Raw genomic sequence first — 448,387 nt, forward strand, 5'->3', positions numbered from 1 at the left:
CGGCAGGCCTCGATCACGCCGCAGGCGCTGGCATTGATCACGGCGGTGACGCCGCCGGACTGGGCGTAAAAGGCATTATGGGCCATGGGGCTGTTCCTGCTCCTGGTCGCTGCTGGTCGGTATAGGGGTTCAAGGCCGGAGGATTCTAGCCGAAAGCGGCCGAGGCTGCACCCGGCGCCCGGAGCTGTCGCAGATGGCACTACCGCTCAAGGCTGTTCCGGCGACAGGCCCTCGAGGGGGCGCTACGAGTACCTCCTTGTAGACTACCTCGGCCCTGCGGCACTCTCGCGTCCCGCTCCGCTTGCAGGACCGGTGCTGGCCATCCTTGGCCAGCCCGTTCTGAGTAATACTCCTCACCCCTGGTCCTCGGACCCCCTCTCCGACCTGCCCCCGGCGCCTTTCGCTGACGCCTATGGGGAAATGCGATAGCCCTGGCTGGGCGCTGGAGGGGCTCGGGGCGCCATGCTAGTCTCGCCACTTTCTGTCGCGGTCCAGCGCGACGGGAGACCGCGGTACCCCTTGGCAGTCAGGAGAGCGCATGCACGTCCATATTCTCGGTATCTGTGGCACCTTCATGGGTAGCCTGGCGCTGCTGGCCCGGGAGCTGGGCCATACCGTCAGCGGCTCGGATGCGGGAGTCTACCCGCCCATGAGCACCCAGCTGGAGGAGGCGGGCATCGCGCTGTGCGAGGGCTATGCGCCGGCCAATCTCGAGCCCCGTCCCGACCTGGTGGTGATCGGTAACGCGCTCTCCCGGGGCAACCCGGAGGTGGAGGCGGTGCTCGACCTGGGCCTGCCCTACGTCTCCGGCCCCCAGTGGCTGGCCGAGCAGGTGCTCCCCGGGCGGCGGGTGATCGCCGTGGCCGGCACCCACGGCAAGACCACCACGGCGAGTCTCGTCGCCTGGCTGCTGGAGTCCGCGGGGCTCGCGCCGGGCTTTCTGATCGGCGGCGTGCCGCGCAATTTCGGCGTCTCCGCCCGGCTCGGGGCGCCGGACGCCCCCTTCGTGGTGGAGGCCGACGAGTACGACACCGCCTTCTTCGACAAGCGCTCCAAGTTCGTTCACTACCGCCCCGAGATCGCCATCCTCGGCAACCTCGAGTTCGATCACGCGGACATCTTCGAAGATCTGGCCGCCATCGAGCGGCAGTTCCACCACCTGGTGCGCACCGTACCGGGGCGCGGACGCCTGCTGGTGGCCGACGGCGAGCCGGCCCTCGAGCGGGTGCTGGCCCTGGGGGCCTGGACGCCGACGGTGCGCTTCGGCGAGGCGGCAGAGAGCCCCTGGCGCCTCGAGCTCGAGCGCGAGGACGCCTCCCGCTTCCGGGTGATCCACCAGGAGGGGAACGTCGACGAGGACGCCGTGGTGGACTGGCCCCTGACCGGGGCCTACAACGCCCGCAACGCCCTGGCGGCCCTGGCCGCCGCCCACGCCTGCGGGGTGGATCTCGCCCGGGGGGCGGCGGCGCTGTCGCGCTTCGAGACCCCCCGGCGGCGCCAGGAGCTGCGCGGCGAGGTGGCCGGCATCCAGGTGATCGACGACTTTGCCCACCACCCCACCGCCATCGCCGCGACCCTGGCCGGGCTGCGCGCCGCCACCGCCCGGGGCCGCCTGCTGGCGGTGATCGAGCCGCGCTCCAACACCATGCGCCTGGGCACCCTGCGCGAGCGCCTGGCCGAGAGCGTCGCCTGTGCCGATCTGGCCTTCTGGTACCAGCCCCCGGGCCTCGACTGGTCCCTCGAGCCGGTCAGGGCCGCCAGTCCGGTGCCGGCTCGCCTGGAGCAGGCGCTGGAGGCCCTGGTGGCGGCCCTGGTGGCCGAGGCGCGCCCCTATGATCGTATCGTGGTGATGTCCAACGGCGGCTTTGGCGGCATTCACGACAAGCTCTTGGCTGCCCTGAAGGAGGCGCATGGTGAGTGATCTAGCAGCACAGGCGTTCGGTCCCCCGGTCACGGTGGCGCTCACCGGCGCCTCCGGGGCCCAGTACGGTCTGCGCCTGATCGAGGCCCTGGTGGCCGCCGAGCGCGAGGTGTGGGTGATGATCTCCAAGGCGGCTCATCTGGTGATCGCCACCGAGACCGACGTCGACCTGCCGGCGCGCCCCGAGCGGCTCGCCGAGGCGCTGGCCCAGCGCAGCGGCGCGCGCCCCGGGCAGATTCGCTGCTTCGGTCGCGAGGAGTGGATGGCGCCGGTGGCCTCGGGCTCGGGGGCGCCCTCGTCCATGGTGATCTGTCCCTGCTCCACCGGCACCCTCTCGGCGGTGGCCACCGGGGCCAGCAACAACCTCATCGAGCGCGCCGCCGACGTGGCCCTCAAGGAGCGCCGCCAGCTGGTGATGGTGCTGCGCGAGACGCCGCTCTCGGCCATCCATCTGGAGCACATGCTGAACTTGACCCGGCTGGGCGCGGTAATGCTGCCCGCGGCCCCGGGCTTCTATCACCAGCCCGCCACCATCGACGACCTGGTCGACTTCATCGTCGCCCGCATCCTCAACCAGCTCGGTATCGAGCATCGCCTGATGCCCCGCTGGGGAGAGCCCTAGATCGGCGGCAGCCAGGCGATGCGGGCGGCGACCAGCACGAGGGAGGCGCCGCCGAGCCACCAGGCCGGGCAGGGGGCCAGCGGTGCCCGCGGCCTGGCCTGCCAGGCCAGCTGCACCAGGGCGCAGACCACCAGCCCCAGCAGGGCGCCTCCCACCAGGTCGCTGAACCAGTGCACGCCGATCACCAGCCGCGACAGCGCCATGGGCACGGCGAAGAGAATGGCGCCCCAGTAGACCCAGTGGCGCTGGTGATGGGGCAGCTCCCGGGCGATGAAGGCCGCGGCGAGCCCGGCCAGCACCACGGCGGTGGAGCTGTGGGCGCTGGGGTAGGCCATGGAGCCGGTCAGGTAGTCAGGCGTGCCGGGGCGGGGGCGGTCGAAGAAGGCCTTGCCCCAGGTGTTGAGCAGGGCAATCAGGCCAAGCCCGCCGCCGATATGCAGGAAGGCATCCAGGCGCCTCCGCCACAGCAGCCAGACCCCCCAGGGGAGCACCAGGGCCACCACGCCATAGGTGTCTCCCACCCGGGCCAGGGCCTGCCCCAGGGCCTGCAGCCAGGGGGCGGTCAGGGAGGCGAAGAGGTCGTGCAGGGTGGCGTCCATGGGCAGCGGGCCGCTGGCGCCTTGCTGCATGACCAGCAGGGTCCATCCCGAGACGCCGCCCAGGGCCAGCACCAGCAGCAGCCAGCTGGCCAGGGGCAGCTCGCCGCGCCCGGTGGCGCTGCCGGCCAGCCACAGGCGCCGCATCACCGGGTGGCGGCGGGCACCCAGGGCCAGCAGCCGATAGAGTCGCCCGCTGCGGCTGACCTGCTGGCGCAGCCAGGAGAACACCACCGCCAGGGCCACCAGCAGGATGGCCAGGGCGACCAGGGCCGCCTGCATTTCCGGCGGCACGTCGAAGAGCTGCTGCCAGGTGCGTCCCAGCAGGTAGCCGGGGAGCACATAGGCGGGCGCCCAGAGCAGCGCCGAGGCGAGGTTGGCCCAGGAGAAGGCCCGGGGCGACATCCTGAGCATGCCGGCGATCAGCGGCACCACTGGGCGTACAGGGCCGACGAAGCGGCCGAAGAACACCGACAGGGTGCCGTAGCGCTGGAAGAAGCGTGCCCCCCGGGCGATCCACTCGGGGTGGCGCGACAGCGGCCAGAGCCGGGTCACTCGGGCGTGCTGGGTATAGCCGAGCCAGAAGCTGATCCAGTCGCCGACCACGGCGCCGACGAAGGCCGCCAGCATGATGGCCGGCAGCGCCAGCTCCTGGTGGCCGGCCAGTGAGGCGGCCGCGGTGATCAGCACCACGCCGGGCACCAGCAGGCCGATCAGCGCCAGCGACTCCACCAGGGCGATGGCGGCGATGATCAGCAGCAGGAGCGTAGGCGAGGGCGTCAGCTGATAGAGGGCATCGGCAAGGTTCAAGGGGGACTCCGTGTCGAGGGCGGTCAGGATGTGGCGTTGCGTTGGGTCGTGGCCTGGAGGCGCTGGAGGAAGGCATCGGCCTCCTCCCCCTGGCGCAGGCAGCAGACGGTCAGGCGCGCCTCCAGCTGGCCGGTATCCAGCAGGATTCGACGCGCCAGCGCTTCCTCCAGGCGCTGGCGCACCAGCAGGGCGCCGCTCTCGCTGGTGTCGGGGAGCAGCAGCCAGAAATCGGCGGGGCCCTCGCGACCGAGCAGGTCATGGTCGCGGCTGCAGCGCGCCGCGGTGTCGCAGAGCGCCTTGAGCAGGGCTCGGTGCGCGCCGCTGCCGAACTGCTCCCTGGCCATCTCCAGCTGGGGCAGGTGAATCAGCAGCACCGCCAGGCGCTGGTCCAGCAGGGCGGCGCGCTCGCACTCGCTGTGCAGGCGGTCATGCATGGCGCTGGGGCGCATGGCGTCGCACTCCTCATCCATGGGGTCGGTGGCCTGGAGCAGTGCGCGCTGGTGCAGGATCTCCCAGGGCGCCAGGCCGGCGACCACCACCAGGGCCAGGTAGCCCAGCGCCAGGTCGGGAGTCAGCCAGGCTTCGGCCAGCAGCAGCCAGACCGGGGTCAGGGTGAGATTGAGCAGCATGGCCGATCCCAGCGGCAGCAGCAGCAGGGTCAGCACCGGGGGCAGGCCCAGCCAGAAGGGAGGCAGCGAGGAGGGGCCCGGCAGCTCCATGGCCACCAGCAGATAGCCGGTCACCAGGACCAGGTAGGCCGAGAGCCGCGCGGTCTCGGGCTGGCCCAGTCGCATCAGGGCGGCGGTGAGTACCACCGGCGTCAGCATGGCCGGCAGCAGTATGCGGCCATACTCGCCGGTCAGGTAGTGCCAGCCCGCCTGGCCGAGCAGCAGCAGGGCGGTGAGCGCATAGAGCAGGGCATGGGTGCGGGTGAGGGAGCTATCAGCCATGGCCGGCCTCCCGCTCCAGGGCGCGGCACTCCTCGCTCACCGACACGACCAGGGAGAGCGGCGTGGTCCGCAGGCGTTTGACGGGCCCCAGCCGGGCGAGCAGCTCGGCCCGGCGCCGTTCGGCCTGCTCGGCGTCGGGCGAGAGCAGCAGGGCTGCCAGGGTGCGGCTGTCCAGCCGGTAGCAGGGCTCGAAGCGCCGGGTCAGTTCGCAGAGCCGCTGAGCCTGGGGCCAGAAGCGCCGCCGCCCGGTGCGCAGCAGCAGCAGCTCGCCGTGAACGCCGTCCCGCTGTGCCCGGGCCCGCTCCCGGGCCAGGTCGCGGCCTAGCTGGGCCCGGGGCCAGAGGCGCATGCCTGGCACCAGGTGAACTCGCTGCCTGGCCGCGCCCCGCAGCGGCGCCAGGTCCCGGGAGCGCAGCAGGCCGAGCAGGAGCAGGGCGCCGAGCAGGATGCCGGAAAGCAGCGCCAGCGGCGGCGGCATGTCCTGGGCCAGCCAGCCCCAGCTGAGGGCAGCCAGCAGCAGGTTGAGCCCCGACATCCAGGCCGGTTGGGGGAGCATCACCAGCGCCGCCCAGGCCCACAGCCAGAGGGGGAAGCGTTCCGGAGCGGTAAACAGCAGGGCGGTGAGCAGCAGGCTGGGCAGCAGCTGCCAGGGCACCAGGACCGGACGCCGGTGGCTGAACTCCACCAGCAGGGCGGAGACGGCGAGCCACCCTGCGGCCAGCCACAGCAGCAGGGCCTCGGTAAGGCTGGTCGAGGCCGGGGCCATCAGCGCCGACAGCAGGGCCGCGAGCAGCAGGTTCAGGCGCAGCAGGCCGACTTTGTACTTGCTCTGCATGGTGGCTTACTATGACTCCCTTTGCGGATAGCGTGGCCGGGTGCCGCGTCAGTATAACGCCGTGGCCGGGCCATCTGGCCACGCCCACAGGAGACCCCTTTCGGCATGTCAGCACAAGTCACTTCCTCCGACGAGGCGATCCGCGACGTCGAAGCCTACATGGAGCGCCTGGGCGAAGCGGCTCGCGCCGCCGCCACCGTGATGCGTCGCACCCCCACCGGCCCCAAGAATGCCGCGCTGCTGGCCATGGCGAAGCGCCTCGAGGCGGCCCGGGACGAGGTGCTGGCGGCCAATGCCCGCGACCTGGCCCGGGGCCGCGACGGCGGCCTCGATGCGGCGCTGCTCGACCGCCTCGAGCTGACGCCCGGTCGCTTCGACGCCATGCTCGAGGGACTCGAGCAGGTCGCCGCACTGCCGGACCCGGTCGGTGAGATCGACAGCCTGCGCTATCGGCCGAGCGGTATCCAGGTGGGCCAGATGCGCGTGCCGCTGGGCGTGATCGGCATCATCTACGAGTCGCGCCCCAACGTCACCCTGGAGGCGGCCAGCCTCTGCCTCAAGTCCGGCAACGCCGCCATCCTGCGCGGCGGCAGCGAGGCGCGGGACTCCAACGCCGCCATCGCCGCCTGCATTCGTGCCGGCCTGCTCGATGCCGGCCTGCCCGAGGCGGCGGTCCAGGTGGTCGCCACTACCGACCGCGCCGCCGTGGGTCGGCTGATCGCCATGCCCGAGTACGTGGATGTGATCATTCCCCGCGGCGGCAAGTCGCTGATCGAGCGCATCTCCCGGGAGGCCCGGGTGCCGGTGATCAAGCATCTGGACGGCGTCTGCCACGTCTACGTGGACGCCACCGCCGACCTCGACAAGGCTTTCGCCATCGCCGTCAATGCCAAGACCCACCGCTACGGCACCTGCAACACCATGGAGACCCTGCTGCTGGACGCCCCGGTGGCCGAGGCGCTGCTGCCGCGCCTGGCGGCGGCCTATGCCGAGCACGGCGTGGAGCTGCGCGGCTGCGAGCGCACCCGGGCGCTGCTGCCCGGCATCGCCGCGGCCAGCGAGGAGGACTGGGGCGCCGAATACCTGGCCCCGGTGCTGGCGCTGCGGGTGGTGGAGGGTATCGACGCCGCCGTCACCCATATCGAGCGCTACGGCTCCCACCATACCGATGCCATCATCACCGAGGATTACGCCCTGGCGCGGCGCTTCATGGCCGAGGTGGACTCCAGCTCGGTGATGGTCAACGCCTCCACGCGCTTCGCGGACGGCTTCGAGTATGGCCTGGGCGCCGAGATCGGCATCTCCACCGACAAGCTCCACGCCCGCGGCCCGGTGGGCCTCGAGGGGCTGACCACCCGCAAGTACGTGGTCCTCGGCGATGGTCAGATCCGCCAGTGAGTGAGGAGGCGCTCCTGCCGCTGCCGGCGGGTGTGGCGGATCCGCCCCGTCCGGCGCGGATCGCCATGCTCGGCGGCACCTTCGACCCGGTGCACCTGGGCCACCTGCGCAGCGCCGTCGAGCTGCGCGAGGCCCTGGCGCTGGACCGGGTGCACATGGTGCCGGCCAGCGTGCCGCCCCTGCGCGGCGAGCCCAGGGTGGCACCCGAGCAGCGCCTGGCCCTGCTGCGCCTGGGTATCGGCGACACCCCGGGGCTGGTCGCCGATCCCCGGGAGCTCCAGCGGGAGGGCCCTTCCTGGAGCGCCGATACCCTGGCCTCCCTGCGCCGGGAGTATGGCGGCGAGGCGCGCCTGGTGATGGCCCTGGGGCATGACGCCTTCCTGCGCCTGGCCGAGTGGCGCGACCCCGAGCGGCTCTTCGCCCTGGCCCACCTGGTGGTGGTGGACCGTCCCGACTTCGAGGCGGCGCTGCCCGCCGAGCTCCGGGCGCTGATCGACGGGCGGGAGGTCGGCGACGGCGAGGCGCTGATGGCGCGCCCCGCCGGCGGCCTGCTGCGCCTCTCGCTGCCGTCGCGCATGGCGATCTCCGCCACCGAGGTGCGCCGTCGCCTGGCCGAGGGCAGGAGCGTGCGCTACCTGCTGCCTGAAGCGGTGGAGCATTACCTGCTGGAGCACGCCCTCTATCGCGCCTGAGCCGCTCCCTTGGCAAGCCCGCTGGAAAAGCCCGGGAACGAGCGCTGCCAGCGGGCGGTCAACCCGGTACAATGGTCGTTCAACGACAGCCTGACAGAAGACCCTATGCATATCGACGCACTCAAGACGCTGGTGGTGGACGCCCTGGAGGACCTCAAGGCCAAGGACATCGCCCAGCTGGATGTCTCCAAGCTGACCAGCGTGACCGACCAGATGATCATCGCCAGCGGCACCTCTTCCCGGCACGTGGCCGCCCTGGCCTCAAGCGTGGTGCAGAAGGCCAAGGAGGCCGGCATCCAGCCACTGGGCGTGGAGGGCGAGAATGGTGCCGACTGGGTGCTGGTGGACCTCGGCGACGTGGTGGTTCACGTCATGCTGCCGGAGACCCGTCAGCTCTATGACCTCGAGCGCCTCTGGGCCGACCTGCCCAGCGACCTCGAGCGCAGCGAGGGTGAGGCCCACGGCGCATGAGGGTACGCCTGCTCGCCGTGGGCACCCGCATGCCCGCCTGGGTGACCCAGGGCGTCGAGGAGTACCGCAAGCGGCTGCCGCGGGACTTTGCCCTGGAGGTGGAGGAGATCGCCCCCGGCCAGCGCGGCAAGAATGCCGATATTCCCCGGGCCATGGGCCAGGAGGCCGAGCGCATTCGCGCTCGCCTGCGCGGTGACGAGCACGTCGTGGCCCTGGAGGTGGGGGGCAAGCCCTGGAGCACCGAGCAGCTGGCCGAGCAGGCCGAAGGCTGGCGCCTGGAGGGGCGTGACGTGGTGCTGCTGGTGGGCGGCCCCGACGGCCTGGAAGCGGGCCTCTCGGCCTCGGCCGACCAGCGCTGGTCCCTCTCGCCCCTGACCTTGCCCCATCCGCTGGTGCGGATCCTGCTTGCCGAGCAGCTCTACCGCGCCTGGACACTGATGGTGGGCCACCCCTACCACCGCTGACCGGGCCGCCCAGCGGCCGGGAGTGCCATGCGCAAGAATCGCGACAACCTCAAGAGCCCCGAGCAGGAGCTGCGCATCTTCCGCTTGCGGGCGCTGCTCGCCGTGGTGCTTGTCTTCGCCCTCACCGGCGTGCTGATGGGGCGGCTGGCCTGGCTGCAGGTGGTACAGCATGAGGTCTACAGCACCCGTTCCGAGAAGAATCGGGTGCGGGTGGAGCCGCTGCCGCCGACCCGAGGCCTCATTTATGACCGCAACGGCGTGCTGCTGGCGGAAAATCGTCCCACGTACAACCTGACCCTGGTGCGCGAGCGGGTCGATGACCTGGATGCCACCCTGGGGCTGCTGGTGGAGCTCCTCGAGCTGCCGGAGGAGGAGGCCGAGGCCTTTCGGGTTCGCTCTCGCCAGCGCCAGCGCCCCTTCCAGCCGGCGCTGCTGATGAGCGACCTCGATGAGGAGCAGATCGCCCGGCTGTCGGTCAACCGCCACCTGCTGCCGGGGGTCGAGGTGGAGGCCCAGCTGCTGCGCTACTATCCTGATGCCGAGGTGATGGCCCACGCCCTGGGCTATGTGGGCCGCATCAACGCCGAGGAGCTGGCCAACCTGGACACGGGCCGCTACGCCGGCACCCACTTCATCGGCAAGACCGGCGTGGAGCGCTTCTACGAGGACCAGCTGCACGGTCAGGCGGGGCTACGCAAGGTGGAGACCAACGCCCGGGGCCGGGTGCTGCGCGAGCTGGGGCGTACCGATCCGGTGCCCGGCCAGAACATCACCCTGACCCTCGACCACGGTCTGCAGAAGCTGGCCTATGAGCTGCTCGACGGGCGGCGCGGCTCCATTGTGGCTATCGCGCCCCGCACCGGCGAGATCCTGGCCATGGTCTCCACGCCCGGCTTCGACAGCAACCAGTTCGTGACCGGCATCGACGTGGCTTCCTACCGGGCGCTGCAGGAGAACCTGGACCTGCCGCTCTACAACCGTGCCATCCGCGGCCACTATCCTCCCGGCTCCACCATCAAGCCCTTCCTGGCCCTGGCGGGACTCGCCGAGGGGGTGATCACGCCGGATCGGACCATCAACGACCCCGGCTTCTATCAGCTGCCCAACGATACCCGCCGCTACCGCAACTGGCTGCGCTGGGGCCACGGTCGCGTCGACATGGAGCGTTCCATTGCCGTTTCCAATAACACCTACTACTACGCCCTGGCCTACGATCTGGGGATCGATCGCATTCATGAGACGATGAGCGCCTTCGGCTTCGGGAAGCGCGTGGGGCACGACATCTTCGGCGAAAGCACCGCCCTGATGCCCTCCCGGGAGTGGAAGCGGGGGCGCTTCAATCAGCCCTGGTACCCGGGAGAGACCCTCTCGGTGGGAATCGGCCAGGGCTACTGGCAGGTCACCCCGCTGCAGCTGGCCACCGCCACCGCGGTGCTGGCCAATCGCGGCGAGTGGGTCAAGCCGCGCCTGGCCAGCCGCATCGGTGACGAGGAGCTGCCGGCACGGCTCGCCGACACCCCGTCGGACATCGAGATTCCCCATGATGCCTGGTGGGATCGCATCTTCTCCGGCATGGAGAAGGTGCTCACCGGCCACGAGGGCACGGCGCGACGCACCGGGGTCGGACTCGAGTACCGCATGGCCGGCAAGTCCGGCACCGCCCAGGTCTTCTCCCTGGGCCAGGACCAGCGCTATAACGCCGAGGAGCTGGCCGAGCGGCTGCGCGACCATGCGCTCTTCATGGCCTTTGCCCCCACCGAGGACCCGCAGATCGCGGTATCGGTGATCGTCGAGAACGCCGGCGGCGGCAGCACCCACGCGGCGCATCTGGCTCGGGCCATGAGCGATGCCTGGCTGCTCAAGGACAGGGAGCCCGACGTGGAGGAGCTGCGCGAGGCGATGGCGGATGATGACAGCCAGGTAGCGGGGAACTGACCATGGGCATGATCGACCTCTCGCGTATCCTGCGCCCCTACCCGGTGCGCCCTCCGGCCAGCGGCATCTCCCGGCGGCGCAGCCTCTGGGAGCGGCTGCACCTGGACCCCTGGCTGCTGGGCATGCTGCTGGCGCTGATGGCGGCGGGGCTTATGGTGCTCTACAGCGCCAGCGGCCAGCGCATCGAGCCGGTGATCGCCCAGGCCATCCGCTTCGGCGTGGCCCTGGTGGTGATGTTCCTGCTCGCCCAGCTCTCGCCCTCGACCCTGCTGCGCTGGGCGCTGCCGGTCTATGCCCTGGGGGTGCTGCTCCTGGTGGCGGTGGAGCTGGTGGGAGATGTGGGCATGGGGGCCAAGCGCTGGCTGGTGATTCCCGGGGTGATTCGCTTCCAGCCCTCGGAGATGATGAAGCTGGCCATGCCGCTGATGGTGGCGGCCTACCTCAGTCGGCGGGCGCTGCCGCCAACGCTGCGGGATATCGCGGTGTGCGGTCTGCTGGTCGGCCTGCCGGTGGCGCTGATCGCCAAGCAGCCCGACCTGGGCACCTCCCTGCTGGTGGCCTCCGCGGCGATCTTCGTGGTGCTGCTGGCGGGGCTCTCCTGGCGCTTCATCGCGGCCCTGGCGGCGCTCGCCGCGGCGGCACTGCCGCTGCTGTGGATGAACCTGCACAACTATCAGCGCCAGCGGGTGCTGACCTTCCTGGACCCCAACAGCGACCCCCTGGGCTCGGGCTGGAACATCATCCAGTCCACCACCGCCATCGGCAGCGGCGGGGTATTCGGCAAGGGGTGGCTGCAGGGGACCCAGTCGCAGCTGGAGTTCCTGCCCGAGCGCCACACCGACTTCATCGTCGCCGTGCTCGGCGAGGAGTTCGGCCTGGTGGGCATGCTGGCCATCCTGGCGCTCTACCTGGCCATCATCAGTCGCGGCCTCTGGCTGGCTGCCGGCGCCCAGGAGACCTTCGGGCGCCTGGTGGCGGGCAGCATCATCCTGACCTTCTTCATCTATGTCTTCGTCAACGTGGGCATGGTCAGCGGCATCCTGCCGGTGGTGGGGGTGCCCCTGCCGCTGGTCAGCTATGGCGGTACCTCCAGCGTGACCTTGATGGCGGGTTTCGGTATTCTCATGGCCATTCATGCACACCGCCGTCTGCTGCCGCGCTAGCGCCAGCGGGCCGCGCCGAATGCCGGATCAGGGAGAGCGCAAGATGCGGATTGGCAACCATGGAAAGCGAGTGCTGGTGGGGCTGGTCGCGTTCGGGGCGTCGCTGGGCGCCCTGGCGGCGGACTTCGACCCGCGCACCCATGACGAGACCCGCCAGCTGGTAGCAGAGCTTGCCGAGCGGGGCATCGAGCGGGAGTGGCTCGAAGCGGCCATGCGAAGTGCCGACTTCCAGCAGGGCGTGCTCGACGCCATGGCCGGCGCGGCGGAGCGCCGGCTGCGCTGGGACGAGTACCGCGAGATCTTCCTGCAGCCCGAGCGTATCCACCGCGGGGTGACCTTCCTCGAGGTGCATCGCGACGCCTTCGAGCGCGCCGAGGCCGAGTTCGGCGTGCCGGCCGAGGTGATCGCCGCCATCATCGGGGTCGAGACCAGCTATGGCCGCTTTACCGGGCGCCACCGGGTGATCGACTCCCTGGCGACCCTGGCCTTTCACCACCCCAGCCGCGGCAGCTTCTTTCGCGGCGAGCTGGCCGCCTTCCTCGAGATCACCCACGAGCAGGGCGTCGAGCCCGGGGCCCTCAAGGGCTCCTATGCCGGCGCCATGGGCTATCCGCAGTTCATTCCCACCAGCTATCGGGCCTATGCCGTGGACTTCGACGGCGACGGCATTCGTGACCTCTGGACCAATCCGGTGGATGCCATCGGCAGCGTGGGCAACTACTTTGCCGAGCACGGCTGGCGGGGCGGCGAACCCATCTATCACGACGCCACGGGGCCGGAGATCCCCCCGGAGGCTATCGACTTCAACCGGGCGGCGCGCCCGCCGGGGGTGTCGGCGAGTGCCGTGGCCGAGGCCGGACTCAGGGTGCCCGATGACATAGAAGCGGATCGGCCGCTGCTGCCGGTCTCCCTGGAAGATGGCGAGGGCAACTGGCGCTACGTGCTCGGCGACCACAACTTCTACGTGATCACCCGCTACAACCACAGCCACCTCTACGCCATGGCGGTCACCGAGCTGGCCGAGGCCATCGCCGAGGCCCGCGCCCTGGATGCCCACTGGCTCGAGGCGGTAAGCGTCGATTCGGAGGAGCGCTCATGACAACCCGGCTGTGGTCCCTGGGGCTGGTCCTGCTGCTGGCGGGCTGTGCCGGCGGCGGCGGTCAGGCGCCCTCCACCCCCGCCGAGGGCGGCAGCCAGGCGGCCGCCGCGCCATCGTCCAGCGGTGGACGCTATGCCATGTCCGGCGATGCCTACCCGGTGGCGCCGCCGGATGTCAGCCGGGTGCCGGATGCGGTGCCGCGGCTGGAGCCGCTCTCCCGGGGGGGCAACCGCTCGACCTACGAGGTGTGGGGCAAGACCTACAGCGTGCTGCCCGATGCCCGGGGCTACGCCCGCCAGGGCACGGCGTCCTGGTACGGCGAGAAGTTCCACGGCTACGCGACCTCCAATGGCGAGATCTACGACATGTACAAGATGACCGCCGCCCACCGCTCGCTGCCGCTGCCCAGCTTCGTGCGCGTCACCAGCCTGGAGAATGGCCGCTCGGTGATCGTGCGGGTCAATGACCGCGGCCCCTTCCACAACGACCGCGAGATCGACCTCTCCTATGCCGCCGCGGCGCGTCTGGATATCCTCGATCGCGGCACCGGCCGGGTGAAGGTAGAGGCGATCGACGTCGAGCAGTGGCTGGCGGAGAATGGTGGCGCCGAAGGCCGCGCCCGCAACGGCGCCGCCCCGGTGGCGCCGCCGGCCCGGCAGGCGGCTGGCCAGGTCGCCGCGGCGCCGGCCAGCCCTGCCGCCGCCAGCCCCGCTGACGGCAGCCCCGCGGATGGCCGCCCCGCGGATGGCCGCCCGGCTGACGGCAGCCCCATCTACCTGCAGATCGCCGCCCTGGGCTCCGCCGAGAGCGCCCGGGCGCTGCAGTCGCGTCTGGAGGCGGAGCTCTCCCGGCCGGTACGGGTGGCCGCATCGGCCGGCACCCACCGCGTCCAGGTGGGGCCCCTGGCCAGCGCCGATCAGGTGGAGCCGCTGCGAGGCGAGCTGCGCCGGGCCGGCTTCGAGCAGAGCTTTATCGTCAACGGCGCCGACTGAGCGCCGTCCCCTTCCCCGATGATCGTTTGGTGAGATTCGTCCCCATGAGAGAGCTGTTTTCATTTCAACGCCTGCGGCTGGTGCCGCTGCTGCTGGCCTGCCTGCTGATGGTCTCGAGCCTGGCTTCGGCCCAGAGCGTGCCGGTGCCTCAGCCTCAGCCCCAGACCATGATCCCGTCACCGCCCCGGCTGGCGGCCAACTCCTGGATCCTGATGGATGCCGACAGCGGCCGGGTGCTGGTGGCGCACAACGCCGACGAGCGGCTGCCGCCGGCCAGCCTGACCAAGCTGATGACCGCCTATCTGGTCGAGCGCGAGCTGGACCGCGGCAACATCAGCATGAGTGACATGGTGCGGGTCAGCGAGAACGCCTGGCGCACCGGCGGCTCCAAGATGTTCATCGAGGTGGATACCCAGGTCTCCATCCGCGATCTGCTCTACGGGATCATCATCTCCTCGGGCAACGACGCCAGCGTGGCGGTGGCCGAGCACCTGGCCGGCGGCGAGGCCCCCTTCGCCGACCTGATGAACCAGCACGCGACCCGCCTGGGTCTGCACAATACCAGCTTCAAGAACGCCACCGGCCTGCCGCACCCCGAGCAGTACTCATCGGCCCGCGACATGGCGCTGCTCTCTCAGTACATCATCAACGACTATCCTGAGCACTATGCGGTCTATGCCGAGAAGTACTTTACCTACAACGACATCCGCCAGCCCAACCGCAACCGCCTGCTGTGGCGCGACCCCAGCGTCGACGGTCTGAAGACCGGCTGGACCACCGAGGCCGGTTACGGCCTGGTGGCTTCCGCCAAGCGCGACGGCATGCGGCTGATCTCGGTGGTGATGGGCACCAGCTCCGAGGAGGCGCGGGCCCAGGAGACCCAGAAGCTTCTCAGCTACGGTTTCCGCTACTTCGAGACCCTCAAGCTCTATGACGCCGGCAGCGTGCTCAATACGCCGCGGGTCTGGGGCGGAGAGGAGAACACGCTGCAGGCGGGGGTCGATCGCGACGTGGTGATGACCGTGCCCCGGGCCCGCAACGAGGAGCTGAGCGCTCGGCTCGATATCCAGGCCGACCTGGCCGCCCCCATCGCGGCGGGCCAGCGGATCGGTACCCTCGAGGTGCGCCTCGGCGATGAGGTGGTGGGCGAGCAGCCGCTGGTGGCGCTGGAGTCGGTGGAGGAGGGCGGCTTCGTCAAGAAGCTGTTCGACCAGGTGCGCCGCTTCTTTGCCAATCTCGTCGGCGGCTGGTTCGGCTGAGCCGCTGGCAAGCGCCGGGCGCAGGGTGCTCGGCGCTTGCCGTTGGTGTCGCCGCCCCAGGTTGCGTAAAATGGCGGCAAACCCCATGAATCATGAGCCCCGAGATGAGCGACAAGTCTCTTCGCGACCTGCGTCAGCCGAGCCGTCCGGCCTCCGGCAGGCCGCCCAGAATCACCTTTCCCTGCGACTACCCCATCAAGGTGGTAGGCGACGCGGCGGAGGACTTTCCGGCGGTGGTCTGCCAGGTGGTCACCCGGCATGCGCCCGACTTCGACGCCGCCCAGATGCAGGTGGTCGACAGCCGCAACGGTCGTTTCCAGTCGGTGCGCCTGACCATCCGCGCCACCGGTGAGGCCCAGCTCCAGGCGCTCTTCGTCGAGCTCAAGGCCACCGGCCGCGTGCATATGGTGGTGTGATGACCCAGGTCTCGGCGCTGCCGCCCATCGAGCTCCATCGCCTGGGCCGGCGGCCCTACGCGCCCGTCTGGCAGGCCATGCGCGACCTCACCGACGAGCGCGACGACACCACGCCGGATCAGTTCTGGCTGGTGGAGCACGACCCCGTCTTTACTCAGGGGAAGGCCGGCAAGCCCGAGCATCTGCTGATGCCGGGTGATATTCCGGTGGTGCAGACCGACCGCGGCGGCCAGGTCACCTACCATGGCCCTGGCCAGCTGGTGCTCTATCCGCTGATCGACGTGCGGCGGTCGCGGCTGGGCGTGCGGGAGCTGGTCAGCGCCCTGGAGAATGCGGTGATCGCCCTGCTCGCCGAGCGGGGCGTCGACGCTCGGGCGCGCCCGGATGCGCCGGGGGTCTATGTCCAGACCGAGGCCGGGGAGGCCAAGATCGCCTCCCTGGGGCTGCGGATTCGCCGCGGCGGCAGCTTCCACGGCGTGGCGCTCAACGTCGACGGCGACCTTTCCCCCTTTGCGCGCATCAACCCCTGCGGCTATGCGGGCATGGCGATGACGCGCCTGGCGGATCTGGTGGAAGACTGCCCGGATGTGGCGGAGGTGGGGGAGCGCCTGGCGGAGTGCCTGGCACGGGAGTTGGGGCGCGAAATAGTCAGGAAGGAGGCGCGAGGAACGAGGGGCTAGAGTGTCCTCGCTTCCTCGCCCCTTGTGCCTGTTATCCCACGTTGACCGCGTCGATGCGGTTGGGGTCGGGCGCCTGCCCGGGCACCTCCGCCGGGGCAGCCAGGCCCAGGTTGTTCTTCTCGAAGACTCGGTCGGCCCGGTAGCTGGAGCGCACCAGGGGGCCGGCGGCCACCTCCATGAAGCCCTTCTCCAGGCCGATCTGGCGCAGGCGCTCGAACTCCGCCGGCGAGACCCAGCGCTCCACCGGCAGGTGGTTGCGGGTGGGGCGCAGGTACTGGCCCAGGGTGACGATATCCACCCCGATCTCACGCAGGTCGTCGAAGGTGGCCAGTATCTCCTCGTCGGTCTCGCCCAGGCCCAGCATCAGGCTGGTCTTGGTGAGCACTTCGGGGTTGTGGCGCTTGGCGTGGGCCAGCACGTCCAGGGTCTTGCGGTAGCCGGCACGAGGGTCGCGGACCCGCCGGGTCAGACGCTCCACGGTCTCGACGTTCTGGGCGAACACCTCGAGGCCGGAGTCCACCACCGCCTCGATGGCGCTTTGCTCGCCGTCGAAGTCGGGGGTCAGCGCTTCGACCACTACCTCGGGGGTGTTCTCCTTGATGGCGCGAATGCAGGCCGCATAGTGGGCGGCGCCGCCGTCCTCCAGGTCGTCGCGGTCCACCGAGGTCAGCACCACGTAGCGCAGCCCCATCAGCTCCACCGACTGGGCGGTATTGGCGGGCTCCTCGGCGTCTAGCCAGCCGCCCGGGTTGCCGGTGTCCACGGCGCAGAAGCGGCAGGCGCGGGTGCAGACCGAGCCCATCAGCATGATGGTGGCGGTGCCGTTGCTCCAGCACTCCCCCATGTTGGGGCAGTGGGACTCGGCGCAGACGGTGCTCAGGCGGTGCTCGCTGACGTTGCGCTTGACCGCCTCGAAGCGCTCGCCGCCGGGGATCTGGGCGCGCAGCCACTTGGGCTTGGGGCCGCTGACGCCGCCGCCCTCGTCCTGCTGAGGGCGCTGCTTGATGCCGTCCTTGATGGCGGCGAAGCCGTGCTCGGTGCGGAACTTCTCGCCGCTGGGAACGTGACTGGAGGTCTTGTCGCTCATGGAGGGTGAGCCCCTTCGCTCGGCCCGGCCTGCGGGGCGGGCGCTCGCCTCGGGGGAGAGGCGCCGGCCGCCGGGGGCGGGCTGCTGGTTACTGGGTTGCAGGCGCCCAATCTACCATAGTCGCAGGGCCGCGGCATCGTCCCGGGGGACCATCTGGTCGGGCCATGACCTGGCTCATGGGGTCCGCTCAGGAGCTCAGCGGCAGGCACTCGACGCCGTGGTTGGGCAGCGGGCGGGGCGGAGCCTGGAAGTGAGCGTGAAATTCCGCCAGGTGCTCGCGCACGAAGTGCAGGAAGAGCTCGGTGACCGGCGTCGGGAAGCGCTCCCGAGGGTAGACGGTGCACCAGGAGTGGCGCAGCGGGAAGCCGGGGAGGGCGAGCTCCTCGAGCAGCCCCGCCTCGAGCTCCAGGCGCACGGCGAGACGCGGCAGCACGGCGACGCCGAGCTGGGCCATCACCCCCTGCTTGACCGCTTCGTTGGTGCCGAGCTCGATGCGGTGGGGGAGGCCGACGTCCTGTTCGGCGGCCAGCTCCTCGAAGGCGCTGCGCACCCCGGAGCCCGGCTCGCGCATCAGCACGTAGTGGCGGGCGAAGTCCTCGAGGGTGGGGGCCGCAGCCTGGAGCAGGGGGTGGCCGGGCCACACCAGGGGCACCATCTCGTTGTCCAGGATCGGCATGAAGACCAGCTCCCGGTCCTCGGGCACCCGTGCCATGATGACCAGGTCGTCGCGCCGCTCGGCGAGGCGCTCCAGGGCCTGGCTGCGGTTGCACACCTTGAGGCGCACCTGGACGTTGGGGTAGTGGGCGCGGAAGCGGGCGAGCAGGAAGGGCACCACGTACTGGGCGGTGGAGACCGCTGCCAGGTTGAGCTCGCCGCGAATGGTACCCGACATGTCGGAGAGCGCCATCTGCAGCCGCGACACCTGGCCGAAGATGGCGCGCACCGAGGCCGCCAGGGCGTCGGCCGCCGGCAGCACGTGCAGGGTCTTGCCGGCATACTTGAAGAGCGGCTGCCCCAGCGCCTGTTCCAGCTGGCGGATCTGGGCGCTGACCGCAGGCTGGGTCAGCCCCAGCTGCTCGGCCGCGCGCGAGTAGGAGTGCTGGTCGTGAACCGCCTGGAAGACCTGCAGCTGACGAAAGGTCAGCTTGTTGAGCAGCTTGGGAGTGGTCATGGGCGCTTGCCGGAGGGTACCGCCGGCCTCCTGTCAATTCGATATTCATGCTAGCACTGCCGGGCTCGGGGAGGCCATCCCGGCTGACGCTATCCACCCCGGGCCCCGAGGAGATCTGATTCACCATGACACCGCCGATGCCTACCCTCTCTCCCGGCTCTGCCATGCGTATCGCCCTGGCCGCCACCGGGCCGGGCGGGCTCCGGGCTCGCCAGGCGGCGGCCGAGCTGGGGCTGGCCTGCCTGAGCGCCCCCGTCGACGAGGAGCCCCCCGAGGCGCTGGTCGCTCGCGCGCTGGAGGCGGGCTGTACGCTGCTGCACCCCGGCGAGGCTTCTCCCGAGCGCCAGCTGGCCCTGGCGCAAGCCTGCCGCGGGGCCGGCCTCGCCTTCCTGGGGCCGCGGGTGGCGCTGGTCGAGGCGATGCAGGATGGCGGCGCCATCCGTACGCTGCTGCGTGAGGCCGGGGTGCCCCTGGCCGACCCGGAGGCGCCTGGACGGCGCGTGGAGCTGGCGGTGCTCTGTGACCGCCTGGGGCGGGTGCGCTGGCTCGCCGTCCGCGAGCCCATTTCGCCGGCGCTGATGCGGGCGCCGGCCCTCTGGCTGACACCGGAGCAGCGCGCCTATCTGGGGCAGCTGGCGCGCCAGGGGCTCGCCGGGCTCGAGCTGGTCGGACTGGTGACCCTCGGCTTCAGCCTGCAGGGCAATCGCCTGGGATTCAGCGACATGCGTCCCGGGCTGACCGGCTGGGAGGGGCTGGACGAGGCCCTCACCGGCCTGGACCTGGCGGTGACCCAGCTGCGCCTGGCGTCGGGGGATCGTCTGCGCGACCGCCAGGCCAGCCTGGTGCCCCGCGGCCACGCCCTGCTGTGGCGCTGTTTTCCGCCGCCGGAAGCGGGGCTCGCGGGCGGCCCCGGCCTGCGCCTGGACCGGGCCGGCGTGGATCACGGCGAGGCGCGCCTGTTGGCCTGGGGGCGCAATGCAGAGGAGGCGCAACGGCGCGGCCGCCGGGGCCTGACGGAGCTGTTCGGGGCCGAGCGTGCCGGCGCCATGCTGGTGCCGCTGGCGCCCTTATGAGTGAGGGTGTCACGCATTTTTCACTCGCTGCCTCGTCTAATCTGCGTTATATTGCAATGCAGCAAATGTCGCCGTGACGATGCGGCAATGCCCCCTCTTCCCCTGACCGCAATGCCAGGAGCTCGCAATGAACCTTCCCATGCCGACTCCCCCGGCCGCTGCGCTGTCCCTGCTGGACCCCTTCGGGTTCGGCCGCGCCGCCGGCCGCTACTGGCTGGACGCCTTCGAGCGCAGCGTGCTCTATCTGGACGTGATGCGCGTTCGCGGCAACCAGTACCTGGAACATATCGAGAAGACCAAGCCCAGCGTGCTGGGCTTCGAGGCCGAAGTGCTGATGGACGGCCGTGAGCTGTCTCGCCCGGTCAACTATGAGCTGCTGCGGATCCTCCCCCCCCAGGGCTATCCCACCGATCTCCAGATGCGCCCCTTCGTGGTGGTCGACCCCCGCGCCGGCCACGGCCCGGGGATCGGCGGCTTCAAGCCCGATAGCGAGATCGGCGTGGCGCTGCGTGCCGGCCACCCCTGCTACTTCATCGGCTTCCTGCCCTATCCCGAGCCCGGCCAGACCGTCGAGGACGTGGTGGAGGCGGAGATCGCCTTCCTGCGCCACGTCAACGAGCGCCATGCCCAGAGCTATGCCGAGAAGCCCATGGTGGTGGGCAACTGCCAGGCCGGCTGGCAGATCATGATGGCGGCGTCCCTGGAACCCGACCTCTTCGGCCCGATTCTGATCGCCGGCTCACCGCTCTCCTACTGGGCCGGCGTGCGCGGCCAGGCGCCGATGCGCTATACCGGCGGCATGACCGGCGGCAGCTGGATGACCTCTCTATTCAGCGACCTGGGGGCGGGGCAGTTCGACGGTGCCTGGCTGGTGCAGAACTTCGAGAACCTCAACCCGGCCAATACCCACTGGACCAAGCAGTATCGCCTCTATGCCAACGTCGATACCGAGGCGGAGCGCTACCTGGAGTTCGAACGCTGGTGGGGCGGTCACGTGGTGCTGGGCGGCGAGGAGATCCAGTACATCGTCGATAACCTCTTCGTGGGCAACCGTCTCTCCACCGCCCAGATGGTGACCTCCGACGGTCGCCGCATCGACCTGCGCAATGTGCGCTCGCCGGTGGTGGTGTTCTGCTCCTGGGGTGACGACATCACGCCGCCGCCCCAGGCGCTGGGCTGGGTGCGCGACCTCTACGAGGGCACCCAGGACGTGATCGCCAACGAGCAGACCATCGTCTACTGCGTCCATGACAGCACCGGCCATCTGGGGATCTTCGTTTCGGGTGACGTCTCGCGCAAGGAGCACACCGAGTTCACCGCCAACATGGACTATATCGACGTGCTGCCTCCGGGTCTCTACGAGACCACCGTCTCCGAGGCGGCCCAGCGCGACGATGCGGAGCTGATCGAGCGTGACTACCTGCTGGAGTTCCAGTCGCGCAGCATCGAGGAGCTCGACCGGGTGGTGCAGCACAGCCCCGAGGACGACAGGCGCTTTGCCACGGTGGCGCGGATCTCGGAGATCAACCTGGGCCTCTATCGGCTCTTCCTGCAGCCCTGGTTGCGTGCCATGGCGACCCCGGAGTCGGCTCGCTGGATGCGCCGCATGCACCCCAATCGCCTGGGCTACCGGCTCTTCTCCGACCGCAACCCGCTGATGGCGCCCATTTCGGTGCTGGCCGACGGGATTCGCCGGGACCGCCACGCGCTTGACGAGGACAACCTCTTCCGGGTGCTGGAGTCGGTGGCCTCGAGCCAGATCACCGGCACCCTGAACGCCTGGCGCGACCTTCGCGACGGCGCCACCGAACGGCTATTTCTGGATCTCTATGGCCAGCCGCTGCTGCAGTCCCTGGTGGGCCTGGGCGGTGATGCCCATGTGCATCGCCGCCGCCCCGGGGCCGAGCCGGAGCATCGCCGCTTCATCGCCCGCCGCCAGGCGGAGCTCGCCGAACGTATCGCCGAGGGTGGCAGTCATGAGGCGGTGATCCGCGCCCTGATCTATGTGCTGGGCGGGGCGACCTCCACCGACGAGCGCAACTTCAAGCGCCTGCGTGCCACCCACGCGGAGCTGGAGCCGCAGCTCTCGTTGGCCGACTTCAAGTGCTTGATGCGCGAACAGTTCTTTATCCTCAAGCTGGATCGTGAGGGGGCCGTCGAGGCGCTGCCCCAGCTGCTTGAGGGGCAGACGGCGGAGCAGATCGCCACCCACCTCGAGCATATCGAGCACGTGCTGGCGGCCAGCGGCGAGCTCTCCGAGCACTCCCGGGAGCGTCTGGTGCGGGTTCGCGACCTCTTCGAACGGGCCATCGACCAGGCGCCGATCATCGAGGCCCAGGCCCGCGCCGAGGCCGAGGAGTGGATCGGCAGCCAGGCCGAGGCCCAGAGGCTGGCGTTCAACAGCCTGGAAGGGCTGATGGAGTCCCAGCCTGCCGCCGATGCCGAGCCTGACGCCAAGGCAGAAGCCGAGCCCGCTGCTAAGGCCGAACCTGAGGCCAAGGCAGAAGCCGAGTCCGCTGCCAAGGCCGATCCCGGCGCCAAGGCCGAACCCGACGCCAAGGCAGAGGCCGAGCCCGCTGCCAAGGCCAAGCCCGATGCCAAGGCCGAGCCCGACGCCAAGGCAGAAGCGCCCGCCGAGCCTGCGGAGAAGGGAGCTACCTCGTCGGCAGCCCCGCGCCGGCGCGCCGCCACTCCGCGGCGCAAGCCGGCGGGAGGCGGGCGCAAGCGCTAGCCTCGCGGCTCCACCAAAGGCGCCCCCGCTGCCCAAGGCAGCGGGGGCGCTGCCGTTTAAGGGCCTTGCACTGGCGCCTCGGGGCGGTCTAGGGTCAAGAGGCACTCCGCCGCGGCTGCGACTGGCGCGATGTTCTGCGCTGGGTTAGGGTAGGCGCATTTTTCGCCGCCGAGTCAGGGCGGTATGGCATCGTCAGGCGTGGGCTTGTGGCCCGCGCCGTGCACTTTCAGTGGAGCACTATGGGCAAGTCACTGGTCATCGTCGAGTCGCCGGCCAAGGCCAAGACGATCAACAAGTATCTCGGCAGCGACTTCATCGTGAAGTCCAGCGTGGGGCATATTCGTGACCTGCCGACCAGCGGCTCGGGCAAGGCGGCCTCGGACCCCAAGGAGCGTGCGCGCCAGGCGGCAGCTACCCGCAAGATGTCGCCGGAGGAGAAGGCCGAGTACCGCAAGCGCAAGTCCCAGGAGCAGCTGATCCGCCGCATGGGGATCGACCCCGAGCACGGCTGGCAGGCCAACTACGAGATCCTGCCCGGCAAGGAGAAGGTGGTGGCCGAGCTCAAGAAGCTCGCCGAGAAGGCCGACGCCGTCTATCTCGCCACCGACCTTGACCGCGAGGGGGAGGCGATCGCCTGGCACCTGCGCGAGACCATCGGCGGCGACGAGACCCGCTACAAGCGGGTGGTGTTCAACGAGATCACCAAGAATGCCATCCGGGAGGCCTTCAAGGAGCCCGGCATCCTCAACATTCCCCGGGTCGAAGCCCAGCAGGCGAGGCGTTTCCTCGACCGGGTAGTGGGCTTCATGCTTTCGCCGCTGCTCTGGGCCAAGATCGCCCGGGGGCTCTCCGCGGGCCGCGTGCAGTCGGTGGCCATGCGGCTGATCGTCGAGCGGGAGCGAGAGATCCGCGCCTTCGTGCCCGAGGAGTTCTGGGACGTCCACGCCGACCTGGTCGCCGAGGAGGGCGAGCCGGTGCGCTTCGAGCTGGCGCGCCAGGATGGCAAGGCCTTCCGGCCCACCTCCGAGGCGGAGACCCTGGAGCGCATCGCCGCCCTGCGCCAGGCGTCGCTCGCCATCACCTCCCGGGAAGACAAGCCCACGCGTTCCAAGCCAAACGCGCCCTTTATCACCTCGACGCTGCAGCAGGCCGCCAGCGGCCGGCTCGGCTTCTCGGTGAAGAAGACCATGATGCTGGCCCAGCGTCTCTACGAGGCGGGCTACATCACCTATATGCGTACCGACTCCACCAACCTCTCCAAGGATGCGGTGGAGAGCGTGCGCGAGTTCATCGGCGAGGAGTTCGGGCCGCGCTACCTGCCCGAGGCCCCCAACGGCTACTCCAGCAAGGAGGGCGCTCAGGAGGCCCACGAGGCCATTCGCCCCTCCGACGTGGGGCGGCGCGCCACGGACCTGGCCGGCATGGAGCGCGACGCCGAACGCCTCTACGAGCTGATCTGGCGACAGTTCGTGGCCTGCCAGATGACCCCGGCGGAGTACCTCTCCAGCACCCTGACCGTCCAGGCCGAGGGCTATGAGCTCAGGGCCAAGGGACGGGTGCTGAAGTTCGACGGCTATACTCGGGTGATGAAGCCGGCCGGCAAGAACGAGGACCAGACCCTGCCGGATCTCGCCGAGGGCACCCCCATGACCCTGGCCGCCCTGGACCCCCAGCAGCACTTCACCAAGCCGCCGGCCCGCTACACCGAGGCGAGCCTGGTCAAGGAGCTGGAGAAGCGCGGCATCGGCCGCCCCTCCACCTACGCCTCGATCATCTCCACCATCCAGGATCGCGGCTACGTCAAGCTGGAGAACCGGCGCTTCTATGCCGAGAAGCTCGGCGATATCGTCACCGAGCGGCTCAAGGAGTCCTTCCCGGATCTGATGGACTACTCCTTCACGGCGCGCATGGAGGACAGCCTCGACGAGGTGGCCGAGGGCGAACGCAACTGGCGTGCGCTGCTCGACGCCTTCTACGCCGAGTTCAAGAAGGAGCTGGCCGAGGCCGAGAGCGAGGAGGGGATGCGCCCCAACCAGCCGGTGCCCACCGATATCGACTGCCCCAGCTGCGGGCGCAAGATGCAGATCCGCACCGCCTCCACCGGGGTCTTCCTGGGCTGCTCGGGTTACAACCTGCCGCCCAAGGAGCGCTGCAAGACCACCATGGACCTGCTGCCGGGGGAGGAGGCGGTGGCCGCCGACGCCGGGGAGGAGGCCGAGACCGACGCCCTGCGCGCCAAGCAGCGCTGCCCCAAGTGCGGCACCGCCATGGACAGCTACCTGATCGACGAGACCCGCAAGCTGCATATCTGCGGCAACAGCCCGGACTGCGACGGCTACGAGATCGAACAGGGCCGCTTTCGCATCAAGGGCTATGATGGCCCGACCATCGAGTGCGACAAGTGCGGCAGCGAGATGCAGCTCAAGTCCGGCCGCTTCGGCAAGTACTTCGGCTGCACCAGCAGCGAGTGCAAGAACACCCGCAAGCTGCTCAAGAGCGGTGAGGTGGCGCCGCCCAAGATGGATCCCATCGACATGCCGGAGCTGGCCTGTCAGAAGGTGGAGGACCACTATGTGCTGCGCGACGGCGCCAGCGGCCTCTTCCTGGCGGCCAGCAAGTTCCCGAGAAACCGCGAGACCCGCCCGCCTCTGGTGCGCGAGCTCAAGGCCCACGCCGAGGAGCTGCCCGACAAGTATCGCTACCTGCTCGACGCCCCCAGCGAGGACCCGGACGGCCGCCCGACCCAGATCCGCTACTCGCGCAAGGCCAAGGAGCAGTTCGTGATGACCGAGGAGGAGGGCAAGGCCACCGGCTGGAAGGCCACCTTCGACGGCAGCCGCTGGCAGGTGGAGGACAAGCGCAAGTGACCCCGAGAGCCCGTACCAATCAGCTGCTCTATCAGGCCGAGCTGCTGCTCGGCACCCCCTGCGGCGAGGATGAGCACGCCGAGGCCCGCCGCATGGCCGCCGAGGAGGGCGCCCTGGCGCTCACCGAGCTGGCCCTGGAGTCCCTGCTGCGCGAGGTGACCGAGCATGCACGCCTGCCCGCCCACCCCTGGCGGGAGCTGCTCGGCCCCGCGGGCGCCGAGATCGCCGAGCTGCATCGCCTGCGCGAGCTCGCCGCCCAGCCCGGCAGCTGGCTCGGCTGGCTGATCACCCGGCTGGAAGCGCTGCACGCAAGCGAGGGCGCCGCCAGGCGCCGCTCCGGTGCCGCTGCCGGCCTGATCGCCGTGGGCAGCGCCGCCGCCCTGGGCGAGGAGCTCCACGGCTGTCTGCAGGCGGCCAAGGCCGAGGTCGCCGCCCTGCGCGAAACCAGCCAGGAGTGGTAGGGCTCCCCGGATGACAGAGGCAGCGGTGGCTGCCACTTTCGAGTTCTTTCATCGGGAGCTTATCCGGCAACAGGTCTGCGAGGGGGCGCTGTAAACCCTTCCCTGGGCGCTACCGATGCCATCCCTGGCATAGGACCCCCTCTTCGACCTGTCCCCGGCGCTCCCTTGGCTGAGTCAGCTCAAGCCTGGCAACTTTCAAACAGTTGTTTATACTCGGTGCCATCTCCCACCCACCGGCCGACTGACATGAACGTCACCGCATGGAAGCGCCTGTTCATCTCCCCGCTGCTGGCCCTGCTGCTGGCGCCGCCCTCTCTGGTCGCGGCGGATCATGCCCTTGACGTGACGCTGCTGCCCGGTGGCGAGGCCGACCTGCCCGCCCTGCGCCAGGAGCTTGCGCGCCTCTCGGCCGGGCGGCGTGCTCCCGAAATCGCCGCCTCCGTCCACGGCGGCGGCGTCCCCCTGCCCGGCCTGAGCCGCCTGGAGACGCCGGAGTTTCTTGCCGCTACCGACCCCTTTGTCCTCGAGCCCCTGACCGGCGCCGAGCGTGTTCTGCTGCTGGGCCCGGCCGAGGCGCTGGATGCCGCCGCCCGGGCCCTGGCCGGCCGCGCCGGCGAGGCCGGCGCCAGCCTGGTGCCGCTGGCCGTGGAGGGTGCCGGAAGGCTCGACCCCGAGGCGCTGCAGGGGGGAGATGCGGCCCTGGTGCTGGCGCTGCCCCGGCTCGACGCCGCCGCTCAGGAGGCGCTGTTTGCAGCGCTGGGCGGTGCCGGCTTGCCGAGCGTGGCGCTCACCGATGCCCGCCAGGTGGAGCGCGGCGCACTGCTCTCCTCGCCGGGCGCCCTGGACCCGGACGCCTGGCTGCGTCGCCTGGCGCTGCGCCTGGATGACCTCGCCGCCGGCCGCACGCCGGAGCCGCTCACCTCGCGTCCCACGCTGGATCGCCCCTGGCTCAACCTCGAGACCGCCGCCCGCCTCGACTGGTCGCCCAGCTTCGCGCTGCTCGGCGAATCGCGCCTGGTGGGCGAGGCCCCGTCCGGGGACGCTTCGCTCTCCCTGGAGCGGGCCGTCGCTCTGGCGCTTTCCGGGAGCCCCGGCCTGGCCGCCGCCCGTCAGGCGGTGGAGGTCGAGGCCTTCGACCGTGATCTGGCGGTATCGCGCTACCGCCCCAACCTCTATCTGGAGGCCACCGGCCGCGTCATCGACGAGCACCGAGCCCGCTCGGCCCTGGGCCAGGAGCCCGAGCGCCGCACCAGCGGGGGAGTGGTGCTGGAGCAGCTGCTCTTCTCCGAACCGGCCCTGGCCGCCATCGGCATCAGCGAACGCCTCGACCGGGCTCGCCGGGCCGAGCTGGAGGTGGAGAGCCTCGACCTGGCCCTGGAGGTAGCCCGGGAGTTCCTCGACCTGCTGCGCCTCGAGGCCAGCCGCGAGGTGCTCGCGGCCGACCTGGAGCTGGCCCGGGCCCAGCGCGATCGGGCGCGGCGCGATGAAGCCGCCGGGGCCCTGGGCCGCGGCGAGGTGGCCCGCTTCGAGGCGGAGCTCGCCCAGGCCCGGGAGCGCCTGGAGCAGACGGTGGCCGACCGCGAGCGGCTGGCGATCGCCCTTAACCGGCGGCTGGGTCGCCACCCGGCCGCCCCTCTGGCACCGGCCGAGCCGGACCTGGAGAATCCCGAGTGGCTGGGCGATGACGACCGCTTCCGTGCGGTTCTCGCCGCCCCGGCAAGCCTGGCCGCCTGGCAGGCGCAGCTGGTGGAGCGACTCCTCGGCGACTCCGCGGAGCTCGAGGCGGTGGGTGAGCTGCGCCGGGCCGCCGAGCGTGAACTGACCTCACGCCGTCGCGCATTCTGGCTGCCGGAAGTGGGCTTCGAGGCGCGCTACACCAGCGAATTTTCCCGGGGCGGGGAGGGGGAGCGGGCTCCCTGGGAGTCCGGGAGCCCCCTGATCCAGACCGGCGTGGGTGTCCTGGAGGGTGCCGGCGTGGCGCTCCCCGAGACCGGTCGTGACCAGTGGAGCCTTGGCGTCTCGGCGCGGCTGCCCCTCTACGCCGGCGGCCGGCGCAGTATCGAGCGGGACCGGGCCGCCGCACGCCTGGAGCGAGTGGCACTCGAGGACGCCGAGGCGCGCCTCGGGCTCGAGGCCCGGCTGCGCGCGGCCAGCGTCGAGCTCGCCGCCGCCTGGCGGCGCGTCACGCTGCGCGATGAGGCCCGCGACCATGCCGAGGAGGCCCTGCGGCTTGTCGAATCGGCCTGGCGGGAGGGGACGCTGCCTCAGGTGGCGCTGCTGGATGCCCGTACCAGCGCCCGCCAGGCGGGGCTCGCCGCCGCCGAGGGGCGCTGGCAGGCGCTGCAGGCGCTGGTGCATCTGCAGCGGGCCCTGGGGATGACCCCGGGGCCCATGGATGAGCGGGCCCGGGAGCGGCTGCTGACAGGAAAGGACAGGCCCGATCATGGGGGAGGGAGACGATGATCCTACGCGGCGTGATGCTGGTCGGGCTGGCGCTGCTGGCCGGCTGTGCGGAGGAGACGGTAGACGAGGCGCCGCTGCGCCCCGTGCGCACCCTGGCGGTGGAGGCCAGCGGGGCGGCAGATGCGCGCGAGCTGCCGGGCCGCCTGGAGGCGGTCGCCAACCGCCGGCTGAGCTTTCGGGTGGCCGGCCGCATCGAGGCCCTGGAGGTGGCGACGGGGGAGTCCGTGGTAGCCGGCCAGCCCCTGGCCCGGCTCGAGGCCACCGACCTGCGCCTGCAGCGGGATCGCGCGCGCTCGGCCCTGGCCGGCAGCGAGGCGGCCGCGGCCAACGCCGAGGCCGAGTGGCAGCGCGCCCGGCGCCTCTATGAGGCGGGCAGCGTGCCGGCCCGGGGCCTCGACGCCGCCCGGGCCCAGGTGGAGGCGGCCAGGGCGCAGCGTGACGGCGCCCGGGACGCCCTGGCCCTGGCCGAGCGGCAGCTGGCATTCACCGAGCTCGAGGCCCCCGGCGACTGCCGGGTGGCCAGCCGCCTGGCGGAGGCCGGCGAGAACGTCGCCGCCGGCCAGCCGGTACTGGTGCTGGCCTGCGGCGATGACCTGGAGGTGCGAGCGGCCCTCTCCGAGGACCTGCTCGGCGAGCTTGCCACCGGCGCCCCGGTGCGGGTGCGCCTGCCGCTCGCCGACCTCAACCTGGCCGGCGAAGTGACCGAGATCGGCCTGCCGGTGGACCCGCGCCAGGCCACCTGGCCGCTCAGGGTGCGCCTGGTCGATCTTGCCGACGCCGAGCGCGAGCGGCTGCGGCCCGGCATGGCGGCGGAGCTGACGCTGCCCCTGGGCGGTCCCGGCAGCGGCATCTGGGTGCCCATGGCGGCGGTGCAGCAGGATATCGATGGCCACTTCGTCTATGTCGCCGAGCCCGATGCCGCGGAGGGCAACGACCTGGCCAACGGCCGCGAGGCGCAGGTGGTGCGCCGCACCGTGACCCTGGGCGGGCGCCACGGCGAGCGCCTGGAGGTGGCGGCGGGCCTCGCGCCCGGCGAAGCGCTGATCGTGGCGGGCATGAGCCGGCTCCACGACGGCATGCGGGTGCGGCTGATCGATGACCATGACGTCGATGCGGAGGCCTCGCCGTGACCCTGACCGAGGCCGCGCTGCGCTACAACCGGGTGACCATAGCGGGACTGCTGGTCGTCCTGCTGGGGGCTTTGATCAGCTATCTCTCCATCTCCCGGGCCGAGGATCCGGCGGTCACCGTGCGGGTGGCCCAGGTGGTCACCTATCTGCCCGGCGCCACCCCGGAGCGGGTCGAACAGCTGGTCACCGACCCGCTGGAGACCGCCATCATGGAGATGCCGGAGCTCGACCACGTGGAGAGCACCTCCCGGGCCGGGGTCTCCATCATCCGCGTGGAGCTGCGTCCGGATGTCAAGGAAGTCCGGGCCGGCTGGGACAAGCTGCGCCGCAAGGTGGGCGATGCCCGGGGGAAACTCCCCGACGAGGCGCTGGCGCCCATCATCAACGACGAGTTCGGCGATGTCTTCGGCATCATGCTCTCGCTGACCGGCGAGGGCTATGAGCCGTCCGAGCTCAAGGAGGTCGCCGACGACGTTCGCGACCGGCTCTTGATGCTCGACGACGTGGCCAAGGTGAACCTGCACGGCTATGCCGAGGAGCGCATCTTCCTCGACTACAGCGAGGCGCGCCTGGCCGACCTTGGCGTCTCGCCCCAGGGGCTGGCCCAGCTGCTCGCCGCGCGCAACATCGTGCTGCCCGGCGGGGCGATCCGCACCGGCGACGAGCGCCTGGTGCTGGAGCCTACCGGCAACTTCACCCATATCGACGATATCCGTCGGGCGCTGCTGCCGCTGCCCGACGGTACCCTGGTGCCCCTGGGTTCCCTGATGGAGGTGCGCCACGGCTACGCCGACCCGCCCATGACCCGCTACCATGCCAACGGCGTCCAGGGGCTGGCCATCGCCGTTGCCATGCGCGACGGGGGCAATATCCTCGACCTGGGCGAACAGGTCCAGGGCGCCATCGAGCGCCTCGAACGGGAGCTTCCCGTGGGCCTCGAGTTCGAGGTGCTGGCCAACCAGCCCGACCGGGTCGAGGAGCGCATCAACGAGTTCCTGGTCAACCTGCTGCAGGCGGTGGCCCTGGTCTGCCTGGTGATGCTGCTCTTCCTGGGGCTGCGCACCGGGCTGATCGTGGCGAGCCTGGTGCCCTCGGCGATACTCGCCTGCCTCGCCTTCATGGGGCTCTTCGACATCGGCCTCGACCAGGTGTCGCTGGGGGCGCTGATCATCGCCCTGGGCATGCTGGTGGACAACGCCATCGTCATGGTGGAGTCGATTCAGGTCTCGGCTCGGGAGGGCAAGTCGGTGCGCCAGGCGGCGCTCGATTCCGCCCGGCAGCTGCGCTTCCCGCTGCTCACCGCTTCGCTGACCACGGCGGCGGCCTTCCTGCCCCAGTTCCTGGCGGTCTCCGACGTGGGGGAGTACACCCGCTCGCTCTTCCAGGTGGTGACCATCACGCTGCTCTCCTCCTGGCTACTCTCGCTCACCATGATCCCGCTGCTCTGCGTGGCCTTTATCAAGGTCAAACCGAAGGACGATGACGCCTCGCCCGAGCATCAGGAGGACGGTGAGAGCCGACCGCCGCTCTCGGCGCGCATCGCCGAGCGGGTCTATGCCGGCTACCGCCGCCTGCTGCTGGCCTTGCTGCGCCATCGCACCCTGACCCTGGCCGCGGTGGCCGGCCTGCTCGGCCTGGCCTGGCTCGGTTTCGGGCCGCTGCCCAAGATCTTCTTCCCCCAGGCGGAGCGCACCATCGTCACCGCCGAGCTGCGCCTGCCCTTCTCGGCGCCCATCGAGCGTACCCTGGCGGTGGTGGAGGAGGTCGAGGCCTTTCTGGCCGAGGAGCTTGCCGCCGAGCGTGACGAGGCGGGCGACTGGGTCCGCGACGGGGTCGATCGCTGGGGCAGCTTCATCGGCTTCGGTGGCGAGCGCTATATCATCAACCACGCCCCCGAGCCCCCGAGCCCCGAATACGCCTTCCTGCTGCTCCAGACCAACCGCTGGCAGGCGGTGGACGGGGTGATCGAGCGCCTCGACGGCTGGCTCAGCGAGCGCTTCCCGGACCTTCAGGCCACCGTTGCCGCCACCAGCTTCGGCCCGCCGGTGACGGTGCCGCTTTCGGTGAGGATCTCCGGCGACGACGAGGCGACCCTCAGGCGCATCGCCGAAGAGGTGCGTCAGCGCGTCGCCGAGGTGCCCGGCACCCGCAACGTGCGCGACGACTGGGGGGAGTGGATCAAGCGCCTGCGCGTCGAGGTGGACCCGGCCCGGGCGCTGCGGGCCGGGGTCACCGAGCGGGACGTGGCGCTGAGCCTGCAGACGGCGCTCTCCGGGATGACGGTGGGCACCTTCCGCGACGGCGACACCCTGGTACCGATCCAGCTGCGCAACGAGCGCGGCGAGGCGCGCACCCCGGACGACCTGGAGGGCGTGACCGTGCTGCCCGCCGGCGGCGGGGTGGGGGTGCCCCTGGCCCAGGTAGCCCAGGTCGAGCTCGACTGGGGGCCGGCGCGCATCCTGCGTCGGGACCGCTTCCGCACCATCGCCGTGGAAGCGGAGCTGGCGCCCGGGGTCACCGCCGCCGGGGTGGCGGCCGAGCTGCGCCCCTGGCTCGAGGAGCGGCAGGCCGAGTGGCCGAACGGCACCTTCTACGAATTCGGCGGCGAGGTGGAGTCGTCCCGGACGGCCACCGACTCCATCGCCGAGAAGCTGCCCATCGGCGCCATGGCGATCCTGCTGCTGCTGGTGGTGCAGTTCAACTCCCTGCGCCGGCCGCTGATCATCCTGATGACCATTCCGATGTCGCTGATCGGGGTGATCTTCGGCCTGACCATCACCGGCTCCCACTTCGGCATCATGACCTTCCTGGGCGTGGTGTCCCTGGCCGGCATCGTCATCAACAACGCCATCGTGCTGATCGACCGCATCGATCTCGAGCGCGAGGAGCACTCCCCCCAGGAGGCGATCCTCGAGGCGGGGCGGCGACGCCTGCGCCCGGTGCTGATGTCGACCCTGACCACCAGCGGCGGCCTGCTACCGCTCTGGCTCGGGGGCGGGCTGCTCTGGGCGCCCATGGCGATCACCATCATCTTCGGCCTGCTGGCCGCGGCGCTGATCACCCTCTGCGTGGTGCCGGTGCTCTATTCGCTGCTGATGCGGGTGCCCTTCGAGCGACGGGCGCAGCATGCCTGAATCGCCTATCGTTGATATACGTCAAGCAGCCGTCGTTGCCCTTGGCTACGCTGAAGGCAAGAGCAGCGCGGCGGACGGCACGCGATGACGACAACGATAGGGAGGAGGTGCCATGCGATTCCATCAGGTCAAGGAGCTGGTCGACTGGGCGGCCGGCTACCATCGCCGGCTGGCCGAGCAGTACACGGCCCTGGCAGGGGGAGGGGATGTCGATGAGCGCGTGCGCATGGCGCTGGAGTACCTGGCCGAGCGCGAGCGCAAGCAGGAGAGCGACCTCACCGGCTATCTGGATGACGGCAGCGATCACAGCCAGGTGCTCGATACCTGGTTCGACGACCCGGCCGACTTTCCCCACCCGCCGGTGCTCGAGCGCCTGCCGGAGGGTCTCGGGAGCGACAGCGTCCAGGATGTCCTCGCCACCGCCCTGACCGCTCATCGCACCCTGCAGGATCTCTACGCCCACCGGGCAGAGCTGGCCGGCGGCCGCGACGAGACGGCCTTCTTCGAGGCCCTGGCGGCCGGCCACGACGCCGAGGTGCGGCGTATCGCCCGGGATATTCAGCGGCTTGAAGACTACTGAGGAGGTGATAATGAGCGAACAGATTCTATCCCCCAAGATGCTTGGCTACTGGACCGAGGGCAATCTCAGGGAGGCGCCGGATGACTCCGGCATCTACTGCGTTTTCCGGGCGGCGAAGGACCCCGAGACCGAGGAGATGGACGTTCAGGAGCTGCTCTACGTGGGTGAGCACAGAAGCGCCCGCCACGGCCTGCAGCATGACGGCCATCGCGAGAAATGGCTCGCCTTCCCGCAGGCCGACGAGGAGATCTGGTACGCGGTGGGGCTCAGCGGCCATGCCAACCGGGAGCGCCTGGCCGCGGCGATGATCAACGCCCACAAGCCGCGCTTCAACTCGGACAGCCCCTACCTGGAGCGCTTCCCCTTCGACGACACCACGGTGCATATCTACGGCAAGAAGCATAAGCTGCAGAGCATCTTCAACGTGGAGCGTCACGACTGAGGAGTTCCCAGGCGAGGTGACGCGCGGCCCCGGCGGAGTACCCGCCGGGGCCGTGACGTTGTTGACTCAGGGGCGGTGTGAAGGGCGGCCATAACCGGTACAATCGCGCCCCTTCCATGCACCGACCGGACCCTCTCCTTGATCTCCACCGCCAACATCACCATGCAGTTCGGGGCCAAGCCCCTGTTCGAGAACGTCTCCATCAAGTTCGGCAACGGCCACCGCTACGGCCTGATCGGCGCCAATGGCTGCGGCAAGTCCACCTTCATGAAGATCCTCGGCGGCGACCTCGAGCCCTCCTCGGGCCAGGTCATGGTCGAGTCCGGCGCCCGGCTCGGCAAGCTGCGCCAGGACCAGTTCGCCTACGAGGACGAGCGGGTCATCGACACCGTGATCATGGGCAATGCCGAGCTCTCCCAGGTGGCGGCGGAGCGCGAGCGCATCTACTCCCTGCCCGAGATGAGCGAGGAGGATGGCATGGCGGTGGCCGACCTGGAGGTGCGCTTCGCCGAGCTCGACGGCTACACCGCCGAGGCCCGCGCCGGCGAACTGCTGCTGGGGCTCGGCATTCCCATCGAACAGCATACGGGTCCCATGAGCGAGGTGGCCCCGGGCTGGAAGCTGCGCGTGCTGCTGGCCCAGGCGCTCTTCTCCGACCCCGACGTGCTGCTCCTCGACGAGCCCACCAACCACCTGGATATCAACACCATCCGCTGGCTGGAGGGGGTGCTCACGGCGCGCAACAGCACCATGATCATCATTTCCCACGACCGCCACTTCCTCAACAGCGTCTGCACCCATATGGCGGACCTGGACTACGGCGAGATCCGTCTCTTTCCGGGCAACTACGACGACTACATGACCGCGGCCACCGCCGCCCGGGAGCGCCAGCACGCCGACAACGCCAAGAAGAAGGCGCAGATCGCCGACCTCCAGGCCTTCGTCAGCCGCTTCTCGGCCAACGCCTCCAAGGCCAAGCAGGCCACCTCCCGGGCGCGCCAGATCGACAAGATCAAGCTCGAGGAGATCAAGCCCTCGAGCCGGGTCAGCCCCTTCATCCGCTTCGAGCAGGCGCGCAAGATCCACCGCAACGCGGTCAACGTGGAGGGGCTCGCCCAGGGCTACCCCGGCGAGGCGCCGCTGGTCGAGGGTTTCGGCATGACCGTGGAGGCCGGCGAGCGCATCGCCATCATCGGCCCCAACGGCATCGGCAAGACCACCCTGCTGCGCACCCTGGCCGGTGAGCTTTCGCCGCTTGCCGGCAGCGTGAAGTGGACCGACAGCGCCGACCTCGGCCACTTCGCCCAGGACCACGCCGACGACTTCGCCAATGACGCCACCCTGTTCGAATGGATGGCCCAGTGGACCGACGGCGGCGAGCAGGTGATCCGCGGGGCGCTGGGGCGCATGCTCTTCTCCAGCGACGACATCGGCAAGTCGGTGAAGGTGATCTCCGGCGGCGAGCAGGGGCGCATGCTGTTCGGCAAGCTGACCCTGACCCGGCCCAACGTGCTCTTGATGGACGAGCCCACCAACCACCTCGACATGGAGTCCATCGAGGCGCTCAACCTGGCCCTCGAGCACTATCCTGGCACCCTTATCTTCGTCAGCCACGACCGCGAGTTCGTCTCCTCCCTGGCGACCCGCATCCTCGACATGAGCGAGACGGGCATCACCGACTTCAGCGGCAGCTACGACGACTACCTGAGGAGCCAGGGCCTCTACGGCTGAGGGTTGGGGCGTTGAGGGCCGCCTTGGCCCCTTCGCCGACGCTGAACTAGGGTGAGGGTGTTGCCGGCCGCGGGCCGGCGCCGCCGCAAGGATGCCCATGCCCTGGCTCAAGTTCCTGCACATCGTCGCCCTGCTGAGCTGGTGCGGCGCACTGCTCTACCTGCCGGCGCTGCTCTGCCAGCTGGCGCGCCCCGAGCGCGTCGCCCAGGGCCTCTCTCCCGGCGCGCCACCGCTGCCGCGGCTGCTCTACAACGGCCTGGCGAGTCCCGCGGCGCTGCTTGCCATCGCCTCCGGCACCCTGCTGTTCCTGCTCCACGGCCTCGCCGGCCCCTGGCTGGTGCTCAAGTTGCTGTCGGTCTCCGTCATGGTGCTGGCCCACGGCCTGTGCGGCTGGCTGCTGCTGCGCCTGGAGCAGGAGCGCCCCCGCGGGGTGGCGGCCGGCGCCGTCCTGGCCGGCAGCGTGGCGGGGCTCGCCATGCTGGCGGTGGTCGGCCTGGTGCTGGCCAAGCCGGCGCTGTAAGGGGGAGGAAGAGGATGCCGCAGCCGTCAGTCGTCCAGGTCCACGCCCACCGCATGCTCGTAGACCAGCTGCCCGCCGAGAAAGCCCGCCAGGGCGATCAGCGCGGCGGTGGCGAGGCTCAGCGCCAGGCCCCAAGGCAGCAGGGCCTCGCCGAGAAAGCGCCACAGCCAGTTGAGCGAGGCGAGCGAGAGCATCACTACCGCCACCATGGCGTGGCTCCAGGCGGTCACCAGGCGGCGAATGCCGCGCACCGTCACCAGGTCGATGACGCCGGCGAGGCTCGCCACCCAGCCGCCGAAGGCGCCGACCCCGGCCAGCCACAGCGAGGCGCGGGCCCAGAAGGGATCACCGGTGTAGAGGTAGCCGAGATCGCTGGCCACCAGGGCGAGCAGGGCGGCCACCGGGAAGTGGATCATCACCGGGTGCAGGGGGTGGCCGGCGACGGCGGCGCGGCTGCGGATGGAGCGCTTTGGGGGCGTTGGCATGGCGGCGTCCCTGTCGATGGCGTCATGGGTGGCGTCCCCCTCAGTGAAGGCCGCGGCGGCCGACGGGTCAACCCGGGCCCGCCGCGCCGGGCGCGGCTCCGGGGAGCGGGTGGGGGGCTCACCGTGGCGCTCGCCATGGGAGCGGCCGGCTGCAGCGGCAGCCACTCGATCCTCGACCCGGCGGGGCCCGCGGCCCGGGACGTGGCCTGGCTCTGGTGGGGCATGCTGGCAGGCTTCGGACTGGTGTTCGTGGCGGTGGTGGCGCTCTGGCTGGCCGCCTTCCGGCCTCGGGAGCGGCCCTCGCGCAGCCCGGAGGCGGAGCGCCGGCTGGGGCTGCGCTGGATCCTGGGCGGCGGCATCCTGCTCCCCGGGGTGAGCATCCTGATACTGCTGGCCTTCGGGGTGCCCGCGGGACAGCGGCTGCTGCCCCTGCCGCTGCCCGGCGGCGAGTCTCCTCAAGTGATCGAGGTCACCGGCCACCAGTGGTGGTGGGAGGTCCGCTACCCGGACGAGGCGGGGGAGGTGGTCACCGCCAACCACCTGGTGATGCCCGTCGGCGAGCCGGTGGACTTCCACGTCACCGGCGCCGACGTCATCCACGCCTTCTGGGTGCCGCGCCTGGGCGGCAAGATCGACATGATCCCCGGGCGCATCAACCGTATCCGTCTCGAGGCCGACGCTCCTGGCGTCTTCGGCGCCCAGTGCGCCGAATACTGTGGGGTGCAGCACGCCCATATGCAGCTCCACGTGGAAGCGGTGCCGCCCGAGGAATTCGAGGCCTGGCTGGCGTCGCGCCGGGAGGCCGAGCCAGAGTCGCCGGATTCACCGGACGAGCACGCCTCGGCCCGGGAGACCTTCGCCGCGCACTGCGCCAGCTGCCACCGGGTGGCGGGGCTCGCCGAGGGTGGCATCGGCCCCGACCTGACCGATCTCGGCGCCCGGGCCACCCTGGGTGCCGGGACCCTGGCCATGGAGGAGGGGGCCGTGGCCCGCTGGCTCGCCGAGCACCAGCGCCTCAAGCCCGGCAATCGCATGCCCGCCCACGATCACCTCGCGCCCGAGGTCCTCGACGCCCTGGGCGCCTGGCTGGAGACCCTGCGCCCATGAGCGAGACGATGCGACCCACCCCCGAGGCCGAGCGCCTGCACCGGGAGCTCGAGGCGGTCTGGGGCAACCCCCCGGGCTGGCGCGGCCGGCTCAGCGTGGTCAACCACAGCACCCTGGGGCTGCGCTTCATGGCCACGGGCCTGGTCTTCTTCCTGCTCGGCGGCGTGCTGGCGATGCTGATCCGCACCCAGCTGGCGCTGCCCGACCAGGCCTTCATGTCGCCGGAGATCTACGCCCAGGTCACCACCATGCACGGCACGGTGATGATGTTCCTGTTCGCCATCCCCATGCTGGAGGGGCTGGCGATCTACCTGATCCCCAAGATGATCGGCACCCGGGACCTGGTCTGCCCGCGGCTCACCGCCTTCGGCTACTGGTGCTACCTGTTCGGCGGCATCATCCTCTTCTCGAGCCTGCTGCTGGAGATGGCCCCGGACAGCGGCTGGTTCATGTACACCCCGCTGAGCAGCAGCGAGTTCGCCCCCGGGCCGGGCTCCGACTTCTGGCTGCTGGGCATCACCTTCGTGGAGATTTCGGCCCTGGCCGCCGGGGTGGAGATCACCGTCTCGATCCTGCGCACCCGGGCGCCGGGCATGGCGCTGCACCGCATGCCGCTGTTCGCCTGGTATATCCTCGCCATGGCGCTGATGATCGTGGTGGGCTTCCCGCCGCTGATTCTCGGCAGCGTGCTGCTGGAGCTGGAGCGTGCCGCCGGGATGCCCTTCTTCACGGTGGCCGGGGGCGGCGACCCCATCCTCTGGCAGCACCTCTTCTGGCTCTTCGGCCACCCCGAGGTCTACATCATCTTCCTGCCGGCGGCGGGTATCGTCTCGACCCTGATCCCAGTCTTCGCCGGACGCCCCATCGTCGGCTACGGCTGGGTGGTGGCGGCCATCGTCATCACCGGCTTCATCAGCTTCGGGCTCTGGGTGCACCATATGTTCGCCGTGGGCATCCCCCAGCTCGCCCAGGCTTTCTTCTCGGCGGCCAGCATGCTGGTGGCGGTGCCCACCGCCATTCAGGTGTTCGTCTGGCTGGCGACGCTCTGGCTAGGCAAGCCGCGCATGACCGTGCCGATGCTGTGGGTCACTGGTTTCCTGGTGATCTTCGTCTGCGGCGGGCTCACCGGGGTGATGCTGGCGCTGGTGCCCTTCAACTGGCAGGTCCATGACACCCACTTCGTGGTGGCCCATCTGCACTATGTGCTGGTGGGCGGCATGTTCTTCCCGCTGGTGGCCGGGGCCTACTACTGGCTGCCGCTGGTCACCGGGCGCATGCCCTCGGAGCGCCTCGGCCGGCTGGGCTTCTGGCTCACCTTCTTGGGCTTCAACCTCACCTTCCTGATCATGCACTGGACCGGGCTTCTCGGCATGCCGCGGCGGGTCTACACCTACGACAGCGCCATGGGTTGGGACCTCGTCAACCTGATCTCCTCCCTCGGCGGCTTCATGATGGCGGCGGGTATCGCCGCGGTGCTGGTCGATCTCGTGCTCCACGGTCGCTACGGGCGCACTGCGCCGCGCAACCCCTGGGGCGCCGACACCCTGGAGTGGAGCCTTTCGATGCCGCCGGCCAGCTACAACTTCGCCAGCCTGCCCCGGGTGGAGAGCCGTCACCCGCTCTGGGAGACGCCGACCCTGGGCGACGCCATCGCCCGCGGCGAGGGTGTGCGCCCCGGCGCCGCCCATGGCCGCCGCGAGCTGCTCGGCGGCGAGGCGCTCACCGGCCGGGTGCGCGAGCTGATCCACCTGCCCGGCAACAGCCTGCTGCCGCTCTATGCCGCCCTCTGCCTGGCGGTGGTCTGCGTGAGCCTGCTGATACGCCTCTACCCGCTGTCGCTGCTGGGCCTGGCCGGCGCCGGGGTGCTGCTGCTGCGCTGGTCCTGGGAGAACGGCGGCCACCGCCGGGCCGCGCCTCTTGGCCACGATGAGCCCGAGGACCCGCCGCTGCACTCGCGTACCGCCGACGGCCCCGGGCGCTGGACCATGGAGGTGGCGCTGCTCGCCGACGGCGCCTTCTTCCTGGCGCTGCTGTTCGGCTGGTTCTATCTCTGGACGGTCTCGCCCCAGTGGCAGATGCCGGCGCGCTCGCCGCTTTCGCTGCTGCTGCTGCTCGCCTCCGGGGCGGCGCTCACCCTGGGCGCCCTCTGGCTGGAGCGCCGGGTGGCGGCGCTGATACGCGGCCGCGAGGCGGGCCTGGTGCTGGCGCTTGGGGGCATCGCGGCGCTGGGTGGGCTGCATGTGGCCCTGCTGGTCGTCGTACTGCTCGATGCGGGCCTCGCGCCCACCGCCACGGCCCACGACGCCACCCTGCTGGTAGGGCTCGCCTATCTGCTGGGGCATGGCGGGCTCGCCGCTCTGCTCGCCGCGCTTCAGGCCTGGCGCGCCGGCCTCGGCCTGGTGGGGGCCCGGCTGCCCTTCGAGCCCGGGGTGGTGGCACTGCTGTGGCGCTACCAGCTCGGCGCCTACTGGATCCTGGTGGCCGCCATGGCGCTGCTGCCGCGGCTGACGGGAGGCGGCCCATGAATCCGCTGCGTCGTTGGCTGGCGCCGAGCCACCCCGCCCAGCTGCTGCTGGGGCTGACCCTCTGGAGCCTCTGGTTCGTGGCCCTCTACGGCGGGCTCTCGGTGGCCTGCGAGCTGGCGCCGCCGGCGCCGGGGCAGGGGGTGCTCACCGCCATCAACGGCGCGCTCGCCCTGCTTACCCTGGCCACCCTGGGGCTGCTTGGCTGGCTGGCCTGGCGAGGGCTCAGGGCCGGCCGGGGCGGCGTGGGCGGGTCGCGCTTTATCGCCCTGACGGGGGCCGGGCTGCATCTCTTCTCGGCGGCCGGGGTGGCCTTCGTCGGCCTGCCCATCCTGGCTCTGCCGCCGTGCCTCTAGGGGAGGTGTCATGGCCGCACCTTCTCCTTTTTCCTCTCCCTCCCTGGGTGCCTCGCGAGACGCCGAGGACGGGCGCGTCCCAGACGGGCATGTCCCGGACGGGCATGTCCCGGACGAGCGCGTCGCGGAGGGTGAGGCCCACTTGCTCTGCTCAGTGGAAGGGATGTGGTGCACCAGCTGCGCCCTGGCCATCGAGCACCGCCTGGGGCGCCTGCCCGGGGTAAGCCGGGCGGGAGTCGACTACCTCTCCGCCACCCTGCTGGTGGAGGGCACGCCGGCGGCGGTGGCGCCCGAGCGGGTAGCGGCGGCGCTTGGCCGACTCGGCTACCGGCTGTGCGACCTGGAGGCGGCGCCGGATACCCGCCAGCGGCTGGACCGCGAGAGCCGGGCCCTGGCGGGACGGCTGCTGCTGGCCGCGGTGTTCGGCATGTGGACCATGCTGGCGTCGCTCTTGATCTACGCCGGGGCCCTGCCGGAGCCGCGCCTGGAGCGGGTATTGGCCTGGGTCTCCGGCGCCTTCGCGCTGCCGGTGGTGACGCTCGCCGCCTGGCCCTTCTACCGTGCCGCCTGGCGCACCCTGCGCGCGGGGCGCCCCGGCATGGATGCCCTGGTCTCGCTGGGGGTGATGGGGGCACTGGCGGTCTCCCTCTGGCTGCTCTGGCGGGGCTCCGCTGAGGTCTACTTCGATACCGCCGTGATGCTGGTGCTGCTGCTGTTGGCGGGCCGCTGGGTGGAGACCCTGGCGCGCTATCGCGGGCTGCGTGCCCTGGAGGGGCTGGCGCCGCTGCCGGAACGTGTCTCTCGGCTCGAGGGTGAGGGTGGCGAGGGGAGCGGCGAGCATGAAAAGGTTGAGCCGGTGCCGGCGGCCGAGATGCTCCCCGGCGAGCGGATTCGCGTGGCCAGCGGCGAGCCCCTGGCGCTGGATGGCGAGCTCCTCGATGCCGCGGCGCGGCTGGATCTCGCCCTGCTCACCGGCGAGAGCCGCCCGCGCACCCTGACTCGGGGGGCGCGGCTCTCGGCGGGGTGTCGCAACCTGGGAGCCCCCTTCACCCTGAGGGTGACCGCTGGGGTGGGCGAGCGGCGCCTGGATGGGCTCTACCGCCAGGTGCAGGCCCTGCAGGCGGGCAAGGGCGAGCTGCGTCGTCTGGCCGAGCGCTTCGCCGCCTGGCTCAGCCCCGCCGCCCTGGCGCTGGCGCTGGCTACCCTGGTCGCCCTGCTGCTGGCCGGGGTGGCACCGGAGGAGGCGGCGGTGCGCGCCCTCTCGGTGCTGGTGGTGGCCTGCCCCTGCGCGGTGGGGCTGGCGGTGCCCCTGGCGAGCCTGGCGGGCACGGCCCGGGCGCTGGAGGCCGGCGTGGTGTTTCGCGACCCGGCGGCCCTGGAGCTCGCCGGCGAGGTTCGCGCCGTGGCCTTCGACAAGACCGGCACCCTGACCCTGGGGGCACTTCGACTGGCCGCCCTGAGGCCCGCCCCCGGCGTGGCGGAGCATGACCTGCTGGCCCTGGCGGCCCGGGCCGAGTGGGGCAGCGAGCACCCTCTGGGACTCGCGATCCGCGCCGCCGCCGCCGAGGCGGGGATCGATCCGGGCGAGGCGCCAGCGGGGCTTGTCGAGCACCCCGGGCAGGGGCGTGAAGCCCGGGACGCCGATGGCACGCGGTTCTGCATCGGTGCCCCGGGCTGGCTGGCCGAGCGGGTTGCGGCGCCGGCGCAGGGCGAGGCCGTGCCGCCCTGGGCCAGCGAGGTGGCGCTGGCCCGCAATGGCCAGTGGCTGGGCACGCTATGGCTCGAGGATGCCCCCGCCCCCGGGGCGAGGGAAACCCTGGAGACGCTGTCAGCGGACGGGCTTGTCCTGGCGCTGATCAGCGGCGACCGTCCGGCCCTGGTGCGTCGCCTCGGCCGGCGCTTGGGGCTGCCCCCGGCGGCCTGCTATGGCGGCCGCTCGCCGGAGGCCAAGCGCCACCTGGTGGCCGCACTGCCGGGCCCGGTGCTCTATGTGGGAGATGGCATCAACGATGCGCCGGCCCTGGCCGCGGCGACGGTGGGGGTGGCCACCGGGCAGGCCAGCGCCGCGGCCCGGGATGCCGCCGCCATCCAGCTGCTGGGCCAGGGCGTGCAGGGGGTGGCCTGCGCCATCGCCACTGCCCGAGCCACCCGGCGGGTGATGCGCCAGAACCTCACGCTCTCCGCGCTCTACAATGCCCTGGCCCTGGGGCTGGCTGCCTGGATGGTGATCCCGCCCCAGGTGGCAGTGCTGGCCATGGTGGCCAGTTCGCTCTCGGTGGTGGCCAATGCCGCCCGGCTGGGGGTGGGGCGCGGCTAGCGGAGCACCTCCGGGTCGCCTTCACCGGCCAGGGCCGCCTGCTCGTCTGCGCTGAGCAGGGCGTCCAGGTCGAGCCTGGCCACCTCGCTGGCCGCCTCCAGGACATGGGCCCAGGTGGCGCGATTGGCAAACAGCATGCCGAAGGTGTCCAGAGTGCCGCCGCGGTTGCGGTAGCCCAGAAAGCGCGAGCGCGCCCCGGTATCCAGGGGGCGCAGCACGCCGGCCAGGGGCTCGGGGCGGCAGTGGGCGAGAAAGACCCGGGCGGGCACCTCGGGCACCAGGGTGCTGAGGCGACACTGGCTGAGCACGGCGCTGGCCTCGTCCTCGTCCCGGGCCTCGCGCAGCTTGCCGGGCTCCTGGATCACATAGAGGCTGGTGGCGATGCCGGCGTCCTCCAGGCGCGCCAGGGCCCGCTCCATCTCGGCCAGCTGATAGGCCCCCACCGCGAAGAGCTGCAGGCGGGCCGACTCGGCCGGCCTCAGGCAGAGCAGGCCGTCACGGCAGAGCGCCCGGGCCTGATCCCCGGTCAGGCGCACCGGGACCGGGTTCTTGGGCACCACCATGACGGCGATGCGGCCGCGGCTGGCGTAGAGGTCGAGCAGCGCCACGCTGGCGCTGGGGGCGTCCACCGGGAAGAGGGTGGGGGCCACGTCATCCATCTCGCCAAGCCAGGCCTCGCAGAGCGTGGGGTCCTGGTGGGACTGCTCGTTCTTGCCGTTCTCCCAGGTGTGGGAGCTGGCCAGCACCGGCAGCGACAGCCAGCCCGGGGCACGGCCCGCCTCGCGGCAGTGGCGGGCGAAGATGATCTCCTGGCGCATGGCGCCCAGCATCTTGACCGCGAAGGCCTCGTAGCTGGCCACCAGGTTGAGCCCCTGCTTGTTGGCCAGGGCGGCGCTGACCACCGCTTCCTCGTTGAGTGCCGTGATCACGGCGCCATCCAGCGCCTCGGCGACGCCCGGCTCCGGTTCGGTGACGCGGTGCCTGAGCCGGTCGAGGGTCAGGTTGAGGCGGTTGGAGCGCATCTCGTCGGGGTTGCCCACCCGTACTCGCAGCCCGGGGTTGGCCGCGACCAGCGCTATGAAGGCCTCGTCGATGGCGGCCATGGGCGAGACCGCCTCGTCCAGGGGCCAGGTGGGCGGCTCGGGGAGGGTGGGCGGTTCGGGGTGCGGGTTGGCCAGCGCATGGTCCCGCTCACGCACGCGGCCGCTCTCGGCGTGGTTGTTGAGGGTGGCAATGGCGCTGCGCAGCTCGGTCTCCGGCACGTGCAGGGCGGCGGCTCCCTCATGGAAGAGGCGCCGGGCCGCGGCGTCCGTGGCGGGGTTGCCCCCCAGCGGCAGGTTGTGGGCGGCGTTGGTGCCGGCGCCGGGGAAGCCGAAGCCCTTGACCGTCTCGGCGATCACGTAGGGGAGGCGCAGCGGGTAGCGGGTGCGGCCATCGCGGGCCTGTTCGGCCTGGTCCATGAGCTCCGCCTCGGCGGTGAGGATGGCCCAGGCGAAGGCGGCCGGGTCGCGGCCGTCGATGGTGAGCGGGGCGAAGCCGTTGAGCACCAGATGGTCCTCGAACCAGTCGGTGCCGCCGGACTGGCTCATGGTGGTGCGCTGGTCGATGCGCCGGCCGTTGGCGATCATCACCGGCACCACCGGGCCCGAGTCGTCGGGGCGCCACCAGCGCGAGGCCCAGTCGCTGCCGCGCTGCTCCTCGAAGGCGCCGTCGCTGAGGAAGGCGACCAGGCGCTGCTCCGGCAGCGGCATATGCACATACTGCAGGCCGGCGAATCCCAGGTAGCCCCCTTCGCTGATGCCGCCGGCGGTGTGGGCGTTGACGTGGCTGCCCAGCGGCGAGGTGGGGCGGCCATCCGCCTCCACCGTGCAGCGGTAGAAGTCGTTGACCAGGCGGGTCAGGCCCGCGTCGCTGAGCTCGTAGCGGGCCCCATGGGCAGGGCCCATGTTGTCCACCAGCAGGTTCACGGCGTCGATGGCCGCCACGCAGTGGCCCTGGCCCATCAGCCAGCTGCGGGTCACGCCCTCCATGGCGTTGGCGGTGAGGTAGCCCACATAGGCAGGCACCATGTTCAGCGCCCCGCCGGTGTGCCCCTCCGGATTGGGCTTGAAGGCCTCGACCTCGAGTGGGGAGCCATCAAGGTGGACGCGGCTGGCGTAGGTCATATGAGCCACCAGCCACATGCCCATGCAGGCCAGGCGATCGGCGGCGGCCAGGCGCTTGAGCCAGGTGCGGCGGCGTTCGGGCTCGGGGGCGCGCTCGGCCAGCAGCTCGGCGATGCGCTGCACGGTAAGCGGGTCGTGCTGGATGACGCCGTAGCCGGCGGCCCAGGTGACGAAGTCCGGGTCATCGGCCAGGGTGGCAGGCAGCTCGCGGCGGTGGGAAGTGGTCATGGGGACTCCTTGTCCTGAAGTGAAAGGCGATGTGACCAGACTAGATGGCGGAGAGGTCGCTGGCCATGCCCCGGGCCAGCATTGGCTGCCACGTTGATTCGGGGGCGCTGACAGGGAGCGCCGGAGTGCGCTATAAACGGGGAAATTCACCCCGTCCACGTCGAGTGTCAGCCCGATGAATCCGCTTTCCCGCCGCCGCTTCACCCAGCTGGCCCTGGGGGCGCCCCTGGCGCTCCTCGGCATCCCCCAGGCATCAGCGAACCTGATCGAGACCATCATCTCCCGGGCCCATGTGCCACGCCATGATAATGAGGTGTGGGTGCTGGTGGATGATCGCGAGGCGACCCTGACCGTCTATCGCGGCAACCAGCTGCTTGAGCGCTTCGCGCCCATCTCCCTGGGGCGCAGCGGTGCCAGGTCGACCCGCCGGCGGGGCAGCAACGTGACGCCCCTGGGGGAGTTTCGGGTCAATCGCTTCAACCGCGAGAGCGACTGGCATATCTTCATCGGGCTCGACTATCCGACGCCGACCCATGCCCGCCAGGCGCTGGAGGAGGGGGTCTTCAGCCAGCAGGACTACGACGACTACTTCGACTACTACCGTCGGCGGGGCTATCCGCCCCAGCAGACGGCCCTGGGGGGATTCATCGGGATTCACGGCATCGGCAAGGGGGATCCCGAGATTCACCAGCAGTTTCACTGGACCCAAGGGTGCGTGGCGGTGACCGACGAACAGATCGAGCGCCTGTCGTCGCTGATCGACATTGGCACCCGCGTCGTGATCCGCTAGGCTGATACTTGCGCAAGGGACGCTGAAAGCTATGGACAAGCGCCGTTGTCTATAATAAAACAGCGTTTGACTCCCGTGCTAAGCAGCACAAGTCGCTGCAAGATGGCCTGCTCATGCAGGAAGCCTGAATGTCAGGCAATCACCAACGCAGTACCCAAGGAAGACTCAAGGAGAACACCATGACTCTGAAGACCACCCTGAAGCTGACCGCCGCCGCTGCCTCCCTGGCCATTCTGGCCGGCTGTGCCTCCACCAGCGCTCTGGAAGAAGTCCGCCAGACCGCCGAGTCCGCACAGGCCGACGCTGCCGAAGCTCGCAGCATCGCCGTTCAGGCCCAGAACACCGCCAACCAGGCGCAGCGCGACGCCCAGGCGGCTCTGCAGATGTCCGAGCAGAACCGCGACGAAATGAACCGCATGTTCCAGCGCTCCATGCAGAAGTAATTCTGCCGGAGTGCCGGCGCTGCCCCGGGCAGCGATGGTTCTGCAATACGAGAAGACCCCGCCACGGCGGGGTCTTCTCGTTATGGGATAAGGCGATCTCGCCAGACGGTTACCGCCCGCCGAGCTCAAGCTCCCCACCGAAGAGGCCATCCACTTCCGGTTCGACGGGAGTGGGCGCCTCGTCTGCCGTGTGCAGCAGCGAGACGATCAGGCCGTCGGGCTGCTCGATCAGGGTTCGCAGGCGGGCGTAGTCTACCGGCGGCTGCTCGTCGCCGAAGGCGCGGGCCACCACCTCCACGGCGTTGAGCAGCGGCTCGAAGCTCGCCTCGTTCTCCTCCAGGGGCGGGAAGGACTGGGCGTAGAGTACGCCGTCGTCGGACCAGCCGGCCTTGAAGGGCTGGTCGATGATATTGACCCGGGTGCCGCTGGGCACGCGCTCGTAGAGGGACTCGATATCCTCCGGGAACATGCGGATGCAGCCGCGGCTGACGCGCATGCCGACGCCGTCCGGACGGTTGGTGCCGTGGATCAGGTAGCTGGGAATGCCGAGCAGGATGGCGTGGCGACCCAGGGGGTTGTCCGGGCCGGGGGGCACCACGGCGGGGGGCGGCTCGCCCCGGGCGGCGGCCTCGGCACGCATGGAGCGGGGCGGCGACCAGTGGGGGTCCTTCACCTTGACGGTGGTGCGGGTCACCCCCACCGGGGTGGAGAAGCCGTCGCGGCCCACGCTGATCGGGTAGCTCTCCACCATGCCGGGAGCAGAGTAGTAGTAGAGCCGCATCTCGGAGAGGTTGATCACGATCCCCTCGCGTTCGGCGTCGGGCAGGATATGCCGGTTGGGGATCGTCACCTCGGTGCCCGCGAAGGGGGCCCAGATGCTGACCTCCGGGTTGGCCATGCGGATCTCTTCATAGCCCACGTTATGGGTGCGGGCGAGGTCGACCAGGGTATCCCCCTCCTGGACGGTGACCGTATAGCTCTCGCCGATCACGCTGCCCGTCTCGGGAAGCGGGAAGTGGCCGCGGGGCCACTCCCGCTCCTCGGCCAGGGCGCCGGAGGCGAGCAGGGCGGAGAGCCCCAGGGTGAGGGCGCAGCGGATGGTACGGCTGGCCAGTGTCGTGGTATTCATCAACGTCGTTCTTCTCTGCAGGCCGTCGACGGGGTCGACGTCAACCATCACGAAGGGGGCCCGGCGCTCCCTGCCTGGCTCCGCTGAATATCGGGTGCGACGAAACGTCTTGCCGACAGTATAGATTGCCCTGAGACGCGGCGGTTCGCCACTCTTTTGGAGACGGCGCTCAGGCCGCCTGGGCCTTGCGGTTGAGGGTCTCCAGCAGCTGCTCCACGGCCTGGAAGCGTGCCTCCTCCTGCGCCATGGCCGCCTGGAAGCGCAGGGTATCGGCACCATCCAGGCGGTAGCGCTCCGGGGAGGTCTGGATCAGCGTCACCAGGGTCAGCGGGTCGACTCGGGTCTCGCCGCCGAAGATCACCCGGCCGCGTTCGGGGCCCGCCTCCAGCCGGGTGATGCCCAGCCGCTCGGCGCGCTGGCGCAGCTTCGTCTGGCGCAGCAGGGTCTTCACCGGTGCCGGCAGCAGCCCGAAGCGGTCGATCATCTCCACCTGCAGCTCCTTGAGCTCCCCCTCGTCGGCGGCGCTGGCGATGCGCTTGTACATCACCAGGCGCTGCTGGACGTCGGGGAGGTAGTCGCCCGGGATCAGCGCCGGCAGGTTGAGGCTGACCTCAACGCCCTCGTCCAGGGGCGCCTCGATATTGGGCGTCCTGCCGGCGCGAATCGCCGCCACGGCGCGGTCGAGCATCTCCATGTAGAGGCCGTAGCCGATCGCCTCCATCTGGCCGCTCTGCTCCTCGCCGAGCAGCTCGCCGGCGCCGCGGATCTCCATGTCGTGGCTCGCCAGGGTGAAGCCGGCGCCCAGATCCTCCGCCTCGCCGATCGCCTCCAGGCGCTTGATGGCGTCCCGGGTCATCGCCTTGGGCGGCGGGGTGAGCAGGTAGGCGTAGGCCTGGTGGTGGCTGCGGCCGACCCGGCCGCGCAGCTGGTGCAGCTGGGCCAGGCCGAACTTGTCGGCGCGCTCGATGATGATGGTGTTGGCGCTGGGTACGTCGATGCCGGTCTCGATGATGGTGGAGCAGACCAGCACGTTGAAGCGCTTGTGGTAGAAGTCCGACATCACCCTTTCCAGCGCCCGCTCCGGCAGCTGGCCATGAGCCACGCCGACCCGGGCTTCCGGCACCAGCTCGCGGATCGTCTCGGCGGCGGTCTCGATGGTCTTGACCTCGTTGTGCAGGAAGTAGACCTGGCCGCCGCGCAGGATCTCGCGCAGCAGCGCCTCCTTGATCACCGCCTCCTCCCGGCGCTGCACGAAGGTCTTCACCGAGAGACGTCGCGCCGGCGGGGTGGCGATGATGGAGAGGTCGCGGATGCCGCTCATGGCCATGTTCAGGGTGCGGGGGATCGGCGTGGCGGTCATGGTGAGGATGTCCACCTCGGCGCGCAGGCTCTTCAGGCGCTCCTTCTGGGCCACCCCGAAGCGGTGCTCCTCGTCGATGATCAGCAGGCCCATCTTCGGCAGCTTCATGGACTTCGAGAGCAGCTTGTGGGTGCCGATGACGATATCGGCCTGGCCCTCCTCGATGCGCTTCATGGCCGCCGACTGCCCCTTGCCGGCGGTGAAGCGCGAGACCAGCTCGATGTTCACCGCGGTATCGGCGAAGCGGTCGCGGAAGTTCTCGTAGTGCTGGCGGGCGAGGAGGGTGGTGGGCACCAGCACCACCACCTGGCGGCCCGAGTGCACGGCGAGGAAGGCGGCGCGCATGGCCACTTCGGTCTTGCCGAAGCCGACGTCGCCGCAGACCACCCGGTCCATGGGGCGCGGGGCGCTCATGTCGGCGATCACCGCCTCGATGGCGGCGCGCTGGTCCGGGGTCTCCTCGAAGGGGAAGGCGGCGGCGAAGCGGGCGTACTCGGCGTCGGGCACCGCGCAGGCGAAGCCCTCCCGGGCCTCTCGCCGGGCGTAGATGTCGAGCAGCTCGGCGGCGGTGTCGCGAATCTTCTCGGCGGCCCGCTTCCTGGCCTTCTCCCACTGGTCGGAGCCGAGACGATGCAGAGGGGCGAGCTCGTCGTCGGCCCCGGCGTAGCGCGAAATCAGATGCAGGCTCTCCACCGGCACGTAGAGCTTCGCCCCTTCGGCGTACTCCAGGGTCACGAACTCCGCGGCCTGGCCGCCGGCGTCGAGGGTCTCCAGGCCCCGGTAGCGGCCGACGCCGTGGGTCTGGTGGACCACCGGGGCGCCGGGGCGCAGCTCCGAGAGGTGGCGGATCGCCAGGGCGTCGGCGTCGGTGGCCTTCTCCCGGCGCCGGCTCTGGCGAACCACCTCGCCGTAGAGCTCGGACTCGGTGATCACGGCGAGGTCCGGCTCGCTGAGCCAGAGACCGGCGGCGAGCTCCCCCTCGGTGATGGCATGGCGGGCGTCGCCGGCCAGGAAGTCGGCGAAATCCTCCACGTGGGGCAGGGCGAGGTGCAGTGGGGCCAGGGCCTCCTCCAGCGCCTCCCGACGCCCCCGGGACTCGGCCACGAAGAGGACGCGGGTCGCGGCGTGCTCGCCCAGAAAGGCCGAGAGAGCCGCCAGGGGCTCCTTGGCCCGGGCGTTGATACTCATCTCCGGCAGCGGCTGGGTCAGCGGCGCCAGGGCGTGGCGATGGCCGCTCTCCTCGGTCAGCTCGACCCGGGGGTGGCGCTTGATGGCGCCGAACAGCTCGGCCACCGGCAGGAAGGCGCGGTGGGGGGGCAGCAGCGGCCGGGTGGGGTCGACGCCGAGGTTCTCGAAGCGGCTCTCGATGGCGCGCCAGTGGTGCTCCGCCGCGGCGTAGGCGTCGGGGAGCAGGGCCACCCGGGTGCCCTCGGCCAGGTGGTCGAAGAGGGTGGCGGTCTCGTCGAAGAAGAGCGGCAGGTACTGCTCGAGGCCGGGGGAGGGGATCCCCTTGAGCGCATCCACGTAGAGGGGGCACTGGCGCGGGTCCACGTCGAAGAGGGTCTCGAACCCCTCCCGGAAGCAGGCGATGGCGGAGCGCGACAGCGAATACTCATGGGCGGGCAGCAGCTCGATGCGTTCGACCTTCTCGGCGCTGCGCTGGGTGTCCGGGTCGAAGGTGCGCAGGGTGTCGATCTCGTCATCGAACAGATCGATGCGCAGCGGCGCCTCCACCCCCATGGGGAAGAGGTCGATGATGGCGCCGCGCAGGGCGTACTCGCCGGGTTCGAAGACGGTCTCTACCGCCCGGTAGCCGGCCCGGGAGAGCGCTTCCCGAAAGCGCTCACGGTCGAGGGTCTGGCCCACCTCCAGGGTCAGCACCCGCCCGGCGATGTACGCCACCGGCGGCAGGCGCTGCATCAGGGTGTTGATGGGCACCAGCACGATGCCGTGCTCGCCGTCCTGCAGCCGGCGCAGGGTGCGCAGCCGCGCCGAGACGATGTCCTGATGGGGCGAGAAGCTGTCGTAGGGCAGCGTTTCCCAGTCGGGGAAGGGGAGCACCGGCCGGCGGCCGTAGAAGGCCAGCTCGCTCTCCAGGCGCAGGGCCTGGGCGGTGTCGGCGGTGATCACCAGCAGGGGGGCGTCCTGGGCCAGGCGCGTCAGGGCCAGGGCGCTGGCGCTGCCCTGGGGAGCCTGCCAGTAGAGGGTGTCGCGCATACCTTCAGGGCGCGGCGGGTCCAGCGGCGAGAAGTTGGGCATGGTCACGTCGGTCGGCTTATGGACGGGCTTGGAAAGGAGGCATGATAGCAGATCGCGTCGGGCCTCCGGCCTGTAGTCAAGAGGCGCTTCCTGTAACGTTGCTACAGCGGCTGCGACCATCCTTCGATTGACCCCGGGGGCTGGCTCCGGATAATGGCCGCGAACTTCCAACCCCCACCAGTGAGGCCGCACGTGAGTCAGCAACCCTCCGATACCGTCTTCCAGGAATGGCACGACAACCAGGCGCTTGCCGAGCAGATGATCCCGATGATCGGTAGGCTCTACCGTCATAACAACGTGGTCACCACCCTCTACGGGCGCTCGCTCTTCAATCGCAGCGTGATCCGCATCCTGAAGGACCACCGCTTCGTGCGGAAGGTCGAGGGGACCGAGCTCTCCGTCCAGGACACCTACCCGCTGGTCCAGGCGATGACCGAGCTCAACCTGGGGCCGGCCCACGTCGACGTGGGCAAGCTGGGGGTAGCCTTCAAGAAGCAGGGCGGCGGCGACGCCGTGGCCTTCCTGCGCAAGGAGCTGGCCGAGATCGTCGACAAGCAGGACGCTGCCGGCAATAACGGCGAGCCCCAGGACGTGGTGCTCTACGGCTTCGGTCGCATCGGCCGCCTGCTGGCCCGGGTGCTGGTGGAGAAGGCCGGCGGCGGCAACCTGCTGCGCCTGCGCGCCATCGTCGTGCGCGGCCGCGGCGATATCGCCAAGGACCTGGAGAAGCGCGCCAGCCTGCTGCGCCGCGACTCCGTCCACGGCCCCTTCGACGGCACCATCAGCGTCGACGCCGAGGCGCGCACCATCACCGCCAACGGCAACGTCATCCAGGTGATCTACGCCGACTCTCCCGCCGAGATCGACTACACCGCCTACGGCATCGACAACGCCGTGGTGGTGGACAACACCGGCATCTGGCGCGACGAGGCCGGCCTCGGCCAGCACCTGCAGTGCAAGGGCGCGGCCAAGGCGCTGCTCACCGCGCCGGGCAAGGGCGATATCAAGAACATCGTCTACGGCATCAACCACGGCGATATCAGCGCCGACGACAGCATTCTCTCCGCGGCCTCCTGTACCACCAATGCCATCGTGCCGGTGCTCAAGGTGCTCAACGACGAGTTCGGCGTCGAGCACGGCCACGTGGAGACGGTGCACGCCTACACGAATGACCAGAACCTGATCGACAACTACCACAAGGGTGACCGCCGCGGCCGCAGCGCACCGCTCAACATGGTGCTGACCGAGACCGGCGCCGCCAAGGCCGTCTCCAAGGCGCTGCCGGAGCTGACCGGCAAGCTGACCGGCAACGCCATCCGCGTGCCGACCCCCAACGTCTCCATGGCGATCCTCAACCTGCGCCTGGAGAAGGAGACCGACGCCGAGTCCCTCAACGACTTCCTGCGCCGCATGTCCCTGGACTCTCCCTTCCAGAAGCAGATCGACTTCGTCGACTCCCCGGAGGTGGTCTCCACCGATTTCGTCGGCAACCGCCACGCCGGTATCGTCGACGCCAAGGCGACCATCGCCAACGGCAAGAACGCCGTCCTCTACGTCTGGTACGACAACGAGTTTGGCTACAGCTGCCAGGTGGTGCGCATCCTGCAGCACATCTCCAACGTGCACTTCCTCAAGCTGCCCCGCGTCGGCGCCTGAGCCCTCGACGGCCGCTCGACGGTGAGCGGCTGACGACGCAGCGAGATCAACCCCTGCCGGACCTGTCCGGCGGGGGTTTTCGCATTGGGGCGGGGGAGGCGAGCCGCTGCGACACTGCGTCGCTTGCCATGGATCATCCCTTGCGACCTTCGCTCAGGTAGTCAGGGCTCGGCCTTGTCTTTATAATACGGGGGATTTTTCGGGGTGGTTCGGGCAGTGCCCGGGCCTGACTGGTAACGTACTGAAAGCACAATAATTCGAATCCATTCGAACCCCTTTCCTTCGTATATCCGATCCATCAACTGGGCGAGACTATGATCGAAGTCAAGAAAGGCCTGGATCTCCCCATCACGGGAGCGCCCGAGCAGCGCATCGAGGATGCGCGCCCGGTGCGTCACGTGGCGATCCTGGGCACCGACTACGTCGGCATGAAGCCGACCATGGAGGTCAAGGAGGGAGACAAGGTAAAGCTGGGCCAGCTGCTCTTTACCGACAAGAAGATCGATGGCGTGCGCTTCACCGCTCCCGCGGCGGGCGAGGTGGTCGCCATCAACCGTGGCGAGAAGCGTCGCCTGCTCTCGGTGGTGATCAAGGTCGACGAGACCGAGGAAGCCGTCGAGTTCAAGGCCCACGGCCGTGAGGCGCTCGAGAGCCTCGAGCGCCAGGCGGTGGTCGACCAGCTGGTCGAGTCAGGCCTCTGGACCGCGCTGCGTACCCGCCCCTACTCGCGCACCCCGGCCGTCGATGGCGTCCCCTCCGACATCTTCGTCACCGCCATCGACACCCATCCGCTGGCCGCCGACCCGGCCAAGGTCATCAACGAGCAGCCCCAGGCCTTCGAGGATGGCCTCAAGGTGCTGGCTCGCCTGACCGAAGGCAAGGTGTTCCTCTGCACCGGCCCCGACAGCAGCGTGCCCGGCGGCAATATCAGCGGCGTCCAGGCCCAGACCTTTGCCGGTCCGCATCCGGCCGGCCTGGTGGGTACCCATATCCACTACCTGTCGCCCGTGGGCCTGCATAAGCGGGTCTGGCACATCGGCTATCAGGACGTCATCGCCTTCGGCAAGCTCTTCACCGAGGGCAAGCTGGATATGAATCGCGTCGTCGCCGTGGGTGGCCCCCGCGCCGAGAAGCCCCGCCTGCTGCGTACCCGCATCGGCGCCAGCACCGAGGAGCTTCTGGCCGGTGAGGTTGTCGAACCCGAGGAGACCCGCGTGATCTCCGGCTCTGTCTTCTCCGGCTTCGCCTGCGAAGGCAGCCTGCGCTACCTGGGGCGTTTCCACAGCCAGTTCAGCCTCCTCGAAGAGGGCAACAAGCGCCTCTTCATGGGCTGGCTCTCCCCGGGCAAGAACCGCCACTCGGTGATGGGCATCTACCTGTCCAAGCTCACCGGCCTCAAGGACTACGCGCCGACCACCTCCACCAACGGCTCCGAGCGTGCCATGGTGCCGGTGGGGGCCTACGAGACCGTGATGCCGCTGGACGTCCTGCCCACCCAGCTGCTGCGCTCCCTGATTGTCGGTGACATCGAGACGGCCATGGATCTGGGCTGTCTGGAGCTGGATGAAGAGGACCTGGCCTTGTGCACCTACGTCTGCCCCGGCAAGTACGAGTACGGTCCCATCCTGCGTGACAACCTCACCACGATCGAGAAAGAGGCCTGATGATGGGTATTCGACAGACACTCGACAATCTCGAGCCGCACTTCCACAAGGGCGGCAAGTACGAGAAGTTCTATCCCCTCTACGAGGCGGTAGATACGGTCTTCTACTCCCCACCCAGCGTGGCCAAGACCACCGCCCACGTGCGTGACGGCGTGGACCTCAAGCGGATCATGATCACCGTCTGGATGTGCACCTTCCCGGCGATGTTCTTCGGCATGTGGGCCGCCGGCTGGCAGGCCAACTCCGCCATCGCCGACGGCTATGCCTCCATGGCGGGCTGGCGCGAGGCGATCATGATGACCCTGGCCTCCGGGCACGATCCGGGTAGCCTGTGGGCCAACTTCGTGCTCGGCGCCACCTACTTCCTGCCGATCTATCTGGTGACCTTCGCGGTCGGCGGCTTCTGGGAAGTGCTGTTTGCCGTCAAGCGCGGCCACGAGGTCAACGAAGGCTTCTTCGTCACCTCCGTGCTCTACGCCCTGATCCTGCCGGCCACCATCCCGCTGTGGCAGGTGGCGCTCGGCATCACCTTCGGCGTGGTGATCGGCAAGGAGATCTTCGGCGGTACCGGCAAGAACTTCCTCAACCCGGCGCTCACCGGCCGCGCCTTCCTCTACTTCGCGTACCCGGCGCAGATCTCCGGTGATGCGGTATGGGTGGCAGCCGACGGCTACACCGGCGCGACCGCGCTCTCCATCGCCTTCCAGGACGGCATGGCCGCCCTGACCAGCACCTACAGCTGGTGGGACGCCTTCCTGGGCTTCATCCCGGGCTCCGTGGGTGAGGTCTCGACCCTGGCCATCTTCATCGGGGCAGCGGTACTGCTCTGGACACGCATCGCCTCCTGGCGAATCATGCTTGGGGTCTTCCTCGGCATGGTAGCGACCAGCGCGCTCTTCAACCTGATCGGCTCCGACACCAACCCGATGTTCGCCATGCCCTGGTACTGGCACCTGGTGATCGGCGGCTTCGCCTTCGGCATGGTGTTCATGGCCACCGACCCGGTGTCTGCCGCCATGACCAACAACGGCCGCCTGCTGTTCGGTGCGCTGATCGGCGTGATGACCGTGCTGATCCGCGTCGTGAACCCGGCCTTCCCGGAAGGCATCATGCTGGCGATCCTCTTCGCCAACCTGTTCGCGCCGCTCATCGATCACTTCTTTGTTCAGGCCAACATCAAGCGCCGTAAGCTGCGCACCGGTGCACCGGCCGAGGAGACTGCCTGATGGCACAGAGCAACAACTCCATCAAGAAGATCCTGACGGTGGCGTTCGCACTTTGTATCGTGTGTTCGGTCATCGTCTCCACCGCCGCGGTGGCGCTGCGTCCCATGCAGCAGCTCAACCAGGAGCTGGACCGCAAGACCAACATCCTGCGTGTGGCCAACCTCTATGAGCGCGGCATGGACGTGGAGGCGGCCTTCCGGGAAATCACCCCGCGTGTCGTCAACCTCGCGACCGGCGAGTACTCCGATCGTCACGACCCGGAGACCTTCGACGGCTTCGAGTCCCGCCGCGATCCGGCCGCCTCCCGCACCCTCTCCGGCGAGCGCGATCCGGCCGGCCTCTCCCGCGTCGAGAACTACGCCACCGTCTATCTCGTCGGCGACACCGACAACCCCGACCAGATCATCCTGCCCATTCGCGGCCAGGGCCTGTGGGGTCTGATGCGTGGCTTCCTCGCCGTGGAAGGCGACGGCAACACCATCGTCGGCATCACCTACTTCGAGCACAGCGAGACCCCCGGGCTCGGCGCCGAGGTCAACAACCCGCGCTGGCAGGCCCAGTGGGAAGGCAAGCAGGTGTTCGACGGTGAAGGCGAGCTGACCCCGGCCATTCGCGTGGCCAAGGGCAGCGGCAGCGGTGACCACGAGGTCGATGGCCTCGCCGGTGCCACCCTGACCGCCAATGGCGTCAACAACATGCTGCAGTTCTGGCTGAGTCCGGAAGGCTTCGGCGAGTATCTCGCCAAGTTCCGCAGCGGCGTCGATCAGGAAGACGCCCAGGACGCCGACGTCGAACTCGAAGCGGAAGGAGCCTGATCATGGCGGATGCATCAACCAAGAGCGTCCTTACGGCGCCAGTCTTCAAGAACAACCCCATCGCGCTGCAGGTGCTCGGCATCTGCTCCGCCCTGGCGGTAACCACCAGCATGAGCGTCTCGCTGGTCATGACCCTGGCGGTGATCTTCGTGACCGCCTTCTCCAACCTCTTCGTGTCGCTGATCCGGCACCACATTCCCTCGTCCATCCGCATCATCGTGCAGATGACCATCATCGCCTCTCTGGTGATCGTGGTTGACCAGGTGCTGAAGGCGTTCGCCTACGAGATGTCCAAGCAGCTCTCGGTGTTCGTTGGCCTGATCATCACCAACTGCATCGTGATGGGGCGTGCGGAAGGCTTCGCCATGCAGAACGGTCCCAAGATGTCCTTCATCGATGGCATCGGCAACGGCCTGGGCTACGGCTTCATCCTGATGACCGTGGGCTTCTTCCGCGAGCTGTTCGGCTCCGGCAGCGTCTTCGGCTTCACCGTGCTGGAGACCGTGCAGAACGGTGGCTGGTACGTACCCAACGGCCTGCTGCTGCTGCCGCCGTCCGCGTTCTTCATCATCGGCCTGATCATCTGGGTGCTGCGCAGCTTCAACCCGGAGCAGATCGAGGAGAACGAGTTCAAGATGAAGCACAACACCGAACCGAAGGAGGCGGTGTAACATGGAACACTATCTGAGCCTGTTCGTTGCCTCGGTCTTCGTCGAGAACCTGGCCCTGGCATTCTTCCTCGGCATGTGCACCTTCCTTGCCGTTTCCAAGAAGGTCTCCGCGGCCTTCGGCCTCGGCATCGCCGTGATCGTGGTGCTGACCATCTCCGTGCCGGTCAACAACGTCATCTATAACGTCCTGCTGGCCGAAGGGGCGCTGGCCTGGACCGGCATCAGCGGTGCCGAGAACATCGATCTCTCCTTCCTGGGCCTGCTCAGCTACATCGGCGTTATCGCCGCCCTGGTGCAGATCCTCGAGATGTTCCTCGACAAGTACGTGCCCGCGCTCTACAACGCCCTGGGTGTGTTCCTGCCGCTGATCACCGTGAACTGTGCCATCCTCGGTGGCGTGCTCTTCATGGTCGAGCGTAACTACAACTTCGGCGAATCCGTGGTCTATGGCCTCGGCTCCGGCGTCGGCTGGGCGCTGGCCATCACCGCCCTGGCGGGTATCCGCGAAAAACTGAAGTACAGCGACGTTCCCGGCTCTCTCCAGGGCCTGGGCATCACCTTCATCACCGTGGGTCTGATGTCGCTGGGCTTCATGTCCTTCTCCGGCATCCAGCTCTGAGGCCGCTCGAGTTCACCCGGCGGCGCAGCGCGCCGCCGGGCACCAGGCAACGTCTAGCAATAGGAAACCGACATGGTTGATACAACAGTCATCTTGCTCGGTGTGGTCATGTTCACCCTGGTCGTCATCGGTCTGACCCTGGTGATCCTGGCCGCGCGCAGCAAGCTCGTCAGCACCGGGGACGTGACCATCGAGGTCAACGGCGACCCCGAGCACACCCTGACCACCCAGGCCGGCGGCAAGCTGCTCAACACCCTGGCCGCCAACGGCATCTTCCTCTCCTCCGCCTGCGGCGGGGGCGGCTCCTGCGCCCAGTGCAAGTGCCGCGTGGAAGAGGGTGGCGGTGCCATCCTGCCCACCGAGGAGTCCCACTTCACCATGCGCGAGAAGAAGGAGGGCTGGCGCCTCTCCTGTCAGGTGCCGGTGAAGCAGGACATGAAGGTCGAGGTGCCCGAGGAGGTCTTCGGCGTCAAGAAGTGGGAGTGCGAGGTCATCGCCAACCCCAACGTCGCCACCTTCATCAAGGAGCTCAACCTCAAGCTGCCCGAGGGCGAGAACGTCGACTTCCGCGCCGGCGGCTACGTGCAGCTGGTGGCGCCGCCCTACGATATCTCCTTCAAGGATTTCGATATCGAGGAGGAGTACCGGGGCGACTGGGAGAAGTTCGATCTCTACAAGATCTCCCACAAGAACAACGAGGAAGTCATCCGCGCCTACTCCATGGCGAACTATCCGGAAGAGAAGGGCATCCTCAAGTTCAATATCCGGATCGCCACGCCGCCGCCCAACACCAACCATCCGCCGGGCCTGATGTCCACCTACGTCTTCAGCCTGAAGCCGGGTGACAAGGTCACCGTGATGGGTCCCTTCGGCGAGTTCTTCGCCAAGGACACCGATGCCGAGATGGTCTTCGTCGGCGGCGGTGCGGGCATGGCGCCGATGCGCAGCCACATCTTCGATCAGCTCAAGCGCCTCAAGTCCAAGCGCAAGATCTCGTTCTGGTATGGCGCGCGCTCCTGGCGCGAGACCTTCTACAACGACGAGTACGACCAGCTGGCCGAGGAGTTCCCGAACTTCGAGTGGCACCTGGCGCTCTCCGACCCGATGCCCGAGGACAATTGGGATGGACCCACCGGCTTCATCCACAACGTCCTCTACGAGAACTACCTCAAGGACCATCCGGCCCCCGAGGATTGCGAGTACTACATGTGCGGGCCGCCCATGATGAACGCTTCCGTCATCAAGATGCTGCTCGATCTGGGCGTCGAGCCCGAGAACATCCTGCTGGACGACTTTGGCGGATGATCTCCCTCGCCGCGAGGCGACACCCGGGGCTGGCCATGCGGCCAGCCCTCTTTCTATTCGCCCTGCTGACGCCGCTGCTTCTGCTGGCGGGCTGTCGTCAGCAGGGAGAGTGGCACATTTTCGAGGGCGTGGCCCTCGGCAGCGGCTACCACATCACGCTGAATGGCGACCTGGGCCCGGGCGAGTCCGCCCTGGTCGAGGCCGCCATCCAGGGTGAACTGGCAAGCCTCGACAATGACATCCAGCTGCTCCAGCACCTGCTGGCTGCCGGATGGCCTATGGTCCTGGGCCCGCCCGGAGCGCAGGTGCCCGATGACCTGCTGTCGCTCTATCGGGCCCGGGCGGTGGATCACCTGGCCCATGTGCTCGGCGAGTTTGGCGTGGAGCACGCCCTGGTCGAGCTGGGCGGCGTCCAGCGCACCCTGGGCAGGGCGGGGCGCCACCCCTGGCGGGTGCGACTGCCGCGCACCGGCCTTACGTCGGCTCCCGACGCCGCGCTGCGGCTGGAGGGCGCCGCCCTGGTTACCCGCAGCGCCGCGCGGCGACCCGAAGCGGATGCGCCGGGAGAGGCGAGGGTGCTTGCCGTCAGCGTTGTGGCCGAGAGCGCCGAGGCGGCGGACCATCTGGCCCGGGAGCTGCTGGCCTCTCCCCTGGAGGCGGCCATGGAACAGCCGGCCCGGGTTGTTGTCCTCACGCCACGGGGCATCACACTACATATTGGCGCCGGCCTCGAGCCCCTGCTCGAGCGCTGAGCGAGGAGAACGACATGACCATCTGGATTATCGCTTTTGTCTTCATGCTGCTGATCATGGCCGCCATGGCCGTGGGGGTGATCCTCGGGCGCAAGCCTATCGCCGGCTCCTGCGGCGGCCTCAACCAGCTGGGCCTCAAGGAGGGCTGTGAGGTGTGCGGCGGCAAGGACGAGGTGTGCGAGGAGGAGAATCGCAAGCGCGGCAGCGCCCGTCGCCGCAGCGACGAGAGCCGCGGCGCCGACCTGGGGTACGATGCCACCCGGCGCTGAGGCGTAGGAACAAGGGGCAAGGGGCAAGGCCGCCAGCAAGTAGTAGGAGCGCAGATTCTGCGCGATGGCTCATGATCCGGGGTAGGGCAGCTGGGGCCCTTGACCCCCGCCCCTCGTAACCGATATCGAACAAGGAGACGCGAGGATCAATGGCAGTCCATAACTACGATGTGGTGGTGATCGGCACCGGGCCGGCGGGGGAGAGCGCCGCCATCAACGCCGCCAAGAACGGCAAGCGCGTGGCGGTGGTCGAGAAGCAGGATCTGGTGGGGGGCAACTGCACCCACTGGGGGACGATCCCCTCCAAGGCGTTGCGCCACCAGGTCAAGCAGATCATGCAGTTCAACACCAACCGCATGTTTCGTGATATCGGCGAGCCGCGCTGGTTCTCCTTTCCCAAGGTGATGGAGCGCTCCCGGGCCACCATCGACCAGCAGGTGGCGATGCGCACCAACTTCTACTCCCGCAACCGCATCGACCTGTTCAGCGGCGTGGCCCGGTTCAAGGACGAGCACACCCTGCTGGTCCGCGACAACCATGAGGGCATGGATGAGCTGGTGGCCGAGAAGATCATCATCGCCACAGGCTCACGCCCCTATCGGCCGGCGGATATCAACTTCCGCCATCCGCGCATCTACTGCTCGGATACCATCCTCAGCCTCAGCCATACGCCGCGCACCCTGATCATCTTCGGCGCCGGGGTCATCGGCTGCGAATACGCGTCGATCTTCTCGGGGCTGGGCGTCAAGGTCGACCTGATCAACAACCGCGACAGCCTGCTCTCCTTCCTGGACGACGAGATCTCCGACGCGCTCTCCTATCACCTGCGCAAGCATGGGGTGCTGATTCGCCACAACGAGGAGTACGACCGCGTCGAGGGAGACGAGTCAGGGGTTACCGTACACCTCAAGTCCGGCAAGCGGCTGCGCGCCGATGCCTTCCTGTGGGCCAACGGCCGCACCGGCAATACCGACCAGCTCGGGCTCGAGAATATCGGCCTGGAGGCCAACGGCCGCGGTCAGCTCACCGTGGACGAGCACTACCGTACCGCCATTCCGCATATCTACGCCGCCGGCGACGTGATCGGCTGGCCGAGCCTTGCCAGTGCCGCCTACGATCAGGGGCTCAACGCCTCCAGCGAGATGCTCGCCGAGGAGTTTCGCTACGTCACCGAGGTGCCTACCGGTATCTACACCATTCCGGAGATCAGCTCCTTCGGGCGCAACGAGCGCGAGCTGACCGAGCAGAAGGTGCCCTACGAGGTGGCGCAGGCCTTCTTCAAGGATACCGCCCGGGCCCAGATCACCGGCGATACCGTGGGGATGCTCAAGATCCTCTTCGATCAGGATACCCTGGAGATCTACGGCATCCACTGCTTCGGCGACCAGGCCTCGGAGATCGTGCACATCGGCCAGGCGATCATGCAGCAGAAGGGGGAGGCCAACAGCCTCAAGTACTTCGTCAGCACCACCTTCAACTACCCCACCATGGCCGAGGCCTACCGCGTCGCGGCCATGAACGGCATGAACCGGGTGTTCTGAACCCGCTCTGTCGCCGGCTCCTCTGTACAGAGACACGCTGAGACGAACCCCGCGCCCCGCGGGGTTCGTCGTTTCAGGGTGCGGGGCTCAGCGTTCCTTCAGCTCATGGGCATAGCAGGGCGGCGAGGCGGTTTCCAGGTCCGCAGCATCCTCCTCCCGCAGCGCCCGCAGCAGCGCCTCCTGGAGAATCGGCAGGTGGGAGGCCTCGAGGTTCCGCGAGGCGGTGAGCAGGGTGAGTCGGCCGCGGCGGGCATAGCGCATCAGCGGGATCAGCCGGGCAGGGTCATCGCGCAGCTCGCCGCGATAGCGCACGGCAAAGACGAAGGCGCTGATATCACCCTGGTGGTACTGGCGGCGCAGGGTGGGACTGGGTGAGGCGTCCCGGTACCACTCGGTCAACGCCAGACTCGCCTCGTTCTTGCCCCGCGGCCAGAGGCGGTCGACCAGCACCCTGGCACCATCGTCCTCCTCGGCCGCCTGATAGATGCGCTTGATCACGATAGCGTAGCTCATGGGGACGCCTCCTCGATGTCTTCAAGGGCCCGGTGGGCATGGGGCTGCCAGTGACCGGGCAGGGCGGCAGCGCGCTCCAGAGCCTCCCGGGCGCCGGCGGTATCGCCCTGGCCGCGCCTGGCCAGGCCCAGGTTGAGCCAGGCCACGGCGAGCCCCGGCTCGGCTGCAACCGCCTGCTCGAAGGCCGCAATGGCGCCCTCGGCGTCACCGCCGGCGTGGCGGGCGTTGCCCAGGCCGAACTGCACCATGCCCTGGCTTGGGAAACGCTCGGCCAGCGCCTCCCAGGCGGGCAGGGCGGCCTCCACCCCCTGGGTGCGTTCAAAGTCGCTGATCGCTTCCATGGCGCGGTGGGGGCGCGCCCCGACCGGCAGCTCGCCGGGGGGGAGGGCCACGAAGGCCCAGCGCTCGCTGCGCGCCCAGGTGGCGTCGAAGCGGCGGAAGGACTCGATGCGGCGCGGCTCCTCCCCGCTGTGGAGAGTGAGCTCGTCACGGTCGAGATCGAAGCCGATGGCCACCGCATAGTGCCACATGGGCCAGGCGGGCAGCGCCAGGTTCTGCATCACCACCGTCGGATGCCCGGCGGCGAGCTCCAGCAGCAGGGCATCCAGGCGGCCGTCGATCAGGAAGGGAATTCGTCCGTGGCGGCGCACCGTGGCCAGCATCTCAGGCTGCACGCTGCCGTCGCGGCCGGGCAGGAAGACCTGGGGGATCAGGGTGTCGACATCCACATCGATGCCGCCGTCATTGAGCACCATGGCAAGCGATGCCGGGCCGCACTGGTAGTCGCGCTGGGCATGGAAGGGGACCTCATCGAGCAGCAGCTGGCGGGGCAGGGACTGCTCGGTGGACTCGGGGAGGCGCGGCGTGGCAGCACAGCCGGCGACCAGCAGGATCGTCAGCATCAACGCAAGAACGCCCGCGGGGCGGGCGTTCCTGGCAGGTGCTGCCGCCGGCTGCCGGACAGGGCAGTCGATCATGGCACTCCCCTCAGCGGGTGAAGGGGAAGACGTTGGTCAGGCCGAGGATATCGGTGACCAGCAGGATCACGAAGACCGCAAAGAGGGCGCCTACGGCGCTGGCGCCGGCGGGCAGCTGCTCCAGCTGCTCGGCCATCTGGGCGGCCTCGGCGTCGGAGAGCGCCGCGACCCGGGCCTCGACCTCGGCGGGGTCAACGCCCTGGGCGACCAGCTGCTCCTGGACGTCGCTGCGGGTCAGGATCTCCTGGATCCGCTCGCGATCGGCCTGGCCGCGCTCGGCGTTCAGGGCCGCCTGGGTGGTGATCAGGTCGCTGCCGTCGGGGGCCGGAGCGGCGACCGCGGGGAGGCTGCCCAGCATCAGGGCGGCGATCAGCAGCGGGCTCAGGTAGCGGCAGAGCTTCTTCATCATGTCGGTGTTCCTTCTTCTTCGAGTGGGCTTCCGGCTCCTTGATGATCCACGCGTCGCTTCCTGGCGAACGGGTGTGCGTCACGATGATACCGGCACAGTATAGGATGAAATGGTGTGAGATTTCATGCCCTTGGCGATCAACGCCTGGGGCTTTCACGGGATCCGGTAGGAGGCGGGCATCTCGGCGAGCAGGCCGCGGCCGCCGGCGAGTGTCAGCGCCAGGTCGTGCAGGCCGTCCCAGGGGTGCAGGGCGCCGGCCCCCTTGATGGCGAGGTCGAGACGCTGGGCGAAGAGCAGCAGCTTGTGCAGGCGCTTCACCGGCAGGCGAGAGATTGCCTGCTGGTAGGCGGGGCGGCGCTTCTCGAAGATGGCGGGCTTCTGGGCCTTGCAGGCGTGCTCGAAGCTCTGGCCCTGGTCCAGGTGCTGGTGCAGGGAGAGCAGGGTGCGCAGCTCACGGGTCAGCGCCCAGAGCACGATGGGGGGCTCCACCCCCTCGCCCCGCAGCCCTGCCATGATGCGGGTCACGCGGATGCGCTCTCCCTTGAGGCAGGCGTCCACCAGGGTAAAGACGTCGAAACGGGCGCTCTCGGCCACGCCGCCGGCCACGTCACGTGGGGCGACCCTGGCCCCCGGGGGCAGCAGCAGGGCGAGCTTCTGCAGCTCCTGGTCGGCGGCCAGCAGATTGCCTTCGGTGCGCTCGCCGAGCAGGCGGGCGGCGTCCAGGTCGAGGTTGAGGCCGTACCTTCCCGCACGGTCCCGCAGCCAGAAGCCCAGCCGCGAGAGGTCCACCGGCCATACCGGGACGAAGAGGCCGGCCTTGTCCAGCGCCTGGAACCAGGCGCTCTTCTGCTGGCGGAAGTCGAGCTTGCCCATGGCGAGCAGCAGCACGTTGTCGCTGCCCTTCAGCTCCTCGGCATAGGCCTTCAGCGCCTTGGCGCCCTCCTGACCGAGGCTGCTGCCGGCCAGGCGCAGCTCGATCAGTTTGGCGCTGGCGAACAGCGAGAGGCTGGCGGAGGCCTCGTGGAGGCGCCCCCAGGCGAAGTTGCCCTCCACGTGGAGAATCTCCCGCTCCTCGATGCCCCGAGCGCGGGCCGCGGCGCGCACGGCGTCGCAGGCCTCCATGTGCTGCAGCGGCTCCTCGCCGGCGACGATCACCACCGGCGGCAGCTTCTTGGCCAGCGCATCGGCCAGCTTGTCGGGGAAGACTTTCAAGAGAGCACCTTCACAGGGCGCGCAGGCGGTCGAGGAGCTGGCGGACGGCGGCGTCGAGAAGCTCCCGGCGGGCCTCTTCGCGCAGCTCCTCCTGGTTCAGCAGGTCGGCGTCGCTCACCGTATAGCGGGTGGAGACCTCCAGGCGCTGCTGGTCGAGCAGGTAGGCGCCATCCCTGGCGCGCTGGACCGAGAAGGGGGCGACGAGGGTCATCTCCTCGTCGCGGGGACCCGAGTCGAGCACGCTGAGGCCGCGGCGGCGGATCTCCGTCTCGCCCAGATTGAGGCGCAGGGCGGCACCCTCCTGGACCCGGGTGCCGGCGGCCTCCAGGCGCTCCCGGGCGAGGCGGGAGAGCTCGCCGTCCGGGCCGGCCAGGGCCAGCTCGTCGAGCACCGGGGACGGATCGTCGAAGCCGCGCAGGCGAAAGCCGCAGCCGGCGAGTGCCAGGCCGGCGGTGCCGGCCAGGCCCAGGGTGAGAAAGGTGCGTCGCTGCATGCCCTTGGCCCTCCTCAGGAGACCACGATATTGACCAGCTTGCCGGGCACCACGATCACCTTGCGGATCGTCTTGCCTTCGGTGTGGCGCTGGACGTTCTCCGCCGCGAGGGCCTGGGCCTCGATGGTCCCCTTGTCGGCGTCGGCGGCCACCTCGAGGCGGGCGCGCAGCTTGCCGTTGACCTGGACCACCAGCTCGATGGTGTCCCGGGTCAGCGCCGCCTCGTCGACGGCGGGCCAGCGGGCATCGATCACCGGCTCGGCGTGGCCCAGTGCCGCCCAGAGGGCGTGGCAGGCGTGGGGCGTGATGGGAGCGAGCAGCAGCACGCAGGCCTCCACCGCCTCCCGGGCCACCGCCAGCCCCTGGGGCGAGGCGTCGTCGAAGCGGCCCAGGGCGTTGGTCAGCTCCATCACCGCGGCGATGGCGGTGTTGAAGGTGGTGCGCCGGCCGATGTCGTCGCCCGCCTTCTTGATGGTCTCGTGGGTCTTGCGGCGCAGCTCGCGCTGGGCCTCGGTGAGGGCCTCGCGGTCCAGCTCGCCGGGGGTGCCGGCGGTCAGGTGCTCGCTGACCAGGCGCCAGAGGCGCTTGAGGAAGCGGCTGGCCCCCTCCACGCCGGCGTCGGACCACTCCAGGGACTGCTCCGGCGGGGCGGCAAACATCATGAAGAGGCGCACGGTGTCGGCGCCGAAGCGGTCGATCATCGACTGGGGGTCGACGCCGTTGTTCTTGGACTTGGACATCTTCTCGATGCCACCCATCACCACCGGCTCGCCGTCCTCGATCAGCACGGCGCTGATCGGGCGCCCCTTCTCATCGCGCTGGACCTCCACGTCGGCGGGGTTGAACCACTCCTTGCCGCCGCTGGGCAGCTCCCGGTAGAAGGTCTCGGCGATCACCATGCCCTGGGTGAGCAGGCGCTGGAAGGGCTCGTCGACGTTGACCAGGCCCAGGTCGCGCATCAGCTTGGTGAAGAAGCGCGCATAGAGCAGGTGCAGGATGGCGTGCTCGATGCCGCCGATGTAGAGATCCACCGGCAGCCAGTAGTCGGCGCGCGCGTCGAGCATCGCCTCCATGTTGTCGGCGCAGCAGAAGCGCGCGAAGTACCAGGAGGACTCCATGAAGGTGTCGAAGGTGTCGGTCTCGCGCACCCAGCCGTCGCCCAGGTCCGAGAACTCCGGCATGCGCTTGAGCGGCGAGCCGGTGGCGTCCACGGTGACCTCCATGGGCAGGGCGACCGGCAGCTCCTCGTCGGTGAGCGGCACGGTCTGGCCCTCGGGGCCGTATTTGACCGGGATCGGCGCGCCCCAGTAGCGCTGGCGGGCCACGCCCCAGTCGCGCAGGCGGAAGTTGGTCTTGACCTCGCCGCGTCCGAGCTCGGCGAGCTTGGCGGCGATGGCATCGAAGGCCGCCTCGAAGTCCAGGCCGTCGAACTCCCCGGAGTGAATCAGGGTGCCGTAGTCGTCATGGGCCCCTTGGGAGAGGTCCGGGGCCTTGCCGTCGGCGTCGGCGATCACCGCCTCGATGGGCAGGCCGTACTTGGTGGCGAACTCCCAGTCGCGCTGGTCGTGGGCCGGTACCGCCATCACCGCGCCGGTGCCGAACTCCATCAGCACGAAGTTGGCCACATAGACCGGCACCTCGCGGCCGGTCAGCGGATGCACCGCCACATGGCCAGTAGGCATGCCCTTCTTCTCGCGGGTGGCGAGCTCCGCTTCGGAGGTGCCCCCCTTGGCACACTCCTCGCAGAAGGCGGCCAGGTCGGCGTTACTCTCGGCGGCGGCCTTGGCCAGGGGGTGGCCCGCGGCCACCGCCACATAGGTCACGCCGAACAGGGTGTCGGGGCGGGTGGTGTAGACCGCGAGCGGCTCGGCCTGGATGCCGTCGGCGTCCTGGATGTCAAACGAAAGCTCGATGCCGCGGGACTTGCCGATCCAGTTGCGCTGCATGGTCTTGACCTGCTCGGGCCACTCGATGCGGTCCAGGTCGGCCAGCAGCTCTTCGGCATAGTCGGTGATCTTGAGGAACCAGAGCGGGATCTCCTTGCGCTCCACCGGGGCCCCGGAGCGCCAGCCGCGGCCGTCGATCACCTGCTCGTTGGCGAGCACCGTCTGATCCACCGGGTCCCAGTTCACCGTGGACATCTTCTTGTAGACCAGCCCCTTCTCCACCAGCCTGGTGAAGAACCACTGCTCCCAGCGGTAGTAGTCCACGTCGCAGGTGGCGAACTCGCGGCTCCAGTCGTAGGCGAAGCCCAGCGCCTGGAGCTGGTTGCGCATGTAGTCGATGTTGGCGTAGGTCCACTCGCCCGGCGGTACCCGGTTCTGGATGGCGGCATTCTCCGCCGGCATGCCGAAGGCGTCCCAGCCCATGGGCTGCAGCACGTTCCGGCCCTGCATGCGCTGGTAGCGGGAGACCACGTCGCCGATGGTGTAGTTGCGCACGTGCCCCATGTGCAGCTTGCCGCTGGGATAGGGGAACATCGACAGGCAGTAGAACTTCTCGCGAGTGGCGTCCTCCACTGCCTTGAAGCACTGGTTCTTCTCCCAGAACTGCTGGGCGTCGCGTTCGATCTCTTGGGGCTTGTACTGTGCGTCCATCGCTGTCTACGGGTACCTTGCGGGTCAACGGGGCTTGTCCGGCGTCGGGGTCTGGGGCGCTTTGTGCGTCAAGACGTTGAACTACCGGCAGGAAGTCGTCTAAATGGTAGGCAAGGATACCCCAGCACGGCCCGGCCCGGCTATGCCCGGTCCTGCCGGCACCCCTCAGGAACAGGAGCAGATCATGAGCGATTCCCACCAGCCCCATCAGGAGCACCGCCTGCGCGAAGGCTACGAGCGGATGCTCGAGCGCCTGCGGGAGGGGGCCCACGAGCTCACCTGGGAGAACCTGCAGAAGGAGCTCGACGAGGCCGTGGAGTTCGAGGCGGAGCTCGAGGAGTTCACCAAGGATGAGCTCTCGCTGCTGCGCGCCTGGGTCGAGCGCGACCTCAAGAACATGCGCCGCTACCTCAGCGCCGGCGGCGAGAGCGTGGCGACCTGGCTCGGCATCGACCTCTCGGCGCTGTCGCGCAAGGTGAGCGAGTCGCTGCTCTCCATCGCCGACCGCAGCGTGGTAGAGCGCGAACGCTTCGAGGAGGACCTGGAGGCGGCCCAGGCGGACTACTGCGAGGGCGAGATGGCGGTGCCCGGCCGCATGGCCTGCGTGCACTGCGATGCCGAGGTGGACCTCCCCGAACTCACCCGCATCGAGCCCTGCCATCAGTGCGGCCACCGCTACTTCCGGCGGGTATCGCAGTAGGGCGCCTCTGGCCGTCAAAGCCAGGCGTCGAGCAGGACGATGGCCCCTACCACCAGGGCCGAGAGGGCGGCGGCGTAGCCCAGGTTGTGGCGCATCATCACGCCGCCGCTGATGCCGTAGCGCCCCTGCAGCGAGAGGTTGATGCCGGAGAGCGGCCCGACGCTGGTGCCCACCGCCCAGGCAGCCAGTGCCACGAAGGCGAACAGCGTCTGGCGGCTGCCGGGCAGCTCCAGCATGGAGGCGAGCACCGAAACGCCGATGATGGGGTGCAGCCCCGCCACGGCGCTGGCCACGATGGCCAGGAAGCTCAGCGCCGCCTGGGGAGCGCCGAAGTGCTCGAAGAGGGTCCACTGGCTGCCGGTGGCCGCGTCGATAAAGGCCGAGAGCCCCTGGGTAAGCAGCCCCGCACAAAGGAATAGCGAGATCTCGCCGCGCATGGCCGGCAGCCGCTCCAGGGCGTGGCCGCGCACCCGACGCAGGGTCCAGCGCGGCCCCCGGGGCAGGTTGCTGGCCAGGGCCACCGCCGGCAGCAGGAAGGTGATGATGCTGACGATGGAGAGCGAGGGCGTCAGTCGATAGTGAAAGAGCAGCACCAGGACGGCCATGGCCACCGGCATCATGAGGCTCCCCGGCGAGAGCGAGTAGCCGGGCACCTCGGCGAGTGCAAAACGCCGCGACAGGTCGGCCAGCGACAGCGCCCCCGCCGCCAGCCCCAGGGGCAGCCCCACGGCGAGCACGCTGCCAAAGCGCATCTCCGGGGCCAGGGTCATCACCACGCCCATGGAGGCGAAGAAGGGCGACCAGAGGGCGGCGCTGGAGAGGCCGCGATTCAAGGCCAGCAGCTGGGGCAGCGAGAGCTCGCCGTGGCGGCGCAGCCGGTCGCCCACCATGAAAACCGTGGAGAGGTTGAGCACGGCGCCGAGCAGGTGCACCCCGAGCCAGGTGCCGGCGGTGCCGCGCCGCCCGGTGACGGCGCTGCCCGGCAGCGGCGCGTGGCCTCGCCGGCTGCCGATCAGGCCGATGAAGCTCACTCCCACCAGCATGGCCACCACATAGCTGTTGCCGTCCAGGATGCCGAGCCAGGCGATCTCGGCATCCAGAAACAGAGCCGAGGCCAGCAGCAGCGCGAGCCCCAGCCCCGCCAGGGCGCCCGCCTGGCGACGATTCCCTCGCTTGAGGTCAGGCCACAGCAGCAGCACCGCGAGCCAGAAGGCGAAGCTCACCGCCGGCAGGGCGATCGGCAGCCCGGCCAGGCGCATCACCTGCAGGGCGAGTCCGGCCAGGATCAGGCCGCCGGCCAGGGCGTGGCGAAGGGAGGGCGGTGGGGCAGGGGGCAAGGTACAGGCTCCAGGCTCAAATGTGAGCAGTCTAACGACTCATCCGGCGGCTGTCTTCGCCGCCGGCTCCCGGGCCGCCTCCAGGGCCGCGAGCATGGCCCGGGCGGCGTTGGAGAGGGTGCGGCTGCGGTGCACGAGATAGCCCAGGGGGCGGTGGATGGGCGGATGGTCGATGGTCAGCTCGTGGAGCTCGCCGGCCACCAGACGCTCGGGCAGCAGGCTCCAGCCCAGGCCGATAGCGGTCATCATCTTGAGTGTCTCCAGGTAGTTGGTGGAGAGCGCCACCGGCAGGCGCAGCCCCGCCGCGGCGAAGCGCGCCTCGATCAATCCCCGGGTGAAGGTGTGGGGGCCGGGCAGCACGGCGTCGTGGGCGCACAGCGCCTGCAGGGAGGGGCGCGGCAGCGCGGCGAGGGGATGGTCGGGGGCGCAGACGAAGCAGAGCCGGTCGACCCAGATCGGCACCACCTCGAGCTGCGGATCCGGATGGGGCGCCAGGGTCACCACGGCGATCTCCAGCTCCCCGTCCAGCACCCCCTGATAGGCCTCCTCGGAGTCGAGGAAGTGCAGATCCAGGCGCACCCCGGGGTGCGCCCGGGTATAGGCCTTGAGCAGGGGCGGCAGGCGGTGCAGGCCGATATGGTGGCTGGTGGCCAGCGTCAGGCTGCCGGCCACGTCATGGCTCAGGTTGCCCAGGGCGCGGCGGCTGTCGTCCACCATCACCAGTATCTGCCGGGCCCGGGGCAGCAGCACCCGGCCCGCCTCGGTCAGGCCGATGGCGCGGCCGATGCGGTCGAAGAGCCGCGCGCCGATCTGGGCTTCGAGGGCGGCGATGCGCTTGCTGACCGCGGGCTGGGTCAGGTGCAGCTGCTCCGCCGCCCGGGAGAAGCTGCCGCTCTCGGCCACCGCCAGGAAGGCCTGCAGGCTCTGGGTATCCATGGTGCCTCCATTGTCCTATTCCCATAAGGAATGCAATCCATAAATAACATGAATTGATTTTATGGGCGAGCCGCCGGACACTGGGTGAGACCGGACATGACATGAAGGGGCTTCGAGCCCGGGAGAAACAACGATATGGCAGGCCAGACACTCTACGACAAGCTGTGGTCGCAGCACCTCGTCAAGGAGCGCGACGACGGTACCGCGCTGATCTACATCGACCGCCACATGCTCCACGAGGTCACCTCGCCCCAGGCCTTCGAGGGCCTGCGACTGGCGGGCCGCAAGCCTTGGCGCCTGGACGCCAACCTGGCGACCACCGACCACAACGTGCCCACCACCCTGGAGGAGCGCGCCCAGGGTAACAAGGGCATCAAGGATCCGGTCTCCCTGATCCAGGTCCAGACCCTGGATGACAACTGCGACGAGTTCGGCATCACCGAATTCGGCATCAACGACCCGCGCCAGGGCATCGTCCACGTGGTGGGCCCGGAGCAGGGCGCCACCCTGCCGGGCATGACCGTGGTCTGCGGCGACTCCCACACCGCCACCCACGGGGCCTTCGGGGCGCTGGCCCACGGCATTGGCACCTCCGAGGTGGAGCACGTGCTGGCCACCCAGTGCCTGCTGACCCAGAAGATGAAGAACATGCAGGTGCGCGTCGAGGGCGATCTCGGCGTGGGCGTCACCGCCAAGGACGTGGTGCTGGCCATCATCGGCCGGATCGGCACCGCCGGCGGCACCGGCTACGCCATCGAGTTCGCCGGCAGCGCCATCCAGAGCCTCTCCATGGAGGGCCGCATGACGGTCTGCAACATGGCCATCGAGGCCGGTGCGCGCGTCGGCCTGATCGCCGTGGATGACACCACCATCGACTACGTCGCCAACCGCCCCTACGCCCCCACCGGTGAGCAGTGGCAGGCGGCCGTGGCCGACTGGCGCGGCCTGGTCTCCGATGCCGACGCCGAGTTCGACCAGGTGGTGGTGCTCGACGCCGCCGAGATCGAGCCCCAGGTCTCCTGGGGCACCAGCCCCGAGATGGTCACCGGCATCGGCGGCGAGGTCCCCGACCCCGCCGAGCAGACCGACGAGACCCTGCGCAACGGCTACACCCGGGCGCTCGAGTACATGGGCCTGGCCCCCAAGCAGAAGATCACCGATATCCGCCTCGACAAGGTCTTTATCGGCTCCTGCACCAACTCGCGCATCGAGGATCTTCGCGAAGCGGCCAAGGTGGCCCGCGGCAAGAAGGTCGCCGACACCATCAAGCTCGCCATGGTGGTCCCGGGCTCCGGCCTCGTGAAGCGCCAGGCGGAAGAGGAGGGGCTCGACCGCATCTTCATCGAGGCGGGCTTCGAGTGGCGCGAGCCCGGCTGCTCCATGTGCCTGGCCATGAATGCCGACAAGCTCGGCGCCGGCGAGCACTGCGCCTCCACCTCCAACCGCAACTTCGAGGGGCGCCAGGGCTACGGCGGGCGTACCCACCTGGTGAGCCCGGCCATGGCCGCCGCCGCCGCTATCGCCGGCCATTTCGTTGACGTCCGCACCCTTGAGGAGGCCTGAGCCATGAAGAAGTTCGAACGCACCGAAGGTCTCGTCGCGCCCCTCGACCGGGCCAACGTCGACACCGACCTGATCATTCCCAAGCAGTTCCTGAAGTCGATCAAGCGCACCGGCTTCGGCGTCAACCTCTTCGACGAGCTGCGCTACCTCGACGAGGGCTATCCGGGCCAGGACTGCTCCAACCGGCCGCTCAACCCCGATTTCGTGCTCAACCAGCCTCGCTACCAGGGCGCCAGCGTGCTGCTCGCCCGCCGCAACTTCGGCTGCGGCAGCTCCCGTGAGCACGCCCCCTGGGCGCTGGAGGACTTCGGCTTCCGGGCGGTGATCGCCCCGAGCTTCGCCGATATCTTCTACAACAACGCCTTCAAGAACGGCATCCTGCTGATCACCCTCCCCGAGGAGACCGTGGACCGCCTGTTCAAGGAGGTGGAGGCCAGCGAAGGCTACGCCCTGGACCTTGACCTGGAGAACCAGCGCCTCACCACGCCCGCCGGCGAAGTCATCGAGTTCGAGGTGGACCCCTTCCGCAAGCACTGCCTGCTCGAGGGCCTCGACGATATCGGCATCACCCTTAAGGATGAGGAGGCGATCCGCGCCTTCGAGGCCAAGCACCGGGCCGCGCGCCCCTGGCTGTTCCGCGACTCTGCCTGAATAAGGGCCTTAACAAGGAAGACGCAATGACTCAGAAGATTCTGGTACTGCCGGGTGACGGCATCGGCCCCGAGATCACCGCCCAGGCGAGCCGCATACTGGCCGCCTGCCAGGCCCGCGGCCTGGATGTGGAAGTGGAAGAGGGGCTGGTCGGCGGCAGCGCCTACGACGCCCACGGCGAGCCGCTGCCCGCCGAGACCCTCGAGAAGGCCAAGGCCGCCCGCGCCATCCTGCTCGGCGCCGTGGGCGGCCCCCAGTGGGACACGCTCGAGGACTTGAGCAAGCGCCCGGAGAAGGGGCTGCTCGGCCTGCGCAAGAACCTGGGCCTCTTCGGCAACCTGCGTCCGGCGATCACCTACCCGCAGCTCGCCGAGGCCTCCAGCCTCAAGCCCGAGCTGGTGGCCGGCCTCGACATCATGATCGTGCGTGAGCTCACCGGCGGCATCTACTTCGGCCAGCCCCGGGGTATCGAGGAGCGCGACGGCCAGCGCGTCGGCTTCAATACCTATGTCTACTCCGAGAGCGAGATCGAGCGCATCGGCCAGGTCGCCTTCGAGATGGCCCAGAAACGCGGCAAGAAGCTCTGCTCCGTGGACAAGGCCAACGTGCTCGAGGTCACCATCCTGTGGCGCGAGGTGATGGAGCGGCTGGCGCCGGAGTACCCGGACGTCGAGCTCTCCCACCTGTACGTCGACAACGCCGCCATGCAGCTGGTGCGCGCGCCCAAGCAGTTCGACGTCATGGTCACCGGCAACATGTTCGGCGACATTCTGTCGGACGCCGCCGCCATGCTCACCGGCTCCATCGGCATGCTGCCGTCGGCGTCGCTCAACGAGAGCGGCCAGGGCATGTACGAGCCCTGCCACGGCAGCGCCCCGGACATCGCCGGCCAGGGCATCGCCAACCCGCTCGCCACCATCCTCTCGGTGGCCATGATGCTGCGCTACTCCCTGGACGAGCCCGCACTCGCCAAGCGCATCGAGGACGCCGTGGGCAAGGTGCTGGACGACGGCCTGAGAACCGCCGATATTGCCTCCGAGGGTACCCGCACCGTCTCCACCGCCGAGATGGGCGACGCCGTGCTGGCGGCCTTCGAGTCGCTGTAAGGGACAGCCGTACCCTGCTCGGGGTCGCCGCTCGCCGCTCGGGGTGGCACCGCTCCGCTCGGGGTGGCACCGCTCCGCTCGGGGTCAGACTCTTAAGTATGCTTTGGTCTGGAAGACCAAAGCATACTTAAGAGTCTGACCCCTGCCTGCTGCCTGCTGCCTGCTGCCTGCGCCCTGCAGCTCGGCGCTCGGTTCTGTATAATACTTCCCACATTCGATTTCTGGAGGACTTCACATGTTGAAAGTCGGTTTCGTCGGTTGGCGCGGCATGGTCGGTTCCGTGCTCATGCAGCGCATGGTGGAAGATGGGGACTTCAACGGCATCGAGCCGGTCTTCTTCACCACCTCCCAGGTCGGCCAGGCCGGCCCCGACGTCGGCGTGGACGTGCCTCCGCTGAAGGATGCCACCGCCATCGACGAGCTCAAGGTGCTGGACGTCATCATCACCTGCCAGGGCGGCGACTACACCAAGCAGGTCTATGGCGACCTGCGCGCCAGCGGCTGGAAGGGCTACTGGATCGACGCCGCTAGCACCCTGCGCATGGAGGATGAGGCCACCATCATCCTCGATCCCGTCAACCGTCATGTCATTGACGCCCAGCTGGCCCGCGGCGCCAAGACCTTCGTCGGCGGCAACTGCACCGTCAGCCTGATGCTGATGGGCCTGGGTGGCCTCTTCGAGGCCGACCTGGTGGAGTGGATGACCTCCATGACCTACCAGGCCGCCTCCGGCTCCGGGGCCAAGCATATGCGTGAGCTGCTGAGCCAGATGGGCGCTCTGCGCGACAGCGTGGCCGACGAGCTCGCCAACCCGGCCAGCGCCATCCTCGACATCGACCGCAAGGTCACCGCCGCGATGCGCTCGGGCGACTTCCCCACCGAGAACTTCACCGCGCCCCTGGCCGGCAGCCTGCTGCCCTGGATCGACACCAAGCTCGACAACGGCCAGAGCCGCGAGGAGTGGAAGGGCAGCGTCGAGACCAACAAGATCCTCGGCCTCGACAACAATCCCATTCCCATCGACGGCCTCTGCGTGCGCATCGGCGCGATGCGCTCCCACAGCCAGGCCTTCACCATCAAGCTCAAGCAGGACGTGCCCATCGACGAGATCGAGGATCGTCTGGCCAAGCACAATGAGTGGGTCAAGTTGGTGCCCAACGACAAGGAAGCGACCATCCGCGACCTGACCCCGGCCGCCGCCACCGGCACCCTCACCGTGCCGGTGGGCCGCCTGCGCAAGCTGGCCATGGGCGGCGAGTACCTCTCCGCCTTCAGCGTTGGCGACCAGCTGCTGTGGGGGGCCGCCGAGCCGCTCAAGCGCATGCTCAAGATCCTGCGCGAACAGTAAGGCCCTCGCTGGCTCCAGCCGGCAGGTTGAGTGGGGCGCCCCTCCGGGAGGGGCGCCCCAACTGCGTATAGATGATATAAAATGTTCTCATAATGTAAAAAACACCATCAGCATCATGCTGCGGTATGGTGTGATTCCGGGAACATTTCATGACGCACAGGTCGCAACTCGCCGTGACGAAGCTCGCCTTGTCGAAATCCGCTGCTCTGCTGACCCTGATGGTCTATGCCGCCCAGAGCCAGGCGCTTGGCCTGGGGGAGGCCGAGGTGCGCTCGACCCTCAATGCGCCGCTGCGCGCCACCATCCCGCTCACCGACTCTGCCGGGATCCAGGCCGACCTGCTCAACGTCTCGGTGGCGGACGAGCGCGCCTTCGCGGCGGCTGGCCTGCCGCGGACGCCGCTGGCGGCAAGCGTCAGACTGGCGGTGGAGCAGCGGCAGGGGCGGCTGGTGGTGGACCTCACCACCGAGCGTACGGTGCGGGAGCCCTGGCTCGACCTGCTGCTGCGCTTCGACTGGCCGGGTGGCCAGCAGCTCCGGGAGGTCACCCTGCTGCTCGACCCGCCCGACTATGACCAGATGCCGGCGCTGGTCAGTGGCAGCCGGCGTGCGGCCCCGGCCTCCGTCGCATCAGCGGAGCCAGCGCCTACCACGAGTCCCACGGCGGCGGGGCCGCAACCGTCCACTACCCCGGCCCAGGCCGGCAACCCGGCCCGAGTCCGTAGCGGTGACACCCTGTGGGGGGTGGCAGGACGCCTGCGGCCGGATAGCGGCATCAGCATGAACCAGATGATGGTGGCGCTGGTGGAGGCCAACCCCGAGGCCTTCCCGTCGGGCAACATCAACGCCATGCGCGCCGGCGTCACCCTGGTGGTACCGAGCCGGGAGGCCATTGCCGCGCGCTCCGGTGCCGCGGCCGAGCGTCTTGTCAGCGAGATGCACCAGGCCTGGGCCAGCCGTGGAAGCGCTGCTCTGGCCGTCGATGAGCCCGCCGCCGCTGCCGAGAGTCCGCGGCTGACGCTGCTGACTGATGCCCAGGTGGCCGCCGAGGGGGAGGTCGGCGGCGAGGCGGACGGCGAGGCGGAAGAGGGCGACGTCGAGGGCAGCGCCGCGCTGGAGATCGATCCCGACCTGCTTGATGCCCTCCTGGGTGGCGTGCCCTCTGGTGACGGGGAGCTGGGCAGCGACGAGCGCCTGGTGCGCCTCGAGGCCCGCTGGCTGGAGAGTCAGCAGACCCTCGAGGCGGTGCAGGAGGAGCGCGATGAGCTTCAGGGCGAGCTGGGCGAGATGCGCCAGCAGCTGGAAGCGCTGCAGGAACAGCTGGCGGCCCTGGCCGCCGGAGGGGCGGGCGCTGACGGCCCCGGTGCCGGTGGCATCGCCACGCCCGGCAGCGAGGCGGAGGAAACTCCCTGGTGGGGGGCCGTCTACCAGGGCGAGGTGGATCGCAACCTGGTGCTGGGCGGCGCCGGCCTGGCCGCGCTGCTGGCGATCTGGCTGGTAGTCCGCCGTCGCCGTCGCGAGGAGGAGGCCGGCGGCGCCACGGCGGGCGCCGTGCGGGTCGGGGTGCCAGGTGCCCAGCCGCCGGTGTCGCCGCAGGCGTCGTCCGACCCCGGTGCTGCGCCGGTGCACTCCGTCCAGGGGGCGCTGCCCCAGGCCGAAGCGATCAGCGAGGCCGATATCTTTATTGCCTACGGCCGCTACGACCAGGCCCGGGAGCTGCTCGATACCAGCCTCGCTCGGGAGCCCGAGCGTGACGACCTGCGGCTCAAGCTGTTGACCGTCCATCTCGAGCAGGGCAATCGGGAGGAGGCCGAGCAGGAGGCGCGGCGCCTCCATGAAGGGGGGAGCCCGGCGGTGCGCGAGGAGGTCGAGCGCCTGCTGGAGCGCTACGGCGCCGGCCAGCCGACGGCCCCCGAGCCTGGCGCTAGCGAGCCGGACGCCTCCGAGCCGCACTCGGCCGAGCCTGAGGCCTCCCCGCTGCCCGAGATCGCCACTCGCCGGCTCGACGATGGCCGCGAGATCATCGACTACCGCCCCCCCAGCCTGGATGATGACCCGGCCCCGCGGGAGGAGACGCCGATGCAGCCCAGCGTCGAGTTCACCTCCCCCCGCCCCGTCGAGGCGCCCGATGAGGAGCCCGAGGCGCTGCCCCAGGAGTGGGAGGTCGAGGAGGTTTCCTTCCCGCCCCTGGACCCGGATAATGTCCAGTCCTCTTCGAGCGCTGCCCGGGAACAGCTGGCCGAGGCACGGCGCCTTCTCGAGGCCGGCGAGGCCGAACAGGCCCGGGAGCTGCTCGGCAAGCTGATGCTCAGCGAGGAGCCGGCCATTCACGACGAGGCCGCGGCGTTGCTGACACGACTGGATACCTGATGATCGCATGACCCTATTCCAACCCCTCGACGACCGTACCCCCTTGACCGGACGCCTTGCCATGGGGGTCGAGTATGACGGCAGCGCCTACTGCGGCTGGCAGTACCTCAAGCATGCCCCCTCGGTGCAGGCCGCCCTGGAGGCGGCGCTGGCCAGGGTGGCCGGGGTGCCGGTGCGCATCCACGCCAGCGGCCGCACCGACTCCGGGGTGCACGCCACCCGCCAGGTGATCCACTTCGATGCCCCGGTCCCGCGCTCCCAGAAGGCCTGGGTGTTCGGCGTCAACGCCAACCTGCCCCGGGATATCGCCGTGCGCTGGGTGCGCGAGGTGCCCGACGAGTTCCACTCCCGTTTCAAGGCGCTGGCCCGGCGCTACCGCTACGTGCTGCTCAACCAGCCCAGCCGCCCGGTGCTGGAGCGGGCCAACGTCACCTGGTGCCGCGACCCCCTGGACGCGGACGCCATGCACCGCGCGGCCCAGGCGCTGGTGGGGGAGCACGACTTCTCCAGCTTCCGCGCCGCCGGCTGCCAGTCGAAGACCGCCTGGCGCCACCTGCACTTCATCGAGGTGCATCGCCACGGGCCCCTGGTAGTGGTGGATGTCCAGGGCAACGCCTTCCTGCACCACATGATCCGCAATATCGTCGGCGCCCTGGTCACCGTGGGGCGCGGCGAGGCCGGCGACGACTACCTGGCCGAGCTGATGGCGCTGAAGGACCGCACCCGGGCCGACGTCACCGCGCCGGCCTGCGGCCTGCACTTCGTGGACTCCCTCTACGACGAGCGCTGGGGCCTGCCCGCCGAGCCCCTGGGGCCCAACCTGCTCGCCTTCCTGGGGGAGTGGACCGGCGAGCGGGCGCTGCCCGACTGCCCCATGGTCGAGTTTCGCCGCGGCCGGCCGGTGGCGGCGCAGGGGGAGGCGTCGTGATGCAGCGTACTCGCGTGAAACTCTGCGGCCTCACCCGCCCCGAAGACGTCGATGCCGCCGTAGCGGCCGGGGCCGATGCGCTGGGCTTCGTGCTCTGGCCCGGCAGCAAGCGCGCCGTGGACGAGGCGCTTCTCGCCGAGCTTGCCGAGCGGGTGCCCGCCTTCGTCACTCGGGTGGGGCTCTTCGTGGACCAGGACCCGGCGCTGATCGAGCGCTGCGCCACGCATCTGGACCTCCTGCAGTTCCACGGCGAGGAGCCGCCGGCCCTCTGCGACGGCTTCAGGCGCCCCTGGATCAAGGCGCTGCGCATGCGCGACGACCTCGACCTGTCCGCCGCCGCCGAGGCCTACCGCGGTGCCCGGGCGCTGCTGCTCGACGCCTACCGCCCCGGGGTGCCGGGCGGTACCGGCGAGACCTTCGACTGGTCGCGAATCCCCGCAGGGCTGGCAAAACCTGTTATTCTCGCCGGAGGCCTTAACGCCGATAACGTGGCCGAGGCCATCGCCACCGTGGCGCCCTTCGCGGTGGATGTCTCCGGCGGCGTGGAAGCCGCCCCCGGCATCAAGGATGCCGAGCGCATGGCGGCCTTCATGGCCGCGGCGGGCGAGGGCGATGCCCGGCGCCGTGCCGGCTGAGCGCCCCCTCGCTTCGGCCACCGATTTCAATCCCCAAGCCCTTCTGGCGACCTGTGAGGTGTCTTTCGTGAGCAAGTTCAGTGACCTGACCCGACTGCCGGATGCCCGCGGCCACTTTGGCCCCTACGGCGGACGGTTCGTCTCGGAGACCCTGAGCTTCGCCCTGGATGAGCTGGAGAAGACCTATCTGAGTCTTCGCGATGATCCGGATTTCCAGGCGGAATTCGACTATGACCTGGCCCACTACGTGGGTCGTCCTTCACCGCTCTACCATGCGGAGCGTTGGTCGAAGCAGCTTGGCGGTGCCCAGATCTGGCTCAAGCGCGAGGATCTCAACCACACCGGCGCCCACAAGGTGAACAACACCATCGGCCAGGCGCTGCTGGCCAAGAAGAGCGGCAAGCCCCGGGTGATCGCCGAGACCGGCGCCGGCCAGCACGGCGTGGCCAGCGCCACCGTGGCGGCCCGCCTGGGGCTCAAGTGCGACGTCTACATGGGCGCCGAGGACATCCAGCGCCAGAAGCTCAACGTCTACCGCATGCGCCTCTTGGGTGCCAACGTCATCTCGGTGGAGTCCGGCACCCGCACCCTCAAGGACGCCATGAACGAGGCGCTGCGCGACTGGGTCACCAATGTCGACGACACCTTCTATATCATCGGCACCGTGGCGGGCCCGCACCCCTATCCGATGCTGGTGCGCGACTTCAACGCCGTGGTGGGCCGCGAGGCGCGCCGCCAGTCCTTCGAGGAGTTCGGCCGGCTGCCCGACGCCCTGATCGCCTGCGTGGGCGGCGGCTCCAACGCCATGGGGCTCTTCTACCCCTTCGTGGAGGATGACGAGGTGGTGATGTACGGCGTCGAGGCCGGTGGCGACGGCGTCGAGACCGGCCGCCACGCCGCGCCGCTCTCCTCCGGGGCGCCGCGCGGCGTGCTCCACGGCAACCGCACCTACCTGATGTCCGACGAGGGTGGCCAGGTCGCCAATACCCACTCGGTCTCCGCGGGCCTGGACTACCCGGGGGTGGGCCCCGAACACGCCCTCTGGAAGGACGTGGGGCGGGTCAACTACGTGGCCGCCAACGACAAGGACGTGCTCGAGGCCTTCCGGGAGCTGACCCACGTGGAGGGCATCATGCCGGCCCTTGAGTCCGCCCACGCCCTGGCCTACGCCAAGGTGCTGGCGCCCACCATGCGCCCCGACCAGAACATCGTCGTCAACCTCTCGGGCCGCGGCGACAAGGACATCCTGACCGTCGCCAAGCTCGACGGCATCGAGATCTGAGGGAATGATGAACCGTATCGACCAACGCTTCGCCGAGCTCAAGGCCCAGGGTCGCCGCGCGCTGATCCCCTTTATCACCGCCGGTGACCCCGGCCCCGAGCACACCGTGGGCTTCATGCACGCCCTGGTGGAGGCCGGCGCCGACGTCATCGAGCTGGGCGTGCCCTTCTCCGACCCCATGGCCGACGGCCCGGTGATCCAGAAGGCCTGCGAGCGGGCGCTCAAGCGCGGCGTGCGCCTCTCCCACCTGTTCGAGATGGTGCGCGAGTTCCGCCAGACCGACAGCACCACCCCGGTGGTGCTGATGGGCTACCTCAACCCCATGGAGCGCATCGGCCTCGCGGCCTTCGCCGACCAGGCCTCCGAGGCCGGCGTCGATGGCGTGCTGACCGTGGATATGCCGCCGGAGGAGGCCGAGGAGCTCGGCCCGCTGCTCAAGTCGCGGGACCTGGCCTCCATCTTCCTGGTTGCCCCTACCACTTCCCACGCCCGGGCCGCTACAATATGCGCCCACGGCGAGGGGTATCTCTACTACGTTTCCCTCAAGGGCGTGACCGGCTCGGCGATCCTCAATGCCCAGGACGTCGCCGACCACCTGGCGCCGCTGCGCGAACTGACCGACCTGCCGCTCTGCGTCGGCTTCGGCATCCGCGACGGCGCCTCCGCCGCCGAGGTGGGCAAGGTAGCCGACGGCGTGATCGTCGGCTCGGCGCTGGTCAGCCGCATCGCCGAGAATGCCGAGCGCCCCGAGGCGATCGCCGGCGAACTCAAGGCGGTGCTGGGCGAGATGCGCCAGGCCCTGGACGCCCTGAGTCCCCGCTGATCGCGGCCCTCGCCACACGACTCGATTCATGCGCCCGGGCTCTCCCGGGCGCCGACCAGATGACGGAACCCTTTCTGACATGAGCTGGCTAGACAAGATCGTGCCCTCCATGGGGCGTATCCAGCGCAAGGACCGCCGGGCGAGCGTGCCCGACGGCCTGTGGCGCAAGTGCCCCAAGTGCGAGGCGGTGCTCTACCTTCCCGAACTCGAGAAGCACCACAACGTCTGCCCCAAGTGTGACCACCACCTGCGGCTGACCGCCCGCAAGCGCCTCGACTGGTTCCTCGACAAGGAGGGTCGCGAGGAGCTCGCCGCCGAGGTGGAGCCCGTCGACCGCCTCAAGTTCCGCGACTCCAAGAAGTACAAGGATCGCCTGGCCGCGGCCCAGAAGGAGACCGGCGAGAAGGACGCTTTAGTCGCCATGCGTGGCCGCCTCGATGGCCTGCCGGTGGTGGTGGTGGCCTTTGAATTCACCTTCATGGGCGGCTCCATGGGCGCCGTCGTGGGCGAGAAGTTCGTGCGCGCGGCGACCCTGGCCCTGGAGGAGGGCATTCCGCTGATCTGCTTCTCCGCCTCCGGCGGGGCGCGCATGCAGGAGGCGCTCTTCTCCCTGATGCAGATGGCCAAGACCTCCGCCGCCCTGGAGAAGCTCAAGCAGGCCGGCATTCCCTATATCTCGGTGCTCACCGACCCGGTCTTTGGCGGCGTCTCCGCGTCGCTGGCCATGCTGGGCGACCTCAACGTGGCCGAGCCCAACGCCCTGATCGGCTTCGCCGGCCCCCGGGTCATCGAGCAGACCGTGCGCGAGAAGCTGCCCGAAGGCTTCCAGCGCAGCGAGTTCCTGCTCGAGCATGGCGCTGTGGACATGATCGTGCACCGCAGCGAGATGCGCGACCGCCTGGGCGGCGTGCTGCGCAAGCTGACCCACCAGCCCGCCGCGGGCATCGCCGAACCCGAGCCCGACCTGGTCGATGCCGCCCAGCAGGCGGTGGTCGACGAGGCCCCCGCGGAGCCCGTCGAGCCGGTGGAAGCCGCCGGTAGCGAGGCGCCGGAGACCCCGGCCGACGACGCCCGGGAAGAGGGCCGACGCTGATCCGATGAGCGACGCGCCCCTGCCCACTACCCTGGACGCCTGGCTGGCGCGGCTCGAGGCCGCCCATCCCGTGGGCATCGACCTCGGCCTCGAGCGCGTGGCCGAGGTCGCCCGGCGGATGGAGCTGCTGGAAGGCCCCATCGCCGAGCGAGTGATCACCGTGGCCGGCACCAACGGCAAGGGGTCCACCGTGGCCCTGCTGGAGGCGCTGGCCCGGGCCCACGGGCTCTCCACGGCGGCCTACACCTCGCCGCACCTGATCCGCTATAACGAGCGGCTGCGCCTGGACGGTGAGGAGGCCAGTGACGCCACCCTGATGGCGGGCTTTGCCGCCGTGGAGCGCGCGCGCCTGGATGGCGAGCCCGTCAGCCTCACCTATTTCGAGGTAGGCACCCTGGGCGCGCTCTGGGCCATCGCCCGACGCGCGCCGGACCTGGCCATCCTCGAGGTGGGGCTGGGCGGGCGGCTCGATGCGGTCAACGTCATCGACCCGGACGTGGCGATCGTCACCACCGTGGCCCAGGACCATGCCGCCTTCCTCGGCACCGACCTTCAGCAGATCGGTCGTGAGAAGGCGGGCATCCTGCGTCCCGGCCGCCCGGCGGTGCTGGGCAGCCGCGAGCTGCCCGCCAGCGTACGCCAGGTGGCCGCCGAGCTCGGCGCCCCGGTCCATGCCATCGGCGAAGACTTCGACTGGGACCCGGCTCTCCCCGATCCCGGCCTGCCCCTGGACAACGCCGCCACGGCGCTGAAGGCGTTCGAGCTTGCCGGCGTCGAGCGCGATGCCGATGCCTGCCGCCGGGCCCTTGCCGAGGTGCGGCTGCCCGGTCGCATGCAGTGGCTGGGCCAGTGGTGCCTGGACGTGGGCCACAACCCCCATGCGGCGAGCTACCTGGCCGGTCGCCTGGCGGCACGCTACTGTGCCGGGCGTACCTGGGCGCTGCTGGCCATGCTCGGCGACAAGGACGCCGACGGCGTGATCGAAGCGCTGGCGCCGGCGGTGGATGCCTGGGTCACGGCGACCCTGGCCGGGGGGCGGGCGCGCAGCGCCGCCGACCTGGCCGGCCGCCTGATCGGGCAGGGCGCCAGCGTGGCGCATCAGGCGGCGTCGCCGACGGCCGCGGCGGCCTGGCTGGCCGAGCGGCTCGCCCCCGAGGATCGCGTGCTGGTGTGCGGCTCCTTCTTTACCGTCGGCGAGGTGCTCGAGTGGCTGGCGCTGTCCGCCCCGGCGCGTCAGACTGAGGCAGACCCCAGCGGCAGTGAGGAAGCCCGATGAAGTACGGATGGCGTGAGCGTATCAGCGGTGCGGTGATCCTGATCGCCCTGGCGGTGATCTTCGTTCCTCTGCTGTTCAGCGAGCCGGCCCCGCGCAGCGAGCGCCCCCAGCCGGTGCTGACCATCCAGCAGCCCATCGAGGTGCCGCGCCAGGAGGTGCCGGAGCCCCGGCCCCCGGCCAGCCTCGCCGAGTTCGGCGAGCCCGTGGCGGCACCCGGTGAGGAGGAGCTGCTCCTCGAGGAGTCGCCGGTCGAGGAGGTCACCGTCGAGGAAGTGGCCGAAGTGGCCGAACAGGCCGCCGAGCAGCTGGCCCGTGCCGAGGCTCCCGCGGAGCCTTCGCCCAGCCCGGCGCCCGCGCCGGCCTCCGAGGCCGCGGTGGACCCCATCGCCGAACTGGCCCGGGCCGCCGACCAGCGCCTGGCCGAGAGCGCCAGCCGCAGTCAGCCGGCGCCGGCCGCCTCCGGCGGCGAGTGGGCGGTCCAGGTGGGCAGCTTCGGGGAGCCGGCCAACGCCGAGCGCCTGCTCCAGCAGCTGCGCGAGCAGGGCTTCCCGGCCTACAGCCAGCCCCGGGACAACAACCTGACCACCGTCTACGCCGGCCCCTATGACTCCTCGGAGGCGGGCGAGCGGGCCATGAACGAGCTCAAGTCCCGGGCCAACCTCCAGGGCCTGCTGGTGCGGGCGAGGAACTGAGATGGCGCTGACCTGGCTCGACTGGATCTTTATCGGCCTGCTCACCGTCACGGCGGTAGCCGGCTTCATGCGCGGGCTGATCCGCGAGGCCCTGGGCCTGGCCGCCTGGGTCATCGCCCTGCTGGCCGCCCGGGTGCTCGCCCAGCCGGTGGCCGACCTGCTCGCCGGGGTGATCGACAATGCCGACGGCCGCCTGGTGCTCGCCTTCGTGCTGGTCATCTTCGGCGTGGTGCTGCTGTGCGGCCTGGTGATTCGGCTGGTTCATGCCGCCGTGGAGTGGGTGGGCATGGGCCTCTTCAACCGGGTGATGGGGGCCGCCTTCGGCGCCGCCAAGGGTGCGGCCATCCTGGTGCTGGCCACCATCGTGATCGGCCTCACCCCCCTGGCCCAGCTGGAGGCCTGGCAGGAGGCCGAACTGCGCCCCCACTTCGAGCAGCTCCGCGACTGGGCGGTCTCCCAGTTCGAGGCCTGGGAAGGGCGCCTTCCCGAGACCGACTCCCTGCGCGAGCTCTCCCTTCCCGGGCGCGATGCGGCGCCCGCCGATGAGACTCCCTGATCGACGACTTCCGGGCGGCCCTGGCGGCCGGCCCGACCCTTCACAGCAAGTTCCAGGCAAGCGAGGTAAGGTGGAATGTGCGGTATCGTGGGCCTTCTGGCCAAGCAGGCGGTAAACCAGGGCATCTATGACGCCCTGACGGTGCTTCAGCATCGCGGACAGGATGCCGCCGGCATGATGACCTGGCATGAGGGCCGCTTCCTGCTGCGCAAGAGCAATGGCCTGGTGCGGGATGTCTTCCATACCCGTCATATGGCGCGCCTCAAGGGCAGCATCGGCATCGGCCACGTGCGCTACCCCACCGCCGGCTCCTCCAGCGAGGCGGAGTCCCAGCCCTTCTACGTCAACTCCCCCTACGGCATCGCCCTGGCCCACAACGGCAACCTGACCAACTCCGAGCAGCTCAAGCAGGAGCTCTTCTCCTCGGACCTGCGCCATATCAACACCAGCTCCGACTCCGAGGTGCTGCTCAACGTCTTCGCCCATGAGCTGGGCAAGCAGGGGCTGCACCTCTCCCCGGGGGACATCTTCGACGCCGTGCGCCGGGTGCACCGGCGCTGCAAGGGCGGCTACGCCGCGGTGGCGATCATCAACGGCGTGGGCCTGGTGGCCTTCCGCGACCCCCACGGCATTCGCCCGGTGGTCTTCGGCACCCGGGACGAGGGCGAAGGCCAGGAGGTGATGATCGCCTCGGAGTCGGTGGCACTCGACGTCGGCGGCTTCGAGCTGCATCGCGACCTGGACCCGGGCGAGGCGATCTTCGTCGACATGGCCGGCGAGATCCACACCCAGCAGTGCGCCGACGCGCCGCGTCTGGCCCCCTGCATCTTCGAGCACGTCTACCTGGCGCGGCCCGATTCCATCCTCGACGGCGCCTACGTCTACGGCACCCGCATGGAGATGGGGCGCAAGCTCGGCGACCGCATCCGCGGCGAGTGGCCCGAGCACGACATCGACGTGGTGATCCCGATCCCCGACACCTCGCGCACCTCCGCCCTGGAGCTCGCCCAGCACCTGGGGGTGACCTACCGCGAAGGCTTCATGAAGAACCGCTATATCGGGCGCACCTTCATCATGCCCGGCCAGACCCAGCGCAAGAAGTCGGTGCGCCAGAAGCTCAACGCCATCGGCGTGGAGTTCAAGGGCAAGAACGTGCTGCTGGTGGACGACTCCATCGTGCGCGGCACCACCTGCAAGCAGATCATCCAGATGGCCCGGGACGCCGGCGCCCGCAAGGTCTACTTCGCCTCCGCCGCGCCGCCGGTGCGCTACCCCAACGTCTACGGCATCGACATGCCGGCGGCCAGCGAGCTGATCGCCCACGGTCGCAGCGAGGCCGAAGTCGGCGAGCTGATCGGCGCCGACCGCATCTTCTATCAGGACCTCGAGGATCTGAAGACCGCCTGCCGCGAGGTGAACCCGAACCTCGACGCCTTCGACTGCTCGGTGTTCGACGGCCACTACGTGACCGGCGACATCGACGACGCCTACCTGAGCGCCCTGGAGGCCTCGCGCAGCGACGACGCCAAGCAGCAGAGCGCCGGCGACCACGCCCTGGTCGGCGTGCATAACCAGGACGATATCGACGACTGAGGCCGCCATGGATTCCCACACCCCTTCCGAGCTCGACTGGGCGCTCTCGACCCTGGCGATCCGCGCCGGCCACGAGCGCACCCATGAGCAGGAGCACGCCGAGCCGATCTTCCCCACCTCGAGCTTCGTCTACGGCAGCGCCGCCGAGGCGGCGGCCAAGTTCTCCGGCGAGGAGCCGGGGAACATCTACTCGCGCTTCACCAACCCCACGGTGCGCACCTTCGAGCGCCGCCTGGCGGCGCTGGAGGGCGGCGAGCGCTGCGTGGCCACCAGCTCCGGCATGGCGGCCATCCTCTCCACCGCCCTGGCGCTGCTCGAGGCCGGCGACGAGATCGTGGCGTCGCGCTCGCTGTTCGGCTCCACGGTGAGCCTGTTCGACAAGTACCTGGGCAAGTTCGGCATCACCACCCGCTACGTGGAGCTCGCCGATCTCGCCGCCTGGGAGGCGGCCATGACCCCGGCCACCAAGCTGCTGTTCGCCGAGACGCCCTCGAACCCGCTCTCCGAGGTGGTGGATATCGCGGCCCTGGCCGAGATCGCCCATCGCCACGGCGCGCTGCTCGCCATCGACAACTGCTTCCTGACCCCGGCGCTGCAGCGCCCCCTGGACCTCGGCGCGGACCTGGTGATCCACTCCGCCACCAAGTACCTGGACGGCCAGGGCAGGGCGATCGGCGGCGCCGTGGTGGGCCGCGACAAGGAGCTCGAGGAGGTCTTCGGGGTGGTGCGCACCTGCGGCCCCTGCCTGAGCCCCTTCAACGCCTGGATCTTCACCAAGGGGCTCGAGACCCTGGCCCTGCGCATGCGCGCCCACTGCGAGAACGCCCAGGCCCTGGCCGAGTGGCTCGAGGCGCATCCGGCGGTGGCTCGGGTCCACTACAGCGGCCTCGAGAGCCACCCGCAGCATGGGCTGGCCGCCCGCCAGCAGCGAGGCTTCGGCGCGGTGCTGGGCTTCGAGGTCAAGGGCTCCGAGGTGAAGGGCGACCGCGAGGCGGCCTGGTCGGTGATCGACGCCACCCGGCTGCTCTCCATCACCGGCAACCTGGGGGATGTGAAGACCACCATCACCCACCCGGCTACCACCACCCACGGCCGCCTCAGCGATGCCCAGAAGGCCGCCGCCGGCATCTCGGAGGGGCTGATCCGGGTCGCCGTGGGCCTGGAGGCGATCGACGACATCCGCGCCGACCTGGCCCGGGGCCTCGACGCCCTGGTCTAGCCCGCGCGCTTCCCGGCAACGCGTCCCGGGACCTCCCGACGCCCGTCCCGCCCCCGGCGGGGCGGGCGTTGTCGTTCGGGAAGCTGATGGTTCTTTCGAACGGTTGGTTCGGCTTTTTTCAGCAGAGTCGAATGGTTAGCTGGGGTAAGCTCTAGCCACATCGAGATCACGAGGAGTTTACCGCCATGTGGCGCAACACCCGTTCCGGCTGGGGCATCGTCAGCATTACCCTGCACTGGCTCAGCGCCCTGACCATCGTGGGCCTCTTCGCGCTGGGCTGGTGGATGACCGGGCTCGGGTACTTCGACGCCTGGTACAACCTGGCGCCCTGGTGGCACCGGTCCATCGGCATGCTGCTGCTCTTCGCCACCCTGCTCAGGCTCGGCTGGCGCCTCGTGAACCCCACGCCGGCGGGGCAGGGCAGCCGCTTCGAGAAGCTGGCCGCCCACCTGGGCCACGTGCTGCTCTACGCGCTGTTGCTGGTGGTGCTGGTCAGCGGCTACCTGATCTCCACCGCCCGGGGGCGCGGCATCAGCGTCTTCGACTGGTTCGAGGTCCCGGCGCTGATCAGCCGCCTGCCCAACCAGGAGAGCATCGCCGGCGAGATCCACTGGTATGCCGCCGTGGCGCTGATGGTGCTGGCCGCCGGCCACCTGCTCGCCGCCCTCAAGCATCATGTCATCGACCGACACGACACCCTGACCCGCATGCTCAATCCGGCACGCTCGCGCCGCCGCTGAGCCGCGTTCCCCCGCAAGAAGACACCCTGTCACACCCGCAAGGAGAATGACCATGTTCAAGAAGACCGCTCTCGCCGCCGCCTTCGGTGCCGCTGCCCTGGTGGGCGTCGGCCAGGCCCAGGCCGCCGACTACGTGGTGGACATCGAGGGCCAGCACGCCTTCGTCCAGTTCAAGATCAACCACCTGGGCTTCTCCTATATCCTCGGCAACTTCGAGTCCTTCGAGGGGCAGTTCCACTACGACCCCGAGAACCTGGAGGCCGCAAGCGTTCAGATGGAAGTGGACGTGACGAGCCTCAACTCCAACCACGCCGAGCGTGACCGCCACTTCCTCTCCGACGACTTCCTGAGCGCCGGCGACTACCCGACCGCCACCTTCATCTCCACCGGTTTCGAGCCCACCGGCGAGGGGGAAGGCACCCTGACCGGCGACCTGACCCTCAAGGGCGAGACCCGTGAGATCGAGATGCCGGTCACCCTGATGGGCGAGGGCGAAGACCCCTGGGGCGCCTACCGCGCCGGCTTCGAGGGCAGCACCATGCTGACCCTCGGCGACTTCGGCATCGACATGAGCGCCTTCCCGGAAGTGATGCACGAGCTCGAGCTCTACGTCACCTTCGAAGGCATCCGCCAGTAAGGTCGTGACCCTGGTCGGCACCCTCGCTGCCGGCCCAGGCCCCGTGAACACCCCCGAGCCCTCGGGGGTGTTCGCGTCTGCGGGGGCTCGCTAGAATGCGCGCTCCGCGAACCACCCTGGAGCGAGCGTGACGCAACGGTCCGATACCTCTCCCGCCCTCGGCGTGACCCTCTGGCGCCAGACCTGGCCCATGGCCATCGGCGTGCTGGCGCTGCTCGGCTTCCAGCTGGTGGACAGCGCCTTCATCGCGCGCCTGGGTACCGCGCCCCTGGCCGCCCAGTCCTTCACCTTCCCGCTCAGCTTCCTGATCATCGGCATCCAGGTGGGCTTGGGGATCGCCATCGCCGCGCTGATCTCCCGGGCCCTGGGGGCCGGGGAGGGGGCGCGCGCCCGGCGCCTGGGCAGCCTGGTGCTGGCCGCCGGGGCCCTGGTGATCGCCCTCCTGGCGGTGGTGCTGTGGGCGGTCCAGGCGCCGGTGTTCCGCCTGCTGGGAGCCGACGGGGCCACCCTGGCGCTGATTCGCGGCTACTGGGCGCCCCAGCTGCTGGCCGCCTGGCTGGGGGCGGCGCTCTACTTCGGCTACAGCCTGTTCCGGGCCCACGGCGACACCCGCCTGCCGGGCAAGATGATGGTGGTCACCAGCCTGGTCAACCTGGTGCTCGACCCGCTGCTGATCTTCGGGGTCGGCCCCTGGGAGGGGCTGGGGCTGCCGGGCGCGGCCTGGGCCACGGTGATGGCCTTCGCCGTGGGGCTGGCGGTGCTGGGGCGCCGTCTCCTGGCCACCGACTGGCTGGCCCGGGAGGGGCTGGGTGCCGAGCTGCGCGCCTCGGCGCGCCCCTTCGCCGGCATCGCCGGCCCCGCCATGATCAGCCAGCTGATGCCGCCCCTGGCGGCCATGCTGGCGATTTCCGTGGTGGCAGGCCTTGGCGAGGCCTCGGTGGCCGCCTGGGGGCTGGCCAGCCGCCTGGAGACCCTCTCGCTGATGGTGGTGCTGGCCATGACCATGTCGCTGCCGCCCTGGCTGGGGCGCTGCTACGGCGCCGGCGACTGGGACCAGGTGCACCGGCTGATGCGCCTGGCGCTCAGGGTGGTCCTGGTGTGGCAGCTGGCGCTGGGCCTGCTGATGGCCCTGGCCGCCCCCTGGCTGGCCCTGGCGCTGTCGGGCAACCCCGAGGTGCGCGACGACCTGGCCACCCTGATCCGCTTTCTGCTGCCCAGCTACGCGGCCCTCGGCATCTGCATGATCGTGGTCTCGGCGGGCAACGCCCTGGGCTGGCCTCTGCGCGCCATGCTGATGTCCGGCGCCCGGCTCTTCCTCTTCTACCTGCCCTGCCTCTGGATCGGCGCCCGGCTGGGCGGCCTGGTCGGCCTCGCCGCCGGCGCCGCCGTCGGTAACCTGCTGGCGGGCCTCGCCGCTTGGCAGGTGCTGCGGCGCATCCTCGCCAGCCCCCGGCGCCGCGCCGCTACCGCCACCCCTTGATCGCTCCCCCTGGAGCCCTTGGCCGCTCGCCATGACCCGCGTCATGGCGGCCTGCGCTTCGCCTGCGCGGCGTGGCACCCGGCGGTGGGCTCAGGCATCATGGTAGCCATGCTGAAGGAGGGCCATGATGGCGCGAGACGAGATGGCGCAAGATGAACTGACCGGCCTGATCCTGGCCGGCGGTCAGGGGCGGCGAATGGGTGGCGTCGACAAGGGGCTGGTGGCCTTCCGCGGCCGCCCCCTGGTGGCCCACGTCCGGGATCGGCTGGTCGGCCGGGTGGCGGAGCTGCTGATCAACGCCAACCGCAGCGAAGGCGACTACGCCCCCCTGGCCGACCGGGTGATCGGTGACGCCGAGGGCGGCTTCCAGGGCCCGCTGATGGGGATCTACAGCGGCCTGTGCGCCGCCCGCACCCCCTGGCTGGTGGTAGCGCCCTGCGACACCCCCTCGCTGCCCCGGGAGCTGGTCCCGCGGCTGCTGGCCGGGCGCGGCGACGCCGATATCGCCGTGGCCTGGGACGGCGAGCGCCTGCACCCGGTGGTGGCGCTGATCCGCACGGCCCTGGCCGACGACCTGGCCGCGGCCCTCGCCGCCGGCGAGCGCAAGATCGACCGCTGGTATGCCCGCCACCCCTGGTCCCGGGTCGACTTCTCCGACTGCCCGGAGGCCTTCGCCAACCTCAATACCGACGACGACAGGCGCCGCCTCGAGACGGCGCGGCACGAGGAGCCCTGAGCCATGAGCGCAAGCGTTCCGACCCGGCTGCCGCTGGACGAGGGGCTGCCGCTGCTGGGCATCGCCGCCTGGAGCGGCACCGGCAAGACCACCCTGCTCGAGGCCCTGCTGCCGCTGCTCCATGACCGCGGCCTCAGGGTGGCGGTGATCAAGCACGCCCACCACACCTTCGATGTCGACCAGCCCGGCAAGGACAGCCATCGCCTGCGCCGGGCCGGCGCCGCCCCCATGCTGGTGGCCTCCCGGGAGCGCCTGGCGCTGATGATGGAGACCCCCGGCCAGGAGGAGCCGGACCTGGCGAAGCTGGTGGCGCTGGTCGCTACCCAGGACCCCGACCTGGTGCTGGTGGAGGGGTTCAAGGCCTGGCCGCTGCCCAAGCTCGAGCTGCATCGCCCGGCGCTGGGCAAGCCCCTGCGCGTGGCCGAGGACCCCTGGGTGCGCGCCGTGGCCTCGGATGCCCCCCTGACGCTGCCTCACGGGGTCGAGGCGCTGGACCTCAACGATCGCGAGGCCCTGGCGGACTGGATCGCCGCCTGGCCCGCCCGCTGGCTCGACGAGCGTGCCCCCCGGGCCGAGGAGGCCACCCCATGACCCTCTCCTGCTTCGAGCTCGGCGAACGCATGCTGACGGTGGAGGAGGCACGGGAGGCGGTGCTCGCCCTGGCCGAGGGCCCGCTGCCCGCCGAGGCGGTCGCGCTCGCCGCCGCCCACGGCCGCGTGCTGGCCGAGGCGCTGGTCTCGCCCATCGACGTGCCCCAGTGCACCAACGCCGCCATGGACGGCATCGCTCTGGCCTGGCCGGCGGCGGGTCCTCCGGCTGAGGGGTTCCTGCGGGTCGCCGAGATCCATGCTGGCCACGCCGCCGCGCTCACCCTGGGGCCCGGCGAGTGTGCCGGCATCACCACCGGCGCGCCGCTGCCGGCGGGGGCCGACAGCGTGATCATGCGCGAGCAGCTGGCGGAGGAGGAGGGCGCCGACGGCCGCCTGCGGGTGAGGGTCAATCGCCCCGAGCGAGTGAGGCGCGGCCAGAACGTGCGCCGGGCCGGGGAGGATATCCCCCAGGGCAGCCTGGCCCTGGCCGCCGGGACCCGGCTCGGTGCCGCCGAGCTTGGCCTGCTCGCCTCCCTGGGGTGCGCCGAGGCGGCGGTGCGCCGCCGGCCCCGGGTGGCGCTCTTCTCCACCGGTGACGAGGTGACCGCCCCGGGCGCGCCGCTGCCCGCCGCCGGCATCTTCGATGCCAACCGTTTCAGCCTGATGGCGCTGGCCGCCGAGCGCGGCGCCGAGGTGATCGACCTGGGCATCCTGCCCGACAGCCGCGTCGCCATCGGCGAGGCCCTGGCCCGGGCCGCCGAGGAGGCGGACCTGGTGATCACCAGCGGCGGGGTCTCGGTAGGCGACGCCGACCATACCCGGGCGGCCCTGGCCGAGCAGGGAGAGCTCGGCTTCTGGAAGATCGCCATCCGTCCCGGCCGCCCCCTGGCCTGCGGGCGCCTCGGGCCCCGGGGCACGCCCTTCCTGGGGCTGCCGGGCAACCCGGTGGCGGCCATGGTCACCTTCCTGCAGTTTGCCGCGCCCCTGCTGGCCCGCCTCCAGGGGCGAGAGCCGACGGCCGCGCCGCGCCTGGTGGCGGTGGCCGAGCACGAGCTCGGAAGCCGCCCCGGCCGGGTCGACTATCTGCGCGGGGTCTACCGCAGCGACGCCGAGGGGCGGCTGCGGGTCGCCGGCATCGGCGCCCAGGGCTCCGGCATCCTCTCCTCCATGGCGCAGGCCAACTGCCTGATCGAGATCACCGCCGAGCGCGCCGCCGTAGCCGCCGGCGAGGCGGTGACCATCCACCCCCTGTTCCGTTTTCCGTGAGGCACCCTTCATGTCACTGACCCATCTCAACGCCCGCGGCGAGGCCCATATGGTCGACGTTGCCGACAAGCCGGAGAGTCGCCGCGAGTCCAGCGCCTCCGGGCGCATCCAGATGCATCCCGACACCCTGGCGCTGCTCGCCGAGGGCGGCCTGCCCAAGGGTGACGTCCTGGCCACGGCGCGCATCGCCGGCATCCAGGCCGCCAAGCGCACCCACGAACTGATTCCCCTCTGCCATGCCCTGGCGCTCTCCAAGGTGGTCATCGACTTTACCCTGGACGAGGCGGCGAGCTGCGTCGAGGTGAGGGCCACCTGCCGGCTCAACGGCCGCACCGGGGTCGAGATGGAGGCGCTGACCGCGGTCTCCGTGGCCTGTCTGACCCTCTACGACATGTGCAAGGCGGTGGACAAGGAGATGGAGATCGGCGCCATCCACCTCGACACCAAGACCGGCGGCAAGTCCGGCGACTATCGCCGGGAGGGCGCGGCGGCCGCCGCCGAACCGGTGGTGCGTGCCGTCGACGGCCCCATCGTCACCGGTGAGGGACAGGCCGGCCAGGTCGCGCTGGGCAGCCGCTGCGACATCGCCGCCCCCTGCGTCCGCGTGAAGTGCCTGGCCGAGCTGCGCGAGCGCCTGGGCGTCGGCGACGTTTCCATGCCCCTGGGCGACCTCGAACGCACCGACGTGGCCGGCCTGAAGGCGGCCCTCAAGACGCTCGACCCGCGCTTCTCGCGCCTCGACGAGGGCCGGGTGCTCTGCGCCGTCAACCAGGTGATGGCCAGCGACAGCACGCCGCTCACCGACGACGATGAAGTGGCCTTTTTTCCCCCCGTGACCGGAGGCTGAGGCGATGATTCGAGTACAGCAGGCGCCCTTCGATGCCGGCGCCGAACAGCAGGCCCTGCTCGCCGGGCGCACCGATATCGGCGCCGTGGTCTGCTTTACCGGCCTGGTCCGCGACTTCAACGAGACGCCGGAGGTCACCGCCCTGACCCTGGAGCACTACCCCGGCATGACCGAGTCGGCCCTGGAGGCGATCGTGGTCGAGGCCGAGGCGCGCTGGCCCCTGGACGGCGTGCGGGTGATTCATCGGGTTGGACGACTGGCCCCCGGAGACCCTATCGTGTTGGTAGCGGTGGCCAGCGCCCATCGGCGGGCGGCCTTCGAGGCCTGTGATTTCATCATGGACTACCTCAAGACCCGCGCCCCCTTCTGGAAGAAGGAGCACGCTACCGGCGGTGACTACTGGGTCGCCGAGCGCGACTCCGACCACGCCGACGCCAGCCGCTGGGAGGCCTGATCACGCTGCCGCCATTCTCGCCCACCTGCCCGGAGAGAGACCATGACAACGCTGCCCCCTGAGCTGATCGACGACTTCGGCAGGCGCGTGCGCTATGTGCGAATCTCGGTGACCGATCGCTGCGACTTTCGCTGCGTCTACTGCATGAGCGAGGAGATGACCTTCCTGCCCCGGGCCCAGGTGCTGACCCTGGAGGAGCTGGCCCTGGTGGCCCGGGCCTTCGTCGAGCTGGGGGTGGAGAAGGTGCGCCTGACCGGCGGCGAACCCCTGGTGCGCCGCGATATCGACCGGCTGGTCGGCGAGATCGGCGCGCTGCCCGGGCTCAGGGACTTCGCCATGACCACCAACGGTGCCGGGCTCGGTCGCTTTGCGGCGAAGCTGCGCGCCGGGGGCCTCGGGCGGCTCAATATCAGCCTGGACTCCCTGGACCCGGCGCGCTTTCGCCGGCTCACCCGCACCGGGGAGCTTGCCCGGGTCATCGACGGCATTCGCGCCGCCCGGGAGGCGGGCTTCCAGCGCATCAAGCTCAATGCGGTCATCCTCAAGGGGCGCAACGACGACGAGGTGCTCGACCTGGTCGACTTCGCCCGGCGTGAGCGCCTCGATATCAGCTTTATCGAAGAGATGCCCCTGGGGGATGTCTCCGACCATCGCCGGGACGAGACCTTCTGCTCCAGCGACGAGGTCCAGGCGCGGATCGAGGCGCGCTATCCGCTGCTGCCGACCACCGAGTCCACCCTGGGCCCCTCGCGCTACTTCCGCATGGCCGACAGCGAGAGCCGCGTCGGTTTTATCTCCCCTCACAGCCACAACTTCTGCGCCAGCTGCAACCGGGTTCGGGTGACGGTGGAGGGGCGCCTGCTGCTGTGTCTGGGCAACGAGCACTCCGTTGACCTGCGTCGGGTGCTGCGCGCCCACCCCGGGGATATCGACGCGCTCAAGCGCGCCATCGTGGCCGCCATGCCCCTCAAGCCCGAGCGCCACCACTTCACCACCGACGGCGACGTTCAGGTGGTCCGCTTCATGAACATGACCGGCGGTTAAGGGCGACCGCCGGGGCGCTTTCGACGCTTATCCAGCCGCGCTTTGCCTCACCATCGCGACGAAATTCCCGCCCCTCACGGCGGGAATTTCTTGCTAATACGTGCATGATGCATATACTTTTGTCAGACACATAGCAGCAATAACCCGTCTCGTTTTCTGGTTCAGGAGGGGACCCATGTCCAGCGAATCCCTGGAGCGCATCGCGCGCAACAAGAACGTCGCCCGCGCTGCCGCTCGCCAGCTCAGCATGGAGCAGCTGCACAAGCTCTCCGAGGTCATCGAGGAGGTGATCGAGCTGAAGAAGGATGAGGAGCGCCAGCGTCAGGAAGAGGAGCAGCAAAAGGAACGCAAGCGCAACGAGATTCTCGAGGCGATCAGCGAAGCGGGCCTCTCGGTGGACGACCTGGTTACCGAACCGCCACGTCGCAAGCGCGGCCGTCCGCCCAAGAACGCCACCAAGGCGTAGGCTAGAGCCCCGCGCTCCTTCAGGCCGGCACCGGCCGCACTGCAGCAAAAAAGCCGCTCCGGGAGAGCGGCTTTTTTTGCATGCTTTTCCGGGAAAGCCTAGCCGACTTCCCTGGCATGGGGGGCCTCCACCGCCATGATCTGCAGGTGGATATCCGGCAGGCGGCGCAGGTGGTCGGCGAACCAGCCGATCAGGCGAGGCTGCAGGGCCAGGCGCAGCTCCGCCAGGGTCTCGGCGGTGATCGAGGCCAGGGCGTCATCCAGCCAGTCGCTGAAGGCGTCTTCGTCGATGGGGCTCGCCTGGCTGGCGTCCAGCATCAGCCGGCCGATCCGGGTCCAGCCCCCCTCGCCGGTGGAGGCCACCGAGAGCGCCAGGTAGAGGCTGCCGTGGCGGGGGCCGTGGCGCTCCGCGGCCAGGCCCGGCAGCGGCGCCACGGCGTTCTGGCTGACGATGCAGGGCGGCTGGGGGTGGCGGGACTCCAGGGTGAGGCCCTCGCCGTCCAGGCGGATCAGGTCGCCGTTGACCGGCACCAGGGGCGCCTCGATGCCGAGCGCCTCGGCCAGCTCGCAGTGGGCCTGCTGGTGGCGGGCCTCGCCGTGCACCGGCAGCAGCCGGCGGGGGCGGACCCAGCCGTAGAAGGTGCGCAGCTCCTCCTGGGCGGGGTGTCCCGAGGCGTGCAGCTCCGGATGGTTGAACTCGTCGAGCAGCGTCACCCCCAGGCGCCTGAGCCCGTTCTTGAGACGCTCGATCAGTAGCTCGTTGCCGGGAATCGCCTTGGCCGAGAAGATCACGCTGTCGCCGGGGCCCAGCTCCATGGCGTGGTGGCGCCCCCGGGCCAGGCGGCTGAGCGCCGCCCGGGGCTCCCCCTGGCTGCCGGTGGCGATCACCAGCACCTCCTCCGGCGGCAGGTAGCCGAGGTCGGCGGTGGGCACCAGGGGCGGGAAGTCGTCCAGGTAGCCCAGGCCCCGGGCCACCGCCACCATGCGCTCCATGGAGCGCCCCATCAGGCTCACCCGGCGGCCCGCCCGGTGGGCGGCGCGGCCGATGGCCAGCACCCGGGCCAGGTTGCTGGCGAAGCAGGACACCACCACCCGCCCCTGGCAGGCGGCAATGGTGTGCTCGAGGGCCCGGGCCACCTCGCCCTCGCTGCGGGAGTGGCCGGGCAGGGGAGCATTGGTGGAGTCGCCCACCACCAGGTCCACCGGGCCGATGGCGCGGAAGGTCGAGGCGGCGATGGGGCGGCCGATCAGCGGCTCGGGGTCGAGCTTCCAGTCGCCGGTATGCAGCACCCGATGCTCGCCGGCGGCCAGCAGCAGGGCGCAGCTCTCGGGGATGGAGTGGGACACCGGCAGGTAGCGCAGGGTGAAGGGGCCGCTCTCCAGGGCCTCGCCGGGTTCGATGACCTGAATGGCGTCGGTGGCGAGCCCCCGCTCCACGAACTTGGCGCGCAGCAGGCCCGCGGCCAGGGGCGTGGCGTGGATCGGACAGCCCCACTTCGGCCACAGCCAGGCGGCGGCGCCGATATGGTCCTCATGGCCGTGGGTGATGATCAGCGCCCGGGGTCGGATGCCGAGGGTGGCCAGCAGCTCGAGATTGGGCACCTGAAGCGGGCTGTCGGGGAGATCCTGGCGGATCATCATCCCGCAGTCCACGGCCACCCACTCCTCGGCGAAGCCGTAGAGGCTCAGGTTCATGCCGATCTCGCCGCAGCCGCCCAGGGGGAGGAAGTGCAGGGGAGGGCGGCGGCGGGGGCGAATCTGGACTCTGGGCTGGGGCATGGGGCGCGGCGGGCTCGAAAAGTGTTCCTTCACTATACGGGAAGGCGCCCGGGCGCCACAACGCGGGGCGTGGCGAGGGTGTCGGAAACCGCTGTTTTCGCTACACTAGCGACCCTTCGAATGTCAGCCGCAAACCAGAGTGCCGTCATGTCACACTACTACCGCCTGGTGGTCTCCTGCCCCGATCGGGTAGGCATCGTCTCCCGCGTCTCCGGCTTTATCGCCGGTCACGGCGGCTCCATCACCGAGGCGAGCCAGCACTCCGACCTGGAGACCGGCCGCTTCTTCATGCGCTACGAGATCCTCGCCGACTCCATCAACATGCCCCCCGAGGCGCTGCGCGAGGCCTTCGCGCCCATCGCCGAGGAGTTCGACATGACCTGGGCGCTGACCGACACCCGCCAGCGCCCGCGGGTGGTGCTGATGGTCTCCCGGGAGTCCCACTGCCTGGTGGACCTGCTCTACCGCTGGACCGCCGGCGAGCTCGACTGCGACATCGCCGCGGTGATCTCCAACCACGAGACCATGCGCGGCCTGGCCGAGTGGCACGGCATTCCCTACCACCATGTCCCGGTGGACCCCGCCGACAAGCAGCCCGCCTTCGACGAGGTGGCCCGCCTGGTGGAGGAGCTGCGCGCCGACTGCGTGGTGCTGGCCCGCTACATGCAGATCCTGCCGCCGGCCCTCTGCGAACGCTACGCCGGCCGGGTGATCAATATCCATCACAGCTTCCTGCCCTCCTTCGCCGGGGCCAAGCCCTATCACCAGGCCTACGAGCGCGGCGTCAAGCTGATCGGCGCCACCTGCCACTACGTCACCGAGGAGCTCGACGCCGGCCCCATCATCGAGCAGGACATCCACCGGGTCAGCCACTGCCACACCCCGGATGACCTGGTGCGCTTCGGGCGGGACGTGGAGAAGGCGGTGCTGGCCCGGGGGCTGCGCTGGCACCTGCAGGATCGCGTGCTGATCCACGGCAACAAGACGGTGGTCTTCGCCTGACCCGCCCGTCCGAACGGCCACGTCCAAGGAGGAACGCCCATGTCCTTCAGTGAAGCGGTGCTCTCGCCCTGGCTGATGGCGCTCTGCGCCCTGGTCTCGTTGCTGCTCTACGGGCTGGCCCTGGCCCAGCGCCCCTGGCGGGCGCTGCTGGCCGACAGCGCCCTGCAGCACCGCTGGCTGGCGGCCACGGTGGCGGTGCTGCTGATGTGGCAGCTGCGGGCCCAGGCGGTGGATTGGCTCTCCCTGCACCTGATGTTCACCGCCCTGCTGACGCTTGTCTTCAAGGCACCGCTGGCGCTCACCTCGATCCTGATAGTCAACCTGGCGGCGGTGGTCACCGGCCGGGTGGCCTGGCCGCTGCTGGGGGTCAACCTGCTGGTCACCGGCGTGGTGCCGGCGCTGGTGATGGTGCTGATCTGGCGCCTGGTGGACCGCCGCCTGCCCGACAACCTGATGGTCTTCCTCTTCATCTGCGGCTTCTTCGGCGCGGCGCTCTCGAGCCTGGCCGCGGGGCTAGCCGCCGTGGGGCTGATGGCGCTGGGCGCCAGCGACGCCCACGCTCTCTACCAGGCCATGGAGTACGCCCGCTTCCTGCCGCTGCTGATGCCCTCCGAGGCCTTTATCACCGGCATGTTGATGGCGATCCTGCTGGTCTACCATCCGAGCTGGGTCGCCACCTTCAACGACCATCGCTATATCGATACCAAGTAGGCACAGGAAACGACAATCGCGCAGAATCTGCGCTCCTACAGGTGGCACCTTCCCCTGTGGGAGCCCGATTTGTCGGCGATAGGCGCCCCCATCCGTTGGCAACATTGCCATCGCGCAGAATCTGCGCTCCTACAGGTACAGGTGGCACATTTTCCTGTAGGAGCCCGATTTATCGGCGATAGGCGCCCCCATCCGTTGGCAACACTGCCATCGCGCAGAATCTGCGCTCCTACAGGTGGCACCTTCCCCTGTGGGAGCCCGATTTGTCGGCGATAGGCGCCCCCATCCGTTGGCAACACTGCCATCGCGCAGAATCTGCGCTCCTACAGGCGGCACCTTCCCCTGTAGGAGCCCGATTTATCGGCGATAGGCGCCCCCATCCGTTGGCAACATTGCCATCGCGCAGAATCTGCGCTCCTACAGGTGGCACCTTCCCCTGTGGGAGCCCGATTTATCGGCGATAGGCGCCCCCATCCGTTGGCAACACTGCCATCGCGCAGAATCTGCGCTCCTACAGGTACAGGTGGCACATTTTCCTGTAGGAGCCCGATTTATCGGCGATAGGCGGCAGGCATGGGGCCCTCATCGCGTAGGAGCCCGATTTATCGGCGATAGGCGGCAGGCACGGGTCCCTCATCGCGTAGGGGCCCGATTTATCGGCGATCGACCTTGTTCCTACAACTCCAGCGCCAGCTGCCGCCGCTCGGCCTCGGGGCGCAGGCGGGCGCCGACGCCGAGCAGGCGCACCGGGCGCCGGCCGCGCTCCCAGGCCTGCTCCAGCAGGCGAGCATAGGCGTCGAGCCCCGGAGCGAGGCCGCGGCTCTCCAGGGTGGTCAGGCTGAAATCATCGAAGCGCACCTTGACCACCAGGCCCGCCAGGGGGGGGCGGCCGTAGCGGGCCAGGCGCTCCTCCAGGCGCTCGCAGAGGGGCGCCAGCGCCTCCCGGCAGCTGGCCAGGTCGGGGAGGTCCCGGGCGAAGGTGGTCTCCACGCTGATCGACTTGCGCTCCCGCTCCACCTTCACCGGGCGCTCGTCGATGCCTCGGGCCAGCTCGAAGAGGCGCCGGCCGAACTTGCCGAACTCCTCCAGCAGCCGCGCCAGGGGAAGTGCGCGCAGCTCCTCGCAGGTGGTGATGCCCAGCGCCTCCAGGCGCGCCCCCGTGGCCGGGCCGACCCCGTGCAGCTTCTTCACCGGCAGGTCGCACAGGAAGGCCTCCACCCGCTCCGGGGCGATGACGGTCAGGCCGTCGGGCTTCTCCCAGTCGCTGGCGATCTTGGCCAGGAACTTGCTCGGCGCCGCGCCCACCGAGAGGGTGATGCCGGTGCGCGCCAGGCACTCCGCCTTGAGCCAGCGCGCCATCCAGGTGGCGCTGCCCGAGAAGCGCTCCACGCCGGTCACGTCGAGATAGGCCTCGTCCAGGGAGAGGGGCTCCACCAGCGGGGTCAGTTCATGGAAGATCGCCTGGATCCGTTGGGAGACCTCGCGGTACTTGGCGAAGTCGCCGGGGAGCAGGACCAGCTGGGGGCAGAGGCGCAGCGCCCGGGCCGTGGGCATCGCCGAGTGGATGCCGTAGGCCCGGGCGGGGTAGTTGCAGGTGGCGATCACCCCGCGCCGCTCGGGGCTGCCGCCGATGGCCAGGGGCCGCTCGGCCAGCGCCGGGTTGTCGCGCATCTCCACCGCCGCATAGAAGCAGTCGCAGTCGGCGTGGAGAATCTTCCGCTCAGGCGAGGGCCTGACCATTGCCGCCGCGGATGACGCCCACGCCGATGCCCTCGATCTCCAGCGCCTGGTGGCGCAGGTCCACCTCGATAGGCGGAAAATCGGCGTTCTCGGCGATCAGGGTCACATGGTGGCCGCTGCGCTGGAAGCGCTTCACGGTGACCTCCTCCTCCAGGCGCGCCACCACGATCTGGCCGTCCCTGACCCGCTCGGTGCGGTGCACGGCGAGCAGGTCCCCCTCGAGGATGCCGATATCCTTCATGGAGAGGCCGCGCACCTTGAGCAGGTAGTCCGCCCTGGGGGTGAAGTACTCCGGGGGCAGGGGGCAGTAGCGGTCGATATGCTCGGCGGCCAGTATCGGGCTGCCCGCGGCCACCTCGCCGATGATCGGCAGGCCCTGGCTCGGGGGCGTGCCCTCGCTCTCCTCCTGCTCCTGGGCGGGCAGGCGGATGCCCCGGGAGGTGCCGGCGATCATGCGGATCACCCCCTTGCGCTCCAGGGCGCGCAGGTGCTCCTCGGCGGCGTTGGGGGAGCGGAAGCCCAGGGCGCGGGCGATCTCGGCCCGGGTGGGCGGATAGCCCATCTCGTGGATGGTCTTGACGATGAAGTCATAGACGTTCTGCTGGCGCTGAGTGAGGGGGCGTGCCATGCGACCTCCGGCTGTCGGTTGTGGCGAACGGGGTTCGCGTGCTGTGTCCAAGTATACAGCATGTTGTTCTGTACAGTAATCCTGGGGGAAAGGGGGCGCTCCGGGGCCAGCCGTCGCGTCTGCCTCCACGGGCGTTAAAAGAGGTGTTTGAAACGTGAGGCCGGGGCCGCGCATTGAGCCGAGGGGCACGGCTGGCGTACAATCGGGCCACGTTTGAAACAGATGTTTATAATCAGGAAGGCTCCCCCATGGCCCAGCCGGACACCGTTACCCGCATTCTCGATACCGCCGAGGTGCTGTTTGCCGAGCGCGGCTTCGCCGAAACCTCGCTGCGCACCATCACCAGCAAGGCCAAGGTCAACCTGGCCGCGGTGAACTACCACTTCGGCTCCAAGAAGTCGCTGATCCAGGCGGTCTTTGCCCGCTATCTGGACCCCTTTACCGAGCGCTTCCACCGCGCCCTGGACGAGCTGGAGCACGCCTACGGGGGCAAGGTCATTCCCCTGGAGGTGCTCCTGGAGACCATGGCGCGCACCGTGCTGGAGGTGCCGGCCGAGCGCAACAGCCTCAAGGTGTTCATGAAGCTTTTGGGGCTCGCCTACAGCCAGGCCCAGGGCCACCTGCGGCGCTATATTCAGGAGGAGTATGGCAGCGTCTTCACCCGCTTCACCGAGCTGGTACGCCAGGCCACCCCGGAGCTGCCCGACCACGAGCGCTTCTGGCGCCTGCACTTCATGCTCGGTACCGTGATCTTCACCCTCTCCGGCCTTGACGCCCTGCGTGACATCGCCGAAAAGGACTATGGGGAGCATGTCACGGTGCGCGACCTGATCCGCCGGCTGCGCCCGGTGGTGGTGTCCGCCATGCAGGCGCCGCTGCCGGAGCCCGCTCTCCAGGCCGGCCAGGCCTGATCTCTCTGCCGCCTGGACGGGCAGCTCGGTGAGGCTGGCGGGTGCGGGTCGTCTGTCACTATCGCTCGCTTTGCCCTAGAATCTGGCTCCTTTCACGGTGAGGAAGCGACATGACCCAGAGCCTCGGCCCGGTGATGCTTGACCTGGAAGGCACGGCGCTGACCGCGGAGGAGCGCCGGCTGCTCAAGCGGCCCGAAGTGGGTGGCGTGATCCTGTTCGCCCGCAATACCGAGTCTGCCGAACAGGTGCGCGCCCTCGCCGGCGAGATCCGTCGCCTGCGCCCCGAGCTGCTGCTGGCCGTCGACCAGGAGGGCGGCCGGGTGCAGCGGCTGCGCGAGGGCGTGACTCGGCTGCCCCCCATGGGTCGCCTGGGCGCCGGCTTCGCCGATAGGCCCGAGGTGGTCCAACGGCTCTGCCAGGACGCCGGCTGGCTGCTGGGCATGGAGATGGCGGCCTGCGGCCTGGACCTCAGCTTCGCCCCGGTGCTCGACGTCGACGACGGCACCTCCAGCGTGATCGGCGACCGCAGCTTCTCCGCCGACCCCGAGGCCGTGGCGACCCTGGCCGGCGCCTTCGTCAACGGCCTCCACGAGGCGGGCATGGTGGCGGTGGGCAAGCACTTCCCCGGCCACGGCGGGGTGGCGGCGGATTCCCACCATGAGCTCCCGGTGGACCCGCGGCCCCTTGAGGCCCTGCGCGAGCGCGACCTTTTGCCCTTCACCCGCCTGGCCGCCCGGCTCGACGGCGTGATGCCGGCCCACGTGGTCTATGCCGACTTCGACCCGCGCCCCGCCGGCTTCTCCCCGGCCTGGCTCGGCATGCTGCGCCAGAGCCTCGGCTTCAAGGGCGTGATCTTCTCCGACGACCTGAGCATGGCCGGTGCCGCCAGCGCCGGCACCCCCGCCGAGCGGGCCCTGGCCGCCCTCAACGCCGGCTGCGACATGCTGCTGGTCTGCAACGACCGCGCCGTCGCCCTCGAGGTGCTGGACGCCTGCCGCGACCGCCCCGGCGCCAGCCGCCTCGCCAAGCTGCGCTACGGCCGCGCCCGCCCGGAGCTCGGCTGCCTCGCCGCGCTCTCCCGCTGGCGGCGCGTCCACGCCCACCTCGAATCCCTGGGATAACCCCCAGGGTCCGACCCCAAAGTTCCCTGAGGGGTCTGACCCCGAAAGCCACTTAACCTGCGAGACACCACCATGTCCCGACTCGACCACGATGCCCACCCCCTTGCCGAGATGCGCGAGGTGATGGAGAACGCCGACTGCCTGATCTCCCAGGGGGCGGTGGAGCGCGCCCTGGATCGCATGGCCGACGAGATCAGCCGCGACCTGGGCGACAAGCTGCCGGTCTTCTACTGCGTGATGAACGGCGGCCTGATCACCACCGGCCACCTGCTGCCGCGCCTCGGCTTCCCCCTGGAGGTGGACTACCTCCACGCCACCCGATACCGCGGCAAGACCCGCGGCGGCGAGCTCTTCTGGCGGGTCTCGCCGGAGGTGCCCATGGCCGGGCGCCACGTGGTGATCGTCGACGATATCCTCGACGAGGGCGCCACCCTCGCCGCCATCCTCGACTACTGCCGGGAGGCCGGCGCGGCCAGCGTCTCCACCGCGGTGCTGGTGGACAAGCAGCACGACCGCAAGGCGGTGCCCGGCCTTCGGGCCGACTACTGCAGCCTGGAGGTGGCCGACCGCTACGTCTTCGGCTTCGGCATGGACTACAAGGGGTACTGGCGCAACGCCCCGGGGATCTTCGCCCCGAAGGGGATGTGATCGCGCGGATTTCTTGTGGGAGGGGCCAAATCGCCGATAAATCGGGCTCCTACGGGGTGAGGGGCTGTGCCTGCCGCTGATCGCCGATAAATCGGGCTCCTACAGGGGAAGATGCCACCTGTACCTGTAGGAGCGCAGATTCTGCTAGGAGCGCAGATTCTGCGCGATGGCAATGGCAGTGTTGCCAATGGATGGGGTCGTCAATCGCCGGATACATCGGGCTCCTACAGGGGAAGATGCCACCTGTACCTGTAGGAGCGCAGATTCTGCGCGATGGCAATGGCAGTGTTGCCAACAGATGGGGTCGTCAATCGCCGATAAATCGGGCTCCTACAGGTGGATGTGCCGCCTGTAGGAGCGCAGATTCTGCGCGATGGCCGGAGGATCGCCGATAGTTGGGTTCCTGGAGGCCTTACGCCAGCCCCAGCTCGTGGGTCGCTTCCTCGCGCATCTTGAACTTCTGGATCTTGCCGGTGACGGTCATCGGGAACTCGTCGACGAACTTCACGTAGCGCGGCACCTTGTAGTGGGCGATCTTGCCCTTGCAGAACGCCTTGAGCCCGTCGGCGTCGAGCTGCTGGCCGTCGGCGAGCTTCACCCAGGCCATCACCTCTTCGCCGTACTTCTCGTCGGGCACGCCGATCACCTGGACGTCCGAGATCGCCGGGTGGGTGTAGAGGAAGTCCTCGATCTCGCGGGGATAGATGTTCTCGCCGCCGCGGATGATCATGTCCTTGATGCGCCCCACGATCGCCACATAGCCCTCGTCATCCATGGTGGCCAGGTCGCCGGTGTGCATCCAGCCGGCGCTGTCGATGGCCTTGTCGGTGGCCTCCTCGTTGTTCCAGTAGCCCAGCATCACGCTGTAGCCCCGGGTGCAGAGCTCGCCGGTCTCGCCGCGTGCCACCACGGCGCCGGTCTCCGGGCTCACCAGCTTCACCTCCAGGTGGGGGTGGATGGTGCCCACGGTGGTGACGCGCTTCTCCAGGGGGGCGTCGGTCTGGGTCTGGAAGCTCACCGGGCTGGTCTCGGTCATCCCGTAGCAGATGGTGACGTCCTTCATGTTCATCCGCTCGATCACCTTGCGCATCACCTCGATGGGGCAGATGGAGCCCGCCATGATGCCGGTGCGCAGGTGGGAGAGGTCGAAGCGCTCGAAGTCAGGCAGCTCCAGCTCGGCGATGAACATGGTGGGCACGCCGTAGAGGGCGGTGGCCTTCTCCTCGGAGACCGCGCGCAGGGTCGCCTCGGGGTCGAAGCCGTCCCCCGGGTAGATCATGGTGGCGCCGTGGGTCACGCAGCCCAGGTTGCCCATCACCATGCCGAAGCAGTGGTAGAGCGGCACCGGGATCACCATGCGGTCCTCTTCGGTGAGCGCCATGGTGCGCGCCACGAAGAAGCCGTTGTTGAGGATGTTGTGGTGGGAGAGGGTGGCGCCCTTGGGCGCGCCGGTGGTGCCCGAGGTGTACTGGATATTGATCGGGTCGTCGAACTGCAGGGTCGCCTGCACCTCGGCCAGGTGCTCGGCGGAGACCTCATCGGCGTGGGCCAGCATCGACTGCCAGCTGAACATGCCGGTCAGGGCGCGGTCGGCGTCCAGGCAGACCACCCGCTTGAGCTCGGGGAGCTTGGCGCTCTTGAAGGTGCCGGGGCCGCCTTCGCGCAGCTCGGGGGCCAGCTCCGCCAGGGTGGCCACATAGTCGGAGCTCTTGAACTTGCCCTGCAGGATCAGCGTGGAGGCGCCGGACTGCTTGAGGGCGTACTCCAGCTCGTGGGTGCGGTAGCTAGGGTTGATGTTGACCAGCACGGCGCCGATCTTCGCCGTGGCGAACTGGGTGATGGTCCACTCGGCGCAGTTGGGCGACCAGATGCCGACCCGGTCGCTCTTCTTCACGCCGAGGGCCAGCAGGGCGCGGGCGGCCTGGTCCACGGCGGCCTGCAGCTCGGCCCAGGTGTAGCGCAGCCCCTGGTGGAGGCTCAGCAGGGCCTCGCGGTCGGGGAAGCGGGCCACCGTCTCATCGAAGCAGTCGCCGATGGTCTGCCCCTTGAGGGGGGTGTCGCTGATACCGCTGACGTAGCTGATCGGGGTGTGTTGGCGTGTCATGTGTGCGTCTCGCGTTTGTTGCAGAAATTGTTGGGCGGTGTGACAACACGATCATGATCCTGGCGGCGCGGGGCTCAGTGCCTGGGCGGCTCGGCGCCGAGCCCGGAGAGCACCTCCCGGGCGCGGCTCTCCACGTCGTCGAGCTCCTTGTGCATCAGCCGGATATCCTCCAGCTGGCGCTCCAGGTTGGCCCGCTTGTCGGCCAGGATCTCGAGAAGACGCTGCAGCTGGCGGGCGTTACCGTCGGGCATGGCGTCATACATCATCACCACCTCGCGGATCTCCGCCAGCGAGAAGCCCAGGCGCTTGCCGCGCAGGGTCAGCTTCAGACGCACCCGATCCTTCTCATGGTAGATGCGGGTCTGGCCGCGGCGCTCCGGGGCCAGCAGCCCTTCCTGCTCGTAGAAGCGGATGGTGCGCGGCGTCACCTCGAACATCTTGGCCAGCTCGCCGATGCCGTAGGTGCGGCGCTGGCGGGGCAGGCCGCCGGTCGGAGCGGCGGCGTTCGCAGTGCGCTGAGTCATGAGCGTCTTCCTTTGTTGTGTGGGCGGGTCGGGGCGCAGACCGCCCGCCTGACGGCAACACTAGCCGAGGTTTACGTTAACGTAAAGTGCTTGTTCGACCATGGGCTGATGTGGGATAAACCAAGCAAGTGCTAGGTTGGGGCTGATCCCGGCTGCAGCCGTTCGCCTCAACCGGCAGAATCAACAAGCGCACATCAGCATCAACAACAACACCAACAGCCCCGCTGCGGCGGGCAAGCGATACGCAAGACGAGGATACCGCCATGGATTTCGCCCTGACCGATGACCAGAAGGCGCTGGTGCAGGCCGCCGCCGACTTCTCCAAGGCCGAGCTGGCCGACCACGCCGCCGAGTGGGACGCCGAGTCCCACTTCCCGCTGGACGTGATCCGCCGCGCCGGCGAGACCGGCTTTCTGGGCATCTACACCCCCGAGGAGCAGGGCGGACTGGGCCTCTCGCGTCTCGACGCCTCCCTGATCTTCGAGCAGCTCGCCCATGGCTGCGTGGCGACCACCGCTTATCTTACCATCCACAACATGGTGACCTGGATGATCGCCTCCTGGGGCGATGACGCCCTGCGCGAGGCCTGGGTGCCCCAGATGATCAGCGGCGAGGTGCTGGGCTCCTACTGCCTCACCGAGCCCGGCGCCGGCTCCGACGCCGCCAACCTGCGCACCAAGGCCGTTCGCGACGGCGACGACTATGTGATCAGCGGCTCCAAGATGTTTATCTCCGGCGCCGGTGCCACCGAGGTGCTGGTGGTGATGGCGCGTACCGGCGAGCCCGACAGCGGTGCCGGCGGCGTCTCCGCTATCGTGGTGCCCGCCGATGCTGCCGGCATCGAGTATGGCAAGAATGAGGAGAAGATGGGCTGGAAGAGCCAGCCCACCCGGCTGGTCAGCTTCGATTCCGTGCGGGTGCCGGTCGCCAACCGCCTGGGCGCCGAGGGGGAGGGCTTCAAGCTCGCCATGAAGGGGCTCGACGGCGGGCGCCTCAATATCGCCAGCTGCTCGCTGGGGGCCGCCCAGCACGCCCTGACCCTGGCTCGGGACTACATGGCCGAGCGCAAGCAGTTCGGCCGCGAGCTCAGCCAGTTCCAGGCCCTGCAGTTCAAGCTCGCCGACATGGCCACCGAGCTCATGGCCGCCCGGCTGATGGTTCGCCAGGCCGCCTGGCGCCTCGACCAGAGCGACCCCGAGGCCCCGGCCCACTGCGCCATGGCCAAGCGCTTCGCTACCGATGTAGGCTTTCAGGTCTGCAACGAGGCCCTGCAGCTCCACGGCGGCTATGGTTATATCCGCGAGTACCCCCTGGAGCGGCTGGTGCGCGATACCCGCGTCCACCAGATCCTCGAAGGCACCAACGAGATCATGCGCCTGATCGCCGGTCGCCGCCTGCTGGCCGACGGCGTGATCGAGTCGCTGCAATAAGGAGCACAACCGATGACGGATCTTCCCGTACGCTTCGACGAGCTGCCCACCGCCTGCGGCGGGCGCGTCGGCGTGGCCACCCTCAACGCCCCCAAGTCCCTCAACGCGCTCTCGCTTGAGATGGTGCACCAGCTCGAGGCCAAGCTGGACGCCTGGGCGGTGGATCGCAGCATCGTGGCGGTGTGGCTCGAGGGCAGCGGCGACAAGGCCTTCTGCGCTGGGGGCGACGTGGTGGCCCTCTACCGCTCGCTCACCGAGGAGAGCGAGAATCGCGGCGCCGGCCGCGACAGCCTGCTGGCCGAGACCTACTTCACCGCGGAATACCATCTCGACCACCGCATCCACACCTACCCCAAGCCGCTGCTGGTGTGGGGCGACGGCATCGTCATGGGCGGCGGCCTCGGCCTGATGGCCGGCGGCTTCCAGCGCATCGTCACCGAGACCACCCGCATCGCCATGCCCGAGATCACCATCGGGCTCTACCCGGACATCGGTGCCAGCTGGTTCCTCAACCGCATGCCACCGGGGGTGGGCGCCTACCTGGGGCTCACCGGCGCCCAGCTCAACGCCCGGGACGCCCTGGATCTCGGCCTCGCCGACCGCTTCATCCCCCGGGATCGCCGCGGCCTGGTGCTCGCCGCCCTCACCGAGGCGGACTACGGCGACCGCAGCGGCGCCGCCCTGCGCGCCGGCGTCCAGGCCGCCCTGGACCGCCACGAAGACCGCACCACCGCCCCGGTGGGGCAGGTGTGGCCGCATATCGACCATCTCCAGGCCCTGGTCGGCGCCGTGGACGCCCCCACCGCGGTGGCGCGCATCCTCGCCGACGCGGCCGACGACAAGTGGCTCGCCGCCAACCGGGCGCGCCTGGCCGACGGCTGCCCGATGAGCGCCCACCTGGTGTGGCGCATGCTGCAGCGCCACGCCCACACCAGCCTCGCCGACGCCTTCCGCGACGAGCTGGTGCTCTCGGTGCAGTGCTGCCGCCACGGCGACTTCGTCGAGGGCGTCCGCGCCCTGCTGATCGACAAGGACAAGAGCCCCCGGTGGAGCCACCCCGACGCCGCAAGCGTCCCGGAAGAGGCCGTCCAGGCGCTCTTCGTCTCCCCCTGGTCCTCGGAGGAGCACCCCCTGCGCGACCTCGGCCTCGGCCACCGCGTCGGCTAGTTCAAACAATCACAAGGAGCACCACCATGAATATCGCCTTTATCGGCCTCGGCAATATGGGCGCGCCCATGGCCAGCAACCTGGTCAAGGCCGGGCATAGCGTCACCGTCTTCGACCTGGTGGAGAGCGCCATGCAGGCGCTGGAGAGCGAGGGGGCCAGCCGCGCCGCCAGCGCCGAGGCCGCCGCCCGGGAGGCCGAGGTGATCATCTCCATGCTGCCCGCCGGCGCCCACGTCAAGGGCCTCTACCTGGGGCGCAACGGCGAACCCGGGCTGTTCGACGCCGTGGCGGGCAAGCCCCTGGTGATCGATGCCTCCACCATCTCTCCGGAGGATGCCCGGGCCGTGGCCGCCGCCGCCGCCGAGCGCGGCATCTGCTATCTGGACGCCCCGGTCTCCGGCGGCGTGGGCGGTGCCAAGGCCGGCATCCTGACCTTTATCGTCGGCGGCGAGGCGGCCGGCTTCGAGAAGGCCAGGCCGGTGCTCGAGGCCATGGGCAAGAATATCTTCCACGCCGGCGACAACGGCGCGGGCCAGGTGGCCAAGATCTGCAACAACATGCTGCTCGGCATCCTGATGAGCGGCACCGCCGAGGCGCTGGCGCTGGGGGTCAAGAACGGCATGGATCCGGCGGTGCTCTCCGAGATCATGAAGCAGAGCAGCGGCGGCAACTGGGCGCTCAACGTCTACAACCCCTGGCCCGGCGTGATGGAGGGCTCCGCAGCCTCCCGGGACTACCAGGGCGGCTTCCTCACCGACCTGATGGCCAAGGACCTCGGCCTCGCCTGGGAGCTGGCCCTGGGCTCGAAATCCACCGTGCCCATGGGCTCCCAGGCCCGCAACCTCTTCGCCCTGCACAGCGCCCAGGGCAACGGCGGCCTCGACTTCTCCAGCATCCAGAACCTCTACCGCGCCGGGGAGTGATGGCAGGGAATCCGCGCTCCTGACCGGCGATTACCTCCGGCGTAGGAGCGCAGATTCTGCGCGATGGGCGGTGTTGTTGCCAATGCGCCGGGCCCCTGCGCCTGCCGCTGTCTCGCCGATAAATCGGGCTCCTACGGGTGGATGAGGAGGTGTAGGAGCGCAGATCCTGCGCGATGCGCGGTGTTGTTGCCAATGCACCGGGCCCCTGCGCCTGCCGCTGTCTCGCCGATAAATCGGGCTCCTACGGGTGGATGAGGAGATGTAGGAGCGCAGATCCTGCGCGATGGGGTGTTGTCGAGGACAATGCGGACAACTTTGCCCCGGTGTCCTAACGTGATGGCAGGGGAATGGGGCTGGTACCGACATGTCATCACACCGTGGACACGCCTTGCGCCGTGGGCGCTGCTCCTTGCCTGGGCATGGCTATCTCATCACCGCGGTCACGCAGGATCGCAGCCGCTGGTTCGAAGAGACCGCCAATGCCCGTGCAGCAGCTCGCTCTTTCTATGCCGACTCAGTGGCCCTTGAGGCAGAAACCCTGGCTTTCGTGGTCATGCCGGATCATGTTCATTGGCTGCTGATTCTCAACGGAGACCTGTCCGAAGCCGTGCGGCGGTACAAATCTCTGGTCACTCATCAGGTCGGGGCGAGGGTATGGCAGAGAGGGTTCCATGACCACGGCCTACGGCGCGAGGAGGACCTCCGGCGGGTTGCCCGCTATATCGTCGCGAACCCGCTCAGGGCGGGGCTGGTAGACAACATTCTCGACTACCCCTACTGGGATGCCGTCTGGCTATAGCGGTGTCCCATTGCGGATCAATGGCGCTCTTGCCAATCGCCGATAAATCGGGCTCCTACTGGGTGGGGGCGTGCCTGCCGCTGATCGCCGATAAATCGAGCTCCTACGGGGTGGGGGCGTGCGCGCCGCTGTATCGCCGATAAATCGGGCTCCTACTGGGTGGGGGCGTGCCTGCCGCTGTATCGCCGATAAATCGGGCTCCTACTGGGTGGGGGCGTGCCTGCCGCTGATCGCCGATAAATCGAGCTCCTGCGGGTGGCAACTCGGGTGTGCCGTCGGCGGCACTATCGCTTCGGTGCTACCATGCCCGCTTTGTTCGTGTGAGAGCGTGCATGTCCTCTTCTTCACCTGCGGCGGCGCCGGGACGTCCCATGCGGCGGGAGCTGCTGGAGGGGCCCATCGCGGCGACCCTGCTGCGCAAGACCCTCCCCGTCATCGGCGGCATGATCGCCATGATGAGCTTCAATCTTGTGGATACCTGGTTCATCGCCCGCCTCGGCACCGAGCCGCTGGCGGCGGTGTCCTTTACCTTCCCGGTGGTGTTCACCGTGATCAGCCTGGCCATCGGCCTGGGGATCGGCACCTCGGCGGTGGTGGCCCGGCGGCTGGGGCGGGGGGAGTTCGAGACGGTGCGCCGCCGCGCCACCGATGCGGCCCTGCTCGCCCTGGCGGTGGGCCTCTTGATGACGCTGCTGGGGCTGGCCACCCTGGAGCCGCTCTTCCGCCTGCTCGGCGCCGACGATGCCCTGATGCCGCACATCCGCGACTACATGGGCATCTGGTACCTGGGCGCGGCGGCGGTGATCGTGCCCCGGGTGCTCAACAGCGTGCTGCGCGCCCACGGCAACACCGTCACCCAGGGGCTGATGATGGCCCTGGCCGCCGGCGTCAACGTGCTGCTCGACTGGTGGCTGATCTTCGGCGTGGGGCCCTTTCCGGCCATGGGAGTCTCCGGGGCGGCGCTGGCCACCGTGCTGAGCTGGGGCCTGATGGCGGTGGCGCTCGGCTTCCAGAAGGAGCTGCGCGGCCTGATCGACCTCGCCGGCCTGACCCGGGCGGGGCTGCTCGACTCCTGGAAGGAGCTCGGCCGCATCGCCGGCCCGGCGGCGCTCACCAGCGTCTTCACGCCCATCGCCATGGGCCTGCTGACCCGCATCATCGCCGGCTACGGCCACGACGCCGTGGCCGGCTTCGGCGTCGGCACCCGCATCGAGGCGGTGGCCCAGATCGCCGTGCTCGGCCTCTCCATGACCCTCTCGCCGCTGGTCAGCCAGAACGCCGGGGCCGGCCAGTTCGACCGGGTGCGCCGGGCGATCCTCGGCTGCTTCGCCTTCGTGCTGGCCTGGCAGCTGCTGGTGTGGCTGCTGCTCCAGGGGCTGGCCCCGGGGATCGTCTCCGGGTACGCCGAGCGCCAGGCGGTGGGGGAGGTGCTGCGCACCTTCCTCTGGCTGGTGCCCCTCGGCCTCGGCGCCCAGGGGGTGGTGATCCTGGCGGTGTCGTCGTGCAACGCCCTGCACCGTCCCGCCCGTGCCATGCGCCTCTCGGTAACGCGCCTCTTCCTGCTGCTGGTGCCCCTGGCCTGGCTGGGCGGCCGGCTGGCCGGCACCACAGGCGTCTTCGCTGGCATGCTCGCCGCCAACGGCCTGATGGCCATCGTCGCCTGGTGGCAGATCCGCCGGCTGCTGCGCCAGGTCTCGACGCCCGGTGAGGCAGCGGAGTCAAGCGCCACCAAGGGCTAGTCGGGCGCGACTGTTTCAAACGTTCATTTCGCGTTAACATCAACGTTGAATTCAACGAGGGGGACGCCATGGGCGCCATCGCTTCGCCCTGTGTGGGGCTCTGCTCCACCACCCTGGGCGACCGCACCTGCCGCGGCTGCCAGCGGGCCGATACCGAGATCCGCGACTGGTTCGGCCTCGGCGACGACCAGCGCCGCGCCCGCATGGCCGAGCTCGACGCCCTGCGCGAGGCCGTGGCCGGCCGCTACCTGCGCCTGGTCGATGCCGCCGCCCTCCAGGCCCAGCTCGAGCGCCACCGCATCCGCTTTCGGCCCGACCAGCCCGGGCTGTCCCGGGCGGTGGAGCTCTTGCGGGTCGGCCGCGAGCAGATCCGCGAGCTCGCCCGCTACGGCCTCGCGCCGACGGGGGAGGGCGAGGGGCTCGCCCTGCCCGAGCTCCATGCGCGCCTGGCCGCCGAACTGCGCGCCGCCGCCGACGCCCGCGGCCTGGCCCTGGCCGCCCATGACGCCTCCCCGAGTCCATCCGCTTCCTCAGCCGAGACCCCTTCATGTCCGTGACGCTTCCCGAGCCCGTCAACGACAGCGCCGACGACCTGCTGTCTGCCGAGCTGCTCGCCTTCCTGCGCTGCCGCACCCCCGACGCCTGGGTCGCCTGGGCGCTCGACAACCCCGAGCTCCTGCTGATCGACCACGCCCAGTGCGAGAAGAAGGCCGCCTCCACGGCCATGAGCCTGCTCTACCGCTACGTGGACCAGCCGCTGCTGCTCACCAAGATGAGCCAGCTGGCCCGGGAGGAGCTCCTGCACTTCGAGCAGGTGGTCAAGCTGATGGAGAGCCGCGGCATTCCCTACCGCCATATCAGCGCCTCCCGCTACGCCGAGGGGCTGCGGCGGCACGTGCGCCCGGAGGAGCCCGAGCGGCTGGTGGATATCCTGATCATCGGCGCGCTGATCGAGGCGCGCAGCTGCGAGCGCTTCGCCCGGCTGATTCCCCACCTGGACCCCGAACTTGCCAAGTTCTATCGCACTCTGGTTAAGTCGGAAGGGCGCCACTACGAGGACTACCTGATGCTGGCCCAGCACCTGGCCGCTTCACCCATCGAGTCCCGAATCGAGTTCTTCGCCGATCGCGAAGCCGAACTGGTGCTGACGCCCGACACGGCGTTCCGTTTTCACAGCGGCGTACCGGCCTGAGGCCGCCGCCAGAGACAGGCAGGACGACATGATGCGGGATGCTTCCGACGCCACCGATACCCCACAAACGGATCGGCTGGCTCTCTTCGGCCACTTCTCGCTGACGCTGGGTGAGGACGCGCTGACCCAGTTCAGCTACGACAAGGTCAAGGCGCTGCTGGTCTATCTGCTGCTGCATCACCAGCCGGTGAGCCGCGCCAGCCTGGCCGAGCTGCTGTGGCCCGACCAGGGGCTCTCCTCCGGGCGCACCAACCTGCGCCACGCCCTGCACTGCCTGCGCCAGTCCCTGGGCGAGCACGCCGACGAGGTGCTGGTCGTCTCCCGCCAGACCATCGCCTTCCGCCTGCCGGCCGGCTGGCAGTTCGACCTCCACGAGGTGCAGCGCCTGCTCGACGGCGAGCGCGACCTGCCCACCCTGGCCCGCCTGCTCGAGCACTACCGGGGCGACCTGGTCGAGGAGCTCCAGCTCAACAGCTGCGGCGACTTCCAGCGCTGGCTGGTGCAGGTGCGCAACGACTGGCGCCAGCGGGTGATCCGCTTCGCCGAGGCGGTGCTCGAGCAGCACGACAGCGCCCCCGACCGCCTGCTGGTGGACCTGGTCAACCGCTTCTCCGGCTACGGCCCCTTCCACGAGCGGCTGGTGCGCCAGCTCGCCGAGCAGGGCCAGCTGGCCGCCGCCCACGAGCAGTACAACGCCTACCTGCAGCTGCTGGCGCTCTCCGGCCAGCAGCCCGAGCCCGCCTTCCTACAGCTGGCCCGTCACTGGTCCGACACCCACGCCGATGCCGCCGCCGCCGGGGGCGTGGGCTTCGCCCGCACCCTGGCGCCGGACAGCGCGCCCCTGCGGGAGGAGGAGATCGAGCAGCGCCAGCTCTCGGTGATGGCCATTCGCCTGCGCCTTAAGGGGGATCTCTCCAGCCGCCCGGCCAGCCGCGACTGCCTGATGCTGCAGTGCGAGCTGCTGCGCTGGCTGGAGGAGCAGTGCCACCACCTGGGCGGCTTCTGGCTGCCCGGCGCCACCGGCGGCCTGGGCCTGGCCTGCTTCGGCACCCACGGCCCCGCCCACCAGCTGGCCGAGCTGGTGGCGCTCTTCGAGCACTGCCGGCGCATGCTCCCCGAGGAGTGCGAGCGCCACTGGGGCGGGGAGGGCGAGCCGCCCCGGGTGGAGCTCTCCGCCGGCCTCAACAGCGGCCGGGTGGTCTACCTGCCGGAGCGCGGCCTGGTCGACCCCCTGGGCCAGGTGACCCAGGGGTCGCTTGAGCTGATGGCCGCCGCCGAGGGCAGCGAGCTCGTCATCTCCCAGGAGGCGAGCCAGCATATGCCGCCGGCCCTGGACCTGCAGCCGAGGCTCAGCTCCCGCCTGGTGGCCAGCGACGGCCGGGTGCGCCTGCGCGCCCTCGTCCTGGGGGCGAATGAAGGCGGCCGCGAGGCGCTGCCGCCGAGCCTGGTGGGGCGCGAGACGGCGCTGCGCACCCTGCGCGACGCCCTGGCCCGGGCCGGCATCGGCCTGCGCCAGAGCGTGCTGGTGCGCGGCCCCTCCGGCATGGGCAAGTCGGCGCTGATGGTCGGCTTTCGCCAGCTGGAACAGAGCCGCGACGCCGCCATCTGCTGGCAGCCCAATACGCGGCTCTCGGTGCAGGAGCCCCACGGCGTGGCCCGCCAGCTGGTGCGCTGGCGCCTGAACGAACGCATCACCCCCGAGGCTCTGGCGCGCCTGGGCGACGCCCTGGGGCTGCCGGCGCTCGACGAGCCTCGCCGGGAGCTTCTCGAAGAGGCCCTGGGCGCCCGGGAGCCCCGCGAGGTGGCCCTGCTCACCCAGAGTGGCGAGGCGGTGGAGCTGGTGGTGGGGCTGCTGCAGCGCCTGATCACGGCCTTTGCCGCCGAGCGCACCCTGGTGCTGATGATCGACGACCTGCAGTGGCTCGACGAGCCCAGCTTCAAGGTGCTCGCCGGGCTCCAGGCGCGCCTGCCGATCAACTGCGCCTTCATGCTGGTGGCCAGCCACCACGGCCGCGAGGCGCTGCCGGCGCGGCTCCACTGGGACCAGCAGATCACCCTGGGCAAGCTCGACCCCATGCACTCCTCCCGGCTGCTCTCCCAGCTCGCCCGGCGCTACCGCATCCACCTGAGCCCGCGGCTGCGCGGTCAGATCATCGAGCGCTGCGACGGCGTGCCCCTCTACCTGCAGGAGATCTGCCGCCGGGTCGACATGGACCGCCGCGAGGGGCGCAGCGTGCAGCTCGACGAGCTCCCCCACGGCCTGCTGGGCCTGCTGGCCAGCCGCATCGACCAGCTCGACGCCGACCGCGAAGTGGCCCACGTGGCGGCGGTGCTGGGCCGCCGCTTTCGCTTCGACTTCCTGGCCGAGTGCAGCGGCTGGGAGAAGCCGCGCCTCAGCCAGGCGCTGGAGCAGATGCGCCGCCTGGAGATCATCGAGCCGGTAGAGGGCGACGAGGACGGCCGCGAGTACCAGTTCACCCATCAGCTGCTGCAGGAGGCCGCCTACCTCTCCTGCCCCCGTGACGTGCGCACCGCCATCCACCGCCAGGTGGTCGAGCTGATCGAGGAGCGCTTCCCCATGTGGATCAGCCGCCACCCGGGGGACTTCGCCACCCACCTGCGGCGCAGCGGCCACTACGCCCGGGGCGCGCGCTACTACGAGCTGGCCGCCCGGGAGGCGCTCAAGGTGAGCGCCAACCGCACCGCCCTGAAGATGGCCGACCTCGGCCTCGCCAGCCTGCGCCAGGTGGAGGACCAGGCCGAGCGGGAGATCAGCCTGCTCACCGTGCGCGGCCAGGCCGCCTTCGCCCTGGAGGGCCACGGCTCGCCCACCGCCCACGAGAGCTTCGTGCGCGCCCGGGAGCTGCTTCAGGGCCTGGGGGAGGGCATGGATGAGGAGGGCGGCGACGCCGAGGACCTCGAGCAGGCCTTCCTGGTCAAGTGGGGCCTCTGGGTGGGCTGCAGCCAGCGCCATGCCCACGCCGACGCCTTCCACCTCGCCTCCAGGCTCGCCGGCCTCGGCGAGCGCATGGAGGACCCCCGCTACCGCCGCCTGGCCGAGTACGCCCGGGCCAGCTGCGAGTACTGGGCCGGGCGCATCCAGCGCGCCTACGACCATCTGGAGGAGATCAACCCCCTCGAATCGCCGATGATGATCGAGTGGCTCCCCTTCTCCGACCACCCCCAGGTGGCCGCCGCCTGCTTCCAGGGCTGGGCGCTCTGCCTGCGCGGCGACTACCGCCGCGCCGAGACCCAGGTGGAGTCCGCCATCCGCCTCGCCGAGAAGATCGGCCACCCCGGCAGCCTGGCCATGGCGCTGATGTACGCCGCGGCCCTCTACCGCCAGCTCGGCCATGTGCACCTGGCCGCCGCCCGTGCCGAACGCGCCTTCGAGCTCACCGGCACCCAGGACCTGCACCTCTGGCAGATGTCCGCACGGGGGGTGCTGGGCTGGCAGCGCGCCCTGGCCGGCGACCGCGAGGGCCTCGCCCTGGTGGAGCAGGCTCAGGAGGAGCTGATCGAGCTCACCGGCCGCGACCCCCACAGCCGCCCCTCGCTCTGGTACGTGGACGCCTGCGTCGCCCTGGGCGAGCACGGCCGCGCCGAGGAGTACCTGGACCAGGCGCTGATCCTCGCCCGGGAGAAGACCACGCTCTTCGTACCCGAGCTCGCCGTGCAGCTCGCCCGGGTGCGCCAGCGCCTCGGCCACCCCAGGGAGGAGCTTATTGCCCTGGCCGAGCTCGCCCTGGCCCAGGCCCGGGAGGATGGCAACCTGCACCTGCAGATCGGCGCCCTGGAGCTCTGGCTCACCGTCATCGACCCCGCCGACGAGCGCGTTCGCCAGGAGTTCCGCCGCCAGCTCGCCGAGGTCAGCCACTCCGACGCCCCGGTCATCGCCCGCTGGCGCAGCCTGCTCGACCGCGCCCTCCCGCACCCCGCCAACGCCGACGCCCTCTAGGGCGCCGGCGATGGGGCCGTGGGTAGCGGCCTATCTAACGGCGCCAGACCTGCGCTAAAATATTGGCGGCCTGACTGCCACGGCCGCGTCTTGTCATGACTCCTCCCAACGGCGTAACGCAATGACCAACCCGTTCTGCGCTAGCAGCGCCGACCGCTTCCATCGCGTCATTCTCTTTCTGGTGCTGGCCTTGCTGGTCACGACACCGTTGCGCGTGCATGCCCTGATTGCCATCCTGTTGCTTTATTCGCTGGCCTACCTGGTTGTCCACCCCGCCGCGTTGTGGCTGGACAGGGTGGACGCCGTGATCCTCGCTTTGCTGTCACTCTACGCCTTGAGCCACCTGCCGGTTTTTTGGCTTGATGGCTATGCCTGGCGCTATCTGAGCCCAGGGTTGCATATGCTGGCCCTGTTCCCGCTCTACCTGATGGCCCGACATGTCCTTGCCGAGAGCGGCCGAACGGTGGCTGCTTACCGTCAGACCATGGAGTTGGGTGTGTGCCTGGGCGGCCTCGGGGCGGCGGCACTGGCTATCTACCAGACGCTGATTCTCGGCCACTACAAGGCAGATGGCTTCCTGTTCCATATCAACTTTGGCTACCTGGTGGCTTCGCTGCTGCTGCTGGGCATCGCACTGCTGCAGGGCGCGCGCTGGCCCGCTCTAGTGGTCGCGGGTCTGCTGGGGGCCTTCCTGGCGACACTGCTTAGCATCTCTCGGGGGGCGCTGTTCCCCTTGCCCCTGGTGCTCGGTCTGGTGTGGTTGATCAACCTGCGCCGCTGGGGAGGGCGTCGTGCCCTGTTGGTCCTGAGCCTAGCCTTGCTCCTGGCCGGCGTCAGCTACCTGGCCGTGCCCCTCGTTCAAGACCGCCTGCTCTACACGCTGCAGGAGTTCAGCCACATTGCCGCCGGTAACCTGGCCGGGTCCGAGTCCAGCGGCGGCCGGGTGCAGCTATGGATCGCCGCCGTCGAGGCCTTTCAGGCGCGTCCCTTGATCGGTCTTACCTATGCCGAGCGCGAGCTGCTCAATGCTCAGCTGGTCGAGGCGGGCCGCCTCACCGAGTGGGTCAACGGCATTTCTCGCGGTCACGCTCATAGCCAGTATTTTGAGACCCTGGCGACCGGCGGGGTGATCGGCGGGGTGGCAATGCTGTTCTACCTGGTGCTTCCTGCCGGCTACTTCGCGCTTGCCTACTTCAGGCATCGCGATAGCGTCTTTGCTCTAGCGGGCTTTGTATTCAGTACGGGCTTCGTGCTGTTCTGCCTGTCCGAGGTGGCACTGCAGCACGAGATGATCGGCACCTACTATGCCTATCTGCTACTGCTGCTGTTCCTGCTTCACCGGCGCAGTCTGGCCGAGCTGGCACCGGCGCCTCCTCATGCGGTGGCAGGCAGCCAGGAGGTGCGACGTTGAGATGGGTCAGGGTCGATCTCGATGGTACCTCGCATCGCTATCTGCTGTTTCAGCGTCGCCCAGGCGTGCGCCCCTATCGGTTGATCAAGGATGCTCGCTCCCGGCGCCTTGAAAGCGTTGCCAGTAGCGAATTCTACTTTGACCGTGATACCGGCGCCATTGCCAAGCTCAAGGGCGATAAGCACGCCCGCTCCGGGCGATTTTTCCGCTGGCTGTTTCGTGATTATCTGGATAAGCGTCTGTTCTTCCAGTTCGAAGCGCGCAAGGAGATTCGCAGCAAGCAGATTGTTCAGGCGGCCGGGCTGAGCACTCCCGAGTGTGTGGCATGGGGAGTATCATTTAACCCGCGTAACGCCCTGGGCTCGCTGTTGCTGATGGACCATGTCGAGGGTGCCGTGACTGGGGCTCACTACTTCAGCTGCTTGCCTGAGGCCGACCGCCCAGCCTTTCTCATGCGGCTGTGCGACGACCTGATGCGCTTGGCCAGAACGGGCTATGTGCACCGAGACCTGCACATGAATAACTTCCTGTGCCGACCCTGTGGCACCATCATTTGGGTAGATACGCACGTTCGCCCTCTGCCAGTAGGCAGGCGTGCCAAGTGGCACGCCCTGTGTCGTTCGGTCAATCATCGTGGCCTGCTGAACGAGACGTATCGAGAGTGGATGCTTCAGGAGATGAAGAGGCAATGGATGATAGGCTAAGAAGAGGCTGCGGTGGGCGCTGGTCAGTCGTTGCGGTCCGCTGGGCTCATCCATGGGGCCAAGCCGTTTGGTAAGTCATGAGGTAGAGGCTGGCCGGGCGACGAATCGGAAAGTTGGGCTTTGATTCATGCGAAGGAGGTGATAAGGGTGCCGAAAGCGATAGTAAAGTCCAAGGATGTAGTCGTGCTGATGACTGGCCGACTCATCAAGCTGGCTGCCAATATCATGAAGGTGTCGAGTTATGGCTTCCATTTTCTGTTTCCGAAAAAGCGCTTTACGCTTCCTAAGCGCGCAGCGCCCTGGTGGAAATGCCAGCCGTCTGAGGGAGGCATCCCGAAAATCATCTGGCAGACCAACTTCACTGATAGGGTGACCCTGCCCGTCTATCTGAACTATCTGTTCAATCGGCTGATGGCGCCTACCTTTGAATATCGCTTCATGATCACCGAGGCGCGTGGAGAGTTCATCAAGGCGAACTACCCTGACGATGTCTACCAGAACTATTCAAGATTACAGATTGGTGCCGCTCAGGCCGATGTATGGCGAGTGTTGGTGCTTCTCAAGCATGGGGGTGTCTACATGGACATTGATGCCCATGCGGTATGGCCCCTCGCAAGCATTCTGAAAGGGGGAAGTGAAGAGCTTTTCGTGACGACACGGAAGGGAGAGCTGAGCAACTACTTTATTGCCAGCGTGCCTGGCAATCCCCACCTCAAGCGGGTCGCCGAACGGATCAATGAGAATATAGCCGAACGTCGCTACCCTGGCGTCTTCCAGTTGACCGGCCCAGGTGTCTTCAATGAGGTGCTTTCACTGGATGAGGTAGATACGGTTTCGTATCGCCACGCCTGCAACCAGGGAAGTTTCACCAATCGCCACTTCCAGTACATCGACAAGAAGGAAGGGAAGTGGCATGAGCAGCAGTACAAGGTGGACCTGATTCGCGAAGATTAACGTTCCGAGGTCGCCTTAATCAGGTTCAGGTACTCTGCGCGTGTCTTGGTCTTGTGGGCCTGTAGTCCAAGGCTCCTGTTTTCGATGTCCTGCATGGCGCCCTGTATACTTTCACGAAGTCGGGAGTAGGGGGTGCCGACATCAATCATCTCCGATTTGAAGCCCTTGACAGTCGCGGCTCTAGGATCGTGAGAGATCATGATGCCGGGGATGCCCATGGAGGCCGAGATCCCGATGCCGTGGACGCGATAACCGATGACTAGATCATAGCGGCCGTAGATGTCGAGATAGTCCTTGGCATCGTAGGAGTATCGTAGTATCTGGCCGGGGAAGTCGCGGCGGAACGGAGAGAGTTCATCAATGTAGTGGGAGACGAACTCGATTTCGACTTCGTTGCCGAATTCATCGAGGACCTGTCGGTACATCTTCATCATGTAGCGATAGGTTTCAGAAGAGACATTGTTGGATGCTACAGCGCTGTCGGTTCCATACATCAGGCCAATGCGCTTGACACTCTTGACCGTGCGTTCATCGCGGCTCGACAGTAGTGCTGGGCATGGCAGCTGGTGGGTCTCGAGTGGCTGCAGTCCATTCTGTGTGGTGCTATCGCGTGTGGTAATCAGGCGCGCACGCTTGAAGACATCCTGTTCTGCGGATGTGAAGTGCGTGTCGTCGAAGGAGAAGGGCCCGCTGGTGCCAATGCCAAGAAACATTGTGGGAATGTCAAACTTCAGAATGGATTCATAAAGCTTGACCATGCGTCTACCTCTCCACTCGGGCGATCCGGCGAAGACCACCAGGTCGGCATAGTCGAGAGGGGGACGCTCCTTGACCGAGTTGTCCAGAAACTTCTCAACGAAATCCTTGCCCGCTAACTTGTCTATCCCCTTTATGATGTCGTACTTGCGTGCGCGGCGTGTCTGGGGGTTGCGATTATAAATGATCGGGTTGAAATCGCCGAAATGCTCATGCAAAAGATTGATGCAGCCCATCAAGATGAACTCATCGCCCGGGTTCCATTGGCGAGTGGTGGAGAACACGATGTTCATGCAGGGGCTCCTTGGGGCGACTGGGCTGTGCTGCTGCTCGCAAGGGTATGTTACCCTTGCCTTTTCAGAAATGGCTAGCCTAACGAATTGATGGCGCCAGTACCAGCGCCAAAGCAAGCGTAGAAGGGTGGACTCGACGATGAGAAAATGGATCAATCGCTTGCGGGCGGGCCGCGATAGCTTGCGAATAGCCGTGAGTCGTCGCCGTCATGATCGACCCAAGCCATCGGTGGATCATGTCGACAAGCTGAAGAGGGTGGTATTCATCCGCTGGGACGCGAAGTGGGGCGACTCGGTGGTGTTCTCCTTCGTTCCCAGAGCGCTGAAGGCATACGACCCGGAGATCTCGGTGGAGGTGGTGACGACGCCGGAGATGGCGCCCCTGTTTCGCGACACCTTCGCGGTGGATGTAGTCCATGAGACGGTGCGCAAGCCGGGCAAGGACGCCATGCGTTCTCTGGCTGAGCGAATCGGTGATGTAGACCTGGTGGTGTTCTTTAGCCACCTGATCAAGCACCGCGACATTTTCCTGCTCAGCCAGCTCAAGGCTCGGCATATTGCCAGCCTGGATGACAGCGTGGGGCTGGTGGACCTGAAGCTGGGCGAGGCCACCCGCGGACGGCATATGGTAGACAAGTACCTGATGCTGCTCGACAAGTGCGGCATTACCGGGGTGAGCACCGAGTATGTGGTACCGCGCAGCAATGAGTCCGAAGCTCGTGTCGAACAGTGGCGCGAGGGTCGCCCCCCCATGGTCACCTTCAACGCCTACAGCAAGGGCAGGGCAAGAAGTCTGACGCCTGAGACCTCGGAGCGGCTGATAGGGCTTGTGCTGGAGCGCTTACCCGAGCATGAGGTGTGCGTGATGTCGGCGCCTGGCAAGCAGGCCGAGGTGGAGGGGCTGTGCTCCCGGTTCGAGAGTGGCCGCGTTGTCTGCCTGCCCGAGACCCGTACCATTCACGACAATATCGCCCTCATTGCGCATTCGGATGCGCTGGTATCCGGAATCACCGCCACCGTGCACATGGCTGACGGGCTGGGCGTGCCGTCTTTCGTACTGTTCCCCTACGATCCCGATGATCGCGACGACTGGCATAGCCGCCACCCTGCCTCGGTCAACCTGTTGTCTCTGCCGGGCGATCCTCAGGATGTGAATCGGCTGGACTGGAGTACCGTCGAACGTGAGCTCGACGCCTTCAAGTGGAAGCTCCCTTGCTGAGCAAGCAGCACCGCCATTCGTCGAACCGCCCGCGGAGCGTGGCTACCATCAGTAGTGCCCATGGTGCTGGGAATCAGCTTGCTCTGGCCCCGGTACTTGTCGGCGTAGCCCTTGTCCTTGACCTGCTGTAATGCGCGGCCTTCGGGGAGCTGCTCCACCACCTTGAACTCGAACAGGTAGAGGTGGCCGGCAGAATCGACGGTCATGTCGACCTTGCCATGGTGACTGGCGTCATCAAGGATAGCAAAGTCACCTCAGCCGCTTCTTGATGCTGTCCATCCAGCCAAGGGCACCCGGGGTGGCCTGGAAGAGGTCGCGCATCTCCTGGCGGTAATACCACGCCTGATCGGGGCCGCCGATGGTCATGCGCTGGGGGTCGAGCTTCGGCGGCTTGCGTTTGCTGGCGATCAGGTAGTTGAGCACCTTGGGTAGCGCCCGATAGGCCTGGGAGAGGGCCTTTTCGGCGTCATGCAGGCGGTTGAGTCGCACCAGGGCCAGCACCCGGCCATAGCGGGTCTCGGCCAGGGCGTCGTCCGGAAACCGCTCGCAGATGGCCAGCGCCGCTTCATCCTGCCCATCGCGCAGCAGGGCGTTGACCAGTGGGGCGCGCGCGCCCAGGTTGTCATTCGGGCAGAGGGCCAACAGCTGCGAGAGTACGCGAATGGCGTCGCCCTGGCCCTCCTGCTCCAAGGCGTGCTGCATCATCAGCCTGAGCAGGGGGCGATGTTCCAGCCAGGCCCAGGGCAGCTGGCCTCCCTCGGGCAGTGCGTCCAGAACATGGGCAATCACGCGCTCCTGCTGCCGCTGCAGCGCCTTGTTGAACTGCTCGTGAGCGGTGCTGAAGGCAGCGCCGGCAAAGGCGTCGAGCTGCTGCAGGAAGTCGGGGCTCTGCAGCAGCGCCGGCTGCTGGCGGATCAGCTCGGGATCCAGCGGATCTTGACCCTCGCCGGCCTGGTAGAGGGCCGCCTGGGCCCGCTCGACCTCGGCTGGCAGCATCAGCACCCACTGGGTTCCAGCGCCATCGGGGCAGGGCGGGCCCGGCTCGAAAGTGACCGGGTAGAGCGGCTGGCGGAGTGCGCTCTTCAGCAGGCCGGCAATCGGCCTCAGTAGCTCATCCGGCGCGCCGAACAGGGCCATCAGGCTGTCGTCTTCCGGGGCGTCGTCGGCGAACGCTTCGGGGTCATCCTCGTCATCCGGGATGTCGTCCGGCAGGGTGGCCAGGCTGGCCTGCTCTTCGAAGAAGGCGATGGCATCCTCGAGCCCCAGCTCACGTGCAACTGGCAGCCACTCCTGGGCGGTACGCTGGGCCTCGGCATCGGCGCCGATATCGCGCAGGCAGACCACCTTGAAGAGGCCGTTGGACAGGTTGTCAGGGTCCAGCGTCTCGGCCTGGTGGAGCAACGCCATGGCTTCGGCGGGGCGGCCATCCAGCAGCGCCTGGCCCGTCAGCCAGTGGAGCGCCTCGGCGGCGGCCGGCGGCTTCAGGCTTGGGAGCAGGTCGCTCAGCGCCTTCTCGCCGGCCGAGTGGTGGCCGAGGGCGTTATAGGCGTCGCCAAGTAGATGGACGGCCTGGGCCTGCAGGTCGGTATCCAGACCGCCCTGCTTGAGCAGCTTCAGCAGCTGGGTGCGCGCCTTGCCGGGGTGGTTGGCCTCCAGTTCCAGCTCGGCGAGCACCAGCCGCAGCCTGGGCGGTGCCTTGGCGGCGGCTTCCTTGCGCTGCTTGGCGGTGAAGAGTGTCGCGGCGATCCGCAGCACCGGCAGCTCGTCGTCGAGGCCCAGGGGGAGTTCCTGCTGCAGCGGCTGGCAGCAGCGCTTGAACTTCTTGCCCGAGCCGCAGGGGCAAGGATCGTTGCGTTTCGGCGCGGGAAGCGGATCTGGCCGGAAGCCCCGCGAGGGCAGCGGGGCGTTGTCCCAGAGAGTACGGGCAATGGGCCAGAAGGGCATCTGCGGATCGAACCATTCGGTGACTCCGCTGCGTCGGGTGATCTCATCGAGCGCTGCGAAGTAGGCGTCGGCACTCTCATGCTGGAGGATGTGCCGTAAAGACGCCTCCAGGAAGGCGTTGATGCTGATTTCGAGCTCTGCAGGAATCTCGGGAAGATCGGCGTCAACCATCGGTACCTTTTCTCTACTGTCGAGTTCGTGATCGAAGGTCATGAATCCGCTACGCTCAGGCGTTAACCACCTCGGCCCAGAGGTCATACTCGTCGGCGTTGGTCACCCGCGCCCGCACCACCTGGCCTGGGCTGAGCTCAAGGTCGGTCTCGAGGAACACCATGCCGTCGATCTCCGGAGCGTCGGCGTGGCTGCGGCCGATGGGGCCTTCGTCGGTGATCTCGTCGACCAGCACCTCGATCTCCCGGCCGATCTTGGCCTGGAGGCGGGCGGCGGAGATCTGCTGCTGGTGGGCCATGAAGCGCTCCCAGCGCTCCTGCTTGATGTCGTCCGGCACCGGCTCGAGATCCATGTCGTTGGCCGGGGCGCCGTCCACCGGGGAGTACTGGAAGCAGCCGACGCGGTCGAGCTGGGCCTCGGTGAGCCAGTCGAGCAGGTACTGGAAGTCCTCCTCGGTCTCGCCGGGGAAGCCGACGATAAAGGTGGAGCGGATGGTGAGCTCCGGGCAGATCTCCCGCCAGCGCTTGATGCGCTCAAGCGTCCTGTCCTCGAAGGCGGGGCGCTTCATCGCCTTGAGCACCCTGGGGCTCGCGTGCTGGAAGGGGATGTCCAGGTAGGGCAAGAGCTTGCCCTCGGCCATCAGCGGGATCAGCTCGTCCACGTGGGGGTAGGGGTAGACGTAGTGCAGCCGCACCCAGATTCCGAGCTCGGCGAGCGCCTCGCACAGCTCGGTCATGCGGGTCTTGACCGGGCGGCCGTTCCAGAAGCCGGTGCGGTACTTGAGGTCGACCCCGTAGGCGCTGGTGTCCTGGGAGATCACCAGCAGCTCCTTGACGCCGGCGCGCTTCAGGCCCTCGGCCTCGCTCAGCACCTCGCCCACCGGGCGGCTGACCAGCTTGCCGCGCATTGAGGGGATGATGCAGAAGCTGCAGCTGTGGTTGCAGCCCTCGGAGATCTTCAGGTAGGCGTAGTGGCGCGGGGTGAGCTTGACGCCCTGGGGCGGCACCAGGTCGATGCGCGGGTCGTGGTCCCGGCGGGGCGGCACCACCTCGTGGACGGCGCCCACCACCTGCTCATACTGCTGGGGGCCGGTCACCGCCAGCACGCTGGGGTGCACGTCGCGGATGGCGCCTTCTTCGACACCCATGCAGCCGGTGACGATCACCCGGCCGTTCTCGGCGATCGCCTCGCCGATGGCATCGAGGGATTCCGCCTTGGCGCTGTCGATAAAGCCGCAGGTGTTGACCACCACCACGTCGGCGTCGTCATAGCTCGGGGTGATCTCGTAGCCCTCGGTGCGCAGCTGGGTGAGGATCCGTTCGGAATCCACCAGCGCCTTGGGGCAGCCGAGCGAGACGAAACCGACCTTGGGTGTGGACATGCAGAAGACCTTTGCTTGGAAACGCGGGAAGCGCGGATTTTACCGTGTCGGGGGGCGTGGGGCCACAGGAGGGGCCTGTCCTGGCATGGGCTGCCATGGCGAATGGAGGGCGCTGTTGTGCGGTGTGGGGTGTGATATGGCGCCAGAGGCGCTTGCTTGTCCGATTTGCTATGCTGGGCGCAATGCTCTTGGGGTGGCAAGCACTGGGAGGTAAGTGACTATGCAGCTTGAAGAACTCATTGCCAAGGTGAGCCGTCTGCCGGAGTTTCGCCAGCAGGAGGTGATGGACTTCGTTACCTTCCTGGAGCAGCGCTATGGCCAGGCTGATCCCGGAGAGGCGGAACAGCTCGATTGGTCTGAACAGCAGTTCCATGCCATGAGCATCGAGCAGGCCATGCGTGATACCGAGGCCGAGCCCGATCTTTACTCGGAGGATGATCTGAAGGAAAGATGGCAATGAAGCGTGCCGGTCAGATTGCGCTCATGCCATTTCCGTATACGAACCTCCAGAACGCCAAGAAGCGCCCAGTGTTATTGCTTCGGCGCCTCGACAACGATCAGGATGACTGGCTCGTCTGCATGGTGTCTTCTCGCCTGCACCAGGCGGAGTCAGGGCTTGACTGGGTAGTGGGTCCGGAGGACAACGAGTTCTCGGAGTCTGGCCTCAAGGTGGCCAGCGTTTTCAGGCTGTCCCGACTGGCGGTCCTGGATGGGGCGCTGCTGCTTGGTCAACTGGGCTCTGTTACAGATTCTCGCCTCCAGTTTCTCAGACAGCGCTTGGCGACATGGTTGCTGAGCGAGTCCCAATGACCCTCTCAAATGGTAATTGACCCCATGGCCACCATCGAACACAGCGCGATCCTCAAGGCACCGCCGGAGCGGGTCTTCGCCCTGCTGGAGCGGGTCGAGGACTTTGCCGACTACTCCGACCTGATCCACGCCATCGAACCGCTGGGGGAGGACCGCTACCGCTGGCACGTGCGGGCGGTGGGCCGCGATTGGCACTTCGACGTGGCGGTGACCGAGTCGCGTGCACCGGAGGTGCTCTCCTGGGAGTCGCTGGACGGCGTGGAGAACCAGGGCTGCTACCGGCTCACCCCGGTGAAGGAGGGCACCGAGGTGGCGCTGACCCTCACCTATGTGCTGCGCAACAAGCTGGTGGAGAAGGCGGTGAACAAGGCGGCGAGGCCTCTGGTGGGGCGCGTCAGCCGCCAGATCCTCGAGCGGGTGGAGGAGAGGCTATAGCTTTCTCTATAGCGTTTCCTGCCCTGATGCAGAAATTCTATTAGGTTGCTATCTACTTTTTCCGCTGCGGTAGTCCTATCATGACCTTGACGAGGCCGCCGGCCTCTTCCGAGGAATCTGCCATGATCAAGGGGCTTATGTGGTGCTTCGCCATCCTGGGCGTGCAGCTTGGCCTTTTGCGTTACATCGATCTTCGCGTCGCCGCCATGCCGCGGCTGCAGGATTGTCCCGAGGAGCCCGAGCAGGAGCGCCTGTCGGGGTAATGGCGTTGTTATCGCGCAGGATCTGCGCTCCTACAGCCATCACGGGGGTAGGAGCGCGATTTATCGGCGATATGGCGGCCTGATCGCTGATCGTCGAGTCGTCGAAACGGCAGGATCTGCGCTCCTACAGCGATCATGGCTGTAGGAGCCCGATTTATCGGCGATATGGCGGTATTCCCTACCGGTACCGATAGACCCGCAGGCTGGGCAGGAAGGGGTCGTCTTCTAGTTTCTCGTCGCGGCGGCGGGCGCGGGTGCGCTGCTCGGGCGGGGCGAGCGGCGGCAGGTTGTGATCCGGCAGGCGGCCGTCGGTGCTGGGCACGAAGAGCGGCAGGGCGACGTTCATGGCCCGGCGGGTGCGGCCGTCGTCGAGGGGCTCCCGATAGAAGAGGTTGGCGCGCATCAGCGGGGCCTGGCGCTGCACCTGAGCCAGGGGCTCGCCGCTCGGGATGCCGGCCAGCTTGCGCAGCTGGATGCGGACATGGGCGGCGTCCACGTCGAGCTTCATCAACTTCTGCTCGGCCTCCTGCACCGTCAGGCGCTTGATGGAGCGCCCGCTCGCGTACCAGGCCAGGCGCACCCGGGCTACCGGGGCCTCGGCCACCGGAATCGCTCGCCAGCACTGCTTGAGATGCACCCGGGCCAGGCCCTTGCCGCGCAGGTGGTCGTGGAGCGCCGGATGGCGGAAGGGCAGCAGCGCCTTGGCTTCGGGAATCAGCGAGGGCTCCTGCTCCTTGATGCGGGCGAGCAGGGCGGCGAGCTCCGCCTTGGCGGCGTTGGCTTGGGCCACGGCCTCCATCACCTCCGCGCCGGCGGCCACCAGCCCGATATAAGCGCGGGTGGCGCGGCCGTCCTGGCCATCCTGATACCACACGTCCAGCAGGGCATGGCGCAGCCAGTCGGCGGCGCGTTTGGGCGCCACCGGCTCCGGCTCGCCGAAGATCCAGCAGGCGCCGGGGCGCGCTTCATGGGCTGCAGCCAGCGTTTCGCCGGCCTCGATCAGGGCGTCGAAGGCGGCCTCCAGCTCGGCCAGCAGGCGGTATTCGGGGCGGCTCACCGGTGGCTCACTCCGGCTCCTGCAATCCGCGCTCGGCGCGCAGGATCATCTCGTCGATCTCGGTCTCATCCATGGCGGGCTCACCGGCGATGCGGTGGCTGCCGTCCGCCCAGGCGCCGAGGTCCAGCAGGCGGCAGCGCTCGCTGCAGAAGGGGCGGTAGGCGTTCTTCTCGCTCCACACGACCTTCTTGCGGCACTGGGGGCAGGCGACTTCCAGGGGACCTTGGGTGTGGCTCATGACTCTCCTCGTGGGTTCGCGGCCGACAAGGCGGCCAGCTCTCGATAGCGTCGATCCAGCTCGGCGACCCGACGGCGCATCGCCTCTTGGCTGCCGCTATTGTCCAGCACATCGTCGGCCCTGGCCAGCCGCTCGGCCCTTGGCATCTGGGCGGTGACGATGGCTCGGGCCTGGGCCTCGTCGACGTCGTCCCGGGCGGCGGTGCGTTCGATCTGCAGCGTCTCGGGCACGTCGATCACCAGGCAGCGGTCGGCCATCTCGCTCTGGCCGGACTCGAAGAGCAGCGGCGAGACCAGCAGCACATAGGGAGCCCCCGAGGCCTGAAGCCGCGCCAGGTGCTCGGTGAGGCGGGCGCGGATGCGCGGGTGGGTGACGGACTCCAGCCAGCGCCGCTCTGCCGGGTCGGCGAAGACGATCTTGCGCAGCGCCCGACGGTTGAGGGTGCCGTCTTCGTTGAGGACCCCGGGCCCTGCGTCACGGGCGTAGCGGGCGGCGATCTCGGCAAGCGCCGGCTCGCCGGGTTCGACCACCTCCCGGGCCACGTCGTCGGCGTCTACCCAGGGCGCGCCCAGGGCCTCGAAGGCCCGGGCCACGGTGGATTTCCCCGAAGCGATGCCGCCTGTCATGCCGATGATCACGGATTACCTCGCTTGAGCGCTGTGGTTTGCCAATGGAGTGGGCTGGTATGCATTTGCTACTGTTTTATCCATTCGCCGTTTTCCAGGATGTAGGTGCCGGCGCCGCCCTCACCATAAGCGCTTTCAAAGCTGCTCATTTCGTTAAAGACATTGCCCTCTAGAGCAACGCCGCTCCCAATGGTGACCTGGTTGAGGTTGGGGTTATTACTGAAAGCGCCCCAGTCTAGCCTTTTAAGGGAATCGGGCAGGCTGACCTGCTGTATATTGTTGTTCTGGAAGGCGCGAGCATGAATTTGCGTTACCTGGCTGTCGCTTGCAAAAACCACTTCCTCTAACCCGGCGTTGGCGAAGGTGTCTTGACCAATTTCAGTCAAGTCATCTTCTCCAAAGGTGGCGGGGATAGTCACCTTGCCGGGTCCCGAATAGCTGCCATTCAGTCCGCCGTGCCCTCCATAAGTGAGGCCATCGGCCCCTGACACGGTGTGATACTGCCCGAGCGCCAGGCAGCCCGGCAGTGATGTTGCGAAATCATGCTGGCAGATCCAGCCGCCCAGATCGTCGCGTTCCAGCGTCAACTGGCCGAGAGGACGCTTAGCGGTGATGGTGATGGGGGTGGCTTCAAGGTCTACCTCGAGACTGTCACCGTCCGCGCCGGCCGGTGCAAAGGGGGCGATGCCCAGAACATGAGCCTCCACCGGGGTACGCAGGGCCGTGGCGTCGGCCAGTGCGGCGGTCGCCTGGGTCCGGATCTGGTAGCGCTGATAGGCCGGCACCGCAATAGCGGAAATAATGCCGATAATCGCCACCACGATCAGCAGTTCGATCAGCGTAAAGCCGCCCGCCCCCTTGCCGCCGCGGGGCGCCCTGTTGCGGCCGGGCAGCGCCATCCTGGCTTGCATCGTGCCGTCCTCTCTCGGTAACTGTTTCTTTATTGTTAGCTATTGTAAAGATTTAGGCAACTAAAGTTGCCCGAGCTTGGATTCGCCACCCGTGCGTTGACGCGGCGCGAGGTGGCTAGAGCAGGAAAAACTGCCCGTAGGCGGCCATCAGCGGTTCGCCGCCTAGCAGCGCGACCCAGCCGGCAAGGGCCAGCCAGGGGCCGAAGGGCAGGGGGGCGCCGCGCAGCCGCGGCACGGCCAGCTGGATCAGAAGGCCGACGATGGCGCCGATCCCCGCCGAGAGAATCAGCACCAGGGGGAGGGCCTGCCAGCCCAGCCAGGCACCCAGCGCCGCCATCAGCTTGAAGTCGCCGTAGCCCATGCCCTCCTTGCCGGTGATCAGCTTGAAGGCCCAGTAGAAGCTCCATAGCACCAGGTAGCCCGCCATGGCGCCCATCACGGCACTGGGCAGCAGCAGAGGCTGGAACAGCAGCTGGTAGAGAAGCCCCGCCCAGAGCAGCGGCAGGGTGACGATATCCGGCAGCAGCTGGGTGCGCAGGTCGATCACCGCCAGGGCCAGCAGCGCAAGGCAGGCGCCCAGCACGAAGAGACCCTGCCAGCTCGGCCCGAAGAGCGCCACCACGGCAAGGGTCAGCGCCGCGCCGGCCAGCTCTACCAAGGGGTACTGGGGGCTGATGCGGGCGTTGCAGCTGGCGCAGCGTCCGCGGCGCTTGAGCCAGCCCACAACCGGGAGGTTATCGTGCCAGGCGATGGGGGTCTCGCAGCTCGGGCACAGGGAGCGGGGCGTGGCCAGGTTGAATGTCGGTTGCGACTCACCCGGAAGCTCCAGCGCCTCCCGGGCCTCGGCCCGCCAGCCGAGCATCAGCATTACCGGCAGGCGCACGATCACCACGTTGAGAAAGCTGCCCAGGCAGAGGCCCAGGCAGGCGGCCAGCGGCCAGAGCAGGGGAGGGGCTAGGTCAAGCAAGAGGGAGTCCTTGTAGGTAAAAAAACTGTAACTGTTTAGCTCACGCCGCCTGATCCGTGGCTGTAGGCTGCATGAAGGATGGCACATCACCCGCAAACAGTTGCTCCAGTGCGGTATGCGCCGCCACCCCTTGCTTGACGGCGGTCGAGAGGAAGCTGCGCATCCGGCAGAAGATCTCCGCCCCCTCCCAGGAGCGGAAGCAGCCCGAGATTTTCTGCTGGACCTTGGTCATTCGCAGATCGCGTTCCCCCTGGTTGTTGGTGAAGGGAGCGGCAGGGTCGTCGAGGAAGCGCAACACGTCGTCCTCGTACGCCTGGAGGCGTTCCAGGAGGTTGCGCGACTTGGTGCGCTTGGCCCGGCCTCGCGTTCCAGGTGGCGGTTTCACCGGCGGGGGGCACTCGGCGTCCCCTTTCGCCAGGCAATCTCGATAGCGCTGCCGCCAGGCTCGGGTCTCATCGGCCGAGAGGCAGCCGTCGGCCACCTCCACGGCGCGATGCATCTCCAACAACAGGTCATGCAAGGCCTTGGCCCATGCCTGGCCATCGTTCTCCCAGGCCGCTGTCAGCTCCCGAAGGTGGTGCGCATTACAGAGCGCGTGCCGGCAATCCGGATAGCGGTAGTAGGGCTTCCAGTGATCATGCACCAGCACGCCACGCACGAAGGGCAATACGCCGATGGCGTCCATCGCTTCCTGGCCGCGCTTGGGGTGCGGGGCCAACCAGGTCAGGGCCTCGTTGGAGGCGCTGTGTAGCCAGTAGCGTTTGCCACCGACCTGCATTCCGGTTTCATCGGCATGGACGGTGGCTGCTTCACGTAGCGCCGGGATCACCCACTCGGCGAACGCCTCGGCCCGCTGGTAGGCCTCCTGGTTGAAGGCGAACAGGGTGCCGGTGCTCAGCGACAGGCCGCACTGCGAGGTGAGCAACTCGCGGATACGCGCATAGGGCAACAGCTGATACTGGGAGAGATAGACGACATGCGCCTTGAGGCGAGGGCCATACTGGATGGGGCGAGTCACGCCCTCGGGGAATGGCGCCACGTAGCGTTGCCCCTGATCATCTTCGAGGACCTCAGCCTGATATTCGGTGACCACGGCCTGGATTACGATGTCCTGCACTTGGCGCGTTTCGACGCCGACCGGGCGGTAAGAACGCCCCTTGGGGAGTTGCCGACGATCGACACGGAGCTTGACCACCTCGTCGGGGTCCGTCACCGGCGCCAACGTCTTACCCTCATGCCCTGGCTGTCCGCCGGGGCGCCGCTCGCCTTTGGCGCGCGAGCGGCGCTGGCGATTGGGATCCTGGGACGGTGGCTTGCTGCTGTTGCGGCTACTGGTGGCCAGGCGATCGGCCATGAGCTTGACCAGCAACATCAGCACATCGATGGCCGCACGCAGCGACGGAGAGACCGTCTGGTCTTCCTTGAGCTGCTGTCGGACCCGCTCCAGAGCCTCGTCGACGTTGATATCGCTGATGGTCATGTCACCGCATAGATATGCCGAAGGATTAGGCACACTATGCCAGAAAAATCAGGTGGTTGGCGACAGGCTATCCGCAACCACCTGAATAGTTACAAAAAACTATCGCTATCGTCGAACCGGCAGAATCTGCGCTCCTACCTCATGGTACCTGTGCCTTGGCTGCAGGAGCCCGATTTATCGGCGACTGTCCTTAAAGCACCGTGCCCAGCTCGAAGATGGGCAGATACATGGAAAGCACCAGGCCGCCTACCAGAACACCCAGCACCACGATGATGAAGGGTTCGATCAGCGAGGTGAGGCCGTCCACCAGGTTGTCCACCTCCTCCTCATAGTAGGTGGCCACCCGCTCGAGCATGGCGTCCAGGGAGCCGGCTTCCTCGCCGATGCCCACCATCTGTATCATCATGGCAGGGAAGCGGTCGGTCATACGCATGGCGAACTGCAGTTGCTGGCCCTCGGCCACGCTGCTGCGCACCTCGCGCAGGGCACGTTCGTAGACCCGGTTGCCGGTGCTGCTGGCGGAGGTGTCCAGGGCCTCGATCAGCGGCACCCCGGCGGCGAAGGTGATGGAAAGGGTGCGGGCGTAGCGGGCCAGCACCGCCTTGAGCACGATATTGCCGATTACCGGGATACGTAGCAGCAGCGCGTGCATGCGATAGGCAAAGGCGCTGGAGTAGCGGGTTGCCAGACGCATCAGTAGCACCGTACCCACCAGGGTCAGGATGGCGTGCCACCAGTGGGCCTGGGCCAGCTCGGAGAGTCGGATAGTGAGCTGAGTCAGTGCTGGTAGCTCGGCGCCGAAACCGGCGAACATGCTCTCGAACTGAGGCACTACCTTGATCAGCAGCAGGGCGGTGACGCCGATGCCAATCAGAATCACGGCCGTAGGGTACCAGAGCGCCTTCTTGACTCGGCCGACGACCGAGTCGGTTTTCTCCTTGTAGAAGGCGATGCGCTCCAGCATGCGGTCCAGGGTGCCGGACTGCTCGCCGGCCGCTACCAGGCTCACAAACAGCGAGTCGAACTGGCGGGGGTGCTTGGCCAGTGCCTCGGCGAAGGTGGAGCCTGCGGCCACGTCGTTGAGCAGCCGCTGCACCAGGGCACTCATGGCCGGTTTGCTGATACTTTCGGCGACCACCTGAAAGGCCTCCAGGACGGGCAGACCGGCGCGGATCATGGTGGCCATCTGGCGGGCAAACAGGGTGATATCGCGGCTATTGATGCCGCCCAGGCCGCGTCCTATTTGCGACTTGCGCCGAATGCTGGTGGGCAGGACCCGCTGACCGGCGAGCAGCTTTTCGACCTCTGTACGGCTGCCGGCCACTAGCTGCCCCTGGACCCGTTGCCCCCGACTGTTCTTGCCGCTCCACCGCCAGCGGTAGAGCTTGATATCGCGATCATTGAAACGTGTAGGAGCGGCCATGGCATTTACACCTTGATGATGCGGTTGATCTCGGCGAGGCTGGTGACTCCCTCCAGCACGCGCTGCAGGCCGCTGCGGCGCAGGCTGGGATAGCCCTCCTCGCGGGCCTGGCGGTCGAAGTCCGAGGCGTTACCCTCGCGCATGATCAGCCGTCGCATGTTGTCGCTGATCGGCACCACCTCATAGATACCGACCCGCCCCTTGAAGCCCTTGACGCATCGGTGGCACCCATGTGGCTCATAGAAGGTGGCGCCTGCAATCTCTTCCTCCTTGAACCCCTGCTCGAGCAGCGCCTCGCGAGGAATCTCCACCGCCTGTCGGCAGTGGGGGCAGAGACGGCGGGCCAGGCGCTGGGCGATGATAAGATTCAGGGAGCTGGCCACGTTGAAGGGTGCCAGGCCCATGTTGGCCAGCCGGGTCAGAGTCTCGGCTGCAGAGTTGGTGTGCAGGGTGGAGAGCACCAGGTGGCCGGTCTGGGAGGCCTTGACGGCGATCTCCGCGGTCTCCAGGTCGCGCACCTCCCCTACCATCACCACGTCCGGGTCCTGGCGCAGGAAGGCGCGCAGGGCGCTGGCGAAGTCGAGCCCTACCTTGGGCAGCACGTTGACCTGGTTGACCCCCGCCACCTTGATCTCCACCGGGTCCTCGGCGGTGCAGATATTGCGCTCCTCCTTGTTGAGCATGTTGATGCCGGTATAGAGGGTTACCGACTTGCCGCTGCCGGTGGGGCCGGTGACCAGGATCATGCCCTGGGGCTGGAGAAGTGCCGTTTCATAGAGCTTGCGCTGCGGAGGGGTAAAGCCCAGTTTCTCGATGCCGATAGTGGCGGTGGTAGGATCGAGAATTCGCAGCACGATCTTTTCGCCATAGACGGTGGGCAGGGAGTTGACCCTGAAGTCGATGGAGCGGTTGGTGGCAAGGCGCAGTTTGATGGCGCCGTCCTGGGGCAGGCGCCGTTCGGCGATATCCAGCCGCGCCATGACCTTGAGTCGCGACAGGATGCGAGTGCGCATACCAAACGGTGGTCGAGCGGTTTCATGCAGGATACCGTCGATGCGCAGCCGTACCCGAAAGCTGCTCTCGTAGGGCTCGAAGTGGATGTCCGAGGCGCCGCGCTTGATGGCATCCATCAATACCTTGTTGACGAAGCGGATGATCGGGCCGTCATCGGCGCTGCTGCGTGAAGCGCCCGCCAGGTCGACGTCGGGGGCATCGCTCTGCTCCAGGCTCAGCTGATGCAAGGCATCGTCGGCGTCAGCCAGCTCCTCCATCAGGGCGCTGTTGCTCTGCATTAGATACTTATCGAGCAGGGTCTGCAGCTGCTCCAGGGGGGCCAGCACGCCCTCCGGGGTGAGGCCGGTGGCGAACTGCAGCTCGTCGAGCCCCACCAGAGTGGCCGGATAGGGAATCGCCAGCAGCAGCCGGTTGCCCATCACTTTCAGCGGCAGCACCTTATGCTTGCGAAGCAGCTCCTCGGAGAACTGCTCGGCCGGGGGCAGCGACTCCGGGGTGAGAGCGTCGAGGTCGATGGCGGGGATGCCATACTCCCAGGCGGCGGTGACACAGGCCTGCTGAGAAGGCACCAGCGCCTTCTCCACCACGTACTGCAGCAGCGACATATGTGACTGATGGGCAGCCTGCTCGGCCTGCCTGCTCTCCTCGGCGGAGAGCAGGCCGTCGACCACCAGCCTGTGGGCCAGCCCCTTCAGGCCGGTGCCCGACCCCCGAGGGGCAATAGGGGCGTTGTCCTGCGATGTGCTGGGCGGGTCGCTCATGGGGCTGGGCAATCTCCCGATCTTGGGCAAGGATGTATCAGCATTCTAAGCTGCACAGGAGGCGACTGCACAGTAGAAGGCATTAGTAACATTATGTTTCTGTGCGCGGCTTCGGGTGTTACCAAACAGCGCGTAAAGCATCGCCCAATCGGGCGGTGATACAAGCGCGCACCGCGAAGCGGTGCTCAATGGATACTGCCTCGAAACCCTGATACCTTTCCAGTATGACAAAGCGTGCCTACAAAGAACGGTTCTACCCCACCCCCGAGCAGGCGGTGCTGCTGGCGCAGTCGTTCGGATGTACCCGTTTTGTCTGGAACAATACGCTGGCCTATCGCACCGAGGCCTATCAGCAGCGCGGCGAGTCGGTGTCGCACGCCGCCGCAGAAAAGCGCCTGGTCGCGCTCAAGGCCGACTATCCCTGGTTGAAGGATGTCTCCAGCGTGATCCTGCAGCAGACGCTGCGCGATCAAAAGGCGGCCTTCGACAATTTCTTCAACCCCAAACTCAAGGCGCGCTATCCGCGCTTCAAGCGCAAGGACGGCCGGCAGTCGATCCGGCTGACCAAGGCGGCATTTCGCTACCGCGATGGCGAGATCACCATCGCCAAGACCACGGCGCCGCTGCCGATCCGCTGGAGCCGTCCGCTGCCCAGCGAACCCTCCAGCATCACGATCTCGCGGGATCGTGCCGGCCGCTATTTCATCAGCTGCCTGTGCGAGTTCGAGCCGGAGACGCTGCCGGTCACGCCGAAGAGGGTAGGCATCGATCTCGGCCTGACCGACCTGTTCATCACCAGCGAGGGCATGAAGTCGGGCAACCCGCGCCATCTCAAGCGCTATGAAGCGAAGCTGGCCTATCTGCAGCGTCGGCTGTCGAAAAAGCAGAAAGGCTCGCGCAACCGCCACAAGCTGCGCCAGAAAGTGGCGCGGCTACATGCCAGGATCGCGGACTGCCGCCGCGACGCCCTCCACAAGGCGACCCGCACGCTGATTAACGAAAACCAAGTGCTGTGTGTCGAGTCGCTCAATATCGTGGGCATGCTCAAGAACCGTTCCTTGGCCAAGGCCATCAGCGATGCCGGCTGGGGTGAGTTTGTGCGCCAACTCGAATACAAGGCCGCCTGGGCGGGCCGGCAGCTGGTGAAAGTCAGCCAGTGGCTGCCGAGCAGCAAGCGGTGCCACGGCTGTGGGCACCAGGTCGAGAAGCTCCCTCTCTCCCGGCGCCACTGGCACTGTGAGCGCTGCGGCCAGGCGATCGACCGTGATATCAACGCAGCCAGAAATATCCGAACCGCCGGGCTGGCGGGGTTAGCCTGTGGAGCGACTGGAGCGGGGGCCGTGGCCTAGCCACGGCCTAGTGAAGGCGTGTCGAAGCAGGAAGGTTCTGGGGGTGACCTTAGAACCCTCCCCCAACGCGTGAAGCGCGGCGGGCGGGGAGTGTCAGATTAACGGCGAATAACCACCGGACGGAGAGCTGGCATGGTGACCTGCAATGGCGTACGGCACCGCGAGGGCGGTTTTACGCTGATCGAGCTGCTGATCGTGATTGCCATCATCGGCATTATCGCCGCGGTGGCACTGCCAGCGTATCAGCGCTACCAGGTGCGCACCCAGGCCAACGCGGCGCTTGCCGAGGCCACGGCCCTGCGCACCCCGGTGGAGGCGCACGCCCTTGGCATCGGTTCGCCGGCGGTGCCGACGGGAGACAGCGTCGAAGTCGAGATTCTGGGTGAGGGCGAGGCCGAGATCCTGGCCACTCGCCCTCTGGGTAGCGTGAGGCTCAGCCGCAACAGCGCGGGCCGCTGGTCCTGCGAGCACACCTTCGAGATCGAGCTGATTGGCTGCACGACCCGTGACACCGACACCGACACCGACACCGACACCGACACCGGCGGCGGCGGCGGCGGCGGCCCCAATAGCCTTACGTGGTGTCAAACTGCACCTCCCGGCGGCGGTGCGCGCAACCAGTGTCTCAACAACTTTCCTGAGGCAGACTTCGATTGGAACCGGTAAGACAACGGCGCCCCGTGCGAGGCGGGGTCGCCTAGCCAGTGCCTCCGATCCGAGGCTTGACTTGGATCAAGCGTTTCGCCCGATAGTAAAAAAATGATACCGAGCCCCTTGTGGTTTACAGAATAGAAACGTATAGTGACACAAAGCTTGGGGATAAAGCCCATCATGACGGTGGAAATCGACTAGCATGATGGCCGAAGGACAAGGAAGGTCGGGCGCGGCGGCAGCAATGCGGCAGCAACCGTTTTAGTAACGCGCTAAGGGAAAGAGTCCCGCATGGCGCACCGAAAATGAGGTGACTCAATGAAAAACGCAGGCGCACAGCGCGGCTTTACCCTGATCGAACTGCTGATCGTCGTGGCGATCATCGGCGTTCTGGCGGCGATTGCCATTCCGCAGTATCAGAACTATATCGAGCGCTCCAATGCTGCGGCGGCACAGGCGGAAGCCGCTGCGTTCCGTACGCCGGTAGAAGCGGCCATCTTTGATGAGCAAAATTTTGATGGCACTGAAGACGGCCCGATTGAAGATGTAATTAGCCAGGCAAGTGCGTCCGGTGTTACGGTTACTGCCGCTGCAGGTGGTGCAGCAACTATCACCGCGACTCGTCAGGTGGCTGGTGACCCCCGGTTGGTCGTCTTTACTCGTGATGCAAGCACTGGCCAGTGGACATGTGAACATAGCTTTGGCGGGGTTTCACTCCAGAACTGCACGCTCAATGAAGGTTTAGGCGATTAAGCCCAACCCTGCGTGCTGCTACTATTCCGGCCGGGCAATTGCCCGGCCGGTTTGTTTTTTGGGAGCTCACCGGGCGATCGGTGAGCTCCCTTTGATCTCTGATCCCTCTTTACAGCCAGCGCTACCTCTCCGCTACCCTATCCCTCCAGCGGCACATGCACCGCCAGCATCTGGCTGGCTTCCTCTGCCTGTTCGCCTTCGCCCTGCAGCGGGCTCAGTTTGACCACGACGCCGAAGGGCTGGCCGTTGCGGCGGTTGATCTCCAGCCGTTCGCTGGCGGGGCGGCGGTGGGCGAGGGCTTCCCGCAGCCGCTGTACCGGGAGGGCTTCCGGTTCGGCGAGGGTGGGCAGGGGCTTGCCGAGCAGGGCGTCTCCGGCCGTTTCCAGCAGCTCGCCGAGGGCGGGGTTGGCCCGCACCACGGGGTAGCCCTCGCCGTTCAGGTCCAGCACCGCGGCGCCCAGGGGCAGGGCGCCGAACAGCCGTGCCTCGCTCGTGCTGCTGCGGCTCTGCTTATGGGTCTCTGGCGTCAGCAGTACATAGACCCCCAGCATGCCGTGGTCGCTGGCGATGGGCAGCATGTCCATCTCCACCCGGGCTAGCTGGCCGGTGAGGGTGATGACTCTGGCTTCGCAGTGGGCCGGCCTGCCGGCAAGGGCGATCTGGAAGTGCTCCTCCACCGCCCCACGCTGACGGGGATCCACGAAGCGTGAGAAGTGCATGCCCATGCCCTCCTGCTCGTGCAGCCCGGCGAAGCGGGCGGCGGCCAGGTTGGCGTGGCGAAAACGCCCTTCGGGGTCGAGCTCGAAGATAGGTGAGGGGTGGTAGCCGAACAGCGCTCGGGCGCGGCTCTGCAGGGTAAGTAGCCGCAGGTCATCGGTGTTGGGAAGGGAAGGTGGCATACGCTAGTCCTTGTCTTGCCAACCCCAGGCCTCTTTCGCCCAGCGCTGGCGGTCTTCCTGTGCCTTGCGCACCGCTTCCTCCACGTCCTTGCCGGGAGGCTCAAGGTCACTTTCCAGCTGGAAGGGGGCGCCTTCCTTCACTCTAGCACCATCGGCGGCCTTGCGGCGCAGCTCGCTGACGTCTTCGCTGCTTATCCAGCGATGCCCGTCGTCGCTGGTGTTGGGGTGGGCGACCAGGCGGCCCTGCCAGGCCCAGCAGCGCTGAGGTACTTTGGCGATGACCCACTCCTGATCCTGCCAGCGAGCGCGGGAGACGTCGAGCATCTCCAGTTCCGCCTCCGGAATCAGCTCCGCGAATAGCTGGCTATGCAGCACGATGCCGGTATCGCCCATCTGGATGCCGCCCTCGAAGCGGCCCTGTTGCAGCTGCTCCAGCAGCTGAGGACGCTTGAGGGGGCTGACCGGCGTGCCCAGTGCACAGAGATGGAGCATGCCGGGGTCAACCTGCTTGATGACCCAGCAGCGTACGAGCTTCTTCTTGCCCGAGAACAGTGCCGTCCTGGCAAACAGCTTCTTCCACATGGAAGTGCCTCGCGTGACTGGCGCGGAGCCAGCGATAGTAAGGGTGATGATGCATGAGTCGCCCGCCCTGGTGCGAGCGAGCGTCACTCTTACTATAGACCTTCCTGAAAGGCAACGTTCAGGCGGGTGCCCGTAGCTATCGGCCGCGGCTTCTGGCGGCGCAGCCGCCCTGCGGCGCTGCCTGCTGCCACGATGGCTATTATAGTGAAATGACCCCATCATTGGCAGGGAGGCCGTGTACCATGTCCACCTATCCCGTGATCCTGCACCACGGCGGCGCCAGCGGCGTCACCGGCAGCTGCCACCGCCTGCAGATCAGCGAGGAGCGCGCCCTGCTCATCGACTGTGGGCTCTTCCAGGGCCAGGACGCCGACCGCGTCGATGCCTTCGAGCAGCTCCGGGTGCGCTTCCCGGTGGAGGACGTGCTGGCTCTGGTGGTCACCCACGTGCATATCGACCATATCGGCCGGTTGCCCTACCTGCTGGCGGCGGGGTGGCGGGGGCCGATTTTCTGCTCGGTGCCCTCGGCCCGGCTGCTGCCCCTGGTGGTGGAGGATGCCCTCAGGGTCGGCTTCACCCGGGATCGGGCGCTGATCGAGCGCTTTCTCGCCGAGGTGGAGGGGCGACTTGTTCCGCTGCGTTACCGCACCTGGCACACCCTGGTGGACGATGCCCGCCACCGGGTGCGCCTGCGCCTGAAGCGCGCTGGGCATATCCTCGGCTCGGCCTATGTGGAGGTGGATCTGCTCGAGCGCGAGAGCGACCGGGCCGAGCGGGTGCTCTTCTCCGGCGACCTGGGCGCCCCCTATTCGCCGCTGCTGCCGGCGCCCAGGCCCCCTTGGCGCTGCGACACCTTGGTGCTGGAGAGCACCTACGGCGACCGCGAGCACGAGGATCGCCGCCGTCGCCGCGACCGGCTCAAGGCGGCCATCGACCGGGCCTTGGCCAACGGCGGCAGCGTGGTGATTCCCGCCTTCAGCATCGGCCGTACCCAGGAGCTGCTCTACGAGCTGGAGACTCTGATCCACCAGGCGAAAAGCGCGCGCTGGCGGGCGCTGGAGATCATCGTCGACTCGCCCCTGGCGGCGCGCTTTACCGAGGTCTACCGCGAGCTCAAGCCCTGGTGGGACGCCGAGGCCCACCGGCGGCTGCGGGCGGGGCGCCATCCGCTTAGCTTCGAGAATCTTTATACCGTTAGCTCCCATGAGGAACACGAGCGCACCCTCACCTATCTCGCCGAGAGCGGACGCCCGGCGGTGGTGATCGCCGCCAGCGGCATGGTGAGCGGCGGCCGGGTGGTCAACTACCTCAAGCGCATGCTGGGGGATGAGCGCCACTGCGTGCTCTTCACCGGCTACCAGGGGGCGGGCACCCCGGGTCGCGATATCCAGCGCTACGGGCCCAGGGGCGGCTGGGTGGAGCTCGACGGCGAGCGCATCGAGATCCGCGCCCGGGTGGAGACGGTCTCCGGCTACTCGGCCCACGCCGACCGCCGCAACCTGCTCAACTTCGTGCGCCGCATGCGCGAGCCGCCGCGCCATATCCGCCTGGTCCACGGCGAACGCCAGGCCCAGGAGGCCCTGCGCGAGGCCCTGCTTGGCTGGGCCGCAGAGGCGGGTCACCCGCTGACGGTCAGCCTCGGGTCAGACCCGAATGGCACTTACTTAAGGAATAGAGGAAGCGTAACTCCTTGATATAAATGAAAACAGGCGAGGGATGAGGTATTGTGTAAGTCGCAAAACCACACACAAACCGCCAATCCAACGCCTGCTTTCATGACCTATCCTACTGATCTGCTTCACCAATGCCAACAGCGCCGCGTCTCACAGCGTATCCGCCGCCCGGACCTCACCGAGCTGCGTGCTCAGCTCCATGCGGCCGGTGCCTCGTCAGGGCTCGATGAGGCGCTGGCCACTGACCGGCACCGACTCTTCCCGCCGACGGCCACCCTGGAAACCTTTGTGTCGCAGGTGCTGGATGCTGATGGCTCCTGCCAGCAGGCCGTCAATCGCCTCATGCTGAACCGAGAGCGTCCCGGGAGTGTTCGCACCGGCGCTTACTGCCGCGCTCGCCAGCGCTTGCCGGGGACGGTGGTGGCTGACCTGGCGCGGTACTTGGGTCGTTCGCTGGCCAAGGACGTTCCCTCTCGGTGGACGTGGCAGGGCCGGCCCATCAAGCTGATTGACGGGACGACCGTGTCGATGCCGGATACGCCAGAGAACCAGCAGCAGTTCCCTCAACAAACCAGCCAGACACCTGGCCTCGGGTTCCCGGTCGCCCGGCTGGTAGCCATCATGGACCTGAGCAGTGGCGCGGTGCTCAACGCCGCCATGGGGCCAGTCAAAGGCAAGGGAACCGGCGAACATGCGTTGCTGCGGGGGATGCTCGACACCTTTGAGCCAGGCGACATTGTCATCGCCGACCGCTACTTCCCCGCCTATGCCCTCATCGCGGAACTGGCATCTCGCGGCGTCGATGTCGTGATGCGCCAGCATTTCGCCCGGAAGACCGACTTTCAGGCCGGCACGCCACTGGGGAAGAAGGATCATATAGCGACCTGGCAGAAGCCCAAGGCGCGCCACGCGTGGATGAGCCAGGAGGCTTTTAATGCCTTGCCTGAAAGCCTGCCAGTGCGGGAGCTGGCGGTAGGCGGTACGATCCTCATCACGACGCTATGCTCGGCGAAGCACGCCCCCCGACAGCAACTGCAAGCCCTCTACAAGGGTCGCTGGCAGATCGAGCTGAGTTTCCGCGACATCAAGACGACGCTGGGGATGGAGGTGTTGCGCTGCAAGACGCCCGCCATGGTGGAGAAGGAAGTCTGGGTGTATCTGCTGGCGTACAACCTGGTCCGTCGGGTGATGGCCGTCTCCAGCAAGTGGGCGGACTGCTTGCCACACCAGGTCAGTTTCAAGCACAGTGTGCAGCTTTTTAGGCAGATAGCGCCATGTTCGCCTCTAACAGAGGCAGAGTACCAGCGTGTGATGCAGCAGATGACGACGATTCGGGTGGGTCAACGACCGGATCGGTTGGAGCCAAGAGCCATCAAGCGGCGACCTCGACCCCACCGGTTATTGCAAATGCCCCGCCACGAAGCACGTGAACAGATTCGCCAACACGGTCATCCGAAAAAGCTTAAGTAAGTACCATTCGGGTCAGACCCTTAATTTCCCTTAAGGGTCTGACCCGGAGGGGGAGGAGGTGGCGGCCGGTAGCCGCTCGGGCAGGGCGGCGAGGCCCGCCAGGGGCAGGGGGCGGGAGAAGAGGTAGCCCTGCAGCAGGTCGGCGCCGCGGCGGGCCAGCTCCTGCTGCTGCTCGACGGTCTCGATGCCTTCGGCCACCACCACCAGGCCCATATGGTGGGCCATGGTGATGATCCCCTGGACGATGGCGGCGCTGCGCGGGTTGTGCAGGGTGTCGCAGATAAAGCTGCGGTCGAGCTTGACCTTGTCGATGGGCAGGTCGCGCAGGTAGCTGAGGCTGGAGAAGCCGGTGCCGAAGTCGTCCAGGGCGACCCGAACCCCGTGGCCGCGCAGGGTGTCGATCAGCTCGATGGCGAGCTCGGCGCCGTCCAGCAGCACGCTCTCGGTCACCTCCAGCTCGAGCAGGGCCGGGGGCAGGCCGGTCTCGGTCAGGATGCCCAGCACCTCGTCGAGAAAGCCGTCGCGGCGGAACTGCAGCGAGGAGATATTGACCGCTACCGGCACCGTTCGCCCGCCCCGGGCGTGGAGCTTGGCCATCTCCCGGCACGCCTGGCGCAGCACCCAGCGCCCCAGGGGGATGATCTGGCCGGAGTGCTCCGCCAGAGGAATGAACGCCTCCGGGGAGACCAGGCCGCGCTGGGGGTGACGCCAGCGCACCAGGGCTTCGATCCCGCCTATCCTTCCGTTCAGCGCCTCCACCATCGGCTGGTAGAGCAGCTCGAACTGGCCGTCGCTCAGGGCGGTATGCAGGTCGTTGCGCAGCAGCACATCGCCGAGGGCCTGTTCGACCTGGCGGCCCCTGTACCACTGCCAGGTGTTGCGTCCCTGACGCTTGGCCTCCTCCAGGGCCAGGTCGGCGCGCTGGAGCACCTCGTGGGGGTGGTCGGTATCGTCGCCGCTGCAGGCGATGCCAATGCTGCTGCTGATATGCAGCGGCTGCCCCTCTACCTCCAGGGGCGCGGCGAGGCCCTCCAGCAGCCGCTCGGCCAGGGCGGTGGCGTCCGGGCAGCCGTCGATGCTGGGCAGCAGCACGGCGAACTCGTCGCTGACCAGCCGGGCCAGGATGTGGTCGGGGCCGATCAGCGCCTCGAGGCGCCGGGCCACGGCCACCAGCATGCGGTTGCCGATATGGGGGCCCAGACCGTCGTTGATGGACTTGAAGCCGTCCAGGTCCAGGTGCAGCACGGCCAGGCGCCGCCCCTGGGCCCTGCCGGCGGCAAAGGCCTCGGCCAGGCGATCGTCGAAGGTGCCTCGGTTGGCCAGGCCGGTGAGCAGGTCGTGGCTGGCCTGGTAGCGCAGCCGCTCCGCCTGCTGGCGCTGCTCGGTGATGTCCTGCTGGAAGCCGATGAAGTGGCTGCAGCGCCCGGCGGCGTCGAATACCGGGCTGATGCTGAGGCGGTTCCAGAAGGGGGTACCATCCTTGCGGTAGTTGAGCAGGGTGGCCTCGACCTCCCGCTGGTCGGTGACGGCGGCGCGGATTCGGGCGATCTGCTCCCGGTCGGTGTCGGGGCCCTGGAGGAAGCGGCAGTTGCGGCCGAGCACCTCCTCGAGGGGGTAGCCGCTCAGGGTGCAGAAGGCCCTGTTGGCGTAGACGATGGGGTAGTCGGGATTCGTCGCCTCGGCCATGGCCATGCCGATGGGGCTCGCCTCCATACCGCGCTCCAGCAGGTGGAGCCGGTGCTCCTGGCGGTCGCGGACCAGGGCCAGGGCGATCAGCGCTGCGGCCTGGAGCAGCAGCCGCTCGCTGGCGGGGGTCGGCTTGCGCGGTGTGCGGTAGTAGGTGCCGAAGGTGCCCAGCAGCTGGCCGTCGGCGGTCATCACCGGGTTCGACCAGCAGGCGCGAAAGCCCTCGGCCAGGGCGGCGTCCCGGAAGTCCTCCCAGCGCGGGTCCCGGGCGATATCCTCGCTCACCACCGGGCGGCGCTCAAAGGCGGCGCTGCCGAAGGAGGCCGCCCCCGGGCCCACCCTGACCTCCTGGAGCCGCTCGATGAAGGCGGGGGAGAAGCGCCGGCTGGGCAGCAGGCTCAGGGTGCAGCGCCTGGCGTCGTAGCGCATGAAGGCGACGGTGGCATCGGGGAGCAGGATGGCGAGCCAGTCGGCAATGGCGTCCAGCGTGGTCTCCAGCGGCGCATGCTGGGCAATCAGCTCGTGAACCCGCTGCTGGGCCGCCATCTGCGAGTGTTCGGTATTCATGCTGTCATCCTTGAGGGTGACGCCCGACCGCCATCTGCGCCGTGGCGGACCGGTTCCACGTTTGATAGTGACGCCTGTTGCCCGTGTGTGCAATGTGCGGTGTCGAGACGCTCTCGACCTCGGCTCGTATATGAGCCATTCTCGAACCAACAGGAATACACCTTCTGCTGAAAGAGGACGTCACTGCCATGGTCGAGGCGCTAGCGGTTTCCGAGGTCTACCGGGGCTGCCCGGAGGAGGCCTTTTCCTTCGAGGTGACCAGCGAGCTTCCGTCGCTGGACCTGCTCAGCGGGCATGAGCGGGCGCGGGAGGCGCTGGCCTTCGGCACCGCCATCAGAAGCGACGGCTTCAACCTCTTCGTGCTCGGCCAGCCGGGCCACGGCATGCACAGCCTGGTGGGCCGCTTCCTGGAGGAGCGCTCCCGGGGCGAGGCGCCGCCGCCGGACTGGGGCTATCTCTACAACTTCGATGACCCCTCGGTGCCGCTCTTCCTGCAGCTGCCGCCGGGCATGGGGCGCCAGCTGCGCCGGGATATCGAGGCGCTGGTGGACGAGCTGCGCGGGGCGATTCCGGCGGTCTTCGAGAGCGAGGAGTACCAGAACCGCCTGCAGGAGCTGAAGCAGGCCATGGGGGAGCGTCAGCGCGACGCCATCGAGGCGGTGCGCCGAGAGGCCAGGGAGCAGGGCGTGCTGCTGCTCTCCACTCCCAACGGCTTCACCTTCGCTCCGGCCGGCGAGGACGACAAGATGATGTCGCCGGAGGATTACGAGACGCTGCCCAAGGAGGAGCGCGACCGCATCGAGCACACCGTGGAGATCCTGCAGCGCAAGCTGACCCAGGCGATCCGCCGCATGCCCAAGCTCGCCAAGGAGCTCCGCGAGCAGATTGTGGCCCTCAACGAGGAGGTGATGCAGTCGGCCATCGGCGCGCCCCTGGCGGAGCTCGAGGAGCGCTACGCCGGTGAGGAGGGCATCCAGGCCCACCTCGCCTCGATTCGCGAGGCGATCCTCGCCCACGTGGACGCCTTCCTCTCCGACGAGCCCGAGATCCCCCCAGAGGCGGTCTTCAGCCGCTTTCACCTCAACCTGATCGTCGATAACGCCGACACCCAGGGGGCGCCGGTGATCTATCAGGATCTCCCCGGCCACCAGCACCTGGTGGGGCGCATCGAGCACCATGTGCACAACGGCACCCTGCTCACCGACTACTCGCTGATCCGCGCCGGCGCCCTGCACCGCGCCAACGGCGGCTATCTGGTGCTGGACGTGCGGGCGGTGCTGACCCAGCCCGGCGCCTGGGAGACCCTCAAGCGCATCCTGCGCGCCGGCGAGATCCGCACCGAGTCCCTGGAGCAGGCCTACGGGCTGATCAGCACCGTGACCCTGGAGCCCCAGCCGATCCCCCTGGACGTCAAGATCGTGCTGCTCGGCGAGCGGCTGCTCTACTACCTCCTCTGCGAGCACGACCCCGAGTTCCTGGAGCTGTTCAAGGTGCAGGTGGACCTGGAGGACGAGCTGCCGCGCAGCGAGGCCAACCTGGCCCTCTATGCGCGCATGGTGGCGACCCTGGCCCGGGAGTCGGCGCTGCGCCCCCTGGATCGCAGCGGCGTGGCGGCTACCATCGAGCGCGCCAGCCGTCTCGCCGACGACCAGCAGCGCCTCACCGCCCGCCATCGGGACCTCAACGACCTGCTTCAGGAGGCGGACCACTGGGCCTCCCTGGAGGAGGCCACGGTGATCACCCGGGCCCACGTGGAGAAAGCGGTGGCCCAGCAGCTCCATCGGGCCGGGCGCCTGCGCGAGCGCAGCCACGAGCAGATCACCCGGGGCACGGTGATGATCGCCACCGAGGGCAGCACCGTGGGCCAGGTGAATGGGCTCTCGGTGCTGGCGCTGGGCGACTTCGCCTTCGGCCAGCCGGCCCGGATCACCGCCACCGCCCGGCCCGGCAGCGGCCAGGTGGTGGATATCGAGCGCGAGGCGCGCCTGGGCGGGCGCCTGCACACCAAGGCGGTGATGATCCTGTCGCGCTTCCTGGCCAGCCGCTACGCGCCGGATGTGCCGCTGTCGCTCTCGGCGAGCCTCGCCTTCGAGCAGTCCTACGGCGGCATCGAGGGGGACAGCGCCTCGGTGGCCGAGGTGTGCGCCCTGGTCTCGGCCATCGCCCGGGTGCCCCTGGCCCAGGGCTTCGCGGTGACCGGCTCCATCAACCAGCACGGCGAGGTGCAGGCGGTGGGCGGGGTCAACGAGAAGATCGAAGGCTTCTTCGACGTCTGCCGGGCCCGGGGCGAGCTCTCCGGCCAGGCGGCGATCCTGCCGGCGGCCAACGTGGAGCATCTGATGCTCAAGGCGGAGGTGCGCGAGGCCATGGCGGCCGGCACCTTCAGAGTCTTCGCGGTGCGCCACGTGGATGAGGCCCTGGCCCTGCTGGCCGGCGAGGCCCCGGGCGAGCCCGACGCCGACGGACGGTTCCCCGCCGAGAGCATCAACGGCCGGGTGCAGGCGCGCCTGGCGGCCTTCCGGGAGGCGGTCAAGGCGGCCCGGGGCGGCGACGGCGACGAGAAACCGGGGGCCGGCCAGGGCGCCCATGACCAGGACGAGGAGGGCGGCGGCGATGAGTGAGCCTAGCGAAGCCATGCGGGTGCTGGCGCTGCTGGATGACTCCCGCCAGAGCCAGGCGGCTCTGACGGCGGCGGTGGCCCTGGCCGACGAGGTGAGTGCCGAGCTGGTGGCGCTCTTTATCGAGGACCTGGACCTGCTGCGCTGCGCGGCCTTCCCCTTCTCCTGCGAGGTGGGGGCGAGCACCGGGCTGACCCGGCCGCTGCAGAGCGACGAGCTCGAGGCGAGCCTGACGCGCCAGCTGCAGCGCATCACCCGGGCCCTGGAGCAGGCGGTGGCCGGCCGCGAGCTGCGCCACCGGCTGCAGGTGAGTCGCGGCCAGGTGGTGAGCGAGGCCCTGGCCGCGGCGGGGCCCGAGGACGTGCTGGTGCTGGGCAAGGCGGGGCTCTCGGCGCGCTGGGGCTGGAGCTCCCGGCTGGGCTCCACCAGCCGCCGGCTGGTGCTGGAGGCGCCCTGCACGGTGATCATCTGGGACGAGCGCCACCCGCCGGCGCCGGGGCCGCTGCGCTACTTCCGGGGCGAGCCGCCGCGCCTGCCCTGGGGGGAGTCCCTGGCCGACGCCGTGGACCGCCTTCCGCTCTTCGAGGGGCGCGAGGAGCTCGCCCTGATGGACGCCCCCACCCTGGAGCGCTTCCTGGCCCGGGCCCGCCGCGGGGCCCTGGTGGTCAACCGCACCACCCTGACGCGGCTCTTCGCGGAGGACCCCGAGGTGCTGGCGCGCATCCCGATCCCGGTCATCGTGGTGCCCTGAGCCAGGTCGCAGATAGCAACACCGCTCAAGGCTGTTCCGGCGACAGGCCGTCGAGGGGGCGCTACGAGTACTTCCTTGTAGGCTACCTCGGCCCTGCTTCGCTCTAGCGTGCCGCTCCGCTTGCAGGTCCGGTGCTGGCCATCCTTGGCCAGCCCGTTCGGAGCAGTGCTCCTCACCCCTGGGTCCTCGGACCCCCTCTCCGACCCGTCCCCGGCGCCTTTCGCTCTCCCTGTCGGTAACCGCGATAGACCTGGCGGTGGCGTGAGCCAGGCAGCGGACACCACCGCCGGTATGGCACAATAGGCGGCCCTCAAGGCAAGGAAGGATCCGCCGGATGGCGTATGTTCTGGTAATGAGCGGCCTGGCGCTGTCGGTCAGCTTCACGCTGGGCTGGGTGCTGTGGCGCACGGCGCGGGGGCTCTGGGGCCTCGTGGCCGGGCCGCCGGCTCGAGGGCGGGCCAAGCCGCGAGCGAAACCCCGGGCCAGGAAGGCCCCGGCGCCGCGCCGGGCCGCTCCTGCCCGCAAGCCCGCCGCCCGCAAGGCTGTCAGCAAGCCGGTGGAAAAGGCCCCCAGCCGGCCCTGGGGGCTGACCCGCTGGCTCTCCCGGCGCCGCTCGGCGCTGCCGCTCTCGTTGCTGGCGCTGCTGCTCTACGCCCTGACCCGGCTGGTGGAGTTCGGCATGACCCGCCGCCCCCAGTCTCCCCCCGCCGGCTACCACGACCTGGTCAACGTCCTCGGCTGGCTCGCCGCCGGGCTCCTCGCCCTGGCCCTGCTCAACCTCCTCGCCTGCTGGCGCTGCTCTCAGGCAGCTTCGGGGTCAGACCCTTAAGTCCGCTTAAGGGTCTGACCCGGGCGAACCCGAGCCTGGGGCGCTGGTCAAAAGTGCCTCCAACGGCAGGAGATCGATCGTGCTTGCAGGTATCCAACGCTTCTTCCAACAGGTGCTGGCCGAACCGGAGCACCAGGCGCCCGATGCGCCGACCCTGGAGCTCGCCGTGGCGGCGCTGCTCTGCGAGGTGATGCGCGCCGACTATCAGGAGGATCCGGCCCAGCTGACGGCGCTGCGCGAGATGCTGAGCCGGCAGCTGGCGGTGCAGGGGGAGGCGGTGGACGAGCTGGTGGCCCTGGCCCGGGAGGAGGCGGAGAACGCCGTCGACCACTACCAGTTCGTCAGCCTGATCAAGGCGCACTACGACTACCCCAGGCGCTGTGAGCTGGTGCGCCTGATGTGGGAGCTTGCCCTGGCCGACGGGGAGCACCACCACCTGGAGGAGCACCGCATTCGCCAGCTGGCGGACCTGCTCCACGTGAGCCACGGCGACTTCATTCGCGCCAAGCTCCAGGCCCAGGCCTCGGCGACATGAAACTCTTCTATTTGCTGGGCGTAATTTGGGTGATGCTGCTGAATGGGTGGCGATTCATAGAATTACCCTCTTAATTATCAGGCCGTTGCCGATTTTCTGGAAAGTGCTGCTAGACTCCCAGCATGACAGCCCTGCCCGACGGTGGGGCTTTCTCTATGCATCGTCAGGGAGACCTTCATGTCCCGCAATATCATCGTTCTTGGTGCCGGCATGGTCGGCGTGTCGGTAGCCTGGCATCTGGCGCGTCGCGGCCATGACGTCACCCTGGTGGACCGCCGCGAGCCGGGCCTCGAGACCTCCTTCGGCAACGCCGGCATCATCCAGCGCGAGGCGGTGCGCCCCTACGCCTTCCCCCGGGATATCGGCACCCTGTTGCGGGTGCTGCCCAACCGCGAGGTGGATATCCGCTACCGTCCCACCGGGATGGTGAGCGCCGCGGGCCCGCTGCTCAACTACTGGCTCAACTCCGGCGGCGAGCGCTATGCGCGCATCGTCGAGGAGTGGGCCTCGCTGATCATGCGCTGCCAGGATGCCCATGCGCCGATGATCGAAGCCGCCGGCGCCGAGGCGCTGGTGCGCAAGGGGGGCTGGCTCGAGCTCTACCGCACCCGCAAGGAGTTCGATGAGCGCCTGCAGGAGGCGAAGGAGAACCACGAGCGCTTCGGGGTGGAGTATGAGGTGCTGGACGCCGAGGCGCTCTACGCCAAGGAGCCGCACCTGGCCAAGGGGCTGATCGGCGCGATCCACTGGACCCAGCCCTGGATGGTCTCGGACCCGGGCGGCCTGGTGCAGGCCTATGCCAGGAGCTTCGCCGAGCAGGGCGGCCATGTGATGCAGGCCAGCGTCGAGGAGGTGCAGCAGGTGGGCACCGGCTGGCGGGTCAAGACCAGCGAGGGGGCCCTGGAGGCCGACCAGGTGGTGGTGGCCATGGGCCCCTGGTCCGGCGAACTGCTTGGCAAGCTGGGCATGAACGTGCCGCTGTTCGTGAAGCGCGGCTACCATATGCACTACTCCGCGGAGGAGGGGGCGACGCTCAACCACTGGGTGATGGATGCCGAGAAGGGCTTCCTGCTCGAGCCGATGCGCGCCGGCATCCGCCTGACCACCGGCGCCGAGCTGGCCGACCTGGACTCGCCGCCCCAGTACAAGCAGCTGGCCGCCGCTGAGAAGGTGGCCCGCAAGCTGTTTCCCCTGGGTAAGCGCCGCGACGCCCAGCCCTGGAAGGGCGCGCGCCCCTGCATGCCGGACATGAAGCCGGTGATCGGCCCGGCACCCGACAAGGAGGGCCTGTGGCTCGCCTTCGGCCACGGCCACCAGGGGTTTACCCTGGGCCCGGCTACCGGGGAGCTGCTCGCCCAGATGATGGACGGCGAGGAGCCGGCGGTAGAGATGGCGCCCTTCCGGGTCGACCGCTTCTGAAACGCGCATCCCCAACGACAACGGGCGCCCCGCAAGGGCGCCCGTTTCTCTTGGTGCGTGGCCGCTCGAGGCTAGGGCCGGTTGCCCCCCCGGGGGCGGCGCGTCGCATGCATGGCGAGCTTGATCAGCACGGTGACCACGAAGACCAGCCAGCCGGCGGTGGCAAAGACGTTGAACAGCAGCATCTTCTGCAGGCCGTCCAGGGGCAGCAGCAGCTCCTCGATCACCACCCCGAACAGGAAGGCCAGGGTCAGCGGCAGGGCCAGGAGATGCATCCACATTTCGGTGCGCCGCTTCCTGACGTGGTAGCGGCGCATCAGCACGCGGGTGGGGCGATGAACGAAGCTGACCAGCACCAGCGTCGCCAGCAGCAGCAGCGCGGCCATGATGGGCTCGACGCTGCCGATCTGCCCCGAGAGGCTGATCGACCAGAACACCACCAGCCACATCAGACCGGTCAGCACGGCGACCAGATCGGCATAGTGGCGCGCCTTCGGCATAGGAGATCTCCCTGTGAACTCTCGGCGCATGATACGGCATTTCAGCGCCGGGTGACGAGGTGGCGGATCCAGTACCAGCGATTGATCAGCAGCGCGGCGAAGATCAGCCCGCAGCCGGCAAACTGCAGCAGGGTCATGCTCTCCTGGTACCAGGCGGCGGCCAGCAGTGCCGTCCATACCGCCTCCAGCATCAGGATCACCGCGGCGTGGCTCGGGGTGGTGAGCCCCTGGGCGTAGACCTGCAGCAGAAAGCGCAGGATGCTGGCCAGCACCACGCTGGCGCCGAGCCAGCCCAGGGTGACGCCGTCGATGCGCGCGGGCCAGGGCTCCACCAGGGCCGAGACCAGGCCCAGCAGGATGCCCACGGTGGTGAGCTGGATGGCGGTCAGCGGCAGGGTCGGCAGCCGGTGGACCACCCGGGAGTTGACGTTGATCAAAATCGAGAAGAGCACCGCCGAGACGGTGATCAGCGCCTGGCTCGCCTCGATGCGCAGCCCGGCGTTGAGCGACAGCAGGGCGAAGCCGACCCCGGCGACGGGCAGGGCGATCCAGGTGGTGCGCGGGGGGCGGTCGCCGAAGAGGAGCCTGGCCATGATCGGCACCAGCAGGATGCCGAGGCTGTTGATAAAGGCGCTCTCGCCGAGGTGCTCCGAGTGGTGCAGCCCCAGGATCCAGAAGGCGAGGGCGCCGCTGAACAGCACGCCGACGCCGGCGCCGGTGAGCAGGTCGCGGCGGCCGAGGCGGCACAGCACCGGGGCGGCAAAGGCGCACAGCAAAAGCCCCGCGATCAGGAAGCGGCTGGCGATGAACAGCAGCGGCGGCATGCCGTTCAGCGCCTCCTTGGAGAAGATCCAGCCCGCGGCGGCCAGCAGCGTGACCAGGAGCAGCAGCAGGTCGGCGCGCAGGGGCGCGCGGGCGTTGGGGTCGAGCATCGGGAGCCTGCCGGGTGGTAGTGGAAGGGATCAAGGGCAGGGATCACGTTAGCAGACTAACGGGCTCCTGTCCGCTCCGGCAGCCGCGGCGGGCCGCTTTGGGTATACTGGGGTCACCCTTGAATGAACCCGCCAAGACAGGACACGCCGTGACCTCACTGACCCTGACCCGCCCCGACGACTGGCACCTGCACCTGCGTGACGACGAGGCCCTGGCCGCCGTGGTGGGCGCCTCCGCCCGCCAGATGGGCCGCGCCATCATCATGCCCAACCTCAAGCCGCCGGTCACCACCACCGGGCAGGCCCTGGCCTACCGCGAGCGCATCCTGGCCGCGCTGCCCGAGGGCAGCGCCTTCGAGCCGCTGATGACCCTCTATCTCACCGACCGCACCCCGGCCGAGGAGATCGAGCGCGCCCACGCCAGCGGCCTGGTGCAGGCGGTGAAGCTCTACCCGGCGGGGGCCACCACCAACTCCGACTCCGGCGTCACCGACCTCAGGCACTGCGACGAGGCCATCGCCGCCATGGCGCGGCTCGGCATGCCGCTGCTGGTCCACGGCGAGGTGACCGACGCCGAGATCGATATTTTCGACCGCGAGGCGGTCTTTATCGAACGCGTCATGAAGCCGCTGCTCGAGCGCCACCCCACCCTCAGGGTGGTCTTCGAGCATATCACCACCGCCGATGCCGCCGAGTTCGTCAAGGCGGCGCCGGCCAACGTGGCGGCCACCATCACCGCCCACCATCTGCTCTACAACCGCAACCACATGCTGGTGGGCGGGATTCGCCCCCACTACTACTGCCTGCCGATCCTCAAGCGCGAGCGCCACCGCCAGGCGCTGCTGGCGGCGGCCACCTCGGGCAATCCCAAGTTCTTCCTGGGCACCGACAGCGCGCCCCACGCCCAGGGCGACAAGGAGAGCGCCTGCGGCTGCGCGGGGGCCTACACCGCACCGGCGGCCATCGAGCTCTACGCCGAGGCCTTCGAGGCGGCGGGCGCCCTGGATCGCCTGGAGGGCTTCGCCAGCCACTTCGGCCCGGACTTCTACGGCCTGCCCCGCAACGCCGAGAGCGTGACCTTGGTGCGCGAGCCCTGGCAGCTGCCCGAGTCGCTGGCCTACGTGGGCGATTCGCGCATCGTGCCCCTGCGCGCCGGCGAGACCCTGGCCTGGAAGCTTGCCTGACAGCGCCCGCGGCATAGCGCCCCCCAGGGCCATCGCCGATGGAAGCATCGCTCAAGGCTGTTCCGGCGACAGGCCTCCAAGGGGGCGCCATGAACCCCTCCCTGGGGGCTACCTAGACCTTCCCTGGTCCACGGACCCCCTTTCCGACCTGTCCCCGGCGCCTTTCGCTGACGCGGCACTGGTAATTGTGATAGCCCTGATAGCGCCTCTGCGCGATCGAGTGGGCATGGAAATGCATCATAGGTGTTGCTATGCTGCCACCAAAGCAACGCTGATGGTGCATTTTTTGGGCTGTTTTATGGGCTTTAGCCGATGAGCCTTCACGATGAGTTGAAGCGCCGCCGTCGCGAGCTGGGGTTTACCCAGGCGACGGTGGCCGAACGCGTGGGGATGACCCGCCAGCAGTACCAGCGCCTGGAGCGCGGCGGCAATCCCCGGCTGGACACCCTTGAGCTGGCCGCCGATGGACTCAATGCCCGCCTGATGCTGATTCCCATCGACAAGTGGTATCAGGTGCAGGCGCTGCTCGAGGAGGGGGAGGCGGGCTCGGTGCCCCTCGATGAAGACCCCTGGCAGGGGCTGCTCGACCGGGAGGAGTGAAGGTGACGGACGAAAGCGTCGAGATGCTGTCGCTCTGGCTCCACGGCCGTCGCTTGGGCTGGCTGGCCGGCTATCGCGGTGGGCGCAACGTGCTGGTGTTCGACGATGCCTGGCGGCTCGACGAGAATCGCCCCACGCTGTCCCTGTCGCTCATGGCCGCGGCGCCCAACAGCCAGCGACTGCTGCAGGCGCCCTGGATACGCCGCCAGCGGCTCCACCCCTGGCTCTCCAACCTGCTGCCGGAGGGTGCGCTGCGCCACTGGTTGGCCGCCGAGCTCAAGGTGCATCCCGACAACGAGTTCCCCCTGCTGGCGGCCCTGGGGCACGACCTCCCGGGGGCCCTGGAAGTGGTGGCGGTGGCGCCGGACGAGATGCCTGAGTGGGTGCTGGCGCACCGACAGAGCGTCACGCCTCGACCGAGACGGGTAGCCGTGGGCAGGGGGTTCTCTCTGGCCGGGGTGCAGATGAAGTTTTCCATGCGCGAGCAGGATGGCCGTTTCTTCGGCGCTGGCGACGCGCTGCCCGGTGACTGGATCGTCAAGCCGCCATCGCCTCACCACCCCTGGCTTGTGCAGAACGAATATTCCGCCATGCGCCTGGCCCAGGCGGCAGGCGTCTTTATCCCCGAGATTCGACTGGTGCCCCTCGAGGAGCTGCAGGGGCTGCCGGCGCTGAATCTGCCGGACGAGCCGCTGGCCTATGCCATCAAGCGGTTCGATCGTGCAGAGGGTGGGCGGGTGCACGCGGAAGACTTCGCCCAGGTGCTGTTTCGCTACCCCTACGAGAAGTACGCCGGGCCAAGCTATGAGCAGCTGGGGCGGCTGGTGCGCGAGTTCTCCGCCGACGGTATGGCGTGTGCGGCGCAGATGGCGCGCCGCCTGCTGGTGAATCTTCTACTGGCCAACGGCGATGCCCACCTGAAGAACTGGAGCCTCCTTTACCCGGATCGTTACAGGCCGCGGCTGTCGCCCGCCTACGACATCGTGACGACGCGTGCCTACTTGCCCAACGAGCGGGAGGCGGCGCTGAACCTGAATGGCAAGAAGCGCTGGGAGCAGCTGAAGCGGGATGATTTTCGGCACTGGGCCGAGCGTGTGGGTGTCAGCTGGCCCGTGGTGGAAGCTGAGCTTCAGGACGCGCTGGCGTGCGCCAGAGCGTCCTGGCCTGACATGCTGGAGGCGCTGCCGATGGCGCACGAGCACAAGGCCCTGCTGCGCGAACACTGGCGCTTCCTGGCGCCGGAGTGGCAGATCCGCTAGCGTTCGGTGCCCTTGACCTGCCGCTCCAAGAAGTCGATGCCGGCGTCGATGGCGCCGCCGCGGGTGAGAAAACTCAGGAAGTGCCCGCGGCCGCGCTGCAGATAGAGCTCGGCCTCGCCGCCGCTTTCCACCAGAGCCGCCTGGAAGTCGGTGCTGTGGTCCAGCGGCACCAGGCGGTCCCAGGTGCCGTGGAAGAGGAAGAAGGGCGGCGGCGTGCCGTTGATCTGGTGGGCGGGGGTCAGGCCTCGTCGGCCACCGCTTCACTGCGGGCCTCGTCGGGCAGCGCGGCAAGGCGGGCCACCATGGCCTCGACCATGCGCGCCGAGTGGGTGGCGGCCACCTCCAGGAACTCCTCGAAGGAGAGGTGGTTGTCGCCACCGCCGGCGATATCCGAGAGGGCGCGAATCACCACGAAGGGGCAGCCGTAGAGGTGGCAGGTCTGGGCGATGGCCGCGGCCTCCATCTCGGCGGCGAGCATGGTGGGGAAGCGCTTGCGGGTCTGGGCCACCAGGTCGGGGCAGGCCATGAAGACGTCGCCGGTGGCGATCAGCCCCTCCACCACCTTGACCTCGCCCAGGGACTCCACGCACTCCCGAGCGATGGCCACCAGGCGCGGGTCGGGCAGGTAGGCGGCCGGCATCTGCGGCACCTGGCCGTGCTCGTAGCCGAAGACCACGGCGTCCACGTCGTGGTGGCGCACCTCGCTGGAGACCACCACGTCGCCGATCGCAAGCCCCTCGCCGAAGCCGCCGGCGGAGCCGGTATTGATCACGGCGTCGGGCTGGTAAAGATCCAGCAGCAGGGTGGTGCCCACCGCGGCGTTCACCTTGCCGATGCCGGACTGCAGGATCACCACCTCGACCCCGTGGAGCAGGCCGCTATGGAAGGTGGAGCCCACGTGGCTGCGGGTCTGGCGCTCCTCGAGCAGGGAGGCGAGATGCTCCACCTCCTGGGCCATGGCGCCGATGATACCGATGCGCTGCATTGTTGCGTCTCACTCTTCTGAGGGGTCAGACCCTTAAGGGAACTTTGGGGTCTGACCCCCAGGGGGATTTAGCGGGCGTCGTGGAGGTCGGCGGCCTGCAGGGTGTTCTCGAGCAGGGTGGCGACGGTCATGGGGCCGACGCCGCCCGGCACCGGGGTGATCCAGCTGGCGCGCCGGGCCGCGGCGTCGAAGTCGACGTCGCCCACCAGGCGGCCATCCTCCAGGCGGTTGATGCCCACGTCGATGACGATGGCGCCCTCCTTGACCCACTCGCCCTTGACCAGCCCCGGCTTGCCCACGGCGACCACCAGCAGATCGGCGCGGCGCACCTGCTCCTCGAGGTTGCGGGTGAAGCGGTGGCAGACGGTGGTGGTGCAGCCCGCCAGCATCAGCTCGAGGGCCATGGGCCGGCCGACGATATTGGAGGCGCCCACCACGGTGGCGTCGAGGCCGCGCACCTTGAGGTCGCTCTGCTCGAGCAGGGTCATCACCCCCTTGGGCGTGCAGGGGCGCAGCAGCGGCAGCCGCTGGGCCAGGCGGCCCAGGTTGTAGGGGTGGAAGCCGTCCACGTCCTTGTCGGGGCGGATGCGCTCGAGGATGGGGCGGGCGTCCAGGTGGGCCGGCAGCGGCAGCTGCACCAGGATGCCGTCCACCGCCGGGTCGGCGTTGAGCGAGTCCACCAGGGCCTCGAGCTCAGCCTGGCTGGTCTCGGCGGGCAGCCGGTGCTGGAAGGATTCGATGCCGGCCTCCACGCAGGCGTTGTGCTTGTTGCGCACATAGACCGCCGACGCGGCGTCCTCGCCCACCAGCACCACGGCGAGCCCCGGCGCGCGGCCCCCGGCATCGCGCCGGGCCTGGACCTGGCGGGCGACCTGCTGGCGGACTCGGGCGGCTATGGACTTGCCATCGATCAGTTGGGCGGACATCGCGCTTCCTCTGGCGGTTGGGTGGAGGCGGGCGACAGGCCCGCCCGCGGTAACGAGAAGGCGTGATTTTCGCATGCCGGGGCGGGGAAACAAAGCGCGAGACCGGTAATGGTGTGCCAAGCACTTGACCGCAGGGGAAAGTCACGTAGAATATGCAGCGCTCGACGAGGCCCCTGCGGCGGCGTCAGGCCAGCGATATCGCCGGCGGAGTGTAGCGCAGTCTGGTAGCGCGCCTGCTTTGGGAGCAGGATGTCGGGGGTTCGAATCCCTCCACTCCGACCACAACCTCTTGAATGATCTGAGAAATTCTGGATCCTGGGGTTGCGGCGAGGCAGCCTGGAGAGTAGAATGCGCCCATAGCTCAACCGGATAGAGCAACGGCCTTCTAAGCCGTAGGTTGCAGGTTCGAGTCCTGCTGGGCGTGCCAGCTTCTCTGGTGCGTGCGGGACGACGGTCGAGTAGTGGTAGCAAGTAGCAGCATCAGGCAGTAGCTGTCGTAGTGGTGGATGTAGCTCAGTGGTAGAGCCCCGGATTGTGGCTCCGGTGGTCGTGGGTTCGATCCCCATCATCCACCCCATTACGACACATGTTTCAAGGCAGTGGTGGATGTAGCTCAGTGGTAGAGCCCCGGATTGTGGCTCCGGTGGTCGTGGGTTCGATCCCCATCATCCACCCCACTCCTTGAACCCTCTGTTAGTTTTCCTGTCTATCCCCCAGCGTCGCGGGCTCAAACGAGTCGGCGGTTTTTGCGTTTCCGGCCGTCTGCCGCCGGCAGCCCCCTTTTTTTCGCGGCGGGCGCCTTGCATTCCTTACGGGTGCCCCCATGTCCTGCGGCATGGCGCTTGCCAGTGCCGGGCGGGATTCATAAAATCAGCCCCTTGATTCTTCATTACCTTCAACCCAACGCCCCAGTCGGTAGAGGACATTTCATGCAAGTTTCCGTCGATACGACCTCCCAGATCGAACGCCGCATCACCGTCCAGGTGCCGGCAGCCGAGATCGACGAGGCCGTCAATGCCCGTCTCAAGGATGCCGCCAAGAACGTTCGCATGGACGGCTTCCGCAAGGGCAAGGTGCCGATGTCGGTGATCCGTCAGCGCTACGGCCACGACGTGCGTAACGAAGTGGTGGGTGAGGTGATGCGTGAGCGCTACGTGCGCGCCATTTCCGAGAACGAGCTCAACCCGGCGGGCTTCCCGCAGATCGAGGCCACCGTCAACGAATCCGGCAAGGATCTGGAGTTCGTAGCCACCCTCGAGGTCTACCCGGAGTTCGAGCTGGCTTCCATCGAGGGCACCGAGGTCGAGCGCCCGGTGGTCGAGGTGGTGGAGTCCGACGTCGACGAGATGATCGAGACCCTGCGCAAGCAGAACGCCGGCTGGGAAGAGGTCGAGCGCGCCGCCGCCGACGGCGACCAGGTCAACATCGACTTCCAGGGCTTCCTGGGCGACGAGCCCTTCGAGGGCGGCAGCGCCGAGGGCCACGACCTGGTGCTGGGTTCCGGCAACTTCATTCCCGGCTTCGAGGAGCAGCTGGTGGGCGCCGCCGCCGGCGACGAGAAGGAGATCAAGGTCACCTTCCCCGAGGACTACCAGGCCGAGCACCTGGCCGGCCAGGAAGCGACCTTCAAGGTCAAGGTCCATGCGGTCAAGGGCCAGGCCCTGCCCGAGGTGGACGCCGAGTTCGTCAAGAAATTCGGCGTCGATGACGGCGATCTCGACAAGTTCCGCGCCGAGGTCAAGAAGAACATGACCCGCGAGGCCGAGCAGGCCGTCGACAACCGCATCAAGGGCCAGGTCCTCGAGGCGCTCAAGAAGGCCAACGAGATCCCGGTGCCTCAGGCGCTGGTGCAGCAGGAGACCGACGGCCTCAAGCGCCAGGCGGCCCAGCAGTTCGGCCTGGGCGAGGACTTCGACGTCTCCCAGCTGCCCAACGAGCTGTTCTGGGAGCAGGCCCAGAGCCGCGTCCAGGTCGGCCTGCTGCTGGCCGAGGTGATCAAGTCCAAGGAGCTCGACGCCAGCGACGACGAGATCAAGGCCAAGGTCGAGGAGCTCGCCGAGCAGTATCAGGAGCCCGCCCAGGTGGTCGAGTACTACATGGGCAACGAGCAGATGAAGACCCAGGTCAAGTCTGCCATCCTTGAGGAGAAGGCCGTCGACGCCCTGCTCGAGCAGGCCAGCGTCAAGGACGTCGAGATGAGCTACCAGCAGGTCCTGGCCGCCGCCCAGCAGCAGGAAGAGGCCGCCGAGGAGAGCGAGGAAGAGCGTCAGGAAGAGAGCAAGGCCTGACCCTTCTCCCGCACCGGGGGCGCCGGCCGCGGCCGGCGCTCCACCCCACGCTTCCATTCATCGGATGCAAGGACATCACACTGATGAGCAACGAGTTCGATATTCAGAACGCCGGCGGCCTGGTGCCGATGGTGGTCGAGCAGAGCGCGCGCGGCGAGCGGGCCTACGACATCTATTCCCGCCTGCTCAAGGAGCGTGTGATCTTCCTGGTGGGTCCGGTGGAAGACTACATGGCCAACCTGGTGGTGGCCCAGCTGCTGTTCCTCGAGTCCGAGAACCCGGACAAGGACATCCATCTCTACATCAACTCGCCGGGCGGCTCGGTGACCGCGGGGATGTCGATCTACGACACCATGCAGTTCATCAAGCCCGACGTCTCCACCGTCTGCATCGGTCAGGCGGCGAGCATGGGCGCGCTGCTGCTGGCCGGCGGTGCGACGGGCAAGCGCTTCTGTCTGCCCAACTCGCGGATGATGATCCATCAGCCGCTGGGCGGCTATCAGGGGCAGGCCTCGGATATCGAGATCCACACCCGTGAGATCCTCGGCATCCGCGACAAGCTCAACCATATCCTGGCCCACCACACCGGCCAGGACATTGATAGCATCGCGCGGGACACCGACCGCGACAACTTCATGAACGGTGCGCAGGCGGCCGAGTATGGCCTCATCGATGCGGTGCTGGATAAGCGGCCCACATCCTGATAGCGTGATTTTCACGCCCTGACCCCGTTCTCCGGCAGCTCCGGCTGCCGATGTGAGCCCGGCCGGGCGCCCGGCGCGCCCAGCCAATTGAAATGAGGTATGCGAATGGCCGACGGCAAAGGCAAGGACGAAGGCGGCAAGCTGCTCTACTGCTCGTTCTGCGGCAAGAACCAGAACGAAGTGCGCAAGCTGATTGCCGGCCCGTCCGTCTATATCTGCGATGAGTGTGTCGACCTCTGCAACGACATCATTCGCGAGGAGGTGCTCGATGCCGATGCCGAGACCGACGAGGAGCGCCTGCCGACTCCCCGCGAGATTCGTCACACCCTCGACGACTATGTGATCGGCCAGGACCGCGCCAAGATGGTGCTCTCCGTGGCGGTCTACAACCACTACAAGCGGCTGCGCTCCGAGGTGCAGAAGGATGATGTGGAGCTCGGCAAGTCCAACATCCTGCTGATCGGCCCCACCGGCAGCGGCAAGACCCTGCTGGCCGAGACCCTGGCGCGCCTGCTCAACGTCCCCTTCACCATCGCCGATGCCACCACGCTGACCGAGGCGGGCTACGTGGGTGAGGACGTCGAGAACATCATCCAGAAGCTGCTGCAGAAGTGCGACTACGACGTCGAGAAGGCCGAGCGGGGCATCGTCTATATCGACGAGATCGACAAGATCTCCCGCAAGTCGGACAACCCCTCCATCACCCGTGACGTCTCGGGTGAGGGCGTCCAGCAGGCGCTGCTCAAGCTGATCGAGGGTACTACCGCCTCGGTGCCGCCCCAGGGTGGGCGCAAGCACCCCCAGCAGGAGTTCCTGCAGGTCAATACCGGCAACATCCTGTTCATCGTCGGCGGCGCCTTCGCCGGCCTCGATCGCGTGATTCGCGACCGCGCCGAGAAGGGCGGCATCGGCTTCAGCGCCGAGGTGAAGAGCAAGGATGAGTCCCGCGGTGTGGGCGAGCTGCTGGCCGATGTGGAGCCCGAGGACCTGGTCAAGTTCGGCCTGATCCCCGAGTTCGTGGGGCGCCTGCCGGTCATCGCGACCCTCACCGAGCTCACCGAGGACGCCCTGATCCAGATCCTCGTCGAGCCGAAGAACTCGCTGATCAAGCAGTACGCCAAGCTCTTCGAGATGGAGGGCGTGGAGCTGGAGTTCCGCGAGGATGCCCTGCGCGCCGTGGCCGTCAAGGCGATGACCCGCAAGACCGGCGCCCGCGGCCTGCGCTCCATCCTCGAGTCGGTGCTGCTCGATACCATGTACGAGATTCCCTCCCTGGAGGGGGTGTCCAAGGTGGTGATCGACGCCTCGGTGATCGGCGGCGAGAGCGAACCGCTTTTGATCTACTCCCAGCAGCAGGAAGCGGCCGGCGACGGCACCGGCGGCTGAGCCGTTCGGGCCCGTGATGCCTCCGGGCCGCCACGCGGGAGCGAGCCTCGCCATCCCCCGGTGATTGCCGGCCTGGCGGCGCCGCTCCCGCGTTTTCGTGTGGGCCATCGGCCGTTTTCCGCCTTCATTGTCGCCCTGTCCCTTGCAAAGGTGTCGGTGCGCCCCCACTCCTGTGACATTCACCCGTTTTGTTTGAGGAACGTCTGCGATGCAGCAGAACGCTGATCAGACCCTGAGTCTGCCCCTTTTGCCGCTGCGGGACGTGGTTGTCTACCCGCAGATGGTCATTCCGCTCTTCGTGGGTCGCGAGAAGTCGATCGAGGCCCTCGAGGCTGCCATGAGCGCTGACAAGCGGGTGCTGCTGGTGGCCCAGCGCGAGGCCAGCAAGGACGATCCGGACCGCGAGGATCTCTTCGCCATCGGCACCGTGGCCGAGATCATGCAGCTGCTCAAGCTGCCCGACGGCACCGTCAAGGTGCTGATCGAGGGGGTCTCCCGGGCCGACGTGGGCGAGATCCACACCGATGGGGCCTACAGCACGGCGCAGGCGGTGCTGCGCGAGAGCGAACCGCTCACCGAGCGCGAGCAGGAGGCCCTGGTGCGGGTGCTGCTCAACCAGTTCGAGCAGTACGTCAAGATGTCGAAGAAGGTGCCCAACGAGGTGCTTAACTCCCTCTCCGGCATCGAGGACCCCAGCCGCCTGGTGGACACCATCTGCGCCCACCTGTCGCTGAAGATCGACGACAAGCAGCAGCTGCTGGAGATGGATCGCGTGCGCGACCGCATCGAGCACCTGATGGCGCTGATCGAGGCGGAGATCGACCTCTTGCAGGTCGAGAAGCGCATCCGCTCCCGGGTCAAGGACCAGATGGAGAAGTCCCAGCGCGAGTACTATCTCAACGAGCAGATGAAGGCCATCCAGAAGGAGATGGGTGAGCTCGAGAACGTGCCCAACGAGGCCGAGAAGTACGAGCAGGCCATCGAGGAGTCCGGCATGCCCAAGGAGGCCAGGGAGAAGGCCACCCAGGAGCTCGGCAAGCTGAAGATGATGTCGCCCAACTCCGCCGAGGCGACGGTGGTGCGCGCCTACCTGGACTGGCTGGTCTCGGTGCCCTGGAAGAAGCGCACCCGGGTCAAGCACGACCTGGTCCACGCCCAGCAGGTGCTGGACGAGGACCACTACGGCCTCGAGGAGGTCAAGGCGCGCATCCTCGAGTACCTGGCCGTGCACAAGCGGGTCAAGAAGCTCAAGGGGCCGGTGCTCTGCCTGGTGGGGCCGCCCGGGGTGGGCAAGACCTCGCTGGGTAAGTCCATCGCCCGGGCCACCAACCGCAAGTACGTGCGCCTGGCGCTCGGCGGGGTGCGCGACGAGTCCGAGATTCGCGGCCACCGCCGCACCTATATCGGCTCGCTGCCGGGCAAGATCGTCCAGCGCATGTCCCGGGCCGGGGTCAGGAACCCGCTCTTCCTGCTCGACGAGATCGACAAGATCGGCATGGACCACCGCGGCGATCCCGCCTCGGCGCTCCTCGAGGTGCTCGACCCTGAGCAGAACGACACCTTCAGCGACCACTACCTGGAGCTGGACTACGACCTCTCCGAGACGCTCTTCATCTGCACCGCCAACTCCATGAACATCCCGGGGCCGCTGCTCGACCGCATGGAGGTGATCCGGCTGCCGGGCTACACCGAGGACGAGAAGCTGGCCATCGCCAGGCGCTACCTGGTGCCCAAACAGCTCAAGGCCAACGGCTTCAAGGAGGGCGAGCTCGAGCTCTCCGACGAGGCACTGCTGGAGCTGATCCGCTACTACAGCCGCGAGGCGGGGGTGCGGGAGCTGGAGCGCCAGATCGCCAAGGTGTGCCGCAAGGTGCTGCGCAGCCGCCTGGAGAAGGAGGGCGGGGAGGGCGCCCTGGCGCCGCTGACCCTGGCCGCCGATGCCGTCGAGGCCTACGCGGGGGTGCGTCGCTACAGCTACGGGCTGGCCGACCAGGAGGATCAGGTGGGGCGCGTGACCGGCCTGGCCTGGACCTCGGTGGGCGGCGAGCTGCTCAATATCGAGTCGGTGGTCACCCCGGGCAAGGGGCGCCTCAACAAGACCGGCTCGCTCGGCGACGTCATGAAGGAGTCGGTGAGCGCCGCCCAGACCGTGGTGCGGGCCCGGGCGCTGAAGTTCGGCATCGACCCGGAGCGCTTCGAGAAGGAGGACCTCCATATCCACGTGCCCGAGGGCGCCACGCCCAAGGACGGCCCCAGCGCCGGCATCGCCATGGTCACCGCCATGGTGTCGGCCTTCACCGAGCGGCCGGTGCGCTGCGACGTGGCCATGACCGGCGAGGTCAACCTGCGCGGCGAGGTGCTGCCCATCGGCGGCCTGAAGGAGAAATTGCTGGCCGCCCGGCGCGGTGGTATAAAGACCGTGCTGGTGCCGGAGGAGAACCGTCGTGATCTCAAGGAGGTTCCGGATAACATCAAGGAAGCTCTCGATATCAGGCCGGTACGCTGGATCGATGAGGTGCTCGAGGTGGCGCTGGCCAAAAGGCCCGAGGCGTCAGGCGAAGAAACCCGATCCGAAGACAGCGCATCTTCACCGTCGATGATCAGCACGCATTGACAATAATTTCCCCATCATGATGTACCCTAAAGCCTGATATGGTGGGGCTTGGCGTGGTAGTTTGCTTGACAGTCCTTTCATCGCATTGCTATAAATTGCGCCATGCTGTGATCGCGACTTCCGGCTAAAAGCCACGCCGATTAGAGCCAAATTCCGAAAAAGTCAAGGGGTGAAGTGTGAACAAGTCCGAGCTGATCGAAGCCATTGCCGCGTCTGCCGACATTCCCAAGGCAGCTGCTGCCCGGGCCCTGGACGCCATGGTCGACACCGTGACCGACAGTCTGAAGAAGGGTGAGAGCGTTTCCCTGGTGGGCTTTGGTACCTTCCAGGTCAAGGAGCGCGCCGCGCGCACCGGCCGTAACCCCCAGACCGGCGAGCCGATCGAGATCAGCGCTGCCAAGGTGCCGAGCTTCAAGGCCGGCAAGGCGCTCAAGGATTCCGTCAACTGAGCGAACCGCACCGCTGCGTCGCTGATGGTTGAGTCACCTACAGGCGCATCGCCCCCGGCGGTGCGCCTGTCTTGGTTTTAGCCGTGACGCAGTCATCCGCCACTTTCCACACAATACGTTGCCGAGGCCTGCATGCTGCAAAGTATTCGTGACCGCTCCCGAAGCTGGGGCGCCAAGATCATCGTCGGGGCCGTGGTCGTGACCATGGCCCTGTTCGGCGTCGAGTCCCTGGTGGGGCTCTTCGGCGGCGGTGGGGACGAGATCGCCAAGGTCAACGGCGAACCCATCACGCGTCAGCAGCTGGAGCTCGAGGTCCAGCGGGCCATTCGCTCCGGGCAGGTGCCCCCCGAGCAGGAGCGCGCCCTGCGGGCCCAGATGCTTGACCAGCTGATCACCGACCGCCTGCTGACCCAGTACGCCGAGGAGGGTGGCCTGCACCTCTCCGAGGAGCAGCTGGACCAGGTCATCGTCTCCCTGCCGGAGTTCCAGGACGGCCAGGGCCGCTTCGACAGCGAGCTCTTCCGCAACCGGCTGGCCAGCGCCGGCTATACGCCGATGGCCTTCCGCGAGGAGCTGCGGGTGGACATGAAGCGCCAGCAGCTGCAGCAGGGCCTGGCCTTCAGCGACTTCACCCTGCCCACCGAGCAGGAGGCCCTGGTGGCCCTGCAGCGCCAGACCCGCACCTTCCGCCACGCGGCGCTCTCCGCGGACGCGCTCGAGGAGGCCGTCGAGGTCAGCGAGGCGGACGTCCAGGCCTACTACGAGGCCAACGCCGAGAACTACCGGCGGGCCGAGCAGGTGCGCCTGGAGTACGTGATCATCGACCGTCAGGAGATGGCCGCCGACGTCGAGATCGACGAGGCCGAGCTGCGCGACGCCTGGCGCGAGCGCACCGCCGATGCCGACCGCCGCATCGCCCATATCATGCTGACCTTCAATGGCGAGCGCAGCCGCGATCAGGCCGTGGAGGAGTTGGAGGCGGTGCGTCAGCGCCTGGCCGACGGTGAATCCTTCGCCGACCTGGCCCTCGAGGTCTCCGACGATACGGTCTCCGCGGAGCAGGGCGGCGATCTCGGCGTGATCAGCCAGGGCTTCTTCGGCGACAGCTTCGACGAGGCCGCCTTCGGCATGGAGGAGGGCGAGGTCTCCGGCATCGTCGAGACCGACAACGGCCTGCACCTGCTCACCGTGACCGGCCTGGAGCGCCAGCCCTTCGAGTCGATGCGCGACGAGCTCCAGCGCGAGCTGGCGCTCTCCCGGGTCTCCGGCGAGTTCAACGAGCGGGTCCAGCGCCTGATCGACGAGAGCTTCGCCGCCGACGACCTGCAGAGCGTGGCCGATGATATCGGCCTTGCGCTGCAGGAGAGCGACTGGGTCTCCCGGGAGGGCGCCGAGGGGGTGCTCTCCGAGCCCGGCGTGATGAGCGAGGCCTTCAGCGATGACGTGCTCCAGGAGCGCTTCAACAGCGAGGTGATCGAACTCGATACCGATCGCCGCATGGTGCTGCGCGTTGTCGAGCACCGCGACGCCACCACCCTGCCGCTGGAGGAGGTGCGTGACGAGGTGGAGGCCAGCGTGGCCGCCAACCTGCGTCGTCAGGCCCTCTCGGAGGTGGCCGAGGAGCGCCTGGCCGCCCTGCGCGCCGGCGAGAGCCTGGAGCTCGATTGGCAGCTCGCGGAAGGCGTCGGCCGCCAGGAGGACCAGGGGCTCTCCCGGGCGCTGGTGGATGCGGTGTTCCGCCTGCCGGCTCCCGAAGGGGATGACGTCGTCTACGGGCGCGCCGTGGACGGCGACCGGGTAGTGCTGATTGCGCTGGAAGCGGTCGAGGAGGGCGAGGTCAACGCCGAGATCGAGCGGTTCGTGGCCAGCATGGCCGAGCGCCTGCGCGCCCAGGCCGCCATCCAGGGCCTGCTGGACGACCTGCGCGACAAGGCGGAGATTCGCCGCTAAGGCCTTCGGCTAGCCGCAAGGTGCGCCGCAGGGTAAAAGGAGCAAGCTTCAAGGAACCCCCTTGGCTTGCTCCTTTTTGTTGATCATCGTCGATTAGCGTTAATGGGCCCGGTGGGAGGGCGGCTCTGCCGCGCGAATGGCGCCGGAGGCGCCCCGGTGGTGTTGCCATCATGGGTGACTACCGCCAGGGAGTCCTTCGGCCTCCATTCGCACTATCGCGCAGGATCTGCGCTCCTACTCCCACACGTCCCCGCCCCTCGCCCCTCGCCCCTCGCCCCTCGCCCCTCGCCCCTCGCCCCTCGCCCCTCGCCCCTCGCCCCTCGCCCCTCGCCCCTCGCCCCTCGCCCTCGTGTTACGATATAACACTCGCTTGTCGCCCACCCCAGAGGACTCCCCATGCCCGCCCCCCTGGCCAACGTGCCCGTCCACCTGATCACCGGCTTTCTCGGCAGCGGCAAGAGCACCCTGATCCACGAGCTGATCGCCCAGAAGCCCCCTGGGGAGCGCTGGGCGGTGCTGATCAACGAGTTCGGCCAGGTGGGGATCGACCAGGCGATGTTCGAGGAGCGCGACGATCTGGTGGTCAAGGGGCTGCCCGGCGGCTGTCTCTGCTGCCAGCTGGCCTTCGTGATGCAGGCGACCCTGGTCAACCTGCTGCACCGCCATCGGCCCGATCGGGTGATCATCGAGCCCTCGGGGCTGGGCCATCCGGCGGGCCTGCTGGAGGTGCTGCGCGGGGAGGCCTTCGCCGGGGTGCTCGAGGTGCGCGGGATCGTGACGCTGCTCGACCCCCGCCGCCTGGACGACCCGCGCGCCCGGGAGCACGAGACCTTTCTGGATCAGCTCACCATGGCCGAGGGCGTCGCCCTGACCATGACCGACCTGGCCACGCCGGCTCAGCTGGCCGCGGCCCGGGAGTGGCTGGGAGAGCTCTGGCCGCGCAAGGGATGGGTCGTCGAAGCGCCCCGGGGCGCGCTGCCCCTGGAGCGGCTCACTAGCGGCGAGCCGGCGGTGTCTCGAACGGTGGATAGCAATGCCCATCGGCGCCTGCGCGAGGCGGCGGGCGCAAGCCCGGTGCTGGAGGCGTTTGCCGAGGCGCTGCCCGAGCCGGGCCGCCCCCAGCGGGAGTGCGGCAGCGCCCTGGGCCACGAGACCCTGGGGTGGCGCTGGCATCCGCAGGATATCTTCGACCTGGACCGCCTGGGCGAGGCGCTGGGCAAGCTGCCCGGGGCGCTGAGGGTCAAGGGGGTCTTTCACACCGACGCCGGCTGGAAGCTCTACAACCGCGCCGACGGCGCGGTCAGCCTCGCCGACAGCGCCTGGCGGCGCGATTCACGCCTCGAGATCATCGGCGAAGCGGGGAGCCTGCCCGACCCCGAGGCGCTGGAGGCCTCCCTTAAGGGGATTTAGGGGTCTGACCCCTAAATCTTCTTAAGCTCAGGGGTGCCGCTGTTGGTGACCTCGATCTCCCAGCCCTGGCCGGGCTGCCAGTCGCCGAGCACGTAGCGTCTGGCGGGAGCGTCCCCGACCACCAGCTCATGCACCGCCGGGCGGTGGGTGTGGCCGTGGATCAGGGTGGTCACCTCGTGCTCGGCCATCACGCGGCGGACCTCGTCCTGGGTCACGTCCATGATGTCCTCGGCCTTGTTGGAGTTGGCCTCGCCGGACTGCTCGCGGAGCTGCTTCGCCAGGGCGAGGCGCTGCTCCAGGGGCATGGAGAGCACCTGGGCCTGCCACAGGGGGGTGCGGGCCTGGTGGCGAAAGGCCTGGTACTCGGCGTCGAGGGTGCAGAGGCTGTCGCCGTGCATCAGCAGCACCCGCGCCCCGCCCAGCGTCACCACGCTGGGGTCGGGGAGCAGGGTGGCCCCCGCCTCGGCGGCGAAGCGCTCGCCGAGCAGGAAGTCGCGGTTGCCGTGCATCAGGTAGATCTCGGAGCCGTCGTCGGCCAGCCGCCTGAGCGCCCGGGCGACGCGGACGGCCAGGTCGGCGTTGCCGGTCGGGTCCTGGCCGGCCAGGTCGAGCAGGTCGTCGCCGATCCAGGCCTCGAAGAGATCGCCGAGGATATAGAGGGCCTCACAGCCGCAGGCGCGCTCCTCCAGCCAGCGCAGGAACGCCTCGGTGACCTCGGGAGCGCTCGGCTGCAGGTGCAGGTCGGAGATCAGCAGGCTGGCCATCAGGCCTCCTTGACGTAGGCCTTCTTGATCATGACGTCCTCGGCGGGCACGTCGGCGTGCATGCCGCGGCGAGTGGTCTCGACCTTGCGGATCCTGTCGACCACGTCCATGCCGTCGATCACGCGGCCGAAGACGCAGTAGCCCCAGCCCTGGATGGACTTGCCGCTGTGGTTCAGGAAGGCGTTGTCGGCGACGTTGATAAAGAACTGAGCGGTGGCGGAGTGCGGGTCCTGGGTGCGCGCCATGGCCAGGGTGCCGGTTTCGTTCTGCAGGCCGTTGTCCGCCTCGTTCTCGATGGGGTCGCGGGTGGTCTTCTGGTCGAAGCTCTCGTCGAAGCCGCCGCCCTGGATCATGAAGCCGTCGATGACGCGGTGGAAGAGGGTGCCGTCGTAGAAGCCGTCGCGCACGTACTGCTCGAAATTGGCCGCGGTCTTGGGGGCCTTCTCGTGGTCGAGTTCGACGGAGATGTCACCGAAGGTGGTTTCGAGAACGATCATCGCTAAGTTCCTGTGCAATAAAGGGGCGCTGCCTTGGCGTTGCCCATGGACGTGGCGCTATAATACCGGTTTTGCCTCGAGGCGCGAAGCACGCGCCCGCACCTTCAACCAGAGGTTGTTTGCCCAACCATGACCACCGACACCACCAGCGCGCCGAATTTCATTCGCAACCAGATTCGCGACGAGATCGAGGCCGGTCGCACCGGCAAGATCGTGACCCGCTTCCCGCCGGAGCCCAACGGCTTCCTGCATATCGGCCACGCCAAGTCGATCTGTCTCAACTTCGGGCTGGCCGAGCAGTTCGGTGGTGACTGTCACCTGCGCTTCGATGACACCAACCCGGCCAAGGAGGAGCAGGCCTACATCGACGCCATCAAGGAGGACGTCAGCTGGCTGGGCTTCGAGTGGGCAGGCCCCGTGCGCTTCGCCTCCGACTACTTCGACCAGCTCTACGCCTGGGCCCAGCACCTGATCCGCGAGGGCAAGGCCTACGTCGACGACCTCTCGCCGGACGAGATCCGCGAGTACCGCGGCACCCTGACCGAGCCGGGCCGCCCCAGCCCCTACCGGGAGCGCAGCGTGGAGGAGAACCTCGAGCTGCTCGAGCGCATGCGCACAGGGGAGGTCGCCGAGGGCGAGAAGGTGCTGCGCGCCAAGATCGACATGGCGTCGCCCAATATCAACCTGCGCGACCCCATCCTCTACCGCGTGCGCCACGCCCATCACCACCAGACCGGCGACAAGTGGAAGATCTACCCCTCCTACGACTTCACCCACGGCCAGTCGGACGCCCTCGAGGGGATCACCCACTCCATCTGCACCCTGGAGTTCGAGGATCACCGCCCGCTCTACGAGTGGTTCCTGGAGAACCTGCCGGTGCCGGCGACGCCCCGCCAGATCGAGTTCGCCCGGCTCAATCTCAACTACACCCTGACCTCCAAACGCAAGCTCAAGCTGCTGGTGGATGAGGGCATCGTCGACGGCTGGGATGACCCGCGCCTGCCCACCATCTCCGGCATGCGCCGCCGCGGCTATACGCCGGCCTCCATCCGCAAGTTCTGTGAGATGATCGGCGTGACCCGCGCCGACGGCGGCCTGGTGGATATCGCCATGCTCTACCACGCCATCCGCGCCGACCTCGAGGACAACGCGCCCCGGGCCATGGCGGTGCTCAAGCCGCTGAAGGTGGTGCTGACCAACGTCCCCGAGGGCCATGAGGAGGTCTATGAGGTGCCCGGCCACCCGGCCCGGGACGACCTGGGCGTGCGTAGCATTCCCTTTACCCGGGAGCTCTATATCGACCAGGACGACTTCATGGAGGAGCCGCCCAAGAAGTTTTTCCGCCTGGCGCCGGGCAAGGAAGTGCGCCTGCGCAACAGCTACGTGATCCGCTGCGACGAGGTGGTCAAGAACGCGGCCGGCGAGATCAGCGAGCTGCGCTGCTCCGTGGACTTCGACACCCTGGGCAAGAACCCCGAAGGGCGCAAGGTGAAGGGGGTGATCCACTGGGTCAGCGCCGCGCACGGCGTGCCCATGGAGGTGCGCCTCTACGACAACCTCTTCACCGTGGAGCAGCCGGACCGCGACCGCGACGCCGACTTCCTCGATCACCTCAACCCCGAGTCCCTGGTGGTCTGCCAGGCCATCGGCGAGCCGAGCCTCGCCGAGGTCGACCCCGAGAGCCGCTTCCAGTTCGAGCGGGTGGGCTACTTCTGCGCCGACCGCCACGCCTGCCGCGACGGCAAGCTGGTGTTCAACCGTACCGTGGGCCTCAAGGACAGCTGGGCCAAGGTCCAGAAGAAAGAAGCGCAGAAGAAGGGGTAACCGTGAGCAACGACGCGCTGCAGATCTACAATACCCTGACCCGCCGCAAGGAGGTCTTCACGCCCATCGAGCCGGGCAAGGTACGCATGTACGTATGCGGCATGACCGTCTACGACTACTGCCACCTGGGACACGCCCGGGTGATGGTGGCCTTCGACGTCATCACCCGCTATCTGCGCCATCGCGGCTACGACGTCACCTATGTGCGCAACGTCACCGATATCGACGACAAGATCCTGCGCCGGGCCGACGAGAACGGCGAGACCATCTCGTCGCTCACCGAGCGCATGATCGAGGCGATGCACGAGGACGAGGCGCGCCTCTCGGTGCTGCCGCCGGACCAGGAGCCCAGGGCCACCCGCCATATCGATGACATCATCAGTATGGTCGAGACCCTGATCGGCAAGGGCTACGCCTACGCGGCGGACAACGGCGACGTCTACTACCGGGTGCGCAAGTTCGAAGGCTACGGCAAGCTCAACAACCGCGATCTCGACGAGATGCGCTCCGGCGCCCGGGTCGAGGTGGACGAGCACAAGGAGGACCCGCTGGACTTCGTGCTCTGGAAGGCGGCCAAGCCCGGCGAGGCGAGCTGGCCCTCGCCCTGGGGCGAGGGGCGTCCCGGCTGGCACATCGAGTGCTCGGCCATGTCCAAATGCTGCCTGGGCGACACCTTCGATATCCACGGCGGCGGGCCGGATCTGACCTTCCCCCACCACGAGAACGAGATCGCCCAGTCCGAGGCGGCCAACGGCAAGCCCTTCGTGAATACCTGGATGCATGCCGGAGCGGTGCGGGTGAATCAGGAGAAGATGTCCAAGTCCCTGGGCAACTTCTTCACCATCCGTGAGGTGCTGGAGCACCACGACCCGGAGGTGGTGCGCTACCTGCTGGTGGCGAGCCACTACCGCAGCGCCATCAACTACTCGCCGGACTCCCTGGCCGAGGCCCGCAAGTCCCTGGAGCGCTTCTACAATTCTCTTGAAGGGCTGGCTCTTGAAGGACTCGCTCTTGAGGGGCTGGCGCTTGAAGAGCAGGCTCAGGAAGCGGGCGAGCCGGCAACAGGGGCGGTGGTGTCCGAGTTCGAGGCGCGCTTTACCGCCGCCATGGACGACGACTTCAACACGCCTGGGGCGCTCTCGGTGCTCTTCGACATGGCCCGGGAGCTCAATCGGGCGAAGAAGGAGGCGCCCGGCGAGGCCCCGGCGCTGGCCGCCGAGCTCAAGCGCCTGGGCGGCATCCTGGGCCTGCTGCAGCAGGACCCGGCCACCTTCCTCAAGGCGGGCGCCTCCGGTTTGCCGCTTACCGAGGAGGAGATCCAGGCGAAGATCGCCGAGCGCGCCGCGGCCAAGCAGGCCAAGGACTTCGCCGCCGCCGACGCCATCCGCGACGAGCTCGCGGCGCTGGGCATCATCCTCAAGGACTCCCGTGAAGGCACCACCTGGGTCTTCGAGAAGCCCGACGCCGAGGCCTAGACCAGCCCCCTGGGCTGAGCGCCTCGCCCGGGGAAGCCTGCCATAGACAGCCAGTACGCCCGGCCCCCTGAGCTTGATTCACAGGGGAGTCGGCGTGCTGGTCTCCGGGGGGAGAACCGGCGGACTATCCGGTCACGAGCGCGCGGTTGGCTTTCTGGAGAGCATCCAGCCGCTTCGCTATTTCCCGTCGTACGCCTGGACTGATGCCCAGCGCCCTGGCCTCCTCATCCCAGGCGTTGATCGCCGCCACCACTTCCTTGATGACCTGCCTGGCCTCGTTCCAGCGGATGAAGCCGGCCTGGTCGGCCAGTGCCTGAACGACCTTTAGCGGCGGGTTCTTGCCGTGTCCCTTGAAGGCGGTGGCGTGCTCGCCGTAAGGGCCCGGGCTGAAGGTCAGGTCATAGGCGGGGGCGGGATGCCATTGGCCATCATCCTGGAGGAGAAAGGCCCAGTTCTTGCTATGGTCGTCCTGGTTGCAGGCGAAGAGGTTGAAGATCGCTCGTCGAAACAGGGCTCTGCCGACGGTGGGGCTCCCGCAGAGGACCTGGCCGGCCTTGATAAGGTCTTCGTAGTCCAGCGATGGCAGACGGAAGTCGGCGTCCAGTAGTCCGCAGGCGCTGCTCATGTGGTAGCGCCCCCGCGGGCTGCAGTCGAAGCGTTTTAACGCCAGCCAGGCCAGTGCCGGAGAACCTGCCGGCGGAGCAATGAGCTGCCACTCTGGCGTTTCGATGCCGGCCCGCTTAGCCAGGGTCAGGTAGGCCGCTTCACACAGTCCTTCTTCATGCCCAAGCGCCAGTGAGCTGGAGGTGAACTTGACCAGCCAGGGCTCCAGTCCGTGACGAGGGCAGGTGCTGGCCTGATCGGTGGTTCCCGGCGACAGATAGACCTGAACCTTGGGGCGCGCGCCCCCTGAGCTGCCGGCCTGTGCCAGGGCGGCAAGCACGGTATCGGTCTGGCCCTCGAAGAGCCGTCGGGCCTGTTCGCCCAGCTCGCCAAGGCGACTCCAGTGATCGGCTTCGCCTGAATCAATAAGTGTTGAGGCCGGGTGGTAGGTGAGCGCTCCCATGCCGTGATCGCCGACGAAAGCCAGCCGATCCATGGCCGTCACGGCATGGGGGGGGATGCCGTGTTGGCGAAACAGGCGGTCCATCAGCATCAGCCCCCAGCCATCCGGCAAGGAGTCGGCGAACAGGCCGTGGAGCCCCTTGTGAGGAGCGGGCGGGGCGGCATGCAGCTGCGTGTCGAAGGGGAGCTGGAAGGGAGCCAGGCTGTGGTACTCGCGACAGTAGGCAAGATCGTACTGGAAGAAGACGCCCTGCCTGTTCTGCGCCAAGCGGCCGACGAGCACCTGGTGGCCATCGCTGAGGCGTCGGCGCACGTCCAACTGCCGAATGGGCGTGAAATCAATCGTCACGCAGCACCTCTTCTATGCTGCCCGGCCTGGCCGGCTGTGGCGCCGCCAGCTCTGCCAAACGCTCCAGGCGATCTACGCTTTGCCAAAGCAGCAGAAACTGACGCAGTGAAATCTGGCCGGTCGTCTCGAACCGCTTGATCGTGGGGGTCGGCACGCCGCTGCGTTCTGCCAGGGCGTCGCGGGAGAGCTTGAGCTCGCGCCTGCGCCGCCTGATGGCGCTCGCCAGGTCATGCTGGACATCGCTGGCGGTAAGTAGCGTGAGTCGCATAGTGCCCTCATTTTGGATGCTATATTGTCTATTATGTCTTTTTTTTAAGATTATGGATATAATATGATCCATTTCTAGTCTCGTAAATCGCACATCTTCTCGACGGCGTCGTGATTTTTCCGACCGGGAAAGATCTGACCCATCGAGTGAACGGGAGCCCGCTTGGACTACACCCCCTTCAGCTATGTCACTGCCGAGAAGGCTGAACTCTATCGCCGGGTGATGCGCGCCTTCGTGGAGGCGAAGTCACATTTCCTGGTGCATCTGCGCCCGGAGGATGTGCAGCAGCAGGTCGGCGAGCCGGAACTGGCCACCGTGCAGTCCGCCCTGACCCAGCTGGTGGCCTGGGGCAACCTGGATGCCGAGCGCGACAATGCCCGGGTGACCAGCGTCGAGGATTACTATCGCGCCCTCTACGTCTATCAGCTTACCCGCCAGGGCGAGGCCGTGGAGGCGGCCCTGGCCACCTTCGAGCAGGAGCTGGGGCGCCGCGGCGCCCTGCAGAGCGTGGCGCTGGAGGATATCCGTACCCGCCTGCGCGCCCTGCTGGCCCTGGCGCAGAGCGAGTCGCCCTCGGCCACCGAGAGCCAGCTGCTGCTGCGCGACCTGGCCGGCGTATTCGCCGACCTGGCCGAGAATGCCCGTGCCTTCATGACCGGTCTGAATCGCACCCTGGAGGGGCAGGGCAGCGATGCCGACGCCTTCCTGCTCTACAAGGAGCGGGTGATCGGCTATATCGAGCGCTTCCTCGGTGATCTGACGACTGCCTCCGGCGAGATCGCCGAGTTGATCCGTGCACTCGATGGCGACGGCGCTGCAGAAGCGCCCGTGGCGCGGCTGCTGCGCCAGGCCGCCGAACGCGAGCTCACCGACCTCGCGCCGGGCGAGTCTCCTGACCGCGACGAGCGCGCCCGGGCCTTTGCCGAGGCGTGGCGGCGCTGGCACGGCCACTGGGAGGGGCTGCGGGCCTGGTTCCTCGACCAGCCGGGACGCCAGGCCCAGGCGCGCCTGCTACGCAGCAGCGCGCGGCGCGCCGTCACCCAGCTGCTGGAGATGGTCGGACGGCTCAACGAGCGGCGCATGGCGCGTAGCGACCGCTCCGCGGACTTTCGCACCCTGGCACGCTGGTTCCTCGAGTGTGACAGCGACGGCGAGGCGCATCGCCTGTGGCGAACCGCCTTCGGCCTGACGCCGGCCCGCCACCTGACGATCGATGCCGAGACCGCCGAGGCGTGGCAGCAGACCCCGGTGCCGGCCGGCACACCCTGGGCCGATGCCCCGGGCATGCAGGTGCAGGCGCGGCTGCGCGCCACCGGCAGCTACCAGAAGCCCGGGGCGCCGCCCAAGCTGCGCAGCCGCGCCCGGGAGCGGGAGCTGCTGGCGCGTCAGCTGGCCGAGGAGGCCAGTGCGGCGCGGGCCGCCCGGCGTCAGCTGGTGGAGCGGCGTGCCGAACGTCTCTCGGCGCTGGGCGAGCTGGATGACGGCGCCTTTCGCCTGTTGCTCAACCTGCTCGGCGATGCCCTGGCGGCGAGTGCCGGTGATGACTCGCCGGTGACCACCACCACCGGCGACGGCAGCCTGCGCATCACCTTGGCGCCGCTGGGACCCGAGACCACCGCGACCCTGCGCACCGAGGCCGGGATGCTCAGCGGCCGCGACTACCGCCTGGAGATCGTCGATCTGGAGGAGGACGCATGGAGGAGCTGAGCGATGCCCTGACGCGCCAGCGCCAGGAGGAGCAGCGCCGCGCCCTGCGCGCCCTGCTGGCCAGGCCGCTGATCCGCAGCGATGACCCTGCCTTTCCCCCGATTCGCCGCCATGCTGCCACCCTGCGCGACTGGCTGGCGCGGGAGACTGGCTGGCACCTGCAGAGCGAGCGCGACTTCGTACGCCTGCACAAGCGCCCCGCTGATCTCCAAGACCCGACTCGCCCAGCGACGGTAGGGAGGGGGACCCAGCGCAAGACCCTCAATCGCCGCCGCTACGCGCTGTTCTGCCTGCTGCTGGCGGATCTCGAGCGGGGCGACGCCCAGATCACTCTGGGGCGCCTGGGGGAAGGGCTGGGGCAGGCGGTGGGCGACCCGGCGCTGGCCGAACGCGGGCTGGCCTTCTCGCTGGACCATCAGGAGGCGCGGCGGGATCTGGTCGTGGTCGTGCGCCTGCTGATGGAACTCGGGGTGCTGCGCCGGGTGGCCGGAGACGAGGAGCAGTTCCTGCGCCGCGGCCTGGAGGGCGATGTGCTCTACGACGTGGATCGCCGGCTGCTGGCCGCCCTGCTGGTCACCGCTCGGGGGCCCTCCCTGGTGGCCCTGAACGGCGCCGATGCCGAGCTCGACCTTGACGCCCGCCTGAGTGCCCTGAGCGAGACCTTCGTGCCGGATACCCCCGAGGGGCGCAATCGCGAGCTGCGTCACCGCCTGGCGCGGCGGCTGCTGGATGACCCTGTGGTCTACCTCGATTCCCTCGCCGATGACGAGGCTGCCTATCTGGCCAACCAGCGCGGCCCTCTGCTGCGTCGCCTGCAGCAGGCCACAGGGCTCGTCGCCGAGGTGCGTGTCGAGGGACTGGCGCTGGTGGATCCCGAGGGCGAGCTCACCGACGAGAAGATGCCGGCGGAGGGCACCGAAGGGCATCTGGCGCTGCTGATGGCCGAACGGCTGGCCGAGGGCGGTTCCGACAAGGGCGACCCCGCAGGCGTTACCCTGGAGGAGGCCGAGTCCTGGATCCTTCAGTGGCAGCGCGACTACCGCCGCTACTGGCGCAAGTCCGCCTGCGAGCCGAGCGCCGCTCACGGCCTTGCCCGGCAGACCCTGGCTCGCCTGGCGGCGCTGGGTCTGGTCCGGTGCCAGGCTCAGCATGAAGGTGGCCGAATTCTGCCGCTGCCGGCTCTGGGGCGCTTCCGGGTGGGCTCGCCGACGCTGCCCGGGGCGTCCGGCAATACCCAATCCGATCCGCAACCCGATCTGGCCGAGTCCGTCCGATGACTGAGCATTCCATGAGCGAGCTTCCCGCACCCCAGAGTCACCGCTGGCAGCCCCTGCGCTGTGGCCTGGTGGAGATCTTCTACTACGACGAGGAGGTCTTTCACTTCCACGACGGGCGGCTGCTGCTGCGCGGCAACAACGGTACCGGCAAGTCCAAGGTGATGGCGCTGACTCTGCCATTTCTGCTCGACGGCCAGCTGATTCCCTCCCGGGTGGAGCCCGATGGCGATAGCGCCAAGCGCATGGAGTGGAACCTGCTGGTGGGCGAGTATCAGGAGCGTCTGGGCTACACCTGGCTGGAGTTCGGGCGCCTGGGGGATGACGGCCCCGAGACCTTTACCGTGGGCTGTGGGCTCAAGGCGGTGGCCGGGCGGCCGGTACGCTCCTGGTTCTTTACCACGCCTCAGCGCATCGGGCGTGACCTCTTCCTGGTCGAGAAGGGGCGCAGCCTGAGCCGCGAGCGGCTCGGCCAGGCCCTGGGCAGCCTTGGGCAGCTTTATGATCGCGCGGCGGACTACCGGCGCGCCATCGACGAGACGCTCTTTCATCTGGGGGAGCAGCGCTACGGGGCGCTGCTCGACCTGCTGCTGCAGCTGCGCCAGCCCCAGCTGGCCAAGAAGCCCGACCCCAATCGCCTCTCCCAGGCGCTCAGCGATGCCCTGCCGCCGCTGGGGCGTGGGCTGATCGCCGAGGTGGCTGAGTCCTATCGCGGCCTGGATGTCTATCGCGAGGAGATTCAGGGGCTGGAGGAGACGGCCGGGGCCGTGGAGGCCTTTCTCGGCCATTACCGCCACTATGCCGGCATTGCGGTGCGCCGCCGTGCCGACTTCCTGACCGGCGCTCACGCCGAGTATGAGCGGGTGCGCCTGCAGCTGGGCCGTGATCGTCAGGCGCATCAGGAGGCCCAGGCGAGTCGCGAGGCCCTGGGGAAATCTCGCGAGGCGCTTGATGAGCAGCAGCGAGAGCTGGCGGCACGCCAGCGCACCCTGGAGTCCAGCGACGCCATGCGCTCGGCGGAGGCGCTGGGCAACGCCGACGAGCTGGCCCGCCAGCGCCGCGCCAGGGCCGATCTGGAAAGCCGGCGGCTGGCGAGAGAGCGTGAGAGCGACCGTCGCGCCGAATCCCGTCTTGTGGAGGCCGATGATGCCCTGGAGAGCGGCGCTGCCGCGCTGGAGGCGCGCCGCGAGGCGAGCGATCTCCTCGCCGATGCGGCGGGGGTGGGCAGCGATCACCGTCGACACGTCGCCGCACGCTTATCGGGTGAGGAGGGCGAGCAGGCGCCCTCCGATGCGCAGGACGTGGCGGCGCTGCAGCAGGCGCTGCGGGACCTGCATCGTCGCCGCGAGGAGGGGGTGGCCCACCTCAATCGCCGACTCGACGAGGTGGGGCGCGCCGAGCAAGCCTACCAACGGGTGGAGGATGAGACGCGCCGGGAGGAGGAGACCCTGGCAAGCCGCGAGGAGGAGTGGCAGGAGGCGACAGGGGCTCGAGCCGAGGCCGCAGAGACCCTTCAGGTCGGCTGGCGCGAGCATCTCGCCGCCCTCGAGGAGCTGAACCCCGAGGACCCCGAGGCGCTGCTCGCCGAGCTCGCCCCCTGGTGTGATCACCTGAGCGGCGATGACCCCGCCGAAGCAGGGCTCTCGACCGCGCGGGACGCTCGTCGTGAAGCCCTGGGCCGGCAGCGCCACGGGCTGGCCAGCCGCCGGGCGTTGCTGGAGGGCGAGCGCGCCGAGCTGGAGGCGGAGCGCCAACGGCTGGAAACGGGAGAGATGCGGGTGCCGCCGGCGCCGCATACCCGGAACGCAGGGAGCCGCGAAGCGCGTCCGGGGGCGCCGCTCTGGCAGCTGGTGGACTTTCAGCCAGACCTGGAAGCCGACCAGCGCGCCGGCCTGGAGGCGGCCCTGGAGGCCTCGGGCCTGCTGGATGCCTGGGTGATGCCGGACGGCGAGCTGCTCGCCCCCGACACCTGGGATACCCTGCTCACGCCACTGGACGGTGGCGCCACGCGGCCGGGGGAGGAGAGTCTGTCCACCGCTCTTCGTCCCGATCTGCCCGATAACGCTCCAGTGTCGAGAGACACCGTCGAGGCCCTGCTGTCCGGCATCGGCCTGGGCGTCTCCGAGGCCTCTGCCTGGGTGAGCCCTGGCGGCGCCTGGCGGCTGGGTCCGCTCCGTGGGGCCTGGGGCAAGGACGAGGCGCTCTATATCGGTCACGCCGCCCGGGAGTCGGCCCGCCAGCGCCGGCTGGCGGAGATTGCTAAGGCGCTGGAGGTGCTGGCCGCAGAGGGCACCGAGATCGCCGCCGAGCTTGAGCATCTCCAGGCGCGCCTCGAGGTCGCCGAACGGGAGTGGCAGCAGCGTCCCATGGCCCAGGCCCTGCGTGACGCCCACGCTGCCGAGGCGGCTGCTCGGCGCGCTCGAGACACCCAGGCCGAGCGCCTGGAACAGGCCCGGGCAAGGCGTGAAGAGGCCCGGGAGGCGCTGGAAGCCCTGCGCGGCGAGCTCTATCTCGCCGCCGAGGACCTGCGACTGCCCGCCGAGCGCGAGCCTTTGGCCCGCCTTCAGAAGGTGCTCAACGACTACCGGCTCGCCATCAGCGAGCTGACGCAGGCGGTCACGGCCTGGCAGCAGGCCAGGCGCCGCCTCGACGAAGTCCGCGCAGAGCGACGGGCAGCGCGAGAGACGCTGGCCCAGGCCGAGCAGGAGCACGCCGAGGCCGAGGAACAGGCCCGGGAGGCCGAGGTGCGTCGGGATACCCTGCGCGACACCATGGGCGCCGAGGTGCAGGAGCTGGAGCGTCAGCTGGCGGCGCTTCAGGAGCGTCGCGAGGCGCTGACCCGGGAGCAGCGCGAGCTTGCCGCACGCTACGAGGCCCTGCTCGGCGAGGCGGCGCGCCTGGCCGAGAAGGTGGCCCACGGTGAGGAGCGCCTGGCCGAACTGGATGAGCGCCGGGGCGAGCGGATCGACGACTTCCGGGCCCTGGTGGAAGAGGGGCTGTTGCGCGTGGCCGCCCCTGAACGCTTCATGGAGCAGGAGCCCCCGACCTCCTGGGCAGCGGATCCCGCCGTGCGCCTGGCCCGGGCCGCCGCCCAGGCCACCGCCGGCATCGATGCCGACGACGAGCGCTGGCATGCCCACCAGGGGCGACTGCACGAGCATATCAAGCGGCTCACCGACGTGCTCTCCCGCGGCGGGCACGACTGCATCGCCGAGGCCCGGGACGACCTGCTGCTGGTGCGTATCGTCTTCCAGGGGCGGCGGCAGGATCCCGATGCCCTGCATCGCCAGCTCAACGACGAGATTGCTCAGCGCCAGGCGCTGCTCAATGCCCGGGAGCGGGAGCTCTTGGAAAACTACCTGATCGACGAGGTGGCCAGCCACATCCAGGAGCGCATCACCGATACCGAGCGTCACGTACGCGAGATGAATGGCGAGCTGGAGAGCCGTCCCACCAGCACCGGCATGCGCCTGCGCATCCGCTGGCAACCTCTTGCCGAGGGACAGAGCGCCGGCGGCATGACGGCGCCGGCGGGACTGGAGGACGTCTGTCAGCGGCTGCGGCGCCAGGCCCTGGACGCCTGGTCGGCGGAGGATCGTCGGGTGGTGGGGGACTTCCTGCGCCGGCGTATCGAGGAGGCCCGGGCCAGCGACGAGGGCGGCGCCCTGCAGGAGATCCTCGAGCGCGCCCTGGACTACCGCTTCTGGCACCGCTTCGTGGTGGAGCGTCATCAGAACGGCCAGTGGCGCCCCGCCTATGGTCCGGCCTCCGGCGGTGAACGGGCCCTCGTGATCACCCTGCCGCTGTTCGCCGCCGCGGCCAGCCACTATGGCAGCGCCCATGAGCAGGCGCCGCGCCTGGTGATGCTCGACGAGGTGTTCGCGGGGATCGACGATGACGCTCGGGCCAAGAGCATGGGGCTGCTGGCCCAGTTCGACCTCGATGCGGTGATGACCTCGGAGCGGGAGTGGGGCTGCTACCCGGACGTGCCGGGGCTGGCCATCGCCCAGCTGGTGCGCCGCGAAGGGGTCGATGCCGTGCACGTCACCCGCTGGAAATGGGATGGCAAGCGCCGAGTCCGCGACAAGACTCCCGTCAGTCAGGTCCGCGAGCCGCGGCGCGAGGTCGCGGATGTCGAATCTGCGGGCGGCATGGATAGCCTGTTCTGATGCCTGTGCCGGTCGATATCGAACGTCTGAAGCGCCTGCTGGGCGGGCCGGGGTTGGCTCGCCTCCGCCAGCGTCTGGCGCGCAAACTGCTGCGCGAAGACGGTGGCCGCCTGACCCTGAGCCGGGTCAGTGACCTCGAGCGCGCCGCCGTGGAGCGCCTGATAGGGCGGCCTGCACGGCAGGGAAAGTCCTTGAGCGTGGACCTCGAGGCCCTTTCTCATGCCCTGGCACGATCCGGGGTGGCGAAGGATCTGCGCACCGCCCTGGAGGCGCTGGATGGACCGCTGGTGGATCCACGAGCGGCTCGTGACGCCTCTCGCCAGCGCTGGAACACCCTGCTGGCGGCCTTTCGTTCCGAAGCCGAGCGGCTGGGGGTGAGCGCCTGGTTGGATGACCTGCGCCGTGGCGGCCAGCTCAAGCGCCTGGCAGGCGGCAGCGAAGGGCAGGGGAGGCGCCTGCTGGAGCAGGCTCTTGCCGTGCTCGAGCGGCTGCCGGCCAGCGGCATGGCCCTGAGCACCCTGGCCGCCGAGTGCCTGGGCGATGCCCATGCCCTGGATGCCGGGCGCCCGGTCTCGGCTCTGGTGCGCCGCGCCCTGGCCCGCCACTGGCGCGGAGGCGTGGCGCTGGCCAATCCCGATGAGCGCTCGATCTGGGCCCATGCCGGAGTGCTGCTCGGCGGCGATGTCACCAGTGCCGTCTTGACGCTGCGTCTGCCGGTGCAGGGAGGCGACGGTCTGGAGATGGCGCTAGCGGACTACCGGCGGCTGGCCGAGCCCGCCTGGCTCACCCTGCGTCAGCTGCTGCGCTACCCGCCTGCCTGGGATCTCGAAGGGTGCGATGTCTTCGTCTGCGAGAACCCCGCGGTGCTGGCCGAGGCCGCCGAGCGGCTGGGCGGCGATGCCGCGCCCATGGTGGTCACCTGGGGGCGTCCCAATGCGGCCGTGCTCACCCTGCTCGAACAGCTGGAGGCCGCCGGCGCCACGCTGCACTACCATGGTGATCTCGACTGGCCCGGTATCGGCATTGCCAACGCCCTGCTGTCGCGTTTTGCCATGGGCCCCTGGCGAATGGGGGCGGAGGACCTGGCGGCCTGCGCGCACCTTCCGGGCAGGCCGCTGGAGGGCAGGCCCCTCGAGGCCCTTTGGGACGCCTCTCTGCGTGCCGCCATGGAGCAGCGTGGCCGGGCACTGCACGAGGAACAACTGATCGAGACCCTGCTTGAAGACCTCCGGGAATCGGTAGGTCGTGCCTAGTTGCCCGCCGCCGAGTGTTCTGGTCAAGTCGTAGCGGACACTTTTATTAAGCTGCTTCCGCGATTTTCTCGATCTCCCTCGGCGTGTGGTAGCCAAGGGTCGAGTGGAGCCGGCAGCTGTTGTACTCCATCTCGATATAGGTCACGACGTCGCGCCTCGCTGACTGGCGGGTCCAATACCGCTGTCCCTCCAGCCATTCGCTCTTCAGAGAGCCGAAGAAGCGCTCCATGACCGCATTGTCCCAACAGTTCCCCTTGCGGCTCATGGAGGCCTGGAACCCGTGCTTTGCCAGTCGTTCGCGATACGCACGAGAGGCGTACTGGCTGCCGCGATCCGAGTGGTGAAGCACGCCTCGGGGAGGCTGTCGGCGGCCAATTGCCATCTCCAGGGCGTCCAGGGTGAGTGACGTCTTCATATGGTCGGCCATGGCCCAGCCGATGACCTGTCGGTCGTAGAGGTCCAGCACGGCCGCCAGGTACAACCAGCCTTCCAAGGTCCAAATGGCAGTGATGTCGGCCACCCACGCCTGATTGGGCTCAGGCACCGTGAACTGCCGCTTGAGCAGGTTGGGAGCCACTGGCAGCCCGTGGTCGCTGTCCGTCGTATGCCGGTAGCGGCGACGCTGTCGGCAGGCGACACCCGCTTCCTGCATCAGGCTACGCGCCTGATAACGACCGACCGTATGACCTCTGCGACGGAGTTTCTTAGCCATTCGCCGGCTCCCATAGCTACCACGTTTCTGATCGTGGATGTCCTTGACCTCCCGGTGCAGGCACTGGCGCTGCTCATCGGGTTCACGCTGACGCCAGGCATAGAAGCCACTGCGGCTGACGTCCATGACACGGCACAGCACCGCCACTGGGAAGTAGGCCTTCTCCGACTCGATGAACTGGTATCTCAGCTCGACTCTCTCGCGAAGAAGGCCGTGGCCTTTTTTAAAACCTCCTTTTCAATCCGCAACTTACGAACTTCTTCGCGAAGTTTCATGATCTCGGCATCCCGCTCATCTGCCTGGTCGTCAGTCACACCATCCTCCCGGTCACGTTGCTGGCGACACCAGCGATCCAGCAGGCTGCGATCGATATCCAGCCGCCTGGCAGCCTCGGAGATGGCATAACCCTCTCCTCGCACCATGTTGACCGCCTCAGCCTTGAATTCGTCGGAGTACCGACGTCGCGTTTTCTTGGTCATGAACACCTCCAATGCCTCCAGTATGAGGCTTACCGGGGTGTCCGCTCCAATTAGACCAGTTCATGGCGCGGCTGGGTCTTGTCAGCGACTGGACAGCCAACCAGCGCACCCTGCTGCAAATCAGCCACGCCGATGCCCTGAAAGGGGAGGAGGGCCGCCGCAGCCACTGGCAGCTGCAGCACCGCCTGGCCCTGGGTAAGCGCCTGGATGCTCGCCTCGGCATCGAGGGCGACGACGATGCCCAGGAAGTGAGCCTGGGGCTCTCGTGGTATTTCTGAGCCGGCCGGATGAAATCGAGCCCTTTCCCCATGTCGGGTCGAGTATTGTCAGGCCATCATGGGGCTTGGTCATCAGGCCCTGAGCTGTGCGTAGGCAAAGTCCAGCAGCCGCTGGTAGTCACGCTGGCGTATCACGCTCTCGACGATGCCGGCGTCCAGGTTCAGGTAGTCATGCACCAGGGCGTTGCGCAGGCCGATGACCTTGTTCCAGGGGGTGCCGCTGTCGTCATGGCCGAGGCGCTGCAGCTTGGCGAAGGCCTGCCTTGCCTCGCTGGGCACTGCTTGCCCCAGTGCCTTCAGGCGCTGCTTGGCGATGCCGATGCAGGCCTCGGTCAGCAGCTGCAGGTTGCGTTCGGCGGCACGATAGAGCAGCGGGCTCAGCCCGCTCGGCTGCGTGGCGGCTTGCGAGAGCAGCTCCAGCTCCTCGGCGAGGGTGGCCAGATGCTCCCGCATGGCGTCAATGTATTCGCGTTCCATAAGAGGTTGGCTCGGTCGGTCAGGCGAAATGGCGCTGGTGGTATAGGTGGTCGATCTCCCACATCGAGCCGATTCGCTGTTCCTCTCGAACCAGCCTCAGGCGATCGTTGGCCTGAAGCACGTACCCGGTGCGGATGATGGCATGCGCCAGGGTCAGCGGCGCCAGGTTGATGTCCACTATCGAGAGCCGGCCCTCCGCCAGGCCTAGAGCATCCTGCCAGGCTTGCGCCAGGAGCTCGGGGCGCAGGCGCCGCTCCAGCGGGTCTTTCTCGAATTCCCGGAAGGCGACGGCCAGATCAAAGTCGCTAGCTGGCGTCGCGGTGCCCTTGGCCCGCGAGCCATAGAGCCACAGCACGGCAATCGCGTCGCTGCGAGACGCCAGGTCGGCCAGAGCATTCTGGATGGCGGTGGAATCCTGCATGGGGCCTGCCTTGGCAATCGGCTGAGGAAGCTTGCGGCAGTCTAGCATTCGGCGAAGTGAATCTATACTCGTCGACGGTACGTACCAACGGGCCCTGAGGCTGAGCCGTCGCCGAACCGGAAAAACAGGTGGCCTGAATGACCTCAGAGGCGACAGATTTCTTGACAACTGCCGCCTTCATGTGATCGACCGCCCCCCCCCACTGGCACGGCCTAATGGGGGAGGGGGTAGCCCTCGGCAATCGACAACATGTGCAACATATTGAACATGTCTGATATCTATGCTATCGTGAGCACAATGCAATGACCGTGGAGAAGTGCCATGAGGGTCGTGTCCTTTACCGAAGCAAGAAACGGGCTAAAGAGCGTGCTGGACAGTGTGATTAACGATGCCGATACGGCCATCATTACACGTCGAGACTCTGAAGATGCCGTCGTGATGTCACTCGATTACTACAACAGCCTGATGGAAACCGTGCACCTGCTTCGCTCCCCAGCGAATGCGGCACATCTGAACAAATCGATTGAGCAGTACCGTTCAGGAAAAGTCGTTGAGCGTAAGTTGCTCGATGATGATGAGTAATCGACTGCTGTGCTGGACGGATGAGTCATGGCGTGATTATGTCTATTGGCAACGTCAAGATAAGAAAACGCTAAAGAGAATCAATAAGCTAATAGCGGACGTCAAGCGCTCGCCGTTTGAAGGTATTGGTAAGCCCGAGCCACTAAAGGAGAACCTGTCCGGTTTTTGGTCTCGACGCATTGACGAATCAAACCGACTGGTTTACGTGGTGGAGGAGTCTTCGATCACGATCCTCTCTTGCAGGTACCACTATTGAATCTTGATAGTTTCGCGCAAGTTTGGCGTGGTGACTGCTCCCAGCCTGGGTGGGCGAGGGTTCACGCGGATTTTTGCTGAGAAGGTGCCTGGGGGGGCAAAAGCTGAGAATGCTCTGCAGACCTCTATGGAGTCTGCGATGCTACACTGGCGCTCTGCTGCACCGTCGCACCTGGAGGCGCCATGTCCACCCTCGCTCGCAAGAAGCTGCCCATCGGTATTCAGACCTTCGCCGATATCATTGAGGGCGGCTACTACTACGTCGACAAGACCCCGCTGATCCATCGGCTGGTGGAAGAGGGCAAGTACTACTTCCTCTCGCGCCCGCGGCGCTTCGGCAAGAGCCTGCTGCTGGATACCCTGGCTTGCCTCTTCGAGGGGCGCGAGGCGCTGTTCCGCGGGCTCTATATCCACGACAAGTGGGAGTGGCAGCGCCGCCATCCGGTGATCCGGCTGAGCTTTGGCGATGGCGTGCTGCAGAGCCGCGAGGCGCTGGATGTTCGCATCCGCGACCAGCTGTTCCGGGAGCGTGAGCGCCTGGGGGTATCGCTGAATCGCGAGACCGACATCGCCGGGGAGTTCTCGGCGCTGATTCGCGACGCCCACGCCCGACATGGCGAACGCGTCGTGGTGCTGATCGACGAGTATGACAAGCCGATCCTCGACAACCTGCTGGAGGCCGAGCGCGCCCGCGAGCTGCGCGAGGGGCTGAAGAACCTCTATAGCGTGCTCAAGGATGCCGACCCGCACCTGGCTTTCGTGCTGCTCACCGGCGTTTCCAAGTTCAGCAAGGTGAGCCTCTTCTCGGGGCTGAACAATCTCAACGACATCACCCTGGATGCTCCCTACGCCACCCTCTGCGGCTATACCGATGCCGATCTCGAGACGGTGTTCGCGGCAGAGCTGCCGGGGCTGGATCGTGAGGCGATCCGCCACTGGTACAACGGCTACCGCTGGGGCGGGGAGAACGTGACATCGGTCTACAACCCCTTCGATGTGCTGCTGCTGTTTCAGAAACGCCAGTTTGGGCCCTACTGGTTCGAGAGCGCCACGCCGACGTTTCTGGTGGAGCTGCTCCGGCAGCGGGGCGTGTTCACGCCGGCCCTGACCGCCTGGCATAGTCGGCCGGCGCTGCTGGGGCGTTTCGATGTGGACGATATCGCCACCGAGGCGCTGCTCTTTCAGGCGGGCTACCTGACGCTCCACGAGATGCGCGAAGAGATTCCTAACCGGCCGTTCTATCGCCTGGGCTTCCCCAACCAGGAGGTGGAGATGAGCCTCAACGAGGCGCTGCTGCCGGTGCTGGGGCTGAACGATGATGCCCAGGATGAGCTGATACTGCGGCTGCCGGGCCTGCTCAGAGAGGCCGACTTCGCAGGGCTGGAGAGCTACTTCAAGGCGCTGTATGCCGGCCTGCCTCACGACTGGTACCGCAATAACCCGATTGCGAAATATGAAGGACACTCTTTCTCACAGGTCTACGCCAGTGTCTTCTACAGCCACTTCGCCGCCCTGGGGGTGCGGGTCACGGTGGAGGATGCCAGCCACCGCGGCCGGGTGGACATGACCGTGGAGGCCTTCGGGCAGCTCTACCTGTTCGAATTCAAGGTGGTGGAGCAGCTGCCTGAGGGCAGTGCCCTTGCGCAGCTCAAGGCCAAAGGCTACGCCGACAAGTACCGCGACCGGGGTATGCCGATCTACCTGGTGGGCGTGGAGTTCTCGAAGGAGCAGCGCCAGATCGCGGCCTTCGAGACGGAGGCGCAGCAACGGTGAGCGTGGGGGATCGTGGTAGCATTATGTTCTCCGTAACATCGACCTCAAGGAGCCAATGTGTCAGCGCGTTATCCTGAAGACCCTGCCCTGGACCTGTTCTTGGCTCTGATCGAGGTTGATTGGCCGACTGCCTTTGATGCCGCCACCCTGTCGCGTGGCCTGGGGTACGCCCATAAGGGGCGTGTATATGGCGGGGTCAACCTGCAGGTCGGCAAAGACATGCTGGGGATACACGGGCGGGTGGCTGGGGGGCGCAAGCAGGCCTACATGACGCAGGTCTATCTTGACCCCAAGGGGCTCGACAAGGGGCTCTTTACCCTCTGCAACTGCCCGGTCGGCGTGCGCTGCAAGCATGCGGTGGCGCTGATCGAGACCTTCATGGAGCAGATGGCCGAGGAGGGTGGCACCTTGCAGGAGCAAAGCCCTGAGCCTTCTCCCGGTTCGCCCCCCGCACCGCCGCTCGCCAAGCGGTCGGCGACGTCCGAGCTGGCGTCGGCCAGGCGCGAGCGCTTGAAGCGCGACTGGGAATCGTGGCTGCAGCGGGCGGATCGACCAGTCGTGCAGGAGGAGCCTGACGGCAAGCGCGTCGGCGCCGAGTATCGCCTCGCACTGTTTCTGAGCGCGCCCGGTGGCTATCGTGAGCCGGTGCTGCGGGTGGTACCGGTGTGGGTGCGTCCGTCGCGCCAGAGCCGCCGCCATTCGGGGTGGGTGGCGCCGCGGATCATCGAGGCGGACCACGGCCTGGTGCCCGCGCCCGAGGATGGATGGCCTGCGGCCCAGGAGGAGGCCCTGACACTTCTCCTGCATGGCCCGCAGGCGTCCACCTGGATGTCCGGTCAGATGCGCCGTGCGGCTGTCATTGACCAGCCTCTTCAGGGGCGGGCACTGTGGAACCTGCTGGAAGGCGATGAGCCACCGCTGCTGTTTCATGAAAAGCAGACAGGCCCACCCCTTGAGCTGGGTCCCGCCGGGCAGTTGGCGCCTCGCTGGCAGCCGGATGAGGCGGGGGTGCAGCATCTAAAGCTGGCCACGCAGCCGGAGGGGCTGCTCTCGCAGGAGGCGATAGTGCTACGTACCGGGCGCGAGCTGTGCTACCTGGATGTGGAGCAGCGCCGGTTCGGTCGCCTGGCCGGCAGTCCCGAGTGGCTCAAGCGGGTGGCGCAGGCGCCGCCGCTACCCCCCGAGATGTGCGACTGGCTTGCCGAGCGCCTGGGCAAGACATCGGCGCTGGCCGAGACGTTGCCGGTGCCGCATCGTGTCGAGGAGCGCCAGCTTGATGATGTGGCGCCGCGGCTCAAGGTCACCATGCAGGTTGCCGCGGGGCAGCTGGGCTTTCGTGACGGTGCTCCGCTGCCGCGCTGGGTCGAGGTCGGCGCGGCGGTGGTGGGATTTGACTATGCCGGTATCGAGGTGGCCCCGGAGCCTGGTGACTGGGTGCAGGGGTATCGTGATGGCCAGCGACTCAATATCAAGCGTGATGCCGAGGCGGAGCTGGCACTGGTGCGCAGCCTGCCGCCGGGCATGGTGACCCTGGAGCGACTGCGTGAGCTCGAGCTGGTGCCGGCCTATCTGAAGCTGCCTGGATGGTCGCTGCTGCTGCCGAATGCCGAAGGCCCCCCTTCCACTATTCTCGAATGGTCGACCCACTTGGCCGGCCCGGATGGCTGGTGGGAGATGATCGCCCGGTTGCGGCAGGCCGGTTGCCTGGTTCACTTCAGCGACGACTTCCCCGAGGAGCCGACCTACGTCGAACCGGATGACTGGTACGGCGAACTGGAGCCGGCCGGTAATGGCTGGTTCGACCTGGCGCTGGATATCGAAGTGGAAGGCGAGCGCCTCAACCTGCTACCGATCCTGCGCCGCCTGTTTCGGGATCCCGGCTTCCCGCTGGAGCCCGCCGAGGACGAAGCCGAGGACGCCAGCTGGACGCTGCCCCTGGCGGAGAACCGCCGCCTGGTAATGCCGCTCTCGCGCCTGCGCTCGCTGATGGCGCCGATCCTGGATTGGCTCAGCGACGAGAGTGACCCGGAGGCTGCGCTGCGTTTACCGGTGACCGCCGCCGAGAAGGTCGCGCCGCTTGCCGAGCACGAGCGCTGGGCGGGCCGTGAGGACGTCACCGCCTTGGCCAGCCGCCTGCGCGCACTGCCCGCCAGCCTGCCGGCTCCCCCAGGCTTTACCGGGGAGCTGCGCGACTACCAGGCCCGCGGCATCGCCTGGATGCGCTTTCTCTCCGAGCTGGGCACCGGCGGCATCCTGGCCGACGACATGGGCCTGGGCAAGACCGTCCAGGTATTGGCGCATCTGCTCGATGAGCGCGCCCGCGGGGCGCTGACCCGCTCGACCCTGGTGGTGGCGCCCACCAGCCTGGTGGGCAACTGGTGCGCCGAGGCTGAACGCTTCGCCCCCGAGCTCAACGTCGTCGCCCTGCAGGGGGGCAAGGCTCAGCGCGAGCGCCAGTTCGAGGAGGCGCTTCCCAATGCCGACCTCGCGGTGACCACCTATGCGTTGCTGATCCGCGATCTCGAGCGCCTGCGCGAGCACGACTTCGGCCTGCTGGTGCTGGACGAGGCCCAGGCGATCAAGAACGCCGCCAGCCAGACCGCGCGGGCGGTGCGCGAGCTCAATGTGGCCCGCGCCATCGCCATGACCGGCACGCCACTGGAGAACCACCTAGGTGAGCTGTGGGCGCAGCTCGACGCCGTGGCCCCCGGTGCCCTGGGCAGCCAGCAGTGGTTCGGTCAGCGCTTTCGCACCCCCATCGAAAAAGAGGGCGACGTCGAACTGCGCCAGCGGCTCTCCCGGCGCATCGCCCCGCTGATGCTGCGCCGGACCAAGCAGCAGGTACTCGCCGAGTTGCCGGAGAAGACCGAGACCCGCCGCGAGGTCACCCTGAGCGGCGCCCAGCGCGAGCTCTATGAGAGCCTGCGCCTGGCCCAGCACCAGCGGGTGCAGCAGGCGGTGGCCGAGCGCGGTCTGGCCGGTTCCGGCATCGTGATGCTCGATGCGCTGCTCAAGCTGCGCCAGGTGTGCTGCGACCCGCGGCTGGTCAAACTGGAGAGCGTGCGCAAGACGAAGCGCTCGGCCAAGCTGGAGCAACTGCGCGAGCTGGTGGGGCCGTTGGTGGAGGAGGGGAGGCGCATCCTGATCTTCTCCCAGTTTACCGAGATGCTCACGCTGATCGGTGAGGCCCTGGAGAAGGACGGCATCCCCTTCACCACCCTGACCGGCGACACGCCGGGCAAGACCCGCACGCAGCGCGTGGCGCTGTTTCAGCAGGGCGAGATCCCGGTGTTTCTGATCAGCCTCAAGGCCGGCGGCACCGGGCTCAACCTCACCGCAGCAGACACCGTGATCCACTACGACCCCTGGTGGAATCCGGCGGTGGAGGCCCAGGCCACCGGCCGCGCTCACCGCATGGGCCAGCAGAACCCGGTGTTCGTCTACAAGCTGGTATGCGCCGGCACCGTGGAAGAGCGCATCCTCGACCTGCAGGCGCGCAAGGCTGACCTCGCCGCCTCGATCCTCGAGGGCGGTGCCGAGCACAAGAGCGACGGCCCGCTGTTCGATGAGGAGGACTTGGCGCTGCTCTTTGCTCCGGTGGCATAGGAAGGGCAGTGTCGGGCCAACAAGGAAACGAATGTGAAACTGATCTTTTCCCACGGCAAGGAATCCGGCCCCCCGGTTGAACTGCCGGAAGCGCCTTCCGACTGGCTGATCTGGCGTTCGTCGAGGCCTGAGCCCGAGCGGGACGAGTCGGAGGCCTTGCCGCCACCGACTCTAGCGCTGCCATGGGATCTCGATGCGTCGCAGCCCCTGCGCCGCTACCTTCTGGTGCTGGCTGATACGCTGCCGGCCAATGCCGAGCCGCTGGATGCGGAACGGGCCCAGACACTGACGGTGGCACCCGAGTCGGCGCCACCGCTGCTGGACCTTCCCGATCTGGAGGGGGTAGCGGCTTCCCGGGTCCCCCAGGGAATTCGGCTTCGGGTCGAGGAGCGCCTGCTGTTCCCGAGTGCCACGGCCGAGCTGACGGCGGCGGGTAGCGAGGTGGTAGAGGGTCTGGTGGAGACCATCCAGCGCCATGACGGTGTGGTCTCCGTGGAGGGTCATTCTGACGATCGTCCGATCAGCACGCCGGACTACGCGTCCAACTGGGCGCTCTCAAGTGCCCGGGCCATCGCCATTCTTCACGCTTTGGAGGAGGGCGGCGTCGACTCCGGGCGTCTGCAGGCCGTCGGTTTTGCCGACACCCAGCCCATCGCCGATAACGGCACCGAGGAAGGGCGGGCACGCAACCGTCGTGTGGAGATTGTCATTCACGTGGCGGACGAGTAGGGCGGCAGCGGAACCTGCCGCGGCCAGTCGTCGGCCACCACGAAAAGGCGCCGCCAGCCCCTCTCGGCGTGCCAGAGGGCGAGCTGCACCGGCGAGGCGGGCTCCCGGAAGTGCTCGGCGAGCTGCGCCTCGAGCTCGCCGAGGGGCAGGAGCCGCTCGGGGCGGGGTAGGGCGAGCCAGTGGGGCTTGTCGAGTCGGGCGCCGCGAGTGTCGGGTGGCAGGCCGTGGCGATGGCGCCGCCACTCTCGCCAGTGGAGCCAGTGCCCGCGCAGGTGGGCCGGGTGGGCCTCCCGGGGCGGCGGCAGGGGGTGGCGCCAGGGATAGAAGAGCACCCCCGGTATGGCCAACTGGCGATGGATCTCGAGGGGACGAGGGGCGCCCAGGGCATCGCCGTCGATCAGCTCGCGCAGGGCCTGGCGGGTCTCCGGCAGCTCGGTAAGGCGCAGCTGGTGGCGGTGCAGGTGTTCGCGCTTGCCGGCCAGGCTGTCGGCGCCGCCGGGGCCGATCCAGCGGGCCTGGTCGTCGGGGGCCCCCGGCCCCTCGGTCAGCCCCAGGTAGTACTTGATCGCCACCTCCAGGTGGGTCACTTCACTCTGCCCTGGATGGCGGTAGAGCAGGTCCAGCTCGCCCAGGGTCTGCTTGCCGCGCAGGATGCGCAGGTTGTGGGCGAGCAGCTCGGTGCCGGGGGCCGAGTCGAGCAGAAACTGCCAGAGCCGCTCGTGGTAGAGCCCCATGCGTCCCTGGAGGGTGTCGCCGACCCGCTCCTCCAGGGCCTCGGGCCACGCCTCCAGGTCGTCGAGCCAGGCGGCCAGGTGGCCGTCGTCCCCCAGCCCCAGCGCCTCTCGCGAGGGGCGACCGGGCCAGGGCATCGCCACCAGGTCCGGGGCCAGCAGCAGCCAGGCCAGGTCCCGCACCAGAGGGTGGTGGCAGCGGTCGAGCAGGGGCAGGGGGGCGGTGGGCATGGCGGCGTCCTGGGCGTTGGCGATCGGCTCTGCAGATGTTTTATACAATCCTTATACTTCAGGGTACATCCATCGGCTTCAGGCGGTAACCACCATGCGACGCGTGCTTCTCACTCTCTCCACCCTGGCCGCGGCCACCCTGCTGACGGCTTCCCTGGTCCAGGCCCGGGAGGCGGTCACCGTCTCCTCCAAGATCGACACCGAGGGCTCGGTGCTGGGGCAGCTGATCCTCCAGCGGCTGGAGGCCGGCGGTATCGAGGTGGAGGATCGGCTGCAGCTGGGCGGCACCAGCATCGTGCGCGAGGCGCTGCTGGCCGGCGAGATCGACCTCTATCCGGAGTACACCGGCAACGGTGCCTTCTTCTTCGACATGACCGACAGCGATGTCTGGCACGGCGCCGAGTCCGCCTACGAGACGGTGCGGGAGCATGACGCCGAGAACGGCCTGGTGTGGCTGACCCCGGCGTCGGCCAACAACACCTGGGCGATGAGCGTGCGCGGCGACCTGGCTCGTGAGCACGAGCTGGAGACCCTGGAGGACCTGGCGGAATACCTGGCCGACGGCGGCGAGTTCCGGTTCGCGGCGAGCGCCGAGTTCGTGGAATCCCCCCAGGCGCTGCCCGCCTTCCAGGACGCCTACGGCTTCACGCTGGAGGAGAGCCAACTCCTGGTGCTCTCCGGCGGCAACACCGCCTCCACCATGCGCGCCGCCGCCCAGCAGACCAGCGGCGTCAACGCGGCCATGACCTACGGCACCGACGGCGGCCTCACCGCCCTGGACCTGGTGGTGCTCGAGGACACCCTGGGCGTGCAGCCGGTCTACCAGCCGGCCCCGGTGGTGCGCGACGAGGTGCTGGAGCGCCACCCCGAGATCGCCGATCTGCTGGGGCCGCTCTTCGAGGCGCTGGACCTGGAGACCCTGCAGCGCCTGAACAGCGACGTAGCGGTGAACGGTCTGGATCCGCGCCGGGTGGCGGCGGACTTCCTCGCCGGCCTGGATGACTGAGGCCGGGGTGCGAGTGTCGGCTCATGCCCGGGCCCCGGGGGCCAATCGGGTGGTGGTGGCGCTGTCTGTCGCGGCACTCCTGGCCCTGTGGGGGGTCGCCGCCATCGGCGTGGCCCCCAACCGCATCGTGCCGGGCACGCCGCTGAAGCTTGCGGAGGTGGCGGGCTGGTATGGCGCCCTGCTGGGAAGCCTGCCGCTGCTGGCCCTGGCGGCCCTGGCCTGGCGTCCCGAGCTGGCACGGCTCAAGCTGGCCCTGGGCCTCGCCCTGGCGCTGCTGATGGCGCTGCCGGCGGGCCTGGCCCTGCTGGGGGCGCTCGCCCTGGATCCGGCACTGCCCCAGGCGCGCCTGGGGCTGGGGCCGGCCTTCTGGCTGCTGCTCTTCCTGCTCGCCCTGGTCCTGATCGAGCTGCGTACCCGACTCTGGCTGGGCAGCCTGGCCGGCTGGGGGATGGTCGCCGCCGTGGCGCTCGCCTGGGGGGCGACCGGCTGGGTCCTCTCTTCCTGGCTGGCGCCCCTGGCCCTGTGGCAGGAGTACCGGGTGCGCAGTGAGGCGTTCGGCACTGCTGTGCTCTACCATCTGCTGCTGGTGGGCGGTGCCGTGGGGGCAAGCCTGGTGCTGGGCACGGCCATTGCTCTGGCCATGCGCCGCAGCCGGCGCCTGGAGCGCGCGGGCTTTACCCTGCTCAACCTGGTGCAGACCATCCCCAGCCTGGCGCTCTTCGGGCTGCTGCTGGCGCCGCTGGCCTGGCTCGCCGCCAACGTGGGGTGGCTGCACGCCCTGGGGGTGCGCGGCATCGGCTGGGCGCCGGCCTTCCTGGCGCTGCTGGGCTACAGCCTGCTGCCCATGGTACGCAACACCTTCGTGGCCCTCTCGGGAGTGGAGGCCGGCGTACTGGAGGCGGCCCGAGGCATGGGCATGAGTCGGGCCCAGGTGTTCTGGCAGGTCCGCCTGCCCCTGGCGCTGCCGGTGGTGCTGGAAGGCATTCGCATCACCACGGTCCAGGCGATCGGCCTGGCGGCGGTGGCGGCGCTGGTCGGCGCCGGGGGGCTCGGCACCTTCATCTTCCAGGGGCTGGGGCAGGCGGCCATGGATCTGGTGCTGCTGGGGGCGCTGCCAATACTCGCCATGGCGCTGGCCGCCGATGCCCTGCTCGGGGCGCTGAGCCGACGCCTGTCCCCCCAGGAAAACCGGTCTCATGGAGGAGCGGGATGATCGAACTGTTCGAGGTGACCAAACGCTTCGGGGCGGAGACCGCCGTGGATGGGATCTCACTGCGGGTGGAGAGCGGTGAGCTCTGCGCCCTGGTGGGCACCTCCGGCTGCGGCAAGTCCACCACCCTGCGCATGATCAACCGGCTGATCGAGCACGACGGCGGCGAGATTCATCTCGACGGCCGGCCGGTACGGGAGTTCGATGAGCAGGCCCTGCGCCGGCGCATCGGCTATGCCATCCAGAGCACCGGGCTCTTCCCCCACTGGACGGTGGCGCGCAACATCGGCCTGGTGCCGCGGCTGCTGAAGTGGCCGGCGACCCGGGTCCGGGCGCGGGTCGAGGAGCTGATGGCGCTGCTGGGCCTGCCTCTCGAGCAGTTCGCCGACAAGTACCCCCATCAGCTCTCCGGCGGCCAGGCCCAGCGGGTGGGGGTGGCCCGGGCCCTGGCGGCGGACCCCGATATCCTGCTGATGGACGAGCCCTTCGGCGCCCTGGACCCCATCACCCGGGAGTCGCTCCAGGCGGAGCTGCGCGACCTCCAGGCGCGGCTCAACAAGACCATCGTCTTCGTCACCCACGACATGGACGAGGCGCTGGCCCTGGCCGATCGGCTGGTGGTGATGCGGGCCGGTCGCATCGTGCAGCAGGGCACGCCGCTTTCGCTGCTGCGCGACCCCGCCGACGACTTCGTGGCCTCCCTGCTGGGCGGCGAGGACCGCGGCCTCAAGGAGGCGGCGATTACCCCGGTGAGCGAGCGCATGCAGCCGCTCTCGCCGCGGCTGCTGCCCAAGGCCCGCGTGCACCAGAGCGCCTCGCTGCGCCAGGCGCTCTCGGTGATGTTCCGCGAGCAGGCCGATCGGCTTGCCGTGGTGGATGACGAGGACATGGCGGTGGGGGAGCTCTCCCTGCGCCGCCTGGTGGAGGGGCGCCGTGACGAGTGAGGTGCCACCCGATGTCGGGCGACTGATGCGCTGGCGGGCGCCGCTGGTCTGGCTTTCGCTGCTGATGCTGCTGGCGGCGGGCATGGCCTGGCTGACGCCGCTGTTTCACTGGGTCGAGCCCGGCGCCCGCCAGGTCATCTACCCCCACGGCGACTTCCTGGTGCTGCTGGGGCGCCACCTGCTGGTGGTCTCGGTGGCCTCGCTGCTGGCGGTGCTGCTGGGGGTGGGGGCCGCCGTGCTGGTGACCCGGCCCGCGGGGCGGGACTTCCTGCCCCTGGTGGCCCAGTTCGCTTCCATGGGCCAGACCTTCCCGCCGGTGGCGGTGCTGGCGCTGGCCGTACCGGTGCTGGGCTTCGGCACCTGGCCGATCATCGTGGCGCTGCTGCTCTACGGGCTGCTGCCCATCGTGCGCAACACCCTGGCGGGGCTCGAGGGGCTCGAGGCCGGCGTCATGGAGGCGGCCCGGGGCATGGGCATGAGCGCCTCCCAGCGGCTCTTGCAGGTGGAGCTGCCCCTGGCCGCGCCGGTGATCCTGGCGGGCATCCGCACCTCGGTCACCGTCAATATCGCCACGGCGGCGCTGGGGGCCACCGTGGGCGCCAGCAACCTAGGGGCGCCCATCATCTCCGGCATCGTCAACGGCAACACCGCCTATGTGCTGCAGGGGGCCGTGCTGATCGGCCTGCTGGCGCTCTGCGTCGACAGCGCCTTCGAGCGCCTGCAGCGCGGCCTGGGCCATCCGGGCCGCTGAGCATCAGACAGCAAAATCCACTGCCATCTGCTGCCTTGGTAGCGAGGTGGGTGCGCATGGCGGCATTTTACGTTAACGTCATCCTGGGTTGCGTTGACCCGCCGGCGGCAATCCCGCTGGCAAAGGGCGAGACAAGCGACAACACTGCCCCCAAAAGGGGTAGAGGAAACCGAGATGACAACAACACAAGACATTTATGCGCCGCGGTTTCTCAGCGGCGACGAGTTCTCCATTCCCACCTTCCGGCTGCTCCGCCAGGACGGCACCCTCCATGAGGGCGCCGAGGCGCCGGCCCTGACGCGCGACCAGGCGCTCAGGATCTACCGCGCCATGGTGGCGACCCGGGTGATGGACGAGCGCATGATGGCGGCCCAGCGTCAGGGACGGCTCTCCTTCTATATGCAGTGCACTGGCGAGGAGGCCGCGGTGATCGGCGCCGCGGCGGCCCTGGACGATGCCGACATGATCATGGCCCAGTACCGCGAGCAGGGGGCCCTGGTCTACCGCGGCTTCAGCTACGACGAGTTCATGAACCAGCTGTTCGGCAACGAGCTCGACTACGGCAAGGGACGCCAGATGCCGATCCACTACGGCTCGCGCAAGCTCCACTACATGACCATCTCCTCCCCCCTGGCCACCCAGATCCCCCAGGCCACCGGCTACGCCTACGGCCAGAAGCTGGCCGGTGACGGCCACTGCACCATCGTCTTCTTCGGCGAGGGGGCCGCCTCCGAGGGAGACTTCCACGCTGCGCTCAACATGGCCGCCGTGCACGAGGTGCCGGTGATCTTCTTCTGCCGCAACAACGGCTACGCCATCTCCACCCCCTCCATCGAGCAGTTCGCCGCCGACGGCGTGGCGCCTCGGGCCTTCGGCTACCGCATGCATGTGCTCCGGGTCGACGGCAACGACGTGCTGGCGGTGCTCGCCGCGACCCGGGAGGCGCGGCGCATCGCCGTGGAGCAGAACAAGCCGGTGCTGATCGAGGCGATGACCTACCGTCTGGCCGCTCACTCCTCCTCCGATGACCCCTCCGGCTACCGCTCCAAGAAGGAGGAGGAGGCGTGGCGCGACAAGGACCCCCTCCAGCGCCTGAAGCACTGGCTGGTCGCCCGCGACTGGTGGGACGACGACGAGGAGAAGGCGCTCCAGGAGACCCTGCGCCGGGAGGTGCTGGAGACCATGAAGCGCGCCGAGAAGCGCCCGCCCCCGCCCCTCGATAGCCTGGTCACCGACGTCTACGCCGATGTGACCCCGGCCCTGCAGCGCCAGCTCGACCGCCTCAAGACCCATATCCGCCTCTATCCGGAGGCCTACCCCAGGGGCGCACGCTCCCTGGACCCGGACGTCAAGGCCCGCGAGGCCGACGGCGATGCGGCCGACGATTCAGTCAGCGATCCGGTCAACCAGGGAGGGGAGTGAGATGGCCAACATGAACATGCTGCAGGCGATCAACAACGCCCTGGATATCGCCATGGCCGAGGACGAGAAGGTCATCTGCTTCGGCGAGGACGTGGGCTTCTTCGGCGGCGTCTTTCGCGCCACCAGCCACCTCCAGGAGAAGTACGGCCGTGCGCGCTGCTTCAATACGCCGCTGGTGGAGCAGGGCATCATCGGCTTCGCCAACGGCCTGGCCGCCCAGGGCTCGGTGCCGGTGGCGGAGATCCAGTTCGCCGACTACATCTTTCCGGCCTTCGACCAGATCGTCAACGAGACCGCCAAGTTCCGCTACCGCTCCGGGGATCTGTTCAACGTCGGCGGTCTGACCATCCGCGCCCCCTACGGCGGCGGCATCTCCGGGGGGCACTATCACTCCCAGTCGCCGGAGGCCTACTTCGCCCATACCCCCGGCCTCAAGGTGGTGGTGCCGCGCAACCCCTACCAGGCCAAGGGGCTGCTGCTCTCGGCCATCCGCGACCCCGACCCGGTGCTCTTCTTCGAGCCCAAGCGCCTCTACCGCGCCTCCACCGGCGAGGTGCCCGAGGAGGATTACCAGCTGCCCATCGGCGAGGCGGAGGTGACCCGGGAGGGCACCGACGTCACCCTGCTCGGCTGGGGCGCCCAGATGGAGGTGATCGAGCGCGCCGTGGAGCTGGCCGAGAAGGAGGGCATCTCCTGCGAGGTGATCGACCTGCGCTCCATCCTGCCCTGGGACGAGGACAGCGTGGTGGAGTCGGTGCTCAAGACCGGCCGCCTGGTGATCACCCACGAGGCGCCGCTGACCGGCGGCTTCGCCGGCGAGATCGCCGCCACGATTCAGGAACGCTGCTTCCTCTACCTGGAAGCGCCCATCGCCCGGGTGACCGGCCTGGATACCCCCTTTCCGCTCACGCTGGAGAAGGAGTACCTGCCGGACCACCTGAAGATCTTCGAAGCGATCAAGGCCTCCGTGGCCTTCTGAGGGAGAGAGAGCGATGAGCGATTTCATGCTGCCCGATATCGGCGAAGGTATCGTGGAGTGCGAGGTAGTGGAGTGGCACGTGGCCGAGGGCGACGTGATCGAGGAGGACCAGCCGGTGGTCGAGGTGATGACCGACAAGGCGCTGGTGGAGATCACCGCCCCCGAGGCGGGCCGGGTGACCCGGCTCTACGTGCAGAAGGGCGAGATCGCCAAGGTGCATGCGCCGCTGTTCGGCTATCTGGCCGAGGGCGAGGCGGCCGATGAGGCGGCGGCGCAGGCGCCCGAGGTCCCGGCCAAAGAGGGCCCGGTCAAAGAAACCCCGACCAGCGAGAGCCCGACCGGCGATAGCCCAGCCAAAGAAAGCCCGGCCAAAGAAAGCCCGGCCAAAGAGAGCTCGGCGGCCGCGGCCGAGGCGCCGTCGACCCGGGCACAGGCCTTGGAGGAGGCTCAGGAAGAGGAGGGCGCCGCGCCGGGTCGCGGCCCCTACGGGCGCATTCCGGCGGCGCCGGCGGTGCGTCGCCTGCTGCGCGAGCACGGCCTCGAACTCGAGGCGGTGCCGGGCTCCGGCCCCCAGGGGCGGGTGCTCAAGGAGGATGTGCTGCGCTATCTGGAGGAGGGCGAAGCCGCCGGCCCCGCCGAGAGCGCCCCGGCGCCGTCCGCCGCCGCCGCTGGCGAAGCGGTTCGCGTGGAGCCCCTGCGCGGCGTGCGGGCGGTGATGGCGAAACGCATGGTGGAATCGGCCAGCACCATTCCCCACTTCCAGTACGGCGAGGAGATCGACGTCACCGAGCTCCTGGCGCTGCGCGAGCGGTTGAAGCCCCTGGCCGAGGGGGAGGGCGTGCGCCTGACCCTGATGCCCTTCTTCATGAAGGCGATGGCGCTCGCGGTGCGCGAGGCGCCGATCCTCAACGCCCGGCTCAGCGACGACGAAAGCGAGATCCACTACCTGGGCGGGGTGAACGTCGGCATGGCGGTGGACAGCCGTGCCGGCCTGATGGTGCCCAACGTCAAGGGCGTGGAGCGCCTCTCCCTGCTGGGCATCGCCGGCGAGGTGGCGCGGCTGACCGAGGCGGCCCGGGCCGGCAGGGTGAGCCAGGAGGACCTCAAGGGTGGCACCATCAGCATCTCCAATATCGGGGCGCTCGGGGGCACCTATGCGGCCCCCATCATCAACGCCCCTGAGGTGGCCATCGTCGCCATTGGCAAGACCCAGTGGCTGCCGCGCTTCGATGCCGATGGCCAGGTAAGACGCCGCGGAATCATGACCGTCACCTGGGCCGGCGACCACCGCATTATCGACGGCGGCACCATCGCGCGCTTCTGCAACGCCTGGAAGGGCTATCTGGAGGACCCGGAGACCATGTTGCTTCACTTGAGCTGACGGCAATGACCCAGGCGCCCCTGCAGCAGTTCTATATCCCGGAAGAGCAGTCGATCTACCTGCTCAGCCACGACGACGCCCGCAAGCTCAAGGCGTGGGTGGCGCTCTGCCAGGAGCAGCTCGAGCAGCTGGGCTACCGGGAGATCACCCTGATCGGCAAGGGCGCCTACGGCTTCGTCTTCGCCGGGCTCACGGCGCTGGGCGACCAGTACGTCTTCAAGTTCACCCGGGTCACCCTGCCCCAGCACCTCCAGGACCGCCTGGAGGAGGAGGCCTTCATGCTGGAGCAGGTGGACCACCCCCGGGTGCCGAAGCTGATCGCCTACCAGCGGGTGCGTCACCAGGCGATCCTGGTGATGCAGCGGGCGCCGGGCCTCAACCTCGAGGAGGTGTCGCTGCGGGAGGGGCGCCTCTCGCCGCGGCTGGTGGTGCATATCGCCGACCAGCTGGCCGATATCTTGCGCGCCCTGCGCCGGGAGAGCGGCTCCGCCGGCCGGCCCATCGTCCACGGCGATATCAAGCCCTCCAACCTGGTCTTCGACGCCGCCACCGAGAACATCGCCCTGATCGACTGGGGCTCCTCGGTGTTCGCCCAGCTCGACGCCAACCAGCAGTTCGTGGCGGCCAACGTCATGGAGCTGATGTCCGACAACCTGCAGCAGACCAACGCCCGCCTGGGCGACGTCTATTTCATCGGCGAGGAGCAGCTCAATGGCGCGCTCTCCTCGCCGCGCTTCGACGAGCAGGGCGCCGCCGGCACCCTCTATGCGCTCGCCTCGGCCCAGTCCTGCCGCTTCGGCCACCGCGCCATCCCCGCCACCTCCCTGGGGCTGCCGGTGGAGTTCGCCCGCATGCTCGACGGCATGCTCGACCCCGACCCGCGCCAGCGCCACCGGGCCGGGGACCACTTCATCCGCGAGATGCCGAGGCTCGCCCGCACCGTGATGATCGACCTGCCGGAGCCGGCACTCCAGGCCCTGGTGCCGGTCTGGCTGCGCCCCGCCGAGCGGGAGATCGACACCGTGGTCTACAGCTCCCGCAAGGCCTTCCTGCGCGAGGAGGGGGCGCCGGAGACCCTCAGCGACGTCAACGACGTCCAGCTCGACCGCTACTACAAGAACTTCATGCAGGGCATGGGCGAGACCGAGAAGGCCTTTCTCGCCGCGGTGAGCCGGCTGGGGCGCTACCCGGTGGTGGGGGGGCTGGCGGTGCGCTGGGAGGCCGACGGCGTCTATATCGACACCTCCCTGAACCTCCATGACCCCGAGCTGAAGCCGGCCTTTATCGCCGCGGTCAACAATATGGTGCACCTGGCCCGGGCCATCTACCGCCAGGGCATCTTCAAGAGCTGCCTGTTCAACGCCCGAGATACCCTGCACCTGGAGCGGGAGCGCCAGGAGGAGCCCTTTTGCATCGCCCCCGGCATGCGGCTGGCCTACGAGGTAAGCGCGGTGCCGGAGCTCGAGGACCACACCCGGCTGCACAGCTACTTCGAGGATGGCCCCGACCCCGAGGAGTTCCTGATCCTGCCCGAGCAGATCATCGTCGCCCTGGAGGCGCTCAACGCCATCCACCACACCGGCATGATCATCTTCGAGGCGCTGCCGACGCACCTCAAGATCCACAGCTACTACCGACTGCTGGACCCCTCCCGGGAGGCGGAGTTTCGCCTGCGGCTGGAGGAGATCCTCGACGCCGTGGGGCTCATCGAGGGGCTCGGCGTCTCCGGCTTCATGAAGATGCCCTACAAGGACACCCGCTTCTTCCCCCACGTGGAGCGCCAGCCGGAGCGCTTCTATCCGCGCAACCCCCGCCAGGCCCTCGACTCGAGCCAAGCCGGCGGCGCGATGTGATAAATTGCCGTGATCGAGACGGCACCGGGAGGATGACGTGCACACTCTGCTGCTCAACGCCGACATGGGGGAGAGCTACGGCCCCTGGGTCATGGGGCTCGACCACGAGGTGATGCCCCACGTGGATCTGGCCAACGTGGCCTGCGGTTTCCACGCCTCGGACCCGGACGTGATCCGCATGACGGTGCGCCTGGCCAGGAAGCACGGGGTGCGCGTCGGCGCCCACCCGGCCTACCCGGATCTGGTCGGCTTCGGGCGCCGCTCCCTGGCCTGCAGCGCCGAGGAGGTGGAGAACCTGGTGCTCTACCAGCTCGGAGCGCTCGACGGCATGTGCCGGGCCGAAGGCATGCAGGTGAGCTATGTGAAGCCCCACGGCGCCCTCTATAACGACATGGCCCGGGACCCCGAGATCATGGCCGCGGTGATGCGGGCGATACTCGCCTTCGACCCGGCGCTGCCCCTGATGACCATGGCCACCCGCGACACCTCGGCGGCCCGGGCCCTGGCCGAGGCCGAGGGCGTCACCCTCTGGTTCGAGGCCTTCGCCGACCGCGCCTATGATGGCGAGGGGCGCCTGGTCTCCCGCCGCGAAATGGGCGCGGTGCACCACGACCAGGCGGTGATCGTCGACCAGGCGGTGCGCATCGCCAGCGGCCGGCCGCTCACGGCAAGCGACGGCAGCGAACTGGTGCTTGCCGCCGACACCCTCTGCGTGCACGGCGACAACCCCGAGTCCATCGCCGCGGTGAGGGCGATCCGCCAGGCCCTCGGCGAGCGGAGAGCGGGATCATGAGGGGGGAGGGTGCGCGCCTGCCGCGGCTGGAGTCCGCCGGCCTGGACGGCTGGATGGTGCGGCTCTTCGAGCGCATCGACGAGCAGAACCTGGCCTGGATCACCGCCCTGAGCCGTGGCTGCGAGGCGGCCTTCGGCGAGGCGCTTGTGGACCTGGTGCCCTCCTATACCACCCTGCTGGTGCTCTTCGACCCGCTCAGGCTCGCCCCCGAGGAGGCCCGCGGCCGCCTGCAGGCCCTGCTGGCCGGGCTGGCCCCGGACGAGCGGGCCGAGGCCGGCGAGCTCCACGAGCTGCCCACCTGGTATGACCCGAGCGTGGGGCCGGACCTTCCCCGAGTGGCCCGCCATGCCGGCATGAGCGTGGAGGAGGTGGTCGCCTGCCACGCCGGCCGCGACTACCGGGTCTTCGCCCTGGGCTTCGCCCCCGGCTTCGCCTTCATGGGGCTGCTCGACGAGCGCCTTGAGGTGCCGCGGCTCGATACGCCCCGGAAGCGGGTGCCGGTCAACAGCGTGGCCATCGCCGGGCGCCAGACCGCCGCCTATCCGGCGGTGACGCCGGGGGGCTGGAACCTGCTGGGGCGCACCGCGGTGCGGCTCTTCGATCGCGACCGGGAGGGCTTCAGCCTGCTCCGGGTGGGCGACCGGGTGCGCTTCGTGCCGGTGGACCGGGCGACCTTCGAGTCTCTGGGGGGCGATATCGCGCCCATGGAGGCGCCATGAATCAATATACCGTTATCGGATTTCGCGTCGAGCGTGCCGGCCCTTTGGCGCTGCTGCAGGATGCCGGGCGCTTCGGCGTGCGCCGCCTGGGCGTCACCCAGGGCGGGCCGGCCGATCTCCACGGCTGGGCCTGGGCCAACCGCCTGGCGGGCAACCCCTGGGGCACCGCGGCGCTGGAGGTCACCTTCGGCGGCCTGGCCCTGGTCGCCGAGCGCGACCTGACGCTTGCCGTGGCCGGCGCCGACCTGGGCGCCACCCTGGACGGCGAGCCGCTGCCGCTATGGGAGCGCGTTACCTGCAAGGAAGGGCAGCGGCTGGTCTTCGCCGCGCCGGCCAACGGCCTGCGCGCCTACCTGGCGGTGGCCGGTGGCTTCGTCGCCGAGCCGGTGCTGGGCAGCGTGGCCTGCGTGGTGCGCGAGGGGCTGGGCGGCTTCGACGGGCGCGGCAGCCGGCTTGCCGAAGGGGATCGCCTGACGGTGGGGGAGCCCGCTCCCGGGGCGCCCTCGCCGGCGGCGGCCCCCGCCGAGGCGCGCCTCGACTATCGCGCTCCGGCCAGGCTTGCGCTGCTGCCCGGCGCCCAGATCGGCGACTTCACCGGCCAGAGCCTCTTCCAGGCCTTCAACTCGGCCTGGCGGGTGGATGACCGCGCCGACCGCATGGGGGTGAGGCTGACCGGGCCGCGGCTGCAGTGCCGCATCGCTTCGCTGGTCTCGGAGGGGATCGGCCTCGGGGCCGTGCAGGTGCCGCCGGACGGCCAGCCCATCGCGCTGCTCAACGACCGCCAGACTATCGGCGGCTATCCGCGGCTGGGGGCGCTGACGCCGCTTGCCGCCTCGCGGCTGGCCCAGTGCCTGCCGGGGCAGGAGGTGAGGCTGGTGGCGGGCTCGAGCGAGCAGGCACTGGCGGCACTGCGCCGCTTTCACGGCCAGCTGGCACAGGGGTAGACGGGGCGAAGGCGCCTGGCGGGAGGTGCTGGCTCAGCCGTGGCCGGGCCCCGTCGAGGGAGATCCTGGCGTCACGCCCCCAGGCCGCTCTCCCGCAGCACCTGGTCGATGCTGCGCTCGGCGGGCGGGTGCCTGTCGGTGGGCAGCAGCTGGGTCTCCAGGGCGGTGATGCCGCCCTCGACGCAGCGGGTGATCAGTTCGCTCTTGCTCAGGCCGGTGGTCTCGGCCAGGGTCTCGAGGCGGGCTTCCAGATCGCGGGAAAATCTCAGCAGGTGAGGCATCTCGTCGTCTCCAACAGGCCCATCCTCGGGCGGGGTGTTTACCTCAGGATAAAACGGATGTTTTATCCTGTCACGCTTCCTTACGTTGAGCCTGCCATCCCGAGATGACGGGAGGGTGACAGCGGGTGCTGTCTCTGCGATTGCCCTGCGATGGGCACCCTTGCAACTACTGGCATCGGTGCTAGCATGCCCGGCTCGAGCAGAGCACTGAACTACGCGCCCGGGACGACCCGGTGCGCGCCTGCGCAGCGGGGACGGCCTCGCCTGGAAAGGACATCATCGAGATGGCGTGGATTCTTGTGGCCGTGGCCGGCCTGCTGGAGGTCGCCTGGGCCCTGGGGCTCAAGGCCTCCGCCGGCTTTACCCGGCCGGTTCCGAGCGTGCTGACCGTGATCGCCATGGTGGCGAGCTTCTACCTGCTGGCCCAGGCCATGAAGGTGCTGCCGGTGGGCACCGCCTATGCGGTCTGGGTGGGCATCGGTGCGGTGGGCACCGTGCTGCTGGGCATCCTGATCTACGGCGACAGCGCCTCGCCGCTGCGCCTGCTCAGCCTGGTGCTGATCCTGGCCGGCCTGGTGGGCCTCAAGCTCGCCGGCTGAGGCAGGGGCGCGGGCGATCCAGGCTCTGTCGCTCTGTCGCTCTATCCATGACTAGCCTAGGCCTGGCGCTGCATCACCTCGGTGATGATCGGCACCGGGGTCATCAGGTGCTCGCGCATCATCTCGCTGGCGCGCTCCACGTCCCGGGCCAGGATCACCTCCACCAGGGCCGCGTGCTCCTGGCGCTTGCGCTCGAGGGCCGCCTCGGAGAAGACCGTCTCCCGCAGCCACAGATGGCGGTAGCGCTCTACCTGATCGAAGAGGCTCTCGCGCACCTGCAGCAGGTGGGGGGAGCGGCAGCCGCTGGCGATGGCGGTATGGAAGGCCTTGTGGCGGGCGTCCCAGATGTCGAGCAGGTCGTCGGGGCTCTTCACCTCCATCACCTTGGCGAGGGTATGGGCGGTGGCCAGGATCTCCGCCTCCCAGGCGTCGTCGCCGCGCTCGATGGCGAGCTTCAGCACCAGCCCCTCGAGCTGGGCCCGCGCGTCATAGAGGTCCTCGAGCTCCGCCAGGGACATGGGCGCCACCCGGTAGCCGCGCTGGCTGATGGCCACCACCAGCCGCTCGGCGACCAGCTGGGAGAGCGCCTCGCGCAGCGGGCCCACGCCGAGGTCGTAGCGCTCCTTGAGCCGGCTCATCAGCAGCTTCTCCCCGGGCCGGAAGACCCCGCGAGTGATGTCCTTCTTGAGCCAGTGATAGGCGCTGATGCCGAGGTTCTGGCGGGGAGTGGTGCTCTCCATGTCGTCTGCCTTGATGCCCTTTTGTCGGCATGATAGCGGAATATCGCTATTTGCCCTAATGAGTACATGGCAGCCCTGGTTACCCGTCTGCATCAGCGAAAGGCGCCGGGGGCAGGTCGGAGAGGGGGTCCGAGGATCCAGGGATGGCCGAGGTAGCCTACAGGGAAGTACTCGTAGCGCCCCCTCGAGGGCCTGTCGCCGGAACAGCCTTGAGGTGCGCCAGGGAAAGCCTGGTCATCCGGGAAGCAGTGTCAAACAGCTGAAAGGATGAAATGAAACCCAGTGGGTGCAAGTCCCACCCGGCCAAGGCTAGCCACCAGCCGGTAGCGAGTGTTGCGTGGTGTCGGGCAACCGCCGCTGCGAAGCGTACACAGCGAGTGAGCAGGCCGTGTGATAGAGCCCCGAAATTGTGAAACGTGGCTGCCGACATTGTCTTAAGAATGGAAGGCAAAACGTTTCCGCCTTATGGCTTGGCGGATGCGGGCCGCCGGGGTCGAAGAGCAGGGCATGTTCATATAGGGGTTTCCCAGGAACCTGGGAGGCCCGTCCTTCTCCTCCGAAAACCAGGACGACAGGCATGGGGCTGCCTGCCGAGAAAGCTCCCGGTCCGGTGCTGTCGTGCCTGACGGTACCGGAAGCAAACAGCAGGCACTCAGGGGGTACGGCCAGGCGACGACAAGGAGCCAGCCGGATGGAGGGGCGGGAGTCGGAGTCGCTCATAGTACCCGGGAAGGTGGGGAACCGACTCGACGGGACCCACTGGAGGGAAGGGGCGGCCAATCATCAGAACTGCACGAGGGCAACATGACAGGTGCACAGGAACCTGAGGTCATGTCCACGAAACAAGTGCGGATAGCAGCACTGGCAGAGTGCTTCCCGCAGCGTGCCTTCACGTCACTGGCGCATCATATCGATGCCCAGTGGCTGAAGACGGCCTACCTGATGACGCGCCGTGATGGCGCCGTCGGGATTGATGGCCAGACGGCGGACGACTTCGCGCGCGACTTCGAGGCCAATATCCAGCGGTTGCTGGAAGCGGCCAAGAGTGGTTGCTACCGGGCGCCGCCAGTGCGGCGTGTCCATATCCCCAAGGGAGATGGGCGCACCACACGGCCGATCGGCATCCCCACCTTCGAAGACAAGGTCCTGCAGCGTGCTGTAGTGGCCCTGCTGGAGCCGCTCTACGAGTACGACTTTCTGGACGGCTCGTACGGCTTCCGGCCGGGACGCTCGGCGCACCAGGCGATCGAGACGGTGAGGGAGAGCTTGATGTCGATGGGAGGTGGCTGGGTCATTGACCTGGACATCCAAGCCTTCTTCGACACGATCGACCATCGGCACCTGCGTGAGTTTCTGCAGCAACGAGTGAAGGACGGTGTCGTCCTCCGCCTGATCGGTAAGTGGCTCAAGGCCGGAGTCCTGGAGGCCGGGCAGTGGCAGAAAGGTGAGGTAGGAAGCCCGCAAGGGGGTGTGATATCCCCCTTACTGGCGAATATCTACCTGCACTATGTGCTGGACGAGTGGTTTGAGAAAGACGTCAAGCCACGCCTGCGTGGACGCGCGTTCGAGGTAAGGTTTGCCGACGACGCCGTGCTCGCCTTCAGCAACGAAGCCGAAGCCCGCAAGGTGCTGGAGGTACTGCCCAGGCGTTTTGCACGCTTCGGCCTTACCCTGCACCCCGCCAAGACCCGACTGGTACGGTTTCAGCCACACGGTGGACAGCGCGCCGAGACCTTCGACTTCCTGGGCTTCACCCACTACTGGGGGAAGTCCCGGCGCGGTTACTGGGTTATCAAGCAGAAGACGGCCAAGGATCGACTCAAGCGAGCCTTGAGGCACCTGTCGGTCTGGTGCCGGGCGAATCGGCACCAGCCCCTTCTGATCCAGCATCGCCACCTATGTCGGAAGGTCAAGGGGCACTTTGCCTACTATGGCATCACAGGCAATTATGAAGCGCTGAAAGCGCTTGTGGATCAGGCCCGACGGATCTGGGTCAAATGGCTGAGACGTCGCTCTCAACGGGGAGGCTTCTCGTGGGATAAAGCCAACCTGCTGCTCAAGCGCCTGCCGTTACCCAAGGCAAGGATTGTGCACCAACGAACCCTTCAGCGAAGCTGGTGATTGAAGAGCCGGATGCGTTAATCGCGCACGTCCGGCTCTGTGGGGGGCCGGGTCGAGTAATCGCCCGGTCTACCCGACCAGTACTGTCGTCTGCGACAGCTCGGCCTTAATCACCCAGAGTGGCGGCGCTCCAGTCGCTGAGCGCTATCGTCAGCCTGTCCGCCGCGCGGCCGAAGGCTTCCACCACCGGCTCCAGGGCGGTGCCCGTGCTCGGCTCGCGGATCACGAAGCGGCGCTCCCCCAGCAGCTCCCGGCTGCGCTCGTCCACCAGGGCGGCATCCAGGCGAATCACCACCTCCGGCACGCCGTCGACATACTCGCTGTGGAAGGCGCGCAGGTCGCCGACCAGGGCCACGTCCGCGGCCAGGGGGCTGTTGTCGTCCTGGGCGCGCAGCTGACCGCGGTCGCCCAGCCCCTTCACCAGGCGGTCGCGCAGCAGCAGCGGGATGCGCTCGGCCCAGCGGGCGCCGGCATAGGCCTGCAGGCGGTGGGGCTCCGGCATCACCAGGATGCGCGGCCCCGCAAGGCTCGCCGGGGCGTGGGGCGTCTCCACCCGCAGGCGCGTGGCCAGGGCGGGGCCCTCGGCCGTGTCCAGCGTCGTCGTGGGCAGCAGGTAGAGGCGGGTGGGCTCGCTCTCCGGCAGCAGGGTGCAGGCGGCGAGGCCCCACGCCAGCGCCAGCAGGAGCAGGCCGCGCAGGGCGGGGCGGCGGTATGGGATCATGGCGTGAACTCCTCGATCGGTTCGCGGCCCAGCAGGAAGTCGGCGGGGCTCTCCTCCAGGCGGCGGGTGATGCGGCCCAGGTTGCCCAGGGTGTTGCGCAGCTCGCGAATGGTCGGGCCGAGATCGCCGAGCCCCTGCATGCCGCGGCCCAGCGCCTCCTCGTTGTTGCCCAGCAGCGTCTCCAGCCGCCGGGTCATGGCCTCCAGGCTGCCCATGGCCTGGCCGGCGCTCTCCAGGGCGCGGCGCCCCTCGCCGTCCACCAGGGTCTCGGCGCTCGTGCCCAGCCGGGTCAGGGCCTGCAGCAGGTCGCTGGCCTCCTCGCTTAGGCGGTCGGCGATCTCCACCACGGCGCCGAGCTCGCCGCTGCGAGCGGCCAGGTCGTCGCTCAGCTGCTCCAGGTTGGCGAGGATGGCATCGACCCGGTCGGTGTTCTCCTCGGAGAGCAGGCGGTTGGCGCTGGTGATCAGCTGATTCAGACCGCCGATCAGCGTCTCGCCGTCGGCGAGCAGCGAGCCCAGCGCTGACGGCTCGGCGAGGATCAGCGGCGGATCATCGCGGCTTCCCTGCAGGCGCGGTCGCTCCGGGCTGCCACCGCGCAGCGTGAGGTTCATGCTGCCGGTGACGTTGGCCAGGGCGAGGCTGGCGCGGGTGTCCTCGCGCACCGGAATATCGGCGTCGATGCGGATCAGGGCGCGCACCAGGCGCGGATCGTCCGGGTCCAGGCGCAGGTCGGCCACGTCGCCGACCCGGATGCCGCTGAACAGCACCGCATTGCCGGTGGCCAGGCCCCCGACGGGGCTCTCGAAGCCGACCTCGTAGAAGGTCACCTCGCGGTCGGTGGCGGACTTGCCGAGCCAGAGGGCGAAGCCCAGGGCCGCGACGACGGCGACGACGGTAAAGAGGCCGATCACCAGGTGGTGGGCGCGGGTTTCCATCAGGGTGTCTCCATGTCCGTGGCCTGGCCGCCCGTGGGCGCGGCGTTTTCGGCGGCCCGGGAGGCCGCCCGCCCCCGGGGGCCGTGAAAGTAGTCTCTTATCCAGGCGTCGTCGCTGGCCTCCACCACCGGCAGGCGGTCGGCGACCAGCACCCGGCGCTGGGAGAGCACGGCGACCCGGTCGCAGGCGGTATAGAGCGTATCCAGGTCGTGGGTGACCAGGAAGACGCTGAGCCCCAGGGCGTCGCGTAGGGTCATGATCAGCCGGTCGAAGTCGGCGGCGCCGATGGGGTCGAGGCCGGCGGTGGGCTCGTCGAGGAAGAGCACCTCGGGGTCCAGGGCCAGGGCCCGGGCCAGGGCGGCGCGCTTTACCATGCCGCCGGAGAGCTCCGAGGGCATCTTGAGGGCGGCGTGGCGAGGAAGCCCCGCCAGGGCCAGCTTCATGCGCGCCAGGTCCTCGGCGTCCGGCCGGGCGAGGCCGGCATGCTCGATCAGCGGCAGGGCCACGTTCTCCTGGAGGTTGAGCGACGAGAAGAGCGCCCCGCGCTGGAAGAGCACGCCGAAGCGGCGCTCCATCTCGGAGCGCCGGCGGGCGGGCAGGGCGGAGAGGTCCTCGCCGAACAGCTCCACCCGGCCCGCGTCGGGGCGCTTGAGGCCCACGATGCTCCTGAGCAGCACCGACTTGCCGGTGCCGGAGCCGCCCACCACCCCCAGGATCTCGCCGCGGCGGATATCCAGATCGAGATCCTCGTGGACCACGTGGCTGCCGAAGCGGTTGGCCAGCCCCCGCACTCGGATGACGATGTCGTTGGCGCCGCTCACCAGCCCATCTCCATGAAGAAGAGCGCGGCCACGGCGTCGAGCAGGATCACCATGAAGATCGACTGCACCACGCTTGAGGTGGTGTGCTCGCCCACCGACTGGGCGCTGCCGCTCACCTTGAAGCCCTCCAGGCAGCCGATCACCGCGATCAGGAAGGCGAACACCGGCGCCTTGCCCAGCCCCACCAGGAAGTGGTTGAGGGGAATGTCGCGCTGCAGGATGAGCAGGAACTGGGTGGCCGAGATATCGAGCATGAAGATGCACACCAGGGCGCCGCCGAGGATGCCGCAGAGCATGCCGATAAAGGTCAGGATCGGCAGAATCACCATCATGGCCAGCAGCCGCGGCAGCACCAGGAGCTCCACCGGGTCGAGGCCCAGGGCGCGGATGGCGTCGATCTCCTCGTTGGCCTTCATGGAGCCGATCTGGGCGGTGAAGGCGCTGGCGGTGCGCCCGGCCAGCAGGATGGCCGCCAGCAGCACGCCGAACTCGCGCAGGAAGGCGAAGGCTACCAGGTTGACGGTGAAGATGGTGGCGCCGAAGTCGCGCAGCACGGTGGCGCCGAGGAAGGCCACCACGGCTCCCACCAGGAAGGTGAGCAGGGCCACGATGGGCACGGCGTTGAGCCCGGTCTGGTGGACATGGGCCACCAGGGCGGTGACCCGCCAGCGCCAGGGGCGCAGCAGGTTGGCGGCGAGGCTGGTCAGGGTCAGGCCGATAAAGGCGAGCAGCATGCGCTGCTGGCGCCACAGGGCCAGTACCCGCTCGCCGAGCGCCACCAGCCAGTCGGTGAGCGGCGAGACGTGCGGCGGCTCGGGGGCCAGCGGCTCGCGCAGCACCCGGGCCACGGTCTCGAGCAGCGCCTGGCGAGACGCGGGTAGGTCCGGCGCCCAGTCGGCGACCTCCGCGAGGCGTTCGGCACCCAGCAGCTCCACCAGCAGGCGCGCGCCGGCGGTGTCCAGGCCCTCGATGCCGGCGAGGTCGGCCGTCGTCCAGTCGCTGGCGGCGTGGCGGCGCAGCTGCTCCCTGAGCGCCGCGTGGTGCGTCAGGGTCCAGCTGCCGGTGATCAGCAGCCGGCCGTCATCGAGCTCGAGGCGGCCGGGGGTGGCGTCGGTCGAGGCCATGGTGCGGAGACTCCTTCTCGAGCATGGGGTGTTCTTCCGTGAGTATTACCGGGTTGGCTCCAAAAGGTTGATGATATCTTGTGCAACCGCCTTGAGTCTTGGCCCCAGGTTCTTCACAAGCTTGTCGTGGGTCAGCTTCAGGCTGTGTCCACCACAGTTTAGTGCCATCACCTCTGCGCCACCTTCCAGTACAAGCGGAAGTGCCACGGCGCTGATTTCCGGTTGCCAATCTTCCTCGGAGAGGCAAAAGCCATACTCCCTGTAATCGGCCAGGCTCTTTTCAATGCCGGCTTCGATTCTGGCCCAGTCACCTTTATGGATCGCTCTGAGCTCCCCCATGAGCTGCTGGCGTCGCTCGTCAGAAACACCACAGAGCCAGGCACGACCGATTGCCGAAGTCGCCATGGGAAGCCGCGACCCGACTCCCAGCCGGATGATCAGCGGCCCGGTACCGTGACAGCTTTCAAGGTACATCATTGAGGTGCGGTCGGCGGTGCCCAGACTGACGCTGCAGTCGGTGGCGTCGGCGAGTCGCTGCAGGTGTGGTCGGGCCAGGTCGCGTATGCCCATGTTAGCGAGGTAGCGATAGCCGAGCGCCAGAACTCCAGCTCCGAGCCGATACTTCTCAATGTCGGGGTTGTGCTGCAGGTAGCCAAGCTGCGTCAAAGTGTAGGTAAGCCGAGATACTGAGGGGCGCGGGATTCCGGTTCGGTTGGAGAGCTCGGCGTTTCCCAGGTACTCCTCTCCGGCGCCGAAGGCGCGAAGCAGCTCCAGGCCTCGGGCCAGAGCCGTCACGAAGTTGCGGTCCTTGCCGGCTTGCTCATGCTCGCCTTCATGGGAGGGCGTCTGTCTCATTGGTTGCCGTCCAGAGTTGAGTAGGCTATTTCGGAATCTAGTATCGCATAACAGCCCCTTGCGACCACGAACTCCTTGATCACATCGATTAAAAGCCCGTGCTTCGAAGCGTTGGGTCTTTGTGAGTTCCATGGTTGCCATCTCGCCAAGACGCCGCCGAGCTTGAGAGTCGGCGGTGTCTTGGTGGGGATGGGGCTGCCAGACATCTTCGGGCCTCAGCCCTCCAGGCGCTCGATCACGCAGGCGATGCCCTGACCGACGCCGATGCACATGGTGACCAGGGCGTAGCGGCCACCCGAGACTTCCAGCTGGCGCAGGGCGGTCAGTGCCAGACGGGCCCCGGAGGCGCCCAGGGGATGGCCGATGGCGATGGCGCCGCCGTTGATGTTCAGGCGACTGTCGTCGGCCGAGAGCCCGAGCTGCTTGACGCAGCCCAGCACCTGCACCGCGAAGGCCTCGTTGATCTCGATCACGTCCATCTGATCCAGGCTCAGCCCGGCCCGCTCCAGGGCCTTCCGGGAGGCAGGCACCGGCCCCAGGCCCATGACGCGGGGCGCCACGCCGGCCACGGCACCGGCCAGGATGCGCGCCCGCGGCCTGACGCCGGCTGCGTCGCCGGCCTGGCGGCTGCCGACGATCAGGGCGGCGGCGCCGTCGTTGAGACCCGAGGCGTTGCCGGCGGTGACCACGCCGCCCTCGAACAGCGGCGACAGCCGACCGAGCTTGTCGGCATCGGTGCCGGGCCGCGGATGCTCGTCCCGGTCGACCAGCAGCGGGGGCAGCTTGCGACCCTGGGATACCTCGATGCCGAGGATCTCCTCGTCATAGAAGCCGCTGGCCAGGGCGTCGCCGTAGCGTGCCTGGGAGCGCGCCGCGAAGGCGTCGCTCTCGGCGCGCCCCAGTCCCAGGTCGTGGGCCACGTTGTCGGCGGTCTCCGGCATGCTGTGGCTGCCATAAGTCTGGGCGATCCAGGAGTTGGGAAAGCGCGAGCCGATCACGGTGTCGTAGAGTGGCTGGTTGCGGGCGAAGGGGGAATCCGCCTTGCCCAGCACATAGGGAGCACGGGACATGGACTCCACGCCGCCGGCCAGGAACAGCTGCCCCTCACCGCTGCGGATCGCCCGGGCGGCATCCATCACCGCGGCCAAGCCGCTGCCGCAGAGGCGGTTGACGGTCTGGCCGGCGACCTCGACGGGCAGGCCGGCCAGCAGGGCACCGTGGCGGGCCACGTTGCGCGAATCCTCGCCGGCCTGGTTGGTGCAGCCGGCCAGCACCTCCTCGTAGTCTTCGGGGGCGAAACCGTTGCGCTCGACGAGGGCCCTCAGGGCCCTGCCCAGCAGGTCATCGGGGCGCACACCGGAGAGGCTGCCGCCGTGGCGGCCGAAAGGCGTACGGACTCCGTCGTAGATGAAGGCGTCGTGCATGGGAAAGCTCCTGTCAGGTCGGTTGGGTGGTGGTCAGCGGCAGGCCCAGGGCGGCGCGTCGGCGCAGCCAGGGGCTGGGGCGGTAGCGGGGGTCGCGGGTGGCGGCGAAGAGGTTATCGAGGATCGTGAGGATGCGCCGGCCGCCGTAGTGGTCGCCCATGGCCAGCGGGCCACGGGGATAGCCCAGCCCCAGTTCCACGGCGCGGTCGAGGGTGGTGGGCTCTGCCACGCCCTGCTGGGCGATCTCGGCGCCGACGTTGACGATGCAGGCGATCACGCGCTGGAGCACGAAGCCGTTGCTGTCGTGGAGAGGACTTACCGGCGTGCCATCGTCGCCGAGCAGGGCCCAGGCGGCATCCCGATAGCGGGTCTCGGTGGCCGGGGTGGTCATCAGGCTGCGGCGCCGGTCGAGGCCGGCCAGCATGTCGACGGCCACGCAGCGGTGGGCCTCGAGTCCCTGGCGGAGGGCGGCCGTGGTGGTGTCCTCGCCCAGCGGGGTGAGCAGGCACAGCGACTCGCCACCGGGCCGCTCGCCCCGGTCCAGCGGCCAGCCGGCGGCGGAGACGAGCGCCGAGAGTACCTGGGCGGCCTCGGGGTCTTCGGGGCTGACCCACACGGGCAGGGGAGTGGCCGCCGGTGGAGCCGGTTCCGCCGCCACCACCGCCTGGCCATCCTCGTAGCGATAGAAGCCCTCGCCGCTCTTGCGGCCGAGCAGGCCCGCGGTGAGGCGCTGACGGGTTATCGGTGATGGGCGGAAGCGCGGCTCCTCGTAGTACTGGTGATAGATGGACTCCATCACCGCGTGGGAGACATCGAGGCCGGTCAGGTCGAGCAGGCTGAAGGGGCCCATGCGGAACCCGCCCTGATCGACAAGGAGGCGGTCGATGGTGGTGTGATCGGCCACCCCCTCGCCGAGCAGGCGCAGCGCCTCGGTGCCATAGGCGCGACCGGCGTGATTGACCAGGAAGCCTGGCGTATCGGTGGCGCGGGCGGTGAAGTGGCCCATGGCCTGTCCCAGCGCCTCGACGCGCTCGGCGACATCGGCCGTGGTCCGCAGGCCTGGTATGACCTCCACGATCTTCATCAGCGGCACGGGGTTGAAGAAGTGGAAGCCGATCACCCGTTGTGGCAGCCGGCAGGCGGAGGCGATGGCCGTCACCGACAGCGACGAGGTGTTGGTGGCGAGAACGGCCTGGTCACCCAGAATCCCTTCCAGGCGCGTGAAGAGTTCCTGCTTGGCCTGGAGGTTCTCGGCGATGGCCTCCACCACGATGTCGCAGCCAGCCAGGTCCGTCAGATCGGCGACTTCGTGCAGTCGGGCCCGGTAGCACGCCAGGTCCTCCTCGCTCAGGCGCCCCTTCGTCACCCCGCGTGTCCAGACACCGGTGATGAAGCTCCTGGCCTCATCCACCGCGCCCGTGCGGGCATCATGGAGGCTCACCTCGAGGCCGGCCTGGGCGGCCAACTGGGCGATGCCACGGCCCATGGCGCCGGTACCGACGAGGCCGAGGCGACGGAAGGGGAGGGACGGCGTGACCTCCGAGGGGGGAGCGGTCGACATGGCGGGTTTCTCCTCACGATTGGGTATCGGGACAGGGATGTGCATTCGTTTCGCAAAGCGAAATTGCATTCCGTTTATTGACTCCCATCCTAGGCTATGCAAAAGTGCCTGGCAATAGATGCGAACGACAATTCCACAATGCAGAACCGGTGCTCCTGACGTTGCCGACTCCCGGAGACCCGCCTGCCACTCGACCTGTGAGGACACGCCATGATTCGCGATCCGGAACTCCTGAATCAGCTTCTCGATACCATTTCTCGTTTCGTGCGCGAACGACTGATTCCCAACGAGGCACGCCTGGCCGAGGACGATGCCGTTCCCCCCGAGTTGCTCGCCGAGATGAAGGAAATGGGGCTGTTCGGCCTGTCGATCCCCGAAGAGTACGGCGGTCTCGGCTTGACCATGGAGGAAGAGGCACTGGTGGCCATGGAGATCGGCAAGACGTCTCCGGCTTTCCGCTCGGTCTTTGGCACCAACAACGGCATCGGCGCCCAGGGCATCCTGATCGACGGTACCCCGGAGCAGAAAGAACGTTACGTGCCACCGCTGGCCACCGGCGAGATCCTGAGCTCGTTCTGCCTCACCGAGCCCGACGTCGGTTCCGACGCTGCCAGCCTGCGCACCACGGCCGTACGCGACGGCGATCACTACATCCTCAATGGCACCAAGCGATACATCACCAATGGTCCCGAGGCGGATCTGTTCACCGTGATGGCACGAACGGATCCCGACAACAAGGGTGCCGGTGGCATTTCGGCCTTTATCGTCGAGGGCAACACCCCCGGACTCGAGCGGGGGCCTGCCGACAACAAGATGGGTCAGAAGGGCGCTCATACCTGTGACATCATCTTCAACAACTGCCGGGTTCCGGCCGAGAACATCATCGGCGGGCGCGAGGGGCAGGGCTTCAAGACGGCGATGAAGGTGCTCGACCGCGGCCGCCTGCATATCTCCGCCGTCTGTGTCGGTGTCGCCGATCGGCTGGTCGAGGAGTCGCTCCGCTATGCCATGGAGCGCCAGCAGTTCGGGACGCCGCTCTCCAGCCATCAGCTGATCCAGGCAATGCTCGCCGACAGCAAGACCGAGGCCTATGCCGGCCGCGCCATGGTCCTCGACGCCGCACGCCGCAAGGATGCCGGCGAGAATGTCTCGACCCTGGCCTCGTGCGCCAAGCTGTTCTGTGCCGAGATGGTCGGCCGCGTTGCCGATCGTGCGGTTCAGATCCACGGCGGGGCGGGTTACATGGCGGAGTACGCCGTCGAGCGTTTCTACCGCGACGTGCGGCTGTTCCGCATCTATGAGGGCACCACCCAGATCCAGCAGCTGGTGATCGCCCGTAATATGGTACGGGAGGAATCCTGATGGCCCTTTCCGTGACACACCGGGCTCCCGACGAACGCATCTTCGGACGCCTGGCCAGTGAGCTGTTGGCGGAACTCCCAGAACGCCTGAGTACTCGGGTGCTCGATAATGCCCGGCGCATTCCCGACCAGCCGGCACTGGTCGATGGCGAGATTCGCTGGCGCTATGCCGACCTGGGGCGCGAGATTCTCGAAGCCCGGGAGTGGCTGGCCTCGCTGGGGATTCGTCCGGGCGACCGCCTGATGACGGTCGGAGAGAACAGTCGTGCCCTGGTGGTCCTGCTGCTGGCGGCCAGCGAACTCGATGCCTGGGTGGCGATCGTCAACTCACGCCTGTCGGCCAAGGAAATCGACCTGATTCGCGATAACTGTCTTCCTCGGCGCATTTTCTACACCAGCGAGGCGTCCCCCGATGCGGAAGCGCATGGTCGTCGCCACGGTGCCGAGCCCCTGGTGCATCCCAGCCTGGGCGCATTGCGGGTAGGGGCGTTGACTGACAGCGATCCGGAACCGGTGGAGGCCAGCGGTGCCGAGCAGGTCGCAGTGATGATCTATACCTCCGGAACCACCGGCACCCCCAAGGGCGTCATGCTCACGCATCGCGGCATCCTCTATATCGCCTCGATCTCGGGTGGCATGCGGCATCTCAGTGAGGGCCAGCGCGTCTACGGGGTGCTGCCGATGTCCCATGTCTTCGGTCTCTCCTCGGTGTGCATGGGGTCGCTCTACAACGGTGCCTGCCTCTATACGGTGCCGCGCTTCGATGCGGCTATGCTGCTGGACGCCCTGAAGCGCGAACGCATCACCGTCCTGCAAGGGGTCCCGGCCATGTACGCGCGAACCCTGGAGTTTCTGCGGCAGCGTGGACAGGCCCTGGAGGCCCCCGCGCTGATCTATATCTCCGCGGGGGGCTCGCCCCTGGATGCCGACATCAAGGGGAGGGTCGAGGCGGTTTTCGACCTGACCCTGCACAACGGCTATGGGCTTACCGAGGCCAGCCCGACCATCAGCCAGACCCGGATCGACGATCGCCACGTCAGCAATACCGTGGGACGTGTGCTGCCGCTGCTGGAGTATCGCCTGGAGCCCCTGGGTGCCAGCGGCGATAAAGCCGATGATTGTGACGAGGTGGGTGAGCTCTGGGTGCGGGGCCCCAATGTGATGAAAGGTTATTATCGTCAGCCCGAGGCAACGCAAGCCTGCCTAAACCAGGATGGCTGGCTCAACACCGGCGACATTGCACGCGTCGACGAAGATGACCAGCTCTATATCGTGGGGCGCAGCAAGGAGCTCATCATTCGCTCCGGGTTCAACATCTACCCACCCGATGTGGAGGCGGTGATCAACGAACATCCCGATGTGACGCTGTCGGCCGTGGTGGGGCGTCAGGTATCGGGCAACGAGGAGGTGGTGGCCTTTGTACAGTGCGAACCTGGTGCAAACCTCGAGGAGACGGTGCTTAGGGCCTTCATTGCCGAGCGGCTGGCGCCCTACAAGCGTCCCTCGCAGATCGTAATGGTGGAAAGTCTGCCGGCGACGGCCAGCGGCAAGATCCTCAAGGGGCGCTTGCGCAACCTGGCACAAGGGAAGGAGCCGTCATGAGTGATTCATTGCCGTTGTCGTGGCGGATGGTGGGCTTTCAGAACTTCATGGGCATACAGGTCGTGGACTGGGAGCCGGATCAGGTGACGCTCGCGCTGACAGTCGAGCCCCATCACCTCAACCGCAGCGGAATCGTCCACGGCGGTGTCCTCAGCACGCTGCTGGATGTGGCCTTGAGCTTTTCTGGCCTGCACTGCGAGATGCCTGACCAACTGCGCAAGGCGATGACGCTGTCGCTCTCCACTACCTTCGTTGCGCCGGCCAAGGGAGAGGCGCTGCGCGCTGTCGGTCGGCTGGAAGGGGGAGGGCGCACTACCTTCATGGCCAGCGGAAAGGTATTCGACAGCGAAGGCAACCTCGTGGCGATGGGGGAAGGGGCCTTCCGTCGGCGTCGTGGAAGCGAGGCCGAGCAGGGAGAGAGCCAGTGAGCCGGGATCGCCTGAGGGCATCCCTGCTGCTGGTCGTGACGCTCGCCACCCTGGCAGATCTGGTTTTCGTCAGCACCCAGGCCCAGTGGTTGGCGATGGTCGCCCTGGGAGGGTATCTGCTCACCCTGCGTGGGCTCTCGACCATGGCCCGCATCCTGCTGGGCGCTGCGGCCCTGCTGAGTCTGGTAGCGTTGTGGCATCACCCTGCCTCCTTGGCGCTGCTGCGCGAGGCGGCGGGACGCTTCGCCTTCTTCGCGACCTTTCTGGTCGCCCTGGGACTACTTCGGCTACCCGCCTATCGGTCCAGGCTGGTGAATCGCTGCGGGCATGCCATGCTGCTTCAGCCGCCCAGCCGGCGCTATCCGATCCTGTCGCTGGGTTCGGCGCTGTTCGGCATCATTCTCAACATCGGCGTGCTCAATCTCGTGGCCGCCATGATAGAGAAGAGCAACACCCTGGCGGCCGCTCAGGGGCGCCTGTGGGTGCAGAAGGCACGGCAGCGGCGCATGATGCTGGCACTGTTGCGCGGTTTTTCTTTGGCGCCACTGGTGTCGCCCATGGGCATCGGCATGGCGGTAGTGCTCTCCAGCATGGAGGGCCTGCGCTGGATCGAGCTGGCTCCCTACGCCCTGGGTGCGGCGCTGGTGCTGTTCCTGGTCGGCTGGGGCGTCGACCGGGTGACCGGCCCGCGAATGCAGCAGACCAGCGAGCATGCGGTTCCCTCGCTGAGGCCTCTGGGGCGTTTCTCCCTGTTGCTGCTCTCGCTGGTGGCGTTGATCTTCTCTCTCTCCTGGGGGCTCGATCTTCGACTTCCCACCGCCGTGCTGTTGGGGGCGCCCCTGGGGGCTTTCTTGTGGCTCTGCTGGCAGTTCCGCCGCCATGGCATGGCGGGGATGCCGACTGCTGCCGTTGCCCTGCATCGCGGGTTGCCCAGGCTGGTGTCGCCGGCGTCCAACGAGATCGTGGTGCTGGGGGCGGCAGGCTATCTGGGGCACCTCTGCGTGGGATTGGTGGATGGTTCGGCCCTGGCCGGGAGTCTCGGCTTCCTATCGTCTCTGGGAGCAGGCACGGCGGTGGTCGCCATGCTGCTGGTGGCCGTGCTGGCCCAGGTTGGCATCAACCCCATCGTCAGCGTCACCCTTCTGGCAGGTATCCTGCCGACGTTGGGCATCGAGGGACTGTCGCCGCCCATTCTTGCGGTCTCCCTGCTGGTGGGATGGACGCTGGCGCTCATGTCATCACCCATGACCGTCTCGATGCTGATTCTGTCCAGGTTCACTGGCGTTTCGTCGCTGCGGATCGGCTATCGCTGGAACGGCCTTTTTCTCTGTCTCGCCATGCCGCTAGTGGCGGCGTGGTTCCTGGTAGCACGCTTTTAAGCATGGCAATTGCCGCTTGACTGTGGCGTGGCAGTTCAGCACCATGAGATAAATGAAACGCAATTTCGCAAAGCAAAACCGTCCTTCAGAGGCCAAGTGATTTGTCATGACAGGCCGTAACGGCAAGTAGAGGAAACTCCGACATGTCCCAGAACCCCGCCTTCCACTGGCAAGACCCGCTGCTCCTCGACCAGCAGCTCAGCGACGAAGAGCGCATGGTGCAGCAGAGCGCCGCCCAGTTCGCCGCCGACAAGCTCGCCCCCCGCGTGCTGGAGGCCTTCCGCCACGAGCAGACCGATCCGGCCATCTTCCGCGAGATGGGCGAGACCGGCCTGCTGGGGGCCACCATCCCCGAGGAGTACGGCGGCAGCGGCCTCAACTACGTCTGCTACGGCCTGATCGCCCGGGAGATCGAGCGGGTCGACTCCGGCTACCGCTCCATGATGAGCGTGCAGTCCTCCCTGGTGATGGTGCCGATCAACGAGTTCGGAAACGAGGCCACCAAGCAGAAGTACCTGCCGAAGCTGGCCAGCGGCGAGTGGATCGGCTGCTTCGGCCTCACCGAGCCCAACCATGGCTCCGACCCCGGCGGCATGGTGACCCGCGCCCGCAGGGTCGACGGCGGCTATCGCCTCACCGGCAGCAAGATGTGGATCACCAACAGCCCGATCGCGGACGTCTTCGTGGTGTGGGCCAAGGATGACGAGGGCGACATTCGCGGCTTCGTACTGGAGAAGGGCTGGGAGGGGCTCTCCGCCCCGGCGATCCACGGCAAGGTGGGCCTGCGTGCCTCGATCACCGGCGAGATCGTCATGGACAACGTCTTCGTGCCCGAGGAGAACATGTTCCCCGAGGTCCGCGGCCTCAAGGGCCCCTTCACCTGCCTCAACTCGGCCCGCTACGGCATCGCCTGGGGCGCCTTGGGCGCCGCCGAGGACTGCTGGCATACCGCCCGCCAGTACACCCTGGACCGTCAGCAGTTCGGCCGGCCTCTTGCCGCCAACCAGCTGATCCAGAAGAAGCTGGCCGACATGCAGACCGATATCTGCCTGGCCCTGCAGGGCTGCCTGCGCCTGGGGCGCATGAAGGACGAGGGCACCGCCGCGGTGGAGATCACCTCGATCATGAAGCGCAACAGCTGCGGCAAGGCGCTGGATATCGCCCGCCTGGCCCGCGACATGCTGGGCGGCAACGGTATCAGCGACGAGTTCGGAGTGGCGCGCCACCTGGTCAACCTCGAGGTGGTCAACACCTACGAGGGCACCCACGACGTCCATGCGCTGATTCTCGGTCGCGCCCAGACCGGCCTCCAGGCCTTCTGCTGAGCCCCGGCTCGGCGCACCCAACAACGACTCACGGGAGATACGCCATGAAAGTACTCGTCGCGGTCAAGCGCGTCATCGACTACAACGTCAAGATCCGGGTCAAGCCGGATCACTCCGACGTCGACCTCACCAACGTCAAGATGGCCATGAACCCTTTCTGCGAGATCGCCGTGGAAGAGGCGGTGCGCCTCAAGGAAAAGGGCGTCGCCACCGAGGTGGTCGCCGTCACCGTGGGCCCCAAGGCCGCCCAGGAGCAGCTGCGCACCGCGCTCGCGCTGGGCGCCGACCGCGCCATTCACGTCGAGACCGACGCGCGCGTCGAGTCCCTGGGCGCCGCCAAGGCGCTGGCCAAGGTGGTCGAGGAGGAGCAGCCGGGCCTGGTGATCCTCGGCAAGCAGGCCATCGACACCGACAACAACCAGACCGGCCAGATGCTCGCCGCCCTGACCGGCCTGCCCCAGGGCACCTTCGCCTCCGAAGTGGTGATCGAGAACGACAAGGCCCGGGTCACCCGCGAGGTCGATGGCGGCCTGCAGACCGTCGAGCTGACCCTGCCCGCCATCGTCACCACCGACCTGCGCCTCAACGAGCCGCGCTACGCCAAGCTGCCGGACATCATGAAGGCCAAGAAGAAGCCGCTGGACGTCAAGAGCCCGGCGGATCTCGGTATCGAGGTGGCCTCGAAGGTCAAGCTGCTCAAGGTCGAGCCGCCGGCCGAGCGCCAGGGCGGCGTCAAGGTGGGCTCGGTGGACGAGCTGGTCGACAAACTGAAGAACGAAGCCAAAGTGCTTTGAAAGGAGCGGATCTCATGAGCATCCTGGTACTCGCCGAACATCACGACGGCGCCCTGGCCGGCGCCACCGCCCATGTGGTCGCGGCCGCCCAGCAGATTGCCCAGCACGACGGCGGCGAGATCCACGTGCTGGTGGCCGGCGAGAACGTCGCCGCCATCGCCGAGGCCGCCGCCAGGCTGGAGGGCGTGAGCAAGGTGCGCGTGGCCGATAACGCCGCCTACGCCCACCTGCTGGCCGAGCCCACCGCGGCGCTGATCGCGGAACTCGCCGGCGACTACGGCCACGTGCTGGCCGCGGCCTCCACCACCGGCAAGAACGTGCTGCCCCGGGTGGCCGCCCTCAAGGACGTCGCCCAGATCTCCGAGATCATCGCGGTGGAGAGCGCCGACACCTTCAAGCGCCCGATCTATGCCGGCAATGCCATCGCCACGGTGCAGAGTGAGGACGCCCTCAAGGTGATCACCGTGCGCACCACCGGCTTCGATGCCTGCCCTGATAGAGGGACCGAGGGCGGTTCGGCCAGCGTGGAAGCCGTGGACGTCGTGGCGGAGAACAGCCAGTCCGCCTTTATCAAGGAGGAGCTGGCCCAGTCCGACCGCCCCGAGCTCTCCGCGGCCAAGGTGGTGATCTCCGGCGGCCGCGGCATGGGCAACGGCGAGAACTTCAAGCTGCTCGAGGGCATCGCCGACAAGCTGGGCGCCGCCATCGGCGCCTCACGGGCCGCGGTGGACGCCGGTTTCGTGCCCAACGACATGCAGGTGGGCCAGACTGGCAAGATCGTCGCCCCCGAGCTCTACATCGCCGTGGGCATCAGCGGGGCCATCCAGCACCTGGCCGGCATGAAGGACTCCAAGGTGATCGTCGCCATCAACAAGGACGAGGAGGCGCCGATCTTCCAGGTGGCCGATTACGGTCTCGTGGGTGATCTGTTCGAGGTGCTGCCCGAGCTTGAGCAGAAGCTATAGGGAAGAAAGCTACCAGGTCGCGCTCTCGGCAGTTATTGGCCTCGTTGCGAATCCCTTCGAGTCCCTGCTGGAAAGCGAGCAGGCGTTGTAACGCTTCCCTGGACGGGCTCACTTCGGTGGGCCTTTTGTCGATCAGGAGACATAATGCTGCATTGGCTTGAAGACACCCTGCGACTGCCGGTGATCGGTTCACCGATGTTCATTCTTTCCGGTCCCGAACTGGTGCTGGCTCAGTGCCGGGCCGGGATCGTGGGAGCGTTTCCCGCCCTCAATGCACGCCCAGCGGACGAACTTGCGGTTTGGCTCACACGTATCACCGAGGGGCTTGCTGACAGCCTTGAGGCCGACCCCGGGCGCAGGATCGCTCCCTTCGCGGTCAACCTCATTGTGCACCCAACCAATGATCGCCTGGAGCACGATCTGGCGCTGTGTGCCGAGTTTCGTGTACCCCTGGTGATCACCAGCCTGCACGCCCCGCATCGCGTCGTGGACAAAGTGCATGACTATGGCGGCAAGGTCTTACATGATGTGACGACCTTGCGCCATGCGCAAAAGGCCATCGATTGCGGTGTTGATGGGTTGATCCTGGTGAGCAACGGTGCCGGTGGCCACGGTGGGCGCTTGAACCCCTTCGCCTTCGTGGCCGAGACGCGACAGATGTTCGATGGCCCTCTGGTCCTGGCCGGCGGCATCGGGCGCGGTGAGCAGATCCTGGCGGCCCAGGCGCTGGGTGCCGATCTGGTTTATATGGGCACGCGCTTTATCGCCAGTCACGAAGCCAATGCGGTAGAGGCTTACAAGCGCATGGTGGTCGACTCCCGGGCAGCCGACATTGTCTACAGCGACCTCTTTACCGGGGTGCACGGCAATTACCTGCGAGCCAGCATCGAGCGAGCCGGACTGGATCCCGATGATCTCGCATCAGGTGACAAGCGCCAGATGCGCTATGGGTCTGGCGGGGGCAGCAAGCCCAAAGCGTGGCGGGATATCTGGGGGGCCGGCCAAGGTGTCGGCACTATCGAGTCCCGGCAAAGCGTGGCCGAGATCGTGGACGAATTGGAGCAGGACTACCGGGCGGCACGGCGCCGGCTTGCCGGGTAGTTGCCGCACGGGGCACATCCCACCGGAGTTGGCGGGATGTGCTGCTTTTCGATGCACCGTCCTACTGGGCGCACCTACATATTGGGGTAGTTGGGCCCGCCGCCGCCCTCCGGCGCCACCCAGGTGATGTTCTGGGCCGGGTCCTTGATGTCGCAGGTCTTGCAGTGCACGCAGTTCTGGAAGTTGATCTGGAACTGCGGCTTGCCGTCGTCCCCCTCGACCACCTCGTAGACCCCCGCCGGGCAGTAGCGCTGGGCGGGCTCGGCGTACTCGGGCAGGTTGTCGCGGATCGGCAGCGCCGGGTCGGCGAGCCTCAGGTGGCAGGGCTGATCCTCCTCGTGGTTGGTGTTCGACAGGAACACCGAGGAGAGCTTGTCGAAGGAGAGCTTGCCGTCGGGCTTGGGGTAGTCGATCTTCTCGAACTCGGCGGCCGGCTTGAGCGCCGCGTGATCCGGCGTGGTGTCGTGGACGTTGGGCAACTTGCCGCCGAGCAGCTGGTTGACGAAGTTGTAGGCGCCGCCGCCCACGGTGCCGTACTTGTGGATCGCCGGACCGAAGCTCGCGCTCTCCTTGAGCTCGGCCCAGGCCCAGCTCGCCTCCCACTTCTCGGTGAAGGCGGTCAGCTCGGCGCCCCCCTCGTCACCCCCCTTGATGGCTTCGAACACCGCCTCGGCGGCCACCAGGCCCGACTTCATGGCGGTGTGCAGGCCCTTGATCTTGGCGAAGTTCAGGGTGCCGGCGTCGCAGCCAATCAAGAGGCCACCCGGGAAGGTCATCTTGGGCAGGCAGTTGAGGCCGCCCTTGGTGATGGCCCGGGCGCCGTAGGCGATGCGCTTGCCGCCCGCGAGGTGCTTGGCCAGCACCGGGTGGTGCTTCATGCGCTGGAACTCGTCGAAGGGCGACAGCCAGGGGTTCCGGTAGGAGAGGTCCATGATCAGGCCGACCACCACCTGCTGGTTGTCGGCGTGGTAGAGGAACCAGCCGCCGTGGGTGTTCTTGTCCAGCGGCCAGCCGGAGCCGTGCAGCACCAGGCCGGGCTCATGCTGCTCGGCGGGGATGTCCCACAGCTCCTTCAAGCCGATGCCGTAGTGCTGGGGGTCCTTGCCGGCCGCCAGGTCATACTCCTGGATCAGGCGCTTGCCGATATGGCCGCGGGCGCCCTCGGCGAAGAGGGTGTACCTGGCGCGCAGCTCCATGCCCGGCATGTAGCTGTCCTTGGGCTCGCCGTCGGCGCCCACGCCCATGTCGCCGATCAGGATGCCCTTGACCACCCCCTCCTCGACGATCGCCTCCTGGGCGGCGAAGCCCGGGAAGATCTCCACGCCCAGGCCCTCGGCCTGCTCGGCCAGCCAGCGGCACAGGTTGCCGGCGCTGATCACATAGCGGGGCATGTCGCCGCCGGTGTTATGCATGCTCTTCGGCACCAGGGCGTTGGGCAGCTTCTGGGCCTTCTCGGCGTCCTTGAGCAGGTACACCTCGTCGCGGCTGGCCGGGGTGGTCAGCGGGGCGCCGCGCTCCTCCCAGTCGGGGAAGAGCTCGGCCAGGGCGCGGGGCTCGAAGACGGCGCCGGAGAGGATATGGGCGCCCACCTCGGAGCCCTTCTCCACCACGCATACCGAAAGCTCCTGCTCGGCCTCATTGGCCTGCTGCATCAGCCGGCACGCGGCGGCCAGGCCCGAGGGGCCTGCGCCGACGATGACCACATCGAAGTCCATCGAATCGCGTTCGCTTGTTGCCACGTCGTTCTCCTTTGTTGCAATCAGAGGTCAGGCCGCGTCGACAAGGTGGTCGCTGACATGGTTGAGGTGGTGATCGACGTCACCCAGGTAGTGATCGAACATCACCAGGTGCTTGGCGTAGTGCGATACGTAGCACTCTTCGCTCATGCCCATGCCACCATGCAACTGGATGGATTGCTCGGCGACGAAGCGGGCGGCCTCGCCGCAGTAGGCCTTGGCTGCGGCGAGGCGATAGTCGCGCTCGGCATCGGGAAGGGCCAGGCTGGTGGCGGCGAGAATCGCCATGGAACGGGCTTGCTCAAGGTGCAGATGCATGTCAACCATGCGGTGCTGCAGGCTCTGGAACGCCGACAGGGGGGTGCCGAACTGCTGGCGCTCCTTGAGGTAGTCGAGGGTCTGCTCGCAGGCGACCTCCATGGCACCGACCGCCTCGGCACACAGCGCCGCGCGTCCGAGCGCCAGGGTGGCATCGAGGGCCTGGGCGGCGTCGAGGCCGAGACAGCTGTCGTCGCTCAACGAGACGGCGTCCAGGGTCAGGTCGCTGGCCGACTGGTCGTCGATGGTGCGGTAGTCGCGACGCCACAGGCCGGCGGCATCGGTGGGTACCACGAACAGGCCCAGGCGCCCGTCATCGAGACGGGCGGTGACGAGCAGGGCAGCGGCCGAGGCGGCATTGAGCACCAGCTGCTTGTTGCCATCGAGGCGCCAACCATCACCCTCCCGGCGTGCCGCGGTGGCGATGTCATGGGCATCGTAGCGGGCGTCGTTCTCCTGCCAGGCCAGTGCCAGCTGATGGTCGCCCTCCAGCAGCGGGGTCAGCCAGCGCGCCTGCTGCCCGGCATCGCCGAGCCGGGCCAGCAGATCACCGGGTAGCACCAGGCCGGCCAGGTAGGCGTCGGGCACCAGGCCGCGTCCCAGGGCCTGCATGATGAGCATCAGGTCGGTGCCGTCACCGCCGAGGCCGCCGACCTCCTCGGCGAAGGGCATGTGCAGCAACCCCAGTTCGGCGAAGGTCTGCCACAGCGCCGAAGGTTCATCGGCAGGTGCCTCGAGCATGGCGCGGCGCTGCTCGGGGGCGACCCGGTCGGCAATCAGGCGGTCGAGGGTATCGGCGAGCATGCGCTGCTCGTCGGTCAGGGAAAAGTCCATGGGCGGCTCCTTGGATGCCGAGGGTCGGCGACTCACATGCCGAGAATTGTCTTGGCGACGATGCTCTTCTGGATCTCGTTGGCACCGCCATAGATCGAGAGCTTGCGGCGGTTGAAGTACTGGGCGGCGCCCGCGGCGCTCTCGGCCAGGCTCGGGTCGTCGAGCTCGCCGTCGCCGTGGAGGAAGTCGGGAAAGAAGGGCAGCGCGGCCGGCCCCAGGGCGCGGCGGGTCAGTTCACTGAGCTCCTGGCGAAGTTCCGAGCCGCGGACCTTGAGCAGCGAACTCTCCGCTCCCGGCACGCTGCCATCCTGAGCCGCGGCGATGACCCGCAGGTTGGTGACCTCCAGGGCCATCAGCTCGAGCTCGGCCTTTACCACCCTCTGGCGGAAACTCGCCAGCTCGAGAAGAGGCCGCCCGCGATGCTGAATCCGGGTGGCCAGTGACTTGAGATGGGTCAGTGCCTGCTTGGCGTGGCCGAGCCCGGCAATGCCGGTGCGTTCGTGAGTCAGCAGGAACTTGGCGCAGGTCCAGCCCTGTCCCTCCTCGCCGATGCGGTTGGCCACCGGCACGCGGACCTCGTCGAGGAAGACCTCGTTGACCTCGTGGGCGCCATCCAGGGTGATGATCGGGCGTATCGTGATGCCCGGACTTGCCATGTCGATCAGCAGAAAGCTGATGCCGGCCTGCTTCCTGGCGTCCGGGTCGGTACGCACGAGGCAGAACATCATGTTGGCGTGCTGCCCAAGGGTGGTCCATGTCTTCTGCCCGGTGACGACATAGTGGTCACCGTCGCGCACGGCGCGGGTCTTGAGGCTGGCCAGGTCGGAGCCGGCCCCGGGCTCGGAGTAGCCCTGGCACCACCAGTCCCGGTTGGCGAGGATGCGCGGCAGGTAGTGGCGCTGCTGCGCTTCGCTGCCGAATTTCATGATCACAGGAGCGACCATGTTGACACCGAATGGCACCACGGTCGGCGCATGGGCGGCGGCACACTCCTCGTCGAAGATGTGCCGTTGCACCGGGCCCCAGCCGGGCCCCCCGTGTGCCTCGGGCCAGTTGGCGGCCAGCCAGCCGCGCTCACTGAGAATATTCTGCCAGCGCACGTGGTCATCGGCGGAGAGCCGACGGCCGAGCCGCACGCGTTCGCGGATGTCGTCGGGGAGTGACGTGGCGAGAAAGTCGCGTACGTCCTGGCGGAACGCCTGTTCCTCGGCACTGTAGGTCAGGTTCATGGGGTTGTCTCCGAGGTGGCGGATGCTGAGAGAGTGGCCTGGCGGTGGGGGCCACCGAGGTGACGCGGGTAGCCCAGGACCTCGATGGCCAGCAGGTCGATATCGCTGGTGCGATAGCAGAACCCCTGCTCGGCGAGGCGCAGGCTGGTCGCCTCCATGGCGGCGCACCGGTCATCCGGCGCGTCGTTCGCCGCCCGAAGCAGCGCGGCGAGCAGGCTGTCGCGACGGCTCACCACGACGACCTGGCGCAGTGCCTTGAGGGCGGAGGCCGCGGCCTGCTGCTGATCGGCACTGGCCCGAGTGGCGACCAGTTCCACCAGAGTGCCCTGTTTCGGCGTGACCAAAACCAAGTCTGCGTCCATCTCTTCCAGCCGGCCGATGCCCTCCGCCGGCTGCAGGATGATGGACAGGCACCCCGCCGGACAACGGAGAGCCGCATCGTCGGGGGCGATGAGACAGGCCTGTGTCGACTCGTCTGGCCGACTGGTCAACTCGATGCCGGTGCGCCCGGCATTGCCCTTGAGGCGCTCGAAGAGCGGGTGCTCGCCGAGCAGGGCGATGCGGCTCAGCATCTGGGGGGCACCGGTGTCTGGCACCCTGTGCGGGGCACGGGCGGCGAAGAAGGCATGGATCAATCCGGCCCGCTGGGGGGAGTCCATGCAGGCGAGGAACAGCTCGCGCTCGCGGCGCAGCCCCTCGGCCAGGCTGGTGTCGGTGCTGGCCGCGACCGCCTCGAGGCAACGAAATGGCGAGAACAGCTCGGGCACATCGGTCTCGAGCCGAGCCCGATGGCGAGCGATGGCTCCGGGGTCGGCGGCGGGCGCGGGTAGCTCGCCGGTCCGGCGGGCGGTGCGCTGGCCTTCCAGGATGGCGCGAGCGGCGCCGAGGCCGGCTTCGAGCGGCCCAGCGGTCGCCTCAATGGCATCGATGATGCCCAGCGCCAAGGCCTCCTCGGCGGGCACGAAACGTCCGCTGGTGATCAGTTCCAGGGCGCACTCCACACCAACCAGGCGGGGCAGCCGCTGGGTGCCACCGGCACCGGGCAGCAGGCCGAGGGTGACCTCGGGCAGGCCGACCCGGGTCCCCGGCAGGGCGACACGGTAGTGGCAGCCCAGTGCCACCTCGAGGCCGCCGCCCAGGGCGGTGCCGTGCAGTACCGCCACCAGGGGCTTGGTGCTGGCCTCGAGGCGCGATATGACCTCGGGCAGCAACGGAGCCTGTGGTGGCTGGCCGAACTCGCGGATATCGGCACCGGCGATGAAGGTGCGCCCATCGGCCATCAGCATCAGCGCCTGAGCGCTGTCATCGGCCAGGCCCCGGTCGAGGGCGTCGAGCAGACCGATACGCACGCCATGGCCGAGGGCGTTGACGGGCGGGTTAGCGATGGTGATGACGCCGACTGTGCCATGTCGCTGGTAGTGAACACTCATAGTGGCTCCGGGTTTCGCTTAGTAAAATATATGCTTGTTTTTTCGGAATTCGCTGATCATGGCGAAGGATGCCGGGGGAGTCAATAAATCAAAATATAGTTTTGCATTGCGAAACGAGGGTGGCTGGGCAAAAGGCCAAAGGCCGCTCACCGGCGGCCTTGGGGTAGAGATGCTAAGTAACGTTAAGAAAGGCTAGAATACGGGATTTAACCCCGCTTGCTGCAAGGCGGCTCGCCGGGTTTCCATCCAGCCGTCGATAAACGCCGTTTCCTCTTCCGGCGCATCGGTTTGATAAGCGTTCCAAGTGTCCATCAGCAGTTGTTGCCGCTCGACCAGGGCGTTTTGGTGCGCCTCCATGTCTTCGGTCCATATACCGCTTTCCTTGTAGTACGCCACCACGGCATCGTGGAAAGGCACTACCCAGTTCATATTCTGATTTTCAAGCGCGTAGCCGCTGGCTCCTGGGGCGTTGTCTTTATAGTCGTCGAACGACTCCACCAGGGTGGTGATCAAGCCGGTGACCGTTTCCGGAGCCAAGTCGGCATTGCTCACCATGATCGGGTAGGGGTAGCTGGCAGTGGGCAGCGGCTCCGCGGCGTCAATGCCAGCCCCCGAGGTGACATCGTGGGGCTGGAAGTAGGGCGCCACGTCCAGCATTCGCGCCCAGCCGGCCTCATCATCGGCAGGAAGCTCCGACCACTGCAAGCCGCGCGGGCTGGCGGCCAACCGTTGGGCGGCGGGCGTCACCGTGGTGGTGATCGCAGCATCGGCGCGACCGCTGATGATGCCGTCGAAGGCAGCGTTGTAACCGGGGAAATCGACGCGCTCGACGTCGTCCCACGTCAATCCGGCGAACGCAAGGTAGGCTTCGGCGGCTTTATTCAGCGCGTCATCGCCACGCAGGTAGGCCAGCCGCTTACCCTTGAGGTCGTCGATGGACGCCATCTCGACGTCGCCTGCCACCGCCATGCCTAACCCAAAGCTGGCCATCGAAGTTGAAATCACGCGAATGGGCTGCGGGCCCCAGTCGGGCCCGGCGAACATCATGACACCTTCGGAACCGTAGTAGCTGGCTATGCCGCAGGCGCACAGATCCACACGGCCCGTTTTTAGCGGTGTCATGCGCATGGTGTCGTTTTCACCAGGAATGACGCGGGACTGCGTGCCGTGCTGCCTCTGCAGCAGCTGGCTAATCGCCATGATCTGTGCATGGCCGCTGGTGCCGGTGCCGTAGGCGGTCCAGTTGAGCGTGCTGGGCATGGCGCTGACGTTGCTCGTGATGAGAACACCCGCAGCGACGCTGAGGACAAAGGAGAAGGTTGTTCTTGTGCTCATAAGTATCCTCGATAGTTGAGTTAAAGGTGCGTGGTCAGCGAACGCTGATGGTGGCGCTGGCTGAGGCGAGCACGCGCGATGCCGGGCAGCAGGGCGGCCAACGAGATGCCGAGCAGTTCGACGTGGGTCAGCGGCACCATGCCGCCACCGGGCAAGGCCAGGGTGAGTCCCGAGACCATTACCAGGGCTCGGATTACCGTTTCTTGGATGGCGCCATGGCCCAGTCGACCGACCCCGATCAGGTAGCCCTGCATGGCCGAGGCGAACAGCACGATGCCCGCCAGTGCCTGGACGAACACCAGCACGATCTGCAGTGGTTCGCCCTGCATGATCAGCGCCGGGTTGAGGACGAACAGGAAGGGAATGAAGTAGATCACGCTGCCCAGCCGCATGGCCTGCAGGCCGGTCGACATCGGTCGGGCTCCGGCGACGGTGGCGGCGGCGAAGGCGCCCAGCGCCACCGGCGGCGTGATGAAACTGAGCATGCCCCAGTAGAGTATGAACAGATGCACCGCCATCGGGTCGAGGCCGCCACCTTGGATCAGGGCTGGCGCCAGGGCTACCGCCAGGAAGATGTAGGCGGCCGTAACGGTCATGCCGATACCCAGTACAAAGCTGGTCAGGGCACCCATGATCAGCAGCAACGGAATGCTGCCACCGGCGAGATGGATGAAGTCGTTGGCGATGGTGCCTGATAGCCCCGTCATGGAGAGCGCGCCCACCAGCATGCCGACCCCGGCCAGGATGGCGATCAGCTCGGCGAACAGCTTGGCCGAACTGGATAGCGCATCACCGAGATCCTGCAATCCCCAGCGGTTGTGCTTAGAGAGTTGGTTGAGGACAAGCAAGAGAGCGGTGGCGTAGAAGGGGGCCACGGCCTCGCGCTGCATCACCAGCAGCATCCAGACCAGCAGCGCGAAGACAAAGATGAAGTACCAGCCTTCTTTCAGCGTCTGCCAGAGCGACGGCAATTCGACAGGGGGCAGTCCCTTGATGTCGTTGCGTGCGGCGTAGGCATCGATCTGGATGAACAGGCCCAGGAAATAGAGGATCGACGGGATGATGGCGGCCAGCACAACGGCGGAATAGGGCACGTCCAGAAACATCGCCATGACGAAGGCGGTGGCGCCCATCACCGGTGGCATCAGTACCCCACCGGTGGAGGCGCAGGCCTCGACCCCGCCGGCGAAGGAGCGGCTCATGCCGATGCGTCGCATGGCGGGAATCGACAGCACGCCAGTGGTCAGCACGTTGCTGATCACGCTGCCGCTCATCGAGCCCATCAGGCCGCTTGAGAAGATCGATACCTTGGCCGGGCCGCCCCGCACATGGCCGAGCAGGGCGAAGGCCAGATTGATGAAGAACTTGCCACCGCCGCTCTTCTGCAACACCACCCCGAACACCAGGAAGCCGATCACCAGGCCGGCGAAGGCCTGCAGCGGAATGCCCATGATGCTCTCGGTGCTCATCGTATGGTACATGGCGGTTTCCGAGAGCGATGAGGGAAAGGCCTGAATGGGGCCCGGCATCATGTCGGCTACCAGGGGGTAAAGGGAAAAGAGGGTGACGATCACGGCGATGGGCCAGCCGCCGGCGCGGCGCGCCGCCTCGATGATCAGCAGCCACCAGGCATAGCTGACCCATAGAGCGGTATCCGGAGCCGCGAAGGCCCAGCCCCGCTCCAGGATGGAGTCGGCGTTGATCACGAAGTAGCCGCTGACCACCAGCGTCACCGCGCTGAGCAGGTAGTCGTACCAGGGAATAGGGCGATACTGGCCCGCCGGCGTCAGCGGCCAGAGCAGGTAGATCAGCGGCAGCAGAAGGGCCACCACCGCATAGTAGAACTGGGTCTCCAGTCCGGTGATGAAGGTCAAGTGGCCGAGATTGAAGAGGTAGTCCAGGGTCATCAGCAGCAGGGCCACCGTCACGGCGCCGGGAATCCAGCGCAGTGGCAGAGGTAGGGTCCGCATCTGGCGGATCTTCTCCTTGGCCTGCTGGGTGCCGTTGTGGTCAGCAGTGTGGGTCATGGTAGCGTCCAGGAAGCTGGGGGCGGCCCGAGCCGCCCGGGGGGTGTCACTCGAAGACGGGGTCGAAACCGGCGTTGGTCAGCGCCGCCGCCCGAGCGGACATCCACGCCTCACGGAAAGCGTCCTCGTCGCTGGGGGCGTCCTCAAGGAAGGCACTCCATGCATTCAGCAGCACTTGCTGGCGCTCCACCAGAGCCTCCTGGTGCGCCTGCATTTCATCCGTCCAGACGCCGATCTCCTCGTAGTAATCCACGACGGCATCGTGGAAGGGGATCACCCACTGCAGATCCTGATACTCCAGGGCGTAGCCGACGGCGCCGGGAGCGTTGTCCTTGTAGTCGTCATAGTTATCCTGCAGGGCGCGGATCAGACCATAGGCAATGTCATCGTCGAGATCGGCGTTGCCCACCACGATGGGGTAGGGGTAGCTGGCGCTGTCGACGGGGTTGTCGGCACTGATGCCGCCGGCACCGGAAGTGACGACATGGGGGCGGAAATAGGGGGCTACCGTCTGCATGCGCTCCCACGCCTCCTTGTCGTCTGGATCGAGCACCGGCCAGCTGATGCCGCGGGGGCTGCTGGCGAGCTGCTGGGCGGGAGGGGTGACGGTGGTGGTGAAGGAGGCGTCGACGTTGCCGGCGATGATGCCGTCAAAGGAGCGGCCGTAGCCGGGATAGTCGATGCGTTCAACGTCATCCCAGGTCAGGCCGCCGAAGGCCAGATAGGCCTCGGTGCCTATGTTGAGGGCGTCGTCCCCGCGGATGTAGGCGACCCGCTTGCCGCGCAGGTCCGCCGGGGTTTCAACCTCCAGGTCACCGGCTACCGCAAGAGAGAGGCCGAAGGTGGCGGTAGACGTGGTTAACAGGCGAATGGGCTGAGGGCCCCAGTCGGGATGGGCGAACATCATCACTCCCTCGACGCCATAGTAGCTGGCAATGCCGCAGGCGCAGAGATCGACTCGTCCCTGCTTCAGCGGCGTCATGCGCGAGACGTCGTTGTCTCCGGGCAGCACCCTGACCGAGGTACCGTAGTTGGACTGCAGCATGTTTCCGATAGCCACGGCCTGGGCATAACCGCTGGAGTTGGTGCCGTAGGCGGTCCACGCCATGGTTCGTGGGAGATTGACCTCGTTGGCTATCGCGATGCTGCTGCCCAGCAAGGCGAAAGGAAGGCTGGCGAGGGCGAATCGGCGAGTGAGTGGACGCATAACGAGCTCCTGGAAGTATCGATATTGTTCTGCTGTGCGGTATTGTGTTTCGAATGCGCTATCGATACTAGGGAAGGGGCAACGGCGGTGTCAACGTCATCCCGGGAGATGCTGATCCCGCCGTGGGCGGGGGGGAAGGGGAAAGAGGCATGGGCTGGGCATTTGCAGAGCGGAAGTGGTGTGCGCTGCCAGACCAATGTCTAAGGCAGGAGGCGATGTCGGCGAGTCAGCTGCGCGGGTTAGAGGATGCCCCCAGCGCCTGCCAGGCGGCGTAGGTGCTGAGAAAGACCCGCCCGGTGATATCGTCCAGGAAGTCGCTGCACTTGAGGCGGTCCATCACCGGCCCCTTGACCTCGGCGAGGTGCAGGGTGACGTCGGACTCCTTGAGCCGGGCATTGATGCTATCGAGGCTCTCCAGCGCCGAGGCGTCGATCAGGTTCACCGCGGAGCAGATCAGCACCACGTGCTCGAGTTCGGGGCGGCGTACCACCAGGGCGTGGACGGTATCCTCCAGGTAGCGGGCGTTGGCGAAGTACAGGCTCTCGTCGATGCGCAGGAAGGCGACGTGGCTCAGGGTCTCCACCTCGTGGCGGGTCACGCTGCGAAAGTGCTCGCTGCCGGGAATCAGCCCCACGATGGCGCTGTGGGGCCGGCTGGTGCGGTAGAGGAAGAGCGCCACCGAGAGCAGTACCCCACTGATGATGCCGGCCTCGGCCCCCTCCGCCAGGGTGAGCAGGATGGTCACGGCCATGGCCGAGAAGTCGGCCCGGGAGTAGCGCCAGGTCTGGCGGATCATGGGGAGATCCACCAGGGCCAGGGCGGCCACGGTGATGGTGGCGGCCAGGGTGGCGATGGGCAGGTGGTAGAGCAGTGGGGTGAAGGCCAGCGTCACCAGGCCGATGCCGAGCGCCGTGAAGAGCCCGGCCATGGGGGTCTGGGCGCCGGCCTCGTCGCTGACCACGGTGCGCGACAGCCCGCCGGTCACCGGCATGCCGGCGGTGAAGGCGGCGGCCAGGTTGGCGCCGCCCAGGCCCACCAGCTCCTGGTTGGGGGAGATGCGCTGGCGCCGCCGCGCCGCCAGCATCTGGGCCATGGAGATCGACTCCACGAAGCCCACCACGCTGATCAGGAGCGCCGGAATCAGCAGCGCATACCAGAGCGAACCGTCGAAGCCCGGCAGGGTCAGCGGCGGCAGCCCGCCCGGCACCGAGCCGATCACCGCCACGCCGCGCTCGGCGAGCCCCAGGTGCCAGCTGAGCCCGGTGGTGACCGCCACGGCCAGCACCGGGGCGGCCCGGGCCAGCAGGGCGGCGCTGGCGTCGGCCAGCCCCAGGCGCCGGAGCAGCCCCCTGGCGTGGCGGCGGCTGGCGAGCAGAAAGCCCAGGGTGCCGACCCCGAGCGCCAGGGTAGGCCAGTGCACCTGCCCCAGCTGGCCGACCAGGTTGGCCACCAGGGTGGTGGCGGTGTAGCCGCTCGCCTCGAGGCCCAGCAGGTGCCCGATCTGGCTGGCGGCGATCAGCAGCCCCGAGGCGGAGAGAAAGCCGGCGATCACCGGGTGGCTCAGGAAGTTGGTGAAGAAGCCCAGGCGCAGCAGGCCCATGGCGGCGAGCATCAGGCCGGAGAGCAGCGAGAGCACGAGGGCCGCCTGGAGGTACTCCGGCGTGCCGGGAGTGGCCACCCCGGAGAGGGCGGCGCCGGTCATCAGGGCGATGATCGCCACAGGCCCCACCGCCAGGGTGCGGCTGGTGCCCAGCAGGGCATAGAGCACCGCCGGCAGGATGCTGGCGTAGAGCCCCACCACGGCGGGCAGGCCGGCGAGCAGCGCATAGGCCAGGGACTGGGGAATCACCATCACGGTGACGATGATTCCGGCCAGCAGGTCGGCGCCGAGCAGGCGGCGGTGGTAGTGGGGCAGCCAGGCCAGGATCGGCAGGTAGCGCTTGAGCATCCGTTCTTCTTTCGCCGTGGGAATATCCCTAGAGACTAAACGATATTAGTGGTGGCGTTCAGAGTTGGTTAGCATCTGGTGAAATACGCCTCTCTCTCACAACAACCCGCAAGGACACGCCATGAAACGCGAAACCCTCGCCCTCCACCACGGCTATGCGCCCGACGACCAGCATTCGGTGGCGGTGCCGATCCACCAGACCACCTCCTTCTCCTTCGACAGCGCCCAGCATGCCGCCGACCTCTTCGACCTCAAGGTCGAGGGCAACATCTATTCGCGGATCATGAACCCCACCTGCGCGGTGCTGGAGCAGCGGGTGGCGGCGCTGGAGGGGGGCATCGCCGGGCTCGCCGTGGCCTCCGGCATGGCGGCCATCACCTACGCCATCCAGACCATCGCCGAGGCCGGCGACAACATCGTCTCCATCAGCGAACTCTACGGCGGCACCTACAACCTCTTCGCCCACACCCTGCCGCGCCAGGGCATCGAAGTGCGCTTCGCCGACAAGGACGACCTGGCCGGCCTCGAGGGGCTGATCGATGCCCGCACCAAGGCGGTCTTCTGCGAGAGCGTCGGCAATCCCTCCGGCGGCGTGGTGGACATGGAGGCGCTGTGCGAACTGGCCCACCGCCACGGCGTGCCGGTGATCGTCGACAACACCGTGCCCACCCCCTTCCTGTGGCGCCCCATCGAGCACGGCGCCGATATCGTCGTCCACTCCGCCACCAAGTACATCGGCGGCCACGGCACCACCGTGGGCGGGGTGATCGTCGACTCCGGCAAGTTCCCCTGGGCGGAGCACGCCGAGCGCTTCCCGCTGCTCAACCAGCCGGACGTCTCCTACCACGGGGTCTGCTATACGCGGGATCTCGGCGCGGCGGCCTTTATCGGCCGGGCCCGGGTGGTGCCGCTGCGCAACATGGGGGCGGCGCTCTCCGCCCAGGCGGCCTGGCAGCTGCTGCAGGGCCTCGAGACCCTGGCGCTGCGCATCGAGCGCATCTGCGACAACGCCCAGCGGGTCGCCGAGTATCTGCAGGGGCACGACGCCGTGACCTGGGTGCAGTACGCCGGCCTCGAGAGCCACAAGGACCACGCCCTGGCCCAGAAGTACATGGGGGGCCACGCTTCCGGGATTCTCAGCTTCGGCATCAAGGGCGGCCGCGAGGCCGGCGCGCGCTTCTACGACGCCCTCGGCATGATCCTGCGCCTGGTCAATATCGGCGACGCCAAGAGCTGCTCCTCGATTCCCGCCGCCACCACCCACCGCCAGCTCAACGACGAGGAGCTCGCCCGGGCCGGGGTCACCGCCGATATGGTGCGCCTCTCCATCGGCATCGAGCATATCGACGACATCCTCGCCGATCTCGACCAGGCCCTGGCCGCTAGCCAGCGCTGATCTGACGGGTAGGAGCTGAGCTCCGCTCGGCGAAGGGAGCCCGCAGGGCTCCGGGGCGGTGCCTCCTAGGCCGCCGCCCTCACTCGCCCCTGCCAGGCGGACCAGGAGTAGAGCGCCAGGCCCGTCCAGATCAGCGCGAAGGTGCCAAGCTCCACCGCGGAGAGCGGCTCGCCGAATACCGCGAGGGCGATCAGGAACTGGATGCTGGGGTTGATGTACATCAGAAAGCCCAGGGTCGCCAGGCGCAGCCGCCGGGCGGCCCCGGCGAAGGCGAGCAGGGGCAGGGCGGTGATCACGCCGCTGGCGATCAGCAGCAGGGTGGTGCGGCTATCGCCCAGGAAGTGGGAGAGGTCGACCTGCACCAGCCAGCCGAGCGCCAGAAGCCCCAGGGGGAGCAGCAGCAGGGTCTCGACGAAGAGCCCCGAGAGGCCGTCCAGGGGCACCTGCTTGCGCAGCAGGCCATAGGTGCCGAAGGAGAAGGCCAGCGCCAGGCTGATCCAGGGCAGCTGGCCGAGCATCACCAGTTGGATCAGGATAGCGGCGGCGGCGAGCCCCACGGCCACCGCCTGCAGGCGGTGCATGGTCTCGCGCAGCACCAGCATCCCCAGCGCCACGTTGACCAGCGGCGTCATGAAGTAGCCGAGGCTCGCCTGCAGCACCTGGCGGGTCTCCACCGAGTAGATATAGAGCCCCCAGTTGAAGGCGATCAGCAGGGCGCAGCCCAGCACCCGGCCGAGCTCCCGGGGGTGGGCCAGCGCCTCGCGGATCGGCGCCCAGCGCCCCAGCAGGGTGACCAGCCCCGCCAAAAAGAGGCAGGACCAGAGGATCCGGTGGATCAGGATCTCGAAGGCCGGCACCCCCTCGAAGAGCGCGAAGAAGAGCGGGAAGCAGCCCCACATGACGTAGGCGGTCAGGCCGAAGGCGACGCCCTGGGCGGGGCGGCTCTCGGGGGAGGCGGCGGGGGCGGCAGAGGTGCGGGTCGACATGGCTAGGCTCGCAAGGCGGAAGAACCGAGTGGGCGAAGCGGGTAAACTAGCAGGCTATCGGTTTTGCCGCCATCCGCTCCTCGCGGATGACGCCCCGCCCGGCCTGGGATAGGCTGGGCCCGTGCGCCGACCACAGAAGAAGGGAGCCACCATGAGCGAGCTGAGAACCACCCTGGTGCAGTGCGACCTGCGCTGGGAAGACCCCGAGGCCAACTGCCGGATGCTGGAAGAGACCCTGGGCGAGCTCGGCCAGGCGGATACCGACCTGATCGTGCTGCCGGAGATGTTCGCCACCGGCTTCACCATGAACTCCCGGGAGATGGCCGAACCCATGGCGGAGAGCCGCACGGTGGCCTGGCTGCGCGACCAGGCCTGGCAGCGCGGCTGCGTGGTCACCGGCAGCGTGGCGGTCGTGGAGGGCGGCGACTACTTCAACCGCCTGGTGTGGGCGCGGCCGGACGGGTCGCTTGCCACCTACGACAAGCGCCACCTCTTCCGCATGGCCGGCGAGCACGAGCGCTACGCCATGGGCCACGAACGGGTGATCGTCGAGCTCAAGGGGTTCCGGATCCTGCTCAGCGTCTGCTACGACCTGCGTTTCCCGGTCTGGCTGCGCCAGCAGCCCGCGGCAGACGAGCACTTCGAGTACGACGCCCTGCTCTGCGTGGCCAACTGGCCGGCCCCGCGCCGCCACCCCTGGCGCATCCTGCTCCAGGCCCGGGCCATCGAGAACCTCTGCCCGGTGATCGGCGTGAATCGCGTCGGCGAGGACGCCAAGGGGCTGCCCTATGCCGGCGATTCCATGCTGATCGATGCCAAGGGGGAGGCGCTGATCGACGAGCCCGAGGGCAGCGTCTTCGTGAAGACGGGCACCCTCTCCCTTGACGAGCTCAGGGCCTTCCGCGAGAAGTTTCCCGCCTGGCGCGACGCCGACCACTTCACCCTTTCCGACGGAGTCGGCTTCTGATGCGCTTGGACCGTTTTCTCTCCGAGACCACCGAACTCACCCGCAGCCTGGCCAAGAAGGCGCTGCACCGCGGCGAAGTCCGGGTCGACGGGGAAGTGATCAAGAACCCAGCGACCCAGGTCGGCGAGGCCAACCGCGTCACCTGGCACGACGAGCCCCTGGCCCTGGTGGGGCTGCGCTATGTGATGCTGCACAAGCCCGCCGGGGTGGAGTGCACCGCCCGGCGCACCCTCTATCCGCGGGCCATCGACCTGATCGATCTGCCCAAGGTGGAGCGCCTGCAGCCGGTGGGGCGCCTGGACGTGGACACCACCGGCCTGGTGCTCTTGACCGATGACGGCCAGTGGTCCCACCGGGTCACCTCCCCGAAGCACCGCTGCGGCAAGGTCTACGGGGTCACCCTGGATGAGCCGCTGGCGGGGGAGGCCCTGGCGCGCGTTGTCGAGGCCTTCGCCGAGGGGGTGTTGCTCGACGGCGAGGAGAGCCCCACCCGCCCGGCGGAGCTCGCCATGCGCGAACCGAACGTCGCCGAACTCACCCTCTTTGAAGGCAAGTATCACCAGGTGAAGCGGATGTTCGCCGCCGTCGGCAACCACGTGGTCGCCCTGCACCGGGAGTCCATCGGCCCCCTGAGCCTCGGCGACCTGCCCGAAGGCGAATGGCGCGAACTCACCGCCGACGAGATCGCCGCGTTCTAATGAACGCCGATAAATCGGGCTCCTACGGGGGATGTAAATCTGGCTCCTGCGGGGGAAGGTGCCACCTGTAGGAGCGCAGATTCTGCGCGATGGGCGGCGTTGTTGCCAAGGCGCTGCCTGCCGCTGATCGCCGATAAATCGGGCTCCTACGGGGGGATGTAAATCGGGCTCCTACGGGGGAAGGTGCCACCTGTAGGAGCGCAGATTCTGCGCGATAGGCGGCGTTGTTGCCAAGGCGCCGCCTGCCGATGATCGCCGATAAATCGGGCTCCTACTCCTCGCCCCTCGCTCCTCAATTCCAGGTGCGGTGGTAGTCGTCCCAGTAGCGGCCCATCTCGCGCTCTTCGGTGAGGTCGAACAGTTCATAGCGACGGTTGAGCGCAGCGCCGCCGTCGCGGGTAAGCGGGCGCCAGTCGAGCTCGGCGCGGTCGCGGCTGGAGCGGGTGAATAGCGCGTCGAAAGGCATCGACAGATAAAGCCCCTTGTCGAAGCCGCCTTCGCCGAAGTCATCGCCGGCATCTGTCCAGGTGCCCCAGGCGCCAATACGCACGCCCGACGCAAACTCCCGGGAAAGGTCCAGGGTGCCGCCGAAGTCGCGTGCCAGGTAGCGGCCCAGGCTTACCTTGGCCAGGATATCTTCGATGCCGGTGTCGATGTATGCCGTAGCATGCCCGGTCCAGGTCTCGTAGTCGCGCAGGTCGAAGCGCTGCTCGAAATCACGCTGCCGGACCCAGTTCACATCCACGCCGAGTGCCAGCGGGCTGTTGAAGGGGCGGTAGAGCAGTTCGCCGCCCGCGCCTGCATACATCATCTCCAGCAGACCGCCATAGCCCATGGCATACCAGTTGTCGCCCAGGCGTGCCGTACGGGTGTACTGGAGGTTCTCGATACCCAGGCTGGACTCGGCCAGGTAGTCCCCGATAAAGGTACGTACCCTGGGTAGCTGGGAGTCGGCGATGTATTCGTAGTCGTCCAGGTTGTCCCATACCGTCCAGGCGAGCTCGCCCGAGAACCAGCCGTTGGCATCGGTGCGGTACTCGGCGTCGGCGACGGCCATCAGGCGAAACAGGTAGCCGTCTGGACCACCGAAGTTCTGATCAAGGCGGGGACCAACGCCCCAGTCGAATCCACTTGCCCGGCCGCGATAGAGAGTCTCGCCGTCGGGCACGTCGAGCCTGGCATGCGCATAGAGGCTGTGCAGGTGCGCCTCTTCAGCGCTTTCGCTGCGTGCCGCCGCGACGAAGCTGTCGCGGGGGTGCACGTCTTCGCGCAGCGGCATGCCGCGGCTGTACCAGGTATAGCGGAACTGGTCGACCCCTTCGTCGGCCTGGGCATGCAGAATGCGGCCCGCGCGTCCCTCGCTCTGGCCGAGGTGACGAAAGGTGGTGGGCTCTGCCTCGACCCGGAGGTGTGAGCCGTCCTGGCTGATGCGGGCAACGCGCATGCCGGCGTTACTCTCCAGCTCGCCGGCTACCGTGCTCCAGCTATCGCGGGGCGGCGCATCGATGGGCATTGGCGCCGGGTCGTTCTTGACCTGGCGCAGGCCGGCCAGGTCGATGTTGTAGCTGACGCCGGCCATGGCCGTGTTGCCGCGCTGCCAGCCCGTGCGCAGTTCGAAGTTGTCGGTGACGGCGAGTCGTGCCCCGAGGTTCACGCGGCTGTCGCGATCCTGGTCGTTGTTCTGGGGTTCATTGGCATAGTTGTTGCCCTCCAGTTCCGCCTGCAGGATCAGCCGATCCCAAGGCGTCTGCCACTCCACGCCGCCGAACAGCGCCATGGGGCCCCGGAACAGCGAGTCCAGCGCGAACTCGCCGCCCTGGCTGCCGCCGGAGCGCCGCGGGCGCTCATCCAGCTTGCTGTCGATCCAGCCGAAGGGCGAGCTGACATCGCTGTAGTTGCCCAGATAGCCCCAGCCGAGGCCCAGGGTCAGGTCGACATCGCCCAGACGCTTGCTGGCCGCCAGGTACTCGGCGCCAAACAGCGTCGTGCCGCCCACATCGCGAAAGCCCAGTGCCACCTGTGGCCAATAGCGTGTCTCTTCGAGTAGGCGCAGCTTCATGTCGAAGCCCTTGTCAAGGTTTGCCCGTCCGTCGCCGGCCGCAGTGAATTCGCGGTTTTCTACCTCTACGTAGCGAAAGCCCCCCTCGAACCAGGCGGTGGGCTGGAAGAAAACGTTATAGCGGCGGTAGGGCTGGGTGCGGCTCCAGCTCACGCTCATGGTGCCCTCCGGCGCCATGCGGGCGGTAGGCGTCTGCATGATGCCTACGCCGCCAAAGTCGCTCTGGCCCGCGCCGAGCTCACCGGCGAGGCCGTCCGCCATGGCCGGTGAAGCCGAGAGGACGGCCAGGGCTACCGGGGTCAGACCCTTAAGGCCGATCAGGTTCCGAAGTCGATTCTGGGGGCTGGCCCCAGACGGTGCGAACACAAGCTGCGTGGGTTTCATGCGTCCCTTTTCCTTTTGCTCTGGCGGGCTTTTTTTGATCAAGGTTTCCAAAGCGTGCACTGGTCTGCCGGTAGGCGGGTGGCGAGAAATTCCGGCAGCTCGCGATTCACCCAGCTCGCCTCTTCCACGGTGCCGGGAAAGGGCAGAGCCGTGCGCAGGCCCTGGGCCTCCGGCAGAGCGAGCATGATGCGGCTGCCCGGTGCAAGCGCGGCGGTTTCGCGGTTCCAGGTCGCCACGCCTCTCGATAGGCGCTTGCCTGTCGGGGTGATCACGACGGCCTGGTTGGCCGATGCCCAGGCGGCCTGGGGCAGCCTTTCGACGGCATCGCGCAGCGTCATGGCGGGCTGCCAGTCAACGCGGGTGATCCCACGGTGGTGCCATACCTCTACCCAGCTGGGTGGGGTGCACAGCCCGAAGTGTGCTACCTGGGAGAGAGGCAGATCGCGGCGCAGGTCGGCGGCGATCCAAGGCAGGTCGTGGCGCCCCGGCGTACGCAAGGTATCTTGGCCGGCCTGGGCCACCTGGGCACGCCACTCGGCAAGGCCCTGGCCTAGCTGGCCGGCACCTGCCAGGCGTGCGCTGGCTACCAGGGTATCCAGCTCCGCCACCAGGCGGCGCTGATGCTGTGGCAAGCGCTCTCGGGTCTCCTTTCGTGCCACGACCGCGTGGCTCCAGGCGACTGCCTCCTGCTGCTGGGCCAGGCCGCGCAGCCAGGCGTCGCTCAAGGCGCCGGGCGCATCCGCATGGGCGGCCCCCGGCAGCAGCATGGCAACGCCCATGGCGGCCAGGTACCGACGAATGTGTCGACGTATTACCACCATGCGCGGGCAACCTCCCAGCGAATGCGTGCCGCGCCTGGCCAGGGGGTCACCTCGGCGGCCCACAGGCGGCGCGTCTCGGGTGAGCGGTAGAAGTGCGACACGCTTTGCTCGCCTGTCTCCCAGCGCACCTGTTCGGTGCAGTGTTCAAGGCGGCGTTCACCCAGGGGGAGCGGATAGGGCTCGGCTGCGGCGCACCTCAACTGCGCCTTGCCGCGGTTGAGACGAACGTCGCCGTTGGCGCCCTGCGAATAGCTTTCGATGGCGTAATGCACGGGAGTGTCCTGCTGCCAAGGCGTTAACGTGGCAGCATCGGCAGCCCTTGGGTTGTCACCGTGCGCTGCCTGTGCCGGGCCGGAGGCGGGTTGTGTTGAATAGGAATGGTAGCTAAGGCTCAGCAGGTCGTCGGAGAAGCCTGCTGTGGCGTTCAGGCCATCCTGGTAGAGGGAGATGGCGCCCTGCTGGCCTGTAGGCCACAGTGTATGGCGGCCGCTCTCCGCACCTAGCACGATCAGGCCGCTGCGCTCTCGGGTATCGAGCAGCAGTGACGCATAGGGTAGCTCGGCGGCGCGCTCGGCGGGCGCCGGACCTGATGACAGACCCGGCACGACCCCCTGCAGGGAGCTGCCCAGAGGCGAGAGTTCGCCGCTGGCGCAACCCGACAACAACAGGGCAGCGGCAGCGGCGAACAAGCCGCGACGGCCACGAGTTCCTTTCGCGGAGATAACGCTCATGACACGGCGTTCAGTTGGTGCCGGTCGTGGAGCTTGAGCTGTTGGCGGCCGCCACGGCACCGATGACCACCACGGCACCGATGGCACCCAGCTGAGCGCCGGTCAGACCGGTGGCCTCCTGCAGGCCTGCTGCGAAGGAGGGGTTGCCGGTGGTCTGGTCGCCCGCCTGGCTTTCGAAGGTCACGTTGTCCTCGGCGTCCATGTCGTTGCTGGCATCCTGGGCGAAGGCGAGAGGCGTGGTCAGCATGCCGGCGATAGCAAGCAGTGCGGCGGATTTCTTGGGAAGGGTCATGGGTAGCGCTCCTGAGTCATCGACGCGTTGGGTGGCAGAACATCCTTTTGTACTAAGGATGAGGTTACATCGGCCATCTATCTGATGGTAGCGGAATGCTGCTATCGGAGCGAGCTTGCTCCGTGATGGCGCACTGCAGCATCATAGTCCAATATGGTGAGAGGTAATACCGGTGTTGGTGCGATGCGGCGCTATGACTGGCGGGGGGTTTCTGGTTAGAATCCACGGCTGATATGACACGCACTGGCCCATGATCCGATATGCTTGCTACGGAACAGCAGCGGTACCGAGCGCCGACGGCGACTTAGCGGCCAGCGCGACGGTACTGACCGATTCACAGATGAGAGAGTGCACTATGCGCCATTCCCGACAGCGCCTCGCGGCCCTTGGCCTGGCCTCCATGGCCCTGCTGGCCGGCTGCTCTCTGGCTCCTGGCAGCCACATGACCTATCAGAGCGATACCGCACCGATCGATGAACTGGTGAGTATCGAGCCGATCACGCCTGGCCTGGTGTCCAGCTGGCAGCCGGCGCCCGCGGGTCACCCCATGAGTGACGAGCTCAATGCGGCGCTGGCTGCCTATGAGTATCGCGTCGGCCCCGGGGATGTGCTCAGCATCATCGTCTACGACCACCCCGAACTGACCAACCCCGGTGGCACCGACCGCAGTGCCGCGGAAGTGGGCAATCGGGTGCAGGCGGACGGCACTTTTTTCTACCCTTATATCGGCCGAGTGAACGCCGAGGGCAAGACGGTCGATGAGATTCGCCGCGAACTGACCCGCAGGCTCGCCGCCTTTATCACCGAGCCCCAGATCGAGGTTAGCGTGGCGGCCTATAACGCCAAAAAGGTCTATCTGAGCGGTGAGGTCAGCGAACCCAAGACGCTGCCGATCACCAGCGTGCCGCTGACCCTGGTGGATGCCATCAGCCAGGTGGGCAGTGCCAACCCGGGTGCCAACTGGCACTCTATCTACCTAAATCGTAACGGGCGTCAGGAACAGATTTCGCTCTATGAGCTGATGCGCAACGGCGACATGCGCCAGAATCGCCTGCTGCAGCCGGGTGATATCCTGCACGTGCCAAGCGCCGAGAATCAGGCTGTGGCCGTTATGGGGCAGGTCATTCGTCCTGGCAATATTCCGCTGGGCAACGAGCGGCTTACTCTCACCGACGCCCTCGCGCGTAGCGGTGGCATCAACGAGATCAGCGCCAACGCTTCGGGCATCTTCGTGATCCGCGGCAACGAACCGTCCAGCGACAAGCTGGCCACGGTCTACCAGCTGGATGTGCGCAATGCCGCCTCCTTCACGCTGGGCAGCCGCTTCGTGCTCGAGCCCCAGGATGTGGTGTATGTGACCACCGCACCCATCGCGCGCTGGAACCGCGTGATCAGCCTGCTGCTGCCGTCGATCCGCCTGCCGGGCGTCGCCTCCGACAGCATCTCCGACACGCGCGACCTCTAGGCCATGTTTCAGCGAATTCTCGTGGTCTGCGTCGGCAATATCTGCCGAAGCCCGGTGGCCGAAGCGATGCTGCGTCGGGCGCTGCCCCACAAGTCGCTCAGCTCGGCCGGGCTCGGGGCGCTGGTGGGGCAGGGCGTTGACCCTGCCGCCCGGGAACTCGCCGAAGCGGAAGGCCTCGACGTCTCCGGCCATCAGGCCCGCCAGCTTACCCGCGCGATGCTCGCGGAGGCCGACCTGGTGCTGGTGATGAGCGACGGCCAGCGTCGCGCCGTGGGCGAGCTTTCGCCCGAGGCGCTGGGCAAGACCATGACCCTGGGCAGGTGGCTCCCCGAGTCACCCGCGATCCCCGACCCCTACCGCAAGAGCCGCGACGCCTTCCTGCATGTGCACGGGCTGCTGAGAGAAGCCACCGGCGCCTGGGCTTCTCGCCTTTAGCAGTCCCTGCAAGCCGTGGCGCCCAGCCCTGCACCGCATCTATCATTACGGACTATTTTTCTACCATGACAGATACACCCCAGACCCCCTCCGGTGCCAGTGCGTCACACGCAGAGGATGAAATTGACCTTGGGCGCCTTTTTGGTCTGCTGCTGGACCACAAATGGCTGATTATTTCCATCACCTTTGTCTTTGCCCTGGCCGGCGTGGTTTACGCTATGCTGGCGACGCCGATCTATCAGGGCGACGCCCTGGTGCAGGTGGAGCGCCGCTCTTCCATCAGCCCCCTGGGGGATTTGGGCGACGTGTTCGGCACCGAGAGCGAGGCCTCCACCTCTGCTGAGGTCCAGATTCTGCAGTCACGCATGGTGCTGGGTCAGGTAGTGGACCGCGTCGAGCTCGACACCGTGGTGCAGCCGCGCACCATGCCGGTGGTCGGCGATTTCGTGCTGCGCCGCCAGATTCCGCGTCCCGCCTTCATGCAGGGGCAGGCCTATATCTGGGGCGGTGAGTCGATTCAGGTGGGGCGCTTCGAGGTGGCCGACCACCTGCGTAATCAGCCTATCACCCTGAGGTCCCTGGGAGGTGGGCAGTATGAGCTGCGCACCGAAGAGGGCGTGCTGGGGGTTGGCGAAGTGGGGCAGCTGGCGCGTACCGACGATGATGCGGTGCTGCTGCGTGTGGCCGATCTGCAGGCACCCGAGGGTGCCGAGTTCATCTTGACCAAGCGCTCCCGCGCCGCCGCCATTCGCTCCTTGGCGGGCAGGCTGAGCGTCAGCGAGGTGGGCGGCGGCCGTAACGCTAGTACCGGCATGCTGCGCCTCACCCTGACCGGGCCGGATCGCGAAGAGATTCGCCACTCCCTGGATGCCGTGGCTGCGACCTTCCTGCGCCAGAACGTGGAGCGCCAGGCGGCCCAGGCCGAGCAGAGCCTCGATTTTCTGGAGGAGCAGGCCCCCGAGCTGCGCGCCCAGCTGGCCGCCGCCGAGGATAATCTCAACCAGTATCGGGTGGAGCAGGACAGCGTGGACCTCTCCAGCGAATCCCAGGCGGTGATCCAGCAGTTCATCGAAGTGGAGCGCCAGCTCAACGAGCTGGAGTTTCAGGAGGCGGAGCTGGCCCAGCGCTTCACGGCCAACCACCCGAGCTATCAGTCACTGCTGCGCCAGAAGCGTCAGCTGCAGCAGCAGCGCGCCGAGCTCAACGAGCGGGTCAGCCAGCTGCCGGCGGCCCAGCAGGAGATCGTGCGCCGCACTCGGGACGTGGAAGTGACCCAGGCGATCTACGTTAACGTGCTCAACAAGATGCAGGAGATGCAGATTGCCCGAGCCGGCACCGTGGGCAACGTGCGCATTATCGATGAGGCCCTGGTGGGCGGTGGGCCCATCGAGCCCAGAAAGCCCCTGATCGTGGTACTGGCCACCCTGCTCGGAGGGATGCTCAGCGTGGGGCTGGTGCTGCTGCGCGGCCTGCTGCGCCGCGGCGTCGAGAATCCCGAGCAGATCGAGGGGGCCGGCCTGCCGGTCTACGCCACGGTGCCGCGCTCCGATGAGCAGGACAAGCTGATCAAGCGCGTCAAGCACAAGCGCGACAAGCTTGCCAGCGGCGTGGCTACGGCCGTGCTGGCCGAGAAGGCCCCGGCCGACAACGCCGTGGAGGCCCTGCGCGGCCTGCGTACCAGCCTGCACTTCGCCATGCTGGAGGCAACGGACAATCGCCTGGTGATTACCGGGGCCAGCCCGGCCGTCGGCAAGAGCTTTGTCTCCGTCAACCTGGCAGCGGTATGCGCCCAGGCGGGGCAGCGGGTGCTGGTGGTGGATGCCGACATGCGCAAGGGTCACATTCATCACGCCTTCGGCGGGCGCAGCCAGAATGGCCTCTCCGAGCTGCTGGCCGGCAAGATCGGGCTTGAGGAAGCGGTGCGTCACAGCAAGGTCGAAGGGCTGGACTACCTCGCCCGCGGCGAGGCGCCGCCCAACCCCTCTGAGCTGTTGATGAACGCCCGTTTCAGCACCTTCCTCGAGCAGGCCAGCCGAGAGTACGATCTGGTGGTCATCGATACCCCGCCGGTGCTGGCCGTGACCGATGCCGCCATTGTGGGTCGCCAGTGCGGCACCACCCTGATGGTGGCGCGCTTCCAGGTCAATCCGGTCAAGGAGCTGCAGGCCGCTACCAGGCGCCTGGAGACCGGCGGTGTGGCCGTCAAGGGCGCCATTCTTAACGCCATGGAGCGCAAGGCCGCCACCTACTACGGCTACGGCTACTACTACAATTACTCTTACAAGTAGTAGCAGGGGCTTACAAGCAGCAGCGCCTGTACAGGTGGCAGGCGAGAATGTTTCGGCAGGAAGAGGGTGAAGAGCTCCCTCTTCCTCTAGTTGCTGGGCCCTTCAGCTGCTAGTATTGCGCTGCGGCATAAAAGCAGTAACCACCGGTTTTTGCACAGTTTAAAAACGGTGTACGGCCAATTGGCGGCGTTCGATTGGTCCAACATTGCAGCGTTATCAACGGCCTCAGGGAATGCCATGGACACCCTGGGGCGGTAGCGTGTCCGGAACAGTCCTGATGTAGCCCCGATACACCCGAGGCGACGCTTCTTCAACGCCAGCATAGAAGTCCCCGGCGTGGCCTTCGAAGTGATCGGTACGCCGAATGTAACGCTCGAAGGTGCGCTGGTCGCGGTGACCGCTGACCCGTTTGATATCGACCGCCGCCTTGCCGCGACGATGCGCCTCGGTGATAAAGCCGGCCCGAAAGCTGTGCGGCGAAAAGCCGCGATCGGCCATGCCGGCCGCCTCCAGGTGATGCGCCAGACGCTGGGCCACCACGCAGCCGGTCAGACGCCCGGCCCCCAGCTTCCCGGACAGGCTGATGCTGCGAAACACCGCCCCGCGCCGGATGCCCGAGGCCGCAAGCCAAGCCTCCAGCAGGCGAACGGGGCAGTAGGGGAAGCCCTCAGGCGCGCGCAGGATCGCCTTGGTCTCCTCGGCTCCTTCCTGATTGGTCTTGCTGCGCCGCAGGCCCACCAGGATGCCCCGGGCCTCCCACTGGATATCCTCCAGGTAGAGCGCCACCACCTCGCTGCGCCGAAAGGCGCCGTGGAAGGAGAGGGCAAACAGCGCGCTATCGCGCTTGCCGCGCAGGTCGGTGCGATCGATGTGATCGAGCAGGCGGTGCAGGTCCTCGAGCAGCAGCGGCGGCGCCTCCTTCTGGCGTGTACCGGCCGAGCGGCGAATGCCGCGCATCACCGCCCGTACCGGCATGCTTCTCACCGGCGAGGGCAGGTTCATGTAGCGGTGCCACATGTGCAGGGAGTTGAGATAGCGCTCCAAGGTCGCGGGCTTCTTGCCCAGGGCGCGCTGATCGGCGATGAAGTTGGCGATATCGAACTCATCCGCCGGCAGCAGGCCCCCCGCACGCTGGTAGACGCGCAGATCGGCCCGCATGCCGCGGATGGTGTTCTTCGACACGCTGTTGGCGATATGGCGACGCGCCCGGGCCGACAGGCGCTTCACCACCTGGGGAAGGCGTTCGAACTCCACCACCGCCTCATCGGGCTCGGCGAGCTTTCCGGTACGAATATCACGGCGCATGGCACCCCCGGTCCTGTCGGGCTGGACTGTCTGTGACTGTATTTGCCTGGATAGATAGGGCTATGTTGGCATCTGTTGTTGGCGCGTTTTGAAAAGACTGTATAAACTACTGTATATGCAGTTTGCCTCTGGAGCTCGCCATGAAGCAAGCAGACCTCAAAGCCCTTGAACAGACACTGGCTCTCCTCCCTGTTCACCTCAAGAAATATCTAGCCGATCAGATGCTTGGTCAAATAAGCGCCCAAGCGAACACCCTGCTCGACACGGCGAAATCTCACCTTCCCTGCCCGCACTGTGGCGCTGAACACCCTGCCAAGTGGGGGCGCAGTGGAGGCCTTCAGCGGTATCGCTGCCGGAATCCAGATTGTCGCAAGACGTTCAATGCCCTCACCGACACACCCCTGGCCAAACTGCAACACCGCGATAAGTGGTTCGACTACCTGCGCTGCATGCGAGACAGTCTGACGTTACGCGTCTCGGCGGCCCGAGTGGGCATTGATTTGAAGACGGCTTTCCGCTGGCGACATCGCTTCCTGAAAACGAGCGCTCAAGACAATGCTAACCCACTCTCCGGCATCATCGAGGTAGACGAAACCTTCTTCCTGGAGTCCAGCAAAGGGAAGCGTAATATCACTCACCGAAAACCTCGAAAGCGCGGTGGGCAAGGTAGTAGGAAGAAAAAAGTGGATAAAATCCCGGTGCTTATTGCGCGTGACCGCAATGGAAAGCTCAGCGAACTGGTGGATCCGACGCTCCAAAAGTCTACCGTCCATGACTTCCTGGCACCGATAATCAATCGCGACTCGATTTTATGCTCTGACGGACATAGCTGGTATAAAACCTTCTGCCGCGACTACGGGATTGCTCATCATCGACTGATCGTCTTCGATAATCAGAGAGTGATCGGCAAGGAATACCACATTCAGAACGTGAACGGCTATATGAGCCGATTGAAGGGCTGGATGGCACGCTTCCATGGGGTTGGGACCACGTACTTATCCAATTATCTGGCATGGCGGAGATTGTTTGAAACCGCGAAGCCAACTGAGGAAGCGTGGTTTCGCGTGGCGATAGGTGCAGACCAACAACAGATGCCAACATAGCCATAGATAGCCAGTATAGCCGCAGAAGGGGCAACCGCCATGGCCTACTATGTCAGCACGAACGAACATGCGACTGAATCAGCACGACATTGATGCCATCAAGACAGTGGTGGCTGACATCTGCGGCGAAGGCACCATCGTCCGGCTCTTCGGCTCCCGCCTTGATGACGCCGCTAAGGGAGGCGATATCGACCTCATGGTGGAGCTCGATGAAGCGGTTGAGCACCCTGCGCGCCTGTCGGCCTGGCTCAGCGTCAAGATCATGCGCGCCACGCAGGGTCGCAAGGTGGATGTGATACTGGCAGCCCCCAACCTCGAAGAACTGCCGATTCACCGTATCGCTCGGGAACAGGGAGTCATACTGTCTCATGACGAATAATCATCGAGAGCGCCTTGCCTTTCTGAACCGGGTCGTCAGCAAGGAAATTCAGCACCTTCAGTTTTCCTCGGGTCGCGTGTTCGATCAGCCACTGGATGTCGACCGAGCAGCAACGCTCGCCAATGATGAAACTTTCGCTGAAAAGGTCGAGGCGTTTGCAAGCCGTTTCTGCCGACTGCAAGACACCGTTGGAGACAAGCTTCTCCCGGTCTGGTTGCAAGCGCTGGGAGAGAAGCGGGGAGCGGTAGTCGATAACCTCGACAAGGCAGAGAAGCTGGGAATGCTGGAATCCGCTGATCGCTGGTTGGCAATCCGCCAGATTCGTAATCAGATGATCCATGAGTATATCGAGTCTGCCCAGGTATTGGCCGATGCGTTGAATGCGGCTCATGATTACCAAGAGCAAATCATTAGTTTTGCCAACGCAATGTTGACCGATGCCAAAAAGCGCGGGTTGATCTAATTATTTTTAGTTTAAATTCGATTGGCAGCCTCCCCTTATCTTGAGGCTTGATCGCAGCGCCGGAAGACCTTGAATATTCCGGCGAGCTTCGGCAGCGCGTGGCGTTCTGGGCTTCCATGTCTATACTGTACTGATAGACAGTGGTGCGAGGTAGGCATGGCACATCATCACGACACCGGTTACAAGGAGCTTTTCAGCCACCCCGAATTTGTTCAACAGCTCATCGAAGGCTTTGCGCCGAACGAGATCGCCGAGCTGATGGACTTCTCGACGCTCAAGAAGCATAGCGGCCACTACATTACGCCGCTGTTCGAGGAAAAGATCGAGGACGTGGTGTGGTCAGTCGAGGTGACCTGGCAGGGGCTGACGCAGCGCGTGTTTCTCTACATTTTGCTGGACAAATTCATCGGGAATGAATTTGGGCGCACTTCTAGTGCGCCCGAAGGGTGGGCGCCATGGATGGCGCCCATCAATTTCAGTCGTCCGGGGATCGCACGATGCCGATTCGCCTGCTGCACTATGCTGCCTGCTTCTACAGTGAGCTGCTTAAGCAGAAGACACTCACACCCGGGCAAAGCTTACCGCCGGTGTTCCCGGTGGTGGTCTACAACGGCTCACGGCGCTGGACGGCACCGCAGGATGTTTACGAGATGGTGCAGCCGGAACCCCCGGCCTTTCTCCAGGTCTACCAGCCGCACCTGCGCTACTATCTGATCGACGAGGGGCGCTATACTGAAGCCCAGCTCGAACAGCGACACAGCCCGCTAAGTGGTGTCTTCGGCGTCGAGAACGCCGGGGCCAGTTGGGAAGCGTTGCAGCAAGCCGTGGATCGGATGGTCGCCATCATTCAGGAAGACCCGCACAAGGAACGCATCGACAGGATTGTCACTCGGTGGCTGAAGCGTCATCTGCATCGGCTGGGCGCCGCCGTCAACCTGGATCAGCTCGACAGTCTGGTGGAGGATAAAGCGATGCTGGCAGAGAATTTGGAAAATCTGGTCAAGAAGGAGCGCCTGGAGGGTCGCCAGGAAGGCCGTCAGGAAGGCCGTCAGGAAGCTAAGCGTGAAACTGCTCGCAACCTAATTAAATTAGGTGTGCTGAGTGACTTGCAGATCGCGGAGGCGACTGGCCTGACCGTGGCCGATGTGCAAATGCTGCGAGAAGACAATCTGCATTGATATGACGTTCTGAGCAAAGCGGGTTGGCAGCCCCCCCCCTCCACTTATCTTGAGGCGTGATCGCAGCGCCAGAAGACCTTGAATATTCCGTGCGAGCCTCGGCAGCGCGTGCCATTCCGGGCGTCCATGTCTATACTGTACGGATAGTCAGTGGCACGAGGCAGGCATGGCAAATCATCACGACACCGGTTACAAGGAGCTTTTCAGCCACCCCGAATTTGTTCAACAGCTCATCGAAGGCTTCGCGCCGAACGAGATCGCCGAGCTGATGGACTTCTCGACGCTCAAGAAGCATAACGGCCACTACATTACGCCGCTGTTCGAGGAAAAGATCGAGGACGTGGTGTGGTCAGTCGAGGTGACCTGGCAGGGGCTGACGCAGCGGGTATTTCTCTACATTTTGCTGGAGTTTCAGTCGTCCGTAGATCGCACGATGCCGATTCGCCTGTTGCACTATGCTGCCTGCTTCTACAGTGAGCTGCTTAAGCAGAAGACACTCATGCCCGGGCAAAGCTTACCGCCGGTGTTCCCGGTGGTGGTCTACAACGGCTCACGGCGCTGGACGGCACCGCAGGATGTCTACGAGATGGTGCAGCCGGAACCCCCGGCCTTTCTCCAGGTCTACCAGCCGCACCTGCGCTACTATCTGATCGACGAGGGGCGCTATACTGAAGCCCAGCTCGAACAGCGTCACAGCCCGCTGAGTGGTGTCTTTGGCGTCGAGAACGCCGGGGCCAGTTGGGAAGCGTTGCAGCAAGCCGTGGATCGGATGGTCGCCATCATTCAGGAAGACCCGCACAAGGAACGCATCGACAGGGTTGTCACTCGGTGGCTGAAGCGTCACCTGCATCGGCTCGGTGCCGCCGTCAACCTGGATCAGCTCGACAGTCTGGTGGAGGATAAAGCGATGCTGGCAGAGAACTTGGAAAATCTGGTCAAGAAGGAGCGCCTGGAGGGTCGTCAGGAAGGCCGCCAGGAAGCTAATCGTGAAACTGCTTGCAACCTCATTAAATTAGGTGTGCTGAGTGACCTGCAGATCGCGGAGGCGACTGGCCTGACCGTAGCCGATGTGCAAATGCTGCGAGAAGACGACCTGCATTGATTCCTGTGAGTGGCTGCCTAGCCACCTTTGATACCTTTTCCTCGCTCGCTGTTGGGCCAAGGCGATACGGTGATCCATGAAACGACCTTCTCGACGGCAGCGTGTCAAGCCCAAGCAGGCGTTACTGGAAGCCAGCCAGCTGTCCGAGTGTGAGCGGCAGCAGCTTGCAGATCGTGTACGTTATCAAGGCAGCCCGTTCCATAAGCGCTATCCTGCTGACTATGGATTTCCTGAGCCCAAACCACGGCCAGACAAGACGCTCTGTGATGCTGACGCGCCCCTGTTCAAATCACAGGCCGAGGAACTGCTGGTGGCCGGGGTGCTACGAGGCATGGTGAGCGTTCAGTTTCGCAGCGGTTGGCCTCAGAATATCTGGTCCGTCCGCGAGGGTGTCGTTTACGAATCCCAGCTTCAGAATCAGACGTTGGGTGAGTACCATGGCTATCCAATGAGCCTTGATGCCGCCTTTGCTGCGGTCGTCCTGGAAGAGTGGGAGAAACGAGCCCCATGAGCTTTCGCATGACCACCCGCTGGTGCAAGGTAAGCTCACTGACCAGCGGCAGTGCCCAGGCGCATCAACCTGATCAGGCAACCCTGGCGGAGCTGGAGTTGGCAGTAGGCGAGCTGCTCTTCACTCGTGCCGAAGACGCTCTGAGTGGCGAGGTTCGCCACCATGCGGTTCTGGCAGCAAACCCCCTTGCCGAGTGGCTGGTGTGGAACTGGTGGCGGCTATGCTTTGAACCCCAGCCCGCCGGCAAGCAAGCGCCAGGCTGGCTCGAGGCCCACCGGATGGCCAATGTGGGTGGGGGGTGGTTGTGGCCAAATGTCGAGTTCGTCAGTGATGGCGTGCGGATGCGCATAGGCGCCAAAGCCAGTGCCGCGTCAGCGCATCAACCGCTGCGCTACCTTTCTGCCGACCACGCCGTCATTCCCTTGGCACATTTCGTACAAGGCGTTGATGCATTCGTAGAGCAGGTGATCGAACGGCTGTCGAGTCAGGCAGTGGCTGGTGCCGATCTCCCCCACATGTATCAAGAGCTGCTGGCTGAGCGGGCCGATCCCGAGGCGGCGACCTATCGACGGCTGGAAGCCCTGCTGGGCTTTGACCCAGATGAATGCCCTGATGACCGCGTGATGACGCTTTATCAGGATGCGCAAGGGTTAGGGCTCGAGGCGATCGCCGAGCTGGCAGCGGGTGCCGGGAGTTCCCCGCTGAGTGCCAGCCAGCTCAAGGGTTGGGCGCGCTCTCAGGGGTGCGAATCGGACAAGCAGAACCGTCTTGGCTGGGTAGGGCAGGGCTATCGAGTGGACCACCAGCTCCCCGCCTGGCGAAACGGGGTGAAAGCGGCCCACGCCCTGAGAGCCCAGGAAAGACTCACGGATGCCGCCATCGGCAATCGCCAGCTCGCGGAATGGTTTGCCGTACCGCCCGGGCTTTTCGAGGAACAACGCCATAACAAGGCGTTGGCCTATGAACTGGCCTTCGAATCAGACAAGAGTCGCGTGCTGTTACGCTCGCGGTGGCAGGCAGGGCGCCGTTTCGAAGTGGCTCGGCTGTTAGGGGATGTACTCTTACAGGCTGAGCCCGAGCCTCTGCATCTGGCAACGGCGCAGAATACCTACCGGCAGAAGTTGCAGCGCGCCTTCGCCGCCGAGCTCCTCTGCCCGATAGAAGCGCTTTCAGAGCTGTTGGCGGGTGATTTCTCGGACGATGCGATTCAAGGTGCCGCCGATACCTTCGGGGTAAGCCCGATGACGGTGACGGTGCAACTGCTTAACAACCGTGTGATGCAGAGCGATGAACTCAACGGCCTGGACCCAGACTGGGCCGTAGCGTGAAGGGCGGTGGAAGCGACATGCACCTGGATCATCTGACACTGGAAAACTTCCGTGCCTGCGAACAGCTGGAGATACCGCTTGGGCGTCGTCTAACCGCCCTGCTGGGCAACAACGGTAGCGGCAAGACATCAGTGCTGGATGGCATCGCCATTGGTTTGGGGGCGGCGCTCACCCATCTGCCTTCAGTATCGGGTATCACCTTCAAGAAAGCGGGCGATATCCGCCAGCAGGGCAACACCCTGGCGCCTTACACCCGAGTGGCGTTAACAATGCGCTCCGGTATAGCTTGGGATCGTGTCCAGCGTCGCGATAAAAGCAGAGCCACGGCTGCTGCCACACCGGCGTCCAAAGGCCTCAAGGAGCTGGAAGCCTATCTCGACCGCACCGTTATCGACCCGATGAATGCCGGTGAAGACTACGTGCTGCCTCTGGTGGCCTACTACGGCGTCAGCCGAGCGGTACTGCAGGTACCGCTGCGTCGCAAGGGCTTTCCCAAGACGCACACCCGTATGGAAGCGCTTAACGGTGCGCTCGAATCGCAAAGCAGTTTCAAGTCCGCGTTCATCTGGTTCTACAACAAGGAAAACGAAGAGCACCGCCTGCAGAAAGCCCAGCGCAGCTTCGATGTGACCTTGAAAGAGCTGGATGCCGTGCGTCGCGCCATCAGCCAGATATTTCCCGATATCAGCAATCCGCATATCGAGCTCAATCCGCTCCGGCTGGCCGTCACTTTAAAGGGTGAGACCCTGGACCTGATGCAGCTCAGCGATGGCTACAAGACACTGCTGGGCCTGGTGATCGACCTGAGCATGCGCATGGGGCTCGCCAACCCGCACCTAGATGACCCTTTGAGTGCCGAAGCGGTGGTGATGATCGATGAGGTGGACCTTCATCTTCACCCTTCCTGGCAGCGACGAGCATTGGCCGACTTGCTGCGTACCTTCAGCAACACGCAGTTTATCGTCACGACGCATAGCCCTTTCATCGTCGAGTCATTAAACAACCATCTCAAGCGCCACCAGCTGGGCATAACGGCTACCGGCGACCAGGAGATCGATGCGCTAGTTCCATTATCCCCTCAGGATGTGCGAGCTTATGTAATGAAGAACAGCACCAAGCACTCCTTGATGGATGAGCAGAGCAATCTGGTGGACGACACACTGCTGCAGCATTTCAATGCTATCAATGTTATTTATGACCGGATGCGTGATATTGAGTGGAGCCGTATGAAGTGAGCGTTCAAGGATGATCGATACCACACCGTTCAGCCACTGTGAATGCAGACGAATGGGAAATACGTATCCCGTTTGTCAGTCTGACCTGATGCTGGAAGAGGAGGGCAAGAAGGTTCGCCTGACTCTCCGTGCGGGTGAAGAAGCAAAAGCCCTGGTGCTGGATGGTTGTGTATTCACCGACAACGCCACTAAATGCGATGCCATGTATCTCTTCAAGGGGCATAGTAAAAAAGTGGCGGCATTGGTTGAGCTGAAAGGCGCGAGCGACATCGCACACGCCTTTACCCAATTAGCGTATACGCGGAAGCATCGTCCTGAATATCAGCGGCTCAAGGAAACACTTGATAATTCAGGCTCAGGAACTTCCATGGAAAAGGCATTTATTGTGAGTAATGGAATGTTGTCGAAGCCTGAGCGCGAGCGTCTCGAAAATCAGCATGGCATTCGGGTGAATGAAATCCTCTACTCCGAACCATCGAGTAAGGTGCCGGATGTGAGGGAGTGGATTTAGCGATTCGGCTATCCGAAATGTTCAAGGAGCGGCTTTGTATCTTCCTGATTTTCTGAGCCGTAATTGCCTCCCCTTATCGCTAATATTATTGAAAATCAGTAGCTTAGCGAAGCCGTCCAAAGCGTGAAATCGCATTTCCGGCACTTTTGCCGCCGATTCCGCGAAACGCGATTTTCGGCAAAAGTGCCGATTTTGGCCCTCAAGCAGCCGGCAGGGCAGGGCGGCAAAACGGCAAAATTGCCGGCCCAGCGGCAAAAATGCCGCCGATTCGATGGAATGGCGTTTTCGGAAATATTGCCGATTTTCGCTAGCAGGCTAACAAAATTTGGCCGCAAAAAGTTGCCAGCACACCATCTGGCAAGTTCAACATCCTACGATGTCCGCCAAACTTGCAGCGTGCCGAGCCATACTTCGCGGAAAGCACCATGCCCGCACCGCGCCGGGTCAGACTCCCGGCGGCGAGCACTATGAAGGCTACTTCCACCCAATACACGCATAACGCAACCGCAGGGGTCTGACCCAAGCGGCCACCAGCGCCGGGCAAAGTTACCCCTCGCACCTCGCACCTCGCACCTCGAATCCCGAACCTGACTCCCTCGTCCCCCGGACCCCTATGTTCCAACGCCTTAAAAAACTCTACTCCCTGCTCTCCGCCGAGCAGCGCCGCAAGCTGATCGCCCTCCAAAGCCTCGTCATCATCATGGCCTTCGCCGAAGTCGCCGGCGTCGCCGCCATCGGTCCCTTTATGGCGGTAGTTGGGGATATCAGCCGCCTGGAAGGCGAGGGCATCCTCGCCCAGATCTACCAGGCCAGCGGCATGGAAACCCCGCGACAGTTCCTGTTCTGGCTCGGCATCGGCGTGCTGGGAGCGCTCACCGTGGCGGCGCTCATTTCCATGTACGTTACCTGGCGTTTGGCGCTCTATGCCCAGCAGATCGGCGCCGAGCTATCCACCCGGCTCTACCAGCACTACATGCGCCAGCCTTGGCTCTTCCACGCCAGCGGCAGCAGCAGCCAGCTCACCAATCGCATCGCCCAGGAAGCCACTCGCATCACCAACAATGTCATTCAGCCGCTGATGAAGATGAACGCCAAGGGTACCATGGCGTTGGTGATGGCCACGGCCATCTTTCTCTTCAATCCGTTGGTGGCGATTGTCGGGATCGCCCTGTTCGCGATCGCATACCTGGTCCTGTTTCGCACCGTGCGCAGGAGCCTCGCGCGCAACGGCAAGGTTATTACCCGCACTAACCAGCTACGCTTCAAGCTGATGAACGAGGGCTTCGGCGGCATCAAGGATACCCTGCTGCTGGGCCGACAGGCGGACTTCAACCAGCGTTTTGGCGCTACCAGCCAAGCCTGGGGCCGCGCTCAGGGCGTCAACAAGGCGCTTAGCGAGGTACCGCGCTACGCCATGGAACTGCTCGCCTTTGGTGCAGTGATTGCCTTAGTGCTTTACCTGCTGGCCGCCCACGACGGCAACTTGGGTGAGATCCTGCCGATTATTTCCGTCTATGCGCTGGCCGGCTTCAAGCTTCTGCCGGCCTTCCAGCAGATCTATACCAGCCTGGCCAAGATCAAGGGCAATATCGCGTCTTTCGATAGCCTGGAAGAGGATCTGGCTGCCAGCCAGGATGCCAGCGCAGGCAAGCCCGCCGAGGCTGCCGGCAAGCGCCCACCGCAGCAGGGCATTACGCTGGACAATATCCACTTCCGCTACCCGGGCAAGGAGGAGAAGGCCCTCGACGGTCTGACCCTGCATATCCCACGCAACCAGGTCATCGGCCTGGTGGGTGCCTCGGGTTCAGGCAAGTCCACTGCTATCGACATCCTGCTGGGTCTGATGGAGCCACAGAAGGGCGCGCTCAAGGTGGATGGTGAAGCGCTAAGCGGCGACGGACTGCGTGCCTGGCAGAACAGCGTCGGCTTTGTTCCTCAGGCGATATTTCTCGCTGATGCCAGCATTCGTGAAAATATCGCCTTTGGCTTACCACCTGAGCAGATCGACGACGAGCGCGTGGCGCGCGCCGCCCAGATGGCTCACCTCGATGAACTGGTCGAACGCCTTCCAGAAGGCCTCAATACACGAGTAGGCGAGCGCGGTATCCAGCTCTCCGGCGGACAGCGCCAGCGTATCGGTATTGCCCGTGCCCTCTATGACGATGCCGAGGTGCTGGTGCTGGACGAAGCCACCAGCGCCTTGGACGGCATCACCGAAAAACTGGTGATGGACGCCATCCACGACTTCTCCGGTAAGAAGACCATCATCATGATTGCTCATCGCCTGGCCACAGTAAAACAGTGTGACACCATCTATATACTGGCCGATGGTCAGGTCGTGGACCACGGCGGCTACGAACAACTGGCCGAGTGGAATGAGACCTTCCGGCGGATGGCGGAACATGCTTGAAAAGCCAGGATTCTATTACTTCATGTTCTATAATATACCTTCATATGCGCCAATGATGTTGAAATATAACTGAGGTGCTAAGCTTTAATTTTAAGACAAATTCTAAGAGAATGCTTATGCCACAAGACATGCTGGTTAAAGGAAAACAGGTGCCTAAGGGAAAAGTCGTCGTTAGCGGTGCCAAGAACTCGGCGACTCCCTTGCTGGCCGCTGCGCTTTTGGCCGAAGAGCCGGTCCGGCTACGCAACTTCCCGACGCAGTTGGTCGATGCCAAGACTAAGATGAATTTCATCCGTGAGCTGGGAGCCCAAATCGATATCAATGATGTAGAGAACACCATCGAGATTGTGACGACCTCTCTTGATCATCGTGCCATCCGCAGTTATGAGCTAGGCATTCGTACGACCTACCTGCTGGCTGCAGGGCAGTTGATTAGAAATGGCATTGCCTATGTTCCGTACCCAGGAGGGTGCAAGATAGGCTCTCGCGGCTATGATCTTCACATGATGGTGTGGCGACAGTTGGGCTGCGAGGTTAAGGAGACGCAAAACTATCTTCTTGTTAAAGGTAAGTTGGCCGGCGGACAGATAGATTTTCCGATCTCGACCGTGGGTGGTACTGAAAACGCGTTGATTTGTGCGGCAGTGGCTGAAGGCCATACTGAGATCCGTAACGCCTATATAACGCCTGAAGTTGAGGACTTGATAGCACTGTTGCGCCAGATGGGCTCTCAGATCGAAAGTTACGGCAACAGCCTTATCCGTGTGCATGGCCAGGGGTCTTTACTGCGTGGGGCATCTTATCAAGTAATGCTTGATCGTATAGAAGCATTGACTTGGATTATTTACGGGGTGATGTCGGGAGGCGAAATTATGGTTGAAGGTTTGCCTTTCGAACATATGGATGTGCCCCTCCTTCACCTTAAGGAAGCCGGCATTGACCTTTACCGAAACTCCAACTCAGTTTATGTGACGCCTGACTGTGTGCAAGGCCAAGGGATTCAGCCGTTTGAATTGGCATGTGGTACACACCCGGGGGTGATCTCCGATATGCAGTCTTTCTATACTCTGCTGGGGATGGAAGCCAACGGTAAGTCGCGGATCTTTGACTATCGCTACCCTGAGCGCATCGCTTATGCGGAACAATTGAATCGCTTTAGCCCTGGTGTGATCGAGGTCGAGCACGGGCGTATCACTACGCAGGGCGTAGCCCACCTGCAAGGATGCGAAGTGCAGTCTACCGATTTGAGGGGCAGCATGGCGCTGGTCATGGCCGCCCTATGCGCCGAAGGGGAAAGTGTGGTCCGCGATGTGCATATGGCATTGCGCGGTTACAATGATCTCGTGGGTAAGTTGAAGCATCTTGGGGTTGAGGTCAAAGTCATTGATAGAGCGGTATAAGCGCAATGCTTCAGATACGTAGACTAGTAACCCCGGCATTCGTGAATGAAATGGAAAAGCTGTGCCCGGGAGGGGTGCATATAAATGTCAATCTTGCTAATCTTAGCCGTTGGCGTATCGGTGGGACTGCGGACTGTATCCTCAGGCCGGCTAGTACGGAACAGCTAGCAACAACGATACGCTATTTCAACGATTACGACGTTCCCTATGTAGTGATCGGTGCGACAAGCAATCTGCTATTTGCCGATGAAGGTCTCCAGGTGCCTTGCATCCAAATTGGTTCCTCGTTATCGAAGTTGTCGATCCGAGAAGATACAGTTTATGCGCAGGCCGGCGTCTGGGTGCCGGGCCTTGCGCGTCGTATTATGCAAGCCGGATTAACAGGAGCGGAGCATATTTGTGGCATTCCCGGGACACTGGGTGGTTTGGTCTATATGAACGGCGGGAGTCAGCGCAAGGGCATTGGTAGTGTGGTGGCCAGCATTGAAAGTGTTGATGCTAGAGGCAATATTCACTATCGGAATACTGAGCAGTGTGAGTTTTCCTATCGAAGTTCAGTTTACCAAAACAATACTGAGGTTGTTACGAAAGTTAAGCTGGTTCTATCGCCAGGCGATAAAGCCAGAGTTCGTAAAAACATGCTTAATATCCTGGCTAGCCGTAATAAAAAGTTTCCCCGCAAGCTTCCAAGCTGTGGCTCAGTATTCAAAAGCAACCCTACCTTGTATGCGGCTATAGGTCCACCCGGAGCTGTGATCGAACGAATGGGATTTAAAGGTGTAAGGTGCGGCGGCGCAGTTGTTTCCTCAGAGCATGCTAACTTTATTGTTAATTCTGGAGGCGCTAGAGCAAGCGATGTTTTAAGTCTTGTAAAAAAAATCCAAGCATCACTTGCCGAATCGTTTGGATGTAAACTGGAGGCTGAGGCTATATATGTTTCCCCAGCAGGTGAGCTAGTTACACTAGACGAAAAAATCCAATGAGAGTCCTTCGTTGCTACTGATCTTTTCTTTTTAGATTAATATTAAATATTTTTAAGAAAGTTTGCGAATAGATAGGGTCAGGTAAGACGCTTGGGAAACCGTCCTATGACAGATTTGTGGTGCAATCAAAATCCTCCTGTTGTGAAATGCTAATCTATTTTTCACGGATAGCTCTCGTGCTGACGCCTTAATTGATGCGCTATTTATCAGTTGATCCGAATTCCAGTTAGACATGGTATGTTCACTATCATCTGTAAGACACTCTCTTTCTGACGGTCTTTACGGTGTTCTTTGGTGAGGAAAGCTATTAAAACATCAGACACTTTAGGCACGCTAAGTTCGATTTTTTTCGTTAGTACGGCAATTTTCCTAAAAACATGCCCAGCCATGACACCATGTCTCACGTCATGGCGTTGATTAACGCTACTCGCTACATAATGCTTTTCCCGATTGAGTAAAGTCCTGACATGAGGCCGTCAATGAGGCGGTAGTGGGGAATTGATGGCAAGTTGCTGCGTAGGTCATGTTGCCAAAGCAAAGACAAAGCCGCCATCCATATAATCATTTACTTCAGTAGCGCCAACAATGGTGTGGTGCTGGGTCTCAGATCAATACGGACGCTAAAAGCAACAAAATCACCGTCATTCCTGAGCTGCGGACATTGTTTGATTACTTTTGCCATTGGTGCTACAGGTGCCCAGAAGAAAATCACGGAAACGGTTCATGAAAAAGGCGACGATTATCTTTTAGCGGTAAAAGTAAATTAGCCCAAACTGGCCGTCGCGTTCGAAAAAGTCTTTCCGAACAGTATGACTGCTAACTACACGTGTAACTCCTATATCACGGTCGGAAAAACTCCGAAAAGTAAAAAGTCTCTGTTTTCAAGTTTGTTTCGGATAAATTTCCCAAAAATTAGCAAGTTATGATGAGTTCATGTGCGCTTCTTTCTTCGCAGATACTCATACCGCTGCTGCGTGCATGCTTTTGGGCAAAAGCATAGAGTTTCTTAGGTTCACTCTTGGGGGGAGAGTATGAAAAAAGTCTTCAGCATAATAAAGAAGCTTGCGTTAATTGCTTTTTTAGGAAAGTTGAAATACGCAAGGCATTTGGGTGTAAGAGTTGGAGAGGGCTCTAGAGTATATATATCCAGCTGGGGTAGTGAGCCTTTTTTAATCTCCATCGGGAGCCATACTACTGTGACGTCAGGCGTTAGATTTCTAACTCATGACGGCGCCACGTCAATTGTCTTTAAAGGCGGACGGCGTTACCAAAAATTTCTACCAATAGAGGTTGGTGATTATTGCTTTATAGGAGTGAATTCTATCATTCTTCCTGGGGTTAAAATTGGGAGCAACTCGATTGTTGCAGCTGGCGCTGTAGTTACTAAAGATGTGCCGCCGAGTAGTATAGTGGCAGGCAATCCTGCGAGAGTAATAAGTGATATTGCTTTATATAAAGACAAGGTTATGAGAGAGTATGTCAACGACGCAGAAATAGAAAGCATATCTTCTTACAAAGAAAGAGTTTTAAAGGCGATAGAGCTATATCATGAAAGAAAAAATTGATTTGATCTGCTTGCCGACGAGCAACTTGGGTGGAGCTGAAAGGTACCTATATAATATTGCTCTCTACTCTGCTAAGAACAACCCAGGAAAAACTTTTGTACTTGTAGGATCAAGAGGAGACAATGGAAGCTGGGAAGATCTGAAAAAAGTTGCTAATGTTGTTTTTTTTCCAGCGAAGCGTGAACTCACTTCTTTACCTTTTTGGATTTTTTTCTTAATCTCGTATAGTGCAAAATATGATGTTCAATATGTGTTAAGCTCGCATGCACACATAAACGGTATGTTGAGCTTTCTTAGAAGGGTGAGGTTGATACGGCCAAAGTTTTTTATCTCGCGCGAGTCAACGGTGCTCGAAGACAGGTTTTCAGGGGCTAGGCTATGCTTTTACAGATTTATTTATAAGTTTCTTTACGGAACACAAAATATTATTATCTGTCAAACCGAGTACATGAAAGATCGCTATTCAGAGGGGCTTTTGAGGAGTCTTGCACATAAGTTGAGAGTTTTGGAGAATCCCGTAAATTTCAGCTATATTCAGAGTTCTTTATCTAACATTCAGGCTCAGAGTGTCTTCTCTAATTTAAATCATAGCGGGCAACCCCTAGATTTTAAAAAAATTTTCGATCATAGTTTTGTTTTAGGGTGTGCTTGTAGGCTAATAGACTCAAAGAATGTAGATTCTTTGGTCTTTGCATTCAAATCAATTTTTGATGACTGTGAGGGTGTTGTTGATGGAAAAGATATGAAGTTATTGATAGTTGGTGATGGGGAGTCGAAATCATATTTGCAGACTCTTGTGGAAGATCATGGGTTGCAAGGAAGTGTGTTTTTTTTAGGTAGGGTAGAAGCACCATATTGGCTTTATGCCAATTTTGATGTTGGTGTTGTTCCTTCTCTCGTGGAAGGGTTCCCTAATGTTTTATTAGAAATGATGGCTAGCGGAACTAAAATGCTTGTGACAACGCCTTGTGCTGATGGTTTACAAGAACTGCCTTGCGTGCGAGTGACAAAAGGTTTTGATGCAGATGATATTCGCGCAGAGATTCTTGCATGTATATCTTCAAAGAGAGACTATTCAGAATCTTACTCTGAATACTCTTCAAAAAGGTCCCTTGATAACTTCTGGAATGCTTTGGACTGTCACTTGTCTAACGTTACCTAGGTTTTGTCCGAAAAGTCTGCCCGTAGGCAGCGGTCTATGCACGCCAGGCATACCATGGCCCTGAAGCTGCTGGCCAATTTGTCGTATCGCGTGCAGACACGGCGCAGTTCCTTAATCCAGCCGAAACAGCGCTCGATGATATTGCGCTCTCGATAGCGGGGCTTATCAAAGCCCCTTGAGGCCCCAGGGCGTGGCTTTCGCTTCATCTTGCGCCGGGCAATGATCGGCTTCATGCGGTGCCGGTCACAGTAGCGGCGCAGCGGATCGCTATCATAGCCCTTGTCCGCCACGATGAAGCGGCAGCGCTTGCGCGGCCTGCCCTTGGCCCCAGGCAGATGAACGTGCTCCATGGTGGGAATAAAGTGCCGAGTATCCGAATCCTGCCCGGCCGACAGTGTGAAGGTCAGCGGCCAACCGTGCCGGTCACAGACCATGTGAATCTTGGTCGTCAGGCCGCCCCGGCTGCGGCCCAGGGCATGGTCTATGGGTTCTTGGCGTCCCCCTTTTTGCCGCCTCCAGAAGCGGCCCGGGTGGCGCGGATCGATGTCGAATCGATCATCCAGGTATCCAGATCCATCAGGCCATCCTCCCGCAAGCGGAGCTGGAGACGTGTCAGGATGGCCTCGAAGGTGCCGTCATCGCGCCACTGGCGGAAGCGGTCGTAGACGGTTTTCCAAGGGCCATAGCGCTCAGGTAGATCACGCCACTTGGCGCCCGAGCACAAGATCCAGAAGATGCCGTTCAACACCTGACGGTCATCGCGGCGGGGGCGCCCTGTCCGCTGCGGCGGCGAGACGATGTCCTCGATGAGGGCCCAGCCGTTGTCGGAGATCTCGTAGCGTCCTGCCATGGGTCACCTATGCTGCTGCGGCATAGGCGACATTAGCAAATTCGAGTTTTCGGACAAAGCCTAAAGCAGCCGCTTTAAGTGGCTGCAGTGACCAGTGTGACTGACTACTTATATTTGGTAAATAAATCACTCAGCTTGGCCTGCTATTCCTTCATCCCCGTGAACGGCGGTTTAATCTTAGCTGTAGGGTCCCGGATAGACTTATTCTGACACCTTCGGTTATAATAATCTGTCAACCAAGTTGATAAATTTGTGCTTTGTGTTTAGTTAAATATAAATAAGCTTATTTAGTTTTGAGGCTTGTCGTATGAAAATTTGTTTTTTAGTTTCTAACTTGAGGTGGCTTAACACTGGCAATGGGGGACACTACTATACGGTGCGTTCTTATTACTCTTATTTCAAGAAGTTTTTTCTTGTTAAAATTATAGTCATTGGTAATGATGTTCCATCGGCTTTGGCTGATATAAAGGATGTGATTAAGATAGATGAGAGTCGCTTGAGCTGGCCTATTTCAGAGTCCTATAAGGTTGGGATGATAGCTCGTGACTATAAGTTTGACATTTTGCATTGCTTTGATTCTTCATCACTTCTTGTGGCTCGCTGGAGCCTAATGTTCCACAGTACCCCTGTGCTGTGGACAAAATGCGGTGGTAAAACTCTTAAAAGGTACACTCCCCGTGGATTTCCAGATATTGTATTTCACGGAGAAGACTACGACTTTTATTTTAAAAAGATGGCCAAAAAAAAATCTCATGATATTGCAATAATACCAAATAGATTTTCGGCGCTGGAATTTTCAAGCGGCCAGGATGGACAGGTTGGAAAAAAGAAACGCCTAATTGTGCATGACAAGGATTGTTTCAATATAATAAGGGTTTCAAGGATATCGAAAAAATATAAAGAAGGATTTTTGCATGCAATAAAGTTTTCAGAGTGGCTTTGCAGCAATGGCTGCCCAGCTCATCTTTATATAATTGGTTATCCCGAAGACAAAAACCTTGTTTTAGAATTGCAGAGTATTATCTCGGATAAGCGAGTTACAGTAGTTACAGATAAAGAATTAACACGCAATGCTTCACGACACTTGTGGGAAGCTGATGCCGTGATTGCATCAGGCCGTGGTGCTATTGAGTCATTGGCTATGGGTAAGCTGACATTCATATCATCTGATAAAGGAGGGTTGATACCACTGTGCAAAGAGACATTTAGTGATGCCCTTTATTATAATTTCTCCGAAAGGACTCCGAGCAATGAGAGTATTGATCCAAAGAAATGGCTGATACAAATTTTGCAATCACCAGCCCTTTCGGAAGTATATTTCACTGAGGCCCAGTCCTTCTTTAAGGAAAGCCTAGATTTAGATTCAGCTAAAGATGAAATTCTTGATGTGTATGATAGGGCTGCCAAGCGAAATTTTAGAGGATCGGTTGTCGATCTACTTATGCATAGTGGTTTTTTGATTATACCTAAGCTTAGAAGGGCTGTAGATTGAATTTTCTTTTTTTGGCTCTGGCCGCCGTAGTTAATTTGACTGCCGTCGATATATATATGGCAAGGGCAGGTATCTTGGGTCTTGGAAGTTTTCTGGGAGTTTTTCTTTCTTTTGCAGCCTTTTTTTTGGCTTTTTATCTATTCCCCCATGAGAGGATTGGCTTTTATGGCGGCGGCCGGGTTGTTAAGAAAGGCGGCGGGGTTAGTCCCTCTTTCTTTCCAATTGTATTTGGGCTTCTGTTTATTTTTTTTATGATTATCCCTACTATTTTTTCTGAAGAAATAGGCGTGGGGTTTTTAACACTGTTTAGATATTTGTTGTTTTTTTTCGCGTCCGTGATAATCCTTCTATCTTTTCGTCGGGTTGGCCGTTGTAATGCCTTTTTTTCAGTTGTTTTGTTTTCTTTGGCAATATTGATAATAAGCCTTTTTTTTGAGGCATTTGTGCCTGGCACATTTGCTAGGAGGACTACAAGAGCTGGAGGGATACTGGTAAATCCTAACCTTGCTGCTCATTCTATATCAATTATGTTTTTTTTGGCGCTTCTCTTATCAAACAGCCGTAGGTCTGTTATGTTTTTGCTCATGTTTTACCCTTTTGCTTTGTTGGCTGTTGCTTTTACAATATCCAGGAGTGGGTTTGTTTTGTTCGGAATTTTTTCGGTGGCTTTGTTGGTTAGGGTTGTTTATTATTTTAATTTAAAAAGTGTTTTAATGTATTCCTTATTCGTTTTTTCTTTTTTGATGCTTGCGGTTCCTTTTTTTATATATTCAATACCAATATTTGGAAGCTTAACTTCGTTGGAAAGGATGTCCAGCTCTTTAAGCCTAGACTTTTACCTCGACTTTGATGATGGGCGTGTAGGCCTTTTGCATGATTACCTGAGCAAGCTGGATTCAAAGGCTTTGTTGGGTAATGGCGCAGGTTGGACTGCTTCAGGTTCAAATTTAATTGACGGCGCAACGCACAACATGTACATAAAGGTATTATTTGAGGGAGGGGTGTTGTCTCTGGTTTTCTACCTAGCTTTTTTGTTATCGCCAATGCTGTTGTTTAATGAGTCTATTTTTGTTCGATTGTCTTTGGTTGTGTTTTTAATTGCCCTCGGATTTTTTACCAACTACCTGCTGGATCATAGAGTGTTTTACTTTCTTGTGCTTGCGCCTTTCTTTTTGAGCCCTTCTTTGGCTAATTCTATTGAAATACGAAAAGGCTTTGGTAGATAGCTGCTGTGCTAACATTCTGTCCGTGCCTTTTGTTGGAATATTGGAAGTGTTTTTTAAAATATATGGCATCATTGTTTTCTAGGCTTCGCAGTTCGTTTTTTGTTTTCTTTTGAAATTTCGTTTGGATGTTTTGATCCTAAAGGTAAGCTAGCGCCAATGTCTACTAAAGCTAAAGAATGTTGGTGGGTGAGTGAGGACATGGTGAAGGCGCTGATAATTGCTGGTAATTCTCGCTCCCTGATCGCTAACCGGGGCGACCTGATTCGCGATATGCGCGCCGGCGGCCTCGAAGTGGCAGCGGCGGTGCCCACGGCCGATTATCTGCCTGAGGTCGAGGAGCTGGGCATCACCATCTACCCCGTGGAGATGGGGCGTACCGGCATCAACCCGCTGCACGATCTCAAGTACTTGCTGGCCCTGCGTAAGCTGCTGCGCCGGGTACGCCCCCAGGTGGTGTTCGGCTACACCATCAAGCCGGTGGTCTACGGCAGCCTGGCCGCCCGGTTGGCCGGGGTGCCGCGCATCTACTCCATGATCACCGGCCTGGGTCACGTGTTTACCACCGAGAACGCCCGCAACCGGCGGCTGCAGAAGGTCATCGGCGTGCTCTACCGGCTGGGGCTCTCCGCCAACCGCCGGGTGTTCTTCCAGAACCCCGATGATCTTCAGGAGTTTCTGGAGCGCGGCATGCTCAAGGACCCAAGCAAAGCGGTGCGCACCTACGGTTCCGGTGTGGATAGGCAGCGCTTCGCTCGGGAGCCGCTGCCCGGAGGGCCTACCACCTTTCTGTTTATCGGCCGGCTGCTCACCGAGAAGGGGATCGCCGAGTTCTGCGAGGCGGCCCGGCAGGTACGCGCCGACTACCCCGAGGCGCGCTTTATCGCCGTGGGGCCCCACGACCCCAATCTGCCGCACGCCTGCGCCGCCGAGGATCTCGAACGCTGGATGGCGGAAGGGGTGGTGGAGTTCGTGGGAGGGGTGAAGGACGTGCGCCCCTGGATCGCCCAGAGCTCGGTGTTTGTGCTGCCCTCCTACAGGGAAGGCACGCCCCGCTCGGTGCTGGAGGCCATGAGCATGGGCCGGCCTATCATCACCAGCGATGCCCCCGGTTGCCGGGAAACCGTGGAGGAGGGCGTCAACGGCTTTCTGGTCGCCCCGCGCAGCGTGGCTCCCCTGGTTGATGCCATGGCGCGCTTCCTGGCCGAGCCCGAGCGGGTTGCCGAGATGGGCGAAGCCTCCTGGCAGCTGGTGGCGCGCCACTACGATGTTCACAAGGTCAATCGCGTCATTCTCGACGCGATGGAGCTTACATCCGTTTCAGAACCGAGGAATACATGAAGGATCTGGCCAAACGCCTCTTCGATATCGTCTCCAGCGCTGCGGTGCTGCTGGTCATCCTACCCCTACTGCTGGCGGTGGCACTCTGGATCAAGCTCGACAGCCGCGGGCCGGTGTTCTTCTTGCAGCAGAGGGCCGGCCTGGGGGGCCGGCCCTTTCGTATTCTCAAGTTCCGCACCATGCTGCATCGCGCCCCGGAGCAGATCGATCAGCATAGCGAGCAGGTGGTCAGCGCCGGACGCGACCCGCGCATCACCCGGGCTGGGCGTTTTATTCGTGCCACCAGCATCGACGAGCTTCCCCAGCTCATCAATATCCTCAAAGGCGACATGAGCGTGGTGGGCCCGCGCCCGGTGCTGATGGAGCAGAAGGAGGTGGTGCCCCCGGGCTACATGAAGCGCTTTGCCGTGCGCCCGGGGCTCACTGGCCTGGCCCAGGTGCGCGGCCGGCGCAGCCTGGGCTGGCTCAAGCAGCTCGCTTTTGATGCCGAGTATGTGGAGAAGCGCAGCTTCTTCTATGACCTCGGCATCATCTTCACCACCATCAAGGTGGTGCTGCTGGGCAGCGGTATCTACGGGGGGGAAGGGCTCAACTGGCGCGCCTACCGCGACAGTCTGAATGGCCGCCCGCCGGAAGACCGGGACGTCGAGGAGGCCCTCAAGTGAGCCAGATCCACTACATGATGATCACCTCAAGCCCCGAGGTGGCGGGCTTTATTGAACAGCACGGCGTGGCGCGCATCTTCATGGACCAGGAGGTGCTGGGCAAGGCGGAGCGCCAGGGCCACTTGGATACCCACAAGGCGGCCCACAGCCTGGAAGAGATCGCCGCCGTGGCCGGGGTGCTCAAGCGGGCCGAGCTGATGGTGCGCGTCAATCCCCTCAACCAACACAGCCAGGCAGAGGTCGACGCCGCCCTCGACTGTGGCGCTAACCGCCTGATGCTGCCAATGTTTACCACCCGCCGCGAGGTGGGGCAGTTCCTCGAGCTGGTGGGGGGCCGGGTGCCGGTGACCTTTCTGGCCGAGACGCCCCAGGCGCTGGTGCGCCTGGCCGACTGGCTGCCGCTGCTGGAGCCGGGCCGAGACGAGGTGCACCTGGGGCTGAACGACCTCTCCCTGGGCATGGGGCTTAACTTCCTCTTTGAACCCATGGCCGGGCGCCTGCTTGACCCCGCTGCCGAACAGCTCAACGCGGCCGGGGTGCGCTGGGGCGTGGGCGGTATTGCGCGCATTGACCAGGGGGAGCTGCCGGCGGAAACCGTGCTGGGCGAACATGTGCGCCTGGGTTCGCGCTGGGTGATTCTTTCCCGCGCCTTTCACCAGGGCGCCAGCTCCTCCGCAGAGCTGCTGCAGACTCTGGATTTCCCTGCCGAGATCGCCAAGCTGCGTGGTGCCGAGGCGAGCTGGCGTGAGGCCAGCCCCGAGGCGCTCCTGGCCAACCAGCAGGCGCTGGCCGAGTGCGCCTTTCGTCTGGGGCGCAAGGGGGAGAGTGCCTGATGACCGCTTCCTGCACCGCTGACCAGCAGCCCTTCGATCAACCGCCCTTTGAGGTGAAGCGCATCCTCTTTCTGCAGAAGGCCGAGGTACTGGAGCAGCAGAAGGCCCAGGTAGCCGAACAGTTGAGCGCTGCGCTGCCTGAAGCGAGCATTACCTTTGCCGGCAGCGCCGCCGAGGTGCCCGAGGGGGCAAGCTTCGATGCGGTGATCGCGCCGACCCTGCCCTGGCTGCCGGAGGCGCTGGCCAGGCTTGCCGACTACCGCTGGATCCACTTCCTCTCCGCCGGGGTGGAGAAGATCTGGGCCATGGACTTCGACAAGACCCGCCCGCTGATGACCAAGAGCAGCGGGGTGCACGGCGCCCCCATGAGCGAGTACGCCATCGGCGCCATGCTCCACTTCACCAAGCAGTTTGGGCGCTTTCACGATCAGGCCAGGCGCGCCGAGTGGCAGCGCACCTGGCTGGATGAGCTCACCGGCAAGCAGCTCACCGTGCTGGGGCTTGGCCATATTGGCCAGAGCCTGGCGCGACGCGCCAAGGCCTTCAATATGCAGGTCGCCGGTACCCTGAAGCATCTGCGCCCGGTGGAGCAGGTCGACCGCGTGGTGGCGATGGAAGAGATCACCCCAGAGCTCGCCCGCACCGATTTCCTGGTCTGCTGCCTGCCGCTCACCGACGAGACCCTGGGCCTGGTTGATGCCGAGTTCCTGGCCAGGCTCAAGCCCGGCGCCGTGCTGGTCGATATCTCCCGGGGTGGCGTGGTCAAGGGCGACGCGGTGATTCAGGCCCTCAATGCCGGAATTCTCAAGGGCGCGGCTCTGGATGTCTTCGAACAGCAGCCCCTGCTCGCGGACTCGCCGCTGTGGAAGCGTGATGACGTGCTGATCACGCCCCATGTCTCCGGCACCACGCCGCACTATCTGGAGCGGGCGCTTGGGGTCTTTGTGGCCAATCAGCAAGCCATCGGCGATGGCCAGGGGCCGGTTACGCCGGTCAGCCTGGAAGGGGGATACTGAGCGGTATTTGGTGTCGCTTATGGTTTAAGGGCCCGGGTGTTAAACCGCGCCATGCGGACCTTGGTCATGTTGACTTAGCCCTGAAGTGGTCCAATTGGAGCGGACACCCCGATAAGCCTCATAATGGAGGCCATGGAGGTGCTCATGACCAAGAAGACTTGACGTCGGTATTCCGATGAATTCAAGGCGGATGCGGTGAGCCTGGTGACCGAACAGGGGTATGCCGTATCCGAGGCCGCCCGGCGGCTTGGGGTTGACCGTAGCCTGTTGGACCGTTGGTGCCGCAAGCACCGTCAGCAGGACTCCGGCATTCCAGCGCGGAAAGAGGACGATCGCGACGCCGAGATCAAGAAGCTCCGCGAAGAAGTTCGTAAGCTCCAGATTGAAAAGGATATTTTAAAAAAGGCGGCCTTCTTCGCCAAAGAGTCGGGCTGAGATATCAGTTCATCGAGTCGGAGAAGGCCACCTATTCCGTGGCCGTATTGTGTCGGGTCATGCAGGTCAGCCGGAGTGGCTTCTATGCCTGGCGGCAACGTGACCCTGACGAGCAGCGTCAGGCCCTGCACCACGAAGTCAGAGAGATTCATCGCCAGAAGCGTGGCAGCGATGGAAGCCGCCGGATGGCCAGAGAACTGCGACGCCGCGGCTACGCTGTGGGCCGCTACCAAGCCCGCAGCCTGATGCGGGAGGCGGGTGTCGAGGCTCGTCAGCGGCGCCGTTGGCGCCATACAACCGACAGTGAGCACAGCCTGCCGGTGGCGCCCAACCTATTGAATCGGCAGTTCATGGTGACGGAACCGAATCGGGTTTGGGTGGCTGATATCACGGCGATCTGGACGCTGGAGGGCTAGCTCTATCTGGCGGCGGTGCTCGACCTTCACGACCGGCAGTTGGTGGGCTGGGCGATGGCCGACCACATGCGCACGCAGCTGGTCCTGGATGCCTTGAAGATGGCCGTGGGTCGTCGGCAGCCCAAAAGCGGGTTGATCCATCACAGCGACCGCGGCAGTCAATATGCGTCACGAGATTACCGAGCCGCGCTGGATCGGCACGGGTTCCAGGCCTCAATGAGCCGCAAGGGCAATTGCTGGGACAATGCCGTCATGGAGCGTTTCTTCGGCTCACTGAAAAGCGAATGGCTGGCTGGCCAGCGCTACGGGAGCCGCCGGGCAGCACGGCGGGACGTGATCGAATACATCGAGATGGAGTACAACAGCTGCCGGCTCCACTCGACCCTGGGCTATCAGACGCCGAGGGAGATTGAATTGGCAGTTGCAGCTTGAAAATGTGTCCGCTCTGACTTGACCAGAACACCCCGTTGGGTCGCACCCTTGCCGCGGTGGGCAGCTTATGACAGTGGCTATTGCTGCAGATTGGCATATGCCCGGAGTCTAGCCCTGCGGGGCAAGGCGTTGGACAATCTGTGTTTATCTTTATCAATTCGTATCAGGAAGCTTATGACCCGTTTCGAGACGCTCCAGGCCGAGCTTGCGGCCGCCCCCCGTACCTGGCTGGTGACCGGCTGTGCCGGCTTTATCGGCAGCAACCTGCTGGAGACCCTGCTCAGGCTCGATCAGCGGGTGGTGGGGCTGGACAACTTCGCCACCGGCTTTCAGGCCAACCTGGATGAGGTGCGCTCGCTGGTCAGCCCGGAGCAGTGGGCGCGCTTTCTCTTTATCGAGGGCGATATCTGCTCCCTGGAGACCTGCCGCGAGGCGATGACGCTTGAGGGGCAGCCGGTGAACCACGTGCTGCACCAGGCGGCACTGGGCTCGGTGCCGCGCTCCATCGCCGACCCCGTGGCCAGCAACGCGGCCAATATCTCCGGGCACCTGAACATGCTGGTGGCCGCCAAGGATGCCGGGGTGAAAAGCTTCGTCTATGCCGCGTCCAGCTCCACCTACGGCGACCACCCGGCGCTGCCCAAGGTGGAGGAGCGCATCGGCAGGCCGCTGTCGCCCTATGCGGTCACCAAGGTGGTCAACGAGATGTATGCCGAGGTGTTCGCCCGCACCTACGGCTTCAAGGCCACCGGGCTTCGCTACTTCAACGTGTTCGGCAAGCGCCAGAACCCCAACGGCGCCTACGCCGCGGTGATCCCCAAGTGGGCCGGCGCCATGCTCACCGACGAGACGCTGTTCATCAACGGCGACGGCGAGACCAGCCGCGACTTCTGCTATATCGCCAACGCCGTGCAGGCCAACCTGCTGGCGGCCACCGCCGACGACGAGGCCCAGGGCGAGGTCTACAACGTGGCGGTGAGCGGGCGCACCACCCTGAACCAGCTGTTCGGGTACCTGCGCGAGGCCCTGGCCGACCAGGGCGTGACTTACGCTCAGGATGCCACCTACCGTGACTTCCGCCCCGGCGATGTTCGCCACTCCCAGGCGGATATCGGCAAGGCGCGCCGCCTGCTCGGCTACGAACCCAGCCACACCATCGTGGAAGGCATCTTCGAGGCCATGCCCTGGTATATCGAGCACTTCCGCCGGGCTTGAGTGGCATGAGCGCTACCTCGCCTGGCTGCCACGCCCTCGTCACACGGCGGCGCTACCCTCCGGCCTGTAGGGTCGGATCAGGTGAGCGCGATGAAGATAGCGATATGCGGTGCGGGCTATGTGGGTCTTTCCAACGCCATGCTGCTGGCCCAGCACAACCAGGTAGTAGCGCTGGACGTCGTGCCCGAGCGGGTGGCGCTGCTCAACGACCGCCTCTCGCCGATTGAAGACGCCGAGATCAGCGACTTTCTCGCCCACCGCGAGCTGGACTTTACCGCCACCCTGGACCGGGAAGCCGCCTACCGGGGCGCGGACTTCGTGGTGATCGCCACGCCCACCGACTACGACCCCAAGACCAACACCTTCGATACCTCAAGCGTCGAGGCGGTGATCCAGGACGTGATGGCGATCAACCCTGCGGCGACGATGGTGATCAAGTCCACCGTGCCGGTGGGCTTTACCGCCGAGGCCTGCGAGCGCTTCGGCACCCGGAACCTGATCTTCTCGCCGGAGTTTCTGCGCGAGGGCAGGGCGCTTTTTGATAACCTCTACCCTTCGCGGATCATCGTGGGGGAGCACTCGGCGCGCGCCGAGGCCTTCGCCGGGCTGCTCACCCAGGGCGCGGTGAAGGAAGAGATCCCGGTGCTCTTCACCAACAGCACCGAGGCGGAGGCGATCAAGCTCTTCGCCAACACCTATCTCGCCATGCGGGTGGCCTACTTCAACGAGCTGGACAGCTACGCCGAGACCCACGGCCTGGATAGCCGCCAGATCATCGAAGGGGTGGGGCTTGACCCGCGCATCGGCAGCCACTACAACAACCCCAGCTTCGGCTACGGCGGCTACTGCCTGCCCAAGGACACCAGGCAGCTCCTGGCCAACTACCAGGACGTGCCGAGCAATATCATCAAGGCCATTGTGGATGCCAACCGCACCCGCAAGGACTTTGTGGCCGAGCAGGTGCTGGAGCGGCGCCCCAAGGTAGTGGGCGTCTACCGGCTGATCATGAAGGCCGGCTCCGACAACTTCCGCGCCAGCGCCATGCAGGGTGTGATGAAGCGCATCAAGGCCAAGGGCATCGAGGTGGTGGTCTTTGAACCGGTGCTTGCGGAAGAGACCTTCTACGGCTCCCGGGTGATCCGCGACCTCGACGCTTTCAAGGCCGAGGCCGACGTGATCTTGAGCAACCGCATGGCGGAAGAGCTCGCCGACGTGGCGGAGAAGGTCTACACCCGCGACCTCTTCGGCAGCGACTAGCTGAGCTCCGCCCCTCTCAACGGGAGGTGCCTTGCCCACCGGGGGGGCGCCCCTTCCACCGGGGTCAGACCCTTCGGCAAACTTAGGCCAACCCCCGCCTAAGTGTGCCGAAGGGTCTGACCCCGGCCGTTATTGCATTTATCAACGCAGTCAGGGATTTTCGATGGTGAATATGGACAATGTGCGTCTGGGCGTGATCGGCAGGGAAAACGCATGAAAAACCGCTCTATGACGGGCTTCGTGGCGCTTTACCAGTAGGAGCTAATGTGGTCATCTAACGACTTTTGCTCATGTATGACCTCATGCTGACACCATCGCTTATGCACCATTTATCGATCGTTCCCGACTTCCGCCAGGCCTGGAAAGTGCAGCATCAGCTGTCGGATATCCTGTTCCTGACGGTCTGTGCAGTGATCTGTGGTGCCGAGGGTTGGGACGAAATCGAGGACTTTGGCCACGCGAAGCTCGATTTTCTCCGTCAGTACGGCGATTTTGAGGCTGGCGTGCCCAGCCATGACACCTTGGCCAGGGTCATGGCCCTGGTGAATGCCGAGCAGTTGCAAAGCGCATTCGCCGAGTGGATGAAGGCCTGTCACGATGTGACGGAGGGCGCGGTGGTGGCCATCGATGGCAAGACGCTGCGAGGGTCGTACTGCCGAGGGAAGGGCAAAGGGGCGATACACATGGTCAGTGCCTTCAGTGCGGCGAATGGCGTGGTGCTGGGCCAGGTCAAGACGGCGGAGAAATCCAACGAGATCACGGCGATTCCCGAGCTACTCAAGCTTCTCAATCTGCAAGGTTGCTTGGTGACGATCGATGCCATGGGTTGCCAAAAGAAGATCGCCACTCAGGTGCTGCGGAAGGGCGCCGATTACCTGTTGTCGGTGAAGGAAAATCAGCCAGCCCTGGCGGATGCCTTCGAGGCAGCGTTTCCCATGCCCAAGGTGGTCAACTTTGAAGGGGATGCGTATGTCACGGACGAGAAGAATCGGGGCCGGCAAGAGACTCGATACCATATTGTCAGCGAGGTTACTGAAGAATTTCAGGAGCTTAGCTATGAATGGCCAGGCCTGAAAACGGTGGGCGTGGTGATGAGTTTCCGCCAGGAAGGCGATGAGGTGCCAGAAGCCCCGATGATCCGCTACTACATCAGCTCTGCCGAGCTGAGCGCCAAGAAGCTCGCCGAAGCGGCTCGCCAGCATTGGTTTGTCGAGAATAAGCTCCACTGGTCCTTGGACGTCGCGCTCCGCGAGGATGCTTGCAAAATCCACCGCGGTCAGGCGGCGGAAAACCTCGCCAGGATGCGCCATATCGCCTTGAATTACCTGAAAGGGGAGAGCCGTTTCAAAGGCGGCATCCGGCGAAAGCAGAAGAAAGCGGCACTGGATGAGACTTACCTCGCAGACATTCTCGCGGTGTAGGGTTTTTCATGCGTTTTCCCTGGCGTGATCGGCCTGGGCTATGTGGGGCTGCCGCTGGCGGTGGAGTTCGGCAAGGTGCTGCCCACCGTGGGCTTCGATATCAATGCCAAGCGCATCAGTGAGCTGCGCGACGGCGTGGACCACACCCTGGAGGTGGAGCCGGAGCTGCTGGCCGAGGCGAGCCAGCTGAGCTTTGCCAGTGACCTCGAGGCGCTCAAGGCCTGCAACGTCTATATCGTCACCGTGCCGACGCCGATCGATGCGAGCCGCCGGCCGGACCTGACGCCCTTGATCCGCGCCAGCGAGACCCTGGGCCAGGTGGTGGGGCAGGGCGACGTGGTGATCTATGAGTCCACCGTCTACCCGGGCGCCACCGAGGAGGCGTGCATTCCGGTGGTGGAGCGAGTCTCCGGGCTCACCTACAACCGCGACTTCTTCGCCGGCTACAGCCCCGAGCGGATCAACCCGGGCGACAAGGAGCACCGCGTCACCACCATCATGAAGGTGACCTCCGGCTCCACCCCGGAGGCGGCGGCCTTCGTGGATGCGCTCTACCGCCGGGTGATCACCGCCGGCACCCACCTGGCGAGCTCCATCGCCGTGGCCGAGGCGGCCAAGGTGATCGAGAACACCCAGCGCGACGTGAACATCGCCCTGATCAACGAGCTGGCGGTGATCTTCAACCGCCTGGGGATCGATACCGAGGAGGTGCTGGAAGCCGCCGGCACCAAGTGGAACTTCCTGCCCTTCCGCCCGGGGCTGGTGGGCGGCCACTGCATCGGCGTGGACCCCTACTACCTCACCCACCGCGCCCAGCAGGTGGGCTACCACCCGGAGATGATCCTCGCCGGGCGGCGCCTCAACGACAACATGGGCGCCTACGTGGCGGGCCAGCTGGTCAAGCAGATGATCAAGCGGCGCATCCACGTGGAGGGCGCCCGGGTGCTGGTGATGGGCCTCACCTTCAAGGAGAACTGCCCGGACCTGCGCAACACCCGGGTGGTGGACATCATCACCGAGCTCGCCGACTACGGCGTGGCGGTGGACGTCTACGACCCCCAGGTGAACAAGGACGAGGCCGAGGCGGAGTACGGTATCCGCCCGGTTCAGGCCCCCGAGGCCGGCGCCTATGACGCCATGATCCTCGCCGTCGCCCACCGCGAGTTCAAGGCGCTCGGCGCCGACGGCATCCGCCCCTGGGGCAAGCCCGAGCACGTCCTCTACGACCTCAAGTACGTCCTGCCCAAGGAGAGCGTCGACCTGAGGCTCTAACCTACCTTCGTGGCCCCTCCACCGGGGTCAGACCCTTCGGCAAACTTAGGCAAAACCCACGCCTAAGTGTCCCGAAGTGTCCGACCCCTGCGGCCAAACCCCGCTTAGGGGTCGTACCCTAAAGTTAACTTCGGTAAAGAGCGCGCCTAAGCCGGCTGAAGTGTCCGGCCCGCGTGCGCGCGGCGCTGTGGTTCATTCCCCTCGTCGTTTCACCTTGCCTCGACAGAGGAAGCGAGAGACTAGTATGTGTGGCATCGTTGGCGCCGTGGGCGCAAAGGACTGTACCCCCTTCCTGCTGGAGGGGCTCAAGACACTCGAGTACCGCGGCTACGATTCGGCCGGGCTGGCGGTGCTGGGCGAGCGTGACGGCGCCCTGGGGCGCGCCCGGGCCAAGGGGCGGGTGGCCGAGCTGGAGGCGCGGCTGGATGAGCTCGCCCTGGCGGGGCCGGTGGGCATCGCCCATACCCGCTGGGCCACCCACGGCGTGCCGGCGGAGCGCAATGCGCACCCCCATGTCTCCGGGGGGCTGGCCGTGGTGCATAACGGCATCATCGAGAACTACGCCGAGCTGAAGGCCGATCTGCAGGGCCTGGGCTATGCCTTCACCTCGGATACCGACACCGAGACCATCGCCCACCTGGTGCAGGCCTGCCTGGCCGGCGAGCCGCGCTTCGTGGGGCCGGACGGGGCGGCCTGCGGCGATCTCTTCGCCGCGGTGCGCTGCGCGATCACCCACCTGGAGGGCGCCTATGCCCTGGCGGTGATCCGCGAGGAGGAGGCGGGTTGCCTGGTGGTGGCTCGGGAAGGCTCGCCCTTGATGCTCGGCGTGGGGGAGCAGGGCCACTATGCGGCCTCGGATGCCTCGGCGCTGCTCTCGGTCACCCGCCGGATGATCTACTTGGAGAACGGCGACGTGGCCCGCCTGACCTGCGACGCCCTGACCCTGGTCGACGGCCAGGGGCAGCCGGTGACCCGCCGCGTCATCACCTCCGAGCTCTCCGCCGAGGCGGTGGCCCTCGGCGAGTACCGCCACTACATGCAGAAGGAGATCTTCGAGCAGCCCCAGGCGCTGGGCAACACCCTCGAGATGCTGGGCGGGGCAGGGCGCCTGCAGCCCGGGATCTTCGGCGCCGATGCCGAGGGGCTCTTCCCCCAGGTCGATTCGGTGCTGATCCTGGCCTGCGGCACCTCCAGCTACGCCGGCATGACCGCCAAGTACTGGATCGAGGCGCTGGCCGGCCTGCCCTGCAACCTGGAGATCGCCAGCGAGTACCGCTACCGCGACTCGGTGGCCAACCCCAAGCAGCTGGTGGTGGTGATCTCCCAGTCCGGCGAGACCGCGGATACCCTGGCGGCGCTGCACCACGCCAAGGCCCTGGGTCATGCCCACACCCTGGCGATCTGCAACGTGCCGGAGTCGGCCATCGTGCGCGAGACCGCCCTGCGCTTTATCACCCGGGCGGGGCCGGAGATCGGGGTGGCCTCCACCAAGGCCTTTACCACCCAGCTGGCCGCGCTCTTCCTGCTCGCCCTGCTGCTGGGCAAGGCCCATGGCCGGCTGGCCGGCGAGGCCTGGGACGGCGAGCGCGAAGAGGCCTTGCTGACCGAGCTGCGCCACCTTCCGGTCGCGGTGGAAAAGGTGCTGGCACTCGAGCCCCAGATCGAGGCCTGGGCGCAGCACTTCGCTCAGAAGCGCCACGCGCTCTTCCTGGGGCGCGGGCCGCACTATCCCATCGCCCTCGAAGGCGCGCTCAAGCTCAAGGAGATCAGCTATATCCACGCCGAGGCCTATCCGGCTGGCGAGCTCAAGCATGGACCCCTGGCCCTGGTGGATGCCGAGATGCCGGTGGTGGTGGTCGCCCCCAACGACGCCCTGCTGGAGAAGCTTAAGGCCAACATGCAGGAGGTCAGCGCCCGGGGCGGCGAGCTCTACGTCTTTGCTGACGGCTGCAGCCAGGTAGCGTCAAGCCCCGGGGTGAACGTGCTCACCATGCCGGAGCACTACGGCCTGCTCAGCCCCGTGCTGCACGTCGTCGCCCAGCAACTCCTCGCCTACCACGTCGCCCTGGTCAAAGGCACCGACGTCGACAAACCCCGCAACCTCGCCAAAAGCGTCACGGTGGAGTAGCCCCTCGGGGTCAGACCCTTAAGCCCGCTTAGGGGTCGTACCCTTAAGTATGATTAGGGAAAAATCAACTCAAGCCTGCTGAAGTGTCCGGCCCCTGTGCGCGTCGCCTGGAGTCCATCGGCCAGCCGGGTGGCCACCACTGTCGCGCGCGGTGGACGTGATAGACTATCGTCATACGGTCGGCAGGGAGCGGAGCATGGCCAATCATCATGATACGGGCTATAAAGAGCTGTTCAGCTACCCGGAGTTTGTGCAGCAGCTCATTGAAGGGTTCGCGCCGGCCGAGATCTCTGCGATGATGGATTTCTCGACGCTCACAAATCACAGCGGCAACTACATCACGCCGTTGTTCGAGGAGAAGTTCGAGGATGTTGTGTGGTCGGTGGAGGTGACGCAGGAAGGCGTGACCCAGCGGGTGTTCCTCTACATCCTCCTTGAATTCCAGTCCTCGGTGGATCACACCATGCCCATCAGGCTGCTGCACTACGTGGCCTGTTTCTACGATCACCTGCTCAAGAGCCGAGTCACCACGCCGGGCGAGGGGCTGCCGCCAGTGCTGCCCGTCGTGCTCTACAACGGCTCCCGGCGCTGGTCGGCCGAGCAGGACATCTATGCCATGATCCGCCCGGAACCACCGAGTTTTCTGCAGGTCTACCAGCCGCACCTGCGCTACTACCTGATCGACGAAGGGCGCTACACTGACGAGCAGCTGGGGCGGCGCCAGACCCCACTGAGCGGCGTGTTCGGCGTGGAGAACGCCGGTCAGAGCTGGGAGGCCTTGCAGCAAGCGGTGAACCGGATCGTGGCAATCATCGAGGCTGATCCCCATAAGGAACGTATCGACCGGATCATCACCCGCTGGCTGAAGCGACATCTGCAGCGGGTAGCCCCCAGGGCTGGGCTCGACCTGGATCGGCTCAACAGCCTGGTAGAGGATAGAGATATGTTGGCAGAGAATCTTGAGAACCTGGTGAAAAAAGAGCGACTGGAAGGCCGTCAGGAAGGCCGGCAGGAAGGTTTTGCAGGACTGCTCCGTTTGCAGCTGACCTTCAAGTTTGGCGAACTGCCGCCCTGGGTAGACGAGAAGCTCGCGACGGCAACCGATGAGCAGCTCGGCCGATGGGGAACTCGAATGCTGACCGCGAACTCCCTCGATGAGCTCTTCAGGCAATAATCCTCCGGCAGAAATCGCTATTGAGGTGATGGGGGCGCTCCGAGAGCACTGAGGCCTTCGCCGGGCTGCTCACCCAGGGGGCAGTGAAAGACGAGATCCCGCTGCTCTTCACCAACAGCACCGAGGCGGACGCGATCAGCCCCCGGGGTCAGACCCTGAGGCCTCCCCACGAATAACATAGGGAAATCAGAATATTAGGGTTGAAAAAAGTCTGCATGGGCAGGCATGTTGTTAATCGCCAAACCAACAATATGCCGAGGAGCCCATGCAGACATCCCGATTCTTGCACAAGATTCTGATGACTTCAGCCTCCCTGCTGCATGCCACACGCTTCAATGCCCTGGCCACCTGCGTCGAGGCATTATTGATGGGGCAACGGCTGTCCCTGACGGCAATCGGCCGTCAGCTCCCGCGCCAGGCGAAGCCCAAGCACGCGATCAAGTGTGTCGATCGTTTGTTGGGCAACCCTCACTTGCAACGTGAGCGGCGATGGCTCTATGCGGACGTCGCTCGCCAGCTGGTAGGCACTCAGCGATATCCGGTGATCCTAGTCGATTGGTCACCGATCGACGACCGCGGGCAGCATTTTTTGCTGCGTGCCGCGATCCCCTTCGGGAAGCGATCGTTTCCGATCTATGAACGTGTGCACCACAAGGACGCCTGCCCCCGTTGTCAGAAAGCACTCCTCGCTGACCTGGCGTGGATGTTGCCGCCGCAGACCACGCCGATTCTGGTCACCGATGCCGGCTTCAAGACGCCCTGGTTACGGGCTGTCGAGGCGTATGGTTGGTACTACGTCGGCCGGGTGCGTGGGGCAACTCAACTGAGGCACGACGGTGAATCCGACTGGCGCCGCCTGGAATCACTGTTTCCGCTGGCGACACGCGAACCAGCAGCGCGCGGTTCCGTCACACTGGCCAAGACACGGTCACTGGCGACCCACCTGTACCTGTACCGCGCCCCCTACCGAGGGCGCAAAGACCGCAACAAGAACGGCAGGGCGTCACGCGCCGCTCGAAGCCGCAAGGTGGCCAAGGGGCATCGAGAACCCTGGGTGCTGGTCAGTAATCTGACACCCCGCCACCATACCGCCGCCAAGGTCGTACAGCTCTACAGCAGGCGCATGGAAATCGAGGAAGGGTTTCGGGATATCAAGAGTGAGCGCTTCGGATTTGCCTTCAACTTGCATGGCACCCGATGCGCACGCCGCATCGAGATCCTGCTGCTCATCGCCATGCTGGCTAGCTTTCGACTCCTGGCTAGCGGCTTATCCCTCGATCAAGCGGGGAAGGCGCCGGCCTATCAGAGCAACACGCGCCGATCACGGCGTAGCCTCTCGCTGTGGCGGCTTGGCTGCGAAGCCATTCTGGCCCGCTATCCAGCGGGCCGAATGGACAGGCTCCTCCGGCTGATGCGACAAGAAGCCGAACGGGCGGTCACCGTATGATTCGTGGGGAGGCCTCAGGGTCTGACCCCGCCAGCCAGCGTGGTGTTGCATGTACGATACGATCAAGGTGCTGGCGTCCCAGCTGTTGATGCCGCTGCCGATCAGCCTGGGGCTGATGGCATTGGGCCTCATGCTGATGGCTTGGCGCTGCCGCCGTGCGGGTGTGGCGGCCGCGGCTATCGGCCTGGCGATTCTGGTGCTGGCCAGCTGGGGGCCTGTCGCCGAGCGTCTCCTGGAACCGCTGGAGGCGCGCTATCCGGCCTTGGAGGCGCTGCCCGAGAATGAGGGCCTGGCGGCGGTGGTGGTGCTCGGGGGCGGCTGGCGACCGGAGGCGCCGCGTTCGAGCGTGAGCCGCTTGAGCGACAGCTCAGCGATCCGCCTGATGGAGGGCATCCGGCTGTGGCGGCAGAACCCCGAGCTGCCGCTGGTGGTCACCGGCGCCAGTCGTGATCCTGATATAGCCCCGGTGGCCCGGGGCTATGCCGCGGCCGCCGCAGAGCTGGGCGTGCCGGAAGGGCGCCTGACGGTGCTGGACTGGCCCACCGATACCGGCCTGGAAGCCCAGGCCGTTCGTGAGGCCCTGGGCGAGGGCGCGCGGGTGGTGCTGGTGACCTCCGCCTCGCATATGCCGCGCTCCATGCGTCACTTCCGACAGGCTGGCCTCGAGCCCCTGGCGGCGCCCACCCACTACCTGACTCAGCCTGATCAAGCCGGCCAGCTTCGCCACTGGGTGCCATCGGCCAGCCACCTGCGCAAGTCGGAGCGGGCGTTGTATGAGGCGCTGGGCCTGCTGGCCGTTGGCTGGGAAAGTTAGTACTGACTCACTTTTCTAAAGTCTTGAGACCGCCCAGTATCAGAACAGCGCTATGCTGGCGAACCTCAACCACTTGATGGTGGTTGTCGCTGGGGCCCTGCAGAAAGGGGATACTCATGAAGAATTACGTCAGCTCGAGAAGATCAGCGATATCCCCTCCAGCGTCTATCTCGCCCGGGTCCTGGCGGCCTTGGTGATTGCTCTCGCACACTCGACCAGTGGGGGGCCAAGCTGTTGTAGTGCTTCCCGAAGCGTCCAGCGACTGGTCGGTGTTGTGATATGAACGGCCGCCACCGGCTCACCTGCGCCATTCAGCACCGGTGCGGCGATGTTCAGGTCTCCAAGGAAGAACTCGGCATTATTCCAAGCTACACCATGTGTCCTGCATTCCTTGATGATGCTCATGAGCTCATCGATGTCTGTCACGGTGTCAGGCGTATGCTTGACCCGTTCGATGCTCTCTAGGTAGTTCCGCACCCTGGCGTCTGGCAAGGCCGACAAGAACGCACGTCCTGACGCAGTGCAGTACAGCGGCACCCTGCTGCCGATGGGCATATGGATGGGGATGTAGTGGCGGCTGGTGAAGCGCGCGACATATACCATGTCATCACCGCTGGGCTCGGTGAGAGACACCGTCTCCAGGCAGCGGTTGCTCAGGTCCGATAGGTACGGATTGGCGCAGTCCACCAGCAGGTCGGCTTCGAGGTACTGTGCCGCAACGGTCATGATCTTGATGCCGATGCGGTATTTTCTGGTGCCGGGGACACGCTCCAGGTAGCCAAGATGCTGAAGAGTATGGGAAATGCGCTGTACCGAGCCCATGCTCATGCCGCTGAGCTCAGCGAGTTCAGAGAGGCTCAGCTGGCTGTGATGTGCATCGAACAACCCGAGAAGGCTGAACGCCTTCTCTATGGATTGGTTGAATAGCGCCGAGCGGCCTGTGTTCTGTTCTGTTGCCATTCAGTGCACTTCCTCTCTATCGTTCCAGCCAGTCCTTGACGCGATAGTAGTTCACAACCGCACCCACATAAAAACGCTGAAGGCCGTGCAGCGGTATCGGCCGTACAGGGGTGATGGGGAAAGGCAGGCTTTCCTGTAATGAGTCGCTGCCCAAAGTCTCACCAATCAGCTTGCCGAGATGCGTGCCCATTCCTACCCCGCGGCCGTTATACCCCAGAGCCACCGTCAGCCCAGGCGCAGGCTGATGAACGTGTGGCAGTGCATCACGTGTGAGCGCCACGCGCCCCCCCCAGCGATACTCGATATCGACTCCTTTCAAGGCGGGATAGAGCTTGTGAATCGCCCGCTCCAGGTGACGAAAATCCTGCCCCCCCCGCGGGTCATGAAACGGTCCACGCCCGCCCATCAGAAACCGGCCCGAACTATCACGCCGAAAGTAAAGTAATAACTTGCGTGTGTCCGATGCCATCTCTCCCCCCGGCAAGATACCGGCGCCTTCTGCTTCAGATAAGGGACGGGTCGCTATCTGGAAGCTGTTGGCCGCGATCAGGCTCTTATCCAGCCCCTTATACAGCCCACCCGTATACCCGTTGGTGCATATGAGCACCTGGTCGGTTTCAACACAGCCTCCGCTATGTACCATGACCTGCCACTTGTCGTCCTTATGACGAATGGATTCTACTGCCGAGTGCTCGTATAGCTTGGCTCCTGCGCTCTCGGCCGCGCTGGCGAGTCCACGTGCATAGGCCAGAGGGTTAAGCCCACCCGCGCGTGGATCCAGCCAACCACCGAGATATGCATCGGAACCCAGGCGACGGGAGCACTCGTCTCGATCTAACCATTCGACTGCGACGCCCCGATCGGCCCACTGCTGGCCTCGTGACTGCGTCACCCTCAAGGCTGTTTCTGTCGCCGCAGGCTGGATCCAACCGTGACGGGTGGCGTCACAGTGAATGTCATGACGCTTGATCAGGTCGAAGACAACGTCGGCATTGCGCCCGCTGGCGTCGACCATCCTCTCTCCGAGTTCCTGGCCATAGCGAGCAATCAATTCGTCCGGGTCATACTTCAGGCCCGGTATCACCTGGCCGCCGTTCCGACCCGAGGCACCCCAGCCAATGGCGCAGGCATCGACGAGCATGGTGGTGATTCCTCGTTCGGCCAAAGCCAAAGCCGCGGCGAGACCCGTGAAGCCTCCTCCGATTACAAGCACCTCGGTGCGATGATGCCCTTCCAAGGCTGGGCGAGGTGTTGCCGAAGGCGCGGTGTCGACCCACAGCGAAGGCGGCATGTTGGTATCAGTCATTTCTTATCCTTCCGTTCACTCGCAGCGTCAGTGGTTCAGCACACGCCTCAAGAAGTCCTGCGTGCGCTCATGTTGGGGTGTGCTGAGAACGGTGGCCGCCGCGCCCTCTTCGACAATCTGGCCGCCATACAGGAAGCACACTCGGTCAGCTACTTCGCGAGCGAAGCTCATCTCGTGGGTGACAACGACCATGGTCATGCCTTCTTTGGCCAGATCGCGCATGACCTTGAGTACGTCACCCACTAACTCTGGATCGAGGGCCGAGGTCGGCTCATCAAAGAGAATGGCGTCGGGGCGCATCGCCAGGGCACGAGCGATTGCCACGCGCTGTTGCTGGCCCCCGGAAAGAGACTGCGGATGGGCGTTTACCTTATCTCCTAGGCCCACCTTCTCTAGCAGTTCGATGGCATGCTGGCGGGCCTGCTGGCGAGGCTCCTTTTTGACGTAGATGGGGCCCTCCATGACGTTCTCCACCACAGATCGGTGGGGGAAAAGATTGAAGCGCTGGAAGACCATCCCGACTCTGGTTCTTAGCTCATTTATATCTTTCTGTTCTATGTTTACCCGGCGACCATTGATGGCTATTTCGCCCTTGTCATAGCTTTCCAGTCCATTAATGCAGCGCAACACGGTGGACTTGCCAGAGCCTGATGGGCCGATAAGACAGACGACTTCGCCTGACTTGACCTGCAGGCTGACGCCTTTCAAGACCTCGGTGTCGCCGAAGGACTTGTGAATGCTGTCGATGGTAATCACTTGTTGCTCCCCTTGGCAGACTTGCCGAAATAACGCTCCAGGCGATTCACGCCGAATATCAGCGGCAGGCTGAGAGCCAGGTACATCAATGCCAGCATCGTGTAGACGGTAGTGTTCTGAAATGTGGAGGCGGCAATCAGCTGGCCGGCACGGGTCATTTCAGCAACAGTGATTGTGGAGGCCAGGGAGGAATCCTTGAGGATCATCACCGATGTGTTGCCATAGGGGGGGAGAGTGATGCGAATGGCTTGCGGCAGGATGACACGACGCATGATCAGGCGGCTCTTCATGCCGATTGATTTCGCTGCTTCTATCTGGCCAGCATCAATTGCTTCGATACCTGCGCGGAAGTTTTCTGCTTGATAGGCACTGTAGGCAATACCCAGGCCAATGATGCTCGCCTGGAAAGCGCTGAGCTGAATGCCAAGCTCTGGGATGACAAAGTAGATATAGAAAAGCTGCACGATAATGGGCAGGCCGCGTATCACATTGATGACGGTACTTGCCGTCATCGAGAATACACGGATGGGTGAAAGCTTCATCAGCGCCAGTAACAGTCCAAGTGCGGTGCTGAGGATCAGTGCCCCCAACGTGATTTGCACCGTAACGATGGCGCCTTTTAGCAGGATCGGGAAGAACGCTGCAACGTCAGACAACTCCATATTGTGCCTTCTGATAGTCATGCGCACATCCAGGCGGGCACCGGAGTGCCAACGCTAGGGTGGGCGTATTGTCAAGGGAAGTAGGAAGGCGCCGGTCAGGGCCGGCGCTGAGCCTTGGCCTTTACAGGCCCCACTGTTCGAAAATGGCCTGCAGGGTGCCATCATCCTTCAGCTTGGCGAGAGAGGCGTTAACCTCTTCCAGGAGTTCTGTGTTGTCTTGCGTGACAGCCAGGCCAATGTGTCCGACCATTTGCTGTTCGTAATCTTCGGCGAGTTTAAGGTCGGGAAAACGCCCTTCATTCAACTGGTAGCTCATTATGGGCGCATCGCCGACACCGGCGATGATTCGGCCTAGCGACACGTCGCGCATCATATCGGCAAGGGTGTCATAGTTGCGGATTTCGGGAAACAGGCCACTTTCCTCAAGTTGACGAACATACGTGGTTCCCACCTGGGCACCAATCACCTGGCCTTCCAGATCTTGCAGTGAGGTTATATCGCCGGGGTAGCCATTCTGAATAATGATGCCTTCCCCGTACGGGTATACATCGTCGCTAAACGCTACGACCTTGGCGCGAGCCGGCGTCTTGAGCATGGCGGCGGAGATAATGTCAATTCTGCCGGACGTCAAGGACGGAATTAAGGCATTGAACTGGGCTTCCTGCACCGTGACTTCGTAGCCCATATCCTCGCCAAGCGCGTTGATTACGTCGACCATGGCGCCGGTGATCTGGTTTGTTTGGACATCCAGAAAAGTGAATGGGATGCCGCTGGGAGTCCCGCCGGCGCGAAGGGTATCTTGGGCTTGCGCAGTCGTCAGTCCGCCAATCGCCAAAGTGATACCCATAACCCCAGGAACCAACAGGTGTTTCACCTTGTTGGTGAGGTGGCTGGGTTTTGAATTTTCGCAGGATGGAGGGGTGTTACGAGTCATATGGCACCTTGCCTAGTTCTTGGATTGTTCTCGACAGGTTTAGGTTGTGCTCAGGGCACATATTGACCTTAGATCAGCTTGTTTTTATCGGCAAGAGTTATTTTCTATCGATATGCGATAAATAATGGAAAGGACATCCCGCGGAGAGCTCCCTTCTGCAGCGTGGCGGTGGACGTCTTTAACCACGGGGGGCCATAGTTAAAGCCGAGTTCGACATAGCCCCGGTGGCCCGGGGCTATGTCGCGGCCGCCGCAGAGCTGGGCGTGCCGGAAGGGCGCCTGACGGTGCTGGACTGGCCCACCGATACCGGCCTGGAAGCCCAGGCCGTTCGTGAGGCCCTGGGCGAGGGCGCGCGGGTGGTGCTGGTGACCTCCGCCTCGCATATGCGTAAGCGCTCCACAAACCCCATCTTCTGGCGATGACTAGTGTCCGTCAGACTGGTGTCATTCGATAGCAAGGAGGACACCATGACCGACCTGACCTCGACACAGGCCTACTGGCTGGGCCACCTGTTCCATGCCTCTTCCCGGCAACTGGCGCTGAGTGAATACGCCGAGGAGCAAGGACTGGAACTGGCGTCACTGCTGGCGTGGGAGCAGCGCCTGGAGGTACAGGGCGTGCCCGTGCCACCTCGCCACCGGCCGCTGCGCTTCGTCGCCGTGGAGGTGGCCCGATGATCCGGCCGGACACCCGGCTGCGCGTCTACCTGTGTCGCGAGCCGGTCGACATGCGCAAGCAGATCGATGGACTGGCCCTGCTGGTTCAGGAGGCCATGGAGCTCAACCCCTTCGAGGAGGCGGTCTTCGTGTTCGGCAACCGCCAGCGCGACAAGGTGAAGCTGCTGTTCTGGGAGCGTAACGGCTTCGTGGTCTGGTACAAGCGCCTGGAGCGGGAGCGCTTCAAGTGGCCGGACCGCCTGGAGGGCGACACCGTCACGCTCTCGGGCCAGGAGCTGAACTGGCTTCTGGATGGCTATGACCTCAGCGCCATGCGCCCCCATAAGGCCTTGGATCTTCAAGCGGTTGGCTGATTTTCTGCTGCTTTCAGCGGCGCCGCTTGGTAAAATGGCGGCATGATCTCACCGGCCTCGACACCTTCCGTCAGCGTCTCCCAACTGCAGCGCCAAGTGCGCGCTCAGCAGGAGGAGATTGCGCGTCTTCATCGCCTGATGGAGAAGAAGGAGGCTCAGTGGGAAGCCGCCAAGCAGTCCCTTTTTGAGCAACTCAAGCTGGCCATTGAAGGCCGGTTCGGTCCCTCTACCGAGAAGTACCGCGTCGAACAGGGTGATCTGCTCATCAACGAGGCCGAGGTGGCGGTCGATGAGGAAGAGGCCAGCGCCCAGGATGACACGGCTGACGCGCCGGCCGACCCCCACCAGCCGGCCAAGCGCCGTACCCGTGGCGGCCGCGTGGCGTTACCCCCCGAACTGCCCCGCGTCGAAGTGATCCATGAGCTCCCCGAGGATGCCCGTCATTGCCACCACGACGGCACCGAGCTCAAGGAGATCGGCAAAGAAATCAGTGAGGAACTGCACGTCGTGCCGGCGCGGATCGAGGTGATCCGCCATGTGCGCATCAAGTACGGCTGCCCAGACTGTGAAGAGGGCGTGCAGATCGCCCCGGCATCGGCCAAGCTGCTGCCCAAGAGCAATGCCAGCCCGACCCTGCTCGCCTACGTGGCCACCGCCAAGTACCAGGATGCCTTGCCGCTCTATCGGCAGAGCCAGATCTTTGCCCGGCACGGCATCGAGATCCCGCGCAACACCCTGGCCCGCTGGATGGTGCAGGTCGGCGAGCGGCTGATGCCGTTGGTCGAGGCCCTGCGACAGCACCTGCTGCAGGCCCCGCTGATTCACATGGACGAGACCACGCTACAGGTCAACGCCGAGGCCGACCGACCGGCGAGCTCAACGTCCTACATGTGGCTGCAACGCGGGGGGCCACCGGGCCAACAGGTGGTGCTGTTCGACTATGATGCGAGCCGAGCCGGCCGGGTGCCCGTGCGCCTGCTGGGTAACTACGCCGGTCGCCTGGTCACCGACGGCTACGAAGGCTATGCCGAGGTGGTGCGAAAGAACGGCATCACCCATGCCGGCTGCTGGGCGCACGCCCGTCGCAAGTTCGTCGAGGCCCAGAAAGTGCAGCCCAAGGGCAAGACCGGCAAGGCCGACTGGGCGCTCAACCAGATCCGCAAGCTCTACGCCGTGGAAACGCAGGCCAAGGCCAGGGAAAACGCATGAAAAACCGCTCTATGACGGGCTTCGTGGCGCTTTACCAGTAGGAGCTAATGTGGTCATCTAACGACTTTTGCTCATGGATGACCTCATGCTGACACCATCGCTTATGCACCATTTATCGATCGTTCCCGACTTCCGCCAGGCCTGGAAAGTGCAGCATCAGCTGTCGGATATCCTGTTCCTGACGGTCTGTGCAGTGATCTGTGGTGCCGAGGGTTGGGACGAAATCGAGGACTTTGGCCACGCGAAGCTCGATTTTCTCCGTCAGTACGGCGATTTTGAGGCTGGCGTGCCCAGCCATGACACCTTGGCCAGGGTCATGGCCCTGGTGAATGCCGAGCAGTTGCAAAGCGCATTCGCCGAGTGGATGAAGGCCTGTCACGATGTGACGGAGGGCGCGGTGGTGGCCATCGATGGCAAGACGCTGCGAGGGTCGTACTGCCGAGGGAAGGGCAAAGGGGCGATACACATGGTCAGTGCCTTCAGTGCGGCGAATGGCGTGGTGCTGGGCCAGGTCAAGACGGCGGAGAAATCCAACGAGATCACGGCGATTCCCGAGCTACTCAAGCTTCTCAATCTGCAAGGTTGCTTGGTGACGATCGATGCCATGGGTTGCCAAAAGAAGATCGCCACTCAGGTGCTGCGGAAGGGCGCCGATTACCTGTTGTCGGTGAAGGAAAATCAGCCAGCCCTGGCGGATGCCTTCGAGGCAGCGTTTCCCATGCCCAAGGTGGTCAACTTTGAAGGGGATGCGTATGTCACGGACGAGAAGAATCGGGGCCGGCAAGAGACTCGATACCATATTGTCAGCGAGGTTACTGAAGAATTTCAGGAGCTTAGCTATGAATGGCCAGGCCTGAAAACGGTGGGCGTGGTGATGAGTTTCCGCCAGGAAGGCGATGAGGTGCCAGAAGCCCCGATGATCCGCTACTACATCAGCTCTGCCGAGCTGAGCGCCAAGAAGCTCGCCGAAGCGGCTCGCCAGCATTGGTTTGTCGAGAATAAGCTCCACTGGTCCTTGGACGTCGCGCTCCGCGAGGATGCTTGCAAAATCCACCGCGGTCAGGCGGCGGAAAACCTCGCCAGGATGCGCCATATCGCCTTGAATTACCTGAAAGGGGAGAGCCGTTTCAAAGGCGGCATCCGGCGAAAGCAGAAGAAAGCGGCACTGGATGAGACTTACCTCGCAGACATTCTCGCGGTGTAGGGTTTTTCATGCGTTTTCCCTGAGGCCAAGGCCCTGGAGCCCAAGGCGCGTCAGGCATTGCGTGATCAGAAGAGCCGCCCGCTGATCACCCAGCTGCGCGCCTGGCTCGACAAGTCGCTGACCCAGGTGCTGCCGAAGAGCGCGCTGGGCCGGGCGCTGCACTACCTGGAGGGCCAGTGGCAGCGCCTGACCCGCTTCCTCGATGACGGGTTGATCCCGCTGGACAACAACCCGGCCGAGAACGCCATTCGCCCCTTCGTCGTCGGCCGCAAGAACTGGCTGTTCAGCCACACACCGAGCGGTGCCCAGGCCAGCGCGGCAATCTACAGCCTGATCGAGACGGCCAAGGCCAACGGCCTCTCGCCCTACGAGTACCTGCAGTTCGTGTTCGAGACCCTGCCAACTCTCGGCGAGGATGACGACCTCGGCACGCTGCTGCCCTGGTGCTGGAAAGAGACTCTACCGGTCTAGCTCAGGCCGCAACAGGTGGGGTTGGTGGAGCGCTTACGCATATGCCGCGCTCCATGCGTCACTTCCGACAGGCTGGCCTCAAGCCCCTGGCGGCGCCCACCCACTACCTGACTCAGCCTGATCAAGCCGGCCAGCTTCGCCACTGGGTGCCATCGGCCACCCACCTGCGCAAGTCGGAGCGGGCGTTGTATGAGGCGCTGGGCCTGCTGGCCGTTGGCTGGGAACACGAGGGTTAGCCCAACCGATAGGCTCTCAGGACTCTTGCGGCTGAGGTGCATCCGGGAAAGCGCGCCGGGCCAAGCGCAACGTTCACCCTCGGTTGTTTGGGGACCTGGTCATTGCGCGACTGTAGTTTTCAAACTACAATTGCATCATGCTCGATATTAAACAAACAGACACGTACCGAAAATGGGAGCGTAAGCTGCGAGATCAACGCGCCAAGGCGCTGATTGCAGCGCGTGTTTTCCGCCTCGCCAATGGCTTGCCAGGGGATGTCCAGCCTGTAGGGCAGGGCGTCAGCGAGCTACGCATTCATCATGGTCCTGGCTATCGTATCTATTTCAAACAGCGCGGCAGCGAAATTGTCATCCTTCTGTGTGGTGGCGACAAGAGTACGCAGCAGCGCGATATCGAGACAGCACAGCGTCTTGCAGCAGAGTGGGAGGCCTTATGAGCGACAAGATTTTTGACTACGACCCGGCAGCCGCCCTGGAAAGCGAGGAAGCGATTGCGGTATTTCTGGCGGATGCCCTGGAAACAGGAGACTCCGCCTACATTGCCAAGGCGATGGGTGTAGTAGCACGCGCCAAAGGCATGAGCGAGCTCGCCCGGGAAACCGGACTTTCCCGTGAGCAGCTGTATCGCTCTTTCAGTGAGCAGGGGAATCCCACGCTGAAAACCATGCTGGCCGTGATGCGAGCCCTTGGCGTTGACTTGACGGCTCGCCCGCACGAGCCGGCTGCTTAGTGGCTCGGAGCAATATCCGGGTTAAGTGTCTGACCCTGAACAGGGCCTCGCCGCTGGTGCGGCATCTTCCAGCTGCTTGCCGGCAAACTCGAGCAGCTGCTGGTATTCCTTGCGGCTGATGATGCCGGCCACAATCGAGTCGTCGAGGTTCAGGTAGTCATGCACCAGGGCGTTGCGCAGCCCGATCACCTTGTTCCAGGGGATATCACTGTCGTCGTATCCCAGGCTGCGCAGCTTCTCGAAGGCCTTGCGCGCATCGCTCGGTACCACGCTACCTCGCGACTTCAGGCGCTGCTTGGCGATGCCGATGCACGCCTCGGTGAGCAGCTGCAGATTGCGCTCAGCCGCGCGGTGGAGCAGAGGGCTCAAGCCTGGCGGCGACAAGGCGACCTGATGGAGCTGCTCGAGCTCCTCTGCCAAGGTGGCGAAGTGCTCGCGCATGGCATCGATGTATTCCTCTTCCACGCCCAGACTCCCTTCGCTATCAACCAAAATGCCGGTGATGATACTGATGATCGAGCTCCCACATCGAGGTGATGCGGTTTTCCTCGCGGATCAGGCGCAGGCGGTCGTTGGCCTGGAGTACCTGTCCGGTGCGGATCACGACATGAGCGAGAGGCAGGGGCGCCAGGTTGATGTCGATGATGGAGAGCTGCTCATGCGCCAGGCCCAGCTTATCCTGCCAGGCTTGTGCCAGGAGCTCGGGACGCAGCCGGCGCTCCAGCGGATCCTGGGGAAAGTCCTGAAATGCCACGGCGAGGTCGTAGTCGCTCTCCGCCGATTCGGTGCCCTTGGCACGGGAGCCGTAGAGCCACAGCACCGCGATATCGTGCTCTGTAGCGGCCAGATCAGCCAGACGATGCAGGACGGTTGACGGTTCGGGCATTCGGCACTCGTCAGTGAAATATTACCGCCCCAGTGTACCACCCCGTCGAGAGTGGGCCACTGCCCGCCGTTCGCTGCAGGCCTTCCGGCTGGCGGGGCGCTCCCAGCGTTATGCGTGCTGAAAGGTCAACCGCTGTGCCCCCATACGATAAAGTCGGGGTTGAGCACACGCTGCGGTGTGGCGTAGCAGAGAGAGTCTCCGGCAAGGTTGGTGATTCGACCGCCGGCCTGTTCGACCACGGCCTGGGCCGCGCCGGTGTCCCACAGGCAGGTCGGGCCGAAGCGCGGGTAAGCATCGGCGGCGCCTTCGGCCACCAGGCAGGACTTGAGCGAGCTGCCGACGGGCTGAAGGGTGTGGGGGCCGAGCGTTTCCAGCCAGCCGGCGAGGGCCGGGCTGGCATGGGAGCGGCTGCCCACCACCCGCCAGGTGCTACCGGGCGCGGGCTTGCCGGCTACCCGGATGGGCAGGCACTCGCCACTCCTGCCTTTTCCCCACTCGACCTTGAAGGCGCCCACGCCCTCGGCGGCCAGATACGACACCTCTAGCGCCGGGGCCACCACCACGCCCAGCACGGGTCTGCCGTTCTCGATCAGGGCGATATTGACGGTGAACTCGCCGTTGCGCTTGATGAACTCCTTGGTCCCGTCCAGGGGGTCCACCAGCCAGTAGCGGCCTTCGGCATCGGGGCCGGCAAAGCCCGCCACGTCCTCCTCGGAGAGGATAGGGAGGCGCTGGGGCAGGGCGGCAAGGCCGGCCATGATCAGCCGATGGGCGGCCTGGTCGGCTTCCGTCAGGGGGCTCTTGTCCGCTTTCTCCTCCACCGAGAAGCCGCGGGCATAGATGGCCATGATGGCCGCGGCAGCCTCCTGGGCGATGCGTTCGGCGGCAGTGAGCAGGTCGGTAAGGTTTGGTGTCATCGTGGGTGCCTGAAGGTCGGAGAGTTCTTGTACCCGATATTCGCCTGCGTATCGAACTGCTCGACACCGACCCGCTGGTCTGGCGCCGGGTGGTGGTGCCTGAGCAGATTAATCTGCACCGTTTCCACGAGCTTATCCAGGATGTGATGGGCTGGGGAGACTGCCACCTCTATGAGTTCGAGTGCAACGGTCGCTACTACGGCGAGCCGGACGAATGGAGCGACCGGTCCATCGCCCTGGCGCGCAATGCCAAGCTGAAGGCGCTGGCGGCGCGCGCCAAGGGTGGCGCCTTTCACTATCTCTACGACTTCGGTGACGGCTGGGAGCATCGCATCGTGATCGAAGCGACAGGGCTGAAAGAGACCAACCCCTGCCCGCGGCTTATCGATGGCGCTATGGCTTGTCCGCCCGAGGATATCGGCGGTACGGTAGGCTATGCGGCCTTGAAGGCAGCGGCGGCCGGCGAGAAAGACTCCTATGGCCAGGAGCTGCTGGAGGCGCTGGATGGCGAATTCGACCCCGAAGCGCTGGGCGAGGAGGAGATCGCCGACATGCTCGAACCTTTTCAGGCCGGTTTTCGGCGCTTCGGCAGCGCGCCCCGCACGCCACGCCCGGCCCGGGAGCAGCTCCTTGACGTGGAGGCATCGCTCAAGGCCCAGGGCATTCACAGCATCGAGGAGCTGATGCAGGTGCTGCAGGGCGAAATCGACAAGAATCGTCAGTGAACGACTCGCGAAGACGGAGCCAGTACACTGCGCAAGGACAGACTCACGCTATCAGGCGCACTGCGCCTTACGACCACCGAGAGGCACTAAAATGAGTATCGAACCCGAACTGATACAAAGCCCTCTGAGCCAATCCATCACGCGAGATGGTCACGCCTTGCAGGTTGATATTTACCGACTGGAGGATGAGTGTCAATGGCCATCAGAACTGACCCACCAGCGGTCAACAAAATTGACCCACCCGTGATCGTCAGCTGAGCGTCTTCTGCTTCAGCCGGTAGCTCTCCCCGCCGAGCAGGTAGAGGTGCGAGTGGTGGATGATCCGGTCGACAATCGGCACCGCCACGTTGTCGTCGTGGAAGAACTCCCCCCAGCTGGTGAAGTCCTTGTTGGTGGTGATGATCAGTGACCGGTGCTCGTAGAACCGGTTGATCAGCTGGAACAGCGCGTAGCGCGCCTGCCGGCTCATCGGCAGGTAGCCCAACTCATCGATCACCAGGGCGTCGACCTTGGCGAGCTTGTGCAGCGTCTTCTTCAGCTCGCCCTTCATTTCCGCCAGCTCCAGTTCCTCGACCAGGTCCAAGGCATTGCGGAACAGCACCCGGTAGCCGGCCTCGATGGCCTTCTGCCCGATACCGATGCTCAGATGGGTCTTGCCCACCCCCGGCGGGCCGATAAATACCAGGTTCTCGCGGTTGTCGAGGAAGGCGAAGTCCAGCAGGGCGTTAATCTGGCGCTTGGTGATGGTGGTCTGGTGCCGATAGTCGAACCCCTCCAGCCGCTTGTCGCTGGGGAATCCGGCCTGGCGCCGGTAGAGGTCGATACGCTTTGCCTCGCGGGTCTGGCGCTCGTGCTCGACCAGCATGTCGGCGAAGGCCAGGTAGGAGACCTCGTTGGCCTCGGCCTGGGCCAGCAGCTCGGTGAGGCCGCCGGCGATGGCGCCCAGCCGCAGGCTGCGGTAGCGCCCGGCGGTCAGCTCAAGCTGCCCCATGGGTCACCTCCTGCTGGCCGCTGGAGTGGCCAAGTCGGGCGTACTGAGCCAGCTCAGCCGGCGTCGTGTGAGGTCCGGCGGGGGCGTCACCGTCGTGATCCCGGCCTCTCGCCGTGGCGAGTCGGGCCGCCGCCAGCCGTTCCTTGAGGCCACCGGCGGTGAGGCGCTCCCGGGTGACCCAGTCAGCGATTAGCGCCAGATCCAGCTGAGGCTCGGCCTCCAGCACCTGCCTGGCGCCACGCAGCTGGTCCTTGTAGTGATGCGGTACGCTATGGCGCAGCTTGTCACAGAGTTGCCGGCCCAGCGACTCGCCGAGGTGGCGGGCGATAGCCTGCTCCAGATCGGTCTCCTGCTGGCGGAGATCGCGGTAGTGGTTCTCGTTGCGCAGCGTGCGGCCCTTGCCCAGGTGAAGGGCATGGGTGGCGATCTCATCGCCACTCTCCAAGTCGTGGATCGCCAGGCGGTTTTCCGCTTCCCGGACCCCGACTCGGCCCTGCTGGTAGGGCATCGGCACCGAGTACTTGTTGGCCTTCCAGGCGATCAGCCCGGTCTTGTCGACTCGGCGCGGGGCCAGGCCGTCGGCATCGCGGCCCACGCAGGCTGGGGTCAGGTAGGGGCGCAGGTGGCGCCGCTCCTCGGCGTCGAAGTGGGTCCACGGCTGCTGGCCGGTGGTGCCGTGAGTGCGCACGTTGGCGACCTCGTCGAGCCACTGGCGCACGTAAGCGCGCAGGTCGGCCTCGTCGCGGAACACCTCGCCATAGAAGGCATCCTGCTTGGCGTACTTCACCCCGGCCTCGACCTTGCCCTTGCTCTCCGGGTCGTAGCCGCAGCAGGCGCGGATCCGGAAGCCGGCGGTGGTGGCGTACTCATGGAAGCGCTGGTTCACCTCCAGCTCGCGGAACTGCTCGCTGATCACCACCATCTTGGTCTGGTCGTAGACGCACTCCTCCGGCAGGCCGCCGAAGTAGCGGAAGGCCTCGTCGTGCAGACGGATGAAAGTGACGGTATCGAGCGGCGACAGGCTGACGCCGACATAGGTCAGGCGCGAGTAGGAGAGCACGAACACCACGAAGTACAGGGGGCGCGACTCTCCGCCGATCATCACTTCGCGCAGTTCGCCCGGATCCACCTGGCACTGTACGCCGGGGACCATATCGAGCACCGGCTCATAGTAGCGCCGCTGCCGGCTGGCCACCGTGCTTTTTACCTGCTGTACGTAGCGCCGCAGGGTGCGCTCCGAGACCGCCAGCTCGCCGACCTTCTCGCGCAGCTTGCGGGCCACCTTGACGCTGCTCAGCCGGGGAAAGGTGCGCAGCAGGTAGACGATGTAGTCGCGGTGGGCGTCGAGCTTCTTCTCGCGCTCGCGGTTCGACTGCGCCGCCTCGATGGTGGCCTCGTCCTGGCGGAGGTACTTGCGGACGGTGTTGCGGGAGATGCCCAGCTCCTGGCCGATGGCACGGATCGACAGGCCTTGTCCTTCATCGTGTAACGCTTTGATCTTGTGAATCATTCCCCAGTCCTTCACATCTCCGTCCCGACCCTTGGCTGAGCCGACACGGTAGGTGGATGGTGGCAGCGCTGCCACCTCGGGGGTGGGTCAAAAGCGTTGGCCGGTACTGGGTCAATTTACTTGGCCATTAACAATGAGGTCGACTGGGTGCTGGAAGTGGTCAATGAGACTGGCACTTCGCATGTATGGGACGACCGCTTCGCTACCGATCAGGCTGCCTTGGACGCGGTACACGAGGCGATCGATGAGGAAGGAATCAACGCCTTTCTGGACTGAGAGCGAGTCGTACCCCTGAAGAGCAATCGGATAGGACATACGGCAGCGACGAATTGTCTACCACTCTTCCCGACCAACATCCGGCATGGCCCGCCACTGGCGTAGCTCCTCGGAGTCGGCCGCGCTCGGGTCGCATTGGGCCAACAGCTCGTCGAGCGAGTAGGGGCGTTGTGCCGCCGAGCGTGGCTCTTCCAGCAGCACTGCATGCTCGCCAAGGGACTTGCGCAACCACGCGGCTACGGCTGCTTCGACGCGATCGTTCTCCTCGGGGTCTACCAGAGCAACTTGGTTGCCCTGTTGGCGCAAGTAGAAGGCGGCAGGCACCGTGATGGCGTAGCCGCCGCGCACATAGGCGACGATATCGCCGCTGAGCTCTGGCAGGTAGGCGCGGCCGCTCTGCAGGCATGCTAGCGCCTCGCGAAATGTTGCCACGGGCTCGGGGAAGGTAACGTGTTCTGGTCAAGTCAGAGCGGACACATTTTCAAGCTGCAACTGCCAATTCAATCTCCCTCGGCGTCTGATAGCCCAGGGTCGAGTGGAGCCGGCAGCTGTTGTACTCCATCTCGATGTATTCGATCACGTCCCGCCGTGCTGCCCGGCGGCTCCCGTAGCGCTGGCCAGCCAGCCATTCGCTTTTCAGTGAGCCGAAGAAACGCTCCATGACGGCATTGTCCCAGCAATTGCCCTTGCGGCTCATTGAGGCCTGGAACCCGTGCCGATCCAGCGCGGCTCGGTAATCTCGTGACGCATATTGACTGCCGCGGTCGCTGTGATGGATCAACCCGCTGTTGGGCTGCCGACGACCCACGGCCATCTTCAAGGCATCCAGGACCAGCTGCGTGCGCATGTGGTCGGCCATCGCCCAGCCCACCAACTGCCGGTCGTGAAGGTCGAGCACCGCCGCCAGATAGAGCCAGCCCTCCAGCGTCCAGATCGCCGTGATATCAGCCACCCAAACCCGATTCGGTTCCGTCACCATGAACTGCCGATTCAATAGGTTGGGCGCCACCGGCAGGCTGTGCTCACTGTCGGTTGTATGGCGCCAACGGCGCCGCTGACGAGCCTCGACACCCGCCTCCCGCATCAGGCTGCGAGCTTGGTAGCGGCCCACAGCGTAGCCGCGGCGTCGCAGTTCTCTGGCCATCCGGCGGCTTCCATAGCTGCCACGCTTCTGGCGATGAATCTCTCTGACTTCGTGGTGCAGGGCCTGGCGCTGCCCGTCAGGGTCACGTTGCCGCCAGGCATAGAAACCACTCCGGCTGACCTGCATGACCCGACACAATACGGCCACGGGATAGGTGGCCTTCTCCGACTCGATGAACTGGTATCTCAGCTCGACTCTTTGGCGAAGAAGGCCGCCGCCTTTTTTAAAATATCCTTTTCAATCTGAAGCTTACGAACTTCTTCGCGGAGCTTCTTGATCTCGGCGTCGCGATCGTCCTCTTTCCGCGCCGGAATGCCAGAGTCCTGCTGACGGTGCTTGCGGCACCAACGGTCCAACAGGCTACGGTCAACCCCCAGCCGCCGGGCTGCCTCAGATACGGCATACCCCTGTTCGGTCACCAGGCTCACCGCATCCGCCTTGAATTCATCGGAATACCGACGTCGAGTCTTCTTGGTCATGAACACCTCCATGGCCTCCATTATGAGGCTTATCGGGGTGTCCGCTCCAATTGGACCACTTCAAACGGGCCGGTGAACACGCCTTTCGCGGAACCCTCTGGCCAGCGACATTAGGTGCCCACCTATTAATAAGTGGACACCTACCATGACTGACTTAAGCGTGCAGGAAGCCCCTCGGAAGCGTCGTCGCTTCACCGCCGCGTTCAAGGCCAGAATCGTCGAGGCCTGCCAGCAGCCCGGCGCCTCCGTGGCCGGGGTTGCCCTGGAGCACAGCCTTAATGCCAACCTGGTCCACAAGTGGATCCGCACCGCCCGTCAGCGGACTGCCGCGCCAGAAGCACCGGCGTTTGTGCCGGTGCCCATGTCCAGCACCTCATTACCGGTCGCTCGCCAGAATCAGGTGGCGGACTGTATTCTCCTCACGATCCCGCACCCCAACGGCCCGCTGGTCATCGAGTGGCCTGCCTCGGAGGCCGACGCCTGCCGATCTCTGATCCGAGAGCTGCTCGCATGATCCGCATCGACGAGATCTGGCTGGCCACCGAGCCGCTGGACATGCGTGCCGGCCCGGACACGGCCCTGGCCCGCGTGGTCAAGGTGTTCGGCGCGGCACGTCCGCACTGTGCCTATCTTTTTGCCAACCGTCGCGGCAACCGTATGAAGGTGCTGGTGCATGACGGCCTGGGCGTCTGGCTGTGCGCCCGGCGCCTGAACCAGGGCAAGTTCCACTGGGCAGGCAATTGGCACGGTGATCGCGTCGAGCTCTGCCCTGATCAGGTGACGGCGCTGGTTCAAGGCCTGCCCTGGCAGCGTCTCGGCGCCGGCGGAGTGATCTCGATGGTCTGATCCCTCAGGCTGGGAGCGGCATAGAATTTCCCACCTCGCTATTCGCGGATGCGCCAATCCCGCTGTCAGCGGTGGGCTGGCATACTCGACGGATGACCATGCCGACCGATCTGTCCCAGCTCACCCCCGATCAGCTCCGCCACCTGGCGGCCACGCTGATGTCTCAGGTGGAAGAAAAGGACAAGGCGCTCCGACACAGTGAGCAGGTCAACCAGAAGCTGACCTATGAACTGGCGCTGCTCAAGCGCCACGCCTTCGGCAAGCGCAGCGAGCAGCTCAACGTCCTGCAGATCAGCCTGCTGGAGGAGGTGGTGGATGCCGACATCGCCGCCATCGAGGCCGAGCTGGAAGACCTGGCGCTGACGTCTCCCGCACCGGCGGCGAAGAAGGCCCCCAAGCGTGCCCCGCTACCCAAGGATCTGCTGCGCATCGAGATCCACCATGACCCGGATAACGAGCACTGCGCCTGTGGCTGCCAGCTGCGGCGGATCGGCGAGGAGGTCAGTGAGAAACTCGACTACACGCCGGGCGTGTTTCACGTCGAGCGTCATATCCGTGGCAAGTGGGTCTGCGACCAGTGCGAGACGCTGACCCAGGCGCCGATGCCGGCCCAGATCATCGACAAGGGCATCCCCACCGCTGGCCTGCTGGCCCAGGTGTTGATCGCCAAATATGCTGATCACTTGCCGCTCTATCGCCAGGCGCAGATCTTCAGCCGCGCCGGTGTGGCGATTCCGCGCTCCACCCTGGCCGAATGGGTCGGCATCTGCGGCGTGCGGCTCCAACCGCTGATTGATGCCCTGCGTGACCTGCTGCTCCGCGAGCCGGTGCTGCATGCCGACGAGACGCCGGTGCCGATGCTGGCCCCGGGCAAGAAGAAGACGCACCGCGCCTACCTCTGGGCCTACGCCACCACGCCCTACGCCGGGTTGAAGGCGGTGGTCTACGACTTCAGCGAGGGACGCGGCGGGCAGCATGCCCGCGACTTCCTCGGCGACTGGCGGGGCAAGCTGATCTGCGACGATTACAGCGGCTACAAGCAGAGCTTCGCCAACGGCGTCACCGAGATCGGCTGCATGGCCCACGCCCGGCGCAAGTTCGTCGACTTGCACGTGGCCGACAAGAGCCAGATCGCCGGCCAGGCCATCGAGCTGATCGGTCAGCTCTACCAGGTGGAGCGCGAGGCCCAGTCACTGAGCGCTGAAGAACGCCAACAACTCCGAGAAACCCGGGCGAGGCCCATCGCTGAGGCACTGCACCGCTGGATGTTGGCTCAGCGAGAGAAGGTGCCGAACGGTACAGCCACCGCCAAGGCGCTGGACTACAGCCTGAAACGTTGGGCGGCGCTGACGCGCTACCTCGACGACGGCGGGTTGCCGATCGACAACAATCGGGTCGAGAACCTGATTCGCCCCTGGGCGTTGGGTCGCAGTAACTGGCTGTTCGCCGGGTCACTGCGCAGTGGCCAGCGCGCCGCCAACATCATGAGCCTGATCCAGTGCGCCAAGCTGAATGGCCATGAGCCCTACGCCTACCTGAAGGACGTGCTGGAACGGCTGCCGACCCAGAAGGCCAGCCAGCTCCACGAACTCCTGCCGCACAACTGGCAGCATACCGGCTGATTACTGACAAGCGGTGATGCTCGGCCGGTTACCGGGGAAGCGGTCGCGGAGATCGAAAACGCGATAGGCAAATATTGCTTCCAGCGGATCAGGTGTCGTTGTCATGGCGGGCTCTCCGTCTCGATATCGAAAGCCACGATCTGTCGCTGCTCTCGGGAGAACTCCACCCCGATCAGATGAATCGGTTTGCCGGCGGCGCGGTACTTGTCAGCATAGCCGCGGGCATGTATCTGATCCAACGCCTTGCCTTCGGGCAGCTGCTCCACCACCTTGAACTCGAACAGGTAGAGATGGCCGAAGGCCGCCACGGTCATGTCGACCCGGCCATGGTGGCTGGCGTCTTCTACGGTGATATCGAGACCCAGTGCAGCGAAGTGGCTGTAGAAAACGCTGGCGTAGTGACCTTCGTACTTGGCGATCGGATTATTACGGTACCAGTCGTGGGGCAGGCTGGCGAAGAGAGCCTTGAGGTGGGCTTCCAGGCCTGGCAGGTTGTTCTGCTGCAGTTGCTTGAACAAGCTACGGCGCTGAGTCGGACCATCCTCCACGCCAAGGGCGGGCAATAGTGCGTGGTTCAGGCTGGTCTCTACCTTACGGTTAGGAAAGCCGAGCGTATACTGGCGATAGCCCAGCATAGGCTCCTCGACATTCCGGATGGTGAGATAACCGGTCTGAAAGAGCAGGGCGTCGGTGCTGATGTCATCAACATCGAACTGACTGAGCAGTTCGTACTCCGTCTCCCACTGCTCCAGCTGAGGCGTAAAGACTCCCCGCTGCCTGAGGATATCCACCAGGAAGGTAGGCGTGGCGCTTTCAAACCAGTAGGGGCCGAACTCGCGATTCTGGAGCAACAGCAACACATCGAAGGGGTTGTAGACAGAGGTAATCCCCTGTCCACCCCAGCGATAGCCGTTGTACCAGGTACGGATCGCGTTCCGGTTCAGCTCGGGAAGTTCCGGAGCGAATATTGTATCGATGTCGGCATCGGTGTAACCGCAGATCGTTGAGTATTCCGGCAGCAGGGTGATGTCGCGCAGGTTGTTCAGCCCCGAGAAGAGACTGACCTTGCTGAACTTGGAGACACCGGTGATCAGCACCAGGTGCAGGTGCGGATCCGCATCCTTGATCACGCTGTAGAGGTTCTTCAGCCCCTCGCGCAGCTCGCGGGCTCGTTCGGGCTCAAGGATATTATCGAGGATCGGCTTGTCATACTCGTCGATCAGCAACACGACCGGCCGGCCGGTGGTCTGGTGCGCTAGCTCCAGCAGGTCAGAGAACTCGCCGGGAATATCTGCCTTGGGGGTGGTCGGTAGGTCCAGGTACTCGCGGCTCTTGCGCAGCTGGTGGCGAATGCGCTCGTCGAGTTCCTCGCGGTTGCGCATGACGCCGCTGCCGAAGCTCAGCCTGACCACAGGGTGCGTCTGCTCCCAGTCCCAGCGATCGTGGAGGTAAAGCCCTTCGAACAGCGCCTGGCGCCCCTCGAACAGGCAGCGCAGGGTGTCGAGCAGCAGGCTCTTGCCGAAACGCCGGGGACGCGAAAGGAAGTAGTACTTGTTCTGCTGGACCAGGCGCTCGATCACCGGGGTCTTATCGACGTAGTAGTAGCCCCCGTTGATGATCTCGGAGAAGGTCTGAATCCCGATGGGCAAGCGTTTCTTCCCGGTGGCGGACAAGGCAACCTCCTGTCGGCGAGCAGCATGGGGCTGAGTATTGGGCTGAGGATAGCATGCGGGGCGCTGCGAGCGGCGGGGCAGGGCTGCTAAAAAAGCAAGCAGGGCAGGTGCCCCGCTTGCCCGGTGCCGCCAGGATATTCCTGTCCGATCCCGACGTCCCGATCGCCACCAACTATCTGGAACGTAGCTTGCGCTGCATTCTCGGCTGTACGCGGTCACGCTAGAACCGCAACCCAACCTCTAGGCTGCCGCTACGGCCTGCTGTGGCTTTGCTAGAATAGTCACTGGTGCTGTAGTCCACGCTGTCGTTGAACAAGTTGAGCACCTCCAGCTGGACGAACCCATGGGCTCGGCTCAGGAGGGGCGGCTCCCAACGCAGGCGGGTATCCACCGTTATCAGAGCATCGAAGTCGACATCTTCATAAATATCATAGAGGCGTCCTGTCTCCGGATCCTGATAGTCCTCGAAGCTGTCTCGCGCGACACTTCCGCCCTGACGCAAGTTGAAGAAATTTGACCAGGCAAGGTGCCAGTCAGGGACATGCGTCACGGTCTGAAGACGAACGTCGACCGGGATATTAAAGTCCCAGGCAGGCAATTCGTCCTTATCGATTACTTTTCCCTGATAGTAGACAGGATCCTTTTGCGGCTCGAGGTCATAACCGCCGCTGCCTTGATAACTGCTGCGATGGGTCTCTCGATAGCTGATACCCAGGGAGGCGTGGTTGAGCGTGGCGCCAAGCTGCCAAGGGCGTGCCATGGCGATATCAAGAGTGAGGCTGTCGGTGCTGCTGCGGCCATCGTTGCGGTAGTAAATCAGACCATCCTCCTCTTCGACTCGCAGGATTCCGTCACGGCTCTCACGATTCACGAACTGTAGCCTCATATGGAAAGGCCCCATCTGCTGCAGCCAGCCGACCATCAGCTCGTCGGAGTAGGGAGTGTCGAGGTCGCTGATGCCTGACTCGTCATCATAGTCTAGGGTCCTTAACACACCGCCATCCGGGTCGAAGAAGCGAATCTCTCGCCAGCTGGAGATGGCGTCGTTCAGCTTGTAGCGGAAGAAGTTGCGGCCGTAATAGCGGTTGGCACCAGCGACGAGCCGTGTGCTGCCGTCGCCAAAGGTGTCCCATTCGGCCTTGAAGCGCGGAGCGATATCGACATTGTCCATGTAGCCGTTCCAGTCGGCGCGCACCCCAGTGGTGAAAGTCCAGTCACCCAGTGCTATCCTGTCTTCCAGATACCAGGCTAGGTCGTTATAGGTTAGATCAACCTTCCCGGCATAATAATCATGGGCGGCCGAAAGATAGGCATTTCCTTGTCCATCACAGCAGCGGTACATTTCTCCAGAGACATCGTTCGGGCGCTCGTAATAGCTCTGCGTGTGTCTAAGCTGGGCACCGATAGTCAGGCGATGCCTTGAGCGGCCCAGTGCTAAATCGTTGAAGCGCAATTCAGGGGCTAGCCTGGATAATGCATCAGACATGAAAAAGGTGTAGTGGCATAGTGAATCTGGCCACCTGATTTTGAGTGTATGATCACTCCCATGGATAGTCAGGTGCAGATGATGACGAAGAAGAGAACATTCAGCCCAGAGTTTCGTTTGGAGGCGGCCCAGCTCGTGGTCGATCAGGGTTACACGCTCAAGGCAGCGTGTGAGGCCATGGGTGTTGGCAAATCCACCATGGAATATTGGGTGCGCAGGTTGCGGGCTGAGCGGAAAGGCAAGGTACCGCTGAAAGGTGAAGCTATGACGCCGGAACAGCGTGAAATTCAGGAGCTGAAACGCAAGCTGCGTCGGGTGGAGGAAGAGAAGGAAATATTAAAAAAGGCTACTGCTCTCTTGATGTCGGACTCCCTGAGCAATTCTCGATAATCGAGCGACTTGAAGAGAGCTATGCGGTGCAGCACCTGTGTCAGGTGTTTGGGGTGCATCGCAGTAGCTACCGGGCCTGGCGTGACCGGGATAAAAGGCCCTGCGAGGCTGAGCAGAAGCTGCTGGACCAAGTTGTCGAAGCACATGCCGTCAGTAACGGTTCTGCCGGCGCTCGCAGCATTGCCAAAATGGTCACGCAAGCGGGTACGCCGCTGAGTCGTTACCGGGCCAGCAGGCGGATGAAGCAGCTGGGGCTGGTGAGCACGCAGCCGCCAAGCCATGCCTACAAGAAGGCTGATCAGCCGCATTTGGATATCCCGAACCTTCTCGATCGCAAGTTCGATGTCAAGGAGCCAAATCAGGTATGGAGCGGCGACATCACCTACATCTGGACAGGGGCTCGCTGGGCTTATCTTGCTGTGGTCATCGACTTGTATGCGCGTAAACCTGTAGGCTGGGCACTGTCGTTGTCTCCGAATACGGAACTGGTGAAGAAAGCGCTAACCATGGCCTATGAGTCGCGTGGAGAGCCATCGGGGCTCCTATTTCACTCAGACCAGGGCTGTCAGTATACCAGCCTGGCATTCCGACAGATGCTCTGGCGGTACCAGATGACCCAGAGTCTAAGTCGCCGCGGAAATTGCTGGGACAACGCCCCGACAGAGCGTTTTTTCAGGAGCTTCAAGTCGGAGTGGATGCCAGAGATTGGCTACTCTGATGTTGCCATGGCGAAGAAGTCGATCACTGACTATATGCTCGGTTACTACAGTAGCCTAAGGCCGCACAGGCATAACGATGGACTGCCGCCGAATGTGGCAGAAAAGAACTACTGGAATGCTCAAAAATCAGTGGCCAAAAACACTTGACCACTACAAGGCGGCTGAAAATCGGTTATAATTCAAGCTCCTACACAAGAATCAACCGCCTCAGCCGCCATGACAAAATGTACCATGCCGTCCGCCTCCTTTCCACGCTGCAGAGGTCGTCAGATCATCGCCCGTTTTGATGGCGGTGATGTCACTTCTGACGGCGGTATCCTGCTGCTGCGGCAGCTCGATCGCGAGATGGGCCTGACCCTGAGGCCTCCCCACGAATCATACGGTGACCGCCCGTTCGGCTTCTTGTCGCATCAGCCGGAGGAGCCTGTCCATTCGGCCCGCTGGATAGCGGGCCAGAATGGCTTCGCAGCCAAGCCGCCACAGCGAGAGGCTACGCCGTGATCGGCGCGTGTTGCTCTGATAGGCCGGCGCCTTCCCCGCTTGATCGAGGGATAAGCCGCTAGCCAGGAGTCGAAAGCTAGCCAGCATGGCGATGAGCAGCAGGATCTCGATGCGGCGTGCGCATCGGGTGCCATGCAAGTTGAAGGCAAATCCGAAGCGCTCACTCTTGATATCCCGAAACCCTTCCTCGATTTCCATGCGCCTGCTGTAGAGCTGTACGACCTTGGCGGCGGTATGGTGGCGGGGTGTCAGATTACTGACCAGCACCCAGGGTTCTCGATGCCCCTTGGCCACCTTGCGGCTTCGAGCGGCGCGTGACGCCCTGCCGTTCTTGTTGCGGTCTTTGCGCCCTCGGTAGGGGGCGCGGTACAGGTACAGGTGGGTCGCCAGTGACCGTGTCTTGGCCAGTGTGACGGAACCGCGCGCTGCTGGTTCGCGTGTCGCCAGCGGAAACAGTGATTCCAGGCGGCGCCAGTCGGATTCACCGTCGTGCCTCAGTTGAGTTGCCCCACGCACCCGGCCGACGTAGTACCAACCATACGCCTCGACAGCCCGTAACCAGGGCGTCTTGAAGCCGGCATCGGTGACCAGAATCGGCGTGGTCTGCGGCGGCAACATCCACGCCAGGTCAGCGAGGAGTGCTTTCTGACAACGGGGGCAGGCGTCCTTGTGGTGCACACGTTCATAGATCGGAAACGATCGCTTCCCGAAGGGGATCGCGGCACGCAGCAAAAAATGCTGCCCGCGGTCGTCGATCGGTGACCAATCGACTAGGATCACCGGATATCGCTGAGTGCCTACCAGCTGGCGAGCGACGTCCGCATAGAGCCATCGCCGCTCACGTTGCAAGTGAGGGTTGCCCAACAAACGATCGACACACTTGATCGCGTGCTTGGGCTTCGCCTGGCGCGGGAGCTGACGGCCGATTGCCGTCAGGGACAGCCGTTGCCCCATCAATAATGCCTCGACGCAGGTGGCCAGGGCATTGAAGCGTGTGGCATGCAGCAGGGAGGCTGAAGTCATCAGAATCTTGTGCAAGAATCGGGATGTCTGCATGGGCTCCTCGGCATATTGTTGGTTTGGCGATTAACAACATGCCTGCCCATGCAGACTTTTTTCAACCCTAATATTCTGATTTCCCTATGTTATTCGTGGGGAGGCCTCAGGGCCTGACCCGCGCCGTCGCTCGCCGACTCAGCGACGAGCGCGACGCTCAGCGCTGCCTGCACCGCACCGAAACCCTGGTCCGGCAGCGCATGTTCGGCCTGGCACTGGGCTATGAGGATCTCAATGACCACCATGCGTTGCGTCACGACATCGCCCTGCAGACCGCCGTCGATACCGATGGCGTGCTCGCCAGTCAGTCCACCTTGTGCCGCTTCGAGCAGCAAGCTGACCGGGACTGGGCGATCACCATCCACGAGGAGATGATCGAGCAGTTCATCCGCTCGTTCCGGCGGCCACCCAAGAAGCCGCTCTACCTCGACTTCGATGCTACCGACGATCGGGTGCATGGCCAGCAGCTCGGGCGGCACTTCAACGGCTACTACAACCACTACATTTTCCTGCCGCTGTTCGTGTTCTGTGGCGACCAGCTGCTGGTCAGCTACCTGCGTCCGGCCTCGCTGGATGCCGCTCACCACGCCGGTGCCATCCTCGCTCTGCTGGTCCGTCGGCTGCGCCAGGCGTGGCCTGAGGTGAAGATCGTCTTCCGAGGCGACAGCGGCTTCTGCCGTCCGCTGATCCTCAACTGGTGTGACCGCCACGGCGTCGATTACATCATCGGCCTCGCCGGCAACAAGCGCTTGGCCAAGCTGGCTCTGAACATCGACTACGCGTCGGCCATCCGCTTCGAGAAGACCTGGGAGAAGGAGCGTGTCTTCGGCTTCATCGAGTACGCTGCCAAGAGCTGGAAGGAGCGTCGACGAAGGGTGATCGTCAAGTCCGAGACCAGCCGGCGTGGCTTCAACACCCGCTACGTGGTCACCAGCCTGCGCGGCTGCAGCGCCGAGTGGCTCTATGACCACCGCTACTGTGCCCGGGGCGAGATGGAGAACCGCATCAAGGAGCAGCAGTTCCTGTTCTCCGACCGCACCAGCTGCCACGAGTGGTGGCCCAACCAGTACCGGCTACTGCTCTCGGGGCTGGCCTATCTGCTCCTGGAGCGACTGCGTCGGATTTACCTCAAGCGCACCGACTTCGCCCAAGCCCAGGTCAATACCATCCGCCTGAAGCTGCTGAAGATCGGCGCCGTCATCACCCGCAACACGCGCACGATTCGGCTGATGTTGAGCAGCCAGTACCCGGAGCAAGACCTCTTCCTGAAGCTGGCTGGCAAACTGGTGCCTGGGTAGCGCCGCGGCGTGCTGTCCCCGGCACAGAAAACACATGGGGGTTGGGGGCAGTGCGTCCTGAGCGCAGAAAATTGATCAAGAAATAGCCAATCTCAAGCCCGGAGCGCCATCGTCTTCACCGAGCCTGAGATCTGGGAGCCTCTGGCCGGCCAGATGCAATATCCGGGCTAGCCAAGACCGATAAGCCCGAGCTGCAGCACCGTCCCGCTCGACCGCGCGCCAAGGAGGATGAGCAGGACCAGCACAGCCAACTGGCTGCCAGCGCCAAGGTCTGAAGCCATCATACGCTTGATAAGCAGCCCCGCCTGCATCGGGGCTGCCCGCTTCATGTGGATCTGACGTAACAACATGAGAGAGCTCCCCCCATGACACCCATCAAGACCCTGATGAGTACCGCCGTGGCGGCCTCCCTGGCCCTCGGCGCCACCACCGCCCAGGCTCGCGACTTCCGCCTGGGACTGATCACCCCGCCCCAGCACCTCTGGTCCACCGAGGCCGTGGCCTTCGCCGAGAGCCTGCACGAGCGCTCCGGCGGCGAGCACAGCGTCAGCGTCTACCCGGCCCAGCAGCTCGGCAACGAGGCGCAGATGGTCCAGCAGCTGCAGACCGGCGCACTCGACATGGCCTTCCTGACCATCGCCGAGATCTCCAACCGCATCCCGGACTTCGGCGCCCTCTATGCCCCCTACCTGGTGGACGGCGTGGATCACGCCGCGGCGCTGCTGCGTTCCGATACCGCCGCCGAGCTGCTCGAGCTGATGCCCGCCGAGGTGGGCCTCGTCGGGCTCGGCTACGGCATGGTGGGCATGCGCCAGGTGCTCTCCCGGGCACCCATCGAGAGCCAGGCCGACATGCGCGGCCAGCGCCTGCGCATCACCCCCTTCGAGCCGATTCGCGACTTCTACACCGCCACCGGGGCGGCGCCGGCGCCGATGCCGCTGCTCGAGGTCTATGACGCCCTGGCCAACGGCCAGGTGGACGCTATCGACATGGATTTCGATTCGATCCTGATCCTCAAATTCCACGAGCAGGCCCCCAACCTGCTGATCTCCAACCATATGATGTTTCCCATGGTGGGCGTGGTCTCGGGGCGGGTCTGGCGCGAGCTTTCCGCCGAAGACCGCGAGCTGATCGAGACCACCATGGCCGAGCACCTGGAGAACGTGTTGAGCGGCTTCCAGGCCATGGACGCCGCCCAGGAGAAGGAGATTCGCGAGCTCGACCTCAATATCGTCGAAGCCGATGCGGCGTTCTTCAGCGATGCCATCGCCGAGTGGGAAGCCACCTGGGGCGACAAGGCCCCGCGACTGACGATGCTTCGCGAGGAAGCCGACCGCCTACGTGAATGAGGGTGACGTCATGCTGTCACGACTTTCCGACCGACTGGCCAAGGGAGAAGAGATCGCCGCCGCCGCCCTGGCGGCGGCGGTGACCCTGCTGATCCTGGTCAATGTGGCCTTCCGCGCCGCGGGCAGCCCCATCTACTGGATCAGCGAGCTGGCCATCTACGCCATGATCTGGATGACCCTGCTGATCGCCAGCGCGGTCTTCAAGCGGCGTCAGGGTATCGCCGTGACCCTGTTCACGAACCTCTTGCCGAGCTCCCTGCAGCGCCTGGTCGGAGTCTTCGTGGACCTCATGGTGGCGGGCTTCGCGCTGGTGCTTCTGGTGCTCTGCTGGCGCTGGTATCAGCCGCTGGCCCTGTGGCAGGCCGGCTTCGATGTGCAGGCCTTCCAGGGCGAGACCTTCAACTTCATCTACGCCGAGAACACCTCGACCCTGGGCATCAAGAAGTTCTGGGTGTGGCTGATCCTGCCCTGGTTCGCCGCCTCCCTGCTGCTGCATGGCCTGGTCAACCTCGGCCAGGCCCTGCGCGGCCTGGGTCAGCCGGTATCCCATTCCACTCGAGAGGAGGTCGCCCGATGACCGTCGCCGTCTTTGCCTTCCTGCTGCTGGGGGCCGTGCCCATCGCCCTGGTGCTGGCGCTCACCGCCCTGTTCTATATCCAGGTCTCGGGCAATACCGTGCTCTTCGAGTCCTATCCCCAGCAGCTGTTCGGGGCCATCGAGAGCTATGGGCTCTTGGCCATCCCGCTCTTCATGCTGGCCGGGGAGCTGATGAACGAGGGCGGGGTGACCCGCCGGCTGATCGACCTGGCACGGCTGCTGGTGGGCGGCTTCCGGGGTGGGCTCGCCTATATCAACCTGGTCGCCAACATGATGATGGCGGCGATCATCGGCTCGGCGGCCTCGCAGATCGCCATCATGTCCCGGGCCATGGTGCCGGCCATGGAGAAAGAGGGCTATGACAAGCCCTACAGCGCCGCCATCACCGCCGCCGGTGGCCTGCTCTCGCCGATTATTCCGCCGTCGATGCTCTTCGTGCTGTTCGGGGTCATGGCCCAGGTGCCCATCGCCGACATGTTCATCGCCGGCATCCTGCCGGGGCTGCTTCTGGGCGGCACCTTCTTCCTGGCCATCGCAGTGGTGGGCCTGGTGCAGCAGTACCCCAAGGGGGAGTGGCCGAGCCGTCAGGAGGCGATGAAGGCCCTGAAGATGGGGCTGCCGGCCATGTCGATTCCGCTGATCATCATCGGCGGCATCCTGCTCGGCCTGGCCACGCCTACCGAGTCGGCGGCACTCGCCTCCCTGGCGGCCCTGCTGCTGGGGCGCTATCTCTATCGCGACCTGAGGTTCGCCATGCTGCCCGAGGTGCTCAAGCGTACCGCCATCAACGCCGGCCTGGTGATCATGCTGATCGCCGCCGCCGGGGTCTTCGGCTGGGTGATCGTCTACGAGCAGCTGCCGCAGATGGCCGCCGCCTGGATCGCCGCCCTGACCACCGATCCCTTCATCTTCCTGCTGCTGCTGGTGGGGGTGCTGCTGCTGGTGGGGATGATCGTCGACGGCATCGCCGCGCTGATCCTGGTGGTGCCGATCCTGCTGCCCATCGCCACCCAGCAGTTCGATATCACCCCCTACCAGTTCGGCGTGGTGGTCTGCCTGACCCTGGTGCTGGGGCTGCTGACGCCGCCGGTGGGAGCGGGGCTCTTTATCGTCTCGTCGATGACCGGGGTGCCGCCGATGCGTATCTTCCGGGCGCTGCTGCCCTTCCTGCTGGCGAGCCTGGCCACCCTGGTGCTGCTGGCCTGGCAGCCCTGGTTGACCCTGGCGTTGCTGTAACGGGAACCATGGTGAATGAATTTCAAGGAGGTGCTTAAGCAAGGACGCCGTGGGCATGATGGAAAGGTAAAAATCTAATTTATAATTTACTTTATCATGGAGAAAATAATGCATAACAAGTCTCTGACGACCAAGCTGCTGGCCTCCCTGGCCCTGGTATCGATCTCGGCCTTCACGACGGCCACGGCATTCGGGGCCGACTACACCATGCGCCTGGGGGTGGCGACCCGCAACGATCCCATTCACCACTACGCCGAGCGCTATGCCGAGCGCATCGAAGCCGCCTCCGAGGGGCGTATCCGCGCCGAGACTTTCCCCGGCGGCGAGCTGGGCAGCATCCAACGCATGCTGGAGAACCTGCAACTGGGCACCATGGAGATGGTGGTGGCACCGCCGGCCTTCGCCCGTGGCATCAACCGGGGCTTCGATGCCGCCACCGTCTCCGGCCTGTTCGACGATATCGAGCACGCCAGCCGGGCGCTGCAGGACGAGGCATTCCGTGACACCTACCTGGCCATGGCCGCGGATCGCGGCCTGACCGGTGTCGGCCTCTGGGCCTATGGGCCCACTTCCTATGCCACTCGTCAGCCGGTGGAGTCCCTGGAGGACTTCCAGGGCATGCGCATTCGCACCATCGGTACCGAGCTGGAAAACGCCGAGCTGCGCAGCCTGGGCGCCACGGCGGTACCGATGCCCTTTATCGAGATCGTGCCGGCCATGCAGAACCGCTCCATCGATGGGGTGCGCAGCAGCCTGCTGGCCATGAACGGCGTCAATATGCAGTCTGCCGCCACGCACCTCGCCATTACCCAGGAGGCCCTCTATCCGATTACCGCCTTCGTCTCCACCGCCTTTATCCAGCGTCTGCCGGAGGACCTCCAGCAGGTGGTGCATGAGGTGGGGGCCGAGGTCGAACGGGAGATGCTCGAGGTGGTGCTGGCCTCCGAGAGCCGCGTCCTGGACGCCTGGCGGGAGGCGGGCGTCGAGATCATCGAGTTCAACGGCGAGCAGCGCGCCTACATGGGCGAGATGATCCGCACGGCCAGCGAGTCGGTGCTGGCTCAGGATGCCGAGACCTTCGCGCTTTATAACCGGCTTGTCGAGTCTGCCGAGCGTCACCGCTAAGGCTTCACTCCCAGGCCCCCGCCCGGCGGGGGCCTTCGCAAGAGGCTTCGCCGCTTATGCGTTATCTCTCTCTGGAGGGCCGCCCGCCGTGGGTGGGGCGGCTCCTGCGATGGCTCGAGGGGCTGGAAAGGGTCATCCTCAGGCTGCATCGTGCCCTGCTGGGCACCCTTATCCTCGTCGCCATCGCCATCAACTTCTCCAATGTGGTGGGACGTTACTTCTTCGGCACCTCCCTCGGCTGGACCGAGGAGGTGCTCTCCTACTTGCTGATCTGGTCGGTCTTCGTCGGCAGCGTCCTGGTGACGCTCGACAACAAGCACCTGAGGGTCAATGTCATCGAGGCCTACCTGCCGTCCTGGGCCCGTCACCTGCTCGAGGCGCTGATGCTGCTGTGCATGATCGCGCTCTGCCTCTTTATTGCCCGGCAGTCGAGCACCGTGGTGAGCCTGATGTCGCAGATGGGGCAGCGCAGCAGTACCGCGGGGATCCCCATGGCCTGGGCCCATGCTGGGGTCTATGTGGGCTTCGCGATGATGACCGTGGCTGCCGGTCTGCGCCTGGCGAGGCATCTTCTGGAAGGCCTGTCTAAGGAGTCCTCCTCATGAACATGGTGCTTTTCGTCCTGCCGGTGGTCTTCCTGGCCTTGGGCTTTCCGGTCTATCTGGTGATCCTCGCCGCGGCCTCCCTGGCCGTGGCGCTTTTCATGAATGTGTCTGGGGTGGCCATCCATCAGGCAATGTTCGGTACCCTCAGTGCCTATTCGCTGCTGGCGGTGCCTTTCTTCCTGTTTGCCGGTGAGCTGATGGCCCGGGGCTCCCTGTCGAAGCGCATCATCGACTGGGTGATGTGCCTGGTCGGCAATATGCGCGGCGGCCTGGGCATGGTGACCCTGGGGGGCTCGACCTTCTTCGGGGCCATTTCGGGCTCCTCGGTGGCCACGGTAGCCGGGGTGGGGCGCCTGGTAGACCGCCCCATGGCGGAGCAGGGCTATGGGCCCCAGTTCGGCTCGGGGCTGTTGGCGTCGTCTGCCGCCATCGCCCAGTTGATCCCTCCTTCCATCGCCCTGATCCTCTACGGCATCGCCGCCGAGCAGTCGATCACCAAGCTGTTCGTGGCCGGCATCCTGCCCGGCCTGGTGCTGGCGGCGGTATTGGGCTGCTATATCTACCTGGCGGCGCGGCGCAAGGGACTGAAAGCCAGTGGCGGGATGCGCTTCGGCGATTTCTGGCGTAACTCCCGGCGTGCCTTCCTGGCCCTGATGATGCCGGTCTTTATCCTGGGGGGGATCTACGGAGGGTTCTTCTCGCCCACCGAGGCCGCCGGGGTGGCCTGTGTCTATGCGCTGGTGGTCAGCATGGGCATCTATCGGGACGTGGACATGGCCGAGGTGTGGCGAACCGCGGTGAACGCCATGTACCTCTCCGCCCAGATCATGATCATCGTGGCGGCGGCAGGGGTCTTCAGCTGGGTACTGACCATCAACGGGGTGCCACGGAGCCTGGCGGGCTTCGTCGCCAACCTCGACCTGACGGTCTGGCAGGTGATCCTGATCATCAATGTCCTGCTGCTCTTCGTGGGCTGCTTCATGGACACCTCCTCGGCGATTTTGCTGTTCACGCCGCTATTGCTGCCGGTCGCCCTGCAGATGGGCATCGACCCGATTCACTTCGGCATCATCGTCACCATGAACCTCTCCATCGGGCTGTTTACGCCGCCCTTCGGCCTCAACCTCTTCATGGTGCATGCCCTCAACCGCACGCCCATGGCCGAGGTGTACCGTGGCGTGCTGCCCTTCGTGCTGGTCAGCCTGATCGCCCTGCTGCTGGTCAGTTATGTGCCAGCACTCTCCCTGCTGCTGGTGCCCTACCTCGGCTAGGCCTTGCTGAAATGACTTGGAGTCAGTGATGAACGATTGCATCGAGCTACGCGGCGAATGGCCCCCATCGCCGGATGAGGAGGGGCGGCGGCAAGCCTACCGCCAGGGGCTGATGGCGCTGCAGGCCGAGATGGGCCGGCGAGGGGCGACGCCCTTTCACCTCGAGGCGCTGACGGTGGGGGCGCCGGAAGGGGCGCTGGATCCGCAAGGACGCCACTACCAGCGGATCTTCCGCCACCTCTTCGGTGGAGTGCAGCCGCAGCTCCGGCGGGGTGTCGCCGAGACCCTGACGCTGACGGCGACCCTGGCGGCGGTGCGACCCGGCGAGGCGTCACCGGCGCCGGTCTGGCATGGCCTGACGCCCGCCCAGGTGGGACGCGCCTACAGTCCTCGGGCCACGGTGCCCGAGGCGCCGGAGATCTTCGAGGCCTGGCGTCGCCGGGGGGATGCCTGCCTGGCGGGGGAGGGCGTGGTGCGCGACCTGGCCTATGGGCCCGGCGAGCGTCAGCGCCTCGACCTCTTGCTGGCCGATGCCCCCGGGGCGCCGCTGCATGTCTTCCTGCATGGCGGCTACTGGCAGGCCATGGACAAGGACGATCACGCCCACCTCTTCGCGCCCCTGCGCGAGCGTGGCGTCAACGTGGCCCTGATCGAGTACACCCTGGCCCCCCAGGCGACCCTGGCCGATCAGGTCGAGGAGGTACGCCAGGCCCTGACCTTCCTGTGGCGCCAGGCGGCGACCTACGGCTATGACCGCCATCGCCTCCAGCTTAGCGGTCACAGCGCCGGGGGCCACCTGGGGGCCTGGCTGCTGGCCACCGACTGGCCCGCCCGGGAGGCCGGCATGCCGGCACAGCCGTTTGGCTCGGCGCTGCTGGTCAGCGGGCTCTATGAGCTCGAGCCGCTGCGTCATCTGCCCTTCGGCCCACTGGTAGGCTTGACCAGTGTCGAGCGGGCGCGAGACGGGAGCCCCATTCATGCCCGGCCTCAGCCCGGGGCGCGGCTCTGCCTGGCGGTGGGGGAGCAGGAGAGTGAGGAGTTCCACTGGCAATCCCGGGCCCTGGCCGAGGCCTGGGGCGGTGAGGTCGAGGTGCTCAGCATCGCCGGCACGCACCACTTCTCGGTGATGGAAACCTTCCAGGAGGGCGAGCTGATGGCCCGCGCCCTGCGATACTTGGGATAAGGACAGTTGGCAACGGGAGGAGGCGATATGGCTGAGGGTAAGAGAGCGGGACGTACTCGCGTGGACCTGGCGGCCGAAGGGGTGCACTGGGACCCGGCGATGAGCTATGGCCAGTACCTGGCCCTGGAGCCGCTGCTGGCCTGCCAGACGCCATTGACCGACGAGCACGACGAGATGCTGTTTATCGTCATTCATCAGGTCTCCGAGTTGTGGCTCAAGCAGTGCCTCCACGAGGCCCATGCCGCGGCGGCGCATATCGCCGCCGACCAGTTGAGGCCCGCTTTCAAGATGCTGGCCCGGGTGGCGCGCATTCAGGAGCAGATGATCCAGGCCTGGGAGGTGCTGGCCACCCTGACCCCGGCGGACTATGCGCGCTTCCGCGATAGCCTGGGGCAGAGCTCCGGCTTCCAGTCCTACCAGTACCGGGAGCTGGAGTTCTTGCTGGGCAACAAGCACCCCGAGTTGGTAGAGGTGCATCGCGGCCATCCCGAGCACTATCAGCGCCTTACCCAAATCCTCGAAGCCCCAAGCCTCTACGATACCTGCCTGCGCCTGCTGGCCCGGCGGGGCTTCGCCCTGCCCGACGAGGTGCTGGCGCGCGATTGGCGCGAGCCCTATGCCCCCCACCCCGAGGTGGAATCGGCCTGGGCTGCGGTCTATGGCGACACCGAGCGCCATTGGGACCTCTACGAGCTGGCCGAGAAGCTGGTGGACACCGAGTACCATTTCCAGCAGTGGCGTTTCAGCCATATGAAAACGGTGCAACGGATCATCGGCCACAAGCCCGGTACCGGCGGCACCAGCGGCGTCGGCTATCTCGCCAAGGCCCTGGAGCTGACCTTCTTCCCCGAGCTCTGGTCGGTGCGCACCCGGATGTAGGTGGCCTCAGGGCATGACCTTGAGAGGGCCGCCCTCCTTGAGAGTGTTCATGGCCACCTGTGTCGCGATATCGCGGATGCCCGCCATGGGGCTGATGGTGGTGGAGAGGAAGTGGGAAAGCTCGGCGAGGTCCGCCACCCTTACCTTGAGGATGAAGTCATGGCTGCCTGTCACGGCATGGCAGTCGATCACCTCATCCCGGGCCAACAGCGTCGCTACCGCCTCCTGGGGTGAGGCCATGCGTCCCTTGTCCATCGAGAGGAAAATAAAGGCGGTGACCTTGAGGCCCAGGGCCTCCGGGTCGAGGCGCAGGGCATGGCCCCGGATGACCCCGCTCTCCTCCAGGCGGGCGATGCGCCGGGAGCATTGGCTGGGAGAGAGGCTCACGGTTTCCGCCAGGGTGGCCAGGGTCAGGCGGGCGTCCCGCTGCAGGGCGTGAAGAATCCGCCGATCGTAGCGATCCAGGTTTTCCATTGCGTAAATCCATGATTAAGTGCAACAGGATTGCATAGACTGCCCGTTAGGCGGCGAATTACGCAAGCCTTTCCCGCCCTATCCCTCCTAGAATCGGTTTTAGATACCCGATCGATTCCCTGGAGGACACCATGACCCCGACTCTCGATAGCGTGCGCGAGCTGGATCGCCGCGATCCCCTGGCCGATTTCAAGGCCCGCTTTGCCCTGCCCGAGGGCGTGCTCTATCTGGATGGCAACTCCCTGGGAGCCCAGCCCGTGGCCGCCCGGGCGGCCCTGGATGCCACCCGGGATCAGTGGCGCGATGAGCTGATCAAGGGCTGGAACCAGGGCTGGTTCGATGCCCCGGAACGCCTTGGAGATCTCCTGGCGCCCTTGCTTGGCGCCAGCACTGGCGAAGTGATCGTCAGCGACAATATCACTCTCAATATCTTCAAGCTGCTGGGCTATATCACCGAGTCCCAGGGGCGTGCGCGGCCGGTGATCTTGAGCGAGGGGGGTAACTTTCCCACCGATGGCTATATCGCCCAGGGGCTGTGCCGCTTCGCTGGCCTCGAGCACCGGGTGTTGCCCGAGGGGGCGGATCTTGCCGACTACCTGGACGAGCGGGTCGCCGCCGTGGTGCTGAGCCAGGTCAACTACCGCACCGGCCGGCTGCGCGATATGGCCGCCATCACCGCCCAGGTGCATGAGCAGGGCGCCGAGATCGTCTGGGACCTGGCCCACTCGGCCGGGGCCCTGCCGGTGGACCTGCACGGCTGCGGCGCCAGCTACGCGGTGGGCTGCACCTACAAGTACCTCAATGGCGGCCCCGGCGCCCCGGCCTTCCTCTATGTGCGGCGCGACCGCTTGGGGACGAGTTGGCAGCCGCTCGCCGGCTGGCACGGCCACGCCGCGCCCTTCGCCTTCGACGGCGACTACGCCCCGGCCCCGGGCATCACCCGCTTTCGCACCGGTACCCACTCGGCGCTGATCTACGCTCCCCTGGAGGCCTCCCTGCGGCTTTGGCAGGAGGTCGACATGAGCGCCCTGCGCGAGAAGAGCCTGGCCCTCACCGAGCTGTTCCACGACTGCCTGGCCGAGCTGCTGGCGGCCGAGGGCATCGCGGACATCACCCCGCCCCGGGCCGAGCGGGGCAGCCAGGTGGCCTTCGTCCACCCTGAACACGGCTATGCCATCGTTCAGGCGCTGATCGCCCGGGGGGTGGTCGGCGACTACCGCGAGCCGGGGCTGATGCGCTTCGGCTTCGCGCCCCTCTACCTCAGCTACGAGGACGTCTGGCAGGCGGCCCGCCACTTCCGCGAGGTGGTGGAGCGCCGCGAATACCTCGAGGTGCGTTTCCAGGTGCGCTCGGAAGTGACCTGAGGAGCCCGCGATCCGACTGCGATCACCTCGACATACTCGAGCGCCCCGAGGCGCTTTTCGGCAGGGACATTACCCTGTCGAACAGCTATCGCATGCCGCTGGCAGGGGCTCTGGTATATCCCTGTGATCTGCCCGCTGCTGATCCTGGTGGTGATGCTGCGAAGCGTGATCTGAACCGGCTGCCGTGGATGCGCCCCCTCCAGCTTACCCTGACGGGCGCTGACCACTGGCCAGACGCGCAATGGTGTCGGCAATTTTCCTGGAATCCCTTTCCCCTCGTCGAAAACTGCATATGACCGGTGTGGAAATCGCTCTGTCGGCCAGCGGGGCATACAGGATGCCCGAGCGCTGAATATTCTTGACCTGCTCCGGCACCAGGGTGATGCCTAGTCCCGATGCAACCAGGCCAAGTGCCGTCTGGAGTTCATTGGTCTCCTGTACAACGCTGATGGCTAACCCTCTCTGGTAGAACAGGCCCTGGATCATATCCGCCAGGCTGGGGCGTGGCTGAGAGGGAAAGAGAATCAGTGGATAAGCTGCAAGCGCTTCCAGCGTTGGGTGAGTGCCGGCCAGGGGGTGGTGCTCCGGTAGTGCGGCCAGCAGCGGCTCATCGAACAGCACCTTCTGTTCCACCTCCGGGTCATCGATCCTGAGCCTTCCGAATCCGATATCGATACGCCCCGTCTTGAGTGCGTGGACCTGCTGCACCGTGGTCAGCTCGATCAGGGTGAGTTCAATGTCGTCTTTTTCGCGTAGCTCCCTTGCCAGCAACGGCAGCTGGTCGTGAAAGACCGAAGGGACGAAGCCTATCCCCAGCCTGGCGAGCTGACGTTGCTCCATGCGCCGGATGGCCGTTGCCGTGGTCTCCACCTTGTCCAGGAGCTGTCGAGCCTGCTCGTGAAGGAAGCGGCCGGTGGCGGTCAGGGCAAGCCCCTGCGGGCTCCGGACGAAGAGGCGCGAGCCGAGTTCCTCCTCCAGGGCCTTGATCTTGCGGGAGAGCGGCGGCTGGGTCATATGCAGCCGCTCGGCGGCCCGGGTCAGGTTGAGTTCCTCGGCGACGATACAGAAAGTGCGTAGCTGACGCAGCTCCATTATACCCTCCAGGGTATGGCAAGGTGCCTAAACAATATTGGTTTCGTCATCGCGGGGCAATCACACTGCTCGTCATTCCCGATATTTCCCTGGACCGAGCCTTTCCTATGACGACCGTGATTGACGCCATCGAGACGCTGCTGGTCGACCTGCCGACCATCCGTCCCCACAAGCTCTCCATGACCACCATGGCCTGCCAGACCCTGGTGATCGTGCGGATGCGCCACAGCGATTGCATCGAGGGCCTGGGGGAGGGCACCACCATCGGTGGATTGGCCTACGGCCCCGAGAGCCCCGAGAGCATCAAGTGCAACATCGACGCCTACCTGGCGCCGCTGCTGATCGGCCAGCCCTCCGGCAACGTCAACGCCCTGCGCGCCCTGCTCAACCGCCACGCCCGCGGCAACATGATCGCCAAGTCGGCGCTGGAGACCGCGCTGCTCGACGCCCAGGGCAAGCGCCTGGGCCTCTCCGTGGCCGAGCTTTTGGGCGGCGCCCGCCAGGCCCACCTGCCGGTGCTCTGGACCCTGGCCAGCGGCGATACCGCCAAGGATATCGAGGAGGCGCAGCTGCGCCTCGAGCAGCGCCGCCACTGCGACTTCAAGCTGAAGATCGGCGCCAACCCGGTGAAACAGGACGTGCGCCACGTGGCCGCCATCAAGGAGGCCCTGGGCGATCGCGCCAGCGTGCGCGTCGACGTCAACCAGGCCTGGGACGAGTCCACCGCCGTCTACGGCATCCAGGCCCTGCAGGACGCCGGCATCGAGCTGATCGAGCAGGCGATTCCGGCCCGCGAGCACGCCGGCCTGATCCGCCTGGCCGACCGCTTCAACGTGCCGATGCTGGCCGACGAGGCGGTGCAGGACGCCCGCGATGGTCTCGATCTGGCCGCCGGCGGCTTCAGCGGCGCCTTTGCCCTGAAGACCGCCAAGTCCGGCGGCCTGCAGGGGGTGCTGGAACTGGCCCACGTGGCCCAGGCGGCCGGCATCGGCCTCTACGGCGGCACCCTGCTGGAGGGCACCATCGGCACCGCTGCCTCCCTGCACGCCTGGGCGACCCTGCCCGAGATGGCCTGGGGCACCGAGATGTTCGGCCCGCTGCTGCTCAAGGACGACATCGTCGTCGAGCCCCTCGAGTATCACGACTTCGGCGTCGAGCTGCCCCGTGGTCCTGGTCTCGGCATCACCCTCGACGAAGACAAGCTGGCGCACTACGCGCGCAAGTAAGAAACGACACGACAACCGGAGGATCGAGCCATGCTGTTTCAGGTGGAAATGACCGTCAAGCTGCCCCCGTCCATGCCGGCCGAGCAGGCCGCCGAGATCAAGGCCACCGAGAAGGCCTACGCCCAGGAGCTGCAGCGCTCCGGCAAGTGGCGCCACCTGTGGCGCGTGGCCGGCAGCTACGCCAACGTCAGCATCTTCGACGTCGAGGACAACGCCGAGCTGCAGGAGATCATCTCCAACCTGCCGCTCTTCCCCTACATGGAGATCAGCGTCAAGCCGCTGTGCCGGCATCCGTCCTCGATTCGCGACGACGACAGCTGACGGATAGTTGAGATTCAGCATGACAAGGCCCGCCAACCGGCGGGCCTTGTCATGCTGGTAAATGTCGGCGAGCGGCGCTGTGAGGCACCGCTACAGCATGCACCGCTTCTTCAGCCGGTAGTCCAAGGCGGCCCGGCTCATGCCCAGGCGCCTTGCCGCTGCCGAGACGTTATGTCCAGCCTCCCGGTAGGCCTTCTCCAGCAAGGCCTGCTCCAGGGCGTCCAGCGACACCTCCGCCTCGAGTACCTGGTCGCACAGTGAGCTCAGGAGGTCGTCGCTGCCAGTCTCGCTGGCCTGGCCGATATGTCCGCTCTCGCTCAGCGTCTGGCCCGCCTTATGGCCGGGATGCTGGCCAAACAGGGCCTGTTCGCTGACGGAGTTGCCGTCACCGGCGAGGATCACGCCCCGTTCGATCAGGTTCTGCAGTTCGCGGATATTGCCCGGCCAGCCATGAGCGCGCAGCAGGGCCATGGCCTGATCGCTGAAGCCCAGCGTCTTGACGTGGTAGTGGCACTCGAAGCGTTCCAGGAAGTGCTCGGCCAGTAGGGGAATATCGTCGCGGCGATCGCGAAGGGGAGGGATAACCACCGGGTAGGCGTTGAGTCGGTAGAAGAGGTCGGCGCGGAAGCGCCCGTCCTGTACGCGCTCCATCAGATCGCCATGGGTAGCGGCGACAATACGTACATCAATGGTGTAGCTCCGCTGGCCGCCAACCCTTTCTATCTGCTTTTCCTGGAGGGCTCTGAGCAGAGCGGCTTGGGCACGCGGTGATAGCTCGGCCAGCTCGTCCAGGAAGAGGGTGCCGCCGTCCGCCCGTTCGAAGCGCCCGGCACGCGACTGCACCGCACCGGTGTAGGCGCCCTTTTCGACGCCGAACAGCTCCGACTCGATCAGATCCGGAGGGATGGCCGCGCAGTTGACCGCAACGAAGGGCCCCTCGGCCCGGTCGCTCTGCTGATGAGCCCGGTGAGCGAGGATCTCCTTGCCGGTACCGGTCTCGCCCAGCAGCAGGATCGGTACCTCCGAGCGGGCGGCGCGGTCGATCAGGTCCAGCGCCCCCAGGAAGGCGGGCGACTGGCCGATGGGGCGGTAGTGCTCATCGCCCTTGTGGCGGGCGATATCGTCTTCCAGGTAGGCGATGCGTGACTGCAGTTCGTAGAGCTCATCAATCAATGGGTCTTCGCGGAAGTGCTCAGCGAAGGTCGCATGATCCTCCCATTCATGGGCGGGGCGGCCAATGATCCGGCAGCGCGCGTCGCCTCGTCCCCGGCACTCCACCTCTCGATACTGAATCTCCTGGCCAAGGAACTGGCTCGAGTAGGCGCAGGCGTAACCCAGCTGCATCCAGCATACGGGCTCGCCCAGAGAGGACTCCAGCTGCTCGCTGATCGCTACCTCATAGGAGTCCTGCCACTCGAATTCGCCGTAGAAGTGGCCTCGGCTCGGATCGATCTCCAGGGCGAGGGGGATCACCTTGACCAGTCCCCGCAAGGAGTGGAGCTGGGGGCCGGTCAGGAAGCCATCTTCCACCGACATCTCCTGGCCGCGCACGGCGCGGGCCAGTTCGGCGTCTTTCAGGCCTGAATGATAGCCCAGCCGCAGGAAGAAGCTCTTGGCACGCTTCAGCCCTAGAGTACGAATGATCTCATGGCGGAAGGTGGCCATGGTGTGTAGCTGCATCAGCAGCATGCGTTGCTCTCCCAGCCATATCTGGCCCTCCCCGGGTAGAAAACGAAGCTTGTTGAGAATGTCGCGGCTGTCAGGGTAACGCGGGGTCACCTCATGGCTAGGCATGCTTATGGTCATGGCGTCACAGGGTAGTTGTTAGTGTTGTGTATTATACTTTTGTCGGATTTTTTCGTGTGATTCGGGTTTTCCGACCCGAACAGCATAAGGCGCCATTGCCTCAGGTTTCCAGTCTATGTTCTCGGAGGGTTTCTCGCCTCCTGCAGTTTTCATGAAATGGCCAAGCTGCTGCGCAGCAATTCATGGTTTCCTTGATTCGAAGAGAGTGTCATGAAGACTTTTTTCACCGGGCTTATCTTTTAGGTCATTGTTTTTGTTGTGTTATTTTTCGTTGTTCGCCGGCCTGGCACAGGCCTTGTAACGGTAGTGGGGAACTCAACTGGAGTGGAAACCATGTCCCAGTCGGCCATCCCCCATGCTCTGAAGCGCTACGTAAGAGTGCGGGAGCGTGGCGAGCGATTCATCGAATTCGACTTCGCCATCGAGAACCCAGAGCTGTTCGTTGAGCTGATCATGCCGCCCGTGGCCTTCGAAGAGTTCTGTGACAGAAACAACGTGACATTCATGAGCGATGAGCAGGCCAAGGCCGTCGATATTCAGATGGAGAAGTGGCGCTATAGCGTCAGCCACTGACGCCTGTATTAGACGGTAGACATCGCACAACAATAAATGAGGAGTCCCCTATGAGCGTCGAGATCAAGACGGCGGAGATCACGCCGGTTCGCCAGACCTATGGTCATACCAAGCGCCGCTTCGGTGACAAGCCGGCGACTCGCTACCAGGAAGCCAGCTTCGATATCCAGCCGACTGCCAACTTTCATTATCGGCCGATGTTCGACGAGCATCATGAGCTCTATGACACCGGCTATACCGTGCTGAAGATGGAAGACTGGTACGCCTTCAGCGACCCCCGCCAGTTCTATTATGGCGCCTGGGTGGCGGCTCGCGCCAAGCTCCAGGAGAACACCGAGTCCAGCTTCGCCTTCTTCGAGAAGCGCGGCCTGGGCGGCCGCCTGAGCGAAGACGTTCGCCGCCTGGTGACCCGCTGCCTGCTGCCCCTGCGTCATGCCGAGATGGGCGCCAACATGAATAACGTAGGCATCGCTGCCAATGCCTACGGCACCACGCTGAGCCAGGCCCATATGTACCACGGCATGGATCGCCTTGCCGTTGCCCAGTACCTCTCTCGCATCGGTCTGCTGATCGACGACACGCCCGGGCTGCTGCTGGCCGAGGCCAAGACCCTGTGGATGGACGACCCCGCCTGGCAGGAAGTGCGCCGCTATGTGGAGGACTCCCTGGTGGTGGAGGACTGGGCGGAACTCTCCCTGGCCCAGAACCTGATCTTCGACGGCCTGCTCTATCCCTTCCTGCTGGAGTCCCTGGATGAGCGGCTGCTCGACATGGGAGGCGGCGATATCGCCATCCTCACCGACTTCATGGGGGACTGGTTCAAGGACGGCAGCCGCTTCATCGATGCCCTGTTCAAGACGCTGGCCGGCGAGAGCGAGGCCAACCGGGCACAGCTGGCCCGCTGGGTCGCCCACTGGCGCTGCCGTGCCATCGCGGCGCTGACCCCGGTGGCCATCGACGCCGATATCGAACTCGACGACGCCCTGGCGGTACTGGACAAGCGCCTCATCAAGCTCGGCCTGCTCGAGACCCACTGAGCCCCTTACCCCAGAATTCGGAGTCTGCCCCATGTCACGCGTCTTTATCGCCCTGCAGGACAACGAGAATGCCCGCTTTATCGTCGAGGCCATCAGCGAGGACAACCCTGCGGCCGAGGTCAAGCACAGCCCGGCCATGATCCGGGTCGAGGCCGACGACCGCCTGACCATCCGTCGCGAGACGGTGGAGGAGAAGCTGGGCCGCGACTGGGATACCCAGGAGCTCCAGGTGGACATGATCAGCATCGGCGGCAACGTCGACGAGGATGACGACAGCTTCACCCTCTACTGGAACACCTGAGTCCCGATGACGCCATCACACGCCAGCCAACAATAATGGCGCAGGAGAGTTAGCCATGAATGCCAAGACCAGCAAGCGACTCAATATGAAGGAGCGCTACCGGATCATGACCCGGGACCTGGGCTGGGAGCCCAGCTATCAGCGCTACGAGGATATCTTCCCTCAGGAGAGCTTCGAGGGCATCAAGATCGTCGACTGGGATCAGTGGGAGGACCCCTTCCGGCTGACCATGGACAACTACTGGAAATTCCAGGCGGAGAAAGAGCGCAAGCTGTATGCAATCTTCGACGCGGTATCCCAGAACAATGGCCAGATGAAGATCTCCGACCCGCGCTACCTGAACGCGGTCAAGCTGTTCATCACGGCGGTGACGCCGCTGGAATACAACGCCTACAAGGGGTATGCCCGGGTGGGGCGCCAGTTCGGCGGGGTGGGCGCGCGCATCGCCTGTCAGATGCAGTCCATCGATGAGCTGCGTCACACCCAGACCCAGATTCATGCCATGAGCCACTACAACAAGTACTTCGGCGGCATGCATGACTTCCCGCACATGTTCGATCGGGTCTGGTACCTGTCGGTGCCCAAGTCCTTCTTCGAGGACGCCTCCACCGCCGGCCCCTTCGAGTTCCTGACCGCGATCTCCTTCTCCTTCGAGTATGTGCTGACCAACCTGCTGTTCCTGCCCTTCATGTCCGGGGCCGCCTACAACGGTGACATGAACACCGTGACCTTCGGCTTCTCGGCCCAGTCCGACGAGGCGCGGCACATGACCCTGGGGCTCGAGATCATCAAGTTCATCCTCGAGCAGCACGAGGACAACGTGCCCATCGTCCAGCAGTGGCTCGACAAGTGGCTGTGGCGCGGATACCGGCTGCTGTCGATCGTCGGCATGATGATGGACTACATGCTGCCCAACAAGGTGATGTCCTGGTCCGAGGCCTGGACCCTGTACTACGAGGAGGCCGGCGGCGCCCTGTTCAAGGAGCTGGAGCGTTACGGCATTCGCCCGCCCAAGTACGCCGACCAGACCGTGATCGGCAAGGATCACGTCAGCCACCAGGCCTGGTTCATCTTCTACCAGTACGGTCACGCCACCGCCTTCAACACCTGGGTGCCCACCGCCAAGGAGATGGACTGGCTCTCCGAGAAGTACCCCGACACCTTCGACCGCCTCTACCGGCCGCGCTTCGAGCTGCTGGCCGAGAAAGCGGCCAAGGGCGAGCGCTTCTACAACAACACCCTGCCGCAGCTCTGCCAGGTGTGCCAGATCCCGCTGGCGATTACCGAGCCGGACGACGACACCCTGATCAGCCACCGCGACACCGTGCACGACGGCGAGCGCTATCACTTCTGCTCCGACGGCTGTCGCGACATCTTCCATCACGAGCCGGAGAAGTACGTTCAGGCCTGGCTGCCGGTGCACCAGATCCTGCAGGGCAACTGCGGCGGCGCCGACATGGAGAAGGTGATCGGCGACTACTACCGCATCGAAATGGGCGAAGACAACCTCGACTTCGAGGGCTCCGCCGAACAGCGCCGCTGGGCGGCGTGGAAACAGGCCGTTTAAGGAGGGGAGACCATGAGCGTTAGAGCCAATTATGCCAACTACCAGGGCCCGGTGCGCGATCGCGTCGAGAACTTCCACGGCAGCCAGCTGGTGTATGTGATGTGGGAGCGTCATCTGCTGTTCTGCGCGCCGCTCACCTTCCTCGCCGACCCGGCGATGTCCTTCGACGCCTTCCTGACAGAGGTGCTCACGCCGGCGCTGGCCCCCCATCCGGAGAGCGAGAAGCTCGACTTCGCCGAGGCCCAGTGGCGCCTCGACGGCGAGGCCTTCGAGCCCCGGGGCGAGGCCTCGCTGGCCGACAACGGCATTGGGCACAAGTCCCAGCTGCGGCTGATCACGCCGCGGCTGTCGGACCTGGCCGACGCCGCCATCTGAGGGGAGGGCAGCCTCATGAGCTATCAAGTGACCATCGAACCCACCGGCGAGATCGTTGAGGTGGAGGAGGGGCAGAGCCTGCTCGACGCCGCTCTGCGCCAGGGCGTCTGGCTGCCCTTTGCCTGCGGTCACGGCACCTGTGGCACCTGCAAGGTGCAGGTGCTGGAGGGCGAGGCCGAGGTGGGCGACGCCTCGCCCTTCGCGCTGCTCGATATGGAGCGCGATGAGGGCTACCGGCTGGCCTGCTGTTGCCACCCGGAGAGCGACCTGGTGATCGAGGCGGACGTGGATGAGGACCCCGACTTCGCCGGTCATCCGGTGCAGGACTGGCAGGCCACCGTCAGCGCCATTACCGAGCTGACCCCGACCATCCGCGAGATTCGCCTGAGACTCGATGGCGAGGGCATGGCCTTCCAGGCAGGCCAGTATATCAACCTGCAGGTGCCCGGCGTGGAGGGCACCCGGGCCTTCTCCATCGCCTCGCCCCCGGCCGAGTCTGGTGAGCTGGCCCTGCATGTCCGCAAGGTCGAAGGCGGGGCGGCCACCACCTGGCTTCATGAGCAGCTTGAGGTGGGGCAACGTCTGGCGCTGAGCGGTCCTTACGGCCAGTTCTTCGTGCGCAGGTCCGACCCCAAGGACGTGATCCTTATCGCCGGGGGCTCAGGGCTCTCCAGCCCCGAGTCGATGATCCTCGACCTGCTGGCCGACCCCGAGGATACCCGGCGCATCACCCTCTTCCAGGGGGCACGCCACCTGGCCGAGCTCTACCACCGGGAGCGCTTCGAGCGTCTCGCCGCCGAGCATGAGCGCTTCACCTATGTGCCGGCGCTCAATGCGCCCCTGGACGACGATGCCTGGGACGGCTTCGTGGGCTTCGTGCACGACGCCGCCATCGCCCACTTCAAGGGCCGCTTCAGCGAGCACAAGGCCTACCTGTGCGGGCCGCCGCCGATGATCGATGCGGCCATCACCGCCCTGATGCAGGGGCGACTCTTCGAGCGCGACATCCATATGGAGCGCTTCCTGACCGCCGCCGATGGCGCCGAGGGTGGCCAGCGCTCGGCGCTCTTCAAGCGGATCTAATGCCACTCATTGGCCGTTTCACCACAAGAACCACAAGGAGCAGGACGCCATGACCGTGAAGATTTTCGATACCCCTGAAGTGCAGGACTTTCTCAAGACCGTTGCCGGCTTCGATCAGGAGGGCGGCAGCGATCGGGCCAAGCAGATCGTTCATCGCCTGCTCTCCGACCTCTATAGGCTGATCGATGACTTCGACGTCACCCCGGAGGAGTTCTGGGCCACGGTGAGTCTGATGAACGAGCTCGGCAAAGCCTCCCAGTTCGGCCTGCTCTCTCCCGGGCTTGGCTTTGACCACTACCTGGACATGCGCATGGATGCGGTCGACGCCGAGGCCGAGCGCACCGGCGGCACGCCGCGTACCATCGAGGGGCCTCTCTACGTGGCCGGCGCCCCTGAGGCCGAGGGCTTTGCCCGCATGGACGACGGCAGCGATGCCGACAGCGAGGTGATGTGGCTGACCGGCCAGGTGCGCAACCTGGATGGCGAGCCGGTGCCCGGCGCCAGGGTGGAGATCTGGCACGCCAACGCCAAGGGCGGCTACTCCCACTTCGACCCGTCCCAGTCCGAGTACAACCTGCGTCGTACCATCATCGCCGATGACGAGGGGCGTTACCGGGCCCGCAGCATCATCCCCTCCGGCTACGGGGTGCCGGCAGGCAGCCCCACCGATCAGGTGCTCAAGGCCCTGGGGCGCCATGGCCAGCGTCCGGCACACATCCACTACTTCATCTCGGCCCCGGGTCACCAGCACCTGACCACTCAGATCAACCTGGCCGGCGACCCCTACACCTGGGACGACTTCGCCTTCGCCACCCGCGAGGAGCTGCTGGTAGATGGCCGGGCCGTCAACGATTCTGCCGAGGCCGAAGCGCGCGGCCTGGAGGGCCCCTTCACCGAGGTGGTCTTCGATATCACCCTGGCCAGGACCGCGGCCCCGGAGCTGCAGACGCGGCACAAGCGCCCCCGCGCCCTGGAAGAGGCCGCCGGTTAAGGCCCACCTTCCTTGCATGACCGGCGCCCTAGGGGGCGCCGGTTCTCCCTTTGATCATAATGCGCGGCATGCCCCGTACCTCTAGCAAGCGCTTACCGGCTGGCGCATTTTCCGCACCTGCTCCCCGTTGGGCATCACTTCGTATTTCAAGACTTGGAGGCGTTGCACAAGGCACCTTTAACTGATCGTTTGTGGCTATGTTGGCATCTGTTGTTGGTCTGCACCTATCGCCACGCGAAACCACGCTTCCTCAGTTGGCTTCGCGGTTTCAAACAATCTCCGCCATGCCAGATAATTGGATAAGTACGTGGTCCCAACCCCATGGAAGCGTGCCATCCAGCCCTTCAATCGGCTCATATAGCCGTTCACGTTCTGAATGTGGTATTCCTTGCCGATCACTCTCTGATTATCGAAGACGATCAGTCGATGATGAGCAATCCCGTAGTCGCGGCAGAAGGTTTTATACCAGCTATGTCCGTCAGAGCATAAAATCGAGTCGCGATTGATTATCGGTGCCAGGAAGTCATGGACGGTAGACTTTTGGAGCGTCGGATCCACCAGTTCGCTGAGCTTTCCATTGCGGTCACGCGCAATAAGCACCGGGATTTTATCCACTTTTTTCTTCCTACTACCTTGCCCACCGCGCTTTCGAGGTTTTCGGTGAGTGATATTACGCTTCCCTTTGCTGGACTCCAGGAAGAAGGTTTCGTCTACCTCGATGATGCCGGAGAGTGGGTTAGCATTGTCTTGAGCGCTCGTTTTCAGGAAGCGATGTCGCCAGCGGAAAGCCGTCTTCAAATCAATGCCCACTCGGGCCGCCGAGACGCGTAACGTCAGACTGTCTCGCATGCAGCGCAGGTAGTCGAACCACTTATCGCGGTGTTGCAGTTTGGCCAGGGGTGTGTCGGTGAGGGCATTGAACGTCTTGCGACAATCTGGATTCCGGCAGCGATACCGCTGAAGGCCTCCACTGCGCCCCCACTTGGCAGGGTGTTCAGCGCCACAGTGCGGGCAGGGAAGGTGAGATTTCGCCGTGTCGAGCAGGGTGTTCGCTTGGGCGCTTATTTGACCAAGCATCTGATCGGCTAGATATTTCTTGAGGTGAACAGGGAGGAGAGCCAGTGTCTGTTCAAGGGCTTTGAGGTCTGCTTGCTTCATGGCGAGCTCCAGAGGCAAACTGCATATACAGTAGTTTATACAGTCTTTTCAAAACGCGCCAACAACAGATGCCAACATAGCCTCGTTTGTCCAGTACTATAGGGCGCCCGCGCTACCTCGGCTGCCCTATCCTTCCCCGCACGAAAAGCACGGGGCATGCCGCGCTTTTTGGTCAGTGAAGATAGGCGTACTTGCTGATACAATTTGTTAGTAACTATTCTGATACTTCTCCTTCCTCAAGGATGAGAGGCCTCGCTCTGTGCTGACGAAATTTCTCCACCCCCTGTTCCGGCTGCCACGCCCACACAAACGGGCGATCCAACTGCTGGCCGATGCCGGGCTGATCACCTTGAGCTTCCTGCTGGCCATGCTGCTGCGCCTGGACAGCTGGACCTTCGTTGCCGAGCCGAGGATATGGTGGGTATTGCCGGTCGTGATCCCGGTGAGCCTGGCGATTTTCATGCGCCTGGGCTTCTACCGTGCGGTGATTCGCTACATGAGCATGAAGGCGGTCAAGACAGTCGCGGCCGGGGTAGGGGCGTCGGCGCTGGCACTGCTGGTGGTCAACTACCTGTTCCATCTGCCGGTGCCGCGCTCGGTGCCCTTTATCTACGCCATGCTGGCGCTGCTGACGATCGGTGGGGTGCGTTTCGCGCTGCGCGCCCTCTACCTTCGTAACCAGCTGCGTTACAAGACACGGGTGGTGATCTACGGCGCCGGCGCGGCAGGCCGCCAGCTGGTGGTGTCGCTGCGCCACGGCCAGGAGTACGAGCCGGTGGGCTTTGTGGATGATGCGTCTAACCTCGAGGGGGCCTTCATCCAGGGGCTGAAGGTCTATGCGCCAGTGGAGCTCGATCGCCTGATCCAGGATTACGGCGTCGAGAAGGTGTTGCTGGCGATCCCCAGCGCCTCACGGGCTCGGCGGCGGGCGATCCTCGAGCGACTGGAGGCCCTGGATGTGCCGGTGCAGACGATACCCGGCATGGCTGATGTAGTGGCCGGCCGAGCGGAGATCAACGACCTGCGCGATGTGGCGGTGGAGGACCTGCTCGGCCGCGACCCGGTGCCGCCGGAGCCCGAACTGATGGGGGCCAATGTCACCGGCAAGGTGGTCATGGTAACCGGAGCAGGGGGCTCCATCGGCAGGGAGCTGTGCCGTCAGATCCTGCGCCAGGCCCCGGCCCAGCTGCTGCTGCTGGAGCTCTCCGAATACAGCCTCTACCGCGTCGAGCAGGAGCTCCTGCAGATCGCCCGGGAAGAGGGTATCGACTGCCCGGTCAAGGCGCTGCTGGGGTCGGTGCAGCACCGCAACCGGGTCCAGAAGATTCTCTCGGCCTTCCAGATCCAGACGATCTATCACGCCGCCGCCTACAAGCATGTGCCGATGGTGGAGCACAATGTGGTGGAGGGGCTGCGCAATAATGTGATGGGCACTCTGGAAACCGCCCGGGCAGCGGTAGAGGCCGGGGTGGAGAGCTTTGTGCTCGTCTCCACCGACAAGGCAGTACGACCCACCAACGTGATGGGAGCGAGCAAGCGTCTCGCCGAGCTAGTGTGCCAGGCGATGGCGCGGGCTCAGAACGGTACGCGCTTCAGCATGGTCCGCTTTGGCAACGTGCTGGGGTCCAGTGGCTCCGTGGTGCCGCTGTTCCGTCGGCAGATCGCCGCTGGCGGGCCGGTGACCGTGACCCATCCCGAGATCACCCGTTACTTCATGACCATTCCCGAGGCGGCCCAGCTGGTGATCCAGGCCGGCGCCATGGCCCGCGGCGGCGATGTCTTCGTTCTCGACATGGGCGAGCCGGTGAAGATCGCCGAGCTGGCTGGACGTCTGATCCGCCTCTCGGGCCTCGAACCCTGCTACCCGGGAACCGACGGCGGCGATCAGAGCCGTGGCGACATCGAGATCCGCTACTCAGGCCTGCGCCCTGGTGAGAAGCTCTACGAGGAGCTCCTGATCGGCGAGAACGTCAGCGAGACGCGCCACCCGCGGATCATGACCGCCAGCGAGATCTCCCTGGAGTGGGGCGAGATGGAGGGGCTGCTCGAGACGCTATTCGATGCTTGCCTGATGTTCGATGCCCCGCGCATCCGTGAGCTGCTGGTCCAGGCGCCGCTGGGCTATCAGCCCCAGAGCGAGCTCGCCGACCTGGTGTGGGAGGAGCAGTTCCCGCGGCAGGAGAAGGAGAGTGGCCCAGCTAGCCGTAGGCAGAAGATCGTGGCGCTGAGACCCAAGTCGACCTCGGAGGCGAGCTGAGCCGCGTCTGTTGTCACCGGCCTCTCCTCCCGCGCTGCCCGAGAGCTTCATGCCGCAAACCACTTCCCCCGAGACCGAGCCGCTTCGCGTCAGCGCCATCATGCAGACCGGCCTGCTCACCTGTATGCCTGAGACGCCGGTAGTAGAGGCCGCCGCGCGCATGACCGAGCGCCGCTTCAGCGCCATCCTGGTGCTGGAGGGGCAGTGCGCCGTGGGCATCTGGACCGAGCGTGACAGCCTGCGCCTGGCGTTGGAGCACCCCGAGGAGATCGAGCTGCCCATTCATCGGGTGATGACACCGGTGCCGTTGCAGGTCGCGGAGGATTGCCCTGTGGCGGAGGTGAGCGACGCCTTCAAGGCGCATGGCATCCGCCATGCGGTGATCGTGGACGGCGAGGGGAAGGTGCGCGGCATCGTTTCGCAGACCGATCTGGCGTTGAAGCAGGGTATCGAGCCCTACCTGCGCCTTCGCGAGGTGCGCCGGGTGATGCGCTCACCGGTGGAGATCCTCGACGGCCAGCGCACCCTGCAGGAGATCGCCGGCCATATGCTGGAGCAGCGTCTGGACGCGGTGATCGTCGACTGCGGTCAGGGCGAGTTAGGTATCCTCACCGAGCGCGACGTCCTGCGCTACGTGGCCCGACACCGGCGCGATTTGCCGGTGTGCGAGCTGGCCAGCCGGCCGCTGCGTAGCCTGCCGGTAGAGGCGCGGCTGATCGATGCCCGCCACCAGTTCATCGACCAGCGCCTACGCCACCTGGCGGTGGTCGACGCCGCTGGCGAAGTGGTAGGCCTGCTGGGCTTTCGCGACATCCTCGACGGCGTGGAGGGCGACTACGCCGTGCGCCTGCGCGAGGTGCTCCAGGAGCGCGACCATGCTCTGGAGCGTTCACGGCTGACCCTGCAGCTGGCTGAGCGCGTCATCGATGCTTCACTGCAAAGCATCATGATCACTGACGCTCGGGGTCGCATCGACTTCATCAACCCTGCCTTCACTCACCTGACGGGCTACACCCTGGATGAGGTCAGCGGGCGCACGCCGGCGCTGCTCTCTTCCGGTCGCCACGACGCCGCCTTCTACGCCGAGATGTGGCACACCCTGCAGGAGCGCGGCTCCTGGCGTGGCGAGATCTGGAACAGGCGCAAGTCAGGCCAGCTCTACCTGGAGCTGCTGACCATCACGGCGATTTACGACGAGCACGGCCAAGCGACTCACTATGCCGCGCTGTTCAGCGACATCACGCATATCCGCGAGAACGAGGAGAAGGTGCGGCGGCTGGCCTATTACGATCCCCTCACCCAGCTGCCCAACCGGCGACTGCTGGAGGATCGTCTGTCGCTGGCCATTCGCCACTCCCATCGCCAGCGAAAGCGGCTGGCGGTGGTATTCGTCGATCTCGACCATTTCAAGCAGATCAACGACTCCATGGGCCATGCCGCCGGTGACGCCCTGCTGGTGGAGGTGGCTAAGCGCATGCAGGACGCGCTGCGCGAGGATGACACTCTGGCGCGGCTGGGCGGCGACGAATTCATCGTGCTGCTGCCGGAGCTGGGTGAGATCGAGGCAGCTCGTCAGGTGGCAGAGCGCCTGATCGACAGCATCAGCACCAGCTTCCGGGTGGGTGAACACGACTTTCGCATCGGCTGCAGCCTCGGCATCAGCCTCTATCCTGACGATGCCGACAGCGTGGAGCTGCTGATCCAGTACGCTGACGCCGCCATGTATCGTGCCAAGCAGGAGGGGCGCAACACCTACCGCTTCTTCCACCGGCAACAGCTGCAGTGGTGCGAGCCGGCCCAGCTCACCCTGGAGAGCGCACTGCGCGACACCGCCGACAGTGGCGAAGGCCTGGCGGTGCATTACCAGCCGCTGATCAATCGCGATAGCGGCGAACTCGAGGGCGCCGAGGCGCTGCTGCGCTGGCACCATCCGGTCCTCGGTGACATCTCACCGGGGCAGTTCATTCCTGTGGCCGAGCGCTCGGGGCTGATGATCGTCCTGGGCGACTGGGTCATGGAACAGGCGGCAAGGCAGCTGGCCGCCTGGCGCGATGAGGGGCGCCAGGCAATCCGCGTAGCCATCAACCTTAGCGGGCGCCAGTTCTGGGACAGGGCGCTGATCGACAAGGTGCGCGATTGCCACCGACGCTACGCCCTGATGCCCGGCCAGCTCGGCTTCGAGATCACCGAGAGCGTGCTGCTCGACCAGCAGCAGCCGGCCGCAGCCATCATCCAGGCGCTGCGTGATATGGGCTGCCGCGTGGCGCTGGACGACTTCGGCACCGGCTACTCGTCACTCGGTTACCTGCACGAATTACCGGTCAGCACCATCAAGATCGACCAGCGCTTCATCCAGGGGCTCGGCAACCGCCGCAGCAACGCCATCGTCGCCGCCGTCACCGGCCTCGCCCGCGAGCTCGACATGCGCGTGGTCGCCGAAGGCGTCGAGACCGACCAGCAGCTCCAGGCGCTGGCTCGCTACCCCATCGATCTGGTGCAAGGCTTCCTGTTTGATACTCCCCTCCTCGCCGACGCTTTCGCCGAGCGCTGGCTTACTTGACGGAGCTGGCCAAGGGAAGGGCGCTCGGCCTGGCCGCTGCATGGATGCTGCTGGTACCGCTGCTGCTGCCCCAGGGTTACTGGCTGGCGCCTTTGCCGCTGCTGCTTGTCGCCGGCTTTGCCTGGCAGCAGCGTCCCGTGCCGAATGCCATGAGCTGGCCACAGCGCCTGGCCGTGGCGGCGCTGCTGGGGTTTGCCGCCTCGGAGCTGCTGGCGCTGCAGGGAGAGGGTGCGGCTGGCCGGGCGCCGTCGACGGCCGTGGCGGCGCTGCTGGCCGCGGCCCTGGTCGTGGCCCTCGCCTGGCGGCGACCGCCTCTGGCCTGGTGGTGGGCCGGCCTTGCGGCGAGCGCTGGGAGCGGCGGACTCTGGGCGCTCTGGCAGGCGGGTGTCGAGGGCGCCCGGCGTGCCAATGGCCACGGCGAGGTGAATGCCATCCTGTTCGGTAACCTGGCGTTGCTCAGCGGACTGCTTTGCCTGGCGGGCCTGGGCTGGGCCTGGCAGCAGAGGCGTCGCTTGCCCTGGCTGGTGGCGCTGCTGCTGGGAGCCATCGGAGGACTGCTGGCCTCGGCGCTGTCGGGCACTCGCGGCGGCTGGCTGGCGCTGCCCCTTGCCGCCCTGGTCTTCTATCGTGCCTATCTGCGCGGCTGGCCCCCACGCTGGCGCTGGCTGACGATCGCCGGTGTGGGGCTGGTACTGGCGAGCCTCTATCTGGCGCCCCAGAGCGGGGTGCAGCAGCGGGTGGGCGTGGCCATGGACGAGGCGTCCGACTACCTGGCGGGTGAGCCCAGGGGCTCCGTGGGGGCTCGGCTGGAGATGTACCGCGGTGCCGCGATGTTGATCGTCGAGTCCCCCTGGCGCGGCGTCGGCCACGGCGGCTACGCCGAGGCCATGGGCGAGCTGGTGGAGCAGGGCAGGGTGGCGCCGGGCATGGACCGTTACTGGCACGCCCATAACGACCCGCTGGATGCCTGGGTGCGGCGCGGTCTGCCCGCCCTGCTCGCCCTGTTGGCGCTCTACCTGCTGCCGCTCTGGGTGTTTACGCCTCGCCTGGTGGCCAGGGACCCGGAAACCCGCAGCCTGGCCGTGGCGGGACTATTGCTGCCGGTGACCTTCATCGACTTCGGCCTGAGCTACGCCTTCTTCGCCTACCCAGTCGGGATCCTCGTCTATGGGGGCTGGCTGGCGCTGCTGCTGGCTTTCACGGCCTCGAGTCATCCCTCCCGCGGCGCCAGCCCCGCCGCTGCCACCAGGGCCCGGGTGTAGTCGCTGCTCGGGTTCTCGAGCACCGCGAGGCAGTCGCCGCTCTCCACCACTTCCCCCTCCTTGAGCACCATGACCCGGTGCGCCATGGCGCGCACCACGGCGAGGTCGTGGCTGATGAACAGATAGCTCAGGCCGCGGCGGGCCTGGAGGTCGCGCAAGAGCGCCACCAGCTGCTTCTGGACGGTGCGGTCGAGCGCCGAGGTGGGTTCGTCGAGCACCAGCAGCTCGGGCTCGAGGATGATCGCCCGGGCCACGGCGATGCGCTGGCGCTGGCCGCCGGAGAATTCGTGGGGGTAGCGGTCGGCGCAGTCGGCGGGCAGCCCCACCTCGGTAAGCGTGGCGGCCACGCGGCGGGCGACCTCGTCTGCACTAAGCTCGGGGCGGTGGAAGCGCAGCCCCTCGCTGACGATCTCGGAGACCGGAAGGCGAGGGGAGAGCGAGCCGAAGGGGTCCTGGAAGACGATCTGGAAGCGCTGGCGCATGCGGCGCAGGTCACCGCCGGAGAGGGTATCCAGGCGGCTGTCGCCGAGGCGGATCTCGCCGCGGCTCTGGGTCAGGCGTAGCAGCGCCAGGGCCAGGGTGGTCTTGCCGGAACCAGACTCGCCTACGATGCCGAGGGTCTCCCCCGGCGCCAGGGTGAGCGCCAGCGGCCTGACCGCTTCGAAGGCCGGCGGGCGCTTCATGAAGAGCTTCTTGGGGCGCTGGAAGCTGACCCCGAGGCCGGAGGCGCTGATCAAGGGGGCACCCCGGGGCACCGGCCCCGGGCGCCCCTCCGGCTCGGCATCTAGCAGGGTGCGAGTGTAGGCGCTGGAAGGCGCCTCGAAGACCCGAGCCACCGGCCCCGTCTCCTGCTCGCGGCCCCGGTAGAGCACGCAGACCCGGTCGGCGTGGCGGCGCACCAGGTTGAGGTCGTGGGTGATGAAGAGCATGCCCATGCCGCGGCGGTCGCGCAGCTCGGCGAGCAGCGCCAGGATCTCCTGCTGCACGGTGACGTCGAGCGCCGTGGTGGGCTCGTCGGCGATCAGCAGCTCCGGGTCGTTGGCGATCGCCATGGCGATCATCACCCGCTGGCGCTGGCCGCCGGAGAGCTGGTGGGGCCAGGCGTCGATCAGCTCCTCGGGGCGCGGCAGCTTCACCTGACCGAGCAGCTCGATGATGCGAGCGCGGGCGGCCCGCCCGGTGAGCCCCTGGTGCAGGCGCAGGGTCTCACCGATCTGCTTGCCCACGGTGTGCAGCGGGTTGAGCGAGGTCATCGGCTCCTGGAAGACGAAGCCGACCCGGCCGCCGCGGATGCCCTGCCAGTCGCGGCGCTTCAGGCGGTCGAGGTCGGTGTCGCCCAGCCGGCGGGTGCCGCTGACGGCGGCGTTGCCCGGCAACAGGTCCATGGCGCCCAGCGCCGAGACCGACTTGCCGGAGCCGGACTCGCCCACCAGGGCCAGGGTCTCGCCGCGGTTCACGGTGAGTGAGAGGCGGTCCACCACGGTCACCCCGTCGAAGGCGACGGAAAAGTCCTCGAGGCGCAGCAGCGGGGAGCGGGAGGGGGCATCAGGCATCGGTCTGGCTCCGGGCGGTTGCGGTGGAGGAATCGGCCGCCGGTACCGGGGTGGCGGCGTGGCGGACGTGGCGGGGGTCGAAGGCGTCGCGCAGCCCCTCGCCGATGAAGACCAGCAGCGAGAGCATCAGCGAGAGGCTGACGAAGGCGGTGATGCCGAGCCAGGGGGCATGCAGGTTGTTCTTGCCCTGGGCCACCAGCTCGCCCAACGACGGCGAGCCCGGGGGCAGGCCGAAGCCGAGGAAGTCGAGTGCCGTGAGGGTGGTGATCGCCCCGGTGAAGAGGAAGGGCACGAAGGTGAGGGTGGCCACCATGGCGTTGGGCAGCACGTGGCGCCACATGATCAGCCGCGGCGGCAGCCCCATGGCCTTGGCGGCGCGCACGTACTCCAGGTTGCGGGCGCGCAGGAACTCGGCGCGCACCACGTCAACGAGGCCCAGCCAGGAGAAGAGCAGCATGATGCCGAGCAGCCACCAGAAGCCCGGCTGCACGAAGCTTGCCAGGATGATCAGCAGGAAGAGCACCGGCAGCCCCGACCAGATCTCGGTGAAACGCTGGCCGATCAGGTCGGTCCTGCCGCCGAAGTAGCCCTGGATGCCGCCCACCAGCACCCCCATCACCAGCGAACCGGCGGTGAGCACCAGGGCGAAGGCCACCGAGAGCCGGAAGCCGTAGATCACCCGGGCGAGCACGTCGCGCCCCTGGTCGTCGGTGCCCAGCCAGTGGCGACCGTCGGGCGGTGCCGGCGACGGGCGCATCATCTGCATGTCCAGGGTCTGGTAGGAGAAGGGAACCGGCGGCCACAGCGCCCAGCCGTGCTCGGCGATCTGGGCCTGGACGAAGGGGTCGTGGTAGTCGGCGGTGGTGGGCAAAAAGCCGCCGAACTCAGTCTCCGGGTAGTCGACCAGCAGCGGCACGTACCACTGGCCGTCGTAGCGCATCACCAGCGGCTTGTCGTTGGCGATCAGCTCGGCGCCGAGGCTGACCACGAAGAGCGCCAGGAACACCCAGAGCGAGACCCGGGCGCGGCGGTTGGCCTTGAATACCGCCAGGCGGCGGCGGGTGATGGGGGAGAAGCGCTCCGCCCGGAACAGGCTCTTGAAGAAAGCGGCCATCGGCTCAGGACTCCCGTGTCTCGAAGTCGATGCGCGGGTCCACCCACACATAGGTCAGATCGGAGACCAGCTTCAGCAGCAGGCCGATCAGCGTGTACAGGTACAGGGTGCCGAAGATCACCGGGTAGTCGCGCTGCATCACCGCCTCGAAGCCGAGCAGGCCGAGTCCTTCCAGGGAGAAGATCACCTCAATCAACAGCGACCCGGTGAAGAAGATGGCGATCAGGGCGCCGGGCAGGCCGGCGATGATGATCAGCATGGCATTGCGGAAGACGTGGCCGTAGAGCACGCCGCCGTCGCTTGCCCCCTTGGCCCGGGCGGTGAGCACGTACTGCTTGTGGATCTCGTCGAGGAAGCTGTTCTTGGTCAGCATGGTGAGGGTGGCGAAGCTGCCGATGGTCATGGCCACCACCGGCAGGGTGATGTGCCAGAGGTAGTCCTTCACCTTGCCCCAGGTGGAGAGCTCGTGGAAGTCCGGCGAGGTGAGCCCGCGCAGGGGGAAGAGGTCCCAGTAGCTGCCCCCGGCGAAGAGCACGATCAGCAGTATCGCGAAGAGAAAGCCCGGGATGGCGTAGCCGACGATCACCAGCCCCGAGGTCCAGACGTCGAAGCGCGAGCCGTGGTGGAGCGCCTTGCGGATGCCCAGCGGGATCGAGATCAGGTAGACCAGCAGGGTGGTCCAGAGCCCCAGTGAGATCGACACCGGCAGCCGCTCGATCATCAGCTCCACCACCGGCCGGTCGCGAAAGAAGCTGTTGCCGAAGTCAAAGGTGGCATAGTCGCGCATCATGCCGAGGAAGCGCACATGGGCGGGCTGGTCGAAGCCGAACTGCGCCTCGAGCTGCTCGATGAAGCGCGGGTCGATGCCCCGCGCCCCGCGGGACTCGTCGCGCACCATCACCTCGCCGCCGGCCTCGAGGCGCGTGCTGGCCATGGCGTCGGCGCCCTCGAAGCGGGCCAGCATCTGGTCGATGGGCCCGCCCGGAGCGGCCTGGACGATGATGAAGTTGAGCAGCATGATCCCGATCAGGGTCGGGATCATCAGCAGCAGGCGGCGCAGGATATAGCGGCTCACGATGGGGCGTCCTTTTGCATATCAGGCTCTGGCATACCGGGTTCCGGCATCTCGGGCTTGGCGACATCGCCAGCCGCGTCAGCGGCGACGCAGGCGCTGGTTGATCTCGGCTTCCCGTTCGGCGTCCACCCACCAGGCCGCGAGGTCCATGCCGTACTCGGGGAAGGGTTCGGGCCAGGCGAACTTGTCCCAGATGGCGATGCGGGTCTCACCGGAGTGGTAGTGGGGAATCATCGGGAAGCGCCACAGCAGCACCCTGTCCAGGGCGCGGGCGGTGACGTTGAGCGCCTCGCGGCTGTCGGCGCGAATCAGCCGGTCCACCAGGTCGTCCACCACCGGGTCGGCCAGCCCCATCAGGTTGCGGCTCTGGGGCACCTCGGCGGCGGCGCTGGTCCAGAAGTCGCGCTGCTCGTTGCCGGGGTTGTTCGACTGCGGAAACTGGCCCACGGTCATGTCGAAGTCGAAGCGGCGCAACCGGTTGAGGTACTGGTTGATATCGACGATGCGGATGCTGCCCTGGATGCCCAGGCGCGCCATGTTGCGCAGCATGGGCTGGGTGACCCGCTCCATGCCGGTGTCGAAGAGCAGCACCTCCACCGTCAGCGGCTGGCCGGTCTCGCCGTGAACCAGGCGATCGCCCTGGACCTCGTAGCCCGCCTCGCGCAGCAGGTCCAGAGCCAGGCGCAGCCGCTCGCGCAACTCTAGCGGGTGCTCGTGGGGCACCGGCTCCTGGAACAATCGCTCGGGCAGCTGGTCCCGCCAGGGCTCGAGCAGGGCCAGCTCGTCGCCCTCGGGGAGCCCGCTTGCCGCCATCTCGGAGTTCTGGAAGTAGCTCTCGGTGCGCCGGTAGGCGTCGTAGAAGAGGTTGGCGTTGAGCCAGGGGAAGTCGAAGGTGAGCGAGAGCGCCTCGCGAACCCGGGGGTCCGCGAACTTGTCGCGGCGCAGATTGAAGACGAAGGCCTGCATACGGGCCGGCTGGCCGTCCGGTACCGCCAGGCGGCGCACCAGGCCGTCGCGGTAGGCGGGGAAGTCGTAGCCGATGGCCCAGGTGGCGGCGCGGGCGTCGATGCGGTAGTCCAGCACCCCGGCCTTGAAGGCCTCCCAGGCGATGTCGCGGTCGCGATAGTAGTCGTAGACCAGCCGGTCGATGTTGTGGCGCCCGCGCTTCACCGCAAGGTCGCGGCCCCAGTAGTCGGGGTCGCGCTCATAGACGATGCGCCGGCCCGGGTCCACCTCGGCGATGCGGTAGGGGCCGGAGCCCGGGTGGGCGGCCAGCGTCGGCGCGGTGAAGTCGCGCGCTTCCCAGTAGTGCCTGGGCAGCACCGGCAGCTGGCCGACGATCAGCGGCAGCTCCCGGGAGTGCACCTCGGCGAAGTCGAAGCGCACGGTGCGCTCGTCCAGGGCGGTGACGCTCTCCACGTCGGCGTAGTAGGCGCCGTAGAAGGGGTTGCCCTGCTCGGTGAGCAGCTCGAAGCTGTAGACGACATCATGGGCGGTGACCGGTTCGCCGTCGTGGAAGCGTGCCTCGGGGCGCAGGTCGAACTCGATCCAGGTGCGCTCGGGGTCCAGGCGCATGCCCTCGGCGAGCAGGCCGTAGACCGAGAAGGGCTCGCCCGGGTTGCCCTCCACCAGGGTGTCGTAGATCTCGAAGAGCCCCGCCGCCGGGGTGCCGCGAATGATGAAGGGGTTGGTGGAATCGAAGCTGCCGCCCACCGCCGCCTGGGTCAGGGTGCCGCCGCTGGGCGCCTCGGGGTTGACGTGGGGGAAGTGGCTAAAGTCCGCCGGCAGCTCGGGCGCGTCATAGAGCGCCAGACCATGGACGGTGGGCACGGCCTCGGAGTGAGGCGCCGCGGGGGCGGCGGCGACCGGCGCGAAGGGCAGCAGCCAGGCCAGGTTGGCGCAGGCGGCTAGCGTCAGGCGGCGCAGGGCATGGGGCATCGGCGACATCCTTGGTCGGTGGCAGCCGGCCCTCAGCGGGGCCGGCAACGGTCGGCCAATAAGGTGTCAGGCCCCGGGCGGCTTGGCAAGCCTCCCGATGCCGTCGCCGCCCGACTTAACGGGAGGCGAGGCTCTGGCCCGGGAGGTCGAGCACCTGGCCGGGCTGGATGACGTCGCCGTTGAGGCCGTTGGCCTGACGGATCTGGGCCACGCTCACGCCCTGGCGGGAGGCGATGGCAGAAAGGCTGTCGCCCTGGCGCACCACGTAGCGGTCGGCGCCTTCGCCTTCAGCTGGCGCGGCGGGCGACTCGAGGCTTGCCATCAGGGTGTCTGCATAGTCATAAGGAACCAGCAGGACTGGGGCTTGGTTGGGATTGGCGGTGCCGCCGGTCAGCGCCGGGTTGAGCTCGGCGAGCTCGCCGCGGGTGACGCCGGAGAGGCGGGCGGCCTCGTCCAGGGCCAGGGGGCGCTCCACGGGGATCTTGGCGAAGGCCGGAGCGTCCTCGATCTCGGGGAGGGCGACCTGGTATTGGTCAGGATCGTTGATGATGGCGGCGATGGCCTTGAGTTTGGGGACGTAGTTCATGGTCTCCCGGGGCAGGGAGAGGCTCCAGTAGTCCCCGGGCTCGCCCTGGGCGAGGGCGTTGCGGCGGGCCCGGTTCACGGTGCCGGCACCCGCGTTGTAGGCGGCCAGCGACAGCTCCAGGTCGCCCTCGTACCACTGGTCGGCCTGCAGCTCGATGTAGTCCAGGGCGGCGCGGGTTGAGGCGACCACGTCCAGGCGGCCGTCATAGCCGCGGACGCGGCGCAGGCCCAGGGCGTCGCCGGTGCCGGGCATGAACTGCCAAAGGCCGGCGGCGCCGCGGTGGCTGCGGGCGGTGGGGTCGAAGGAGCTCTCCACGAAGGGGATCAGGGCGATCTCGCCGGGCAGGCCGCGCTCCTCCACCTGCTCGACGATCCAGGCGAGCCAGGGGCGGGCGCGCTCGGTAATCTCAGCAATATTCCCGGGGCTCTGGCGGTAGTGGGTGATCCACTCCTGAACCCGTGGCTCGTCGATATCGTCCTGCCACTGCAGGCTGGCGCGCAGCCGGCTCCAGATGTCCTGAGGCTCGAGGGCCAGGGCGTCCCAGAAGTGGCGGTCGCTGGGCAGCGACCCGTCGGCCGAGGCGATCTTCCTGTCGCCCTGGGAATTCAGACGCTGCTCGGCGCTCAAGCTTGCCGCCTGGCTGTAGGCGCCGGCCAGCATCAGGGAGCCCATCAGGGCCGTGGCGCTGGCCAGGCCGATCAGCTTGTGTCGCTTGGTGTGGTAGGTCATTCGACAATCGTCCTCGTGGTCGTGTGCGGTCCCGCCGACAGCGGGGCAAACCGCATGACGTCCAATCGGGGCTTTATCAAAAGTTGTCTTTCCAGGCGCGCAGCGTGGCGAAGGTGGCCTGGTCGCTGTCGGTGGCGCCGTGGTCGGCGGCGGCCTGACGCACGCCGGCATCGGTCACGCGCAGGAAAGGATTGATGCGCTTCTCTCGGCCCAGGGAGCTCGGCAGCGTGGGGCGGTCGAGCTCCCGGGCGCGCTGGCACTCCTCCATGGCCCGGGCTACATCCGGGTTGTGGGGGTCTGCGGCCAACGCGAAGCGCAGGTTGGCCAGGGTATATTCGTGGGCGGCGAACACCAGGGTGTCGTCGGGCAGGGCCGCCAGCCGATTCAGCGAGGCGTGCATCTGCTCTGGGGTGCCCTCGAACAGGCGGCCGCAGCCGGCGCTGAACAGGGCGTCGCCGCAGAACAGCAGCGGGGGAATGCCGGCGGTGAAGAAGGCGATATGATCCAGGGTGTGCCCCGGCACCTCGAACACCTCGAAACGGCGTCCCATCACGCGGAACTCGTCGCCGCTGGCGACCCGCTCCTCGATGCCGGGGATCCTGGGGTTGTTGGGGCCGATCACTCGGGGCGCGTAGCGCTCGATCAGCTCCGGCAGGCCGCCGGTATGATCCGCGTGGTGGTGGGTGATCAGCACCGTGGAGAGGCTCAGCCCCTCGCGCTCGATGAGCTCGACTACCGGGGCGGCATCGCCCGGGTCGACCACGCAGATCTCGGAACTCGTGTCCTGGCGCAGCAGCCAGATATAGTTGTCGCCAAACGCGGGAATCGGTGTCACGCTCAACATGGGCATGGCGTCCTGAATGGGCATGAACGGGTCGCAAAATCCGCCCAGAATGGAGGAACCTGCTGTCAATGTCAATTTCTCACCCAGGATCTTCTCTGCCCGCCCTGGTGCGCGATGGCCGCCGCTTCTGGGCCACGCCGCAGGGACAGGCCCTGCATCACGCCGAGCGCGCCTGCCTGGGCCCGGTGTGCGAGGGGGTGTTCGGCGTTCACAGCCTGGAGCTCGGCATGGGGGCTCCCCTGGCCGACATGTGCCCGGTGCGCCACCCCATGCGCTGGTCGCCGACCCGCGAACTCGCCCAGGGGCCCAGCACCCTGGTCTGCACGCCGGATGCCCTGCCGCTGCCCGACGGCTGCCTGAGCCTGGTGATCGTCCATCACCTCCTCGAGGTGGTGCCGGACCCCCACCATCTGCTGCAGGAGGCGGCGCGGGTCACCCGGGACGATGGGCGCCTGATCCTCTTCGGCTGGATGCCGCTGTCGGCGGGGGCACTGCCGCGGGTATGGCCGACTCGGCGGCGCCGGCTGCCCTGGTGCGGCCACTGGCGCACGCCGGGGCGGCTGCGCGACTGGCTGGCGTTTGTGGACTTCCGGATCGAGCGGGTAGACTACTGTGGCTTTCACCTGCCTGGCGGCATGCCCCGTAATGCGGCCCTGGAGACCCTGGGGCGGCGCTACAACCTGCCGCTGGGCGACAGCTACATGATCCAGGCGAGCCGGCGGTCGCAGCTGGCCCAGACCCAGGGGGGGCGGCTCCAGTTCGGGCGGCCCTTCGGGGGTTCGGCGCTGGGCGCTACCCGGGTCGGGCAGCCCCGCCTCTCGCCCCCACAGGAAAGGATGACCGAGGTTGACTGAGACCTTGACCGAGACAGGGGCCGATGCCCTGCCCGAGGTGACCATCTATACCGATGGCGCCTGCCGCGGCAACCCGGGCCCCGGCGGCTGGGGAGCGCTGCTCCTGAGCGGCTCCCACGAGAAGGCCCTCAACGGCCATGAGTCCCGCACCACCAATAACCGGATGGAGCTGATGGCGGCGATCATGGCGCTGCGGGAACTCAAGCGGCCCTGTCGCGTCCAGCTCTGGACCGATTCGGAGTACCTGCGTCGCGGCATCACCGAGTGGATCCATAACTGGGTCAAGCGCGGCTGGAAGACCGCCAGCAAGCAGCCGGTAAAGAATGCCGAGCTGTGGCGGGAACTGCTCGAGGAGACCCATCGCCACACCATCGAGTGGCACTGGGTCAAGGGGCATAGCGGCCACCCGGGCAACGAGCGGGCCGATGCGCTTGCCAACGAGGCCATCGACGCCGCCCGCCAGGGCGCCTGAGCCCCCAGGCGTTTTTCCAGTTTCCGTACGCCTCAAACAGAGGGACCCCATGCGTCAGATCATTCTCGACACCGAGACCACCGGCATCGACCCCCGGGAAGGCCATCGCCTGATCGAGATCGGGGCGGTGGAGATGGTCAACCGCCGCCTGACCGGCAACACCTATCACCAGTACATCAACCCCGAGCGCGAGATCGAGGCCGAAGCGATCGGCGTCCACGGCATCACCAACGAGCGGGTGGCCGACGAGCCGCGCTTTGCCGAGATCGCCGATGCGTTCTGGGCCTTTATCGAAGGGGCCGAACTGGTGATCCACAACGCCCCCTTCGACGTGGGCTTCATGGACCACGAGTTCGCCATGCTCAATCGTGCCCGGGGCGAGCCGCGCCTGGGGCCGGTGGCCGAGCACTGCCGGATCCTCGATACCCTGCAGCTGGCCCGGGACAAGCACCCGGGCCAGCGCAACAACCTCGACGCCCTGTGCAAGCGCTACGAGATCGACAACGGTCACCGGGTGCTCCACGGCGCCCTGCTGGACGCCGAGATCCTGGCCGACGTCTATCTGGCGATGACCGGGGGGCAGACGGCGCTGCTGCTGGATGCCAGCGCCGGGGGAGAGGGGAGCGCCGGTGCCGGCGGTGGCCTGGCCATTCGCCGTTTGACCCTGGCGCCCGGCAGCCTGGCGGTAACGCGCCCGAGCGACGCCGAGCTGGCCGCCCATCGGGCCAAGCTGTCGGCGATTCGCGAGGCGTCGGGGGAGTGCGGCTGGGACCGCCTGGGTGATGGAGTGCCCCACTGATGCTTCGTCGTGAGCTGCCGCTGGAGGCCGCGGCGGGCTATGTGATCCGCATCGCCGAGGGGCGCATTGCCCCGGGCCCCGACGGCGACCTGCTGCAGCCGGTACAGGCCTGGACGCCGGCGGTGCAGCCGCTCTGCTACTGGCACGATGAGCCGGTGGCGCTCTCCCTGGAGCAAGCCCCGCAGGCTGACTGGCCGGATGGGCGTGGCTGGCTGGCGGCGCTGCCGGAGTCGCGCTTTGCGCTGCTCTCCACGGCGCTGCAGGTGGGCGCCTGGCTCAGGGACCACCGTTTCTGCGGTCGCTGCGGGGCGCCCGCCGAGCGCCTCGACGCCGAGTTTGCCATGCACTGCCGCGGCTGCGGCCACCGCAACTACCCGCGCATCTCGCCCTGTATCATCACCCTGGTGACTCACGGCGACGCCCTGCTGCTGGCGCGCAGCCCGCGCTTCCCACCGGGGCGCTACTCCACCCTGGCCGGTTTCATCGAGCCGGGGGAATCCGCCGAGGAGGCGGTGCGCCGGGAGATCTTCGAGGAGGTGGGACTGCAGGTAGGGCGCATTCGCTACTTCCGCAGCCAGGCCTGGCCCTTCCCGCACTCCCTGATGCTGGGGTTCTTCGCCGAGGCGGCCAGCCGGCGGATCCAGATCGACGGGGTGGAGATTGCCGATGCCGCCTGGTTCTCGCCGCGCCGCCTGCCGCAGCTGCCGCCGCTCTACTCCATCTCTCGGGCCTTGATCGAGACCCACCTGGGCGAGGTGGCGGCCCGCTAGAACGGCGTCGGGCCGCTCGAGGGCGGCCCGACCATGGCATACAACCGTCGCTTCACCCCTTGGGGAAGAGACTGGTCAGCTTGGTGGCCAGCATGACGTTTCCGGTGGCCTTGAGCTTGCCGGTCATGAAGGCGGTCATACCGTTGACCTCGCCGTTCATCAGGCCCTTGAGGGTCTCGGTGGTCATGCTGAGACTGACCGAGGGGTCGTCGTGCTCGCCCTCCTGAATATCCAGGCTGCCGTCCTTGACCACCAGGTAGTGGCTGCCGGCATCGCTGAAGTGGAACTGGAAGATATCGTCCATGCCCTGAGCGGCCTGGGCGTCGAAACGGGACTGCAGCTTGTCGAGGGTAGAGAGGCTCATCGGGACTCCTGGTAGGGGTGGGCCATCGCAACCCAGATTATTTCAAACGATCGTTTCATTCAAGTGCCTAGTGACCGCCGCCGGCGGCCAATCGACGAGAGAGTGTCAAGGAGAAGGGAATGAATGACTGGCTGGCCGACCTCGGCCTGTTCCTGGCTCAGCTGCTGAGCCTGGTGGTGATCATCGGCCTGATCGTGGCCGTGGTGGCCAGAGCGCGGGCTGGCGCCATGGATCGCACGCGCCTGCGGATCGAGGAGCTCAACGACGCTCGGGACTATCGCCGCCGCCGCCTGACCCTGGCGGCCAGCGAGCCTGGCACCCGCAAGCGGCTGCTCAAGCGCTTTCGCCGCGAGGACAAGGTGCGCGAGAAGCAGGAGCGCAAGGCGGAAAAGGCGCGAGAGCCCATCGCCTGGGTGATCGATTTCCACGGTGACATTCGCGCCAGCAGCACCGGTCGGCTGGCCGAGGAGGTCTCGGCGCTGATCGATGCCGCCGAGGCGGGGGACGAGGTGATCGTGCGCCTGGAGTCCGCCGGCGGGCTGGTCCACGCCTATGGCCTGGCGGCGGCGGAACTCGACCGGCTGCGCGAGGCGGGCCTGAGGACCACGGTGTGCGTCGACAAGGTGGCCGCCAGCGGCGGCTACCTGATGGCCTGCGGCGCCGACCAGCTGCGTGCCGCCCCCCTGGCGGTGGTGGGCTCCATCGGCGTGGTGGCCCAGGTGCCCAACGTGCACCGCCTGCTCAAGCGCCATGATATCGACGTGGAGGTGCTGACCGCCGGGCGCTACAAGCGCACCCTGACGGTGTTCGGCGAGAACAGCGAGGAGGGACGCGAGAAGTTTCTCGAGGATCTTGAGACCGTGCATGAGCTCTTCAAGCGCCATGTGAGCGAGCGCCGGCCGGCGCTGGCGATCGAGGCGGTAGCCACGGGGGAGACCTGGTACGGACGCGACGCCCTGGAGCGGGGGCTTGTGGATGCCCTGGGCACCAGCGAGGCCTACCTGATGGAGCGCATGCAGGAGGTGCGCGTGCTCCATCTGCGCCTGGAGCCGCGCCGTCGCCTCTCCGAGCGGCTGGGTGCTGCCGTCTCCCTGGGGGTGGAGCGGGCGCTGGAGAAGGGGCTCGAGGTGCTGGAGCAGAGCCCCCTGCGGCGCCGCTAGTCGGCCAGGCCGAGCCGGCCCAGGGTCTCGATGATGGTGCTGGCGTTCTCGCCGTTCAGCGAATAGTAGATGGTCTGGGAGGCGCGCCGGGTGGAGACCAGGTTCTCCCGGCGCAGGATCGCCAGGTGCTGGCTGAGCGCCGACTGGCTGAGCGTCAGCTGGCGGTTGAGCTCGGTGACCGACAGCTCCTGCCCCTCCAGCAGGCAGAGGATACGCAGGCGGTTATCGTTGGCCATGGCCTTGAGCAGCGCCGTGGCCCGGTCGATGGTGGCGTTGCCTCCGGCCAGTAGCCGGGAGGCGGTGCTGCTGGAATTACCCATGGGGAAAACCTCCGCGCCAGATGGCGCTGAAACGGGGCATTGATGCCGACTGCCGCCCAGCCTGACAGGCGTCTCTGCAGATGAACATGGTTTTCTCATTTAGCGCTATTGAAAGCATAGACCAGTCGCGGCCGGCCGGGGAAGGTGGTCGCGCCCCCTGCGGGACGGCCGTCGGCGCCGTTGTTGACAATGCAGCGTGAAAATTCTTCATCTTTTGTCGAAAGTTAGCCTAACGTCGGAGGCCGTGTAGGAATCTGTCCTTTACAGTGTCAACAATGTTTCCGTTGCCACTGACCTGAAACCACAGGACGATCATGAGTACCTACGCCAACGAGTTCCGCCGCTCCATCGAACAGCCCGAGGCATTCTGGGGCGAGCAGGCCCGCCGTATTCCCTGGTTCAAGGCGCCCACCCAGATCCTCCACTACGACGAGGCCAACCACGCGCGCTGGTTCGCGGACGGTGAGCTCAATATCTGCCATGCCGCCCTGGATCACCATGTGGAGCAGGGGCGTGGCGACCAGCCGGCGATCCACTGGGATTCCCCGGTGACCGACAGCAAGCGCACCCTGACCTACCGCGAGATGCGCGACCAGGTGGCGACCTTCGCCGGCGCCCTCAAGGGGCTCGGGGTGGAGAAGGGCGACCGCGTCGTCATCTACATGCCCATGGTGCCCGAGGCGCTGGTCGCCATGTACGCCTGCGCGCGCCTGGGCGCGGTGCACTCCGTGGTCTTCGGCGGCTTCGCGCCCCACGAGCTGGCCGTGCGCATCGAGGATGCCGAGCCCAAGGTGGTGGTGGCCGCCTCCTGCGGCGTCGAGGTGACCAAGGTGCTGCCCTACAAGGGCATCATCGACTCGGCCATCGAGCAGAGCAGCCACAAGCCCGAGGCCTGCGTGATCTTCCAGCGCGAGCAGCACACCGCCGAGCTTGGCGAGCGTGACCATGACTGGGCCGACCTGATGGCCAAGGCCGAGCCGGCCGACTGCGTGCCGGTGAAGGGCACCGACCCCCTCTACGTGCTCTATACCTCCGGCACCACCGGCAAGCCCAAGGGCGTCATTCGCGACACCGGCGGCTATGCCGTGGCCCTGGCCTACTCCATGGACGCCATCTACGATGTCGCCCCCGGCGAGGTCTTCTTCTCTGCCTCCGACGTGGGCTGGGTGGTCGGCCACTCTTACATCGTCTACGCGCCGCTGCTGCGCGGGGCCACCAGCGTGGTCTACGAGGGCAAGCCGGTGAAGACCCCGGATGCCGGTGCCTTCTGGCGGCTGATCGAGGAGTATCAGGTCAAGAGCTTCTTCACTGCCCCCACCGCCTTCCGCGCCATCAAGAAGGAGGATCCGGACGGCAAGTTCCTGGAGCAGTACGACATTTCCTGCCTGAAGGCGCTGTTCCTGGCTGGCGAGCGCCTGGATCCGCCCACCTTCCACTGGCTGGACGACCTGCTCGACGTGCCGGTGATCGACCACTGGTGGCAGACCGAGACCGGCTGGCCCATCGCCGCTAACCTCCACGGCCTGGAGCCCATGCCCACCAAGGCGGGCAGCGCCACCGTGCCGGTGCCCGGTTTCGACGTCCAGATCCTGGACCGCGAGGGCGAGCGCATGGGCGCCATGGAGCAGGGCAGCGTGGTGATCAAGCAGCCGATGCCGCCGGGCTGCCTGGTCGGCGTCTGGGGTGACCCCCAGCGCTTCCACTCCGCCTATATGGCGGCCTTCCCGGGCTTCTACCTGACCGGCGACGGCGGCTACGTGGACGAGGACGGCTATCTCTTCATCATGGGCCGCACCGACGACGTCATCAACGTGGCGGGCCACCGCCTCTCCACCGGTGAGATGGAAGAGGTGGTGGGCGCCCACCCGGCGGTGGCCGAGTGCGCCGTGATCGGCATCCATGACGCCCTCAAGGGGCAGCTGCCGGTGGGGCTGGTGATTCCCAAGGACGGCTTCCAGGGCCGCGAGGAGGAGCTGGAGAAGGAGCTGGTGGCCCTGGTGCGCGAGAAGATCGGCCCCATCGCCTGCTTCAAGGAGGTGCTGGTGGTGGATCGCCTGCCCAAGACCCGCTCCGGCAAGATCCTGCGCAAGCTGCTGCGCAATATCGCCGATGGCAAGGAGTTCGGCGTGCCCTCCACCATCGACGATCCGGCCAGCCTGCAGGACGTCCACGAGGCCATGAAGGCGCGCTCCGTGGGCGCCTCCGGGGATGCCCGCCAGGTCTGACGCCCGCTCGCTTTCGACCGTGCAACGGCGCCGCCCCTTCGGGCGGCGCCGTTCGTTCATGGGGCGTCGATCCTGCTTGGTGCCGAGGCTTGTCATCTGAACAGTCTTGAGCCCTACCTGGGCGTCGGCAGCCATGGCCAGACGCCTGCCTGGTGCGTATAATCCTCGCCGCCTGCTGCCTCGTCAGCCCCGTTCCCGAGGGTTCCCTCACCCCTCCACCAAAAAAAGGATACGTCGATGTTCGCGCTTTCCGACCGCCAGCGGCGCCAGCTGCTGGCGCTGATGATCACCTTTCATATCCTGGTGATCGCCGCCAGCAACTACCTGGTGCAGCTGCCCTTCACCCTGTTCGGCTTTCATACCACCTGGGGGGCCTTCAGCTTCCCCTTCATCTTCCTGGCCACCGACCTCACCGTGCGGCTGTTCGGCAAGGAGCCCGCCCGGGCCATCGTGATGCGGGTGATGCTGCCGGCGCTCCTGATCTCCTATGTGGTCTCGGTGGTCTTCCCCCGGGGCGGCTTCGCCGGGCTCGAGGCGCTGGGGGAGTGGAACCTCTTCGTGGCGCGCATCGCCGTGGCCAGCTTCATGGCCTACCTGCTGGGCCAGCTGCTCGACGTGCACGTCTTCGACCGCCTGCGCGGCCTTCGTGCCTGGTGGGTGGCGCCGGCGATCTCCACGGTGCTCGGCAACCTGGCCGACACCTTCGCCTTCTTCTCGATCGCCTTCTACCAGAGTCCCGACCCCTTCATGGCGGCCAACTGGCTGGAGATCGCCTGGGTCGACTATGTGATCAAGCTCGGGATCAGCCTGTTGTTCTTTCTGCCCCTCTATGGTGTGCTGCTGGCGACCCTGAGCCGTCGCCTGCTCTCGGCCACCGGGGCAGAGGAAGGCGCTTCCCCCCAGGAGCCGGCGCGCAGTCGCGCCTGACAGCTGCTATTGCCCCACACCGCAACGCCTGGTGCCATCACCCACTGCCAGCCGCTCTGGCGGCGATTTTTTGTAGGATGTGCAAAGTGGTACGGCTGGAAGTATAATATTTGCCTATGGTCCAGGCAGGAGAGCGGAGTGAAAAGCAGCGAGCTGATCAAGGAGCTGGAGGCCGCTGGCTGGGTACTGGACCGAATACGGGGCAGCCACCACGTCTTCAAGCACCCCGAGAGGTCTGGTGCTATCCCCGTTCCACACCCGAAAAAGGACTTGCCCAGGGGTACTGTCCACCAGATTCGGAAGCAAGCGGGACTCGCATAACCCGCGCGGAGGCAGACCATGCAATATCCCATCGCTATCGAGTGGGGAGACGATAACACCGCTACCGGCATCGTCTTTCCTGATATTCCCGGCGCTATCAGTGCCGGGGACAGCCCTGAGGAGGCATACGACAACGCGGTAGAGGCCGCGCAGATCGTTCTCCAGGAGCTGGTGAGCCGTGGCGAATCCGTCCCAAAGCCGGGGAAGATCAACGAACATCGCCGCAACCCCGACTTCGAGGGCTGGGGCTGGGGCATGATCGACATCGACCTGACGCCGTATCTTGGGAAGACAGAAAAAGTGACGGTCACGCTGCCCGGCATCGTGGTCCGTCAAATCGACGAGTACGTGACCCTGCACGGCATCAAGAGTCGGTCAGCGTTCTTGAGTAACGCGGCCCTGGAGAAGTTGCAGCATGTCTAGCGCCCCTTGGCTGGATCTATAGCACTGGAATTCTGGCCGAGGACGTCGGCTGCCAGCCGCCCAGGGGAGCGGTCCAGAGAATCACTACTGCAAAGGACAAGGAGAGAGTGCCATGCCCGTGACGCTGAACTATCTGGATACCGGTGGCGAGGGGATACCCCTGGTGGTGGTCCATGGCCTGTTCGGCAGCGCCGACAACTGGCGGTCCCACGTCAAGGCGTGGCAGCAGGCACGGCGGGTGATCGCCGTGGACCTGCGCAACCATGGCCGCTCCCCCCACGCCGAGGGAATGGGCTATGACGCCATGGCCGAAGATGTGATCGCCCTGCTCGATCGCCTCGAGGTGCCCCGGGCCCATCTGCTCGGCCACTCCATGGGGGGCAAGGTGGTGATCTCCCTGGCGCGGCTGGCGCCCGAGCGGGTGGCCTCGCTGATCGTGGCCGATATCGCGCCCCGGGCCTATGGCCATGACCACGACACCGTCTTCGCCGGCCTGCGCCATCTGGAGGCGGGCGAGCCCGCCAACCGCCGCGATGCCGACGACCTGCTCGGCGAGCACGTCAAGGAGCGGGCGGTGCGTCTCTTCCTGGCCACCAACCTGGAGCGGGCCGAGGCGGGCGGGCTCAGGCTGCGCCTGGGGCTCGACCCGATCCAGGCCGATTACGAGACCATCATGGGCCCGCCGGCGGGCGAGGGGAGCTATAGCGGCCCGACCCTGGTGCTGCGGGGCGCCCGCTCCCACTATGTGACCGACGAGATGCTGCCCGCCCTGCGCGAGGTGCTGCCGGCGGCCGAGATCGAGACGCTGGACGCCGGCCACTGGCTGCATGCCGAGCAGCCCGAGGCCTTCCGGGAGGCGGTGGAGCGCTTTCTGGCCGGCCTGGCCGAGTGATCAGCCCCCCGCCGGGCGGGGTAGGGAGACCAGGGTGAGCCCCGCGGCGTCCGGGTCGTCCAGGAAGCGCCGCAGAATGCGGTAGATATCGCGGTCGAAGCGTCCGGCGGTCCCGACCATGTCGGCGACTGCCGCCAGCGAGCCGGCGCTGCCCAGGTGGCACCAGTGGGCGACCAGGTGCCAGGTCTGCTCGCCGTTGGATCCCCGCTCACCTATGGCCAGGGGGCCTTCCCAGGGCCAGTGCCGGATCTGCAGCCGCGATAGCGCCTCCCTGGCGCGCGCGCTGTGCTCGTCTACCGCTTCATCCCCCCGACAGACCCCGCGGCAGCGCCCCAGCTGGCTGCCGAAGCAGGCGCCACGGCCGCTCTCCAGGCCCAGCTGGCGCAGGCAGAGCTGCCGGTCCGCGGCGATCTGGCGCAGCGCCTCCCTGGCCTCCCGGGCATTGCGAAAGAGCCCCATCAGCGCTTCTGCCTCGCGGCCGCTCAGCTCGCCGACGCTAACCAGCTCCGGCCGGTTGGCGTCGGCCGGCCAGTGCCATGCCACCAGGCGGCCGGCACGCCTGAGCTGGCGGTTGAGGATCGGCTGGCGCTCCTTGACCAGGCGCGCCTCCAGCAGCTGGGCGCCGAGGTCGCCGGCGGTCTCCTGCCACGCCAGGCGACGCACCTGCTGGGCCAGGCGCATCTCACGATCACTGCGGTGGTCGGCCTGGAAGTGGCCCATCACCCTGGCCCTGAGATTCACGCTCTTGCCGATATAGAGCGGCAGGTCGTTCTCGCCATACATCAGGTAGACGCCGGGGGAAGCCGGCATGGCCTGAATCTCGCCGGGGTCCAGGTGGGCGGGCAGGCTGGGCAGTCGTCGCTGGTGCTGGAGGGCTTCCAGGAGCCGCTCGGTGGAGTGTTCGCGCTGCCAGTGCCGCCAGAGGGCGAGCAGCGCCTCGGCGTCGGCCATGGCGCGGTGGCGAGTGCCGGCCTCGATGCCGTGGCGGGCCAGCAGGGCGGCCAGGTTGTGCTCGCGATGCTCGGGCGCCAGGCGGCGCGACAGGCGCAGGGTGCAGATCACCTCGGCGCCGTAGTCGCGGCCGGCACGCTGGAAGGCGTTGCGCAGGAAGCCGTAGTCGAAGCGGGCGTTGTGGGCGACCAGGACGCCATCGCCCAGCCAGGCCAGCAGGTCGTCGGCGATCTCGGCAAAGGTCGGGGCCTCGGCCACCATGGCGTCATCGATGCCGGTCAGGGCGCTGATCGGGGCGGGGATGCGTACCTCCGGCTGAATCAGCCGATGCCAGCGGGCCGTGACCCTGTCCCCCTCCAGGCGCAGGGCGGCGATCTCGGTGATGCGATCCCGGGTGGTACGCATGCCAGTGGTCTCGAGGTCGATGAAGAGCAGGGGGGCGTCCTTCATCACGGCGCCCCCAGGTCCAGCGCCAGCTTCTCTGCCGGGGTGGGGTGCTCCGTCAGCCCCTGGGCCACCAGGTACTCCTCGAAGCGCTGGTAGTTGCCGAGGTCCAGTGCCGCCGGGCGGGCGCTCAGGCGCAGCAGCATGGGCAGCCAGGCGTCGCGGTTGGCCGGCGTGTCCAGCGCCGGCTCCTGCTCCTGGAGCAGCTGCCAGGCGGCATCGGGCTCCTCCAGCAGCCAGGCGGTGGCCTCGGTGAGGGCCTCGAGCACCCGGCGCAGCGTCTCCCTCTGGCCGCCGATGCGGTCGCGGTTGGCCAGCAGAATCAGCCCCTCATGGGGGGGAACGCCGTGCTCTTCCAGACGCAGCAGCCGGGTCCCGACGCCTTCGTCGCCCAGCTGGCGGGGAAGGGTCAGCCGCTGCGGCGTCATGATGGCATCCAGGGACTGCTCGACCACCTCGTTGACCGCGCCGAAGTTGATATCGACCAGCTCCAGTTCGTGGACGCCAACCCCATGGGGCCTGAGCAGCGTCGGAAGCAGCAGCTCCCGTGCCTCCTCGGTGGAGTAGCCGATGCGCTTGCCGGCCAGGGAGAAGGGCGCCTCGGTGTCGCCGCCATTGCGCACCAGCAGGCCCCCCAGGGGCAGGTCCACCAGGGTGCCGACGCGCACCAGGGGCAGGCCACGCCCGGCCAGCAGGTGGAGCAGCGGCTGGCGACTCACCGCCAGCTCGATGCGGCCCGCCGCCAGCAGGCGCGCGGGCAGGGCGGGGTCGGCGGGCGTCGAGAGCGTGACCTCCAGGCCCAGTCGCCGGTAGATGCCCTTGTGATAGGCCACCAGCAGGGCGGCATGCTGGGGTCCGGGGTACCAGTCCAGCATGATCTCCACGGGCTTGAGCGGGGGGGGCTCGAGAGGCTCCGGCGGGGTGACGGCGATGGTCGGAATCTCCTCAACGGGTGCCTGAGGCGGTTCCCGGGCATCGGGAGTGGCGTCGCTTGTGGGAAGCAGGCGGGGCACCATGACGCTTGTGCCAAGGTCGCCATGACCGGTCTCGACCGCCGATGACTCGGAGGAGGGAGGGGCGTCCAGCGGCTCCGCCGGAGCCTCCCCGGGCAGGAGGGTCAGCAGCAGGGCAAGCAGGCAGGCTTGGACAGGAAAGCGCAGGGGCCTGGCAGGGTCGGGCATCGGATTGCTCCAGCAGGGGGCGCGCAAGGGATGGCAGAGCCGTCGGCGACTGCAGAGTGTATCCGCTGCGCGGAAGTGCTGGCCAGTCTTGAAGAAACTGCCGGACAACGTCGGGAAGCATTGCGATATACTGGTCGCCCCGACCCGCCGAGGATGCCATGGACACCATCAATACCCTGTTCATACTCAGCGGCTTTCTGATCGCGCTCAGCGTATTGGCGAGTCGTCTCTCTTCCCTGGTCGGCCTGCCGCTGCTGTTGATCTTCCTCGGCCTCGGCATGCTGGCGGGCGAGCAGGGGGTGCTCGGCATCGTCTTCGACGACTATTCGCTGGCCTTTACCATCGGCCATCTGGCGCTGGCGATGATCCTGCTCGACGGCGGCCTGCGAACCCGGCTCAAGACCTTCCGGGTGGGCTTTCGCCCGGCGCTCACCCTGGCCACCCTTGGGGTCTTCATCACCAGCGGCCTGATCGGCCTGCTGGCCATGTGGATCTTCGATCTGACCCTGATTCAGGGGCTGCTGGTGGGGGCGATCGTCGGCTCCACCGACGCGGCGGCGGTGTTCTCGATGCTCAGCGGCCGAGGGGTCAACCTCAACGAGCGGGTAGGGGCAACCCTGGAGATCGAGTCCGGTACCAACGATCCCATGGCGATCTTCCTGACCCTGGTCCTGGTGGAGATGCTGATCGGTGAGCTCAGCGGCGGCCTGGACACCCTACTGCTGCTGGTGCAGCAGTTCGGCCTGGGGCTCACCATCGGCGTGGGGGCCGGCTGGCTCAGCGGCAAGCTGCTGCGCTGGGTGGACCTGGCCCCTGGCCTCTACTCCCTGCTGGCGCTGGCGCTGGGCTTCTGCATCTTCGGGGTGACCAGCTTCCTCGGCGGCAGCGGCTTTCTGGCGATCTACCTGGCGGGGCTGATGATCGGCAACCAGCCTGGCCGACATATCAACTTCATTCTTCCCGTGCATGACGGCCTGGCCTGGCTCAGCCAGATCGGCCTCTTCCTGGTGCTGGGGCTGCTGGTGAATCCCAGCGAGATGCTCGAACTGGCGCTCCCGGCCGCCCTGGTGGCGCTGGCGCTGATCTTCGTGGCGCGTCCGATCGCCGTGCTGATCAGCATCAAGCCCTTCTTCAAGTTTCGCTGGCGAGAGATCGGCTTCATCTCCTGGGTGGGGCTGCGCGGGGCCGTGCCGATCGTGCTGGCGATCTTCCCGGTGATCGGCGGCGTCGAGAATGCCTCGCTCTATTTCAACGTGGCCTTCGCGGTGGTGCTGCTCTCGCTGCTGATCCAGGGAGGTAGCCTCGGCTGGATGGCGCGCTGGATGAAGGTGGAAGTACCCACCAGCGTGACCCCCAACCGGCGCGGCCCCCTCGGCATCCTGCCGGAGAACGACTTCGAGATGTTCGTCTACGAGGTGGAGAACTCCGACCTGGAGGACGTGCCGATTCGCCTGCTGCGCTTTCCCTCCGGCGCCCTGATCTCGGCGCTCTTCCGCGACCATGTGATGCTCCACCCCAAAGGGAGCACGCGCCTGCAGCTCGGTGACGTGATCTGCGTGATCGGCCGCAGCGAAGACCTGCCGGCGCTCAACCGCCTCTTCAACGGCGACGCCAAGCTCAAGCAGGAGCGCACCTTCTTCGGCACCTTCACCTTCGACGGCGAGGCGCATATGCGCGATATCGCCAGCGCCTACGGCCTGACGCTGAGCCAGGCGGAGCGGGAAATGACCCTGGCGGAATTCATTTCGCTGCGAGTGGGGGGGCACCCGGTGGTGGGGGATGACGTGGACTGGCACGGCATCCACTGGGTGGTCAGCGAAATGGACGGTAACCGGGTGACCAAGGTGGGCCTGCGCCTCTACTGAACGAGGCGCTACCCCTGGCGGGTTTCGGGGGTGATCTCCACGGCCGCCTCGCCGTCGGCCAGCAAGATGGCGCCATCCTGAATGGTGACATTGAGATCCATGCCGCGAGCCGCCAGCTGACCCAGGGCCGCCATGCTCTCCGGCGAGATGTCGTAGACGGTGAGGTTGTCGAGTCGCGCGAGCTTGCTGCCGAGCTGCTCCCACCAGATACGGGCGCCCTGGCCGCTGTAGGTGTAGAGCACCACGTCGCGTGCACGGCCGCAGGCGCGGCGTATCTCGCGCTCATCGGGCTGGCCAAGCTGAACCCAGAGCTCGATCTCGCCGGTCAGGCTGCGAATCCACAGGTCTGGCTCATCGTCGGTGCTGACCCCGCGGCCGAAGGCCAGATCTCCGTGGGCGTGGCGGGCGAAGGCCAGCACGCGCAGCATCATGCGCTCGTCGGTCTCGGACGGATGGCGGGCGAGCGTGAGCGAGTGTTCGCCGTAATAGTGGCGATCCAGATCGGCAATCTGCAGGCGCGCCTTGTAGATAGTGGACTTCAGCGCCATGGCGCCCTCCTGGGAGATGTCGGGTAGGTGGGCCAGAAACAAAAAAACCAGCCGTAAGTGGCTGGTTTTCTTGATGTAGTGGCGGAGGGACAGGGATTCGAACCCTGGAAAGGCTTTCACCTTTGCCGGTTTTCAAGACCGGTGCATTCAACCGCTCTGCCATCCCTCCGGCTTACGGCGGTGAATATTACCAGCTTTCTCCAGCGGGTCAAGAGGGCCACTGGATCAAGGCGTTAGCCAGAGGGCCGGCAGGGTCGGCACACTGGCTCTCGAAACCTGAGGAGAGCACCATGCCCCCACCATCACCTGCCGTAATCGCCTTTCCTGCCGCCGCGGTTTCCTGCGCGGTGGTGAGAGAAGGGCACCTGCTGATGGTGCGGCGGCGCAATCTCCCCAACGCCGGCCGGCTGGCGCTGCCCGGCGGCCGGGTGGAGGCGGGCGAGCCCCTCGCCGTGGCGGCGGAGCGTGAGCTGCTGGAGGAGACCGGCGTGCAGGGCATCTCCGTGGGACCCTTCACCGCCATCGACGTGATCGACCGCGATGAGGCGGGGCGACTGCGCTTTCACTATGTGCTGGTGGTGATGGAGATGCGCTGGTCGAGCGGCGAGCCCGTCGCCGCCGACGATGCCCTCGACGCCTGCTGGATGGACCTGGCAGCGCTGCGGGCGGCTCGGGAGGAGGTCTGCAGCACGGCGCTGGCGGTGGCCTGCCGACTGCTGGGCGCAGGGAATCAGCGTTGATGGGTGACGCGACAAGGGCTTGCGCGGGGAACCCGGAGGCGGCATTCTAGGTCCACTGCCAAGACCAACCAAACACAGGGAGCACTGGATTCATGGCATACCAAGACACCCAGCTTACTCGCCAGCAGAGCCAGGTGGTCAGCACCAACAAGGTGCTGCGCAACACCTATGGCCTGCTCGCCATGACGCTGCTGTTCTCGGCGGTTACCGCCGGTGCCGCCATGGCCATGGGCGTCGAGCGTCTCAACATCTTCGTGTTCTTCATCGGCGCCTACGGCCTGATGTTCCTGGTGCACAAGACCGCCAACTCGGCCATGGGGCTGCTGGCGACCTTCGCCTTTACCGGTTTCATGGGCTTCACCCTCGGCCCGATCCTCAACGCCTACCTGGCGCTGCCCAACGGCGCTGCCCTGGTGATGAACGCCCTGGCCATGACCGGCCTGACCTTCATCGGCCTCTCCGCCGTGGCGCTGGTCTCCAAGAAGGACTTCAGTTTCCTGGGCAACTTCCTGATGGCCGGTGCCATCGTGCTGATCCTGGCCATGGTGGCGGGCCTGATCTTTCAGATCCCGACCCTGATGCTGATGGTCTCTGCCGGCTTCGTGCTCTTCGCCTCGGCGGCGATCCTCTACCAGACCAGCGAGATCGTGCATCGGGCCGGCGAGACCAACTATATCCTCGCCACCATCACCCTCTATGTGTCGATCTACAACCTCTTCGTCAGCCTGCTGACGCTGCTCGGCATCATGAGCAGCGACTGACCCTGACGGGCAACGCTGTTTCAGGCTGGCCCCGCCATGGCGGGGCCAGCCTGTTTGTGGAGATCCAGAATGCGCTACGGGATTCTGCTCATGGGGGCACCCTACAGCAGCCAGGCCTCGCACTCCGCGCTGCGCTTCGCAAAGGCGGTGGTGGCCAGGGGCCATGCCCTGGAGGGTGTCTTCTTCTACCATGACGGGGTGCAGAACGCCGCCCGGCTGGCGGCTCCGCCCCAGGATGAGCCTCACCTGGTCGATGCCTGGGCCGAACTGGCCGCCGAGCACGGCGTGCCGCTGCAGGTCTGCATCGCGGCGGCCCTGCGCCGAGGGCTTCTCGACGAGCGGGAAGCCGCCCGGCACGGCAAGCAGGGGCACAGCGTGGAGGCCCCCTTCGAGCTCACGGGTCTGGGTCAGCTGGTCGACCTCGGCCTGCGCTGCGACCGCCTGATCACCTTCGCCCCTTAGGAGAGCGCCATGTCGAACGAGCAAGGAGATCTGCTGGTGATTCTGCGCCATGGGCCCCATGGCACCAGCTGGCTTCGAGAAGGGCTCGATGCCGCCCTGGTGGCCGCCGCCTTTGGTCGCCGGGTGACACTGCTCTTCATGGGGGAGGGCGTCACGGCGCTGCTGCCGGGCCAGGGGAGCGGCCCCCTGGGGCAGAAGGGCACGGCGCCCACCCTGGAGATGCTCGAGATGTACGATATCGAGACGCTGCTGGTGGAGGCCGAGGCGCTGGCACGCTACGGCCTCGACGCCGGCTCGCTGATGCTGCCAGTGGCAAGCGTAGGGCAGGGCCGCATTGCCGAGCTCACGGCGTCACACCCGCTGGTCCTGACCTTCTGAGGGCGTAAGGCCCCAAGGAGATGGCAAGATGCTGCTGCATATTCTCAATCGATCGCCGGCCACCAGCGAGGTCTACCGTCAGGCCCTGGCGGCCATGGGCCCGGAGGATCGCCTGCTGCTGATCGAGGATGGCGTCCAGGGCGCCATGTCGACGCTGGTCGGGCACTTCGCCGAGGTGACGGGGCGCCTGTATGCGCTTCGCGATGACCTCGAGGCCCGGGGCCTCATCGCTCACTGCGACACGACCGTTGCGGTGACAGACATGGCGGGGTTCGTGACCCTGACCGAAGACGCCGACCGCACCCTGAGCTGGTTCTGATGGCAACCACAGAAATATACCGTTATCTTTTTACACCCAATAAAAAGATCCCGCTCGATCCGGAGGGTTATCTCGTCAATCAGGCCGACTGGGACCGGGAGGTTGCCGAAGCCCTGGCCCTGGAGGAGGGCATCCCCCTGGGCGACGAGCACTGGGAGATCATCGAGGTGCTGCGCGACTTCTATGCTCGCTTCGAGCAGGCCCCGGCCATGCGTCCGCTGGTCAAGGCGGTGAGCCGAGCGCTGGGGGAAGAGAAGGGACGCTCCATCCACCTGATGCGTCTCTTCCCGGGTAGCCCCCCCAAGGTGGCGGCGCGCATCGCCGGCCTTCCCAAGCCCACCAACTGCCTGTGAGCCGAGCGTGAACTTCCTGGCCCACGCCTGGCTGGCCCGGGGCGGCAGCGATGACTTCCTCTGGGGCAACCTGATCGCCGACGGCGTCAAGGGCAGCGACCTAGCCGACTGGCCGGAGGAGGTGGCCCGGGGAATCCGCCACCATCGCCGGGTCGATGCCTTCGTGGATGCCCACCCGGTGGTGAGCGAACTCCAGCGCTCGGCGCCTGGCGCCCAGCGGCGCTATGTGGGGATCGCCCTGGACCTGGTCTGGGACCATTTCGTGGCCCGGGAGCTCGGCCTTGCCGCCTGCCCCTCGCCGCTGGTGCGACGCACCTACCGCGTGCTGGCGACGCGCAGGGCGCCGGCGCGGCTGGCCGTCATGGTGCCGGTGCTGGTGGAGCAGGACTGGCTCTGCGGCTACGCCGACTTCGACTTCACATGCCGGGCCATCGCCGGCATCGGGCGTCGCCTGAGCGGCCCCAACCGCCTGGCGGAGCTGGTGCCCTGGCTCGAGCGCGAGCACGAGAGCCTCGACCAGGCCTTCCAGCGGCTGTGGCCGGAGGTGTGCGGAGCCCTGGAGGTGCCGGTACAGGGAGACGTCACGCGCCCCTGAGCCAGAGGCAGTTCACGCTGTCGCCCGGGGCTACCTCCCGGTTCGGGGGAATGACCGCCAGGGCATCGGCGGCGATACAGGAGCTGAGTACCCCGGAGTTCTGGTCGCGGAAGGCGTGGGCGGTGATACCCTCCGGGCCGAACTCGAGGCGAACCCGCATGTAGTGAGCGCGGGGGCCGGTGCGGGTGGCAAAGTCGGCCCGGGCGGCAAGCCCGGGCAGCTCGGCGAGGGAGGGCGCCCCCAGCAGGGCACCCATCAGCGGCCTGAGAAAGAGCCAGGCGCCGACGAAGCCCGATACCGGGTTTCCCGGCAGCCCCACGAAACGCGCTTCCCGCTCGCCGTCCGGCAACCGCCCCAGGGCCAGAGGCTTGCCCGGGCGGATCGCCAACCGCCAGAGATCCAGCTCTCCCAGCGCCTCCACTGCGGCCCTGACGTGATCCTCCTCGCCGACGCTGACACCGCCGGTGGTGACCACTACATCGGTCTCCCGAGCCGCTGTGGCCAGGGCCAGGCGGGTGCCCTCGGCATCATCGGGTATCGCAGCGACGCGCACCACCTCGGCGCCGAACTGCTCCAGCAGGCGCTTGAGCATGGGGCGATTGGAGTTGTAGATCTGGCCGGGGCCCAGGGGGTGGCCGGGATCCACGATTTCATCTCCGGTGGAGAGCAGCGCTACCCGGGGGCGGCGGCGCACCGTCACCTCGGTGATGCCCTGACCGGCCAGGTGGCCCAGGGCCGCGGCTTCCAGCGGCTCGCCGGACGGCAACAGCTCGCTCCCGGCGGCGACATCCCGGCCTCGGCGGCGGATATTGTCGCCGGCAGGAATCCCCGCCGGCACACGTACCCGGTCGCCGTCGATCTCGACGCTCTCCTGCATGACCACGCAGTCGGCGCCCGCTGGAATGGCGCCGCCGGTGAAGATGCGCGCACAGCTGTCGGCGGCCAGGGGCTCACCGGTAGCGCCCGCGGCGATACGCTGGCTGACCCGCAGCCAGCGGCCTGCGTCCCGGTGGTTCAGGGCATAGCCATCCATGGCGCTGTTGTCGAAGGGGGGCACGTCGAGAGACGCCGCCACGGGCTCGGCCAGGATCCGGCCGGCGGCCCGGTCGCAGGGGATCCGCTCGCTGCCCACCGGCTGCACGCCCTCGAGCAGGGCAGCGAGTGCCGCCTCCACGGGCTTGAGGTCAGCCATGCTGGCCTCGCTCGGGGATGACGAGATTTGCCTGAACTTGCAAGGAGCTACATGGCTTGTGCGGGCAGGTATTGGCGTCACACATGCTGGCCTCTCTCCGGGATGACGAGATTCGCGAAGTTACATGGCTTGTGTCGGCTATCGAGCTGCTCGGCGAGGATGCCGTTCCAGGCGGTACGGCAGGCGCCGGTGGAGCCGGGCAGGCAGAAGATGACGGTGGCGTTGGCCAGGCCGCCCAGGCAGCGGCTCTGCACCGTGGAGCTGCCGATCTCCTGCCAGCTCAGCTGACGGAACAGCTCGCCGAAGCCCTCGATCTCCTTATCGAAGAGCACGCCTACCGCCTCCGGCGTCGAGTCGCGGCCGGTAAAGCCTGTGCCGCCGGTGGTCAGCACCACCTGGATGGCCGGGTCGGCGATCCATTCGGCGACCACGGCGCGGATGCGGTAGATATCGTCCGGGACGATGCGCTTGTCGGCCAGGCGGTGGCCGGCGTCGGTCAGGCAGCCCACCAAGGCCTGGCCGCTGCGGTCGGTCTCCTCGGTGCGGGTGTCGGAGATGGTCAGCACGGCAATGGAGAGGGGCAGCATCGGCTCGCTCATCACGCCTTCTCCTGCTTCTTGGCCTGGCGCGCCTGGAAGGCGGCCTGCTGCTCGGGGGTTGCCTCCTTCTGGTACTTCTCCTTCCACTCCGCGTAGGGCATGCCATAGACGTGCTCTCGGGCGCGCTCGTAGTCGAGCTCGGCACCCCGCTCCTCGGCGGCGCTGACCAGCCACTTGGAGAGGCAGTTGCGGCAGAAGTCGGCCAGTATCATCAGGTCGATGTTCTGCACGTCCTTGTTGTCGTCGAGGTGCTTGAGCAGGCGGCGGAAGGCGGCGGCCTCGAGCTCCGTGCGGGTGGCGTCGTCGAGATGATCCATGGCGCTTATTGTCTCCCTGGTGAGTTGGATCAAGATGAGCCCAGCATAACAAAAGACACCGCCCATGGGCGGTGTCGTAGGGTGAGCGGGTCAACGCGGCTCATCCTGGGCGGGAGGCCGTCTCGCTGCGCTCGTCGCCGGGGCGACTGTCGCCGCCGATTGCCTCCTCGGGCACCGCCTGGTCCTTGACCTCCTCGTACCAGAGGTTGTGGTGGTCCTTCGCCCAGGTCTCGTCCACGTAGCCGGTGGTCATGGCCTCCAGCGACCCCTCCGAGCCGAGGGTGCCGATATAGATATGGCCCAGCGCCACGGCGGTGAGCCCCAGGGCGCCGACGCCGTGGATCAGGTTGGCCCACTGCATGGTGTCGCGGCTCTGGCCGTAGTTGGGGAAGTCCAGCACGAAGCCGCTGGCCACCACGGCCAGGCCAGCGGTGGCCAGGAGCCAGAACCAGAGCTTCTCGCCGCCGTTGGCGAAGCCGGCATCGGGATGCCCCTTGCCCACCAGGCCGCCACCCTGGCGGAACCACTCGAGATCGTGGCGCTTCGGCCAGTTGTGCCTGAGCACCCGGGCCAGCAGGACCACCAGCAGGATGCCGAAGAGCGGCCCCAGATAGTTGTGGGCGAGCTTGGAGGCGGAGATCATCCAGGCCCAGAAGGCATCGCCGAACAGCGGCCGGAACACGAACTTGCCGTAGAGCAGGTTCAGGCCGGTGAGCGCCAGGACGATGAAGAGCGTGGCCACCGTCCAGTGCAGGGAGCGCACGAACAGGGGCCAGCGCAGCAGCTTGCGCCCGGTTCTCGGTTCGCTCAGCTCCTTGCGTCCGACGATCACGTAGAAGAGCGCGATCGCCAGGATCATGCCGCCGACGGCGATCAGGCCGAAGGGAGAGACCCAGCGGTTGCGCAGCTGCCGCCAGCGCTCCCCGCTGGCGTTGATCAGGTTGTAGTTGGAGTCGAAGCGGGTGTCGCGGAAGTTGGCGTCCACCTCGCCGCTGCGCACCTGACGCCAGACGTCGGGGCTGACGCCGGCCACCGCGGTGGCCGCCTCGCGTTCGGTCTCCGCCTGGGCCAGGGCGGGTGGGGCGAGCAGGGCGGTCAGGACCAGCATCACCGCCAGCAGCAGCCCCCCCAGGGGCCCGTATCGGCAAAGGCTCATGGCATCACCTCCTAACCCTGGCGGGTGGCGTCGTAGGACAGCTCGTCGACGCCGGTCAGGTCGGCACCCGCCCGGGTGCGCTCCTGATCGCGGCGCTGGTTGCCCGACCAGCCGCCATCGCGATGGCCGCGATGGACGACCCGCTGACGGAAGATATCAGCGACGGTCTGGGCATCGCCGGCGAGCAGGGCCTTGGTGGAGCACATCTCGGCGCATAGCGGCAGCTTGCCCTCGGCAATGCGGTTGGCGCCGTACTTCTCATACTCCTCTTCCTTGCTGTCCGCCGGACCGCCGGCGCAGAAGGTGCACTTGTCCATCTTTCCGCGCTCGCCGAAGGCGTTCTGCTTCGGGAACTGTGGGGCCCCGAAGGGGCAGGCGTAGAGGCAGTAGCCGCAGCCGATGCAGAGGTCCTTGTCGTGCAGGACGATGCCGTCGTCGGTCTTGTAGAAGCAGTCCGTGGGGCAGACCGCCATGCAGGGGGCGTCATCGCAGTGCATGCAGGCCACCGAGATCGAGACCTCGTCGGCCTGGCCGTCGTTGAGGGTCACCACCCGCCGGCGCTGGATGCCCCAGGGGACATCGTTGGCGTTCTTGCAGGCGGTGACGCAGCCGTTGCAGTCGATGCAGCGCTCGGCGTCGCACATGAATTTCATCTGTGCCATGTCTTGTTCTCCTGGTCGCTGTCGATCGCTCAGGCGCGCTCGATCCGGCAGATGGTGCACTTGGTTTCCTGCATCAGGGTCACAGGGTCATAGCCGTAGGTGGTCGCGGTGTTGGCCGCCTCGCCCAGCACGTAGGGCGCCGCCCCCTCCGGATAGCGGTCATGCAGGTTCTCGCCCTGGAAGATGCCGCCGAAGTGGAAGGGCATGAAGGCCACCCCGCGTCCGACCCGCGGCGTGACCAGGGCCTTGACCCTGACCCGGCCACCCTCGGCGCCCTCGACCCAGACGGTGTCGCCGTCGCCGATGCCGATATCGTTGGCGTCGGCCGGATTCACCTCGACGAACATCTCCTGCTGCAGCTCGGCGAGCCAGGACATGGAGCGGGTCTCCTCCCCGCCGCCCTCGTACTCCACCAGGCGCCCCGAGGTGAGGATGATCGGGTAGCGGTCGGAGTTGTCGTTCTCCTGAATGCTGCGGTAGAGGGTGGGCAGCCGGAACAGCGAGCGGAAGTCGTCCCAGGTGGGGAATTGCTCGACGAGATCGCGGCGGGTGGTGTAGAGCGGCTCACGGTGCTTGGGCACCTGGTCCGGGAAGGTCCACACCACGGCTCGGGCCTTGGCGTTGCCGTAGGGGGCGCAGCCGTGCTCGATGGCCACCCGCTGGATGCCGCCCAGCAGATCGGTCTTCCAGTTCTGGCCTTCGGCGGCGACCTTCTCCTCCTCGGTGAGGTCGTCCCACCAGCCCAGGTCCTTGAGCATCTGGTCGGTGAACTCGGGGTAGCCGTCGTCGAGCTCCCCCTGCACCGGTGCCGAGCCCTCGGCCAACAGGTTCACGCCGTTGCGCTCGATGCCGAAGCGCGCCCGGAAGCCCATGCCGCCCTCCTTCACCGGCACGCTGGGATCGTAGAGGTTGGGGGAGCCGGGGTGGGCGAACTCCGGTGTGCCCCAGCAGGGCCAGGGGAGGCCGTAGTAGTCGCCGTCGGCGGGGCCGCCCTGGGCGCGCAGGTTCTCGAAGCTGAAGGTGTGCCAGTTCTGCTGGTGCGCCTTGAGTCGCTCCGGGCTCTGGCCGGTGTAGCCGATGGTCCAGGTGCCGCGGTTGATTTCGCGCAGGATGTCCTCGATCGAGGGTTCCTTGCCGTTGACCTGGATATGGCGGGTCAGCTCATCGGCGAAGCCGAACTTCTCGGCCAGCAGGTACATGATCTCGTGGTCGGGCTTGGACTCGAACAGCGGCTCGATCACCTTGTCGCGCCACTGCAGCGAGCGGTTGGTGGCGGTCACGCTGCCGGTGGTCTCGAACTGGGTGCAGGCGGGCAGCAGGTAGACGCCGTCGGTGCGGTCGTGCATGACCGCGGCCACCGTGGGGTAGGGGTCGACGATCACCATCATCTCGAGCTTCTGCATGGCGCGGCGCATCTCGGGACCGCGGGTCTGGGAGTTGACCGCATGGCCCCAGTAGAACATCGCCTTGAGCGCGGTGCGCTGGGAGATCGCCTCGTCCTCCTCGAGCACCCCGTCGACCCAGCGCGAGACCGTGATGCCGCTGCTGTTCATGGGCAGGCCGTCGTGGTACTCGGTCTGGTCGAAGCGCCCCTTGAGCCACTCGTAGTCGACGTCCCAGACCCGCGCCCAGTGCTGCCAGGCCCCCTCGGCCAGGCCGTAGTAGGCCGGCAGGGAGCTGGAGTCGAGGCCCAGGTCGGTGGCGCCCTGGACGTTGTCGTGGCCGCGCAGGATATTGGCGCCGCCGCCGGACTTGCCGATGTTGCCCAGCGCCAGCTCCAGGATGCAGTAGGCACGGGTGTTGTTGTTGCCGGTGGTGTGCTGGGTGCCCCCCATGCACCAGACGATGCTGCCGGGCTTCTGGGTGGCCAGGCGCTGGGCCACGTCATACATGACCTGCTCGGGCACGCCGGTGACGTCCTCCACCACCCGCGGGGTGAAGGTGGCCACCTCGGCGCGCACCTCGTCCAGGCCGTAGACCCGCTGCTGGATATACTCGCGATCCTCCCAGCCGTTCTCGAAGATGTGCCACAAGAGCCCCCAGATGAAGGCAACATCCGAGCCGGGGCGAATGCGTACATGGGTATCGGCCTTGGCCGCGGTACGGGTGAAGCGGGGGTCGGCGACGATGATGTCGCAGTTGTTGCGCTCCTTGGCGATCAGGAAGTGCTGCATCGCCACCGGGTGGGCCTGGGCGGGGTTCGAGCCGATGAAGAGGATGGAGCGACAGTTGTGCATGTCGTTGAGCGAGTTGGTCATCGCCCCGTAGCCCCAGGTGTTGGCGACCCCCGCCACGGTGGTGGAGTGGCAGATGCGCGCCTGGTGGTCGGTGTTGTTGGTGCCCCAGAGGCTAGCGAACTTGCGCAGCAGGTAGGCCTGCTCGTTGTTGAACTTGGCCGAGCCCAGCCAGAAGACGCTGTCGGGGCCGTGGGCCTCGCGCAGCTCCAGTACCTTGTTGCCGATCTCCTCGATGGCGTCATCCCAGCTCATGCGCTGCCACTGGCCGTCCACCAGCTTCATGGGGTACTTGAGGCGACGGCTGGAGTGGCCGTGCTGCCGGAGCGACGCCCCCTTGGCGCAGTGGGCGCCGCGGTTGATGGGATGGTCGAAGGCCGGCTCCTGGCGAGTCCAGATGCCCTCCTGGACCTCGGCGTAGGTGCCGCACCCCACCGAGCAGTGGGAGCAGATGGTCCGCTTGACCTCCACCGGCGAGTCGAGGACCGGGGTCTTGCCGCTGGCCTCCACCGGGCGCAGCATGCCGTGCCCCATGAAGCCGGCGGCCGCCAGTCCGCCGGTGGCGGCACCGCCGCGCTTGAGAAACTGCCGCCGGGAGATGCCGAGGCCCGCGGCGACCGGGGTTGCCTGCTTGGGTGTCAGACGCATGGTCACTTACCTCCGAAGATGAGCGACGCTCAGTCGCGCAGGGTGGCGTAGTAGGCGCGAACGTGGTCGGTTTCGCGGTAGTGCCGCTGGCTATCGTCGGCGGTCGGGTCGGTCCGGGGGGCATCGGCCTGGGTCAGGCCGACATGGCCTACCACGGCGGCGGTGCCGACCAGGGCACCACCGGCTCCCAGGGTGCGCAGGAAGCGGCGGCGGCGGGGATCATGGGCGCGGGGCATGGCGTTCTCCTCGAGGGTGACGGTCGCTGATCTTGTTAGTTATGTGAGGTAGTGGTGCTCTCGGGCCATAAAGCCGAGGCCCAGCCGTCCTGTCTCAGCGTAGAGGGCCGCCTGGCTGGCTGCCAGTTCGGCCAGACAACGGTTGGCCCAGGGGGCCAGGTGGGCGGCGAAGAAGCGGGCCTGCTGCGGATCGCCGCGCTCGGCCAGCAGGGCCATGGCCTCGCAAAGGGCGCCGAGGTGGTCCTCGGGGTCGCGGCTCTCCTCGCTGCGGGCGAGCCCCAGGCGGCGCAGGTCGCGACGCAGTGCCACCAGGGGCTCGTCCATCAGGGTGCCGTGCAGGTACCAGGAGGCGTAGGGGGTGACCTCCCCCTGGATGACGCCGACCAGCAGCTCGAAGTGGTCACGCTCGGCCCTGCCGGGGGTGGTCGCGGCGGCCGCCGCCGCGAGCGCGCGCCAGATGGCCGCCATCTCGGGATCCTCGTCGTCGGCCTCCAGGCCGGCGAGGAAGTCGAGCAGTGCCGCGTCCGGCGGCGCCAGCAGCAGACGGGCCAGCAGCCGGTAGATATCCGCCCGGAGGGCGTCGTGCTCGCTGACGCTCGGGGTAGTGGCGATGAGATCGTCCATGGTTACACCTTCAGCTGGCGTTCGGGTTCCCGGGCGAGCTCCTGCCAGACATCCTGGACGCGGCAGTCCTCGCACATCTCGAGGCGCGCTCGCGCCTCGCCGGCGAAATAGGGGTGGTCCGCCAGCTTGCGCTGGATGGTGGCGATGGTGCTGGCCGTGGCGAAGGGCTTGCCGCAGCGAATGCAGGCGAAGGCGGGCTCCTCCTTGAGGGTCCGACGCGTCTCGCGCTCGGGGGCAGCCAGGAACCCCGGCACCAGCCGGATGGCCTGCTCGGGGCAGCCCGCCTCGCAGAGGCCGCACTGCACGCAGTCGGCCTCGCGGAAGGCCAGTCGCGCCGTGGCGTCGTCGCCGCCGGAGAGTGCTGGCGTTGGACAGAGCGCCACGCAGCCCTGGCACAGGGTGCAGCGCTCCGCGTCTACCTCCATGCCCCCGTGAGGGGGCGGGGCGGGCAGGGGGTGGCGACGGCCGGTCGGGCTGCCCTGGCGGCCGAGCCACGCCAGGGTGGCATTGAGCCGGTCGCGCTTGGTGGCATCGGGGCTGGCCTCCGGGCGTGGCGGCAGGGGGGCCAGGGCGGGCAGGGCATCCAGCTCCTTCCGGTCGGCCTCGGCCCCGAGCCAGGTCAGCCGGGCCGGGTCGTGGCCGAGGGCCGCGAGCAGCTCACGGGCCTCGGCATGCTGCCGCTCGAGCTGGCGAAGCAGGGTGGAGGGCGTCTCTGCATCCCGCTGCAGGCGCACCTCGCCGGCGCCGGCGGCCAGGGCGGCCAGCCAGTGATCCGGTCCCGCGGCGCCCAGCTCCTCGAGGGCCACGTCCAGCACGTGTCCGGCAGCCGGTGCACTCTCCCGGGCCAGGTGGGCCTCGCTCAGGAAGCGCACCACCGGATGGGCACCGCCGGCCTCCCGATAGGCGGTCAGCAGTTCTCCCAGGTAGTGCTCCAGGGGCGCCGGGCGAGGCAGACGGAACTCGATGGCCCCGGTGGGGCAGGCGCTGGCACAGCTGCCGGCGCCGTGGCAGCGGTGGGCATCCACCTCGATCCAGGCGCCCACCCGGCCGGACTGGCTGGAGAGGGCGTCTGCCGGGCAGGTGTCCAGGCAGAGGGTGCAGCCGGCCTGGCCGCTGCGCGAATGGGCGCAGAGATCGGCATTGACCTGCACGGCGCGCGGCGCCTCGAAGGCGCCGCGGTGGTCGGGCAGGGTGGCCAGGGCCTGCTCGCAGTCGGCCGTTCCCCAGCGGGTGGCGCGATAACCGGGCGGGGGGAGCTCCAGGGCCAGCAGCGGCCGCTGGCCCAGGTCGAGCACGAGGTCGAAACAGGGACGCCCCTGGGTGGCCAGGGCCAGGTCGATAGCGTCAGCGTCGCTCGCCAGGGTGGCATGGAAGCGTCCCAGGTAGCCCTCGAGCCGCAGGGTGCTGTCTGCCACCTGGCAAGGCAGCGCCCGAGTGGCCTCCCAGATGGCCTCGAGGTCGGGCACCTCCTCGGCGCTGCTGCGCTCGGTGACCACCAGGGTGATGCCGGGCAGCTGGCCCGCCAGGCGCGCGGCGGCCCGGCGGATATCCAGCTCGGCACCGGCGATCAGCAGGTAGCCCTCGCTCTTGAAGTCCACGGTCTCCGGGGCCAGGTTGGCGGGCCAGGAGACCCGCTGCCTGGCGGCCTCCCGGGCGGCGCGGTTGCGTTCATCATCCAGGGGCGCAAGGGGAATGGGAGCGGGCATGTTGACCTCGTTATTGTTGGTTCTTGCTAATGTAGTCCAGCCTCTCAGGCGCGTCGTAATCACCTTCGTCTAACGCCGCCGAGGGGGCTCGCTCCTCGTCGACCGGCGGCTCGGCGCCCTCGGCTTCTGCCGAGTCGACCTCCTCGGCGAGGCGTTCCTCGGCGGTTTCCTCCTCCGGGGCGAGGTAGTCATTCACTCGGCGGCCCCAGTGGCGCAGCCGCTCCGCGGCCTCACGGGCCAGGGGCTCGAGCTGGCTGTAATCGCCGTCGTAGTCGTCCAGGCCGTCGCGGATCTGATAGTGATCGGCCTGCCAGAGGCGGCGAAGGGCCCGGCGGCGCAGCGCCTGGCTGACCCCCTCCTGGAGGTAGCGGCCGAAGTCGCTGCCGGGGGGCAGGCTCTCCGGGTCGGGCAGCTCCTCGTCGCTGACGCTATGGGGCTCGGCCTCCGCTTGCGGCGGGTCGGCAAGGGGCGGTGCCTCCGCGGGCGGCGGGGCATCGGGAGACGGCTCCTCGCCGCGCTTGCGCCGGGACCAGCGTTCCAGGCGGCTCATGTGTCCATCTCCCGAGCGCGGCCCGCTCCCTTGCGCTTCTTCTTGCGCTCCTCCATGGGGGCCTCGCCGTGGCGGGCCAGGTAGGCCTCGATCCAGACCTGGATGGCCAGGGGCATGGCCGCCTCGAGCACCTGCTGCTCGCCATCCAGCCAGTCGGCCGCCACGTCCTGGCTGGCGGTGATGGCGGTGGGCTCGGCGGGGCCACCGGCGAAGCCGGCGCGCACGAAGAGACGGGGGTTGCCCGAGGCGAGATTGAAGCGGTAGGCGGCACGCTCGGTCATGGTCAGCTGAAGCCACAGGGTGGCGTCGCCCTGGTCGCCGGGAGCCAGGGAGGCGACCTGCCACTGGGTGGCGCGAAACCCCTGGATGCGGTGTTCCCGGGCCGCCAGGGTGACCCCGAGGGGGCGCAGGTTGTGCGAGTCGGTCACGGCGCTGTCCTGTTGTTATGATGTTGTTAGGGGCTGTGTTGCTCAGAGACAGTAAGGAACGGGAATGCCATCATGGTCAAGCCACCTTCCGCGCCAACCCGACGAGACGAGGAGCGCCATGACCTTCACCCGCAGCCATGCCCGCCTGCCCGCCACCGTGGAGATCGAGATCTTCGACGAGTATGGCGAGTCGCGCCGTCAGGCCATCGCCGCCGAGCGGCCGCTGACCCTCTACCTCAACAAGCGCGAGATCGTTACCCTGATGACCCTGGGGGATGACCCCGAGGCGCTGGTGGTCGGCTATCTGCGCAACCAGGGGCTCTTGACCGAGGCGGCCGATCTGGTGGCGGTGCACGTGGACTGGGAGGTGGAGGCGGCCGCGGTGGTGACCCGCCACCTGCCGGAGGATCTCGAGGAGCGCCTGGGCCACCGCACGGTTACCACCGGCTGCGGCCAGGGCACGGTGTTCGGGCGGCTGCTGGATTCGGTGCCGCGCCAGCCGCTGCCCGAAACGCCGCTGCGCCAGTCGACCCTCTACGCCCTGCTGGAGAATCTCAACGCCTGCAACGAGACCTACCGCAGCGCCGGCGCCGTGCACGGCTGCGCGCTCTGCTGGGGAGAGGAGGTGCTGGACTTCGTGGAGGACGTGGGGCGCCACAACGCCGTGGACACCCTGGCCGGGCGCCAGTGGCTGAAGGAGGCGGACTCGCTGCGGGCCGACACCTTCTACACCACCGGGCGGCTGACCTCGGAGATGGTGCTGAAGGTGGCCCAGATGGGCATCGGGGTGCTGGTCTCCCGTTCCGGGGTCACCCAGAAGGGGGTGGAGCTAGCCGAGCGTTACGGGGTCATGCTGATCGCCCGGGCCAAGGGGCGGCATTTCCAGGCGATCCATGCCGGCGGGCGCCTGGCGCTGGATGCCGTGCCGCCGGTCAGGCCCGGCGACCGGCGCGGCCAGCGGCGGGGGTAGGGGGCTTCCCTCTGCGCTTCCCCCTCAGGCACCCTCGGCCCTTGTGCAGACCGAGAGCACCACGGCGTCGTCATCGCTGACCGAGACCAGGGCGTGGCCCATGTCGCTGTCGAAGTAGATGCTGTCGCCGCTCTCCAGTGCCAGGGGCTCGTAGAACTCGGTATAGAGCAGGATCTCCCCCTCCAGCACCATCAGGAACTCCTCGCCGTCGTGGCGCACCCACTCGCTGAACTCGTCGAAGCTGCGTGCCCTGACGATGGTCTTGAAGGGAATCATGCGCTTCTGGGCCAGCTCGCAGCTGAGCAGCTCATGCTCGTAGGTAGGGGTGGGGTGCTGTTGCCCCTGGCCGCGGCGGGTCAGATCCCGCCGGCCCATGGTACGGGTCTGCTGACGCGGCGGCGAGAGCAGCTGGGGCAAGTCGATGCCGAGCCCGCCGATCAGCTTCTGGACGGCGGTGAAGGTGGGAGAGATCTGGTCGTTCTCGATCTTGGAGAGGGTGGAGCGGGCCAGGCCGGTGCGCTGGCTGACGTCCTCCAGGGTCCACTGGTTGGCCAGGCGGATCTCGCGCAGGCGCTCGCCGAGGCGCAGCGGCTCGACGAAGGCCTTGCGGCCCGAGGCGATGCGCAGGGCGGCATCCTGATCGGTGGTGGCGGCTGTCATGGTGAAAATTCACTATAGGAAACAGGTTTCCTGCAGCTTACCACAGCGTGTGCCGCATGAATGCACCGCTTCTCATGCTTTTAAGGCGCCGGGATGAAGGGCGACGTTTCCCGGCAACAAGAAACGCCGTACCTCACCGGGCCCGGAGTCTCAGGCCTCTGACGCGGGGGCGTCGCCGAAGGGCAGGCCGAGGAGCGCCTTGAGGTGGGCCTCGACGCAGCGGCCGAGGGAGTCGAGGTGGTAGCCCCCCTCCAGCACCGAGACCAGGCGATTATCCGAGTAGAGCGCCGCGATCTCCATGGCCATGTGGGTGATCCAGTGGTAGTCCTCGTCCTCGAGGCAGAGCTCGGCCATGTCATCCTCGCGGTGGGCGTCGAAGCCCGAGGAGAGCAGCACCAGTTCGGGCTTGAAGCGATGCAGGGCGGGCAGCCAGTCATCCTCGATGGCGCGGCGAAACATGGCGCTGTCGGTACCCGCCTCCAGCGGCGTGTTGACCACGTTCTGCCACTCGCTGCGCAGATAGCGCCAGGGGTAGAAAGGGTACTGGAAGCTGGTGCAGACCAGCACGTCCGGGTCGTCCTTGAAGATGTCGATGGTGCCGTTGCACTGGTGGACGTCGAAGTCGAGGATGGCGATGCGCCGGGCCCCATACTTCTCCCGGGCGTGGGCGGCGCCCACCGCCACGTTGTTATAGAAGCAGAAGCCCATGGCGTCTGTGGCCTCGGCGTGATGGCCCGGGGGGCGCACCGCGCAGAAGACGTTGTCGGCCTGGTGGCGGAAGACCTGGTCCACGCCGCGGATGACCGCACCGGCCGCGACCCGGGCGGCGTTGAGGCTGTCCGGGTTCATCATGGTGTCACTGTCGAGGGTGACGATGCCTTCTTCCGGCACGCACTTGTCCAGGGCGCGCAGGTGGCGCACCGGGTGGACCCGGGCCAGCTCCTCCTCGGAGGCCTCCCGGGCCTCGGACTGCATGGTCTGCTGGAGCAGGCCGGCGAGGGAGAGCCTGGCGCGGATTGCCTCCAGCCTGAGCGGGCTCTCGGGGTGCTCCGGGCCCATATGGTGGAGCATGCAGTGGGGGTGGGTGATATAACCGGTGATCATTGCGCTCTCCAGGCTGACTGGCGTCACTTTACTTTGCGTATGCCCTTGCCAGACAGTGTCAATAGGTCGTACACAGTAGGCAGGCCATCCAGTCATCAGCTGCCGGGAGAGCATCTTGAGCACCCGTTTCCTGCGTCACTTCTTCGAACCCCGCACCATCGCCGTCATCGGCGCCTCGGAAAAGCCCGACTCCCTGGGCGGGCTGGTGATCCGCAACCTGCAGGAGGCCGGCTTCCCTGGCACCATCTGGGCCGTGAATCCCAAGGGCTACGAGCAGGTCTTCGGCCAGCCCGGCTTCTCGCGCATCGGCCAGCTCCCCGAGGCTCCCGACCTCGCCGTGATCTGCTCGCCGGTAGCCACGGTGCCGGGGCGGATCGCCAGGCTGGGCAGCATCGGGGTGCGCGCCGCCCTGGTGCTCTCCGGCGGCTCCCACCTGGACGAGGCGCGGGACGGCAAGGCCTCGATCCGCCAGCGGATGCTGGACGCGGCCCGCCAGTCGGGTATCCGGGTGCTGGGCCCGGAGTGCATGGGGCTGATCGTGCCGGGGCGCAAGCTCAACGCCTCCTACGCCAACCGCCCGATCAAGGCCGGCAAGGTGGCCTATCTGGGGCAGTCGGGGATGCTCGGGACCGCCATGATCGACTGGGCCGCCGGACGCGGCGTGGGCTTCTCCCACCTGATCACCCTGGGCGATAGCGTCGACGTGATGCTTCCCGACCTGCTCGACTACATCAACCAGTTCTCGCCCACCCAGGCCATCCTCCTCCACCTGGAGAAGATCATGGATGCCCAGCACTTCATGACGGCCCTGCGCGACGCCTCGCGCAACCGCCTGGTGCTGGCCATCAAGAGCAGCCGCACGCCCCAGTCGGACCTGACCGGGCTGCCCCCCACGCCGGGGATTGCCAATCGCGACCGGGTCTTCGATGCCGCCTTCTCCCGGGCCGGCGTGGTGCGCGTCCACGACTCCGATGAGCTCTTCGATGCCCTGATGACGCTGTCGCGCATGAAGCCCCTGCGCGGCGACCGCCTGGCCATCGTCTCCAACGGCCTGGGCCCTGCCATGCTGGCCATCGACAAGCTGATCCACGCCGGCGGCAAGCTCGCCGACTTTACCGAGGAGACCCGCCGCGCGCTGAAGCAGGGGAACTTCGACATGAGCAAGCCGGGAGAGAACCCGGTGGATCTGGGGGGCAACGCCACCCCGGAGAAGTTCGTGGATACCATCGAGATCGTCGCCGCCGACCCGGGCGTGGATGCGGTACTGGTGGTGCATGCGCCGACGCGCATGGCGCCCTCCAAGACCACTGCCCAGGCGGTGGTGGCCAACCGCAAGCGCTTCCGGCGCAACCTGCTGACCAGCTTCATGGGGCTGGAGGAGGCGCTGTCGGCGCGTCACGAGTGCAACCTGGCCGGCATTCCCACCTATGTCTCCCCGGAGAAGGCGATCAAGGCCTTCATGCATATGGTGGACTACCAGCGGGTCCAGCTGCTGCTCCAGGAGACGCCGCCGACCCTGCCCTTCAGCACCACCCCGGATATCCGTGCCCGCTGCCGCACCCTGATCAAGGAGGCCAAGGCCCAGGGGCGCGAATCCCTCACCCACTCCGAGACCGCCCAGGTGCTCGAGGCCTACGGCATTCCGGTGGCGCCCAGCCGCTACGTGTCCACGCCGGAGGAGGGCGCCGAGGCCGCCGCCGCCTTCGAGGGGAGCATGGCGCTCAAGGTGGTGCACGAGGGCAACTGCCGGCCCTTCCGCTACCGCAAGCACCCCCACCGCCTGTCGGCGGGGCTGCTGCAGGACCTGAAGACGCCCGAGCAGGTGGCCGAGGGAGTCGAAGTGCTGGGCCAGCAGGTCAGCGAGAAGTACCCCGCCTTCCAGGTGCGGGAGTACTGCCTGCAGCCCATGCAGCGAGGCAAGCACTCCCTGCAGGTGTGCGCCGGCATCACCCGGGACCCGATCTTCGGTCCGGTGGTGGTCTTCGGCATCGGCGGCTACAAGGTGAATATCCTGGCCGACCGCCAGGTGGCGCTGCCGCCGCTCAACATGACCCTGGCCGAGGACATGGTGGAGCGTACCCATGTGGCGCGGCTGATCCACGAGCACTCCAGCGACCCCCAGCGGGATATCGAGCGGCTCTGCGAGCTGCTGGTCAAGCTCTCCCAGATGGCCAGCGACCTGCTGGAGCTGCGCGGCATCGAGATCAACCCGCTGCTGCTCAATCGCGACGAGCTGGTGGCCGTCGACTTCGCCATGGATCTTGGCACCCCGGCGCGCTTCGCCATCATGCCCTATCCGGAGGAGCTGCGAGAGTGGGTGACCCTCAAGAACGGCTGGGAGGTGGAGGTGCGGCCGATTCGGGCCGAGGATGCCCCGCTGATCGCCAACTTCCACCGCCAGCTCTCCGAGGAGAGCATCCGCTTCCGCTACTTCCACAACAAGTCGGACCTGACCCAGCGGGATCTCTCGATGCTGTCGCAGATCAACTACGATCGCCAGATGGCCTTTATCGCCGAGCACCTGCTGGAGGATGGCAGCAAGGAGATGCTGGGGGTGGTGCGGGTCTGGAACGACCCCGACAATATCCGCACCGAGTTCTCGGTGATCATCCGCGACGACCTCCAGGGACTCGGCATCGGCAGCCTGCTGATGAACAAGATGATCGACTACTGCCGAAGCGTCGGCACCCTGGAGATGATCGGCAAGATCATGGTGGACAACCACCCCATGCGCGCCCTGATGAAGCATCTCGGCTTCAAGCAGCGCTACAACATGGAGGAGCAGGTGGTCGACGCCGTGATGAGCCTCAACGAGCCCGAGAGCGAGTGGCAGCGCCACCGCCTGGATAGCATGCCGGATTGAGGGCAACTCGCCCGGAACGACACTCGCCCGGAACGACAAGGGCCCCCGCCGGCGGCGGGGGCCCTCATGCATCCGGGAGCCGAGGCTAGGGGAGTCAGGGCGCCATGCGGAAGTGCTGCCACTGGCCGTCGCGCTGCTCGTAGCGAATGCGGTCGTGCAGGCGGCTGGGCTGGCCCTGCCAGAACTCGATCATGGTGGGCAGGACCCGGTAGCCGCCCCAGTGCACCGGCCTCGGAATCTCCTGGCCCTCATAGGCCTGTTCGAATCGGCTCTGGCGCTCCTCGATCCAGGTGCGGTCGGGAATCACCACGCTCTGGGTGGCGATCCAGGCGCCCAGCTGGCTGGCCCGCGGGCGGCTCGAGAAGTAGGCGTCGGACTCCTCGGCGCTGACCTGCTCGACGCTGCCCTCGATGCGCACCTGGCGCGCCAGGGAGGGCCACCAGAAGACCAGGGCCGCGTGGGGCACATTGGTCAGCTCGCTGCCCTTGTGGCTGTGGTAGTTGGTATAGAACACCAGCCCCTGCTCATCGACGCCCTTGAGCAGCACCACCCGGGCGTGGGGCAGCCCCTGGCTGTCCACGGTGGCGAGCGTCATGGCGTTGCCGTCGTCACCCTCGCTCTCGAGGGCCAGGGCCAGCCACTCCTCGAACAGCGGCAGCGGGTTCTCCACGGCCAGGGATTCGTCGAGCCGGCCGCCTTCATAGTCGCGCCGGATATCGGCGATATTGCGTGTCATGGCGTTCTCCTCACGGTTTCCTGCATGTTCGCTTCTCTGCGTCCCCAGCTCAACCGTTCTGTGCCCGCTCGAGCGAGATTTATGGGGTCAGGCTGCCCAGCCCAGCGGCACCATCGCCATACAGGCCCCGGTGCCGCCGAGGATGGCGAGACAGGAGGGCGTTGCCGGAGCCCCTTAGAGTGCCCAGCCCAGCTGCACCATCGCCATATAGGCCCCGGTGCCGCCAAGGATGGAGACCAGGGCATTGCGACGCCACAGATGGAGCACCACCACGACCAGTGAGGCCAGGATCATCGGCCAGCCGTTGGCGCCGGCATTGAGCTGCCCCTCCGCCAGGGGGCGGAAGTCGCGCAGGGCATAGATCACCAGGATCATCATCACCGTGGGCGGCAGGTAGCGCCCCAGGTGCAGGATCAGCGGATGCTCGGCCTGGCGCGCCAGGGCCACGAAGGGAATCACCCGGGTGGCGAAGGTGGCCAGGGCGCAGACGGCAATGAAGATCAGCAGGGTAGCGTGGCTCATGGTTGGCTCTCCCGGGGGGCATGGCGATGCAGGCGGTAGTGAGCGAGCAGCACCAGGCTCGCCGCCCCGATGGCCCCCAGCAGCAGGTGGCGGTCCGGGAGCAGCAGCAGGGCGCCGAGGCCCGTGGCCAGGGCGATGGCGAAGGGGAGCCCCTGACGCAGCCGGCGGGCCTGCTCCAGGGTCAGCACGATGAACAGGGCGGTGAGGGCAAACTCGATGCCCCGACTGTCGAACGCAAGCGTCGTGCCGATCAGGGCACCGACCAGGGAGCCCAGCACCCACCAGCCCTGATTGAGCAGGCCGATGCGCAGCGCCAGGGCGTGGTCCCGGGCGCGCTCGGGGGGCAGGGTGGTGAGCAGCGAGTAGGTCTCGTCGGTGAGCGAGAAGATCAGGTAGGGCTTGCGCCAACCGGCCCCCTGGAAACGCTTGAGCAGCGAAAGCCCGTAGAAGAGGTGGCGAGAGTTGAGCATCAGGGTCGCCACGGCCAGCTCCACCAGGCCGGCCCCGGCCGCCAGCAGCGCCACTGCCAGGAACTGGCCGGCGCCGGCATAGATCAGCAGAGACATCAGCAGGGCCGCCCAGACGGGAATGCCGACTTCGACGGCGAGAATACCAAAGGCGGCTCCCAGGGGCAGGTAGCCAAACATGACCGGCAGGGTCAGGGTGCCGGCCTCGCGCCAGGCGTTCGAGGAAGACAAGAGGTAGACTCCTTGGGTGTCCCCACGGCGGTGGGGGATGTCCATGAAGCCGATCATGGTATGCGAAATTTTCGGGATTGACAGCCCGGAGCCAGAGAATCTTCTGCAAACTGCAAGGAGGCAAGATGACACGACTAAGGGTATGGGATGTTCCGGTGCGACTCTTCCACTGGGGCATGGTCGGGGCGGTGGCCCTGGCCTTCTACACCATGAAGACACCGGGCTACCCCTTCATCTTTCCCATCGACATCCACGCCAGGGCGGGCTATGTGCTGGTCGGCCTGCTGCTGTTCCGTTGGCTCTGGGGCCTGGTGGGCAGCTATCACGCCCGCTTCACCAGCTTCCTTCACCCCCCGACGACCCTCTTCGACTACGCCAGGCGATTTCTCGGCGGCCGGCCTCCGTCCTATGCCGGACACAACCCCCTGGGCGGCATCATGGTGGTGGTGATGATGCTCTCGCTCTCCTTCCAGGTGATCAGCGGACTCTTCCTGACCGACGATATCTTCTTCAATGCGCCGCTCCACGGCCTGGTGGACCGCGGGACCGCCCGTACCCTGGCCTCGCTGCACCACCTCAATGCCAACCTGCTGATGGTGCTGATCGCCGGTCACCTGCTGGCCCTGGTGGTGCACCGCCTCAAGGGAGAGCGTCTGGTGGGCGCCATGTTTACCGGGCGCAAACCGCTGGAGGGCGCCCCGGAGGATGCGCCGGCCGAAGGGGCTGCCCGGCGCCTGGCCAGCCCCTGGCTGGCCCTGGTGGCGGTACTGATCGCCGTCCTGCCGGTGCTCTGGCTCTGGAACGCCTAGCCGCGCTCCTGGGAGCGGAGGCACCAAAAGCAGCGGGGCGGCCCTTGGGCCGCCCCGCTGCGTTCACGCTTGTTGAGGGCTCGAGCCGGCCTCAGTTGTCACGATAGTTGTCGTGACAGCTGCGGCAGGTGTTGACCACGGTGCCCATCTGGCGACGCAGGGCGCTGAACTCCTCGCCGTCGTTGGCCATCCGCGCCAGGGTGGCGGTCTCTTCACCGAGGGTCTCGGCCCTGGACGTGAAGTCATCCCTGTTATCAATGATGCCGGCCACGGCATCGGTCTCGATGCCGTGGTCGTCTCCCTGCAGGCTGCCCTCGATAAAGGCCTCCCAGGGTAGGTGAGCCAGCGCCGCCAGGTTGTTGGCGCGCAGCGCGAACTCCTCGGCGTCATAGTCGATATTGCCCTGGACCATGTCGCCGAGGGGACCGGTCTGGAAGGCCATCACGCGCAGGGCGTCCTGGCGGTACTCGATGGCCTTGTCCACGTCCAGCGCCTGGGCGGAAGCGGAGGCAAAGAGGGCAGCAGCCAGGCCGAGGCCGGCGAGCAAGGGGCGGAACGTCACGGTCATCACGATCTCCTTTCGTTATGGTTCGTATGCTCGAGCTTGAGCTAGCTCAAGCCCTGCAAGCGTAGCACGCGCTTGGGCTAGGCGCCGTCACCCGTGGCGGCCGCCCGCAGCTGGCGGCTGCGAAAGCGGGAGTAGAGGGTGCAGCCGGCGAAGAGGGTCAGCGAGCAGAGGGCGATCAGCAGACCCAGCCAGCCAACCCCGGGAAGGATGGCGACATTCACCCCGATCATGAAGTAGAGCAGGCTGACAAAGGCGAGCCACACATGACCGCGGGCGCGCTGGCCGAGCAGCGATGGCAGGAAGAGCAGCAGCGGCAGCAGAAAGGCCAGCATGGGGCGCAGGTTGCCGCTCTCGCCGCGCAGGATAAGGCCCCAGACCACCAGGGCCAGGGCCAGGGTCGCATAGCTTCCCAGCACCCAGCGCCGGGAGCGGGCGGTCAGATGGTCGAGCCCGCGCTGCGCCTCGAACTCCTCAAGCCAGCGCCTCATGACGGCTCTCCCTCGAGGCGGCCAAGCGCCAGGGCCAGGCGTGCCAGGCGGCGCCCCTGGGCCCGGGAGAGCTGTCGCTCATGGTCGTCCAGAGGCCGGTCGCTGCGTTTGCCGGCCAGGTGACTGGCGCCATAGGGAGTGCCGCCGCTGGCGGTCTCCATCAGCTCGATCTCGCTGTAGGGAAGGCCGGCATAAAGCATGCCGTGGTGCAGCAGCGGCACCAGCATGGTCAGCAGGGTGCTCTCCTGCCCCCCGTGCAGGCTGGAGGTGGAGGTGAAGGCGGTAGCGGGCTTGTCGATCAGGGCTCCGCCCAGCCATAGCTCGCTGGTGCCGTCCAGGAAGTGCTTGAGGGGGGCGGCCATGTTCCCGAAACGGGTGGGGCTGCCGATGGCAAGTCCTGAGCAGTGGCGCAGGTCATCGAGTCTGGCGTAGACCGCACCCTCGGCGGGAATCTCCGGATCCACCGCCTCGCAGGTGGGGGAGACCGGCGGCACGGTGCGCAGCCGCGCCTCGATGCCGCGCACCGATTCGACGCCGGCGGCGATCTGTTCGGCCATGGCGCGGGTGGCCCCGTGGCGGGAGTAGTAGAGGATCAGCACATAGGGCAGCGGTCGGGGGGAAGTGGCACTCATGGGGGCTCCGGGCCGGGGACAAGAGAAAAAGCGGTAAGGGGGCAGGTCAGGCCTCGAGCAGCGCCAGCACCTGCTCCGGCGGGCGGCCGATCACGGCACGTCGGCCATCATCGGCAACGGGGCGCTCCAGGAGCCTGGGGTGAGCGAGGATGGCCGCCACTACCTGCTCGAGGTCGCCGGCATCGGCATCGAGCGCCTTCCAATCGGCTTCCTTGCGGCGTACCAGCGCCTCGAGGGGCCCCTCGAGGCGAGCGATCAGCCCGCGCAGCTCCGCCTCGTCGAGGGGCTGGTCCAGGTAGCGGCGCACCGTGACGGGGGCACCGTGCTCCTCCAGCAGCGCCAGGGCCTGGCGCGACTTGGAGCAGCGTGGATTATGCAACAGGGTGATGGGGGGCATGGCGGCTCCTTGCGGGCGGCATCTTCAGCCGCGAGATCTGAATGGCCGCTATTGTAGAAGGCCCCGCCCCCCGCTCACAACCGAGCCCCCTCCGGCGCCTCCTCCGGCAGGCGGCGGTAGACCCAGGCCTCGGTGCCGTCGGCCAGCACCAGGCGCACCCGCTCGTAGCGGATGCCCAGGCGCTCGTAGCGGTCCAGACGCGCCAGCTCCTCGGCACTGACCGTGATCACCTCCCCCTCGACCCGCTCACCGGGCGCCTCCTCGAGGTCCAGGGCGCTGCGCCGGAAGTCCTCCAGCACGGCCGGTCGCGACTCCCCGGCCCGCCCGGTGACGACCCAGCGCACCAGCCCCGAGCGCAGGGTGCCGTAGACGAAGACCTCGTGGGGGCCCGCATCGATCTCGGGGAGGTGGTCGGGTCGGTCGTAGGTGAAGGGGCTGAGCATGGTCAGCCAGAGCCAGCCGGCCACGGCCAGCGGCAGGCCGATCAGGGTGACAAGCAGCAGGTGAAGGCGTCGCATGGGGGCTCCGTCGGCATGGAAAGGTCCATCCTGCCACGGCTATCGGCGCCTGCCGAGCCGGGCGCAGGGACGCCTTATCCCGCCCCCCGGGCTCTGCTAGGATAGAGCCTCTCTTGACGATCGGGAGGTGTGTCATGACTCAGTCGGCGCGTAGCGACCTCGATTTCCAGGCCCTGATGGGCGATGTGCGCCCACTCTCCCGGGGCGCCAACCGAGCCGATCCTGGCCATGGCCGGCGGGGCCCCAGCGAGGCGCAGCTGGCCCGGCGCGAGAGCGCCGCGGCAGAGGTGGAAGGGCACGGCTTTCTCTCCGATGACTTCGTCGACCTGGTGCCTCCCTTCGATCCGCTGGCCTTTCGTCGCGACGGCATCCAGCAGGGGGTGGTCGACCGCCTGCGCCACGGCGGCTATGCGGACCAGGCGCGCCTGCACCTGCTGCGCCGTCCGCTGGAGGAGTGCCGGCGAGCGCTTACGCCCTTCATCCACGAGGCCTTCGCCCACGACCTGCGCTCGGTGCTGATCGTCCACGGCCGCGGCCAGGCCATCGACAGCCCGCCCAATGTGCTGCGCTCCTACCTGGCCAAGTGGCTGCCCCAGTTTCCCGAGGTCCAGGCCTTCGTCTCCGCCCAGCCCTCCGACGGCGGCCTCGGCGCTACCTGGGTGATGCTGCGCAAGAGCGAGCGGGCCCGCGCGGCCAACCGCGAGCGGCAGCAGAAGCGGCGGGGATAAGCCCCGCCTCAAGCACGCAAGCCCTTGCTGGCGACAGGCCCCGATGAGCCTCAGGCGTAGGCCGGGGCCTCTTCACGGGCCTGGGCCCACTCCCGCTCGCGGCGGCGAAACAGCGGCTCGGGCTGGTCCACGGCCGGCTGGTAGGCGCGGCTGAAGGCGCCCAGCGCCCGCTGGGCGTCCTCCAGCCACTGGTCCTCGCGCAGGGAGAGGCCGTCGAAGCCGCAGCGGGTCATGAAGTAGAGCTGGTCCACCAGCACATCCCCCACCGCGCGAATCTCCCCCCGGTAGCCGTAGCGCTCGCGCAGCAGGCGGGCCAGGCTGTAGCCGCGCCCATCGGTGAACTTCGGAAAGTCCACGGCGATCAGCGGCGCCTCGGCGAGGCGCTCGGCCAGGGCGTCGGTGAGCTCGGTGTCGGCCGAAAGCCAGGGCGCGCGGGCCGGGTTTTCCGCCTCCTCGAGCCAGGCGTCGAGGGGCAGGATGGCGGCGGCAGCGGCCGGTGCCGCTCCCTCCCGGACCAGGGTCCAGGTATCCGCGGCGGGCTGGCCGCGGAACAGATAGGGGCGTGCGATGGGGGCTTGATCAGGCATAGACCCGCTCCTTGAAGGGTTTGAGGCCGATACGGCGGTAGGTGTCGAGGAAGGTCTCGCCGTCGCTGCGCTCACCGACGTAGACCTTAAGCAGGGTGTCGATCACCTCGGGGACCTTCTCGCGGCTGAAGGAGGGGCCGAGGATCTTGCCCAGCGAGGCCTGGTTGCCCTGGGCGCCGCCCAGCGAGATCTGGTACCACTCCTCGCCCTTCTTGTCGACGCCCAGGATGCCGATCTGGCCCACGTGGTGATGGCCGCAGGCGTTCATGCAGCCGGAGATGTTGAGCTCCAGGGGGCCGAGGTCGTAGAGGAAGTCGAGGTCGTCGAAGCGCTCCTGGATGGCGTGGGCCACCGGGATCGACTTGGCGTTGGCCAGGCCGCAGTAGTCGCCGCCGGGGCAGCAGATCAGGTCGGCCAGGGTGCCCACGGTGGGGTTGGCCAGGCCGAGTGCCTGAAGCTCGTGCCAGAGCGCCTCGATCCGGTCCACCGGCACGTCGGAGAGCACCAGGTTCTGCTCGTGAGTCACCCTGAGCTCCCCGAAGCTGTACTCGTCGGCCAGATCGGCGATCTGGTGCATCTGTTCCCAGGTGGCATCGCCGGGGGATTGGCCGGCGCGCTTGAGCGACAGGGTCACCGCCTTGTAGCCGGGCACCTTGTGACCGGTGACGTTGTTGGTCACGAAGCGGGCGAAGGCGCGGTTCTCGCCGCGCAGCCGCTCGAAGGCGTCGATGGCCTCGGCGCTGACCGGCCGGCGCTCGGGATCCACGAAATGCGCGGCAACGGCGTCCACGGTCTGGCGCGTCAGGGTCTGGGGGCCATCCTTGAGATGGGCCCACTCCGCCTCCACCCGGCGGCGGAACTCCTCGATGCCCAGCGCCTTGACCAGGATCTTGATGCGCGCCTTGAACTTGTTGTCGCGGCGGCCGAACTGGTTGTAGACCCGCACCAGGGCCTCGAGGTAGGTGAGCAGATGCTGCCAGGGCAGGTCCTCGCGGACCACGTCGGCGATCATCGGGGTGCGCCCCAGGCCGCCTCCGGCCAGCACCCTGGCCCGCACCTCGCCGGCGTCGTCGCGCCACAGGCGCAGCCCCACGTCGTGGACCTGGATGGCGGCACGGTCCTCGGCGGCGCCGGTCACCGCGATCTTGAACTTGCGCGGCAGGTAGGCGAACTCCGGATGGAAAGTGGACCACTGGCGGATCAGCTCGCACCAGGGGCGGGGGTCGACCTCCTCATCCTCGGCCACGCCGGCGAACTGGTCGGTGGTGGTATTGCGGATGTCGTTGCCGCTGGTCTGGATGGCATGCATCTGAACGCTGGCAAGCTCCGCGAGCATGTCCGGCACGGTCTCGAGCTTCGGCCAGTTCAGCTGCAGGTTGGTGCGCGTGGTGAAGTGGCCGTAGCCGCGGTCGTAGTCCCGGGCCAGGTCGCCCAGCTTGCGCAGCTGATAGGCGGCAAGCATGCCGTAGGGAATGGCGATGCGCAGCATGGGTGCGTGGCGCTGGACATAGAGCCCGTTCTGCACGCGCAGCGGAAGAAACTCCTCCTCGCTGAGCCGGCCGGCCAGATAGCGCTCCATCTGGTCGCGGAACTGGGCAACGCGTTCGTTGACGAGGGTCTGGTCATGGGTGTCGTAGCGGTACATTCAGCCGTTCCTGCTGCAGTGAAGGGTGGCAGAGCCTGAAGGTGCACCATACGCGCCGCAGCTTATTCTTTGAAAGAATAAATATTCATACTTTTTATTCGAAAAGTAATTAAAAGCTAGATCTGCAGCGACTGCCAGCGTCGGCGCTGCCAGATCACCGCGAACCAGGCAGAGTTGAGGCAGCGGTAGGCCAGCTGTACCCACCATATTCCCAGCAGCCCCTGCTCCAGCCCCACGCCAACCCACCAGGCCAGGGGCAGGAACAGCAGCCACTGCAGGCCGAGGGTGGTGCTCATCACGGTGCGGTTGGCTCCGGCGCCCAGCAGCGCCTGGGCCAGCACCAGGGCAGCGGCATCCAGCACGATCATCAGCGCGGTGAGCTGCAGCGGCAGCCGACCCATTTCGATCAGCGCCGGGTCGTGGAGGAAGAGGCCGAGCACCAGCTCCGGAAAGAGCGCCATGGGCAGCGCCAAAGCCGCCAGGCAGAGCCAGGCCAGATGAACCACCTCCCAGCCCCAGCGGTGGGCGTCCCGTCGGGCGTTGCGGCCCAGTGCCTGACCCACCAGGCTCATGGCCGCCATGCCGAGCCCCACGCCGGGCAGGATCAGCAGCAGGGAGAGGTTGACCAGCACGTGGCCCACGGCGACGCTGCGGGTGTCGATCTGGCCCAGGATCCAGAACAGCACGGCGTAGCCGGCGGCAAACCAGAGCTGCTGGAAGGAGTGGGGCGTCGCCAGGCGCAGGGTGGTGGCCAGGATCGACTGCCCGGGGCGCTCGCCAAGAAAGCCGCTGCCCCGGGCATGGCGGACGCTGATCAGCGCCCAGATGGCGAGCCCAGCGAAGAGCGACAGGGTGGTGCCGGCGCCTGCGCCGGCGGGCCCCATGGCGGGAAGCCCCAGGTGGCCGAAGATCAGCGCGAGGCTGGCCGCCACGTTGATGGCGTGCATGGCGAGGATGATGCGCAGATAGATGCCGGTCTGCTGGATACCGTTCCAGTAGCCCCGGAAGCAGAAGATCATCGCCACCGCCACCAGGGACACCACTCGCCAACGAAAGTACTCCACCGCCACGGCGTTGACCGCCGGGTCCTGGTTGATAAGCGCCAGCAGTCGGGGCGCCTGCCACAGGCAGAGCAGGGTGATCGGCAGAGAGGTCGCCAGGGCGATCAGCAGGCCCGCGTTGAGCGGCACGGCGCGGCGCTCCCAGGCCTCTTCTCCGTGGCGCCGGGCGGTCTGAGCCTGGACTCCCGAGGAGAGCCCGAACACCAGGGCGGTGACCATGAACATGGCATAGCCGCCGACTCCTACCCCGGCCAGGGGCACCTCGCCCAGCGAGCCCACCATGGCGGAATCGATCAGGTTGATCAGGCTCTGGGAGAGCATGCCGGCAATGATGGGCAGGGCGAGACGCAGGATCGTCTGGCGGCGGCTGGGCTCGGGCAGCATGAAGTTCCGTTAGGTCAGGGGCCCGACGAGCGGGCCTCTCTCAGCCAGATGCCGACTCAGGCCGGGTCATAGGAGAGCACCGGCGCCAGCCAGCGCTCCAGCTCGGCAACGCTCATGGCCTTGCGCTCGGCCAGAACCTCCACCTGGTCCCGGGTGATCTTGCCGGTGGCGAAGTACTTCGACTGCGGATGAGAGAAGTACCAGCCGGCCACCGCCGCGGCGGGCCACATGGCGAAGTTCTCGGTCAGCACCAGGCCGCTGTTCTCGGTGGCGTCGAGCAGCCGGAAGAGCGTCGCCTTCTCGGTGTGGTCCGGGCAGGCGGGGTAGCCCGGCGCGGGGCGGATGCCCTGGTACTTTTCGGCGATCAGCGCCTCGTTGTCCAGGGCCTCCTCGGGCACATAGCCCCAGAACTCCTTGCGCACCCGCTCGTGCAGGCGCTCGGCAAAGGCCTCGGCCATGCGGTCGGTGAGGGCCTGGACCATGATGGCGTTGTAGTCGTCACCGGCGGCCTTGTACTGCTCGGCCAGCGCTTCGACGCCGTGGCCGGCGGTGACCGCAAAGCCGCCGATCCAGTCGGGCTTGCCGCTCGGCTCTCCCTTTGCGTCATAACGGGGCGCGATAAAGTCGGCCAGGCTGTAGCAGACGCCGTCGCGATTCTTGGTGCTCTGCTGGCGGATATGGTGGAGCCGCTCGATCACCTCGGTGCGCGATTCATCCGCGTAGACCTCGATGACGTCGTCATCCACGCTGTTGGCCGGCCACAGGCCGATCACGCCCCGGGCCTGGATGCGCTTCTCGTCGATCAGCTTGGCCAGCATCGCCTGGGCATCGCGGAAGAGGCTGCGCGCCGCCTCGCCCACCTTCTCGTCCTCGAGAATCTTCGGATACTTGCCGGCCAGCTGCCAGCTCATGAAGAAGGGGGTCCAGTCGATGCGCTCGACCAGCTCCTCGAGGTCGTAGTCGTCGAAGACCTGAAGGCCCGTGAAGGCCGGCCGGGGCGGCGTGTAGCCCGCCCAGTCCACGCTGAACTTGCGGGCGCGCGCCTCGGCGTAGCTGAGGTCGGCGGCCTTGGGGCGGCGCTTGGCGTTGCGCTCGCGGACCTTCTCGTACTCGGCGCGGATCTCGGCGGTATAGGCCGGCTTGAGCTCGGCCGAGAGCAGCTTGCCCGCCACGCCCACGGCCCGGGAGGCATCGGCCACATAGATCACCGGATGCTCGTAGCCGGGCTCGATCTTCACCGCGGTGTGGGCCTTGGAGGTGGTGGCGCCACCGATCAGCAGCGGCAGTTCGAAGCCCTGGCGCTGCATCTCCTTGGCCACGTGGACCATCTCGTCCAGGGACGGAGTGATCAGCCCGGAGAGCCCGATGATATCGGCGTTCTCGGCCCTGGCCGTCTGCAGGATCTTCTCCGCGGGCACCATGACGCCGAGGTCGACCACATCATAGTTGTTGCACTGCAGGACCACGCCGACGATGTTCTTGCCGATATCGTGCACGTCGCCCTTGACCGTGGCCATGACGATCTTTCCCTTAGCCTGGGTTTCACCGCTCTTTTCCGCCTCGATGAAGGGGATCAGGTAGGCCACCGCCTGCTTCATGACCCGGGCCGACTTCACTACCTGGGGCAGGAACATCTTGCCGGCGCCAAAGAGGTCGCCGACCACGTTCATGCCGTCCATCAGCGGCCCCTCGATCACCTCGATGGGGCGCGCCGCCTCCTGGCGCGCCTGCTCGGTATCTTCCTCGATGTGGACAGTGATCCCCTTGACCAGGGCGTGCTCGATGCGCTTGTTGACCGGCCAGGAGCGCCACTCCAGATCCTCCTTCTTGGCCGCACCGCCACCGTCGCCCTTGTACTTCTCGGCCAGGTCCACCAGCCGCTCGGTGCTGTCGGCGCGACGGTTCTGGACCACGTCCTCCACCGCCTCGCGCAGCTCCTCGGGCAGATCGTCGTAGACCGCCAGCTGGCCGGCGTTGACGATGCCCATGGTCAGCCCGGCGCGAATGGCGTGGTAGAGGAACACCGAGTGGATCGCCTCGCGCACCGGGTTATTGCCCCGGAAGGAGAAGGAGACGTTGGAGACGCCGCCGGAAACCAGGGCATGGGGCAGGTGCTCACGGATCCACCGGGTGGCCTCGATGAAGTCCATCGCGTAGTTGTTGTGCTCCTCGATGCCGGTGGCGATGGCGAAGATGTTGGGGTCGAAGATGATGTCTTCCGGCGGGAAGTCCAGCTCATCAACCAGCAGGCGGTAGGCGCGCTCGCAGATCTCGGTCTTGCGGGCGAAGGTATCGGCCTGGCCGACCTCGTCGAAGGCCATGACCACCACGGCGGCACCGTGGCGCCGGCAGATGGTGGCCTGCTCGCGGAAGGCCGCCTCGCCCTCCTTGAGCGAGATGGAGTTGACCACCGCCTTGCCCTGCACGCACTTGAGCCCCGCCTCGATGATCTCCCACTTGGAGGAGTCGATCATGATCGGCACCCGGGCGATGTCGGGCTCGCCGGCGATCAGGTTCAGGAAGCGCACCATCGCCTCCTGGGACTCCAGCATCCCCTCGTCCATGTTGATGTCGATCACCTGGGCGCCGTTCTCCACCTGCTCCAGGGCCACCTCGAGGGCCGTGGTGAAGTCCTCCTCGACGATCAGGCGCTTGAAGCGCGCCGAGCCGGTGACGTTGGTGCGCTCACCGACGTTGACGAACAGGGAGTCCGCCTCGATGTTGAACGGCTCCAGGCCGGACAGGCGGCAGGCCCGCGGAATCTCGGGCACCCGGCGGGGCGCCAGGCCCTCGATGGCGCGGCGGATGGCGGCGATATGCTCGGGCGTTGAGCCGCAGCAGCCGCCGATGATATTGACCAGGCCGCTTGCGGCGAACTCACCGACGATGGTCGCCATCTCTTCCGGGGTCTGGTCGTACTCGCCGAACTCGTTGGGCAGGCCGGCGTTGGGGTGGGCGGAGACGAAGGTATCCGCCTTGGTGGAGAGCTCCTCCACGTAGGGGCGCAGCTCCTCGGCTCCCAGGGCGCAGTTGAGACCCACCGCCAGGGGGCGGGCGTGGCGCACCGAGTTCCAGAAGGCCTCGGTGGTCTGGCCCGAGAGGGTGCGGCCGGAGGCGTCGGTGATGGTACCGGAGATCATCACCGGCAGGCGCTCGCCGCGATCTTCGAAGAGCTCCTCCAGGGCGTAGATGGCCGCCTTGGCGTTGAGGGTATCGAAGATGGTCTCGATCAGGATCAGGTCGCTGCCGCCCTCGATCAGGGCCTCGGCCGCCTCATAGTAGTTCTCGCGCAGGGCATCGAAGGTGACGTTGCGCTTGGCGGGGTCATTGACGTCCGGGGAGAGCGAGGCGGTGCGCGAGGTGGGGCCCAGCACCCCGGCCACGTAGCGGGGCACCCCGGTGCGGGCGGCCACGTCATCGCAGGCCGCTCGCGCCAGGCGCGCCGCCTCGAGGTTGATCTCCGGCACCAGCGCCTCCATGCCGTAGTCGGCCTGGGAGAGACGGGTGCTGTTGAAGGTGTTGGTCTCGACGATGTCGGCCCCCGCCTCCAGGTACTCCTGGTGCAGGCGGGTGATCAGCTCGGGGCAGGTCAGCACCAGCAGGTCGTTGTTGCCCTTGAGGTCGGAGGGCCAGTCGGCGAAGCGCTCGCCGCGGAAGTCGGCTTCCGAGAGGCCCGCATTCTGAATCATGGTGCCCATGCCTCCATCGAGCATCAGGATGCGCTCGTTGAGGCTGTCGGTCAGGGAAGCGGTCTGGGCGGTGGGAAGGGCGGCCATGGTCAGGTCTTGTCTCCAGCGAAGTTCGCATCCGGGTGCAGGGCCGCACGGACGCCTGGTGGCGTCTTCTCACAGGGCGGCCCGGAATGGGGCGCTATGGTAACAAAAGCGCCGGGCCAGGGGCAGGCTGGGAGCGCAAAGACCCAGCAATTCACTCGGGATTGTCACTTGGCGTCCGCTGCCTTACCATATTCCCTATGCAAACCCTGACGCGCGACCTGCCAAGAGCAGCATGGGGCCGCGGTCCGAACAGCGAGAGATTCTATCAGCATGAGCCAGCCCATCGAGATCACCGATAGCGCCCAGGAGTACCTTGCCGAGCTGCTCGAGAAGCAGAACGTCGAGGGTATCGCCGTGCGTATTTTCATCACGCAGCCGGGCACCCCCTACGCGGAGACCTGCCTGGCCTACTGCCGCCCCGGGGAGGAGGAGCCCAGCGACGAGCGGCTCGACCTGCCCAAGCTTGGCGTCTACCTCGACAAGAACAGCCTGCCTTTCCTCGAGGAGGCCGTGGTCGACTTCAACAAGGATCGCATGGGCGGCCAGCTCACCATCAAGGCGCCCAACGCCAAGATGCCCAAGGTCAATGCCGACAGCCCCCTGGAGGATCGCGTCAACTATATCCTCTACAGCGAGATCAACCCGGGCCTGGCCGCCCACGGCGGCGAGATCAAGCTGATCGAGCTCACCGAGGAGAAGGTGGCGGTGCTGGCCTTCGGCGGCGGCTGCCAGGGCTGCGCCGCGGTGGACCTGACCCTCAAGGAGGGCGTCGAGAAGACCCTGATTGAGCGCATCCCTGAGCTGGCCGGCATTCGCGACGTGACCGACCATACGGACACCACCAACGCCTACTACCGCTAGGCTGGCCAGGCGGGCAAGATCCCGCCCTGGGCTATTTCTCCGAAGGCTCCGCTGCGGCGGGGCCTTCCTCGTTCCTGGCCTCCGCCGGCTCCTCACGGGCCGCCGGGGTCTGCCACAGGCAGCGGTGCAGCTGCTCCTCCAGGTTGCGAAGGCGCAGCGCCTGCTCCTCGATGGTGCGCTTCTGCTCATCGACCCGCGCCTGAAGCAGCGCCTGCTCGTGGCGCCGGGTGTCGGCGAGGGTCTCGGCCTGGCGGCGGGCCCAGTCGGTATCACGGTGCTTGCGCTCCTCCTCGACCAGCAGGCCGCGGGACTCCTGCAGCTGCTGCTCCAGGCGTGAGTGCCGCTTCTCCAGCTGGGCCTCCCGCGCCGCCGCGCTCTTCTCCTGGGCCTGGCGCTCCTGGCGCGCCTCGTCGAGGAGTCCCATCAGGCGGGCCTCGGCGCTCTCGTGGCGCTGCTCCTCCCGGGCCAGGCGCTCGCGCTGCTCGGCCTCCAGGGTGCCAAGGGCCTGCTGATGCTCCCGAGCCTGGCTGGCCATCTCGCCGCGAATACGCTCCAGGAGCCCCTCCAGCTCGGCGCGGCGACTCTCGAGGCGCCTGACCCGGCTATCGAGCTGGTCTCTCTCGGCTTCGCAGTGGGCCAGGGCGGCGCTGCGCTCCTCCAGGCGCTGCTCGGTGTGGGTCAGGTGGGCGGCCAGGGCCGCTTCGCGCTGTGAGGCATCCTCTGCCTGGCGCCGCGCCTCGGCCACCCGCGCCTCCGCGGCCTCGACCCGGCCGTCTGCCTCCTCGCGATAGTGGGCCAGGGCGGCATTGGCGCTCTCCTCGGCTTTCTGCCACAGCGCTTCGGCCAGCTCCTGAAGTGCGGCCGGCATGCCGCGGGGCGGGGGGACGTCGCGATTCTCCTCCCGGCGGGTGCGCCACTCGCGCAGGTGCTCGCTGATGGTGGTGAAGCTTCCCGTGCCCAGCACCTCCCGCACCTTCTGCACGCTGGGCGACTCCCCCCTGGCCAGCAGGTCGTCGATGGCCCGCTGCACATCCTCGTACTGCACGCCGCTGCGCGCCATATCGCCTCTCCTCGTGTCGTTCCGGGCCCGCCGGGTGCCTCCCCGATGGCGGGAGCGCGGCGGCGGGGCTCGATGGGCGCAGCATATCCCGGCCAGGCCCAGAAGGGAAGGTTATTACATATTGCGTATTATGTAATTTACGATACGATAGATGCAGATAAATCAAGATTACGCGGCTTATCTTGCTTTTCTTTCGGAATAGCGGGGATACTGGCTCGCGAGGGGCGAGGGGCGAGGGGCGAGGGGCGAGGGGCGAGGGGCGAGGGGCGAGGGGCGAGGGGCGAGGGGCGAGGGGCGAGGGGCGAGGGGCGAGGGGCGAGGGGCGAGGGGCGAGGGGCGAGGAGTGAGGAGTGAGGAGTGCGCAGAATGAACCGTGAGCCGGTGCCGACAAGCACCCTGCCTGACCGGGTAGATCAGCCAGTAGCCGGGCAGGGCGTTCATATCAGTGCGCGCAGCGACGTCGAAGCGGTGGCCCAGTGGCTCGCCGAATACCGCGCCAGCCCGCAAACGCAGCGTACCTACCGCCGCGAAGCCGAACGGCTGCTGCTCTGGCTGGCGGAGCAGGGGCTCGGGCTTGGCGAGGTGCGCCGTGCGCATCTGGACGCCTTCGAGGCCTTTCTCGCCGACCCGCGCCCCAGGGAGCGCTGGGTGGGGCCGCCCAGGCCCCGGCAGGCCGACGACTGGCGCCCCTTTCGCGGGCCGCTGTCGCCGGCGAGCCGCCGCCAGTCCCTTGTCATCCTCCAGGGCCTGTACGCCTGGCTTGCCGAGGCGGGGTGGGTGGCCCACAACCCCTTCCGGCTGATGCGCGACAAGCGCCGGCGCCTGGACAACCGCCAGGCGCGCATCGAGCGCTACCTGGAGACCCCGCTCTGGGAATGGCTATGGGCCTGGCTCGGCCGGCCGGTGGAGGAGGGCGCCTCGGCGCGCCAGTGCTTCGAGTGGCAGCGCCGCCGCCTGGTCTTCGGCTTCGCCTATCTGCTGGCTCCGCGCATCAGCGAGATGAGCGCGGCGCGCATGGGCGACTTTCACCGCCGCGAGGGGCGCTGGTGGTGGCGGGTGACGGGGAAGGGCGACAAGCTGGCGGTGATCCCGGTGCCGCCTGACATGATGGCGCTGCTGGGCGACTGGCGCGAGAGCCTGGGACTTGCCCGGGAACCGCTGCCGGATGATGCCGCGCCGCTGCTGCGCGCCCTGGATGGTCGGCGCGGTATCGGCGACAACCGGCTCTATCGGCTGATCCGGGAGGCGTTCGCGGAGGCGGCTACCGCCATGGAGGCGGGGCAGGGGGAGGCGGGCAGGCCAGGGGCGATGCGGCTGCGTCAGGCAACGCCCCACTGGCTGCGCCATACGGCGCTGACCCACCAGGCTCAGGCCGGCGTGGAGCTGCGGTACCTGGCCGCCACCGCCCGCCACGCGAGGTTAGACACCACGGCGCGCTACCTCCACGCGGAGGACGAGGCCTGGCACCGCCAGCAGGCGCGCCACGGCCTGATCGCCTCAATCCCCCTTGACTCCCAAGGTGGGAGCTCATAGGATTCTCCCAAAAAGGGAGGTTGCGTGAGAGTCATCGCGAAGCGCACGCTGAGGGAGTTCTGGGAACAGGGGTTCGAGGATGCCAGGACGCCGCTCACCGAATGGCACAACATGATGCTGAAGGCGTCCTGGCTGACGCCGCAAGAGCTGAAAGCCGAGGTTCGCACGGCAAGCATCCTCAAGGGAGGGCGTGTCGTATTCAACATCGGGGGCAACAAGTACCGCGTGATCGTATCGATACGCTACACCCAGCAGATCGCCTGGGTGCGCTTCGTGGGCACTCATGCCCAGTACGACAAGGTTGATGCGGAGACTATCTGATGAATATTCAGCCTATCCATGATGATGCCGATCTTGAACGCACCTTCGCCCGCATGGAGCAGCTCTGGGCCGCCGAAGATGGCACTCCGGAGGCCGATGAGCTGGAGGTGCTCTCTATCCTGATCGAGAAGTACGAGGATGAGCACTATCCTATCGCCCCCTCGGATCCCATCGAAGCGATCAAGTTTCGTATGGAGCAGCAGGGTCTGACTCAGCGAGACCTCGAGCCCTATATCGGCTCGAGTGGCCGTGTGTCCGAGGTGCTTAATCGAAAGCGGAAGCTGAGCCTCAACATGATCAGGCGCCTGCATGAGGGGCTGAAAATTCCCTACGAGAGCCTGCTGGCAGAGCCCAAAGCGGACGCACACGGCACCCAGCCGATATAATCGCAGCCTTTACTACAAGGAGATCCCATGACGACCGAAGCCACCGCCGAGCAGGCGCAGCAGGCGCTGATCGAAGAGTTCGAGATGTTCGACAACTGGATGGACCGCTACCAGTACATCATCGACATGGGCAAGGCGCTGCCGGACTTTCCCGAGGCGTGGAAGCGCGACGAGCTGAAGATCCAGGGCTGCCAGTCCAACGTCTGGATGCGCCACGAGCGCCGCGGCGACGCCATCCACTTCGACGCCATCTCCGATGCCGCCATCGTCTCCGGCCTGATCGCCGTGCTGATGCGCATCTACAGCGACCGGCCCGCCGCCGAGATCCGCGACACCAGCCCCCACTTCCTCGCGGACCTGGGCCTCGACAAGCACCTCTCGCCGACCCGCAGCAACGGCCTGCACGCCATGCTCAAGCGCATCTACGAGGTGGCGGAGCAGGAGGCCGCCTGAGCCAAGAACCCGCTGCAATATAAATAACCGGGCCGAGCTAACGGTGGTGTCAGGCATCGTCGCGCGGGCGGAAGTTCTCGTCCAGCTCCGGGTCCTCGCGGCAGAGCCGTTCGCTGGGCCCGCCCGGCACCGGGTCGATGCCCCCCTCGCAGCCGGGGTGGCAGCGCGAGATGCGCCTCGCCGCCATCAGCCCCCCCTTGAGCGGGCCGTGAACCTGGATCGCCTCGACGGTATAGCTCGAACAGCTGGGCCAGTAGCGGCAGCGCGGGCCGAGCAGGGGGCTCAGGGTGACCTGGTAGACCCTGACCAGGGCAATCATCAGCCAAGCCAAGGCCCGGCGCGCGAAGCGCACCAGGCGGGCCAGCCAGGCGGCGAGGCAGGGCATGCGTGACCTCCTAGCGCTTGGCGTAGAGGGTATCGGGGTCGATCAGCGGCGCCGAGGCGATGCGCACGCTGTCCTCCTCCAGCGCCACGTAGAAGCAGCTGCGCCGGCCGGTATGGCAGGCGGGCCCGGTCTGCGCCACCTGCAGCAGCAGGGTGTCGCCGTCGCAGTCCAGGGCGGCGCGCTTCAGATGCTGCTGCTGCCCCGAACTCTCCCCCTTGCGCCACAGCTTGCCCCGGGAGCGGGACCAGTAGCAGACCCGCCCGGTGCGCAGAGTCTCCTCCAGCGCCTCGCGATTCATCCAGGCCATCATCAGCACCTCGCCCGAGTCGTGCTGCTGGGCGATGGCGGGCAGCAGGCCGTCGGCATTGAAGCGAACGGCGTCGAGGATCTCGGTCAGCGGGTGGCGGCTGTCGCAGGGGGCCCGTTCCAGGGCCTTGAAGGTATCGCTCATGGGTCGGTCCGAGGGAAGTTGGTGGGGAAGGCAGTGACCTCCGGCCAGGGGAGGGCGACCGGCTCAGGCGTCGGCGTGACACGCTTCGCAGTGGCCGAGCAGCTCGATGGTCTGGCGCTCCACCCGAAAGCCGAGGTCCCGGGCGCGACGCGACAGCTGGGCGTTGACGTCGTCCAGGTGCAGCTCCTCGACCCGCCCGCAGAGCCGGCAGATCAGCAGCTGGAAGCCGTGGGCGTGCTCCGGGCAGGGGCAGGCCACGTAGGCGTTCAGGGATTCGATGCGGTGTACCAGCCCCTGGTCGATCAGGAACTCCAGGGCGCGGTAGACGGTGGGCGGACGGGCAGAGGCATGCTCCTCGGCCAGGCGGTCGAGCAGGTCGTAGGCCTTCAGTCCGCCGGGGGCCTCGGCGATCATCTCCAGCACGCGGCGACGAATCGGGGTGAAGCGTACGCCGCGCTGCTGGCATTGCTGCGCGGCCTGATCGAGCAGCGCACGGGAGTCTGTCATCACAAGCCAGGTCGGTTGGGGTGGAGTGGGTATTCTACGCGCCCCCCGCCGCCGCGGCCAGCGGCGCTCAGACGGCGGCGGCCGCCGCCTCGGCAATCGCCTCCAGCTCGCTGCGGCGGGCGAAGTGCTGCTGAGCGAATGCCACTCGGGCTTCGGGAGAGGCTCCCTCCGGCTGTCGCTCGATAAGATCGAGGCGCCGGCGCAGCCCTTCGCCGTTGGCCATCTGGATGGCGAGCCCGGGGCGGGCGTTGAGCTCAAGCAGCATGGGACCCTGGTCGCGGTCGAGCACCATGTCGGTCCCCAGGTAGCCGAGCCCCGTCATCTCGTAGCAGCCGGCTGCCAGCAGCAGCAGGGTGCGCCAGTCCGGGATCTGCAGGCTGGCAAGCTCATGGCCGGTATCCGGGTGGTCGTGGCGGGTGCGGTCGAACTGCACGCCGCGAATGGCCGTGCCGGTGGCGATATCCAGGCCCACCCCCACGGCGCCCTGGTGAAGGTTGGCCTTGCCGTCGGAGGCGGCGGTGGAGAGGCGCATCATCGCCATCACCGGATAGCCCAGGAAGACGATGACCCGGATATCGGGAACCCCCTCGTAGGTGTACTCGGCGAGACGCTCATCGAAGTTGATCAGCGCCTCGATCACGGCCACGTCGGGGGAGCCGCCCAGGGAGTAGAGCCCCGAGAGGATATTGGAGGCGTGGCGCTCGACATCCTGCAGGGTGAGCCTGGCGCCGCTGGGCTTGACGAAGAAGCCTTCGGCCACGTGGTCGATCACCAGGATCCCCTTGCCGCCACTGCCCTTGGCGGGCTTGATCACGAAGCCGTCATGGCCGCGCAGCATCTCGTCGAGGTGCTTGACCCCGAACTGGGTGGTGACGGTGCCGATCAGCGCCGGCGTGGTAATGCCGTACTCCTGGGCCAGCAGCTTGGTCTTCAGCTTGTCGTCCACCAGCGGGTAGAGGCGCCGGTCGTTGTAGCGGCCGATATAGCGGATGTTGCGCCGGTTCATGCCGATGATGCCCTTGAGGCGCAGCTTGCCGGGGGAGGTCCAGTTGAGCATGGCCTAGTCCTCGGTGACCGGCTTGAAGCGGCGCAGCTCCAGCAGCCGATAGCCGGTGTAGTTGCCGGCCAGCAGGATCAGGCCCATCAGGATCATCTGCACCCCCAGGAAGTTGAAGGTGATATGGCGCACCCAGGGGTTATTCATGGCCAGGTAGGCGAGCACCGCGGTGAGCAGGCTGCCGCCGCCCTGGATCAGCACCTCCTTGGGACCTTCCTCCTCCCAGAGGATCGACATCCGTTCGATGGTCCAGGAGAGGATGATCATCGGGAAGAAGGTGATGGTCAGGCCCGCATTGAGCCCGAAGCGGTAGGAGAGCACCGAGAAGACCGAGATGATGGCGATGACCGTGATGATCACCGCCGACACTCGCGCGACCAGCAGCAGGTTGAGATAGGAGAGGTAGTTGCGTATCACCAGCCCCACCGCCACCACCAGCAGGAAGCCCACCAGGCCGGTAAGCAGGCTGGTCTGGATGAAGGCCAGGGCGATCAGCACCGGCATGAAGGTCCCGGAGGTCTTGATCCCCACCAGGATACGCAGCAGCACTACCACCAGGGCACCGATGGGGATCAGCAGGATGGTCTGGAAGAGCGCCTGCTCCTCCAGCGGCAGGCTGTGGATGGAGAAGTTGATCAGGGTGTCATCGGCCAGCTGGCTGCGCACGGCGGCAGCGGCTGGCTGATTGCGATTGAGCATGGAGAAGGTGACCCGGGAGTTGCTGCCCCCCTGGACCTCCAGCACCGCCTGGCCACTCGACTCCCAGAGCAGCAGGTTGTCCGGGCGGCCCTGCTCGCCGGTCGCGGGATTGAACAGCGCCCAGCGCTCGCCATCGAAGACCTGGACCCATTGGCTCAGGGTCTGGCGGCGGCGCCCATCCTCCAGCAGCAGTCCGCTCACTTCCCGGGCCGGCACGCCGGCCTGATTGAGCAGCCGGACCAGCAGCGGTCCGCGCTCGAACTGGGTCAGCAGCAGGCGGGCATTCTCGCCCTGGCGTTCGTCGCCGAAGTCCCGAATCAGCTCCCGGGCAAAGGTGAAGGCGTCGGCGCTGCGCCCCCAGGCGCGCTCGATGACCTGGGCGGAAGCGGTGTCATAGGGGCGCTCCCAGACGATATCCCGGCGCAGGCGCGGCGGCTCGACCCTGGGGGCCCGGGCATCCGGTGTGACCACCAGCTGAGTCGTATAGTAGAGCTGCTGGCTGCCGCTGGCCTCGCGGATCGACCACTGGGCCCGACGGGCACCATTCTCCTCGAGGAAGGCGAGGCCATAGCCCGGAGAGGCGGTGTGCTCGGTGAGCAGCCGGAACCCCTGCTGGGTGGAGGGCAGCGCCATGTCCACGAGCACCGGCTCGCCGCGGGCGTTGAAGTTGACGATGGCCTCGACCTCCCAGACCTCCCGCTGTTCGCCGGGCGTCCAGGGCACTTCGAGGGTGATGTGACGGTGCACGCTCAGGCCGATGCCGGTAACCAGCAGCAGGCCGACGAGCAGGTAGAAGGGCAGTCGTGACATGGGGCTTCCTTGGCGCAGTCAGGGAGAAGCGCAAGACCGGGGAGGGCGGCTCAGCGCTCCTCGTCGTCCCGGTCGTCTTCGTCCATGGCCGCCTCATCCGCTGGGCGGCCACCGGGGAACTCGGGGCGCTCGTGAAGATAGGTCTCGGCGACGTCGATCACGGCGATATCCATCAGGAAGCGCCGGCCGAGCAGCACCGGATAGTTGAGATGAGTACGATCGTTGAGGGTGAACTCCACCGGCTCGCGAATCGGACCCAGGGTCATCATCAGGGAGACCACCGGACGTGACTCCTCGCCGGAGGCCTGGACGATACGCACCCGGCGCTCCACAGGGGCCTCGATCCACTCCTCGCGAACGTCGTCCACCACCACGTCGTCGTCGGTCAGCCCCAGGCGGAAGCGCACCCAGTTGGCGCCGTCGCGCTCGAAGCGGGTGATCTCCTGGGCGGAGAGCGATGAGGTGTTAGCGCCGGAGTCGATGCGCGCCTTGAGGTAGGTGCCAACGTCGGGCAGCCCGATCCACTCGCTGCGGCCGACCACCGCCTTGTTGGCCAGGCCCAGCTCGTCGGCGGCGCACTCCTGGGTGATCACCAGCGGCTCGTTCTCGGCCTGGCTGTGCTCCAGGCGCTCGATATCGGCGCGCAGGTGACGCAGCAGACTACCGACCTCGCGAACGTCGGCCACCAGCACCTCCTGGCGGCGGGAGTGGTCCGAGAGCGCGACCTGCTGCAGCTCGCAGCGTGCGGCCAGGTCGTCCTCCAGCTGATCCAGGCGCAGGGCAAACTCATCAGGCCCCAGCACCGGCTGAGGGTCGGCCGGACTGGTCGGCAGGGCGCAGCCGGCCAGCAGCAGGCCGAGGGAGAGGACTCCGGAGTACAGCAGAGGTCGGGACATGGGGTGAGGTCGTTCCTGGAATCGGTCGCGTGATGATAAGGAGTCGCCGGTAACCTTGTCCAACCGGGGAGGGCCAAAGGGTGTGAAGATTCGCGCCTCGGGGGTGAAAAAGTGTCACCGCCAGGCCTGACGATCCGGCGCGGGCCGCTTCTGCCATGGTCAATTTAACATAATATTCATTATGCGAACTACCGGGGACCAAGGAGGCGACAGCCGCGTTCCGGCGTTTTCGCTGGCCTGGGCACCATTACAGGGCTAGGATGCACAGTAACTCTACGAACCTTGTACGGATGATGACTCATGTATCGAAAGTTGCGCTCCTATCCGTTGACACTTCTCCTGCTGGCCCTGCCGCTGCTGCTGGTCGGCTGCAGCAGCGTGGATATCGACCGCTACGCGGGCACGACGCCTGAGCTCGATATCGGCGAGTACTTCGAGGGACGCACCCGCGCCTGGGGCATGGTCCAGGACTACCGCGGCGAGGTGCAGCGTCGCTTCGTGGTCGACATCGACGGTGAGCACGACGGCACCACCCTGGTCCTCGACGAGCACTTCACCTATGACGACGGCGAGACCGACCACCGGGTCTGGACCTTCGAACGCCAGGCCGACGGCCGCTGGGTCGGCAGCGCCAATGACGTCGAGGGCCCCGTGGAGGCGCGTCAGGCGGGTCACGCCTTTACCATGACCTACCGGCTCCCGGTGGAGGTCTCGGGCCGCGAGATCACCTTCACCATGGAGGACTGGATGTTCCTGCAGCCCGACGGTCGGCTGCTCAACCGCACCGACATGAAGAAGTTCGGCGTGACCCTGGCGCGGATCACCATCGTCTTCGAACGCCTCGACGACGATTCAGTTAGCCCAGACGCAGACGCCCCCGGCACCTGAGGTGCCGGGGGCGTCCTGGTCATGCGGCGCGGCCGCTCAGCCCTCGTCGGCCGGCGCGTAGGAGCCATCCTCGCGGTGCACTTCCTTGCCGGTCAGGCCCGGCGTGAAGACGCATGCCAGGTGCATGGTCTTGTGGGCGCGCAGCAGGTGCTCGTCATGCTGGTCGAGGATATAGATGTCGCCCGGCTTGATCGGCCAGATCTTGCCGTCGGCCAGGGTCTCCACCTCGCCCTCGCCTTCGATGCAGTAGACCGCCTCGAAGTGGTGCTTGTAGTGGATGTGGGTCTCGGTGCCTTCGTAGATCCGGGTAATATGGAAGGAGCAGTTGCCGCCGTCGTCGGCCAGGCTCAGGCGGGTGCTGTCCCAGTTGCCGTTCTCGGCCTTGACCAGGCGGTCGGTCTTGCGGCACTCCTCGAGATTGCGAACGATCATGTGATGTCTCCGTAAAAGATCCTGTCGGCCGGGCGCGCTCTGGCCCGACCGTCGTCACCTGCGGGGCTGCCCCCGCCGGTCAGCCTATCAGCTCAGCGCCTGGCGGGCGCTCTCCTCGAGAATATCCAGGCCCTGCTGGAGGTCCTCGTCGGTGATGGTCAGCGGGCAGAGACACTTGACCACTTCGCCATCCTGGCCGCTGGTCTCGATCACCAGGCCGTTCTCGAAGGCCTGATGGGTGATCTTGTCGGCGATCTCGCCGCTGCCCACGTCGATGCCGCGCATCAGGCCGCGGCCACGCTCAGAGGCCTCGATCCCCTGGCTGTTGAGCCAGCCGGCAATCTTCTGGAAGCGCTCGGCGACGATCTCGCCCTTGCGCTGCACGTCGCGCTCGAAGGCGTCGTCGCGCCAGTAGTGGTTCAGCGCCGCGGCGGCGGTGGTAAAGGCCAGGGCGAAGCCGCGGAAGGTGCCGTTGTACTGACCCGGCTTCCAGGCGTCCAGCTCCGGGCGCATCAGCACCTGGGCGAACGGCAGGCCGAGGCCCGACAGCGACTTGGAGTTGGTGACGATGTCCGGCACCACCTCGGCGTGCTCGAAGCTGAAGAACTTGCCGGTGCGGCCACAGCCCGCCTGGATGTCGTCGACGATCAGCAGGATATCGTGGGCGCGACAGATCTGCTCGAGGCGCTTGAGCCACTCGGTGCCGCAGGCGTTGATGCCGCCCTCCCCCTGCACGGTCTCGACGATGACGCCGGCCGGCACATCGAGGCCGCCGGACTTGTCGTTCAGCAGCTTCTCGAAGTAGTTGAGGGTATCGGCGCCGTCACCCAGGTAGCCGTCGTAGGGCAGGAAGGTGCCGCCCACGGTGGGCACGCCGCCGGTGGCCTCGCGGAACTTGCGGTTGCCGGTGGTGGCCAGCGCCCCCATGGTCACGCCGTGGAAGCCGTTGGTGAAGGTGACGATGTTATGGCGACCCTTGGCGTTGCGTGCCAGGCGGATGGCCGCCTCCACGGCGTTGGTGCCGGTGGGCCCGGGAAACTGCACCTTGTAGTCGAGGCCGCGGGGCTTGAGGATCACCTCCTCCAGGGTCTCGAGGTAGTGGCGCTTGGCCTCGGTCCAGAAGTCCAGGCCGTGGATGATGTTGTCCTCGGCCAGGTACTCCAGCAGAGCCTGCTTGATCTTCGGGTTGTTGTGGCCGTAGTTGAGGGTGCCGGCACCGGCCAGGAAGTCGATGTACTCGCGGCCGTTCTCGTCGGTCAGGCGGGCGTTGCTGGCCTTGGTGAAGACCACCGGGAAAGAGCGGGAATAGGTGCGAACGTCGGATTCCATGCGTTCGAGAATCTGGGTCTGCATGTGCGACCTCCTGTCGGTAGGAAAAGATGGACGTGGGAAAGCGTTGGCGGGCCGCGGGGCCCACCAGCGCATCACCAAAGCGGGATCAGATGCGATCGGTCTGGAAGGGACCGATGCGCACCAGGTTCTCCGGGTCGTGCTCGCCACCGAGCTGGTCGGTGGAGAAGTACTCGCGGCTGTTGAGCGGCGCCTGCCAGCGATCGGCAAGGCGACGGAACAGCCCCCAGGAGGCCTGGTTGTCAGGCGTGATGGTGGTCTCGAGGTGATGCACCTCGGCCAGTTCGGGACGGGACATGACGGCCTCGACCAGGCGGCGGGCCAGGCCGGTACCGCGGGCCTTCTCACCCACGGCCACCTGCCAGAGGAAGTAGGTGTCGGGGGCGTTGCTCTTCACATAGCCGGAGACGAAGCCGACGATTTCGCCCTCCTCGTCGGTGGCAACCGCACAGGTGTCGCGGAACTGGGTCGCCAGCAGCAGATAGGCGTAGGCGGAGTTGACATCCAGCGGCGGGCAGGACTTGACCAGCTCGTAGATCCCCCAGCCATCATCGGGGTTGGGCTTGCGAATGAAAAGCGAGGTGGTTTCCGCGCCGACCACGGCGTCAGCCACGCTGGGGCGGGCCAGGTCGGCGGAGGGAGTGAAGGGTTCGCTTGTTGGCATCATGGGCAGGTTTCGCTGTGCGAATTTGAGGACGAGTATACCAGCGGCCGCCGATAAATCAAATTGGCGGTTATTTTGGCAAGCCAAATCCATAACATAAAATTATGCATTGGCCGCTACGGCGCAGCACAAATCGCTCTCGGCCGGCTTCGGCGCGCGGCAATCACCTGGCACTGGCCGCCTCCCTGCAGTCTAGTCCAGCCCGGGGAGCCGCGCCGCAAACGCGATCGGGCCACCCGAAGGTGGCCCGATCCGCGACGTCTGCCCTGCCCCTCAGCGCCGGGTCGGCGTGCGCAGGGTGACGAACTCCTCGGCGCCGGTGGGATGGATCCCCACGGTGGCATCGAAGTCGGCCTTGGTGAGACCGGCGCGCACGGCGATGGCGATGCCCTGAATCACCTCGCCGGCCTCCTCGCCCACCATATGCGCCCCCACCACCACGTCGCTTGCGTCGTCCACGATCAGCTTCATCAGGCAGCGCTCCTGGCTGCCCGAGAGGGTGTGCTTCATGGGACGAAACTCGGTGGCATAGACCCGTATCGCCCCGCACTGCGCCCGGGCCTGCTCCTCGGAGAGCCCCACGGTGCCGATATTGGGATGGCAGAACACCGCCGTGGCGATGTTGCGGTAGTCCAGCGGCGCCGTCGGCGGCGTCTCGCTGAAGTGGTGGGCCACCAGGTGCATCGCCTCGGCCAGGGCCACCGGCGTCAGCTCGGGACCGCCGGTGACGTCGCCCAGCGCCAGGATGGAGGGCAGCGAGGTCTCGAAGCGCTCGTTGACCCGGATATGGCCGCTCTCGGTGAGCTCGATCCCCAGGGCGTCGAGACCCAGCCCCTCGAGGTGCGGCCGGCGCCCGGTGGCGGCCAGCATGGCGTCCACCTCCAGCACTTCGCCGCTGGTCAGGGTGACCGCCAGGCCGCCCTCGACCCGCTCGACGCGCTCCACGTTGGTCTCGAAGTGCAGGTTGACGCCCTTGGCGGCCATCTGGTCCCGGGTAAATTCGCATACCTGCTGGTCGAAGCCGCGCAGGAAGAGCTCCCCGCGGTAGATCAGGTGGGTATCGCTGCCCAGGCCGTTGAAGATGCTGGCGAACTCCACCGCGATATAGCCGCCCCCCAGCACCAGGAAGCGCTCCGGGAAGTGCGCCAGGTCGAACACCTCGTTGGAGGTCAGCGCAAGCTCGCTGCCCGGAAACTCGGGGACGAAGGGCCAGCCGCCTACCGCCACCAGGATCTTGCTGGCGCTGTGCCGCTCGCCGGCCACCTCCACGGTGTGGGCGTCGATGACCCGGGCGCGCCCGTTGATCAGACGCACACCGGCGCCCTCCAGCAGGCGGCCATAGATGCCGTTGAGGCGCTTGATCTCCCCCACCTTGTTGTCCCGCAGGGTGGCCCAGTCGAAGCGCGGTGCCTCGGCGAGCTGCCAGCCGAAGCCGCCGGCGTCCTCGAAGGCGTCATGGAAGTGGGCCGCGTAGGAGTAGAGCTTCTTGGGTACGCAGCCCACGTTGACGCAGGTGCCGCCGAGGTAGCGGTCCTCGGCCACGGCGACCCTGGCGCCGGTGGCCGCCGCGGTGCGAGCCGCGCGTACGCCGCCGGAACCGGCGCCGATCACGAAGAGGTCCCAGTCATACTGGGCAGCGGGTGTCTCGGACACGGGATTCTCCTGTTGTCTGGGGCCAGCGCGGCCCCTTCCATCGTCGAGGCATGATAGCAGCCGGGGCGTCCGCTCGGCAGGCGTCGATTTGACCCACGGAGGCGACTCCGGGTACAAAACCCGCCATTCGTCGCATGGCGCCCCCATCACCACCGCGAGATCCCCTGGAATGAAGCATGAAATCGAAGGCCTGCTGGAGAACAATCGCCGCTGGGCCGCGCAGGTGCAGCGTGACGATCCGGCCTTCTTCAGCCGGCTGTCGCAGCAGCAGAATCCTGACTACCTCTGGATTGGCTGCTCCGACAGCCGGGTGCCGGCCAATCAGATCATTTCACTGCCTCCCGGCGAGGTCTTCGTGCACCGCAACGTCGCCAACCTGGTCCACCAGAATGACCTCAACGTCCTCTCGGTGCTGCAGTACGCCATCGAGGTGCTGGGCGTGCGGCATATCATGGTGGTGGGCCACTACGGCTGCGGCGGCGTCAAGGCGGCCGTCGCCGGCGGCGACAACGGCATGGTGGATATTTGGCTGCACTCGGTACGCGAGCTCTACAGCCAGCACCGCCAGTCACTGGCTTCGCTGCCGCTTAACGAGCAGGTGGATCGCATGTGCGAGCTCAACGTCGAGGCCCAGGTGAGAAACCTCTCGCGCACCAAGATCATCCAGCACGCCTGGCAGCGTGGTCAGCAGGTTTCGGTGCACGGCTGGGTCTACGGCCTGGCGGATGGCCGGGTCAAGGACCTGGGCTGCACCATCTCCGGCCTCGACCAGGCCGAGGCCCTCTATCGCATCGAGGACCTCTCACCGGCTCAGTAGCGATAGCGGCGGTGACAGCTGCGACAGCTCAGGCTGAGATCGGACAGCTCCCGAGTGGCCAGCCGGTAATCCTCGGCCTCGGCCGCCTCCCGCAGCGCCGCTACTCGAGCCTCCAGGTCGGCAAAGCCGGCCTCGAACGCCTCCCACTCCTCCCAGATCAGCGGGCGCGCCTCGGAGCCCCGGCCGTGGCTACCCTCGATAAAGGCCGGCAGCAGGCTCTCGCCGCTGGCGCGCTCGGCCAGCTCCGCCAGGCGCGGCTCGGCGCCTCGGGCGTCGCGATTGTTGACCAGGTCGAAGCGCAGCTGACGCACCAGACGCTCGATACTCTTGAGCTCCTCCCGACGCCAGGTGACGGCCTCGCGTGGGTTCTCGAACAGGGGCCCCTCCCCGTTCGGCGACTCGGCCTGCAGTGGACCGGCCAGCGCCAGGATCGAACCCGCCGCCAGGACGGCCATCAGCGATTTCCGCAGCATCAGCATCTTGCTCCTCCCCGTATGATTCTTGCGCTGGGCATGATGCCACTCGCTCCGGGCCCTGTCTGCCCTGCCCGTCTCGTGAGCGGAGCGCTACAATGCATCTGCCAAGAACATCGTCTCAATCACCCGCCAGGATAGCGACGTCCATGACAGAACGTGATCGCCAGCAGCACGCTCATCTGAGCGCCCTGACCCGGGCCTATGCCGAGTTGCTGGAGGCCCAGGAGTTCGACGGCGTGCTGCTCTTCAGCGGCCGGCCGGCTCGCCACCAGGGCGACGACCAGTTCGCAAGCTTCGCCGCCTTCGGCCACTTCGTGCACTGGACCGGCCAGGCGCAGCTCGCCCACAGCTGGCTGCTGATCCGCCCGGGCGAGGCTCCCACCCTCTTCCTGCACGCGCCCGACGACTTCTGGCACCTGCCGGCTCGGCTCCCCGACGAGCCCTGGGTAGCCCGCTTCCGGCTCGAACCCCGGGCGACAGAGGCGCCTCCCGCCCTGCCCCCTGGCCGCTACGCGGTGGTGGGAGACGTGACCGCCGCCGAGGCCGAAGCCCTGGGGGCCGAGGCCAACCCGCCGGCGCTGCTGGCCGGCCTTGACGAGCTGCGGGTGCGCAAGAGCGACTACGAGGTGGCCTGCCTGCGCGAGGCCAACCGGCGCGCCCTGGCGGGCCACCTGGCCGCCCGAGAGGCCTTTTTGGACGGCGGCGCCGAGCTCGATATCCAGCTCGCCTACCTGGGCGCCGCCCGTCAGCGGGAGAGCCAGCTGCCCTACGCCAATATCGTCGGCCTGAATGCCCACGGCGGCGTGCTCCACTATCAGCACTATGACCTCGCGCCACCGGGACGAGCCCGGAGCCTGCTGCTGGATGGCGGCTGTCGCCACCGGGGCTACTGCGCCGACATCACCCGCACCTGGCCCGGCAGCGATGCCCTTCCCGAATTCGCCCCGCTGATTCAGGGCGTGACGACCCTGCAGCAGCGCCTGATCGACCGGCTGGCGCCGGGCGTCAGCTATGTGGCGCTCCACGAGCGGATGCACGAGGAGCTCGCGACGCTGCTGGTGACCCATGGGCTGGTCGACGCCTCACCCGAGGCGGTGCTGGCCAGCGGCCTGACCCGCGCCTTCTGCCCCCATGGCCTGGGCCACCTGCTGGGCGTTCAGGTGCACGATGTGGCCGGTCGCGTCGCCTCCGACGGGAGCCCCCTACCGCCCCCTAGCGACCACCCCGCCCTGCGCCTGACCCGTACGCTCGAGGCCGGCATGGTGGTCACCATGGAGCCGGGGCTCTATGTGATTCCCATGCTGCTGGCGCCCCATCGTCACCGCCACGAGGTCAACTGGGCGCTGGTAGAGCGCCTGGCCGACCACGGCGGCATCCGCATCGAGGACAATGTGCTGGTGACCGGTGAGGGTCCCGTCAACTTGACGCCCCGGGAGCCCTGAGCCATGAGCGGCAGGCTGCATCGCGCTGATTTCACGCCCCCGGCGGGGCTGGCCAACTGCCATGTGCAGACCCTGTTGCCTCGGCTGCTGCCCCGTCGGCGCCTGCCCCACCGCTGGGAGTGCCTGACGCTGCCCGACGGCGACTTCGTGGAGCTGACCTGGGTGACCCCCGGGCCGGAGGACGAGGCGGCACCTCTCTTCCTGCTCTTTCACGGCCTGGAGGGCTCCTTCGCCTCCCCCTACGCCCGGGAGCTGCTGGGATCTGCCACGGACCTGGGCTGGCGGGCAGTGATGATGCACTTTCGCGGCTGCGGTCGCGCCCCCAACCGCCTGCCCCGCGCCTATCACAGCGGTGACACCGCCGACGCCTACTGGGTGATCGGCCAGCTGGCCAGGCGCTACCCGCGCGCCCTCAAGGTGGCGGCGGGGGTCTCCCTGGGGGCCAACATGCTGGTCAAGCTGGTGGCGGAACAGGGCGGTGACGGCCTGGACCTGGCTGGCGCCATCGCCATCAGTGCTCCCCTGGACCTCGCCGCCAGTGCCGACTGCCTGCAGCAGGGCTTCGCCCGGGTCTACCAGCGTCACCTGCTCGCCTCCCTGAAGGCTCGGGCGGCGGCGCGCCTCGACGACTTTCCCCTGGCGCTCGACGCCAGAACGCTGGGCGCCCTGGCCAGCCTGCGCGACTACGATGATCGGGTCACGGCCCCGCTGCACGGCTTTCGCGACGCCGACGACTACTACCGACGCGCCTCGGCCGGCCGCTGGCTCGGTGAGCTGGAGCTGCCGACCCTGGTCCTCCACGCCGAGGATGACCCCTTCATGCCGGCGGACCTCTTTGCCCGCCTCCCCGCCTCGGGCGATGCCGTGCACGTGGAGCTCTCCGCCCGGGGCGGGCACGTGGGCTTCGTGGAGTGGCGGGAGGGCCGGCTGCGCTCCTGGCTGGCGCGCCGGGTGGCCCGCCAGCTCAGGGAGTGGGCATCCGCCTATGCGCCGACCAGCGGCCGGCGCACCGGGGCCAGGGGCCTCCACTCTCCCTAGGCGAGGGACCGCAAGGGCCGCTACCCCTTGAGGCGATGGCCGAAGGTTCGGGCCAGCTTGTGGCGCTTGGGGGGAATCACGAACTGGCAGTAGGCGTTGCCGGGGTTCTTGGTGAAATAGTCCTGATGATAGGCCTCGGCGGGGTAGAAACGATCCAGCGGACGCACCTCGGTGACGATGGGGTCCGCGTAGTCGCTTTCGAGCTCGGCGATCATCTCCCGCGCCTGGCGCTCCTGAGCCTCGTCAAGGGTATAGATCGCCGAGCGGTACTGGGTCCCCACATCGTTGCCCTGGCGGTTGAGGGTGGTCGGATCATGCAGGGTGAAGAAGATCGTCAGCAGCTCCCGGAAGCCGATCACCTCAGGGTCGTAGCTGAGCTCCACCACCTCCGCATGGCCGGTCGCGCCCCGACAGACCGCCTCATAGGTCGGGGTGGGGGCATCGCCGCCCGCATAGCCGCAGACGACCTCCTCCACCCCTTCTACCAGGCGGAAGGTGGCGTCCAGACACCAGAAGCAGCCGCCGCCCAGCACGCAGGTTTCCATCGCCATCTTGGGTTCCTCCCGGGGTATGTCGCGTCGTGGTTCATTCATCGGGGATCCTCGGCGGCTTGCCGGGCCGGCTGAAGGCATAGACCAGGTCCACCGCCTGAGCCGCGCCGGAGACCGCCTGCAGGTAGAGGTTGCGCCACAGGGTATAGCGTAGCGTCAGCTCGGCTATGGGCGAGAAGACCCCCACCCCGTAGCTGATGCGCAGGTCGTCGGTGAGCTGGCCGGTGACCACGACCTGGCTCTCATCGCCGGTGCCGGCGGTCTCCAGGGCCAGATCAGAGATGCCGAAGGCCTCGCCGATGGCGCCCACGGCGCCGCCTGTCTGCCCAAGGGTCAGGCCGATCAGCGCCTGGGTCAGGGCGCCATTGGCACCGCCCGCCTCCGGGGCACGACCGCGCAGCAGGTAGGAGAGTGCCCGGGCCTCGTCCATGGCCGGCTCGGAGAAGACCCTGAGCTGGGGCTCGGCGGCGGTGCCGCTCACCCGCAGGCCGGCGATCACGCCGTCCTGGGTCACGCTGGGGTTGCGGATCGCCTCGAAGCTGAGCAGCGGCTGGTCGGGAGGGCCGCTGAAGAGCAGCTGCCCCTCACGGATCAAGAGATCCTGACCGTAGGCGCGGAAGCGCCCATCCACCAGGCTGACGTCGCCGAAGAGCTGGACCGGACCGCTCTGCTGGCGCACCTCCAGGGTACCCGAGAGGCCCGACTCCAGGCCGTAGGCCGAGAGATGCATGTCGGGCCCGAGACTCAGGTTGAGCTGCACATCCACTGCCATGCCGGCCTGGACCAGGGCCTGGGCGGCGTCCTCCCCCGGCTCCCCCTCGGCTCGCTCTGCCCGCTCGGCGGCGCGCTCTGCCGCCCGGCGGGCACGCTCCTCATCGCGGCGGGTGATGATGATCTCATCGGGGCTCGGCGACACCGCCGAGGCCGGCAGATCACCGATCTTCAGCCGCGCCCAGGGCACCCGCACCTCACCGCGCACCTGCAGCAGTGCAGGCGTCACCCTTACCGTCATGTCCGGTGCGATGCGCAGTCGCCCGAAGGCCGGCAGCACCGCCAGCAGCGGCTGATCGCGACCGTCCAGGGCGATATCGATGCGCCAGTCGCCGGGGCTGGGCCAGGCGGCGTCGCCGCGAATGGCCAGGCGGCCCTCCTCGGCGGCGATAAAGCCGTCGATGCGGCCCTGGTCTCCGGCCAGCTCCACGGCGACCTCGCCGTCGCGCACCTTCAGGGGGATATCGACGCCGCGCAGGCGCAGCCCATCCAGGCCGATCCGCCCGTTGAGGGCCGGCGCCTCGGCGGTGCCGCTGATCACCACCTGCCCTTCCAGGCGCCCCTCCAGGGTCTCCATACCGGCCACCAGGGTGCGGTAGCGGTCGAGGCGCAGGCCGTCCAGGGTCAGACGTCCATCCAGTCCTCCGCTCTCCGTCGGCTCAGCGATGGCCAGCACCAGGCCAATCCGCCCCGCCTCGGCCAGGGTAAGGTCGATGTCGATCTCGGCGCGGGCCGGCGTGGCCGAGACCTCCGCGGTCAGCCGCGAGGCGGGCAGCGACCAGGGCTGACCGTAGGCATCCAGGCCCTCCAGGGCCAGCTCGCTTGCCAGGCGCAGGTCGGCCTGCCAGGCGCTGCCGCCCTGGCGCCACTCGGCGACCAGGTCGAGCTCGCTGCCACCGTCAAGGGACCACTCCTCAGGCACGAAGGGCTCCAGCAGCGACATGGGCAGTTCACGCAGGCTCAGGGCGGCGCGACCGCTGTCGGCGGAGGCCTGGAGCGGCTCCTCCAGGCAGAGGAGCCCGCCCTGTACCCGACGCAGGCAGAAGGGTTGCGCCGTGACGCTTCCCCCCGGCAGGTCGGCCGCGAAGATGAGAGGCTGGTCCAGCCTCAGCTCGCCCTGGTCGGCGTCCACTTCCAAGATCGAGAGAGTGCCGCGGTAGGCCTCCCGCGCCGCGTCCAGGCTGCCCTCCAGCACCAGGGCCGCCCGGGAGAGCGGCATGCCGCGGCCGGCCTGGGCCGCCAGAGTCAGGCGATGCTCGGAGAGGCGACCGTCGAGGTCCAGGACGATCTCGCTGAAGCGCTGTCCGGCCGCATTCAGGCGGTCGATCTCCAGGCTGACCGCCAGGCTCGGGTCCTCGATGCCGCTCACGTCGGCGTCCAGGCGCAGCGCCTCGAGGCGATGCTCCGCGAAGGCCAGGCTGCTCCCGTCCAGGCTGAGCTCGAGCTGGGGGGCCTCCAGGCTGCCACTGGCGCTGAAGCGCCCGGCCAGGGTCCCAGAGAGCGCCTCATGGAGGTTCGCCAGGGCCGGGAAGTCCAGCTCGCCCGCCAGGTCGATGGCGGTCTCGCTGACGCGGCCTGCCGCGGTCAGTCGGTTCTCCCCCTGGCGGAAGTCCAGGGCCTCGATGGCCCAGCGCATCTCGCTGTCCCCCTCAAGGCGGGCCTGGAGAGAGAGCGGCAGTGACTGCAACTCGCCTGAGATGGCCAGCCGGGGCACCGCCAGCCGCCAGCCCTCGACCTCCTGCACGAAGCTCGCCTCGAGATCGCCATCCAGGCGGCCGTCGAGGCCCTCCACGAAACGGCCGGGCTCCACCCGATCCAGCCGCGCGACGGCTGACACCGCTAGAGCTTCGGACCAGTCCACGCGGCCGCGGGTCACCACGGAGCCGCCGGCGAGGCTCACCGACAGGGGCGTCCAGGCGAAGTGCTCGAGATCCCCGCTGCCGGTCAGGGCAACGCGGGTGTAGGGCACCTCGGGGCCCTCCACCATGAGCGAGGCGGCGATCCGATAGCCGGTCAGGCTGCCCTCGGCACGCAGGGTCAGCGACTCCACCAGCCAGGGCTCGGCGGGCGACTCGTCCTCGGACACCGCGGCGGCGCCGGGCAGCGGCCACTGCAGCAGGTCGCTGGTCAACGAAGCGCTAAAGGGCAGCGTCGGCGCCAGGGCATCCAGGCGCGCATCGAAGGCGGCATTGACCGGTCCGGCCAGCTCGAGCCTCACCAGCAGCTCGCCTAGGTCTCCGTCCAGGGCCAGGTCGATCCGCTGGCCGGCGAGCTCGGGCAGCTGGTCGGGGAGCCAGAGGGCGCTCTGCAGGCGGGCCTGAAGGGGATAGTCGTCGCGCAGCTCGACCCGCGCCTCGAGGCGGGCATCGACGTCCCGGCTGGCCACCTCCAGGGGGTGGAGCCGTACGTCATGGCCTCGGGCGGAGAGGGTCAGCGCCAGGCGCTCGATGCCGTACTCCACGGTCCCCTCCAGTCGGGCGTCTTCCACCAGCAGCTCCGGCGCCTCCAGCTGCAGCGGTAGCCGGATCTCGGGCAGCTCGCGACGGGGCTGCTCGGCCAATGGAAGCGCGGCGAGCCCCTCGAGCTCCGCGGCCACCCCGGCGGGTAGCGGGGACTGGACGGCGATGGCGGCGTCGATGGCCTCGGAGGCAAGGCGGGGCCCGTCGTGCTCGGCCTCGCTCAGGGCAAGCTGGGCGCCCGGTGACAACGGCAGCAGCAGACGCAGGCCGGCGAGACGCGTCGGCAGCAGCTCGACCCGCGACCCCTCGGCGACGGCACCGGTGGTGAAGCTCTCCCAGCGCAGCCGGGTGCCATCGGCCAGGGCGACCTCGACATCGGTGAGGGCCAGGGCGCGCAGCTCGACGGGAAAGGGCAGCCGGAGCTCCTCCAGGGGCTCCCCGCCGCTCTCCTCGGCCGCCTCGTCGCCCTCGCCCGCCGCCAGGTGGATGCGCGCCCCCTCCACCGCCAGGGTATCGAGACAGAGCCTGCCGTTGAGCAGGCAGTCGTCGGCCCAGGCCAGCTCGATGCGGGAGGCGGCGACCCTGGCAGGCCCCGCCTCGAGCTTGAGGCCGTTCAGCACCAGACGGTCCAGCGGCGCGCCCTCATGGCTCTCCAGCTGGTAGAACCCCTGGCGCGCCCCGGCGTCTAGCAGCAGCCCGGCGCCCCAGGGAGAGAGCGCCAGGCCCAGGGCCAGAACGACCAGCCCGAACAGGGTGATCGGCAGCAGGAGCAGCAGCCTGAACAGGGCCCAGAAGAAGGTCAGAACTCTGGGCCGATGGCGAAGTGAAGGCGCCACGCATTGTCCTCATCGTCGAAGGGGTGAGCGATATCGAAGCGGATCGGGCCGACCGGGGAGATCCAGCGCACGCCGAGGCCGGCACCCGTGTTGAGGTCGTCGGGGCCCCAGTCGTCGAAGGCGTCACCGGTGTCCACGAAGGCGGCTCCCCACCAGCTGCCGGTCAGGCGATGCTGGAGCTCCATGCTGGCGGTGAGCAGCTGCTGGCCGCCGGTGAGCCGGCCCTCCTCATTGCGCGGCGAGAGGCTCTCATAGCCGTAGCCGCGGACGCTGCGGTCGCCGCCGGCGAAGAAACGCAGAGAGGGAGGCACCTTGGCGAAGTCATCGGTCTCGATGGCGCCGATGCCCACGCCGGTCACCAGCCGGGTATCGTCGCCGAACATGCGGATCCACTGGGTCTCGCCGGTCATGCGCAGGAAGTCGGCGTCGGAGCCCCAGAGGCCGTCCGAGACCTCGAAGGCGATGCGCTGCCGGTCTCCCCAGTCGGGGAAGGTCGGGTTGCGGGTCCGGGTGCGCGACCAGCTGATACCAGGGTAGAGGATCAGTACCTGCTCGGCGTCGCCCCCCTGGGTAAAGTCCTCGTAGGTGCTGCGCACATAGAGGGTCTGCACCCAGCGGTTCTCGAACTCCCAGCGCCGGGCCGCCTCCACGGTGGCCTCCAGGGAGCGGGTGTCCTTGTTGTCCCGGTGGCGCAACCCGTACTGGAAGCGGTAGCTGTCGCGCAGCGGGTCCGCCAGCGGCATGGTGTAGACCCCGGAAAAGCGCTGCTCGGGGGCCGAGAGGAAGAGGTCATGGTCCAGGCCGTGACCGTAGCGATTGATCCAGGGCTGCTCCCAGGAGAAGCGCAGCCTGGGCCCCACGTCGGTGGCGTAGCCCACGCCGACCTCGAACTGGTGGCGGTCGGCCGGCGTCAGGGCGATATCGATGGGCACCTCCGACGGCCCGCGGCGGACCACGGCGGTGGCAGCGTCCACCGCGGCCATCTCGAGTCTGGGACCAGCCTCTTCCACGGCGCCGGTATCGAGCTCGGCCAGGAAGCCCTCGGCCTCCTGGAGCAGCGCCTCACCCTCGATCAGGCGCGGCCGCACGGTGATGGAGCCGAACCAGCCGCTCTGGCCCAGGCGCTGGTTGTAGCTGGCCAGCTCGCCGGCCAGGTAAGGGTCCCCCGGCGCGAAAGTCAGCATGTTGCGCAGCCGGTCGGTCTCGATATGGCTGCCACGGATGCTGACGTCCCCGAAGCGGTAGCGGGGCCCGCTGTCCAGAGCCAGGTAGAGCCGGGCGCTCTCGGCGAAGGGACGCACCTCCAGGCGGCGATCGGTAAAGCGCCAGTCGAAGTAGCCCCGCTCCAGGGCGAGGTTGGCGAGTCGGCTGCGCAGCCGGTCGTAGGGCGCGTGTACCAGGGGGTCTCCCTGGGCTAGGGGGAAGGCGTCGATGGCCTCCTGAAAGGGCGGGTCTTGTCGGGAGTCCCCGGCCAGGGTGAAGTCGATCCGTTCGATGGTCACCCGGGGGCCCGGCTCGATGACCAGCTCCACGTGACGCGGCGGCTCCCGATCGTCCAGACGCAGCTGGATATCGGGCTCGTAGTAGCCGTAGACCCGCATGGCCTCCCGGGCACGGCGCTGGGTCTCGCCCTCTACCCGGGCGCGGCTGAACTGCTCGGGGTCCAGGTCATCCAGAAAGTGGCGGATATTGGCGGCGACGTCGCCCTCGATTCCCTCGATGCGCACGTCTAGTGCGGTTGCCCAGCCCGGCAGGAGGGCGAGGCCGGCCGCCAGAGCCGCAGCCCTCAGGCGTATCATTCCACGATTCTCCATCTCTCCACGCCTTGCTCAGTGCGACTCATTAGGATGTGCCGGCCCCGCGTCATGGACGCAGCGCCTCGAGTCGAGCGCTGAGAGCAAGCTGAGTGCGGCGCAGTTCGCCGATCTCTCCCTCCAGCGCGGCGAAGCGGGCCACCAGGGCATCATCCTCCTGGGCTTCATCATCCCTTGCCTCCGCCAGGGCTTCAAGTTCGCCCCCCAACGCGGCAAGACGCTCCTCCAGGTGGGCGATGCTCGCCGGGCCCTGCTCCTCGACGCGCCGGAGGCGCTGGGCCAGCGCTTCCTGCTCCGCGGCCAGGGCCTCCAGGGCGTCGTTCGCCACGCTCTCCTCCGTCAGGGCGGCGAGCCCCGCCTCCAGCGTATCGAGGCGCTCCGCGTGGCGCCGGTGCACCTCCTCCCGGCCGTCAACGGAGGCTTCCACGCCTTCGATAGCGCTGGCCAGGGCCGCGCGCCCCTCGGCGCCGCTGCGCTCCAGGGCGTCGAGGGAGAGCTGGGTGGCGGCCAGCATCGCCTCACGGGTGGCTGCCGACTCGCCGATCCGCATCACTCGCTCCTGCAGGGCGGCGAGGCGCTCGTCGCGCTCGCCCAGGTCCTCCTCCAGCACCGCCAGCAGGCCGTCATGGGCCTCGTCCCGGCGCTCCAGGGCGACCAGCCTCGCTTCCATCGCCTCGAGGCTCTCGCCTTCGCCCAGGGCCGTATCGAAGCGCGCGTGGACGTTGGAGAGCTCGCCCTGCAGCCGCTCCACCTCCCGGCTCAGCCGCTCGCGCTCCTCCCAGGCCAGATAGCCGGCGCCACCCAGGGCGCCCAGCAGCACGAGCAGCAGCAGCCAGAGCGGCCAGAGCCGCGGCGGCGGCGGCTGGCGCAGGCGGTGCGCCGCCAGACTGGCGGTCGGATCGGGCACGATGGGGCCGGCATGCCGTCGTTCGTCATGGCGCTCTGCCATGGTGCACTCCTTGTGGTGGCAGTGGCTCCCGGAGGACAGGGGGGCCGATTCATCCTCATCCTGGCGGGTGCTATGATCCCGCCCACCCTGTACAGGGTGTCCGTTAGTGTACGGTTTTTCCACCCCGCGTCGCACTGGGCACTGCCCGGACGCCCGGCAACCACCGAGGAGAGACACCATGGTGTTCGAACTGCCCGCCCTGCCCTATGACAGGCAGGCCCTGGAGCCGCATATCTCCGCGAGGACCCTGGACTACCACTACGGCAGGCATCATCGGGCCCATGTCGCCCGACTCAATGCACTGGTCGCGGGCACCGAGCAGGCCGACCGCTCCCTGGAGGAGATCATCGCCACCGCCAGCGGGGAGCTCTTCGACCAGGCGGCCGAGGTGTGGAACCACACCTTCTTCTGGCACTGTCTCTCGCCCCAGGGCGGCGGTGAGCCGGCGGGGGCGCTGGCGGAAGCCATCGCCGCGCGCTTCGGCTCCTTCGAGGGGTTCAAGGAAGCCTTTGGCGCGGCGGCGGCGGCCCACTTTGGCTCCGGCTGGACCTGGCTGGTACGCACCGCTGAGGGTGACGTCGAGCTCCTCGGTACCCGCAATGCCGACACGCCCATCGCCCACGGCCAGACGCCGCTGCTGGCCGTGGACGTCTGGGAGCACGCCTACTACCTCGACTACCTGAACGCCCGGCCGGCCTACCTCGAGGCGATCTGGGCGCTGGTGAACTGGGCGTTCGTCGCCCAGAACTTCGAGGCGTGACGACTCAGCCGGCGGGATCGGCGCGCCGGCCGATGCCCCGGTAGTGGAGCCCTCGGGCCGCGACCCAGGCCGGATCGTAGATATTGCGCCCGTCCAGCAGCAGCCGCCCCGAGAGCTGTCCGGCCAGGCGCTCCCAGTCCGGGTTCCAGTAGCTCTTCCACTCGGTGACCAGCATCAGGGCGCAGGCGCCCTCGGTGGCCTCCAGCGGGTCGCCGTCGAACAGCGCAAGCAGGGGGTGCTCGCCGACCTCCGCCCGCAGCGCCGGGGTCGCCGCCGGGTCGTGCAGCCGCACGCTGACGCCCTGGGCCCAGAGCGCGCGCAGCAGGCGCAGCACCGGCGCCTGGTCGATCCGCGCCGTGCCCGGCTTGAAGGCGGCGCCCCAGATCGCCACGGTGCGCTCCTCCAGGCGGCCGTGGAAGTGCGCCCAGAGCTTGCGGAACAGGGTCTCCTTCTTCTGCTCGTTGATGTCGAGCACCTGTTCGAGCAGCGCCGAGCGCCGCCCGCTGGCGGACTGCACGTCGGCCAGGCGCATCAGGTCCCGGGAGAAGTTGGGACCGCCGAAGCCGCAGCCGGGATAGAGATATTCGTAGCCGATACGGGAGTCGGCCCCCATGCCCTGTCGCACATGCTCCACGTCGACGCCGAGGCTGTCGGCCAGGCCGGCCATCTCGTTCATGTAGCTGATCCGGGTGGCCAGCATGCCGTTGATGGCCAGCTTGGTCAGCTCGGCGGCCCGCCGCGGCATGGACTGGACCACCTCGCTGCGACGATTGAAGGCGCGCAGCAGCTCGCGGACCCGGGCCTCGGCATCCGGCTCATCGCAGCCCAGCAGCCAGCGTGAGGGGCGGGTGAAGGTGTCCCAGGCGCGCCCCTCCTCGAGGAGGTCCGGCAGCGCCACCGCCCGGCCCCGCGCCTCGAGCTGCGTCTCCAGCCGCTCGGTCTCGCCCACCGGGAAGGTGGAGTTGTTGACCAGCACCAGGCCACCGGGGTGGCGATCGGCCAGCTCCCCGAGCAGCCCGGCCAGGTCGCCGCGCTGGCCGGGCGAGACCGCCAGCCAGACCACCTCCTGCTCGGCCAGGGGGCAGCCCGCCAGGTCACCGACCAGCTGCAGGCTGCCGGCCTCCCGGCTCTCCTCGAGCTGGGCCAGCAGCCGGGGCTCGCGCTTCAGCCAGCCGGCCTCCTGAAGGGCCGTCCAGGGGGTCTCGGCGTGGGGCAACCAGGTGACCCGGTGGCCCACCGAGGCGAGGGCCGCCGCCGCCGTGGCGGCCGCCAGTTCGCTGCCGTGAATCAGTATGCGCATGAGATCAGGCCTCGCCGGCGTAGCGGGTCAGCAGCTCCCGGAAGCCCTCCCCGAAGCGCGGATGGCGGCGCCCGTAGGCCAGGGTCGCCTCCAGGTAACCCAGCTGGTGGCCGCAGTCATAGGTCTTGCCGCGCATGCGGAAGGCCTCGACGCCCTCGCGGCTGCGCAGGATATCGATGGCGTCGGTGAGCTGGATCTCGCCGCCGGCGCCGGGCCGGGTGTCGGCCAGCAGGGCGAAGATGCTGCCGGGCAGCGCATAGCGGCCAATTACCGCCAGGTTGGAGGGTGCCGCCTCCACCGCCGGCTTCTCCACCACCCCGGCCAGGGGGCGCGACTCACCCGGGGCGGGAATCTCCCCGCCGGTGTCGACGATGCCGTACTTGTAGGTGAGCTCCCGAGGCACCTCCTCCACCATCAGCTGGGCGCGACCGCGGGCCTCGAAGGCGTCGAGCATGCAGGCCAGGTCGTTGCGCCCGAGGCCTTCGCCATCCACCAGCACGTCGGGCAGCAGCACCGCAAAGGGGGCGTCGTCGCCGATCACGGGCCGGGCGCAGAGCACCGCATGGCCAAGCCCCAGGGGCTCGGGCTGGCGGACGCTGATGATATTGACGTCGTCCGGCACGATGCTGCGCAGTTCCTCGAGCAGCTCCCGCTTGCCCTTGGCCGCAAGGCTCGCCTCCAGCTCGAAGTGCTTGTCGAAGTGGTTCTCGATGGCGGCCTTGCTGCCGTGGGTGACCAGCACGATATCGCGGATGCCGGCGGCCACCGCCTCCTCCACCACGTACTGGATCACGGGTCGATCCACGATGGTGATCATCTCCTTGGGAATCGCCTTGGAGGCCGGCAGGCAGCGGGTGCCGAAGCCGGCGACGGGAAGCACGGCCTTCTTGATCATGGTGCAGTCCTTGTCAGGGGTGTCTCGATGTCGTCGACCCGAGGCAGATCATGGGAATGCCGCCCCGGGAACGGGTAGAATAGGCGTCATGATACCGGACGCGCCGCGGCCTGCCATCCGGCAGAGCCTGCCGCGTCCACCCCTCTTGCCAGAACGGAGACTCAGATGGGCGCAACGCAACCTCAGGCGGGCAACGTGGATCCCGGCGAGATCGCCAAGTTCGAGGCCCTGGCCAGCCGCTGGTGGGATCCCGAGAGCGAGTTCAAGCCGCTCCACGAGATCAACCCGCTGCGCCTGGACTTCATCGATGCCCGTGCCGGCCTTGCCGGCAAGCGGGTCGTGGACGTGGGCTGCGGCGGCGGCATCCTCGCCGAGGCCATGGCCCACCGCGGCGCCAAGGTGACCGGCATCGACCTGGGCGAGGCGCCGCTGGCGGTGGCGCGGCTCCACGCCGAGGAGAGCGGCGTGGCGGTCGACTATCGCTGCGTCAGCGTGGAGACGCTGGCCGAGGAGATGCCGGGCGAGTTCGATGTGGTGACCTGCATGGAGATGCTGGAACACGTGCCCGACCCCGCCTCGGTGGTGCGCGCCTGCGCGGCCCTGGCCAAGCCCGGCGGTCAGCTCTTCTTCTCGACGCTCAATCGCAATCCCAAGGCCTACGCCCTGGCGATCCTCGGGGCCGAGTATGTGCTGCGCCTGCTGCCCCGGGGCACCCACGACTACGCCAAGTTCATCCGCCCCGCGGAGCTCGCCGGCTGGTGCCGCGGCGCCGACCTGGAGGTCCAGGAGCAGAGCGGCCTGGTGTATAACCCCCTGACCCGCCGCTACCGACTGCACCCCACGGATGTCTCGGTGAACTACCTGATGCACTGCCGCCGGGAGGCGCCGTGAGCCAGCCCCGGGCCCTGCTCTTCGATCTCGACGGCACCCTGGTGGATACCGCGCCGGACCTGGTTCGGGCCACCAACGCCCTGCGCGCCCACCACGGGCTGGCGCCGCTGCCCTATCCGGTGATCCGCGCCCAGGTCTCCAACGGCGGCAGTGCCCTGGTCACCCTGGCGCTGGGCCTGGCGAAGGAGGCGGCGGGCCACGACGCGGCGCGGGAGTTCCTGCTCGCCGCCTACGGTGAAGCGGTGGCCGAGGAGAGCCGGGTCTTTCCGGAGCTGGTGCCACTGCTGGCCGGCTGGGAAACCGCCGGTCGCCCCTGGGGCATCGTCACCAACAAGCCGCGGGCCTATGCCGAGCCGCTGGTGGCCGCCCTGGGGCTGACCCCAGGGGCGCTGCTCTGCGCCGACGACCTGCCGGTGAAGAAGCCCGACCCCGCCCCGCTGCTGGAGGCCGCCCGGCGCCTCGGCGTCGATCCGCCCGCCTGCTGGTACCTGGGCGATCACCTGCGGGACATCCAGGCGGCCCGCGCCGCCGGCATGCCGGCGGTGGCGGTGGGCTGGGGCTATGTGGAGGAGGGCGACGACTATCGCGCCTGGCCCGCCGATCTCTGGTTCGAGAGCGGCGCAGCGCTGGTGGCGACGCTGCTTGATAGCCAATAGGCAAGCTCTGCCGGGGGCCCAGCCTGCCCCCGGCGGTGCATAGCGGCTGCGCCGATCACTCCTGCTTCGGCGGCTGGGCGTCGAACTGCTCGCCGTTGTGGCCGCGGCTTTCGGGCCCCATCAGCCACAGGTAGGTGGGCATGATCTCCTCCGGGGTACGCAGGCTCTCGGCCAGCTCGCCGGGGTAGGCCTGCTTGCGCATCTGGGTGCGCGTCGCCCCCGGGTTCAAGCTGTTGACGCGGACGTTCCCCAGGTGCTCCAGCTCGTCGGCCAGCACCTCCACGAAGCCCTCGGTGGCGAACTTGGAGACGGCGTAGGCCCCCCAGTAGGCCCGCCCCTTGCGCCCCACGCCGGACGAGGTGAAGACCACCGAGGCATCCTCTGCGCTCTTGAGCAGCGGCAGCAGCGCCTGGGTCATCCAGATCGGCCCGTTGATATTGACCTGCATCACCTGGTCCCACAGCTCCGGGTTGTACTGCTCGAAGGGGGTGATGCGCCCGAGCAGGCCGGCGTTGTGCAGGATGCCGTCGAGGCGCCCGAACTCCTTGTTCAGGGTCTCAGCCATGTCGTGGTAGTCCTTGAGCACGGCCCCCTCGAAGTTGAGCGGGAAGATCGCCGGCTGGGGGCCACCGGCGGCTTCGATCTCGTCATAGACCTTCTCGAGCTTGGCGATGGTGCGTCCCAGCAGTATCACCGTGGCCCCGTGCCGGGCGAAGCTCAGCGCCGCAGCACGGCCGATCCCGTCCCCCGCCCCGGTGACCAGGATGATGCGCCCCTTGAGCAGGTCGCCAGGGGCCTGATAGTCGATCTTGCAGCTCGTCATGGGGTCTCCTTGGTGATCAGTTGCCGGACTGACGGAGGAAGTCGTTGGCCAGTCCCGCGGCAGTGCTCTCCGGGTAGTCATCGCGCACGCGCTCGAGCAGCTCGCGACTGGCCTCGGGCTCGCCCTGGCGCGCCTTGAGCAGCCCCAGCTTGTAGAGGGAGTCGGGCACTTTGTTGCTCTGGGGGAAGTCGTCAAGCACGATGCGGAATTCGCGCTCGGCGTCGTCGAGACTGCCCTCGGCGGCGTGCAGCTCACCGAGCCAGTAGTGGGCATTGGCAGTCAGGGTGGTGTCAGGGTAGTCGACCACGAAGCGCTCGAAGGCACTTATCGCCTCGCTGAATTCGCGAGACTGAACCCGTGCAAAGGCTTGCTGGTAGGCCTGCTGTGCATTGGCACCGGCTCCGCTGGGCGACGGCGCCTGAGCCACCTGGCGAGCGGCCTGCTCGTTGACCTGGGCCGGCGCATCCACGCCGACGCCGGCGGGCGCCGAGGCGAGCCGGTCCTCGAGATCCATGTACTGGTCCCGGGTCTGGCGGCGCAGCTGCTCGAGCTGGTGCCGGAGCTCCTCGACCTGGCCACGCAGCTGACGAATCTCCTCTTCGTGCTGCTGGACCTGGTTGAAGATCACCAGGCTGCCACCCGCCGCCTCGCGGGTCTCCGTCTGCTCATAGAAGGTGCGCGGCTGGGCGGTGAGATCCTCCACCACCGGCTGCGCCATTGCGGGGGCCCATACGGACAGCGGGAGCACCAGGGCTCCCGCGCCGCACAGTCCTTTCAGACCGTGTTTCATGCGTGTCTCCATCGACGCGGGTGCCGACCACTCAGTAGGCGAAGACGACCCGACGGTTCTGGGCGTGGGCTTCCTCGTTCTGGCCGCGGGCGGCCGGACGCTCCTCGCCATAGCTCACCACTTCCATCTGGGAGGGGGAGACGCCCTGCACGGAGAGGAAGCGCTCCACGGAGCGGGCACGACGCTCGCCGAGAGCCATGTTGTATTCGCGAGTGCCGCGCTCGTCGGTGTGGCCCTGAAGGACGACACGGGCACCGCCATTCTCGCGCAGGTAGCGGGCGTGGGACGCCAGCACGGATTCGAACTCACTGCGGATACGGTCGCTGTCGAACTCGAAGTAGATGGTGCGCTGCTGCGGGATGCGGCCGTCGGCCTGCTGACCTGCACCCCCGGTGCCGATACCGGTTCCGCCTACCTGGCTGCCAGAGACGCCGCTACCGGCCACGCCGCCGCCGGCGCCGCCGCCGCGGGTGCCGTCCATGGAGCCGTCCTGGGTCCCGCCACTGCTGGAACAACCTGCCACGAAGGCCAGGGAAAGAGCGACCGCCAGGGTCCTGGCATAGGGCTTGAGACCGCGCTTGGGTTGCATCGTGTTACTCCTTGCTGAATCGAAGAGCACCAACATCACTGTGGTCAGTTGAGAAAGGGCGACCATGCGGGTTCACGCACGTCCCCCGACGCGGAGGGCAGTCGGAAGGACGCGCGTCCATCGGCGGTGACTGCCCCCAGCACCCCGCTGTTTCCCTGCTGGGTGGCGAAGATTACCATGGTCCCGTTGGGGGCAACACTGGGAGATTCATCGAAACGCGAGTCGCTGAGCACCACCAGTCTCCCGCTGTCGAGATCCTGTCGCGCCACCTGGAAACCGTTGCTGGAACGGTGAATCAGGAAGATCGCTTCGCCATCCGGCGAGAAGCGCCCGCGGGCGTTGTAGTTGCCGGTGAAGGTGAGCCGTTTCTGCTCGCCGCTGGAGAAGTCGTGGCGGTAGAGCTGCGGCCCGCCGCTGCGATCCGAGGTGAAGAGCAGGCTGCGGCCGTCCGGCGCCCAGGCGGGCTCGGTATCGATGCTCGAGCTGTTGGTGATGCGCTGGAAGTCTCGGCTAGCGATATCCATCACGTAGATCTCCGGCCGCCCCTCCTTGGAGAGCGACATGGCAAGCCGACGGCCGTCCGGCGACCAGGCCGGCGCGCCGTTGATCCCCTCGAAGGAGGTGGCGCGCACCCGCTGGCCTGAGGCGAGATCCTGGATATAGATGGCCGGACGCTCGGTCTCGAAGGAGACATAGGCCAGCCGGCGACCGTCCGGCGACCAGGCCGGTGAGAGGATCGGTTCCGGCGAACTCAGCACCTGCTGGCTGTTACGGCCGTCGGCGTCGGCGACATAGAGAGTGAACTGCATGTTGTCGCCCAGGCCCTGGGCCGTGACATAGGCGATGCGGGTCTGGAAGGCGCCGCGGATGCCGGTGATCGCCTCGAAGATCTGGTCGCTGATGTAGTGGGCAGCGCCGCGCAGCTCGCCCCGATCAGCGGTGACCAGCTCGCCCAGCATGCGCCGCTCGCCGCTGACGTCCATCAGCTCGTAGCGCAGGCGAAAACCGTCGCCCTCTCGGCTGGCGCTACCCACCACCAGATAGCGCACGTCCAGGCCCCGCCAGCTGCCGTAGCGGACCTCGCTGCTGTCGCTGGGGCGGTCGAGCATCTGGCGCCGCGGTAGCGGCGCAAAATAGCCGCTGCGCTCCAGGTTGTCATGGATCACCTGGGCGACATCCTCGGGGAAGTCATCGCCGCCGGCGAAGGGCACCACCGCGATGGGCGTCGCGCGGTCGCTGCCGCGGGTGATCTCGATGGTCAGGTTGGCCTGGGCCAGGCTGCTGGCGAGCAGCAGCACGGCGGCAAGCCAGGATGTCATCAGGGCTTTCATCAGCGTACGTCTCCCGGTGTGAAACGCAGATTGAATTGACGGTAGTCCCGTTGCAGGTTGGCTGGCAACTGTCGCAGTTCGGCGAAGGGTGCCGCCTGCTCCACCGCCTGGATCGCCGAGCGATCGAAGGCGCCGTCGCCGCTGCCGCGGGTAATCGAGGCGGTAAAGAGCTCGCCGGAGGGCCCCAGGCGCACCGCCACCTCTGCGCTGGCACCGCCCGGTACGTTGGGGGGGATCACCCAGGCCTGCTCCACCGCCCGGCGCACCAGGTTGATGAAGCTGTTGGCGGCCTCCTGCCCCTGTCGCGCATTGGCAACGGCGTCGCTCTCTCCCTCGATGGCGCGATCCAGCCCCTGGCTGGCCGCCTCGGCGGCGCGGCGAGCGGCCTCCTCGGCCTCCCGCTGCCGGGCGGCTTCCTGCTCCCGGCGACGCTGCTCCTCCGCTTCGCGCTGGCGACTGGCCTCCTCCTCGGCCTGACGCTGGCGTTCGGCCTCCTCCTCGCGGCGGCGCTGCTCCTCCGCTTCGCGCTGGCGGCGGGCCTCCTCCTCGGCCTGGCGCTGGCGCTCGGCTTCCGCTTCGGCCTGACGCTGGCGTTCGGCCTCCTCCTCGCGGCGGCGCTGCTCCTCCGCTTCGCGCTGGCGGCGGGCCTCCTCCTCGGCCTGACGCTGACGTTCGGCTTCCGCTTCGGCCTGTCGCTGACGTTCCGCCTCCGCTTCGGCCTGACGCTGACGTTCGGCTTCCGCTTCGGCCTGGCGCTGACGTTCGGCCTCCGCTTCGGCCTGGCGCTGGCGTTCGGCCTCCGCTTCCGCCTGGCGGGCCTGCTCCTGCTCCTCGCGCTGGCGAGCCTGGCGCTCGGCCTCCTCGGCGCGCCTGGCCGCTTCGGCCTCGGCCGCCTCAGCGGCACGCCGGGCCTCCTCTTGAGCCCGGGTATCGGCCTCCTGCTCCGCCTGTCGCGCGGCCTCGACGGCCGCCGCCGCCTCCTCTGCCTCGCGTGCGGCCTCCTCGGCCTGACGCTGCTCCTCCGCTTCCCGCGCCAGGGCACGCGAGCGCGCCGCCTCGGCGCGCTGCGCCTGGTCGGTCACCGTCTCGGTGCTCACCAGAGTCGCCTGAACGATGGAGGATGAGGTCGGTTCCGGCTCGCGGCTGGGCAGGCTGATCACGCTGAACAGCACCACCACCAGGTGCAGCGCCACCGCCAGGACCGTCGGCAGGCCATACCCTACCCGCTGGTCATCTCTGGCCATCACGACTCCTCAGCCTTCCCCGGAGGGCGGTTCGGAGATCAGCCCGACATTGGTCACGCCGGCCACCTGCAGGGTGCTCATCAGGGTGACCACCTGGCCGTAGGAGACGCTGCGATCCCCGCGCACCATCACCGGCGTGCCGGGGCGGCGCTCGAGCAGGATGATCACCCGGTCGGCCAGCTCATCGAGATCCACGGCGCTCTCCTCGCCACCGATGGAGAGGTAGTAGCCGCCGTCGCGATCCACCGAGACGATGATGGGGTCGCTCTCATCGGCGCTCTCGATGGGCTCGGAGGTCACCTGGGGCAGGTCGACCTGCACGCCCTGGGTCATCATGGGGGCGGTGATCATGAAGATCACCAGCAGCACCAGCATGACGTCGATGAAGGGCACGACGTTGATCTCGCCCATGGGCTTGCGCCCGCTGCGATTGAAAGGTCCATGCATGGCCAGACTCCCTCAGGCGGCGCCGGATTCGGCCCGGCCCTGCAGGTTGCGGTGCAGGATGGAGTGGAACTCCTCGGCGAAGTCCTCGTACTTGCCCAGCAGCCGCGCGGACTCGGAGGACAGGCGGTTGTAGAAGATCACCGCCGGGATGGCGGCGAAGAGCCCCATGGCGGTGGCGATCAGCGCCTCGGCGATCCAGGGGGCCACGGTAGCGAGCGTCGCCTGCTGGGTCATGGAGAGCGCCTGGAAGGAGCCCATGATACCCCAGACGGTGCCGAACAGGCCGATATAGGGGCTGGCCGAGGCCACGGTGGCCAGGAACACCAGATGCAGACTGAGACGCTCCTCCTCTCGCGACCAGGCCACCCGCATGCTGCGCTGCACGCCGTCCAGAATCGCCTGGGGGCTCCTGGTCTTGGGCAGCAGGCGGTTGAATTCGCGGAAGCCTGAGCGGAAGACATGCTCGGCGCCCTGGGTCTCCTGCTCCGCCGGGGTCTCCCGGTAGAGCTCGTTGAGGTCGACGCCGGACCAGAAGCGCTCCTCGAAGGCCTGGTGGGCCTGCCTGGCACGGCGCATCACAAAGGTGCGCTGGAAGATCACGACCCAAGAGAGGATCGAGCCCACCGTGAGCAGCAGCATGACCAGCTGCACCACGGTACTGGCGCTCATGATCAGGTGGGGTATGGACATGGAGTCGTTCACGGGCATCCTCGTCAGTCTTGCGGTTGGGCAGAGGGTTGGGCCAGGACCGCGGCAAGGGCCGGCGGCCAGGGCACGGGCTTGAGGCGCGTCGCATCGATGCAGGCGATGTCGACCCGCGCCTCGCACAAGGGTTCCCCGCGACGGCTCACGACCTGGACAAACTGCAGCCGGACGCGGCCATGGGACCGGATTTCGGCGCTCACTTCGAGCGCGTCGTCCAGCCGGGCGGGCTTGGCATAGCGGCATTCCAGCTTGTGCACCACCAGCTGGATGCCGGCCGCGAAGAGCTCGCGCTGGGTAATCCCGTGTGCGCGCAGCCATTCGCTGCGTGCCCGCTCCATGTACTTGAGGTAGTTGACGTAGTAGACGATGCCGCCGGCATCGGTGTCCTCGATATAGACCCGCACCGGCAGCCGGAAGGCGCTCATGGTCGGCTCTCCCCCGCCGCATCGGCGGCGTTCTCGGCGGGCGCCAGGCCGAAGTGCAGCCAGGCCTGGCGCGTTACCACCCGCCCGCGGGCGGTGCGCATCATCAGCCCCTGCTGGATCAGGTAGGGCTCGATGACGTCCTCGATGGTGTCGCGCTCCTCGCCGATGGCGGCGGCCAGGGAATCCACCCCCACCGGGCCACCGTCGAACTTCTCGATCATCGCCAGCAGCAGGCGTCGGTCCATGTGGTCCAGACCGTGGTGGTCGACGTGGAGCATGTCCAGGGCCCGGTCGGCGATGGCAGCGTCGATTCGCCCGGTGCCGCGCACCTCGGCGAAGTCGCGCACGCGCCGCAGCAGGCGGTTGGCGATGCGCGGAGTGCCCCGGGAGCGGCGCGCCACCTCCAGGGCCCCATCACGATCGGCCTCGACCCCCATCAGCCGCGCGGAGCGGGCAACGATCTCGGTGAGCTCCTCGATGGCATAGAACTCCAGGCGTTGGACGATGCCGAAGCGGTCGCGCAGCGGCGAGGTCAAGAGCCCCGCCCGGGTCGTGGCCCCCACCAGGGTGAAGGGCGGCAGGTCGAGCTTGATGGAGCGCGCCGCCGGCCCCTCGCCGATCACGATATCGAGCTGGAAGTCCTCCATGGCGGGATAGAGGATCTCCTCCACCACCGGCGAGAGACGATGGATCTCGTCGATGAAGAGCACATCGCCGGCCTCGAGGTTGGTCAGCATGGCGGCCAGGTCGCCGGCCCGCTCCAGCACTGGGCCGGAGGTGGACTTGAGCCCCACCCCCATCTCCGCCGCGATAATGTTGGCCAGGGTCGTCTTGCCCAGCCCCGGCGGGCCGAACACCAGGGTGTGGTCTAGGCTCTCGTCGCGGCCGCGGGCGGCGCCGATGAAGATCTCCAGCTGCTCGCGGACCCGGGGCTGGCCGATGTAGTCGACCAGCCGCTTCGGCCGGATGGCGCGATCCACGGGCTCCTCGCCCGGGCGGGTATCGGCGCTGATCAGGCGGTCGTTCTCGATCATCGCCCTACCCCGCCATGCGGCGACTCAGCGCCGCCTTGATGATCGCCTCGGTGCTGCCCTCGCCCTCCAGGCCCACCAGCATCTTCGCCGCCTCGGCGGGCTTGTAGCCCAGGCTGACCAGGGCCGCCTCGGCGTCAGCCAGGGGGTCGTGGCGCGCATCGGCGGACCGGGCGCCGCCGGCCAGATCCGCGAGGGCGTCGTCACCGGGCTCCCAGTGGGGGAAGCGGTCGCGCATCTCGATGATCAGCCGCTCGGCGGTCTTCTTGCCGACCCCGGGCAGGCGGGTCAGCGACTTGACGTCGTCGTCGAGCACGCAGCGCCGGAAGGCGGCCTCGTCCATGCCGGAGAGGATGCCCAGGGCGAGCTTAGGGCCCACGCCGTTGACCCGGATCAGCGCTCGGAACAGTGCCCGCTCCTGCTCCCGGGCGAAGCCGTAGAGCAGGTGGGCGTCATCGCGCACGATCAGGTGGGTGTGCAGGGAGACCGACTCGCCGGGGGCCGGCAGGGCCACCAGGGTGGTCATGGAGGCCTCGAGCTCGTAGCCCACCCCGGCCACATCCACCACCAGCCAGGGAGGCTGCTTCTCGAGCAGGGTGCCGCGCAGGCGTCCGATCATGGAAAGTCCGTATCCTTCACTGCAGGAAAGGGGGCCGCAGGGCCGTCGAAGTGGCCACTCACGAGAGCCACTATACTGGTCGTCCGTGCAGCTGACCAGCCTTGGCAGAACGCCGTTCGAGAACTCGCGATTCGTCGCCAGGCGGCGACGCCATCAGGGCCGAAAGTCGCGCCAGGCGCCGCCCCGGCGCGCCAGGCGGTGGCCGCCGTAGCTGCCGCTCTGGAGCAGGCCGCGCCGGGCGTAGGCGTGGGTCAGGGCGATGGCCAGGGCGTCGGCGGCATCGGCCTGGGGCGTGCCGGAGAGGCCGAGGATCGCCGTCACCATATGCTGCACCTGAGCCTTGTCGGCGCTGCCGGTACCGGTCACCGCCTGCTTGATCTGACGGGGCCCATACTCGCTCACCGGCAGGCCGTGGTTGGCGGCGCAGACGATGGCGGTGCCCCGGGCCTGGCCGAGCTTGAGCGCCGAGTCGGCGTTCTTCGACATGAACACCTGCTCGATGGCGAACTCCGCCGGCGCGTGCACGGCGATCAGCTCGCTCACCCCCGCATAGACCTGGGCCAGCTTCTGGGCGAGCTCCGCGGCTCGGATGCGAATGCAGCCGCTGGCCACATAGCGGGGCCTGGCCTCGGTCACATCCAGCACCCCGTAGCCGGTGATCCTTGATCCGGGGTCGATGCCGAGAATCAGCATGACGGCCTCCTTGGGCCCGATGGGTCGCCATTATACGACACCGGCGCCCAAGGGCGCCGGTGGGATGCGGGAGGGCGGAGGGCTTACGCCTCGCCTTCCGGCTTGGCCTTCTGGCGCAGGCGAATGTTGAGCTCGCGCAGCTGGTCGGTGCTCACCTCGCCCGGGGCGTCGGTCATCAGGCAGCCGGCGCTCTGGGTCTTCGGGAAGGCGATCACCTCGCGGATGGTGCGGGCACCGGCCATCAGCATCACCAGGCGGTCGAGGCCGAAGGCCAGGCCGCCGTGGGGCGGCGCGCCATACTGCAGGGCGTCGAGCAGGAAGCCGAACTTCTCGCGGGCCTCCTCCTCGCCGATGCCGAGGATCTCGAAGACGGTGCTCTGCATGGTGCGGTCGTGGATACGGATGGAGCCGCCGCCCAGCTCGGTACCGTTGAGCACCATGTCATAGGCCCGGGAGAGCGCCTCGGCCGGGTTGGCCTTGAGCGCCTCGGGGCTGCAGGAGGGCGAGGTGAAGGGGTGGTGCAGCGGGCTCAGGCGACCGTCGTCGTCGGCCTCGAACATCGGGAAGTCCACCACCCAGAGCGGCGCCCAGGCCTGGGTGTAGAGATCGAGGTCCTCGCCCAGCCTGACGCGCAGCGCGCCGATCGCCTCGTTGACGATGCGCGCCTTGTCGGCACCGAAGAAGATGATGTCGCCATCCTCGGCGCCCACCCGCTCGAGGAGCTCCTCGACCACGTTCTCCATGAACTTGACGATGGGGGACTGCAGGCCCTCGATGCCCTTGGCGCGCTCGTTGACCTTGATCCAGGCCAGCCCCTTGGCGCCGTAGATGCCGACGAACTTGGTGTATTCGTCGATCTCCTTGCGGGAGAGCTTGGCCCCACCCGGCACGCGCAGCGCCGCCACGCGGCCATCCTCGGCGCTGGCCGGGCCGGAGAAGACCTTGAAGTCCACCTGCTGCATCAGGTCGTCGACGTCGGTGAGCTCCAGCGGGATGCGCAGGTCCGGCTTGTCGGAGCCGAAACGGTTCATCGCCTCGGCCCAGGTCATGCGCGGGAACTCGGGCAGCTCGACCTGGAGCACCTCCTGGAACAGCTGACGGATCATCGCCTCGGTGATCCCCATGATGTCGTCCTCGGAGACGAAGGAGGCCTCGAGGTCGATCTGGGTGAACTCCGGCTGGCGGTCGGCGCGCAGGTCCTCGTCGCGGAAGCACTTGGCGATCTGGTAGTAGCGGTCGAAGCCGGCCACCATCAGCAGCTGCTTGAAGAGCTGCGGCGACTGGGGCAGCGCGAAGAAGCTGCCGGCGTGGGTGCGACTCGGCACCAGGTAGTCACGGGCCCCTTCGGGGGTGGCGCGGGTCAGCACCGGGGTCTCGATGTCGAGGAAGCCCTGGCCTTCGAGGAAGGCGCGCACGCTGTGGGAGATCCGCGAGCGCAGGCGCAGCTTCTCGATCATCTCCGGTCGACGCAGGTCGATGTAGCGGTGCTTGAGACGCACCTCCTCGCCCACCTTGCCATGCTCGTCGAGCTGGAAGGGGGGCGTGGCGGCGGTGTTGAGCACCTCCACCTCCTTGGCCAGCACCTCTATCATGCCGGTGGGCATGTTGGGGTTCTGGGTCCCCTCCGGGCGCAGCCGCACGCGGCCCTGGATGCGCAGCACGTACTCGCTGCGAGCGCGGTCGGCAGTGGCGAAGGCCTCGGCGGTATCGGGGTCCACCACGACCTGGGCGATGCCGTCGCGATCGCGCATGTCGAGGAAGATCACGCCCCCGTGGTCACGGCGGCGATGTACCCAGCCGCACAGGGTGACCGTCTGATCCACCAGGGTCTCGTTGAGCTGGCCGCAATAATGGCTGCGCATGTCGTATCCTGTTCTGTAGCAAATGAGGGAATTCAGAGGCTGGGCGGCCCTCAGGCCGCCGCACCCTCCTTCTTCTTGGGAGCGCCGGACGCGGCAGCGCCGCTGCCGGCGGGGGCCGCGTCGCCGGCCAGGTTCTTCTTGCCGCCGGCCTTGAAGTCGGTCTCGTACCAGCCGCTGCCGGCGAGACGGAAACCGGCCGCGGAGACCAGCCGGGCGAGCTCGGGGGCCGCGCAGCTGGGGCAGTCGGTCAGCGGGGCGGCGCTGATCTTCTGGAGCTTCTCCAGGCGGTGGCCGCAGGCCTTGCACTCGTATTCGTAGATGGGCATGGTTTGATCACTCCGCAGATGACATTACCCGTATCAGACAAGTGCCGGCCATAGCCGGCAGACACGAATATGTGGCCGGCCCACGACGAATCCAAGCCTGCCAAAGCCCGACATTATAGCGTGCCCCTACCGGTTGCGGGCAAGGCGCCCTTCTTTCTTGAGGAATTGCCATGAAAGCCGTGCTTCTCGATGCCGCCAGCCTCGGCCCCGATATCGATCTCGCCCCGATCCGCCAGCAGGTGGCATCCCTGGAGGTCCATGCCCAGAGCAGCACCGACGAGGCCCGGGAGCGGCTGGTCGGCGCCGGGGTGGCCATCGTCAACAAGGTGGTCCTCGATGCGCCGACCCTGGAGGCCCTCCCCGACCTGAAGCTGATCTGCGTGCTGGCCACCGGCACCAACAATATCGACATGGCCGCCGCCGAGCGGCTGGGCATCGCGGTGAAGAACGTCACCGCCTACGGCACCGCCAGCGTGGCCCAGCACACCCTGATGCTGATGCTTGCCCTGGCCAACCGCCTGCCCCTCTACCAGCGCGATGTGGCCGAGGGGCGCTGGGGGCAGAGCGCCTTCTTCTGCCTGATGGGGCATGGCACCCTGCAGCTGGAGGGCAAGCGGCTGGTGATCGTCGGCCAGGGGGTGCTGGGCAGCCAGGTGGCCCGGCTAGCCGAGGCCTTCGGCATGCAGGTGACCTTCGCCGCTCGCCCCGGCAAGGCGGATGATAGCCGCCCCTCCCTCTCCGCCCTCGCCCCCGAGGCCGATATCATCAGCCTGCACTGCCCGCTCAGCGAGGCGACCCGCCATCTGGTCGACGCCCGGCTGCTGGCGATGCTCAAGCCCGAGGCGCTGCTGGTCAACTGCGCCCGAGGCGGCATCATCGACGAGCTGGCGGCCCTCGAGGCGCTTCGCGAAGGGCGCCTGGGCGGCCTCGGCGTCGATGTCCTGCCGGTGGAGCCGCCCCGGGAGGGGCACCCGCTGATCGACGCCCTGGGCGAGCCGCTGAACCTGATCGTCACCCCCCATAACGCCTGGATCACCCCGGAGGCGCGCCAGAAGGTCGTGGCGCTAACCGCGGACAACCTGCGCGACTGGCAAGCCTGACCGAGGAGGCCCCATGGCCGCTGCGACTCCCATGCCGATGCTCCACAACCTGGGCTCCATCAACCTCGACCACGTCTACCGGGTGCCCCACCTGGTCACCCCCGGCGAGACCCTGGCCAGCCACGCCTATGCGGTGGGGCTCGGCGGCAAGGGGGCCAATCAGTCCCTGGCCCTGGCCCGGGCGGGCGGGCGGGTCTGCCACTGGGGGCGGCTGGGTCGCCGGGACGCCTGGGCCCGGGACACCCTGGCGGACGCCGGCGTGGACGTCAGCCATGTCAGCCTGGTGGATGCCCCCAGCGGCCACGCCATCATCCAGGTGGACGATGCCGGCGAGAACGCCATCATCCTCTACCCCGGCGCCAACCACGGCTTCGATGGCGCCACCCTCGAGGCTCTGGTCGACACCGCCGCCCCCGGCGACTGGCTGCTGCTGCAGAACGAGTGCAACGGCCTGGCGGCGCTTTTGGCCCTGGCCGCCGAGCGACGGATCCGCGTCGCCTTCAACCCCGCCCCCATGACGGACGCCGTGGGGGAGCTGCCGCTCTCGGCCTGTCGCCTGCTCTTCGTCAACCGCACCGAGGCCGCCGGGCTCGCCGGCCTCCCGGTCGACTCCCCCTCGGACGCCCTCCTCGACGCCCTGGCCACCCGCCTGCCCGACTGCGAGCTGGTACTGACCCTGGGCGCCGAGGGCGCCTGGTATCAGGCCGGTGGCGAGCGCCGCCACCAGCCGGCCCTCAAGGTATCCGCCATGGACACCACCGGGGCCGGCGACACCTTTATCGGCTACTACCTGGCGGCGCTGCAGCGAGGGGCAACGGTGCCGGACTGCCTGGCGCAGGCCACCGTCGCCGCCGCCCTGGCCGTGCAGCGCCCCGGCGCCGCCGCCGGCATTCCCACCGCCGACGAGGTGGCAGACTTCCTCGGCAAGGAGTCCCCATGACCCATCCCATCATCTTCGATACCGACCCGGGCGTGGACGACGCCCAGGCCATCGCCATCGCCCTGCGCCACCCCGAGCTCGAACTGCTAGGCCTCACCACCACCTTCGGCAACGTCGACGTGGAGGTGGCCACCCGCAACGCCCTGCTGCTGGCCCAGCTGGCCGGGCGCGACGACGTGCCGGTGGCCCAGGGCGCCGCCGCCCCGCTCGCGAAGACACGCCTCCCCCCGCCGGCCCATATCCACGGAGGCAACGGCCTGGGGGATATCCCGCTGCCCGCCGTTACCGGCCGCCCCGATCCGCGCTGCGCGGCGCAGTTTATCGTCGAGACGGTGAACGCTCGCCCCGGGGAGGTGACCCTGGTGGCCGTCGGCCCCCTGGGCAACCTGGCCGGCGCCCTGCAGCTCGACCCCGGCATCGTCGAGCGGGTAAAGCGGGTGGTGGTGATGGGGGGCTCGATCCGCGAAGGGGGCAACGTCACCCCGGTGGCCGAGGCCAACATGTTCAACGACCCCCAGGCGGCGAGCCGAGTGCTGACCGCCGGCTGGCCGCTGACCCTGGTCGGGCTCGACGCCACCCACCGCTGCGTGCTCACACCGGCTCATATGGCCCGCATCGAGACCGGCCAGGGCGAGCTCGGGCGGGTACTGGCCGGCAGCTACGCCTTCTACCGGGACTTCTACCAGACGTTTCTGGGCATCGACGGCTGCTGCCCCCACGACAGCTGCGCCCTGGCCTGGCTGCTCAGGCCCGATCTCTTCACCACCGCCCGGGGACACCTGAACGTGGTGACCGAGGGCGTGGCCGAGGGGCAGACCCTCTTCGCCCCCGAGGGGCGCGCCTACGCCCAGGAGCGCTGGTCGCACACGCCGCTGGCGGAGGCCTGCCTGGATGCCAACGGCGAAGCGGTGAGCGACTGGATCGCCGAGGTGCTCGGCTAGCCGGTGCGGAAGTCGTCGGGGATGTGGGTCTCGATCACCTCCAGCTCCACATGGGTCACCCTGGCCTTCTCGGGCCCCCTCCAGAGCCACTCGCTGACCGCCTTCACCGCGTCGGGGCCGCCGCACAGCAGCACCTCGACGCGCCCGTCGGCCAGGTTCCGGGCATGGCCGGTAACGCCATGCTGCAACGCCTTCTCCTGGGTGGCGCGCCGGTACCAGACTCCCTGCACCTTGCCGGTCACTAGGGCCTTCACGCAGCACTGTTCCATCTCACACCTCCTTTCGAATCGCGTTTTCCGCTAATCTTCTCCATAGCGACGGCGGGCCACAAGCCCTGACGACGCTCTGCTGCCCTACCGGGCAGTCGACAACGGCAATGCCAATAACCATGCCAACAACAATCCTCACGAGGGAGTCTACGCCATGCCACTCTTCGCCCACCCCGAGTTCGACCACCACCGGCAGGTGCTCTTCGGCTGCGATGCCGAAAGCGGCCTCAAGGCCATTATCGCCATTCACGACACCACCCTGGGCCCCGCCCTCGGCGGACTGCGCGTCTACCCCTATGCCAGCGAGGAGGAGGCCCTCACCGATGTGCTGCGGCTCTCCCGAGGCATGAGCTACAAGTCGGCCATGGCCGGCCTCCCCCTGGGGGGCGGCAAGGCGGTGATCATCGCCGACCCGCGCACCGACAAGACCCCGGCCCTGCTGCACGCCATGGGTCGTCTGGTGGAATCCCTGGGCGGACGCTACATCACCGCCGAGGACTCCGGCTCCAGCGAGGCGGACATGCAGGTGATCGCCGCGGAGACCGCCCATGTGGGCGGGCTGCGCCGGGCCTCGGGGGAGTCCGGCGACCCTTCTCCCTTTACCGCCTGGGGCGTGTTCTGCGCCCTGAAGAGCGCGGTGCGCCACGGCCTCGGTCGTCGCGACCTGGACGGGCTCAGGGGCGCCATCCAGGGCGTCGGCCATGTCGGCGCCCACCTGGCCCGCCACCTCCACGCGGCGGGCGCCCGGCTGGTGCTCACCGACGTCAACCGGGAGGCGCTTGCCCACCTGGCCGAGGAGCTCGGCGCCGAGGCGGTGGCCCCAGAAGCGATCTTCGACGCCGACGTGGATCTCTTCGCTCCCTGCGCCCTGGGCGCGGCGCTGACCGAGAGCGTCGTGGACCGCCTGAAGGCGAAGGTAGTGTGCGGTGCCGCCAACAACCAGCTGGCCGCGCCGGGGGTCGCCGAGCGCCTGATGGCGCGGGGGATTCTCTATACCCCGGACTATGTGGCCAACGCCGGCGGGGTGATCGAGATCGCCTGGCAGCGCCGGGAGGACTACGACCGGGCCGCGGTGATGGCCCATATCGAGGGGATCGGGGCCACCCTGGACGAGCTCTTCGCGCGCGCCGCCCGGGAAGAGCTCAGCCCGGCGACCATCGCCGACGCCATGGCTCGGGAGCGCTTCGGCCGACGCTGACGCCACCGGGCAGCGCCCAGATGAAGGCAAGGCCGGCAGCTGCCGGCCTTCTCGATGCGGCCCGGGGCGTCAGGCGACGTCGCCGCGCTTGTCCAGCAGCTCACGCTTCACCACCACCGCGGTGTTGCGAGGGACCAGGGGGCGACCCCGCTCGATCAGGTGGCACCGGGTAAAAGCCGCCCCAAACAGGAGAATGAGGGACGAGTAGTAGACCCACAGTAGGATCATGACCACCGAGCCGGCGGCGCCGTAAGTGGAGGCGGTGGCGGTGTGGGAGAGATAGATGGCGATGGCCGAGCGCCCCACCGCGAAGAGCAGCGCAGTGACCACGGCGCCCACCAGCACGTCTTTCCAGCCCAGCACCACGTCGGGCAGCACCTTGAAGATGGTGGCGAAGAGCGCGGCGATCACCGCCAGGGAGACCAGGAACTCGGCCGTGGTGGTGAGCAGGCCCACATAGGGCACCAGCTCGTCGGCGGCCTGCAGCATGGCTCTCACCATGACGCCGAAGATCAGCGATACCAGCAGGATAAAGCCGATAGAGAGCACCACGGTGAGCGACAGCAGGCGGTTCTTGATGAAGACCAGGGCGCTGTTGGCGCTGGGCCGGGCGGTCACGCCCCAGATGGTGTTGAGCGAGAACTGCATCTGGGCAAATACCGTGGTGGCACCCACCATCAGGGCCCCGAAGCCCAGCAGGGTGGGCAACAGGCCCGACTCCTCGATGCGCGAGCTGGCCACGGCCTGCTCGATGGCGGCCGCGGCATCGTGCCCCATGGTGTCCTGAAGCTGGGCGACGATCTGCCCCTGGGCGGCATCCTCGCCCATCACCAGGCCAATGACGGTGACGGCGATGATCATGGTGGGCGCCAGGGAGAAGAGCGTGTAGAAGGCGAGCGACCCGGCGTAGCTGAAGGCGTTGCGCTCCAGCCAGAGCCGAATGGCGCCCTGGGTAACATGCCACCAGAAACGCAGCGCGGCCACGATACCTGCCGGTGATAGCTGCTTCAGACCCATCTCTTACTCCCCCGCATCCCTGTGTTTGGCACAGGATACCCGAAGGGGCCCGAGGCGTCTTGTCGCCCCCCCGCCCAGCGGCGTTGCAAGCCTCCGCAGGCCTTACCATAATGGGCCCGCCACTCACCTGCCGGTCTTTACATGAGCCCCTGCCCGGACGCCCACGACGACAGCTACGACTTCGACTGCCTGGTCTTCATCGGCCGCTTCCAGCCGCCGCACCTGGGCCATCTGGCGGTGATCCACGAGGCGCTCAAGCGAGCGCGCCAGGTGATTGTCCTGGTGGGCTCCTCCTGGCAGGCTCGCTCCCTGCGCAACCCCTGGCGCTTCGACGAGCGACGCGCCATGCTGCGCAGCGCCTTCGACGACGACGAGAACGCCCGGCTCGCCGTGGTGCCGCTCCTCGACGCCCTCTACAACAACGACGTCTGGGTGCGCGACGTACAGCGCAAGGTGCGTGATATCGCCAGCCCCCATACGGCGCGCCTGCCGCGCATCGGTCTGATCGGGGCGAGCCGCGGACAGTCGAGCTACTACCTGTCACTCTTTCCCCAGTGGGAGTCGGTGAGCGTGCCCCTGGTGGAGGGCATCTCGGCGAGCCAGATCCGTGAGCGGCTGTTCCGCTCCGCCTCCTCCGCCGAGGACTACCTGACCACCGGTGCCGCCCACGACCTGCCCCCCGGCGTGGTGGACTCGGTGCAGGAGTTCTGCGCCGGCGACCACTACCGCCAGCTGATCGAGGAGCAGCGGCTGCTGGACCAGTACCGCAGCGCCTGGGCCCAGGCGCCCTACCCGCCCATCTTCGTGACGGTCAATGCGGTGGTGGTGCAGTCAGGGCATGTGCTGCTGGTGCGCCGCACGGCGGCACCGGGCAAGGGGCTGCTGGCGCTGCCGGGCGGTTTCATCAACTCCCATGAGCGCCTGCTGGACGCCTGCCTGCGGGAGCTGCGCGAACGGGTGCGCCTGAAGGTGCCGGAGCCTGTGCTCAAGGGCTCCATGCGCGGCCAGCGGCTCTTCGACGAACCTCACCGCAGCTGGCGGGGCCGCACCCTGGCGGAGGCCTTCTACTTCGCCCTGACCCCTGACCAGCAGCTGCCTCGTCTCAAGCCGGTCAAGGGCGGCGACCACGCTCGCTGGGTGGCCTTGGCGGACCTGGACCCGGAGGCGCTCTTCGAGGACCACTTCTTCATCATTCAAGACTTCCTGGGACTGCCCGCCGACTTCGGCGGGCAGTGAGCCCGCCCCCGGCGCCTACCCTTGAAGGAAGTCGCGGGGGAGCTTCTGCATCTGCCGCCAGAGCTTCTCGACGCCGGGCTTGTGCACCAGGGAGCAGCGGTAGAGACGGATCTCCAGGGGCACGTCCCACTCCTCGCCTCCGGCCCGCACCAGGCGGCCGTTCTTGAGCTCCTCGCGGATGCAGAAGTCGGGAATCCAGGCCATGCCGATGCCCTGCAGCACCATCCCCTTGAGCCCCTCGGCCATGGCGGTCTCGTAGACGGTGCGCAGCCGCAGGCGCAGGGCGTCGTTCTTGAGCAGCATGCGCACGCTGCTGCCCAGGAAGGCACCCTGGGTGTAGGCGAGGTAGGGAATCGACTCCTTGCCGTCCAGCGGGAAGCGCGGCTCTCCCGCCTCGTCCGGCAGACTCACCGGCAGCATCTTCACCTGGCCGATGGAGAAGGAGGGAAAGACCTCGGGGTCCAGCTGCATGCTGGCATAGGGGTCGTAGTAGGCGAGCATCAGGTCGCACTTGCCCTCCCGAAGCACGTGGATCGCCTCCCCCACGTTCATGGCCACCAGGCGGGTGGGCAGCTCGCCGATCCCCTGCTGCAGGCGGGAGATCCAGGGGGGAAAGAAGCTCAGCGCCAGGGAGTGGGCGGCGACGATGTCCAGCGCCTCGTTGGCGATGGCCAGGCCCCGCAGGTGCCCCAGGCTCTCGTTGAGCTGCTCCACCAGGTTCCGGGCGGTGACCAGAAAGAGCTGCCCTTCGGGCGTCAGGTCCACCGGCGTGGTGGAACGGTCCACCAGGGTGGCGCCTACCGCCTGCTCCAGGGCCCGGATACGCCGGCTGAAGGCGGGCTGGGTTACATGGCGCTGCCGCGCCGAGGCGGAAAAGCTGCGGGTATTGGCCAGGGCGACGAAGTCTTCCAGCCATTTGGTCTCGAGGTTCACGGGGTCTCCCGATCCGCGGATGGCAGCAGGGCCGAGCTCTCGGCCATCGTGAAAGCGTAATGTATCACTGGATGGGAGACAGGAGATAGGCGGCCCGCGAAACCAGCTTGCGCCACAGCGGCCGCGAGGTGATCTCGTCGAGGTTGACGCGCCGACAGTTGGCGAAGTCCTTCTCCAGCATCAGCCGCACCTGGGCGGCGAAGTGGCGATCCGGCAGGAAGGCGGTGATCTCGAAGTTGAGACGGAAGGAGCGGTTGTCGAGGTTGACGGTGCCGACACTGGCCGCCGAATCGTCGATCAGCATCACCTTCTGGTGCAGGAAGCCCGGCTGGTAGCGGTAGACCTTGACTCCGGCCCTGAGCATGTCGGGCAGGAAGGAGAAGGCCGACAGGAACACCAGCAGGTGATCGGGGTGCTCCGGGATCATGATGCGCACGTCCACCCCGCGCATGGCGGCCAGGCGCAGGGCGTCCTGGACGCCCTGGTCGGGCACGAAGTAGGGACTGGTCACCCAGAAGCGCTCCCGAGCGCTGTGGATGGCGTGCTGCACCAGCAGGCCGGCGGTGTCCTGGCGATCCGCCGGCCCCGAGGGCACGATCACGACCTTGTGACACTCGTGGCAGCTGACCTGAGGCGTCCAGGTTAGGGTGATCACCTCCCCGGTGGCCCAGTGCCAGTCCTCCCAGAAGGCCTCCTGCAGACCCAGCACGCTGGGGCCGGTGAGCTTCAGGTGGGTATCGCGCCAGGCCCCGTGGCGAGGATGCTGGCCCAGGTACTCCACGCCGACGTTGAAGCCACCGACCCACCCCTCGCGGCCATCCACGACCAGCACCTTGCGATGGTTGCGGAAGTTGAGCTGGAAGCGGTGACGAAATCCGCGCGAGGAGCGGAAGGCGCTCACCTCCACGCCGCTGCTGGCCAGGTCGCGCAGGTAGCCCTCGTTGAGCTTGTGGCTGCCCACCTCGTCATAGAGGAAGTAGACCCGCACCCCGCGATCGGCCACTCGCTGCAGCCGCTGCTTGAGCTCAATGCCCAGGGCATCATTGCGCACGATGAAGAACTGGATCAGCACATACTCATCGGCGCGCTCGATGCCGTCGAAGAGGCTCTCGAAGGTGGCCTCGCCGTCCACCAGCAGCTCGGCCCGGTTGCCGCTGGTCATCGGCATCTGGGCCAGCTGCTCCACGGCGCGCACGTCCGGGTCGCGGGTCTCGGCCACGAAGGGCTCCAGGGGCTCGCGATAGCGAGCCAGCACCCGGCGCAGCACGCTGTCGCGCTCGCCGCGGGCCGACACATAGCCGTAGAAGCGCGGCTGCCCGAAGATCCAGTAGGCGGGCACCGCCACATAGGGCAGCGTGATCAGGGAGAGGATCCAGGCGATGGCACCCTGGGAGGTACGGCTGGAGAGCAGTGCGAGGACCGCCGACAGGATGCCCAGCAGGTGCACCATAAAGATCGCCAGTCCGAACAGCCAGGATGTCATGGGCTCTCCCTGAAAAAACAGTGTTCTACAGCATACCCAAACGGCAGCGGCCCCGCCAGATGGCGGGGCCGCGGTGGCACCTGAAGCGACAGGATCACGCCCGCTCGGCGATGATCTCCTTCCACTTGGCGGGGCCGGTCTGGTGTACCGAGGTGCCCTGGCTGTCCACGGCCACGGTCACCGGCATGTCCTCCACCTCGAACTCGTAGATGGCCTCCATGCCCAGGTCCTCGAAGCCCACCACGCGGGACTTCTTGATCGCCTGGGCCACCAGGTAGGCGGAGCCGCCCACGGCCATCAGGTAGACCGCCTTGTTGTCGCGGATCGCCTCGATGGCGGCCGGGCCGCGCTCGGCCTTGCCCACCATGCCCAGCAGGCCGGTCTCTTCCAGCATGGTGCGGGTGAACTTGTCCATGCGGGTGGCGGTGGTGGGACCGGCCGGGCCGACCACTTCATCGCCCACCGGGTCCACCGGACCCACGTAGTAGATGAAGCGACCCTTCATGTCGACGGGCAGCGGTTCGCCCTTGGCGATCATGTCCACCATGCGCTTGTGGGCGGCGTCGCGGCCGGTCAGCAGCTTGCCGTTGAGCAGCAGGGTGTCGCCGGGCTGCCAGGTCTGGACCTCTTCCGGGGTCACGCTGTCGAGGTTGACACGCTTGACGTTATCCCCCGCCTCGCGGGTGATCTCCGGCCAGTCCTCCAGCTTCGGCGCCGGCAGCGCGGCGGGGCCGGAGCCGTCCAGGGTGAAGTGGGCGTGGCGGGTAGCGGCACAGTTGGGAATGATGGCCACCGGCTTGTTGGCCGCGTGGGTCGGGTAGTCCCTGACCTTGATGTCGAGCACCGTGGTCAGCCCGCCCAGGCCCTGGGCGCCGATACCGCTCTTGTTGACCTTGTCGAAGAGCTCCAGACGCAGCTCCTCGGCGCGGTTGGAGGCGCCACGGGCCTGCAGCTCCTGGATATCGATGGGATCCAGCAGCGCCTCCTTGGCGATCTCCATGGCCTTCTCGGCGGTGCCGCCGATGCCGATGCCCAGCATGCCGGGCGGACACCAGCCGGCGCCCATCTTGGGCAGCTGCTCCATGACCCAGTCGACCACGTTGTCGGAGGGGTTGAGCATGGCGAACTTGGACTTCGCCTCGCTGCCGCCCCCCTTGGCGGCCACGTGGACCTCCACGGTGTCGCCGGGGACGATCTTGTGGTGGATGATCGCCGGAGTATTGTCGCCGGTGTTCTTGCGGGCGCCGTCCGGGTCGGCCAGCACCGAGGCGCGCAGCACATTGTCGGGCAGCGCGTAGGCGCGACGCACGCCCTCGTTGACCATGTCATCCAGGCTCATCTC

At 66.9% G+C, this 448,387-nt stretch carries 414 protein-coding genes, 5 tRNA genes and 6 pseudogenes (2 of these 425 only partly in view); 257 read left to right on the forward strand and 168 right to left on the reverse strand.

Going from position 1 to position 448,387, the window contains the following annotated elements; translation table 11 throughout:
• Nucleotides 1–86, reverse strand: the 5' end (the start) of a protein-coding gene (locus NHL60_RS07780) for a 6-phosphofructokinase (RefSeq protein WP_253451075.1). 1,171 nt of this gene lie to the left of the window's left edge; 86 of the gene's 1,257 nt are visible here — the first part of the coding sequence; it begins with the start codon at nt 84–86; its stop codon lies off the left edge, out of view.
• Nucleotides 87–538: 452 nt separating this feature from the next.
• Here NHL60_RS07780 and mpl point away from each other — a divergent pair, with 452 nt between their 5' ends.
• The gene (gene mpl / locus NHL60_RS07785) at nt 539–1,921 is read left to right on the forward strand and encodes a UDP-N-acetylmuramate:L-alanyl-gamma-D-glutamyl-meso-diaminopimelate ligase (RefSeq protein ID WP_253451080.1); all 1,383 of its coding nucleotides are present in this window, start codon (nt 539–541) and stop codon (nt 1,919–1,921) included.
• Entirely contained in the window at nt 1,914–2,543 is a 630-nt protein-coding gene (locus NHL60_RS07790) for a flavin prenyltransferase UbiX (protein WP_253451083.1), read from the forward strand. Before mpl ends, NHL60_RS07790 begins: the two co-directional genes overlap by 8 nt.
• On the opposite strand, the gene NHL60_RS07795 is transcribed toward NHL60_RS07790, so the two are convergent.
• Genes NHL60_RS07795 through NHL60_RS07805 form a run of 3 tightly spaced genes read right to left on the reverse strand, consistent with a single transcriptional unit; the run spans nt 2,540 to nt 5,734 of the window.
• Nucleotides 2,540–3,949, reverse strand: coding sequence for a bifunctional DedA family/phosphatase PAP2 family protein (locus NHL60_RS07795; RefSeq protein ID WP_253451086.1), 1,410 nt, complete (start codon nt 3,947–3,949; stop codon nt 2,540–2,542). The genes NHL60_RS07790 and NHL60_RS07795 overlap by 4 nt on opposite strands.
• Before the next feature lie 23 nt (nt 3,950–3,972).
• Nucleotides 3,973–4,899 (reverse strand): diguanylate cyclase, encoded by a 927-nt coding sequence (locus NHL60_RS07800; protein ID WP_253451089.1) that lies wholly within the window; start codon nt 4,897–4,899, stop codon nt 3,973–3,975.
• Nucleotides 4,892–5,734 carry a hypothetical protein gene (locus tag NHL60_RS07805; RefSeq protein WP_253451092.1) on the reverse strand — a complete coding sequence of 281 codons (843 nt, stop codon included), beginning with the start codon at nt 5,732–5,734 and terminating at the stop codon, nt 4,892–4,894. Before NHL60_RS07805 ends, NHL60_RS07800 begins: the two co-directional genes overlap by 8 nt.
• A gap of 105 nt (nt 5,735–5,839) precedes the next feature.
• Between NHL60_RS07805 and NHL60_RS07810 the strand changes: the two genes are divergently transcribed.
• The 11 genes from NHL60_RS07810 to lipB all read left to right on the forward strand — a co-directional run bounded on the left by NHL60_RS07810 (nt 5,840) and on the right by lipB (nt 16,303).
• On the forward strand, nt 5,840–7,132 hold the full coding sequence (locus tag NHL60_RS07810; protein WP_253451095.1) for a glutamate-5-semialdehyde dehydrogenase: 1,293 nt from the start codon (nt 5,840–5,842) through the stop codon (nt 7,130–7,132).
• A 65-nt stretch (nt 7,133–7,197) separates the two neighbouring features.
• A complete protein-coding gene (nadD, locus tag NHL60_RS07815; RefSeq protein WP_253452070.1) occupies nt 7,198–7,824 on the forward strand; it encodes a nicotinate-nucleotide adenylyltransferase in 627 nt (208 codons plus the stop codon).
• A 105-nt stretch (nt 7,825–7,929) separates the two neighbouring features.
• Nucleotides 7,930–8,295: a ribosome silencing factor gene (rsfS, locus tag NHL60_RS07820; protein ID WP_253451098.1), complete on the forward strand. Its 366-nt coding sequence runs from the start codon at nt 7,930–7,932 to the stop codon at nt 8,293–8,295.
• Nucleotides 8,292–8,759: a 23S rRNA (pseudouridine(1915)-N(3))-methyltransferase RlmH gene (rlmH, locus tag NHL60_RS07825; protein WP_253451101.1), complete on the forward strand. Its 468-nt coding sequence runs from the start codon at nt 8,292–8,294 to the stop codon at nt 8,757–8,759. The genes rsfS and rlmH overlap by 4 nt, the downstream gene beginning before the upstream one ends.
• 27 nt (nt 8,760–8,786) lie before the next feature.
• Nucleotides 8,787–10,694 (forward strand): penicillin-binding protein 2, encoded by a 1,908-nt coding sequence (gene mrdA / locus NHL60_RS07830; protein ID WP_253451104.1) that lies wholly within the window; start codon nt 8,787–8,789, stop codon nt 10,692–10,694.
• 2 nt (nt 10,695–10,696) lie between these two features.
• Nucleotides 10,697–11,857, forward strand: coding sequence for a rod shape-determining protein RodA (gene rodA / locus NHL60_RS07835; RefSeq protein WP_253451107.1), 1,161 nt, complete (start codon nt 10,697–10,699; stop codon nt 11,855–11,857).
• A gap of 43 nt (nt 11,858–11,900) precedes the next feature.
• Complete coding sequence (gene mltB, locus NHL60_RS07840) at nt 11,901–12,956, forward strand: lytic murein transglycosylase B (RefSeq protein WP_253451110.1); 1,056 nt, start codon at nt 11,901–11,903, stop codon at nt 12,954–12,956.
• Nucleotides 12,953–13,948, forward strand: coding sequence for a septal ring lytic transglycosylase RlpA family protein (locus NHL60_RS07845; protein ID WP_253451113.1), 996 nt, complete (start codon nt 12,953–12,955; stop codon nt 13,946–13,948). The genes mltB and NHL60_RS07845 overlap by 4 nt, the downstream gene beginning before the upstream one ends.
• Before the next feature lie 44 nt (nt 13,949–13,992).
• Nucleotides 13,993–15,207 carry a D-alanyl-D-alanine carboxypeptidase family protein gene (locus NHL60_RS07850; protein ID WP_253451116.1) on the forward strand — a complete coding sequence of 405 codons (1,215 nt, stop codon included), beginning with the start codon at nt 13,993–13,995 and terminating at the stop codon, nt 15,205–15,207.
• 104 nt (nt 15,208–15,311) lie between these two features.
• The gene (locus NHL60_RS07855) at nt 15,312–15,623 is read left to right on the forward strand and encodes a YbeD family protein (protein ID WP_253451119.1); all 312 of its coding nucleotides are present in this window, start codon (nt 15,312–15,314) and stop codon (nt 15,621–15,623) included.
• The gene (gene lipB / locus NHL60_RS07860; RefSeq protein ID WP_253451122.1) at nt 15,623–16,303 is read left to right on the forward strand and encodes a lipoyl(octanoyl) transferase LipB; all 681 of its coding nucleotides are present in this window, start codon (nt 15,623–15,625) and stop codon (nt 16,301–16,303) included. The genes NHL60_RS07855 and lipB overlap by 1 nt, the downstream gene beginning before the upstream one ends.
• A gap of 31 nt (nt 16,304–16,334) precedes the next feature.
• On the opposite strand, the gene lipA is transcribed toward lipB, so the two are convergent.
• Together lipA and NHL60_RS07870 are read right to left on the reverse strand one after the other, a co-directional pair.
• The gene (gene lipA / locus NHL60_RS07865) at nt 16,335–17,390 is read right to left on the reverse strand and encodes a lipoyl synthase (RefSeq protein ID WP_253451124.1); all 1,056 of its coding nucleotides are present in this window, start codon (nt 17,388–17,390) and stop codon (nt 16,335–16,337) included.
• 187 nt (nt 17,391–17,577) lie between these two features.
• Complete coding sequence (locus tag NHL60_RS07870; protein ID WP_253451127.1) at nt 17,578–18,561, reverse strand: LysR family transcriptional regulator; 984 nt, start codon at nt 18,559–18,561, stop codon at nt 17,578–17,580.
• 125 nt (nt 18,562–18,686) lie between these two features.
• On the opposite strand from NHL60_RS07870, the gene NHL60_RS07875 reads away from it, so the two are divergent.
• The 11 genes from NHL60_RS07875 to NHL60_RS07925 all read left to right on the forward strand — a co-directional run bounded on the left by NHL60_RS07875 (nt 18,687) and on the right by NHL60_RS07925 (nt 35,693).
• Nucleotides 18,687–19,634, forward strand: a complete 948-nt coding sequence (locus tag NHL60_RS07875) for a hypothetical protein (protein WP_253451130.1) — start codon at nt 18,687–18,689, stop codon at nt 19,632–19,634.
• Between the two features lie 127 nt (nt 19,635–19,761).
• Entirely contained in the window at nt 19,762–22,365 is a 2,604-nt protein-coding gene (locus tag NHL60_RS07880; protein ID WP_253451133.1) for a DUF3141 domain-containing protein, read from the forward strand.
• A 239-nt stretch (nt 22,366–22,604) separates the two neighbouring features.
• The gene (topA, locus tag NHL60_RS07885) at nt 22,605–25,232 is read left to right on the forward strand and encodes a type I DNA topoisomerase (RefSeq protein ID WP_253451136.1); all 2,628 of its coding nucleotides are present in this window, start codon (nt 22,605–22,607) and stop codon (nt 25,230–25,232) included.
• Nucleotides 25,229–25,693, forward strand: coding sequence for a DUF6586 family protein (locus NHL60_RS07890; protein WP_253451139.1), 465 nt, complete (start codon nt 25,229–25,231; stop codon nt 25,691–25,693). Before topA ends, NHL60_RS07890 begins: the two co-directional genes overlap by 4 nt.
• A 246-nt stretch (nt 25,694–25,939) precedes the next feature.
• Nucleotides 25,940–28,156 carry a TolC family protein gene (locus tag NHL60_RS07895; RefSeq protein WP_253451142.1) on the forward strand — a complete coding sequence of 739 codons (2,217 nt, stop codon included), beginning with the start codon at nt 25,940–25,942 and terminating at the stop codon, nt 28,154–28,156.
• On the forward strand, nt 28,153–29,286 hold the full coding sequence (locus NHL60_RS07900; RefSeq protein WP_253451145.1) for an efflux RND transporter periplasmic adaptor subunit: 1,134 nt from the start codon (nt 28,153–28,155) through the stop codon (nt 29,284–29,286). The genes NHL60_RS07895 and NHL60_RS07900 overlap by 4 nt, the downstream gene beginning before the upstream one ends.
• Nucleotides 29,283–32,420 carry an efflux RND transporter permease subunit gene (locus tag NHL60_RS07905; protein ID WP_253451148.1) on the forward strand — a complete coding sequence of 1,046 codons (3,138 nt, stop codon included), beginning with the start codon at nt 29,283–29,285 and terminating at the stop codon, nt 32,418–32,420. Before NHL60_RS07900 ends, NHL60_RS07905 begins: the two co-directional genes overlap by 4 nt.
• Before the next feature lie 112 nt (nt 32,421–32,532).
• Nucleotides 32,533–33,000, forward strand: coding sequence for a 2-hydroxyacyl-CoA dehydratase (locus NHL60_RS07910; protein ID WP_253451151.1), 468 nt, complete (start codon nt 32,533–32,535; stop codon nt 32,998–33,000).
• A 10-nt stretch (nt 33,001–33,010) separates the two neighbouring features.
• Nucleotides 33,011–33,442: a hypothetical protein gene (locus NHL60_RS07915; protein ID WP_253451155.1), complete on the forward strand. Its 432-nt coding sequence runs from the start codon at nt 33,011–33,013 to the stop codon at nt 33,440–33,442.
• 138 nt (nt 33,443–33,580) lie between these two features.
• Nucleotides 33,581–35,173 (forward strand): ABC-F family ATPase, encoded by a 1,593-nt coding sequence (locus NHL60_RS07920; RefSeq protein ID WP_253451158.1) that lies wholly within the window; start codon nt 33,581–33,583, stop codon nt 35,171–35,173.
• 97 nt (nt 35,174–35,270) lie between these two features.
• Nucleotides 35,271–35,693, forward strand: a complete 423-nt coding sequence (locus NHL60_RS07925) for a CopD family protein (protein ID WP_253451160.1) — start codon at nt 35,271–35,273, stop codon at nt 35,691–35,693.
• A gap of 26 nt (nt 35,694–35,719) precedes the next feature.
• Here NHL60_RS07925 and NHL60_RS07930 read toward each other — a convergent pair whose 3' ends face one another.
• A complete protein-coding gene (locus tag NHL60_RS07930) occupies nt 35,720–36,178 on the reverse strand; it encodes a DUF2231 domain-containing protein (RefSeq protein ID WP_253451162.1) in 459 nt (152 codons plus the stop codon).
• A 24-nt stretch (nt 36,179–36,202) separates the two neighbouring features.
• Here NHL60_RS07930 and coxB point away from each other — a divergent pair, with 24 nt between their 5' ends.
• The 4 genes from coxB (at nt 36,203) to NHL60_RS07960 (ending at nt 42,480) form a co-directional block, all read left to right on the forward strand.
• Entirely contained in the window at nt 36,203–37,285 is a 1,083-nt protein-coding gene (gene coxB, locus NHL60_RS07935) for a cytochrome c oxidase subunit II (RefSeq protein WP_367399348.1), read from the forward strand.
• Nucleotides 37,282–39,810 carry a cytochrome c oxidase subunit I gene (gene ctaD, locus NHL60_RS07940; RefSeq protein ID WP_253451165.1) on the forward strand — a complete coding sequence of 843 codons (2,529 nt, stop codon included), beginning with the start codon at nt 37,282–37,284 and terminating at the stop codon, nt 39,808–39,810. Before coxB ends, ctaD begins: the two co-directional genes overlap by 4 nt.
• Nucleotides 39,807–40,163, forward strand: coding sequence for a hypothetical protein (locus NHL60_RS07945; RefSeq protein ID WP_253451168.1), 357 nt, complete (start codon nt 39,807–39,809; stop codon nt 40,161–40,163). Before ctaD ends, NHL60_RS07945 begins: the two co-directional genes overlap by 4 nt.
• A 142-nt stretch (nt 40,164–40,305) precedes the next feature.
• On the forward strand, nt 40,306–42,480 hold the full coding sequence (locus NHL60_RS07960) for a cation-translocating P-type ATPase (RefSeq protein ID WP_301271099.1): 2,175 nt from the start codon (nt 40,306–40,308) through the stop codon (nt 42,478–42,480).
• Here the strand turns inward: NHL60_RS07960 and NHL60_RS07965 are convergent.
• Nucleotides 42,477–44,873, reverse strand: coding sequence for a xylulose 5-phosphate 3-epimerase (locus NHL60_RS07965; protein WP_253451172.1), 2,397 nt, complete (start codon nt 44,871–44,873; stop codon nt 42,477–42,479). The two genes, NHL60_RS07960 and NHL60_RS07965, sit on opposite strands and share 4 nt — an antisense overlap.
• A 175-nt stretch (nt 44,874–45,048) precedes the next feature.
• Here NHL60_RS07965 and NHL60_RS07970 point away from each other — a divergent pair, with 175 nt between their 5' ends.
• Entirely contained in the window at nt 45,049–45,663 is a 615-nt protein-coding gene (locus NHL60_RS07970) for a murein L,D-transpeptidase family protein (protein ID WP_253451175.1), read from the forward strand.
• 179 nt (nt 45,664–45,842) lie between these two features.
• Nucleotides 45,843–46,106: an Lpp/OprI family alanine-zipper lipoprotein gene (locus tag NHL60_RS07975; protein ID WP_253451178.1), complete on the forward strand. Its 264-nt coding sequence runs from the start codon at nt 45,843–45,845 to the stop codon at nt 46,104–46,106.
• Nucleotides 46,107–46,215: 109 nt separating this feature from the next.
• Here the strand turns inward: NHL60_RS07975 and NHL60_RS07980 are convergent, their stop codons facing one another.
• The gene (locus NHL60_RS07980) at nt 46,216–47,235 is read right to left on the reverse strand and encodes a L,D-transpeptidase family protein (protein ID WP_253451181.1); all 1,020 of its coding nucleotides are present in this window, start codon (nt 47,233–47,235) and stop codon (nt 46,216–46,218) included.
• Nucleotides 47,236–47,404: 169 nt separating this feature from the next.
• Complete coding sequence (gene mfd / locus NHL60_RS07985) at nt 47,405–50,854, reverse strand: transcription-repair coupling factor (RefSeq protein WP_253451184.1); 3,450 nt, start codon at nt 50,852–50,854, stop codon at nt 47,405–47,407.
• 192 nt (nt 50,855–51,046) lie between these two features.
• On the opposite strand from mfd, the gene NHL60_RS07990 reads away from it, so the two are divergent.
• The 10 genes from NHL60_RS07990 (at nt 51,047) to sthA (ending at nt 61,372) form a co-directional block, all read left to right on the forward strand.
• Nucleotides 51,047–52,510, forward strand: a complete 1,464-nt coding sequence (locus tag NHL60_RS07990) for a glyceraldehyde-3-phosphate dehydrogenase (protein ID WP_253451187.1) — start codon at nt 51,047–51,049, stop codon at nt 52,508–52,510.
• A gap of 314 nt (nt 52,511–52,824) precedes the next feature.
• Nucleotides 52,825–54,174: a Na(+)-translocating NADH-quinone reductase subunit A gene (locus NHL60_RS07995; protein ID WP_253451190.1), complete on the forward strand. Its 1,350-nt coding sequence runs from the start codon at nt 52,825–52,827 to the stop codon at nt 54,172–54,174.
• Nucleotides 54,174–55,400 (forward strand): NADH:ubiquinone reductase (Na(+)-transporting) subunit B, encoded by a 1,227-nt coding sequence (locus NHL60_RS08000; RefSeq protein WP_253451193.1) that lies wholly within the window; start codon nt 54,174–54,176, stop codon nt 55,398–55,400. The genes NHL60_RS07995 and NHL60_RS08000 overlap by 1 nt, the downstream gene beginning before the upstream one ends.
• Nucleotides 55,400–56,215 (forward strand): Na(+)-translocating NADH-quinone reductase subunit C, encoded by an 816-nt coding sequence (locus NHL60_RS08005; protein WP_253451196.1) that lies wholly within the window; start codon nt 55,400–55,402, stop codon nt 56,213–56,215. Before NHL60_RS08000 ends, NHL60_RS08005 begins: the two co-directional genes overlap by 1 nt.
• Nucleotides 56,216–56,217: 2 nt before the next feature.
• Nucleotides 56,218–56,886 (forward strand): NADH:ubiquinone reductase (Na(+)-transporting) subunit D, encoded by a 669-nt coding sequence (locus NHL60_RS08010; protein ID WP_253451199.1) that lies wholly within the window; start codon nt 56,218–56,220, stop codon nt 56,884–56,886.
• Nucleotide 56,887: 1 nt separating this feature from the next.
• The gene (nqrE, locus tag NHL60_RS08015; RefSeq protein ID WP_253451202.1) at nt 56,888–57,505 is read left to right on the forward strand and encodes an NADH:ubiquinone reductase (Na(+)-transporting) subunit E; all 618 of its coding nucleotides are present in this window, start codon (nt 56,888–56,890) and stop codon (nt 57,503–57,505) included.
• Between the two features lie 72 nt (nt 57,506–57,577).
• Nucleotides 57,578–58,810, forward strand: a complete 1,233-nt coding sequence (gene nqrF, locus NHL60_RS08020) for an NADH:ubiquinone reductase (Na(+)-transporting) subunit F (RefSeq protein ID WP_253451207.1) — start codon at nt 57,578–57,580, stop codon at nt 58,808–58,810.
• 35 nt (nt 58,811–58,845) lie between these two features.
• The gene (locus tag NHL60_RS08025; RefSeq protein WP_253451209.1) at nt 58,846–59,562 is read left to right on the forward strand and encodes an FAD:protein FMN transferase; all 717 of its coding nucleotides are present in this window, start codon (nt 58,846–58,848) and stop codon (nt 59,560–59,562) included.
• A 14-nt stretch (nt 59,563–59,576) separates the two neighbouring features.
• Nucleotides 59,577–59,831, forward strand: a complete 255-nt coding sequence (nqrM, locus tag NHL60_RS08030) for a (Na+)-NQR maturation NqrM (RefSeq protein WP_253451212.1) — start codon at nt 59,577–59,579, stop codon at nt 59,829–59,831.
• Nucleotides 59,832–59,980: 149 nt separating this feature from the next.
• A complete protein-coding gene (sthA, locus tag NHL60_RS08035) occupies nt 59,981–61,372 on the forward strand; it encodes a Si-specific NAD(P)(+) transhydrogenase (protein ID WP_253451215.1) in 1,392 nt (463 codons plus the stop codon).
• A gap of 87 nt (nt 61,373–61,459) precedes the next feature.
• Here the strand turns inward: sthA and NHL60_RS08040 are convergent, their stop codons facing one another.
• The 6 genes from NHL60_RS08040 to leuS all read right to left on the reverse strand — a co-directional run bounded on the left by NHL60_RS08040 (nt 61,460) and on the right by leuS (nt 67,573).
• Entirely contained in the window at nt 61,460–61,885 is a 426-nt protein-coding gene (locus tag NHL60_RS08040) for a DUF488 domain-containing protein (protein ID WP_253451218.1), read from the reverse strand.
• On the reverse strand, nt 61,882–62,787 hold the full coding sequence (locus NHL60_RS08045; protein ID WP_253451221.1) for a PA2778 family cysteine peptidase: 906 nt from the start codon (nt 62,785–62,787) through the stop codon (nt 61,882–61,884). Before NHL60_RS08045 ends, NHL60_RS08040 begins: the two co-directional genes overlap by 4 nt.
• 85 nt (nt 62,788–62,872) lie before the next feature.
• On the reverse strand, nt 62,873–63,268 hold the full coding sequence (locus NHL60_RS08050) for a PA2779 family protein (RefSeq protein ID WP_253452079.1): 396 nt from the start codon (nt 63,266–63,268) through the stop codon (nt 62,873–62,875).
• A gap of 156 nt (nt 63,269–63,424) precedes the next feature.
• Nucleotides 63,425–64,483, reverse strand: coding sequence for a DNA polymerase III subunit delta (gene holA / locus NHL60_RS08055; protein ID WP_253451224.1), 1,059 nt, complete (start codon nt 64,481–64,483; stop codon nt 63,425–63,427).
• A gap of 10 nt (nt 64,484–64,493) precedes the next feature.
• The gene (lptE, locus tag NHL60_RS08060; RefSeq protein ID WP_253451227.1) at nt 64,494–64,976 is read right to left on the reverse strand and encodes an LPS assembly lipoprotein LptE; all 483 of its coding nucleotides are present in this window, start codon (nt 64,974–64,976) and stop codon (nt 64,494–64,496) included.
• A gap of 14 nt (nt 64,977–64,990) precedes the next feature.
• On the reverse strand, nt 64,991–67,573 hold the full coding sequence (gene leuS / locus NHL60_RS08065; protein ID WP_253451230.1) for a leucine--tRNA ligase: 2,583 nt from the start codon (nt 67,571–67,573) through the stop codon (nt 64,991–64,993).
• Nucleotides 67,574–67,757: 184 nt separating this feature from the next.
• Here leuS and NHL60_RS08070 point away from each other — a divergent pair, with 184 nt between their 5' ends.
• Nucleotides 67,758–68,273 carry a zinc ribbon-containing protein gene (locus NHL60_RS08070; RefSeq protein WP_253451233.1) on the forward strand — a complete coding sequence of 172 codons (516 nt, stop codon included), beginning with the start codon at nt 67,758–67,760 and terminating at the stop codon, nt 68,271–68,273.
• Nucleotides 68,274–68,287: 14 nt separating this feature from the next.
• On the opposite strand, the gene NHL60_RS08075 is transcribed toward NHL60_RS08070, so the two are convergent.
• Both NHL60_RS08075 and NHL60_RS08080 read right to left on the reverse strand, forming a co-directional pair.
• Nucleotides 68,288–69,532: a hypothetical protein gene (locus NHL60_RS08075; protein ID WP_253452082.1), complete on the reverse strand. Its 1,245-nt coding sequence runs from the start codon at nt 69,530–69,532 to the stop codon at nt 68,288–68,290.
• A 117-nt stretch (nt 69,533–69,649) separates the two neighbouring features.
• Nucleotides 69,650–70,546, reverse strand: a complete 897-nt coding sequence (locus NHL60_RS08080; protein WP_253451236.1) for a LysR family transcriptional regulator — start codon at nt 70,544–70,546, stop codon at nt 69,650–69,652.
• Between the two features lie 135 nt (nt 70,547–70,681).
• On the opposite strand from NHL60_RS08080, the gene leuC reads away from it, so the two are divergent.
• The 25 genes from leuC to NHL60_RS08205 all read left to right on the forward strand — a co-directional run bounded on the left by leuC (nt 70,682) and on the right by NHL60_RS08205 (nt 95,940).
• The gene (gene leuC / locus NHL60_RS08085; RefSeq protein ID WP_253451238.1) at nt 70,682–72,109 is read left to right on the forward strand and encodes a 3-isopropylmalate dehydratase large subunit; all 1,428 of its coding nucleotides are present in this window, start codon (nt 70,682–70,684) and stop codon (nt 72,107–72,109) included.
• 3 nt (nt 72,110–72,112) lie between these two features.
• Nucleotides 72,113–72,760 carry a 3-isopropylmalate dehydratase small subunit gene (leuD, locus tag NHL60_RS08090; RefSeq protein WP_253451241.1) on the forward strand — a complete coding sequence of 216 codons (648 nt, stop codon included), beginning with the start codon at nt 72,113–72,115 and terminating at the stop codon, nt 72,758–72,760.
• A gap of 26 nt (nt 72,761–72,786) precedes the next feature.
• A complete protein-coding gene (gene leuB / locus NHL60_RS08095; RefSeq protein ID WP_253451243.1) occupies nt 72,787–73,866 on the forward strand; it encodes a 3-isopropylmalate dehydrogenase in 1,080 nt (359 codons plus the stop codon).
• A gap of 235 nt (nt 73,867–74,101) precedes the next feature.
• Nucleotides 74,102–75,214, forward strand: coding sequence for an aspartate-semialdehyde dehydrogenase (asd, locus tag NHL60_RS08100; protein ID WP_253451246.1), 1,113 nt, complete (start codon nt 74,102–74,104; stop codon nt 75,212–75,214).
• Nucleotides 75,215–75,363: 149 nt separating this feature from the next.
• Nucleotides 75,364–77,583 carry a FimV family protein gene (locus NHL60_RS08105; RefSeq protein ID WP_253451249.1) on the forward strand — a complete coding sequence of 740 codons (2,220 nt, stop codon included), beginning with the start codon at nt 75,364–75,366 and terminating at the stop codon, nt 77,581–77,583.
• Between the two features lie 7 nt (nt 77,584–77,590).
• Nucleotides 77,591–78,511 (forward strand): tRNA pseudouridine(38-40) synthase TruA, encoded by a 921-nt coding sequence (gene truA, locus NHL60_RS08110; RefSeq protein ID WP_253451252.1) that lies wholly within the window; start codon nt 77,591–77,593, stop codon nt 78,509–78,511.
• Nucleotides 78,511–79,146, forward strand: coding sequence for a phosphoribosylanthranilate isomerase (locus NHL60_RS08115; RefSeq protein ID WP_253451255.1), 636 nt, complete (start codon nt 78,511–78,513; stop codon nt 79,144–79,146). The genes truA and NHL60_RS08115 overlap by 1 nt, the downstream gene beginning before the upstream one ends.
• A gap of 67 nt (nt 79,147–79,213) precedes the next feature.
• Entirely contained in the window at nt 79,214–80,428 is a 1,215-nt protein-coding gene (gene trpB / locus NHL60_RS08120; RefSeq protein ID WP_253451258.1) for a tryptophan synthase subunit beta, read from the forward strand.
• Between the two features lie 7 nt (nt 80,429–80,435).
• On the forward strand, nt 80,436–81,251 hold the full coding sequence (trpA, locus tag NHL60_RS08125) for a tryptophan synthase subunit alpha (protein ID WP_253451261.1): 816 nt from the start codon (nt 80,436–80,438) through the stop codon (nt 81,249–81,251).
• 79 nt (nt 81,252–81,330) lie between these two features.
• On the forward strand, nt 81,331–82,344 hold the full coding sequence (accD, locus tag NHL60_RS08130) for an acetyl-CoA carboxylase, carboxyltransferase subunit beta (protein ID WP_253451264.1): 1,014 nt from the start codon (nt 81,331–81,333) through the stop codon (nt 82,342–82,344).
• 4 nt (nt 82,345–82,348) lie between these two features.
• Nucleotides 82,349–83,620, forward strand: a complete 1,272-nt coding sequence (locus NHL60_RS08135) for a folylpolyglutamate synthase/dihydrofolate synthase family protein (protein ID WP_253451267.1) — start codon at nt 82,349–82,351, stop codon at nt 83,618–83,620.
• Nucleotides 83,617–84,312, forward strand: coding sequence for an SPOR domain-containing protein (locus NHL60_RS08140; protein ID WP_253451270.1), 696 nt, complete (start codon nt 83,617–83,619; stop codon nt 84,310–84,312). Before NHL60_RS08135 ends, NHL60_RS08140 begins: the two co-directional genes overlap by 4 nt.
• Nucleotide 84,313: 1 nt before the next feature.
• Nucleotides 84,314–84,868: a CvpA family protein gene (locus tag NHL60_RS08145; protein WP_253451273.1), complete on the forward strand. Its 555-nt coding sequence runs from the start codon at nt 84,314–84,316 to the stop codon at nt 84,866–84,868.
• A gap of 75 nt (nt 84,869–84,943) precedes the next feature.
• Entirely contained in the window at nt 84,944–86,461 is a 1,518-nt protein-coding gene (gene purF / locus NHL60_RS08150) for an amidophosphoribosyltransferase (protein WP_253451275.1), read from the forward strand.
• Between the two features lie 7 nt (nt 86,462–86,468).
• A complete protein-coding gene (locus tag NHL60_RS08155) occupies nt 86,469–87,680 on the forward strand; it encodes an O-succinylhomoserine sulfhydrylase (RefSeq protein ID WP_253451278.1) in 1,212 nt (403 codons plus the stop codon).
• Between the two features lie 185 nt (nt 87,681–87,865).
• Nucleotides 87,866–88,420, forward strand: coding sequence for a cytochrome b (locus NHL60_RS08160; protein WP_253451281.1), 555 nt, complete (start codon nt 87,866–87,868; stop codon nt 88,418–88,420).
• A 52-nt stretch (nt 88,421–88,472) separates the two neighbouring features.
• On the forward strand, nt 88,473–89,057 hold the full coding sequence (locus NHL60_RS08165) for a YceI family protein (protein ID WP_253451284.1): 585 nt from the start codon (nt 88,473–88,475) through the stop codon (nt 89,055–89,057).
• 190 nt (nt 89,058–89,247) lie between these two features.
• Nucleotides 89,248–90,537 carry an MATE family efflux transporter gene (locus NHL60_RS08170; protein WP_253452085.1) on the forward strand — a complete coding sequence of 430 codons (1,290 nt, stop codon included), beginning with the start codon at nt 89,248–89,250 and terminating at the stop codon, nt 90,535–90,537.
• A 127-nt stretch (nt 90,538–90,664) separates the two neighbouring features.
• Nucleotides 90,665–91,273 carry a molybdenum cofactor guanylyltransferase MobA gene (gene mobA / locus NHL60_RS08175; RefSeq protein WP_253451287.1) on the forward strand — a complete coding sequence of 203 codons (609 nt, stop codon included), beginning with the start codon at nt 90,665–90,667 and terminating at the stop codon, nt 91,271–91,273.
• Nucleotides 91,274–91,276: 3 nt separating this feature from the next.
• Nucleotides 91,277–91,864, forward strand: coding sequence for a molybdopterin-guanine dinucleotide biosynthesis protein B (mobB, locus tag NHL60_RS08180; RefSeq protein WP_253451289.1), 588 nt, complete (start codon nt 91,277–91,279; stop codon nt 91,862–91,864).
• Nucleotides 91,861–93,129: a gephyrin-like molybdotransferase Glp gene (gene glp, locus NHL60_RS08185; RefSeq protein ID WP_253451292.1), complete on the forward strand. Its 1,269-nt coding sequence runs from the start codon at nt 91,861–91,863 to the stop codon at nt 93,127–93,129. Before mobB ends, glp (NHL60_RS08185) begins: the two co-directional genes overlap by 4 nt.
• A gap of 10 nt (nt 93,130–93,139) precedes the next feature.
• Nucleotides 93,140–93,976 carry a cyclic pyranopterin monophosphate synthase MoaC gene (gene moaC, locus NHL60_RS08190; RefSeq protein ID WP_253451295.1) on the forward strand — a complete coding sequence of 279 codons (837 nt, stop codon included), beginning with the start codon at nt 93,140–93,142 and terminating at the stop codon, nt 93,974–93,976.
• 4 nt (nt 93,977–93,980) lie between these two features.
• Nucleotides 93,981–94,430 (forward strand): molybdopterin synthase catalytic subunit MoaE, encoded by a 450-nt coding sequence (gene moaE / locus NHL60_RS08195; protein WP_253451298.1) that lies wholly within the window; start codon nt 93,981–93,983, stop codon nt 94,428–94,430.
• Nucleotides 94,431–94,481: 51 nt separating this feature from the next.
• Nucleotides 94,482–95,474, forward strand: coding sequence for a GTP 3',8-cyclase MoaA (moaA, locus tag NHL60_RS08200; protein ID WP_253452088.1), 993 nt, complete (start codon nt 94,482–94,484; stop codon nt 95,472–95,474).
• Nucleotides 95,475–95,649: 175 nt separating this feature from the next.
• Nucleotides 95,650–95,940, forward strand: coding sequence for a hypothetical protein (locus NHL60_RS08205; RefSeq protein WP_253451302.1), 291 nt, complete (start codon nt 95,650–95,652; stop codon nt 95,938–95,940).
• A 98-nt stretch (nt 95,941–96,038) separates the two neighbouring features.
• Here NHL60_RS08205 and NHL60_RS08210 read toward each other — a convergent pair whose 3' ends face one another.
• On the reverse strand, nt 96,039–97,634 hold the full coding sequence (locus NHL60_RS08210; RefSeq protein ID WP_253452091.1) for a ribonuclease J: 1,596 nt from the start codon (nt 97,632–97,634) through the stop codon (nt 96,039–96,041).
• Nucleotides 97,635–97,865: 231 nt separating this feature from the next.
• Here NHL60_RS08210 and purU point away from each other — a divergent pair, with 231 nt between their 5' ends.
• Nucleotides 97,866–98,720: a formyltetrahydrofolate deformylase gene (purU, locus tag NHL60_RS08215; RefSeq protein ID WP_253451305.1), complete on the forward strand. Its 855-nt coding sequence runs from the start codon at nt 97,866–97,868 to the stop codon at nt 98,718–98,720.
• A 39-nt stretch (nt 98,721–98,759) separates the two neighbouring features.
• Nucleotides 98,760–99,431 carry an energy-coupling factor ABC transporter permease gene (locus NHL60_RS08220; protein WP_253451308.1) on the forward strand — a complete coding sequence of 224 codons (672 nt, stop codon included), beginning with the start codon at nt 98,760–98,762 and terminating at the stop codon, nt 99,429–99,431.
• Nucleotides 99,432–100,106: 675 nt separating this feature from the next.
• Here the strand turns inward: NHL60_RS08220 and dinB are convergent.
• Nucleotides 100,107–101,171 (reverse strand): DNA polymerase IV, encoded by a 1,065-nt coding sequence (gene dinB / locus NHL60_RS08225; RefSeq protein WP_253451310.1) that lies wholly within the window; start codon nt 101,169–101,171, stop codon nt 100,107–100,109.
• On the reverse strand, nt 101,152–101,799 hold the full coding sequence (gene lexA, locus NHL60_RS08230) for a transcriptional repressor LexA (RefSeq protein WP_253451313.1): 648 nt from the start codon (nt 101,797–101,799) through the stop codon (nt 101,152–101,154). Before lexA ends, dinB begins: the two co-directional genes overlap by 20 nt.
• A 248-nt stretch (nt 101,800–102,047) precedes the next feature.
• On the opposite strand from lexA, the gene NHL60_RS08235 reads away from it, so the two are divergent.
• From NHL60_RS08235 to NHL60_RS08245, 3 genes are all read left to right on the forward strand, one after another.
• Nucleotides 102,048–102,710, forward strand: coding sequence for a TetR/AcrR family transcriptional regulator (locus tag NHL60_RS08235; RefSeq protein ID WP_253451316.1), 663 nt, complete (start codon nt 102,048–102,050; stop codon nt 102,708–102,710).
• A gap of 110 nt (nt 102,711–102,820) precedes the next feature.
• Entirely contained in the window at nt 102,821–103,831 is a 1,011-nt protein-coding gene (gene nagZ, locus NHL60_RS08240; protein WP_253451318.1) for a beta-N-acetylhexosaminidase, read from the forward strand.
• A 72-nt stretch (nt 103,832–103,903) separates the two neighbouring features.
• On the forward strand, nt 103,904–104,479 hold the full coding sequence (locus tag NHL60_RS08245) for a hypoxanthine-guanine phosphoribosyltransferase (protein ID WP_253451321.1): 576 nt from the start codon (nt 103,904–103,906) through the stop codon (nt 104,477–104,479).
• Between the two features lie 412 nt (nt 104,480–104,891).
• Here the strand turns inward: NHL60_RS08245 and NHL60_RS08250 are convergent, their stop codons facing one another.
• Together NHL60_RS08250 and NHL60_RS08255 are read right to left on the reverse strand one after the other, a co-directional pair.
• Nucleotides 104,892–106,583, reverse strand: a complete 1,692-nt coding sequence (locus tag NHL60_RS08250; protein ID WP_253451324.1) for an AMP-binding protein — start codon at nt 106,581–106,583, stop codon at nt 104,892–104,894.
• Nucleotides 106,584–106,657: 74 nt separating this feature from the next.
• A complete protein-coding gene (locus NHL60_RS08255; RefSeq protein ID WP_253451327.1) occupies nt 106,658–107,107 on the reverse strand; it encodes a MerR family DNA-binding transcriptional regulator in 450 nt (149 codons plus the stop codon).
• A 263-nt stretch (nt 107,108–107,370) separates the two neighbouring features.
• On the opposite strand from NHL60_RS08255, the gene NHL60_RS08260 reads away from it, so the two are divergent.
• The 11 genes from NHL60_RS08260 (at nt 107,371) to NHL60_RS08310 (ending at nt 121,384) form a co-directional block, all read left to right on the forward strand.
• Entirely contained in the window at nt 107,371–108,537 is a 1,167-nt protein-coding gene (locus NHL60_RS08260) for an acyl-CoA dehydrogenase family protein (protein ID WP_253451330.1), read from the forward strand.
• 12 nt (nt 108,538–108,549) lie between these two features.
• A complete protein-coding gene (locus NHL60_RS08265) occupies nt 108,550–109,704 on the forward strand; it encodes an enoyl-CoA hydratase/isomerase family protein (RefSeq protein ID WP_253451333.1) in 1,155 nt (384 codons plus the stop codon).
• A gap of 26 nt (nt 109,705–109,730) precedes the next feature.
• Entirely contained in the window at nt 109,731–110,627 is an 897-nt protein-coding gene (mmsB, locus tag NHL60_RS08270; protein WP_253451336.1) for a 3-hydroxyisobutyrate dehydrogenase, read from the forward strand.
• 364 nt (nt 110,628–110,991) lie between these two features.
• On the forward strand, nt 110,992–111,426 hold the full coding sequence (locus NHL60_RS08275) for a transposase (RefSeq protein ID WP_253451339.1): 435 nt from the start codon (nt 110,992–110,994) through the stop codon (nt 111,424–111,426).
• A 371-nt stretch (nt 111,427–111,797) separates the two neighbouring features.
• Nucleotides 111,798–113,165 (forward strand): MATE family efflux transporter, encoded by a 1,368-nt coding sequence (locus tag NHL60_RS08280; RefSeq protein ID WP_253451342.1) that lies wholly within the window; start codon nt 111,798–111,800, stop codon nt 113,163–113,165.
• 68 nt (nt 113,166–113,233) lie between these two features.
• Nucleotides 113,234–113,722: a DUF1289 domain-containing protein gene (locus tag NHL60_RS08285; protein ID WP_253451345.1), complete on the forward strand. Its 489-nt coding sequence runs from the start codon at nt 113,234–113,236 to the stop codon at nt 113,720–113,722.
• Nucleotides 113,713–114,357: a tRNA-(ms[2]io[6]A)-hydroxylase gene (locus NHL60_RS08290; RefSeq protein ID WP_253451347.1), complete on the forward strand. Its 645-nt coding sequence runs from the start codon at nt 113,713–113,715 to the stop codon at nt 114,355–114,357. The genes NHL60_RS08285 and NHL60_RS08290 overlap by 10 nt, the downstream gene beginning before the upstream one ends.
• Nucleotides 114,358–114,388: 31 nt before the next feature.
• Entirely contained in the window at nt 114,389–118,315 is a 3,927-nt protein-coding gene (locus tag NHL60_RS08295) for an AAA family ATPase (protein WP_253451349.1), read from the forward strand.
• 121 nt (nt 118,316–118,436) lie between these two features.
• Nucleotides 118,437–119,726: an O-antigen ligase gene (locus NHL60_RS08300; RefSeq protein WP_253451351.1), complete on the forward strand. Its 1,290-nt coding sequence runs from the start codon at nt 118,437–118,439 to the stop codon at nt 119,724–119,726.
• Nucleotides 119,723–120,430: a lipopolysaccharide kinase InaA family protein gene (locus NHL60_RS08305; RefSeq protein WP_253451353.1), complete on the forward strand. Its 708-nt coding sequence runs from the start codon at nt 119,723–119,725 to the stop codon at nt 120,428–120,430. The genes NHL60_RS08300 and NHL60_RS08305 overlap by 4 nt, the downstream gene beginning before the upstream one ends.
• Nucleotides 120,431–120,619: 189 nt before the next feature.
• Nucleotides 120,620–121,384 carry a glycosyltransferase family 32 protein gene (locus NHL60_RS08310; protein ID WP_253452093.1) on the forward strand — a complete coding sequence of 255 codons (765 nt, stop codon included), beginning with the start codon at nt 120,620–120,622 and terminating at the stop codon, nt 121,382–121,384.
• On the opposite strand, the gene NHL60_RS08315 is transcribed toward NHL60_RS08310, so the two are convergent.
• On the reverse strand, nt 121,381–122,433 hold the full coding sequence (locus tag NHL60_RS08315; RefSeq protein ID WP_253451355.1) for a polysaccharide pyruvyl transferase family protein: 1,053 nt from the start codon (nt 122,431–122,433) through the stop codon (nt 121,381–121,383). The two genes, NHL60_RS08310 and NHL60_RS08315, sit on opposite strands and share 4 nt — an antisense overlap.
• A 139-nt stretch (nt 122,434–122,572) precedes the next feature.
• Between NHL60_RS08315 and NHL60_RS08320 the strand changes: the two genes are divergently transcribed.
• Nucleotides 122,573–123,652, forward strand: a complete 1,080-nt coding sequence (locus NHL60_RS08320) for a glycosyltransferase family 9 protein (protein ID WP_253451357.1) — start codon at nt 122,573–122,575, stop codon at nt 123,650–123,652.
• On the opposite strand, the gene NHL60_RS08325 is transcribed toward NHL60_RS08320, so the two are convergent.
• Genes NHL60_RS08325 through rimO form a run of 3 tightly spaced genes read right to left on the reverse strand, consistent with a single transcriptional unit; the run spans nt 123,577 to nt 127,148 of the window.
• The gene (locus NHL60_RS08325) at nt 123,577–123,894 is read right to left on the reverse strand and encodes a PD-(D/E)XK nuclease domain-containing protein (RefSeq protein ID WP_301271110.1); all 318 of its coding nucleotides are present in this window, start codon (nt 123,892–123,894) and stop codon (nt 123,577–123,579) included. The two genes, NHL60_RS08320 and NHL60_RS08325, sit on opposite strands and share 76 nt — an antisense overlap.
• Nucleotides 123,895–123,901: 7 nt before the next feature.
• On the reverse strand, nt 123,902–125,767 hold the full coding sequence (locus NHL60_RS08330) for an SEC-C metal-binding domain-containing protein (protein WP_253451361.1): 1,866 nt from the start codon (nt 125,765–125,767) through the stop codon (nt 123,902–123,904).
• A 55-nt stretch (nt 125,768–125,822) separates the two neighbouring features.
• Nucleotides 125,823–127,148 carry a 30S ribosomal protein S12 methylthiotransferase RimO gene (gene rimO / locus NHL60_RS08335; RefSeq protein WP_253451363.1) on the reverse strand — a complete coding sequence of 442 codons (1,326 nt, stop codon included), beginning with the start codon at nt 127,146–127,148 and terminating at the stop codon, nt 125,823–125,825.
• Between the two features lie 220 nt (nt 127,149–127,368).
• Between rimO and NHL60_RS08340 the strand changes: the two genes are divergently transcribed.
• The 4 genes from NHL60_RS08340 (at nt 127,369) to NHL60_RS08355 (ending at nt 128,656) form a co-directional block, all read left to right on the forward strand.
• The gene (locus NHL60_RS08340) at nt 127,369–127,608 is read left to right on the forward strand and encodes a DUF2281 domain-containing protein (RefSeq protein ID WP_253451365.1); all 240 of its coding nucleotides are present in this window, start codon (nt 127,369–127,371) and stop codon (nt 127,606–127,608) included.
• Entirely contained in the window at nt 127,605–127,958 is a 354-nt protein-coding gene (locus NHL60_RS08345; RefSeq protein ID WP_253451367.1) for a type II toxin-antitoxin system PemK/MazF family toxin, read from the forward strand. The genes NHL60_RS08340 and NHL60_RS08345 overlap by 4 nt, the downstream gene beginning before the upstream one ends.
• A gap of 24 nt (nt 127,959–127,982) precedes the next feature.
• Complete coding sequence (locus tag NHL60_RS08350) at nt 127,983–128,393, forward strand: SRPBCC family protein (protein ID WP_253451369.1); 411 nt, start codon at nt 127,983–127,985, stop codon at nt 128,391–128,393.
• A gap of 122 nt (nt 128,394–128,515) precedes the next feature.
• Entirely contained in the window at nt 128,516–128,656 is a 141-nt protein-coding gene (locus NHL60_RS08355) for a hypothetical protein (RefSeq protein ID WP_253451371.1), read from the forward strand.
• A 178-nt stretch (nt 128,657–128,834) separates the two neighbouring features.
• Here NHL60_RS08355 and NHL60_RS08360 read toward each other — a convergent pair whose 3' ends face one another.
• The 8 genes from NHL60_RS08360 to pilB form a co-directional block, all read right to left on the reverse strand.
• Entirely contained in the window at nt 128,835–129,713 is an 879-nt protein-coding gene (locus NHL60_RS08360; protein ID WP_253451373.1) for a DNA replication terminus site-binding protein, read from the reverse strand.
• A 7-nt stretch (nt 129,714–129,720) separates the two neighbouring features.
• On the reverse strand, nt 129,721–129,951 hold the full coding sequence (gene yacG, locus NHL60_RS08365) for a DNA gyrase inhibitor YacG (RefSeq protein WP_253451375.1): 231 nt from the start codon (nt 129,949–129,951) through the stop codon (nt 129,721–129,723).
• Nucleotides 129,948–130,589, reverse strand: a complete 642-nt coding sequence (gene coaE, locus NHL60_RS08370; protein WP_253451377.1) for a dephospho-CoA kinase — start codon at nt 130,587–130,589, stop codon at nt 129,948–129,950. The genes yacG and coaE overlap by 4 nt, the downstream gene beginning before the upstream one ends.
• Nucleotides 130,590–130,645: 56 nt before the next feature.
• Entirely contained in the window at nt 130,646–131,488 is an 843-nt protein-coding gene (locus NHL60_RS08375) for a leucine-rich repeat protein (protein WP_301271100.1), read from the reverse strand.
• A gap of 115 nt (nt 131,489–131,603) precedes the next feature.
• Nucleotides 131,604–132,455, reverse strand: coding sequence for an A24 family peptidase (locus NHL60_RS08385; RefSeq protein WP_253451379.1), 852 nt, complete (start codon nt 132,453–132,455; stop codon nt 131,604–131,606).
• Nucleotides 132,456–132,495: 40 nt separating this feature from the next.
• Nucleotides 132,496–133,935: an IS66 family transposase gene (locus NHL60_RS08390; RefSeq protein WP_218314611.1), complete on the reverse strand. Its 1,440-nt coding sequence runs from the start codon at nt 133,933–133,935 to the stop codon at nt 132,496–132,498.
• A gap of 190 nt (nt 133,936–134,125) precedes the next feature.
• Nucleotides 134,126–135,358: a type II secretion system F family protein gene (locus tag NHL60_RS08395; protein ID WP_253451381.1), complete on the reverse strand. Its 1,233-nt coding sequence runs from the start codon at nt 135,356–135,358 to the stop codon at nt 134,126–134,128.
• Between the two features lie 5 nt (nt 135,359–135,363).
• Complete coding sequence (gene pilB, locus NHL60_RS08400) at nt 135,364–137,133, reverse strand: type IV-A pilus assembly ATPase PilB (protein ID WP_253451383.1); 1,770 nt, start codon at nt 137,131–137,133, stop codon at nt 135,364–135,366.
• A gap of 224 nt (nt 137,134–137,357) precedes the next feature.
• Here pilB and NHL60_RS08405 point away from each other — a divergent pair, with 224 nt between their 5' ends.
• The 3 genes from NHL60_RS08405 (at nt 137,358) to NHL60_RS08420 (ending at nt 139,886) form a co-directional block, all read left to right on the forward strand.
• Nucleotides 137,358–138,482, forward strand: a complete 1,125-nt coding sequence (locus NHL60_RS08405) for a transposase (RefSeq protein WP_253451385.1) — start codon at nt 137,358–137,360, stop codon at nt 138,480–138,482.
• A 132-nt stretch (nt 138,483–138,614) separates the two neighbouring features.
• Nucleotides 138,615–139,148 carry a prepilin-type N-terminal cleavage/methylation domain-containing protein gene (locus tag NHL60_RS19565; RefSeq protein ID WP_301271101.1) on the forward strand — a complete coding sequence of 178 codons (534 nt, stop codon included), beginning with the start codon at nt 138,615–138,617 and terminating at the stop codon, nt 139,146–139,148.
• Nucleotides 139,149–139,451: 303 nt separating this feature from the next.
• Nucleotides 139,452–139,886, forward strand: coding sequence for a pilin (locus tag NHL60_RS08420; protein ID WP_301271102.1), 435 nt, complete (start codon nt 139,452–139,454; stop codon nt 139,884–139,886).
• A 137-nt stretch (nt 139,887–140,023) separates the two neighbouring features.
• Here the strand turns inward: NHL60_RS08420 and NHL60_RS08425 are convergent, their stop codons facing one another.
• Both NHL60_RS08425 and NHL60_RS08430 read right to left on the reverse strand, forming a co-directional pair.
• Complete coding sequence (locus tag NHL60_RS08425; protein ID WP_253451387.1) at nt 140,024–140,785, reverse strand: PAS domain-containing protein; 762 nt, start codon at nt 140,783–140,785, stop codon at nt 140,024–140,026.
• Nucleotides 140,786–140,788: 3 nt separating this feature from the next.
• On the reverse strand, nt 140,789–141,367 hold the full coding sequence (locus NHL60_RS08430; protein WP_253451389.1) for a hypothetical protein: 579 nt from the start codon (nt 141,365–141,367) through the stop codon (nt 140,789–140,791).
• A 242-nt stretch (nt 141,368–141,609) separates the two neighbouring features.
• On the opposite strand from NHL60_RS08430, the gene NHL60_RS08435 reads away from it, so the two are divergent.
• Both NHL60_RS08435 and NHL60_RS08440 read left to right on the forward strand, forming a co-directional pair.
• A complete protein-coding gene (locus tag NHL60_RS08435) occupies nt 141,610–143,061 on the forward strand; it encodes an MBL fold metallo-hydrolase RNA specificity domain-containing protein (RefSeq protein WP_253451391.1) in 1,452 nt (483 codons plus the stop codon).
• Nucleotides 143,062–143,142: 81 nt separating this feature from the next.
• Nucleotides 143,143–144,510 carry an IS4 family transposase gene (locus tag NHL60_RS08440; protein ID WP_253444424.1) on the forward strand — a complete coding sequence of 456 codons (1,368 nt, stop codon included), beginning with the start codon at nt 143,143–143,145 and terminating at the stop codon, nt 144,508–144,510.
• 30 nt (nt 144,511–144,540) lie between these two features.
• Here the strand turns inward: NHL60_RS08440 and NHL60_RS08445 are convergent, their stop codons facing one another.
• On the reverse strand, nt 144,541–146,763 hold the full coding sequence (locus tag NHL60_RS08445) for a bifunctional diguanylate cyclase/phosphodiesterase (RefSeq protein WP_253451392.1): 2,223 nt from the start codon (nt 146,761–146,763) through the stop codon (nt 144,541–144,543).
• A gap of 188 nt (nt 146,764–146,951) precedes the next feature.
• Between NHL60_RS08445 and NHL60_RS08450 the strand changes: the two genes are divergently transcribed.
• The 5 genes from NHL60_RS08450 to NHL60_RS08470 all read left to right on the forward strand — a co-directional run bounded on the left by NHL60_RS08450 (nt 146,952) and on the right by NHL60_RS08470 (nt 152,915).
• Nucleotides 146,952–149,384, forward strand: coding sequence for a Lon protease family protein (locus tag NHL60_RS08450; RefSeq protein WP_253451394.1), 2,433 nt, complete (start codon nt 146,952–146,954; stop codon nt 149,382–149,384).
• On the forward strand, nt 149,377–150,132 hold the full coding sequence (locus NHL60_RS08455) for a universal stress protein (RefSeq protein ID WP_253451396.1): 756 nt from the start codon (nt 149,377–149,379) through the stop codon (nt 150,130–150,132). Before NHL60_RS08450 ends, NHL60_RS08455 begins: the two co-directional genes overlap by 8 nt.
• 334 nt (nt 150,133–150,466) lie before the next feature.
• On the forward strand, nt 150,467–150,961 hold the full coding sequence (locus NHL60_RS08460; RefSeq protein ID WP_253451398.1) for a hypothetical protein: 495 nt from the start codon (nt 150,467–150,469) through the stop codon (nt 150,959–150,961).
• Nucleotides 150,962–151,040: 79 nt separating this feature from the next.
• Complete coding sequence (locus tag NHL60_RS08465) at nt 151,041–151,496, forward strand: TerB family tellurite resistance protein (RefSeq protein ID WP_253451400.1); 456 nt, start codon at nt 151,041–151,043, stop codon at nt 151,494–151,496.
• Nucleotides 151,497–151,673: 177 nt separating this feature from the next.
• On the forward strand, nt 151,674–152,915 hold the full coding sequence (locus NHL60_RS08470; protein ID WP_253451402.1) for an FAD-binding oxidoreductase: 1,242 nt from the start codon (nt 151,674–151,676) through the stop codon (nt 152,913–152,915).
• Between the two features lie 71 nt (nt 152,916–152,986).
• Here the strand turns inward: NHL60_RS08470 and NHL60_RS08475 are convergent, their stop codons facing one another.
• Both NHL60_RS08475 and NHL60_RS08480 read right to left on the reverse strand, forming a co-directional pair.
• Complete coding sequence (locus NHL60_RS08475; protein WP_253451404.1) at nt 152,987–153,415, reverse strand: hypothetical protein; 429 nt, start codon at nt 153,413–153,415, stop codon at nt 152,987–152,989.
• 41 nt (nt 153,416–153,456) lie between these two features.
• Nucleotides 153,457–154,347: a DMT family transporter gene (locus NHL60_RS08480; protein ID WP_253451406.1), complete on the reverse strand. Its 891-nt coding sequence runs from the start codon at nt 154,345–154,347 to the stop codon at nt 153,457–153,459.
• 149 nt (nt 154,348–154,496) lie between these two features.
• On the opposite strand from NHL60_RS08480, the gene pyrC reads away from it, so the two are divergent.
• The 3 genes from pyrC to NHL60_RS08495 all read left to right on the forward strand — a co-directional run bounded on the left by pyrC (nt 154,497) and on the right by NHL60_RS08495 (nt 157,390).
• The gene (pyrC, locus tag NHL60_RS08485) at nt 154,497–155,531 is read left to right on the forward strand and encodes a dihydroorotase (protein ID WP_253451407.1); all 1,035 of its coding nucleotides are present in this window, start codon (nt 154,497–154,499) and stop codon (nt 155,529–155,531) included.
• 312 nt (nt 155,532–155,843) lie between these two features.
• Nucleotides 155,844–156,131, forward strand: a complete 288-nt coding sequence (locus NHL60_RS08490) for a helix-turn-helix domain-containing protein (protein ID WP_253451409.1) — start codon at nt 155,844–155,846, stop codon at nt 156,129–156,131.
• A 2-nt stretch (nt 156,132–156,133) separates the two neighbouring features.
• Nucleotides 156,134–157,390, forward strand: coding sequence for a type II toxin-antitoxin system HipA family toxin (locus NHL60_RS08495; protein ID WP_253451411.1), 1,257 nt, complete (start codon nt 156,134–156,136; stop codon nt 157,388–157,390).
• Here NHL60_RS08495 and NHL60_RS08500 read toward each other — a convergent pair.
• The 3 genes from NHL60_RS08500 to folD form a co-directional block, all read right to left on the reverse strand.
• A complete protein-coding gene (locus tag NHL60_RS08500) occupies nt 157,387–157,632 on the reverse strand; it encodes an alpha/beta hydrolase family protein (RefSeq protein WP_367399355.1) in 246 nt (81 codons plus the stop codon). The genes NHL60_RS08495 and NHL60_RS08500 overlap by 4 nt on opposite strands.
• Nucleotides 157,629–158,375, reverse strand: a complete 747-nt coding sequence (mtnN, locus tag NHL60_RS08505; protein WP_253451413.1) for a 5'-methylthioadenosine/S-adenosylhomocysteine nucleosidase — start codon at nt 158,373–158,375, stop codon at nt 157,629–157,631. Before mtnN ends, NHL60_RS08500 begins: the two co-directional genes overlap by 4 nt.
• A 68-nt stretch (nt 158,376–158,443) precedes the next feature.
• Entirely contained in the window at nt 158,444–159,301 is an 858-nt protein-coding gene (folD, locus tag NHL60_RS08510; protein ID WP_253451415.1) for a bifunctional methylenetetrahydrofolate dehydrogenase/methenyltetrahydrofolate cyclohydrolase FolD, read from the reverse strand.
• 205 nt (nt 159,302–159,506) lie between these two features.
• On the opposite strand from folD, the gene NHL60_RS08515 reads away from it, so the two are divergent.
• From NHL60_RS08515 to NHL60_RS08565, 11 genes are all read left to right on the forward strand, one after another.
• A tRNA-Pro gene (locus NHL60_RS08515) sits at nt 159,507–159,583 on the forward strand.
• Between the two features lie 68 nt (nt 159,584–159,651).
• Nucleotides 159,652–159,728 (forward strand) — tRNA-Arg (locus NHL60_RS08520).
• Nucleotides 159,729–159,803: 75 nt separating this feature from the next.
• Nucleotides 159,804–159,878: transfer RNA gene (locus tag NHL60_RS08525), tRNA-His, on the forward strand.
• Nucleotides 159,879–159,903: 25 nt separating this feature from the next.
• Nucleotides 159,904–159,978: transfer RNA gene (locus NHL60_RS08530), tRNA-His, on the forward strand.
• A 252-nt stretch (nt 159,979–160,230) separates the two neighbouring features.
• Entirely contained in the window at nt 160,231–161,589 is a 1,359-nt protein-coding gene (gene tig / locus NHL60_RS08535) for a trigger factor (RefSeq protein ID WP_253451417.1), read from the forward strand.
• Nucleotides 161,590–161,672: 83 nt separating this feature from the next.
• Nucleotides 161,673–162,293, forward strand: coding sequence for an ATP-dependent Clp endopeptidase proteolytic subunit ClpP (gene clpP, locus NHL60_RS08540; RefSeq protein ID WP_253451419.1), 621 nt, complete (start codon nt 161,673–161,675; stop codon nt 162,291–162,293).
• Nucleotides 162,294–162,398: 105 nt separating this feature from the next.
• The gene (gene clpX / locus NHL60_RS08545) at nt 162,399–163,679 is read left to right on the forward strand and encodes an ATP-dependent Clp protease ATP-binding subunit ClpX (RefSeq protein ID WP_253451421.1); all 1,281 of its coding nucleotides are present in this window, start codon (nt 162,399–162,401) and stop codon (nt 163,677–163,679) included.
• Nucleotides 163,680–163,887: 208 nt separating this feature from the next.
• Entirely contained in the window at nt 163,888–166,293 is a 2,406-nt protein-coding gene (lon, locus tag NHL60_RS08550; protein ID WP_253451423.1) for an endopeptidase La, read from the forward strand.
• Between the two features lie 176 nt (nt 166,294–166,469).
• On the forward strand, nt 166,470–166,742 hold the full coding sequence (locus NHL60_RS08555; protein WP_253451424.1) for an HU family DNA-binding protein: 273 nt from the start codon (nt 166,470–166,472) through the stop codon (nt 166,740–166,742).
• 132 nt (nt 166,743–166,874) lie between these two features.
• Complete coding sequence (locus NHL60_RS08560; RefSeq protein ID WP_253451426.1) at nt 166,875–168,692, forward strand: SurA N-terminal domain-containing protein; 1,818 nt, start codon at nt 166,875–166,877, stop codon at nt 168,690–168,692.
• Between the two features lie 396 nt (nt 168,693–169,088).
• Nucleotides 169,089–170,102, forward strand: coding sequence for a GTP-binding protein (locus NHL60_RS08565; protein WP_253451428.1), 1,014 nt, complete (start codon nt 169,089–169,091; stop codon nt 170,100–170,102).
• Nucleotides 170,103–170,113: 11 nt separating this feature from the next.
• Here the strand turns inward: NHL60_RS08565 and NHL60_RS08570 are convergent, their stop codons facing one another.
• Nucleotides 170,114–170,866: a UDP-2,3-diacylglucosamine diphosphatase gene (locus NHL60_RS08570; RefSeq protein WP_253451429.1), complete on the reverse strand. Its 753-nt coding sequence runs from the start codon at nt 170,864–170,866 to the stop codon at nt 170,114–170,116.
• Nucleotides 170,866–171,363, reverse strand: coding sequence for a peptidylprolyl isomerase (locus tag NHL60_RS08575; RefSeq protein ID WP_253451431.1), 498 nt, complete (start codon nt 171,361–171,363; stop codon nt 170,866–170,868). Before NHL60_RS08575 ends, NHL60_RS08570 begins: the two co-directional genes overlap by 1 nt.
• Before the next feature lie 129 nt (nt 171,364–171,492).
• Between NHL60_RS08575 and NHL60_RS08580 the strand changes: the two genes are divergently transcribed.
• Nucleotides 171,493–173,187 carry a glutamine--tRNA ligase/YqeY domain fusion protein gene (locus NHL60_RS08580; protein WP_253451433.1) on the forward strand — a complete coding sequence of 565 codons (1,695 nt, stop codon included), beginning with the start codon at nt 171,493–171,495 and terminating at the stop codon, nt 173,185–173,187.
• Between the two features lie 17 nt (nt 173,188–173,204).
• Entirely contained in the window at nt 173,205–174,662 is a 1,458-nt protein-coding gene (gene cysS, locus NHL60_RS08585) for a cysteine--tRNA ligase (protein ID WP_253452105.1), read from the forward strand.
• Nucleotides 174,663–174,786: 124 nt separating this feature from the next.
• Here cysS and NHL60_RS08590 read toward each other — a convergent pair whose 3' ends face one another.
• Nucleotides 174,787–176,070: a type II toxin-antitoxin system HipA family toxin gene (locus NHL60_RS08590; RefSeq protein ID WP_367399356.1), complete on the reverse strand. Its 1,284-nt coding sequence runs from the start codon at nt 176,068–176,070 to the stop codon at nt 174,787–174,789.
• A complete protein-coding gene (locus NHL60_RS08595; RefSeq protein WP_253451437.1) occupies nt 176,066–176,344 on the reverse strand; it encodes a helix-turn-helix transcriptional regulator in 279 nt (92 codons plus the stop codon). The genes NHL60_RS08590 and NHL60_RS08595 overlap by 5 nt, the downstream gene beginning before the upstream one ends.
• A gap of 162 nt (nt 176,345–176,506) precedes the next feature.
• On the opposite strand from NHL60_RS08595, the gene NHL60_RS08600 reads away from it, so the two are divergent.
• The 4 genes from NHL60_RS08600 to NHL60_RS08615 are packed head-to-tail and all read left to right on the forward strand — an operon-like array spanning nt 176,507 to nt 184,747.
• On the forward strand, nt 176,507–178,051 hold the full coding sequence (locus NHL60_RS08600; protein ID WP_253451439.1) for a TIGR02677 family protein: 1,545 nt from the start codon (nt 176,507–176,509) through the stop codon (nt 178,049–178,051).
• Nucleotides 178,039–179,328 (forward strand): TIGR02678 family protein, encoded by a 1,290-nt coding sequence (locus NHL60_RS08605; RefSeq protein ID WP_253451441.1) that lies wholly within the window; start codon nt 178,039–178,041, stop codon nt 179,326–179,328. Before NHL60_RS08600 ends, NHL60_RS08605 begins: the two co-directional genes overlap by 13 nt.
• 11 nt (nt 179,329–179,339) lie before the next feature.
• Nucleotides 179,340–183,494: a TIGR02680 family protein gene (locus NHL60_RS08610; RefSeq protein ID WP_253451443.1), complete on the forward strand. Its 4,155-nt coding sequence runs from the start codon at nt 179,340–179,342 to the stop codon at nt 183,492–183,494.
• Nucleotides 183,494–184,747, forward strand: a complete 1,254-nt coding sequence (locus tag NHL60_RS08615; protein ID WP_253451445.1) for a TIGR02679 family protein — start codon at nt 183,494–183,496, stop codon at nt 184,745–184,747. Before NHL60_RS08610 ends, NHL60_RS08615 begins: the two co-directional genes overlap by 1 nt.
• A gap of 46 nt (nt 184,748–184,793) precedes the next feature.
• On the opposite strand, the pseudogene NHL60_RS08620 reads toward NHL60_RS08615, so the two are convergent.
• A pseudogene (locus NHL60_RS08620) lies at nt 184,794–185,938 on the reverse strand (IS3-like element ISPa133 family transposase).
• Between the two features lie 62 nt (nt 185,939–186,000).
• Here NHL60_RS08620 and NHL60_RS08625 point away from each other — a divergent pair.
• Nucleotides 186,001–186,216, forward strand: a complete 216-nt coding sequence (locus tag NHL60_RS08625; protein ID WP_253451447.1) for a hypothetical protein — start codon at nt 186,001–186,003, stop codon at nt 186,214–186,216.
• Between the two features lie 72 nt (nt 186,217–186,288).
• On the opposite strand, the gene NHL60_RS08630 is transcribed toward NHL60_RS08625, so the two are convergent.
• On the reverse strand, nt 186,289–186,693 hold the full coding sequence (locus NHL60_RS08630) for a DUF86 domain-containing protein (protein WP_253451449.1): 405 nt from the start codon (nt 186,691–186,693) through the stop codon (nt 186,289–186,291).
• Between the two features lie 19 nt (nt 186,694–186,712).
• Entirely contained in the window at nt 186,713–187,114 is a 402-nt protein-coding gene (locus tag NHL60_RS08635; RefSeq protein WP_253451451.1) for a nucleotidyltransferase domain-containing protein, read from the reverse strand.
• A gap of 321 nt (nt 187,115–187,435) precedes the next feature.
• Here NHL60_RS08635 and NHL60_RS08640 point away from each other — a divergent pair, with 321 nt between their 5' ends.
• From NHL60_RS08640 to NHL60_RS08660, 5 genes are all read left to right on the forward strand, one after another.
• Complete coding sequence (locus NHL60_RS08640; RefSeq protein ID WP_253451453.1) at nt 187,436–187,696, forward strand: type II toxin-antitoxin system Phd/YefM family antitoxin; 261 nt, start codon at nt 187,436–187,438, stop codon at nt 187,694–187,696.
• A complete protein-coding gene (locus NHL60_RS08645; protein ID WP_253451455.1) occupies nt 187,689–187,952 on the forward strand; it encodes a Txe/YoeB family addiction module toxin in 264 nt (87 codons plus the stop codon). Before NHL60_RS08640 ends, NHL60_RS08645 begins: the two co-directional genes overlap by 8 nt.
• A gap of 182 nt (nt 187,953–188,134) precedes the next feature.
• Nucleotides 188,135–189,724 carry an ATP-binding protein gene (locus NHL60_RS08650; RefSeq protein WP_253451457.1) on the forward strand — a complete coding sequence of 530 codons (1,590 nt, stop codon included), beginning with the start codon at nt 188,135–188,137 and terminating at the stop codon, nt 189,722–189,724.
• Between the two features lie 267 nt (nt 189,725–189,991).
• Entirely contained in the window at nt 189,992–193,330 is a 3,339-nt protein-coding gene (locus NHL60_RS08655; protein ID WP_253451459.1) for a DEAD/DEAH box helicase, read from the forward strand.
• A 33-nt stretch (nt 193,331–193,363) separates the two neighbouring features.
• Nucleotides 193,364–194,059 carry a flagellar motor protein MotB gene (locus NHL60_RS08660; RefSeq protein ID WP_253451461.1) on the forward strand — a complete coding sequence of 232 codons (696 nt, stop codon included), beginning with the start codon at nt 193,364–193,366 and terminating at the stop codon, nt 194,057–194,059.
• On the opposite strand, the gene NHL60_RS08665 is transcribed toward NHL60_RS08660, so the two are convergent.
• Nucleotides 194,041–195,021, reverse strand: coding sequence for a DUF1853 family protein (locus NHL60_RS08665; protein WP_253451463.1), 981 nt, complete (start codon nt 195,019–195,021; stop codon nt 194,041–194,043). The two genes, NHL60_RS08660 and NHL60_RS08665, sit on opposite strands and share 19 nt — an antisense overlap.
• 94 nt (nt 195,022–195,115) lie before the next feature.
• Here NHL60_RS08665 and NHL60_RS08670 point away from each other — a divergent pair, with 94 nt between their 5' ends.
• The 11 genes from NHL60_RS08670 (at nt 195,116) to NHL60_RS08720 (ending at nt 207,023) form a co-directional block, all read left to right on the forward strand.
• On the forward strand, nt 195,116–196,027 hold the full coding sequence (locus tag NHL60_RS08670; protein WP_253451465.1) for an ABC transporter substrate-binding protein: 912 nt from the start codon (nt 195,116–195,118) through the stop codon (nt 196,025–196,027).
• Nucleotides 196,028–196,034: 7 nt separating this feature from the next.
• A complete protein-coding gene (locus NHL60_RS08675) occupies nt 196,035–197,240 on the forward strand; it encodes an ABC transporter permease (protein WP_253451467.1) in 1,206 nt (401 codons plus the stop codon).
• Entirely contained in the window at nt 197,237–198,181 is a 945-nt protein-coding gene (locus tag NHL60_RS08680; protein WP_253451469.1) for an ABC transporter ATP-binding protein, read from the forward strand. Before NHL60_RS08675 ends, NHL60_RS08680 begins: the two co-directional genes overlap by 4 nt.
• 25 nt (nt 198,182–198,206) lie before the next feature.
• Nucleotides 198,207–198,932, forward strand: coding sequence for an ABC transporter permease (locus NHL60_RS08685; RefSeq protein WP_301271111.1), 726 nt, complete (start codon nt 198,207–198,209; stop codon nt 198,930–198,932).
• A 174-nt stretch (nt 198,933–199,106) separates the two neighbouring features.
• Complete coding sequence (locus NHL60_RS08690) at nt 199,107–200,354, forward strand: thiamine pyrophosphate-dependent dehydrogenase E1 component subunit alpha (RefSeq protein WP_253451471.1); 1,248 nt, start codon at nt 199,107–199,109, stop codon at nt 200,352–200,354.
• A 1-nt stretch (nt 200,355) separates the two neighbouring features.
• The gene (locus NHL60_RS08695) at nt 200,356–201,333 is read left to right on the forward strand and encodes an alpha-ketoacid dehydrogenase subunit beta (protein WP_253451473.1); all 978 of its coding nucleotides are present in this window, start codon (nt 200,356–200,358) and stop codon (nt 201,331–201,333) included.
• Nucleotides 201,334–201,346: 13 nt separating this feature from the next.
• On the forward strand, nt 201,347–202,714 hold the full coding sequence (locus NHL60_RS08700; protein WP_253451475.1) for a 2-oxo acid dehydrogenase subunit E2: 1,368 nt from the start codon (nt 201,347–201,349) through the stop codon (nt 202,712–202,714).
• 5 nt (nt 202,715–202,719) lie between these two features.
• Nucleotides 202,720–204,567 (forward strand): protein kinase, encoded by a 1,848-nt coding sequence (locus NHL60_RS08705; protein WP_253451477.1) that lies wholly within the window; start codon nt 202,720–202,722, stop codon nt 204,565–204,567.
• A 37-nt stretch (nt 204,568–204,604) separates the two neighbouring features.
• Complete coding sequence (locus NHL60_RS08710) at nt 204,605–205,360, forward strand: 5-oxoprolinase subunit PxpA (RefSeq protein ID WP_253451479.1); 756 nt, start codon at nt 204,605–204,607, stop codon at nt 205,358–205,360.
• Nucleotides 205,357–206,079: a 5-oxoprolinase subunit PxpB gene (pxpB, locus tag NHL60_RS08715; protein WP_253451481.1), complete on the forward strand. Its 723-nt coding sequence runs from the start codon at nt 205,357–205,359 to the stop codon at nt 206,077–206,079. Before NHL60_RS08710 ends, pxpB begins: the two co-directional genes overlap by 4 nt.
• Nucleotides 206,076–207,023: a biotin-dependent carboxyltransferase family protein gene (locus NHL60_RS08720; protein WP_253451483.1), complete on the forward strand. Its 948-nt coding sequence runs from the start codon at nt 206,076–206,078 to the stop codon at nt 207,021–207,023. Before pxpB ends, NHL60_RS08720 begins: the two co-directional genes overlap by 4 nt.
• 71 nt (nt 207,024–207,094) lie before the next feature.
• Here NHL60_RS08720 and NHL60_RS08725 read toward each other — a convergent pair whose 3' ends face one another.
• A complete protein-coding gene (locus tag NHL60_RS08725) occupies nt 207,095–207,304 on the reverse strand; it encodes a hypothetical protein (protein ID WP_110068615.1) in 210 nt (69 codons plus the stop codon).
• Between the two features lie 284 nt (nt 207,305–207,588).
• On the opposite strand from NHL60_RS08725, the gene sugE reads away from it, so the two are divergent.
• Complete coding sequence (sugE, locus tag NHL60_RS08730; protein WP_253451485.1) at nt 207,589–207,903, forward strand: quaternary ammonium compound efflux SMR transporter SugE; 315 nt, start codon at nt 207,589–207,591, stop codon at nt 207,901–207,903.
• Between the two features lie 56 nt (nt 207,904–207,959).
• On the opposite strand, the gene csiR is transcribed toward sugE, so the two are convergent.
• Nucleotides 207,960–208,643, reverse strand: coding sequence for a DNA-binding transcriptional regulator CsiR (gene csiR, locus NHL60_RS08735; RefSeq protein ID WP_253451487.1), 684 nt, complete (start codon nt 208,641–208,643; stop codon nt 207,960–207,962).
• A gap of 831 nt (nt 208,644–209,474) precedes the next feature.
• Between csiR and ltrA the strand changes: the two genes are divergently transcribed.
• Nucleotides 209,475–210,764 carry a group II intron reverse transcriptase/maturase gene (gene ltrA, locus NHL60_RS08740; protein ID WP_253445189.1) on the forward strand — a complete coding sequence of 430 codons (1,290 nt, stop codon included), beginning with the start codon at nt 209,475–209,477 and terminating at the stop codon, nt 210,762–210,764.
• Between the two features lie 106 nt (nt 210,765–210,870).
• On the opposite strand, the gene NHL60_RS08745 is transcribed toward ltrA, so the two are convergent.
• From NHL60_RS08745 to NHL60_RS08775, 7 genes are all read right to left on the reverse strand, one after another.
• A complete protein-coding gene (locus NHL60_RS08745) occupies nt 210,871–211,485 on the reverse strand; it encodes an ABC-type transport auxiliary lipoprotein family protein (RefSeq protein ID WP_253451489.1) in 615 nt (204 codons plus the stop codon).
• On the reverse strand, nt 211,482–212,420 hold the full coding sequence (locus NHL60_RS08750; RefSeq protein WP_253451491.1) for an MlaD family protein: 939 nt from the start codon (nt 212,418–212,420) through the stop codon (nt 211,482–211,484). Before NHL60_RS08750 ends, NHL60_RS08745 begins: the two co-directional genes overlap by 4 nt.
• Nucleotides 212,420–213,241, reverse strand: a complete 822-nt coding sequence (locus NHL60_RS08755; RefSeq protein WP_253451493.1) for an ABC transporter ATP-binding protein — start codon at nt 213,239–213,241, stop codon at nt 212,420–212,422. Before NHL60_RS08755 ends, NHL60_RS08750 begins: the two co-directional genes overlap by 1 nt.
• A complete protein-coding gene (locus NHL60_RS08760; protein ID WP_253451495.1) occupies nt 213,238–214,365 on the reverse strand; it encodes an ABC transporter permease in 1,128 nt (375 codons plus the stop codon). Before NHL60_RS08760 ends, NHL60_RS08755 begins: the two co-directional genes overlap by 4 nt.
• Nucleotides 214,366–214,410: 45 nt before the next feature.
• Complete coding sequence (locus tag NHL60_RS08765) at nt 214,411–215,220, reverse strand: IclR family transcriptional regulator (RefSeq protein ID WP_169958229.1); 810 nt, start codon at nt 215,218–215,220, stop codon at nt 214,411–214,413.
• Nucleotides 215,221–215,435: 215 nt separating this feature from the next.
• Nucleotides 215,436–216,644 carry a 3-oxoadipyl-CoA thiolase gene (locus NHL60_RS08770; protein WP_169958230.1) on the reverse strand — a complete coding sequence of 403 codons (1,209 nt, stop codon included), beginning with the start codon at nt 216,642–216,644 and terminating at the stop codon, nt 215,436–215,438.
• Nucleotides 216,645–216,657: 13 nt separating this feature from the next.
• Nucleotides 216,658–218,205 carry a 3-hydroxyacyl-CoA dehydrogenase gene (locus NHL60_RS08775; RefSeq protein WP_253451497.1) on the reverse strand — a complete coding sequence of 516 codons (1,548 nt, stop codon included), beginning with the start codon at nt 218,203–218,205 and terminating at the stop codon, nt 216,658–216,660.
• 210 nt (nt 218,206–218,415) lie between these two features.
• Between NHL60_RS08775 and NHL60_RS08780 the strand changes: the two genes are divergently transcribed.
• The 8 genes from NHL60_RS08780 to NHL60_RS08815 all read left to right on the forward strand — a co-directional run bounded on the left by NHL60_RS08780 (nt 218,416) and on the right by NHL60_RS08815 (nt 227,160).
• Complete coding sequence (locus tag NHL60_RS08780; RefSeq protein WP_253451499.1) at nt 218,416–219,567, forward strand: acyl-CoA dehydrogenase family protein; 1,152 nt, start codon at nt 218,416–218,418, stop codon at nt 219,565–219,567.
• Nucleotides 219,567–221,168 (forward strand): class I adenylate-forming enzyme family protein, encoded by a 1,602-nt coding sequence (locus NHL60_RS08785; RefSeq protein WP_253451501.1) that lies wholly within the window; start codon nt 219,567–219,569, stop codon nt 221,166–221,168. The genes NHL60_RS08780 and NHL60_RS08785 overlap by 1 nt, the downstream gene beginning before the upstream one ends.
• Entirely contained in the window at nt 221,165–221,596 is a 432-nt protein-coding gene (locus tag NHL60_RS08790) for a PaaI family thioesterase (RefSeq protein WP_253451503.1), read from the forward strand. The genes NHL60_RS08785 and NHL60_RS08790 overlap by 4 nt, the downstream gene beginning before the upstream one ends.
• Nucleotides 221,593–222,975, forward strand: a complete 1,383-nt coding sequence (locus NHL60_RS08795) for a hypothetical protein (protein ID WP_253451505.1) — start codon at nt 221,593–221,595, stop codon at nt 222,973–222,975. Before NHL60_RS08790 ends, NHL60_RS08795 begins: the two co-directional genes overlap by 4 nt.
• Nucleotides 222,976–223,118: 143 nt before the next feature.
• The gene (locus tag NHL60_RS08800; RefSeq protein WP_253451507.1) at nt 223,119–224,300 is read left to right on the forward strand and encodes an acyl-CoA dehydrogenase; all 1,182 of its coding nucleotides are present in this window, start codon (nt 223,119–223,121) and stop codon (nt 224,298–224,300) included.
• A gap of 44 nt (nt 224,301–224,344) precedes the next feature.
• Nucleotides 224,345–225,094 carry an electron transfer flavoprotein subunit beta/FixA family protein gene (locus tag NHL60_RS08805; RefSeq protein ID WP_253451509.1) on the forward strand — a complete coding sequence of 250 codons (750 nt, stop codon included), beginning with the start codon at nt 224,345–224,347 and terminating at the stop codon, nt 225,092–225,094.
• A 14-nt stretch (nt 225,095–225,108) separates the two neighbouring features.
• A complete protein-coding gene (locus tag NHL60_RS08810; protein ID WP_253451511.1) occupies nt 225,109–226,059 on the forward strand; it encodes an electron transfer flavoprotein subunit alpha/FixB family protein in 951 nt (316 codons plus the stop codon).
• Nucleotides 226,060–226,203: 144 nt separating this feature from the next.
• Entirely contained in the window at nt 226,204–227,160 is a 957-nt protein-coding gene (locus NHL60_RS08815; RefSeq protein WP_253451512.1) for a nitronate monooxygenase family protein, read from the forward strand.
• A gap of 74 nt (nt 227,161–227,234) precedes the next feature.
• Here the strand turns inward: NHL60_RS08815 and NHL60_RS08820 are convergent, their stop codons facing one another.
• The 8 genes from NHL60_RS08820 to NHL60_RS08855 all read right to left on the reverse strand — a co-directional run bounded on the left by NHL60_RS08820 (nt 227,235) and on the right by NHL60_RS08855 (nt 239,224).
• On the reverse strand, nt 227,235–228,899 hold the full coding sequence (locus NHL60_RS08820) for an electron transfer flavoprotein-ubiquinone oxidoreductase (protein ID WP_253451513.1): 1,665 nt from the start codon (nt 228,897–228,899) through the stop codon (nt 227,235–227,237).
• Between the two features lie 27 nt (nt 228,900–228,926).
• The gene (locus NHL60_RS08825) at nt 228,927–230,048 is read right to left on the reverse strand and encodes an acyl-CoA dehydrogenase family protein (protein WP_253451514.1); all 1,122 of its coding nucleotides are present in this window, start codon (nt 230,046–230,048) and stop codon (nt 228,927–228,929) included.
• A gap of 32 nt (nt 230,049–230,080) precedes the next feature.
• The gene (locus NHL60_RS08830) at nt 230,081–231,277 is read right to left on the reverse strand and encodes an acyl-CoA dehydrogenase family protein (protein WP_253451517.1); all 1,197 of its coding nucleotides are present in this window, start codon (nt 231,275–231,277) and stop codon (nt 230,081–230,083) included.
• The gene (locus NHL60_RS08835) at nt 231,274–232,707 is read right to left on the reverse strand and encodes an enoyl-CoA hydratase/isomerase family protein (RefSeq protein WP_253451518.1); all 1,434 of its coding nucleotides are present in this window, start codon (nt 232,705–232,707) and stop codon (nt 231,274–231,276) included. The genes NHL60_RS08830 and NHL60_RS08835 overlap by 4 nt, the downstream gene beginning before the upstream one ends.
• Before the next feature lie 192 nt (nt 232,708–232,899).
• Nucleotides 232,900–234,042, reverse strand: coding sequence for a TAXI family TRAP transporter solute-binding subunit (locus NHL60_RS08840; RefSeq protein WP_253451519.1), 1,143 nt, complete (start codon nt 234,040–234,042; stop codon nt 232,900–232,902).
• Nucleotides 234,043–234,062: 20 nt separating this feature from the next.
• Entirely contained in the window at nt 234,063–236,069 is a 2,007-nt protein-coding gene (locus tag NHL60_RS08845; RefSeq protein WP_253451521.1) for a TRAP transporter fused permease subunit, read from the reverse strand.
• 46 nt (nt 236,070–236,115) lie between these two features.
• On the reverse strand, nt 236,116–237,276 hold the full coding sequence (locus NHL60_RS08850; RefSeq protein ID WP_253451523.1) for a TAXI family TRAP transporter solute-binding subunit: 1,161 nt from the start codon (nt 237,274–237,276) through the stop codon (nt 236,116–236,118).
• Between the two features lie 226 nt (nt 237,277–237,502).
• Nucleotides 237,503–239,224, reverse strand: coding sequence for a SulP family inorganic anion transporter (locus NHL60_RS08855; protein WP_253451525.1), 1,722 nt, complete (start codon nt 239,222–239,224; stop codon nt 237,503–237,505).
• A gap of 121 nt (nt 239,225–239,345) precedes the next feature.
• On the opposite strand from NHL60_RS08855, the gene NHL60_RS08860 reads away from it, so the two are divergent.
• On the forward strand, nt 239,346–240,620 hold the full coding sequence (locus NHL60_RS08860) for an O-acetylhomoserine aminocarboxypropyltransferase/cysteine synthase family protein (RefSeq protein ID WP_253451529.1): 1,275 nt from the start codon (nt 239,346–239,348) through the stop codon (nt 240,618–240,620).
• 65 nt (nt 240,621–240,685) lie between these two features.
• On the opposite strand, the gene rarD is transcribed toward NHL60_RS08860, so the two are convergent.
• Nucleotides 240,686–241,606 (reverse strand): EamA family transporter RarD, encoded by a 921-nt coding sequence (gene rarD, locus NHL60_RS08865; RefSeq protein WP_253451531.1) that lies wholly within the window; start codon nt 241,604–241,606, stop codon nt 240,686–240,688.
• A 151-nt stretch (nt 241,607–241,757) separates the two neighbouring features.
• Between rarD and NHL60_RS08870 the strand changes: the two genes are divergently transcribed.
• The gene (locus NHL60_RS08870; RefSeq protein WP_253451533.1) at nt 241,758–242,573 is read left to right on the forward strand and encodes an amidohydrolase; all 816 of its coding nucleotides are present in this window, start codon (nt 241,758–241,760) and stop codon (nt 242,571–242,573) included.
• On the forward strand, nt 242,573–243,271 hold the full coding sequence (locus NHL60_RS08875; protein WP_253451535.1) for a pseudouridine synthase: 699 nt from the start codon (nt 242,573–242,575) through the stop codon (nt 243,269–243,271). The genes NHL60_RS08870 and NHL60_RS08875 overlap by 1 nt, the downstream gene beginning before the upstream one ends.
• A 292-nt stretch (nt 243,272–243,563) precedes the next feature.
• Here NHL60_RS08875 and NHL60_RS08880 read toward each other — a convergent pair whose 3' ends face one another.
• From NHL60_RS08880 to NHL60_RS08895, 4 genes are read right to left on the reverse strand one after another with little or no spacing between them, the layout of a single operon-like run.
• Nucleotides 243,564–245,714 carry a YjbH domain-containing protein gene (locus NHL60_RS08880; RefSeq protein WP_253451537.1) on the reverse strand — a complete coding sequence of 717 codons (2,151 nt, stop codon included), beginning with the start codon at nt 245,712–245,714 and terminating at the stop codon, nt 243,564–243,566.
• Between the two features lie 38 nt (nt 245,715–245,752).
• Nucleotides 245,753–246,535, reverse strand: coding sequence for a capsule biosynthesis GfcC family protein (locus tag NHL60_RS08885; RefSeq protein WP_253451539.1), 783 nt, complete (start codon nt 246,533–246,535; stop codon nt 245,753–245,755).
• The gene (locus NHL60_RS08890) at nt 246,526–247,266 is read right to left on the reverse strand and encodes a hypothetical protein (protein ID WP_253451541.1); all 741 of its coding nucleotides are present in this window, start codon (nt 247,264–247,266) and stop codon (nt 246,526–246,528) included. The genes NHL60_RS08885 and NHL60_RS08890 overlap by 10 nt, the downstream gene beginning before the upstream one ends.
• A 10-nt stretch (nt 247,267–247,276) precedes the next feature.
• Nucleotides 247,277–247,558, reverse strand: a complete 282-nt coding sequence (locus NHL60_RS08895; RefSeq protein WP_253451543.1) for a hypothetical protein — start codon at nt 247,556–247,558, stop codon at nt 247,277–247,279.
• 355 nt (nt 247,559–247,913) lie between these two features.
• On the opposite strand from NHL60_RS08895, the gene NHL60_RS08900 reads away from it, so the two are divergent.
• The 3 genes from NHL60_RS08900 (at nt 247,914) to NHL60_RS08910 (ending at nt 251,746) form a co-directional block, all read left to right on the forward strand.
• Nucleotides 247,914–249,023, forward strand: a complete 1,110-nt coding sequence (locus NHL60_RS08900) for a polysaccharide export protein (RefSeq protein WP_253451545.1) — start codon at nt 247,914–247,916, stop codon at nt 249,021–249,023.
• 3 nt (nt 249,024–249,026) lie between these two features.
• A complete protein-coding gene (locus tag NHL60_RS08905) occupies nt 249,027–249,458 on the forward strand; it encodes a low molecular weight protein-tyrosine-phosphatase (protein ID WP_253451547.1) in 432 nt (143 codons plus the stop codon).
• Between the two features lie 65 nt (nt 249,459–249,523).
• On the forward strand, nt 249,524–251,746 hold the full coding sequence (locus NHL60_RS08910) for a polysaccharide biosynthesis tyrosine autokinase (RefSeq protein WP_253451549.1): 2,223 nt from the start codon (nt 249,524–249,526) through the stop codon (nt 251,744–251,746).
• A gap of 225 nt (nt 251,747–251,971) precedes the next feature.
• On the opposite strand, the gene NHL60_RS08915 is transcribed toward NHL60_RS08910, so the two are convergent.
• Nucleotides 251,972–253,051, reverse strand: coding sequence for a site-specific integrase (locus tag NHL60_RS08915; RefSeq protein ID WP_253451551.1), 1,080 nt, complete (start codon nt 253,049–253,051; stop codon nt 251,972–251,974).
• Nucleotides 253,052–253,191: 140 nt separating this feature from the next.
• Between NHL60_RS08915 and NHL60_RS08920 the strand changes: the two genes are divergently transcribed.
• The 15 genes and pseudogenes from NHL60_RS08920 to NHL60_RS08990 all read left to right on the forward strand — a co-directional run bounded on the left by NHL60_RS08920 (nt 253,192) and on the right by NHL60_RS08990 (nt 268,381).
• A complete protein-coding gene (locus NHL60_RS08920) occupies nt 253,192–254,154 on the forward strand; it encodes an IS1595 family transposase (protein WP_253451553.1) in 963 nt (320 codons plus the stop codon).
• A 67-nt stretch (nt 254,155–254,221) separates the two neighbouring features.
• A complete protein-coding gene (locus NHL60_RS08925; protein WP_253451555.1) occupies nt 254,222–254,533 on the forward strand; it encodes a nucleotidyltransferase domain-containing protein in 312 nt (103 codons plus the stop codon).
• Nucleotides 254,523–254,996, forward strand: a complete 474-nt coding sequence (locus NHL60_RS08930; RefSeq protein ID WP_253451557.1) for a hypothetical protein — start codon at nt 254,523–254,525, stop codon at nt 254,994–254,996. The genes NHL60_RS08925 and NHL60_RS08930 overlap by 11 nt, the downstream gene beginning before the upstream one ends.
• A gap of 156 nt (nt 254,997–255,152) precedes the next feature.
• Nucleotides 255,153–255,332, forward strand: a pseudogene (locus NHL60_RS08935) (Rpn family recombination-promoting nuclease/putative transposase); the annotation flags it as partial.
• Nucleotides 255,333–255,451: 119 nt separating this feature from the next.
• Entirely contained in the window at nt 255,452–256,174 is a 723-nt protein-coding gene (locus NHL60_RS08940) for an Rpn family recombination-promoting nuclease/putative transposase (RefSeq protein WP_253451559.1), read from the forward strand.
• A gap of 166 nt (nt 256,175–256,340) precedes the next feature.
• On the forward strand, nt 256,341–257,276 hold the full coding sequence (locus NHL60_RS08945) for an Rpn family recombination-promoting nuclease/putative transposase (RefSeq protein WP_253451561.1): 936 nt from the start codon (nt 256,341–256,343) through the stop codon (nt 257,274–257,276).
• A 76-nt stretch (nt 257,277–257,352) separates the two neighbouring features.
• Complete coding sequence (locus NHL60_RS08950; protein ID WP_253451563.1) at nt 257,353–257,787, forward strand: hypothetical protein; 435 nt, start codon at nt 257,353–257,355, stop codon at nt 257,785–257,787.
• Between the two features lie 8 nt (nt 257,788–257,795).
• A complete protein-coding gene (locus NHL60_RS08955) occupies nt 257,796–259,115 on the forward strand; it encodes an ImmA/IrrE family metallo-endopeptidase (protein ID WP_253451566.1) in 1,320 nt (439 codons plus the stop codon).
• Between the two features lie 17 nt (nt 259,116–259,132).
• Nucleotides 259,133–260,350 carry an AAA family ATPase gene (locus NHL60_RS08960; RefSeq protein ID WP_253451567.1) on the forward strand — a complete coding sequence of 406 codons (1,218 nt, stop codon included), beginning with the start codon at nt 259,133–259,135 and terminating at the stop codon, nt 260,348–260,350.
• 10 nt (nt 260,351–260,360) lie between these two features.
• Nucleotides 260,361–260,861, forward strand: coding sequence for a hypothetical protein (locus tag NHL60_RS08965; RefSeq protein WP_253451568.1), 501 nt, complete (start codon nt 260,361–260,363; stop codon nt 260,859–260,861).
• A gap of 613 nt (nt 260,862–261,474) precedes the next feature.
• Nucleotides 261,475–263,271 carry an ABC transporter ATP-binding protein gene (locus NHL60_RS08970; protein WP_253451569.1) on the forward strand — a complete coding sequence of 599 codons (1,797 nt, stop codon included), beginning with the start codon at nt 261,475–261,477 and terminating at the stop codon, nt 263,269–263,271.
• Between the two features lie 116 nt (nt 263,272–263,387).
• Nucleotides 263,388–264,671 carry a UDP-N-acetylglucosamine 1-carboxyvinyltransferase gene (locus NHL60_RS08975; protein WP_253451570.1) on the forward strand — a complete coding sequence of 428 codons (1,284 nt, stop codon included), beginning with the start codon at nt 263,388–263,390 and terminating at the stop codon, nt 264,669–264,671.
• Nucleotides 264,672–264,676: 5 nt separating this feature from the next.
• On the forward strand, nt 264,677–265,654 hold the full coding sequence (gene murB / locus NHL60_RS08980; RefSeq protein WP_253451572.1) for a UDP-N-acetylmuramate dehydrogenase: 978 nt from the start codon (nt 264,677–264,679) through the stop codon (nt 265,652–265,654).
• A 1,031-nt stretch (nt 265,655–266,685) separates the two neighbouring features.
• Nucleotides 266,686–267,219: an acyltransferase gene (locus tag NHL60_RS08985; RefSeq protein WP_253451574.1), complete on the forward strand. Its 534-nt coding sequence runs from the start codon at nt 266,686–266,688 to the stop codon at nt 267,217–267,219.
• On the forward strand, nt 267,203–268,381 hold the full coding sequence (locus NHL60_RS08990; protein WP_253451576.1) for a glycosyltransferase: 1,179 nt from the start codon (nt 267,203–267,205) through the stop codon (nt 268,379–268,381). Before NHL60_RS08985 ends, NHL60_RS08990 begins: the two co-directional genes overlap by 17 nt.
• Here the strand turns inward: NHL60_RS08990 and NHL60_RS08995 are convergent.
• A protein-coding gene (locus NHL60_RS08995; protein WP_253451578.1) for an IS5 family transposase occupies nt 268,378–269,231 on the reverse strand; the annotation gives its coding sequence in 2 pieces (ribosomal slippage) (nt 268,378–268,889 and nt 268,889–269,231; 855 coding nt in all). The genes NHL60_RS08990 and NHL60_RS08995 overlap by 4 nt on opposite strands.
• A 376-nt stretch (nt 269,232–269,607) precedes the next feature.
• Between NHL60_RS08995 and NHL60_RS09000 the strand changes: the two genes are divergently transcribed.
• The 15 genes and pseudogenes from NHL60_RS09000 (at nt 269,608) to NHL60_RS09070 (ending at nt 287,812) form a co-directional block, all read left to right on the forward strand.
• Complete coding sequence (locus tag NHL60_RS09000; RefSeq protein WP_253451580.1) at nt 269,608–270,723, forward strand: hypothetical protein; 1,116 nt, start codon at nt 269,608–269,610, stop codon at nt 270,721–270,723.
• Nucleotides 270,720–271,949, forward strand: coding sequence for a hypothetical protein (locus NHL60_RS09005; protein WP_253451581.1), 1,230 nt, complete (start codon nt 270,720–270,722; stop codon nt 271,947–271,949). Before NHL60_RS09000 ends, NHL60_RS09005 begins: the two co-directional genes overlap by 4 nt.
• 186 nt (nt 271,950–272,135) lie before the next feature.
• Nucleotides 272,136–273,287, forward strand: coding sequence for a glycosyltransferase family 4 protein (locus NHL60_RS09010; protein WP_253451584.1), 1,152 nt, complete (start codon nt 272,136–272,138; stop codon nt 273,285–273,287).
• On the forward strand, nt 273,284–273,952 hold the full coding sequence (locus NHL60_RS09015) for a sugar transferase (protein ID WP_253451586.1): 669 nt from the start codon (nt 273,284–273,286) through the stop codon (nt 273,950–273,952). The genes NHL60_RS09010 and NHL60_RS09015 overlap by 4 nt, the downstream gene beginning before the upstream one ends.
• Nucleotides 273,949–274,785: an aldolase/citrate lyase family protein gene (locus NHL60_RS09020; RefSeq protein WP_253451588.1), complete on the forward strand. Its 837-nt coding sequence runs from the start codon at nt 273,949–273,951 to the stop codon at nt 274,783–274,785. The genes NHL60_RS09015 and NHL60_RS09020 overlap by 4 nt, the downstream gene beginning before the upstream one ends.
• Entirely contained in the window at nt 274,785–275,801 is a 1,017-nt protein-coding gene (locus NHL60_RS09025; RefSeq protein ID WP_253451589.1) for a D-2-hydroxyacid dehydrogenase, read from the forward strand. Before NHL60_RS09020 ends, NHL60_RS09025 begins: the two co-directional genes overlap by 1 nt.
• Before the next feature lie 195 nt (nt 275,802–275,996).
• Nucleotides 275,997–277,084, forward strand: a pseudogene (locus tag NHL60_RS09030) (IS3 family transposase).
• Between the two features lie 174 nt (nt 277,085–277,258).
• Nucleotides 277,259–278,299 carry an NAD-dependent epimerase/dehydratase family protein gene (locus NHL60_RS09035; protein ID WP_253451591.1) on the forward strand — a complete coding sequence of 347 codons (1,041 nt, stop codon included), beginning with the start codon at nt 277,259–277,261 and terminating at the stop codon, nt 278,297–278,299.
• Nucleotides 278,300–278,389: 90 nt separating this feature from the next.
• Nucleotides 278,390–279,556 (forward strand): nucleotide sugar dehydrogenase, encoded by a 1,167-nt coding sequence (locus tag NHL60_RS09040; RefSeq protein WP_253451593.1) that lies wholly within the window; start codon nt 278,390–278,392, stop codon nt 279,554–279,556.
• Nucleotides 279,557–279,858: 302 nt separating this feature from the next.
• The gene (locus NHL60_RS09045) at nt 279,859–280,977 is read left to right on the forward strand and encodes an ISAs1 family transposase (RefSeq protein WP_253452053.1); all 1,119 of its coding nucleotides are present in this window, start codon (nt 279,859–279,861) and stop codon (nt 280,975–280,977) included.
• A 24-nt stretch (nt 280,978–281,001) separates the two neighbouring features.
• Nucleotides 281,002–282,249, forward strand: a complete 1,248-nt coding sequence (gene tviB, locus NHL60_RS09050) for a Vi polysaccharide biosynthesis UDP-N-acetylglucosamine C-6 dehydrogenase TviB (RefSeq protein WP_253451595.1) — start codon at nt 281,002–281,004, stop codon at nt 282,247–282,249.
• A 244-nt stretch (nt 282,250–282,493) separates the two neighbouring features.
• The gene (glmS, locus tag NHL60_RS09055; RefSeq protein ID WP_253451597.1) at nt 282,494–284,377 is read left to right on the forward strand and encodes a glutamine--fructose-6-phosphate transaminase (isomerizing); all 1,884 of its coding nucleotides are present in this window, start codon (nt 282,494–282,496) and stop codon (nt 284,375–284,377) included.
• Nucleotides 284,378–284,573: 196 nt separating this feature from the next.
• Entirely contained in the window at nt 284,574–285,551 is a 978-nt protein-coding gene (locus tag NHL60_RS09060; RefSeq protein ID WP_253451599.1) for an Rpn family recombination-promoting nuclease/putative transposase, read from the forward strand.
• Between the two features lie 265 nt (nt 285,552–285,816).
• On the forward strand, nt 285,817–286,998 hold the full coding sequence (locus tag NHL60_RS09065; protein WP_253443267.1) for an IS4 family transposase: 1,182 nt from the start codon (nt 285,817–285,819) through the stop codon (nt 286,996–286,998).
• 49 nt (nt 286,999–287,047) lie between these two features.
• The gene (locus NHL60_RS09070) at nt 287,048–287,812 is read left to right on the forward strand and encodes an ElyC/SanA/YdcF family protein (protein WP_253451601.1); all 765 of its coding nucleotides are present in this window, start codon (nt 287,048–287,050) and stop codon (nt 287,810–287,812) included.
• Between the two features lie 165 nt (nt 287,813–287,977).
• Here NHL60_RS09070 and NHL60_RS09075 read toward each other — a convergent pair whose 3' ends face one another.
• The 5 genes from NHL60_RS09075 to NHL60_RS09095 all read right to left on the reverse strand — a co-directional run bounded on the left by NHL60_RS09075 (nt 287,978) and on the right by NHL60_RS09095 (nt 292,430).
• On the reverse strand, nt 287,978–288,772 hold the full coding sequence (locus NHL60_RS09075) for an IclR family transcriptional regulator (RefSeq protein ID WP_253451603.1): 795 nt from the start codon (nt 288,770–288,772) through the stop codon (nt 287,978–287,980).
• A 16-nt stretch (nt 288,773–288,788) separates the two neighbouring features.
• Nucleotides 288,789–290,078 carry an FAD-binding oxidoreductase gene (locus NHL60_RS09080; RefSeq protein WP_253451605.1) on the reverse strand — a complete coding sequence of 430 codons (1,290 nt, stop codon included), beginning with the start codon at nt 290,076–290,078 and terminating at the stop codon, nt 288,789–288,791.
• Between the two features lie 27 nt (nt 290,079–290,105).
• Nucleotides 290,106–290,834 (reverse strand): amino acid ABC transporter ATP-binding protein, encoded by a 729-nt coding sequence (locus NHL60_RS09085; protein ID WP_253451607.1) that lies wholly within the window; start codon nt 290,832–290,834, stop codon nt 290,106–290,108.
• The gene (locus tag NHL60_RS09090) at nt 290,831–291,517 is read right to left on the reverse strand and encodes an amino acid ABC transporter permease (RefSeq protein WP_253451609.1); all 687 of its coding nucleotides are present in this window, start codon (nt 291,515–291,517) and stop codon (nt 290,831–290,833) included. Before NHL60_RS09090 ends, NHL60_RS09085 begins: the two co-directional genes overlap by 4 nt.
• Before the next feature lie 100 nt (nt 291,518–291,617).
• Nucleotides 291,618–292,430 carry an ABC transporter substrate-binding protein gene (locus tag NHL60_RS09095; RefSeq protein ID WP_253451612.1) on the reverse strand — a complete coding sequence of 271 codons (813 nt, stop codon included), beginning with the start codon at nt 292,428–292,430 and terminating at the stop codon, nt 291,618–291,620.
• Between the two features lie 224 nt (nt 292,431–292,654).
• Between NHL60_RS09095 and NHL60_RS09100 the strand changes: the two genes are divergently transcribed.
• From NHL60_RS09100 to NHL60_RS09140, 9 genes and pseudogenes are all read left to right on the forward strand, one after another.
• A complete protein-coding gene (locus NHL60_RS09100) occupies nt 292,655–292,852 on the forward strand; it encodes an ElyC/SanA/YdcF family protein (RefSeq protein WP_301271103.1) in 198 nt (65 codons plus the stop codon).
• 45 nt (nt 292,853–292,897) lie between these two features.
• Nucleotides 292,898–293,107, forward strand: coding sequence for a hypothetical protein (locus NHL60_RS09105; RefSeq protein WP_169957623.1), 210 nt, complete (start codon nt 292,898–292,900; stop codon nt 293,105–293,107).
• Nucleotides 293,104–293,460 carry an IS66 family insertion sequence element accessory protein TnpB gene (tnpB, locus tag NHL60_RS09110; protein WP_253445286.1) on the forward strand — a complete coding sequence of 119 codons (357 nt, stop codon included), beginning with the start codon at nt 293,104–293,106 and terminating at the stop codon, nt 293,458–293,460. Before NHL60_RS09105 ends, tnpB (NHL60_RS09110) begins: the two co-directional genes overlap by 4 nt.
• 42 nt (nt 293,461–293,502) lie before the next feature.
• Nucleotides 293,503–294,654, forward strand: a pseudogene (locus tag NHL60_RS09115) (IS66 family transposase); the annotation flags it as partial.
• A 100-nt stretch (nt 294,655–294,754) separates the two neighbouring features.
• Nucleotides 294,755–295,873 carry an ISAs1 family transposase gene (locus tag NHL60_RS09120; RefSeq protein WP_253452053.1) on the forward strand — a complete coding sequence of 373 codons (1,119 nt, stop codon included), beginning with the start codon at nt 294,755–294,757 and terminating at the stop codon, nt 295,871–295,873.
• Between the two features lie 21 nt (nt 295,874–295,894).
• A pseudogene (locus tag NHL60_RS09125) lies at nt 295,895–296,344 on the forward strand (transposase); the annotation flags it as partial.
• A 41-nt stretch (nt 296,345–296,385) separates the two neighbouring features.
• A complete protein-coding gene (locus tag NHL60_RS09130) occupies nt 296,386–296,580 on the forward strand; it encodes a hypothetical protein (protein ID WP_253451616.1) in 195 nt (64 codons plus the stop codon).
• 137 nt (nt 296,581–296,717) lie between these two features.
• The gene (locus NHL60_RS09135) at nt 296,718–297,017 is read left to right on the forward strand and encodes a type II toxin-antitoxin system RelE/ParE family toxin (protein WP_253451618.1); all 300 of its coding nucleotides are present in this window, start codon (nt 296,718–296,720) and stop codon (nt 297,015–297,017) included.
• Nucleotides 297,014–297,310 (forward strand): addiction module antidote protein, encoded by a 297-nt coding sequence (locus NHL60_RS09140; protein ID WP_253451620.1) that lies wholly within the window; start codon nt 297,014–297,016, stop codon nt 297,308–297,310. Before NHL60_RS09135 ends, NHL60_RS09140 begins: the two co-directional genes overlap by 4 nt.
• Nucleotides 297,311–297,331: 21 nt before the next feature.
• Here the strand turns inward: NHL60_RS09140 and NHL60_RS09145 are convergent, their stop codons facing one another.
• The 3 genes from NHL60_RS09145 to cysQ form a co-directional block, all read right to left on the reverse strand.
• Nucleotides 297,332–297,775 (reverse strand): DUF86 domain-containing protein, encoded by a 444-nt coding sequence (locus NHL60_RS09145; protein WP_253451622.1) that lies wholly within the window; start codon nt 297,773–297,775, stop codon nt 297,332–297,334.
• A gap of 19 nt (nt 297,776–297,794) precedes the next feature.
• On the reverse strand, nt 297,795–298,196 hold the full coding sequence (locus tag NHL60_RS09150; protein ID WP_253451624.1) for a nucleotidyltransferase domain-containing protein: 402 nt from the start codon (nt 298,194–298,196) through the stop codon (nt 297,795–297,797).
• A 125-nt stretch (nt 298,197–298,321) separates the two neighbouring features.
• On the reverse strand, nt 298,322–299,113 hold the full coding sequence (cysQ, locus tag NHL60_RS09155; protein ID WP_253451626.1) for a 3'(2'),5'-bisphosphate nucleotidase CysQ: 792 nt from the start codon (nt 299,111–299,113) through the stop codon (nt 298,322–298,324).
• A gap of 5 nt (nt 299,114–299,118) precedes the next feature.
• Here cysQ and NHL60_RS09160 point away from each other — a divergent pair, with 5 nt between their 5' ends.
• Nucleotides 299,119–299,838 carry a plasmid pRiA4b ORF-3 family protein gene (locus NHL60_RS09160; RefSeq protein WP_253451628.1) on the forward strand — a complete coding sequence of 240 codons (720 nt, stop codon included), beginning with the start codon at nt 299,119–299,121 and terminating at the stop codon, nt 299,836–299,838.
• 250 nt (nt 299,839–300,088) lie between these two features.
• Here the strand turns inward: NHL60_RS09160 and istB are convergent, their stop codons facing one another.
• Nucleotides 300,089–300,829, reverse strand: a complete 741-nt coding sequence (gene istB / locus NHL60_RS09165; RefSeq protein WP_089680926.1) for an IS21-like element helper ATPase IstB — start codon at nt 300,827–300,829, stop codon at nt 300,089–300,091.
• A complete protein-coding gene (gene istA, locus NHL60_RS09170) occupies nt 300,816–302,339 on the reverse strand; it encodes an IS21 family transposase (RefSeq protein WP_183334547.1) in 1,524 nt (507 codons plus the stop codon). Before istA ends, istB begins: the two co-directional genes overlap by 14 nt.
• Before the next feature lie 147 nt (nt 302,340–302,486).
• On the opposite strand from istA, the gene NHL60_RS19570 reads away from it, so the two are divergent.
• A complete protein-coding gene (locus tag NHL60_RS19570) occupies nt 302,487–302,615 on the forward strand; it encodes a hypothetical protein (protein ID WP_301271104.1) in 129 nt (42 codons plus the stop codon).
• A 57-nt stretch (nt 302,616–302,672) separates the two neighbouring features.
• Here the strand turns inward: NHL60_RS19570 and NHL60_RS09175 are convergent, their stop codons facing one another.
• Nucleotides 302,673–303,047, reverse strand: a complete 375-nt coding sequence (locus tag NHL60_RS09175; protein WP_253451630.1) for a hypothetical protein — start codon at nt 303,045–303,047, stop codon at nt 302,673–302,675.
• Nucleotides 303,048–303,096: 49 nt separating this feature from the next.
• Nucleotides 303,097–304,238 (reverse strand): IS3 family transposase gene (locus NHL60_RS09180; RefSeq protein ID WP_253451632.1). Its coding sequence is split into 2 segments (ribosomal slippage): nt 303,097–303,986 and nt 303,986–304,238, totalling 1,143 coding nucleotides; the frame shifts between segments, so codons are not numbered across the junction.
• 145 nt (nt 304,239–304,383) lie between these two features.
• Here NHL60_RS09180 and NHL60_RS09185 point away from each other — a divergent pair.
• The 3 genes from NHL60_RS09185 (at nt 304,384) to NHL60_RS09195 (ending at nt 306,706) form a co-directional block, all read left to right on the forward strand.
• Nucleotides 304,384–304,752 (forward strand): transposase, encoded by a 369-nt coding sequence (locus NHL60_RS09185; protein ID WP_253451634.1) that lies wholly within the window; start codon nt 304,384–304,386, stop codon nt 304,750–304,752.
• Nucleotides 304,749–305,084, forward strand: coding sequence for an IS66 family insertion sequence element accessory protein TnpB (gene tnpB / locus NHL60_RS09190; RefSeq protein WP_253451636.1), 336 nt, complete (start codon nt 304,749–304,751; stop codon nt 305,082–305,084). Before NHL60_RS09185 ends, tnpB (NHL60_RS09190) begins: the two co-directional genes overlap by 4 nt.
• A 92-nt stretch (nt 305,085–305,176) precedes the next feature.
• A complete protein-coding gene (locus NHL60_RS09195) occupies nt 305,177–306,706 on the forward strand; it encodes an IS66 family transposase (protein ID WP_253451638.1) in 1,530 nt (509 codons plus the stop codon).
• Nucleotides 306,707–306,807: 101 nt separating this feature from the next.
• Here NHL60_RS09195 and NHL60_RS09200 read toward each other — a convergent pair whose 3' ends face one another.
• Both NHL60_RS09200 and NHL60_RS09205 read right to left on the reverse strand, forming a co-directional pair.
• Entirely contained in the window at nt 306,808–308,355 is a 1,548-nt protein-coding gene (locus NHL60_RS09200) for an ATP-binding protein (RefSeq protein WP_367399349.1), read from the reverse strand.
• Between the two features lie 244 nt (nt 308,356–308,599).
• On the reverse strand, nt 308,600–309,832 hold the full coding sequence (locus NHL60_RS09205; RefSeq protein WP_253451642.1) for a hypothetical protein: 1,233 nt from the start codon (nt 309,830–309,832) through the stop codon (nt 308,600–308,602).
• A gap of 114 nt (nt 309,833–309,946) precedes the next feature.
• On the opposite strand from NHL60_RS09205, the gene NHL60_RS09210 reads away from it, so the two are divergent.
• Nucleotides 309,947–311,121, forward strand: a protein-coding gene (locus NHL60_RS09210) for an IS3 family transposase (RefSeq protein ID WP_253446617.1) whose coding sequence is annotated in 2 segments (ribosomal slippage) — nt 309,947–310,202 and nt 310,202–311,121 — 1,176 coding nt in all. Because the reading frame shifts where the segments join, the coding sequence is not laid out codon by codon here.
• Nucleotides 311,122–311,190: 69 nt separating this feature from the next.
• Nucleotides 311,191–311,331, forward strand: a pseudogene (locus tag NHL60_RS09215) (IS1380 family transposase); the annotation flags it as partial.
• Between the two features lie 18 nt (nt 311,332–311,349).
• On the opposite strand, the gene NHL60_RS09220 reads toward NHL60_RS09215, so the two are convergent.
• Nucleotides 311,350–312,531, reverse strand: coding sequence for an IS4 family transposase (locus tag NHL60_RS09220; RefSeq protein ID WP_253443267.1), 1,182 nt, complete (start codon nt 312,529–312,531; stop codon nt 311,350–311,352).
• Nucleotides 312,532–312,617: 86 nt separating this feature from the next.
• On the opposite strand from NHL60_RS09220, the gene NHL60_RS09225 reads away from it, so the two are divergent.
• Nucleotides 312,618–313,829, forward strand: coding sequence for an IS1380 family transposase (locus NHL60_RS09225; RefSeq protein ID WP_253451644.1), 1,212 nt, complete (start codon nt 312,618–312,620; stop codon nt 313,827–313,829).
• A 167-nt stretch (nt 313,830–313,996) separates the two neighbouring features.
• Here NHL60_RS09225 and NHL60_RS09230 read toward each other — a convergent pair whose 3' ends face one another.
• Nucleotides 313,997–314,179, reverse strand: a complete 183-nt coding sequence (locus tag NHL60_RS09230; protein ID WP_253451646.1) for a hypothetical protein — start codon at nt 314,177–314,179, stop codon at nt 313,997–313,999.
• Between the two features lie 15 nt (nt 314,180–314,194).
• Between NHL60_RS09230 and NHL60_RS09235 the strand changes: the two genes are divergently transcribed.
• The 8 genes from NHL60_RS09235 (at nt 314,195) to kynA (ending at nt 322,074) form a co-directional block, all read left to right on the forward strand.
• A complete protein-coding gene (locus NHL60_RS09235) occupies nt 314,195–315,178 on the forward strand; it encodes a TRAP transporter substrate-binding protein (RefSeq protein ID WP_253451648.1) in 984 nt (327 codons plus the stop codon).
• A 10-nt stretch (nt 315,179–315,188) separates the two neighbouring features.
• A complete protein-coding gene (locus tag NHL60_RS09240) occupies nt 315,189–315,755 on the forward strand; it encodes a TRAP transporter small permease (RefSeq protein WP_253451650.1) in 567 nt (188 codons plus the stop codon).
• The gene (locus NHL60_RS09245; RefSeq protein WP_253451652.1) at nt 315,752–317,011 is read left to right on the forward strand and encodes a TRAP transporter large permease; all 1,260 of its coding nucleotides are present in this window, start codon (nt 315,752–315,754) and stop codon (nt 317,009–317,011) included. Before NHL60_RS09240 ends, NHL60_RS09245 begins: the two co-directional genes overlap by 4 nt.
• A gap of 108 nt (nt 317,012–317,119) precedes the next feature.
• Nucleotides 317,120–318,136, forward strand: coding sequence for a TRAP transporter substrate-binding protein (locus NHL60_RS09250; protein WP_253451654.1), 1,017 nt, complete (start codon nt 317,120–317,122; stop codon nt 318,134–318,136).
• 56 nt (nt 318,137–318,192) lie between these two features.
• Nucleotides 318,193–318,741, forward strand: coding sequence for a TRAP transporter small permease (locus NHL60_RS09255; RefSeq protein WP_253451656.1), 549 nt, complete (start codon nt 318,193–318,195; stop codon nt 318,739–318,741).
• On the forward strand, nt 318,738–320,012 hold the full coding sequence (locus tag NHL60_RS09260) for a TRAP transporter large permease (RefSeq protein ID WP_253451658.1): 1,275 nt from the start codon (nt 318,738–318,740) through the stop codon (nt 320,010–320,012). Before NHL60_RS09255 ends, NHL60_RS09260 begins: the two co-directional genes overlap by 4 nt.
• Before the next feature lie 28 nt (nt 320,013–320,040).
• Nucleotides 320,041–321,195: an alpha/beta hydrolase gene (locus tag NHL60_RS09265; RefSeq protein WP_253451660.1), complete on the forward strand. Its 1,155-nt coding sequence runs from the start codon at nt 320,041–320,043 to the stop codon at nt 321,193–321,195.
• A 27-nt stretch (nt 321,196–321,222) separates the two neighbouring features.
• Entirely contained in the window at nt 321,223–322,074 is an 852-nt protein-coding gene (gene kynA / locus NHL60_RS09270; RefSeq protein WP_253451663.1) for a tryptophan 2,3-dioxygenase, read from the forward strand.
• A gap of 6 nt (nt 322,075–322,080) precedes the next feature.
• Here kynA and NHL60_RS09275 read toward each other — a convergent pair whose 3' ends face one another.
• Entirely contained in the window at nt 322,081–322,548 is a 468-nt protein-coding gene (locus NHL60_RS09275) for an Lrp/AsnC family transcriptional regulator (RefSeq protein WP_253451665.1), read from the reverse strand.
• Between the two features lie 131 nt (nt 322,549–322,679).
• Between NHL60_RS09275 and kynU the strand changes: the two genes are divergently transcribed.
• Nucleotides 322,680–323,912 (forward strand): kynureninase, encoded by a 1,233-nt coding sequence (gene kynU / locus NHL60_RS09280; RefSeq protein WP_253451667.1) that lies wholly within the window; start codon nt 322,680–322,682, stop codon nt 323,910–323,912.
• 204 nt (nt 323,913–324,116) lie between these two features.
• Here kynU and NHL60_RS09285 read toward each other — a convergent pair whose 3' ends face one another.
• Nucleotides 324,117–325,004 carry a LysR family transcriptional regulator gene (locus NHL60_RS09285; protein WP_253451669.1) on the reverse strand — a complete coding sequence of 296 codons (888 nt, stop codon included), beginning with the start codon at nt 325,002–325,004 and terminating at the stop codon, nt 324,117–324,119.
• Between the two features lie 107 nt (nt 325,005–325,111).
• On the opposite strand from NHL60_RS09285, the gene NHL60_RS09290 reads away from it, so the two are divergent.
• Together NHL60_RS09290 and catC are read left to right on the forward strand one after the other, a co-directional pair.
• Complete coding sequence (locus NHL60_RS09290; protein WP_253451671.1) at nt 325,112–326,230, forward strand: muconate/chloromuconate family cycloisomerase; 1,119 nt, start codon at nt 325,112–325,114, stop codon at nt 326,228–326,230.
• A 30-nt stretch (nt 326,231–326,260) separates the two neighbouring features.
• Entirely contained in the window at nt 326,261–326,551 is a 291-nt protein-coding gene (gene catC / locus NHL60_RS09295; protein ID WP_253451673.1) for a muconolactone Delta-isomerase, read from the forward strand.
• A 90-nt stretch (nt 326,552–326,641) separates the two neighbouring features.
• Here the strand turns inward: catC and NHL60_RS09300 are convergent, their stop codons facing one another.
• Nucleotides 326,642–328,357 carry a sigma 54-interacting transcriptional regulator gene (locus NHL60_RS09300; protein WP_367399350.1) on the reverse strand — a complete coding sequence of 572 codons (1,716 nt, stop codon included), beginning with the start codon at nt 328,355–328,357 and terminating at the stop codon, nt 326,642–326,644.
• 333 nt (nt 328,358–328,690) lie between these two features.
• Here NHL60_RS09300 and NHL60_RS09305 point away from each other — a divergent pair, with 333 nt between their 5' ends.
• The 7 genes from NHL60_RS09305 to catA are packed head-to-tail and all read left to right on the forward strand — an operon-like array spanning nt 328,691 to nt 334,284.
• Entirely contained in the window at nt 328,691–328,930 is a 240-nt protein-coding gene (locus tag NHL60_RS09305) for a phenol hydroxylase subunit (protein ID WP_253451678.1), read from the forward strand.
• A 50-nt stretch (nt 328,931–328,980) separates the two neighbouring features.
• The gene (locus NHL60_RS09310; RefSeq protein ID WP_253451680.1) at nt 328,981–329,967 is read left to right on the forward strand and encodes an aromatic/alkene monooxygenase hydroxylase subunit beta; all 987 of its coding nucleotides are present in this window, start codon (nt 328,981–328,983) and stop codon (nt 329,965–329,967) included.
• Between the two features lie 31 nt (nt 329,968–329,998).
• Entirely contained in the window at nt 329,999–330,268 is a 270-nt protein-coding gene (locus NHL60_RS09315) for an MmoB/DmpM family protein (protein ID WP_253451682.1), read from the forward strand.
• Nucleotides 330,269–330,323: 55 nt separating this feature from the next.
• Entirely contained in the window at nt 330,324–331,835 is a 1,512-nt protein-coding gene (locus NHL60_RS09320) for an aromatic/alkene/methane monooxygenase hydroxylase/oxygenase subunit alpha (protein WP_253451683.1), read from the forward strand.
• A gap of 12 nt (nt 331,836–331,847) precedes the next feature.
• Entirely contained in the window at nt 331,848–332,210 is a 363-nt protein-coding gene (locus NHL60_RS09325) for a phenol hydroxylase subunit P4 (protein ID WP_253451685.1), read from the forward strand.
• A gap of 15 nt (nt 332,211–332,225) precedes the next feature.
• A complete protein-coding gene (locus tag NHL60_RS09330) occupies nt 332,226–333,293 on the forward strand; it encodes an NADH:ubiquinone reductase (Na(+)-transporting) subunit F (RefSeq protein WP_253451687.1) in 1,068 nt (355 codons plus the stop codon).
• Between the two features lie 49 nt (nt 333,294–333,342).
• The gene (catA, locus tag NHL60_RS09335; RefSeq protein WP_253451689.1) at nt 333,343–334,284 is read left to right on the forward strand and encodes a catechol 1,2-dioxygenase; all 942 of its coding nucleotides are present in this window, start codon (nt 333,343–333,345) and stop codon (nt 334,282–334,284) included.
• 195 nt (nt 334,285–334,479) lie between these two features.
• Here catA and NHL60_RS09340 read toward each other — a convergent pair whose 3' ends face one another.
• Nucleotides 334,480–335,442, reverse strand: coding sequence for an IS1595 family transposase (locus NHL60_RS09340; RefSeq protein WP_253451553.1), 963 nt, complete (start codon nt 335,440–335,442; stop codon nt 334,480–334,482).
• A gap of 259 nt (nt 335,443–335,701) precedes the next feature.
• Here NHL60_RS09340 and NHL60_RS09345 point away from each other — a divergent pair, with 259 nt between their 5' ends.
• Genes NHL60_RS09345 through NHL60_RS09355 form a run of 3 tightly spaced genes read left to right on the forward strand, consistent with a single transcriptional unit; the run spans nt 335,702 to nt 341,521 of the window.
• Nucleotides 335,702–337,699 (forward strand): nucleoside-diphosphate sugar epimerase/dehydratase, encoded by a 1,998-nt coding sequence (locus tag NHL60_RS09345; RefSeq protein ID WP_253451691.1) that lies wholly within the window; start codon nt 335,702–335,704, stop codon nt 337,697–337,699.
• 49 nt (nt 337,700–337,748) lie between these two features.
• Entirely contained in the window at nt 337,749–340,259 is a 2,511-nt protein-coding gene (locus NHL60_RS09350; protein ID WP_253451693.1) for an EAL domain-containing protein, read from the forward strand.
• Nucleotides 340,256–341,521: an O-antigen ligase gene (locus tag NHL60_RS09355; protein ID WP_253451695.1), complete on the forward strand. Its 1,266-nt coding sequence runs from the start codon at nt 340,256–340,258 to the stop codon at nt 341,519–341,521. Before NHL60_RS09350 ends, NHL60_RS09355 begins: the two co-directional genes overlap by 4 nt.
• Here the strand turns inward: NHL60_RS09355 and NHL60_RS09360 are convergent.
• From NHL60_RS09360 to gloB, 6 genes are all read right to left on the reverse strand, one after another.
• Nucleotides 341,470–343,074 carry an ABC transporter ATP-binding protein gene (locus tag NHL60_RS09360; RefSeq protein WP_253451697.1) on the reverse strand — a complete coding sequence of 535 codons (1,605 nt, stop codon included), beginning with the start codon at nt 343,072–343,074 and terminating at the stop codon, nt 341,470–341,472. The two genes, NHL60_RS09355 and NHL60_RS09360, sit on opposite strands and share 52 nt — an antisense overlap.
• A complete protein-coding gene (locus NHL60_RS09365; RefSeq protein ID WP_253451699.1) occupies nt 343,067–344,188 on the reverse strand; it encodes an ABC transporter permease in 1,122 nt (373 codons plus the stop codon). The genes NHL60_RS09360 and NHL60_RS09365 overlap by 8 nt, the downstream gene beginning before the upstream one ends.
• 4 nt (nt 344,189–344,192) lie before the next feature.
• Nucleotides 344,193–345,263, reverse strand: coding sequence for a microcin C ABC transporter permease YejB (locus tag NHL60_RS09370; RefSeq protein ID WP_253451701.1), 1,071 nt, complete (start codon nt 345,261–345,263; stop codon nt 344,193–344,195).
• Nucleotides 345,264–345,341: 78 nt separating this feature from the next.
• The gene (locus NHL60_RS09375; protein WP_253451702.1) at nt 345,342–347,201 is read right to left on the reverse strand and encodes an extracellular solute-binding protein; all 1,860 of its coding nucleotides are present in this window, start codon (nt 347,199–347,201) and stop codon (nt 345,342–345,344) included.
• 115 nt (nt 347,202–347,316) lie between these two features.
• Nucleotides 347,317–348,516, reverse strand: coding sequence for a transglycosylase SLT domain-containing protein (locus NHL60_RS09380; RefSeq protein ID WP_253451704.1), 1,200 nt, complete (start codon nt 348,514–348,516; stop codon nt 347,317–347,319).
• Nucleotides 348,517–348,592: 76 nt separating this feature from the next.
• The gene (gene gloB, locus NHL60_RS09385; RefSeq protein WP_253451706.1) at nt 348,593–349,360 is read right to left on the reverse strand and encodes a hydroxyacylglutathione hydrolase; all 768 of its coding nucleotides are present in this window, start codon (nt 349,358–349,360) and stop codon (nt 348,593–348,595) included.
• A 68-nt stretch (nt 349,361–349,428) separates the two neighbouring features.
• On the opposite strand from gloB, the gene NHL60_RS09390 reads away from it, so the two are divergent.
• Genes NHL60_RS09390 through nudC form a run of 4 tightly spaced genes read left to right on the forward strand, consistent with a single transcriptional unit; the run spans nt 349,429 to nt 352,255 of the window.
• Nucleotides 349,429–350,214 carry a class I SAM-dependent methyltransferase gene (locus NHL60_RS09390; protein ID WP_253451708.1) on the forward strand — a complete coding sequence of 262 codons (786 nt, stop codon included), beginning with the start codon at nt 349,429–349,431 and terminating at the stop codon, nt 350,212–350,214.
• Nucleotides 350,215–350,218: 4 nt separating this feature from the next.
• A complete protein-coding gene (gene rnhA / locus NHL60_RS09395; protein WP_253452111.1) occupies nt 350,219–350,686 on the forward strand; it encodes a ribonuclease HI in 468 nt (155 codons plus the stop codon).
• A 49-nt stretch (nt 350,687–350,735) separates the two neighbouring features.
• Nucleotides 350,736–351,485 carry a DNA polymerase III subunit epsilon gene (dnaQ, locus tag NHL60_RS09400; protein WP_253451710.1) on the forward strand — a complete coding sequence of 250 codons (750 nt, stop codon included), beginning with the start codon at nt 350,736–350,738 and terminating at the stop codon, nt 351,483–351,485.
• Nucleotides 351,485–352,255: an NAD(+) diphosphatase gene (gene nudC, locus NHL60_RS09405; RefSeq protein WP_253451712.1), complete on the forward strand. Its 771-nt coding sequence runs from the start codon at nt 351,485–351,487 to the stop codon at nt 352,253–352,255. The genes dnaQ and nudC overlap by 1 nt, the downstream gene beginning before the upstream one ends.
• 52 nt (nt 352,256–352,307) lie before the next feature.
• Here nudC and NHL60_RS09410 read toward each other — a convergent pair whose 3' ends face one another.
• Nucleotides 352,308–352,619: an SCP2 sterol-binding domain-containing protein gene (locus tag NHL60_RS09410; RefSeq protein WP_253451714.1), complete on the reverse strand. Its 312-nt coding sequence runs from the start codon at nt 352,617–352,619 to the stop codon at nt 352,308–352,310.
• A 119-nt stretch (nt 352,620–352,738) separates the two neighbouring features.
• Here NHL60_RS09410 and sohB point away from each other — a divergent pair, with 119 nt between their 5' ends.
• The gene (gene sohB / locus NHL60_RS09415; protein ID WP_253451716.1) at nt 352,739–353,779 is read left to right on the forward strand and encodes a protease SohB; all 1,041 of its coding nucleotides are present in this window, start codon (nt 352,739–352,741) and stop codon (nt 353,777–353,779) included.
• On the opposite strand, the gene NHL60_RS09420 is transcribed toward sohB, so the two are convergent.
• Entirely contained in the window at nt 353,776–354,099 is a 324-nt protein-coding gene (locus NHL60_RS09420; RefSeq protein WP_253451718.1) for a helix-turn-helix transcriptional regulator, read from the reverse strand. The two genes, sohB and NHL60_RS09420, sit on opposite strands and share 4 nt — an antisense overlap.
• 314 nt (nt 354,100–354,413) lie before the next feature.
• Between NHL60_RS09420 and NHL60_RS09425 the strand changes: the two genes are divergently transcribed.
• The 5 genes from NHL60_RS09425 to NHL60_RS09445 all read left to right on the forward strand — a co-directional run bounded on the left by NHL60_RS09425 (nt 354,414) and on the right by NHL60_RS09445 (nt 358,887).
• Nucleotides 354,414–356,324: a propionyl-CoA synthetase gene (locus NHL60_RS09425; RefSeq protein WP_253451720.1), complete on the forward strand. Its 1,911-nt coding sequence runs from the start codon at nt 354,414–354,416 to the stop codon at nt 356,322–356,324.
• Nucleotides 356,325–356,561: 237 nt separating this feature from the next.
• On the forward strand, nt 356,562–357,251 hold the full coding sequence (locus tag NHL60_RS09430; protein WP_253451723.1) for a 7-cyano-7-deazaguanine/7-aminomethyl-7-deazaguanine transporter: 690 nt from the start codon (nt 356,562–356,564) through the stop codon (nt 357,249–357,251).
• A gap of 138 nt (nt 357,252–357,389) precedes the next feature.
• Nucleotides 357,390–357,572, forward strand: coding sequence for a type II toxin-antitoxin system HicA family toxin (locus NHL60_RS09435; RefSeq protein ID WP_253451726.1), 183 nt, complete (start codon nt 357,390–357,392; stop codon nt 357,570–357,572).
• Between the two features lie 18 nt (nt 357,573–357,590).
• A complete protein-coding gene (locus NHL60_RS09440; RefSeq protein ID WP_253451728.1) occupies nt 357,591–357,995 on the forward strand; it encodes a type II toxin-antitoxin system HicB family antitoxin in 405 nt (134 codons plus the stop codon).
• Nucleotides 357,996–358,107: 112 nt separating this feature from the next.
• Entirely contained in the window at nt 358,108–358,887 is a 780-nt protein-coding gene (locus NHL60_RS09445) for an alpha/beta fold hydrolase (RefSeq protein WP_253451731.1), read from the forward strand.
• On the opposite strand, the gene NHL60_RS09450 is transcribed toward NHL60_RS09445, so the two are convergent.
• Together NHL60_RS09450 and NHL60_RS09455 are read right to left on the reverse strand one after the other, a co-directional pair.
• On the reverse strand, nt 358,888–360,288 hold the full coding sequence (locus tag NHL60_RS09450; RefSeq protein WP_253451734.1) for a 3'-5' exonuclease family protein: 1,401 nt from the start codon (nt 360,286–360,288) through the stop codon (nt 358,888–358,890). It lies immediately after the preceding gene.
• Nucleotides 360,288–361,463: an ABC transporter substrate-binding protein gene (locus NHL60_RS09455; RefSeq protein WP_253451738.1), complete on the reverse strand. Its 1,176-nt coding sequence runs from the start codon at nt 361,461–361,463 to the stop codon at nt 360,288–360,290. The genes NHL60_RS09450 and NHL60_RS09455 overlap by 1 nt, the downstream gene beginning before the upstream one ends.
• Nucleotides 361,464–361,621: 158 nt before the next feature.
• Here NHL60_RS09455 and NHL60_RS09460 point away from each other — a divergent pair, with 158 nt between their 5' ends.
• Complete coding sequence (locus NHL60_RS09460) at nt 361,622–363,328, forward strand: potassium/proton antiporter (protein ID WP_253451740.1); 1,707 nt, start codon at nt 361,622–361,624, stop codon at nt 363,326–363,328.
• A gap of 8 nt (nt 363,329–363,336) precedes the next feature.
• Here the strand turns inward: NHL60_RS09460 and NHL60_RS09465 are convergent, their stop codons facing one another.
• Entirely contained in the window at nt 363,337–363,876 is a 540-nt protein-coding gene (locus NHL60_RS09465) for a YaeQ family protein (protein WP_253451743.1), read from the reverse strand.
• A gap of 79 nt (nt 363,877–363,955) precedes the next feature.
• Nucleotides 363,956–364,045 (reverse strand) — tRNA-Ser (locus tag NHL60_RS09470).
• Nucleotides 364,046–364,166: 121 nt separating this feature from the next.
• Here NHL60_RS09470 and NHL60_RS09475 point away from each other — a divergent pair.
• The 7 genes from NHL60_RS09475 to NHL60_RS09505 all read left to right on the forward strand — a co-directional run bounded on the left by NHL60_RS09475 (nt 364,167) and on the right by NHL60_RS09505 (nt 367,484).
• Nucleotides 364,167–364,616 carry an NUDIX hydrolase gene (locus NHL60_RS09475; RefSeq protein WP_253451746.1) on the forward strand — a complete coding sequence of 150 codons (450 nt, stop codon included), beginning with the start codon at nt 364,167–364,169 and terminating at the stop codon, nt 364,614–364,616.
• 92 nt (nt 364,617–364,708) lie between these two features.
• Nucleotides 364,709–365,377: a Bax inhibitor-1/YccA family protein gene (locus NHL60_RS09480; RefSeq protein ID WP_253451749.1), complete on the forward strand. Its 669-nt coding sequence runs from the start codon at nt 364,709–364,711 to the stop codon at nt 365,375–365,377.
• A gap of 69 nt (nt 365,378–365,446) precedes the next feature.
• Complete coding sequence (gene tusD / locus NHL60_RS09485) at nt 365,447–365,839, forward strand: sulfurtransferase complex subunit TusD (protein WP_253451752.1); 393 nt, start codon at nt 365,447–365,449, stop codon at nt 365,837–365,839.
• 9 nt (nt 365,840–365,848) lie between these two features.
• A complete protein-coding gene (locus NHL60_RS09490) occupies nt 365,849–366,217 on the forward strand; it encodes a DsrE family protein (protein ID WP_253451755.1) in 369 nt (122 codons plus the stop codon).
• A gap of 28 nt (nt 366,218–366,245) precedes the next feature.
• A complete protein-coding gene (gene tusB, locus NHL60_RS09495) occupies nt 366,246–366,536 on the forward strand; it encodes a sulfurtransferase complex subunit TusB (protein ID WP_253451759.1) in 291 nt (96 codons plus the stop codon).
• Nucleotides 366,536–366,889 (forward strand): TusE/DsrC/DsvC family sulfur relay protein, encoded by a 354-nt coding sequence (locus NHL60_RS09500; protein ID WP_253451762.1) that lies wholly within the window; start codon nt 366,536–366,538, stop codon nt 366,887–366,889. The genes tusB and NHL60_RS09500 overlap by 1 nt, the downstream gene beginning before the upstream one ends.
• A gap of 7 nt (nt 366,890–366,896) precedes the next feature.
• The gene (locus NHL60_RS09505; RefSeq protein WP_253451765.1) at nt 366,897–367,484 is read left to right on the forward strand and encodes an ACP phosphodiesterase; all 588 of its coding nucleotides are present in this window, start codon (nt 366,897–366,899) and stop codon (nt 367,482–367,484) included.
• On the opposite strand, the gene glp (NHL60_RS09510) is transcribed toward NHL60_RS09505, so the two are convergent.
• From glp (NHL60_RS09510) to NHL60_RS09560, 11 genes are all read right to left on the reverse strand, one after another.
• Nucleotides 367,471–368,676 (reverse strand): gephyrin-like molybdotransferase Glp, encoded by a 1,206-nt coding sequence (glp, locus tag NHL60_RS09510; RefSeq protein WP_253451768.1) that lies wholly within the window; start codon nt 368,674–368,676, stop codon nt 367,471–367,473. The genes NHL60_RS09505 and glp (NHL60_RS09510) overlap by 14 nt on opposite strands.
• Before the next feature lie 77 nt (nt 368,677–368,753).
• Nucleotides 368,754–369,275, reverse strand: coding sequence for a molybdenum cofactor biosynthesis protein B (gene moaB / locus NHL60_RS09515; RefSeq protein ID WP_253451771.1), 522 nt, complete (start codon nt 369,273–369,275; stop codon nt 368,754–368,756).
• On the reverse strand, nt 369,275–369,592 hold the full coding sequence (locus tag NHL60_RS09520; protein WP_253451774.1) for a DUF1244 domain-containing protein: 318 nt from the start codon (nt 369,590–369,592) through the stop codon (nt 369,275–369,277). The genes moaB and NHL60_RS09520 overlap by 1 nt, the downstream gene beginning before the upstream one ends.
• Before the next feature lie 100 nt (nt 369,593–369,692).
• A complete protein-coding gene (locus NHL60_RS09525; protein WP_253451777.1) occupies nt 369,693–370,748 on the reverse strand; it encodes a formate dehydrogenase subunit gamma in 1,056 nt (351 codons plus the stop codon).
• 11 nt (nt 370,749–370,759) lie between these two features.
• The gene (gene fdh3B, locus NHL60_RS09530; RefSeq protein ID WP_253451780.1) at nt 370,760–371,410 is read right to left on the reverse strand and encodes a formate dehydrogenase FDH3 subunit beta; all 651 of its coding nucleotides are present in this window, start codon (nt 371,408–371,410) and stop codon (nt 370,760–370,762) included.
• A 29-nt stretch (nt 371,411–371,439) separates the two neighbouring features.
• Entirely contained in the window at nt 371,440–374,292 is a 2,853-nt protein-coding gene (locus NHL60_RS09535; protein ID WP_253451783.1) for a formate dehydrogenase subunit alpha, read from the reverse strand.
• Nucleotides 374,293–374,321: 29 nt separating this feature from the next.
• A complete protein-coding gene (locus tag NHL60_RS09540; protein WP_253451786.1) occupies nt 374,322–374,528 on the reverse strand; it encodes a twin-arginine translocation signal domain-containing protein in 207 nt (68 codons plus the stop codon).
• A 39-nt stretch (nt 374,529–374,567) separates the two neighbouring features.
• A complete protein-coding gene (locus NHL60_RS09545) occupies nt 374,568–375,152 on the reverse strand; it encodes a molecular chaperone (RefSeq protein ID WP_253451789.1) in 585 nt (194 codons plus the stop codon).
• A 2-nt stretch (nt 375,153–375,154) separates the two neighbouring features.
• Nucleotides 375,155–376,858, reverse strand: a complete 1,704-nt coding sequence (locus tag NHL60_RS09550) for a 4Fe-4S dicluster domain-containing protein (RefSeq protein WP_253451792.1) — start codon at nt 376,856–376,858, stop codon at nt 375,155–375,157.
• Nucleotides 376,859–376,868: 10 nt separating this feature from the next.
• Nucleotides 376,869–377,408, reverse strand: coding sequence for a DUF3306 domain-containing protein (locus tag NHL60_RS09555; protein WP_253451795.1), 540 nt, complete (start codon nt 377,406–377,408; stop codon nt 376,869–376,871).
• Nucleotides 377,405–377,836: a DUF3305 domain-containing protein gene (locus NHL60_RS09560; RefSeq protein WP_253451798.1), complete on the reverse strand. Its 432-nt coding sequence runs from the start codon at nt 377,834–377,836 to the stop codon at nt 377,405–377,407. The genes NHL60_RS09555 and NHL60_RS09560 overlap by 4 nt, the downstream gene beginning before the upstream one ends.
• Before the next feature lie 118 nt (nt 377,837–377,954).
• Here NHL60_RS09560 and NHL60_RS09565 point away from each other — a divergent pair, with 118 nt between their 5' ends.
• Nucleotides 377,955–378,806: a formate dehydrogenase accessory sulfurtransferase FdhD gene (locus NHL60_RS09565; RefSeq protein WP_253451801.1), complete on the forward strand. Its 852-nt coding sequence runs from the start codon at nt 377,955–377,957 to the stop codon at nt 378,804–378,806.
• 24 nt (nt 378,807–378,830) lie between these two features.
• Here NHL60_RS09565 and NHL60_RS09570 read toward each other — a convergent pair whose 3' ends face one another.
• Together NHL60_RS09570 and NHL60_RS09575 are read right to left on the reverse strand one after the other, a co-directional pair.
• A complete protein-coding gene (locus NHL60_RS09570) occupies nt 378,831–379,466 on the reverse strand; it encodes a helix-turn-helix domain-containing protein (RefSeq protein WP_253451804.1) in 636 nt (211 codons plus the stop codon).
• A gap of 150 nt (nt 379,467–379,616) precedes the next feature.
• Complete coding sequence (locus NHL60_RS09575) at nt 379,617–380,570, reverse strand: histone deacetylase family protein (protein WP_253451806.1); 954 nt, start codon at nt 380,568–380,570, stop codon at nt 379,617–379,619.
• 115 nt (nt 380,571–380,685) lie between these two features.
• Between NHL60_RS09575 and NHL60_RS09580 the strand changes: the two genes are divergently transcribed.
• A complete protein-coding gene (locus tag NHL60_RS09580; RefSeq protein WP_253451809.1) occupies nt 380,686–383,433 on the forward strand; it encodes a GNAT family N-acetyltransferase in 2,748 nt (915 codons plus the stop codon).
• Nucleotides 383,434–383,527: 94 nt separating this feature from the next.
• On the opposite strand, the gene pdxH is transcribed toward NHL60_RS09580, so the two are convergent.
• The 3 genes from pdxH to NHL60_RS09595 all read right to left on the reverse strand — a co-directional run bounded on the left by pdxH (nt 383,528) and on the right by NHL60_RS09595 (nt 385,389).
• Complete coding sequence (pdxH, locus tag NHL60_RS09585) at nt 383,528–384,169, reverse strand: pyridoxamine 5'-phosphate oxidase (RefSeq protein ID WP_253451811.1); 642 nt, start codon at nt 384,167–384,169, stop codon at nt 383,528–383,530.
• Between the two features lie 174 nt (nt 384,170–384,343).
• Nucleotides 384,344–384,691 (reverse strand): branched-chain amino acid transporter permease, encoded by a 348-nt coding sequence (locus NHL60_RS09590; RefSeq protein ID WP_253451814.1) that lies wholly within the window; start codon nt 384,689–384,691, stop codon nt 384,344–384,346.
• Nucleotides 384,688–385,389, reverse strand: a complete 702-nt coding sequence (locus NHL60_RS09595) for an AzlC family ABC transporter permease (RefSeq protein ID WP_253451818.1) — start codon at nt 385,387–385,389, stop codon at nt 384,688–384,690. Before NHL60_RS09595 ends, NHL60_RS09590 begins: the two co-directional genes overlap by 4 nt.
• Nucleotides 385,390–385,514: 125 nt before the next feature.
• Here NHL60_RS09595 and NHL60_RS09600 point away from each other — a divergent pair, with 125 nt between their 5' ends.
• On the forward strand, nt 385,515–386,198 hold the full coding sequence (locus tag NHL60_RS09600) for a cytochrome b/b6 domain-containing protein (RefSeq protein ID WP_253451821.1): 684 nt from the start codon (nt 385,515–385,517) through the stop codon (nt 386,196–386,198).
• Between the two features lie 91 nt (nt 386,199–386,289).
• Here NHL60_RS09600 and NHL60_RS09605 read toward each other — a convergent pair whose 3' ends face one another.
• From NHL60_RS09605 to NHL60_RS09625, 5 genes are all read right to left on the reverse strand, one after another.
• Nucleotides 386,290–386,766: a cytochrome c gene (locus tag NHL60_RS09605; RefSeq protein WP_253451824.1), complete on the reverse strand. Its 477-nt coding sequence runs from the start codon at nt 386,764–386,766 to the stop codon at nt 386,290–386,292.
• 77 nt (nt 386,767–386,843) lie between these two features.
• Complete coding sequence (locus NHL60_RS09610) at nt 386,844–387,254, reverse strand: DUF2069 domain-containing protein (protein ID WP_253451826.1); 411 nt, start codon at nt 387,252–387,254, stop codon at nt 386,844–386,846.
• Nucleotides 387,251–387,886 carry an NAD(P)H:quinone oxidoreductase gene (gene wrbA, locus NHL60_RS09615; protein WP_253451829.1) on the reverse strand — a complete coding sequence of 212 codons (636 nt, stop codon included), beginning with the start codon at nt 387,884–387,886 and terminating at the stop codon, nt 387,251–387,253. The genes NHL60_RS09610 and wrbA overlap by 4 nt, the downstream gene beginning before the upstream one ends.
• A gap of 46 nt (nt 387,887–387,932) precedes the next feature.
• The gene (locus NHL60_RS09620) at nt 387,933–388,283 is read right to left on the reverse strand and encodes an arsenate reductase family protein (RefSeq protein WP_253451832.1); all 351 of its coding nucleotides are present in this window, start codon (nt 388,281–388,283) and stop codon (nt 387,933–387,935) included.
• 74 nt (nt 388,284–388,357) lie between these two features.
• Entirely contained in the window at nt 388,358–388,801 is a 444-nt protein-coding gene (locus NHL60_RS09625) for a gamma-glutamylcyclotransferase family protein (RefSeq protein ID WP_253451835.1), read from the reverse strand.
• Nucleotides 388,802–388,935: 134 nt separating this feature from the next.
• On the opposite strand from NHL60_RS09625, the gene smrA reads away from it, so the two are divergent.
• On the forward strand, nt 388,936–389,529 hold the full coding sequence (gene smrA / locus NHL60_RS09630) for a DNA endonuclease SmrA (RefSeq protein WP_253451838.1): 594 nt from the start codon (nt 388,936–388,938) through the stop codon (nt 389,527–389,529).
• A gap of 50 nt (nt 389,530–389,579) precedes the next feature.
• Here the strand turns inward: smrA and NHL60_RS09635 are convergent, their stop codons facing one another.
• The 4 genes from NHL60_RS09635 to metH all read right to left on the reverse strand — a co-directional run bounded on the left by NHL60_RS09635 (nt 389,580) and on the right by metH (nt 396,982).
• Nucleotides 389,580–390,116 (reverse strand): DUF934 domain-containing protein, encoded by a 537-nt coding sequence (locus tag NHL60_RS09635; RefSeq protein WP_253451841.1) that lies wholly within the window; start codon nt 390,114–390,116, stop codon nt 389,580–389,582.
• The gene (locus NHL60_RS09640) at nt 390,109–391,761 is read right to left on the reverse strand and encodes a nitrite/sulfite reductase (RefSeq protein WP_253451844.1); all 1,653 of its coding nucleotides are present in this window, start codon (nt 391,759–391,761) and stop codon (nt 390,109–390,111) included. The genes NHL60_RS09635 and NHL60_RS09640 overlap by 8 nt, the downstream gene beginning before the upstream one ends.
• 116 nt (nt 391,762–391,877) lie before the next feature.
• The gene (locus NHL60_RS09645) at nt 391,878–393,206 is read right to left on the reverse strand and encodes an MATE family efflux transporter (protein WP_253451847.1); all 1,329 of its coding nucleotides are present in this window, start codon (nt 393,204–393,206) and stop codon (nt 391,878–391,880) included.
• A gap of 56 nt (nt 393,207–393,262) precedes the next feature.
• Entirely contained in the window at nt 393,263–396,982 is a 3,720-nt protein-coding gene (gene metH / locus NHL60_RS09650) for a methionine synthase (RefSeq protein WP_253451850.1), read from the reverse strand.
• A gap of 270 nt (nt 396,983–397,252) precedes the next feature.
• Here metH and nfuA point away from each other — a divergent pair, with 270 nt between their 5' ends.
• Nucleotides 397,253–397,843 carry a Fe-S biogenesis protein NfuA gene (nfuA, locus tag NHL60_RS09655; protein WP_253451853.1) on the forward strand — a complete coding sequence of 197 codons (591 nt, stop codon included), beginning with the start codon at nt 397,253–397,255 and terminating at the stop codon, nt 397,841–397,843.
• Nucleotides 397,844–397,874: 31 nt separating this feature from the next.
• Here nfuA and NHL60_RS09660 read toward each other — a convergent pair whose 3' ends face one another.
• Complete coding sequence (locus NHL60_RS09660) at nt 397,875–398,903, reverse strand: DNA-binding protein (RefSeq protein WP_253451856.1); 1,029 nt, start codon at nt 398,901–398,903, stop codon at nt 397,875–397,877.
• Between the two features lie 366 nt (nt 398,904–399,269).
• Between NHL60_RS09660 and NHL60_RS09665 the strand changes: the two genes are divergently transcribed.
• The 4 genes from NHL60_RS09665 to NHL60_RS09680 are packed head-to-tail and all read left to right on the forward strand — an operon-like array spanning nt 399,270 to nt 401,596.
• Complete coding sequence (locus tag NHL60_RS09665) at nt 399,270–400,436, forward strand: tyrosine-type recombinase/integrase (RefSeq protein WP_253451858.1); 1,167 nt, start codon at nt 399,270–399,272, stop codon at nt 400,434–400,436.
• A 24-nt stretch (nt 400,437–400,460) separates the two neighbouring features.
• Nucleotides 400,461–400,757, forward strand: coding sequence for a type II toxin-antitoxin system HigB family toxin (locus NHL60_RS09670; protein ID WP_253451861.1), 297 nt, complete (start codon nt 400,461–400,463; stop codon nt 400,755–400,757).
• On the forward strand, nt 400,757–401,143 hold the full coding sequence (locus tag NHL60_RS09675) for a type II toxin-antitoxin system HigA family antitoxin (RefSeq protein ID WP_253451864.1): 387 nt from the start codon (nt 400,757–400,759) through the stop codon (nt 401,141–401,143). Before NHL60_RS09670 ends, NHL60_RS09675 begins: the two co-directional genes overlap by 1 nt.
• 27 nt (nt 401,144–401,170) lie before the next feature.
• Entirely contained in the window at nt 401,171–401,596 is a 426-nt protein-coding gene (locus NHL60_RS09680; RefSeq protein WP_253451867.1) for a SufE family protein, read from the forward strand.
• 49 nt (nt 401,597–401,645) lie between these two features.
• On the opposite strand, the gene yidD is transcribed toward NHL60_RS09680, so the two are convergent.
• The 6 genes from yidD to NHL60_RS09710 all read right to left on the reverse strand — a co-directional run bounded on the left by yidD (nt 401,646) and on the right by NHL60_RS09710 (nt 406,401).
• Complete coding sequence (gene yidD / locus NHL60_RS09685; protein ID WP_253451870.1) at nt 401,646–401,981, reverse strand: membrane protein insertion efficiency factor YidD; 336 nt, start codon at nt 401,979–401,981, stop codon at nt 401,646–401,648.
• A gap of 10 nt (nt 401,982–401,991) precedes the next feature.
• Nucleotides 401,992–402,432 (reverse strand): phosphoribosyl-AMP cyclohydrolase, encoded by a 441-nt coding sequence (gene hisI, locus NHL60_RS09690; protein WP_253451873.1) that lies wholly within the window; start codon nt 402,430–402,432, stop codon nt 401,992–401,994.
• Nucleotides 402,433–402,495: 63 nt separating this feature from the next.
• Entirely contained in the window at nt 402,496–402,939 is a 444-nt protein-coding gene (locus NHL60_RS09695) for a transcriptional repressor (RefSeq protein ID WP_253451877.1), read from the reverse strand.
• A gap of 67 nt (nt 402,940–403,006) precedes the next feature.
• Nucleotides 403,007–403,996 carry an alpha-L-glutamate ligase-like protein gene (locus NHL60_RS09700; RefSeq protein ID WP_253451880.1) on the reverse strand — a complete coding sequence of 330 codons (990 nt, stop codon included), beginning with the start codon at nt 403,994–403,996 and terminating at the stop codon, nt 403,007–403,009.
• A 3-nt stretch (nt 403,997–403,999) separates the two neighbouring features.
• Nucleotides 404,000–405,505 carry a UUP1 family membrane protein gene (locus tag NHL60_RS09705; protein ID WP_253451881.1) on the reverse strand — a complete coding sequence of 502 codons (1,506 nt, stop codon included), beginning with the start codon at nt 405,503–405,505 and terminating at the stop codon, nt 404,000–404,002.
• 50 nt (nt 405,506–405,555) lie between these two features.
• Complete coding sequence (locus tag NHL60_RS09710) at nt 405,556–406,401, reverse strand: ATP-dependent zinc protease (protein WP_253451883.1); 846 nt, start codon at nt 406,399–406,401, stop codon at nt 405,556–405,558.
• Between the two features lie 300 nt (nt 406,402–406,701).
• Between NHL60_RS09710 and NHL60_RS09715 the strand changes: the two genes are divergently transcribed.
• On the forward strand, nt 406,702–407,289 hold the full coding sequence (locus tag NHL60_RS09715) for a DUF3833 domain-containing protein (RefSeq protein WP_253451886.1): 588 nt from the start codon (nt 406,702–406,704) through the stop codon (nt 407,287–407,289).
• A gap of 36 nt (nt 407,290–407,325) precedes the next feature.
• Here NHL60_RS09715 and NHL60_RS09720 read toward each other — a convergent pair whose 3' ends face one another.
• From NHL60_RS09720 to gorA, 4 genes are all read right to left on the reverse strand, one after another.
• Nucleotides 407,326–407,721 (reverse strand): ectoine synthase, encoded by a 396-nt coding sequence (locus tag NHL60_RS09720; RefSeq protein ID WP_119021060.1) that lies wholly within the window; start codon nt 407,719–407,721, stop codon nt 407,326–407,328.
• 87 nt (nt 407,722–407,808) lie between these two features.
• The gene (gene ectB, locus NHL60_RS09725) at nt 407,809–409,074 is read right to left on the reverse strand and encodes a diaminobutyrate--2-oxoglutarate transaminase (protein WP_253451889.1); all 1,266 of its coding nucleotides are present in this window, start codon (nt 409,072–409,074) and stop codon (nt 407,809–407,811) included.
• An 85-nt stretch (nt 409,075–409,159) separates the two neighbouring features.
• On the reverse strand, nt 409,160–409,738 hold the full coding sequence (gene ectA / locus NHL60_RS09730; protein WP_253451892.1) for a diaminobutyrate acetyltransferase: 579 nt from the start codon (nt 409,736–409,738) through the stop codon (nt 409,160–409,162).
• Between the two features lie 270 nt (nt 409,739–410,008).
• Entirely contained in the window at nt 410,009–411,388 is a 1,380-nt protein-coding gene (gene gorA / locus NHL60_RS09735; RefSeq protein ID WP_253451895.1) for a glutathione-disulfide reductase, read from the reverse strand.
• Nucleotides 411,389–411,557: 169 nt separating this feature from the next.
• On the opposite strand from gorA, the gene can reads away from it, so the two are divergent.
• Complete coding sequence (gene can, locus NHL60_RS09740) at nt 411,558–412,205, forward strand: carbonate dehydratase (protein WP_253451897.1); 648 nt, start codon at nt 411,558–411,560, stop codon at nt 412,203–412,205.
• Here the strand turns inward: can and NHL60_RS09745 are convergent.
• Nucleotides 412,199–412,678: a cytochrome c gene (locus tag NHL60_RS09745; protein WP_253451901.1), complete on the reverse strand. Its 480-nt coding sequence runs from the start codon at nt 412,676–412,678 to the stop codon at nt 412,199–412,201. The two genes, can and NHL60_RS09745, sit on opposite strands and share 7 nt — an antisense overlap.
• Before the next feature lie 149 nt (nt 412,679–412,827).
• On the opposite strand from NHL60_RS09745, the gene pepQ reads away from it, so the two are divergent.
• Together pepQ and NHL60_RS09755 are read left to right on the forward strand one after the other, a co-directional pair.
• Nucleotides 412,828–414,123 carry a Xaa-Pro dipeptidase gene (gene pepQ, locus NHL60_RS09750; RefSeq protein WP_253451904.1) on the forward strand — a complete coding sequence of 432 codons (1,296 nt, stop codon included), beginning with the start codon at nt 412,828–412,830 and terminating at the stop codon, nt 414,121–414,123.
• A 3-nt stretch (nt 414,124–414,126) separates the two neighbouring features.
• On the forward strand, nt 414,127–415,161 hold the full coding sequence (locus tag NHL60_RS09755; protein WP_253451906.1) for a hydrolase: 1,035 nt from the start codon (nt 414,127–414,129) through the stop codon (nt 415,159–415,161).
• A 20-nt stretch (nt 415,162–415,181) separates the two neighbouring features.
• On the opposite strand, the gene msrA is transcribed toward NHL60_RS09755, so the two are convergent.
• The 4 genes from msrA to NHL60_RS09775 form a co-directional block, all read right to left on the reverse strand.
• Entirely contained in the window at nt 415,182–415,754 is a 573-nt protein-coding gene (msrA, locus tag NHL60_RS09760) for a peptide-methionine (S)-S-oxide reductase MsrA (protein ID WP_253451909.1), read from the reverse strand.
• Complete coding sequence (locus NHL60_RS09765) at nt 415,747–419,778, reverse strand: translocation/assembly module TamB domain-containing protein (RefSeq protein WP_253451912.1); 4,032 nt, start codon at nt 419,776–419,778, stop codon at nt 415,747–415,749. The genes msrA and NHL60_RS09765 overlap by 8 nt, the downstream gene beginning before the upstream one ends.
• Complete coding sequence (locus tag NHL60_RS09770) at nt 419,742–421,577, reverse strand: autotransporter assembly complex family protein (protein WP_253442703.1); 1,836 nt, start codon at nt 421,575–421,577, stop codon at nt 419,742–419,744. The genes NHL60_RS09765 and NHL60_RS09770 overlap by 37 nt, the downstream gene beginning before the upstream one ends.
• 64 nt (nt 421,578–421,641) lie before the next feature.
• Nucleotides 421,642–422,541 (reverse strand): hypothetical protein, encoded by a 900-nt coding sequence (locus NHL60_RS09775; RefSeq protein ID WP_253442706.1) that lies wholly within the window; start codon nt 422,539–422,541, stop codon nt 421,642–421,644.
• 178 nt (nt 422,542–422,719) lie between these two features.
• Between NHL60_RS09775 and NHL60_RS09780 the strand changes: the two genes are divergently transcribed.
• The gene (locus NHL60_RS09780; protein ID WP_253442709.1) at nt 422,720–423,301 is read left to right on the forward strand and encodes a Fe-Mn family superoxide dismutase; all 582 of its coding nucleotides are present in this window, start codon (nt 422,720–422,722) and stop codon (nt 423,299–423,301) included.
• Nucleotides 423,302–423,305: 4 nt separating this feature from the next.
• Here the strand turns inward: NHL60_RS09780 and NHL60_RS09785 are convergent, their stop codons facing one another.
• Together NHL60_RS09785 and NHL60_RS09790 are read right to left on the reverse strand one after the other, a co-directional pair.
• Entirely contained in the window at nt 423,306–424,601 is a 1,296-nt protein-coding gene (locus tag NHL60_RS09785; RefSeq protein WP_253442712.1) for a nucleotide sugar dehydrogenase, read from the reverse strand.
• A gap of 4 nt (nt 424,602–424,605) precedes the next feature.
• On the reverse strand, nt 424,606–425,496 hold the full coding sequence (locus NHL60_RS09790; RefSeq protein WP_253442715.1) for a UTP--glucose-1-phosphate uridylyltransferase: 891 nt from the start codon (nt 425,494–425,496) through the stop codon (nt 424,606–424,608).
• A 165-nt stretch (nt 425,497–425,661) separates the two neighbouring features.
• On the opposite strand from NHL60_RS09790, the gene ubiG reads away from it, so the two are divergent.
• Together ubiG and NHL60_RS09800 are read left to right on the forward strand one after the other, a co-directional pair.
• Nucleotides 425,662–426,387 carry a bifunctional 2-polyprenyl-6-hydroxyphenol methylase/3-demethylubiquinol 3-O-methyltransferase UbiG gene (gene ubiG / locus NHL60_RS09795; RefSeq protein WP_253442718.1) on the forward strand — a complete coding sequence of 242 codons (726 nt, stop codon included), beginning with the start codon at nt 425,662–425,664 and terminating at the stop codon, nt 426,385–426,387.
• Nucleotides 426,384–427,043 carry an HAD-IA family hydrolase gene (locus NHL60_RS09800; RefSeq protein ID WP_253442721.1) on the forward strand — a complete coding sequence of 220 codons (660 nt, stop codon included), beginning with the start codon at nt 426,384–426,386 and terminating at the stop codon, nt 427,041–427,043. The genes ubiG and NHL60_RS09800 overlap by 4 nt, the downstream gene beginning before the upstream one ends.
• Nucleotides 427,044–427,098: 55 nt before the next feature.
• Here the strand turns inward: NHL60_RS09800 and NHL60_RS09805 are convergent, their stop codons facing one another.
• From NHL60_RS09805 to NHL60_RS09865, 13 genes are all read right to left on the reverse strand, one after another.
• On the reverse strand, nt 427,099–427,866 hold the full coding sequence (locus NHL60_RS09805) for a YciK family oxidoreductase (protein WP_253442724.1): 768 nt from the start codon (nt 427,864–427,866) through the stop codon (nt 427,099–427,101).
• Nucleotides 427,867–427,882: 16 nt separating this feature from the next.
• Entirely contained in the window at nt 427,883–428,656 is a 774-nt protein-coding gene (gene ybgF, locus NHL60_RS09810; protein ID WP_253442727.1) for a tol-pal system protein YbgF, read from the reverse strand.
• A gap of 31 nt (nt 428,657–428,687) precedes the next feature.
• On the reverse strand, nt 428,688–429,245 hold the full coding sequence (pal, locus tag NHL60_RS09815) for a peptidoglycan-associated lipoprotein Pal (protein WP_253442728.1): 558 nt from the start codon (nt 429,243–429,245) through the stop codon (nt 428,688–428,690).
• A gap of 44 nt (nt 429,246–429,289) precedes the next feature.
• Nucleotides 429,290–430,576, reverse strand: coding sequence for a Tol-Pal system beta propeller repeat protein TolB (gene tolB / locus NHL60_RS09820; RefSeq protein ID WP_253442730.1), 1,287 nt, complete (start codon nt 430,574–430,576; stop codon nt 429,290–429,292).
• Nucleotides 430,576–431,820: a cell envelope integrity protein TolA gene (gene tolA, locus NHL60_RS09825; RefSeq protein ID WP_253442732.1), complete on the reverse strand. Its 1,245-nt coding sequence runs from the start codon at nt 431,818–431,820 to the stop codon at nt 430,576–430,578. The genes tolB and tolA overlap by 1 nt, the downstream gene beginning before the upstream one ends.
• A gap of 9 nt (nt 431,821–431,829) precedes the next feature.
• Entirely contained in the window at nt 431,830–432,267 is a 438-nt protein-coding gene (gene tolR, locus NHL60_RS09830) for a protein TolR (RefSeq protein WP_253442735.1), read from the reverse strand.
• Nucleotides 432,268–432,279: 12 nt separating this feature from the next.
• On the reverse strand, nt 432,280–432,957 hold the full coding sequence (tolQ, locus tag NHL60_RS09835; protein ID WP_253442737.1) for a protein TolQ: 678 nt from the start codon (nt 432,955–432,957) through the stop codon (nt 432,280–432,282).
• 23 nt (nt 432,958–432,980) lie between these two features.
• Nucleotides 432,981–433,397 carry a tol-pal system-associated acyl-CoA thioesterase gene (gene ybgC / locus NHL60_RS09840; RefSeq protein WP_301271054.1) on the reverse strand — a complete coding sequence of 139 codons (417 nt, stop codon included), beginning with the start codon at nt 433,395–433,397 and terminating at the stop codon, nt 432,981–432,983.
• Nucleotides 433,394–434,431 carry a Holliday junction branch migration DNA helicase RuvB gene (ruvB, locus tag NHL60_RS09845; RefSeq protein ID WP_253442739.1) on the reverse strand — a complete coding sequence of 346 codons (1,038 nt, stop codon included), beginning with the start codon at nt 434,429–434,431 and terminating at the stop codon, nt 433,394–433,396. Before ruvB ends, ybgC begins: the two co-directional genes overlap by 4 nt.
• A gap of 4 nt (nt 434,432–434,435) precedes the next feature.
• Nucleotides 434,436–435,047 (reverse strand): Holliday junction branch migration protein RuvA, encoded by a 612-nt coding sequence (gene ruvA, locus NHL60_RS09850; RefSeq protein WP_253442741.1) that lies wholly within the window; start codon nt 435,045–435,047, stop codon nt 434,436–434,438.
• A gap of 153 nt (nt 435,048–435,200) precedes the next feature.
• Nucleotides 435,201–435,740, reverse strand: coding sequence for a crossover junction endodeoxyribonuclease RuvC (gene ruvC, locus NHL60_RS09855; protein WP_253442742.1), 540 nt, complete (start codon nt 435,738–435,740; stop codon nt 435,201–435,203).
• Nucleotides 435,741–435,823: 83 nt separating this feature from the next.
• Nucleotides 435,824–437,602 (reverse strand): aspartate--tRNA ligase, encoded by a 1,779-nt coding sequence (aspS, locus tag NHL60_RS09860; protein ID WP_253442744.1) that lies wholly within the window; start codon nt 437,600–437,602, stop codon nt 435,824–435,826.
• Nucleotides 437,603–437,652: 50 nt separating this feature from the next.
• Complete coding sequence (locus NHL60_RS09865) at nt 437,653–437,928, reverse strand: zinc ribbon domain-containing protein (RefSeq protein WP_253442746.1); 276 nt, start codon at nt 437,926–437,928, stop codon at nt 437,653–437,655.
• Between the two features lie 170 nt (nt 437,929–438,098).
• On the opposite strand from NHL60_RS09865, the gene NHL60_RS09870 reads away from it, so the two are divergent.
• From NHL60_RS09870 to NHL60_RS09880, 3 genes are read left to right on the forward strand one after another with little or no spacing between them, the layout of a single operon-like run.
• On the forward strand, nt 438,099–439,028 hold the full coding sequence (locus NHL60_RS09870) for a D-2-hydroxyacid dehydrogenase (protein ID WP_253442748.1): 930 nt from the start codon (nt 438,099–438,101) through the stop codon (nt 439,026–439,028).
• Nucleotides 439,029–439,041: 13 nt separating this feature from the next.
• A complete protein-coding gene (locus tag NHL60_RS09875; RefSeq protein ID WP_253442750.1) occupies nt 439,042–439,968 on the forward strand; it encodes a ribokinase in 927 nt (308 codons plus the stop codon).
• Complete coding sequence (locus NHL60_RS09880) at nt 439,965–440,909, forward strand: nucleoside hydrolase (protein ID WP_253442751.1); 945 nt, start codon at nt 439,965–439,967, stop codon at nt 440,907–440,909. The genes NHL60_RS09875 and NHL60_RS09880 overlap by 4 nt, the downstream gene beginning before the upstream one ends.
• On the opposite strand, the gene NHL60_RS09885 is transcribed toward NHL60_RS09880, so the two are convergent.
• Nucleotides 440,906–441,178 (reverse strand): acylphosphatase, encoded by a 273-nt coding sequence (locus NHL60_RS09885; RefSeq protein WP_253442753.1) that lies wholly within the window; start codon nt 441,176–441,178, stop codon nt 440,906–440,908. The genes NHL60_RS09880 and NHL60_RS09885 overlap by 4 nt on opposite strands.
• A 154-nt stretch (nt 441,179–441,332) precedes the next feature.
• On the opposite strand from NHL60_RS09885, the gene NHL60_RS09890 reads away from it, so the two are divergent.
• Nucleotides 441,333–442,376 (forward strand): Glu/Leu/Phe/Val dehydrogenase, encoded by a 1,044-nt coding sequence (locus tag NHL60_RS09890; RefSeq protein WP_253442755.1) that lies wholly within the window; start codon nt 441,333–441,335, stop codon nt 442,374–442,376.
• Nucleotides 442,377–442,445: 69 nt separating this feature from the next.
• Here the strand turns inward: NHL60_RS09890 and NHL60_RS09895 are convergent, their stop codons facing one another.
• Nucleotides 442,446–443,393, reverse strand: a complete 948-nt coding sequence (locus NHL60_RS09895) for a YihY/virulence factor BrkB family protein (RefSeq protein WP_253442757.1) — start codon at nt 443,391–443,393, stop codon at nt 442,446–442,448.
• 141 nt (nt 443,394–443,534) lie between these two features.
• On the opposite strand from NHL60_RS09895, the gene NHL60_RS09900 reads away from it, so the two are divergent.
• Nucleotides 443,535–444,629 (forward strand): bifunctional nicotinamide-nucleotide adenylyltransferase/Nudix hydroxylase, encoded by a 1,095-nt coding sequence (locus tag NHL60_RS09900; RefSeq protein ID WP_253442759.1) that lies wholly within the window; start codon nt 443,535–443,537, stop codon nt 444,627–444,629.
• A gap of 15 nt (nt 444,630–444,644) precedes the next feature.
• Here NHL60_RS09900 and NHL60_RS09905 read toward each other — a convergent pair whose 3' ends face one another.
• From NHL60_RS09905 to NHL60_RS09915, 3 genes are all read right to left on the reverse strand, one after another.
• On the reverse strand, nt 444,645–445,562 hold the full coding sequence (locus tag NHL60_RS09905) for a LysR substrate-binding domain-containing protein (protein ID WP_253442762.1): 918 nt from the start codon (nt 445,560–445,562) through the stop codon (nt 444,645–444,647).
• A 64-nt stretch (nt 445,563–445,626) separates the two neighbouring features.
• Entirely contained in the window at nt 445,627–447,045 is a 1,419-nt protein-coding gene (gene cls, locus NHL60_RS09910) for a cardiolipin synthase (protein WP_253442765.1), read from the reverse strand.
• 94 nt (nt 447,046–447,139) lie between these two features.
• Nucleotides 447,140–448,387: the 3' portion of a fumarate hydratase gene (locus tag NHL60_RS09915; RefSeq protein WP_253442768.1), read on the reverse strand. It continues 258 nt past the right edge of the window; only the last 1,248 of its 1,506 coding nucleotides appear in the window; its start codon lies off the right edge, out of view — the gene reads right to left on this strand; its stop codon occupies nt 447,140–447,142.

Origin of the sequence: Halomonas sp. Y3 (assembly GCF_024137965.1) — a bacterium.
GTDB classification, from domain to species: domain Bacteria; phylum Pseudomonadota; class Gammaproteobacteria; order Pseudomonadales; family Halomonadaceae; genus Halomonas; species Halomonas mongoliensis.

Bases quoted from the DNA above. Each gene is read 5' to 3' on its own strand.
- clpP (WP_253451419.1), top strand. From the start codon at position 161,673: ATGAGCAACGAGTTCGATATTCAGAACGCCGGCGGCCTGGTGCCGATG.
- NHL60_RS08855 (WP_253451525.1), bottom strand. From the start codon at position 239,224: ATGCTCAAGCGCTACCTGCCGATCCTGGCCTGGCTGCCCCACTACCAC.
- yacG (WP_253451375.1), bottom strand. From the start codon at position 129,951: ATGAGCCACACCCAAGGTCCCCTGGAAGTCGCCTGCCCCCAGTGCCGC.
- sthA (WP_253451215.1), top strand. From the start codon at position 59,981: ATGGCAGTCCATAACTACGATGTGGTGGTGATCGGCACCGGGCCGGCG.
- NHL60_RS08025 (WP_253451209.1), top strand. From the start codon at position 58,846: ATGCGGCCAGCCCTCTTTCTATTCGCCCTGCTGACGCCGCTGCTTCTG.
- NHL60_RS08040 (WP_253451218.1), bottom strand. From the start codon at position 61,885: ATGAGCTACGCTATCGTGATCAAGCGCATCTATCAGGCGGCCGAGGAG.
- gloB (WP_253451706.1), bottom strand. From the start codon at position 349,360: ATGTTGAGCGTGACACCGATTCCCGCGTTTGGCGACAACTATATCTGG.
- leuD (WP_253451241.1), top strand. From the start codon at position 72,113: ATGAAGAAGTTCGAACGCACCGAAGGTCTCGTCGCGCCCCTCGACCGG.
- NHL60_RS09525 (WP_253451777.1), bottom strand. From the start codon at position 370,748: ATGAGCCTTTGCCGATACGGGCCCCTGGGGGGGCTGCTGCTGGCGGTG.
- NHL60_RS08290 (WP_253451347.1), top strand. From the start codon at position 113,713: ATGTCCGTGACGCTTCCCGAGCCCGTCAACGACAGCGCCGACGACCTG.
- NHL60_RS09490 (WP_253451755.1), top strand. From the start codon at position 365,849: ATGTCGAACGAGCAAGGAGATCTGCTGGTGATTCTGCGCCATGGGCCC.
- moaB (WP_253451771.1), bottom strand. From the start codon at position 369,275: ATGAGCGAGCCGATGCTGCCCCTCTCCATTGCCGTGCTGACCATCTCC.
- NHL60_RS08910 (WP_253451549.1), top strand. From the start codon at position 249,524: ATGACAGATACACCCCAGACCCCCTCCGGTGCCAGTGCGTCACACGCA.
- NHL60_RS09365 (WP_253451699.1), bottom strand. From the start codon at position 344,188: ATGGCCGCTTTCTTCAAGAGCCTGTTCCGGGCGGAGCGCTTCTCCCCC.
- NHL60_RS09520 (WP_253451774.1), bottom strand. From the start codon at position 369,592: ATGGATCATCTCGACGACGCCACCCGCACGGAGCTCGAGGCCGCCGCC.
- NHL60_RS09035 (WP_253451591.1), top strand. From the start codon at position 277,259: ATGACCCGTTTCGAGACGCTCCAGGCCGAGCTTGCGGCCGCCCCCCGT.
- nqrF (WP_253451207.1), top strand. From the start codon at position 57,578: ATGGTTGATACAACAGTCATCTTGCTCGGTGTGGTCATGTTCACCCTG.
- NHL60_RS09015 (WP_253451586.1), top strand. From the start codon at position 273,284: ATGAAGGATCTGGCCAAACGCCTCTTCGATATCGTCTCCAGCGCTGCG.
- NHL60_RS09880 (WP_253442751.1), top strand. From the start codon at position 439,965: ATGACCCATCCCATCATCTTCGATACCGACCCGGGCGTGGACGACGCC.
- NHL60_RS09475 (WP_253451746.1), top strand. From the start codon at position 364,167: ATGCCCCCACCATCACCTGCCGTAATCGCCTTTCCTGCCGCCGCGGTT.
- lexA (WP_253451313.1), bottom strand. From the start codon at position 101,799: ATGGCACGCCCCCTCACTCAGCGCCAGCAGAACGTCTATGACTTCATC.
- ectA (WP_253451892.1), bottom strand. From the start codon at position 409,738: ATGATGCCAACAAGCGAACCCTTCACTCCCTCCGCCGACCTGGCCCGC.
- NHL60_RS08630 (WP_253451449.1), bottom strand. From the start codon at position 186,693: ATGGAACGCGAATACATTGACGCCATGCGGGAGCATCTGGCCACCCTC.
- rimO (WP_253451363.1), bottom strand. From the start codon at position 127,148: ATGTCCACACCCAAGGTCGGTTTCGTCTCGCTCGGCTGCCCCAAGGCG.
- NHL60_RS08265 (WP_253451333.1), top strand. From the start codon at position 108,550: ATGACGGATCTTCCCGTACGCTTCGACGAGCTGCCCACCGCCTGCGGC.
- leuS (WP_253451230.1), bottom strand. From the start codon at position 67,573: ATGGACGCACAGTACAAGCCCCAAGAGATCGAACGCGACGCCCAGCAG.
- trpA (WP_253451261.1), top strand. From the start codon at position 80,436: ATGAACCGTATCGACCAACGCTTCGCCGAGCTCAAGGCCCAGGGTCGC.
- moaC (WP_253451295.1), top strand. From the start codon at position 93,140: ATGTCACTGACCCATCTCAACGCCCGCGGCGAGGCCCATATGGTCGAC.
- NHL60_RS09275 (WP_253451665.1), bottom strand. From the start codon at position 322,548: ATGGAAAACCTGGATCGCTACGATCGGCGGATTCTTCACGCCCTGCAG.
- NHL60_RS08640 (WP_253451453.1), top strand. From the start codon at position 187,436: ATGAGGGTCGTGTCCTTTACCGAAGCAAGAAACGGGCTAAAGAGCGTG.
- NHL60_RS08300 (WP_253451351.1), top strand. From the start codon at position 118,437: ATGACCAACCCGTTCTGCGCTAGCAGCGCCGACCGCTTCCATCGCGTC.
- NHL60_RS07850 (WP_253451116.1), top strand. From the start codon at position 13,993: ATGAGAGAGCTGTTTTCATTTCAACGCCTGCGGCTGGTGCCGCTGCTG.
- ruvA (WP_253442741.1), bottom strand. From the start codon at position 435,047: ATGATCGGACGCCTGCGCGGCACCCTGCTCGAGAAGCAGCCTCCCTGG.
- nudC (WP_253451712.1), top strand. From the start codon at position 351,485: ATGCTTCGTCGTGAGCTGCCGCTGGAGGCCGCGGCGGGCTATGTGATC.
- NHL60_RS08925 (WP_253451555.1), top strand. From the start codon at position 254,222: ATGCGACTGAATCAGCACGACATTGATGCCATCAAGACAGTGGTGGCT.
- NHL60_RS07925 (WP_253451160.1), top strand. From the start codon at position 35,271: ATGCCCTGGCTCAAGTTCCTGCACATCGTCGCCCTGCTGAGCTGGTGC.
- NHL60_RS08770 (WP_169958230.1), bottom strand. From the start codon at position 216,644: ATGCACGACGCCTTCATCTACGACGGAGTCCGTACGCCTTTCGGCCGC.
- NHL60_RS09420 (WP_253451718.1), bottom strand. From the start codon at position 354,099: ATGGGTAATTCCAGCAGCACCGCCTCCCGGCTACTGGCCGGAGGCAAC.
- NHL60_RS08815 (WP_253451512.1), top strand. From the start codon at position 226,204: ATGCTGCATTGGCTTGAAGACACCCTGCGACTGCCGGTGATCGGTTCA.
- NHL60_RS08350 (WP_253451369.1), top strand. From the start codon at position 127,983: ATGGCCACCATCGAACACAGCGCGATCCTCAAGGCACCGCCGGAGCGG.
- NHL60_RS08760 (WP_253451495.1), bottom strand. From the start codon at position 214,365: ATGGCCTCGACCGACGCCACCCCCGGCCGCCTCGAGCTCGATGACGGC.
- mtnN (WP_253451413.1), bottom strand. From the start codon at position 158,375: ATGCAGCGCATCGGTATCATCGGCGCCATGGCCCAGGAGGTGGAGCAT.
- NHL60_RS08605 (WP_253451441.1), top strand. From the start codon at position 178,039: ATGGAGGAGCTGAGCGATGCCCTGACGCGCCAGCGCCAGGAGGAGCAG.
- NHL60_RS08250 (WP_253451324.1), bottom strand. From the start codon at position 106,583: ATGACACGCCAACACACCCCGATCAGCTACGTCAGCGGTATCAGCGAC.
- NHL60_RS08690 (WP_253451471.1), top strand. From the start codon at position 199,107: ATGACAACAACACAAGACATTTATGCGCCGCGGTTTCTCAGCGGCGAC.
- csiR (WP_253451487.1), bottom strand. From the start codon at position 208,643: ATGGAGAGCACCACTCCCCGCCAGAACCTCGGCATCAGCGCCTATCAC.
- kynA (WP_253451663.1), top strand. From the start codon at position 321,223: ATGGCTGAGGGTAAGAGAGCGGGACGTACTCGCGTGGACCTGGCGGCC.
- hisI (WP_253451873.1), bottom strand. From the start codon at position 402,432: ATGAGCGATACCTTCAAGGCCCTGGAACGGGCCCCCTGCGACAGCCGC.
- NHL60_RS08635 (WP_253451451.1), bottom strand. From the start codon at position 187,114: ATGCAGGATTCCACCGCCATCCAGAATGCTCTGGCCGACCTGGCGTCT.
- NHL60_RS08665 (WP_253451463.1), bottom strand. From the start codon at position 195,021: ATGCCCACCGCCCCCCTGCCCCTGCTCGACCGCTGCCACCACCCTCTG.
- NHL60_RS08680 (WP_253451469.1), top strand. From the start codon at position 197,237: ATGATCGAACTGTTCGAGGTGACCAAACGCTTCGGGGCGGAGACCGCC.
- tusD (WP_253451752.1), top strand. From the start codon at position 365,447: ATGCGCTACGGGATTCTGCTCATGGGGGCACCCTACAGCAGCCAGGCC.
- NHL60_RS08920 (WP_253451553.1), top strand. From the start codon at position 253,192: ATGAAGCAAGCAGACCTCAAAGCCCTTGAACAGACACTGGCTCTCCTC.
- nadD (WP_253452070.1), top strand. From the start codon at position 7,198: ATGCTCGGCGGCACCTTCGACCCGGTGCACCTGGGCCACCTGCGCAGC.
- NHL60_RS08425 (WP_253451387.1), bottom strand. From the start codon at position 140,785: ATGCCACCTTCCCTTCCCAACACCGATGACCTGCGGCTACTTACCCTG.
- glp (WP_253451292.1), top strand. From the start codon at position 91,861: ATGACCCTCTCCTGCTTCGAGCTCGGCGAACGCATGCTGACGGTGGAG.
- NHL60_RS09755 (WP_253451906.1), top strand. From the start codon at position 414,127: ATGAGCGGCAGGCTGCATCGCGCTGATTTCACGCCCCCGGCGGGGCTG.
- NHL60_RS09320 (WP_253451683.1), top strand. From the start codon at position 330,324: ATGAATGCCAAGACCAGCAAGCGACTCAATATGAAGGAGCGCTACCGG.
- NHL60_RS08565 (WP_253451428.1), top strand. From the start codon at position 169,089: ATGCCCGCCCCCCTGGCCAACGTGCCCGTCCACCTGATCACCGGCTTT.
- NHL60_RS08115 (WP_253451255.1), top strand. From the start codon at position 78,511: ATGCAGCGTACTCGCGTGAAACTCTGCGGCCTCACCCGCCCCGAAGAC.
- pal (WP_253442728.1), bottom strand. From the start codon at position 429,245: ATGCAACCCAAGCGCGGTCTCAAGCCCTATGCCAGGACCCTGGCGGTC.
- nqrE (WP_253451202.1), top strand. From the start codon at position 56,888: ATGGAACACTATCTGAGCCTGTTCGTTGCCTCGGTCTTCGTCGAGAAC.
- accD (WP_253451264.1), top strand. From the start codon at position 81,331: ATGAGCTGGCTAGACAAGATCGTGCCCTCCATGGGGCGTATCCAGCGC.
- NHL60_RS09255 (WP_253451656.1), top strand. From the start codon at position 318,193: ATGCGTTATCTCTCTCTGGAGGGCCGCCCGCCGTGGGTGGGGCGGCTC.
- NHL60_RS08785 (WP_253451501.1), top strand. From the start codon at position 219,567: ATGGCCCTTTCCGTGACACACCGGGCTCCCGACGAACGCATCTTCGGA.
- NHL60_RS09440 (WP_253451728.1), top strand. From the start codon at position 357,591: ATGCAATATCCCATCGCTATCGAGTGGGGAGACGATAACACCGCTACC.
- NHL60_RS08840 (WP_253451519.1), bottom strand. From the start codon at position 234,042: ATGAGCACAAGAACAACCTTCTCCTTTGTCCTCAGCGTCGCTGCGGGT.
- catA (WP_253451689.1), top strand. From the start codon at position 333,343: ATGACCGTGAAGATTTTCGATACCCCTGAAGTGCAGGACTTTCTCAAG.
- catC (WP_253451673.1), top strand. From the start codon at position 326,261: ATGCTGTTTCAGGTGGAAATGACCGTCAAGCTGCCCCCGTCCATGCCG.
- NHL60_RS07870 (WP_253451127.1), bottom strand. From the start codon at position 18,561: ATGACCACTCCCAAGCTGCTCAACAAGCTGACCTTTCGTCAGCTGCAG.
- NHL60_RS09390 (WP_253451708.1), top strand. From the start codon at position 349,429: ATGTCAATTTCTCACCCAGGATCTTCTCTGCCCGCCCTGGTGCGCGAT.
- NHL60_RS08580 (WP_253451433.1), top strand. From the start codon at position 171,493: ATGACCACCGACACCACCAGCGCGCCGAATTTCATTCGCAACCAGATT.
- NHL60_RS08010 (WP_253451199.1), top strand. From the start codon at position 56,218: ATGGCGGATGCATCAACCAAGAGCGTCCTTACGGCGCCAGTCTTCAAG.
- ruvC (WP_253442742.1), bottom strand. From the start codon at position 435,740: ATGCTGATTCTCGGCATCGACCCCGGATCAAGGATCACCGGCTACGGG.
- NHL60_RS08880 (WP_253451537.1), bottom strand. From the start codon at position 245,714: ATGAAACCCACGCAGCTTGTGTTCGCACCGTCTGGGGCCAGCCCCCAG.
- glmS (WP_253451597.1), top strand. From the start codon at position 282,494: ATGTGTGGCATCGTTGGCGCCGTGGGCGCAAAGGACTGTACCCCCTTC.
- ybgC (WP_301271054.1), bottom strand. From the start codon at position 433,397: ATGAGCGCCTTCCGGCTGCCGGTGCGGGTCTATATCGAGGACACCGAT.
- NHL60_RS08775 (WP_253451497.1), bottom strand. From the start codon at position 218,205: ATGTCGACCGCTCCCCCCTCGGAGGTCACGCCGTCCCTCCCCTTCCGT.
- ltrA (WP_253445189.1), top strand. From the start codon at position 209,475: ATGTCCACGAAACAAGTGCGGATAGCAGCACTGGCAGAGTGCTTCCCG.
- NHL60_RS09680 (WP_253451867.1), top strand. From the start codon at position 401,171: ATGACGACCGAAGCCACCGCCGAGCAGGCGCAGCAGGCGCTGATCGAA.
- NHL60_RS08670 (WP_253451465.1), top strand. From the start codon at position 195,116: ATGCGACGCGTGCTTCTCACTCTCTCCACCCTGGCCGCGGCCACCCTG.
- NHL60_RS08235 (WP_253451316.1), top strand. From the start codon at position 102,048: ATGGCCCAGCCGGACACCGTTACCCGCATTCTCGATACCGCCGAGGTG.
- NHL60_RS09045 (WP_253452053.1), top strand. From the start codon at position 279,859: ATGCTGACACCATCGCTTATGCACCATTTATCGATCGTTCCCGACTTC.
- NHL60_RS09410 (WP_253451714.1), bottom strand. From the start codon at position 352,619: ATGAGCCTCTCTACCCTCGACAAGCTGCAGTCCCGTTTCGACGCCCAG.
- NHL60_RS09720 (WP_119021060.1), bottom strand. From the start codon at position 407,721: ATGATCGTTCGCAATCTCGAGGAGTGCCGCAAGACCGACCGCCTGGTC.
- NHL60_RS08700 (WP_253451475.1), top strand. From the start codon at position 201,347: ATGAGCGATTTCATGCTGCCCGATATCGGCGAAGGTATCGTGGAGTGC.
- NHL60_RS09095 (WP_253451612.1), bottom strand. From the start codon at position 292,430: ATGACTCGTAACACCCCTCCATCCTGCGAAAATTCAAAACCCAGCCAC.
- NHL60_RS08945 (WP_253451561.1), top strand. From the start codon at position 256,341: ATGGCAAATCATCACGACACCGGTTACAAGGAGCTTTTCAGCCACCCC.
- fdh3B (WP_253451780.1), bottom strand. From the start codon at position 371,410: ATGGCACAGATGAAATTCATGTGCGACGCCGAGCGCTGCATCGACTGC.
- NHL60_RS08210 (WP_253452091.1), bottom strand. From the start codon at position 97,634: ATGAACCTGAGCCTCTACGGCTTCGCCGAGGAGTGGGTGGCCGTGGAC.
- tnpB (WP_253445286.1), top strand. From the start codon at position 293,104: ATGATCCGGCCGGACACCCGGCTGCGCGTCTACCTGTGTCGCGAGCCG.
- NHL60_RS09895 (WP_253442757.1), bottom strand. From the start codon at position 443,393: ATGGGTCTGAAGCAGCTATCACCGGCAGGTATCGTGGCCGCGCTGCGT.
- NHL60_RS08450 (WP_253451394.1), top strand. From the start codon at position 146,952: ATGGTCGAGGCGCTAGCGGTTTCCGAGGTCTACCGGGGCTGCCCGGAG.
- cls (WP_253442765.1), bottom strand. From the start codon at position 447,045: ATGACATCCTGGCTGTTCGGACTGGCGATCTTTATGGTGCACCTGCTG.
- NHL60_RS08900 (WP_253451545.1), top strand. From the start codon at position 247,914: ATGCGCCATTCCCGACAGCGCCTCGCGGCCCTTGGCCTGGCCTCCATG.
- NHL60_RS07915 (WP_253451155.1), top strand. From the start codon at position 33,011: ATGAGCGAACAGATTCTATCCCCCAAGATGCTTGGCTACTGGACCGAG.
- NHL60_RS08295 (WP_253451349.1), top strand. From the start codon at position 114,389: ATGCGGGATGCTTCCGACGCCACCGATACCCCACAAACGGATCGGCTG.
- sohB (WP_253451716.1), top strand. From the start codon at position 352,739: ATGAATGACTGGCTGGCCGACCTCGGCCTGTTCCTGGCTCAGCTGCTG.
- NHL60_RS08280 (WP_253451342.1), top strand. From the start codon at position 111,798: ATGCGGCGGGAGCTGCTGGAGGGGCCCATCGCGGCGACCCTGCTGCGC.
- nagZ (WP_253451318.1), top strand. From the start codon at position 102,821: ATGACCCAGAGCCTCGGCCCGGTGATGCTTGACCTGGAAGGCACGGCG.
- tolR (WP_253442735.1), bottom strand. From the start codon at position 432,267: ATGCATGGACCTTTCAATCGCAGCGGGCGCAAGCCCATGGGCGAGATC.
- clpX (WP_253451421.1), top strand. From the start codon at position 162,399: ATGGCCGACGGCAAAGGCAAGGACGAAGGCGGCAAGCTGCTCTACTGC.
- lptE (WP_253451227.1), bottom strand. From the start codon at position 64,976: ATGCAGCGACGCACCTTTCTCACCCTGGGCCTGGCCGGCACCGCCGGC.
- NHL60_RS08625 (WP_253451447.1), top strand. From the start codon at position 186,001: ATGGCGCGGCTGGGTCTTGTCAGCGACTGGACAGCCAACCAGCGCACC.
- NHL60_RS09465 (WP_253451743.1), bottom strand. From the start codon at position 363,876: ATGGCGCTGAAGTCCACTATCTACAAGGCGCGCCTGCAGATTGCCGAT.
- NHL60_RS09135 (WP_253451618.1), top strand. From the start codon at position 296,718: ATGCTCGATATTAAACAAACAGACACGTACCGAAAATGGGAGCGTAAG.
- NHL60_RS08835 (WP_253451518.1), bottom strand. From the start codon at position 232,707: ATGAGTGTTCACTACCAGCGACATGGCACAGTCGGCGTCATCACCATC.
- nfuA (WP_253451853.1), top strand. From the start codon at position 397,253: ATGAGCCAGCCCATCGAGATCACCGATAGCGCCCAGGAGTACCTTGCC.
- NHL60_RS08390 (WP_218314611.1), bottom strand. From the start codon at position 133,935: ATGACCATCAGCGATATCAACGTCGACGAGGCTCTGGAGCGGGTCCGA.
- tolB (WP_253442730.1), bottom strand. From the start codon at position 430,576: ATGAAAGCCCTGATGACATCCTGGCTTGCCGCCGTGCTGCTGCTCGCC.
- dinB (WP_253451310.1), bottom strand. From the start codon at position 101,171: ATGGTCAGGCCCTCGCCTGAGCGGAAGATTCTCCACGCCGACTGCGAC.
- NHL60_RS09245 (WP_253451652.1), top strand. From the start codon at position 315,752: ATGACCGTCGCCGTCTTTGCCTTCCTGCTGCTGGGGGCCGTGCCCATC.
- NHL60_RS09455 (WP_253451738.1), bottom strand. From the start codon at position 361,463: ATGCCCGACCCTGCCAGGCCCCTGCGCTTTCCTGTCCAAGCCTGCCTG.
- NHL60_RS09540 (WP_253451786.1), bottom strand. From the start codon at position 374,528: ATGCCCCGCGCCCATGATCCCCGCCGCCGCCGCTTCCTGCGCACCCTG.
- NHL60_RS09315 (WP_253451682.1), top strand. From the start codon at position 329,999: ATGTCACGCGTCTTTATCGCCCTGCAGGACAACGAGAATGCCCGCTTT.
- NHL60_RS09130 (WP_253451616.1), top strand. From the start codon at position 296,386: ATGCCGCGCTCCATGCGTCACTTCCGACAGGCTGGCCTCAAGCCCCTG.
- can (WP_253451897.1), top strand. From the start codon at position 411,558: ATGAAGCATGAAATCGAAGGCCTGCTGGAGAACAATCGCCGCTGGGCC.
- NHL60_RS09480 (WP_253451749.1), top strand. From the start codon at position 364,709: ATGGCATACCAAGACACCCAGCTTACTCGCCAGCAGAGCCAGGTGGTC.
- NHL60_RS09775 (WP_253442706.1), bottom strand. From the start codon at position 422,541: ATGGCAGAGCGCCATGACGAACGACGGCATGCCGGCCCCATCGTGCCC.
- NHL60_RS07910 (WP_253451151.1), top strand. From the start codon at position 32,533: ATGCGATTCCATCAGGTCAAGGAGCTGGTCGACTGGGCGGCCGGCTAC.
- NHL60_RS08830 (WP_253451517.1), bottom strand. From the start codon at position 231,277: ATGAACCTGACCTACAGTGCCGAGGAACAGGCGTTCCGCCAGGACGTA.
- NHL60_RS08655 (WP_253451459.1), top strand. From the start codon at position 189,992: ATGACGCAGGTCTATCTTGACCCCAAGGGGCTCGACAAGGGGCTCTTT.
- asd (WP_253451246.1), top strand. From the start codon at position 74,102: ATGTTGAAAGTCGGTTTCGTCGGTTGGCGCGGCATGGTCGGTTCCGTG.
- NHL60_RS09550 (WP_253451792.1), bottom strand. From the start codon at position 376,858: ATGCCCGCTCCCATTCCCCTTGCGCCCCTGGATGATGAACGCAACCGC.
- ubiG (WP_253442718.1), top strand. From the start codon at position 425,662: ATGGGCGCAACGCAACCTCAGGCGGGCAACGTGGATCCCGGCGAGATC.
- NHL60_RS08985 (WP_253451574.1), top strand. From the start codon at position 266,686: ATGAAAAAAGTCTTCAGCATAATAAAGAAGCTTGCGTTAATTGCTTTT.
- rodA (WP_253451107.1), top strand. From the start codon at position 10,697: ATGGGCATGATCGACCTCTCGCGTATCCTGCGCCCCTACCCGGTGCGC.
- NHL60_RS08780 (WP_253451499.1), top strand. From the start codon at position 218,416: ATGATTCGCGATCCGGAACTCCTGAATCAGCTTCTCGATACCATTTCT.
- NHL60_RS08790 (WP_253451503.1), top strand. From the start codon at position 221,165: ATGAGTGATTCATTGCCGTTGTCGTGGCGGATGGTGGGCTTTCAGAAC.
- NHL60_RS08480 (WP_253451406.1), bottom strand. From the start codon at position 154,347: ATGCTCGACCCCAACGCCCGCGCGCCCCTGCGCGCCGACCTGCTGCTG.
- NHL60_RS09445 (WP_253451731.1), top strand. From the start codon at position 358,108: ATGCCCGTGACGCTGAACTATCTGGATACCGGTGGCGAGGGGATACCC.
- NHL60_RS09350 (WP_253451693.1), top strand. From the start codon at position 337,749: ATGCCGCAAACCACTTCCCCCGAGACCGAGCCGCTTCGCGTCAGCGCC.
- NHL60_RS07900 (WP_253451145.1), top strand. From the start codon at position 28,153: ATGATCCTACGCGGCGTGATGCTGGTCGGGCTGGCGCTGCTGGCCGGC.
- NHL60_RS09600 (WP_253451821.1), top strand. From the start codon at position 385,515: ATGACACGACTAAGGGTATGGGATGTTCCGGTGCGACTCTTCCACTGG.
- NHL60_RS09090 (WP_253451609.1), bottom strand. From the start codon at position 291,517: ATGACTATCAGAAGGCACAATATGGAGTTGTCTGACGTTGCAGCGTTC.
- tig (WP_253451417.1), top strand. From the start codon at position 160,231: ATGCAAGTTTCCGTCGATACGACCTCCCAGATCGAACGCCGCATCACC.
- NHL60_RS08430 (WP_253451389.1), bottom strand. From the start codon at position 141,367: ATGTGGAAGAAGCTGTTTGCCAGGACGGCACTGTTCTCGGGCAAGAAG.
- NHL60_RS07970 (WP_253451175.1), top strand. From the start codon at position 45,049: ATGAATCCGCTTTCCCGCCGCCGCTTCACCCAGCTGGCCCTGGGGGCG.
- NHL60_RS09695 (WP_253451877.1), bottom strand. From the start codon at position 402,939: ATGACAGACTCCCGTGCGCTGCTCGATCAGGCCGCGCAGCAATGCCAG.
- dnaQ (WP_253451710.1), top strand. From the start codon at position 350,736: ATGCGTCAGATCATTCTCGACACCGAGACCACCGGCATCGACCCCCGG.
- NHL60_RS08825 (WP_253451514.1), bottom strand. From the start codon at position 230,048: ATGGACTTTTCCCTGACCGACGAGCAGCGCATGCTCGCCGATACCCTC.
- NHL60_RS08615 (WP_253451445.1), top strand. From the start codon at position 183,494: ATGCCTGTGCCGGTCGATATCGAACGTCTGAAGCGCCTGCTGGGCGGG.
- NHL60_RS07965 (WP_253451172.1), bottom strand. From the start codon at position 44,873: ATGACCACTTCCCACCGCCGCGAGCTGCCTGCCACCCTGGCCGATGAC.
- NHL60_RS08005 (WP_253451196.1), top strand. From the start codon at position 55,400: ATGGCACAGAGCAACAACTCCATCAAGAAGATCCTGACGGTGGCGTTC.
- NHL60_RS09555 (WP_253451795.1), bottom strand. From the start codon at position 377,408: ATGAGCCGCCTGGAACGCTGGTCCCGGCGCAAGCGCGGCGAGGAGCCG.
- NHL60_RS09625 (WP_253451835.1), bottom strand. From the start codon at position 388,801: ATGCGACGCCTTCACCTGCTGCTTGTCACCCTGATCGGCCTGCCGCTG.
- NHL60_RS08745 (WP_253451489.1), bottom strand. From the start codon at position 211,485: ATGATCCCATACCGCCGCCCCGCCCTGCGCGGCCTGCTCCTGCTGGCG.
- NHL60_RS08395 (WP_253451381.1), bottom strand. From the start codon at position 135,358: ATGGCCGCTCCTACACGTTTCAATGATCGCGATATCAAGCTCTACCGC.
- NHL60_RS09570 (WP_253451804.1), bottom strand. From the start codon at position 379,466: ATGACAGCCGCCACCACCGATCAGGATGCCGCCCTGCGCATCGCCTCG.
- NHL60_RS09430 (WP_253451723.1), top strand. From the start codon at position 356,562: ATGTTCGCGCTTTCCGACCGCCAGCGGCGCCAGCTGCTGGCGCTGATG.
- NHL60_RS08330 (WP_253451361.1), bottom strand. From the start codon at position 125,767: ATGGTTGACGCCGATCTTCCCGAGATTCCTGCAGAGCTCGAAATCAGC.
- NHL60_RS09310 (WP_253451680.1), top strand. From the start codon at position 328,981: ATGAGCGTCGAGATCAAGACGGCGGAGATCACGCCGGTTCGCCAGACC.
- NHL60_RS08475 (WP_253451404.1), bottom strand. From the start codon at position 153,415: ATGCCGAAGGCGCGCCACTATGCCGATCTGGTCGCCGTGCTGACCGGT.
- mmsB (WP_253451336.1), top strand. From the start codon at position 109,731: ATGAATATCGCCTTTATCGGCCTCGGCAATATGGGCGCGCCCATGGCC.
- cysQ (WP_253451626.1), bottom strand. From the start codon at position 299,113: ATGACACCAAACCTTACCGACCTGCTCACTGCCGCCGAACGCATCGCC.
- NHL60_RS08595 (WP_253451437.1), bottom strand. From the start codon at position 176,344: ATGCGACTCACGCTACTTACCGCCAGCGATGTCCAGCATGACCTGGCG.
- lipB (WP_253451122.1), top strand. From the start codon at position 15,623: ATGACCCAGGTCTCGGCGCTGCCGCCCATCGAGCTCCATCGCCTGGGC.
- NHL60_RS08950 (WP_253451563.1), top strand. From the start codon at position 257,353: ATGAAACGACCTTCTCGACGGCAGCGTGTCAAGCCCAAGCAGGCGTTA.
- NHL60_RS09545 (WP_253451789.1), bottom strand. From the start codon at position 375,152: ATGGACGATCTCATCGCCACTACCCCGAGCGTCAGCGAGCACGACGCC.
- NHL60_RS08575 (WP_253451431.1), bottom strand. From the start codon at position 171,363: ATGATCGTTCTCGAAACCACCTTCGGTGACATCTCCGTCGAACTCGAC.
- ectB (WP_253451889.1), bottom strand. From the start codon at position 409,074: ATGCAGACCCAGATTCTCGAACGCATGGAATCCGACGTTCGCACCTAT.
- NHL60_RS09075 (WP_253451603.1), bottom strand. From the start codon at position 288,772: ATGGCAACAGAACAGAACACAGGCCGCTCGGCGCTATTCAACCAATCC.
- tusB (WP_253451759.1), top strand. From the start codon at position 366,246: ATGCTGCTGCATATTCTCAATCGATCGCCGGCCACCAGCGAGGTCTAC.
- NHL60_RS07855 (WP_253451119.1), top strand. From the start codon at position 15,312: ATGAGCGACAAGTCTCTTCGCGACCTGCGTCAGCCGAGCCGTCCGGCC.
- NHL60_RS09885 (WP_253442753.1), bottom strand. From the start codon at position 441,178: ATGGAACAGTGCTGCGTGAAGGCCCTAGTGACCGGCAAGGTGCAGGGA.
- NHL60_RS09605 (WP_253451824.1), bottom strand. From the start codon at position 386,766: ATGACCGTGACGTTCCGCCCCTTGCTCGCCGGCCTCGGCCTGGCTGCT.
- NHL60_RS08070 (WP_253451233.1), top strand. From the start codon at position 67,758: ATGAGCGATTCCCACCAGCCCCATCAGGAGCACCGCCTGCGCGAAGGC.
- NHL60_RS09040 (WP_253451593.1), top strand. From the start codon at position 278,390: ATGAAGATAGCGATATGCGGTGCGGGCTATGTGGGTCTTTCCAACGCC.
- NHL60_RS09225 (WP_253451644.1), top strand. From the start codon at position 312,618: ATGTTATTCGTGGGGAGGCCTCAGGGCCTGACCCGCGCCGTCGCTCGC.
- NHL60_RS09260 (WP_253451658.1), top strand. From the start codon at position 318,738: ATGAACATGGTGCTTTTCGTCCTGCCGGTGGTCTTCCTGGCCTTGGGC.
- lipA (WP_253451124.1), bottom strand. From the start codon at position 17,390: ATGAGCGACAAGACCTCCAGTCACGTTCCCAGCGGCGAGAAGTTCCGC.
- NHL60_RS08685 (WP_301271111.1), top strand. From the start codon at position 198,207: ATGCGCTGGCGGGCGCCGCTGGTCTGGCTTTCGCTGCTGATGCTGCTG.
- NHL60_RS07975 (WP_253451178.1), top strand. From the start codon at position 45,843: ATGACTCTGAAGACCACCCTGAAGCTGACCGCCGCCGCTGCCTCCCTG.
- NHL60_RS08905 (WP_253451547.1), top strand. From the start codon at position 249,027: ATGTTTCAGCGAATTCTCGTGGTCTGCGTCGGCAATATCTGCCGAAGC.
- NHL60_RS09220 (WP_253443267.1), bottom strand. From the start codon at position 312,531: ATGCAGACATCCCGATTCTTGCACAAGATTCTGATGACTTCAGCCTCC.
- purF (WP_253451275.1), top strand. From the start codon at position 84,944: ATGTGCGGTATCGTGGGCCTTCTGGCCAAGCAGGCGGTAAACCAGGGC.
- mltB (WP_253451110.1), top strand. From the start codon at position 11,901: ATGCGGATTGGCAACCATGGAAAGCGAGTGCTGGTGGGGCTGGTCGCG.
- NHL60_RS09150 (WP_253451624.1), bottom strand. From the start codon at position 298,196: ATGCCCGAACCGTCAACCGTCCTGCATCGTCTGGCTGATCTGGCCGCT.
- NHL60_RS08860 (WP_253451529.1), top strand. From the start codon at position 239,346: ATGAAACGCGAAACCCTCGCCCTCCACCACGGCTATGCGCCCGACGAC.
- kynU (WP_253451667.1), top strand. From the start codon at position 322,680: ATGACCCCGACTCTCGATAGCGTGCGCGAGCTGGATCGCCGCGATCCC.
- wrbA (WP_253451829.1), bottom strand. From the start codon at position 387,886: ATGAGTGCCACTTCCCCCCGACCGCTGCCCTATGTGCTGATCCTCTAC.
- NHL60_RS09645 (WP_253451847.1), bottom strand. From the start codon at position 393,206: ATGCTGCCCGAGCCCAGCCGCCGCCAGACGATCCTGCGTCTCGCCCTG.
- NHL60_RS09705 (WP_253451881.1), bottom strand. From the start codon at position 405,505: ATGTCACGACTGCCCTTCTACCTGCTCGTCGGCCTGCTGCTGGTTACC.
- glp (WP_253451768.1), bottom strand. From the start codon at position 368,676: ATGGCTGACCTCAAGCCCGTGGAGGCGGCACTCGCTGCCCTGCTCGAG.
- NHL60_RS08560 (WP_253451426.1), top strand. From the start codon at position 166,875: ATGCTGCAAAGTATTCGTGACCGCTCCCGAAGCTGGGGCGCCAAGATC.
- NHL60_RS07930 (WP_253451162.1), bottom strand. From the start codon at position 36,178: ATGCCAACGCCCCCAAAGCGCTCCATCCGCAGCCGCGCCGCCGTCGCC.
- NHL60_RS08440 (WP_253444424.1), top strand. From the start codon at position 143,143: ATGACCTATCCTACTGATCTGCTTCACCAATGCCAACAGCGCCGCGTC.
- NHL60_RS07875 (WP_253451130.1), top strand. From the start codon at position 18,687: ATGACACCGCCGATGCCTACCCTCTCTCCCGGCTCTGCCATGCGTATC.
- NHL60_RS08255 (WP_253451327.1), bottom strand. From the start codon at position 107,107: ATGACTCAGCGCACTGCGAACGCCGCCGCTCCGACCGGCGGCCTGCCC.
- NHL60_RS09890 (WP_253442755.1), top strand. From the start codon at position 441,333: ATGCCACTCTTCGCCCACCCCGAGTTCGACCACCACCGGCAGGTGCTC.
- NHL60_RS09620 (WP_253451832.1), bottom strand. From the start codon at position 388,283: ATGCCCCCCATCACCCTGTTGCATAATCCACGCTGCTCCAAGTCGCGC.
- NHL60_RS09450 (WP_253451734.1), bottom strand. From the start codon at position 360,288: ATGAAGGACGCCCCCCTGCTCTTCATCGACCTCGAGACCACTGGCATG.
- mpl (WP_253451080.1), top strand. From the start codon at position 539: ATGCACGTCCATATTCTCGGTATCTGTGGCACCTTCATGGGTAGCCTG.
- NHL60_RS08870 (WP_253451533.1), top strand. From the start codon at position 241,758: ATGAGCGAGCTGAGAACCACCCTGGTGCAGTGCGACCTGCGCTGGGAA.
- NHL60_RS08345 (WP_253451367.1), top strand. From the start codon at position 127,605: ATGAAGCGTGCCGGTCAGATTGCGCTCATGCCATTTCCGTATACGAAC.
- NHL60_RS09185 (WP_253451634.1), top strand. From the start codon at position 304,384: ATGACTGACTTAAGCGTGCAGGAAGCCCCTCGGAAGCGTCGTCGCTTC.
- NHL60_RS08915 (WP_253451551.1), bottom strand. From the start codon at position 253,051: ATGCGCCGTGATATTCGTACCGGAAAGCTCGCCGAGCCCGATGAGGCG.
- pepQ (WP_253451904.1), top strand. From the start codon at position 412,828: ATGACAGAACGTGATCGCCAGCAGCACGCTCATCTGAGCGCCCTGACC.
- tnpB (WP_253451636.1), top strand. From the start codon at position 304,749: ATGATCCGCATCGACGAGATCTGGCTGGCCACCGAGCCGCTGGACATG.
- NHL60_RS08145 (WP_253451273.1), top strand. From the start codon at position 84,314: ATGGCGCTGACCTGGCTCGACTGGATCTTTATCGGCCTGCTCACCGTC.
- NHL60_RS09640 (WP_253451844.1), bottom strand. From the start codon at position 391,761: ATGTACCGCTACGACACCCATGACCAGACCCTCGTCAACGAACGCGTT.
- istB (WP_089680926.1), bottom strand. From the start codon at position 300,829: ATGGGGCAGCTTGAGCTGACCGCCGGGCGCTACCGCAGCCTGCGGCTG.
- NHL60_RS09575 (WP_253451806.1), bottom strand. From the start codon at position 380,570: ATGATCACCGGTTATATCACCCACCCCCACTGCATGCTCCACCATATG.
- NHL60_RS08160 (WP_253451281.1), top strand. From the start codon at position 87,866: ATGTGGCGCAACACCCGTTCCGGCTGGGGCATCGTCAGCATTACCCTG.
- NHL60_RS09340 (WP_253451553.1), bottom strand. From the start codon at position 335,442: ATGAAGCAAGCAGACCTCAAAGCCCTTGAACAGACACTGGCTCTCCTC.
- NHL60_RS09710 (WP_253451883.1), bottom strand. From the start codon at position 406,401: ATGTCCCGACCTCTGCTGTACTCCGGAGTCCTCTCCCTCGGCCTGCTG.
- NHL60_RS08405 (WP_253451385.1), top strand. From the start codon at position 137,358: ATGACAAAGCGTGCCTACAAAGAACGGTTCTACCCCACCCCCGAGCAG.
- NHL60_RS08875 (WP_253451535.1), top strand. From the start codon at position 242,573: ATGCGCTTGGACCGTTTTCTCTCCGAGACCACCGAACTCACCCGCAGC.
- NHL60_RS09770 (WP_253442703.1), bottom strand. From the start codon at position 421,577: ATGATACGCCTGAGGGCTGCGGCTCTGGCGGCCGGCCTCGCCCTCCTG.
- NHL60_RS09780 (WP_253442709.1), top strand. From the start codon at position 422,720: ATGGTGTTCGAACTGCCCGCCCTGCCCTATGACAGGCAGGCCCTGGAG.
- NHL60_RS08285 (WP_253451345.1), top strand. From the start codon at position 113,234: ATGGGCGCCATCGCTTCGCCCTGTGTGGGGCTCTGCTCCACCACCCTG.
- metH (WP_253451850.1), bottom strand. From the start codon at position 396,982: ATGGCCGCCCTTCCCACCGCCCAGACCGCTTCCCTGACCGACAGCCTC.
- NHL60_RS08810 (WP_253451511.1), top strand. From the start codon at position 225,109: ATGAGCATCCTGGTACTCGCCGAACATCACGACGGCGCCCTGGCCGGC.
- leuC (WP_253451238.1), top strand. From the start codon at position 70,682: ATGGCAGGCCAGACACTCTACGACAAGCTGTGGTCGCAGCACCTCGTC.
- NHL60_RS08105 (WP_253451249.1), top strand. From the start codon at position 75,364: ATGACGCACAGGTCGCAACTCGCCGTGACGAAGCTCGCCTTGTCGAAA.
- leuB (WP_253451243.1), top strand. From the start codon at position 72,787: ATGACTCAGAAGATTCTGGTACTGCCGGGTGACGGCATCGGCCCCGAG.
- mfd (WP_253451184.1), bottom strand. From the start codon at position 50,854: ATGCCCAACTTCTCGCCGCTGGACCCGCCGCGCCCTGAAGGTATGCGC.
- NHL60_RS09105 (WP_169957623.1), top strand. From the start codon at position 292,898: ATGACCGACCTGACCTCGACACAGGCCTACTGGCTGGGCCACCTGTTC.
- sugE (WP_253451485.1), top strand. From the start codon at position 207,589: ATGGCGTGGATTCTTGTGGCCGTGGCCGGCCTGCTGGAGGTCGCCTGG.
- NHL60_RS09380 (WP_253451704.1), bottom strand. From the start codon at position 348,516: ATGACCTACCACACCAAGCGACACAAGCTGATCGGCCTGGCCAGCGCC.
- NHL60_RS08470 (WP_253451402.1), top strand. From the start codon at position 151,674: ATGTCCCGCAATATCATCGTTCTTGGTGCCGGCATGGTCGGCGTGTCG.
- NHL60_RS09660 (WP_253451856.1), bottom strand. From the start codon at position 398,903: ATGGCGCGCAGCGGCGTGCAGTACGAGGATGTGCAGCGGGCCATCGAC.
- NHL60_RS08940 (WP_253451559.1), top strand. From the start codon at position 255,452: ATGGATGGCGCCCATCAATTTCAGTCGTCCGGGGATCGCACGATGCCG.
- NHL60_RS09250 (WP_253451654.1), top strand. From the start codon at position 317,120: ATGCATAACAAGTCTCTGACGACCAAGCTGCTGGCCTCCCTGGCCCTG.
- NHL60_RS08135 (WP_253451267.1), top strand. From the start codon at position 82,349: ATGAGCGACGCGCCCCTGCCCACTACCCTGGACGCCTGGCTGGCGCGG.
- pdxH (WP_253451811.1), bottom strand. From the start codon at position 384,169: ATGACACGCAATATCGCCGATATCCGGCGCGACTATGAAGGCGGCCGG.
- topA (WP_253451136.1), top strand. From the start codon at position 22,605: ATGGGCAAGTCACTGGTCATCGTCGAGTCGCCGGCCAAGGCCAAGACG.
- NHL60_RS08975 (WP_253451570.1), top strand. From the start codon at position 263,388: ATGCCACAAGACATGCTGGTTAAAGGAAAACAGGTGCCTAAGGGAAAA.
- NHL60_RS07980 (WP_253451181.1), bottom strand. From the start codon at position 47,235: ATGAATACCACGACACTGGCCAGCCGTACCATCCGCTGCGCCCTCACC.
- NHL60_RS09060 (WP_253451599.1), top strand. From the start codon at position 284,574: ATGGCCAATCATCATGATACGGGCTATAAAGAGCTGTTCAGCTACCCG.
- NHL60_RS09360 (WP_253451697.1), bottom strand. From the start codon at position 343,074: ATGCCTGATGCCCCCTCCCGCTCCCCGCTGCTGCGCCTCGAGGACTTT.
- NHL60_RS07945 (WP_253451168.1), top strand. From the start codon at position 39,807: ATGAATCCGCTGCGTCGTTGGCTGGCGCCGAGCCACCCCGCCCAGCTG.
- NHL60_RS08695 (WP_253451473.1), top strand. From the start codon at position 200,356: ATGGCCAACATGAACATGCTGCAGGCGATCAACAACGCCCTGGATATC.
- tolQ (WP_253442737.1), bottom strand. From the start codon at position 432,957: ATGTCCATACCCCACCTGATCATGAGCGCCAGTACCGTGGTGCAGCTG.
- NHL60_RS07895 (WP_253451142.1), top strand. From the start codon at position 25,940: ATGAACGTCACCGCATGGAAGCGCCTGTTCATCTCCCCGCTGCTGGCC.
- NHL60_RS08355 (WP_253451371.1), top strand. From the start codon at position 128,516: ATGATCAAGGGGCTTATGTGGTGCTTCGCCATCCTGGGCGTGCAGCTT.
- NHL60_RS08220 (WP_253451308.1), top strand. From the start codon at position 98,760: ATGTCCTTCAGTGAAGCGGTGCTCTCGCCCTGGCTGATGGCGCTCTGC.
- NHL60_RS08445 (WP_253451392.1), bottom strand. From the start codon at position 146,763: ATGAATACCGAACACTCGCAGATGGCGGCCCAGCAGCGGGTTCACGAG.
- folD (WP_253451415.1), bottom strand. From the start codon at position 159,301: ATGTCCGCCCAACTGATCGATGGCAAGTCCATAGCCGCCCGAGTCCGC.
- ybgF (WP_253442727.1), bottom strand. From the start codon at position 428,656: ATGAAACACGGTCTGAAAGGACTGTGCGGCGCGGGAGCCCTGGTGCTC.
- NHL60_RS08970 (WP_253451569.1), top strand. From the start codon at position 261,475: ATGTTCCAACGCCTTAAAAAACTCTACTCCCTGCTCTCCGCCGAGCAG.
- NHL60_RS08895 (WP_253451543.1), bottom strand. From the start codon at position 247,558: ATGACCCTTCCCAAGAAATCCGCCGCACTGCTTGCTATCGCCGGCATG.
- NHL60_RS08155 (WP_253451278.1), top strand. From the start codon at position 86,469: ATGGATTCCCACACCCCTTCCGAGCTCGACTGGGCGCTCTCGACCCTG.
- NHL60_RS08990 (WP_253451576.1), top strand. From the start codon at position 267,203: ATGAAAGAAAAAATTGATTTGATCTGCTTGCCGACGAGCAACTTGGGT.
- NHL60_RS09230 (WP_253451646.1), bottom strand. From the start codon at position 314,179: ATGTTGTTACGTCAGATCCACATGAAGCGGGCAGCCCCGATGCAGGCG.
- NHL60_RS08075 (WP_253452082.1), bottom strand. From the start codon at position 69,532: ATGCGCCTGGCCGGGCTGCCGATCGCCCTGCCGGCGGTGAGCTTCGCC.
- NHL60_RS08885 (WP_253451539.1), bottom strand. From the start codon at position 246,535: ATGGTGGTAATACGTCGACACATTCGTCGGTACCTGGCCGCCATGGGC.
- mobB (WP_253451289.1), top strand. From the start codon at position 91,277: ATGAGCGCAAGCGTTCCGACCCGGCTGCCGCTGGACGAGGGGCTGCCG.
- NHL60_RS09330 (WP_253451687.1), top strand. From the start codon at position 332,226: ATGAGCTATCAAGTGACCATCGAACCCACCGGCGAGATCGTTGAGGTG.
- NHL60_RS07810 (WP_253451095.1), top strand. From the start codon at position 5,840: ATGTCAGCACAAGTCACTTCCTCCGACGAGGCGATCCGCGACGTCGAA.
- NHL60_RS07995 (WP_253451190.1), top strand. From the start codon at position 52,825: ATGATCGAAGTCAAGAAAGGCCTGGATCTCCCCATCACGGGAGCGCCC.
- NHL60_RS08850 (WP_253451523.1), bottom strand. From the start codon at position 237,276: ATGCGTCCACTCACTCGCCGATTCGCCCTCGCCAGCCTTCCTTTCGCC.
- NHL60_RS09070 (WP_253451601.1), top strand. From the start codon at position 287,048: ATGTACGATACGATCAAGGTGCTGGCGTCCCAGCTGTTGATGCCGCTG.
- truA (WP_253451252.1), top strand. From the start codon at position 77,591: ATGACCCTATTCCAACCCCTCGACGACCGTACCCCCTTGACCGGACGC.
- NHL60_RS09425 (WP_253451720.1), top strand. From the start codon at position 354,414: ATGAGTACCTACGCCAACGAGTTCCGCCGCTCCATCGAACAGCCCGAG.
- NHL60_RS08455 (WP_253451396.1), top strand. From the start codon at position 149,377: ATGAGTGAGCCTAGCGAAGCCATGCGGGTGCTGGCGCTGCTGGATGAC.
- NHL60_RS08705 (WP_253451477.1), top strand. From the start codon at position 202,720: ATGACCCAGGCGCCCCTGCAGCAGTTCTATATCCCGGAAGAGCAGTCG.
- NHL60_RS07805 (WP_253451092.1), bottom strand. From the start codon at position 5,734: ATGCAGAGCAAGTACAAAGTCGGCCTGCTGCGCCTGAACCTGCTGCTC.
- NHL60_RS08460 (WP_253451398.1), top strand. From the start codon at position 150,467: ATGGCGTATGTTCTGGTAATGAGCGGCCTGGCGCTGTCGGTCAGCTTC.
- NHL60_RS09460 (WP_253451740.1), top strand. From the start codon at position 361,622: ATGGACACCATCAATACCCTGTTCATACTCAGCGGCTTTCTGATCGCG.
- tolA (WP_253442732.1), bottom strand. From the start codon at position 431,820: ATGGCCAGAGATGACCAGCGGGTAGGGTATGGCCTGCCGACGGTCCTG.
- murB (WP_253451572.1), top strand. From the start codon at position 264,677: ATGCTTCAGATACGTAGACTAGTAACCCCGGCATTCGTGAATGAAATG.
- NHL60_RS08965 (WP_253451568.1), top strand. From the start codon at position 260,361: ATGATCGATACCACACCGTTCAGCCACTGTGAATGCAGACGAATGGGA.
- NHL60_RS08050 (WP_253452079.1), bottom strand. From the start codon at position 63,268: ATGAAGAAGCTCTGCCGCTACCTGAGCCCGCTGCTGATCGCCGCCCTG.
- NHL60_RS08610 (WP_253451443.1), top strand. From the start codon at position 179,340: ATGAGCGAGCTTCCCGCACCCCAGAGTCACCGCTGGCAGCCCCTGCGC.
- NHL60_RS08205 (WP_253451302.1), top strand. From the start codon at position 95,650: ATGTCCAGCGAATCCCTGGAGCGCATCGCGCGCAACAAGAACGTCGCC.
- NHL60_RS08570 (WP_253451429.1), bottom strand. From the start codon at position 170,866: ATGGCCAGCCTGCTGATCTCCGACCTGCACCTGCAGCCGAGCGCTCCC.
- NHL60_RS08805 (WP_253451509.1), top strand. From the start codon at position 224,345: ATGAAAGTACTCGTCGCGGTCAAGCGCGTCATCGACTACAACGTCAAG.
- NHL60_RS08045 (WP_253451221.1), bottom strand. From the start codon at position 62,787: ATGCTGACGATCCTGCTGGTCGCCGGCTGTGCTGCCACGCCGCGCCTC.
- yidD (WP_253451870.1), bottom strand. From the start codon at position 401,981: ATGCCCTGCCTCGCCGCCTGGCTGGCCCGCCTGGTGCGCTTCGCGCGC.
- mrdA (WP_253451104.1), top strand. From the start codon at position 8,787: ATGCGCAAGAATCGCGACAACCTCAAGAGCCCCGAGCAGGAGCTGCGC.
- istA (WP_183334547.1), bottom strand. From the start codon at position 302,339: ATGATTCACAAGATCAAAGCGTTACACGATGAAGGACAAGGCCTGTCG.
- NHL60_RS09080 (WP_253451605.1), bottom strand. From the start codon at position 290,078: ATGACTGATACCAACATGCCGCCTTCGCTGTGGGTCGACACCGCGCCT.
- NHL60_RS09805 (WP_253442724.1), bottom strand. From the start codon at position 427,866: ATGACGAGCTGCAAGATCGACTATCAGGCCCCTGGCGACCTGCTCAAG.
- NHL60_RS09025 (WP_253451589.1), top strand. From the start codon at position 274,785: ATGACCGCTTCCTGCACCGCTGACCAGCAGCCCTTCGATCAACCGCCC.
- NHL60_RS08490 (WP_253451409.1), top strand. From the start codon at position 155,844: ATGAGCCTTCACGATGAGTTGAAGCGCCGCCGTCGCGAGCTGGGGTTT.
- NHL60_RS09700 (WP_253451880.1), bottom strand. From the start codon at position 403,996: ATGCTCAACTGGACCTCCCCCGGCAAGCTGCGCCTCAAGGGCATCATC.
- NHL60_RS09325 (WP_253451685.1), top strand. From the start codon at position 331,848: ATGAGCGTTAGAGCCAATTATGCCAACTACCAGGGCCCGGTGCGCGAT.
- NHL60_RS08170 (WP_253452085.1), top strand. From the start codon at position 89,248: ATGGCCATCGGCGTGCTGGCGCTGCTCGGCTTCCAGCTGGTGGACAGC.
- NHL60_RS08320 (WP_253451357.1), top strand. From the start codon at position 122,573: ATGAGAAAATGGATCAATCGCTTGCGGGCGGGCCGCGATAGCTTGCGA.
- pxpB (WP_253451481.1), top strand. From the start codon at position 205,357: ATGAGGGGGGAGGGTGCGCGCCTGCCGCGGCTGGAGTCCGCCGGCCTG.
- NHL60_RS08165 (WP_253451284.1), top strand. From the start codon at position 88,473: ATGTTCAAGAAGACCGCTCTCGCCGCCGCCTTCGGTGCCGCTGCCCTG.
- smrA (WP_253451838.1), top strand. From the start codon at position 388,936: ATGACTCAGTCGGCGCGTAGCGACCTCGATTTCCAGGCCCTGATGGGC.
- NHL60_RS09235 (WP_253451648.1), top strand. From the start codon at position 314,195: ATGACACCCATCAAGACCCTGATGAGTACCGCCGTGGCGGCCTCCCTG.
- NHL60_RS09675 (WP_253451864.1), top strand. From the start codon at position 400,757: ATGAATATTCAGCCTATCCATGATGATGCCGATCTTGAACGCACCTTC.
- NHL60_RS09140 (WP_253451620.1), top strand. From the start codon at position 297,014: ATGAGCGACAAGATTTTTGACTACGACCCGGCAGCCGCCCTGGAAAGC.
- NHL60_RS09745 (WP_253451901.1), bottom strand. From the start codon at position 412,678: ATGCTGCGGAAATCGCTGATGGCCGTCCTGGCGGCGGGTTCGATCCTG.
- NHL60_RS07845 (WP_253451113.1), top strand. From the start codon at position 12,953: ATGACAACCCGGCTGTGGTCCCTGGGGCTGGTCCTGCTGCTGGCGGGC.
- NHL60_RS08960 (WP_253451567.1), top strand. From the start codon at position 259,133: ATGCACCTGGATCATCTGACACTGGAAAACTTCCGTGCCTGCGAACAG.
- NHL60_RS08650 (WP_253451457.1), top strand. From the start codon at position 188,135: ATGTCCACCCTCGCTCGCAAGAAGCTGCCCATCGGTATTCAGACCTTC.
- NHL60_RS07800 (WP_253451089.1), bottom strand. From the start codon at position 4,899: ATGGCTGATAGCTCCCTCACCCGCACCCATGCCCTGCTCTATGCGCTC.
- msrA (WP_253451909.1), bottom strand. From the start codon at position 415,754: ATGAATGAACCACGACGCGACATACCCCGGGAGGAACCCAAGATGGCG.
- NHL60_RS08000 (WP_253451193.1), top strand. From the start codon at position 54,174: ATGATGGGTATTCGACAGACACTCGACAATCTCGAGCCGCACTTCCAC.
- NHL60_RS09500 (WP_253451762.1), top strand. From the start codon at position 366,536: ATGGCAACCACAGAAATATACCGTTATCTTTTTACACCCAATAAAAAG.
- NHL60_RS08420 (WP_301271102.1), top strand. From the start codon at position 139,452: ATGAAAAACGCAGGCGCACAGCGCGGCTTTACCCTGATCGAACTGCTG.
- NHL60_RS08725 (WP_110068615.1), bottom strand. From the start codon at position 207,304: ATGCCTCACCTGCTGAGATTTTCCCGCGATCTGGAAGCCCGCCTCGAG.
- NHL60_RS08435 (WP_253451391.1), top strand. From the start codon at position 141,610: ATGTCCACCTATCCCGTGATCCTGCACCACGGCGGCGCCAGCGGCGTC.
- ctaD (WP_253451165.1), top strand. From the start codon at position 37,282: ATGAGCGAGACGATGCGACCCACCCCCGAGGCCGAGCGCCTGCACCGG.
- NHL60_RS08375 (WP_301271100.1), bottom strand. From the start codon at position 131,488: ATGCAAGCCAGGATGGCGCTGCCCGGCCGCAACAGGGCGCCCCGCGGC.
- NHL60_RS08275 (WP_253451339.1), top strand. From the start codon at position 110,992: ATGTCATCACACCGTGGACACGCCTTGCGCCGTGGGCGCTGCTCCTTG.
- rlmH (WP_253451101.1), top strand. From the start codon at position 8,292: ATGAGGGTACGCCTGCTCGCCGTGGGCACCCGCATGCCCGCCTGGGTG.
- lon (WP_253451423.1), top strand. From the start codon at position 163,888: ATGCAGCAGAACGCTGATCAGACCCTGAGTCTGCCCCTTTTGCCGCTG.
- NHL60_RS09195 (WP_253451638.1), top strand. From the start codon at position 305,177: ATGACCATGCCGACCGATCTGTCCCAGCTCACCCCCGATCAGCTCCGC.
- NHL60_RS08845 (WP_253451521.1), bottom strand. From the start codon at position 236,069: ATGACCCACACTGCTGACCACAACGGCACCCAGCAGGCCAAGGAGAAG.
- NHL60_RS08140 (WP_253451270.1), top strand. From the start codon at position 83,617: ATGAAGTACGGATGGCGTGAGCGTATCAGCGGTGCGGTGATCCTGATC.
- NHL60_RS08800 (WP_253451507.1), top strand. From the start codon at position 223,119: ATGTCCCAGAACCCCGCCTTCCACTGGCAAGACCCGCTGCTCCTCGAC.
- NHL60_RS08080 (WP_253451236.1), bottom strand. From the start codon at position 70,546: ATGGATACCCAGAGCCTGCAGGCCTTCCTGGCGGTGGCCGAGAGCGGC.
- NHL60_RS07880 (WP_253451133.1), top strand. From the start codon at position 19,762: ATGAACCTTCCCATGCCGACTCCCCCGGCCGCTGCGCTGTCCCTGCTG.
- NHL60_RS09120 (WP_253452053.1), top strand. From the start codon at position 294,755: ATGCTGACACCATCGCTTATGCACCATTTATCGATCGTTCCCGACTTC.
- NHL60_RS09870 (WP_253442748.1), top strand. From the start codon at position 438,099: ATGAAAGCCGTGCTTCTCGATGCCGCCAGCCTCGGCCCCGATATCGAT.
- NHL60_RS09300 (WP_367399350.1), bottom strand. From the start codon at position 328,357: ATGACCATAAGCATGCCTAGCCATGAGGTGACCCCGCGTTACCCTGAC.
- nqrM (WP_253451212.1), top strand. From the start codon at position 59,577: ATGACCATCTGGATTATCGCTTTTGTCTTCATGCTGCTGATCATGGCC.
- NHL60_RS09240 (WP_253451650.1), top strand. From the start codon at position 315,189: ATGCTGTCACGACTTTCCGACCGACTGGCCAAGGGAGAAGAGATCGCC.
- NHL60_RS08645 (WP_253451455.1), top strand. From the start codon at position 187,689: ATGAGTAATCGACTGCTGTGCTGGACGGATGAGTCATGGCGTGATTAT.
- purU (WP_253451305.1), top strand. From the start codon at position 97,866: ATGTCACACTACTACCGCCTGGTGGTCTCCTGCCCCGATCGGGTAGGC.
- coxB (WP_367399348.1), top strand. From the start codon at position 36,203: ATGGGTGGCGTCCCCCTCAGTGAAGGCCGCGGCGGCCGACGGGTCAAC.
- NHL60_RS09865 (WP_253442746.1), bottom strand. From the start codon at position 437,928: ATGCCCATCTACGAATACGAGTGCAAGGCCTGCGGCCACCGCCTGGAG.
- NHL60_RS09375 (WP_253451702.1), bottom strand. From the start codon at position 347,201: ATGCCCCATGCCCTGCGCCGCCTGACGCTAGCCGCCTGCGCCAACCTG.
- NHL60_RS09610 (WP_253451826.1), bottom strand. From the start codon at position 387,254: ATGAGGCGCTGGCTTGAGGAGTTCGAGGCGCAGCGCGGGCTCGACCAT.
- pilB (WP_253451383.1), bottom strand. From the start codon at position 137,133: ATGAGCGACCCGCCCAGCACATCGCAGGACAACGCCCCTATTGCCCCT.
- NHL60_RS08260 (WP_253451330.1), top strand. From the start codon at position 107,371: ATGGATTTCGCCCTGACCGATGACCAGAAGGCGCTGGTGCAGGCCGCC.
- NHL60_RS08340 (WP_253451365.1), top strand. From the start codon at position 127,369: ATGCAGCTTGAAGAACTCATTGCCAAGGTGAGCCGTCTGCCGGAGTTT.
- NHL60_RS08310 (WP_253452093.1), top strand. From the start codon at position 120,620: ATGACTGGCCGACTCATCAAGCTGGCTGCCAATATCATGAAGGTGTCG.
- NHL60_RS08315 (WP_253451355.1), bottom strand. From the start codon at position 122,433: ATGAACATCGTGTTCTCCACCACTCGCCAATGGAACCCGGGCGATGAG.
- NHL60_RS09785 (WP_253442712.1), bottom strand. From the start codon at position 424,601: ATGCGCATACTGATTCACGGCAGCGAACTGGCGGCCGCCACGGCGGCG.
- NHL60_RS09665 (WP_253451858.1), top strand. From the start codon at position 399,270: ATGAACCGTGAGCCGGTGCCGACAAGCACCCTGCCTGACCGGGTAGAT.
- rsfS (WP_253451098.1), top strand. From the start codon at position 7,930: ATGCATATCGACGCACTCAAGACGCTGGTGGTGGACGCCCTGGAGGAC.
- NHL60_RS08720 (WP_253451483.1), top strand. From the start codon at position 206,076: ATGAATCAATATACCGTTATCGGATTTCGCGTCGAGCGTGCCGGCCCT.
- NHL60_RS09565 (WP_253451801.1), top strand. From the start codon at position 377,955: ATGACCTTCACCCGCAGCCATGCCCGCCTGCCCGCCACCGTGGAGATC.
- NHL60_RS08890 (WP_253451541.1), bottom strand. From the start codon at position 247,266: ATGAGCGTTATCTCCGCGAAAGGAACTCGTGGCCGTCGCGGCTTGTTC.
- NHL60_RS09635 (WP_253451841.1), bottom strand. From the start codon at position 390,116: ATGCCTGATCAAGCCCCCATCGCACGCCCCTATCTGTTCCGCGGCCAG.
- moaE (WP_253451298.1), top strand. From the start codon at position 93,981: ATGATTCGAGTACAGCAGGCGCCCTTCGATGCCGGCGCCGAACAGCAG.
- NHL60_RS09715 (WP_253451886.1), top strand. From the start codon at position 406,702: ATGTATCGAAAGTTGCGCTCCTATCCGTTGACACTTCTCCTGCTGGCC.
- NHL60_RS09535 (WP_253451783.1), bottom strand. From the start codon at position 374,292: ATGCGTCTGACACCCAAGCAGGCAACCCCGGTCGCCGCGGGCCTCGGC.
- rarD (WP_253451531.1), bottom strand. From the start codon at position 241,606: ATGTCGACCCGCACCTCTGCCGCCCCCGCCGCCTCCCCCGAGAGCCGC.
- NHL60_RS09900 (WP_253442759.1), top strand. From the start codon at position 443,535: ATGAGCCCCTGCCCGGACGCCCACGACGACAGCTACGACTTCGACTGC.
- mobA (WP_253451287.1), top strand. From the start codon at position 90,665: ATGGCGCGAGACGAGATGGCGCAAGATGAACTGACCGGCCTGATCCTG.
- NHL60_RS09265 (WP_253451660.1), top strand. From the start codon at position 320,041: ATGAACGATTGCATCGAGCTACGCGGCGAATGGCCCCCATCGCCGGAT.
- ruvB (WP_253442739.1), bottom strand. From the start codon at position 434,431: ATGATCGAGAACGACCGCCTGATCAGCGCCGATACCCGCCCGGGCGAG.
- NHL60_RS09305 (WP_253451678.1), top strand. From the start codon at position 328,691: ATGTCCCAGTCGGCCATCCCCCATGCTCTGAAGCGCTACGTAAGAGTG.
- NHL60_RS09290 (WP_253451671.1), top strand. From the start codon at position 325,112: ATGACGACCGTGATTGACGCCATCGAGACGCTGCTGGTCGACCTGCCG.
- NHL60_RS09790 (WP_253442715.1), bottom strand. From the start codon at position 425,496: ATGATCAAGAAGGCCGTGCTTCCCGTCGCCGGCTTCGGCACCCGCTGC.
- NHL60_RS08930 (WP_253451557.1), top strand. From the start codon at position 254,523: ATGACGAATAATCATCGAGAGCGCCTTGCCTTTCTGAACCGGGTCGTC.
- NHL60_RS09590 (WP_253451814.1), bottom strand. From the start codon at position 384,691: ATGAGCCACGCTACCCTGCTGATCTTCATTGCCGTCTGCGCCCTGGCC.
- NHL60_RS08955 (WP_253451566.1), top strand. From the start codon at position 257,796: ATGACCACCCGCTGGTGCAAGGTAAGCTCACTGACCAGCGGCAGTGCC.
- NHL60_RS09285 (WP_253451669.1), bottom strand. From the start codon at position 325,004: ATGGAGCTGCGTCAGCTACGCACTTTCTGTATCGTCGCCGAGGAACTC.
- NHL60_RS09875 (WP_253442750.1), top strand. From the start codon at position 439,042: ATGGCCGCTGCGACTCCCATGCCGATGCTCCACAACCTGGGCTCCATC.
- NHL60_RS08245 (WP_253451321.1), top strand. From the start codon at position 103,904: ATGTCCCGACTCGACCACGATGCCCACCCCCTTGCCGAGATGCGCGAG.
- NHL60_RS08765 (WP_169958229.1), bottom strand. From the start codon at position 215,220: ATGAGACAGACGCCCTCCCATGAAGGCGAGCATGAGCAAGCCGGCAAG.
- NHL60_RS08750 (WP_253451491.1), bottom strand. From the start codon at position 212,420: ATGGAAACCCGCGCCCACCACCTGGTGATCGGCCTCTTTACCGTCGTC.
- NHL60_RS19565 (WP_301271101.1), top strand. From the start codon at position 138,615: ATGGTGACCTGCAATGGCGTACGGCACCGCGAGGGCGGTTTTACGCTG.
- aspS (WP_253442744.1), bottom strand. From the start codon at position 437,602: ATGCGCAGCCATTATTGCGGCCAGCTCAACGAGACCCTGGTGGATCAG.
- NHL60_RS09065 (WP_253443267.1), top strand. From the start codon at position 285,817: ATGCAGACATCCCGATTCTTGCACAAGATTCTGATGACTTCAGCCTCC.